The sequence below is a fragment of the Streptomyces sp. GB4-14 genome (assembly GCF_022696125.1).
Taxonomy (GTDB): domain Bacteria; phylum Actinomycetota; class Actinomycetes; order Streptomycetales; family Streptomycetaceae; genus Streptomyces; species Streptomyces werraensis.
The window spans coordinates 1-460027 of the sequence record NZ_RZHO01000002.1 but is presented as its reverse complement, the minus strand read 5'-3'; the positions used below and the strand labels follow the sequence as shown (position 1 = coordinate 460027).

General features: G+C 73.0%; 386 protein-coding genes, 1 tRNA gene and 13 pseudogenes (1 of these 400 cut by a window edge). 213 read left to right on the top strand and 187 right to left on the bottom strand.

Translation table 11 applies throughout. The features are described 5' to 3' along the window. Positions 1-811: the 3' portion of a dihydrolipoyl dehydrogenase family protein gene (locus ELQ39_RS03290; RefSeq protein ID WP_242590926.1), read on the top strand. The gene continues 635 nt to the left of window position 1, outside the view; 811 of the gene's 1446 nt are visible here — the last part of the coding sequence; its start codon lies beyond the left edge, outside the window; it ends in the stop codon at positions 809-811. 39 nt (positions 812-850) lie between these two features. On the opposite strand, the gene ELQ39_RS03285 is transcribed toward ELQ39_RS03290, so the two are convergent. Then, on the bottom strand, positions 851-1495 hold the full coding sequence (locus ELQ39_RS03285; protein WP_242590925.1) for a peptide deformylase: 645 nt from the start codon (positions 1493-1495) through the stop codon (positions 851-853). Between the two features lie 132 nt (positions 1496-1627). On the opposite strand from ELQ39_RS03285, the gene ELQ39_RS03280 reads away from it, so the two are divergent. Then, entirely contained in the window at positions 1628-3028 is a 1401-nt protein-coding gene (locus ELQ39_RS03280; protein WP_242590924.1) for a PepSY-associated TM helix domain-containing protein, read from the top strand. 52 nt (positions 3029-3080) lie between these two features. On the opposite strand, the gene ELQ39_RS03275 is transcribed toward ELQ39_RS03280, so the two are convergent. After that, entirely contained in the window at positions 3081-3428 is a 348-nt protein-coding gene (locus ELQ39_RS03275; RefSeq protein WP_190001920.1) for a tetratricopeptide repeat protein, read from the bottom strand. A 134-nt stretch (positions 3429-3562) separates the two neighbouring features. On the opposite strand from ELQ39_RS03275, the gene ELQ39_RS03270 reads away from it, so the two are divergent. Together ELQ39_RS03270 and ELQ39_RS03265 are read left to right on the top strand one after the other, a co-directional pair. Next, the gene (locus ELQ39_RS03270) at positions 3563-4540 is read left to right on the top strand and encodes a threonine ammonia-lyase (RefSeq protein WP_242590923.1); all 978 of its coding nucleotides are present in this window, start codon (positions 3563-3565) and stop codon (positions 4538-4540) included. 115 nt (positions 4541-4655) lie between these two features. Then, positions 4656-5015 (top strand): cupin domain-containing protein, encoded by a 360-nt coding sequence (locus ELQ39_RS03265; protein ID WP_086704124.1) that lies wholly within the window; start codon positions 4656-4658, stop codon positions 5013-5015. A 13-nt stretch (positions 5016-5028) separates the two neighbouring features. Here the strand turns inward: ELQ39_RS03265 and ELQ39_RS03260 are convergent, their stop codons facing one another. Beyond that, positions 5029-5418, bottom strand: coding sequence for a VOC family protein (locus ELQ39_RS03260; protein ID WP_242590922.1), 390 nt, complete (start codon positions 5416-5418; stop codon positions 5029-5031). Positions 5419-5533: 115 nt separating this feature from the next. Between ELQ39_RS03260 and ELQ39_RS03255 the strand changes: the two genes are divergently transcribed. Together ELQ39_RS03255 and ELQ39_RS03250 are read left to right on the top strand one after the other, a co-directional pair. Continuing rightward, the gene (locus ELQ39_RS03255; protein WP_242590921.1) at positions 5534-6871 is read left to right on the top strand and encodes a ricin-type beta-trefoil lectin domain protein; all 1338 of its coding nucleotides are present in this window, start codon (positions 5534-5536) and stop codon (positions 6869-6871) included. Positions 6872-6987: 116 nt separating this feature from the next. Next, positions 6988-7494, top strand: coding sequence for a DUF6624 domain-containing protein (locus tag ELQ39_RS03250; protein ID WP_242590920.1), 507 nt, complete (start codon positions 6988-6990; stop codon positions 7492-7494). Between the two features lie 15 nt (positions 7495-7509). On the opposite strand, the gene ELQ39_RS03245 is transcribed toward ELQ39_RS03250, so the two are convergent. The 8 genes from ELQ39_RS03245 to rhaI form a co-directional block, all read right to left on the bottom strand. Further along, positions 7510-8892 carry a vWA domain-containing protein gene (locus ELQ39_RS03245; protein ID WP_242590919.1) on the bottom strand — a complete coding sequence of 461 codons (1383 nt, stop codon included), beginning with the start codon at positions 8890-8892 and terminating at the stop codon, positions 7510-7512. Then, positions 8889-9746, bottom strand: coding sequence for an AAA family ATPase (locus ELQ39_RS03240; protein ID WP_189900365.1), 858 nt, complete (start codon positions 9744-9746; stop codon positions 8889-8891). The genes ELQ39_RS03245 and ELQ39_RS03240 overlap by 4 nt, the downstream gene beginning before the upstream one ends. Before the next feature lie 610 nt (positions 9747-10356). Further along, positions 10357-10989: a LutC/YkgG family protein gene (locus ELQ39_RS03235; RefSeq protein ID WP_242590918.1), complete on the bottom strand. Its 633-nt coding sequence runs from the start codon at positions 10987-10989 to the stop codon at positions 10357-10359. Then, complete coding sequence (locus ELQ39_RS03230; RefSeq protein WP_242590917.1) at positions 10986-12464, bottom strand: LutB/LldF family L-lactate oxidation iron-sulfur protein; 1479 nt, start codon at positions 12462-12464, stop codon at positions 10986-10988. The genes ELQ39_RS03235 and ELQ39_RS03230 overlap by 4 nt, the downstream gene beginning before the upstream one ends. Further along, positions 12461-13216: a (Fe-S)-binding protein gene (locus ELQ39_RS03225; protein ID WP_225628094.1), complete on the bottom strand. Its 756-nt coding sequence runs from the start codon at positions 13214-13216 to the stop codon at positions 12461-12463. Before ELQ39_RS03225 ends, ELQ39_RS03230 begins: the two co-directional genes overlap by 4 nt. A gap of 74 nt (positions 13217-13290) precedes the next feature. After that, positions 13291-14739, bottom strand: a complete 1449-nt coding sequence (locus ELQ39_RS03220; protein WP_242590916.1) for a rhamnulokinase — start codon at positions 14737-14739, stop codon at positions 13291-13293. Then, complete coding sequence (locus ELQ39_RS03215) at positions 14736-16772, bottom strand: bifunctional aldolase/short-chain dehydrogenase (RefSeq protein ID WP_242590915.1); 2037 nt, start codon at positions 16770-16772, stop codon at positions 14736-14738. Before ELQ39_RS03215 ends, ELQ39_RS03220 begins: the two co-directional genes overlap by 4 nt. Before the next feature lie 113 nt (positions 16773-16885). Then, a complete protein-coding gene (gene rhaI / locus ELQ39_RS03210) occupies positions 16886-18046 on the bottom strand; it encodes an L-rhamnose isomerase (RefSeq protein WP_225628091.1) in 1161 nt (386 codons plus the stop codon). 262 nt (positions 18047-18308) lie between these two features. Here rhaI and ELQ39_RS03205 point away from each other — a divergent pair, with 262 nt between their 5' ends. The 9 genes from ELQ39_RS03205 to sigJ all read left to right on the top strand — a co-directional run bounded on the left by ELQ39_RS03205 (position 18309) and on the right by sigJ (position 27717). Continuing rightward, entirely contained in the window at positions 18309-19823 is a 1515-nt protein-coding gene (locus ELQ39_RS03205; protein WP_242590914.1) for a sugar ABC transporter ATP-binding protein, read from the top strand. 124 nt (positions 19824-19947) lie between these two features. Next, positions 19948-20988: an ABC transporter permease gene (locus tag ELQ39_RS03200; protein WP_242590913.1), complete on the top strand. Its 1041-nt coding sequence runs from the start codon at positions 19948-19950 to the stop codon at positions 20986-20988. Next, positions 20981-21997, top strand: a complete 1017-nt coding sequence (locus tag ELQ39_RS03195; protein WP_242590912.1) for an ABC transporter permease — start codon at positions 20981-20983, stop codon at positions 21995-21997. Before ELQ39_RS03200 ends, ELQ39_RS03195 begins: the two co-directional genes overlap by 8 nt. A gap of 29 nt (positions 21998-22026) precedes the next feature. Beyond that, on the top strand, positions 22027-23109 hold the full coding sequence (gene rhaS, locus ELQ39_RS03190) for a rhamnose ABC transporter substrate-binding protein (protein WP_242590911.1): 1083 nt from the start codon (positions 22027-22029) through the stop codon (positions 23107-23109). Between the two features lie 33 nt (positions 23110-23142). Further along, complete coding sequence (locus tag ELQ39_RS03185) at positions 23143-23463, top strand: L-rhamnose mutarotase (protein ID WP_225639902.1); 321 nt, start codon at positions 23143-23145, stop codon at positions 23461-23463. A gap of 110 nt (positions 23464-23573) precedes the next feature. Then, positions 23574-24593, top strand: a complete 1020-nt coding sequence (locus tag ELQ39_RS03180; RefSeq protein ID WP_190001938.1) for a LacI family DNA-binding transcriptional regulator — start codon at positions 23574-23576, stop codon at positions 24591-24593. 101 nt (positions 24594-24694) lie between these two features. After that, complete coding sequence (locus ELQ39_RS03175) at positions 24695-25996, top strand: alpha/beta fold hydrolase (RefSeq protein WP_190001939.1); 1302 nt, start codon at positions 24695-24697, stop codon at positions 25994-25996. Between the two features lie 63 nt (positions 25997-26059). Further along, on the top strand, positions 26060-26803 hold the full coding sequence (locus tag ELQ39_RS03170; protein ID WP_190001940.1) for a PIG-L family deacetylase: 744 nt from the start codon (positions 26060-26062) through the stop codon (positions 26801-26803). Beyond that, positions 26800-27717 carry an RNA polymerase sigma factor SigJ gene (gene sigJ, locus ELQ39_RS03165; protein ID WP_242590910.1) on the top strand — a complete coding sequence of 306 codons (918 nt, stop codon included), beginning with the start codon at positions 26800-26802 and terminating at the stop codon, positions 27715-27717. Before ELQ39_RS03170 ends, sigJ begins: the two co-directional genes overlap by 4 nt. A 107-nt stretch (positions 27718-27824) precedes the next feature. Here the strand turns inward: sigJ and ELQ39_RS03160 are convergent, their stop codons facing one another. Then, positions 27825-29318, bottom strand: a complete 1494-nt coding sequence (locus ELQ39_RS03160; RefSeq protein ID WP_242590909.1) for a cytochrome P450 — start codon at positions 29316-29318, stop codon at positions 27825-27827. Between the two features lie 110 nt (positions 29319-29428). Here ELQ39_RS03160 and ELQ39_RS03155 point away from each other — a divergent pair, with 110 nt between their 5' ends. Together ELQ39_RS03155 and ELQ39_RS03150 are read left to right on the top strand one after the other, a co-directional pair. Beyond that, positions 29429-30037 carry a TetR/AcrR family transcriptional regulator gene (locus ELQ39_RS03155; RefSeq protein WP_242590908.1) on the top strand — a complete coding sequence of 203 codons (609 nt, stop codon included), beginning with the start codon at positions 29429-29431 and terminating at the stop codon, positions 30035-30037. Between the two features lie 95 nt (positions 30038-30132). Continuing rightward, positions 30133-30861: a DUF2470 domain-containing protein gene (locus tag ELQ39_RS03150; protein ID WP_242590907.1), complete on the top strand. Its 729-nt coding sequence runs from the start codon at positions 30133-30135 to the stop codon at positions 30859-30861. Here the strand turns inward: ELQ39_RS03150 and ELQ39_RS03145 are convergent. The 3 genes from ELQ39_RS03145 to ELQ39_RS03135 form a co-directional block, all read right to left on the bottom strand. Then, on the bottom strand, positions 30829-32031 hold the full coding sequence (locus ELQ39_RS03145) for a lactonase family protein (RefSeq protein ID WP_242590906.1): 1203 nt from the start codon (positions 32029-32031) through the stop codon (positions 30829-30831). The two genes, ELQ39_RS03150 and ELQ39_RS03145, sit on opposite strands and share 33 nt — an antisense overlap. A 128-nt stretch (positions 32032-32159) precedes the next feature. After that, positions 32160-33428 carry an FUSC family protein gene (locus ELQ39_RS03140; protein ID WP_242590905.1) on the bottom strand — a complete coding sequence of 423 codons (1269 nt, stop codon included), beginning with the start codon at positions 33426-33428 and terminating at the stop codon, positions 32160-32162. Positions 33429-33528: 100 nt separating this feature from the next. Then, entirely contained in the window at positions 33529-34017 is a 489-nt protein-coding gene (locus tag ELQ39_RS03135; protein ID WP_190001947.1) for an FBP domain-containing protein, read from the bottom strand. Between the two features lie 173 nt (positions 34018-34190). Here ELQ39_RS03135 and ELQ39_RS03130 point away from each other — a divergent pair, with 173 nt between their 5' ends. Together ELQ39_RS03130 and ELQ39_RS03125 are read left to right on the top strand one after the other, a co-directional pair. Next, positions 34191-35186 (top strand): phosphotransferase family protein, encoded by a 996-nt coding sequence (locus ELQ39_RS03130; protein ID WP_242590904.1) that lies wholly within the window; start codon positions 34191-34193, stop codon positions 35184-35186. Between the two features lie 81 nt (positions 35187-35267). After that, on the top strand, positions 35268-36554 hold the full coding sequence (locus ELQ39_RS03125) for an ROK family protein (protein ID WP_242590903.1): 1287 nt from the start codon (positions 35268-35270) through the stop codon (positions 36552-36554). 318 nt (positions 36555-36872) lie between these two features. On the opposite strand, the gene ELQ39_RS03120 is transcribed toward ELQ39_RS03125, so the two are convergent. The 5 genes from ELQ39_RS03120 to ELQ39_RS03100 all read right to left on the bottom strand — a co-directional run bounded on the left by ELQ39_RS03120 (position 36873) and on the right by ELQ39_RS03100 (position 41592). Continuing rightward, positions 36873-37145 carry a hypothetical protein gene (locus ELQ39_RS03120; protein WP_190001950.1) on the bottom strand — a complete coding sequence of 91 codons (273 nt, stop codon included), beginning with the start codon at positions 37143-37145 and terminating at the stop codon, positions 36873-36875. Positions 37146-37209: 64 nt separating this feature from the next. Continuing rightward, positions 37210-38241, bottom strand: coding sequence for an SDR family oxidoreductase (locus ELQ39_RS03115; protein ID WP_225628079.1), 1032 nt, complete (start codon positions 38239-38241; stop codon positions 37210-37212). A gap of 357 nt (positions 38242-38598) precedes the next feature. Beyond that, complete coding sequence (locus tag ELQ39_RS03110) at positions 38599-39807, bottom strand: FUSC family protein (RefSeq protein ID WP_242590902.1); 1209 nt, start codon at positions 39805-39807, stop codon at positions 38599-38601. A 46-nt stretch (positions 39808-39853) separates the two neighbouring features. Further along, positions 39854-40510: an HAD family hydrolase gene (locus ELQ39_RS03105; RefSeq protein WP_190001952.1), complete on the bottom strand. Its 657-nt coding sequence runs from the start codon at positions 40508-40510 to the stop codon at positions 39854-39856. After that, a complete protein-coding gene (locus ELQ39_RS03100; RefSeq protein WP_242590901.1) occupies positions 40507-41592 on the bottom strand; it encodes a PHP domain-containing protein in 1086 nt (361 codons plus the stop codon). The genes ELQ39_RS03105 and ELQ39_RS03100 overlap by 4 nt, the downstream gene beginning before the upstream one ends. A gap of 126 nt (positions 41593-41718) precedes the next feature. Between ELQ39_RS03100 and ELQ39_RS03095 the strand changes: the two genes are divergently transcribed. Together ELQ39_RS03095 and ELQ39_RS03090 are read left to right on the top strand one after the other, a co-directional pair. Further along, entirely contained in the window at positions 41719-42528 is an 810-nt protein-coding gene (locus ELQ39_RS03095) for an SDR family oxidoreductase (RefSeq protein ID WP_190001954.1), read from the top strand. Positions 42529-42589: 61 nt separating this feature from the next. Continuing rightward, on the top strand, positions 42590-42865 hold the full coding sequence (locus ELQ39_RS03090) for a hypothetical protein (protein ID WP_190001955.1): 276 nt from the start codon (positions 42590-42592) through the stop codon (positions 42863-42865). Between the two features lie 58 nt (positions 42866-42923). Here the strand turns inward: ELQ39_RS03090 and ELQ39_RS03085 are convergent, their stop codons facing one another. The 3 genes from ELQ39_RS03085 to ELQ39_RS03075 form a co-directional block, all read right to left on the bottom strand. Next, positions 42924-43400, bottom strand: coding sequence for a VanZ family protein (locus ELQ39_RS03085; protein ID WP_190001956.1), 477 nt, complete (start codon positions 43398-43400; stop codon positions 42924-42926). Between the two features lie 70 nt (positions 43401-43470). Then, positions 43471-44133, bottom strand: a complete 663-nt coding sequence (locus tag ELQ39_RS03080) for a DUF4230 domain-containing protein (protein WP_190001957.1) — start codon at positions 44131-44133, stop codon at positions 43471-43473. A 127-nt stretch (positions 44134-44260) separates the two neighbouring features. Next, on the bottom strand, positions 44261-44635 hold the full coding sequence (locus ELQ39_RS03075) for an STAS domain-containing protein (RefSeq protein WP_242590900.1): 375 nt from the start codon (positions 44633-44635) through the stop codon (positions 44261-44263). Between the two features lie 236 nt (positions 44636-44871). Between ELQ39_RS03075 and ELQ39_RS03070 the strand changes: the two genes are divergently transcribed. Beyond that, on the top strand, positions 44872-45264 hold the full coding sequence (locus ELQ39_RS03070) for a VOC family protein (RefSeq protein ID WP_225639887.1): 393 nt from the start codon (positions 44872-44874) through the stop codon (positions 45262-45264). Between the two features lie 90 nt (positions 45265-45354). On the opposite strand, the gene ELQ39_RS03065 is transcribed toward ELQ39_RS03070, so the two are convergent. Both ELQ39_RS03065 and ELQ39_RS03060 read right to left on the bottom strand, forming a co-directional pair. Beyond that, positions 45355-45666 (bottom strand): DUF4235 domain-containing protein, encoded by a 312-nt coding sequence (locus tag ELQ39_RS03065; protein WP_190001960.1) that lies wholly within the window; start codon positions 45664-45666, stop codon positions 45355-45357. Between the two features lie 42 nt (positions 45667-45708). Then, positions 45709-46737 carry a glutathione S-transferase family protein gene (locus tag ELQ39_RS03060; protein ID WP_190001961.1) on the bottom strand — a complete coding sequence of 343 codons (1029 nt, stop codon included), beginning with the start codon at positions 46735-46737 and terminating at the stop codon, positions 45709-45711. 105 nt (positions 46738-46842) lie between these two features. On the opposite strand from ELQ39_RS03060, the gene ELQ39_RS03055 reads away from it, so the two are divergent. Further along, complete coding sequence (locus ELQ39_RS03055; RefSeq protein ID WP_242590899.1) at positions 46843-47790, top strand: cation diffusion facilitator family transporter; 948 nt, start codon at positions 46843-46845, stop codon at positions 47788-47790. A gap of 110 nt (positions 47791-47900) precedes the next feature. Here ELQ39_RS03055 and ELQ39_RS03050 read toward each other — a convergent pair whose 3' ends face one another. After that, positions 47901-48344, bottom strand: a complete 444-nt coding sequence (locus ELQ39_RS03050; RefSeq protein ID WP_190001963.1) for a nitroreductase/quinone reductase family protein — start codon at positions 48342-48344, stop codon at positions 47901-47903. A 276-nt stretch (positions 48345-48620) separates the two neighbouring features. Between ELQ39_RS03050 and ELQ39_RS03045 the strand changes: the two genes are divergently transcribed. Further along, positions 48621-50351: a SpoIIE family protein phosphatase gene (locus ELQ39_RS03045; protein ID WP_242590898.1), complete on the top strand. Its 1731-nt coding sequence runs from the start codon at positions 48621-48623 to the stop codon at positions 50349-50351. An 87-nt stretch (positions 50352-50438) separates the two neighbouring features. Here ELQ39_RS03045 and ELQ39_RS03040 read toward each other — a convergent pair whose 3' ends face one another. Further along, positions 50439-51068, bottom strand: a complete 630-nt coding sequence (locus tag ELQ39_RS03040) for a LysE family transporter (RefSeq protein ID WP_190001964.1) — start codon at positions 51066-51068, stop codon at positions 50439-50441. A gap of 290 nt (positions 51069-51358) precedes the next feature. Here ELQ39_RS03040 and ELQ39_RS03035 point away from each other — a divergent pair, with 290 nt between their 5' ends. Further along, positions 51359-51883, top strand: coding sequence for a flavoprotein (locus tag ELQ39_RS03035; RefSeq protein ID WP_242590897.1), 525 nt, complete (start codon positions 51359-51361; stop codon positions 51881-51883). An 82-nt stretch (positions 51884-51965) separates the two neighbouring features. Continuing rightward, positions 51966-52934 (top strand): aldo/keto reductase, encoded by a 969-nt coding sequence (locus ELQ39_RS03030; protein ID WP_242590896.1) that lies wholly within the window; start codon positions 51966-51968, stop codon positions 52932-52934. Positions 52935-52988: 54 nt separating this feature from the next. Here the strand turns inward: ELQ39_RS03030 and ELQ39_RS03025 are convergent, their stop codons facing one another. Continuing rightward, the gene (locus ELQ39_RS03025) at positions 52989-55367 is read right to left on the bottom strand and encodes a SpoIIE family protein phosphatase (protein WP_242590895.1); all 2379 of its coding nucleotides are present in this window, start codon (positions 55365-55367) and stop codon (positions 52989-52991) included. A gap of 243 nt (positions 55368-55610) precedes the next feature. On the opposite strand from ELQ39_RS03025, the gene ELQ39_RS03020 reads away from it, so the two are divergent. From ELQ39_RS03020 to ELQ39_RS03005, 4 genes are all read left to right on the top strand, one after another. Then, complete coding sequence (locus ELQ39_RS03020; RefSeq protein ID WP_242590894.1) at positions 55611-57854, top strand: glycoside hydrolase family 9 protein; 2244 nt, start codon at positions 55611-55613, stop codon at positions 57852-57854. Positions 57855-57985: 131 nt separating this feature from the next. Next, entirely contained in the window at positions 57986-58231 is a 246-nt protein-coding gene (locus ELQ39_RS03015; RefSeq protein ID WP_026243285.1) for a hypothetical protein, read from the top strand. Positions 58232-58234: 3 nt separating this feature from the next. After that, positions 58235-58612 (top strand): toxin Doc, encoded by a 378-nt coding sequence (locus tag ELQ39_RS03010; RefSeq protein WP_190001969.1) that lies wholly within the window; start codon positions 58235-58237, stop codon positions 58610-58612. Between the two features lie 571 nt (positions 58613-59183). After that, a complete protein-coding gene (locus tag ELQ39_RS03005) occupies positions 59184-60830 on the top strand; it encodes an RICIN domain-containing protein (protein WP_242590893.1) in 1647 nt (548 codons plus the stop codon). Between the two features lie 44 nt (positions 60831-60874). Here ELQ39_RS03005 and ELQ39_RS03000 read toward each other — a convergent pair whose 3' ends face one another. Then, positions 60875-62044 (bottom strand): lactate 2-monooxygenase, encoded by a 1170-nt coding sequence (locus ELQ39_RS03000; protein WP_242590892.1) that lies wholly within the window; start codon positions 62042-62044, stop codon positions 60875-60877. A gap of 456 nt (positions 62045-62500) precedes the next feature. Here ELQ39_RS03000 and ELQ39_RS02995 point away from each other — a divergent pair, with 456 nt between their 5' ends. Further along, positions 62501-62935 carry a subtilase-type protease inhibitor gene (locus ELQ39_RS02995; RefSeq protein WP_190001972.1) on the top strand — a complete coding sequence of 145 codons (435 nt, stop codon included), beginning with the start codon at positions 62501-62503 and terminating at the stop codon, positions 62933-62935. A gap of 156 nt (positions 62936-63091) precedes the next feature. Here the strand turns inward: ELQ39_RS02995 and ELQ39_RS32645 are convergent, their stop codons facing one another. From ELQ39_RS32645 to ELQ39_RS02980, 3 genes are read right to left on the bottom strand one after another with little or no spacing between them, the layout of a single operon-like run. Next, positions 63092-63355 (bottom strand): CDGSH iron-sulfur domain-containing protein, encoded by a 264-nt coding sequence (locus ELQ39_RS32645; RefSeq protein WP_391673118.1) that lies wholly within the window; start codon positions 63353-63355, stop codon positions 63092-63094. Then, positions 63336-63965 carry a HemK2/MTQ2 family protein methyltransferase gene (locus tag ELQ39_RS02985; RefSeq protein WP_190001974.1) on the bottom strand — a complete coding sequence of 210 codons (630 nt, stop codon included), beginning with the start codon at positions 63963-63965 and terminating at the stop codon, positions 63336-63338. The genes ELQ39_RS32645 and ELQ39_RS02985 overlap by 20 nt, the downstream gene beginning before the upstream one ends. A gap of 46 nt (positions 63966-64011) precedes the next feature. Beyond that, entirely contained in the window at positions 64012-65025 is a 1014-nt protein-coding gene (locus ELQ39_RS02980; RefSeq protein WP_225625628.1) for an iron-containing redox enzyme family protein, read from the bottom strand. Between the two features lie 79 nt (positions 65026-65104). On the opposite strand from ELQ39_RS02980, the gene ELQ39_RS02975 reads away from it, so the two are divergent. After that, a complete protein-coding gene (locus ELQ39_RS02975) occupies positions 65105-65713 on the top strand; it encodes an NAD(P)H-dependent oxidoreductase (RefSeq protein WP_190001976.1) in 609 nt (202 codons plus the stop codon). Between the two features lie 15 nt (positions 65714-65728). On the opposite strand, the gene ELQ39_RS02970 is transcribed toward ELQ39_RS02975, so the two are convergent. Beyond that, a complete protein-coding gene (locus ELQ39_RS02970; RefSeq protein ID WP_190001977.1) occupies positions 65729-65908 on the bottom strand; it encodes a hypothetical protein in 180 nt (59 codons plus the stop codon). Positions 65909-65948: 40 nt separating this feature from the next. Then, the gene (locus ELQ39_RS02965; protein ID WP_242590891.1) at positions 65949-66959 is read right to left on the bottom strand and encodes a Ppx/GppA phosphatase family protein; all 1011 of its coding nucleotides are present in this window, start codon (positions 66957-66959) and stop codon (positions 65949-65951) included. Positions 66960-67084: 125 nt separating this feature from the next. On the opposite strand from ELQ39_RS02965, the gene ELQ39_RS02960 reads away from it, so the two are divergent. Together ELQ39_RS02960 and ELQ39_RS02955 are read left to right on the top strand one after the other, a co-directional pair. Then, positions 67085-67423, top strand: a complete 339-nt coding sequence (locus ELQ39_RS02960) for an ArsR/SmtB family transcription factor (RefSeq protein ID WP_190001979.1) — start codon at positions 67085-67087, stop codon at positions 67421-67423. A gap of 5 nt (positions 67424-67428) precedes the next feature. Beyond that, positions 67429-67959, top strand: coding sequence for an SRPBCC family protein (locus tag ELQ39_RS02955; RefSeq protein ID WP_242590890.1), 531 nt, complete (start codon positions 67429-67431; stop codon positions 67957-67959). Positions 67960-67963: 4 nt separating this feature from the next. On the opposite strand, the gene ELQ39_RS02950 is transcribed toward ELQ39_RS02955, so the two are convergent. The 4 genes from ELQ39_RS02950 to ELQ39_RS02935 form a co-directional block, all read right to left on the bottom strand. Further along, positions 67964-70789: an NHLP bacteriocin export ABC transporter permease/ATPase subunit gene (locus ELQ39_RS02950; RefSeq protein ID WP_242590889.1), complete on the bottom strand. Its 2826-nt coding sequence runs from the start codon at positions 70787-70789 to the stop codon at positions 67964-67966. Between the two features lies 1 nt (position 70790). Further along, entirely contained in the window at positions 70791-73013 is a 2223-nt protein-coding gene (locus ELQ39_RS02945; protein ID WP_242590888.1) for an NHLP family bacteriocin export ABC transporter peptidase/permease/ATPase subunit, read from the bottom strand. Continuing rightward, positions 73010-73816, bottom strand: a complete 807-nt coding sequence (locus tag ELQ39_RS02940) for an HlyD family efflux transporter periplasmic adaptor subunit (RefSeq protein ID WP_242590887.1) — start codon at positions 73814-73816, stop codon at positions 73010-73012. Before ELQ39_RS02940 ends, ELQ39_RS02945 begins: the two co-directional genes overlap by 4 nt. Positions 73817-73927: 111 nt before the next feature. Continuing rightward, positions 73928-74143: a type A2 lantipeptide gene (locus ELQ39_RS02935; RefSeq protein WP_190001984.1), complete on the bottom strand. Its 216-nt coding sequence runs from the start codon at positions 74141-74143 to the stop codon at positions 73928-73930. 572 nt (positions 74144-74715) lie between these two features. Between ELQ39_RS02935 and ELQ39_RS02930 the strand changes: the two genes are divergently transcribed. Then, entirely contained in the window at positions 74716-76047 is a 1332-nt protein-coding gene (locus ELQ39_RS02930; protein WP_242590886.1) for a S1 family peptidase, read from the top strand. A gap of 79 nt (positions 76048-76126) precedes the next feature. Here ELQ39_RS02930 and ELQ39_RS02925 read toward each other — a convergent pair whose 3' ends face one another. Then, the gene (locus ELQ39_RS02925) at positions 76127-78268 is read right to left on the bottom strand and encodes a SpoIIE family protein phosphatase (protein WP_399701614.1); all 2142 of its coding nucleotides are present in this window, start codon (positions 78266-78268) and stop codon (positions 76127-76129) included. 320 nt (positions 78269-78588) lie between these two features. Here ELQ39_RS02925 and ELQ39_RS02920 point away from each other — a divergent pair, with 320 nt between their 5' ends. The 10 genes from ELQ39_RS02920 to ELQ39_RS02875 all read left to right on the top strand — a co-directional run bounded on the left by ELQ39_RS02920 (position 78589) and on the right by ELQ39_RS02875 (position 126156). Continuing rightward, a complete protein-coding gene (locus ELQ39_RS02920) occupies positions 78589-81033 on the top strand; it encodes a SpoIIE family protein phosphatase (RefSeq protein ID WP_242590884.1) in 2445 nt (814 codons plus the stop codon). 83 nt (positions 81034-81116) lie between these two features. Next, on the top strand, positions 81117-81536 hold the full coding sequence (locus ELQ39_RS02915) for a CBS domain-containing protein (RefSeq protein WP_242590883.1): 420 nt from the start codon (positions 81117-81119) through the stop codon (positions 81534-81536). A 108-nt stretch (positions 81537-81644) separates the two neighbouring features. Continuing rightward, a complete protein-coding gene (locus ELQ39_RS02910; RefSeq protein ID WP_242590882.1) occupies positions 81645-81821 on the top strand; it encodes a hypothetical protein in 177 nt (58 codons plus the stop codon). A gap of 277 nt (positions 81822-82098) precedes the next feature. Further along, positions 82099-82851 (top strand): thioesterase II family protein, encoded by a 753-nt coding sequence (locus ELQ39_RS02905; protein ID WP_242590881.1) that lies wholly within the window; start codon positions 82099-82101, stop codon positions 82849-82851. A gap of 890 nt (positions 82852-83741) precedes the next feature. Next, on the top strand, positions 83742-84950 hold the full coding sequence (locus tag ELQ39_RS02900; protein ID WP_190001991.1) for a cytochrome P450: 1209 nt from the start codon (positions 83742-83744) through the stop codon (positions 84948-84950). 87 nt (positions 84951-85037) lie between these two features. Further along, positions 85038-86393: a serine hydrolase domain-containing protein gene (locus tag ELQ39_RS02895; protein ID WP_190001992.1), complete on the top strand. Its 1356-nt coding sequence runs from the start codon at positions 85038-85040 to the stop codon at positions 86391-86393. 183 nt (positions 86394-86576) lie between these two features. Beyond that, a complete protein-coding gene (locus tag ELQ39_RS02890; protein ID WP_242590879.1) occupies positions 86577-105230 on the top strand; it encodes a non-ribosomal peptide synthetase in 18654 nt (6217 codons plus the stop codon). Positions 105231-105243: 13 nt separating this feature from the next. Next, positions 105244-125166 carry a non-ribosomal peptide synthase/polyketide synthase gene (locus tag ELQ39_RS02885; RefSeq protein ID WP_242590878.1) on the top strand — a complete coding sequence of 6641 codons (19923 nt, stop codon included), beginning with the start codon at positions 105244-105246 and terminating at the stop codon, positions 125164-125166. A gap of 100 nt (positions 125167-125266) precedes the next feature. Continuing rightward, positions 125267-125470, top strand: a complete 204-nt coding sequence (locus tag ELQ39_RS02880) for an MbtH family protein (protein ID WP_043505857.1) — start codon at positions 125267-125269, stop codon at positions 125468-125470. 101 nt (positions 125471-125571) lie between these two features. Beyond that, entirely contained in the window at positions 125572-126156 is a 585-nt protein-coding gene (locus ELQ39_RS02875) for a GNAT family N-acetyltransferase (RefSeq protein ID WP_242590877.1), read from the top strand. A 211-nt stretch (positions 126157-126367) separates the two neighbouring features. Here the strand turns inward: ELQ39_RS02875 and ELQ39_RS02870 are convergent, their stop codons facing one another. Next, the gene (locus ELQ39_RS02870; RefSeq protein ID WP_190001996.1) at positions 126368-127621 is read right to left on the bottom strand and encodes a YncE family protein; all 1254 of its coding nucleotides are present in this window, start codon (positions 127619-127621) and stop codon (positions 126368-126370) included. A gap of 174 nt (positions 127622-127795) precedes the next feature. Between ELQ39_RS02870 and ELQ39_RS02865 the strand changes: the two genes are divergently transcribed. After that, a complete protein-coding gene (locus ELQ39_RS02865) occupies positions 127796-128530 on the top strand; it encodes a TetR/AcrR family transcriptional regulator (protein WP_242590876.1) in 735 nt (244 codons plus the stop codon). Positions 128531-128578: 48 nt separating this feature from the next. On the opposite strand, the gene ELQ39_RS02860 is transcribed toward ELQ39_RS02865, so the two are convergent. From ELQ39_RS02860 to ELQ39_RS02850, 3 genes are read right to left on the bottom strand one after another with little or no spacing between them, the layout of a single operon-like run. Beyond that, on the bottom strand, positions 128579-128953 hold the full coding sequence (locus tag ELQ39_RS02860; RefSeq protein ID WP_190001997.1) for a nuclear transport factor 2 family protein: 375 nt from the start codon (positions 128951-128953) through the stop codon (positions 128579-128581). 23 nt (positions 128954-128976) lie between these two features. Further along, the gene (locus tag ELQ39_RS02855; protein ID WP_225639867.1) at positions 128977-129882 is read right to left on the bottom strand and encodes an SDR family oxidoreductase; all 906 of its coding nucleotides are present in this window, start codon (positions 129880-129882) and stop codon (positions 128977-128979) included. Positions 129883-129918: 36 nt separating this feature from the next. Next, positions 129919-130932 carry an alcohol dehydrogenase catalytic domain-containing protein gene (locus ELQ39_RS02850; protein WP_242590875.1) on the bottom strand — a complete coding sequence of 338 codons (1014 nt, stop codon included), beginning with the start codon at positions 130930-130932 and terminating at the stop codon, positions 129919-129921. Positions 130933-131091: 159 nt separating this feature from the next. On the opposite strand from ELQ39_RS02850, the gene ELQ39_RS02845 reads away from it, so the two are divergent. After that, positions 131092-132018, top strand: a complete 927-nt coding sequence (locus tag ELQ39_RS02845; RefSeq protein ID WP_242590874.1) for a LysR family transcriptional regulator — start codon at positions 131092-131094, stop codon at positions 132016-132018. Here ELQ39_RS02845 and ELQ39_RS02840 read toward each other — a convergent pair. Beyond that, positions 131981-132346, bottom strand: coding sequence for a nuclear transport factor 2 family protein (locus ELQ39_RS02840; protein WP_190002000.1), 366 nt, complete (start codon positions 132344-132346; stop codon positions 131981-131983). The two genes, ELQ39_RS02845 and ELQ39_RS02840, sit on opposite strands and share 38 nt — an antisense overlap. 155 nt (positions 132347-132501) lie before the next feature. Here ELQ39_RS02840 and ELQ39_RS02835 point away from each other — a divergent pair, with 155 nt between their 5' ends. Further along, complete coding sequence (locus ELQ39_RS02835) at positions 132502-133038, top strand: DUF4240 domain-containing protein (RefSeq protein WP_242590873.1); 537 nt, start codon at positions 132502-132504, stop codon at positions 133036-133038. 82 nt (positions 133039-133120) lie between these two features. Here the strand turns inward: ELQ39_RS02835 and ELQ39_RS02830 are convergent, their stop codons facing one another. Continuing rightward, the gene (locus ELQ39_RS02830) at positions 133121-134875 is read right to left on the bottom strand and encodes an ABC transporter ATP-binding protein (RefSeq protein ID WP_242590872.1); all 1755 of its coding nucleotides are present in this window, start codon (positions 134873-134875) and stop codon (positions 133121-133123) included. Between the two features lie 143 nt (positions 134876-135018). Here ELQ39_RS02830 and ELQ39_RS02825 point away from each other — a divergent pair, with 143 nt between their 5' ends. The 6 genes from ELQ39_RS02825 to ELQ39_RS02800 all read left to right on the top strand — a co-directional run bounded on the left by ELQ39_RS02825 (position 135019) and on the right by ELQ39_RS02800 (position 139873). Further along, positions 135019-136104 carry an S-(hydroxymethyl)mycothiol dehydrogenase gene (locus ELQ39_RS02825; protein WP_190002003.1) on the top strand — a complete coding sequence of 362 codons (1086 nt, stop codon included), beginning with the start codon at positions 135019-135021 and terminating at the stop codon, positions 136102-136104. Beyond that, on the top strand, positions 136104-136733 hold the full coding sequence (locus ELQ39_RS02820) for an MBL fold metallo-hydrolase (RefSeq protein WP_190002004.1): 630 nt from the start codon (positions 136104-136106) through the stop codon (positions 136731-136733). Before ELQ39_RS02825 ends, ELQ39_RS02820 begins: the two co-directional genes overlap by 1 nt. A 134-nt stretch (positions 136734-136867) precedes the next feature. Further along, positions 136868-137782, top strand: coding sequence for an SDR family oxidoreductase (locus tag ELQ39_RS02815; RefSeq protein ID WP_225639861.1), 915 nt, complete (start codon positions 136868-136870; stop codon positions 137780-137782). 86 nt (positions 137783-137868) lie between these two features. Beyond that, a complete protein-coding gene (locus ELQ39_RS02810) occupies positions 137869-138666 on the top strand; it encodes an SDR family NAD(P)-dependent oxidoreductase (RefSeq protein WP_242590871.1) in 798 nt (265 codons plus the stop codon). 167 nt (positions 138667-138833) lie between these two features. Beyond that, positions 138834-139529: a L,D-transpeptidase family protein gene (locus ELQ39_RS02805; RefSeq protein WP_242590870.1), complete on the top strand. Its 696-nt coding sequence runs from the start codon at positions 138834-138836 to the stop codon at positions 139527-139529. Positions 139530-139684: 155 nt separating this feature from the next. Continuing rightward, entirely contained in the window at positions 139685-139873 is a 189-nt protein-coding gene (locus ELQ39_RS02800) for a hypothetical protein (protein ID WP_190002008.1), read from the top strand. A 57-nt stretch (positions 139874-139930) separates the two neighbouring features. On the opposite strand, the gene ELQ39_RS02795 is transcribed toward ELQ39_RS02800, so the two are convergent. Next, entirely contained in the window at positions 139931-141310 is a 1380-nt protein-coding gene (locus ELQ39_RS02795; protein ID WP_242590869.1) for a S1 family peptidase, read from the bottom strand. 123 nt (positions 141311-141433) lie between these two features. Then, positions 141434-142462: a hypothetical protein gene (locus tag ELQ39_RS02790; RefSeq protein WP_242590868.1), complete on the bottom strand. Its 1029-nt coding sequence runs from the start codon at positions 142460-142462 to the stop codon at positions 141434-141436. Positions 142463-142486: 24 nt separating this feature from the next. On the opposite strand from ELQ39_RS02790, the gene ELQ39_RS02785 reads away from it, so the two are divergent. From ELQ39_RS02785 to ELQ39_RS02775, 3 genes are read left to right on the top strand one after another with little or no spacing between them, the layout of a single operon-like run. Continuing rightward, positions 142487-143686 carry a MalY/PatB family protein gene (locus ELQ39_RS02785; protein WP_242590867.1) on the top strand — a complete coding sequence of 400 codons (1200 nt, stop codon included), beginning with the start codon at positions 142487-142489 and terminating at the stop codon, positions 143684-143686. Beyond that, on the top strand, positions 143679-144446 hold the full coding sequence (locus tag ELQ39_RS02780; protein ID WP_242590866.1) for a class I SAM-dependent methyltransferase: 768 nt from the start codon (positions 143679-143681) through the stop codon (positions 144444-144446). Before ELQ39_RS02785 ends, ELQ39_RS02780 begins: the two co-directional genes overlap by 8 nt. Before the next feature lie 9 nt (positions 144447-144455). Beyond that, on the top strand, positions 144456-144836 hold the full coding sequence (locus ELQ39_RS02775; protein ID WP_242590865.1) for a PPOX class F420-dependent oxidoreductase: 381 nt from the start codon (positions 144456-144458) through the stop codon (positions 144834-144836). 31 nt (positions 144837-144867) lie between these two features. Here ELQ39_RS02775 and ELQ39_RS02770 read toward each other — a convergent pair whose 3' ends face one another. Continuing rightward, the gene (locus tag ELQ39_RS02770) at positions 144868-145293 is read right to left on the bottom strand and encodes a Zn-ribbon domain-containing OB-fold protein (protein ID WP_190002014.1); all 426 of its coding nucleotides are present in this window, start codon (positions 145291-145293) and stop codon (positions 144868-144870) included. Positions 145294-145544: 251 nt separating this feature from the next. Here ELQ39_RS02770 and ELQ39_RS02765 point away from each other — a divergent pair, with 251 nt between their 5' ends. The 8 genes from ELQ39_RS02765 to ELQ39_RS02730 all read left to right on the top strand — a co-directional run bounded on the left by ELQ39_RS02765 (position 145545) and on the right by ELQ39_RS02730 (position 152282). Further along, a complete protein-coding gene (locus ELQ39_RS02765) occupies positions 145545-145712 on the top strand; it encodes a hypothetical protein (RefSeq protein ID WP_167338209.1) in 168 nt (55 codons plus the stop codon). 221 nt (positions 145713-145933) lie between these two features. Continuing rightward, positions 145934-146641 (top strand): two-component system response regulator CseB, encoded by a 708-nt coding sequence (cseB, locus tag ELQ39_RS02760; RefSeq protein WP_242590864.1) that lies wholly within the window; start codon positions 145934-145936, stop codon positions 146639-146641. Positions 146642-146655: 14 nt separating this feature from the next. Next, positions 146656-147897 carry a sensor histidine kinase gene (locus ELQ39_RS02755; RefSeq protein WP_242590863.1) on the top strand — a complete coding sequence of 414 codons (1242 nt, stop codon included), beginning with the start codon at positions 146656-146658 and terminating at the stop codon, positions 147895-147897. Positions 147898-148055: 158 nt separating this feature from the next. Then, complete coding sequence (locus ELQ39_RS02750) at positions 148056-148997, top strand: D-alanyl-D-alanine carboxypeptidase family protein (protein WP_242590862.1); 942 nt, start codon at positions 148056-148058, stop codon at positions 148995-148997. Positions 148998-149003: 6 nt separating this feature from the next. Further along, positions 149004-149954, top strand: a complete 951-nt coding sequence (locus ELQ39_RS02745) for an endonuclease/exonuclease/phosphatase family protein (RefSeq protein WP_242590861.1) — start codon at positions 149004-149006, stop codon at positions 149952-149954. A gap of 123 nt (positions 149955-150077) precedes the next feature. Continuing rightward, positions 150078-150653 carry a dihydrofolate reductase family protein gene (locus tag ELQ39_RS02740; RefSeq protein WP_242590860.1) on the top strand — a complete coding sequence of 192 codons (576 nt, stop codon included), beginning with the start codon at positions 150078-150080 and terminating at the stop codon, positions 150651-150653. Between the two features lie 75 nt (positions 150654-150728). Continuing rightward, entirely contained in the window at positions 150729-151577 is an 849-nt protein-coding gene (locus ELQ39_RS02735) for a hypothetical protein (protein WP_242590859.1), read from the top strand. Between the two features lie 75 nt (positions 151578-151652). Then, entirely contained in the window at positions 151653-152282 is a 630-nt protein-coding gene (locus ELQ39_RS02730) for a peptidoglycan-binding domain-containing protein (RefSeq protein WP_190002021.1), read from the top strand. Between the two features lie 332 nt (positions 152283-152614). On the opposite strand, the gene ELQ39_RS02725 is transcribed toward ELQ39_RS02730, so the two are convergent. From ELQ39_RS02725 to ELQ39_RS02715, 3 genes are all read right to left on the bottom strand, one after another. Continuing rightward, on the bottom strand, positions 152615-155002 hold the full coding sequence (locus tag ELQ39_RS02725) for a SpoIIE family protein phosphatase (RefSeq protein ID WP_443334326.1): 2388 nt from the start codon (positions 155000-155002) through the stop codon (positions 152615-152617). 216 nt (positions 155003-155218) lie between these two features. Then, complete coding sequence (locus ELQ39_RS02720) at positions 155219-155587, bottom strand: hypothetical protein (protein WP_190002022.1); 369 nt, start codon at positions 155585-155587, stop codon at positions 155219-155221. A gap of 426 nt (positions 155588-156013) precedes the next feature. Beyond that, positions 156014-156940, bottom strand: coding sequence for a MurR/RpiR family transcriptional regulator (locus tag ELQ39_RS02715; RefSeq protein ID WP_190002023.1), 927 nt, complete (start codon positions 156938-156940; stop codon positions 156014-156016). 364 nt (positions 156941-157304) lie between these two features. Here ELQ39_RS02715 and ELQ39_RS02710 point away from each other — a divergent pair, with 364 nt between their 5' ends. Together ELQ39_RS02710 and ELQ39_RS02705 are read left to right on the top strand one after the other, a co-directional pair. Continuing rightward, complete coding sequence (locus tag ELQ39_RS02710) at positions 157305-157466, top strand: hypothetical protein (RefSeq protein WP_167338208.1); 162 nt, start codon at positions 157305-157307, stop codon at positions 157464-157466. Positions 157467-157593: 127 nt separating this feature from the next. Continuing rightward, positions 157594-158007 (top strand): DUF3662 domain-containing protein, encoded by a 414-nt coding sequence (locus ELQ39_RS02705; protein ID WP_242590858.1) that lies wholly within the window; start codon positions 157594-157596, stop codon positions 158005-158007. 28 nt (positions 158008-158035) lie between these two features. Here the strand turns inward: ELQ39_RS02705 and ELQ39_RS02700 are convergent, their stop codons facing one another. The 3 genes from ELQ39_RS02700 to ELQ39_RS02690 all read right to left on the bottom strand — a co-directional run bounded on the left by ELQ39_RS02700 (position 158036) and on the right by ELQ39_RS02690 (position 160893). After that, entirely contained in the window at positions 158036-159640 is a 1605-nt protein-coding gene (locus ELQ39_RS02700) for an ArnT family glycosyltransferase (RefSeq protein WP_242590857.1), read from the bottom strand. A gap of 37 nt (positions 159641-159677) precedes the next feature. Beyond that, complete coding sequence (locus tag ELQ39_RS02695) at positions 159678-160181, bottom strand: GNAT family N-acetyltransferase (protein WP_225625663.1); 504 nt, start codon at positions 160179-160181, stop codon at positions 159678-159680. Positions 160182-160245: 64 nt separating this feature from the next. Beyond that, positions 160246-160893 (bottom strand): nucleoside/nucleotide kinase family protein, encoded by a 648-nt coding sequence (locus ELQ39_RS02690; RefSeq protein WP_242590856.1) that lies wholly within the window; start codon positions 160891-160893, stop codon positions 160246-160248. Between the two features lie 92 nt (positions 160894-160985). Between ELQ39_RS02690 and ELQ39_RS02685 the strand changes: the two genes are divergently transcribed. The 4 genes from ELQ39_RS02685 (at position 160986) to ELQ39_RS02670 (ending at position 166333) form a co-directional block, all read left to right on the top strand. Continuing rightward, complete coding sequence (locus ELQ39_RS02685; protein WP_242590855.1) at positions 160986-161723, top strand: HAD family hydrolase; 738 nt, start codon at positions 160986-160988, stop codon at positions 161721-161723. Continuing rightward, entirely contained in the window at positions 161720-164077 is a 2358-nt protein-coding gene (locus ELQ39_RS02680; RefSeq protein ID WP_190002029.1) for a glycoside hydrolase family 65 protein, read from the top strand. The genes ELQ39_RS02685 and ELQ39_RS02680 overlap by 4 nt, the downstream gene beginning before the upstream one ends. A 163-nt stretch (positions 164078-164240) precedes the next feature. Next, the gene (locus ELQ39_RS02675) at positions 164241-165734 is read left to right on the top strand and encodes a hypothetical protein (RefSeq protein WP_242590854.1); all 1494 of its coding nucleotides are present in this window, start codon (positions 164241-164243) and stop codon (positions 165732-165734) included. Between the two features lie 116 nt (positions 165735-165850). Then, positions 165851-166333, top strand: a complete 483-nt coding sequence (locus ELQ39_RS02670; RefSeq protein ID WP_190002031.1) for a DUF5709 domain-containing protein — start codon at positions 165851-165853, stop codon at positions 166331-166333. A 107-nt stretch (positions 166334-166440) separates the two neighbouring features. Here ELQ39_RS02670 and ELQ39_RS02665 read toward each other — a convergent pair whose 3' ends face one another. From ELQ39_RS02665 to ELQ39_RS02650, 4 genes are all read right to left on the bottom strand, one after another. Then, positions 166441-166647, bottom strand: a complete 207-nt coding sequence (locus ELQ39_RS02665; protein WP_190002032.1) for a hypothetical protein — start codon at positions 166645-166647, stop codon at positions 166441-166443. A 200-nt stretch (positions 166648-166847) separates the two neighbouring features. Continuing rightward, on the bottom strand, positions 166848-168053 hold the full coding sequence (locus tag ELQ39_RS02660) for a glycoside hydrolase family 64 protein (RefSeq protein ID WP_225639846.1): 1206 nt from the start codon (positions 168051-168053) through the stop codon (positions 166848-166850). A gap of 337 nt (positions 168054-168390) precedes the next feature. Continuing rightward, positions 168391-169281, bottom strand: a complete 891-nt coding sequence (locus ELQ39_RS02655; RefSeq protein ID WP_242590853.1) for a Gfo/Idh/MocA family protein — start codon at positions 169279-169281, stop codon at positions 168391-168393. Positions 169282-169411: 130 nt separating this feature from the next. After that, the gene (locus tag ELQ39_RS02650) at positions 169412-169825 is read right to left on the bottom strand and encodes a VOC family protein (protein WP_242590852.1); all 414 of its coding nucleotides are present in this window, start codon (positions 169823-169825) and stop codon (positions 169412-169414) included. A 220-nt stretch (positions 169826-170045) separates the two neighbouring features. On the opposite strand from ELQ39_RS02650, the gene ELQ39_RS02645 reads away from it, so the two are divergent. The 3 genes from ELQ39_RS02645 to ELQ39_RS02635 all read left to right on the top strand — a co-directional run bounded on the left by ELQ39_RS02645 (position 170046) and on the right by ELQ39_RS02635 (position 173219). Beyond that, complete coding sequence (locus tag ELQ39_RS02645; protein WP_225625668.1) at positions 170046-170903, top strand: aldo/keto reductase; 858 nt, start codon at positions 170046-170048, stop codon at positions 170901-170903. 100 nt (positions 170904-171003) lie between these two features. Further along, entirely contained in the window at positions 171004-172773 is a 1770-nt protein-coding gene (locus ELQ39_RS02640; RefSeq protein ID WP_242590851.1) for an ABC transporter ATP-binding protein, read from the top strand. Positions 172774-172961: 188 nt separating this feature from the next. Continuing rightward, the gene (locus ELQ39_RS02635; RefSeq protein ID WP_242590850.1) at positions 172962-173219 is read left to right on the top strand and encodes a DUF5133 domain-containing protein; all 258 of its coding nucleotides are present in this window, start codon (positions 172962-172964) and stop codon (positions 173217-173219) included. Here ELQ39_RS02635 and ELQ39_RS02630 read toward each other — a convergent pair. After that, positions 173175-174203: a GlxA family transcriptional regulator gene (locus ELQ39_RS02630; protein ID WP_242590849.1), complete on the bottom strand. Its 1029-nt coding sequence runs from the start codon at positions 174201-174203 to the stop codon at positions 173175-173177. The two genes, ELQ39_RS02635 and ELQ39_RS02630, sit on opposite strands and share 45 nt — an antisense overlap. 198 nt (positions 174204-174401) lie before the next feature. Between ELQ39_RS02630 and ELQ39_RS02625 the strand changes: the two genes are divergently transcribed. Then, on the top strand, positions 174402-174875 hold the full coding sequence (locus ELQ39_RS02625; RefSeq protein WP_225625671.1) for a hypothetical protein: 474 nt from the start codon (positions 174402-174404) through the stop codon (positions 174873-174875). Positions 174876-174968: 93 nt separating this feature from the next. Further along, the gene (locus tag ELQ39_RS02620) at positions 174969-175187 is read left to right on the top strand and encodes a hypothetical protein (protein WP_093544496.1); all 219 of its coding nucleotides are present in this window, start codon (positions 174969-174971) and stop codon (positions 175185-175187) included. Between the two features lie 37 nt (positions 175188-175224). On the opposite strand, the gene tgmB is transcribed toward ELQ39_RS02620, so the two are convergent. The 3 genes from tgmB to ELQ39_RS02605 form a co-directional block, all read right to left on the bottom strand. Further along, the gene (tgmB, locus tag ELQ39_RS02615) at positions 175225-176208 is read right to left on the bottom strand and encodes an ATP-grasp ribosomal peptide maturase (protein ID WP_242590848.1); all 984 of its coding nucleotides are present in this window, start codon (positions 176206-176208) and stop codon (positions 175225-175227) included. Between the two features lie 16 nt (positions 176209-176224). After that, the gene (gene tgmA / locus ELQ39_RS02610) at positions 176225-176416 is read right to left on the bottom strand and encodes a putative ATP-grasp-modified RiPP (RefSeq protein ID WP_004935783.1); all 192 of its coding nucleotides are present in this window, start codon (positions 176414-176416) and stop codon (positions 176225-176227) included. A gap of 120 nt (positions 176417-176536) precedes the next feature. Further along, positions 176537-176860: a YkvA family protein gene (locus tag ELQ39_RS02605; RefSeq protein ID WP_242590847.1), complete on the bottom strand. Its 324-nt coding sequence runs from the start codon at positions 176858-176860 to the stop codon at positions 176537-176539. A 247-nt stretch (positions 176861-177107) separates the two neighbouring features. On the opposite strand from ELQ39_RS02605, the gene ELQ39_RS02600 reads away from it, so the two are divergent. Next, positions 177108-178631 (top strand): hypothetical protein, encoded by a 1524-nt coding sequence (locus ELQ39_RS02600; protein WP_242590846.1) that lies wholly within the window; start codon positions 177108-177110, stop codon positions 178629-178631. 387 nt (positions 178632-179018) lie between these two features. On the opposite strand, the gene ELQ39_RS02595 is transcribed toward ELQ39_RS02600, so the two are convergent. Further along, on the bottom strand, positions 179019-180182 hold the full coding sequence (locus ELQ39_RS02595) for a hypothetical protein (protein WP_242590845.1): 1164 nt from the start codon (positions 180180-180182) through the stop codon (positions 179019-179021). Positions 180183-180610: 428 nt separating this feature from the next. On the opposite strand from ELQ39_RS02595, the gene ELQ39_RS02590 reads away from it, so the two are divergent. The 6 genes from ELQ39_RS02590 (at position 180611) to ELQ39_RS02565 (ending at position 187308) form a co-directional block, all read left to right on the top strand. Further along, positions 180611-181003 (top strand): hypothetical protein, encoded by a 393-nt coding sequence (locus ELQ39_RS02590; protein WP_242590844.1) that lies wholly within the window; start codon positions 180611-180613, stop codon positions 181001-181003. Beyond that, positions 181000-181782 carry a hypothetical protein gene (locus ELQ39_RS02585; RefSeq protein ID WP_190002045.1) on the top strand — a complete coding sequence of 261 codons (783 nt, stop codon included), beginning with the start codon at positions 181000-181002 and terminating at the stop codon, positions 181780-181782. Before ELQ39_RS02590 ends, ELQ39_RS02585 begins: the two co-directional genes overlap by 4 nt. 38 nt (positions 181783-181820) lie before the next feature. Then, positions 181821-182333 (top strand): roadblock/LC7 domain-containing protein, encoded by a 513-nt coding sequence (locus tag ELQ39_RS02580; RefSeq protein ID WP_242590843.1) that lies wholly within the window; start codon positions 181821-181823, stop codon positions 182331-182333. A gap of 93 nt (positions 182334-182426) precedes the next feature. Next, positions 182427-182801: a hypothetical protein gene (locus tag ELQ39_RS02575; RefSeq protein WP_190002047.1), complete on the top strand. Its 375-nt coding sequence runs from the start codon at positions 182427-182429 to the stop codon at positions 182799-182801. 192 nt (positions 182802-182993) lie between these two features. After that, positions 182994-184742 (top strand): sensor histidine kinase, encoded by a 1749-nt coding sequence (locus ELQ39_RS02570; protein ID WP_242590842.1) that lies wholly within the window; start codon positions 182994-182996, stop codon positions 184740-184742. A gap of 193 nt (positions 184743-184935) precedes the next feature. Further along, complete coding sequence (locus ELQ39_RS02565; RefSeq protein WP_242590841.1) at positions 184936-187308, top strand: glycoside hydrolase family 65 protein; 2373 nt, start codon at positions 184936-184938, stop codon at positions 187306-187308. A gap of 76 nt (positions 187309-187384) precedes the next feature. Here the strand turns inward: ELQ39_RS02565 and ELQ39_RS02560 are convergent, their stop codons facing one another. The 4 genes from ELQ39_RS02560 to ELQ39_RS02545 all read right to left on the bottom strand — a co-directional run bounded on the left by ELQ39_RS02560 (position 187385) and on the right by ELQ39_RS02545 (position 193296). Next, complete coding sequence (locus ELQ39_RS02560) at positions 187385-188749, bottom strand: FAD-dependent oxidoreductase (RefSeq protein ID WP_225625676.1); 1365 nt, start codon at positions 188747-188749, stop codon at positions 187385-187387. A gap of 148 nt (positions 188750-188897) precedes the next feature. Continuing rightward, complete coding sequence (locus ELQ39_RS02555; protein ID WP_190002281.1) at positions 188898-191528, bottom strand: SpoIIE family protein phosphatase; 2631 nt, start codon at positions 191526-191528, stop codon at positions 188898-188900. Between the two features lie 659 nt (positions 191529-192187). After that, positions 192188-192733, bottom strand: coding sequence for a hypothetical protein (locus tag ELQ39_RS02550; RefSeq protein ID WP_190002051.1), 546 nt, complete (start codon positions 192731-192733; stop codon positions 192188-192190). A 29-nt stretch (positions 192734-192762) separates the two neighbouring features. Further along, positions 192763-193296 carry an ATP-binding protein gene (locus ELQ39_RS02545; RefSeq protein WP_190002052.1) on the bottom strand — a complete coding sequence of 178 codons (534 nt, stop codon included), beginning with the start codon at positions 193294-193296 and terminating at the stop codon, positions 192763-192765. 191 nt (positions 193297-193487) lie between these two features. Between ELQ39_RS02545 and ELQ39_RS02540 the strand changes: the two genes are divergently transcribed. Together ELQ39_RS02540 and ELQ39_RS02535 are read left to right on the top strand one after the other, a co-directional pair. Further along, a complete protein-coding gene (locus tag ELQ39_RS02540) occupies positions 193488-193721 on the top strand; it encodes a DUF397 domain-containing protein (protein ID WP_102642031.1) in 234 nt (77 codons plus the stop codon). Between the two features lie 187 nt (positions 193722-193908). Next, positions 193909-194832: a helix-turn-helix domain-containing protein gene (locus ELQ39_RS02535; protein ID WP_190002053.1), complete on the top strand. Its 924-nt coding sequence runs from the start codon at positions 193909-193911 to the stop codon at positions 194830-194832. A gap of 109 nt (positions 194833-194941) precedes the next feature. On the opposite strand, the gene ELQ39_RS02530 is transcribed toward ELQ39_RS02535, so the two are convergent. Further along, entirely contained in the window at positions 194942-195763 is an 822-nt protein-coding gene (locus ELQ39_RS02530) for an SAM-dependent methyltransferase (protein ID WP_242590840.1), read from the bottom strand. Between the two features lie 233 nt (positions 195764-195996). Here ELQ39_RS02530 and ELQ39_RS02525 point away from each other — a divergent pair, with 233 nt between their 5' ends. The 3 genes from ELQ39_RS02525 (at position 195997) to ELQ39_RS02515 (ending at position 200732) form a co-directional block, all read left to right on the top strand. After that, complete coding sequence (locus ELQ39_RS02525; RefSeq protein WP_242590839.1) at positions 195997-198390, top strand: molybdopterin oxidoreductase family protein; 2394 nt, start codon at positions 195997-195999, stop codon at positions 198388-198390. Beyond that, positions 198387-198875, top strand: coding sequence for a hypothetical protein (locus ELQ39_RS02520; protein WP_242590838.1), 489 nt, complete (start codon positions 198387-198389; stop codon positions 198873-198875). Before ELQ39_RS02525 ends, ELQ39_RS02520 begins: the two co-directional genes overlap by 4 nt. A gap of 153 nt (positions 198876-199028) precedes the next feature. Continuing rightward, the gene (locus ELQ39_RS02515; protein ID WP_242590837.1) at positions 199029-200732 is read left to right on the top strand and encodes a tetratricopeptide repeat protein; all 1704 of its coding nucleotides are present in this window, start codon (positions 199029-199031) and stop codon (positions 200730-200732) included. A gap of 64 nt (positions 200733-200796) precedes the next feature. Here ELQ39_RS02515 and ELQ39_RS02510 read toward each other — a convergent pair whose 3' ends face one another. Continuing rightward, positions 200797-200979, bottom strand: coding sequence for a hypothetical protein (locus tag ELQ39_RS02510; protein WP_242590836.1), 183 nt, complete (start codon positions 200977-200979; stop codon positions 200797-200799). Between the two features lie 138 nt (positions 200980-201117). Between ELQ39_RS02510 and ELQ39_RS02505 the strand changes: the two genes are divergently transcribed. Beyond that, a complete protein-coding gene (locus ELQ39_RS02505) occupies positions 201118-201330 on the top strand; it encodes a hypothetical protein (protein WP_175445900.1) in 213 nt (70 codons plus the stop codon). A gap of 125 nt (positions 201331-201455) precedes the next feature. Here the strand turns inward: ELQ39_RS02505 and ELQ39_RS02500 are convergent, their stop codons facing one another. Then, the gene (locus tag ELQ39_RS02500) at positions 201456-202388 is read right to left on the bottom strand and encodes a LysR family transcriptional regulator (protein ID WP_242590835.1); all 933 of its coding nucleotides are present in this window, start codon (positions 202386-202388) and stop codon (positions 201456-201458) included. 60 nt (positions 202389-202448) lie between these two features. Between ELQ39_RS02500 and ELQ39_RS02495 the strand changes: the two genes are divergently transcribed. From ELQ39_RS02495 to ELQ39_RS02455, 9 genes are all read left to right on the top strand, one after another. Beyond that, entirely contained in the window at positions 202449-202814 is a 366-nt protein-coding gene (locus ELQ39_RS02495; RefSeq protein ID WP_225639833.1) for a DoxX family protein, read from the top strand. Positions 202815-203012: 198 nt separating this feature from the next. Continuing rightward, positions 203013-203915, top strand: coding sequence for a bis(hydroxyethyl) terephthalate hydrolase (gene bdeA, locus ELQ39_RS02490; RefSeq protein WP_225625685.1), 903 nt, complete (start codon positions 203013-203015; stop codon positions 203913-203915). Positions 203916-204124: 209 nt separating this feature from the next. Further along, the gene (locus tag ELQ39_RS02485) at positions 204125-206884 is read left to right on the top strand and encodes a helix-turn-helix transcriptional regulator (RefSeq protein ID WP_242590834.1); all 2760 of its coding nucleotides are present in this window, start codon (positions 204125-204127) and stop codon (positions 206882-206884) included. Between the two features lie 143 nt (positions 206885-207027). Continuing rightward, entirely contained in the window at positions 207028-208296 is a 1269-nt protein-coding gene (locus tag ELQ39_RS02480) for a helix-turn-helix domain-containing protein (RefSeq protein WP_242590833.1), read from the top strand. 629 nt (positions 208297-208925) lie between these two features. Then, positions 208926-209711: an ABC transporter ATP-binding protein gene (locus ELQ39_RS02475; protein WP_242590832.1), complete on the top strand. Its 786-nt coding sequence runs from the start codon at positions 208926-208928 to the stop codon at positions 209709-209711. Then, positions 209708-210550, top strand: a complete 843-nt coding sequence (locus ELQ39_RS02470) for an ABC transporter ATP-binding protein (protein ID WP_242590831.1) — start codon at positions 209708-209710, stop codon at positions 210548-210550. The genes ELQ39_RS02475 and ELQ39_RS02470 overlap by 4 nt, the downstream gene beginning before the upstream one ends. Further along, positions 210547-211443, top strand: a complete 897-nt coding sequence (locus ELQ39_RS02465; protein ID WP_242590830.1) for a branched-chain amino acid ABC transporter permease — start codon at positions 210547-210549, stop codon at positions 211441-211443. Before ELQ39_RS02470 ends, ELQ39_RS02465 begins: the two co-directional genes overlap by 4 nt. Beyond that, positions 211436-212578 (top strand): branched-chain amino acid ABC transporter permease, encoded by a 1143-nt coding sequence (locus tag ELQ39_RS02460; protein ID WP_190002066.1) that lies wholly within the window; start codon positions 211436-211438, stop codon positions 212576-212578. The genes ELQ39_RS02465 and ELQ39_RS02460 overlap by 8 nt, the downstream gene beginning before the upstream one ends. Next, the gene (locus ELQ39_RS02455) at positions 212575-213855 is read left to right on the top strand and encodes an ABC transporter substrate-binding protein (protein WP_190002067.1); all 1281 of its coding nucleotides are present in this window, start codon (positions 212575-212577) and stop codon (positions 213853-213855) included. The genes ELQ39_RS02460 and ELQ39_RS02455 overlap by 4 nt, the downstream gene beginning before the upstream one ends. 46 nt (positions 213856-213901) lie before the next feature. On the opposite strand, the gene ELQ39_RS02450 is transcribed toward ELQ39_RS02455, so the two are convergent. Both ELQ39_RS02450 and mgrA read right to left on the bottom strand, forming a co-directional pair. Beyond that, positions 213902-214384: an MSMEG_6728 family protein gene (locus ELQ39_RS02450; protein ID WP_242590829.1), complete on the bottom strand. Its 483-nt coding sequence runs from the start codon at positions 214382-214384 to the stop codon at positions 213902-213904. Positions 214385-214477: 93 nt separating this feature from the next. Next, positions 214478-215521, bottom strand: coding sequence for an L-glyceraldehyde 3-phosphate reductase (mgrA, locus tag ELQ39_RS02445; protein ID WP_225625690.1), 1044 nt, complete (start codon positions 215519-215521; stop codon positions 214478-214480). Positions 215522-215743: 222 nt separating this feature from the next. Here mgrA and ELQ39_RS02440 point away from each other — a divergent pair, with 222 nt between their 5' ends. Further along, positions 215744-216283, top strand: coding sequence for a snapalysin family zinc-dependent metalloprotease (locus tag ELQ39_RS02440; protein WP_190002070.1), 540 nt, complete (start codon positions 215744-215746; stop codon positions 216281-216283). Between the two features lie 77 nt (positions 216284-216360). After that, positions 216361-216430, top strand: a tRNA-Gly gene (locus ELQ39_RS02435). 57 nt (positions 216431-216487) lie between these two features. Here ELQ39_RS02435 and ELQ39_RS02430 read toward each other — a convergent pair. The 5 genes from ELQ39_RS02430 to ELQ39_RS02410 all read right to left on the bottom strand — a co-directional run bounded on the left by ELQ39_RS02430 (position 216488) and on the right by ELQ39_RS02410 (position 223541). Then, positions 216488-217810 carry a lipase family protein gene (locus ELQ39_RS02430; protein ID WP_242590828.1) on the bottom strand — a complete coding sequence of 441 codons (1323 nt, stop codon included), beginning with the start codon at positions 217808-217810 and terminating at the stop codon, positions 216488-216490. 190 nt (positions 217811-218000) lie between these two features. Then, complete coding sequence (locus tag ELQ39_RS02425) at positions 218001-219173, bottom strand: S1 family peptidase (RefSeq protein ID WP_242590827.1); 1173 nt, start codon at positions 219171-219173, stop codon at positions 218001-218003. Between the two features lie 154 nt (positions 219174-219327). After that, positions 219328-221040, bottom strand: a complete 1713-nt coding sequence (locus tag ELQ39_RS02420) for a SpoIIE family protein phosphatase (protein WP_242590826.1) — start codon at positions 221038-221040, stop codon at positions 219328-219330. A gap of 178 nt (positions 221041-221218) precedes the next feature. Beyond that, the gene (locus ELQ39_RS02415; protein ID WP_242590825.1) at positions 221219-222157 is read right to left on the bottom strand and encodes a hypothetical protein; all 939 of its coding nucleotides are present in this window, start codon (positions 222155-222157) and stop codon (positions 221219-221221) included. 76 nt (positions 222158-222233) lie between these two features. Next, entirely contained in the window at positions 222234-223541 is a 1308-nt protein-coding gene (locus ELQ39_RS02410) for a cation:proton antiporter (protein WP_225639822.1), read from the bottom strand. Between the two features lie 110 nt (positions 223542-223651). On the opposite strand from ELQ39_RS02410, the gene ELQ39_RS02405 reads away from it, so the two are divergent. After that, the gene (locus ELQ39_RS02405) at positions 223652-224182 is read left to right on the top strand and encodes a DUF2269 family protein (protein ID WP_242590824.1); all 531 of its coding nucleotides are present in this window, start codon (positions 223652-223654) and stop codon (positions 224180-224182) included. Between the two features lie 45 nt (positions 224183-224227). Here ELQ39_RS02405 and htpG read toward each other — a convergent pair whose 3' ends face one another. Together htpG and ELQ39_RS02395 are read right to left on the bottom strand one after the other, a co-directional pair. Further along, positions 224228-226135: a molecular chaperone HtpG gene (gene htpG, locus ELQ39_RS02400; RefSeq protein WP_242590823.1), complete on the bottom strand. Its 1908-nt coding sequence runs from the start codon at positions 226133-226135 to the stop codon at positions 224228-224230. Positions 226136-226203: 68 nt separating this feature from the next. Beyond that, positions 226204-226833 (bottom strand): TetR/AcrR family transcriptional regulator, encoded by a 630-nt coding sequence (locus tag ELQ39_RS02395; protein ID WP_242595529.1) that lies wholly within the window; start codon positions 226831-226833, stop codon positions 226204-226206. 107 nt (positions 226834-226940) lie between these two features. Here ELQ39_RS02395 and ELQ39_RS02390 point away from each other — a divergent pair, with 107 nt between their 5' ends. The 8 genes from ELQ39_RS02390 (at position 226941) to ELQ39_RS02355 (ending at position 236266) form a co-directional block, all read left to right on the top strand. Then, positions 226941-227852, top strand: a complete 912-nt coding sequence (locus ELQ39_RS02390; protein WP_242590822.1) for an NAD(P)-dependent oxidoreductase — start codon at positions 226941-226943, stop codon at positions 227850-227852. Positions 227853-227894: 42 nt separating this feature from the next. Further along, entirely contained in the window at positions 227895-228701 is an 807-nt protein-coding gene (locus tag ELQ39_RS02385) for an alpha/beta fold hydrolase (RefSeq protein ID WP_242590821.1), read from the top strand. Between the two features lie 11 nt (positions 228702-228712). Next, positions 228713-229945, top strand: a complete 1233-nt coding sequence (locus ELQ39_RS02380) for a PP2C family protein-serine/threonine phosphatase (RefSeq protein WP_242590820.1) — start codon at positions 228713-228715, stop codon at positions 229943-229945. A 47-nt stretch (positions 229946-229992) separates the two neighbouring features. Beyond that, positions 229993-230328 carry an STAS domain-containing protein gene (locus ELQ39_RS02375; RefSeq protein ID WP_242590819.1) on the top strand — a complete coding sequence of 112 codons (336 nt, stop codon included), beginning with the start codon at positions 229993-229995 and terminating at the stop codon, positions 230326-230328. Between the two features lie 174 nt (positions 230329-230502). Then, positions 230503-231696, top strand: a complete 1194-nt coding sequence (locus ELQ39_RS02370; RefSeq protein ID WP_242590818.1) for a carboxylate-amine ligase — start codon at positions 230503-230505, stop codon at positions 231694-231696. 157 nt (positions 231697-231853) lie between these two features. Then, positions 231854-233638 (top strand): N-acetylglutaminylglutamine amidotransferase, encoded by a 1785-nt coding sequence (locus ELQ39_RS02365; protein ID WP_190002082.1) that lies wholly within the window; start codon positions 231854-231856, stop codon positions 233636-233638. Further along, on the top strand, positions 233635-235734 hold the full coding sequence (locus ELQ39_RS02360) for a S9 family peptidase (protein WP_225625700.1): 2100 nt from the start codon (positions 233635-233637) through the stop codon (positions 235732-235734). The genes ELQ39_RS02365 and ELQ39_RS02360 overlap by 4 nt, the downstream gene beginning before the upstream one ends. An 88-nt stretch (positions 235735-235822) precedes the next feature. Beyond that, positions 235823-236266: an ATP-binding protein gene (locus tag ELQ39_RS02355; RefSeq protein WP_190002084.1), complete on the top strand. Its 444-nt coding sequence runs from the start codon at positions 235823-235825 to the stop codon at positions 236264-236266. 29 nt (positions 236267-236295) lie between these two features. Here the strand turns inward: ELQ39_RS02355 and ELQ39_RS02350 are convergent, their stop codons facing one another. Then, positions 236296-238446: an alpha-galactosidase gene (locus tag ELQ39_RS02350; RefSeq protein WP_242590817.1), complete on the bottom strand. Its 2151-nt coding sequence runs from the start codon at positions 238444-238446 to the stop codon at positions 236296-236298. 178 nt (positions 238447-238624) lie between these two features. On the opposite strand from ELQ39_RS02350, the gene ELQ39_RS02345 reads away from it, so the two are divergent. From ELQ39_RS02345 to msrA, 3 genes are all read left to right on the top strand, one after another. Beyond that, complete coding sequence (locus ELQ39_RS02345) at positions 238625-239791, top strand: ROK family transcriptional regulator (protein WP_242590816.1); 1167 nt, start codon at positions 238625-238627, stop codon at positions 239789-239791. 266 nt (positions 239792-240057) lie between these two features. Beyond that, a complete protein-coding gene (locus ELQ39_RS02340) occupies positions 240058-241167 on the top strand; it encodes an SGNH/GDSL hydrolase family protein (protein ID WP_391666867.1) in 1110 nt (369 codons plus the stop codon). Positions 241168-241300: 133 nt separating this feature from the next. Next, positions 241301-241813, top strand: coding sequence for a peptide-methionine (S)-S-oxide reductase MsrA (gene msrA, locus ELQ39_RS02335; RefSeq protein WP_190002087.1), 513 nt, complete (start codon positions 241301-241303; stop codon positions 241811-241813). A gap of 78 nt (positions 241814-241891) precedes the next feature. Here msrA and ELQ39_RS02330 read toward each other — a convergent pair whose 3' ends face one another. From ELQ39_RS02330 to ELQ39_RS02310, 5 genes are read right to left on the bottom strand one after another with little or no spacing between them, the layout of a single operon-like run. Beyond that, the gene (locus ELQ39_RS02330; RefSeq protein WP_225625703.1) at positions 241892-242773 is read right to left on the bottom strand and encodes a Gfo/Idh/MocA family protein; all 882 of its coding nucleotides are present in this window, start codon (positions 242771-242773) and stop codon (positions 241892-241894) included. Then, positions 242770-244002 carry an ROK family transcriptional regulator gene (locus ELQ39_RS02325; protein ID WP_225625704.1) on the bottom strand — a complete coding sequence of 411 codons (1233 nt, stop codon included), beginning with the start codon at positions 244000-244002 and terminating at the stop codon, positions 242770-242772. Before ELQ39_RS02325 ends, ELQ39_RS02330 begins: the two co-directional genes overlap by 4 nt. Positions 244003-244006: 4 nt before the next feature. Next, complete coding sequence (locus tag ELQ39_RS02320) at positions 244007-244891, bottom strand: carbohydrate ABC transporter permease (RefSeq protein WP_242590815.1); 885 nt, start codon at positions 244889-244891, stop codon at positions 244007-244009. After that, complete coding sequence (locus tag ELQ39_RS02315; protein ID WP_242590814.1) at positions 244888-245907, bottom strand: carbohydrate ABC transporter permease; 1020 nt, start codon at positions 245905-245907, stop codon at positions 244888-244890. The genes ELQ39_RS02320 and ELQ39_RS02315 overlap by 4 nt, the downstream gene beginning before the upstream one ends. A gap of 34 nt (positions 245908-245941) precedes the next feature. Then, the gene (locus tag ELQ39_RS02310) at positions 245942-247348 is read right to left on the bottom strand and encodes an ABC transporter substrate-binding protein (protein ID WP_242590813.1); all 1407 of its coding nucleotides are present in this window, start codon (positions 247346-247348) and stop codon (positions 245942-245944) included. A gap of 127 nt (positions 247349-247475) precedes the next feature. Between ELQ39_RS02310 and ELQ39_RS02305 the strand changes: the two genes are divergently transcribed. The 4 genes from ELQ39_RS02305 to ELQ39_RS02290 are packed head-to-tail and all read left to right on the top strand — an operon-like array spanning position 247476 to position 252697. Next, entirely contained in the window at positions 247476-248522 is a 1047-nt protein-coding gene (locus ELQ39_RS02305) for a zinc-dependent alcohol dehydrogenase (protein ID WP_242590812.1), read from the top strand. 19 nt (positions 248523-248541) lie between these two features. Further along, on the top strand, positions 248542-249342 hold the full coding sequence (locus tag ELQ39_RS02300; RefSeq protein ID WP_190002094.1) for a sugar phosphate isomerase/epimerase family protein: 801 nt from the start codon (positions 248542-248544) through the stop codon (positions 249340-249342). Beyond that, complete coding sequence (locus ELQ39_RS02295) at positions 249339-250790, top strand: MGH1-like glycoside hydrolase domain-containing protein (RefSeq protein ID WP_242590811.1); 1452 nt, start codon at positions 249339-249341, stop codon at positions 250788-250790. The genes ELQ39_RS02300 and ELQ39_RS02295 overlap by 4 nt, the downstream gene beginning before the upstream one ends. Next, positions 250787-252697: an amylo-alpha-1,6-glucosidase gene (locus tag ELQ39_RS02290; protein ID WP_242590810.1), complete on the top strand. Its 1911-nt coding sequence runs from the start codon at positions 250787-250789 to the stop codon at positions 252695-252697. The genes ELQ39_RS02295 and ELQ39_RS02290 overlap by 4 nt, the downstream gene beginning before the upstream one ends. A 46-nt stretch (positions 252698-252743) precedes the next feature. Here the strand turns inward: ELQ39_RS02290 and ELQ39_RS02285 are convergent, their stop codons facing one another. Further along, positions 252744-253217, bottom strand: a complete 474-nt coding sequence (locus tag ELQ39_RS02285; protein ID WP_225625708.1) for a carboxymuconolactone decarboxylase family protein — start codon at positions 253215-253217, stop codon at positions 252744-252746. Between the two features lie 183 nt (positions 253218-253400). On the opposite strand from ELQ39_RS02285, the gene ELQ39_RS02280 reads away from it, so the two are divergent. From ELQ39_RS02280 to ELQ39_RS02255, 6 genes are all read left to right on the top strand, one after another. Next, positions 253401-253631 (top strand): hypothetical protein, encoded by a 231-nt coding sequence (locus ELQ39_RS02280; protein ID WP_190002097.1) that lies wholly within the window; start codon positions 253401-253403, stop codon positions 253629-253631. A gap of 308 nt (positions 253632-253939) precedes the next feature. Continuing rightward, the gene (locus ELQ39_RS02275) at positions 253940-256216 is read left to right on the top strand and encodes a catalase (RefSeq protein ID WP_242590809.1); all 2277 of its coding nucleotides are present in this window, start codon (positions 253940-253942) and stop codon (positions 256214-256216) included. 314 nt (positions 256217-256530) lie between these two features. Next, positions 256531-257682: a spore photoproduct lyase family protein gene (locus ELQ39_RS02270; RefSeq protein WP_242590808.1), complete on the top strand. Its 1152-nt coding sequence runs from the start codon at positions 256531-256533 to the stop codon at positions 257680-257682. A gap of 91 nt (positions 257683-257773) precedes the next feature. After that, positions 257774-258628, top strand: coding sequence for an ABC transporter ATP-binding protein (locus ELQ39_RS02265; protein WP_225625710.1), 855 nt, complete (start codon positions 257774-257776; stop codon positions 258626-258628). After that, entirely contained in the window at positions 258625-259605 is a 981-nt protein-coding gene (locus ELQ39_RS02260) for an ABC transporter substrate-binding protein (RefSeq protein ID WP_190002101.1), read from the top strand. Before ELQ39_RS02265 ends, ELQ39_RS02260 begins: the two co-directional genes overlap by 4 nt. A 3-nt stretch (positions 259606-259608) precedes the next feature. Further along, positions 259609-261675, top strand: a complete 2067-nt coding sequence (locus ELQ39_RS02255; RefSeq protein WP_242590807.1) for an iron ABC transporter permease — start codon at positions 259609-259611, stop codon at positions 261673-261675. Between the two features lie 99 nt (positions 261676-261774). Here the strand turns inward: ELQ39_RS02255 and ELQ39_RS32640 are convergent. The 6 genes and pseudogenes from ELQ39_RS32640 to ELQ39_RS02225 form a co-directional block, all read right to left on the bottom strand. Next, positions 261775-261867 (bottom strand): annotated as a pseudogene (locus ELQ39_RS32640) (phospholipase); the annotation flags it as partial. A 75-nt stretch (positions 261868-261942) separates the two neighbouring features. Then, on the bottom strand, positions 261943-263973 hold the full coding sequence (locus tag ELQ39_RS02245) for an RICIN domain-containing protein (RefSeq protein ID WP_242590806.1): 2031 nt from the start codon (positions 263971-263973) through the stop codon (positions 261943-261945). 127 nt (positions 263974-264100) lie between these two features. Continuing rightward, on the bottom strand, positions 264101-266143 hold the full coding sequence (locus ELQ39_RS02240) for a beta-galactosidase (RefSeq protein ID WP_242590805.1): 2043 nt from the start codon (positions 266141-266143) through the stop codon (positions 264101-264103). A gap of 75 nt (positions 266144-266218) precedes the next feature. Beyond that, positions 266219-267556 (bottom strand): ABC transporter substrate-binding protein, encoded by a 1338-nt coding sequence (locus tag ELQ39_RS02235; protein ID WP_242590804.1) that lies wholly within the window; start codon positions 267554-267556, stop codon positions 266219-266221. A gap of 108 nt (positions 267557-267664) precedes the next feature. After that, a complete protein-coding gene (locus ELQ39_RS02230; protein ID WP_242590803.1) occupies positions 267665-268606 on the bottom strand; it encodes a carbohydrate ABC transporter permease in 942 nt (313 codons plus the stop codon). A gap of 4 nt (positions 268607-268610) precedes the next feature. Continuing rightward, positions 268611-269537: a carbohydrate ABC transporter permease gene (locus ELQ39_RS02225; protein ID WP_242590802.1), complete on the bottom strand. Its 927-nt coding sequence runs from the start codon at positions 269535-269537 to the stop codon at positions 268611-268613. 352 nt (positions 269538-269889) lie between these two features. On the opposite strand from ELQ39_RS02225, the gene ELQ39_RS02220 reads away from it, so the two are divergent. From ELQ39_RS02220 to ELQ39_RS02210, 3 genes and pseudogenes are all read left to right on the top strand, one after another. Beyond that, positions 269890-270882 carry a substrate-binding domain-containing protein gene (locus tag ELQ39_RS02220; protein WP_190002285.1) on the top strand — a complete coding sequence of 331 codons (993 nt, stop codon included), beginning with the start codon at positions 269890-269892 and terminating at the stop codon, positions 270880-270882. 116 nt (positions 270883-270998) lie between these two features. Then, a pseudogene (locus tag ELQ39_RS02215) lies at positions 270999-271298 on the top strand (SAM-dependent methyltransferase); the annotation flags it as partial. Between the two features lie 374 nt (positions 271299-271672). Further along, entirely contained in the window at positions 271673-272851 is a 1179-nt protein-coding gene (locus ELQ39_RS02210) for a Cmx/CmrA family chloramphenicol efflux MFS transporter (RefSeq protein WP_242590801.1), read from the top strand. Here ELQ39_RS02210 and ELQ39_RS02205 read toward each other — a convergent pair. Beyond that, positions 272817-273059, bottom strand: a pseudogene (locus ELQ39_RS02205) (hypothetical protein); the annotation flags it as partial. The gene ELQ39_RS02210 and the pseudogene ELQ39_RS02205 overlap by 35 nt on opposite strands. A 392-nt stretch (positions 273060-273451) precedes the next feature. Between ELQ39_RS02205 and ELQ39_RS02200 the strand changes: the two are divergent. From ELQ39_RS02200 to ELQ39_RS02185, 4 genes are all read left to right on the top strand, one after another. Further along, the gene (locus tag ELQ39_RS02200; protein WP_242590800.1) at positions 273452-275062 is read left to right on the top strand and encodes a DEAD/DEAH box helicase; all 1611 of its coding nucleotides are present in this window, start codon (positions 273452-273454) and stop codon (positions 275060-275062) included. Between the two features lie 94 nt (positions 275063-275156). Beyond that, the gene (locus ELQ39_RS02195) at positions 275157-275999 is read left to right on the top strand and encodes a phosphotransferase (RefSeq protein WP_242590799.1); all 843 of its coding nucleotides are present in this window, start codon (positions 275157-275159) and stop codon (positions 275997-275999) included. 178 nt (positions 276000-276177) lie between these two features. Further along, complete coding sequence (locus tag ELQ39_RS02190; RefSeq protein ID WP_242590798.1) at positions 276178-276942, top strand: sulfite exporter TauE/SafE family protein; 765 nt, start codon at positions 276178-276180, stop codon at positions 276940-276942. A 331-nt stretch (positions 276943-277273) separates the two neighbouring features. Continuing rightward, entirely contained in the window at positions 277274-278215 is a 942-nt protein-coding gene (locus ELQ39_RS02185) for a glycoside hydrolase family 5 protein (RefSeq protein WP_242590797.1), read from the top strand. A gap of 69 nt (positions 278216-278284) precedes the next feature. Here ELQ39_RS02185 and ELQ39_RS02180 read toward each other — a convergent pair whose 3' ends face one another. Further along, positions 278285-279079: an SDR family NAD(P)-dependent oxidoreductase gene (locus tag ELQ39_RS02180; RefSeq protein ID WP_190002113.1), complete on the bottom strand. Its 795-nt coding sequence runs from the start codon at positions 279077-279079 to the stop codon at positions 278285-278287. 310 nt (positions 279080-279389) lie between these two features. On the opposite strand from ELQ39_RS02180, the gene ppk2 reads away from it, so the two are divergent. Beyond that, positions 279390-280400, top strand: coding sequence for a polyphosphate kinase 2 (gene ppk2 / locus ELQ39_RS02175; RefSeq protein WP_190002114.1), 1011 nt, complete (start codon positions 279390-279392; stop codon positions 280398-280400). Between the two features lie 36 nt (positions 280401-280436). Here ppk2 and yicI read toward each other — a convergent pair whose 3' ends face one another. After that, complete coding sequence (yicI, locus tag ELQ39_RS02170; protein ID WP_242590796.1) at positions 280437-282719, bottom strand: alpha-xylosidase; 2283 nt, start codon at positions 282717-282719, stop codon at positions 280437-280439. A 295-nt stretch (positions 282720-283014) separates the two neighbouring features. Between yicI and ELQ39_RS02165 the strand changes: the two genes are divergently transcribed. From ELQ39_RS02165 to ELQ39_RS02150, 4 genes are read left to right on the top strand one after another with little or no spacing between them, the layout of a single operon-like run. Further along, positions 283015-284280, top strand: coding sequence for an ABC transporter substrate-binding protein (locus ELQ39_RS02165; protein WP_242590795.1), 1266 nt, complete (start codon positions 283015-283017; stop codon positions 284278-284280). Between the two features lie 11 nt (positions 284281-284291). After that, positions 284292-285245: a carbohydrate ABC transporter permease gene (locus tag ELQ39_RS02160; RefSeq protein WP_242590794.1), complete on the top strand. Its 954-nt coding sequence runs from the start codon at positions 284292-284294 to the stop codon at positions 285243-285245. 5 nt (positions 285246-285250) lie between these two features. Then, a complete protein-coding gene (locus ELQ39_RS02155) occupies positions 285251-286078 on the top strand; it encodes a carbohydrate ABC transporter permease (protein WP_190002286.1) in 828 nt (275 codons plus the stop codon). A gap of 32 nt (positions 286079-286110) precedes the next feature. Continuing rightward, complete coding sequence (locus ELQ39_RS02150) at positions 286111-287490, top strand: GH1 family beta-glucosidase (protein ID WP_242595523.1); 1380 nt, start codon at positions 286111-286113, stop codon at positions 287488-287490. 12 nt (positions 287491-287502) lie between these two features. Here the strand turns inward: ELQ39_RS02150 and ELQ39_RS02145 are convergent, their stop codons facing one another. From ELQ39_RS02145 to ELQ39_RS02135, 3 genes are all read right to left on the bottom strand, one after another. Beyond that, positions 287503-288699 (bottom strand): PP2C family protein-serine/threonine phosphatase, encoded by a 1197-nt coding sequence (locus ELQ39_RS02145; RefSeq protein ID WP_443334325.1) that lies wholly within the window; start codon positions 288697-288699, stop codon positions 287503-287505. A 91-nt stretch (positions 288700-288790) separates the two neighbouring features. Then, on the bottom strand, positions 288791-289543 hold the full coding sequence (locus tag ELQ39_RS02140; protein WP_242590793.1) for an IclR family transcriptional regulator: 753 nt from the start codon (positions 289541-289543) through the stop codon (positions 288791-288793). Between the two features lie 371 nt (positions 289544-289914). Further along, positions 289915-291342 (bottom strand): cellulose binding domain-containing protein, encoded by a 1428-nt coding sequence (locus ELQ39_RS02135; RefSeq protein WP_242590792.1) that lies wholly within the window; start codon positions 291340-291342, stop codon positions 289915-289917. 302 nt (positions 291343-291644) lie between these two features. Here ELQ39_RS02135 and ELQ39_RS02130 point away from each other — a divergent pair, with 302 nt between their 5' ends. The 5 genes from ELQ39_RS02130 (at position 291645) to ELQ39_RS02110 (ending at position 297038) form a co-directional block, all read left to right on the top strand. Beyond that, complete coding sequence (locus ELQ39_RS02130) at positions 291645-292499, top strand: GntR family transcriptional regulator (protein WP_242590791.1); 855 nt, start codon at positions 291645-291647, stop codon at positions 292497-292499. 151 nt (positions 292500-292650) lie between these two features. Further along, positions 292651-293856: a glycoside hydrolase family 64 protein gene (locus tag ELQ39_RS02125; RefSeq protein ID WP_242590790.1), complete on the top strand. Its 1206-nt coding sequence runs from the start codon at positions 292651-292653 to the stop codon at positions 293854-293856. A gap of 124 nt (positions 293857-293980) precedes the next feature. Beyond that, complete coding sequence (locus ELQ39_RS02120) at positions 293981-295153, top strand: AI-2E family transporter (protein WP_242590789.1); 1173 nt, start codon at positions 293981-293983, stop codon at positions 295151-295153. A 27-nt stretch (positions 295154-295180) separates the two neighbouring features. Continuing rightward, positions 295181-296401, top strand: a complete 1221-nt coding sequence (locus tag ELQ39_RS02115; RefSeq protein ID WP_242590788.1) for a cysteine desulfurase-like protein — start codon at positions 295181-295183, stop codon at positions 296399-296401. Positions 296402-296465: 64 nt separating this feature from the next. Further along, positions 296466-297038: a GNAT family N-acetyltransferase gene (locus ELQ39_RS02110; RefSeq protein WP_225639790.1), complete on the top strand. Its 573-nt coding sequence runs from the start codon at positions 296466-296468 to the stop codon at positions 297036-297038. An 18-nt stretch (positions 297039-297056) separates the two neighbouring features. Here the strand turns inward: ELQ39_RS02110 and ELQ39_RS02105 are convergent, their stop codons facing one another. The 6 genes from ELQ39_RS02105 to ELQ39_RS02080 all read right to left on the bottom strand — a co-directional run bounded on the left by ELQ39_RS02105 (position 297057) and on the right by ELQ39_RS02080 (position 307274). Continuing rightward, positions 297057-298973 (bottom strand): AMP-dependent synthetase/ligase, encoded by a 1917-nt coding sequence (locus tag ELQ39_RS02105; RefSeq protein ID WP_242590787.1) that lies wholly within the window; start codon positions 298971-298973, stop codon positions 297057-297059. A 105-nt stretch (positions 298974-299078) separates the two neighbouring features. Continuing rightward, positions 299079-300629, bottom strand: coding sequence for a vWA domain-containing protein (locus tag ELQ39_RS02100; protein ID WP_242590786.1), 1551 nt, complete (start codon positions 300627-300629; stop codon positions 299079-299081). A gap of 229 nt (positions 300630-300858) precedes the next feature. Beyond that, positions 300859-303117 (bottom strand): RICIN domain-containing protein, encoded by a 2259-nt coding sequence (locus tag ELQ39_RS02095; protein WP_242590785.1) that lies wholly within the window; start codon positions 303115-303117, stop codon positions 300859-300861. Positions 303118-303446: 329 nt separating this feature from the next. Next, the gene (locus ELQ39_RS02090; protein ID WP_225625732.1) at positions 303447-304532 is read right to left on the bottom strand and encodes a lytic polysaccharide monooxygenase auxiliary activity family 9 protein; all 1086 of its coding nucleotides are present in this window, start codon (positions 304530-304532) and stop codon (positions 303447-303449) included. A 334-nt stretch (positions 304533-304866) separates the two neighbouring features. Further along, on the bottom strand, positions 304867-305997 hold the full coding sequence (locus tag ELQ39_RS02085; RefSeq protein ID WP_242590784.1) for a GH12 family glycosyl hydrolase domain-containing protein: 1131 nt from the start codon (positions 305995-305997) through the stop codon (positions 304867-304869). 254 nt (positions 305998-306251) lie between these two features. Next, a complete protein-coding gene (locus ELQ39_RS02080; RefSeq protein WP_242590783.1) occupies positions 306252-307274 on the bottom strand; it encodes a LacI family DNA-binding transcriptional regulator in 1023 nt (340 codons plus the stop codon). Between the two features lie 260 nt (positions 307275-307534). On the opposite strand from ELQ39_RS02080, the gene ELQ39_RS02075 reads away from it, so the two are divergent. Beyond that, positions 307535-309928, top strand: coding sequence for an RICIN domain-containing protein (locus ELQ39_RS02075; protein WP_242590782.1), 2394 nt, complete (start codon positions 307535-307537; stop codon positions 309926-309928). Between the two features lie 56 nt (positions 309929-309984). Here the strand turns inward: ELQ39_RS02075 and ELQ39_RS02070 are convergent. From ELQ39_RS02070 to ELQ39_RS02055, 4 genes and pseudogenes are all read right to left on the bottom strand, one after another. Further along, positions 309985-310944: pseudogene (locus ELQ39_RS02070) on the bottom strand (TIGR01777 family oxidoreductase); the annotation flags it as partial. 104 nt (positions 310945-311048) lie between these two features. Next, positions 311049-311438 (bottom strand): VOC family protein, encoded by a 390-nt coding sequence (locus ELQ39_RS02065; protein ID WP_190002134.1) that lies wholly within the window; start codon positions 311436-311438, stop codon positions 311049-311051. Then, positions 311435-311737, bottom strand: coding sequence for an ArsR/SmtB family transcription factor (locus ELQ39_RS02060; RefSeq protein ID WP_225625737.1), 303 nt, complete (start codon positions 311735-311737; stop codon positions 311435-311437). Before ELQ39_RS02060 ends, ELQ39_RS02065 begins: the two co-directional genes overlap by 4 nt. Positions 311738-311850: 113 nt before the next feature. Then, on the bottom strand, positions 311851-312273 hold the full coding sequence (locus tag ELQ39_RS02055) for a DoxX family protein (protein ID WP_190002136.1): 423 nt from the start codon (positions 312271-312273) through the stop codon (positions 311851-311853). A 169-nt stretch (positions 312274-312442) separates the two neighbouring features. Here ELQ39_RS02055 and ELQ39_RS02050 point away from each other — a divergent pair, with 169 nt between their 5' ends. Both ELQ39_RS02050 and ELQ39_RS02045 read left to right on the top strand, forming a co-directional pair. Beyond that, entirely contained in the window at positions 312443-312889 is a 447-nt protein-coding gene (locus ELQ39_RS02050; protein ID WP_242590781.1) for a ribosomal maturation YjgA family protein, read from the top strand. A 329-nt stretch (positions 312890-313218) separates the two neighbouring features. After that, positions 313219-314169 carry an alpha/beta hydrolase gene (locus ELQ39_RS02045; protein WP_242590780.1) on the top strand — a complete coding sequence of 317 codons (951 nt, stop codon included), beginning with the start codon at positions 313219-313221 and terminating at the stop codon, positions 314167-314169. 48 nt (positions 314170-314217) lie between these two features. Here ELQ39_RS02045 and abc-f (ELQ39_RS02040) read toward each other — a convergent pair whose 3' ends face one another. Both abc-f (ELQ39_RS02040) and ELQ39_RS02035 read right to left on the bottom strand, forming a co-directional pair. After that, positions 314218-315879 (bottom strand): ribosomal protection-like ABC-F family protein, encoded by a 1662-nt coding sequence (abc-f, locus tag ELQ39_RS02040; RefSeq protein ID WP_242590779.1) that lies wholly within the window; start codon positions 315877-315879, stop codon positions 314218-314220. A gap of 121 nt (positions 315880-316000) precedes the next feature. After that, positions 316001-316645, bottom strand: coding sequence for a CGNR zinc finger domain-containing protein (locus tag ELQ39_RS02035; protein WP_242590778.1), 645 nt, complete (start codon positions 316643-316645; stop codon positions 316001-316003). 46 nt (positions 316646-316691) lie between these two features. Here ELQ39_RS02035 and ELQ39_RS02030 point away from each other — a divergent pair, with 46 nt between their 5' ends. Next, complete coding sequence (locus ELQ39_RS02030) at positions 316692-317621, top strand: ketopantoate reductase family protein (protein WP_242590777.1); 930 nt, start codon at positions 316692-316694, stop codon at positions 317619-317621. Positions 317622-317645: 24 nt separating this feature from the next. On the opposite strand, the gene ELQ39_RS02025 is transcribed toward ELQ39_RS02030, so the two are convergent. From ELQ39_RS02025 to ELQ39_RS32350, 6 genes are all read right to left on the bottom strand, one after another. Then, on the bottom strand, positions 317646-318722 hold the full coding sequence (locus ELQ39_RS02025) for a DUF475 domain-containing protein (protein ID WP_242590776.1): 1077 nt from the start codon (positions 318720-318722) through the stop codon (positions 317646-317648). Positions 318723-318869: 147 nt separating this feature from the next. Then, positions 318870-320390 (bottom strand): FAD-dependent oxidoreductase, encoded by a 1521-nt coding sequence (locus ELQ39_RS02020; protein ID WP_242590775.1) that lies wholly within the window; start codon positions 320388-320390, stop codon positions 318870-318872. 46 nt (positions 320391-320436) lie between these two features. Then, entirely contained in the window at positions 320437-321357 is a 921-nt protein-coding gene (locus ELQ39_RS02015) for an AurF N-oxygenase family protein (RefSeq protein WP_242590774.1), read from the bottom strand. A gap of 175 nt (positions 321358-321532) precedes the next feature. Continuing rightward, positions 321533-323107, bottom strand: a complete 1575-nt coding sequence (locus ELQ39_RS02010) for a mucoidy inhibitor MuiA family protein (protein ID WP_242590773.1) — start codon at positions 323105-323107, stop codon at positions 321533-321535. Between the two features lie 7 nt (positions 323108-323114). Next, positions 323115-325226 (bottom strand): DUF4139 domain-containing protein, encoded by a 2112-nt coding sequence (locus tag ELQ39_RS02005; protein ID WP_242590772.1) that lies wholly within the window; start codon positions 325224-325226, stop codon positions 323115-323117. 63 nt (positions 325227-325289) lie between these two features. Next, positions 325290-325424 carry a hypothetical protein gene (locus ELQ39_RS32350; RefSeq protein ID WP_267461860.1) on the bottom strand — a complete coding sequence of 45 codons (135 nt, stop codon included), beginning with the start codon at positions 325422-325424 and terminating at the stop codon, positions 325290-325292. Here ELQ39_RS32350 and ELQ39_RS02000 point away from each other — a divergent pair. From ELQ39_RS02000 to ELQ39_RS01985, 4 genes are all read left to right on the top strand, one after another. After that, positions 325423-326295: a hypothetical protein gene (locus ELQ39_RS02000; RefSeq protein ID WP_242595705.1), complete on the top strand. Its 873-nt coding sequence runs from the start codon at positions 325423-325425 to the stop codon at positions 326293-326295. The genes ELQ39_RS32350 and ELQ39_RS02000 overlap by 2 nt on opposite strands. Before the next feature lie 232 nt (positions 326296-326527). After that, positions 326528-326881: a DUF1330 domain-containing protein gene (locus tag ELQ39_RS01995; protein ID WP_242590771.1), complete on the top strand. Its 354-nt coding sequence runs from the start codon at positions 326528-326530 to the stop codon at positions 326879-326881. Positions 326882-326967: 86 nt separating this feature from the next. After that, the gene (locus ELQ39_RS01990; RefSeq protein ID WP_242590770.1) at positions 326968-327417 is read left to right on the top strand and encodes an SRPBCC family protein; all 450 of its coding nucleotides are present in this window, start codon (positions 326968-326970) and stop codon (positions 327415-327417) included. A 357-nt stretch (positions 327418-327774) separates the two neighbouring features. Continuing rightward, the gene (locus ELQ39_RS01985; protein ID WP_242590769.1) at positions 327775-328155 is read left to right on the top strand and encodes a transglycosylase family protein; all 381 of its coding nucleotides are present in this window, start codon (positions 327775-327777) and stop codon (positions 328153-328155) included. 94 nt (positions 328156-328249) lie between these two features. Here ELQ39_RS01985 and ELQ39_RS01980 read toward each other — a convergent pair whose 3' ends face one another. Further along, positions 328250-329020 (bottom strand): DUF4328 domain-containing protein, encoded by a 771-nt coding sequence (locus ELQ39_RS01980; protein WP_242590768.1) that lies wholly within the window; start codon positions 329018-329020, stop codon positions 328250-328252. 351 nt (positions 329021-329371) lie between these two features. Here ELQ39_RS01980 and ELQ39_RS01975 point away from each other — a divergent pair, with 351 nt between their 5' ends. After that, the gene (locus tag ELQ39_RS01975) at positions 329372-329797 is read left to right on the top strand and encodes a cytidine deaminase (protein ID WP_242590767.1); all 426 of its coding nucleotides are present in this window, start codon (positions 329372-329374) and stop codon (positions 329795-329797) included. 39 nt (positions 329798-329836) lie between these two features. Here ELQ39_RS01975 and ELQ39_RS01970 read toward each other — a convergent pair whose 3' ends face one another. Together ELQ39_RS01970 and ELQ39_RS01965 are read right to left on the bottom strand one after the other, a co-directional pair. Then, positions 329837-330265 carry a glutaredoxin domain-containing protein gene (locus ELQ39_RS01970; protein WP_242590766.1) on the bottom strand — a complete coding sequence of 143 codons (429 nt, stop codon included), beginning with the start codon at positions 330263-330265 and terminating at the stop codon, positions 329837-329839. Positions 330266-330274: 9 nt separating this feature from the next. After that, positions 330275-331288 (bottom strand): LacI family DNA-binding transcriptional regulator, encoded by a 1014-nt coding sequence (locus tag ELQ39_RS01965; RefSeq protein WP_225627775.1) that lies wholly within the window; start codon positions 331286-331288, stop codon positions 330275-330277. A 301-nt stretch (positions 331289-331589) separates the two neighbouring features. On the opposite strand from ELQ39_RS01965, the gene ELQ39_RS01960 reads away from it, so the two are divergent. From ELQ39_RS01960 to ELQ39_RS01945, 4 genes are all read left to right on the top strand, one after another. Then, positions 331590-332897, top strand: a complete 1308-nt coding sequence (locus ELQ39_RS01960) for an ABC transporter substrate-binding protein (RefSeq protein WP_190002154.1) — start codon at positions 331590-331592, stop codon at positions 332895-332897. 87 nt (positions 332898-332984) lie between these two features. Then, a complete protein-coding gene (locus tag ELQ39_RS01955) occupies positions 332985-333980 on the top strand; it encodes a carbohydrate ABC transporter permease (RefSeq protein WP_190002155.1) in 996 nt (331 codons plus the stop codon). Positions 333981-333992: 12 nt separating this feature from the next. After that, the gene (locus ELQ39_RS01950; protein WP_242590765.1) at positions 333993-334913 is read left to right on the top strand and encodes a carbohydrate ABC transporter permease; all 921 of its coding nucleotides are present in this window, start codon (positions 333993-333995) and stop codon (positions 334911-334913) included. Between the two features lie 85 nt (positions 334914-334998). Then, the gene (locus ELQ39_RS01945; protein ID WP_190002157.1) at positions 334999-336438 is read left to right on the top strand and encodes a GH1 family beta-glucosidase; all 1440 of its coding nucleotides are present in this window, start codon (positions 334999-335001) and stop codon (positions 336436-336438) included. 61 nt (positions 336439-336499) lie between these two features. Here the strand turns inward: ELQ39_RS01945 and ELQ39_RS01940 are convergent, their stop codons facing one another. Beyond that, on the bottom strand, positions 336500-337144 hold the full coding sequence (locus ELQ39_RS01940) for a maleylpyruvate isomerase family mycothiol-dependent enzyme (RefSeq protein ID WP_242590764.1): 645 nt from the start codon (positions 337142-337144) through the stop codon (positions 336500-336502). Between the two features lie 106 nt (positions 337145-337250). Between ELQ39_RS01940 and ELQ39_RS01935 the strand changes: the two genes are divergently transcribed. Continuing rightward, complete coding sequence (locus ELQ39_RS01935) at positions 337251-337853, top strand: hypothetical protein (RefSeq protein WP_242590763.1); 603 nt, start codon at positions 337251-337253, stop codon at positions 337851-337853. Here the strand turns inward: ELQ39_RS01935 and ELQ39_RS01930 are convergent. Further along, a complete protein-coding gene (locus tag ELQ39_RS01930) occupies positions 337808-338548 on the bottom strand; it encodes a class I SAM-dependent DNA methyltransferase (protein ID WP_242590762.1) in 741 nt (246 codons plus the stop codon). The two genes, ELQ39_RS01935 and ELQ39_RS01930, sit on opposite strands and share 46 nt — an antisense overlap. Before the next feature lie 115 nt (positions 338549-338663). Here ELQ39_RS01930 and ELQ39_RS01925 point away from each other — a divergent pair, with 115 nt between their 5' ends. Next, entirely contained in the window at positions 338664-339302 is a 639-nt protein-coding gene (locus tag ELQ39_RS01925; protein WP_190002161.1) for a hypothetical protein, read from the top strand. A gap of 18 nt (positions 339303-339320) precedes the next feature. On the opposite strand, the pseudogene ELQ39_RS01920 reads toward ELQ39_RS01925, so the two are convergent. The 6 genes and pseudogenes from ELQ39_RS01920 to ELQ39_RS01895 form a co-directional block, all read right to left on the bottom strand. Further along, positions 339321-339464 (bottom strand): annotated as a pseudogene (locus ELQ39_RS01920) (GNAT family N-acetyltransferase); the annotation flags it as partial. Positions 339465-339550: 86 nt separating this feature from the next. After that, positions 339551-340009, bottom strand: coding sequence for a hypothetical protein (locus ELQ39_RS01915; protein WP_190002162.1), 459 nt, complete (start codon positions 340007-340009; stop codon positions 339551-339553). Further along, the gene (locus tag ELQ39_RS01910) at positions 339993-340484 is read right to left on the bottom strand and encodes an RNA polymerase sigma factor (protein WP_242590761.1); all 492 of its coding nucleotides are present in this window, start codon (positions 340482-340484) and stop codon (positions 339993-339995) included. The genes ELQ39_RS01915 and ELQ39_RS01910 overlap by 17 nt, the downstream gene beginning before the upstream one ends. A gap of 111 nt (positions 340485-340595) precedes the next feature. After that, entirely contained in the window at positions 340596-341219 is a 624-nt protein-coding gene (locus ELQ39_RS01905) for a class F sortase (protein ID WP_242590760.1), read from the bottom strand. Then, positions 341216-341590: a hypothetical protein gene (locus tag ELQ39_RS01900; protein ID WP_242590759.1), complete on the bottom strand. Its 375-nt coding sequence runs from the start codon at positions 341588-341590 to the stop codon at positions 341216-341218. Before ELQ39_RS01900 ends, ELQ39_RS01905 begins: the two co-directional genes overlap by 4 nt. A 133-nt stretch (positions 341591-341723) precedes the next feature. Next, positions 341724-342134, bottom strand: coding sequence for a Rid family hydrolase (locus tag ELQ39_RS01895; RefSeq protein ID WP_225643554.1), 411 nt, complete (start codon positions 342132-342134; stop codon positions 341724-341726). 79 nt (positions 342135-342213) lie between these two features. Here ELQ39_RS01895 and ELQ39_RS01890 point away from each other — a divergent pair, with 79 nt between their 5' ends. Beyond that, complete coding sequence (locus ELQ39_RS01890) at positions 342214-342591, top strand: winged helix-turn-helix transcriptional regulator (RefSeq protein ID WP_242590758.1); 378 nt, start codon at positions 342214-342216, stop codon at positions 342589-342591. A gap of 503 nt (positions 342592-343094) precedes the next feature. After that, positions 343095-343583: a VOC family protein gene (locus ELQ39_RS01885; RefSeq protein WP_242590757.1), complete on the top strand. Its 489-nt coding sequence runs from the start codon at positions 343095-343097 to the stop codon at positions 343581-343583. Positions 343584-343604: 21 nt separating this feature from the next. Here the strand turns inward: ELQ39_RS01885 and ELQ39_RS01880 are convergent, their stop codons facing one another. Next, positions 343605-344501, bottom strand: a complete 897-nt coding sequence (locus tag ELQ39_RS01880; RefSeq protein WP_190002168.1) for an NAD-dependent protein deacetylase — start codon at positions 344499-344501, stop codon at positions 343605-343607. 332 nt (positions 344502-344833) lie between these two features. After that, a complete protein-coding gene (locus ELQ39_RS01875; RefSeq protein WP_242590756.1) occupies positions 344834-345445 on the bottom strand; it encodes a TetR/AcrR family transcriptional regulator in 612 nt (203 codons plus the stop codon). A 97-nt stretch (positions 345446-345542) separates the two neighbouring features. On the opposite strand from ELQ39_RS01875, the gene ELQ39_RS01870 reads away from it, so the two are divergent. After that, the gene (locus tag ELQ39_RS01870) at positions 345543-346385 is read left to right on the top strand and encodes an alpha/beta fold hydrolase (RefSeq protein ID WP_242590755.1); all 843 of its coding nucleotides are present in this window, start codon (positions 345543-345545) and stop codon (positions 346383-346385) included. A 3-nt stretch (positions 346386-346388) separates the two neighbouring features. On the opposite strand, the gene ELQ39_RS01865 is transcribed toward ELQ39_RS01870, so the two are convergent. Continuing rightward, positions 346389-347015: a class I SAM-dependent methyltransferase gene (locus tag ELQ39_RS01865; protein WP_242590754.1), complete on the bottom strand. Its 627-nt coding sequence runs from the start codon at positions 347013-347015 to the stop codon at positions 346389-346391. A 93-nt stretch (positions 347016-347108) separates the two neighbouring features. On the opposite strand from ELQ39_RS01865, the gene ELQ39_RS01860 reads away from it, so the two are divergent. Further along, the gene (locus tag ELQ39_RS01860; RefSeq protein ID WP_242590753.1) at positions 347109-347708 is read left to right on the top strand and encodes a helix-turn-helix domain-containing protein; all 600 of its coding nucleotides are present in this window, start codon (positions 347109-347111) and stop codon (positions 347706-347708) included. A gap of 98 nt (positions 347709-347806) precedes the next feature. Here the strand turns inward: ELQ39_RS01860 and ELQ39_RS01855 are convergent, their stop codons facing one another. From ELQ39_RS01855 to ELQ39_RS01845, 3 genes are all read right to left on the bottom strand, one after another. Then, on the bottom strand, positions 347807-348091 hold the full coding sequence (locus tag ELQ39_RS01855; RefSeq protein WP_150155222.1) for a GlsB/YeaQ/YmgE family stress response membrane protein: 285 nt from the start codon (positions 348089-348091) through the stop codon (positions 347807-347809). Positions 348092-348165: 74 nt separating this feature from the next. Next, complete coding sequence (locus ELQ39_RS01850; protein WP_190002173.1) at positions 348166-349002, bottom strand: endonuclease/exonuclease/phosphatase family protein; 837 nt, start codon at positions 349000-349002, stop codon at positions 348166-348168. Positions 349003-349145: 143 nt separating this feature from the next. Continuing rightward, on the bottom strand, positions 349146-350270 hold the full coding sequence (locus tag ELQ39_RS01845) for a serine hydrolase domain-containing protein (RefSeq protein WP_242590752.1): 1125 nt from the start codon (positions 350268-350270) through the stop codon (positions 349146-349148). Positions 350271-350410: 140 nt separating this feature from the next. Between ELQ39_RS01845 and ELQ39_RS01840 the strand changes: the two genes are divergently transcribed. The 4 genes from ELQ39_RS01840 (at position 350411) to ELQ39_RS01825 (ending at position 352798) form a co-directional block, all read left to right on the top strand. Beyond that, positions 350411-351070 (top strand): TetR/AcrR family transcriptional regulator, encoded by a 660-nt coding sequence (locus ELQ39_RS01840; protein WP_242590751.1) that lies wholly within the window; start codon positions 350411-350413, stop codon positions 351068-351070. A gap of 109 nt (positions 351071-351179) precedes the next feature. Next, the gene (locus ELQ39_RS01835) at positions 351180-351779 is read left to right on the top strand and encodes a sulfite oxidase-like oxidoreductase (RefSeq protein ID WP_242590750.1); all 600 of its coding nucleotides are present in this window, start codon (positions 351180-351182) and stop codon (positions 351777-351779) included. Further along, entirely contained in the window at positions 351749-352504 is a 756-nt protein-coding gene (locus ELQ39_RS01830) for a ferredoxin reductase (protein ID WP_225627752.1), read from the top strand. Before ELQ39_RS01835 ends, ELQ39_RS01830 begins: the two co-directional genes overlap by 31 nt. 18 nt (positions 352505-352522) lie before the next feature. Further along, positions 352523-352798 carry a DUF6510 family protein gene (locus ELQ39_RS01825; RefSeq protein WP_190002178.1) on the top strand — a complete coding sequence of 92 codons (276 nt, stop codon included), beginning with the start codon at positions 352523-352525 and terminating at the stop codon, positions 352796-352798. 103 nt (positions 352799-352901) lie between these two features. On the opposite strand, the gene ELQ39_RS01820 is transcribed toward ELQ39_RS01825, so the two are convergent. The 3 genes from ELQ39_RS01820 to ELQ39_RS01810 all read right to left on the bottom strand — a co-directional run bounded on the left by ELQ39_RS01820 (position 352902) and on the right by ELQ39_RS01810 (position 355755). Next, positions 352902-353378, bottom strand: a complete 477-nt coding sequence (locus tag ELQ39_RS01820) for a VOC family protein (RefSeq protein WP_242590749.1) — start codon at positions 353376-353378, stop codon at positions 352902-352904. Positions 353379-353435: 57 nt separating this feature from the next. Further along, the gene (locus tag ELQ39_RS01815) at positions 353436-354353 is read right to left on the bottom strand and encodes an NADP-dependent oxidoreductase (RefSeq protein ID WP_242590748.1); all 918 of its coding nucleotides are present in this window, start codon (positions 354351-354353) and stop codon (positions 353436-353438) included. Positions 354354-354435: 82 nt separating this feature from the next. Continuing rightward, positions 354436-355755 (bottom strand): DUF2254 domain-containing protein, encoded by a 1320-nt coding sequence (locus ELQ39_RS01810; protein WP_242590747.1) that lies wholly within the window; start codon positions 355753-355755, stop codon positions 354436-354438. 257 nt (positions 355756-356012) lie between these two features. On the opposite strand from ELQ39_RS01810, the gene ELQ39_RS01805 reads away from it, so the two are divergent. Continuing rightward, positions 356013-357434: an amino acid permease gene (locus ELQ39_RS01805; protein ID WP_242590746.1), complete on the top strand. Its 1422-nt coding sequence runs from the start codon at positions 356013-356015 to the stop codon at positions 357432-357434. A 192-nt stretch (positions 357435-357626) separates the two neighbouring features. Then, positions 357627-358160 (top strand): hypothetical protein, encoded by a 534-nt coding sequence (locus ELQ39_RS01800; protein ID WP_242590745.1) that lies wholly within the window; start codon positions 357627-357629, stop codon positions 358158-358160. Here the strand turns inward: ELQ39_RS01800 and ELQ39_RS01795 are convergent. Further along, positions 358153-358680 carry a molybdenum cofactor biosysynthesis protein gene (locus ELQ39_RS01795; protein WP_242590744.1) on the bottom strand — a complete coding sequence of 176 codons (528 nt, stop codon included), beginning with the start codon at positions 358678-358680 and terminating at the stop codon, positions 358153-358155. The two genes, ELQ39_RS01800 and ELQ39_RS01795, sit on opposite strands and share 8 nt — an antisense overlap. Before the next feature lie 42 nt (positions 358681-358722). Then, positions 358723-359859: a hypothetical protein gene (locus ELQ39_RS01790; protein WP_242590743.1), complete on the bottom strand. Its 1137-nt coding sequence runs from the start codon at positions 359857-359859 to the stop codon at positions 358723-358725. Positions 359860-360093: 234 nt separating this feature from the next. On the opposite strand from ELQ39_RS01790, the gene ELQ39_RS01785 reads away from it, so the two are divergent. Further along, positions 360094-360336, top strand: coding sequence for a DUF6411 family protein (locus ELQ39_RS01785; RefSeq protein ID WP_190002189.1), 243 nt, complete (start codon positions 360094-360096; stop codon positions 360334-360336). A 19-nt stretch (positions 360337-360355) separates the two neighbouring features. Here ELQ39_RS01785 and ELQ39_RS01780 read toward each other — a convergent pair whose 3' ends face one another. Continuing rightward, the gene (locus tag ELQ39_RS01780) at positions 360356-360982 is read right to left on the bottom strand and encodes a dihydrofolate reductase family protein (RefSeq protein WP_225627744.1); all 627 of its coding nucleotides are present in this window, start codon (positions 360980-360982) and stop codon (positions 360356-360358) included. Positions 360983-361155: 173 nt separating this feature from the next. Here ELQ39_RS01780 and ELQ39_RS01775 point away from each other — a divergent pair, with 173 nt between their 5' ends. Continuing rightward, entirely contained in the window at positions 361156-362397 is a 1242-nt protein-coding gene (locus ELQ39_RS01775; RefSeq protein WP_242590742.1) for a PP2C family protein-serine/threonine phosphatase, read from the top strand. Between the two features lie 9 nt (positions 362398-362406). Here ELQ39_RS01775 and ELQ39_RS01770 read toward each other — a convergent pair whose 3' ends face one another. The 4 genes from ELQ39_RS01770 to ELQ39_RS01755 form a co-directional block, all read right to left on the bottom strand. After that, positions 362407-363195 (bottom strand): cytochrome c oxidase assembly protein, encoded by a 789-nt coding sequence (locus tag ELQ39_RS01770; RefSeq protein WP_242590741.1) that lies wholly within the window; start codon positions 363193-363195, stop codon positions 362407-362409. Continuing rightward, positions 363192-363686, bottom strand: a complete 495-nt coding sequence (locus ELQ39_RS01765) for a DUF2243 domain-containing protein (RefSeq protein ID WP_242590740.1) — start codon at positions 363684-363686, stop codon at positions 363192-363194. Before ELQ39_RS01765 ends, ELQ39_RS01770 begins: the two co-directional genes overlap by 4 nt. Positions 363687-363766: 80 nt before the next feature. Next, complete coding sequence (locus tag ELQ39_RS01760) at positions 363767-364357, bottom strand: hemerythrin domain-containing protein (RefSeq protein WP_225627738.1); 591 nt, start codon at positions 364355-364357, stop codon at positions 363767-363769. Between the two features lie 12 nt (positions 364358-364369). After that, positions 364370-365569 carry a hypothetical protein gene (locus ELQ39_RS01755; RefSeq protein WP_190002195.1) on the bottom strand — a complete coding sequence of 400 codons (1200 nt, stop codon included), beginning with the start codon at positions 365567-365569 and terminating at the stop codon, positions 364370-364372. A 261-nt stretch (positions 365570-365830) separates the two neighbouring features. On the opposite strand from ELQ39_RS01755, the gene ELQ39_RS01750 reads away from it, so the two are divergent. Beyond that, entirely contained in the window at positions 365831-367789 is a 1959-nt protein-coding gene (locus ELQ39_RS01750; protein WP_242590739.1) for a glycoside hydrolase family 5 protein, read from the top strand. Between the two features lie 46 nt (positions 367790-367835). Here ELQ39_RS01750 and ELQ39_RS01745 read toward each other — a convergent pair whose 3' ends face one another. Beyond that, positions 367836-368177 (bottom strand): winged helix-turn-helix transcriptional regulator, encoded by a 342-nt coding sequence (locus tag ELQ39_RS01745; protein WP_242590738.1) that lies wholly within the window; start codon positions 368175-368177, stop codon positions 367836-367838. A gap of 96 nt (positions 368178-368273) precedes the next feature. Here ELQ39_RS01745 and ELQ39_RS01740 point away from each other — a divergent pair, with 96 nt between their 5' ends. Beyond that, a complete protein-coding gene (locus ELQ39_RS01740) occupies positions 368274-369164 on the top strand; it encodes an NAD(P)-dependent oxidoreductase (protein ID WP_242590737.1) in 891 nt (296 codons plus the stop codon). Between the two features lie 107 nt (positions 369165-369271). Here ELQ39_RS01740 and ELQ39_RS01735 read toward each other — a convergent pair whose 3' ends face one another. From ELQ39_RS01735 to ELQ39_RS01720, 4 genes are all read right to left on the bottom strand, one after another. Continuing rightward, entirely contained in the window at positions 369272-369820 is a 549-nt protein-coding gene (locus ELQ39_RS01735) for a DUF1062 domain-containing protein (protein WP_242590736.1), read from the bottom strand. 198 nt (positions 369821-370018) lie between these two features. Next, complete coding sequence (locus ELQ39_RS01730; RefSeq protein ID WP_242590735.1) at positions 370019-370825, bottom strand: DUF427 domain-containing protein; 807 nt, start codon at positions 370823-370825, stop codon at positions 370019-370021. A 152-nt stretch (positions 370826-370977) separates the two neighbouring features. Next, on the bottom strand, positions 370978-374268 hold the full coding sequence (locus ELQ39_RS01725) for a GH92 family glycosyl hydrolase (protein WP_242590734.1): 3291 nt from the start codon (positions 374266-374268) through the stop codon (positions 370978-370980). A gap of 121 nt (positions 374269-374389) precedes the next feature. Then, on the bottom strand, positions 374390-375085 hold the full coding sequence (locus ELQ39_RS01720; protein ID WP_242590733.1) for a 2-phosphosulfolactate phosphatase: 696 nt from the start codon (positions 375083-375085) through the stop codon (positions 374390-374392). Between the two features lie 283 nt (positions 375086-375368). Here ELQ39_RS01720 and ELQ39_RS01715 point away from each other — a divergent pair, with 283 nt between their 5' ends. Continuing rightward, on the top strand, positions 375369-376916 hold the full coding sequence (locus ELQ39_RS01715) for a fused MFS/spermidine synthase (RefSeq protein ID WP_443334324.1): 1548 nt from the start codon (positions 375369-375371) through the stop codon (positions 376914-376916). Between the two features lie 119 nt (positions 376917-377035). After that, complete coding sequence (locus tag ELQ39_RS01710; protein ID WP_242590731.1) at positions 377036-377614, top strand: dihydrofolate reductase family protein; 579 nt, start codon at positions 377036-377038, stop codon at positions 377612-377614. Here ELQ39_RS01710 and ELQ39_RS01705 read toward each other — a convergent pair. After that, the gene (locus ELQ39_RS01705; RefSeq protein WP_225627725.1) at positions 377596-378306 is read right to left on the bottom strand and encodes a helix-turn-helix domain-containing protein; all 711 of its coding nucleotides are present in this window, start codon (positions 378304-378306) and stop codon (positions 377596-377598) included. The two genes, ELQ39_RS01710 and ELQ39_RS01705, sit on opposite strands and share 19 nt — an antisense overlap. 154 nt (positions 378307-378460) lie before the next feature. Further along, a complete protein-coding gene (locus ELQ39_RS01700; protein ID WP_242590730.1) occupies positions 378461-378898 on the bottom strand; it encodes a nuclear transport factor 2 family protein in 438 nt (145 codons plus the stop codon). Between the two features lie 95 nt (positions 378899-378993). Here ELQ39_RS01700 and ELQ39_RS01695 point away from each other — a divergent pair, with 95 nt between their 5' ends. Next, positions 378994-379563: a PadR family transcriptional regulator gene (locus ELQ39_RS01695; protein ID WP_242590729.1), complete on the top strand. Its 570-nt coding sequence runs from the start codon at positions 378994-378996 to the stop codon at positions 379561-379563. Beyond that, the gene (locus ELQ39_RS01690) at positions 379550-380356 is read left to right on the top strand and encodes an SGNH/GDSL hydrolase family protein (protein ID WP_190002207.1); all 807 of its coding nucleotides are present in this window, start codon (positions 379550-379552) and stop codon (positions 380354-380356) included. The genes ELQ39_RS01695 and ELQ39_RS01690 overlap by 14 nt, the downstream gene beginning before the upstream one ends. Positions 380357-380374: 18 nt before the next feature. On the opposite strand, the pseudogene ELQ39_RS01685 reads toward ELQ39_RS01690, so the two are convergent. Then, a pseudogene (locus ELQ39_RS01685) lies at positions 380375-380826 on the bottom strand (ATP-binding cassette domain-containing protein); the annotation flags it as partial. Between the two features lie 104 nt (positions 380827-380930). Further along, positions 380931-381428, bottom strand: a complete 498-nt coding sequence (locus tag ELQ39_RS01680; RefSeq protein WP_242590728.1) for a MarR family winged helix-turn-helix transcriptional regulator — start codon at positions 381426-381428, stop codon at positions 380931-380933. 75 nt (positions 381429-381503) lie between these two features. On the opposite strand from ELQ39_RS01680, the gene ELQ39_RS01675 reads away from it, so the two are divergent. Beyond that, on the top strand, positions 381504-383621 hold the full coding sequence (locus ELQ39_RS01675) for an MMPL family transporter (RefSeq protein WP_242590727.1): 2118 nt from the start codon (positions 381504-381506) through the stop codon (positions 383619-383621). 858 nt (positions 383622-384479) lie between these two features. Here the strand turns inward: ELQ39_RS01675 and ELQ39_RS01670 are convergent. The 5 genes and pseudogenes from ELQ39_RS01670 to ELQ39_RS01650 all read right to left on the bottom strand — a co-directional run. After that, entirely contained in the window at positions 384480-385712 is a 1233-nt protein-coding gene (locus ELQ39_RS01670; RefSeq protein WP_225643486.1) for an MFS transporter, read from the bottom strand. 227 nt (positions 385713-385939) lie between these two features. Then, the gene (locus ELQ39_RS01665; RefSeq protein ID WP_242590726.1) at positions 385940-386785 is read right to left on the bottom strand and encodes a class II fructose-bisphosphate aldolase; all 846 of its coding nucleotides are present in this window, start codon (positions 386783-386785) and stop codon (positions 385940-385942) included. Continuing rightward, complete coding sequence (locus ELQ39_RS01660) at positions 386766-387701, bottom strand: 1-phosphofructokinase family hexose kinase (RefSeq protein WP_242590725.1); 936 nt, start codon at positions 387699-387701, stop codon at positions 386766-386768. Before ELQ39_RS01660 ends, ELQ39_RS01665 begins: the two co-directional genes overlap by 20 nt. 36 nt (positions 387702-387737) lie before the next feature. Continuing rightward, the gene (locus tag ELQ39_RS01655) at positions 387738-388688 is read right to left on the bottom strand and encodes an SIS domain-containing protein (protein ID WP_242590724.1); all 951 of its coding nucleotides are present in this window, start codon (positions 388686-388688) and stop codon (positions 387738-387740) included. Positions 388689-388741: 53 nt separating this feature from the next. Then, positions 388742-389212: pseudogene (locus tag ELQ39_RS01650) on the bottom strand (carbohydrate ABC transporter permease); the annotation flags it as partial. A gap of 342 nt (positions 389213-389554) precedes the next feature. Here ELQ39_RS01650 and ELQ39_RS01645 point away from each other — a divergent pair. After that, positions 389555-390367, top strand: coding sequence for a DeoR/GlpR family DNA-binding transcription regulator (locus tag ELQ39_RS01645; RefSeq protein ID WP_225643478.1), 813 nt, complete (start codon positions 389555-389557; stop codon positions 390365-390367). A gap of 12 nt (positions 390368-390379) precedes the next feature. Here ELQ39_RS01645 and ELQ39_RS01640 read toward each other — a convergent pair whose 3' ends face one another. From ELQ39_RS01640 to ELQ39_RS01630, 3 genes are all read right to left on the bottom strand, one after another. Beyond that, the gene (locus ELQ39_RS01640; RefSeq protein ID WP_242595519.1) at positions 390380-391342 is read right to left on the bottom strand and encodes an NEW3 domain-containing protein; all 963 of its coding nucleotides are present in this window, start codon (positions 391340-391342) and stop codon (positions 390380-390382) included. Between the two features lie 91 nt (positions 391343-391433). Continuing rightward, complete coding sequence (locus tag ELQ39_RS01635) at positions 391434-392882, bottom strand: Gfo/Idh/MocA family protein (RefSeq protein WP_242590723.1); 1449 nt, start codon at positions 392880-392882, stop codon at positions 391434-391436. A 163-nt stretch (positions 392883-393045) separates the two neighbouring features. Further along, entirely contained in the window at positions 393046-393984 is a 939-nt protein-coding gene (locus tag ELQ39_RS01630) for an AraC family transcriptional regulator (protein WP_242590722.1), read from the bottom strand. A gap of 84 nt (positions 393985-394068) precedes the next feature. Here ELQ39_RS01630 and ELQ39_RS01625 point away from each other — a divergent pair, with 84 nt between their 5' ends. Further along, positions 394069-395073 (top strand): SDR family NAD(P)-dependent oxidoreductase, encoded by a 1005-nt coding sequence (locus ELQ39_RS01625; RefSeq protein ID WP_242590721.1) that lies wholly within the window; start codon positions 394069-394071, stop codon positions 395071-395073. A gap of 4 nt (positions 395074-395077) precedes the next feature. Here the strand turns inward: ELQ39_RS01625 and ELQ39_RS01620 are convergent, their stop codons facing one another. The 4 genes from ELQ39_RS01620 to ELQ39_RS01605 form a co-directional block, all read right to left on the bottom strand. Beyond that, positions 395078-395671, bottom strand: a complete 594-nt coding sequence (locus ELQ39_RS01620) for a dienelactone hydrolase family protein (protein WP_242590720.1) — start codon at positions 395669-395671, stop codon at positions 395078-395080. 84 nt (positions 395672-395755) lie between these two features. Beyond that, on the bottom strand, positions 395756-396625 hold the full coding sequence (locus tag ELQ39_RS01615; RefSeq protein WP_225627702.1) for an AraC family transcriptional regulator: 870 nt from the start codon (positions 396623-396625) through the stop codon (positions 395756-395758). Between the two features lie 139 nt (positions 396626-396764). Further along, entirely contained in the window at positions 396765-398282 is a 1518-nt protein-coding gene (locus tag ELQ39_RS01610) for a DUF4246 domain-containing protein (RefSeq protein ID WP_190002222.1), read from the bottom strand. 64 nt (positions 398283-398346) lie between these two features. Next, positions 398347-398907, bottom strand: coding sequence for a GNAT family N-acetyltransferase (locus tag ELQ39_RS01605; protein ID WP_225627698.1), 561 nt, complete (start codon positions 398905-398907; stop codon positions 398347-398349). 182 nt (positions 398908-399089) lie between these two features. On the opposite strand from ELQ39_RS01605, the gene ELQ39_RS01600 reads away from it, so the two are divergent. After that, positions 399090-399698 (top strand): HD domain-containing protein, encoded by a 609-nt coding sequence (locus ELQ39_RS01600; protein ID WP_242590719.1) that lies wholly within the window; start codon positions 399090-399092, stop codon positions 399696-399698. 24 nt (positions 399699-399722) lie between these two features. Here ELQ39_RS01600 and ELQ39_RS01595 read toward each other — a convergent pair whose 3' ends face one another. Next, the gene (locus ELQ39_RS01595) at positions 399723-400580 is read right to left on the bottom strand and encodes an SDR family NAD(P)-dependent oxidoreductase (protein ID WP_190002225.1); all 858 of its coding nucleotides are present in this window, start codon (positions 400578-400580) and stop codon (positions 399723-399725) included. Between the two features lie 500 nt (positions 400581-401080). Between ELQ39_RS01595 and ELQ39_RS01590 the strand changes: the two genes are divergently transcribed. After that, positions 401081-401383: a hypothetical protein gene (locus ELQ39_RS01590; protein WP_242590718.1), complete on the top strand. Its 303-nt coding sequence runs from the start codon at positions 401081-401083 to the stop codon at positions 401381-401383. 4 nt (positions 401384-401387) lie between these two features. Here the strand turns inward: ELQ39_RS01590 and ELQ39_RS01585 are convergent. Together ELQ39_RS01585 and ELQ39_RS01580 are read right to left on the bottom strand one after the other, a co-directional pair. Continuing rightward, positions 401388-401576, bottom strand: a pseudogene (locus ELQ39_RS01585) (ArsR/SmtB family transcription factor); the annotation flags it as partial. Between the two features lie 49 nt (positions 401577-401625). Then, a complete protein-coding gene (locus ELQ39_RS01580) occupies positions 401626-402297 on the bottom strand; it encodes a TetR/AcrR family transcriptional regulator (protein WP_242590717.1) in 672 nt (223 codons plus the stop codon). 120 nt (positions 402298-402417) lie between these two features. Between ELQ39_RS01580 and abc-f (ELQ39_RS01575) the strand changes: the two are divergent. Next, a pseudogene (abc-f, locus tag ELQ39_RS01575) lies at positions 402418-404016 on the top strand (ribosomal protection-like ABC-F family protein); the annotation flags it as partial. Between the two features lie 43 nt (positions 404017-404059). Here the strand turns inward: abc-f (ELQ39_RS01575) and ELQ39_RS01570 are convergent. Continuing rightward, positions 404060-404725: a response regulator gene (locus tag ELQ39_RS01570; protein ID WP_242590715.1), complete on the bottom strand. Its 666-nt coding sequence runs from the start codon at positions 404723-404725 to the stop codon at positions 404060-404062. Further along, the gene (locus ELQ39_RS01565) at positions 404722-405849 is read right to left on the bottom strand and encodes a sensor histidine kinase (RefSeq protein ID WP_242590714.1); all 1128 of its coding nucleotides are present in this window, start codon (positions 405847-405849) and stop codon (positions 404722-404724) included. Before ELQ39_RS01565 ends, ELQ39_RS01570 begins: the two co-directional genes overlap by 4 nt. Positions 405850-406090: 241 nt before the next feature. Between ELQ39_RS01565 and ELQ39_RS01560 the strand changes: the two genes are divergently transcribed. The 4 genes from ELQ39_RS01560 to ELQ39_RS01545 all read left to right on the top strand — a co-directional run bounded on the left by ELQ39_RS01560 (position 406091) and on the right by ELQ39_RS01545 (position 408816). Then, positions 406091-406489, top strand: a complete 399-nt coding sequence (locus ELQ39_RS01560) for a DUF6223 family protein (protein WP_242590713.1) — start codon at positions 406091-406093, stop codon at positions 406487-406489. 98 nt (positions 406490-406587) lie between these two features. Further along, positions 406588-406989: a DUF6153 family protein gene (locus tag ELQ39_RS01555; RefSeq protein ID WP_242590712.1), complete on the top strand. Its 402-nt coding sequence runs from the start codon at positions 406588-406590 to the stop codon at positions 406987-406989. A 97-nt stretch (positions 406990-407086) separates the two neighbouring features. After that, a complete protein-coding gene (locus ELQ39_RS01550) occupies positions 407087-407737 on the top strand; it encodes a DUF305 domain-containing protein (protein WP_242590711.1) in 651 nt (216 codons plus the stop codon). 317 nt (positions 407738-408054) lie between these two features. Next, entirely contained in the window at positions 408055-408816 is a 762-nt protein-coding gene (locus ELQ39_RS01545; RefSeq protein ID WP_242590710.1) for an isocitrate lyase/PEP mutase family protein, read from the top strand. Between the two features lie 335 nt (positions 408817-409151). On the opposite strand, the gene ELQ39_RS01540 is transcribed toward ELQ39_RS01545, so the two are convergent. Further along, a complete protein-coding gene (locus ELQ39_RS01540; RefSeq protein ID WP_225643447.1) occupies positions 409152-409913 on the bottom strand; it encodes a DeoR/GlpR family DNA-binding transcription regulator in 762 nt (253 codons plus the stop codon). A gap of 90 nt (positions 409914-410003) precedes the next feature. On the opposite strand from ELQ39_RS01540, the gene ELQ39_RS01535 reads away from it, so the two are divergent. Then, positions 410004-411209, top strand: a complete 1206-nt coding sequence (locus ELQ39_RS01535) for an MFS transporter (RefSeq protein ID WP_242590709.1) — start codon at positions 410004-410006, stop codon at positions 411207-411209. A gap of 228 nt (positions 411210-411437) precedes the next feature. Here ELQ39_RS01535 and ELQ39_RS01530 read toward each other — a convergent pair whose 3' ends face one another. Then, positions 411438-411962, bottom strand: coding sequence for a DUF488 domain-containing protein (locus ELQ39_RS01530; protein WP_190002236.1), 525 nt, complete (start codon positions 411960-411962; stop codon positions 411438-411440). Between the two features lie 373 nt (positions 411963-412335). Here ELQ39_RS01530 and kdpF point away from each other — a divergent pair, with 373 nt between their 5' ends. From kdpF to ELQ39_RS01500, 6 genes are all read left to right on the top strand, one after another. Continuing rightward, entirely contained in the window at positions 412336-412425 is a 90-nt protein-coding gene (gene kdpF / locus ELQ39_RS01525; RefSeq protein WP_190002237.1) for a K(+)-transporting ATPase subunit F, read from the top strand. An 8-nt stretch (positions 412426-412433) separates the two neighbouring features. Further along, entirely contained in the window at positions 412434-414095 is a 1662-nt protein-coding gene (kdpA, locus tag ELQ39_RS01520; RefSeq protein WP_242590708.1) for a potassium-transporting ATPase subunit KdpA, read from the top strand. Next, positions 414095-416227, top strand: a complete 2133-nt coding sequence (gene kdpB, locus ELQ39_RS01515; RefSeq protein WP_242590707.1) for a potassium-transporting ATPase subunit KdpB — start codon at positions 414095-414097, stop codon at positions 416225-416227. Before kdpA ends, kdpB begins: the two co-directional genes overlap by 1 nt. Before the next feature lie 5 nt (positions 416228-416232). Continuing rightward, positions 416233-416901 carry a potassium-transporting ATPase subunit C gene (locus tag ELQ39_RS01510; protein WP_242590706.1) on the top strand — a complete coding sequence of 223 codons (669 nt, stop codon included), beginning with the start codon at positions 416233-416235 and terminating at the stop codon, positions 416899-416901. Between the two features lie 112 nt (positions 416902-417013). Further along, positions 417014-417340, top strand: a complete 327-nt coding sequence (locus ELQ39_RS01505) for a hypothetical protein (protein WP_242590705.1) — start codon at positions 417014-417016, stop codon at positions 417338-417340. A 12-nt stretch (positions 417341-417352) separates the two neighbouring features. Beyond that, positions 417353-419878 (top strand): sensor histidine kinase, encoded by a 2526-nt coding sequence (locus ELQ39_RS01500; protein WP_242590704.1) that lies wholly within the window; start codon positions 417353-417355, stop codon positions 419876-419878. A 132-nt stretch (positions 419879-420010) separates the two neighbouring features. Here the strand turns inward: ELQ39_RS01500 and ELQ39_RS01495 are convergent, their stop codons facing one another. Further along, positions 420011-420586, bottom strand: a complete 576-nt coding sequence (locus tag ELQ39_RS01495; RefSeq protein ID WP_242590703.1) for a snapalysin family zinc-dependent metalloprotease — start codon at positions 420584-420586, stop codon at positions 420011-420013. Positions 420587-421083: 497 nt separating this feature from the next. Here ELQ39_RS01495 and ELQ39_RS01490 point away from each other — a divergent pair, with 497 nt between their 5' ends. Further along, positions 421084-422268, top strand: coding sequence for a PP2C family protein-serine/threonine phosphatase (locus ELQ39_RS01490; RefSeq protein ID WP_277994769.1), 1185 nt, complete (start codon positions 421084-421086; stop codon positions 422266-422268). Further along, entirely contained in the window at positions 422265-422660 is a 396-nt protein-coding gene (locus tag ELQ39_RS01485; RefSeq protein WP_242590701.1) for an STAS domain-containing protein, read from the top strand. Before ELQ39_RS01490 ends, ELQ39_RS01485 begins: the two co-directional genes overlap by 4 nt. Positions 422661-422817: 157 nt before the next feature. Here ELQ39_RS01485 and ELQ39_RS01480 read toward each other — a convergent pair whose 3' ends face one another. Then, complete coding sequence (locus tag ELQ39_RS01480; protein WP_242590700.1) at positions 422818-423777, bottom strand: alpha/beta fold hydrolase; 960 nt, start codon at positions 423775-423777, stop codon at positions 422818-422820. Between the two features lie 381 nt (positions 423778-424158). On the opposite strand from ELQ39_RS01480, the gene ELQ39_RS01475 reads away from it, so the two are divergent. From ELQ39_RS01475 to ELQ39_RS32635, 5 genes and pseudogenes are all read left to right on the top strand, one after another. Next, a complete protein-coding gene (locus tag ELQ39_RS01475; protein WP_242590699.1) occupies positions 424159-424677 on the top strand; it encodes a GNAT family N-acetyltransferase in 519 nt (172 codons plus the stop codon). A 226-nt stretch (positions 424678-424903) separates the two neighbouring features. Then, entirely contained in the window at positions 424904-425398 is a 495-nt protein-coding gene (locus ELQ39_RS01470) for a hypothetical protein (protein ID WP_242590698.1), read from the top strand. Positions 425399-425497: 99 nt separating this feature from the next. Further along, the gene (locus ELQ39_RS01465) at positions 425498-425974 is read left to right on the top strand and encodes a hypothetical protein (protein WP_190002247.1); all 477 of its coding nucleotides are present in this window, start codon (positions 425498-425500) and stop codon (positions 425972-425974) included. A gap of 138 nt (positions 425975-426112) precedes the next feature. Continuing rightward, on the top strand, positions 426113-426517 hold the full coding sequence (locus ELQ39_RS01460) for a hypothetical protein (protein ID WP_242590697.1): 405 nt from the start codon (positions 426113-426115) through the stop codon (positions 426515-426517). A 59-nt stretch (positions 426518-426576) separates the two neighbouring features. After that, positions 426577-426900 (top strand): annotated as a pseudogene (locus ELQ39_RS32635) (IS5/IS1182 family transposase); the annotation flags it as partial. A 19-nt stretch (positions 426901-426919) separates the two neighbouring features. On the opposite strand, the gene ELQ39_RS01450 reads toward ELQ39_RS32635, so the two are convergent. Together ELQ39_RS01450 and ELQ39_RS01445 are read right to left on the bottom strand one after the other, a co-directional pair. Then, positions 426920-428110: an MFS transporter gene (locus ELQ39_RS01450; protein WP_242590696.1), complete on the bottom strand. Its 1191-nt coding sequence runs from the start codon at positions 428108-428110 to the stop codon at positions 426920-426922. A 122-nt stretch (positions 428111-428232) separates the two neighbouring features. Beyond that, the gene (locus tag ELQ39_RS01445; protein WP_242590695.1) at positions 428233-428826 is read right to left on the bottom strand and encodes a TetR/AcrR family transcriptional regulator; all 594 of its coding nucleotides are present in this window, start codon (positions 428824-428826) and stop codon (positions 428233-428235) included. A gap of 391 nt (positions 428827-429217) precedes the next feature. Here ELQ39_RS01445 and ELQ39_RS01440 point away from each other — a divergent pair, with 391 nt between their 5' ends. The 6 genes from ELQ39_RS01440 to ELQ39_RS01410 all read left to right on the top strand — a co-directional run bounded on the left by ELQ39_RS01440 (position 429218) and on the right by ELQ39_RS01410 (position 434106). Next, entirely contained in the window at positions 429218-429544 is a 327-nt protein-coding gene (locus ELQ39_RS01440; protein ID WP_190002251.1) for a PadR family transcriptional regulator, read from the top strand. Continuing rightward, positions 429541-429897, top strand: a complete 357-nt coding sequence (locus tag ELQ39_RS01435; RefSeq protein ID WP_242590694.1) for a DUF1048 domain-containing protein — start codon at positions 429541-429543, stop codon at positions 429895-429897. The genes ELQ39_RS01440 and ELQ39_RS01435 overlap by 4 nt, the downstream gene beginning before the upstream one ends. Before the next feature lies 1 nt (position 429898). Beyond that, positions 429899-430225 carry a DUF1048 domain-containing protein gene (locus tag ELQ39_RS01430; protein ID WP_242590693.1) on the top strand — a complete coding sequence of 109 codons (327 nt, stop codon included), beginning with the start codon at positions 429899-429901 and terminating at the stop codon, positions 430223-430225. A gap of 177 nt (positions 430226-430402) precedes the next feature. Further along, positions 430403-431272: an alpha/beta fold hydrolase gene (locus ELQ39_RS01425; RefSeq protein ID WP_242590692.1), complete on the top strand. Its 870-nt coding sequence runs from the start codon at positions 430403-430405 to the stop codon at positions 431270-431272. 676 nt (positions 431273-431948) lie between these two features. Continuing rightward, on the top strand, positions 431949-433187 hold the full coding sequence (locus ELQ39_RS01420) for a PP2C family protein-serine/threonine phosphatase (protein ID WP_242590691.1): 1239 nt from the start codon (positions 431949-431951) through the stop codon (positions 433185-433187). Positions 433188-433884: 697 nt separating this feature from the next. Then, on the top strand, positions 433885-434106 hold the full coding sequence (locus tag ELQ39_RS01410; protein ID WP_242590690.1) for a hypothetical protein: 222 nt from the start codon (positions 433885-433887) through the stop codon (positions 434104-434106). Positions 434107-434292: 186 nt separating this feature from the next. Here ELQ39_RS01410 and ELQ39_RS01405 read toward each other — a convergent pair. The 3 genes and pseudogenes from ELQ39_RS01405 to ELQ39_RS01395 form a co-directional block, all read right to left on the bottom strand. Next, positions 434293-434472: pseudogene (locus ELQ39_RS01405) on the bottom strand (transposase); the annotation flags it as partial. 73 nt (positions 434473-434545) lie between these two features. Then, on the bottom strand, positions 434546-435661 hold the full coding sequence (gene tal / locus ELQ39_RS01400; protein WP_242590689.1) for a transaldolase: 1116 nt from the start codon (positions 435659-435661) through the stop codon (positions 434546-434548). Positions 435662-435696: 35 nt separating this feature from the next. Further along, positions 435697-436509, bottom strand: coding sequence for a helix-turn-helix transcriptional regulator (locus tag ELQ39_RS01395; RefSeq protein ID WP_242590688.1), 813 nt, complete (start codon positions 436507-436509; stop codon positions 435697-435699). Between the two features lie 129 nt (positions 436510-436638). On the opposite strand from ELQ39_RS01395, the gene ELQ39_RS01390 reads away from it, so the two are divergent. The 3 genes from ELQ39_RS01390 (at position 436639) to folE (ending at position 438323) form a co-directional block, all read left to right on the top strand. Next, on the top strand, positions 436639-437178 hold the full coding sequence (locus ELQ39_RS01390; protein ID WP_242590687.1) for a DUF2231 domain-containing protein: 540 nt from the start codon (positions 436639-436641) through the stop codon (positions 437176-437178). 58 nt (positions 437179-437236) lie between these two features. Beyond that, entirely contained in the window at positions 437237-437659 is a 423-nt protein-coding gene (locus ELQ39_RS01385) for a hypothetical protein (RefSeq protein ID WP_242590686.1), read from the top strand. Positions 437660-437771: 112 nt separating this feature from the next. Further along, entirely contained in the window at positions 437772-438323 is a 552-nt protein-coding gene (gene folE / locus ELQ39_RS01380) for a GTP cyclohydrolase I FolE (protein ID WP_242590685.1), read from the top strand. Positions 438324-439764: 1441 nt separating this feature from the next. On the opposite strand, the gene ELQ39_RS01375 is transcribed toward folE, so the two are convergent. Next, on the bottom strand, positions 439765-440223 hold the full coding sequence (locus tag ELQ39_RS01375; RefSeq protein ID WP_242590684.1) for a hypothetical protein: 459 nt from the start codon (positions 440221-440223) through the stop codon (positions 439765-439767). Between the two features lie 897 nt (positions 440224-441120). Between ELQ39_RS01375 and ELQ39_RS01370 the strand changes: the two are divergent. Then, a pseudogene (locus ELQ39_RS01370) lies at positions 441121-441420 on the top strand (transposase); the annotation flags it as partial. Between the two features lie 324 nt (positions 441421-441744). On the opposite strand, the gene ELQ39_RS01365 reads toward ELQ39_RS01370, so the two are convergent. Together ELQ39_RS01365 and ELQ39_RS01360 are read right to left on the bottom strand one after the other, a co-directional pair. Then, positions 441745-442149, bottom strand: a complete 405-nt coding sequence (locus tag ELQ39_RS01365) for a ChaB family protein (protein ID WP_242590683.1) — start codon at positions 442147-442149, stop codon at positions 441745-441747. Positions 442150-442625: 476 nt separating this feature from the next. Then, positions 442626-444137, bottom strand: a complete 1512-nt coding sequence (locus ELQ39_RS01360) for an FAD-dependent monooxygenase (RefSeq protein WP_242590682.1) — start codon at positions 444135-444137, stop codon at positions 442626-442628. 129 nt (positions 444138-444266) lie between these two features. On the opposite strand from ELQ39_RS01360, the gene ELQ39_RS01355 reads away from it, so the two are divergent. Then, positions 444267-444851 (top strand): TetR/AcrR family transcriptional regulator, encoded by a 585-nt coding sequence (locus tag ELQ39_RS01355; RefSeq protein ID WP_242590681.1) that lies wholly within the window; start codon positions 444267-444269, stop codon positions 444849-444851. An 86-nt stretch (positions 444852-444937) separates the two neighbouring features. Next, positions 444938-445684 carry an N-acyl homoserine lactonase family protein gene (locus ELQ39_RS01350; RefSeq protein ID WP_242590680.1) on the top strand — a complete coding sequence of 249 codons (747 nt, stop codon included), beginning with the start codon at positions 444938-444940 and terminating at the stop codon, positions 445682-445684. A gap of 242 nt (positions 445685-445926) precedes the next feature. Here the strand turns inward: ELQ39_RS01350 and ELQ39_RS01345 are convergent, their stop codons facing one another. Next, positions 445927-446838: an NAD-dependent epimerase/dehydratase family protein gene (locus ELQ39_RS01345; protein ID WP_242590679.1), complete on the bottom strand. Its 912-nt coding sequence runs from the start codon at positions 446836-446838 to the stop codon at positions 445927-445929. Positions 446839-447324: 486 nt separating this feature from the next. On the opposite strand from ELQ39_RS01345, the gene ELQ39_RS01340 reads away from it, so the two are divergent. Together ELQ39_RS01340 and ELQ39_RS01335 are read left to right on the top strand one after the other, a co-directional pair. Then, the gene (locus ELQ39_RS01340; RefSeq protein ID WP_443334323.1) at positions 447325-449226 is read left to right on the top strand and encodes a 2-oxoacid:acceptor oxidoreductase subunit alpha; all 1902 of its coding nucleotides are present in this window, start codon (positions 447325-447327) and stop codon (positions 449224-449226) included. Further along, positions 449216-450241 carry a 2-oxoacid:ferredoxin oxidoreductase subunit beta gene (locus tag ELQ39_RS01335; protein WP_242590677.1) on the top strand — a complete coding sequence of 342 codons (1026 nt, stop codon included), beginning with the start codon at positions 449216-449218 and terminating at the stop codon, positions 450239-450241. Before ELQ39_RS01340 ends, ELQ39_RS01335 begins: the two co-directional genes overlap by 11 nt. Positions 450242-450298: 57 nt before the next feature. Here ELQ39_RS01335 and ELQ39_RS01330 read toward each other — a convergent pair whose 3' ends face one another. Further along, complete coding sequence (locus ELQ39_RS01330) at positions 450299-450793, bottom strand: hypothetical protein (RefSeq protein ID WP_242590676.1); 495 nt, start codon at positions 450791-450793, stop codon at positions 450299-450301. Positions 450794-450922: 129 nt separating this feature from the next. Between ELQ39_RS01330 and ELQ39_RS01325 the strand changes: the two genes are divergently transcribed. Continuing rightward, positions 450923-451519 carry a hypothetical protein gene (locus ELQ39_RS01325; protein ID WP_242590675.1) on the top strand — a complete coding sequence of 199 codons (597 nt, stop codon included), beginning with the start codon at positions 450923-450925 and terminating at the stop codon, positions 451517-451519. A 273-nt stretch (positions 451520-451792) separates the two neighbouring features. On the opposite strand, the gene ELQ39_RS01320 is transcribed toward ELQ39_RS01325, so the two are convergent. After that, positions 451793-452152, bottom strand: coding sequence for a cytochrome P450 (locus tag ELQ39_RS01320; RefSeq protein ID WP_277994764.1), 360 nt, complete (start codon positions 452150-452152; stop codon positions 451793-451795). 216 nt (positions 452153-452368) lie between these two features. Here ELQ39_RS01320 and ELQ39_RS01315 point away from each other — a divergent pair, with 216 nt between their 5' ends. Continuing rightward, positions 452369-452632, top strand: a complete 264-nt coding sequence (locus tag ELQ39_RS01315; protein ID WP_242590673.1) for a monooxygenase family protein — start codon at positions 452369-452371, stop codon at positions 452630-452632. Between the two features lie 76 nt (positions 452633-452708). Next, positions 452709-453101, top strand: a pseudogene (locus ELQ39_RS01310) (MFS transporter); the annotation flags it as partial. A 29-nt stretch (positions 453102-453130) separates the two neighbouring features. On the opposite strand, the gene ELQ39_RS01305 reads toward ELQ39_RS01310, so the two are convergent. The 3 genes from ELQ39_RS01305 to ELQ39_RS01295 form a co-directional block, all read right to left on the bottom strand. Continuing rightward, the gene (locus ELQ39_RS01305) at positions 453131-454447 is read right to left on the bottom strand and encodes an AAA family ATPase (RefSeq protein ID WP_242590672.1); all 1317 of its coding nucleotides are present in this window, start codon (positions 454445-454447) and stop codon (positions 453131-453133) included. Between the two features lie 928 nt (positions 454448-455375). Further along, entirely contained in the window at positions 455376-456506 is a 1131-nt protein-coding gene (locus ELQ39_RS01300; protein ID WP_242590671.1) for a hypothetical protein, read from the bottom strand. Between the two features lie 1451 nt (positions 456507-457957). Beyond that, positions 457958-460027, bottom strand: a 2070-nt coding sequence (locus tag ELQ39_RS01295) for a helicase associated domain-containing protein (RefSeq protein WP_242590670.1), incomplete at its 5' end; no start/stop codon positions are given.

The window sequence follows — 460027 nt, the reverse complement described above, 5'->3', positions numbered from 1 at the left end:
GGTGCGCGGCGACGGCCTGCTCGGCCGTATGGAGCCCTTCGCCGGCGAGCTGGTCGCCGAGGCCCTCACCGAGGCCGGCGCCGACGTCCGTACCGGCACCTCCGTGAAGGCCGTGAGCAGGGAGAACGGCGCCGTCGTCGTCCTCACCGGCAGCGGCGACCGGATCGAGGCCGACGAGATCCTCTTCGCCACAGGACGCGCCCCCCGCACCGACGACATCGGCCTGGAGACGATCGGCCTGGAGCCGGGGTCCTGGCTGGACGTGGACGACAGCCTCCGGGTGACCGGCCACGACTGGCTGTACGCCGTCGGCGACGTCAACCACCGCGCCCTGCTGACCCACCAGGGCAAGTACCAGGCGCGCATCGCGGGCGCCGCCATCGTCACCCGTGCGGCGGGCGAGCCGGTGCGGACCGAGAAGTGGGGCGCGCACACCGCCACCGCCGACCACGCGGCCGTCCCGCAGGTCGTCTTCACCGACCCGGAGGCCGCCTCCGTCGGCCTCACCCTCGCCGAGGCCGAGCAGGCCGGCCACCGGGTGCGGGCCGTGGACGTCGACCTGTCGTCGGTGGCGGGCGCGAGCCTGTACGGCGACGGCTACCGGGGCCGGGCCCGCATGGTCGTCGATCTCGAGGACGAGATCGTGCGCGGCGTCACCCTCGTCGGCCCCGGCGTCGGCGAGCTGATCCACGCGGCGACCGTCGCGGTGGCGGGACGCGTCCCGGTCGGCCGGCTGTGGCACGCCGTCCCGTCGTACCCCACGATCAGCGAGGTGTGGCTGCGGCTGCTGGAGGCGTACCGCGACGCCTGACCGGCGCCCATGACCGGACCTCCGGGCGGGCGGGCGCGGCTACGGCAGCTCGAAGCCCAGCGCCCGCGCCGCATCCCCGGCCGTCGGCTGCCCCCAGTACCGGGCAGCCGCCGCGTTGCAGGACAGCGAGCGCAGCTCGGCCCGGTCCAGGTACAGCGTGCCGTCCAGGTGGTCGGTCTCGTGCTGCACGATCCGGGCGGGCCATCCGGTGAACTCCTCGTCCAGCGCCTGACCGCGCTCGTCCTGCGCGGTCAGGCGCACCACCGCGTGCCGCGCCACCACAGCCTGGTAGCCGGGCACGCTCAGACACCCCTCGAAGAACGCGGCGCGCTCCGTGCCGACGGCCTCGTACGCCGGGTTCACCAGCACCCGGAACGGCTGCGGCTCCCGCCCGCGCGCGACCCGTACCTCCTCCGGCACCGGCGCCGGGTCCTCGATCACCGCGATCCGCAGCCCCACCCCCACCTGGGGCGCGGCCAGCCCCACACCGGGTGCCGTGCGCATGGTGACGCGCAACGCCTGCACGAACCGCGCCAGCAGCGCGTCGTCCAGCTGCCCGTCGTACGGCACGGAGGGGCGGCGCAGTACCGGATGTCCGGCGGCGACGATGGGCAACGGCCCCTCTTCGGCGAGAAGTTGCTCGACCCGCTCGGCCAACGGCACGCGATCGCTCGGAGTTTCCATCACGCCAGGATCGCATGACCTCCGCCGTGTGTGTCTCAGCTCACACACCCCTTCCGGGAACTCGACGGCCCCCCGCCCCGACCCCTGCACCGGCACCACCCGTCGAACCCGTCCCCCGGGAGAACACCGCCGATGACCACCACCCCCACGCCAGCCACCGACGACGCCCCCTCAGCCCCCGCCCCCGCACCGGGCAGGAGCGCCTGGACCACCCTCCGCCCGCTCGTCCTGCGCCTGCACTTCTACGCGGGCGTCCTGGTGGCCCCGTTCCTCCTCGTCGCCGCGCTCACCGGCCTGCTGTACGCCGCCTCCTTCCAGGTCGAGAAGGTCCTCTACGCGCACGAGCTGACCGTCCCCGTCGGGGACCGCGAACTGCCCCTCTCCGAGCAGGTCGCCGCCGCCCGCGCCGCTCACCCCGACGGTGAGATCGCCGCCGTACGTCCCTCACCCGAACCGGGCGCCACCGCCAGGGTGCTGCTCTCCGGCGTCCCGGGTGTCGACCCCGGCCACACGCTCGCCGTGTTCGTCGACCCGTACACCGCGCGGGTCCGCGGTGAGCTCGAACAGTACGGATCGACCGGCGCGCTGCCGCTGCGCACCTGGATCGACGAGTTCCACCGCGACCTGCACCTCGGTGAACCGGGGCGTCTCTACAGCGAGTTGGCGGCGAGCTGGCTGTGGGTGATCGCCTGCGGCGGGCTCCTGCTGTGGTTCTCCCGCCGCCGCTCCCAGCGCGGGCTGCGCGGCACCACCGGACGCCGCCGCACCCTCGGTCTGCACGCCGGGGTGGGCGTATGGGCCGCGCTCGGCTTCGTGTTCCTCTCCGCGACGGGTCTGACCTGGTCGGCGTACGCCGGCGCGCACATCGGCGACCTGCGCGCCGCACTGGGTCAGGAGACCCCGGCGGTGGCCGCCACGGCCGGCGAGCACGCGGGCCATGGCACGGCCGGGGGAGCGGGTGGTGACGCGGCGCACGGCGTCGGCCTGGACCGGGTGCTCGCGGCGGCGCGCTCCGAGGGCCTGGACAACCCGGTGGAGATCGTGCCGCCCGCCGACGCGACCTCCGCGTACGTGGTGCGGCAGATCCAGCGGAGCTGGCCGGAGAAGCAGGACGCGGTGGCCGTCGACCCGGGAACGGGACAGATCACCGACGTGCTGCGGTTCGAGGACTACCCGGTCCTCGCCAAGCTCACCCGATGGGGCATCGACCTGCACACCGGCACCCTGTTCGGCCTGGCCAACCAGATCGCCCTGATGCTGCTCGCCCTCGCCCTGATCCTGCTGATCCTGTGGGGCTACCGGCTGTGGTGGCAGCGGGGCCGCGGCTCGGCGTTCGGCCGTCCCGTCCCCCGGGGAGCGTGGCAGCACGTACCGCCGCAGCTGCTCGTCCCGCTGCTCGCGCTGATCGCCGTCCTCGGGTACTTCCTCCCGCTGCTCGGCATCCCTCTGGCGGTCTTCCTCGCCGTCGACGTGGTGCTCGGTGAGATCGCCCACCGCCGCGGCCGCCGGACCTACGGGCCCGCGTCCCGCTGACACGCACGGTGCCCGGCTCCCCGAGGGGAGCCGGGCACCGGTCCGTGCGCGCTCAGATCTCGTCGAAGTCCCCGGCCAGCGCGGCCGCGAGCCGCAGGTGCGGCTGCGCCTCGGCGTCCCGCCCCTGCCGCTGCAGGGTGCGGCCGAGCATCAGACGGGCGTAGTGCTCCACCGGGTCGCGGTCCACGATGATCCGCAGCTCGGCCTCCGCACGGCGCAGCTGGGCCGAGTGGTAGTAGGCGCGGGCGAGCAGCAGACGGGGCCCGGTCTGCTCCGGCACCTCCTCGACCAGGCTGCCCAGGACCCGCGCGGCGGAGTAGTAGTCCTTGGCGTCGAAGAACATCCCCGCGCGCTCCCAGCGCTCGGCGTGCGTTCCGTGGTCGTAGTACGTGGTGTTCACCCGGCACCTCCTTCGCGCCCGACAACCGGCCGGGCCACCCCGGTATTCCCCCTCCCTCCGCACCCCTGGTGACCAGCGGCGCGGCCGTGCAGGATGCGTAGGCCGACCGCACCGACTTCCTCCGGAGGGACCGCGTGACGACCACCGCCGAGCCGATCACCCTGGACGACGTCCGCTCCGCCGCCGCACGCCTGCGCGGCGTCGCCCACCGCACGCCCGTCCTGCGCTCCCGCACCCTGGACGCGCTCGTCGGCGCCGAGGTGCACCTCAAATGCGAGAACTTCCAGCGGGTCGGCGCCTTCAAGTTCCGCGGCGCCTACAACACGGTCTCCCGGCTCACCCCGGACCGGCTGTCGCGGGGCGTGGTCGCCTACTCCTCCGGCAACCACGCCCAGGCCGTCGCCCTCGCGGCCCGCGAGCTGGGCACCACTGCCGTCGTCGTCATGCCGGAGGACGCCCCGCCGTCCAAGCGCGCCGCCACCGAGGGGTACGGCGCGACCGTCGTCGCCTACGACCGCTACACCGGCGACCGCACCGCCGTCGCCGAGTCCCTCGCCGCGGAGCGGGGCCTCACCCTCGTACCGCCCTACGACCACCCCCACGTCATCGCGGGCCAGGGCACCGCCGCGCTCGAACTGGTCGAGGAGACGGGCGAGCTGGGCGCGCTGATCGCGCCGGTCGGCGGCGGGGGACTGATCGCCGGAAGCGCCGTCGCCGTGAAGGGCCTGCACCCGGCGACCCGGGTGATCGGCGTCGAACCGGAGGCCGGGGACGACACCCGGCGCTCCCTGGAGGCGGGCCGGCGCGTCACCGTGCCCGTGCCCCGCACCATCGCCGACGGCCAGGCCGTCCCCACCCCCGGCGAACTGACCTTCGCCGTGAACCGCCGCCTGCTGGACGAGGTCGTGCTGGTCGACGACGAGGCGATCAAGGAGGCGATGCGGTTCGCCTTCACCCGGTTGAAGATCGTCCTCGAACCGAGCGGGGCCACCCCGCTGGCCGCGCTGCTCACCGGCCGCGCGGGCCCGCTCCCGCCCCGCGTCGGCCTGATCCTGTCCGGCGGCAACGTCGACACGGAGCGCTTCGCCCGCCTGTGCGCCCCCGGCGACTGAGCCGGGCGCCCGTGCCTCTCACCCGGATGGCGCCCCCGGGTGGACGGGCGGACGATGAGGGAGCAGGGGCCCGGCCCTCGCCGCACCGGGCCGGTCACCGGAAGGGAGCATGGGCATGCTCGAGGTGAAGACACTGGACAAGCCCGACGAGCGACGTGACTTCCCGAGGGGCCATCTCGAAGCCGTCCACATGACGGGGCTGGACTTCGCGGTCGCCACGTTCGAGCCGGGATGGCGCTGGTCGGAGTCGGTCGGCCCGATCGCCGGCACGGAGTCGTGCGGCATCCACCACAACGGCTACGTGCTCCAGGGCCGTATGCACATCCGCATGGACGACGGCGCGGAGAGCGAGGTGGGCCCCGGCGACGTCTTCGTGTGCCCGCCGGGTCACGACGCGTGGGTCGTCGGCGACGAACAGGTCGTGGTCCACGACTTCGCGGGCGCCATGGCGACGGACTACGCGAAGGCGGACTAGACACCACCGGCGTCTAGTCGAGGTAGTGCGCGCGTCCCTCGTCGTCGAGTTCGAAGGGCCCCGCGGGGATGACGCAGAACTCGTTCCCCTCGGGGTCCGCCATCACCAGGAAGCCTCCGTCCCCGTACCCCTCCAGACGCCGCCCGCCGAGCCCTTCGATCCGGCGCTGTTCGGCGGCCGGGTCGGGGGAGGCGATGTCCACGTGCATGCGGTTCTTGCCGGACTTGGGCGTGTCGGTGCGCTGGAAGCCCAGCGCGAGGTCGTTCTCCCGGCGCAGCCAGACATAGGGGCCCGTGCGGCCCACGACCGGCCTGCCGAGCACCTCCGACCAGAACGCGGCGAGCCGCTCGGGGTCCATGGCGTCGACGATGAGGGCGTTGATCTGTGCTGAGGAATCGGCCATGCCCCGATCTTCTCCCGATACGGCGTGCGGGCGGTCTTGGCGCGGCCCCCGGGCACGGCTAGGGTCCGTTTACAACGTTGTGTGACTGTCTCGCGTGCTCTCGTGGAGGATGCCGATGCCGGGTTCGCGCGCCACCGACCGCTTGTCGATCCGGACGTGGGCGCGAGCCCTGTGCGCCCTGGCGGCGGCGTGGGCCGCGGTCGTCGCCGCCCCGGCCGTGTCCGCCGCCTCCGCCCGGCCGGCCTCGGTCCAGGCGCCCTCCGCGGCCGCCGACGCGGGAACGGACTATGTGGCGCTGGGCAGTTCGTTCGCCGCGGGCCCCGGTGTCCCGCCCCTCCAGTCGAGCGACGGAGCCGACTCCTGTGCGCGGTCGGCCAGCAATTACCCCAGCCTGGTGGCCCGCGAGATCGGCGCGGACCTGACGGACGTGTCGTGCAGCGGCGCGACGACCGGGCACGTGCTGAGGGACCACCAAGGCGCCCGTCCGCCGCAGATCCAGGCCGTGAGCCCGGACACGCGCCTCGTCACGGTCACGATCGGCGGCAACGACGTCAACTACCTCGGCAGCATCAACGCCTACTCCTGCCAGGCGAGCGGCGATTCGGGCTGCCCGACGGTCGATCGCGACACGATCGAACGGACCTTCCCCGAACTCCCCGGCCGGATCGCGGACATCGTGCGCGCGGTCCACGCCGTGGCACCCCAGGCCCGCGTGTACCTGGTCACCTACTTCACCCTGCTGCCGGACTCCGGGACGTGCGCCGTCGCGCCCCTGACCGGCGAACAGGCAGCGTACGAGAGGAACATCGCCGCGCGCCTGGCCGCCGCCACCGCCGACGCGGCCGCCGCGACGGGCGCCACCCTGGTCGACCTGGCGGGCGCGAGCCGCGGCCACGACGCGTGCTCCGCGATTCCGTGGGTGGAGTCGTACCGCCCGGCGCAGGGCCGGTCCACCTACCACCCCAACGAGGCGGGCATGCGGGCGGCGGCCGACCTCGTACAGGCGGCGCTGGCGTCCGGCGGCATGACGCAGACGACAGCCTTCCGCTCCGGCATCCCCGGCAAGTGCGTCGACGTCCGCGGCGCCGCCACCGCCGACGGCACACCCGTCCAGCTCCACACCTGCAACGGCACGGCGGCGCAGCGCTGGACCCACGTCCCCGGCGAGGGCGGCACCCTGCGCGCCCTGGGCCGCTGCCTCGACGTCAGCGGCGGCGGGACCGCCAACGGCACCAGGGTCCAGCTCTGGCACTGCAACGGCACCGGCGCCCAACGCTGGATCCCCGGCCCGGACTCGTCCCTGGTCAACCCCCGGTCGGGCCGCTGCCTGGACGACCCGGGCAGCTCCACCGCGGACGGCACGCAGCTCCAGATCTGGGACTGCAACGGCACGGCCGCCCAGCGCTGGACGCCGGCGGCGGGGCTTCGGCGACTCCAAGGGCTTCGGGGGTAGATCCAGTATCGCCGCCCGCGCCGCCCCGTGTCACCGTTCCGCGGAATGATCTTTACGTCCGATTCGCGCCCTACAGTTGCGGGTGACCAGGACCGCATTACGTCGGGGAGTTGGGAGTGACGCAGGACCTCGCCGCGCTGGCGGCGGAACTCGAGGACACGGCGGCGGCGGACCACCGGGCCGCGGCCAAGGGGTACAGCGACGACCCTGCCGAGCAGTTGGCCTGGCGGCGCCTCACCGCACGTCACGGAGACCGGCTGGGCGAGATCATGGACCAGCACGGCTGGCCCACGGCGGAGCTGGTGGGGGAGGAGGCCGCACGCGCCGCGTGGCTGATCGCCCAGCACGCCGACCGCCAGCTCGGCATCCAGCGACGCGCCCTGCGCCTGATGGAACAGGCGGTCGAGGCCGGCAAGGCGAGCCCGCGCGACCTGGCCTTCCTCCGCGACCGCACGCTCGTCAACGAGGGCCGGAAACAGATCTACGGCACGCAGATCGCCGGGGTGAGGGACGGCTCACCGGTGCCGTGGCCCTGCGAGCACCCCGCTCGCGTGGACGCGCTCCGAGCCGAGGTGGGTATCGAACCCTTCGCCGACCACGTGGCCAGGCACGCCCCGGCGTGACGAGCCCACGGCGCCTCACACCGGCAGCAACCGCCCGACCAGTGCGTCCAGTTGCCGTACGTTCCTGCACTCCCGCATGTCCGCCAGCTCCGCGTACGCCGGGGCGGCGGAGTCGCCCGTGCCCCAGAGGGTGCGGGGTTCGGGGTTGAGCCAGTGGACGCGGCGGGCGCGGCGGGTGAGGTCGCGGAGGGCGGGGAGGCCGGGGTCGGCCATGTTGGTGCGGGCGTCGCCGAGGACGAACACCGTGGTGCGCGGGCCGACGGCGTCCGCGTACCGGCCGGTGAACTCGCCCAGCGCGGCGCCGTAGTCGCTGCTCTCGTGCCAGGCGGTGAGCCGGGCCTCCGCGCGGATGCGGGCGTTCAGGCCATCCGGGTCGGCGGCCCCGTGGACCAGCAGGCCGGTCACCTCGTCGACGCGGTTGACGAAGGCGAACACCCGCACCTTGGAGAACTGGTCGTGCAGCGCCTGCACCAGCAGCATCGTGAAGTCGGAGAACCCGGCCACCGAGCCCGACACGTCGCACAGCAGCACCAGTTCGGGCCGGGCGGGCCGGCGCCTGCGAAGGACGGGCTGTACCGGCACCCCGCCCGTCGACAGGGAGCCGCGCAGCGTCCTGCGCAGGTCGATGGCGCCCCGCGCGGCCCTGCGGCGGCGTGCGGCGAGCCGGGTCGCCAGCTTACGGGCGAGCGGCTGGACCGTCCGGCGCATCTCGGCCAGCCGGTCCTTGCCCGCGAGCAGGAAGTCGATCCGGTCGGCGGTCGGCGGGAGCGCGCGGCGGGCTGTCTCGTCCCGGCCACGGCGTTCGGCGGCCCGGCGCCGCGCCTCCGCGGTGACCAGCCGACGGAACTCCTCGATGCGGCGCCGGATCTCGTCCTCGAGGAGCCGGTCGGCGAAGCTCCCCGACCCGTCCCGCCCGCGCACCTCGTCCCGCACCCGCGCCAGCAGCGTCTGCGGGCGCAGCCGGTCCAGCGTCTGGTACGACGACCAGCCGTCCGAGCCGGGCGAACCGCCGTACCCGCCGAAGCCGTCGACCGCCTCCACCGCCAGCCGGGCCAGCGCCGCCGTGTCGTTCGCGGCGAGCGCCTGCGCCAGCCGGGCGCGGAGCTCCTCGCGGTCCGCGTCACCGCCGGCCGCGGGAACGCCCACCCCGCGCGGGAAGTACAGGTCGAAGACCGCGTCGAACACCGGGCGTCCGCCGGCGCCGTGCAGGAGGGTCGCCGCCAGGCCCTCCCGGAGCAGTTCCCGGTCGGCGAGACCGAGCGCCTCCACGGCGCGCGCCGCGTCCACGGTCTCCCCGGTGCCGATCCGCAGCCCGTGCGCGCGCAGCGCGTCGACCAGACCGGTCAGCCGGGTCACCAGATCCGTGTCCGCGAGGTCCGTGTGCGCGGCGGCCGTCACAGCGCGTCCAGGTCGAGCTTGGCCGCCGCCTTCTGGATGTCGTCCTGGTGCTTGAGGACCACGCCCAGACTGTCCCGTACGACCGTCTCGTCGAGCGTGCTCGCGCCGAGCGCCAGCAGGGTGCGCGCCCAGTCGACGGTCTCGGCGACCGAGGGCGCCTTGCGCAGGTCCATCGCGCGCAGCGCCCCCACCACCCGCACCACGGACTCGGCCAGCGCCGCGTCCACGCCCGGTACCTTCAGCCGGACGATCCGCCGCTCCAGCTCCGCGTCGGGGAAGCCGATGTGCAGGAACAGGCAGCGGCGGCGCAGCGCCTCGGACAGTTCCCGGGTGGCGTTGGAGGTGAGGACGGTGAACGGCCGGCGGGTCGCGGTGACCGTGCCCAGCTCGGGCACCGTCACCTGGAAGTCGCCGAGCACCTCCAGCAGCAGCCCTTCGATCTCGACGTCCGCCTTGTCGGTCTCGTCGATCAGCAGCACCTTGGGGTCGTCGCCCCGGATCGCGGTGAGCAGCGGGCGGGGCAGCAGGAACTCCTCGCTGAAGATGTCCGTGCGGGCCTCGTCCCAGGTCTCACCGCGCCCCGCGCTGATCCGCAGCAGCTGCTTGGCGTGGTTCCACTCGTACAGCGCGCGCGACTCGTCCACGCCCTCGTAGCACTGCAGGCGCACCAGCCGGGCGTCACAGGCGCGGGCGACGGCCTTGGCCAGCTCGGTCTTGCCCACCCCGGCGGGGCCCTCCACCAGCAGCGGCTTGCCGAGCCGGGCGGCGAGGAAGACGGTGGTGGCGACCGCGGGCGAGGCCAGATAGCCGGTCTCGGCGAGGCGTGCGGAGACGTCGTCGACGGAAGTGAACAACTGCGGCCTCCGGCTGGGCGCGGGAACGACGGTGTGCGGGCACTCCGTGGAGCCCGGAGACCTATCTAAGCGCTTGCTCAACCCGTCTGTCACGCGTTCGCGCCCACCGCCCGCACCGCCGGGGTGCACGGCACGCGCCGCGCCGTGATCAGGGGGATCATGCAGCCGCAGCCGCAGCCGCAGCCGCAGCCGCAGCCGCAGCCGCAGCCGGACCGCGAGCAGCGCCGCGCCCGCCGAGGCGACCGGTGTGACGGCGACCGGTGTGACACCGATGCCGACGCCCCTCAGCTCCGTCCCCTCGACCCCTGCGACTCCCGCGTCCGGCCTTTCCGGACCCGCCGGCACTGCGCCGGCCTCGGTCTGCCGCAGCCGGACGGCCCGGTCACCGCCGTGGACGTGCCCCGCGCCAGGCCTGGCGTCACCCCGTCGAGCGCGGGCACGGCGCTGTCCGCCGTCCCGTACGAGACGTGGTGACCTTGAGCGGGCGCAGCGACTCGGCGGCCGGTTCCGCGCGCGGGTCGAGCCGCACCCCTGGCGGACCACCGTCATCTCCTCCGTCGGGCACGCCCTGTGCCCCGAGGGCACGTAGCGACATCCCTCCGGCGGTGGTTCACCGGACCAGGACGACCTCCAGGGTCCGCGGTCCGTGCACGCCCTCCACCCGGTCCAGCTCGATGTCGCTGGTCGCGGAGGGTCCGGAGATCCACGTCAACGGGCGGGCGGGGTCGAGGCGTTCGAGGGCCTGCGGCACGGACGCCACCACCTGGCCTGGGACGCGCACCACGCAGATGTGGTGGTCGGGGATCAGGCTGATCCGGCGCCGGCCCTGGTCGGGGGAGCCGTCCAGCACGATCGTGCCGGTCTCGGCGACCGCCACGGCGCAGCCGGTGACGACGCTGTCCACCTGGTCCAGTTCGTGCGGAGTGCTCGTCGCCTCGTCCCGCACCCGTGTCACCTCGGCCGCCGCGAGCCAGCCCTCGTCGAGGCCGGACGGCACGAGCACGGTCGACGCGCCCCGCGCCGCCAGGAGGTCCGCCACGACCCTTGGCAGCGAGCCCTGGTCGGTCCGGTGCACGACCGCCCGGTAGTCCGCCAGGTTCTCCGCCAGCAGGTCCACCGTCTCCTCGACGGTCCGCTCCCCGTGCTCGCGCAGATAGTCACGCTCGACCGGCCCGTCCTCACCCCGCGGCACGTCCGCCAGCGCCCGGCGCACCCGGCCCAGGATCCGCTCCCTGCTGCTCACGCTCCACCGTCCTTCCCGCCGCGCGTCCGCTGCCACCAGTCCCGGAAGGGCTCCGCCGGCACCGGCGGCAGGTCCCGGGTGCCGCTCCACGCCCTGCCCGGCCCCGGCAGGGTGCGCGGATGCAGCCGCCGCGTGCGCGACGCGAGCCGCTGCCCGGTGCGCAGCGCGCCGGGACGGGTGAGCGCCCAGCGGGCCGCGCGCATCGCCGCCCGCTCGGCCGCGTGGCCCTTCGCGGGCCGCAGCCGCACCTTGCTGCCCTCGCGGACGGCCTCGCCGCCCTCCACCACCCGCTCCCGCAGATGCACCAGCACCTCGGGGATGTCGATGGCGACCGGGCACACCTCGTAGCAGGCTCCGCACAGCGACGAGGCGTACGGCAGGGAGGCGTCGATATCGCTGCCGGTGCCCCGGAGCTGGGGGCTGAGGATGGCGCCGATCGGGCCGGGATAGACCGAGCCGTACGCGTGCCCGCCGGCCCGCTCGTACACCGGGCAGACGTTCAGACAGGCGGAGCAGCGGATGCAGCGCAGCGCCTGCCGGCCCACCTCGTCGGCGAGGGTGTCGGTGCGGCCGTTGTCCAGCAGGACGAGGTGGAAGGAGCGCGGACCGTCCCCGTCCGTCGTCCCGGTCCACATCGAGGTGTACGGGTTCATCCGCTCGGCCGTGGAGGACCGGGGTAGGGTCTGCAGGAACACCTCCAGGTCCTGCCAGGTCGGCACGATCTTCTCGATGCCCACCACCGAGATCAGCGTCTCCGGCAGGGTCAGGCACATCCGCCCGTTGCCCTCGGACTCCACCACGACGAGCGTGCCGCTCTCGGCGACCATGAAGTTGGCGCCGGAGATGCCGACCTTGGCGCGCAGGAACTTCTCGCGCAGATGCAGCCGCGCCGCCTCCGCGAGGTCGGCGGGCGTGTCCGTGAGCCCTTCGGGGGCCGGGCGGCCCCACTCGCCCATCTCCCGGGTGAAGATGTCGCGGATCTCCCCGCGGTTGCGGTGGATCGCCGGGACCAGGATGTGCGACGGCCGGTCCTCGCCCAACTGCACGATCAGCTCGGCGAGATCGGTCTCGTAGGCGTGGATGCCCTGCGCCTCCAGCGCCTCGTTCAGGGCGATCTCCTGCGTCGCCATCGACTTGACCTTGACGACCTCCCTCTCGCCGGTCGCCTTCACCAGCTCGGACACGATCCGGTTCGCCTCGTCGGCGTCGGCAGCCCAGTGGACGACACCGCCCGCCGCGGTCACCGACTCCTCCAACTGCACCAGGTACCGGTCCAGATGACGCAGCGTGCGGTCCTTGATCCGCTTGCCCGCCTGCCGAAGCCGCTCCCAGTCGTCCAGCTCCGCGACCGCCCGTGCCCGCTTGGCGCGGATGGTGTGCGTGGCGTGCCGCAGATTGCCGCGCAGGGTGGTGTCCCGGACCGCCTCCCGGGCCGCCACGGGGAAAGCGGGCATACCGACGAACGTTCCGCTCATACGGCCGGGTCCTCCTCCGTGCTCGCCAGGATCTCCGCGATGTGCACCGGCCGCATGCCGGTCCGCAGCCGTGTCATCGTGCCGCCGATGTGCATCAGACAGGAGTTGTCCGCCGCGCACAGCACCTCCGCGCCCGTCGACTCGGCGTTGCGCACCTTGTCCGCGCCCATCGCCGCCGACACATCGGCGTTCTTCAGCGCGAACGTGCCGCCGAACCCGCAGCACTCGTCCGCGCCCGGCAGCTCCACCAGCTCCAGCCCCTTCACCGCGCGCAGCAGCCGCAGCGGCCGCTCGCCCAGCCCGAGCGAGCGCAGCCCGTGACAGGTCGGGTGGTACGTCACCCGGTGCGGGTAGTACGCCCCGACGTCCGTCACCTCCAGCACGTCCGCCAGGAACTCGGTGAGTTCGTACGTCTTCGGCACCACCGGCGCCAGCACCGTCGCCAGACCGTCCCCGCGCCCCTCGGAGCGGGCCCGCTCACCCATGCGTGGGTACAGCTCCCGCACCATCGCCCCGCACGACCCGGACGGCGTCACGATCGCGTCGTAGTCGCGGAAGACGTCCGCGAAGTGACGGGCCATGGGCTCCGTCTCGTGCCGGTACCCGGTGTTGTAGTGGGCCTGGCCGCAGCAGGTCTGCGCCTCGGGGAAGTCGACGTCGACGCCCAGCCGGGTGAGCAGCTTCACCACGGCGCGGCCGGTGTCGGGATAGAGCGTGTCGTTGACGCAGGTCAGGAACAGGGCGACACGCATCGCGGCTCCTCGTCCGGTCGATCTTCGGATGATGGGCAGGGTAGTGCGGGTCCGGGCGCCGGGGGGAGACCCGGTCACGGTCCGGCGAGCCGGGCGCGGGCCGCCTCCCAGCGCCGGGTGTCGCCGCGCGGCTCGTACCGGGTGAGCGGCTGGGTGGCGGCCAGCAGCCGCCGCATCCCGGGGAGATCGCCGACCCGCCCCTGGGCGCGGGCCTGCACCAGCACGTTGCCGAACGCCGCCGCCTCGGCCGGCCCGGCCACCACCGGCAGCCCGCAGGCGTCGGCGGTGAGCTGGCACAGCAGGGCGTTGCGGGTGCCGCCGCCCACGACGTGCACCACGTCCACGGTCCGTCCGGCGAGCCGCTGCGCGTCCTCGACGGCGGTGCGGTGGGCGAGGGCGAGCGAGTCGAGGATGCAGCGCACGGTCGCGGCGGGGGAGCCCGGCACCGGCTGCCCCGACGCGCGGCACGCCTCGGCGATCCGCTCCGGCATCCGCCCGGGCGCCAGGAACGCGGCGTCGCCGGCGTCCACCACCGACCGGAGCGCCGGCGCCCCGGCCGCCTCCCGCAGCAACGCGCCCAGGTCCGGCTCGTCCCAGGCGCGCAGGCACTCCTGCAGCAGCCACAACCCCATGATGTTGCGCAGGTAGCGGACGGTGCCGTCCAGCCCCAGCTCGTTGGTGAAGTTCGCTGCCCGGCTCTCCTCGGTCAGCACGGGCGCGTCCAGCTCAAGACCGGCCAGCGACCAGGTGCCGGTGCAGATGTACGCGAACCGCTCGCCGTCCGCCGGCACGGCGGCCACCGCGGACGCCGTGTCGTGCGAGGCGACCGCCGTCACCGGCACCGGCCCGCTCAGCCCGGTCTCCTCCAGCACCTCCGGCCGCAGTACCCCCGCCGGGTCGCCCGGCAGCCGCAGCGGCGCGAACAGCCCCAGGTCGATCCCCAGCCGCTCCGCGATCCCGTGTGCCCAGGTGCGGGTGCGCGGGTCGATCAGCTGCGTGGTGGAGGCGTTGGTCAGCTCGGTGCCCTGCTCCCCGGTCAGCCAGTACGCCAGCAGGTCGGGCATCAGCAGCAACCTCTCGGCCTGCGCGAACTGCCGTGTGCCGCGGGCCGCGACGAGCTGGTACAGCGTGTTGAACGGCGCGTACTGAAGCCCGGTCGCCGCGTACAGCTCCGAGGCCGGCACGGTCGCCCACACCTTCTCGGCGACGCTGTCGGTCCGCCCGTCGCGGTAGTGCACGGGGTTGCCCAGCAGCGCCCCGTCCGCGTCGAGCAGCCCGTGGTCGACGGCCCAGCTGTCGATGCCGACCGAGGCGACCTCCCCGGCCGCCCGCAACCCGTCCAGCACCCCGGCGTACAGCCCCAGCACGTCCCAGCGCAGCCCCTCCGGAACCCGCACCGGCCGGTTGGGGAACCGGTGCGCCTCCGTCAGCTCCAGGCTGCCGGGGCCCACCCGGCCGACCATGACACGCCCGCTGGACGCGCCGAGATCGACCGCAGCGTACGCCCCCAGGCCGCCGCTCATCGCAGGAAGGCGGCGGGGACGCCGGCGTCGACCGGGACGTGCAGACCGGTGGTGTGGGTGAGGTCGCCGCCGGTCAGCGCGAACACGGCGTTCGCCACGTGCTCCGGCAGCACCTCCCGCTTCAGCAGGGTCCGCTGTGCGTAGAACTCGCCCAGCTTCTCCTCGGGCACCCCGTACACGGCCGCACGCCGGGCACCCCAGCCGCCTGCGAAGATCCCCGAACCGCGCACCACACCGTCCGGGTTGACGCCGTTGACCCGGATGCCGTGTTCGCCCAGCTCCGCCGCCAGCAGCCGCACCTGGTGCGCCTGGTCCGCCTTGGCCGCCGAGTACGCGATGTTGTGGGGACCGGCGAACACCGCGTTCTTGCTGGCGATGTACACGATGTCGCCGCCCAGCCGCTGGGCGGTCATCACCCGCGCCGCCTCCCGCGACACCAGGAACGAACCCCGGGCCATGACGGTGTGCTGGAGGTCCCAGTCCCTCGCCGACGTCTCCAGCAACGGCTTGGAGAGGGAGATCCCGGCGTTGTTCACCACCAGGTCCACCCCGCCGAAGGCGAGCACGGCCTGCCGGAACGCGGCGGCGATCTGCTCCTCGTCCGTCACGTCCACGGTCACTGCGACGGCCTTGTCCGGCCCGCCCAGCTCCTCCGCGACCCTCGCCGCGTTCTCCCCGTTCAGATCGGCCACGACCACACACGCGCCCTCGGCGGACAGCCGCCGCGCGATGGCCTTCCCGATCCCGCTGCCTGCCCCGGTCACCAACGCCACCCGGGTGGCCAGCGGCTTCGGCGGCGGCATCCGCCGCAGCTTCGCCTCCTCCAGCGCCCAGTACTCGATGCGGAACTTCTCCGACTCCTCGATCGGCGCATACGTGGAGACCGCCTCGGCCCCGCGCATCACGTTGATCGCGTTGAGGTAGAACTCCCCGGCCACCCGCGCCGTCTGCTTGTCCTTGCCGAAGCTGAACATGCCGACGCCCGGCACCAGCACGATCGCCGGGTCGGCGCCGCGCATCGCGGGGGAGCCGGGCTCCGCGTGCCGCTCGTAGTAGGCGGCGTACTCCTGCCGGTAGTCGGCGTGCAGCTCCTCCAGCCGCGTCACCGCCTCGTCGAGCGGCGTGGACGGCGGCAGATCCAGCACCAGCGGGCGCACCTTGGTGCGCAGGAAATGGTCCGGACACGACGTCCCCAGCGCGGCCAGCCGAGGATGCTCGGCCCGCGCCAGGAAGTCCAGCACGGTGTCGGAGTCGTCGAAGTGTCCGACCTGCGGCCGGTCCTGCGAGGCGAGGGCCCGCACGTACGGAGCGAGAGCCGCCGCGCGCTCCCGCCGCTCGCCCCGCGGCAGCGCCTCGTACCCCTCGATCACGGGCCCGAACGGCTCGGGCCGCCCCCGCTCGGCGAGGAAGCGTTCGGCGGTACGGATGATGTGCAGCGAGTTCCGCTCGCACTCCTCGGAGGTGTCACCCCAGGCGGTGATCCCGTGCCCCCCGAGCACACAGCCGACGGCCCGCGGATTCGCGGCCTTCACGGCGGCGATGTCCAGGCCCAGCTGGAACCCCGGCCGCCGCCACGGCACCCACACCACGGTGTCGCCGAAACACTCGGCGGTCAGCTTCTCCCCGTCGGCGGCACACGCCAGCGCGATGCCCGAGTCGGGGTGCAGATGATCGACGTGCGCGGCGTCCACCAGCCCGTGCATCGCTGTGTCGATGGAGGGCGCGGCACCCCCCTTTCCGTGCAGGCAGTAGTCGAACGCGGCGACCGTCTCGTCCTCGCGCTCCACCCCCGGATACACGTCGACGAGCGCCCGCAGCCGGTCCAGCCGCAGCACGGCCAGCCCGTCCTCGGTCAGGCTCCCGAGATCCCCACCGGACCCCTTGACCCACATCAGCTCCACATCACCCCCGGTGACGGGATCGACGTCCCGCCCCTTGGCGGAGGCGTTCCCCCCGGCGTAGTTGGTGTTCCGGGGATCGGACCCCAGCCGGTGCGACCGACCGAGCAGAGCGTCGACTTCACGGTGAACCATGACAACCAGTCCTTGAGGAAGAGGGAAGAGCAGGACACGCCTTCAGGGGCGCGGGGAACTGCGCGACCAGCCCTCCGAACCCGCACCCGGCGACGAAAGAACCCGGCAGACGTCTACGCCCCCCAGCCGGCCTGCTCACCCCCGACCCGCTCGGCCACGATCTTCTCGGCCCACCCCGACCGCGCGTACGCCGCCATGGGATCGGGATCCAACCCCATCTCCTCCCGCACCTCCCGGAGAAGCGGACGCACGTCCGTACTGAACGCGTCCATCAGCACGGCGTTGGCGCCCAGCACATCCCCCTCCCGCTGCGCCGCAGCCAACGCGTCCCGGTCGACCAGCAACGCCTTGGCGGTGGCCTCCTGCACGTTCATCACGGACCGCACAATCGCCGGAATCTTCGACTCCACGTTGTGGCACTGATCCAGCATGAACGCCACGTCCCCCGACAGCCCGCCCCCGCGCACCACCTCGTACATGATCCGGAACAGCTGGAACGGGTCGGCCGCGCCGACCATCAGGTCGTCGTCCGCGTAGAAGCGCGAGTTGAAGTCGAACCCCCCGAGCTTCCCCTCCCGCAGCAGCGTCGCCACGATGAACTCGATGTTCGTGCCCGGCGCGTGATGCCCTGTGTCCACCACCACCCGCGCCTTCGGCCCCAGCTTCAGACAGTGCGCGTACGCCGTCCCCCAGTCGGGGACGTCCGTCGTGTAGAAGGCCGGCTCGAACAGCTTGTACTCCAGCAGCATCCGCTGGTCGTCGCCCAGCCGCCCGTACACCTCGGCGAGCGCCTCCGCCAGCCGGTCCTGACGGGCCCGGATGTCGTCCTGCCCGGGGTAGTTGGTCCCGTCCGCGAACCACAGCTTCAGGTCCTTCGACCCGGTCGCGTCCATGATGTCGACGCACTCCAGCAGATGGTCCACGGCCTTCCGGCGCACGGCCGCGTCCGGGTGGCAGACGGAGCCGAGCCGGTAGTCGTCGTCCTGGAAGGTGTTGGAGTTGATCGCGCCGAGCCGCAGCCCGCGGTCCTCGGCGTGCCGGGCCAGCGCCGCGTAGTCGTCGACCTCGTCCCAGGGAATGTGCAGCGCCACCGTCGGCGCCACGCCCGTGAACTCGTGCACCTTCGCCGCGTCGTCCAGCTTCTCCTGCGGGGTGCGGGGGACGCCCTGCTGCGCGAACACCTTGAACCGGGTGCCGGAGTTGCCGTACGCCCACGACGGCGTCTCGACTGCCTGGGTCTTGAGGGCGGCTTTCACCGCGGCGCGCTCGGTCACGTCAGGGCTCCTGTGACATCGGGTCGTAACGACCACAGAGTGAAACGATTCAGAACGCGAAGCTAGGGGTCCGCCGAAGGGGTGTCAACCCCTCCGGCGGCGACCGTCTCGCGTGACCTGGGCGTGACCCGAACCTGTCGAAACTTTTTCGACCGTGACCCATTGACGTGACATGCGTGACGCGCCTAACGTCCCGGCAATCCAGTTGAAACCTTTCACGACGCCGTGGGGGCAGACCCGCCGGCGTCGTCGAGGAGCCCTCATGACCCACCCGTCCGACACGGGTCCGGCCCCGGTCCTCGCGCTCAAGGGCATCTCGAAGTCCTTCGGCGCGGTCCGCGCGCTGCGGGACGTCTCCCTGGAGCTGTACCCCGGGGAGGTGCACGCCCTGGCCGGAGAGAACGGAGCCGGCAAGTCCACGCTCATCAAGACGCTCGCCGGAGTGCACCGGCCGGACGCCGGCCAGGTGCTGCTCGACGGCGCGCCCGTCGTCTTCCACGGACCCGGCGACGCCCGCGACGCCGGCATCGCCGTGATCTACCAGGAGCCGACGCTCTTCCCCGACCTGTCGATCGCCGAGAACATCTTCATGGGCCGCCGGCCCCGCCGCACCCTGCGCCGCATCGACCACCGGGCGACGCGTGACGCCACCGCCGCCCTGATGAAGCGGCTCGGCGTCGAGCTGGACCCGGACCGGCCCGCCCGCGGACTGTCCATCGCCGACCAGCAGATCGTCGAGATCGCCAAGGCCCTCTCCTTCGACGCACGCGCTCTCATCATGGACGAGCCCACCGCCGCCCTCACCAACAGCGAGGTCGCCCGCCTCTTCGGCGTCGTCCGCGCGCTGCGCGACCAGGGCGCGGCCGTCCTGTTCATCTCCCACCGCCTGGAGGAGATCTTCGAGATCTGCCGGAGGGTCACCACCCTGCGGGACGGAGCCTGGATCGCGAGCGAGCCGCTCGACGGCATGACCGAGGACGACCTGGTCCGCCGCATGGTCGGCCGCGACCTGGCCGAGCTCTACCCCAAGCAGGACGTGACGCCCGGCGGGATCGCCCTGAGCGTGCGCCGCCTCACCCGGGAGGGCGTCTTCACCGACGTCTCCTTCGACGTGCGACGCGGCGAGATCGTGGGGCTGGCCGGACTGGTCGGCGCCGGACGCACCGAAGTGGCCCGCGCGGTCTTCGGCATCGACCGCTGGGACGCCGGCGAGGTGGAGGTCGACGGGCGGAAGCTGACCAACGGCGCCCCGTCCACCGCCATGGCCGCCGGACTCGCCCTGGTCCCGGAGGACCGGCGCGCCCAGGGCCTGGTGATGGACATGTCCATCGAACGCAACATCGGCCTCACCGGCCTCGGCGCCACCGTGAAGGGCGGGCTGATGGACCGCGGCGCCGAACGCAGCCGCTCCCTCGACTGGGCGGTGAAGCTCCGCGTCAAGTACGCCCGGATCGCCGACACCGTGAACACCCTGTCCGGCGGCAACCAGCAGAAGGTCGTCCTCGCCAAGTGGCTCGCCACACGCCCCAAGGTGCTGATCGTCGACGAGCCCACGCGCGGCATCGACGTCGGCACCAAGGCCGAGGTGCACCGGCTGCTGTCGCAGCTCGCCGCCGACGGCGTGGCCGTCCTGATGATCTCCTCCGACCTGCCCGAGGTCCTCGGCATGGCCGACCGCGTGCTGGTGATGCACGAGGGCCGGCTCACCGCCGAGATCCCCCGTACCGACGCCACCGAGGAGACCGTGATGGCCGCAGCCACCGGGAGGGCCGCGTGAGACGGGAGTACCGCCCACGCCATTCAGGCGGTGGGGGAGCGCGAGCGGCCACCGGCCCGCAGACGGACACGATGCCCGTACCTCCGCGCCGCACGGGCGCGGAAGCGAACGAAAGGGGCACGGCATGACGGTCACCGCCCCCGGTGAAGCCCCCGTCACCGAGGCGCCGAAGGCCGGCGCCACCCGGCTGGTGGACCGCGTCTTCAAGATGCGCGAACTCGCCATCCTCGCCGTGTTGCTGGTGATGATCGCCGTCACCCAGGCCGCCAACAGCGAGTTTCTGTCCGAGCAGGGCATCAAGGACCTGCTGCTGAACGCGACCATCCTGGTGCTGGTCGCCACCGGCCAGGCCCTGGTCGTCATCACCCGCAACGTCGACCTGTCCGTCGGCTCCACCCTCGGCATCAGCGCCTTCGCCGCGGGCACCTACCTCCAGGCCGGCGGGAAACCGGTCGTCGGCGCCGCCCTCGCCGTCCTGCTCGGCATCGGCTTCGGTCTGCTGAACGGCCTGCTCGTCTCCCTCGGCCAGGTGCCCGCCCTCGTCGTCACCCTCGGCACGCTGTACATCATCCGCGGCGTCGACTCGATCTGGGTCGGCTCACGCCAGATCACCGCGGCCGATCTCCCCGGCGGGTTCGTCGACTTCGGCTCCGGCGGCATCTCCGCCGTGCCCTACCTGGCGCTGATCGCGCTCGCGGTGCTCGTGGCGACGGCGTACTACCTGCGGCACTACGCCGGCGGGCGCGAGCTGTACGCGCTCGGCTCCAACCCGGAGGCGGCCCGGCTCGCCGGAATCCCGGTGCGCAAGCGGATCCTCGCCGCCTACACCTTCTGCGGCGCCCTCGCCGGACTGGCCGGCGCGCTGTACCTCGCCCGCTTCGGGAACGTCGACTCCGGCACCGGAAGCGGCTACGAACTCACCGTCGTCAGCGCGGTCGTGGTCGGCGGCGTCGTCTTCACCGGCGGCTCCGGCAGCGTCTACGGCGCCGCCCTCGGCGCGCTGCTGCTGACGTCGATCAACAGCGTGCTGCCCGCGCTCGGCGTCAGTTCCGTGTGGGTGCTCGCCATCAACGGCGTCCTGCTCGTCCTCGCCATCGCGGTCGACCGGATCGTCGCGCTGCGCGTGGCCTCCGCCCTGAAGAAGAGGAACGCCCGCCATGCCTGACTCCCTCACGCGTGCCGTTCGCTGGGACACGGTCGTCGGCGCCCTGGTCGTGGTCGTCCTGCTGCTGTCGTTCACCACCGTCGACGGCTTCGGCAACGCCCTCAACCTGTCGTTCCTCATCGGCAACACGCTCCCGATCGCGCTGATCGCGCTGCCCATGACCCTGCTCGTGGTGTCCGGTGAGATCGACCTGTCCGTGGCGTCCACGGCCGGACTGTCCGGCGCGGTGATGGGCGCCCTGTGGAACCAGGGCATGGCCATCGAGACGATCATCCCGGTCTGCCTGCTCATCGGCGTGGTCTGCGGCCTGGTCAACGGCCTGCTGGTGACCCGCCTCGGACTGCCCTCGCTCGCCGTCACCATCGGCACCCTCGCCGCCTACCGGGGCCTCGCGCAGATCGTGCTCGGCTCCGACGCGGTCACCGACTTCCCCGCCGCCTACCTGGACTTCGCCGCCGGACGCATCGGCGACACCTTCGTCCCGTACGCGCTCGTGCCCTTCCTGGCGCTGCTCGTGATCGCCGTCGTCGCCCTGCACGCCACCCCGTTCGGCCGCTCGCTGTTCGCGATCGGGGCCGGCGAGGAGGCCGCCCGGTTCGCCGGCATCCGCGTCAAGCGGCAGAAGCTGATCCTGTTCACGGTGACCGGCCTGATGTCGGCCCTCACCGGCGTCTTCTGGGCGCTGCACTACGCCAGCGCCCGCTACGACAACGCCACCGGCCTCGAACTGTCCGTCGTCGCGGCCGTGCTGCTGGGCGGCATCGACTTCGACGGCGGCAAGGGCACCCTCGGCGGAGCGATCGCGGGCGTGTTCCTGCTCGGCGCCCTGCAGAACGTGATGAGCCTGCAGGACGTCTCCGCCCAGTCCCAGATCGTCGTCACCGGCGTGCTGCTCGTGCTGTCCGTCCTCGGCCCGCGCGCCGCCCGGCAGGTCGCCGTGGCCCGCGCCGGACGGAGGGCGGCCGGCGCATCCGCTCCGGACCCCAAGACGCCCGCACCGACCTCCTGACCTCTCCTCGTCCCCTTAAGGAACCCGCCATGCGCACCGCATCCCTCCGCCGTACCTGCGCGGCGCTCGCCGCCGTCACCTCCCTCGCGCTCGCCGCCACCGCCTGCGGTGGCACCACCAAGGAGGACGTCAAGAACGAGGGCGGCGCCGCCGCCTCCGCCGGCAAGGCCGACCCGGACGCCGCCACCAAGAAGGGCCTCACCGTCGGCTTCCTGCCCAAGCAGGTCAACAACCCGTACTTCACCTCCGCCGACAAGGGCGGCGAGAAGGCCGTGAAGGAACTCGGCTCCACCTTCAAGGAGGTCGGCCCCACCAGCGCCACCGACACCGCGGGCCAGGTCTCCTACGTCAACACGCTCACCCAGCAGCAGGTCGACGCGATGGCCGTCTCCGCGCAGGACCCGGGCGCCCTGTGCACCGCGCTCAAGCAGGCCATGAGGAACGACATCAAGGTCGTCACCTACGACTCCGACACCAAGCCCGACTGCCGCAACGCCTTCGTCTCGCAGGCGTCCGCCGAGGACCTCGGCCGCACCGAGGTGCAGCTCCTCGCCGAACAGATCGGCTACAAGGGCGAGATCGCGATCCTGTCCGCCGCGCAGACCGCGACCAACCAGAACACCTGGATCGAGTTCATGAAGGACGAACTCAAGGACCCCAAGTACAAGGAGATGAAGCTGGTCGAGGTCGCCTACGGCAACGACGACGCCCAGCAGTCCTTCCAGCAGACCCAGGGCCTGCTGCAGGAACACCCGAACCTGAAGGGGATCATCTCCCCGACCACCGTCGGCATCAAGGCCGCCGCCCAGTACCTCTCCGGCTCCAAGTACAAGGGCAAGGTCAAGCTCACCGGCCTCGGCACCCCCAACGACATGCGCAAGTACGTCAAGAACGGCACCGTCGAGGCGTTCGAGCTGTGGGACCCGGCCAAGCTCGGCGAACTGGCCGCCCGCACCGCGATCGCGCTCGCCTCCGGCCAGATCACGGGCCAGGAAGGCGAGACCTTCACGGCCGGCGCCATGGGCGAGTACACCATCGGCAAGGACGGCGTGATCAACCTGGGCAAGCCCACCGTCTTCAACGCCGGGAACATCGACCGGTTCGACTTCTGACCCCGCCGAGCCGCTTCCGGAAGGCCGTACCCCGTGCGACGCGTCTGCTTCCTGCTCAAGGTCCGCCAGGACCTCATCGACGAGTACCGCGCACGCCACGCCGCCGTGTGGCCCGAGATGCGCGAGGCGCTCTCGGCCGCCGGCTGGCACAACTACTCCCTCTTCCTGCGCGACGACGGCCTCCTCGTCGGGTACCTGGAGACCGACGACTTCGAGGCCGCGAAGGCCGGCATGGAGGCCACCGAGGTCAACGCCCGCTGGCAGGCCGGGATGGCGCCCTTCTTCGAGTCCCTCGACGGCTCCCGGCCCGACGAGGCGATGACCCCGCTCACCGAGGTCTTCCACCTCGACTGACGGTCACGGGCCCGCCCGGCCCGTGACCGAAAAGGGGCGGACGTGCGGGTAGTGTGAGGGCCCGCCCGCGCCGCCCCCTGTCTCCCCGTATCCCTGGAGGTCCCTGCCCGATGGCCCAGTCGGTGGGTATCAAGGACGTCGCCCGCGTCGCCGGAGTCTCCGTAGGCACCGTCTCCAACGTGATCAACCGTCCGGACACGGTCGCCGCCGAGACCCGCGCCCGGGTGCTGTCCGCCATCGACCGGCTCGGCTACGTCCGCAGCGAGTCCGCCCGCCAGCTGCGCGCCGGACGCAGCCGCATCATGGGCCTGCTCGTCCTCGACATGGGCAACCCCTTCTTCGTCGACGTGGCGCGCGGCGCCGAGCGCGCCGCACGCCAGGCCGGCCTCGGCGTCATGGTCTGCAACAGCGCCCAGAGCCCGAGCGAGGAGGCCGAGTACCTGTCGCTCTTCGCCGAACAGCGGGTGCGGGGCGTGCTGCTCACCCCCGCCGACGCCACCGGCCGCACCATCGAGGCGTTCCGCCGCCACGGCATCCCCTTCGTGCTGGTCGACCGGGTCGCCGAGGGCACCACCGAGTGCTCCGTCTCCGTGGACGACGTGGCCGGCGGCGCCCTGGCCGTGCGGCACCTGGTCGACGCCGGGCACCGCTCCGTCGCGTACGTCAGCGGCCCTCCCGGACTCAACCAGGTCCGGGACCGCCGCACCGGCGCCCTGAACGCCCTCGCCGAGGCCGGGCTCGGCCCCGACAGCCTGCACGAGCTGCCCACCGAGCGGCTCGACGTCGCCGCCGGACGCGACGCCGGCGCCCGCCTCCTCGGCCTGTCCCGTCGCCCCACCGCCGTGTTCTGCGCCAACGACCTGCTCGCCCTCGGCGTGCTCCAGGCGATGTACGCGGCCGGCGTCGGCGTCCCCGACGACCTCGCCATCGTCGGTTACGACGACATCGAGTTCGCCGCCGCCGCGGCCGTCCCGCTCACCTCCGTACGGCAGCCCGCCGTCACCATGGGGGCGCTGGCCGCCGAGCTGCTGCTGGAGGAGACCGAGGACACGGGCGCGCCCCATGAGCACCGCCGGGTGGTGCTCGCCCCGGAGCTGGTCGTGCGGCGCTCCAGCCTGTCGGCGCGTTGACCGCCGTTCAGGAACTTTTTCATGATCCCGGGGTCGTTGGCCGCAGGAACATGTGCTGAACTGGGTCGCGGCCCGACAATCCGTTCGTCCCGGGAGTCCCGTTGACCGACACCTACCGCCAGCCCGGAGTGGTCCTCACCGACCGCCGGTTCACCGTGCCCCTCGACCACGACAACCCCTCGGGGGAGACGATCGAGCTGTACGCGCGCGAGGTCGTCGCCCGGGACAGGACGGACCGGGACCTGCCCTGGCTGCTGTACCTCCAGGGCGGCCCGGGCTTCGGGGCGAACCGTTTCGTCGGCAAGCCGGCCTGGCTCGGCCGCGCCCTGGAGGACTACCGGGTCCTCCTCCTCGACCAGCGCGGCACCGGCGCCTCCACCCCCGCCAACCGGCAGACGCTCCCGCTGCGCGGCGGCCCCGCCGAGCAGGCCGACTACCTCACCCGCTTCCGCTCCGACTCGATCGTCCGGGACTGCGAGGCCATCCGCCCGCAGGTCACCGGCGGCGCCCGCTGGACCGTGCTCGGCCAGAGCTTCGGCGGCTTCTGCGCCGTGGCCTACCTGTCCATGGCACCCGAAGGACTGGACACCGCCCTGATCACCGGCGGCCTGCCCTCCCTCGACGCGCACGCCGACGACGTCTACCGCGCCGCCTACCCGCGCATCGAGCGCAAGGTCGCCGCCCACTACGCGCGCTACCCGCAGGACGTCGAGCGCGCCCGCCGCATCGCCGACCACCTCCTCACCCACGACGTGGTCCTGCCGAACGGATACCGGTTCACCGTCGAGGCGTTCCAGTCCCTCGGCCTGATGCTCGGCAGCGGCGACGGCAGCCACCGCCTGCACTTCCTCCTCGAGGACGCCTTCGTCCCCACCCCGTCCGGCCCCGCCCTCTCCGACGCCTTCCAGGAAGAGGTCCAGGGCCTGTTGTCCTTCGCCGGACACCCCCTCTACGCGCTGATCCACGAGGCGATCTACGCGCAGGACGCCCGCCCCACCGCCTGGTCCGCCGAGCGGGTGCGGTCCGAGTTCCCGCAGTTCGACGCGGCCAAGGCGCTCGCCGGCGACGAGCCCGTGCTGTTCACCGGCGAGACCGTCCATCCCTGGACGTTCGACTGCGACCCGGCGCTGCGGCCCCTGCGCGAGACCGCGGAACTCCTCGCCGCCCGCACCGACTGGACCCCGCTGTACGACCCGGCCCGCCTGGCCGCCAACGAGGTCCCGGCCGCGGCGGCCGTCTACCACGACGACATGTACGTCGACACCGCGCACTCCCTGGCCACCGCCCGGGCGATCCGCGGCCTGCGCACCTGGGTGACGGACGAGTTCGAGCACGACGGCGTCCGCACCGGCGGCCCCCGCGTCCTGGACCGCCTGCTCGCCCTCGCCCGCGACGAGGTCTGACCGCGACGACGCCTGACCGCGCGCCCCCGTGCACTGTCGGTGGCGGGGGCTACTCTGCGGAGCATGACCGAGCCGACGATCAGTCAACTCCAGCCCATGCCCGACGACTGGCAGCGCGCGCTGGCCGTGGTGGCCCACCCCGACGACCTGGAGTACGGCTGCGCGGCGGCGATCGCGGCCTGGACCGACGCCGGCCGCGAGGTCTCCTACGTCCTGGCGACCCGCGGCGAGGCGGGCATCGACACGCTGGAGCCGGCCCGATGCGGACCGCTCCGGGAGCGCGAGCAGCGGGCGAGCGCGGCCGTGGTGGGAGTCTCCGAGGTCGCCTTCCTCGACCACGCGGACGGCGTGATCGAGTACGGCCCGGCCCTGCGCCGGGACATCGCGGCGGCGATCCGGCGCCACCGGCCCGAGCTGGTGATCACGCTGAACCACCGGGACACCTGGGGCGGCACCGCCTGGAACACCCCGGACCACGTGGCCGTCGGCCGCGCCACGCTCGACGCGGCCGGTGACGCCGGCAACCGCTGGATCTTCCCGGAACTGACCGAGCAGGGGCTGGAGCCCTGGGACGGCGTGCGCTGGGTTGCGGTCGCCGGTTCGAGCTCGCCCACCCACGCCGTGGACGCCACCGCCGGGCTGGAGCGGGCGGTGCGCTCACTGCTGGAGCACCGCACCTACATCGAGGCGCTCACCGACGAGGACCCGGAGACGTACGCGCGCACGTTCCTGACCGGCTTCGCGCAGGAGACGGGCAAGCGGTTCGGCGGCCGCCCGGCGGTGGCCTTCGAGCTGTTCCCGAGGTGACCGCCGTGGGGGAGGACCAGGAACGGCTCGCGCGGAGCTTCGAGGAGCAGCGCGCCCATCTCAAGGCGGTCGCCTACCGCATGCTCGGCTCCCTCGCCGAGGCGGAGGACGCCGTGCAGGAGGCGTGGCTGCGGCTCGGACGCGTGAAGCCCGGCGAGATCGACAACCTGGGCGGCTGGCTGACCACGGTGACCGGCCGCATCTGCCTGGACCTGCTGCGCTCGCGCACGGCCCGCAGGGAGCAGCCGATGGACGACACGTTCGTCCCGGACCCGGTGATCCGGCCGCTGTCCCGCGTCGACCCGGAGCAGGAGGCGCTGGAGGCCGACTCGGTGGGCATCGCCCTGCTGGTCGTCATGGAGACCCTCGACCCCGACGAGCGGCTGGCGTTCGTGCTGCACGACATGTTCGCCGTGCCCTTCGACGACATCGCCCCGGTGCTGGAGCGCACCCCGGCCGCGACACGGCAGCTCGCCAGCCGGGCCCGGCGCCGGGTCCGGGAGACCGCCCCGCCGTCCGACGCGGACGCGACCCGGCAACGGCAGGCCCTCGACGCGTTCCGGGCAGCCGCGCGCACCGGCGACTTCGAAGCGCTGCTCGCCGTGCTCCACCCGGACGTGGTGCTGCGCGCGGACGCGGGCGCACTGGTCCAGGGCGTGGCCGGCTCCAAGCGGCTCCAGGGCGCCAGGAGTGTCGCCGAGTCGGCGATGCTGTTCTCCCGCTTCAACGCGACCGCCCGCATGGTCCTGGTCAACGGCGCCCCGGGCCTGGTCGGCGTCGTCGACGGCCGCGTCGGTTCGGTCCTGACGGCCACGGTCCACGAGGGCCGCATCACGGCCCTGTACATCCTGGCGGACCCGGAGCGGCTGCGGGGTCTGGCCCTTCCGGACGAGGAGGAGCCCCGGAACGCCTGACGGACGCCTCGGCCTCACGGTCCCCGGCTGCCCGACGCCCTGCCCGACGGCGGGCTACCCGTCGTCGGGCACGTCACGTCCCTGGTACCGGCTGGACCACCGCTGCCTCAGGACGCCGCCCCGCTGTCCGTCCGCTGCCCCGGAATCCCCGCCCGCACCGCGTCCCGCCGTACCGCCCGCAACCGCAACGACTCCGGCATCAGCGTCAGCCGCTCCGTCACCCGGAGCCGGTACGACGGGTCCGGGTGCAGGTCGTAGCGGCGCAGGAGGAGCGCCAGGACCAGGGTCGCCTCGTGGAGGGCGAACTGGCGGCCGATGCAGGCGCGGGCGCCCGTGCCGAAGGGCTTGTAGGTGTGGGGCGGCCGGGAGCGTACCGCCGCCGGTTCGAAGCGGTCCGGGTCGAAGCGGTCGGCGTCCGCGCCCCACACCTCGGGGTCCCGGTGGAGCATGGGGACGAGCACCAGCGTCCACGCGCCGCGCCGCATCGGATGCTCGTCCGCCAGCACCGTGTCCCGCGTCGCCTCACGCGAGTACGCCGGCGCCGTCGGCCACAGCCGCAGCGACTCGTCGAGGACGCGGCGGACGTAGCGGAGACGGGCGACCTGTTCGTAGGCGGGCGTGTCCGTGTCGCCCCAGACGCGGTCCACCTCGGCGCGGGCGCGGTCCGCCACGTCCGGGTGGAGGGACAGGTAATGGAGGGCGAAGGACAGGGCGCCGGAGGTGGTCTCGTGACCGGCCACCAGGAAGGTGATCACCTGGCGGCGCACGTTCTCCGGTGACAGCCGCTCCCCGGTGACCGGGTGCGCGGTCTCCAGCATGCGGTCCAGCAGGTCGCCGTCCGCGTGCCCCTCCGCGCGCCGGCGGCGGACCACCTCGTCGACGATGTGGCCGAGCCGCGCGATGTCCTCGGCGTTGCGCCGGTTCGCCCGGCGCAGCAGCAGCGGGGCCAGCGGCGGCGGCACGTTGTTCAGCCGTTGGGCGTGCGACAGCGTCCCGACCATCGCCGTGACGAACGGGTGCGGGCGGGTCCGTTCGAACGAGCCGAAGTCGTGCCCGAACCCGGTGCGCGCGATCGTCTCCAGCGTCAGCTTGGTCATGTCGCCGGGCACGTCCACCCACCGGCCGTCCGCCGCCGCGCGGTCCCAGTGCTCGGTCAGGCGCGCCGCCACCGACAGCATCATCGGGTGGTAGCCGGACATCGCCTCGCGGCTGAAGCCGGGCGCCAGCACGTCGTGCGCAAGCTGCCAGTTGGGCTCGTGGTTGTAGGCGGTGAACAGGCCGTCGCCCGCGAGCGGCCGCAGGTTGGCCACGCCCAGCCCCACGTGCTTGGCGAACCGCGACTCGTCGGCCAGGTCGGCCACCAGCCGGGAGCCCCACGTGAACACGAACTCCCTGCCGAAGGCCCTGCGCCGGAAGATCGGACCCAGTCGCCGGGCGAGCCGCACCGAGTCCTGCACGGGCGTGCGTCTGCCGGACCCGATGACGTCGCCCAGCAGCGGCAGCCGGTGCGGCGGGTGCGGTATGCGGTGCAGTGCGGGCCAGCCCTGCTCCGCGCTGCGGAATCCCTTCGGCACAACGGCCCGTGCCGTCCTCTCCGCCATGACGCGGTCTCCTTCGGTCCGGCGAGCGAGTGCGACGTGTTGCACATGAGTTCAATAACGCGCTCACAGTCTGGTCCGGCCGCCGGACCGGCGTCAACTACAGTGCGGGAATGGCCGTGGACCAGGGCGGGCGCGCGCGCCGCCGGCTCAGCACCGAGGAGCGTCGGGAGCAACTGCTCGCCGTGGGTGCGCGGTTGTTCTCGGAGAGCCCGTACGACGAGGTGTGGATCGAGCAGGTCGCCGAGATCGCCGGGGTGTCGCGCGGACTGCTCTACCACTACTTCCCGGGCAAACGGGACTTCTTCGCGGCCGTGGTGGAGCGCGAGAGCGAGCGGATGCTCCGGATGACGGCGCCCGTGCCGGGCGTCCCGGTGCGGACCCAGCTCGCCGCCGGGCTGGACGCCTATCTGGAGTACGTCGAGTCCCACGCCCACGGCTACCGCGCCTTCCACCGCGCCGACGCGGCGGGGGACCAGGCGGTGCGGCGGGTCTACCGTCGGGCGCTCGCCGCACAGGAGCGGCAGATCCTCTCCGCGCTCGCCGCCGACCCCGAGTTCGGTCCCGTGCTGGAGAACCGACCGGACACCCGGCTCGCGGTGCGCGGCTGGCTGGCGTTCACCACGGCGGTCTGTCTGGAGTGGCTGCGCGGGGCGCCGTTGGGGCGCGACCAGGTACGCGACCTGTGCGCGCGTGCGCTCCTGGGTGTCCTCGCTCCCTGAGTGCCCCGAAAAGGCGCGGAAAGATCACCGGGGCCGGTTGGCGCACGCCCTGATCTCCGATAGGTTAGGCAAGGCTTACCTAATAGGAGGTTGGGATGGGTGACCACACGCACGGCTGGGCCGCCGCGCCGGGAGCGGCCGAGCGGGCCCGCTCCGTGCTCGCCGCCGCATGGTCCTGCACGGTGACCGCGGAGGGCACCCGAGAGGAGCTGGTCGGCGCGCACACCGTCACGGACGACGGGCGGGTGCTGCTGGACGTGCCCGAGGACGGCGTCCTGCGGGCCGCCGCGATCTGCGCACCGCGCGGAGAGCCGTCCGCCGTGCTGGAGTTCGCCGACGTCGCCCCCGTCCCCGTGCGCAACCGCGTCCGCTCCCGGGTGTGGCTCGCCGGATGGTTGTCCGTCGAGGGCGGCCGGCTCGCCCTGCGGCCCACCCGGGTGGTGCTCCGCAGGCCCTCCGGGGCGCTGACGGTCGGCGCCGACGAGTTCGCCGCCGCCGCGCCCGACCCGCTGGCCGGCGCCGAGGCGCGGCTGCTGACCCACCTCGCGGACTGCCACGCCGACGCCGTGGATCGCCTCACCCGCCTGGTCGACCCGGCAAGCCTCCAGGGGGCCGTCCGGGTGCGGCCGCTCGCGGTCGACCGGCACGGACTCACCCTGCGCGTCGAACGCGCCCGCACCGACGGCGACGTACGGCTGCCGTTCCACGCGCCCGCCGACGACGTCTCGCAGCTCACCGAGCGCATGCACGTCCTGCTGTCGCAGGCGGCCGCCGCGTCCTGCCCCCGGCCGCTACAGCGGCAGCGCGCAGACGGCGACGGGTGACGCGAACGGCTCGCCGGCCGGGCGCAGTTCGCCGCTGTCCGCGTCCACACGGAACACAGCGACGTCACCGGACCTCTGATTCGCCGTGAACAGCAGCCCGCCGTCGGGGGAGAGGGCGATGTGGCGCGGGAAGTCGCCGCCCACCGGCACCGTGCCGAGCAGGCGCAGCCGGGCCCCGTCCTCCTCGACGGCGTACCGCGCGACGCTGTCGTGGCCCCGGTTCGCCAGGTACGCGTACCGGCCGTCGCCGGTGACGACGAGCTGCGCCGGGTAGTTGGTGCCTGCCTCCGGCGCCGAGCCCGTCGGCTGCGGATCCCCGATCGTCAGCCGCCCCGACTCCGGCTCGTAGGCGCACACCGTCACCGTGTCGTCCAGCTCGTTGGCGAGGTAGGCCCACCGCCCGCCGGGGTGGAAGGTCAGATGGCGCGGTCCCGCGCCGGCCCGCGCGGTCGCCCGCGACACCTCGGTGAGGGTGCCCGTCTTCTCGTCGAGGCGGTACGTGTACACGGTGTCCGTGCCCAGGTCCACGGCGAGGACGTGACCGCCGTCCGGGGCGGTGACGATCTGGTGCGCGTGCGGGCCCTGTTGGCCCGGGCCAGGCGCCGGCTCGGAGTGGGTGACCAGGTCCGTGCGCCTGCCCGGCGCGCCCGACGTCTCGATGCGGTGCACCGCGACCGTGCCCGAGCCGTAGTCGGCGCTCAGCAGGAACCGCCCGCCCGGATGCACCGAAAGATGACAGGGCGAGGACCCGCCCGTGGCGCTGCTGCCCAGCACCTTCCGGTCGGACAGCCGTACGGCGGTCACCGCGCCGTCCTCCCGCTCGTTCACCGCGTACAGCGTCCGGCCGTCCGGGTGCACCGCCAGGAACGACGGGTCGCCCACCCCGCCGATGACGCCCTCGCCGCTGATCCGTCCCGTCGCCGGGTCGTACACCGCGGTCCCGATGCCCTCGCCTCCGCCGTCGACCGAGGTGTACGTGCCCAGATACAGCGGGCGCGGACCCGAGGGCGTGGCGCTCGGTGCGGGCGGGCCGGTCACCGTGGCCGGGGCCGGCGGGGTCGCCGCGTCGGACGGCGGGGAGCCGCCGTCGCATGCGGGCAGCGACATCCCGGCGGCCGTTCCCGCGAACGCGCCCACGAAGCGGCGCCTGCTCAAGCCGGCCCTGTTCATCACACGCACCTTCGGTCGTCTCCCGTCCCGCTCGCCTCGGGCAACCTTGGCGTCGATCACCCGTCGAACGCAAGGGACCCCCGTCCGCGCGGGCCGGACGCCGGCCGTGCGGACGGGATGCGCCCCTCTCAGTGCCGCCCCGCCGGCTTGCCCTCCCGGTCGCGGCGGAAGAGGGCCCGGACGCGGGCCGGGAGGGCGGCCAGCCGGTCCCGCATGCGGGTGAGCCGGGGGAGCCGTTCCCGCTGCTCCCGCGAGTGACGGTCCAGCTCCTCGAACAGCCGCCGGGTGCGGTGCTCGGTGTCCATCTCGTCGAGGATGCGGTTGACCTCCGTCAGCAGGGCGCCCAGCAGCTGCCACCGCTTCGGGTCGCGCCGGGCCTCCTCGTACAGCAGCTCCGCCAGCCTGTCGCGGGTGCCGGCCGCCTGCCGCAGCTGTGAGGCGAGCCGCTCCTCCGCCGACTCGGCGTTGGCGCTCACGCTCGTGGTGACCAGCACCGCGAAGCTCACCACGGCGTCGGCGATCTCCGCCAGCAGCTGCTCGAAGGCCTGCCCCGTCTCCTCCGAGAAGAGACGTTCCGGCTCCCGTTCCTTCGCCAGGTCGGTCAGTGTGCGGGCCAGCACCCGCAGCACCACCGTGCAGATCTCCAGCGTGTCCAGGCCCGTGCGCAGCACCACCCGGTGCAGCAGCCCCTCCCGGACGCGCGGGTTGAGGCGCAGGCTCTCCTCCGCCTGCCGCAGGTCGGCGTCCACCTCGCTGATGTCGTGGTCGAGGCGGCGGGCCTCGTGCAGCCGGGCCGCCGCGCGCGCCGCGGGCGGACGGCCCGCGGCCTCCTCGCCGATCCGCAGCATCAGCTGGCGCACCCGGCGCGCCAGCTCCTCGATGGACGCGCCGGCCTCCTCCACCCACACGGGCGGCGCCAGCAGCAGGTTGAACGCCATCCCGACGATGGCGCCGATCAGCGTCTCCACGATGCGCGCCCAGGCGGTGTCGCCGTGCGTGGTCACGCCGAGCACCAGCATGGCGCTGATCGCCACCTCGGGCACGAACTCGCCCGCCCGCACCAGATGGCCGGTGACCAGCGCCGCGAGGATCAGCAGACCGAGGCTCCACCAGGTCAGACCCACCAGCAGGCTGAACAGGATCGCCAGGACCACGCCGGTCACCACGGAGTTCACCCGGCGCAGACCGGTCGTCAGGGTCGAGTACAGGGTGACCTGGACGACGAGCAGCGCCGTCAGGGGAGCGGTGAGGGGCGCGGCCTCCGGGCTCAGCCGGACGGCGATGACGTAGGCGAGCGTCGCCGCGGCCGCCGACCGCACCGTCTGCACGGTCAGCGGATCACGATGTTGCTTGAGGAACCGGACGGCAGGCGCGGTCATCTGGCGTACGACGTGCATCCTCGGACGGTTCCCCCTCCACGCGTGTGACGAACGTGTTTGCCGTGACGGCAGTCGCCCGGGGTACGGCAACGGGACCACACCCCGTCGCCCGCCGGGGTCACAGCTTGTCGATGAAGGCGAAGAGATTCTGCCGCGTGCGGTCGATCTGCTCCTCCAGGCTGAGGCTCTCCTCGAACCGCGCCCCGGTCTCCGGCACCTTCAGGCCGCGCAGATACAGGGAGCAGGCCAGGTCGGTGCACATGTAGGCGCCGACCGAGTTGCCCTCCCGGCCCGCCGGGCCCGACTTGCGCGCGGTCATCAGCGACACCCCGCCGCGCGGATGGGTCGTCAGACACAGGGAGCACATGCTGCGGTGGAAGAAACCCCGCTGGGCGGGCTGGAAGCGCAGGGCCACCCCGACGAGCCGGTCCTGCCGCTCGACGACCAGACAACTGCGGTCGGGCGCGCCCGGGTCGCCCCAGCCCAGGAAGTCGAGGTCGTCCCACGGACGGCTGTCCAGGTCCCGGGGCACGTGCAGCCGCTTCGCCTCACCCTTCGAGCAGTTGATGAACGAACCGCGGATGTCCTGCTCGGTGAGTGCTCTCATGAGGTCGTCTCCTGTGATGTTCCGTCAAACCTAGAGGGTCTAGGTTTCGCCGGCCAAGCGTAGGGACCCGCACCTCGCCGGAGCCAACGGTTTTCCGCCGCGCCGGTCCGCCGCCTCGCACCCGGGCGCGCCGTACGCTGTACCGCAGTCGCCGAGGGGGAGGGGAACACGCGATGGGGGACGCGCGGGAACGGGCCCGTCGGGTGCTCGCGGACGCGGGCCTGCCGCCCGGCGCACTGGCGGAGGTGCGCCCGCTGGCCGGGGGCACCTACAACACCGTCGAGGAGATCCTCCTGTCCGACGGTACCCGGTACGTCCTGAAGGTCCCGCCCCCGCCCACCGTGCCCGGGCTGCGCCACGAGCGGCGGCTGCTGGTCGCGGAGGCCGACTTCTGCGCCGGGGCGGAGCAGGCCGAGGTGCCCGCGCCGCGCGCCGTCTCCCTCGCCCCGGATCACGCCGAACCCCACCTGCTGCTCACCGCGTGCCCGGGCGTCCCCTGGCCCGAGGCGGCGCCCGTCGGCGAGGAGCGGGAGGCCCTGCGCAGGGAACTGGGCCGCCAGGTGGCACGGCTGCACCGGGTCACCGCAACCGCGTTCGGCTACCCCACGGGCGCCCTCGGCCCGCTCGCCCCCGACTGGCGGTCCGCCTTCACCGCGATGGCCGACGCCGTGCTCGCCGACGCCCGCGACCACCGCCCCTGGCTGCCCCGCCCCGTCGACGAGGTGGCCGCCGTGTTCCGCGCCGCCGCTCCCGCCCTTGACGCGGTCACCGTGCCGGTGCTGGTCCACTTCGACCTGTGGCCCGGCAACATCCTGGTGGACCGGGCCGATCCGGACGCACCCGCCCGGATCGGCGGGCTGATCGACGGGGAGCGGATGTTCTGGGGCGACCCGCTCGCCGACTTCGTCTCCCTGGCACTGCTCGACGACATCCGGCGGGACGACGCCTTCCTCGCCGGCTACGCGGAGGAGGGCGGCCCCGCGGTCCTCGACGAGAACGCCCGTCTGCGTCTCGCCCTCTACCGTGCCTACCTCGACCTGATCATGCTCACCGAGACGGTGCCCCGTGCCCTGGGCGCCGAGGACGCGCGCAGGGTCCGGGAGCGGGTCGGCCCGCACCTGACGGCGACGCTGGAGGAAATCGGCCGGGCGAGTAAGTTCACATCGTGAACTAAGGGGGAGGGGAAGTCGCGCCGGGCCGCCGCCCGGAGGTATGTTGCAGGTCGGGCGGGTGCATGGGAGGGGAGCCACATGGCGGGGAACGGGCGCACGGTGCGCGACCTCAGACGGGCCAACCGCACGGTCGTGCTGCAGCGGCTCTACTTCGACGGCCCCCTCAGCCGCTTCGAGCTCGGCCCGTCGACCGGCCTCAGCTCCGGCTCCGTCAGCAACGTCGTCGCCGACCTGATCGCCGACGGGCTCGTCGAGGAGGCCGGCAGCGTCGACTCCGACGGCGGCCGCCCCCGCACCCTGCTGCGCGTGGCCCCGACCAGCGGTCACATGATCGGCGTCGACGTCGGCGAGACCCGCGTCCGCGTCGAACTGTTCGACCTCGCCCTCACCGAGCTGGCCCGCACCGAACGCCCGCTGGAGCAGCAGCGGTACGAGGTCGAGGTCATCGTGGACCACATCCGCTCCGGCATCGACGAGGTGCTCGCCGCCGCGGACCTGGCCCCCGAGCGGCTCCTCGGCGTCGGCATCGGCGTCCCCGGCATCGTGGAGCGCACCGCCGACCGGGGCGCGGTGGTGCACGGGCAGACCATCGGCTGGGACGCCGTCCCGCTGGAGTCCCTGCTCCGCCACGGCTCCCCGCTCCCCGACGGCGTGCCCTACTTCATCGACAACGGCGCCCGGACGCTGGGCCAGGCCGAGATGTGGTTCGGCGCCGGACGCGGCGCGGGCAACGCCCTCGTCGTCCTCTTCGGCTCCGGCGTCGGCGCCAGCCTGGTCACCCCCGAGGTGCGGCACGGCCGGGCGGTGGAGTGGGGGCACCTGACCGTACGGGTCCGGGGCCGCCGCTGCCGGTGCGGCGCGCTGGGCTGCCTGGAGGCGTACGCGGGCGCGGAGTCGCTGCTCGCCCGCTGGCGTGAGGAGGGCGGCCGGGTCCCGGAGGACACCGACGAGGAGACGGCGCTCACCGCGATGCTCGCCGCCGCCTACCCGGCCGACGGCGCGGACGCCGACCCCGTCGCCCTGGCGGTGCTGGAGGAGACCGCCGAGTACCTGGGCGCGGGACTGTCCGACCTGATCAACCTCTTCCAGCCGGAACGCATCCTCATGGGCGGCTGGGCCGGCCTCCAGCTGGGCTCCCGCTTCCTGCCGGCCGTGCGCCGCCACGCCCTGTCGTACGCGCTGCGCCATCCGGCGGAGCGGGTCACCATCGAACTCGGCAGGCTCGGCCCGGACGCGGTGACGGTCGGCGCGGCGATCCTGCCGCTGGCCGACTTCTTCGACCGGGGCGGCCGCCGCCCCGACCCGGACCCGGCGCTTCCGGCACCGGCTTGGCGTGAGGCCCTTCGGGACCGGGTGCCGCGCTGACGCGTCCCGCGGCCTGCGCCGACCGGGCGCCGCCGCCCTGAACGCCCCGCGCGCTCGCCCGGTGCGCGGACGGCGTCCCGCGCCGATACGTGGCGCGGTCTGTGCCGACCGGGCGTCCGCCACCCCGGGCGGCCCTGGTGGGCCGTGAGCTCGCCCGGGGCGAAGCTCTCAGGGACCGCGTACGGCGCTGAGCTGCCCGGCGTCATGCGGGACCGGGGCGGCCCTCGTCGCCACCCGGGCCCGGCGGTACCGGCACCCGCCGGGCACGCGGCGTGTGCGCCGACCGTCCGCGCCGACACGCCGCCGACGGCGCGAGCGTCAGCCCGTCGACTCGTCCGGCACCGGAGCCTCCGGGTAGGAGGCCGCCGAGTGGGGTGCGCCCTGGCGGCCCGTGCCTGCCTCGTCCGTGTCGGGTACGTCCTCCTCGGAGTCCGGCCCGTCCGACTCCTCGGCCTTGCGTTCGCTCTCCCGCTCGGCGGCGGCAGGCGCGACCTCCCAGGGGTCCTCGTCGGGGCCGGCCTGCTGGTCGGGCAGGTCCCGGGGGATGCCCACGCCGTTCTCACCGGGTCCTTCGAGGCGATGGTCGGTCACGACGCTCTCCCTTCATCCGTACGGCCCTCGCGGGTACCCCGCGCGGCGCCGCGCAACCGCCCGCTCAGCCGACCGCGCTGCCGTGCAGCGGCGCCGTGTTCTCCCCGGCGCCCTGCCGCATGCCCAGCAGGAACTCCTCCAGCACCTGCGTCGCCGTGCGCGTCGGACGCCAGCCGAGCTCGACCCGCGCCCGGGTGCAGTCCATCAGCGGCAGTCGCAGCACCGCGTCGAACAGGTGCGGGGAGGCGGGCAGCAGCCGCAGGCCCCACGCCGCTGCGACCGCCGACCGGGCCGCGGCGCGCGGCAGCCGCACCCGGCGCGTGCCGAACATCTCGCCCAGCAGCTCCACGTCCACCGTGGGCTCCGCCGCCAGGTTGTACGGCCCCCGCGCCTGAGCGGACAGCACCGCCAGCCGGTACGCCTGCGCCGCGTCGTCCGTGTGCAGCACCTGCATCCGCAGGCCCGGGATGTCCGGCAGGAACGGGAGCAGGCCGGGACGGGCCAGCTGCCCCGGCAGATACCGCCCGCCGAAGATGCGGCGCTGCTCGCTCGCCGACTCGCGCTTGAAGAGGAACGCCGGACGCATCCGTACCACCCGCAGGGCGGGCCGGTCACGCTCCACGATGTCCAGGGCCCGCTCCAGATACGCCTTCTCCCGGCAGTACGCGGCGTCCGGCCAGCCGTGCGTCGGCCACGACTCGTCCACCGCGTGATCCTTGGGGCCGGGGGAGTACGCCCCCACCGACGAGGCGTGCACCAGCGTCGGCACCTCCGCCCGGGCCACCGCGTCGAACACCCGCATGCTGCCGAGCACGTTGCTGCGCCAGGTGGTCGCCGGGTCGTGCGTGGGCTGGAACGCCCAGGCCAGATGGATCACCGCGTCGGCGTCCGCGAACTCCCGCACCAGGTCGAACCGGTCCGAGGCCAGGTCCACCGCCGCCCACTCGGTCTTCGGCGGCGACCAGTCGGGGATCCGCCGCGCCAGCCCCCGTACGGAAGCCACCTCGGGTTCCTCCGCGAGGGCCCGGACCACGCTGGTCCCGACGTTCCCGGTGGCGCCCGTGACGACGACCCTGAGTCCCGCTGCGCTGCTCACGTTCCGCTCCCTCCGGCCGTACTGCTTGGCGGAGCGGCCCGGGTACCCCATGCGCGGGAGGGCTCACGCCGGCCGCGGTCGCACGGGGCGCACGAACGCGCGGGGGCACAAGGAAGAGCCCCGGCCGCGACGGGGGAATCACGGCCGGGGCGGCAAGCAGGTGGGCGCGCATGGCGGTCGCCTCTCGGCGAAAGGCTCCACAGGGCTTCAGCCGAACGATCGTCCCTGTGGGCGGATGATGAGGCCCGGGGACACTGTCCCATCCGCACCCACGGTCTGTTCAACGGGCAACCGCCTCGCTGTGTTCCGCCCGCGGCCCGGTTCCGCGGTGACGTGTGTCACCACGCCGGACGCGGGTCAGCGGCCCCGCGCCCGAGGGTCCAGGTCCGCCCACACGTTCTCCGCCTGGAGCACCAGGGTGCCCAGCACCGCCGTGCGGGCCGCGCCCCGGCCCGCCTCCTTCGTCAGACCCTCCTGGAGCGTGGTGTGCAGGTCCCGCATCGCCGCGTCGGTCCGCTCGTCCAGCAGCGGGTCACCAGGGTCCTCCTCGCCCAGCAGCCGGTCCGCCTCCGCGCGGCAGCTGTCCGCGAGCAGCTCCAGCAGCTTCCCGTACGAGTCCAGCACCTCGGGGTCGGGCGAGGCCGGGGAGCGCTCCTCGTCCGCGGCGACGGCCAGGCTGCGGGTCAGCGCCGTGACATGGCCGGTGATCCGGCCGAGCCGCTCGTCCTCGTCCTCCGGCGGCAGCGCCTCCGTCGGCGCCCGGTGCAGCTTGCGCAGCATCCCGGACGTCAGCCGCAGGCTCTCCCTGCTCCAGCCGCGCGCCGACCGCAGAGCGTCCAGCCGGTCCTGGAGGCGCTCGGCCGCGTTCAGCCGGCCGACGGCCGTCTGCGCGTCCCACTCGCCCTCGCGCAGGTCCCCGGCGACGGCGCTCAGCACCTCACCCGCCTCCCTGGCCAGCGCCGCCAGGTTCTCCCGCACGTCCCGCAGGTGCACCGGCGGCAGGACCAACGCGTTCACCGCAACGCCGATGACCGCGCCGAGCGCCGCCTGCCCCAGCCGGTGCCCCACCGCCTCCACGCTCACCGTGCCCGACGCGATGGTGAAGACGGCCGTGGTCGCCGCGTAGATGCCCTGGTCGCCGAAGCGCCGCCAGTTCGACAGCAGCACCAGCACCGGCACCGACAGGACGAGCGCGCCGGTGTTGTCGTCGGTGACCGCCTGCGCGCCCGACGCCACCAGCGCGCCGATGCAGATCGCGGCGAACTGCCGCGCCCCCGTCACCAGTGAGGCGTACACCGTGGCCTGCACCAGCACCAGCGCGACCCACGGCGCCATCAGCGCCATCGGGTCGCCCAGCCACACCTGCGCCACCAGCCAGGCCACCAGTGCCGCCAGCGCCGCCTTCAGCGACTGGACCAGCAGGTCCCTCTCCCGCCCGGGCCCGCGGACGGCGGCCCGCGCCGCCCGGCCCACCGAGTTCGCCTCCCAGCGCACCGCGTCCGCGGCCCGGGCCAGCCGCCCCGTCGTCCCCCTGTCGTTCCCTGTCCCGTCGATCACCCGCGTCATGGGCCTGCGGTTTCCCTGTCGCACCGGCGGACAAGCATGCGGAATCTCACGCCAGGGGGGAGTCCGCCAGCGACGCCAGCAGGTGCGCCGGGTCGTCGTACACCGCGACCGCGCCGGCCTCGGTCAGGTCGGCGCGCGGGATGCCGCCGCACAGCAGGCCCACACAGCGCACCCCGGCCCGGGTCCCCGCCCGCATGTCCCACACCGTGTCGCCCACGAACACCGCGCTCCCGGCGGGTGCCCCGGCCAGCTCCAGCGCGTGCTCGACGGGCTCGGGCGCGGGCTTGCCCTCGTCCACGTCGTCGGCGCTCGCCGTCGCGGAGATCGCCCGGTCCGCGTCGATCGCGCGGCGCAGCGCGCCCAGCTCCGCCCCGCCGGCCGAGGTGGCGAGCACCACCGTCCAGCCGTCGTCGTGCAGCCGCTCCAGCAGCCGCCCGGCGCCGGGAAGCGCCGGCAGCCGGTCGAAGTACTGCCCGTACAGCGTCTTGTGCGCGGCGCTCAGCTCCGCGTCGCGGGAGGCGTCCCGGTCCTCGCCGAGGACGTGCGCGACCAGGTCGGCGGAGGGCAGCCCCACGGCCCGGTGGACGGCGTGCATGGGCACCTGGTGCCCGGCCTGCCGGAACGCCTCCCACCAGGCCGTGACGTGCAGATGGTTGGTGTCGGCCAGAGTGCCGTCGACGTCGAACACCGCCGCCCGTGTCATGAAGGTCCTTCCTCTCCTCGCGGACCGGTACGGGTACCACCGCCGCCGTCCGCCACGCCCGTCGGCGTCCTGCGCTCCCGCGCCCAGGCGAGCAGCTCCTCCAGCGACCAGGTGGTCACCACCCGCTCGGGCGGCACCCCGCACTCCTCCGCGCGGGCGCACCCGAGGATCTGCCAGTCCAGCTGCCCGGGCGCGTGCGCGTCGGTGTCCACCGAGAACAGCACCCCCGCGTCCACGGCCCGCCGCAGCAGCCGCCGGGGCGGGTCGAGCCGCTCGGGCCGGCTGTTGATCTCCACTGCGGTGCCGGTCTCCGCGCACGCCGCGAACACCTCGTCCGCGTCGAACTCCGACTCGGGCCGTCCCCGTCCGCTCAGCAGCCGCCCGGTGCAGTGCCCGAGGACGTCGGAGTGCGGGTTGCGCACGGCGGCCACCATCCGGCGGGTCATCGACCGGGCGTCCATGCGCAGCTTGGAGTGCACGGACACCACGACCACGTCCAGCCGCTCCAGCAGCTCGGGCTCCTGGTCGAGGGAACCGTCCTCGAGAATGTCGCACTCGATGCCGGTGAGCAGCCGGAACGGCGCCCACGTCGCGTTCAGCTCCGCGACCGCGTCCAGTTGATCCCGCAGCCGTTCGGCCGACAGCCCGCGCGCGACCGTCAGCCGGGGGGAGTGGTCCGTCAGCACCGCCCACTCGTGACCCAGCCCGGCGGCGGTGCGGCCCATCTCCTCGATCGGGCTGCCCCCGTCCGACCAGTCGGAGTGCAGATGGCAGTCCCCGCGCAACAGCGCCCGCAGCTCCTCGCCCGCCCGGTCGGCGGGCTGCGCGTCCGCCTCCTCGCGCAGCTTCCGCAGATACCCGGGGACCTGCCCGTCCAGCGCCTCCGCCGCCACCTGCGCGGTCTTCGGCCCGACGCCCTTGAGCCGTTCCAGCGTCCCGGCGGCCGCCCGCTCGCGCACCTCGTCCGGGCCCAGCTCCGCCAGCGTCCGCGCCGCGGTGCGGAAGGCACGGACGCGGTAGGTCGGAGCCAGCGAACGCTCCAGCAGGAAGGCGATGTCCTCCAGCGCCTCGACGGGATCCATGGTCACCTCCTCGCTCCAGGGTTCCCCAGGGCGCCCGGGGCCGCACGCCGCGTCAGGGGGAGGTTGGCCCGCGCCGGCACGGGTACTGCGAACCGCACCCCGGACACCGACGACGAGGAGGCCCGTATGTCCCTCTCCACCCCCGTCAACGGCAAGGTCGCCGTGATCACCGGCGCGGACTCCGGCATCGGCCGGGCCACCGCCGTACGGCTCGCCGCCGCCGGCATGGATGTGGGCATCACGTACTTCAGCGACCGTGAGGGCGCGGAGGAGACCGCCGAGGAGGTGCGCGTCCACGGCTGCCGCGCCGAGGTCGCCCACCTGGACCTGACCGCGCTGCCCGGCGCCGCCGACACCGTGGACGAGCTGTGCGACCGGCTGGGACGTGTCGACGTGCTGGTCAACAACGCCGGCACCGGCACCATGACGCCGTTCCTCGACCTGGAGCCCGAGAAGGTGCGCGAGGTCCTCGACGTCGACCTGCTCGGCCCGTTCCTGTGCTCGCAGAAGGCGGCACGGCACATGATCCGGCAGGGCGACGGCGGCCGGATCGTCAACGTGACCTCCGTGCACGAGCACCAGCCGCGGGTGGGTGCCGCCCCGTACTGCGCGGCCAAGGGCGGCCTCGGGCTGCTCACCCAGGTGATGGCGCTGGAGCTGGCCGAGCACGGCATCACGGTGAACGCCGTCGCCCCCGGCGAGATCGCCACCCCCATGACCGGCCAGGAGGACACCGACCCGCACACCGAGAGCCGCCCCGGCATCCCGCTCGGCCGCCCCGGCGACGCCCGGGAGGTCGCCGCGGTGATCGCCTTCCTCGCCGGCCCCGACGCCTCGTACGTCACCGGCGCCTCGTGGAGCGTGGACGGCGGGATGCTCCGCATGGGACCGCAGGCCGGGTCGCACCTGACGAACCACGACTGGCGGCGCCCCTGAGAGGCGGCGGGCGGTATGCCCGGGAAGCCGTGATCGTGCCGTTTGGGTCTACTCTCGATGCATGACCGAAAGCGCGAGTCCGTACATGTCGCAGCCGCGGATCATGGTGCTCGGGGTGCAGCCCGGACCTCCGCCGTTCCGGATCGTGGAGATCGACGGACAGGTCGTCGGCGAGGCCAGGTCCGTCACCGACGTGCTGCAGGCAGCCGCCGCGTACGGCATCAGGGTGCACGACCTGGACGACCCCGACACGGTCCGCTGGGTGGGCGGGGACAAGTTCACCTGGTCCTCGCGCCAGGCCCCCCGGGCCCGCGAGGAGCAGAAGGAGAAGCCCTAGACAGCCGTACGCCTCCGCCCGCGGGGGACGGAGGCGTACGGCGCACTGTGGCGCGGGCTCACTCCTTCTCGCGGCGCGCGTGCACCGCCCTGCTCATCCGCCGGCCCACGAGCAGGTAACCGAGCAGCGCTCCGGCGGTGTTGAGGATGACGTCGTCGATGTCGAAGGCGCGGCCGGTGACCAGCGCGCCCTGCGCCACCTCGACCAGCAGCATCACCACGGCCGTCAGGACGAGGATCCGCAGGAAGCCCCGGGTGCGTGGCGCGACCACCGGCGCGAGCACCCCGAAGGGCACGCCCAGCAGGATGTTGCCGCCGATCTGCTTGAACGCGTCGCGCAGCGCCGGCTGGTCCAGGTAGGCCTGCAGGGAGCGGCCCGGGTGCAGGTTGGTGTGCGTCAGGGCCTCCGAGGCGGGGGAGGGCTGCAGCGTGAGCCGGGCCAGCACCACCGCGAAGACCACCATGAACGCGAAGGCGCACAGGAGCACCAGCAGCCTGACGGGCAGCGGAAGCGGTCGGGGGGCGGCGCGGGCCATCGGAAGTCCTCCAGTCGTCAAGGTGCGTGAGTGCTACGGCGGTTACCCCCGGTCGGGCCGCACAGTCCGGTCAGCCCGCGAAGGTGATCCGCACCCGCTCGAAGCCAAGGGAGCGCAGCAGGCCCCGGAGCATCTCCCGGGTGTTGGCCTCCGCGCGGGCGGTCAGTTCGCTCTCCTCGGCCGCCTCCCGGATGTGCCGCACGGCGAGCTTCTGCACGGCCTGTTCGCTGTTGGGGTTGTCCGAGAACAGATCCCCGAGCCGGTCGAGCAGGCCGCGCTGCTTGGAGACGGCGTAGGAGCGGTCCACGTCGAGCGCGGGGGTGCCGAGACGGGCGCGGGGCAGCCGCAGGACGGCGGAGGTGCGGTCCTCGTCCACCCGGACGTCGCCCTCCTTCAGCCCGCCGAGGTCCACGTACGCGTCCACGGTGCCCGCGCCCACGTACAGGGTGCGGCTGCCGCGGACCGCGTCCGGCAGGAACTTGGTGTCCTTCTCCAGGTCCACCACGACCTGGAAGTTGCCCGAGGCGGCGTCGTAGCGGCTGATGTCCTGGATGGACTCCAGCAGCGCGGGCCCCGAGCGGTCGCGGGTCTCCGTGCCGAACAGGTCCTTCAGGCCCGGCAGTACGCTCAGCCGGATCCCGGCGAACAGCACGGCCAGCACCACCACCGTCGCGCCCAGTGCCTTCACCCAGCCGGGCACGCGCGCCGTCGGTCGCTTCTGCGGAGTCGTCATGGCGACGGCCCTCCTTCCCTCCCGTCCGCATGCCCGCCATCTCACGGAACAGACAGCGGAGTTGGGGGACCGGACCCGGCACCGGGTGCACGGAGGGGGCGCACGGGCGGGCGGACCCCGCGGCGGGCTACACCGGTCCGGACTTCGACCCGGGCGCGGTCAGCGCCGAGTCCAGGGAGGGCCACGGAGGCAGCAGCCGGGTCAGCCCGGTGATCCGCAGCATCCGCAGGGTCAGCGGATGGACGCAGACCAACTGCAGCCGCCCGTCGAAGAGCCGGTGGCGGGCCCGGTGGAGCAGACGCAGCCCGGAGAGGTCGAAGAACGTGATGTGGGTCAGGTCGATGACGACACGGGCGTCCGGATCGGCGGTCACCAGATCGAGGTGCGGCAGGATCTCCGCGGCGGCCGCGATGTCGATCTCACCGTGGAACTCCAGCACGGTGCGGCCCCGGTCGCGGCGCACGCGCAGATGCCGCGTCAGCGGCGGGGGTTCGGACCGCACGACGCCATCGCCTCCAGCCATCTGGGCGCCCCGGGGAGAGCCGCCAGGCCCCAACACCGGCTTCCGGTACGCAAGTTACTCGCGAACGACTGCATTTGAGCATGTTCGAATGACATATGTCTTCGTCTTGTGGCCGAGTTTTTCGCCACTTTGATCGATGACTGAAAGCGGGGAGCGGGGACAGGCGTCACTCAGGCGGGGCCGGACCGCCCCGCATCCGACTCCGCGGAGGAGACATGGCACTGGTGACCACGGGCGTGGTGGTGCTCGACTGCGCCGAACCCGAGAAACTCGCCGAGTTCTACAAGGAGTTGCTGGAGGCGGATCACGTCGACGCGAGCGCCAACAGGGTGGAGCTCCGCACCGCCGACGGCTTCCGCCTGGCCCTGCGCCGCGACGTGAACGCGACCGCCCCGAGCTGGCCGCGGCCGGAGAACTCCCTCCAGGCGCACCTGGAGTTCGTGGCGGAGGACCTCGACGGGGTGGAGCGGCGGATCGTGAGTCTGGGCGGCCGCCCGACGGAGAGCGGGGACCCGGCCGGCGCGGCCGAGGAACGCGGGTACGCCGACCCGGCGGGACACTCCTTCACCGTGCGGCGGGGTGTGCCGACGGCACCGAAACAGGGGTGAAGGTGATGTCCTCGAACGCCGGACGGGCCGCATCCGGCCCGTCCGGCGTTCGAGGAGCGGGGTCCGGGGCGGAGCCCCCGGACGCCGGGCTCAGTCGCGGCCACCCTGGTCGGGAACGGGCCACGTCCCCGTGGAGCGTTCGATCGCCTTCGCGCCGGCCCGGTCCACCGCACTCCGCACCACCGCGAAGATCGCCCCCTGGATCGCCGCGGCCAGGAGGATCTCGCCCCAGCCGCGGTCGCGGTCCAGCGCGTCCGGCGCGTTGTCCTCCTTCTTGATCACCTTCCAGGTCTTCTGGAAGGCCATGCCCGCCACGGTGCCGCTGGTCCAGCCCAGCGCGAAACCGATCGGCTTGTACGCCAGAGGCAGCTTCTTCTTCGCCTTCTTGCTCTTCTTCGCCACGTCGTTTCTCCTAGGTCGGCTCGGTCGTCAGGGGTGGTCAGGTCAGGGGCGGCCTGGCGCAGGGATCTCCTCGCCGCGCGGCGCCGGACCGGGCGGGGTGCCGTCGCCGAAGGGACGGCCGCCCAGCTCCTCGCGGTGATGGGGAGTCGTCCAGCCGGACAGGCCGGGCCCGAGGGGGACGATGCCGGACGGGTTGATGCCGGTGTGCACCTGGTAGTAGTGCCGTTTGATGTGGTCGAAGTCGACGGTGTCGCCGAACCCCGGCGTCTGGTACAGGTCGCGTGCGTACGCCCACAGCACCCGGCTCTCCGTCAGCTTCCACAGGTTGCACTTGAAGTGGCCGTGATACACGGGGTCGAACCGCACCAGCGTGGTGAACAGCCTGATGTCCGCCTCGGTGATGGTGTCCCCGACCAGGTACCGCTGCCGCTCCAGCCGCTGCTCGAGCGACTCCAGCCGTCGGAACAGCCGTGTGAAGGCGGCCTCGTACTCCTCCTGCCCGGTGGCGAAACCCGCCCGGTACACACCGTTGTTGACGTCCCGGAAGACGTCGTCCATCACCGCGTCGATCTCGTCGCGCAGCTTCTCGGGGTACAGGTCGGGCGCCCCCTCGCGGTGCAGGGCCGTCCACTCGGTGGCGAAGTCCAGGGTGATCTGCTGGTAGTCGTTGGTGACCAGCTTCCCGCTGGGCACGTCCACGACGGCCGGCACGCTCACGCCGCCCGGATAGTCCGTCTCCCGCCGGTCGTACGCCTCGCTGAGGTAGCGGATGCCGAGCACCGGGTCGCGGCCGTCCGGGTCCAGGGTGAAACGCCAGCTGCGGTCGTCCTGGACCGGGTCCGCGACCGCCAGGGACACCGCGTCCTCCAGCCCCAGCAGCCGCCGCGACACCAGCGCCCGGCTCGCCCAGGGACAGGCGCGGCTCACCACCAGACGGTAACGCCCGGCCTCCACCGGCCACCCGTCCCGCCCGTCGGCGGTGATCCGGTCCTGGAAGTGCGCCCGGGACCGCTTGAACGCCTTCCTGCCGTACGCGCTGTTGCCGCCGCCCGCGTCGTCGCGGCCGCTCATGGTGGTCTCCCTCTGTCGTCGCTGCTGTGTCGTCCCTGTCACCGCGTTCCCCGTTTTCCCCCGACCGCACGGTATGAGCTGCGCCGACCGGGGCAATCGGCCGTCGTGACTACACGATCGGATCGCAGAACGCGGCTCACCGTCCTGGTGGCGCTCGCGGCCAATCTCGTGATAGCCGCCGCGAAGGCCGTGGGCGGCCTGGTCGCGTCCTCCCCCGCGCTGCTGTCGGAGGCGGCGCACTCGGTGGCGGACAGCGTGAACGAGGTCTTCCTGCTCGCCGCCCTGCGCCGCAGCCGCCGCCCGGCCGACCGCCGCCACCCCTTCGGCTACGGCAAGGAACGGTTCTTCTGGTCGCTGCTCGCGGCCGTCGGCATCTTCGTGATGGGCGGCTGCTTCTCCTTCTACCAGGGGATCGACGCCCTGCGGAACGGGGGAGAGGAGCACTTCAGCGGTTACGTCGCCGGGCTCGTCGTGCTCGGCGTGGCCCTCCTCGCGGAGGGCGGTTCGCTGCTGCGCGCCCTCTACCAGGTGCGTCGTCAGGGCGGCGGACTGGGCGATCCGGCGCTGCGCACGGTCATCGCCGAGGACGGCACCGCGGTCGTCGGCGTCACCCTCGCCATGGCCGGCATGGCGCTGCACATGCTCACCGGGCAGGTGGTGTGGGAGGCGTCCGCCTCGCTCGCCATCGGGCTGCTGCTGGGATACGTCGCCTACCGGCTCGGCCGTGAGGCCCGCGACCAGCTCATCGGCGAGGCTGCCGACCCGGGGGCCAGCGACCGGATCCGGGAACTGCTGCGAGCCCAGCCCGAGATCGACAGCGTGGAGGCGCTGTTCACCATGAAGACCGGGCTCGACACCGCCCTGGTGGCCGCCCGTGTCGACCTGGTGCCGGGACTGGACAGCGAGCGGGTGGAAGAGGTCGCCGTGCGCATCAAGCGGTCCATCGCCCGGGTGGTCCCCGAGGCGGCCCAGGTCTTCCTCGACGTCACCGAGCGCGGGGCGGCGGAGGCATGGGAGGGCCCCGCCGCGACGGGGGAACGCGGCGGGGCCTGACGCTCGTGTGCCCGGCGACCGGGGCTTCATGCGGGACCGGCCGGGGTGTTTTCCCCTGACCGCCGCGCCGGCGTCCGAACAGGCTTCCCGGGGGCGCCGCGTCGACCCCGTCAGCCCTGGTCGTCGCGCTCCAGCACGAAGACCGGGATCTCCCGGCTGGTCTTCTTCTGGTACTCCTCGTACTGCGGGAACGCCTCGACCGCGCGCTTCCACCACTCGGCCTTCTCCTCACCGGTGACCTCACGGGCCGTCATGTCCCACTTGGCCGGGCCGTCCTGGAGCTCGACATGCGGATGAGCCTTCAGGTTGAAGTACCAGACCGGGTGCTTCGGCGCGCCGCCCAGTGAGGCGACCACCGCGTACCGGCCGTCGTGCTCCACCCGCATCACCGGGGTCTTGCGCAGCTTGCCGCTCTTCGCGCCCCGGCTGGTGAGCACGACGACCGGCTTGCCCTGCAGTGTCGTCCCCTCCGTGCCGCCGGACCGCTCGACCAGCTCCACCTGTTCCCGTACCCAGGCCGTCGGGCTGGGCTCGTACTCGCCTTCGAGTGGCATGGCATCCGTCCCATCGTTCTCGCGTCGTACGGCCGAGTCGATCATTGCTCCGTACCCGCCGCACCCGGAAGCCGTCCGGGCCGGGCGTGTCCCGGCCGTGGAGGACCAGTGCCCAGGAAACACCGTCCGACCCCGTCGAGGGGGCAGGACGGGCGGGCGAGTTGCGAGCGGCGGCGGGACCCCGTTTCCATGGATGAAGGCCCCTCCGCGCCCCGCCGCCCCCTTCGGCGGCCCTGACAGGCGGCAAAGGTGTGACCGACCCCGGGAGGCTGGATCGTGGCAGCACCGGACCCGCGACCGCCCGGCCCGGAGGAACTCCTCACGGGCTCCGCCGGACCCGTGCTGCGGTCCCTGCTCACCCACGCGGGCCTCGGGCTCGCCGTGTGGGACACGGAGCTGCGCTGCGTCTGGGCCAACGACGTCCTCACCCGGTACGACGGCATTCCCCGCGAGCGACGGCTGGGCCTGCCGCCCCGCGCCTCGCTGGCCGGTGACGCCGACGCCCTGGAGGAGACCCTCCGCGAGGTGCTCGGCACCGGCGCCTGCGTCATCGGCCGCCCCTACCGCGTCCCGGTGGTCCAGGGTGACCGGCGGCCCCGATTCCTCGCCGCCACCGCCCTGCGCCTGGACGGCCCCGACGGCCGCCCGCTGGGCGTGGCCCTGCTGGTGCTGGACGTGCGCGGCGGACGCGGGGTGGAGGACCGGCTCGCGGTGGTCAGCGAGGCCGGCGCCCGCATCGGCACCACCCTGGACGTCGTGCGCACCGCGCAGGAACTGGCCGACTTCACGGTGCCGCTGCTCGCCGACTACGTCACCGTCGACCTGACGGAGGCGGTACGCCTCGGCGGGGAGCCGCTGGAACGGCTCGGCACCGCCGACGGCCGCGTCCCCGCCTTCCGCCGCGCCGGCGTCGCCTCCGTCCACGACGGCGCTCCCGAGTCCCTGTGGTCGTCCGGCGATGCGGTGTTCGTCCCGGAGGCGTCGCCGTTCACGCAGGTGCTGCACACGGGCCGGCCGCTGCTGGAGCCGCGCATCGACACCTCGCCCGGCACCTGGCTGGACCACGACCCGGCGCGCGCCGAGAAGATCCGCCGGTACGGCATGCACTCGCTGCTGATCGTCCCCCTCCAGGCCCGCGGCCTGCTCATGGGCGTGGCGGTCCTCGTCCGCGCGGACAACCCGGCCCCCTTCGACGACGGCGACCGGCTGCTCGCCGAGGAGATCGCCGCCCGCGCCGCGCTCAGCCTCGACAACGCCCGCCGCTACACCCGCGAGCGCACCGCCGCGCTCACCCTCCAGCGCAGCCTGCTGCCGCGCCGGGTGGACGGCGGCGACGCCATGGAGGTGGCCGCGCACTACGTCCCCGCCGACGCCGAGTACAGCGCCGGAGGGGACTGGTTCGACGTGTTCGGCCTGTCCGGCGGCCGGCTCGCGCTCGTCGTCGGCGACGTGGTGGGCCACGGCATCGCCGCCGCGGCCGCGATGGGACGGCTGCGCACGGCCATCCGCACCCTCGCCGACCTCGACCTCCCCCCTGCGGAACTGCTGACCCGGCTGGACCGGACCTCCGTCCACCTCGTCGAGACCGACGAGGCGAGCGACGTGGAGTGCTGCTCCATCGGGGCGACCTGCGTCTACGCGGTGTACGACCCCGCCGCCCGCACCTGCACCGTCGCCCTGGCCGGACACCCGCCGCCCGCCGTCACCGGCCCCGACGGCGCCCTCACCTTCCCCGACCTGCCGCACGGCACCCCGCTCGGCTACGGCCTGCCGCCCCACGAGGCAGCGGTCCTCGATCTCCCCCCGGGCGGACTGGTGGCCCTCTACTCCGACGGCCTCGTCGAGGACCGCCGTCACGACATCGGCGCAGGCATGGAACGCGTACGCCGGGCCCTCGCCCGGGCCGGCGGCGACTCCTCCCTGACCGACCTGTGCACGGCGGTCGTCGCCACCCTCCCGAGGGCCCCGGAGGACGACGTCACGCTCCTGCTGGCGCGGGCGCGATGAGGGGGGCGGACCGACCCCGCCGCCCCTGCCCTTCCCGTCCCGAGGCTCCGCCCCGGACCCCGCGCTCCTGGAACGCCGGGGGGGCTGTCAGGGCGCCAGCGCCATTCGCAGCGCCAGTGCCGTCATCACTCCGCTCGCCACCAGCGCCGTCGCCAGCCGCCCCCGGTGACCGGTCAGCGCCCGGCCCAGCAGGGCGCCGCCGCCCGCCAGCAGGACCTGCCAGCTCGCCGAGGCCGCGAAGGCCGCCGTCACGAAGACCGACTGCTCCACCGCCCCGGCCGCCGATCCGCCCTGTGAGCCGAGGACCAGTGCCGCGAAGTAGATCACCGTGGTCGGGTTGAGCAGGGTGATGCCCAGCAGCGTCAGATACGCCCGCGGGGCGCTCGGGGGCGGCGGCGCGGCCCGCGTGGCGAGCCGGCGGCCGCGGTACTGCCGTAGCGCGCCGGCCGCGCCCCACGCCGCCAGCGCGGCCAGTACGAGGACGCACACCCAGCGCAGCGGGCCCAGGGCGGGGCGCAGCGCCGAGGCGAGGGCGGAACCGCCGAGGACCGCGGCGAGCGCGTACAGTCCGTCCGCCGTGGCGACGCCGAGCGCCGCGGACACGCCGGTGCGCAGGGACGTACGGGCGGAGAGGGACACGAGGTAGGTGCCGACTGCGCCCACGGGGACCGCGATGCCGTACCCGGCGAGCAGCCCCGCGAGCAGCGCGGCGGTCACGGGCGCGGGGGAGTCGTGCCTTCCCGGGCGCCGGACTGCTGCTGTCGGCCCGCGACGACGGCGAGGGCGGACGGGGGCAGCGGGAACATGCGCGTGGACATGGGCAGGATCCTGGAGCCTGCCACCCGGTACCGGCAAACGGTTTTCGCCGGCCGGGGCCGGCAACCGACGACAACGCCGCACGGAGTGCGCCTGGGGTGCGCCCCCACGCCCGTTCAGGGCAGTGGGGGAGCGCGTGCCGTATCCCGCGACGCCGGGACGATCCTGTCGAAAGGCCCTAGGGTGCCGGGATGACCGACAAGCCCTTCCTCTACGTCGTCGTCTGCGCCGCCGGCGTCGCCGCGGACGTCAGCAAGCTGATCACCGCCGCGCAGGAGCGGGACCGGGAGGTCGGCGTCATCGCCACCCCGACGGCGATGAACGGCTTCTTCGACGCCGCCGCCGTCGAGACGCAGACCGGCCGCCAGATCCGCTCGGCCTGGCGGCGCCCGGGCGATCCGCGGCCCTTCCCGGCCCCCGACGCCGTGGTGGTCGCCCCGGCCACCTTCAACACCGTCAACAAGTGGGCGGCGGGCATCGCCGACACCCTCGCCGTCGGCACCCTGTGCGAGGCGGCCGGCCTCGGTGTGCCGATCGCCGTCCTGCCCTGCGTCGCGGACGCGCTGGCCGCCCACCCCGCCTACCGGGACGCCGTGGCCCGGCTGCGCGGCATGGGCGTCCGCTTCGCCGACCCGTACCCCGGGGAGGGTGAAGGGGACGGTGGGCGGCGGGAGTTCGGCTGGGAGCGGGCCCTTGACCTCCTGGGGGACGGCTGAGCGGCACCCCGCTTCGAGTGCGCGCGAAGACGTACGCTCGCTCCTGCGACAGCAACCGTTCCCGACGGCAGGAGCAGCAACGATGCAGTACGTGAAGCTCGGTTCGACGGGCCTGGAGGTCTCGCGCGTCTGCCTGGGCTGCATGACCTACGGCGACCCCGGCCGCGGCAACCACGAGTGGACCCTGGACGAGAAGGCGTCCCGGCCGCTGATCCGGCAGGCGCTGGAAGCGGGGATCACGTTCTTCGACACCGCGAACGTGTACTCGGACGGCACCAGCGAGGAGATCGTCGGCCGGGCGCTGCGCGACTTCGCCCGCCGCGACGACGTCGTCCTCGCCACCAAGGTGCACGGCCGGATGCGGCCCGGACCCAACGGCGCGGGGCTCTCCCGCAAGGCGATCATGACCGAGCTGGACCACAGTCTGCGCCGCCTCGGCACCGACTACGTCGACCTCTACCAGATCCACCGCTGGGACCCGCACACCCCGGTGGAGGAGACGATGGAGGCACTGCACGACGTCGTCAAGGCGGGCAAGGTCCGCTACATCGGGGCCAGTTCGATGTACGCCTGGCAGTTCTCCAAGGCGCAGTACACCGCCGAGCTGCGCGGCTGGACGAAGTTCGTGTCCATGCAGAACCACTACAACCTGCTCTACCGCGAGGAGGAGCGGGAGATGCTGCCGCTCTGCGCCGACCAGGGCGTCGGCGTGCTGCCGTGGAGCCCGCTCGCCCGCGGCCGCCTCACCCGCGACTGGGACGTCACCACGGAGCGCAGCGCCACCGACCAGTTCGGCAGCACCCTCTACCAGGAGGGCGACCGCGCGATCGTCGAGGCGGTCGCCCGCGTCGCCGAGGCCCGCGGCGTCCCCCGTGCCCAGGTCGCCCTCGCCTGGCTCCTCCGTCAGGACACGGTCACCGCCCCCGTCGTCGGCGCGGCGAAGCCGTCCCACATCGAGGACGCGGTGGCAGCGGTCGACCTGACCCTCACGGACGAGGAGCTCGAGGAACTCGCCGAGCCGTACACGCCCCACCCGATCGCGGGTCACTGAAGCGCCCGGCCCCGGCGGAGAGCGCTCACCTCCAGGGAGCGGACCCCGTCAGGGTCACTCCATGTCCGCCAGGGCCAGTTCCGCCCAGATCGTCTTGCCCTCCGTCGTGTGACGGGTGCCCCACCGCTGGGTGAGCTGGGCGACCAGGAGGAGGCCGCGGCCGCCCTCGTCCCAGGTCTTGGCGCGGCGCAGGTGCGGAGCCGTGTGGTTGGTGTCGGAGACCTCGCAGATCAAGGTCGCCGCGTCGTGGATCAGGCGCAGCCGGATCGGCGGGGCGCCGTAGCGGATGGCGTTGGTGACCAGCTCGCTCACCACCAGCTCCGCCGTGAACGAGGCGTCGGTGAGCTCCCAGGCGGCGAGCTGGTCGAGGACCTGCTTGCGGATGGGGGCCACCAGCGCCGGATCGGCCGGGATGTCCCAGGTGGCGACCTGGGAGGACGGCAGCCCCCGCAGACGGGCCAGCAGCAGCGCCACGTCGTCCGTCGAGCCGCCCGGCACCAGCACGCTGTTCAGCACCCGGTCGCACGTCTCGTCCAGCGGACCCGACGCTCCGGACAGCGCCTCGAGCAGCAGGGCCTCGCCCTGGTCGGCGTCCCGCTCCGGCGAGGTGACCAGCCCGTCGGTGTAGAACGCCAGCACGGTGTCGTCGGCCAGCTCGAACTCCGCCGACTCGAACGGCAGCCCGCCGAGTCCCAGCGGCGGCCCCGACGGCAGTTCGAGGTGTTGCGCGGGCCCGCCCGGCGGGATCACCACGGGCGGCGGATGCCCCGCCCGGGACAGCGTGCAGCGCCGCGACACCGGGTCGTACACCGCGTACAGACAGGTCGCGCCGACCTCCCCGGGTCCGGAGTCGCCGCCCGCCTCCTCGGACAGGTGCAGCACCAGGTCGTCGAGGTGGGTGAGCAGCTCGTCGGGGGCGAGGTCGATGTCGGCGAGGGTGCGCACGGCCGTGCGCAGCCGGCCCATCGTCGCCGACGCCTGGATGCCGTGCCCCACGACGTCCCCGACGACCATGGCGACCCGCATCCCCGACAGCGGGATCACGTCGAACCAGTCCCCGCCCACCCCGGAGCGCGCGGCCGGAAGATAGCGGGTGGCCGCCTCCAGTGCCGCCGTCCGCGGCAGGGACCGGGGGAGCAGGCTCCGCTGGAGGGTGAGCGTGGTCTCCCGCTCCCGCGAGTAGCGGCGGGCGTTGTCGATGCAGACGGCGGCGCGCGCCGTGACCTCCTCGGCCAGCAGCACGTCGTCATGGGTGAACGCCTCCGGCTGGCTGAAGCGGGCGAAGGCGGCCACCCCGAGGGTGGTGCCGCGGGCCTGGAGCGGCACGGACAGAATCGCGTGCACGCCGAACTTCTCGATCCGGCGGGCCTGCGTCTCGTCCTCCGACAGCCAGGAGTCCAGGTCACCGGACGGCACGGAGGCGACGATGCTGTGGCCGGCGGTCAGCGAGTCCGCCTGCGGCGAGTTCTCCGGGTAGACGATCAGCTCGCCCACCGCGGCGAGGTCCTTCGGGGCGTCGCGGGTCAGTGTCTGCCGGGCGACCCGGCGCAGCGACACCGGCGGGGACAGCCGGCCGGACGCCTCGCCCCCGCCCTCCTCCGGCTCCAGCAGCTCCACCGAGACGAAGTCGGCGAGCGCGGGCACGCAGACGTCCGCGAGCTCCTGCGCCGTCCGGGTGACGTCCAGGGTGGTGCCGATGCGTGAGCTGGCCTCGTTGACCAGCTGGAGCCGTTCCCGGGCCCGGAACTGCTCGGTGAAGTCGTGGGCCGTCACGCACACGCCCCGCACCCGCCCCGACCGGTCGGTGAGGGGCGCCAGCCGGGCCAGCCAGGCGTGCGCGTGGCTCTCGGCCCTGGCCTTCATATGGGTCTGCATGTCGTGCGGCCGCCCGGTGCGCAGCACGTGCCGCAGCTGTCGCTCCAGCTCGCTGTGTTGCGGGCGGCCCCCGATGTCCGTGGGCCGCAGCCCGCGCAGATGGTCGGCCGGAAGCCCCAGGAGCCGGGCCATCGCGTCGTTGACCCCGCGCAGCCGCAGCCCCTGGTCGAAGACCATCGTGGCGCACGGCGACTGGAAGACGGCCCTTCTGACCAGCGGATCGTCGGGCAGCTCGTGGTCGGTGGCCTCCAGCGGGGTGACCGCGAGCCACTCGCCGGGGCCGTCACCGGAGCGCTGCCGGTGGTGGGCGAGCACCCACACGCTCACCGTGCCGCCGTCGCGGTGACGCAGCACCAGCGTGCCGCTCCAGCGGTCCTCGGGCAGCGGCAGCGGTCCCGTGCTGTCGGCCAGCAGCTCGGCGGCGGGGCGGCCGACGACCTCCTCGGGCCGGTGTCCCAGCAGCAGGCGTGCTCCCTCGCTCCACTGCGTGAGCGTGCCGTCGGCGGCGATGACGGCCCGGGCCGTCACCGCATCGTCGAACGGGTCGTCCGGCCTCATCGTCGCCACTCCATCGCGCACACTCACCGTGAACCGGTGTATCGCCAGAGTCCCAGCCTAGTGCGTCCGCGCCCGACGTGAACGGGAACCGGTGCCGCCGCCTCCGTACCACCCCGAAACGCTCTCTTCGCGTCACGACCGTTGACGGGGTGTCACATCTGCCACAACCATGGGCGGCGCACGGAGTTGGGAGCGCTCCCATTCGCGCCCCCTTACCCCCGTACCTCCACGAGGAGCCCAGACGTGAAACGACGCAGAACCGCGCTGCTGACCCTCACCGGTCTGCTGGCGACCGCGCTCACCGCGATGCCCGCGGCACCGGCCGGGGCGGACGAGGTCGAGCAGATCCGCAACGGCACGTTCGACAACGGCACCGACCCCTGGTGGGCCTCCGAGGGCGTCACCGCGGGCGTCTCCGACGGCCGCCTGTGCGCCGACGTGCCCGGCGGCACCGCCAACCGCTGGGACGCGATCGTGGGCCACAACGACATCACCCTGGTGGAGGGGGAGACGTACCGCTTCTCCTTCAGCGCGACCGGCTCGCCCGCCGGTCATGTGGTCCGGGCGATCGTCGGTCTCCAGGTGGCGCCGTACGACACCTTCCACGAGGTGTCGCCGCAGCTCAGCGTGTCCGGCGACACGTACTCGTACACCTTCACCGCACCGGTCGGCACGGAGCAGGCGCAGGTCGGCTTCCAGCTCGGCGGCAGCCCCGACCCCTGGCGGTTCTGCGTGGACGACGTGTCGCTGCTCGGCGGCGTCGCCCCCGAGCCGTACGAGCCGGACACCGGGCCGCGTGTCCGGGTGAACCAGGTGGGCTACCTGCCCGCCGGGCCCAAGAACGCCACGCTCGTCACCGACGCCACCGAGAAGCTGGCCTGGCAGCTCAAGGACGGGAGCGGCCGGGTGGTCCGCACCGGATGGACCGTGCCGCGCGGCGTCGACGCCTCCTCCGGGCAGAACGTCCACTCCGTCGACTTCGGCTCCTACCGGGGGCACGGGGCCGGCTTCACCCTGACGGCGGACGGCGAGACCAGCCACCCCTTCGACATCGACGCGAAGGCGTACGAGCGTCTGCGGCTGGACTCGGCGAAGTACTACTACACCCAGCGCAGCGGGGTGGCGATCCGTGAGGACCTGCGCCCCGGCTACGGCCGCCCGGCCGGCCACGTGGACGTCGCCCCGAACCAGGGCGACGGCGCGGTGCCCTGCCGGCCCGGGGAGTGCGACTACACCCTGGACGTCACCGGCGGCTGGTACGACGCGGGCGACCACGGCAAGTACGTCGTCAACGGCGGCATCAGCACCTGGGAGGTGCTCAGCACCTACGAGCGCGCCAGGCACGCCCGTACCGGCGAGCCGCACAAGCTGGGCGACCGCACGCTGAACATCCCGGAGAGCGGCAACAAGGTCCCCGACATCCTCGACGAGGCCCGCTGGGAGCTGGAGTTCCTGCTGAAGATGCAGGTGCCCGACGGCGAGCCGCTGGCCGGCATGGCCCACCACAAGATCCACGACGAGCAGTGGACCGGGCTGCCCCTGCTGCCGCACGACGACCCGCAGAAGCGCGAGCTGCACCCGCCGACCACCGCCGCCACCCTGAACCTCGCCGCCACGGCGGCCCAGGCCGCCCGGCTGTACCGCCCCTACGACCAGCAGTTCGCCGACCGCGCGCTGGCGGCGGCGCGCAAGGCCTGGGCGGCCGCACTGGCCCACCCGGACCGCATCGCCGACCCGGACGACGGCGTCGGCGGCGGCGCCTACCCCGACGACACCGTGTCCGACGAGTTCTACTGGGCGGCTGCCGAGCTCTACCTCACCACCGGTGAGCGGGAGTTCAGGGACCACGTGCTGAACTCGCCGGTGCACACCGCGGACATCTTCGGCCCGACCGGCTTCGACTGGGCGCGCACCGCCGCGGCCGGCCGCCTCGACCTCGCCACGGTGCCGAACAAGCTGCCCGGCCTCGACAAGGTCCGCCGCTCCGTGGTCGCGGGCGCCGACCGCTACCTGGCCACCCTGAAGGCACACCCTTACGGGATGCCGTACGCGCCGCAGGGCAACGTCTACGACTGGGGCTCCAGCCACCAGGTGCTCAACAACGCCGTCGTCCTCGCCACCGCCTTCGACCTCACGGGCGCGGCGAAGTACCGGGACGGCGCGCTGCAGAGCATGGACTACATCCTCGGCCGCAACGCGCTCAACATCTCCTACGTCACCGGCTACGGCGAGGTCCACGCCAAGAACCAGCACAGCCGGTGGTACGCCCGCCAGCTCGACCCGAACCTGCCCAGCCCGCCCGCCGGCACCCTGTCCGGCGGACCCAACTCCAGCATCCAGGACCCGTTCGCCCAGTCGAAACTGCAGGGCTGCGTCGGTCAGTTCTGCTTCATCGACGACATCCAGTCCTGGTCGACCAACGAGCACACCATCAACTGGAACGCCGCCCTGACCCGCATGGCCGCCTTCGTGGCCGACCAGGGCTGACCGGCTCCCTGCCCGCGCGGGCCGGTGACCCTCTCGGTCACCGGCCCGCGCCCGTCCCCTCCGGTACCCCACCGCATATGCCCTGACCTGCGGATATTTACTGTCCAGTACCCGAGCGGTACCGTAATGCCATGCCAGCTCTCAACGTGGAGTTCAGCGACCGCGAGCTCGAGGACCTCAGGCAGATCGCCAAGGAACGCGGTACGTCCATGAAGGCGCTCGTACGGGAGGCGGCAGCGGCGGACATCGCCCGTCACCGCGCCCTCCAGGAGGGCGCCGAGGCCTTCCGCCGCTTCTTCGCCACGCACGCCGACGAGTTCGCCGCCGCGTTCCCCGACGACGAACCGCCCGCCAAGGGCGCAGGACGGGCCGCCTGACTGATGCCGCCCGTGCTGCACATCGACGTGCCCTGGCTGCTCCAGCGGCACGAGGAGGTCCTCCCGGACCAGCCCACCGTCAACGACTTCTCCGCCCTGGTGGCGGCCGTGGCCCGGCACCGTGTCGACCCGCCCCGGCTCGGTGTGGACTCCGACGCCGCCTGGCGGGCCGCCGCCCTGCTGCACACCCTCGCCGTGCTCCGCCCGCTGCCCTCGGCCAACGCCCGCTTCGCCTGCGCCACGGCCGTCGCCTACATGTACGTCAGCGGGGCCGGCATCGATCCGCCCTACGGCGCCCTGGTCGATCTCGCGCGCGACCTGATCTCCGGCGCGACCGACGTGTACGGCGCCGCCGACCGGCTGAGGTCCTGGCAGATCTGACACCCGTCCGCCGCTGGAAAGGCGCCTTAACCGCGGCCGCCGGCCGGGCGCGCGGAAGCACCGCTGTCGCCGCGCGTGACCTCCCGAAGCGCCCCCCCGCGTACGGCGCCGCCGCGCGCTCCGGCAGCGTGCGCGGCCGGGCGGTGCGGACGCGCCGTTCACAGGGGGCGCGCGCCGCGGAAAAGGCACACCGGGGGAGTGGCACGCGCCTTCGCATCACACCTTGGCCACACCTTCCCGTCACCTCTTTTCAGGGAACCGCGCACCCTCGTGGAAAAGGCGCGTGAATGCCGGAACACGGTTCACGGAGCGCCTTCTCCTTTTGACTTTCTGTCAACGCGGGGATGTTGCCCGACCGCCTTGTTGGCCGCGCACGGGTTGTGCGAGAGTGAGCCACCCGTGAGGGGGTAAAGGCCGGGGACGCTCGCGAGTTGACGAAACGGGTCGGAAGCGCCGCCGGACAATTCCCGCCCCCCGCGCCACACCCAAGAGGTATGCACCAATCCTGCGTCCCTTTTCGGTGTCGGAAACGCTCGAACGTCACATGCGCTGTGGGAAGGAACCAATCTCAGTGCACACCCCCCACCCCCCTCGTCCTCCCTATCCCCCGCCGGGCGGTGATCCCGGGGAATCCGACGAGGCGCTGGCCGCGCGGCTGCGGGGACGTCCGGAGGCGGAAGCCGCGCGCTCCGTCGCCCTGCTGACGGCGCGCCACTGGCACGCGATGCACGACTACGCGACCGTGTGTCTGGCCGCCGGCGGGCGGACCGCGGCCATGGTCACCGGGGCCGCCCTGCACCGTGTGCTCGACCGGGTCGCGCTCGGCGAGTCCGCCGTGGCCCTCCGTCCCGTCCTTCTCGTGGGGGTGCGGGACACGGTCCGCGAGTGGGCCGCCGACGACCATGTGGCCGAGGCGCTGCCGGGGCTGCTGAAACCGGCGGGCGGTCGGGGCATGCGCGCGGCGACGACCATGACGCCGGAGAACCGCACCCTCGCCCAGCGGGCGTTCCGGTCCCTGCCCGCGCTCGCGCGCTGTCTGCTCTGGCACGTCGAGGTCGAGGCCGAGCCGATATCCGTGCCCGCAGGACTGCTCGGCACGGACGCCGACCTCGCGTCGGGCGCGCTCGACCAGGCCCGGGAGAAGTTCCGTCAGGGGCTCGTCCGCGCCCATCAGGAACTGGCGCCCACGCAGGAGTGCCGCTTCTACAACCGGCTGCTGGACGTGCCCATCCGCCGGGGCGGCGAACTGCTGCCCGACGTGCGCCGGCACATGGTCGAGTGCCGCTACTGCCGCAACGCGGCCGAGCAGCTCGGCCACTTCGAGTCCGGTCTCGGCACGCTCCTCGCGGAGGCGGTGCTGGGGTGGGGGGCCCGGCGCTACCTCGACTCGCGGCCGGGCCGCGCCGTGTCCGGCCCCCGCTCCGGCCGCACCGGACGCCGCCGTCGCCGCGGCGGCGGGGACGGCAGGGCAGGCGCCCGGCACCGGCTGCTCTCCCGGCTTCCGGTGCCCGACCGGCTCGCCATGGCGCTGCCCGACCCGGTGCGCTCCACCCGCACCCTGCTCACCGGACTCGGCGCGGTGTCCGCGGGCGTGCTGGTCAGCGTGCTCATCGCCGGCTCGTCCACCCCCGACGGCGGCACCGCCGACCCGACGGGCGCCACCGGCGCGGGCGGCCGGGCCGCCGTGCCGTCGGCCTCCCCGCCCGGCGCGGCGGGCCTGCCCTCGGCGCCGAACCGCACCCGGCTGCGCAACATCGCCTCCGGACTGTGCCTGGACACCCGCGCCGAGCCCCAGGACGGCTCAGGCGCCCGGCTGGCGGAGTGCTCCGCGGCGTGGACCCAGCAGTGGACGTACGAGGAGGACGGGCTGCTGCGGAGCGTGGCCGACCCGGGGCTGTGCCTGGACTCCCACAAGGACGCCGGCGTGGTCGTGCTCGGGGTCTGCGCCGACTCCGGCGACCGGACCGCCGACGACGTGCGCTACGACCTCACCGTCCAGGGCGAGCTGGTGCCGCGCTGGGACGTGCGGATGGCGCTCGCCCCGTCGACCCCTGACGCGAACGCCGACATCGTCGTCAAGGTGCGCGACCGTACCGTGGAGCAACGCTGGGCCGCCGAGCCGGTCCGGTCCGCCGACGCGTCGAGCGAGTCGCTTTCCGTCACCGGCCCGACGGCCCCCTCCGCCCGCTACGCAGGCCTGGCCGAACCGGTGAGCTGAGCAGCGCGCCCCGGGGCGGCCCGACGGCCGCCCCGGACGGGACGTCAGACCCTCGCCTCGGTGAGGTCGCCGGGACCCATCGTGTCCGGACCCGAGTGGCCCGACAGGGCGAGGGTGAGGTCGAGTTCGGCGAGCAGACAGCGGATCACGTGCTCCACGCCCGCCTGCCCGTCCAGGCCAAGCCCGTACACGTACGGACGGCCCACCAGCACCGCGCGGGCGCCCAGCGCGAGCGCCTTGAAGACGTCGTCACCGGTGCGCACCCCGCTGTCGAACAGCACGGTGAGCCGGTCGCCGACGGCCCGCACCACACCGGGCAGCGCGTCCGCCGCGGCGACCGCGCCCGCCACCTGCCGGCCGCCGTGGTTGGAGACCACCACGCCGTCCATGCCCGCGTCGGCCGCGAGGCGGGCGTCGTCGGGGTGCAGTACCCCCTTCAGGACGATCGGCCCGTCCCAGTTCTCCCGCAGGAACGCCAGATCCGGCCAGGTCTTCGCCGGGTCGGCGAACATGCCCACGAAGTGCATCACCGCCGCGTTCGGATCCTCGTGCACCGGCTTGGCGAGCCCCGCCCGGAACGCCGGGTCGGAGAAGTAGTTGGCGGTGCCCACGCCGTGGAGGAACGGCAGGTACGCCTGGTCGAGGTCGCGTGGCCGCCAGGACAGCAGGGGCGTGTCCAGGGTGACGACCAGCGCCGTGTACCCGGCCGCCTTCGCCCGGTCGAGAAAGGACCGCGCCACCTCCACGTCCTTCGGCCAGTACAGCTGGAACCAGCGCTCGGCGTCCCCCATCGCCTCCGCGACCTGCTCCATCGGCGTGCTGGAGGCGGAGGACAGCACGAACGGCACGCCCTGCGCGGCCGCGGCGCGCGCGGCCGCAGGCTCGGCGTCCGGATGCATGATCGACAGCACCCCGACCGGCGCCAGGGCGAGCGGCGCGGGCAGCCGGCGGCCCAGCACCTCCACCGACAGGTCGCGCTCATGGACGTCCCGCAGCATGCGCGGCACGATCCGGCGGCGGTCCAGGGCGGCCCGGTTGGCGCGGGCGGTGCTGCCGTCGCCCGCGCTGCCGGCGACGTATCCGACCGGGCCGGGGCCGAGGCGCCGCTCCGTCAGCTCCTCCAGCCGGGTCAGGTCGGTCGGCAGCCGCGGCACGGCCCCCGTCATCCCGTTCAGGTAGATCTCGTACTGGAAGTCGGCCCAGTGCTTCGCCATCCGTCCCGCCCTGTCTCGTGGTGCCTCGGGGTGCCTCGTGGCCCCGACGCATACTGGCCGGTATGCGCCGGTCCCGTCCAGCGTCCGGTGACAGGACGTCCCCTCCGCCCGGAATGACGCGCGGGGTGTTCGGAGATGACCGGGGAGCGTCCCTTTCATGACCGCAAGGGTTTTCTGTTCGCCCTGCGCACGCCGCAATCGGAATGTTTCAGGCCGATTAACGGGCGGCGGGAATTCGGCCATCTGGCAACTTCGCTCCGGCGGGAGCCGTGCGTTTACCGGGTCGACGCGCGTTCGTTTGGTCACTTCGCGCCACTGATTCAATACGCAATGTTACTGAAATGCATGGGGTCGAGGTGAGTTTCCGCCGGGGACTCGGCAGACTCCGGCACGCCGGTTCGGCACCGACCGAGCACGGGCCGGCAACCGAAGAAACGAAGCGGAAGGATGCACACAATGCGGAACACCGCGCGCTGGGCCATCACCCTCGGTCTCACGGCCACCGCCGTCTGCGCCCCCCTCTCCGGGGCCGCGCTCGCCGCCCCGGGAGATGCCCCGTCCGCGCTCTACGCCCCCTCTGCCCTGGTGCTCACCGTCGGCAAGGGGGTCAGCGCGACGACCGCCACTCCGGAACGCGCGGTCACCCTGACCTGCGCCCCGGGCCCCTCCGGCACCCACCCGGCCGCCGGCTCGGCCTGTGCCGAACTGGCCGCCGTCGGCGGCGACCTGAGCGCGCTGACGCGCACCGAGGACGTCATGTGCCCGATGGTGTACGACCCGGTGCTGGTCACCGTGGACGGCGTCTGGCAGGGCAAGAGGGTCTCCTACGAGCGCGTCTTCTCCAACGACTGCGAGATGAACGCCCACGGCTCGAGCGTCTTCGCCTTCTAGAGACCGGGATCGCACGGTTCCCGTGACCGCGTGGCGGCCCGCGGACTGGGGAGTACGGGGCACCGCGCGGGAAGTGCGATCCCATGGGAGGCCGGCGGGCGGAGTGGGGCCGCCCGCCGGCCTCGGGGCTTTTCGCGAGGCGCTGTCGTCGGAAGGTCAGGCGCGGTCCCGGTGGCTGGTGTCGCACCAGGGGTAGCGGCGGCTGCGCCGGCAGGTGCACAGGGCCACCTGGAAGCGGTCGGAGGACACCACCGAACCGTCCTCCAGCTCCACCTCCACCGGACCCTCCACCAGCATCGGCCCCTTGCGCCGCATCACGACCCGGCGGGCCGCGCCGGACGCGGCGTTGGAAGCGTCGCACGGAGCGCCGGACGAGCCACCGGACGGGGAACGCGCGGGATCAGACGGGCTGTTCGGCACGGACCACCACCAGCTCCTCGTCGTTCTCGTCCGGGGACAGCAGCCCGCGCTCCCGCAGCCACTCCACCCGGGTCCGCAGCACCGGGCCGAAGGCGATCCTCTGTCGCTGCGTCACCGCCGACTTCAGCCCCGCGGACCGCAGACAGTCCACGGTCAGTCCGGGGTCGCTGAGCGCCGACTGCACCAGCAGCAGCACCCCGCCCGGCCGCAGCAGCCCCGGCGCCTCATGGCAGATGCGGTCGAGCACGAGCCGCCCGTCACCGCCGGCGTCCCAGGCGCGGGCCGCGCCGCGCGGCGGCCGGTGCGCCCCGGGGGCGGGGACGTACGGGGGATTGGCGAGGACCAGGTCGAACGACCGTCCCCGCACCGGTTCGAACAGGTTGCCGCGCACGACCTCGAGCGGGAGGCCCGCCCGCAGCGCGTTCAGCCGGGCCGCGTACACCGCCCGCCGCGACACGTCGACCGCGGTCACCCGGGCGCCGCGCCGGGCGGCCGTCAGGGCCAGGGCACCGGAACCGGTGCCGACGTCGAGGACCGCCGCGCCCGGCGCCAACGGCTCGTCGGCCAGGGCCGCCGCCAGCAGCTCGGTGTCCTCTTGAGGGGCGTACACGCCCGGGAGTACCAGACTTTTCACAGGCGGCCGAGTACCCCGTTGGTCAAGAGCCATGGGTGACCTCCTGTGACAGGGGGGTACGCAGCGCGGAACGGCCCTCGCCCCAGTCGGCGAGCAGCCGGTCGCCGAGCCGGTCCTCCGTGAACACCGTGGCCGCCACGCCGAACGCGACGTCCGGCGCCAGCGCCGGCTCGTCCTCCAGCAGACCGCCGATGACGTCCTTGCGGACCACCTGCTCGTGCACCGCGTCCGCCTCCACGTGCTCGTCGTAGAAGTGCTCGGCGGCGGGGCCCGCGCCCGTGCGGCGCATGGCCTCGGCCAGCCGGCGGGAGCCCGGCGAGGACGTGATCTCGACCGTCGCGAAGTGGCCCACCAGGGCGCCCCGCAGCGTGCGGTGCAGCCCGAACAGGGACATCAGGTTCACCGTGACGAGCAGCTCCGCACAGGCAGCGTCGAGATAGCGGCCGTACGTCGTGTCCAGGCCGAGGTCCGTCATCAGGTCGGCCCACAACCGGGCGTGCACCCGGTCGGCGCGCCCGCCGCCGTACTCGTCGAACTCCACGGCCGCCATCGCCGCCTTCGCCCGCCCGCGCAGCCGCGGCAGCACCCAGGCGTGCGGGTCGGCCTCCTTCAGGTGGTAAAGGGAGCGCAGGGCCGCGTACTCGCGCAGCTGCCACAGCTCGCCCTTGTCGCGCAGGAAGTGGCTGACGCCGGTGCCGTCCACCGGTTCGACCAGGATCCCGGCCAGCGCGTCGTCCACGCTGTCGTGGCGCGGGGCGTCCTCACGGAGCGCGGCGAGGAAGCGCCGCTCCATGGCGGCCCGGGTCCGCAGCAGGTCCGGGTCCCACTCCAGGGAGGGCGCCACGTCCGCGAAGCCGCGGTAGTGAAGTTCGTAGCAGAGGTAGAGGGCCAGCTGGAGGTCCTCGCCGTACACCGGGGCGGCGGCGGCCTCCGCCTCGGAGGGCAGCGGTCCGGCGCCCCGCAGATACGTCGTCACGGCGCGGCTGAGCGGCCCGCGCGGCGCGGGCAGCAGAGGTTCGTCTCGGGGGTCGTCCATGGACCCCGGGTACCCGGACGGAGCACGGAAACGCCCGGCGGCGTGGCGGGGGCAGGCGTGCCGGGTACCCCATGACCTCATGAAGGCATTGGTGATCAACTGCACGCTCAAGAAGTCGCCGGAGACCTCCAACACCGAGGCGCTGTTCCGGACCGTCACCGAGCAGCTGGAGCGGGAGGGCGTCGAGGTCGACGTCGTGCGCGCCGTGGACCTCGACATCGCCCCCGGGGTGGTCAGCGAGGCCGTGCACGACGGCGACGACTGGCCCGGAGTGCACGAGAAGCTGCTCGCGTCCGAGATCCTCGTCATCGCCTCGCCGACCTGGCTGGGCCAGCCGTCGTCGGTGGCGAAGCGGGTCCTGGAACGGATGGACGCGATGCTGTCCGAGACGGACGACGAGGGCCGCCCGGTCGCCTACAACCGGGTCGCCGGCGTCGTCGTCACCGGCAACGAGGACGGGGCGCACCATGTGATCAGCGAGATCACCGGCGGGCTCCAGGACATCGGCTACACCATTCCGGGCCAGGCATGGACCTACTGGAACCAGGGCCCGGGACCCGGACCCAGCTTCCTGGAGGGCGGCAGCGGCCACGACTGGTCCCGCAGCACGGGCCGCGCGATGGCCGCGAACCTGCTGGGTGTCGCCCGCGCCCTCGCCGCCCGCCCGCTCGGGGCGCCGCCGCAGTAGGGCGCGGGCGTACGACTACTCGCCCTCCGACTCCTCCTGTGCCTGGGTGTTCGGCGTGATCGCCTCTCCCGCCTCGCCGCGGTGGCGGCGGTCCTCCTCGGACTCCTGGGTGCGGCGCTCGGCCTCCTCCACCTCGCGCAGCACCTCCTCGAGGGCCGAATCGGACGGCTTCGGGGTGTCGTGGTGCTCGGACAACGGGGTCTCCTCTGCGTAGTGCTGATCGTGCTCGTACCGGTCAGTGCCGGGCGGCGGCGATGCGCAGCGGCACCGGGTCCGCGCCGTCCGACTCCTTCTCGCTGCGCCGGGAGATCTCCGCCCACCAGGAAGGGCCCTCCTCCACATGGCGCAGCAGCACCCCCTCGCGCAGCGCCCAGGGGCACACCGTCACCGTCGCCAGGCCGGTCAGCTTCATCGCGGTGTGCGCCACCACCGCGCCCGCCAGGCTCTGCGCGGCGCGGGGCGCGGAGATGCCGGGCAGCCGGGCGCGTTCCGCGGCCGGCAGCGCGGCCAGCCGGTCGACGGCCCCGCGCAGGTCTGCTGCGGACAGGACCCGCTCCACGAACGGTCCGTGCCGTCCGGGCGCCGCCCCGCACAGCCGGCCGAGCTGCTGGAAGGTGCGGGAGGTGGCGACCGCGGTGCGCGGGCCCTCCCAGCGGATCCGGGCCGCCGCGTCGCGCAGCTGGTGACGCACCCGCCGGCGCAGGGCGCGCACGCGGGCCGGCGAGGGCGGGTCCTCGTCCTCGAAGTACTCGTGCGTCAGCCGTGCCGCGCCCAGGGGCAGCGAGGCGGCGAAGTCGGGCAGTCTGCCGCGCCCGAAGGCGACCTCCAGGGAGCCGCCGCCGATGTCCAGCATGGCCAGCGGACCGCAGCGCCAGCCCATCCAGCGGCGCGCGGCGAGAAAGGTCAGCTCCGCCTCGACCTCGCCGGGCAGGGTGCACAGCTCGACGCCGGTCCGGTCCCGGACCGTGCGCAGCACCTCGTGCCGGTTCGGAGCCCCGCGCACCACGGCCGTGGCGAAGGCGAGGGGACCGGCGGCGCCCCACCGCGTGGCGGCCCGGTCCGCCGCCGCGACGGCGTCCACCAGGTCCTCCACGGCGCGGTCCGGCACCGGCCCGCCGTGCGTGACCTGCTCGGACAACCGCAGCCGCCACTTGGCGGTGTGCACGGGCAGGGGCGCACCGCCCTCCGTGTCCGACACGACGAGCCGGACGGTCTTCGACCCGACATCCACCACGCTGGTCCGCATGGCCCGTGGGTACCCACTTCCCGCCCCGGCCAACGGGTCCGGCCGAGCGGAACGTCAAGAACGCGCCACGGCCCGGCCTCGTTCATTCCTTGACAGGAATATAACCGCGGAGGCATATTGGAGCCATGTCCGACGCCGCCCTCTGGGCCGCTCTCGCCGACCCGCACCGGCGGGCCGTCGTCGCGCTGCTGAGGACCGGCCCCCGGACCGTGGGGGAGATCGCGCTGGCGTGCGAGCTCAGCCAGCCCAGCGCCTCCAAGCACCTCAAGGTGCTGCGGGAGGCCGGCCTGGTCCGGGTCCGCCAGGAGGCGCAGCGCCGCGTGCACACCCTCGACCCCGCCCCGCTCGCCGCCCTCGACGCCTGGCTGGCGCCGTACCGGAAGCTGTGGGGCGAGAGCCTCGACGCGCTCGGCCGCCGCCTGGACGCGCGGCCGGACACCACCGGACCGACCCCGAAGGACTGATCGCCATGGCCGCCGAGCCCACCGGCACCTTCCTCACCCTGGACGACGGCCGCCCCGCCGTCCGCTTCGTCCGCGAGTACGACCACCCCGTCGACCGGGTCTGGACGTTCGTCACCGACGCCGACGAACTCGTCCACTGGTTCCCCTCGCGCGCGGAGATCGACCTGCGTCCCGGCGGCGCCGTCGTCTTCGGCGGCGACCCCGCCCTGGAGGACTCCACCGGCCGGGTCGTCGCCGTCGACCCGCCCCGCCACCTGTCCTTCACCTGGGAGGAGGACGAGATCCACTTCGACCTGGAGGAGCTGGGGGAGAAGCGCACCCGCTTCACCCTCACCAACGTGCTGGGCACCGAGAACACCGCCGCCCGCAACAGCGCCGGCTGGGACGTGTGCCTCTCCGCGCTCGACGCCCGGGCGCGCGGCGAGCGCTTCGAGGGACCGCACGCCGGCCCGGAGGCGCCCGCCCGGGCGCTGTACGAGGCCTACGTGGCGGCCGGGATGCCCTCGGGGGCGCCGTACCCGGGCGCGGGCGCCTGACGGCTCAGGCGAGCTGCCGGCGCACCAGCTCGTGCAGCCGCCCCCGCGTGTCGGCGAGCAGCTCGGCGGGCGTGCCCTGCTGGACCACCTTGCCGGCCTCCATCACCACCACCCGGTCCGCGTCCAGCACCGTCGACAGCCGGTGCGCGATGACGATGCGGGTCGCCCGCAGCGCCTTGGTGCTCTCGATGACCGTGCGCTGCGTCTCGTTGTCCAGGGCACTGGTCGCCTCGTCGAAGAAGAGGATCCGCGGCCGGCGGATCAGCGCCTGGGCGATCATCAGCCGCTGCCGCTGACCGCCCGAGACCGCGCCGCTGCCGGACACGATGGTGTGCAGCCCCATCGGCATCCGCCGGATGTCCTCCGCCAGCCCCGCCATCTCCGCCGCCGCCATCGCCTCCTCCGGCGTGTACGGCTCGCTCCCGCAGATCACGTCCATGATCGACCCGGTGAACGGCTGGGCGTGCTGGAGTACCACACCGCACTGGCGGCGCATCGCCGACCGGTCCAGCGCCGCGAGGTCCTGGCCGTCGTACAGCACGCTGCCGGACTGCGGGCGGTCGAAGCCGATGAGCAGCCGCAGCAGCGTCGACTTGCCGCAGCCGCTCGGGCCGACCACCGCCACGAACTCGCCCGGACGCGCCTCGAAGGACACGTCGTCCAGCACCAGCGGGCCGTCGTCGGAGTAGCGGAACGACACCCGGCGCGCCTCGATCGCGCCGGTCAGCGGCCCCGGACGGGTGCTCGCCGCGCGCACCTCGGGCGTCGCGTCCAGCACGGGCCGGATCTGCTCGAACAGCGGCAGCGCGGCGACCGCCGAGACGAACGCGCCCGTCAGCTGCGTCACCGACGTCAGCACCATCGTCACCGAGGTGTTGAAGGTGAGGAACTCGGCCGCCGTCATCGACCCGCGCGCCGGACCCGCCAGCAGCATGAACATCCCCAGCGTGCACAGCGGCAGATAGACCGCGCCCAGTACCGCCGTCAGGTTCTTGATCCGGCCCGCCTTCTGCTGCAGCTCCCGGCTGCGCGCGAACTGCGACGCCCACGCCGCGTACGCGTAGTTCTCCGCCGCCGCCACCCGCAGCTTCGGCAGGCCGCGCAGGGTCTGGAACGCCTGGTTGTTCAGCTTGTTGGTGAGCACCACCAGCCGCCGCTGCCAGCGCACCTGCCACAGCCCCAGTCCCAGGAACACGCCCGCGATCACCACCAGCATGCCCATCGCGGCCAGCGCCATCGGCACGCTGAACCACAGCAGCAGCGCCAGGTTCACCGCGCCCACCGTGACCGACTGGGTCACCGTGGGCCCGACCCCGGCCAGCATCCGGCGGATCGCGCTGATGCCCATGGCCGCGCTCGCCAGCTCACCCGTGGACCGCTCCGTGAAGAACCGGGTCGGCAGCCTGAGCAGCCTGTCCCACACCGCCGGCTGGAGCGTGGCCTCCACCCGGCCCTCCAGCCGGAGCAGCGTGAGGTTCTGCAGCAGCATGAACGCGGCCGCGACCACACTGCTGAGGATCACCGCCAGACACACCTGCACGATCAGGTCCGTCTGCGCCTTCGGCACGTACTCGCCGAGAATCCGGCCCGTCGCCAGCGGCACCAGCGCCCCGAGCACCACCGTGACCAGACCGCTCAGCACCAGCCCCGTCAGGTCGCCCCGGGTGCCGCCCATGCAGAACCGCATCAGCCGCAGCGGGCTCAGCCGCCGCTCGGGCAGCGGACGGTAGAACATCACCGCGCGCGGCTCGAACTCCTCGGCGTTCGCCTTCTCCACCGGGGTCTCCCGGCCCGTCGACGGATGCACGGCCACATAGCCGCCGCGCCGCCACAGCAGCGCCACCGGCGCGCCCGACAGGGCGCGGTGACCCACCAGCGGCCCCACGTCGTCGCGCCACCACCGGCCCTCCAGCCGCACCACCCGGGTGCGCAGCCGCGAGGCCAGCGCCACCTGCTCCACCGGGTCCAGCCGGTCGGCGCCGGTGCCGGACCGCGCCGGCGAGGCCAGGGTGATCCCGGCCGCCCGCGCCACCAGCTCGCAGGCCGCGTACGTGGCGTCCGCGTCCGCGGCCGTCGTGCGCCGCCCCGACCGCTTGCCGATCGACGCGAGCAGCGTCCGGTCGGCCTGCGCCCGCACCGCCTCGCCGGCCGCGATGCCCTGCGCGGTGCGCGACTCGTGCGTCTCCTCCAGCTGCTCGATCCACCGGTCCAGCGTGGTCATCAGCCGGTACTGCTGGTCGACCATGCTCTGCCACAGCGACGGGTCCATCAGCAGGTCGGCCGCGGCCTCCGCGCCGTACAGGGAGCCGTACTGCACGCTGCCCGGCGGCACCTGCATCCAGAACACGTCGTCGTCGGTGGGCGCCGCGGCCCGCTCCGTCGCCATCGGCGCCTGGAACAGCACGGCGAGGCTCCGGCCCACGCCGAGCGCGAGCGCGTACTCCAGCGGGCTCGTCGTCGGCGGCACGTACTGCGGGTTGCCGTACTCGTCGTACGACCAGGTCTGGGTGTGGGCCTCCTGATACAGCTCGCGCAGCGCGATGCGGTGCACCACGCAGTCCCGCAGCGGCCGCGCCACCAGCGTGTGCGCCGGACCCGCCACCGGACCCAGCACCAGCGAGCCCGCCTCCAGGCGGCCCAGGTGGTGCCAGTGACCCTGCTGCTCCGCGTCCACCGCGAACAGGTCCACGGCGCCGGACGCGATCAGCCACAGCACCTGCGGCCCCTCCAGGTCCAGCTTCCCGAACCCGGAGCAGTCGATCGGGGTGCCCAGCGCGCCGAGCGCGCCCAGGACGACGTCGCCGCCCCGCCCCTCCTGCACGGCAGTCATCTCATCGCTCCCTGACCAGCGCCGCGTACGCGCCGCCGCGCGCCACCAGCTCCTCGTGCCGTCCGCGCTCCACGACCGTGCCCTGGTCCAGCACGACGATCTCGTCGCTGTCGCGGACCGTGGACAGCCGGTGGGCGATCACCACGCACGCGCAGCCGCGGCGGCGCAGGTTGTCCATCACCACCAGCTCCGTCTCGGCGTCCAGCGCGCTGGTCACCTCGTCGAGCACCAGGATGCTCGGCCGGCGCACCAGCGCCCGCGCGATCTCCAGACGCTGGCGCTGACCACCGGAGAAGTTCCGGCCGTCCTGCTCGACCGGGCTGTGAATGCCGCCCGGACGGCGCACGATCACGTCGTACAGCGCCGCGTCCTTCAGCGCCTCGACCACCGCCTCGTCCGGGATCGACGGGTCCCACAGCGCGACGTTGTCCCGCACCGTCCCCTCGAACAGGAACACGTCCTGGTCGACGAAGGAGACGGACGCGGCCAGCGCCCCGCGCGGGATGTCCTCGATGCGCTGCCCGTCGATCCGGATCACGCCCTCCCACGGGGTGTAGAGCCCCGAGATCAGCCGCGACACGGTCGACTTGCCGCTGCCCGAACCGCCCACCAGCGCCACCTGCTGCCCCGGACCGACCGTCAGGTCGAAGCCGGTCAGCAGCGGCTTGTCCAGCGGGTTGTAGCCGAAGGTGAGGTTCTGCAGCTCCACATGGCCGTGCAGCCGCCGGGTCGACTCACCGGCGCCCGGACGGCCGTACAGCGGGTCCGTCCGGAAGTTCTCGACGTCCTTCAGCCGGGCAACGTCGGCGGCGAAGTCCTGGATGCGGCCCGCCACCCCGTTCAGCCGGGTCAGCGGCGCCGTGAACCGGGCGACCAGCGCCTGGAAGGCGACCAGCAGACCGACCGAGATGTGCCCCTCGACCGCCCGCATGCCGCCGATCCACAGGATCAGCGCGCTGTTCAGCGTGGCGAGCGTCGGCGCGACGACGCCGAGCCACGCGCTCGGCACCCCGAGCCGCTGCTGCTCCTCCAGCGTGGTGGCGTGCTGCCCGGCCCACTTGCGGAAGTAGCCGTCCTCGCCGCCGGTCGCCTTCAGCGTCTCGATCAGCTGGAGCCCCGTGTACGCGGTGTTCGTGAGCCGGGCCGTGTCCGCGCGCAGCTTCGCCGTGCGGGTGGCGCGCAGCCGGATCACGATGCGCATCGCCAGGATGTTCAGCAGTGCCACCCCGATGCCCACGAACGTGAGCTGCGGGTCGTACGTGTACAGCAGCACCGCGTACAGCACGACCACGACCGCGTCGACGCCCGCCGCCGACAGGTCACGGGCGAGCGTCTCGGCCACCGCGTCGTTGGACTGGAGGCGCTGCACCAGGTCGGCGGGGCTGCGCTGGGAGAAGAACGTCACCGGCAGCCGCAGCAGATGGCGCAGGAACCGCGCGCTGGACAGGGTGGACGAGATCAGCCTGCCGCGCAGCAGGTTCGCCTGCTGGAGCCAGGTCAGCACCAGGGTCAGCAGGACGCAGGCGCCCATCGACGCGAACAGCACGTCCAGCATCGACGTCTGCTGCCCGATCAGGTACTCGTCGATGAAGGTGCGGCTCAGGCCGGGCAGCGCCGCGCCCACCGCCACCAGCAGCAGACTGGTCAGCACCACGGCGGGCATGGTGCCCGCGGTGCCGCGCAGCCGGGCCGGCATCGCGCCGAGCACGCCCGGCTTGCGGCCGCCCCGGGTGAAGTCGTCGCCGGGCTCCATCACCAGCACCACGCCGGTGAAGCTGCCGTCGAACTCCTCCAGCGGCACGAACCGGCGGCCCTTCGCGGGGTCGTTGACGTACACCCCGCGGCGGCCGAAGCGGCGGCCCATGCCGTCGTAGACGACGTAGTGGTTGAACTCCCAGAACAGGATGGCCGGCGCCGTCACCTCGGCGAGGGCGGCCAGGTCCATCTGCATGCCCTTGGCGGTGAGCCCGTAGCTGCGGGCCGCCTTGAGCAGGTTGCTGGCGCGCGAGCCGTCCCGCGAGACGCCGCACGCGATGCGCAGCTCCTCCAGCGGGACGTGGCGGCCGTAATGGCCCAGCACCATCGCGAGCGAGGCGGCGCCGCACTCCACGGCCTCCATCTGGAGCACGGTGGGCGTACGGACCGTCTTGCCGCGGGACGTGGGCACCTTGCGGCGGGGCGGGGCGGCGCGACGTCTGCCGCGGGTCTCCTGCGCGGCGCTCACGGCAGCAGCCAATCCACGGGACGCCGGTCGGACAGCCGGATGGAACCGGTGGCCAGGGTCATCGACGTCAGCTCGAACGGCGGGCCGTCGGCCGAGGACCACGCGTAGCCGCTCTCCGTGCTGTCGGAGCGCTTCAGCTCCACGGTGACCGCCACCGGCCTGCCGTCCCGGGTGAACTCCTCGCCGAGCTGGGTGTCGCCGAGGAACGCGGCGATCTGCCGCGGGGACTGGGCGGAGCGGTGCACCTTCGTCACCTCGCCGCGCAGCACGCCGTACTCCTGGCTCGGCACCGACTGCACCGTCAGGTCGACCGAGGCGTGTGCGGGAATACCGGCGGCCTTCTGCGCGGGGACGTACACCGTCGCGTACAACGGGGCCTTCGCGCGGCTCACCTTCTCCACGGCGGCGACGTCCGCGCCGGTCGCGATGATCTGCCCGGCGCCGGCGGCGAGCGCGGTGATCCGGCCCGCCTGAAGGGTGCGCACGACCTGGTCGCCGTCCGGCGTACGGACCTTGAGCACGGGGGAGCCGGCCGGCAGCCGCTCGCCCTCGCGCGCGAGCACGGCGGTGACCTGGCCGGCGACAGGGCTCTGCAGGATGTAACTGCCCTGCCCGTACGTGAGGATGGCGGGCGCCTGGACCGTGGAGGTGACCGAGCCGGTCAGCGCCCACACGGACGCGGCGGCCATCGCGATCACGGTGACGGACAGCACCAGCCAGCCCTGCGGGCGGGCGAAACGCACCGGGAGGTCGAGATCCTCCGGCGACTGGAGCCTGGCGAGGGCCTGTTGGCGGAATTGCACGGGTCTTCCCTCACCTGGGTGAGCTGTGCGACGTGACGGAAGGACTGCGGACGCACCACAGAGTCCCGGAGCCGGGGTACGGCTCCGGGACTCGGCGGAACAAGGACGCGATCAGAGACCGGCGACCAGGTTGGTGACCGGGGCCGTGTTCAGGCCGGTGACACCCTCGACGGTGCCGACGGCCGTGTCGACCAGGCCGGACACCGGGGCGACGCTGTCCAGGGCGCCGGTGAGGGTGTTCACGGCGTTGACGGACAGACCACCGGAAACGGCGTCGAGCTCGGCGTCGGCGATCTCGACGGTCTCGACCTGGGGGGTGGAGTTCATGATGGAACTTCCCTTCGTATGGACTTTCACAAGGGGGGAGCGGCCCCCCTCTGGGGACAGATGAAGGCCGCGGCCGCGGGCGCTCCGAGCGCCCGTCGCCGGGAGCCCGGAACGGCCTTGCGGTGCGATGGATCAAAGCACGCGGCAACCGGCCGCTTCCAATCCCTCACGCGCCTCACCAGGCAACTTGCGGCCAGGAGGCACCCAAGCGTGCAGACGAGGACACGGCTCGGCGGCGACTTCTTCACATGGGCCACGGCATCGACGCATCCGGCCGCTTGCGCCCCCGTGGCGGGAATGAGACACATCGGCCGCAAAGGCGTGTCCCGGATGCGCGGCCTGTGAACGGACGGCGGGTCAGGTGACCGGGTTGGGCATTCGCTGTGCAGATTCGCCGAAGCCGGGATTCGACCGGGGAGCGAAGACCGGGCGTGCGCGGCCGGTGACGGACGGTGAGGATTCGCTCCGCGTTGAACACCCCTCAACTCCCTTGCGTACCAACGACCGTCCAGGCGCCCCGAACAGCCGCCGGACGGCGGCACGACTCCGGTCCCCCCAGGAGGTCGAGAAGTTTGAGTCACAAGCGAATCCCGAAGCGCAAGGCCGCGATAGCGGTGGGCGGTGTGGTGGCCCTCGGCGCCGCCGCGATCCTGCTCCCCAACGCCAACGCTTCCCAGGACGGCGCGTCGGACGGCGTCGTGGCCGCGCCGAAGACACTGAAGGCGGGCGACGCCTCGGACCTCGCCACCCGGCTCGCCGGCACGCTCGGCGACGCCTACGCGGGCGCCTGGTACGACGGCGAGGACAAGCGGCTCGTCGTCAACGTGGTGCGCGGCGAGAACACCATGGCCCTGAAGGTCCGCAGCGCGGGCGCGGAGGTCCGCTGGGTCGACAACAGCACGGCCGAACTCCAGGCCGGGGCGGGCACGTTGAAGTCGGAGGCGACCATCCCGGGCACCTCGTGGGCGGTCGACCCGCGCACCAACAAGATCCTCGTCACCGCGGACAGCACGGTCACCGGCGACAAGTGGGACCAGCTGGAGTCCACCGTCGAGAGCCTCGGCTCCGGCATGGCGACCCTCAAGAAGTCCGCGGGAACCTTCCGCACCTTCGCGTCCGGCGGCGACGCCATCTTCGCGGGCGGCGCCCGCTGTTCACTCGGCTTCAACGTCATCGCGGGCGACGGCAGTCCGGCGTTCCTCACCGCCGGGCACTGCGCCGCCGCCGGCGACGAGTGGTCCGACCAGCAGGGCGGCCCGCCGATCGCCACGGTCGACCAGGCGCTGTTCCCCGGCGCGGGCGACTTCGCGCTCGTCACCTACGACGATCCGGCCACCGAGGCCCCCAGCGAGGTGAACGTCGGCGGCCAGACGGTCCCGATCGTCCAGGCCGCGGAGGCCACCGTCGGCCAGCAGGTGTTCCGCATGGGCAGCACCACCGGTCTCGCCGACGGCCAGGTGCTCGGTCTGAACGCCACCGTGAACTACCCCGAGGGCACGGTCACCGGGCTCATCCAGACCGACGTGTGCGCGGAGCCCGGTGACAGCGGCGGCTCCCTGTTCACCCAGGACGGTCTGGCCATCGGCCTGACCTCCGGCGGCAGCGGCGACTGCACGGTGGGCGGTGAGACGTTCTTCCAGCCCGTCACCACCGCCCTGGAGGCCGTCGGAGCGACCCTCGGCGACGGCGGTGCGGGCGCAGGCGGCCAGGAGCAGGGCGCGGGCCAGGAGGCCGGCGACGGCCAGGCCGGCGCGCAGGACCAGACCGGCGCCGAGGACCAGGCGGGCGGCCAGGACGCCGGCGCCGGTCAGGACGGCGCCGGCGGACAGGACATGGAGGACGGGACCGGTACGGGCTCCGGCCGTCACTCCGGTCAGGACTCCGGGCTGTCCCGGACGCACTGACCCGCACCCACTGGTCCCCGTGCGTGTGGGGTGCCCCCGGCCGTGTGCGGGCGGGGGCACCTTGGCGCCGCGGGGCCGGTCAGCGCGGCACGGACCTCAGCAGCAGCACCGCCGTGTCGTCCAGCCGGTCCGCCGAGTGCGGGCCGTGCCGCACCAGCGCGTCCGCCAGGTCGTCCAGCGGCAGGTCGCCGAGCTCGGTGAGCCGGCGGCACAGCTCGGCCAGGGCGTCCTCGAAGTCGACGCCGGGCGACTCCACCAGACCGTCCGTGTACAGGACGAGCAGCGAACCGGGCGGCAGCGCCACCTCCGTCGACGGATAGCCCGCCGTGCCGTCGATGCCCAGCAGCGGCCCGCCGGCCAGGTCGAGGACCCGTACCCGCCCGTCGGGGCGGCGCAGCAGCGGCGGCGGATGCCCCGCCCGTGACATCACGGCCCGCCCCCGCACCGCGTCGAGCCGCAGATACAGACAGCTCGCGAACAGCTCGACGCCCAGGTCCAGCAGCAGCCGGTTGGTGCTGCGCATCACCTCGTCCGGCGCCTGCCCCACCGCCGTGTACGCCCGCACCGCCGTACGGACCTGGCCCATCAGCCCGGCCGCCGTCACGTTGTGCCCCTGCACGTCGCCGATCACCGCCGCCGCCACGCCGTCGGTCGGCACCAGGTCGTAGAAGTCGCCCCCGATCTCCATGCCCCGGGTGGCGGGCAGATACCGGGCGGCGGCCTCGATCCCCTGCAGCGCCGGCAGGGTGCTCGGCAGCAGCGCCTCCTGCAGCCCGTGCGCCAGCCGGTGCTTGACGTCGTAGAGCATCGCCCGCTCCAGCGCCTGGGCGATCAGCCCCGCCAGACTCGTCAGCACCGCCCGCTCCTCCGTCGCGAACCGGTGCGGCGCCCCGTACGACAGCACACACGTCCCCACCGGGCGGCCCGAGGCGATCAGCGGCAGGTACGCCCACGCCGAGAACTCCGACGGATGCGTCTGCAGCGCCGGGTACAGCCGCTCCAGGTCCCCCCGCGACTCGAAGAAGGCGGGCACCCCGGTGCGCAGCACCTGGCCGCCCGGCGTCGGCTCGGACAGCGGCAGCCCGTCGAACCGCTCCACCACCAGCGGGTCCGCGTACCCGCGGTGCCCGAGCACCCGCAGCCGGCCCGCGCGGGAGCCGAGGACCACCAGCCCCTGGCCGCCCACCGCCGGCACGATCTCGTCCGCGACCAGCTGCACCACGTCCTGCACCCCGACCGCCTCGGTCAGCGCCCCGGCCAGACCGAGCACCTGGGTGATGGTCACCAGCCGGTCCGTGCCCACGCCCGGCTGCGGCGGCGCGGCACGGTTCATCTCCGTCACCGCGCGGGCCCTGCTGATCCGCACGCTGATACCGGTCGTGCTCGGGTACAGCCGGAAGGACAGCCAGGTGTCGGGCGGCCGCAGCGCGACGAACGACGTGACGTCCTGGCTGAACAGCGCCGCCCGGTACCGGTCCTCGTACACCGGGTCGTTCAGCCACGGCACCGCCGCCCACAGGTGCGCGCCCGGCAGCCGGTCGGGCGCCACGCCGAGCAGGTCGGACGCCGCGGCGTTGGCGAACGCGACCCGCCCGTGCAGATCGAGCGAGCACAGCCCGTACGGCAGCCGGGACACCATCCGGGCCGCCTCCATCGCGCCCAGCGAGCCGGCCACCCCGCCCACCACCGGCGCGGCCAGCAGGTCCGGCTCGTGCGCGAGGGGCAGGCTGTGCTCGGCGGCCCGCTCCAGCCGCACCGCGAGCCGGTCGCAGGCGGCGGTGAGGTGCTCGCGCTCCCAGTCCGACAGCTCCGACGGGTGCGACCCCGGCCAGGTCACGAAGACCGCGCCGTACGTCTTCGTCTCCGTCGCCACCGGCAGCGCGGCGAGAGAGAAGGGGTAGGGGAGGACCATGGCGATCCGGGGGTAGTGGCGGGCCATCTCCTCCCCGCCGCCCACCCACACCAGCCGGCGTTCGCGCACCGCGTCGGACACGGGGATCGGCGCGCTCAGCGCGACCCGCTCCCACGGCGCGGCGAAGGCGCGGGGCAGCCCCGCCATCACGGCCATCTCCAGCACGGGCTGATCGGGGGAGAGGAGGTACACGGCGCCGGAGTGGGCGTGCACCTCGTCCATCAGCGCGGCCAGCGTCAGCGACAGCAGCGGACGGCCCACGGGCGCCCGCGTCCCCGCGGACGCCTGTCCCTCGGACACGCCGACCACCTCCTCGCGCGGCCCGCACCCAATCTCCCCTGTGGGAGGGCGCCCCGCACGGCGAGCGGGCCGCCCGGTGCGCGCATCTGTGCGCCTACCCCGTTCCGCGCCTGTGAGCCCCCCTCGTCGGCCCTGGCGGGCCTCGTCCTCAAGCGCCGGACAGGGGCGGGGTCCGGAGCGGGGCCCCGCGGACGTCCGGGTGGCGTCGGCCGCGCACGGTCGCGGGCATGCGCACCGCGAGCCGGGCGCAGACCCCGCGTGAAAACCGGCGCGCCCAGCCGCGCGCCGTTCGCGCACAGGGGCTGCGCCCGTGTCCCTTTAGCGCTGTAATGGCCAACGTGGTCGGTGAGGGCGCTGCGGGACGCAGCACGAGAACGCTGCGCGCCGAAGGCGCCCTGAGCGCGCTCGCGGCCGACCCCCACGCGCCCGACCGGCTGCGCCGCATCCTGGAGCAGGCCCTCGTCTTCGCCGGGGCCGCGTTCGCCGGCTTCTACACCGTCGGCGAGGAGGGCGAGCTGCTGTGCCTGGCGGAGGCCGCCGGGGTGCCGCGCACCCTGTGCGGGGTGCGCGACTGCTACTCCGTCGCCGGCCGCACCCCGGTCGCCGAGGCGCACCGGGGACGCACGGTGTGGCTCGGCCCGAGGGACCTGGCCGCCCAGTCCCAGTCGCGCCGTACGCCCAGCCGCGACTTCCATCTCGCCGCCCTGCCCGTGCGCCGAGGCGGCGGCTGTCTGCTCGCGGTGAGCGAGCGGCCGGGCGGTTTCGACGCCGGCGACCGGGCGTGTCTCGCCCTCGTCGCCGACGCCGTCGCCCTCCCCGCGCCGCCCGTCACCGCCGAGGGCGCGGACCTGCCGCCGGGCGGCTTCAGCCTCGCCATGGACACCGGCCGGCTCCGGGTGCACGACGACGTCCTGGACCTGTTCGGACTCGACCCGGACGACTTCGACGGGCGGGTGGAGACCCTGCTGGGCCTGGCCGTCCCCGAGGACCTGCCCTCGCTGATGTCCGTGGTGGAGGCCGACCACATGACGATCGGCGACCGGGAGCTGGAGTTCCGGGTGCTCCAGCCCGCCGGTCCGCCCCGGTGGCTGCGGCTGCGCGGCCGCCTGGAGCACGGCGGCGAGGGGCGCCCGGCCCGCCTCGTCGGCACCGTCGCCGACGCCTCCTCGCTGCGCGCCGACGTCACCGACGTGGCCCGGGTGCAGCGCCTTGCCGCCGCCCTGTCCACCGCCGTCACCGTGCGGGACGTCGGCAAGGCCGTGGTGGCCGCGCTGCGCCGCCCGCTGCGCGCCGACCGGATCGCCGTCGCCGAGCTGGAGAGCGACCGGCTCGTCGTCACCGTCCTCGACCCGCCCGAGCCGGAGGCCTGGCCGGAGGTGTGGCGGTCGGAGTGGCGCACCGAGTGGCCCGACGCGCCCGTCCGCACCATGCCGACCCTGGCCGCGGCGCTGCGCGAGGGCCGTCCCGCGACATGGCCGGCCGGCTCCCCGCTGGAACCGGCCCTCGCCGAGGTCGGTCCTGGCGGCCTCGCCGTGCTGCCGCTGCCCGCGGGCAACCGCATGGCCGGCGCCTGCCTCGTCGGCTGGGACGCCCCGCACGACATCGGCGCGGACGAGCGGACCCTGCTCACCGCCGCCGCCAACCTGGCCGGACAGGCCCTGATGCGGGCCCGCGCCTTCGACGCCGAGCACGAACTGGTCGGGATGCTCCAGCGCCAGCTGCTGCCGCGCCGCCTGCCCCGGCTGCCGGGCGCGGTCGCCGTCGCCCGCTACCTTCCCAGCACCGCCGGACTGGAACTCGGCGGAGACTGGTACGACGTCATCCCGCTGCCCGACAACCACGTGGCCCTCGTCATCGGCGACGTGCAGGGCCACAGCGCCGGCGCCGCCACCCTCATGGGGCAGATGCGCACCGCCCTGCGCGCCTACGCAGTCGAGGGCCACCCCCCGGACGTGGTGGTCTCCCACGCCAACCGGCTCCTCGTCGACCTGGAGACCGACCTCTTCGCCACCTGCTGCTACGTCGACGTCGACATGGAGGCGGGCAGCGCCTGGTGCGTGCGCGCCGGCCATCTGCCGCCGGTGCTGCGGCACCCCGACGGGCGCACCGAGATCGCGGAGGCGGAGGGCGGCCCGCCGCTCGGGGTGGTCCGGCAGTGCGACTTCCCCATGAGCCCGCTGCGGCTCCAGCCCGGCACGCTGGTCGCCCTCACCACGGACGGTCTGGTCGAGTCGCCCGACTCCGACATCGACGCGGGCATGGAGCGGTTCGCCCGGCAGGTGGCCGCCGCCGACCCGGCCGATCTCGGGCCGGTCGCGGACGCACTGCTCGGCAGGGCGCTCCGCAGCGACGACGTCGCGCTGCTGCTGATGCGCTACGACGGCATGGACACCCGCCCGCTGCGCGAGAGCTGGACGGTGTGGCGGGTCCCGCAGGCGGTCGGTCACGCCCGCCGCTTCACCCGGCGCACCCTGCGCTCCTGGGGCGTCACCGAGGAGATCGACGCGCCCCTGCTCGCCGTCTCCGAGCTGGTCACCAACGCCCTGGTGCACACCGACGGGAAGGTCCGCCTCGACCTCACCCTGATCGGGGACCGGCTGCGCCTCGCCGTCGCGGACGCCTCCCCCCGCTCGCCGGTCAAGCCGACCAGCATCGGCTGGGAGGCCACCGGGGGCCGCGGCATCCTCCTCGTCGAGGCGGTGTCGGCGGCCTGGGGCACCCTGCCGGTCAGCGGCGGCAAACAGGTCTGGGCGGACTTCACCGTGCGGCGCTGACGGTGCCGGCCGCCGTGCGGCGGGTACCCGTCCCTCACCGAGCCGGCCGAGGAAGCCGGGCGAGCCGAGGGAAGGGAACCGCCATGGCCCACCACGTCCGCGACATCATGACCGCCGCGCCCGTGACCGTCGGACCGCAGACCTCCGTCGCACAGGCCGCCCGCCTCATGCGGGACCACGACCTCGGCGTCGTGCTGGTCACCGACGACGGGCGGCTGCGGGGACTGGTCACCGACCGGGATCTGGTGGTGCGTTCGGTCGCCGAGGGCCTCGATCCCGAGGAAACCACCGTGGTCCGAGCGTGCAGCGAGGACCTGGTGACCGTACGGCCCGACGACGAGCTGGACGTCGCGGTACGGCTGATGCGTGAACACGCCGTGCGCCGCGTCCCGGTGGTCGACGGCGAACACCCGGTCGGCGTCCTGTCGTTGGGGGACGTCGCCCTGGAGCGCGACCCGGAGTCGGCCCTCGGGGACATCAGCGTCGCCCGCCCGAACACATGAACTCCCGGTGGGTGAGGGAGGCGGACGGAGTCCGAGGCGCGTGTTTGACCCGCGCGGCACCGGGGGACCCGGCCCGCCGGTGACCGCAGAAGGAAGATGATCCACGTGATGTCGGAGAAGACGGGCAAGCTCCGGACCCGGCGTCCGGAGACCGGCTGGGCGCGCGCACGGCGCCTGCGCGACCAGGAACCGCTGCGGACCTGCCTCCCCGCGGTCGACCGGGACACCACGCGGGCCGCTCCGGTCACCTGGGCCGAGGGGAACATCGTGCGTGGCGAGGACTGACCCTCCGCCGTCACCGGGCTGCCCACGGGATGCGCAGCCCGGCGGAGTGCGCCCCTCCCGCCCCGACGTCGCGTCAGCGATCGCACGGCGAAACGCCACTTCGACACCGGGAGCCCGTCCGCTTCCATGCCGGTGGTGACCTGTGCGCTCGCAGGTTGTGCGCCGGGGTGTTCTCGGCCCCCTCGACGGTCGGAGGGCGGGCACCGTACGGTCGACGACGGTCACAAGGGAGACCGGTGGGCGGGCCCGGCCGTATGACGAGGGGCGAGGAGTGGCGATGGCGGGCAAGGACCCCTGGATCAGGTCACTGCGCGGTGCCGCGGATGTCCGGGCGCGCGTGGTGTTCTTTCCGCACGCCGGAGGCGCCGCCTCGTTCTACGCTCCGTTCGCGCGGCGGTTCCCCGACGGGTACGACGTCGCAGCCGTTCAGTACCCGGGGCGCCAGGAGCGCTGGGGCGAACCGTTCGAGACGACGGTCGAAGGCCTCGCCGACCGGCTGCTGCCGTCCCTGCGGCGATGGGCGGCAGAGCCCGTGCCGCTCGTCCTCGTCGGCCACAGCATGGGAGCGTCCGTCGCCTTCGAGTCGATGCTCCGGCTCGGGCGCGACCGGTCGACGGCCCACTGCCGCCTGGTCGTCTCCGGCCGCGCCGCCCCGTCGGTGACGCGAGAGGCCCAGGCGTTCGACTCCGACCAGGACCTGCTCGACCACCTCGCACGCCTCGGCGGAACCGACACGGCGATCCTGAGCAACCCTGACCTGATGGACCTGGCGCTGCCCGCCATACGCAACGACTACCGGGCGGTCACCCGGTACCGGCCGGTCCCCGACGCGATGGTGGCGACGCCCGTCCTCTGTCTGACCGGGGACCGGGACCCGCAGGTGACGCCGGAGGAAGCCGCGGCCTGGAAGAGTCACACCACGGCCGGCTTCCGGCTGGAAATGCTCCCCGGCGGACACTTCTACCTGTCGGACCACCAGGACACCGTCGTGCGCCTCGTCGCCGAGTGCGCCGAGGCCGGCGACCGATGACGGGCGGTGGGCCCGCAGTGCGCCGGGGCCGCGCCGAACTGCTGCTCTCCGCTTGACGTGGCGCCCACGGCAGGTGGGCGAGCCCGCGATTCCCCGGCATCCCGCGTGCGCCGGGCCGGCCTCGGCGCCGTGGCCGTGCCGATGTCCGGACGACTGGCGGGGCCCGGGGAGACCCCGCCCGGTCTGGCCGAAACCCGTGGCGTGGACGGCCGTGTGACCGAGGCGGTGGTTGCGGGGGTGAGGGGTCGTGCCCCGCGGTGTCGAGGACTTGTGAATTCTCTGCGACGGCACCAGGTTTGAATGTGAAACGCCGGGATACACGCCCTTCTCGGCGGGGCGTCCGGCTGCTCTTCCCTTCGATTTCGGGGGGTTGCGATCTCGTCACCCGACGTGAAAACTGTGAGCGCACTCGGCCCGGACGAATCGTGTCGAAGGTGTGTTCTCGGCATGTGAAGTGCGCAATCGTGGGTCAGGGGAGTCCCCGCGCGGGGTTGCCGCAGGGGAGAAGTCACGGGGGGATGTGTTGATGTCTGTTCGTCGGTCCCCGGGGTGTGTGCTGCCAGGCTGCGCAGGTGCGGGCCTGTCCGCTGCTCGGCGGGCTTCCGGACCGCTCGGAGCCGCAGCCCCGCCGTCCGGAAGCTGTCCTCGGATGCGCTGACGCCTGGGCCGCCGGCATGCCGTGAGCCGGTGGACCTGTCGCTCCCGGCCCGGCCCCCGGGCGGGCCGCGCGGGGACCCTGTGGCGCGGAGCGAGAGCCGTCCTGCGGTGCCACGCCCGGTGGCCGTGAGCATGACGGCCGCCCCTGCCCGCAGAGGCCCACGGCATCGTCGCACCACGGCATCGTCGGTGACCCACCGCCAAACCTGCGCGTTCTCACCCAAGGAGAAACGGTGACAAGCACAGAACTGACCGGGGCGGAATCGCCGCTTGACGCGTTACCCGGCAGATGGCGCTCCTTACGCGACGCGGGCCCCGTGGCGTACGACGAGGAGCGGCAGCAGTGGCACGTCGTGGACCACCAGGGCGTCGCCGCCGTGCTGTCCGACCCGGCGACGTACTCCTCCGACATGACGCCGATCGCCCCCACCCAGGAGGACTTCGAGACCTTCACCCGGGGCAACTTCGTCGGCATGGACCCGCCGGAGCACCGCAAGCTCCGCACCCTGGTCAGCCAGGCCTTCACCCCCCGCGTGGTCCACGGACTCGCACCGCGTGTGGAGGCCGTCTGCGCGCGGCTGTTCGACGGTGTCGCCGACCGTGACCGCTTCGACCTGGTCGACACCCTCGCCTACCCCCTGCCGATCATCGTGATCGCCGAACTCCTCGGTGTCCCCGCCGAGGACCACCGGCTGTTCCAGGAGTGGGCCGCCACCCTCTTCGGCGGCGACCAGCTCGGCGACAGCCTCGACATGGCCGACCTGGAACGGGCGCTGGAGGCCATCGCCCCGACCGTGCGCGAGATGAACGGCTACGTGCTGGACCACATACGCCGCCGCCGCGCCGACCCCGGTGACGACCTGACCACAAGACTCCTCGCCGCCGAGGTCGACGGGACGCGGCTGGAGGACCAGGAGATCGTCGGCTTCGTCGCCCTGCTGCTGGTCGCCGGGCACATCACCACCACCGCACTGCTCGGCAACGCGGTGGTCACCTTCGACCGGCACCCCGGCACGTTCGACGCACTGCGCAAGGACCCGGACCGGGTGCCCGCCGCCGTGGAGGAAGTCCTGCGGTGGCTCCCGCCCTTCCCCGAGCTGGGCCGGCGCACCACCCGGACCGTGGAGCTCGGCGGCCACGAGATTCCGGCCGACACCCTGCTGATGGTCCACCTCGGGGCCGCCAACCGCGACCCCTCCCGCTTCACCTCGCCGGACGTCTTCGACCCGGCACGCGATCCCAACCCCCATCTGACTTTCGGGCACGGCATCCACTTCTGCTTCGGCGCCCCCCTGGCCCGACTGGAAGCCCGTATCGCCCTGCGGATGATGATGGATCGTTTCCCCGCCGTCGAGGTGCCCTCGTACGACGACGTCACGTACCAGAACCCGGCCGTCATCGTCGGCGTACGCCACCTGCCGATCGCCGTCACCAGGCCGTAAGCACGTCGACGCGCACTCCCGCACCGCTCACCGCGGGCCGGCGCGTCCCCTCTCCCCGCACCCGCTCTCACCAGGAGTCACGTCCCCATGACCTACTCGACCGCCGCGCCGACCACCGACCGGCCACCGGCCGCCTCACACCACGAGTTGCGCGGTCACCTCGAATCCCTCGCGCGCATCCACCGCGTGCCCGGGGCCCAACTCGCCGTCCACACGGGAACCCACCTCGTCAGCGTGCACACCGGCACGGCCGACGCCCTGACGAACACCGCGTTCACCGCGCGGACGGCCGTCCCCCTGGGTTCCGTCACCAAGGTCGCCACCGCCACCGCCGTCCTGCTCCTCGCCGATGACGGCGACATCGACCTGGACGAGCCCGTCAGCGACCTCCTGCCCGACTTAGCCGGCGAGTTACCCGAAGTGACGGTCCGTCATCTACTGAGTCACACCGCGGGCCTCCCCACCGGACCCGACTCCGACAGCGCCGTCGGCGCCACCGCGTCCCGCTACCTCTCGACCGTCTGGACCGCCCGGAACACCCTCTTCGCACCGGGCACCGGATTCTCGTACTCCAACGCCGGCTACGTCGTCGCCGGCCGCATCCTGTCCGAAGTGACGGGCATGACCTGGCAGGAAGCGGTGACGGCGCTCGTCCTGGAACCCCTGGGCATCGTCCCCGCGTTCCTCGGTGACACCGCCCCCTCCCGGCCGCTCGCCGGCGGCCACGCCCTCAACACGGCCACGGGCCTGGTGCGCCCGGCCCACCAGAACCTCGCCCCGGTGGAAGCCCCCGCCGGAGCCCTGCTGGCCAGCGCCGAGGACCTGGTCACCCTGGGCAGAGCCCTGATCGGCCGATCGCCCGCGCTGCCGGCCGCCGTCGCCGACCGGATGCGCCACCCCGAACCGGCCGCCGACGCCGGTGCGCTGGCGGACTCCTGGGGCCTGGGCCTCGCCCTCTTCCAGCAGGACGGCCGGATGTGGTGGGGCCACGACGGCAACGCCCAGGGCACCTCCTGCCACCTGCGGGCCGACGCCGACACGGGCGTCGTGGTCGCCTTCACCGGCAACGCCGGTGCCGCCACCGCCCTGTGGCGCGACATCGCCGCCGAACTCGCCCGGCTCACCGGCATCCGCGTGCCCACCGGCCCGTCCGCCGGCCCCCGTCGCGGACCCGCCCTGCCCCTCAAGGACTGCGCCGGGACGTACCGCAACGGGGGCATCGAGTACACGGTCAAGCTGGACGGGGACGGCAGGCCGACCCTGTCCGTCGACGGTGACTGCCCCATCCCGCTGGTGTGCTACGCGGACCTGTCCTGCGACCTGGTGGACCCGTCCACCGGCCGGCTCGAACCGGGCGGCCGCTTCCACCGCGACCCGGTCACCGGAGCCATCGACCGGCTGCAGATATCCGGGCGCACCGCGCGCCGAACAGGCACCGGCTGACCGCACCACGCGCCGCATCGCCGTCGTCCGACCGCATCGCCGTCGTCCGACCGCGTCCCGCGCCACCCGTCACGCACCCGCCCCGTATGCGCAGACCCCCGCACCGCTCCGGTGTGCCCGCACGCCGCCCCCGAGCGGTGTGCCGGGTCCGCGCCCCGCCACCGCCCGAAGGACTGCTCCCCGATGACGGACCTGCATGCCCCGCGCCCCGCCACGCCCGCTTCCCCAGCGGCCGGTCCCGTCCCGCCGGCCCGTGCCGACCACGCCACACGGCACGTCCCGCTCGGTGAGGTGTTCACCGGCTGGGCGACGCGGGACCCGCACGCGCCCGCGGTGACCGACGGCCGCCGCACCTGGTCGTACGGCGAACTCGCCCGGCGGGCCGGCCGGCTCGGCGCCCACCTCGCCGCGAACGGCGCCGGACCGGAGCGGACGGTGGCACTGGTCCTGCCGCGCTCGATGGAACTGATCGCCGCCGAGCTGGCCGTGGCCCTGACCGGTGCCGCCTTCCTGCCCGTCGATCCCGACTACCCCGCCGAACGGCGGGAACTGATGCTCGCCGACGTCGCACCGGCCGTCGTCCTGGACGACCGCGACCGGGTCCGCGCACTGCTCGACGACGAGGACCGCGAGGCGGCCGCGCCCGTGCCCCGGGTACTGCCCGACCATGCCGCGTACGTCATCTTCACCTCCGGCTCCACCGGCACCCCCAAGGGCGTCACCGTCACCCACCGGGGCATCGCCGGTTTCACCGCGGCGGCCGCCGAACGCTACGCCGTCGGCCCCGGCGACCGCGTGCTGCAGTTCTCCTCGCCCAGTTTCGACGCCTCCGTGCTGGAGCTGTTCATCTCCGTGCTGTCCGGCGCCACGCTGGTCGTCCCGCCGCACGGGCCCTGGCTGGGCGACGAACTGGCCGCCGTCCTGGCCGAACACCGCATCACTCACACCCTCATACCGCCGGCGGCCCTCGCCACCCTGCCCGACCCGGCGGACCTCGGCGGCCTGCCGTCGCTGCGCACCCTGATCGTCGGTGCCGAGGCGTGCCCGGCCACCCTCGTCGACCGGTGGGCCCCCGGCCGCCGCATGATCAACTCCTACGGGCCGACCGAGGCCACCATCGTCGCCACCTGGACCGGGCCCCTGACCGCCGGCACCGGGACGCCCACCATCGGCGGCCCGCTGCCCGGCACCGAGGCACACGTCCTGGACGCGGCACTGCGCCCGGTGCCGCCGGGCGGCGAGGGCGAGCTGTACGTGGGCGGCGACGGCCTGGCCCGCGGCTACCTCAACCGCCCCGGACTGACCGCGACACGGTTCGTCGCCCACCCCTTCGGGCCGGCCGGCGCCCGTCTCTACCGCACCGGCGACCGGGTACGCCGGCGCGACGACGGCGAGCTGGAGTTCCTCGGCCGCGCCGACCGGCAGGTCAAGGTGCGCGGCTTCCGCATCGAACCCGGCGAGATCGAGGCCGCACTGACCCGGGACCCGCAGGTCCGCGAGGCCGTCGTCGTGGTCCGTGACCAGGACCCGGGCCGCGGCCGGCTCATCGGCTACGTCACCCCCGCCGCCCCCGCCCGCAGACCCGGGCCGGCCCGGCTGCGCGCCGCCCTCGCCGCCGCGCTGCCCGCGCACATGGTGCCCTCCGCGATCGTCGTGCTGGACGCGCTGCCGCTCACCCCGCAGAACAAGATCGACCTCAGGGCACTGCCCGCCCCCGGTGCGGCGCCGACCGAACGGCACGTCGCACCGCGCACCGACGGTGAACGGACCCTCGCCGCCATCTGGGCCGACGTCCTCGGCGTGGACACCGTCGGCATCGACGACGACTTCTTCGACCTCGGCGGCGACTCGATCCTCGCGGCCCGCGTGCTGACCCGCGTCCGGGAGGCGTCCGGCGCCCGGCTCACCCTGCGCGACGTGTTCACCGCGCGGACCATCTCCGCGCTCGCCCCGCTGACCGCCGAGCCGTCCGCGGCCCCGCCGGAGCCGATCCCCGCCGCCCCGCGCTCGGAACCCGTCCCGCTCTCCGGCGCCCAGCGGCGCCTGTGGTTCCTCGACGACCTCACCGACGGCGGCACCGAGTACAACACCGGCGTCGCGCTGCGCCTGCGAGGCCCCCTTGACACGCCTGCCCTGGAACGTGCCCTGCACCGGCTCGCCGCCCGTCACGACTCCCTGCGGACCACCTTCGCCACGGTCGACGGGCAGGGCGTCCAACTCGTCGCTTCCGAGCCGGACCTGCCGCTGCGCACCGCCGACGTCGGGCACGTGCCCGCCGGCCGGCGGGACAGCGCCGTCGAGCGCCTGCTGACCGAGGAACTGCGCCGCCCCCACGACCTGACGTCGGGGCCCCTGACGCGGGCGCTGCTCGTCCGCCGGGCACCCGAGGACCACGTGCTGCTGCTGGCCCAGCACCACATCGTCACCGACGGCTGGTCGGTCGGCGTCCTGACCCGGGACCTGGCCGCCCTCTACCGCGCGGAGGCCACCGGCGAACCCGACGGGCTGCCCGAACAGGCGGTGCAGTACCCGGACTTCGCACTGTGGGAGCGTGGCCGGCACACGGCCGACGCCCACGCCGACGACCTCGCCTACTGGAGACGCCACCTCGCCGGCCTCCAGCAGCTCGAGCTGCCCACCGACCGGCCGCGCCCCGCTGTGCGCACCACCGCGGGCGCCGCCCACCGTCAGGACGTGCCGCGCCCGCTGGTGGACCGGCTGCGGCAGTTTGCCGCGGGCCGCGACACCACTGTCTTCACGGTGTTCGCCGCGGCGGCGGCCGTGCTGTTCGCCCGCTACTCGGGACAGCGGGACGTCGCCTTCGGCACCGTCACCAACGGTCGGGACCGCCGGGAACTCGAGGACGTGACCGGCTTCTTCGCCAACACCGTCGTGCTGCGCGGCGAGGTCGACGACGCCGCCACGGTCGACCGGTTCGTGCAGAGCATGCGCGCGACCGTGCTGGACGCGTTCGCCCACGACGGCGTGCCCTTCGACCGGGTGGTCGAGGAACTGGCCCCGCCCCGCGATCCCAGCCGCACCCCGCTGGTGCAGGCACTGGTGGTCCAGCAGGCCGCCCCCGCCCGGCCGCCGGTCGCCGCGGGAGTGCGCATCGACGACCACCCGCTGCCCCGCCCGGCCGCCCGTTTCGACCTGGTGCTGGAGTTCGCGCCGCGCGCCGACGGCGGGCACGAGCTGACGGTCGAGTACAACACGGACCTGTTCGACGCGGCGACCGTGGCCCGGATGGCCCGGCAACTGCACCACCTGCTCGAAGGGATGGCGGACGGCCCGCAGCGGACGCTGGCCGACCTCCCCCTGCTGTCCGACGACGAGCGGCGCGTGCTCCTCGACTCCTGGAACCCGCCCGCGTCGGGCGGGGACCCGACCGCCGACACCACGCTCCCCGCGCTGTTCGAGGAGCAGGTGACCAGGACGCCCGACCGCACCGCCGTGACCTGCGGCGACGCCCGGCTGGACTACGCCGGCCTGAACCGGCGCGCGAACCGGCTCGCCCGCCTGCTCGTGGCGCGCGGCGCGGGACCGGAGTCCCTGGTCGCGCTGTGCCTGCCGCGCACCGCCGGCCTGCTGCCGGTGCTGTGGGCCGTCCTGAAGTCCGGCGCGGGCTACCTGCCCGTCGACCCCGGCTACCCGGCCGAGCGCATCCGCTTCATGCTCACCGACGCGGCCCCCGCCCTCGTCCTCGCCACCCGGGAGACCGCGCACGCGCTGCCCGAGGACTGCGAGCCGCTGCTGCTGGAGGACGTGGCGCCCTTCGTCACCGACACCACGGCGGACGCGCCGGCCGGCACCGAGGCGGGCCTCGCGGACCCGGCCGGCGCCGAAGCCGGCCTCGCGGACGCCGACCTCACCGACGCCGACCGCAGGGCGCCCCTCCACGCGTCCCATCCCGCCTATGTCATCTACACCTCCGGCTCCACCGGCCGGCCCAAGGGCGTGGTCGTCACCCACGGCAGCGTGGCCGCGCTGGCAGCTTGGGCCCGGGACACGTTCACAGCGCGCGGCTTCTCCCACGTCGTCGCCTCCACCTCCCTCAACTTCGACGTGTCCGTCTTCGAGCTGCTGTGCCCCCTGACGGCCGGCGGCAGCGTCGAGGTGATCGCCGACCTCACCGCGCTGGCCGACCTCACCGACGGTTCCCGGCCGCGCCGGGCCGGACTCCTCAGCGGCGTGCCGTCCGCGCTGTCCCGGGTGTTCGGCGGCGACGGCGCCCTGGAGGCGGACACCGTCGTCCTCGCCGGGGAGGCCCTGCCCGCCCGGACCGTCCGGGACATCAAGGACGCGATGCCCGCGGCCGAGGTGGCGAACCTCTACGGCCCCACCGAGGCCACCGTCTACGCCACCGCCTGGTTCGCCGGCGGCACCGTCCCCGACCAGGCCCCGCCCATAGGCCGTCCCGTCGCCCGCACCCGCGCCTATGTGCTGGACCGTCTGCTGCGCCCCCAGCCGCCCGGCGTCACCGGCGAGCTGTACCTCGGCGGCGGCGGACTCGCACGCGGGTACCTGCACCGCCCCGGCCTGACCGCCGCCCGCTTCGTCGCCGACCCGTTCGGCGCTCCCGGGGAGCGCATGTACCGCACGGGCGACCTGGTGCGCTGGAGCGCGGACGGCGGGCTGGAGTACCTGGGCCGCGTCGACCAGCAGGTCAAGGTGCGCGGCTTCCGCATCGAACTCGGCGAGGTCGAGGAGGCCCTGCGCGGCTGCGCGGGCGTCGCCGAGGCCGCCGCCACCGTCCGCGACGCCGACGGCCACCGCCGCCTCGCCGGGTACGTCGTCCCCGCCCCCGGCGCCACCGTGGAGCCCGAGGCCGTGCGCCGCGCCCTCGGGCGCACGCTGCCCGAGTACATGGTGCCCGCGGCCGTCGTGGTGCTGCCGGTCCTGCCGCTCAACCCCAACGGCAAGCTGGACCGCGGCCGGCTCCCCGACCCGGCGCCCGCCGAACGCGCCGCCCGTCACGTCGCGCCGCGCACCGCCACCGAACGGACCCTCGCCGCCATCTGGGCCGGTGTCCTGCACGTGGAGCGGGTCGGCGCCGACGACAACTTCTTCGCGCTGGGCGGGGACTCCATCCTCAGCATCCAGGTGGTGGCCCAGGCCCGGCAGGCGGGCCTGACGATCAGCTCGCGGGACCTCTACCGGCACCAGACGCTCGCCGCCCTGGCCCGCCGCGCCGACGAGGCCGGCAGCCGGCGCGGGGCCGCTCCGGCCGCCCCCGTCGAGGCCACCGGCGCCGCGCCGCTGACCCCCATCCAGCACTGGCTGTTCGACAGCGCCGCCGAGCGGGCCGGGCACTTCGCCCAGACGCTGTCGCTCGACCTGCCCGCCGACGTCGACGAGAGCGCGCTCCAGGCCGCGCTGGACGACGTGGTCGCCCACCACGACGCGCTGCGGTCCCGCTTCCTCGCCGACGGGGCGGGCGTACGGTGGCTGATCGACGGCCCGGCCGCGCGCTGCCGCCTCACCCGCCACACCGGTCCGGACACCGACGCCCCGCACCTCGGCCCGTACGACCTGGACCGCGGTCCGCTGCTGCGCGCCGTCCTGCACGACCGGGGCGACGGACGGCCGCCCGTCCTGCACCTGTCCGTGCACCACCTCGTCGTGGACGGCGTCTCCTGGCGCCTGCTCCTGGAAGACCTCGACCTCGCCTACCGCGCCCGCCGCGAGGGCCGGGACGGCGCGGCCGCGCTGCCCCGAAAGTCCTCCCCGCTGCGGCAGTGGGCCGAGCGGCTGGCCGCGCACACCGCCGCCGGCGGCTTCGCCGAGGAGAAGGCGTACTGGACCCGGGAGACCGAGGGCGCCGCGGCGGCCCTGCCCACCGACATGGAGGGCGCCAACACCTACGCCTCCCAGCGCTCGGTGACGGTCCGGATCGGCCCCGAGGACACCGACCTGCTGCTGCGAAGACTCCCCGAGACCTACCGCACCCGGGCCAACGACGTCCTGCTCGCCGCGCTCGGCCGGGTGCTGTGCGGCTGGAGCGGGCATGAGCGGGTCCTGGTCGACGTCGAAGGGCACGGCCGCGAGGACCTGTTCGCCGACGTCGACACCAGCCGCACCGTCGGCTGGTTCACCACCCGCCACCCCGTCGCCCTGGCCGTCCCGCCCGAGGCCGGCTGGGACGGCGTGCTCAAGCGGGTCAAGGAACACCTGCGCGCGGTGCCCCGGCACGGCATCGGCCACGGCGCCCTGACCCTGCCGGGCCACGACGGGGCACCGCTCCCGGCGACCGGCGCCCGGATCAGCTTCAACTACCTCGGCCGGTTCGGCCTGTCCGAGACCTCCGGCGAGGGCCTGTTCCGCGGCCCGGCCCGCCCGCTGGAGCTGGACGCCGACCCCGCCTCGACGCGCCCGCACCCCCTGGAGGTGGTGGGGCGGCTCGACGGCGACAGCCTGGAGTTCACCTGGTTCTACTCCGACCGGCTGCACCGCCCGGAGACCGTCGCGGACCTCGCGGAGCGCTACGCCGACGCGCTGGCCGGACTCGCCCGGCACGCGGCCCGTCCCGGCGCCGCCGGACGCACCCCCTCGGACTTCCCGCTGGCGCGGCTCGACCAGGACCACGTCGACCGGATCGCGGGGGAGGACCCGGCGGGCCTGGAGGACGTCCATCCGCTCACGCCCACCCAGGCCGGCATGCTCTTCCACCGGCTCTCCCAGGCCGACCGCGGCGTGTACTTCCAGCAGCTGACGTTCGTCCTGGACGGTGTGCCCGACCCGGCGGTGCTGGCCGACGCCTGGCAGCGGGTCACCGACCGCACCCCGGTGCTGCGCGCGCGGGTGGTGTGGGAGGACGTGCCCGAGCCGCTGCTCGTGGTGCAGCGCCGGGCCGCCGTACCGGTGGAGTCCGCCGACTGGCGCGGCCTGACCGCCGCCGAGCAGGACGAGCGGCTGCGCGGCCTGCTCGACCGGGACCGCGCCCGGGGCGTCGACCTGGTCCGCGCCCCGCTCCAGCGCCTGGTGCTGGCCCGGGTCTCCGACGGCGCGGTGCGCGTCGTGTGGTCCTTCGACCACCTGATCCTGGACGGCTGGAGCCTGTTCCAGGTGCTGTCCGACGTGTTCGCCTGCCACGCGGGCCTGTCCGGCACCGCACCGATGACGCTGCCCGAGCGCCGCCCGTTCCGCGACTACGTCGCCTGGCTGCGGGAGCACACCGACGGCACCGAGGGCGAACGGCACTGGCGGGCCCGCCTGGACGGACTGGCCGAGACGACCGCGCTGCCCTTCGACCGCGAGCCCCGCGAGAGCCACCGCGCGGAGTCCACGGCGGCGGTGCGCGTCACCCTGCCCGAGGCCGTCACCAAGTCCCTGCTGGACGTGGCGAGGACGGCGGGCCTGACGGTCAACACCCTGGTCCAGGGCGCCTGGGCGGTCCTGATGAGCCGCCAGGCAGGCCGCGACGAGGTCGTGTTCGGCACCACCGTGTCCGGACGGCCGCCGGAGCTCCCCGGCTCCGACGCCATCACCGGCCTGTTCATCGCCACCCTGCCCACCCGCGTGCGGGTGCCGCGCGACGAGCCGCTGCTCACCTGGCTGGCCCGGCTCCAGCAGGAGCAGAGCGAGGACCGCCGCCACGACCACGTGCCGCTGCACCGGATGACGGCCTACACCGGCCTGCCCGAGCGGGCCGCCCTGTTCGACAGCATCGTGGTGTTCGAGAACTACCCGGTGGACGACGACCTCGCCGCCGCGCACGGCCTCGGGCTGACCTGCCTGGAGGGGATCGAGACCACCAACTACCCGCTCAGCCTGGTCGCCTACCCCGGCGCGGAGCTCGCCCTGCGCCTCGGCTACGACCCGGACCTGTTCGACGCCGCCACCGTCGAGCGGATGGCCGAGTACCTCACCGTCCTGCTGGAGGGCTTCGCCACCACCCCGCGGTCCACCCCCGCCCGGCTGTCCCTGCTGACGGCCGCCCGCCGCGAGCAGGTGCTGCACACCTGGAACGACACGGCCACCGACACGCCCGTCACGACCACCGCGGACCTCTTCGCCGCCCAGGTGGAACGCACCCCGGACGCCGTCGCCCTGCTGGCCGGCGACGAGCGGCTGACCTACCGCGACCTCGACGCCCGGGCGGGTGCCCTGGCCGGCCGGCTGGCCGCGCTCGGCGTGCGCCCCGAGGTCGCCGTCGGCGTGCTCATGGACCGCTCGACCGCCCTCGTCGTCGCCCAGCTCGCCCTCGCCCGTCTCGGTGGCGTGTACGTCCCGCTCGACGGCCGGGCCCCCGCCGACCGGCTGCGCACCATGCTCGCCGAGGCCGGCGCCGCCCTGCTCCTCACGGACGCCGGGTGGCACGCGACGGCCGCGGACCTCCTCCCCGAAGGACACGTCCTGCGCCCGGACCTGGACACCGAAGGGCCCACCGCGGACCTCGCCGCCGTGCCGCGCGTGCACCCGGACAACGTCCAGTACCTCATGTTCACCTCCGGCTCCACCGGCAACCCCAAGGGCGTGGCCGTACGACAGCGGGACGTCGCCGCGCTCGCCCTCGACCGTGCCTTCGCGAGCCACGACCGCGTCCTCGTGCACTCACCGCACGCCTTCGACGCCTCCACCTACGAGCTGTGGGTGCCCCTGCTGCGCGGCGGCACGGCCGTCCTCGCCCCGCCCGGGGAACTGGACGCCGCCGCCGTACGCCACGCGATCACCGAACAGGGCGTCAGCAGCCTGTTCATGACGATCGGCCTGTTCCGCCTGTTCGCCCAGGAGGACCCCGCCTGCCTGCGCGGCGCCCGCGAGGTGTGGACAGGCGGCGAGGCCGTGCCCGGCGCCGCCGTACGGCGCGTGCTGGACGCCTGCCCCGACCTCACCGTCGTCGACGTGTACGGCCCCACCGAGACCACCACCTTCGCCACCCGCCGGCCCTTCCACGCCGGTGACACCCTGCCCGCGGCGCTCCCCATCGGCCGCCCCCTCGACGACACCCGCGCCTACGTCCTGGACGGCGCCCTCCAGCCGCAGCCACCGGGCGTGCCGGGTGAGTTGTACCTCGCGGGCGCCGGACTGGCCCGCGGCTACACCGGCCGCCCCGGCGCCACCGCGGCCCGCTACCTGGCCGACCCCTACGGACCACCCGGCGGACGGATGTACCGCACCGGCGACATCGTGCGCTGGAGCGCCGACGGCGATCTGCACTTCGTGGGCCGCGCCGACGACCAGATCAAGATCCGCGGCTTCCGCGTCGAGCCCGCCGAGATCGAGGCCCGGCTCACCGCCCACCCGGCGATCGCCGAGGCGGTGGTGTCGGTGTCCCGGCACGAGGGACGCAAACGCCTGGTCGCGCACCTGGTGCCGGCCCCCGGCGCCGCCGTGCCGCAGACGGCCGAACTGCGCGCCCACGTGGCCGCCGAGCTGCCCGACTACATGGTCCCGGCCGCGTTCGTCCCCCTCGCCGAGCTTCCCCTGACCACCAACGGCAAGGTCGACCGGCGCCGGCTGCCCGCCCCCGAGTGGTCGGCGGCCGCCGACAGCGCCTACCGCGCGCCGCGCACCGAGGCCGAGCAGGTGCTCGCCGGCATCTGGGCCGACCTGTTGGGCGTGGAACGCGTCGGCCTCGACGACCACTTCTTCATGCTGGGCGGCGACTCGATCGTCAGCATCCAGGTCGTCTCCCGGGCCCGCGCCGCCGGGCTCGCGCTGACCCCGAGGGACCTGTTCCGCCACCCCACGCTCGCCGCCCTGGCCGCCGCCTCGAGCGGCGCCGCCGCGACCGTCGCCGGCACCGGGCCGGTCGCGGGCGAGGTGCCCCTCACCCCGATCCAGCACTGGTTCCTCGACGCCGAGCCGCCGCACCCGGAGTACTTCAACCAGTCGGTGGTGGTCGAGACCGGTGAGGACGTGGACCCGGCCGCACTGCACGCCGCCCTGGCCGCGCTGTGGTCCCATCACGACGCACTGCGTGCCCGCTTCACCCGTTCGACGGACGGCACCTGGCGCCAGGAGTACGCCTCCGCGGACGCCGACGTGCCGGAGCTGCTGCGGGTGCACGACCTGAGCGGCCAGGACACCGACGCGGCCGCGCAGGCCGAGGCCCGCCTCACCCACGAGGCGCACACCGGCTTCCGGCTGGACACCGGGCCGCTGATCACCGCGCGCCTCTTCACCGGCGGCGGCCGGCCACCGCGCCTGCTGCTGACGGCCCACCACCTGATCGTCGACGGCGTCTCCTGGCGCGTCCTGCTGGAGGACCTGGAGACCGCCTACCGGCAGGCCGGGAACGGCGAGCCGGTCCGGCTGCCGCAGCGCACCACGTCCGTGCGGGAGTGGGTGCGGCGGCTCACCGCACGCACCGGCGAGGCCGGCCTCGCCGCGCAGCGCGCCCACTGGGCCGACGTCTCCCGGCACTGCGCCGCACCCCTGCCCGAGGACCTCGACGGCGGCAACACGGTCGCCGACCTGCGCGCCGTGACCGTACGCCTGGACCGGCGGCGCACCGAGGACCTCCTGCGCAAGGTCCCCGGCGTGTACCGCACCCGCGTCGACGACGTCCTGCTGACCGCACTCGGCCGCGTGCTGGCCGACTGGACCGGCCGGAGCACCGTCGCGGTGGACCTGGAGGGGCACGGGCGCGAGGACCAGCACTTCGACGACCTCGACCTGTCCCGCACGGTCGGCTGGTTCACTAGCCTCTTCCCGGTCGTCCTCGACCTGCCCGACGCCGACTGGGGCACCGTGCTGAAGGCCGTGAAGGAACAGCTGCGGGCCGTGCCCGACCGGGGACTCGGCTACGGCGCGCTGCGCCACCTCGCGGGCGACGGACACCTCGCCGGAGCACCGCTGCCCGGCATCAGCTTCAACTACCTCGGACGGTTCGACTGGTCCGCCGCCGACGCCGAGCTGGTCCGGGCCGTGCCCGGCGGCCTGGACGGCGCGGAGGACCCCGGCGCGCCCCGGCCGCACCTGCTGGACGTGGTGGCCCGCGTCGAGGACGACCAGCTGGAGATCACCTGGCACTACAGCGGCGGCCGCCACCGTGAGAAGACCGTCGCCTCCCTCGCCGGGGGCATGCTGCGGTCCCTGGAGGAGATCGTCGCGCACTGCGCCACCCCGCGGGCCGGCGGCCGCACGCCGTCGGACTTCCCGCTGACCAGGCTCGACCAGGCCGCCGTGGACCGGGTCGTGGGCGACGGCCGGGGCGTCGAGGACGTGTATCCGCTGACCCCGATGCAGGCGGGCATGCTGTTCCACAGCCTGCTGGACCCGCAGGGCCGCACCTACGTCAACCAGGTGCAGGTCGTCCTGCACGGCGTCACCGACCCGCACGCCCTCGCCGCGGCCTGGCAGGACACGGCGGACGCCAACGCGATCCTGCGCACCCGCCTGGTGTGGCAGGAGACGGCCGAACCCCTCCAGGTGGTGGAGAAGCGGGCCGCCGTGCCCGTCACCCACCACGACTGGACCGGCTGGAGCGCCGAGCGCCGCGCACGCGAGACGGACGCGCTGCTCGCCGCGGACCGCGAGGCCGGCATCGACCTCGGCGCGGCGCCCCTGATGCGGCTCGCGCTGATCAAGCTGGCACCGGACCGGGTGCGCATGGTGTGGACGTTCCACCACGTGCTGCTCGACGGCTGGAGCGCGGCCCAGGTGTTCGACGAGGTGTGCGAGCGGTACGCGGCCCGGACCGGCGGCCGCCGCCCGCAGGTACCCGACCGGGCCCCCTTCGCCCGCTACCTGGAGTGGCTGGCCGGCCAGGACACCGCGCGCGCGGAACGGCACTGGCGCGACACCCTCGCCGGGTTCGCCGTGCCCACCGAACTGCCCCGCGACCGGCGCCCCGCCGACACCCACGGCGCGTCCTCGTCGGGCACGGTGCGGGTGGCCCTCGGCACGGAGGTGTCGGCACGGCTCAGGGACACCGCCCAACGGGCCGGACTGACCGTCAACACGGTGCTCCAGGGCGCCTGGGGCCTGCTGCTGCACCACTACGGCGGCGGCGACGACGTCGTCTTCGGCACGACCGTGTCGGGCCGCCCGGCCGAACTGCCCGGCGTGACCTCGATGGTCGGCCTGTTCATCAACACCCTGCCCACCCGGCTGCGCGTCGACCTGCGGCGCCCGGTGCTGGAGTGGCTGCGGGAACTGCAGGCCGCCCAGTCCGAGTCGCGCCGCCACGACTTCGTGTCCCTCGCCCAGCTCCAGTCGTGGAGCGACGTCCCGGGCGGCACCGGCCTGTTCGACAGCATCGTCGTCTTCGAGAACTATCCGTTCGACGCGGGCGCCCTGGCCCGGCACGGACTCGCCGTCGAGCAGGAACGCGACGTCGAGCCGACCAGCTACGCGCTCAGCGTGGTCGTCGCCCCCGGCGACGACGTCACCGTGAGCCTCGACTACGACCCGGCCGCCTTCGACGCGGCCACCGTCGAGGGGATCGGCGCGAGCCTGCGCACACTCCTGACACAGTTCGCCGCCGACGCCGACCGCAGCCTGGCGGATCTGGCACTGCTCGAACCGGCCGACGGACGCCGCCTGCTGGACCGCCTCGCCGGACCGGGCGCCGAGCTCCCCCGGCGCACCCTTCCGGACGCCTTCGCGGCCCAGGTGGCCCGCACCCCCGACGCGCCCGCCGTCAGCTCGGGCACCCACCACCTCACGCACCGGCAGCTCGACGAGCGCGTCAACCGGCTCGCCCGCCTGCTGATCGAGGCGGGGGCGGGGCCGGAGCGGTTCGTCGCCCTGGCCCTGCCCCGCACCGCCGACCTGGTCGTGGCGCTCCTCGCGGTCCTCAAGAGCGGCGCCGCCTACCTGCCGGTCGACCCGGGATATCCGGCGGAGCGCATCGCGTTCCTCTTCGACGACGTACGCCCCGACGCGGTGATCACCAGCGCGGAGACCTCCGCACGGCTGCCGGAGGGCCCGTACACGCGGATCGCCCTGGACGACCCGGGCTGGGCGGCCCGGCTGGCCGCCGCCTCCGCCGCGCCCGTCGGCGACGGCGAGCGGCGCGCCAGGCTGCTGCCGGACCACCCCGCCTACGTCATCCACACCTCCGGCTCCACGGGCCGGCCCAAGGGCGTCGTCGTCCCGCACGCCTCCGTGGTGGCGCTGACCGACTGGGCCGCCGCCGAGTTCACCGGCCGCGGACTCGCCCACGTGGTGGCGTCCACCTCGCTCAACTTCGACGTGTCGGTGTTCGAGATCTTCTCGCCGCTGCTGGCGGGCGGCCGGGTGGAGGTCGTCCGGGACCTGCTGGCCCTGGCCGAGCGGTCCGAACCCTGGCGGGCGGGGCTGCTCAGCGCCGTGCCGTCCGCCCTCGGCCGGCTCCTGGCCGAGGACACCGTGCACGTGGTCGCCGACACCGTCGTCCTGGCCGGCGAGGCGCTGCCCGCCCACGCCGTCCAGCAGGTGCGTGCGGCGGTCCCCGGCTGCCGGGTGATGAACGTCTACGGCCCGACCGAGGCCACCGTCTACGCCACCGCCTTCACCTGCGACCCGGCCGACCCCGACCGCGTCCCGCCCATCGGCCGGCCCGTCGGCGGCGCCCGCGCCTACGTCCTGGACGCCCGCATGCGGCCCGTCCCCGTCGGGGCGCCCGGCGAGCTGTACCTCGCCGGGACCGGGGTGGCCCGCGGCTACCTGAACCGGCCCGGCCTGACCGCCGGCCGCTTCCTCGCCGACCCCTTCGGCCCGCCCGGCAGCCGCATGTACCGCACCGGCGACCTGGTCCGCTGGAGCGCCGACGGCGACCTGCTGTACCTGGGCCGCACCGACGACCAGGTGAAGGTGCGCGGCTTCCGTATCGAGCTGGGCGAGCTGGAAGCCGCGTTGGCCCGGCACCCGCAGGTCGCCGCGGCCGCCGCCCGCGTCGTGGAGCACGACGGCCACAAGCGCCTCGTCGGCTACGCCGTGCCCCGCGACGGCGACCTCCCGGCGCCGGCCGAACTGCGCGCCTTCCTCGCCCGCACCCTGCCCGACCACCTGGTCCCGGCGGCCGTGGTGCCCCTGGAGCGGCTGCCGCTGGGCGCCACCGGCAAGCTGGACCGGCGTGCCCTGCCCGAACCGGTGTGGTCCGCGGCCGCCACCCCGCAGGGCACCCGCCCGCCGAGCACCCCGACCGAGCAGACCCTCGCCGCGATCTGGGCGCAGGTGCTCGGCGTGCCCGACGTGGGCGCCACGGACAACTATTTCGCCCTTGGCGGGGACTCCATCCTCGGCATCCAGATCGTCTCCGCGGCCCGCCGCGCCGGGCTGACCCTGACGCCCCGTCACCTGTTCGCCCACCAGACGATCGCCGAGCTCGCCGCCGCGGTCGACACCTCACCGGCCGGCCCCGCCACCGCCACCGCCGAGCGGGGCCCCGTCGTCGGCGACGTCCCCCTCACGCCCGTGCAGCACTGGCTGTTCGACACCCTCACCGGCGACCCGGCCCGCTTCACCCAGGCGGTCTCCTTCGAGGTGGCGCCCGGCACCGACGAGGCACTCCTGCGCGCCGCGCTCGCGGCCGTCCTGGAGCAGCACGACGCGCTGCGCATGCGCTACGAGCCCGTGGGCGACGGCGGGTGGCGGCAGGTGGGCACCCCGCCCGGCGCCGCACCGCACCTGGAGGTGCACCGCGCCCCGGAGGAACCGGCCGACGTGGCCGCCGGGTTGTGCTCCGGCTTCGACCTGGCGGACGGGCCCCTGCTGAAGGCCGCCCTGTGCCACCGGGACGGCGACCTGCCGCCCGTGCTGCTGCTGGCCGCCCACCACCTGGTCGTCGACGCGGTGTCCTGGCGGGTGATCCTCGAAGACCTCGAGGCCGCCCACCGGGCCCTGCTCACCGGCGGCACACCCGACCTGGGTGCCAAGACGACCTCGTTCCGCGACTGGGCCAGGCGCCTGGCCGCGCACACCGCCGACGGCGGCTTCGACGACGAGGTCGCCCACTGGAGCGCCCTGCTCCCCACCGACCTGCCGACCGATCTGCCCGGAGGCAACACCGCCGCCGACGAGGCGACCGTGACCGTGGGCCTCGGCGCCGAGGAGACCCGGCGCCTGCTGACGGAGGTGCCCGACGTCTATCGCACCCGTGTCAACGACGTCCTGCTGACCGCCCTCGGCCGGGTCCTCGCCCGCTGGACGGAGCAGGACCGGGTGGTGGTCGCCCTGGAGGGCCACGGCCGCGAGGACCTCTTCGACGGCGTCGACCTCTCCCGCACCGTCGGCTGGTTCACCACCGTGTTCCCCGTCGGCCTCGACGTGCCCCGCGACGCCGGCCTCGGCACCGCGCTGAAGACCGTCAAGGAGAACCTGCGGGCCGTACCGCGCGGGGGAGTGGGCTACGGCGCCCTGCGCCACCTGCACCCGACGGCGGGAGCAGGGCTGCCCGCCCTGCCGCAGATCGGCTTCAACTACCTCGGCCGGCAGGACCGGGACACCGGCGGGGACGGCCTGCTGCGGGCGCCCTACGAGGGCCTGACCGGCGGCATGGACCGCTCGGCGGAGCGCCCACACCTCATCGACGTGCTCGGGCAGGTCACCGACGAGCGCCTGGAGTTCACCTGGTCGTACTCCCGCGCGGTGCACCGGCCGGAGACGGTCGCCCGTCTCGCCGAGGAGACGGCGGAGGAACTGCGCCGGATCGTCGCGCACTGCGCCGGACCCGGCGCGGGGGGCCGCACCCCGTCCGACTTCCCGCTGGCCGCCCTGGACCAGGCGGCCGTCGACCGGCTCGTCGGCGACGGCCGGGACGTGACGGACGTCTACCCGCTCACCCCCACCCAGACCGGCATGGTCGTGCACGGCATGGACGAGCCCGGCGAGGGCCTCTACGTCGAGCAGATCACCTTCGTCGCCGACGGCGTGCGCGACCCCGCGCTGCTCGCGGACGCCTGGCAGCACGTCGTGGACGCCACGCCCGTGCTGCGCACCGCCGTCGCCCTGACCGGGGTCCCGGTGCCGCTGCAGACCGTGCATCGCGACGTCCGCCTGCCCGTCACCCGGCTCGACTGGAGCGGCCTGGGCCCGGCGGAGCAGGAGGGCGCACTGCGGCGCCTGCTCGACGAGGACCGCGCCCGCGGCATCGACCTGGGCCGCCCCCCGCTGCTGCGCGTCACCCTGATCCGGCTCGGCCCGGACGAGGTGCGCGTGGTGTGGACCTTCCACCACGTCCTGCTGGACGGCTGGAGCGTCTTCCACGTGCTGTCGGACGTCCTCCAGGCACACGCCGCGCTCGCCACCGGGTCCGAGCCCCGCCTGCCGGTCCGGCGGCCGTTCGCCGACTACGCCGCCTGGCTGGCCGGCCGGGACGGGGCCGCCGCCGAGGAACACTGGAAGACCGCCCTCGCCGGGTACGCCGCACCGACCCCGCTGCCGTACGACCGCAGGCCCGCCCCGGGCGCCGCCGCCCGGTCGGGCACCTGGCTGTCGCAGCGGCTCGACGCGGCCGGCACCGCCCGCCTGACCGACTTCGCCCGCCGCCACCGGCTCACCCTCAACACCCTCGTCCAGGGCGCCTGGGCACTGCTGCTGGCCCGCTCCGGCGGCGGGCGGGACGTGTGCTTCGGGACCACGGTCTCCGGGCGGCCCGCCGACCTGCCGGGCGCGGACACCATCACCGGCCTGTTCATCACCACCCTGCCCGCGCGGGTCACCGTGGACGAGTCCACGCCGTGCCCCGCCTGGCTGCGGGAGGTGCAGGCCGCCCGCGCCGAGGACCGGCGCTACGACCACGTGCCGCTCACCGACCTCCACCAGTGGAGCGAACTGCCCGCCGGAACCGCCCTGTTCGACAGCCTCCTGGTGTTCGAGAACTACCCGGTCGGCGACGCCACCGCCGGAGCGCACGGCGTGCACGTGCACGGACTGGACGCCCGCGAGGCGACCAACTACCCCCTCACCGTGGTGATCTCGCCCGGCGACGAGCTGACCGTGGAACTCGGCTACGACCCGCGATACTTCGACGAGGCCACCGCCGACGCCCTGGCCGCGCGGCTGGTGCACACCCTGACCGCCCTGGCCGCCTCCGGCGACGAGGCGCCGCTGGGGGCGGTGGACGTGCTGCCCCCGGCCGAACGGGACCGGCTGCTGCACGGCCCCGCCCGCCCGCACCAAGCGCCGCCGCCCCCGACGACGCTGCCCGCGCTGATCGAGGCCGCCGTCGACCGGTGGCCGGACGGACTCGCCCTCGAAGCGGGAGAGTCGACGCTCACCTTCGCGGAGGCGGAGGCCCGCGCCAACCGGCTGGCGCACCGGCTCGTCGCCCGCGGGGCTGGGCCGGGTGACATCGTCGCGCTGGTCCTGCCGCGCTCGGCGGACATGGTCCTCGCCCAGCTCGCCGTGGCGAAGGCGGGCGCCGCGTTCCTCCCGGTGGACCCGGGCTACCCGGCCGAGCGGGTCGCGCTGATGCTGCGCGACGCGCGGCCCGCCGTCACCCTGACCGCCGAGGAGGTCGCCGGCCTGCTCGCCGCACCGCCCGACGGCACGCCGGACCACCGGCCCACCGACGCCGACCGCGTGCGCCCGCTGCACCACGACGACCCGGCGTACGTCATCTACACCTCCGGTTCCACCGGCGCCCCGAAGGGCGTCGTCGTCACGCACCGGGGACTGGCCGCGTTCGCCGCCGCCGAGGCCGCGCACTACCAGGTCGGCGCCGGGGACCGCGTCCTGGCCTTCGCCACGCCCAGCTTCGACGCCTCCGTGCTGGAGCTGTGCATGTCCCTGCCGCACGGCGCGGCCCTCGTCGTACCGCCGCCCGGACCGCTGCTCGGCGACGAACTCGCCGCCGTCCTGCGCGACGCGCGCATCACGCACACCCTGCTGCCGCCCGCCGCGCTCGCCACCCTCCCGCCGGACACCCCCGGCACCCTGCCCGACCTGCACACCCTGATCGTCGGCGCGGACGCCTGCCGGGCCGAACTGGTGGCCCGCTGGGCACCCCACCACCGCATGATCAACTCCTACGGGCCCACCGAGGCCACCGTCGTCGCCACCTGGTCCGACCCGCTCGCACCGGACGGCGAGGCACCGCCCATCGGCCGCGCCCTGCCCGCCACCGCCGCCTACGTCCTCGACGCGCGCCTGCGCCCCGTCCCCGACGGCGTGCCCGGCGAACTGTGGCTCGCCGGACCGGCCCTGGCCCGCGGCTACCTGGGCCGCCCGGGCCTGACGGCGACGCGCTTCACCGCCGACCCGTTCGGCCCGCCCGGCGCCCGCATGTACCGCACCGGCGACCTGGTCCGCCGCGACGCCCGCGGCGAACTGCACTACCTGGGCCGCACCGACCACCAGCTCAAGCTGCGCGGCCACCGCATCGAGGCCGGCGAGGTGGAGGCGACCCTGGTGCGCCACCCGGCGGTCCTGGACGCCGTGGTGAGCGTGCGGGAGGACGAACCGGGGCTGCCGCGCCTGGTGGCCCACGTGCTCGTCGCCCCCGACGCCGAACCGCCCGCCGGCGCCGAGCTGCGGGCCCTCGCCGCCCGCATCCTGCCCGGACCCATGGTGCCCTCGGCGTTCGTGACGATGGACCGCTTCCCGCTCACGGAGAACGGCAAGACCGACCGGTCCGCGCTGCCCGCCCCCGTCCCGGAGACACGGCAGCCCGACGCCGCGCACGTACCGCCCCGCACACCCACCGAGGAGGCCGTCGCCGCCCTGTGGGAGGAGGCCCTGGAGACCGCCGTCGGCGCCGAGGACGACTTCTTCGCCCTGGGCGGCGACTCCCTGCGGGCCCTGCTCATCGCCTCCCGCGCCAACGACGCCTTCGGCGTGCACCTCACGCCCCGCGACGTCCTGGTGGGCCGCACCGTCGCCGCCCTGGCGGACCTGGTGGAGGAACAGGTGCTGAGCGAACTCGAAGACGCCGCACGCGGCGACAGCGACCACGAAGAACGGTGAGGACCGGACGACCATGACGTCTTCGAAGCGAAACCGTGCCGAGGCCCTGCCGCAGGACCTCCAGGAAGCACTCCGCCGCCGGCTGGCCGGACGGGCCGCCCCGGGCGCCCCCGGCACCGCCCGGCAGGCCATTCCGCGCGCCGACCGCACCCGGCCGCTGCCGCTGTCCTTCGCCCAGCAGCGCCTGTGGTTCCTGGACCGGCTGCGCCCCGGCGACCCGCGCTACAACAGCGCCGTCGCGCTGCGCCTGACCGGCCCCCTCGACCACACCGCCCTGGCCGCCGCACTGGAACACGTGGTGGCGCGGCACGAGGCGCTGCGCACCACGTTCCAGGAGCACGACGGCACCCCCGTGCAGACCGTGCACCCGGCCGGGCCGCTCCCGCTGCCCGTCCACGACCTCACGGAAGGGGCCGACGCGGACCTGGAGGCGGCGCTGCTGGCCGAGTACGAGCGGCCGTTCGACCTGGAGGCCGGGCCTCTCCTGCGCGCCCTGCTCCTGCGGGAGGCACCCGACACGCACGTCCTGCTGCTGACGGCCCACCACATCGTCATCGACGGCTGGTCCATGGGCGTCGTGCTCGACGAGCTGTGCACCGCCTACGACGCCATCGCCCGGGGCACCGACCCCTCCCTGGCGCCGGTGGCCACGCAGTACCCGGACTTCGCCGTCTGGCAGCGCGAGCAGCTGTCCGGCGCCCGGCTGGAACGCCACCTGGCGTACTGGAAGGAGCACCTGACCGGGGCGGTCGCCCCCGAACTGCCGCTGGACCGGCCCCGCCGCGGCGAGGAGTCCGGCGCGGGCGCCGTGCACACCTTCACCGTCCCCGCCGCCACCACCGCCCGGCTGAAGCAGCTCGCGGCCGACCGGCACACCACCCTGTTCACCGCCCTGGTCGCCGCCTGCCAGACGCTGCTGGCCCGCTGGTCCGGGCAGGACGACATCACCGTCGGATCGCTCACCCCGGGACGCGGGCGAATCGACCTGGAGCGGGCCGTCGGGTTCTTCGTGAACACGGTCGCGCTACGCACCCGAGTCGAGACCGGCGGCTCCTTCCGGGACCTGCTCACCGCCGCCGCGGACACCGTCAACGACGCCTTCGCGCACGGCGACACGCCGTTCGAGCGGCTGGTCGAGGCCGTGGGCGCGACCCGTGAGGCGGGCCGTAACCCCCTGTTCGACGTGATGGTCCTGCTGCACCCGGCGCCGCCCACCGCGCCCGACCCGCACGGCCTGGCCGCCTCCCCGGTCGCGGTGCCCCGGCGGGCCGCCACCTTCGACCTGAGCGTCGAGTTCCTGCCCGACGGCGACGGGCTGACCGGCCTGCTGGAGTACCGCACCGACCTGTTCGACGCGGCCACCGCCGCACGCATGGCGGACCAGCTGCTGCGCACGCTGGACGGCGTCGCCGCGGACCCCGACCGTCCGCTCGGCGCCCTGCCCCTGCTCTCGCCCGAGCAGGAGCGGCAGGTCACGCGGGACTGGAACGCCACCGCGCTCACCGTCCCCGAGGAGACCCTGCCCGAGCTGTTCGCCCGGCAGACGGCCCGCACCCCGGACGCCACCGCCCTCGTCGCAGGTGACGTACGCCTCGACTACGCGACGCTCGACGCGCGCGCCGACCGCCTGGCACGGCACCTCGTGACGCGCGGCGCGGGCCCCGAGCGCCTGGTCGCCCTCCGGCTGCCGCGCACCGCCGACATGATCGTGGCGATCCTCGCCGTCTGGAAGGCCGGCGCCGGTTACCTGCCCCTGGACCCGGCGCTGCCCGAGGACCGGGTGCGGTTCCTGCTCGACGACGCCCGGCCCGCGCTCGTCCTCGACGAGACCGCGCTGCGGGAGGCGAACGAGGCTCAAGACGCCATCGTCGACGCTCCGTTGCCGCCCCCGCACCCCGACACCACCGCCTACGTCATCTACACCTCCGGCTCCACCGGCCGCCCCAAGGGCGTCGCCGTGGCGCACCGGTCGCTGGCGAACCTCCTGGCGGGCCACCGCGAGGGCTTCGTCGCCGACGCGGGCGGCGGACCGCTGCGGGTGGCGCTCACGGCGTCGTTCTCCTTCGACACCTCCCTCGAGGGCGTGCTGCTGATGGCCGACGGCCACCCGCTGCACCTGGTCGACGAGACGACCCGCCTGGACGCCGCCGCTCTGGTCGAGTACGTCGTCGAGCACCGCATCGACTTCCTCGACCTCACCCCCACCTACCTGCGCCAGCTGCTGCCCGCCGGGCTGCTCACCGACCCCCGTCACCACCCGCGCGTCCTCATGCTCGGCGGCGAGGCCGTCGGACCCGCCCTGTGGCGGGAGCTGGCGGCGCGGCGGGACGTGGCCGCGTACAACTTCTACGGCCCCACCGAGTGCACCGTCGACGCGCTGGCCTGCCGGATATCCGGCGACGGCCGGCCCACCGTGGGCCGGCCGCTGCCCAACGTGCGCGCCTACGTCCTCGACGACCGCCTGCGGCCCGTCCCGCCCGGCGTCGGCGGCGAGCTGTACCTGGCCGGTGTGCAACTGGCCCGCGGCTACAGCGGGCGGCCCGGACTGACGGCCGCCCGGTTCCTGCCCGACCCGTTCGGCCCGCCCGGCACCCGGATGTACCGCACCGGCGACCTGGCCCGCTGGAGCGCCGACGGACGCCTGGACTACCTCGGCCGCGCCGACGACCAGGTCAAGGTGCGCGGCCACCGCATCGAGCCCGGCGAGGTCGAGGCGGCCCTGACCGACCTGCCCGCGGTCGCCGCCGCCGCGGTCGTCGCCGTCACCGACCCGCACGGCCACGTCCGGCTCGCCGCCTACCTCGTCCCCGCCGACCCGGGCGCCCGGCCCGCCGCGGGCGAGGTGCGGGCCGCCCTGAGGCGGGTGCTGCCCGACCACATGGTGCCGTCCTCCTTCACCGTGCTCGACGCCCTGCCGATGACCGTCAGCGGCAAGGTCGACCGGCGCGCCCTGCCCGCGCCCGACCTCGAAGGCGGCGAACAGGAACGTGAGTTCGTCGCCCCGCGCACCCCCGAGGAGGAGACCCTCGTCCGCATCTGGGCCGAGGTGCTGGGCGCGCGCCGGGTCGGCGTCACGGACAACTTCTTCGAGCTGGGCGGCGACTCCATCCTCAGCATCCAGGCCGTCTCCCGCGCCCGCGCGGCCGGGCTGCACCTGACCTCACGGGACGTCTTCCGCCACCAGACCGTCGCCGACCTCGCCGCCGCCGCGTCCGTGCGCACCGCCCAGGTGCCCGCGCCGCGGCACCCCGCCGAGGAGGGCCCGGCGCCGCTGACCCCCGTACAGGAGTGGTTCTTCGCCACCCACGGCCCGCTGCGGCACTTCAGCATGTCGATGCTGCTGGACCTGCCGCACGACCTCGACGCCCCGGCACTGGAGCGCGCCCTGGAGGCGCTGGCCGCCCACCACCCGGCGCTGCGCACCCGGTTCGCCCGCTCGGGCGACACCTGGCGGCAGCACCCCGGCGAGGGCCCGGCCACCGGACTGCTCACCCGCCACGACCTGTCCGGCGCCGCCGACCCGGCGGCGGAGCGCGAACGGGCCGCCACCGCCGCCCGCGCCGCCCTCGACCCCGGGACCGGCGCCCTGCTGCGCGCCGCCCTGTTCACCCGATCCGGCGTGCGGCCCCAACTCTTCGTCACCGCACACCACTTGGCGGTGGACAGTGTCTCCTGGCGGATCCTGCTGGCGGACCTCGCCGAGGCCTACCGGCAGACGGCCGGGGGAGAGGCGGTCCGGCTGGAGCCGGTCGCCACGCCGTTCACCGACTGGGCCGCGCACCTCGCGCGCCGGGTCCGCGACGGAGGCCTCGACACCGACCTGCCGCACTGGACGGCCGAGGCCGCCGAGCCCCGCACGCCGCTGCCCGTGGACCGCCCCGGCACCCCGCAGGCCGGCTCGGTCCGCACTCTCGACGCCCGCGTGGACCGCGCCACCACCGAGGCGCTGCTGCGCCGGGTGCCCGCCGTCTACCGCACCCAGGTCAACGACGTGCTGCTCGGCGCGCTGAGCCGGGTCCTCGCCGACTGGACCGGTGCCGAGCGGGTGACCGTCCTGCTGGAGGGCCACGGCCGCGAGGACGACACGCTGGACCTGTCCCGCACGGTGGGCTGGTTCACCGCCCAGTACCCCGTCACCCTCGCGCCCGCCGGACCGCCCGGGGCACCCGACTGGGGCGCCACCCTCAAGGCGGTCAAGGAGCGGCTGCGGTCCGTGCCCCGGCACGGCCTGAGCTACGAGGCCCTCGCCCGCCTCGGCTCGCCCGACCCGGCCGCCCGCGCCCTGCAGGACGTGCCGCTGCCGCAGATCAGCTTCAACTACCACGGCCAGTGGGATGCCGCCGACGGCGGCGACTTCGCCCCGGCGGGCGAGACACCGGGCCGTGACATCGCCCCGGACACACCGCTGGACCACCTGCTGGACGTCTCCGCCGTGGTCACCGACGGCGAACTCCGCCTCACCTGGCACTACAGCGACCAGGTGCACGACGAGGCCACCGTCCGCGGCCTCGCGGACGGCATGACCGGGGCGCTCGCCGCGATCGCCGAGCACTGCGCCCTGCCCGGCGCGGGCGGCCGCACCCCGTCCGACTTCCCGCTGGCCCGCCTCGGCCAGGACCGCCTGGACCGCCTCGTCGGCGACGGCCGCGACGTCGAGGACGTGCTGCCGCTCACCCCGCTCCAGGAGGGCATGCTCTTCCACCGGCTGGTCGGCGGCCCCGACGACGTCTACGTCGACCAGGCCGCCCTGCTGCTCGACGGCGTCGCCGACCCGCACGCCTTCGCCGTCGCCTGGCAGCGCGTGACCGACCGCACCCCGGCCCTGCGCACCCGCGTCGTCTGGGAGGACGTCCCCGTACCCCTCCAGGTCGTGCACCGCGACGTCCGGATGCCGGTCACCCACCTCGACTGGCGCGCCCTGGACGAGGGGATACGCGCCGAACGCCTGGCCCGGCTGCGCGCCGACGACCTGGCCGAGGGCATCGACCTCGCCGCGGCGCCGCTGATGCGGCTCACCCTGGTCCGGCTGCCCGACGCCCGGCTGCACCTGCTGTGGACCTCCCACCACCTGATCCTGGACGGCTGGAGCCTCGCCCAGGTGCTGACCGAGGTGTGCGAGGAGTACGCGGCGCTCACGGCGGGCACCGAGTCCCGGCCGCCGCTGCGCCGCCCCTTCGGCGACTACGTGCGCTGGCTCGCCGACCAGGACCCCGACGCCGCCCGCGCCCACTGGCAGGGTGTCCTCGCCGGGTTCGCCGAACCCACCCCGCTGCCCGCCGACCGCCCCCTGCGCGAGGCCCACCGGGCCCGCTCCGCCGCCGTGCACACGGCCGGCCTGGACGCGGAGGCGTCCGCCCGCCTCGCCCGCACCGCCCGCGAGGCCGGACTCACCCTCAGCACGGTCGTCCAGGGCGCCTGGGCGCTGCTGCTGTCCCGCTACGCCGCCCAGGACGACGTGCTGTTCGGCACCACCGTCTCCGGACGCCCCGACGACCTGCCCGGCGTCGAGTCGATGGTCGGCATGTTCATCAACACCGTGCCCACCCGCGTCCGCGTCGACCCGGCCCGCCCCGCCGGGGACTGGCTGCGCGAACTCCAGGACGCCCAGGCCGAGTCGAGACGGTTCGCCGCCGCCTCGCTCGCCGAGCTGACCCAGCTGAGCGACGTGCCGTCCGGCAGCCCGCTCTTCCACAGCATGGTCGCCTTCGAGAACTACCCCTTCGACGAGGCCCGCACGGCCGGGTCCGGGATCCGCCTGGCCGACGTGTCCTCCCGCGACGCCACCAACTACCCGCTCGTCCTGCGCGCCTACCACGGCGAACGCCTCGGCTTCGACCTCGCCTACGACCCGGACCTGTTCGACGCGGCCACCGTCCGCGCGCTCGCCGGCCGGCTCCGCCTGCTCCTGACCGGGCTCGCCGACGGCACCGACCGCCCGCTGCGCACCCTGGCCTGGACCACGGCCGACGAACGGCAGCGGATCCTCACCGACTGGAACGGCACCGCGTCCGGCCGCCCCGCCGAGACGCTGGTGGACCTGTTCGAGGCGCAGGCCGCCCGTACCCCCGGCAACACCGCCGTCACCTGCGGGAGCGAGCACCTGGACTACGCGACCCTCGACGCCCGCGCCGGCCGCCTCGCCCACCGGCTCGCCGAACTGGGCGCCGGACCCGAGCGGTTCGTCGCCCTCGCCCTGCCCCGCTCCACCGACCAGGTCGTCGCGGTCCTGGCCGTGCTGAAGACCGGCGCCGCCTACCTGCCGATCGACCCCAACTCGCCGGCCGAACGCATCGCCCACCTCCTCGCCGACGCCACCCCGGTCACCCTGGTGACCACCACCGGCACCGCGGCCCGCGTCGACGGCACCGGTGTGCCCGTCGTCCTCCTCGACGACCCGGACGAGGAGGCCGACCTCGCCCGGCGCCCCGCCACCGGCCCCGCCCCGGCCCGACGCCCCCTGCCGGAGAGCCCCGCCTACGCCATCTACACCTCCGGCTCCACCGGCCGCCCCAAGGGCGTGGTGATCCCGCACGCCAACGTGGTGCGCCTGTTCACCCGCACCCGCCCGTGGTTCGACTTCGGCCCGGACGACGTGTGGACGCTGTTCCACTCCTACGCGTTCGACTTCTCCGTGTGGGAGCTGTGGGGCCCGCTGCTGCACGGCGGCCGGCTCGTCGTCGTGCCCGACGAGACCGCCCGCTCCCCGGAGGACTTCCTGCGGCTGCTGGCCGACGAAGGCGTCACCGTCCTCAACCAGACGCCGTCCGCGTTCCACCCGCTCGTGCGCGCCGACGCCGAACACCCCGACACCGGCGCCCGCCTCGCCCTGCGCACCGTGATCTTCGGCGGTGAGGCCCTCGACGTCGGCCGGCTCACCGACTGGTGGGCCCGCCACCCGGCCGACACCCCGCGCCTGGTCAACATGTACGGCATCACCGAGACCACCGTGCACGTCACCCACGCCCCGCTCGACCCCGCCACCGCCGCGCACGGCCCCGCCAGCCCCATCGGCGTCGCGATACCCGACCTCAGGGTCTACGTCCTCGACGCGGACCTGTCGCCCCTGCCGCCGGGCGCGACCGGCGAGCTGTACGTGGCGGGGGAGGGCCTGGCCCGCGGCTACCTGGGCCGCCCCGGCCTGACCGCCACCCGGTTCCTCGCCGACCCGTTCGGCCCGGCCGGCAGCCGCATGTACCGCACCGGCGACACCGCGAAGTGGCGGCCCGACGGCACCCTGGAGTACCTGGGCCGCGCGGACGCCCAGGTGAAGATCCGCGGCTACCGCATCGAGCCCGGCGAGATCGAGGCCGCCCTGCACGCCCACCCCGCGGTCGCCGACACCGCCGTCGGCGTGTTCGAGGACGCCTCCGGCACCCGCCGCCTGGTGGCGCACGTCGTCGGCACCGGCGGCGCGACACCCCCGGCGGCCGAGCTGCGCGCCCACCTGGAACGGCTGCTGCCCGCCCACATGGTGCCCGCCGCCTACGTCCCGATGGACGCCCTCCCGCTCACCGTCAACGGCAAGCTCGACCGGCGCGCCCTGCCCGCCCCGACGGCGGACGGCTACGCCGCCGACACCGACCGCACCGCACCGCGCACCCCCGCCGAACGGGCCGTCGCCGCCGCCTGGTCGGACGTCCTCGGCGTCGAGGAGGTGTTCGCCGGGGACGACTTCTTCGCGCTCGGCGGCGACTCCGTCCTCGCCGTCCGCGTCACCGCCCGGCTGCGCGCCGCGTTCGGCCCCGAGGTGTCCCCGCGCGTGCTGTTCACCCACAGCACCGTGTCCGCGCTCGCCGCCGAACTCGGCGACCCCGTGGGAGACACCTCCGCCGCGCCCGCCGACGCGATCCCGGCGACCGCCCCCGGGACCCCGGCGCCGCTGTCGTACGCCCAGCAACGCCTGTGGTTCCTCGACCGGTTCGAGCCCGGCAGCACCGAGTACACGACGCTGTCCGTGCTGCGCCTGCGCGGCCCGCTCGACGAGCCGGCCCTGCGCACCGCCCTGGACGGCCTCGTCGCCCGCCACGAGTCCCTGCGCACCACCTTCGCAGAACACGACGGACAGCCCCGGCAGGTGGTGCACCCGCCGCACCCGGCCGCCCTGACCGTGGACGACCTGACCGCCGCTCCGGACTCGGGAGCCGCGCTGGAGGACCTGCTGGAACGCGAGGCCGCCACACCGTTCGACCTGGCGACAGGACCGCTGCTGCGCGCCCGCCTGGCCCGCACCGCGCCCGACGAGCACGTCCTGGCCCTCGCCGTCCACCACATCGTCACCGACGGCTGGTCGCTCGGCGTTCTCGGCCGGGACCTCGGCGAGCTGTACGCGGCCGCCCACGAGGGCCGCGACCCCGAACTCCCCGACCTGCCCGTGCGCTACGCCGACCACGCCGCCTGGCAGCGCGCCCGCACCGACCAGGTCGAGCGGCAACTCGCCCACTGGCGCGAGCGACTGGCCGGCGTACCGCCGCTGGAGCCGCCGACCGACCGGCCGCGTCCCGCCGTCCGCTCCCGCGACGGCGCGCTCGTGACGTTCACGCTGCCCGCCGAGCTGACCGACCGGCTGCGCGAGCGGGGCCGGGAGGCCGACGCCACCCTGTACATGACCCTGCTCGCCGGCTGCACGGTCCTGCTGTCCCGCTGGGCCGACCAGGACGACTTCGCCGTCGGCACCGTCACCGCGGGCCGCGAGCGCCCCGAACTGCACGACGTCGTCGGCATGTTCGTGAACACGCTGGTGCTGCGCAACGAGGTCCGGCCCGGCACGTCGTTCCGCGCGCTGCTGGAGCAGGTGCGCGGCACGGTCCTGGACGCCTTCGCCCACCAGGACGTGCCGTTCGAACGCCTGGTGGACGCGCTCCAGCCCGAACGCGACACCAGCCGCACCCCCCTGTTCCAGGTCATGGTCGCCCTGCACAACCTGGGTGCCGAAGCACCCGCCCTGCCGGGCCTGGACGCCGAGCCGCTCCTGCCGCCGGTCCGGCACGCCACCTTCGACATGGCCTTCGACTTCGTGGAGGGCGACGACGGTGTCACCGGCCACCTGGAGTACGACACCGGCCTGTTCGACGAGGACACCGTCCGCGGCCTCGCCGCCCGTCTGCGCCTGCTGCTGGAGGCGGCGGTGCGGGAACCGGACCGCGACGTACGGGCGCTGGACCTGATGACCGCCGACGAACGGCGACGGGTGCTGGCGGACGGGCAGGGGGCGCACCTCCCCGTACCGGACACCACCTTCCCCGCCCTGTTCGAGGCGCAGGCCGCCCGCACCCCGCACGCCACCGCGCTGGTCGCCCGGGACGCCACCCTCGACTTCGCCGCCCTGAACGACCGCGCCAACCGGCTCGCCCACCACCTGCTGGCCCTGGGCGCCGGACCCGAGCGGGTGGTCGCCGTGCGGCTGCCGCGCACCTCCGAGCTGGTGGTCGCGGTGCTCGCCGTCGCCAAGGCCGGCGGCACCCTGCTCCACCTCGACCCCGACCTGCCGGCCGAGCGCGCCGCCGGGCTCCTGGAGGACGCCGCCCCGCACAGTGTGCTCACCGCCGACACGCTGTGCGCCACCCCGTGGGACCGGCTGCCCGCTCACAACCCCACCGACCGCGACCGCCCGGTCCCGCTGTGCCCGCGGCACGCGGCCTACATGATCTACACCTCCGGCTCCACCGGCCGCCCCAAGGGCGTCGTCGTGGAACACCGCCACCTGGTCAACCTCTGCCACGACCACCGCGAAGGGCTCGTCGCCCCGCACACCGCGGACGGGCGGCGGCTGCGCGCCGCGCTCAGCGCCTCGTTCTCCTTCGACACCTCCTGGGAGGGCCCGCTGCTGCTCGCCCTCGGCCAGGAGGTCCACCTCATCGACGAGGACGTGCGCCTGGACCCCGAGGCGTTCTGCGCGCAGATCGCCGACCGGAACCTGGACCTGGTCAACGTCACCCCGTCCTTCCTGCGTGAACTCCTCGCCGCCGGGCTGCTCGCCCCCGGCCGTCACCGCCCCCGTGTGCTGCTCGTCGGCGGTGAGGCGGCCGGCCCCGACATCTGGCGCGAGCTGTGCGCCGCCGCCGAACTGGGCGTCACCGCCTACAACATGTACGGCCCCACCGAGTGCACCGTCGACGCCGCCTACGGCCGTGTCACCGACCGTCCCGACCGGCCGGTCGTCGGACGGCCCGGCGCCAACCTGCGCGCCTACGTCCTCGACGGCGCCCTGCGCCCGGTGCCGCCCGGGACGCCCGGCGAGCTGTACCTCGCCGGTGCCCAGGTCGCCCGCGGCTACCTGAACCGCGCCGGGCTGACCGCCGCGCGGTTCCTCGCCGATCCGTTCGGCGCGCCGGGGGAGCGGATGTACCGCACCGGTGACCGCGCCCGCCGCGACGCACAGGGAGTGCTGGAGTTCCTGGGCCGCGCAGACGAACAGATCAAGATCCGCGGCTTCCGCATCGAACCCGGCGAGATCGAGGCCGCGCTGCTCGCCCACCCGGACGTCGCCGACGCCGTCGTCACGGCACGCGACCACGCGGGCCGCCTCATGCTCGTGGCGTATCTGGTGCCCGCCGGGGACACAGCCCCGGCCGCCGACGCACTGCGCCTCGCGCTGCGCCGCACCCTGCCGGACCACATGGTGCCCGCGGCGTTCGTGCCGCTGACCCGGATCCCACGCACCACCAGCGGCAAGACCGACCGCCGCGCCCTGCCTGCTCCGCCCGCCCAGCCCGACACCACGGACACCTACGTGGCGCCCCGACCCGGCACCGAGCAGACCCTCGCGATGATCTGGGCGGACGTCCTGCGCGTCGGACGGGTCGGCGCGCGCGACAACTTCTTCGCGCTCGGCGGCGACTCGATCCTCAGCATCCAGATCGTCTCCCGGGCCCGCCAGGCCGGTCTCGCGCTGACCACCAAGGACGTCTTCCGCCACCAGACGGTCGCCGAACTCGCCCTGCGGGTCACCGAGTCGACGCCGGTCACCACCGGCACGACGGCGCCCGCCGAGGCGCCGCTCACCCCCATCCAGCGCTGGTACCTCGACGGCCGGGGCCCAGGCGACCCGCTGCGCTTCACGATGTCGCAGCGCCTCGAACTCGCCCCCGGCACCGACCTGTCCGCCCTGCGCACCGCCGCCGAAGCCCTCGTACGCCACCACCCCGCCCTGCGCACCCGGTTCCGCCGCACCGAGGACGGCCGGCGTCAGGAGGTCCTGCCCGGCGTCCCCGACGGCACCGTCACCCTCCATGACGTGACCGGCCTCGACGGTCCCGCCCTGGAGACCGAGGCGACCCGTCTCGCGGACGAGGCCCGCGCCGTCCTCGACCCCGCCGAGGGCCGGGTGGCGCGCGTCCTCCTCCTCGACCGCGGCCCGGACGTGCCCGGCCAACTGCTGTTCCTCGTACACCACTTGGTTGTCGACGGCGTTTCCTGGCGCATCCTGCTGGCCGACCTGGAGACCGCCCACCGGCAGACGGCCGCCGGACATCCCGTCGAGCTGCCCCCGGCCACCACCGCCTACGGCCACTGGGCGGCGCGGCTGGAGGCCCACACCCGCTCCGGCGCCCTGGACGGCGACCTCGGCCACTGGCGGCGTACCGCCGAGGCCCCCGCCGACCTGCCCGCGGGCCGGTCCGGCCCCAACACCCACGGCACCGCCGCCACGGTCACCGTGGAACTGGAGCCGGAGGCCACCGAGGCCCTGCTCCGCCAGGTCCCCGAGGTCTACCGGACCCAGGTCAACGACGTCCTGCTCAGCGCTCTCGGCCGCACCCTGGCCCGCTGGTGCGGACGCGACCGCGTGCTGGTCGGCGTGGAGGGCCACGGCCGCGAGGACCTCTTCGACGACCTGGATGTGTCCCGGACGGTCGGCTGGTTCACCGCCGAGTTCCCGCTCGCGCTGACCGTCGCCCCCGACGCCGGCTGGCACGACACCCTCCGCTCGGTCAAGGAACAGCTGCGCGCGGTGCCCCTGCACGGCCTGAGCCACGGCGCGCTGCGCCACCTGCTGCCCGAGAGCCCGCTGGCCGGCGCCCCGGCACCTCAGATCGGCTTCAACTATCACGGCCAGTGGGACGCCGACGCGGGCGGCGACGGCCTGTACGCCGCCGCCCTGCCCCCGGCCGGCTCCGACACCGACCCCGACGCCCCCCGGCCCTACCTGCTGGACATCACCGGCGTGGTGCAGGACGGCCGGCTCGAACTCGGCTGGACCTACCCGCCGGCCGTCTACGACGAGGCCACCGTCCGCACCCTCGCCGAGGAGATGTGCGCGGCGCTGCGCGAGATCGCGGCCCACTGCGCCCGCCCCGACGCGGGCGGCCGCACCCCGTCCGACTTCCCGCTGGCCGGGCTCGGCCAGCCGGAGCTGGACCGCCTCGTGGGCGACGGCCGGCACGTGGCCGACGTCCTGCCGCTGACCCCGCTGCAGGCCGGCATGCTCTTCCACGGCCTGGTGGACACGGCGGGCGCCTACTCGGACCGCGTGGCCGTCCGCCTGGCCGGGGTCAGCGACCCGCAGGGCTTCGCCGCCGCCTGGCAGCAGGTCGCCGACCGCACCGAGGCCCTGCGCACCAGCGTCCACTGGCAGGGCCTGCCGCACCCCGTGCAGGTCGTGCACCGGCACGTGGAGCTGCCCGTCACCCACCTGGACTGGCGGCAGCTCACGCCCGAGGAGCGCGCGGCAGCCACCGAGGACCTGCTGGCCGCCGACCGCGCGGCGGCCATGGACCTGACCACGGCACCGCTGACCCGCATCACACTGGCGGCGCTGCCCGGCGACGAGGTCCTGCTGCTGTGGTCCTCCCACCACCTCATCCTGGACGGCTGGAGCACCGGGCAGCTCCTCACCGAGGTGTGCGAGCGCTACGCCGCCCTCACGGGCGGCCGGGCGGCACCCGCACCGGTCAGGCGCCCCTTCGCGGACTTCCTGCGCTGGCTGCACGACCAGGACGAGGCCGCCGCCGAGGCCCACTGGGCCGAGACCCTCGCCGGATTCCCCGCCCGCACCCCGTTGCCGTACGACCGCACACCCGCCGAGGAACACCGCGCCCGTGCCGGCGCCCTCACGAGCCGGCGGCTGGACGAGGACCTGTCGACGCGGCTGCGGCAGACGGCCGCCCGCGCCGGACTCACGGTGAACACCGTCATCGAGGGCGCCTGGGCGCTGCTCCTGGCCCGCCACAGCGGCCGCGACGACGTCGTCTTCGGCACCACCGTCTCGGGACGCCCGGCCGAACTGCCCGGCGTGGAGTCGATGATCGGCATGTTCATCAACACCGTGCCCACCCGCGTCCGGGTCACGGGCGGGGGAGCGGCGTCCTGGCTGCGCGCGGTGCAGGAGCACCAGAGCGACAGCCGGCGCTTCGACCACCTCGCCCTGCCCCGCATCCAGGCGCTGAGCGAGGTCCCGGCCGGCGAGGCGCTGTTCGACAGCATGGTGGTGTTCGAGAACTACCCCGTCGACGAATCCGCCACCGCCCGCACGGGCGTCCGGGTCGAGGAGGTGCGCGCCGAGGACGCGCCCACCTTCCCGCTGTGCCTGCGCGCCCACCTCGGCGACCGCCTCGGCCTCGACCTCGCCTACGACGCCGGCCTGTTCGACGCGGACACCGCCGACCGTCTCGCGGACCGCCTCACCGTCGTCCTGCGCGCCCTCGCCGACGCGCTGGAGACCGACGCGGACGTGACCGGGCTGGAGGCGCTGACCGAGGACGACCACGCCCTGCTGGACGGGTGGAACAGCACCGCCCGCCGGGCGGAGCCGCGCAGCCCCGTCGCCCTGTTCGCCGAGCAGGCCCGCCGCACCCCCGAGGCGCCCGCACTGCGCGACGGCGACATCGAGCTGACGTACCGTCACGTGGACGACTGGTCCGACGCCGTGGCCTCCCGGCTCCTCGCCGGCGGACTGCGCGCCGAGGACCGGGTGGCCCTGCTGATGGACCGCGGTGCCGAACTCGTCGTCGCCCAGCTCGCCGTGCTCAAGGCGGGCGGCGCGTATCTGCCCGTGGACGTCCGCGCCCCCGAGGACCGGCGCCGCACGCTGATCGAACGCGCGGGCGCGGCCGTCCAGTTGTCGGCCGAGGACGTCACCGCCGCCCGCACTCCCGTGCCGGACGTGCCCGTCGCCGCACCGGCCGACCCCGACCGGCTCGCCTACGTGATGTTCACCTCCGGGTCGACCGGCGAGCCGAAGGCCGTCGCCGTACGCCACCGCGACGTGGCCGCCCTGGCCACCGACAGCCGCTTCACCGGCGGTGTGTGCGACCGGGTGCTGCTGCACTCCCCGGTGGCCTTCGACGCCGCCACCTTCGAGGTGTGGGGGCCGCTGCTCACCGGCGGCTGCGTGGTCGTGGCCCCCTCGCGGCCGCTGGACTCCGCGCTGCTGCGCCGGCTGGTCCGCGACACCGGTCTGAGCGCGCTGTGGCTGACCGCCGGCCTGTTCCGGCTGCTCGCGCAGGACGCGCCGGACTGCTTCACCGGGCTGCGCCAGGTGTGGACCGGCGGCGACGTCGTCCCGGCCGCTGCCGTACGCCGCGTCCTGGCCGCCTGCCCGGGCCTGACCGTCGTGGACGGCTACGGCCCCACCGAGACGACGACGTTCGCCACGTCGTCCGCCCTCACCGACGCGGCCACCGTCCCGGACACCGTGCCCATCGGCCACCCGCTCGACGACATGCGCGTGCACGTCCTCGACGGCCGGCTGCGGCCCGTACCGCCGGGCTGCCCGGGCGAGCTGTACCTCGCCGGCGAAGGCGTCGCCCGCGGCTACCTGGGACGCCCCGGCGACACCGCGGCCCGCTTCCTGGCCGACCCGGCCGGGCCGCCCGGAAGCCGCATGTACCGCACCGGCGACCTGGCCCGCCGCCGCCCCGACGGCACCGTCGAGTTTCTTGGGCGCGCCGACGACCAGGTGAAGATCCGCGGCTTCCGCGTCGAGCCCGGCGAGGTCGAGGCGGTCCTCGCGGGACACCCCGGCGTCACCGACGTGACCGTGCTGGCCCGCGAGGACCGGCATGGCGGCCGCCGCCTGGTGGCCTACGTGGTCGGCACCGAAGACGTCACCTCCCTGCGGGAGTTCGCCCGGCGCTCCCTGCCGGACTACCTCGTGCCGTCGGCGTTCGTCGTCCTGCCCGCCCTGCCGCTCAGCCGCAACGGCAAGGTGGACCGGGCGGCCCTGCCCGCGCCGGAACCCGTGAGCGGGCCGCAGGACACGTCGGCCGGGCCGCGCACCGACGCCGAGCGCCGCACGCTGGAGGTCTTCGCCGACGTCCTGTCCGTGCCCAGCCCCGGCGTGCGGGACGACTTCTTCCAGCTCGGCGGCGACTCCATCCTCAGCATCCGCCTGGCCGTCCGCCTCTCCGAGGCGTTCGGCACCGAACTGTCCCCGCGTGCGGTGTTCACCCACCCGACCCCCGAGGCCCTGGCCGCACTGCTCAGCGAGGAGCGTCCCGGCGACACCGCGCCCGCGGCGGTCGTCCCGGTCACCAGGGACACGCCCGCCCCGATGTCGTACGCCCAACAACGTCTCTGGTTCCTGGAGGAGTTCGCGCCGGGCAGCGGCGAGTACGTCACCGCGCTGGCCCTGCGGCTGCGCGGCCGGCTCGAGGTGCCCGCCCTCACCGCGGCGCTGCGCGCCCTGGTCGAGCGGCACGAGGCGCTGCGCACCACCTTCGACGCGGTCGACGGCCACGGTGTGCAGATCGTCCACCCGGCCGGGGACGTGCCGCTGACCCTGCACGACCTGTCGCAGCTCACGGGCGGCGAACGCGACGCCCTGCTCGCGGACCTGCTGGACGCCGAACGCGCCCGCACCTTCGACCTGCGGCGCGGTCCGCTCCTGCACACGGGCCTGATCAGGCTCGCGGACGACGAGCACATCCTGACGCTGACCCTGCACCACATCGTCACCGACGGCTGGTCCACCGGCGTGCTCACCGGCGACCTCGCCCACTTCTACCGCGCCGAACTCGGCCTGGAGCACGACACGTTGCCGCCGCTGCCGGTGCAGTACGCCGACTACGCGCACTGGCAGCGCGGGCGCGGCACGGACGACCACCTCACGTACTGGAAGGAGCACCTGGCCGGGCTGGAGACGCTGGACCTGCCCACCGACCGGCCCCGCCCCGCCGTGCGCACCCACCACGGCGCCTCCGTTCGGCTCTCCCTGCCCCGCGAGACGGCCCGCCGTCTCGCCCGGGTGGGCCGCGACCGGCAGGCCACCCTGTTCACCACGCTGGTCGCCGCCGCCCAGGCCTACCTGGCCCGGCTGACCGGTGGTGAGGACATCACCGTCGGCACGGTCACCTCCGGCCGCGACCGCGCCGAGGTCCAGCACCTCGTCGGGTTCTTCGTCAACACGCTCGTGCTGCGCTCCCGCGTCACGCCCGACCGTCCGTTCCCCGAGTTCCTCGACGAGGTCCGCGGGACCGTCCTGGACGCCTTCGCCCACCAGGAGGCGCCGTTCGAGCAGGTCGTGGACGAGGTCCAGCCGGTCCGCGACACCAGCCGCACCCCGCTGTTCCAGGTCATGGTCGTCCTCCAGAACGCCCCGGCCGCCGCCCTCGACCTGCCCGGCCTGGAGGTCACCGACGTCGACAGCGAGCTGCGGCACGCCGCGTTCGACCTCACCCTGGAGTTCGCCGAGACCGGCACCGGCGAACTGCACGGCGTCCTCACCTACAACACCGACCTGTTCGACACCGCCACCGCCGAACGCATGGCCGACCAGCTCGGCACCCTGCTGACCGCCGTCGCGGACGACCCCGACCGGCCCCTGGGCGCCCTGCCACTCGCCAGGGACGAGACGCTCAAGACCGTGCTCGACCAGGGCCGCGCCACCGCCCGCCCGGTCCCGCCGGCCACCCTGCCCGAGCTGTTCGAACGACAGGCCGCCCACACCCCCGACGCCGTCGCCCTGGCCGACGCCGACGGGCGGGAGCTGACGTACGCGCACGTCGAACGCGCCGCCAACCGGCTGGCCCACCGCCTCATCGCCCGGGGCGTCGGCCCCGAGCGGATCGTGGCCCTGGCCCTGCCCCGCAGCACGGAGACGGTCGTGGCGCAGCTCGCCGTCACCAAGGCCGGCGGCGCCTTCCTGCCCGTCGACCCGGACTATCCGCAGCAGCGCCGGGAGTTCATGCTCCGCGACGCCGGCGCCTGGCTCGTCCTGGACGACCCGGCCGCCGTGTGGGACGCCGACGGACCGGACACCGCGCCCACGGACGCCGACCGCACGGCCCCGCTGACCGTCGGCCACCCGGCGTACGTGATCTACACCTCCGGCTCCACCGGCACCCCGAAGGGCGTCACGGTGACGCACCGCGGTCTCGCCGCCTTCGCCGTCTCGGCCGCCGAGCGCTACGAAGCGGGCCCCGGAGACCGGGTCCTGCAGTTCGCCTCGCCCAGCTTCGACGCCTCGGTGCTGGAGCTGTGCGTGTCGCTGCTCAGCGGCGCCACCCTGCTCACCGGGGAGGAGGGCCCCCTCGTCGGGGACCGCCTCGCCGAGGTCCTCGCCGAGCGACGGGTCAGCCACACCCTGATCCCGCCCGCCGCCCTCGCGACGGTCGACCCGGGTACCGCCGACGCCCTGCCGCACCTGCGCACGCTCATCGTCGGCGCCGAGGCCTGCCCCGCCCACCTCGTCGAACGGTGGGCGCCCGGCCGACGGATGATCAACTCGTACGGCCCGACCGAGGCCACCGTCGTCGCCACCTGGACCGGCCCGCTCACCCCGGCCGCGGGCGCCCCGCCCATCGGACGCCCGGCCGGCGCCACCCGCGTCCACGTCCTCGACGGCGCCCTGCGCCCCGTCCCGCCCGGCGTCACCGGCGACCTCTACGTCTCCGGACCCGGCCTCGCCCGCGGCTACCTCCACCGGCCGGGACTGACCGCGTCCCGCTTCGTCGCCGACCCGTTCGGCGCCCCCGGGGAGCGCATGTACCGCACCGGCGACCGCGCCCGCTGGGACGCGAACGGCGACCTGCGCTTCGCCGGACGCGCCGACGACCAGCTCAAACTCCGCGGCTTCCGCATCGAACCCGGAGAGATCGAGAGCGCGCTGCGCGGCAGCCCCCTGGTGCGCGACGCCGTGGTCACCGTCCGCGCCGGCGGCGGCGACCCGGACGGCCGCTCCGGCGCACGCCTGGTCGCCCACGTCGTACCCGCCGAGGGCACCTCGGAGGACCTGCCCGTATCCGCACTGCGCGACCACCTCGCCGGACTGCTCCCGGCGCACATGATTCCCTCGGCGTTCGTGCCGCTGGACCGGCTGCCGCTCACCCCGAACGGCAAGACCGACCGCAACGCGCTGCCCGAACCCGGGCCCGCGCACACCGCCGCCGGCCCCCACACGCCGCCGCGCACCGGCACCGAACGCCGCATCGCCCGCATCTGGGGCGACGTCCTCGGCGTCGCCGACGTCGGGGCGCACGACAACTTCTTCCACCTCGGCGGCGACTCCGTCCTCAGCATGCAGGTCGTCTCCCGGCTGCGACGCGACGGACTGCACGTGACCACCCGCGACCTGTTCACCCACCAGACCGTCGCCGAACTGGCCGGCGTCGTCACCTCCGCGCCCCGGCACACCGGGGAGGAGGCGGTGAGCGGGGACGTGCCGCTCACCCCCATCCAGGAGTGGTTCCTGACCGGACAGCGCGCAAGCCACGCCCACTTCAACCAGTCCCTGCTGGTGGAACTCGCCCCCGGCGTCGACGCCACCGCCCTGGAGACCGCCCTCAACGCCCTGCTCGACCACCACGACGCCCTGCGCATGCGTTTCACCGCCGGCCAGGACGGCTGGCGCCAGTACAACCCGCCCGCGCACGACACCGACCGCGACGGGCTCCTGACCCGCCACGACCTCGGCGGCCTCACCGCCCCCGACGCCGACACGGCGATGGAGAAGGCCGCCGACGACCTGCACACCGGCTTCGACCTCGCACGCGGGCCGCTGTTGCGGGCGGCCCTGTTCACCGGCGCCGCCGACCGGCCCGACTTCCTCCTCCTGGTCGGGCACCACCTGGTCGTGGACGCCGTCTCCTGGCGCATCCTGCGCGACGACCTGGAGGCCGCCTACCGGCAGGCCGCCCAGGGCGAACCTGTCGCGCTGGGGGAGCGCACCACCTCCTTCCGCGACTGGGCCCGCGGCCTCGCCGCACACGTCGCCTCCGGCGCCTTCGACCACGAACTGCCCTACTGGGAACGCGCCGTGGACACCGAGCCGCTCCCGTCCGAGACGCCGGACGGCCCCGGCACCGACGCCGTCGACACGCTCACCGTGGAACTGGACGAGCCGGACACCGAGGCGCTGCTGCGCGCCGCACCGACCGCCTACCGCACCCGCGTCAACGACGTCCTGCTCGCCGCCCTCGCCCTCGCTCTGGCCCGCTGGACCGGCCGTGAGGAGGTCCGCCTCGACATGGAGGGACACGGCCGCGAGGACGTCCTCGACGACGTCGACCTGACCCGCACGGTCGGCTGGTTCACCACCGTCCACCCCGTCGCCCTCCAGGTCCCCGAACCCGCCGACCTCGGCCCCGGCCGCGACTGGCGCACCCTGGTGAAGTCCGTACGCCGCCAGCTGCGCGCCGTGCCCGGCAACGGCCTCGGCTTCGGCGCGCTGCGCACCTTCGGCCCGCCCGAGGTGCGCGAACGCCTGGGACGCGCCGCGCACGGACAGGTCGTCTTCAACTACCTCGGACAGTGGGACGCCCGTCCGGAGAACTCCGGGTACGGCCTGATACGCGCCGAACACGGCTCGTTCGGCCGCCACCACGATCCGCGCGACAGCGGCTCCCACCCGCTGGAGATCGTCGGCGCGGTCCAGCGCGGGCGGCTGTCCTTCATCTGGCACCACCGGCCCGCCCTGCACGCCACCGCCACCGTGCGCGCTGTCGCCGAGGACTTCGCCCGGGCCTTGCGCCACATCGCCCACCACGCCCGCGACCGCCGGTGACGCCCCGCCTCGGGGCCCGCGCCCCACCGCCGCGGACGCAATCCCGTCCCAGCCCCCTTCCACCACCCGATCACCGACCGAGAGAGCGAGACAGCCGGACATGGACGAGAACACCCGCTACCAGGTGCTGCGCAACGACGAGGAGCAGTACTCGCTGTGGCCCGTCGACATCGAGGTGCCCGCCGGCTGGCAGCCCGTCGGCAAGGAGGGCACGGAGGCGGAGTGCTCCGCCTACGTCGACGAGGTATGGACCGACATGCGTCCCCGCAGCCTGCGGGAGCGCATGGAGAACGCCGAAGCCTGACGCACCCGCGCGGAGGAAGGGAGGACCGGGCCGGGGGGCGTCCCACTGCCGCCTGCCCCGGCCCGGTCCGCCGTCCTCCCCGCATGTCCCGAGGAGCCTTGATGACCACACCGGTCGTGCACACCGAACGACTCACGTTCCGCCCCTACCGCCCTCAGGACGAGGACGCCTTCGTGGAGCTGCTGCGCGACGAGCAGGTCTGCCGCTGGATGGGCCAGGAACGCGTGCCCGAGGCGGACATCCGCACGCTGTTCCGCGCCATCCTCACCGACATCTACCCGCAACGCCTGTTCGACGTGTGGGGGGTGTGGCAGGGGGAGACCTTCGTCGGACACGCGGAGGTGAAGAAGACGGGCAATGTCGACGGACACGAGCTGATCGCCGCCCTCGCGCCTCCGTACTGGGGCCGGGGGCTGGGCACTGAAGTGGTCCGCGGTCTGCTGCGCCACGCCGCCGACGACCTGGGCCTGAAGGAGGTCTACGGCATGGTCGGCGCCGACAACACCCCCAGCCTGGCCATGTGCCGCCGCCTGGGCTTCCGCCACGTACGGGACGTGACCGGCGACGACGGCACCGTCACGAAGCTGCTGGTCATCTCGACGACGGACGCGTACGACCACGAGGGTCCGCCGTCCGGAAGCCACCTCGAGGCGCCGTCGCACGGATCGGATCAGCACCCGGAATGACGGCCGGCCGCCGCGCGGACGGTCCGGGCCGCTTCGCTTCGGTGGAAACGGCCCGGGCGCTGCGAGTGATGCGACTCTTCCACGGACCCCCTTCCATCGATCGGAGGTGATACGTGGCGTCTACCCCTGCCCGCGGGACTCACACATCCCGGAGGGATTCGAGCGGTGGACGGGCGGTTCAGGACCGTCGGCCACCCGGGTGCGGGGCGGGTCAGCCGTCCGACGGGCCGGTCCAGCCCTCCCGCACCTGCCCGAGCCGCACCCGCTGGGGGTGGTCGCCGACCGGGACGGACACGGTTTTCCCGCCGGTCGCGAAGTCGATGGCGGTGACCCGGTCGGCGCCGCTCTCGGAGACCACGCAGTGCTTTCCGTCGCCGCTGACCGTCGCCCAGTACGGCTTGGACACGGGGACCAGCGGGCCGTGCTCGAAGGTGTCACGGTCGACCACGGTCGCGTAGTCGTCCATGGTGCCGGCCACGCACAGCTTGGCGCCGTCGGGCTTCATGGTGATGCCGTGGTGGCGCGAGTCGTTGACCCAGGTGGTGCGGTCCTCGCTGGTGGCCGGGTTCTTCGGCAGGGTCTTCACGCGGCTGATCCGGTCGCTCGCGACGTCGTACTCGAAGAAGCCGTTGAAGAACGACACCTGGAAGTACAGCTTCGACTCGTCGGGGGAGAAGGCGGCGGGGCGGACCGCGTCCGAGTACTCCTTGAAACCGGCCGCGTCCAGCCGCTCCCGCATGTCGATCACCTTGACCTGCTCGAACGTCCGGGCGTCGGCGACCGTGATCCTGCGGTCGCCCTTCGTCCAGTCCAGCCAGGGCGCGTCCAGGTCGGTGTTCACCTCGCCGATGGACATGTTCCAGATGTAGCGGCCGTCCCGGCTGAACACGTTCTCGTGCGGCTTGTCCCCGGTCTTGAACGTGCCGACCTCCTTGCCGGTGGCGATGTCCAGGACGTGCACGGTGTTGGACGTCGAGGCGGAGACGGCGACGCGCGTGCCGTCGGGGGAGACCGCCATGTGGTCGGAGCGGTAACCGGACACCGGGAAGCGCCAGTTGACGCGTCCGGTGGCCAGGTCGAGGGAGACGACGTCCGCGAAGCTGGGCCGGGAGACCACCACCGAGGTGCCGTCCGGGGTGGAGTACATGTCGTCGACGTACTGGTCGTGGCCCTCGCCGACGGTGTTGCGGATGGCCATGAAGTAGATCCAGCGGATCGGGTTGGCGCTGATCTCCGCCATCCGCCGGTCCTTGTCGGGGATCACGTTGATCCGGCCGATCCGTCCGAAGTCACCGCCGGACTCGATGACGTCGGCGGTGCCGTCCCAGTTGTTGCCCACGAACAGCACCTCCCGCAGGTCCGCGGAGGGAGCCTGTCCGGCGGCGCTCGCCACGGCGCCGGGTGCGGTGAGGGTCAGGGCGACGGCGGCGGCGAGGGTGCACAGATGCCTGCTGCGGATCGGCATGGCGGGGTCTCCTCTGCGGGTGGGGGCGCCATGATCGGGACATGCCAAACGGAGGGAGGTGAATCTGAACAGGCGTGCTTTCAGATTGAACTTACTGAAAAGTAAGGACGGTCGGGGGTTCTCCACAAGACCGCGGACACGACAAAATTGCCGGGCGCGGGGAGAGGAGAACCGGTGGCGGGCAGACTGAGCGCACCCAGCGGCCGGTACGCCGGGAAGTCCGCCGAGGAGCGGAAGGCCGAGCGGCGCCGCCGCTTCCTCGACGCGGCCCTCGAACTCTTCGGCGCCGGACCCGGCTACCGGAACACCACCGTCGCCGCCCTCAGCGAGGCCGCCGGACTGTCCACCCGCCAGTTCTACGAGGAGTTCCGCTCCCTGGAGGACGTCCTCGCCGCCCTGCACCTCAAGGTCAACGACTGGGCCGAGGCGGCGGTGCTCGACGCGGCGGCCCGGACGGCGGACGCGCCGCTCGCCGAGCGCGCCGCGGCGATCTTCCGCGCCTACGCCGCCGACGTCACCCGCGACCCGCGCCGCATCCGCATCGCCTTCGTCGAGATCATCGGGGTGAGCCCGCGTCTGGAGGAACAGCGGCTGGCCCGCCGGGCCCGCTGGGTCGACCTCATCTGCGCCGAGGCGGACGCGGCCGTCGTCCGCGGCGAGGCCGCGCCCCGCGACCACCGCCTCGCCGCGACCGGATTCATCGGCAGCGTCAACGGGCTGCTGCACGACTGGAACGCGGGATGGGTCGAGGCCACCCTCGACGAGGTCGTCGACGAACTGGTCCGCCAGCTGCTGGCCATCCTGCGTCCACCGGAGACACCGGAGACACCACAGACACCGGGGAGGCCGACTGCGGCGGATGCGCCGGGACCGCCGGACGCACCGGACGTGCCCGCGCCGACCGCTTGACCCGGCGTCAACCGGCCGGCGTCGAGTAACTCCGGCAGGTCGACGGAGTCAGGCGGTCGGCGCGAGGTCCCCCGCGAAGACGATCATCTGGTCGATCAGTCCCCGCCGCAGGTGGACGACGTCGGTCCCGGCGAGCCGGGGACCGCCGTCCGGAGTGGTGAACACCCACTGGTACCGCGCCCACTCGTCCGGCATGTCCACCCCCGAACAGCGGACCATCGTGCCCGGTCCGGCCGGGTGCCGCCGGATGTCCAGCACGAACCGCTCCACCGCCTCGATGCCCTCGCTGCGGCCGAGCGGACCCCAGAGAACCACGTCCGAGGTGAGCGCCTGTGACAGCAGCGAGGTCACGTAGGCGTCGTCGGAGGCGTTGAACGCCGAGATGAACGTGTCGATGGCCGACTGGGCGGTGTCTGCATGCATGCACCCAGTCATACCAGCCTGTCTCACGTCCCGGCCGCTGTCCGGGTGGTGAGGAGGTCGGGGAAGCCGATGCGGTCGTAGAAGCCGGCGCGGATCCGGTCGGCGACGTCGCTGACCTGTTCCGAGCCGTCGTCCGCCGGGTCGATCGTCACGCGGAACGGGCGCTGCCCCTTGGGGGCGTCGACGACCGCCACGATCGTGCGGGCGACCTCCCCGGCGTCCGCGTCCGGCGGCGCGAGAGCCGCGAGCCGCTTGCCGACGTCGTCCATCAGCCCCTCGTACAGCTCGTCGTACGCCTCGGCCGTCGCCGTGTCAGCGGGGTGCATCGCGTGCGCGAAGTGGTTCGTGCCGGAGGTGAAGGAACCGGGCACCACGATCGACGTGTCGATGCCGAACCGGGACAGCTCGACGGCGTAGCTCTTCGCCAGGTGGTCCATCGCCGCCTTGGCGCCGAAGTACGGGGCGAGGTACGGGGGCGTCCCGCCGTAGGTGCTGGAGGAGCCCACCCAGACGAGCAGCCCGTCCCGGCGCTCCCGCATCCGGGGCAGCACCGCGCGGTTGACCCGCTGCGTGGAGAGCACGTTGGTGTCGTAGATCTCGGCGAGCTGCTCCGGGGTGAACGACTCGGCGGGGCCGAGCACCATGTGCCCGGCGTTGTGCACGACCACGTCGACGCGGCCCGCCTCCTCGGTGACCGCCGCGACGGCCGCGTCCACCGACTCCTGCCGGGAGACGTCGAGTTCGACGGTGCGCAGGTCGACGCCGTGCTCCTCGGCGTAGGCGCGTGCGTCGGCGACGGCCGCGGCGTTGCGGCCGGTGGTCTGCCGCATCCCGGCGTAGACGGTGTGCCCGGCGTCGGCCAGGGCCCGGGCGGTCAGCGCGCCGAATCCGCTGGACGCGCCGGTGATCAGAATGACGTGGGAGGACATGAGGTGCTCCGTCCGAGGGAGGGGGAGGTCAGGGCGTCAGGGGAAGACGATGACGCTGCGGCCGCGTGCCGTGCCGGCGTCCATCGCCTCCAGCGTGGCCGGGGCCTCCTCCAGGCCGATCGGCGTGACGTCCGGGAGGATGTCGTGGGAGGCCGAGAAGGCCAGGGTGTCGCGCAGGTCGTGCGGCGAGCCGGACGGGGAGGCGCCCACCCGCAGCCGGTTGAGGATCATCGGCTGGGTCGGCAGCACCAGCGGCTCGGGACCGTAGCCGCACAGCATCAGACTGCCGTCCGGGGCGAGTCCGCCCAGCGTCGCCGTGGCCGCCTCGGTCGACGGGGAGGCGTTCAGCACGAGGTCCGCGCCGCCGTCCCACTCCTTGAGCGCCTTCGCCGGGTCCGACTCCTGCGCCGCGACGAAGAGTTCCGCGCCCAGCGCCTTCGCCGCGTCCTCGCCGCGCCGGGACCGGCCGATCACGGCGACCCGCGCCCCCATGGCGACGGCGTACCGCACGGCCAGCGCGCCCACGCCTCCGGCGCCCACCACGGCGACGCGGGAACCGGCCCGCAGCCCGCCCTGGCGCAGCCCGTTGAACGCGGTCAGCCCGGCGCACATCAGCGGCGCGGCGGCCACCGGGTCGAGCCCGTCCGGCAGCGGGGTGACGAAGCCGGACTTCATCAGCACGTACGGGGCGTAGCCGCCGTCGGCGACGATGCCGGTGATCACCTTGCGCGGGCAGAGGATCTGGTCGCCGCGGACGCAGTAGTCGCAGTGACCGCACGAGTCGTACAGGAACTGCCCGCCCACGGCCGTCCCGACCTCCGGGAAGGTGACGCCGGGGCCGACGGCCGCGACCACGCCGGTGATCTCGTGGCCCGGCACGACCGGGAAGCGGGCGAACGGATAGTGACCGCGCAACAGGTTCAGGTCGGTGAAGCAGACCCCGCACGCGGTGACCTTGACGAGCACCTCGCCCGGACCCGGTTCGGGCACCTCCAGGTCCTGCAGGGCGAGCGGGGCCCCTGCCCCGACGGCGACGGCGGCACGCATCATGACGAACACTCCGGGAGAGAGGGGGAGGGGCGGGCGGAGGATCGCTGCCGCCCGCGGTACGTAACCAGCGTGACCTGGGGTTTCCCGCAGGTCCAATGCTTGCTTCGGTGCCTACGATGACGTCAGGACATCGGTGCAGGCAGCAGGGGAGAAGGCGGCATGGACGGCGGACGGACGGATCTGGACCTGCGCCGGCTGCGCTCCTTCGTCGCCGTCGCCGAGCGTCTGCACTTCGGGCAGGCGGCCGCCGCCCTGCACGTCACCCAGCCCGCGCTGTCGCGGCAGATCCAGCAGCTGGAGCACGACCTCGGCGTGTCCCTGTTCCGGCGCAGCAGCCGGGAGGTCGCGCTGACGCCCGCGGGCGAGCAGTTCCTCCAGGACTCCCGGGAACTGCTGGCCGCCGCCCGCGCCGCGCAGAACCGCGCCCGGCGGATCGCGGCGGGCGAGGGCGTGCTCAAGGTCGGCTTCATGCTCAGCTCCGACATCACCGCGCCGCTGCACGCGTTCTCCGCGCGGGAGCCGGAGGTGCGCATCGAACTGGTCCGGCTGCGGTGGTGGAGCCAGTCGGCGGACCTGCTCGACGGCACCGCCGACGTCGGCTTCGTGCGCCTGCCCGTCGACGCGGACCGGCTGAGGGTGCTGCCGCTGTACCAGGAGGGGCTCTGTGCGGTCCTTCCCGTACGGCACCCCCTGGCCGGCGAGGACACGGTCGGGCTGCGCGCCCTCGCCGACGAACCTCTGCTGCATTACGCGGGCGCGTCCCCGGCATGGTCCGCCGTCTGGAACGCCGACCCCCGCCCCGACGGCACGCGGTGGCTGCGCGGCCCGGACGTGCACGACATGGAGGAGATCCTGGCGTACGTCCGGGCCGGCAGCGGCGTGGTGATGGTGCCGGAGTCGGTCGCGGCGGTCTTCCCGCGCCCCGACATCGCCTACGTTCCGCTCGCGGACGTGCCCCCCGGCACGGTCGCGCTCGCCTGGGACGGCGACCGCCCGTCCCCGCTCGTCGAGACCTTCGTCGACGCGACGAGGACGACGGCCGTCGACGTCACTCGTCCCACGCCTGGATCAGCACCTGCCCCGTGATCTTGCCGTCGCGCAACGTCAGCATGGACTCCGAGAGCACCCGCACGCCGTCCGGGTAGACGCAGCTCTCGCAGTAGGCGGCGTGATCGCCCTGCACGACGCACGCCTCCAGCGCGTGCGTCATGTCGCGGCTGTAGACGTCGTCCAGCATCGCGGCGATCTCGTCCTTGCCGTGCAGCACCTTCGGGTGGCTCGGCCCGCTGACGTGATCCACGACGCGCAGCTCCGCGTCGTCCGCGTAGAGCGACTTCAGCATGTCCGGCGTGTCCGCCTCGACGCCCCGCCGCAGGGTGTCGGTACCGAACACGGGCTGTGCCGCGGTCGTCATGATGACCCACCTCCTCGAAAGGCCGCGGGCCCGGAACCAGGCCTCGCAGGCCTCACCTACGAGCGTCCTCCCCCGGACGGGCCGGGGCAAGCGCGACGCCTGGCCGGCGGGGCGCGACGGGCTCGTTGTCAGCACCGGGTGGGATGCTGCGCCGCATGAACGGACAGCAGTTCTGGCAGCTCGTCGAGGCGGCCCGTGACCAGGCACGCCACCCGGACGACGCCCAGGACGTCGCCCACCGGGCGACCGAGCGACTGGCGACACGGCCGGCCGAGGAGATCGTCGGGGCCCAGCAGGTGCTGTGGGACCTGATGGCGGACTCCTGCACGAACCCCCTGTGGGCCGCCGCCTACCTGATCAACGGCGGCTGCTCCGACGACGGCTTCGACTACTTCCGTGGCCGGCTGATCACGCAGGGGCGCGAGGTCTTCGGCCGCGCGGTCGCCGGCCCCGACGCCCTGGCGGACCTGCCCGTCGTGCGCGCCTCGGCGGCCGACGGACACGACCTGGAGTGCGAGGAGGTGCTGAGCATCGCCTGGAACGCCCACATCCGGGCGACCGGCCGGCAACTCCCCACCGACGCGTTCGTCGTCCGCCGCCCGGAGCTGGACCCCACCTGGAACTTCGACTTCGACGACCATGCCGAGATGACACGCCGACTGCCGCGCCTGGCGGCCCTCCACCTGGGGTGAGCGAGAGGCACGCTCACCGGGCAACGGGGCGGGGAGCGCCCTCGGGGCAGGGGGGGGAACAGTCCCGCGTCCCGGGCGCCTCTCAGCCCGCCGTGGCCAAGAACTGCGTAGCCGCCAGCTCCCCGTACAACGGATCCGACGCCACCAGTTCCCTGTGCGTCCCCACCGCCCGTACCCGCCCCGCGTCCATCACCACGATCCGGTCCGCCGCCGTCACCGTGGAGAGGCGGTGGGCCACCACCAGCACCGTCGTCGTGCGGGCGACGTCCGCGACCGTGTCCCGCAGTGCCGCCTCGTTCACCGCGTCCAGCTGCGAGGTGGCCTCGTCGAGCAGGAGGAGGCGCGGGCGCCGGAGCAGGGCGCGGGCGATGGCGACCCGCTGGCGTTCGCCGCCGGACAGCTTGGTGCCACGGTGGCCGACGAGGGTGTCGAGCCCTTGGGGCAGGCGGGCGGCCAGACCGTCCAGCCGGGTCGTCCTCAGCACCCGCGTCAGCGCGTCCTCGCCCGCGTCCGGGTTGCCCAGCAGCAGGTTGTCCCTGAGAGAACCCGACAGCACGGGCGCGTCCTGCTCGACGTACCCGATGGCGGCCCGCAGCTCCGGCAGATCCCAGTCCGCGAGGTCCCGCCCGTCGACGGTGATCACACCGGACTCGGGGTCGTAGAACCGCTCGATGAGCGAGAACACCGTCGTCTTGCCCGCGCCGGACGGGCCGACGAACGCCGTCAGCCCTTGAGGGGGCACGGAGAACGTCACGCCGTGATGGACGTACGGCAGATCCTCGGCGTAGCGGAACCGCACGTCCTCGAAGGCGACTGCCGCCGGCGCGGCGCCGGGCGACGGCAACGCGGCGGGCGGCGCGGCCGGTTCGGCGGGCAGCCGCAGCGCCTCCTGGATGCGGGCGAGCGCGGCACTGCCCGCCTGGTACTGCGTGACCGCGCCCACGACCTGCGAGATCGGCGCCATCAGATAGAACACGAACAGCAGGAACGCCACCAGCGTCCCGATGTCGATGGCCCCGGTCGCCACTCGCGCCCCGCCCACCGCGAGGACCGTGATGAACGCGAGCTGCATCGCCAGCCCCGCCGTGTTCCCCGCCGCCGCCGACCACTTGGCGGCCCGCACGCTCATCCGCCACGACTCGCGCGCCGCCTCGTGCAGCGTCCGCTCCTCCCGCGGCTCGGCCCCGGACGCCTTCACCGTGCGCAGCGCTCCCAGCACCCGCTCCAGCGACGCCCCCATCACGCCCACCGCGTCCTGCGCCTGCTTCGACGCCCGCCGGATCCGCGGCACGACCACCCCGAGCAGGGTCCCCGCCAGCGCGAGCACGCCCAGCGTCACCGCCAGCAGCACCGGCTCCGCCCAGCCCATCAGCGCCACGGTGGCGAGCAGCGTGAGCCCGCCCGTGCCCAGCCCGATCAACGAGTCGGTCGTCACCTCCCGCAGCAGCGTGGTGTCGGAGGTGATCCGGGCCATCAGATCCCCCGGCTCGGTCCGGTCCACGGCGGCGATCCGCAGCCGCAGCAGGTACGACGACAGCGTGCGCCGCGCCCCCAGCACCACCGACTCCGCCGCGCGCCTCAGCACGTACGAACCCACCGCGCCCAGCACCGTGTTGCCGATCACCAGCGCCGACATCAGCAGCAGCGTCCCGGTGACGGCCCGGTCGTGCGTGAGGTCGTCGATCAGCTCCCGCGCCACCAGCGGCAGCGCCAGCCCCGTCGCCCCCGTCACCAGCGACAGCAGCGCGCCGCCCAGCAGCGCCCAGCGATGCGGCCGCACGTACGACAGCAGCAGCGGCCAGGCCGGCGCGCCGGACCGGTCCTTGGTGATGCTCACATGCCCCCCTCGGCGTCGGACGGATGTTCAGGCTACGTCGCCCGGGCGGACGCACCGCACGGCGGGCGGCGGAGCCGATCGTTCCCGCGTAGGGTCGGGAGACGACGGGGGAGACGGACCAGGCCGACGAAGGAGTCAGCAGCATGGCGCAGGAAGTACGCGGCGTGATCGCACCCGGCAAGGACGAGCCGGTACGGATCGAGACGGTCGTCGTACCCGACCCGGGACCCGGCGAGGCGGTCGTACGCGTCCAGGCCTGCGGGGTGTGCCACACGGACCTCCACTACAAACAGGGCGGCATCAACGACGACTTCCCCTTCCTCCTCGGCCACGAGGCCGCGGGCGTCGTCGAGTCGGTGGGCGACGACGTCACCGACGTGCGGCCCGGGGACTTCGTGATCCTCAACTGGCGTGCGGTGTGCGGTCATTGCCGCGCCTGTCTGCGCGGGCGCCCCTGGTACTGCTTCGACACGCACAACGCGCGGCAGAAGATGACCCTCACCGACGGGACCGAGCTCTCCCCGGCCCTCGGCATCGGCGCCTTCGCGGAGAAGACCCTGGTCGCCGCCGGACAGTGCACCAAGGTCGACCCGGCGGTGTCCGCTCAGGTCGCCGGGCTGCTCGGCTGCGGCGTGATGGCCGGCATCGGAGCCGCGATCAACACCGGCAACGTGGGCCGCGGCGACTCGGTCGCCGTCATCGGCTGCGGCGGCGTCGGCGACGCGGCGATCGCCGGCTCCCGGCTGGCCGGAGCGGCGAGGATCATCGCCGTGGACATCGACGACCGCAAGCTGGAGACCGCCCGCTCCATGGGCGCCACCCACACCGTCAACTCCCGTACGGCCGACCCCGTCGAGGCGATCCGCGACCTCACCGGCGGTTTCGGCGCCGACGTCGTCATCGAGGCCGTCGGCCGTCCCGAGACCTATCGGCAGGCGTTCTACGCCCGCGACCTGGCCGGCACGGTCGTCCTGGTCGGCGTGCCCACCCCGGACATGAAGATCGAGCTGCCGCTGCTGGACGTCTTCGGCCGCGGCGGCGCCCTCAAGTCCTCCTGGTACGGCGACTGTCTGCCGTCCCGCGACTTCCCGATGCTGATCGACCTGCACCTCCAGGGCCGCCTGGACCTCGGCGCGTTCGTCACCGAGACCATCGCCCTGGACGAGGTGGAGAAGGCGTTCGAGCGGATGCACCGCGGCGACGTGCTGCGCTCGGTGGTGGTGCTGTGATGACCGCCCGCATCGAACGCCTCGTCACCTCCGGCCAGTTCAGCCTCGACGGCGGCACCTGGGACGTCGACAACAACGTGTGGATCGTCGGCGACGACCATGAGGCCGTCGTCATCGACGCCGCCCACGACGCCGACGCCATCGCCGAGGCGGTGGGCGACCGGCGTCTGACCGCCATCGTCTGCACCCACGCCCACAACGACCACATCGACGCCGCTCCCGCCCTCGCCGAGCGCACCGGCGCCACGATCTGGCTGCACCCCGACGACCTGCAGCTGTGGAAGCAGACCCACCCGGACCGCGACCCCGACGCCTGGCTGGCCGACGGACTGGTCGTCGAGGCCGGCGGCGCCGACCTCACCGTGCTGCACACCCCGGGCCACGCACCGGGCGCGGTCTGCCTGTACGACCCGGGTCTCGGCACCGTGTTCACGGGCGACACACTCTTCCAGGGCGGGCCCGGCGCCACCGGCCGCTCCTTCTCGCACTTCCCGACGATCATCGACTCCATCCGGGACCGGCTGCTCACCCTGCCGCCCGAGACCAAGGTGCTCACCGGCCACGGCGACCCGACCACCATCGGCGCAGAGGCCCCGCACCTGGACGAGTGGATCGCCCGGGGCCACTGAGGAGACGGTGTCACCCGGGCGTACCGGCGTCCGGGTGACACCACGGCCCTCACCGCGGAAAAGGCGACAGAGGATGTCCGGCTTACCCGTCAGGCTCGTCGTCGTACGACGGATCGAGGCACAGGAGGCCGGAAATGACACAGCCGTTGCGGGACAAGGTCGCACTGGTGGCCGGGGCGACCCGGGGAGCGGGACGGGGCATCGCCGTGGAACTCGGCGCGGCGGGCGCCACGGTGTACGTCACGGGCCGCACCACCCGGGCCCGCCGCTCCGAGTACGACCGGCCCGAGACGATCGAGGACACCGCCGACCTGGTCACCGAGGCGGGCGGCCGGGGTGTCGCCGTCCCCACCGACCACCTGGACCCGGCACAGGTGAGGGCCCTCGTCGACCGGATCGCCGCCGAACAGGGCCGGCTCGACGTCCTGGTCAACGACATCTGGGGCGGCGAGACGCTCTTCGACTGGGACGCGCCCGTCTGGGAGCACGACCTCGACAAGGGACTGCGGCTGCTGCGCCTCGCCGTGGAGACCCACGCGATCACCAGCCACCACGCCCTGCCGCTGCTGCTGCGCCACCCGGGCGGACTGGTCGTCGAGGTCACCGACGGCACGGCGGACTACAACCGCGACCACTACCGGGTCTCCTTCTTCTACGATCTCGCCAAGTCCTCGGTGCTGCGCATGGCGTTCGCCCTCGGTCACGAACTCGGCCCGCGCGGCGCCACCGCCGTCGCCCTCACCCCCGGCTGGATGCGCTCCGAGATCATGCTCGACCACTTCGGGGTGCGGGAGGACAACTGGCGCGACGCGCTGGAGAAGGTGCCGCACTTCGCCATCTCCGAGACCCCGCGCTACGTGGGCCGCGCCGTCGCCGCGCTCGCCGCCGACCCCGGCGTGGCCCGCTTCAACGGCGCGTCCCTGTCCAGCGGGAGCCTCGCCAGGGAGTACGGCTTCACCGACCTCGACGGCAGCCGCCCCGACGCCTGGCGCTACCAGGTCGAGGTGCAGGACGCAGGCCGCCCGGCCGACGTCACCGGTTACCGCTGACCCACCCGGGCACCCGCACGTCCTGAGGGCCGGCGAGCCGGAAAAGCACTTGCCGCGGTGATCGTCCGGGCGGCTACCGTCGCCCCATGACGACGGACACAGGGCGATTCGCGGGGTACGGGGTTCTCATCACCGGGGCGGCGCGCGGCATCGGCGCCGCCACCGCGTCACGGTTCGCCGAGGAGGGCGCGCGCGTCCTGATCGCGGACGCCGACCCGGAGGCGGGGGAGCACACGGCGGTGCTCCTGCGCGACCGGGGACTCGCGGCGGAGGCCGTCGCCTGCGACGTGGCCGACCGGGCGTCGGTGGAGGCGGCGGTCGCCCACGCCGTGCGCCGCTTCGGCTCGCTGGACGTGCTGGTGAACAACGCCGCGCACTGCACCCCGGACGCCGCCCGCTTCGAGGACGAGCCGGAGGAGGAGTGGGCGGCGGACCTGGACGTCACCCTCACCGGCGCCTACCGCTGCTGCCGCGCCGCCCTGCCGCACCTGGAGGCGTCCGGCCGGGGTGCGATCGTCACCGTCGGCTCGGTCAACGGGTTCCAGGACTTCGGCAACCACGCCTACAGCGCCGCCAAGGCCGGCCTGGTCTCCCTCACCCGCACCCTCGCTGGCCACGCGGGGCCCCGGGGCGTCCGGGTCAACCTCGTCGCGCCGGGCACGATCCGCACCCGCGCCTGGGACGGCCGGGACGACGACCTGGCGGCGGTCTCCCAGGTCTACCCGCTGCGCCGGATCGGCGAGCCGGAGGACGTCGCGGCGGCCGTGACCTTCCTCGCGTCCGGTGACGCGGCCTGGATCACCGGCACCACCCTGGTCGTCGACGGCGGCATCACGGCCGTCAACCACGGCTTCCACCGGGCCATGGACCACACCGGACGGTGAGCGGCCCCGCACCCCGCGCGACGTCGTGTGACGCGCCTCATACCGAAGCGCCCGCCGCGACGGACATAACGGTCCGGTCGCGCGTACAACCGATTTCCCTCGTTCGCCGTCTACCTGGCAGAGTGCGCGGTCCAGCGCACGTTCCCGCGGGAGAGGCAGTACGGACCATGGGGGACTTGAGAAGACGGGGTGCCGTCGCCCTGGGGGTCACCGCTCTGGTGGCTCCGCTCACGCTCGCGATCGGTGCGACGCCGGCCCAGGCCGCCAGTTGCACCACGTCGGCGGGGCCGTACCAGAAGAAGGTCGAGAAGTTCCTCGGCCGCCCGGTCGACGGCAAGCAGTCCGCCGCCGACTGCAAGGCCATCCGGGCCTTCCAGAACAAGCACGGCATCAGGCCCAACATCGGGTACGCCGGCCCCGTGACCTGGGGCGTGATGGACCTGATGAACAAGCAGAAGGCCGTCGGGAAGAACCCGAACAAGGCGGGCAAATGCCCCACCAACAAGGGGCGCATCGCCTGCGTCAACCTCACTCTCCAGCTCAGCTGGATCCAGGACGGCAAGAAACTCGTCTACGGGCCGGTCCCGGTGCGCACCGGACGCAACGGCTACGAGACCCGCACCGGCCTCAAGAAGGTCTACTGGCGGAACAAGAACCACGTCTCGACCATCTACGACGTGCCGATGCCGTACAGCCAGTTCTTCGACGGCGGCCAGGCGTTCCACTCGGTCGGCGTCAGCATGTGGAACCCGCCCGGCTCCCACGGCTGCGTCAACATGACCAAGACCGCCGCCAAGAAGTACTGGTCGCTGCTGAAGAAGGGCGACGACGTCTACGTGTACGGCCGCAAGCCGGGCACCTGAGGCCCCCCCGGCGCCCGGCCTCGGGGCCGGGCGCTCCCGCACCCCCGGCGTTGTGAACTCGCCCACCTTGGAGGGCAGATGGACGTGATCAGCGACACGTCCGAAATGCCCGATGGGCGTGCGATTACTCACAGCGTCTTCACCTCGGGGGACGTATGCTTCACGGTATGTCCACCAGTGTTGAACCCTCCTCCGAGCGATCGGCTGCCGAGGTCAACGAGGAGATCCGGGCCCTGTGGCTCCGGTCGGGCGGGACACTCAGCGTCGAACAGCGCGAGGAGTACCAGCGCCTGGTCCAGGAGTGGGCCTCGGCCCTCCCGCAGGAGGCCGCCGAGGCGGCCTGACGGCCGACCTCGGCACCACGATCGGGCACCCGTGACCGCACGGGTGCCCTTCCCGTCTCACCCCCACGTCGCCGAGTACTGCCTCCGGTAGGCCTTGCGGTCCTGCTCGGCCCTGATCCACCGCGACGCCACCAGCGCCACCAGGCTCCCGCCCATCACCAGCAGCCCCGGACCCACGTTCCGCGGGTCGGCCAGCCGCGACACCAGCGTCGACGGATCCGGCAGGATGCCCCGCACCGACGTCGACGAACCGGGCGTGGCCGCGTCCGGCGCCGCCACGCCCTGCGCCTGCGAGGGTGCGGGGGAGGGGCTCCCGCCGTCCTCCCCGGGCGCCACGATCAGCTTCAGATCCAGGTCCGCCAGCGCCTTCGTCACCGGCTGGAAGTACGTGATGCCTCCCGAGCGGCAGTCGCCGCTGCCGCCGGAGGTGACGCCGAGCGCGATCCCCTCGGAGAACATCGGCCCGCCGCTGTCCCCCGGCTCCGCGCAGACGTCCGACTCGATCAGCCCGCCGACCGTCCCCTCCGGGTAGTTGACCGTCACGTCGAGCGCGGTCACCTCCCCGTCGCGCAGCCCGCTGGTGCTGCCGCTGCGGAAGATCCGCTGTCCCACCGTCGGTTCGGCCACCCCGGTGATCCGCACGCCCTTGCCGCCGCCGACCGCGACCACCCCGGCGTTCTCGCCGGCCTTGCCGCCGTCGTACGCGATCAGCGAGTAGTCGTCGCCGGGGAAACTGCCGCCGACGGTGGTGCCGACCTTCTTCCGGCCCCCGTCGTCGGAGAACCACACCGACCCCTGCGGCCCGCAGTGCCCAGCGGTGAGGATGAACTCCCGCCGCCCGTCGGTGACGTTGAACCCGGCCGAGCAGCGGCCCGCCGTCGACAGCACGGGCAGCCCGCCGGCCAGGCGGGTGGTGAACGTGCCCCCGACCCGCTCCATGCGCACGAAGTCGCCGATGCCGTCGGCCACTTCGGTGAGCGACGACCAGTCGTCCTCGGACACCGTGCTGTCCCCGCGCACCACCACCTGGTTGGACCGGTAGTCCTTCATCCAGGCCGTGCCGGGCACCCGTGGCGCCGAACTCAGCGTCCTTGTCGCGGAGTCGAAGTCGTCCATGCTGTGCCGCACCCTCTTCGGCTCGGCGCCCGCCGCCCTCACCTCGGCCGCCGCCTCCTCGTCCGTGACCGCGACGACCGTCCTGCCGTCCTCGCCGACCCAGCTGCCCGCCGTACGGGACGTGCCGAGCCGCCGGACCAGGTCGGCGCCCGGACCGGCCGCGTCCGCGTCCGCGGGGGAGGCGGTGGGAAACGGGACGGCGTCGGGCGGGCCGGGCTCACTCGCCACGGCGTGCGTGACCATCGTGCCGCCCAGCAGGAGTCCGCCGACAGCCGCCAGCCGTGTCACTCGCCGGACCACCCGTCGTCGTGCGTGCCTCATGCATGGCTCCAGAACCTCGACAGCGCGGTGCGCGCACCGCGGAGGCCTCCCTCGAGCAGAGCGCCCCTCGTCCATACGGCTCCGGAGCCCGCCGCGTTCAGTGCGGGCGGGACCGTGTCCCCCTCAGTCGCCCGTTCCCACCGGGGAGTTGGGCAGGGACAGTCCCAGCGCGACCGCCGTGCGGCCGTCGCCCCACACGGATGCCGGGTCGACGTACGGACGCAGCAGCGCCGTGAGCTCCGGGTCGCCGCTGCCGCGCAGCGCGTCTCCGGCCGCCTTGCGGGCGATCCCGGCGAGGAAGTCCGCGAGCTGCACCCGGGGGTCGTCCCGCGCGACGACCAGCCGCAGTTCCGCCAGGGCGACGCCGGACCGCCGCGCGGTCTGCTCGATCCACGTGATGCGCTCGGGCGTCAGCAGGTTCTGCCGGTCGTGCACCAGGCGCACCGGCCGCCGCCCGGGCCCGCTCCAGTACGCGGCCGTGGCGACGATCGCCGGGAGCAGCGGGTTGAGGACTGGGATGCGTACCGCGGAACCGTCCAGCAGGCCCGCCCGGTAGGCCTCGGCCCGCCCGCGCCCCGCCGCCAGCCGCTCCAGCGCCGGGCCCGCGTCCGTACCGGCGTGCGCCCGGCGCAGCTCGTCCAGGGTCCCGAAGAACAGCGGCACGGAGGAGCCCGGCTCCGCCCCGTTGCGGGTGCGCAGCAGCCGGTTCGCCACGGACAGGAACCGCTGCCGCTCCTCCGCGCCCAGCGCCTCCCGTACCGAGCGGTACAGCTCCGCCGCCGCGCCCGGGTCGTCGAGCAGCACACCGGCCAGCCGGTCCACCACGAAGAACGACTTCTCGGTGAGGTGCACGCGGGCCGCGCCGTGCAGCGGCCCGCCCGGCGCGAGGAACCACTCCAGCACCGCCCGGTGCTTCTCCCGCAGCAGGTGGGTGGCCTTGTACTCGGTGGCGGGGGAACGGATCCGGCCGCGGATCTCCCGCAGGGCCCGGGCCGCGTCCACGACGGGGACGTGGACACCGGCGTGCGCGAACACGTCGGTGTTCCCGCCGTTCAGGTTCTCGCCGTCCGACCCCGACTCGTCGCAGGCGATCTCCCGCACCGCCCCGTGGCCCTCGCCGGGCGGCGCCCTGAAATCCTGATGTGGGTCCACACCACGCCCCCTATCGTGTGCTTCATGGCCAGGATCCCGCACGATGCGTCCGGTGAACCGAATCCCCTCACGGCTTTGTCCCTCGACCGGCTGCGCCGCCGCACCAGCATGAAGTGGCGGACGTACCCGGAGGACGTCCTCCCCGTGTGGGTGGCGGAGATGGACGTGCCGCTCGCGGAACCGGTCGTTCGCGCGGTCACCGACGCGATGGAGTCCGGCGACACCGGGTATCCCGCCGGGACCGCCTACGCCGAGGCGCTGGCCGCCTTCGCCGCCAAGCGGTGGGGCTGGTCCGGGCTCGCGGTGGAGCGCACCGCGATCGTGCCGGACGTCATGCTGGGCGTGGTCGAGATGCTCCGGCTGGTCACCGGGCCCGGCGACCCGGTCGTGGTGAACCCGCCGGTCTACCCGCCCTTCTACGACTTCGCGCGCCACGCGGACCGCCGGGTCGTCGAAGCGCCGCTCGGCGACGACGGGCGGCTCGACCTGGACGTCCTGGAGCGTGCCTTCCGCGGGGCGGCCGGGGGCGGCGGCCGGGCCGCGTACCTGCTGTGCAGCCCGCACAATCCCACCGGCACCGTGCACACCGCCGAGGAACTGACCGCCGTGGCCGCGCTCGCCGAGCGGCACGGTGTCCGGGTCGTCGCCGACGAGATCCACGCGCCCCTGGTGTCCGGCGGCGCGCGCTTCGTGCCGTACCTGAGCGTGCCCGGCGGTGAGCGCGGGCTGTCGCTGATGTCGGCGTCGAAGGCGTGGAACCTGGCCGGCCTCAAGGCCGCCCTCGCCGTCGCGGGGCCCGGCGCGGGCGACGACCTCGCCCGGATGCCGGAGGTGGTCGGCCACGGCCCGAGCCATGTCGGCATCCTCGCCCACACCGCCGCCCTGCGCGACGCCACCGGCTGGCTGGACGCCCTGCTCGACGGCCTCGACGCCAACCGCCGGCTGCTCACCGAACTCCTCGCCGAGCAGCTGCCGGCCGTCCGGTACCGCCCGGGCGACGCCACCTACCTCGCCTGGCTGGACTGCCGCGGTCTCGGCCTGGGCGACGACCCCGCCCAGGTCTTCCTCGGTCACGGCCGGGTGGCGCTCACCGGCGGTCCGCCCTTCGGCACGGGCGGCGCGGGCCACGCCCGGCTGAACCTCGCCACCTCGCCCGAGGTGCTCACCGAGGCGGTGCGGCGCATGGCGGCCGCCGTGCGCGCGGCGGGCGGCGGCCGTGGCTGACGCCTGCTTCGCCAACCCCCGGCTCGCCGCCGTCTACGACCCGCTCGACCCCGACCGCGGCGACCTCGACGCGTATCTGCGCATGGCGCGGGAGTTCGGCGCCCGCCGGGTGCTGGACATCGGCTGTGGCACGGGCGTGTTCGCGCTGCTCCTCGCGGACGAGGGGATCGACGTCGTGGGCGTCGACCCGGCCGGTGCCTCCCTCGACGTCGCCCGCGCCAAGCCGGGCGCCGGGCGCGTCCGCTGGATCGAGGGCGACGCGACGGACCTGCCGCCGCTCACGGCCGATCTGGCCACCATGACGGCCAACGTCGCCCAGGCGATCGCGGACCCGGGAACCTGGCACGCCACCCTGAGCGGTGCCCACGCCGCCCTGCGCCCCGGCGGCCGCCTGGTCTTCGAGACCCGCGACCCGGCCCGGCGCGCCTGGGAGTCCTGGACCCGTGAGCAGTCGTACGTCCACGCCGACGTGCCCGGCGTCGGCGCGGTGGAGAGCTGGCACGAAGTGACCGCGGTGGACGGCCCGTTGGTGTCGTTCCGGACGACGTACGTGTTCGCGTCGGACGGCGAGGTGCTGATCTCGGACTCGACCCTGCGGTTCCGGGGGCGCGAGGAGATCGAGGCGGAGCTCGCGGACCACGGCTACGTGCTGGAGGGCGTGCGGGACGCACCCGACCGGCCCGGCCGGGAGTTCGTGTTCGTGGCCCGCCGCCCGTCGGGCGCGGACAACTCCCGGCGGGACGTGCCGGAGCAGGCCTAGACTTGACGCATGGACGACGCGTTGCGGGACCGGCTCGGAGCGGGGAAGTACCTGCTGCTCACCAGCTACCGGAAGAACGGCACACCCGTCGCCACCCCGGTGTGGGTGGTGCGCGACGGCGACGCGCTCGGTGCGTGGACCGCCGCCGACTCGTGGAAGGTCAAGCGGATCCGCGCCCGCGGGGACGTCCTCGTGGGACCTTGCGACGTGCGCGGCAATCCGACCGGCGACCAGGTCCCGGCCACCGCGGAGATCTGCGACGCGGCCACGACCGCCCGCTACCGGCAGCTGATCGCCCGCAAGTACGGGCTGATGGGCCGCCTCACCCTGCTGGGCAGCCGGCTGCGCCGGGGCGTGGACGGCACGGTGGGCATCCGCGTCACCTTCTGAACCCCACTGCTGCCGAGGACGGTTGAGGCTGTCAGGTCCAGGCGCGCAGCGGCTCGTCGACCAGCTGGAACACCGGCTCGCCGCGCACGGGGTCCTCGGCGGTCGACAGCCGCACACGGTCGCCGCTGTGGATGCCGATCGGCGGGCCCATGACCCGGCCCCGCACCACGAACCCCTCGGCCATCTCTATCAGCGACACGTTGCGCGCCGCCGGGGTGTTGCGGTGCAGCACCGTCGAGTGGCGCACCGTGCCGAAGCCCGCGCTGCGTTCCGTGCGCAGGTCGCTGCCCTGACAGACGGGGCACAGCAGCCGGTGGTACATCGCCGTGCCGCACCAGGTGCAGCGCTGGAAGAGCATGGCCTCCTGGTCGGTGCTCCGCCCTTCGGTGCCCTGCGGTTCGAGCAGGCGCGTGGAGCCGGCTGCCTGCTGAGCGACGCTCCCTGAGAAGTGGTACACGCTGGTCAACTCCCTGCACTCGGCCGGACTTCCACGTGCCCGGTCGCCCGCGCACGCGCCTGCCCGGTGGCCGTGCCACCGCGCACGGCCACAGAGTATGGCACTGAGTGCCACGAGTAAAGGCACTCAGTACCCTCCTCTCTGAGGGGAGGGCCGCTTCCGGGAACTTCCGGCACGTGTCCGCGAAGTGACGGGTCTGCGCACGCGAAGGCCGGGCATACGGGCAACACCCCTACGGAAGGAGCTCGTTCATGCTCGGCATAGTGGCGGCGGTGCTGTTCTTCATCGCCTTCCTGATCAACGCGGCGGACATCGCGACCAACGACGTGTTCTCCTCGGTGAACGTGATGCTGCTGGGGCTGACCGCCCTGGCCCTGCACGTCGCCGGTATCGGGGCGGGCCGGCCCGGCAGACGCTGACCCGTCCCCGGCAGGGGCCCGTCGGCGTGAGCGCCGCCGGGCCCTTCGCTGCGGCGATCTCGTAGCGGCCACCGCTCGGCTGTGCGTCAGCCGTGTATCCGCCGTGCATCACCGCAGCTCAGCCAGGAGGGAGCGGACCACTCCGCCCGGGGACTGCCGGCGCGGCGAGGCATCATGGAGAGCCTGCCCGACCGCCGACCCCACTCCTTCGCTGGACGCACATGTCTGACACCTCCGCCGTCACCGTTCTGCTCGTCGAGGACGACGAGGTGATCCGCCGCTCCGTCGCCCTGGCCCTCGAACGCTACGGCTACCGGGTCACCACGGCCGCCGACGGGCTCGACGGACTGGAGCGGTTCCGGGACGACCGTCCCGACCTGCTGCTCCTCGACGTCATGCTGCCCGGCCTGGACGGCATCGGCCTGTGCCGCCGGATCCGGGAGACCAGCACGGCCCCCGTCCTGATGATGTCGGCCCGCGGCGACTCCCTCGACGTGGTGTCCGGCCTCGAGGCCGGCGCCGACGACTACGTGGTCAAACCGGTCGACACCGCCGTCCTCGTGGCCCGGATCCGCTCCCTCCTGCGCCGCGCCACCTTCGCGCCCGCGCAGCGGCAGGAGCAGGGCTCACGGACGGGGACGGCGGACCGGCTCGTCTTCGGCGACCTGGCCGTCGACCCGGCCGCCCTGGAGGTGTACCGGGACGGCGAGGAGGTCGCCCTCGCCCCGACCGAACTGCGGCTGCTCCTGGAGTTCGCCGAGCACCCCGGCATCGTGCTGGACCGCCAGACCCTGCTGCGCAACGTGTGGGACTACGGCTGGGACGGCGACTCCCGCGTGGTCGACCTGTGCGTGCAGCGGCTGCGCAAGAAGATCGGCGCCGACCGTATCGAGACCGTCCGCGGTTTCGGCTACAAGCTCCGCCGGTGACCCGGAGCACCGGCATGCCGATCCTGCGAGCGCTGCTCAACCTGCGTTCCCTGCACTGGAAGATCATCCTTCTGGTGTCCACCGCCTGCGCGGCGATGGCCCTCACGGTGGGGTTGCTGGTGCACGAGTCGACGCTGCGGCGGTCGATGCACGAGGGCGCGGTCAAAGCCGTCGACCAGTTGGACCGGGCACAGCAGGACGCCCGCCGCACCGGCCGCCCCGCGCCCCTCGCGGACCCGGCCGAGCTCCCGGAACAGCTACTGCGCCAGGTCGAAGAACACGGGAAGGGCACGTACTACGAGGACGGCCCGCCCGCCCCCGTCTACTGGGCCGCCGAGCGGAGGAACGGGCAGCTCCACGCGCTCCGGACGGACATGACGGCGGACCTGCTCACCCGGCAGGCCCTGGACCGGCACCTGTGGAAGTACTCCCTGGTCACCCTCGCCGTGGTGATTCCGGCGACGGCCCTCGCCACGGAGCTGCCCGCCCGCCGCCTGCGTCGGGTGGCCCGCACGGCACGCCGTATCACCGCGGGCGATCTCCAGGCGCGCACCGGGGTGGGCCGCCGCGGCGGCGACGAGATCACCGAGATCGCAGCGACGGTCGACGCGATGGCCGACAGCCTGCGCGACCGTCTGGCCGGCGAACAGCGCTTCACCGCGGACGTCGCCCACGAACTGCGCACCCCGCTGATGGGTTTGGTCACCTCGGCGGGCCTGCTGCCCGAGGGGGAGGCGACCGACCTGGTCCGGGACCGGGTGCGGGTGCTGCGCGACCTCGTCGAGGACCTGCTGGAGATCTCCCGCCTCGACGCGGGCGCGGAGCGGGTCGAGCCCCGGCGGGTGCACCTGACCGAGCTGGTCGAGGAGTCGGTGGCCCGCACCGGCCTTCCGGCCACGGTCACCGCGACCGGCGCGCCGGTGGCCGAGACGGACCCGCGCCGGCTGGACCGCATCGTCACCAACCTGGTGGTCAACGCCCACCGGCACGGCGCGACGCCCGTGGAGGTCGGCGTGTACGGCCTGACGATCACGGTGCGCGACCACGGCCCCGGCTTCCCGCCGGACCTGCTGGCCCACGGCCCGCAGCGGTTCCGTACGGGAGCGGAGCAGCGGGGCCGGGGGCACGGGCTGGGCCTGACGATCGCCCAGGGCCAGGCGAAGGTGATCGGCGCACGGCTCGACTTCCGCAACCATCCGGACGACGGGGGAGCGGTGGCCCAGGTGCGTCTGCCGGAGCGCGACGACGTCCGCTGAGCGGGGCTGCCCTTCGTGCCCCGCGCCCTGCGTGTCCCTGACACACAACCGATGCTCCGCCGAGCGCCGCCCGCGCCCCGGGGCCCGCCGTGCGGACGCACCGCCCCCGCAGCCTTGCTGCCGTACTCGACGTGCGTCAGCCCGGAGGTGGCCCCCACATGTTGTCCCTGCCCTCAGTCCCCCATCGTGTCCGGACGGCCGTCGGCGCCCTGCTGCTCCTGGCCGCCCTCACGGCCCTGGTGGTCCTGCCCCGGTCCGACCGGGGCACGGCCGCCCGACAGGACGGTGCCCCGACCCGGATCACCGACGGCGACATCCCGTGGCCGGGGGAGGGACAGGCCGCCGTGACCCTGGAGGGATCCGGCCAGGTACTCACGCACGGGGCGCAGCGGCCCGTACCGATCGCCAGCCTGGCGAAGGTGATGACCGCGTACGTCGTCCTCACCGGGCACCCCCTGCGCCCGGGCGAGGAGGGGCCGCGGATCGAGGTGGACCGGCAGGCCGCCCACGAGGCAGGCGTGGGCGGCGAGTCGACCGTTGTCGTCACCCCCGGCGACCGCCGCACCGAGCGTGAGCTCCTGCAGCTGCTGCTGCTCCCCTCGGCGAACAACATCGCCCGCCTGCTGGCGCGCTGGGACGCCGGCAGCGAGGAGGCGTTCGTACGGAAGATGCAGCGGGCCGCGCACGACCTGGGCATGCGCGACACGACGTACACGGATGCCGGCGGCATCGAGCCCACGACCACCAGCACGGCCGCCGACCAGCTGAAACTCGCCCGCGAGGCGATGCGGCTGCCCGTCCTGCGGGACATCGTCTCGACCCGCGAGGCCACCGTGCCGGGAGTCGGCCGCGTGGCCAACAGCAACACCCTCCTCGGCACGTCCGGCGTCGTCGGCCTCAAGACCGGGTCCACCACCCCGGCGGGCGGCAACCTCCTGTGGGCGGCGAAGACCGACGGTACTCACCTGCTGCTCGGGGCGGTGCTGCACCAGCGGGCGCACACGACACCGGCCGAGGGCCTGACGGCCGCGCTGGAGGCGAGCCGCGCCCTGATCGACGGCCTGCGTGCCCGCCCGCGGTCCACGGGCTCCGAGGGCTGACCGGCGATGACGACGCCGTCCGCCCTCGCAGCCGTCCCGGGGAAGCGACCCCGGGGCATTCTCACCACCACCTGCGCCGTCCTTCTCGCCGTGGTCCTCGCACGCCCGGGCTGGATCCCGGCGGCCCCCGGCCGTCTGGGCAGCCTCACGGACACGATGCTCCCCTGGACGGCGCTCGCCCTCCCGCCCCTGCTCGCCGCCGCCCTGCTGCGCCGCTCCCGCACCGCCCTGACAGCCGTCGCCCTTCCTCTCGCCCTGTGGCCGGCGGCCTTCGGCGGCACCCTCACCGACAAGTCGGCCCCTGGCGGCGACCTCACCGTCGTCAGCCACAACGTCAACCAGGACAACCCCGACCCTCAGGACACCGCGCGCAGGCTGCTCGCCGCGCACGCGGACATCCTGGCCCTGGAGGAACTGAGCCCCGAGACGGCCCCGGCGTACGAGCGGGCCCTGGCACCCGCCTACCGCCACCACTTCCGCCAAGGGACGGTCGGCGTCTGGAGCGTGTATCCGCTGCGCGACGCGCACAGCCTGCCGATCATGCCGTGGTCCCGCGCCCTGCGTGCCACGGCCGAGACACCGCACGGCCCCCTGACCGTCTACGTGGCCCACCTCCCGTCGGTACGGGTGCATCCCACAGCCGGTTTCACGACGGCGGCCCGCGACGAGGCACTGCGCCGTCTCACGACCCACATCCGAGCGGAGGACGCCCCCCGCTCGCTGCTGATGGGCGACCTCAACGGCTCCGCCGACGACCGCGCCCTGCGCCCGCTCACCTCCCGCCTCGCCTCGGCCCAGGAGACGGCGGGCGCGGGATTCGGGTTCACCTGGCCGTCCGGCTTCCCGGTGGTGCGCATCGACCAGATCCTGGTCGGGGGCGTACGCGCCACGTCGGCCTGGACCCTGCCCGCCACCCGGAGCGACCACCTCCCGGTGGCGGCGACGATCACTTTCTGACGTGCGGAGACGGACGACCTGAGGAACGGTGGCGGGCAGAGCGATGAACTTCGCACGGCGACGGGGTCCTCCCTGCAGGCCGACCACCGGGCCGGCCCCGCCGCACCCCCCGAGGAGATCGGCATGACCGCGACCTACACCTTCGACGTCTTCTCCAGCCTCGACGGCTACGGCGCCGCAAGCGGCGACTGGACCGGCTACTGGGGCAAACAGGGCCCGCAGCTCCTCGACCACCGGCTCGCCCAGTACGCGGAGGAGCAGCGCATGGTCCTCGGCGCGAACACCTACCGGGCCTTCGCCCGGATGCTGGCCGAGAGCACCGACGAGTCGGACGTCCGCGACCCCTGGGTCACCCGCATGCGCAACCTGCCGGCGACCGTCGTCTCGAACACGCTCCAGGGCCCCCTGGACTGGCCGGACGCCACGGTCGTCAAGGGCGACGCCGTCGACGTGGTGGCCCGCCTGAAGGAGGAGTCCGACGTACCGCTGCGTTCGCACGGCAGCCTGTCGATGAACCGTGCCCTGATGGCGGCCGGCCTGGTCGACCGCCTCCAGGTGACGCTCTTCCCGGTCGTCACCGGCCGCACGGGCCTGGACCGCATCTTCGAGGGCGCGGCCGACTTCGACCTGGAACTCCTGGGACACCGCACCCTGGACGACCGCATCCAGGAACTGGTCTACCGGCCGACGCTGCACTGACGGCAGGCTGCCTTCGGGTGATCCGCACACCCGTGTCATTCTCACGGGCGTACGCCGTCGCCCCGAGGAGCTCCGATGCCCGCCGCCGCCCGCCCCCGCATCCTGTACGTCACCGATCTGGCCTACCCGGCCCGTGGGCGGCGGTACTGCGACGAGGACATCTTTCTCACCTCCCGGCTGCGCGAGGAGTTCGGCCTCGCTCTCTGTCATCCGCGGGACGCCGCCGCGCTCATGGGCGGGTTCGACGCGGTGGTCGTGCGGAACAGCGGGCCCGTGCTGGGGTATCTCGACGCCTACGAGGAGTTCCGCGCACGGGCGCTCGCCACCGGTGTGCCCGTCTACAACCCGCTCACCGGGCGCGGCGACATGGCCGGCAAGCAGTACCTGCTGGACCTGACCGACGCCGGGATGCCGGTGATCCCCACCGTCGGCCGGCCCGAGGACCTGCACCGGCTGCCCCGCGCGGAGCGGTACGTCGTCAAGCCGCGGCTCGGCGCCGACTCGCACGGACTGCGCATCGTCCCCGCAGCCGAGGCGTCCGCCCCGGTCGACGGCGACGTCCTCGTGCAGCCGTACGTCGACTTCGCCTACGAGGTCTCGTTCTACTTCGTCGACCACGACTTCCAGTACGCCCTCCACGCTCCCGATCCCGCCGCGCGCTGGCGGCTGGAGCCCTACCGGCCCACCCCGGGCGACCTGGAGTTCGCCCGGCGGTTCGTAGAGTGGAACACCCTCGGCCACGGCATCCAGCGGGTCGACGCCTGCCGGGCGCCGGGCGGGGAGCTGCTGCTGGTCGAACTGGAGGACCTCAACCCCTATCTGTCGCTCGACGCCCTCGACGACGCCACCCGGGACGCCTTCGTCGCCGCGATGGCGGACTCCCTGCACCGCTTCCTGCGGGACACCGAGGGCGCCGTCGGCTGAACCGGCCGGGCCCCGGTCACGTATCTCTCGCCGTAGGCGGCTCAACTCCCGCGTCAGGCACGGAAGGAGAGCGATGTGACCACCCCACCGGGGTCCGGGCCCCCCGAGGGGCCGCCCCTCGAACCCGTCCGCGTGCTGCGCGCGCGCCGCACCGACGCGCTCGCCGAGTTGTTCCGGGAGGTCGAGCGGGGCGAGGGCGACCACGAGGAGGTGCCGCCGAACCGTCCTCCGGCCGGGGCGGAGGACGTGACGCAGGAGCTTCCGCCGGTGCCGGGCGGCCCGCCGCCGGAGTTCGCCCGGCCGTCACGGCTGCGCAGGGCCGCGCCGGCCCTCGTGGTGGCCGTCGCCGCGCTGGCCGGGTTCGGCGGGGCGCTGCTCTTCACCGAGCGGCCCGCCGACGACCGCGCCACCGCCCCTGCCTCGCCGCCCACGACCGCCGCCCCCGCGCCGCCGCGGACGGCCGCCCCCGCCGAGGACGGCTTCCTGCGCGAGGGCGACTCGGGCCCGGAGGTCGCCGCCCTCCAGGAACGCCTGCTGCGCATCCCGGACGTCTACCGCGACGGCACGACCGACGGCCGGTTCGACGCGACACTCCGCGAGGCGGTCGCCCGCTTCCAGCTCTGGTACGGCATCCGCGGTGACGAAACGGGCGTCTACGGCGACGACACCCGCCAGACCCTGGAGTCGCGCACGGGCGGCACGTAGGCGCCCCTTCCGGGGCACCGGCACCCGCCCGGACCCGGCCGGACGATCCGCCTGTCTGCCGGGGACCAGGCTCCGTAGGCGGTCGGGATTCGCACGGGCCGGGGCCAGCACGTCCCTCGGGCCGCGCGGGGAGCCCGGACACCCGTGGCGCGGGCTGCCTGGGTGGCGGGGCCGCGTGGGCCGGGGGAGAGGACCGGCACCCGCATCGTCAGGTGCCACCGAGGGCGAGGCCTTCACGACCGGACTCCGCGGTCGGTCATGTCTCACGTCCCGGGCCCCGGGACGCTCATGTCTCGTGCGGGCCGGGGCCCCGCATCCCCGGTCCGCGCCCCTCATGTCTCCCGCGGCACGCGGATGTCCAGCACGCACACGTCGTCCCGCCGCTCGTCCTCCAGCATCGCGTCCAACAGCGTGCGCAGGGACCCGGGGGTGTCCTCGGGGTGGGCCGCCGCCGCGTCGGCGAGACGGGTGAAGCCGAGGTCGATGTTCTCCGGGGGACGTTCGACCAGGCCGTCGGTGTACAAGAGGAGCCGGTCACCCGGTCGCAGGCGGTGCTCGCTCTCCTCGAAGTGGGGGGCGGAGGTCGCGCCCAGCAGCATGCCACGGGGCCGCCGCAGATACGTCGCCTCGCCGTCGCGCAGCAGCAGCGGCGGCGGGTGGCCGGCCTGCGCCCACACCAGCCGGCGGTCCGCCGCGTGGTAGCGGGCGAGGACCATCGTCGCGGTGCCGTGCGCGTCCCGGGAGTGCAGCAGCAGCGAGTTCAGCCGGGACAGCGCGCCCGTCAGCGACGAGCCGGTGCTCACCATGCCCTTCGCCGTGAAGCGGAGCTGCGCCATCGTGGCGACCGCGTCCACACCGTGACCGGCCACGTCCCCGACGACGAACAGGGCGTCATGGTCGGGCAGTTCCACGGCGCTGAACCAGTCACCGCCGACATGGATGCCGGCCTGCGCGGGCAGGTAGGCGACCTCGGCTCGCAGCCCGGCCAGATCGATCACCTTGTCGGGCAGCGGCAGCAGCGCGTTCTGCAGCCGGGCCACCAGGACCCGCTCGGACTGGAGCACGTCGTGCTGGGTGAGGATCGCCCGCTCGCTCTCCACCAGTGCCAGTTCCGCCCGGCGCCGCGCGGTCAGGTCCTGCACGACGCCGTGCACCTCGAACGGGGTGCCGTGGGCGTCCGCCACCACCTCCGCGACCAGCCGCAGATGCCGTACGCCGCGCCCGCCGCGGATCCGGAACGGCGCGTCGAAGGGCCGGCCCTCGCGCAGCAGCGTCTCGACGGCGGCCCGCAGCGCGGTCCGGTCCTCGGGCAGCGCGAGCCCGGGCAGGCCGTCGAGCCTCACCGGGCCGTCCGCCGGGTCCCGGTCGAAGATCTCGAAGACCTGAGCCGACCAGGACACCTCGTCCCGCGACAGGTTCCAGTTGGCCCAGCCGATGTTGCCCAGCCGCTGCAGTTCCGCCAGCCGCTGCTCCTGCCGGTCCGAGGAGGCGTGCCGCAGCCAGGCGACGACCAGCGCGTCCTCGAGGCGGGTCACCCGCACCGAATAGGCGGCCAGGCCCAGGACGCCGTCCACGGACTCCTGGTGCGCGAACGGCTCGCTCTCGTACGGCCCGCCGCCGGCCAGGACGTCCAGGCAGCCCTGCCACACCGGCAGGTCCGTGAGGTCCGGGCGCACCTCCCGCAGCCGCCGCCCCGTCGGGTCGCCGGAGGAGGCGCCGAGGAGGTCGGCCGCCTGGGCGGTGGCCGCGTCGACGCGGAAGTCCTCCACGTCGCCGGAGGACGAGACGACGGGGGTCAGCAGCATCGCCGGGACCGGCAACGCCGCGAACAGCGACCGGACGGCGTCCGCCTCGGCCTCGCGGACCGGCGCCGCGGAGGAGGTGAAGCTGCGCAGGCGTCCCGCGCACAGCCGGACGACGCCTCGCAGATGTGCGCGGTCGCGCGTCGTGAAGGCGCCCGGGCGTCCGCGCAGCACGCCGATGCACACGTCGGAGCCGTCCCCGCCGCGCAGCGGCAGCCAGACCCGGGACTGCCACCGCTCGGGCGGCTCACCGATCAGCAGGTAGCGCGTGCTGTCCCGGGAGAAGTCCTCCAGCCAGCGGGGCTCGCCGGAGCGCAGGGCGTCCACGACGGCCATCCCGCTGAACGGGGGCACGTGACGCCAGCGGGCGGCCAGCCCGTCGTCGAGGCCCGCATGCCCGGCGAGCTCGAGGCTGCCGCCGGACCGGCGGACGTAGATCATCACGGACTCCGCGTCCAGGTCCGGGGCGAGATGGTCCAGCAGGCACCGGGCGAGGTTGTGGGGCGTGTCCACGTGGACCAGGGCGCGCCCGAGGCGGCTCAGGGCGTCGGCGACGTCGTCGGGCGCGGAGAAGGGTTCCGGCGCGTCCGTCGCGGATCCGCCGTCCCCCTGCGGACGGGGTGCGGACGCCTCGTCGCACGGGCGGACGGGCGTCAGCTCGCCCAGGGTGATCCAGCACTCCTCCAGCAGGGTGCGGCGGGCGGCCTTGGCCCGCGCGTGCAGGACCTCTTCGGCGACGTCCGCGGTGGAGCCGTCCAGGGCCATCACGACGCCCTTGGCGCGCTCCATGACGACCGACGTGGCGGCTTGTTCGCGCAGTCGGTCCATCTCGGCCCGCTGCCGGGCGACGACCCTGGCCAGTTCCGCCACGTCCGGGACCGTGCCGGACTCGACCGGGGCAACGCGATGGCTCTTCACGCACCGAGCATGGCACACCTGCGTGTATTCGTTGACAGGCTTGTTCTCTCCGCCTTCCGGCCGGGCCGGGCCAGGACGGTACGGACGCGCCCGCGCGGGACCGGCCCGCACCGCACGGGGGCGGGAGGAGGCCGGGCGGGCCCACGCGCAGGGCGTACGGGCCGCGCGCGGCGCGTGCACGCGGGCACGGGAGCGCGGCGGCCGGGCCGGGCGTCGTCAGCGGACGCTCTCGCCCAGCGCCCGGGTGACCGCCCGCACGCTCCGCGCGATGTGCTGGAGCTGCGTCAGCTCGGCCGCGTACAGCTTGATCGTGTGCTCGATGGCGCCCTCGTGCAGGCCGAGGCGGGGCAGGTCCGCGCGGGCGGTCTGCAGCGCGGTGCGCGCCACCCGTATCTCGTGCTCGACCTGGATCTGGGCGTGCCGGGCCAGCAGCACGGGGTGCCGGACGAACGCCGGGTAACTCGCGTAGCGCGCCGGGACCAGCTCGCGGAGCCACTTGGCGGCCGAGCGTTCCCAGTCGTAGCTTCCGGGGGTCTTCACCTGGCAGGGCCAGTCCGGTCCGAGGCGCGTGGACGTCAGGGGCATGATCTTCGCTTCCGGGTGTACGGCGTCGCCGGCACGGGCGACGGGGTGGGGCGGCCCCGGTCTAGGGGATGACCGGGACCGCCACGGGTGGCCGGGCAGGGGAAGCCCGGCCGAACACCCTGGCCGCCGGAGCGGGTGGAGACCGGCGGCCCAGGGCGTTCGTGCGGGTGCCCGGGGGGACCGGTGCGGGCGGCCGTGGCGACACATGGGTGCGGCGCATGGCGGCCCTCGGCCTCCCGGGCGGGCGGGTGCGGTGGGTGGAGCGCGGTCCGGAGCGGCCGGGCCGCGATCCGTGAGCAGTATTTATATATGCCGTCTGCTTGGCAAGACGCATGAAAACATTCATGCCTTATTCAAAGTGCGCGATGCCCCGCGGGAAGCCCCGAACCGGCGGTGACCGGAAGCGGGGTGACCGAGGCGCCGGACTCAGTCCCGGAGGAAGAAGTGGTGCTCGTCGGCGACCTGCTCGTAGTCCTCGAGCCGGGCCTGCGTCCGCTCCGGGTCGGCGTCCGTCATGGCCTGCAGCAGCGCCGCGCACATCACACCGGGCGCCGCGTACGAGTCGAAGACCAGGCGGGAGCCGGTGCCGGTGGCGAAGGTGACGTCCGCCTCGTCGACGAGCGGTCCCAGCGCCAGGTCGGTGATCAGCGCGACCTTCAGCCCGGCGCTGCGCGCCACCCGCACCGCCGTCAGCGTCTCCTGGGCGTGCCGGGGCATGGAGAACGCCAGCACCCACGTCCCGCCCGCTTCCCGCGACTGCAGCAGCGCGTCGTACGCCACGCTGCCGCCGAGCGTCACCAGCCGCACGTCCGGGTGGATACGGCGGGCTGCGTAGGCGAAGTACTCGGCGAGCGACACGGAGATGCGCAGACCCAGCACGGTGAGCGGGGTGGAGGCGGACAGCGCGCGGCCCACCTCGATGACGCGGTCGGTGTCGGCGAGATCGCGGCGCAGATTCTCCAGGTTCTCGATCTCGGCGTCGACCGCCGCCTGCAGTTCGTTCCCCCGAGGCTCCTCGGCCGGACCGGCGCCGCCTCCCGGCCGGGTGCCGAGGGTGATCGACTGGAGCTTCTCCCGCAGCGCCGGGTAGCCGCTGAAACCGACCGCCGACGCGAACCGGGTCACCGACGGCTGGCTCACCCCGACCCGGTCCGCGAGATCGGTGATCGACAGGAACGCCGCCTCGGTGATGTGCTCGATCAGGTACTGCGCGATGCGCCGCTGGCCGGGGGAGAGCCGGGGGCGGTCGAAGAGGGCGCGGAGCTGGGCCGTGGGGGACAGCTCCGACTCCTGGCCCGCCTTGGCCGAGGTGATCGCGGATGCCTGTGCGCGTGCCTGCTGCGGCGATGGCACCGGTGCGCCTCCCTTGTCTCCCACGAGGGTTCAACATAGCCCAACCCCTCACGCCACCAGCGCGGTCACCGACGGGGACCGGCCACGGAGTGCGACCGCCGACGGCCGGCACGCCGTCCGCTCCGGAGCGCGGGAAGGCGCCGGTGCCGCATCGGTGCACGCACCAGGGGCAGCACCCGGGAAGGGCCCGCGAGAACGCCCGGAAAGCGCGCGGCGAAGACCGCCTGGGCCTCGCGGGGGATATCCCCGCCCGCTCAGGGAACCCGGCCACTCAGCGCCGCACGGCGACACCGTGCCACCACGGATCGCCGCCGCGGCCGCGCAGAGACATCGCACCCCCGGCAAGACGAGGAGCACCGCGGACATGACCGTCCCCGAGGAGAACCGGCCGAAGACGCACGACACCGACGAGACCCTCGAGTCGCGGCGCGAGGGTGACGCGCAGGCGCAGGGCGGCACCGGCCGGACCATGCGCGAGGCGCTGGAGGAGGCCGAGATCAAGCCCGACGACTACGAGGAGCGGTAGGACCTGACCTTCGGACCACGCCGCGGGCACGGGGGCCCGTCCCCGGCCGCGCGGCCTGGTCCGAACGCCATGCCCGCCGCACCACCCGCCCCCGTCCCGACGCGACCGCATATCGGCAGGTGACAGCATGAGCGCACTCAGCGCGCTGGAAACGGCACTGGAGAACCGATGGGAGGCCCTCTGGGCGAGGATGTCCGGGCGTGATCCGCTCGAACTCGTCGACGCCCTGCGGCGCGAGTGCGACAGCAACGCGGTGGTGTGCCGAGCGGGAAGGGTGATGGTCCCCAACGCCTACGACGTCGAACTGTCGGCCCCCGTGCACGACGAGCTCACCCGGCGCGGCGACAGCGTCGGCCAGGTGCTCACCGACCGGCTGGCCCGGCACGCCGCCCGCAACGGCTACGAATGGGCGGGCCCGCTCACCGTGCACGTCCGCCGCTCCGCCGAGGTGCCCAACGGCCGCTACCGCGTGGCCAGTACGGTGATGCGGCACGTGAGCGCGGTCGGTTTCCGGCGCGCGGCCCAGCCGGTCGACGGCTGAGGTGCGTGCGTGAGCCGGTGCGACCGGCTCACCTCCGGTAGATCGTGATCGAGTGCCCCACCTGATCGATCCGCCTGCTGCTGTCGATGAGTTCGGCCAGCCGCCCGGTCGCCTTGGCCGCCGCGGAGTCCGACACCACCAGCACCCCGTGCACCGCGTCGGGCGGTACCCGGCGCGGATCGCGGGCGTCGATCCCGTAGTACGCGGGCAGGCCCGCCCCCTTGTACACCAGCCAGATCCGCTCGCCCCGGTACCGCTCGTCCAGCCGGTCGGCGAGCCGGCCGAGGTCCTGGCCCCAGTCGACGTTGGAGTCGTGGAGCCGGTACCTGGTCCGCTCCGGACCGCCGAACGCCTCGTTGGAGTACGGCAGATAGAAGGGGAACGTCCGCAGCGAGCTGACGGCGACGAACACCACCATCGCGCCCGTCACCGCCGGCGCCCACCGCCACCGCACGAGCACCACGCACCCGGCGGCCACCGCGAGGAACATCGGCAGGAACACCGCGTACCGGGTGCCGAAGTCCCGCGACCCGTACATGGCCGCGGCCAGCAGCACCGCGGGCGCCGCCAGCAGATACGGCGCCGCGGGCCGCAGCGGACGCAGGACCGTCACCGTCACCGCGCCCGCCGCCCACAGCGCCAGCGCGCCCAGCGGCGTCTTCACCAGCAGAGCGACCGGCAGGTAGTACCAGAGCGACCCCGTGTACAGCCTTCCGAGGAGAAAGCCCTGCCAGGGGCGGTTCTCCAAGCCGAACTGCAGCCGCACGCCGTCCCGGAACGGCTCGGGCAGCGGCAGCAGCCGGACGGCGAGGCCGCGCGGTCCGCCGACCGCGGGGATGGGCTGCGGCGGCTCCCACCGCAGGCGGGGATCGACGGCCAGGTACGCCACCCACACGGCGGCGCACGTCGCCAACACGAACACCGCGGCCCCGCCGGCCGCCCGGGTCACCCGGCGTGACCCGGCACACCACACCGACACCGCCGCGACGGCCGTCAGCACCGGCAGCGCGGGCAGCACGCTCATCTTCGTGGCCACCGCCGCCCCGAACGCGCCGCCCGCCAGCGGCACGTACAGTCGCGGCCTGGTCCGGGCCCGCCACAGCAGCCACGCCGACGTCAGCACGAAACCGGCGGCCGGGACGTCCAGGGTGGCCAGCGAGCCGTGCGCGATCACGTCGGGGGAGAGGCAGTAGAGGGCGAGCGCCACCAGCGCGCCCGCGCGGCCCGCCAGTTCGCGCGACAACGCGAACACCACCAGTCCGAACGCGAGCGTCAGCACGATCACCGGCAGGCGGGCCCAGAACATCACCCGCCACGGGTCGTTGCCCGACCCGTACAGCAGCCTCCGCCCCAACTCGGTCTGATCGCCGGCGAATCCCGGCTCCAGACGCGGCTCGGCGACCGACACCCCGGCCGCGATCACCAGCTTGCCGAGCGGCGGATGTTCGGGATTGAAGCGGAGGCTGTGCTCGTCCAGGTAGACCGCGGCCGTGCCCACGTACACGGGTTCGTCGATCGTCGGCGTCTGCCGCAGGGCGGCCGTGACCATCGCCACGGCCATCTGCCCCAGCAGCAGGACGACCAGTACGGGCACGCCCCACCGCCGCGCCCGCACCGTCACCTGACGCCTCATGCGCCCCACTTTGGCACCGACGCGCCCCCGGCGTGCGTCATCGTGCCGTTTCCGCCGAGCGCGGTGCCCGCGCGGCCAGTCGCTCCAGCGCCCCGCCGGTCAGCCGGCACACCGTCCATTCCTTCAGCAGCTCCGCGCCCAGGGACTCGTAGAAGGCGATCGCCGGTTCGTTCCAGTCCAGCACGACCCACTCGAACCGCTCGAAGCCGTGATCCCGGCAGATCGCCGCCAGCTCGGCGAGCAGCGCCTTGCCGTGCCCGGCGCCCCGGGTGCGCGGGCGGACGTACAGGTCCTCCAGGTGCATGCCGCGCGTGCCCGTCCAGGTCGAGAAGCGCGGGAACCACAGCGCGAAGCCCACGACGTCACCGGTGGCGTCGTCCTCGGCGACGAGGACGGAAGCGGCGGGGTGCTCGCCGAACAGCGCGGCACGCAGCTGGTCCTCGGTGGCGCGGGCCTGCCCGGCGGCCTTCTCGTAGGCGGCGAGTTCCCGGATCATCGCGTGGATCTCGGGGACGTCGTGCACGGTGGCTGCTCTGATCATGGACGTGAGCCTGCTGTGCGGGACGCCTCCGCGTCCACCCGGTTCCGCCGACCGGACACGGCCCTCAGGTCAGTTCCTCCACCGGCACCACCAGGTCCGCGCGGTCCCGGGTCGCCGCCACCAGGGCCGCGTTGCGCTCGTCGGAGCGCTCCACCCAGGCGACCGCCTCCTCGTGCGCCTTGCCGAACCGCTCGTGACGGGTGATCAGCCGCCGCACCCGCCGCTCCTCGTCCGCCGCGCAGAACCACACCTCGTCCAGCAGCGGGCGTACCCGCCGCCACGCGCCGGTGCCGAGCAGCAGGTAGTTGCCCTCCGTGACGACGAGGCGCGCGGCCGGGGGCACGGGAACCGCCCCGGCCAGGGGCTGCTCCAGCTCGCGTTCGAAGCCGGGGGCGTACACCACCTCGTCCGCCTCTGCCTCGTCCCGCAGCCGTCGCAGCAGCGCCGCGTACCCGGCCGCGTCGAAGGTGTCGGGGGCGCCCTTGCGGTCCCGGCGGCCCAGCCGCTCCAGCTCCGCGTCGGCGAGGTGGAAGCCGTCCATGGGAACGTACGCCACCCACGGCTCGCCCGTGCCGTTCAGCTCGCGCACCAGGCGTTCCGCGAGTGTGGACTTGCCCGCGCCGGGGCTGCCGGCGATGCCGAGGATCGCGCGCCGCCCGCCCCGGGGGAGGGCGCGGGCGCGGCGGAGGAGGTCGTCGAAGGTCAGCGCCACACGGGAGAGTGTGTCATCCGGGAAGCCGCACCCCGCCACCCGTGTGGCCCGCGCCACTCACTGTCCCGGCCCGTACGGGGAACGGTGACGGTATGACGGATCTGGGTCTGCCCGAAGACATCGAGGCGTGCCTCTTCGACCTCGACGGCGTCGTGACGAACACGGCCGTCGTGCACGCCGCCGCGTGGAAGGAGATGTTCGACGCCTTCCTGCGGGAGCGGGACGGCGAGCACTTCGCGCCCTTCACCGCCGCCGACTACGACGCGTACGTGGACGGCAGGCCGCGCGCCGACGGGGTGCGCACCTTCCTCGCGTCCCGGGGCGTCGAGCTGCCCGAGGGCGGCCCTGACGACCCGCCGGCCGCCGCCACCGTGCACGGGCTGGGCAACCGCAAGAACGAGCTGCTGCTCGCGAGGATCCGCACCGACGGCGTGGAGCCCTACGACTCCACCCTGCGCTATCTGCGCGCCGTCCGCGCGCACGGCCTGCGCACCGCGATCGTCTCCTCCAGCGCCAACTGCCGTGACGTGCTGCGCTCGATCGACGCCGAGGACCTCTTCGACGTACGGATCGACGGGGTGGTCGCCGCCGAGCGGGGCCTGCCGGGCAAGCCCGCGCCCGACACCTTCCTCGCCGCCGCCCGCGAACTGGGTGTGGAGCCCGCGCGGGCGGCGGTGTTCGAGGACGCGCTGGCCGGCATGGACGCCGGACGCGCCGGAAAGTTCGGGTACGTCGTCGGCGTGGACCGCGTCGGGCAGGCCGACGCCCTGTACGCGCACGGCGCCGACCGGGTCGTCGGCGACCTGTCCGAGCTCGGGGGTGACGCGTGACCCGCGGCGACCGCTGGTACGACATCGACCCCTGGACCGTGCGGGAACGCGGCCTGGACCTGGAGCGGCTGCCGCAGAGCGAGTCGGTGTTCGCGCTGTCCAACGGCCACGTCGGCTGGCGCGGCAACCTCGACGAGGGCGAACCGCACGGCCTGCCCGGCTCCTACCTCAACGGCGTCCACGAACTCCACCCGCTGCCCTACGCCGAGGCGGGCTACGGCTACCCCGAGTCCGGGCAGACCGTCATCGACGTCACCAACGGCAAGGTGATCCGCCTCCTCGTCGACGACGAGCCGTTCGATCTGCGCTACGGAAGTCTCGTCCACCACGAACGCACCCTCGACCTGCGCCGGGGCGTGCTGACGCGGGTCTGCGAGTGGACCTCGCCGGCCGGTTCCACCGTCCGGGTGCGCTCCACCCGGCTGGTGTCCCTCACCCAGCGGGCCGTCGCGGCCGTCGCCTACGAGGTGGAGCCCGTCGACAGCCGCACCCGGGTGGTGGTGCAGTCCGAACTCGTCGCCAACGAGTCCCTGCCCGGACCCGACGGCGACCCGCGCGCCGCCCGCGCCCTGCGGTCCCCGCTGGAGCACGAGGAGGACTTCGCCCAGGGCGGCCGGCTGCGGCTGGTGCACCGCACCCGGCACAGCGGCCTGCGGGTCGCCGTAGCCGCCGACCACGTCGTCGACGGGCCTGGACGGACCGTCACCGACAGCGAGAGCGACGTCGACACGGCCCGGCTGACGGTCACCTCCGTGCTGGAGCCGGGCGAGCGGCTCCGGGTGGAGAAGTTCGTCGCCCACGGCTGGTCCGGCGTCCGCTCCCGTCCCGCGATGAGCGACCAGGTGGAGGCGGCGCTGGCGGCCGCCGCGCACAGCGGCTGGCAGGGCCTCCTCGACGAACAGCGCGACTACCTGGACGCGTTCTGGAGCCGCGCCGACGTGGAGGTCGACGGCGACGAGGAGATCCAGCAGGCCGTGCGCTTCGCCCTGTTCCACGTCCTCCAGGCGGGCGCCCGCGCCGAGCGGCGCGCGATACCCGCCAAGGGCCTCACCGGCTCCGGCTACGACGGGCACGCCTTCTGGGACACCGAGGTGTTCGTGCTGCCCCTGCTGATCTGCACGGTGCCGCAGGCGGCCGCCGAGGCGCTGCGGTGGCGGCAGAGCACCCTGCCCGCCGCCCGGGAGCGCGCCGCCCAGCTCGGCCTGCGCGGCGCCGCGTTCCCCTGGCGCACCATCCAGGGCCCCGAGGGCTCCGCGTACTGGCCGGCCGGCACGGCGGCCTTCCATGTCAACGCGGGCATCGCCGACGCCGTCGTGCGGTACGTCCAGGCCACCGGCGACGAGCGCTTCGAACGGGACACGGGCGTGGAGCTGCTGGTGGAGACCGCCCGGCTGTGGCGCTCCCTGGGCCACCACGACGACCGGGGCGTCTTCCACATCGACGGGGTCACCGGACCGGACGAGTACAGCGCCGTCGCCGACGACAACACGTACACCAACCTGATGGCCCGCGCGAACCTGCTCGCCGCCGCCGACGCGTGCAAGCGGCACCCCGACCGGGCGGCCGCGCTGGACGTCGACGAGGAGGAGAGCGCGAGCTGGCGGGACGCCGCGGAGGCCGTGCACCTGCCGTACGACGACGAACTCGGCGTGCACGAGCAGCACGCGGGGTTCACCCGCCACCAGCGGTGGGACTTCGCCTCCACCCGTGCCGACCAGTATCCGCTGATGCTGCACTTCCCGTACTTCGACCTCTACCGCAAACAGGTGATCAAACAAGCCGATCTCGTGCTCGCGATGCACACCCGCGCCGACTGGTTCGAGGAGCGCCACGACGAGGAACAGATCGCCCGGAACTTCGCCTACTACGAGCCGCTGACCGTCCGCGACTCCTCCCTGTCCGCCTGTGTCCAGGCCGTGATGGCCGCCCGCACCGGACACCTGGACCTGGCGTACGCGTACACCGCCGAGGCCGCGCTGATGGACCTCGCGGACCTGGAGCACAACACCCGCGACGGGCTCCACATCGCCTCCCTGGCCGGGGCGTGGACCGCGCTGGTCGCCGGGTTCGGCGGCATGCGCTGGGACGACGACGGCCTCCGCTTCGCACCCCGGCTGCCGCCCGGACTGCGCCGGCTCGCCTTCACCCTCGGCCACCGGGACCGGTGCCTGCACGTGGAGATCACCGCCGGGCGCGCCACGTACCGGCTGCGCTCCGGACCGCCGCTGACCCTCCGTCACCACGGCAGGGAGCTGACCGTCGGCGTGGACGCCCCCGTGGAGGTTCCCGTGCCCGTGCCCGCCCCGCGGCGGTCGCCCGAACAGCCCCGGCACCGCCGCCCTCACGCGCGCTGACAATGCGTTCAGATGATTTTCGGCCGTGTACCGCCTGCGTGGCCGACCGGTACGGGTTAGCTTTGGCCATGATTCCCTCATATCCGTCTTCCCCACGACGTGGGGCCCAAGGGGCTCATGGTGGGGGACGGCACTCCAGACCGGCGGCAGCGAAGGACGGACGATGACCCACGGCGCCGGCGCCCCGCCGACCGTCAACCGGCGGAGCGACGAACGCTCACGGCCCGCCGGCCCGAGAACAGCACACGACGCACGGCCGCTCGCGGTGCTCGCCGTCGTGTTCACCCTGGCGCAACTCGTCGTGACCCGGCCGACCTTGGGCCTGGGCTGGGACGAGATCGTCTACACCAGCCAGGTCACCACGCACCACCCGGCCGCCTTCTTCAGCGCCCCCCGCTCCCGTGGCGTCTCCCTGCTGGTCGCGCCCGTCGCGTCCTGGTCCGACTCCACCGTGCTGCTGCGGATCTACCTCGCGGTGCTCTCCGGACTCGGCCTGTACCTCGCCCTGCGCGTCTGGCGCGGCCTGTTCCCCACCCGCGTGCTGGTCGTCGCCGGCGCCTTCTTCGCTTCCCTGTGGGTGACCCTCTTCTACGGTCCCCAGGCCATGCCCAACTACTGGGTGGCCGTCGGCGCGCTGATCGCCGTGGGGGCATTCCTGCGCCACCGCGAGGACCCCTCCTCCGCGGGCATGCCGTGGGCCGTCGTCGCGGGGGCCGCGCTCATGGCGTGGATGCGGCCCACCGACGCCGTGTGGGTCACGCTGCCGCTGCTCGTCCTCGCGGCGGTGTGGCGGCGTCCCCGCCTCCTGGCGGCCGTCGTGGGCGGACTGCTGGCCGGCGGGGTGCCGTGGGTGATCGAGGCGTACGCGTCGTTCGGCGGCCTCTCCGAGCGGCTGGCCGAGGCGTCCCGCATCCAGGGCGGACTCGGCCTCCACATGGCCGTCGACGACCAGCTCCGCAGCCTCGGCGGACGCGCCCTGTGCCGCCCCTGCACCGGGGAGATGCCCCACCCGGTGATCACCCTGTGGTGGTTCGTGCTGCCGGTCCTCGCCGTGCTCGGCCTGGTCGTCGCCGTACGGGCCGGCCGCGCCCTGCGCACCGCCGTTCCGCTGGCCTGCGCCGCCACCGCCGCGTTGCCGTACCTGTTCACCATCGCCTACGCGGCGCCGCGCTTCCTCCAGCCCGCCTACGCGCTGCTCGCGATCCCCGTCGCCGGCGCCCTGTGGTACCTGGTCACGGCGCCGCGCGGGCGGTGGCGGACGGTCCTGCGCACGGTGGTCGCGGTGGGCCTCGCGGGGCACCTGGCGGTGCAGCTGGCCGTGGCGGTGCACACCGCGAACCGCTCCGCCGCCGGCCGTGAGGACTGGGCCCGCACCGCCGAGGGACTGCACCGGCTCGGCGTCAGACCGCCCTGCCTGATCACCGGCCACGAGTCCATCCCCATCGGCTACTACACGGGCTGCTCCTCCGGCGCGACCGCCGGGAACAACGAGAACATGACGGCCGAGGACATCCGGCGCACCGCCGAACGCGTCCCGGTCGCCGAGATCACCCGCGCCGGCAGCAGGCCCAACGGCTACGCGCGGACCTGGCCCGTCCACCGAGTCGAGGACTACGACGTCCGCGTCGCGCCCGCCCCGGACACCCCACGGGAGTGAGATCCAGGGGTTTTGCCGCAGGCCGGGCAGCTCACGGGGTTAGAGACCGTTTCAGCGGATACGCGGATCGGACACCGAGACGGCACGAGCCGACGCAAGCCGACAGGGAGGACGCCATGGGCTCCGAACCGATGGGGGACGACGTCTACCAGCCCACCGGGAGCAACGAGCAGCAGGAGGATGGCGCCCCGCTCGACATGCAGGACGCCCTCGACGAGCGGGACTACGACGACATGCTCGACGAGGGTTACTCACCGCCGGAGAAGGCGGTGGGCGTCACCAAGCACGGCGTCACCGCGGCCGAGCAGCACGACGGGGAGACCCTGGACGAGCGGCTGGCCCAGGAGGTGCCGGACCCCTCCGCGGAGACCGGCGACGGGGTGGGCGACCTGCCGGGGGGCGAGGGCGAGCCGGTCGACCCGGAGGCGGGCACCGCCCGGGCGGGACGCCTGGTCGCGCCGGACGAGGGCGCGCACACCGACACCACCAAGGAGTCCGTCGCCGACGACGTCGGCATCGACGGCGGCGCGGCGGGCGCGGAGGAGGCCGCCATGCACGTCGTGGAGGACGAGACGGAACTCCCCGACGACCGCTCCTAGGCGCTGTCGGGGACGTGTACGACGCCGTCGGGCCCGATGCACCGTGTGTGCACCGGGCCCGACGGCGTCCCGCTGCCGAGGGAGCGGGGACCGGGCCGTGCGGTGGCCTACGGGAGGATCTTCTCCATCGCGGAGGGACCCTCCTCGGCCAGCTTCCGCCTGGCCCACTCGATGTTCTGCGGGGTGAGGTCCTTGCCACTGGCGAGAACCAGGTCTTCCGGCGACACCTCGGTGCCGGTGCGGGTGTGGAGCAGGCTGTCCGGGGTGGCGCGGTCCTCGCTCTGCCGGGACGCGTCGGGCTGGGACGTCGACATCTTCGGGCTCCTCGGGTCCGGATCGCTGATACGGCCCGGCGCCGGGCGCCGGGTCCCGTACTCAGCCTTCACCGCGGAGGCCCGCCGTGCATCCGGAACGCCCCGGGCGCCCGCCGTCGGGCGCCCGGGCCCCGGGTGCGGGGCCTCCCCGTGCATGCCGGGGTACCGTGCCCCGCCCCGGGGAAACCTGCTCCCCCCGCTCACTCGAAGGGCGTGAGCGTCAGCCGCAGGGCGGTGGGCGCCGTGTCCTGGATGTACGAGGCGAAGTCCGCCACGTCGTCGAAGGCGAAGCCGTACGCCCTGCCGTCCTCGGTGGCCGTGTGCATGGCCTTGGAGTAGTGGTTGGTCAGCTCGGTCAGGTAGAACTCGGCGGGGTCGGTGGTGGGCTGCTCGGGGTGGCTGAGCAGCGTCGAGCGGTTGAAGCCGGCGCCCAGGATCGCGGCGACCGGGCCCGTGGTGCCGTCGTTGGGCGCGGCCAGGGCGCCGTCGCAGAACAGCACGTCGCGGGTGGACGGCTTGTCGAACGCGACCTGCGCGGGCCCGTCGAAGGTGAACCGGTCCCCGCGCACCCGCCCGGTGAAGGTGCCGGCGTTGGTGGTGACCTTCAGGTCCCGGCCGGTGTAGGTGCTCCAGACCTCGTCGATGTAGGGGGCGAAGTAGTCCTCGGCGAACAGCCCGGCGTCCAGGCCGTGGCCGGGCGCGATGATCCGGGTGTCGTCCACCACCAGCCGGTCGAAGCCCTCGGTCCCCTTGACGGCGGCGAACGCCGCCGCGCGGCCCCCGGGCCGGACCGTGCCGGTGGTCTGGTCGTCGGCGCCGGTGAGACGGATGCTCAGCGGCACGCTGAACATGTCGACCATGGTGGTGTTGCAGAACAGACCGGCGGAGTTGTACGTGAACTCCGCGCAGTCGTGCAGCACGCCGAAGTTCGGGTCCGAGGAGACCCATCCGGCCGGGTACTGCAGCGCGGCCGCGCCGTTGCCGTCCGCGACGGCCTTGAACTTCAGCTTCTCTCCGAGCGCGACGTAGATGCGGCCGGACATGTACGGCAGTGACAGCGTTGTCTCGTTGCCGGAGAGGCTGATCGCGTAGTCGGTGAAGCCGTCCGCGCCGTTGTCCGCCAGGTCGATGGGGGCGAGTGTGCCGTCGGGCGTGAGCCGGACCTGGCGGCCGTCGGCGTTGCCCACGACGTACAGGTGCACCGAGGCGTTGTCGAAGGAGCCGCTGTCGTTGACGATCGTCAGCGGCAGCGAGGCGGCCGCCTTCGTGCCGGACCCGCCCTCACCGGACTGGTCGGCGAGGGCATGGGGGGCGATCGCCGCGGCCGCGGGCAGCGCCACGGCGGCTCCGCCGAGGGCGAAAAGCAGCTTGCGGCGGCCGAGGGTGCGCTGGTGCCGGGGAGTCATGTGGGGGGTCTCCAGAGTGCTCGTGCGGTTGCGGTGGGGGCACACCGGACCCGACCCGTCCTGGAGACGCGTGAGAGCGCTCTCAGGCCGCGCGTCGGGACCGGCGCGCGGCACCGATGGTAGGGACCGGGGCCGGGACCGCCAACGGGTCCGACTTGTCCCTGCGCACCCCCTGACCTGCGCCTACTTGAATGCACGACAGAGTGCGCACGATCGCTTAACCGGTCCTTAAGGATCGTTTAAGCCGGCCCGCGCGAGCCGTGCACGCAGCGCACAGGCCGCACTCCGCCGGGTGTCGGACGGCGCGGGCCGCGCCCGGCCCGTTCGGGACGGGTTCTCATCGCGTGCCGCTGTGCAGCAGCGTCTCCGCGTCGGCGAGGACCCTGGTGACCGTGAAGGCGAACCGCGCGTCGCACGGGTGCGGCTCCCCGGAGCCGGCCGCGGCGATCAGCGCGTCCGCGGCCCGGACGAGCGCCGGGACGGCGTCCTCCCGGGCCTTCGGCAGCACGGTCACCCCGGACTCGCCCCGCAACTCCACCACGGCGCCCGCCGCGGCCGGGGGAGCGGTCAGACTCAGCGTCGTACTGCTCGAGGCCCCGGCGGAGTGGTCCAGCACGAGATGCACGGTGTCGCCGGGCCCGTACGCCGCCGCCGTCACCCGGCGCGGCTCCCCCAGCACCGGCAGCAGCACGGACAGGGCGTGCGGGCCGACGTCCCACAGGGCGCCCTTCTCCTGCCGCCAGGGCGAGGCGGCGAAGGGGTTGTCCTCGGAGGTGAACACCGCGCCGAGCCACTGCGCCCGCCCGGTGAACCAGCCGCCCACGCGCGTCTGTTCCTCGATCCAGGCCTGCGGTTCCGGCTGGAAGCGGGTGGTGAAGAAGACCACGGAGGCCACGCCCGCCGCGTCCACGGCCTCCACGACCGCGCGCCCCTGGGCCACGGTGGTCGCGAGAGGCTTGTCGAGCAGCAGATGGCGGCCCGCCCGCGCGGCCCGCACCGCCAGCTCCGCCTGCACGGCCGGCGGCAGCGCGACGGCGACGGCGTCCACGTCGGCGAGCAGCGCGTCGACGTCGTCGTACGCCCGGACGCCGTGCATCGCGGCGAGTTCCCCGGCGGCCTCGGGCCTGCGCCCCCAGACGCCGACGAAGTCCAGGCCGGGGTGTCCGCCGAGCGCGGGGGCGTGTGCCGCCCGCGCCCAGGGTCCGGTGCCGAGCAGTCCGATCCGCATGCCGCCGCCTCTCCCCGGGGCGCCTCGCGCCGCCGGGCCGGTGTCGGCGCCGCGCCCCGCCGGCGCGCGCCAGGCCTGCACGATGATCCCGGCCGGAACGCCGTGTCAACCACCGGCCGTCCGGGCCGCCTCAGCCCTGGCGCGTGTTGATGTTGACCATCCACGGGACGCCGAACCGGTCCGTGCACATCCCGAAGACGTCGCCCCACATCTGCCGCTCCAGCGGCACCGACACCTGACCCCCGTCGGACAGCTTCTCCCAGTAGCGGCGCAGCGTGTCCTCCTCCTCGCCGCTGAGGCTCACGGCGAAGTTGTTGCCGGAGGCGTACTCCATGCCGGGAGGCCCGTCCGAGCCCATGATCGTGAAACCGTCGGGAGTGGTGAGCATCGCGTGCATGATCTTGTCGGCGTACTCCTCCCCGGCGCCGCCGGTCTCCCCGAAGGTGTGCATGTTCAGCTCCCCGCCGAAGACCTCCCTGTAGTACTCCATCGCCTGCCGGGCGGTGCCGTCGAAGTTGAGGTACGGATTGAGCAGCGGGGCCATCGGAACCTCCGGTACGGGGGCAGCGGGTCGGTTTCGCGCAGCGTAACCCCGGGGGAGGAGAGGCGCGCGGCGAACACGGCCGGTGCGTACGGGGTCGATTCAGCGACCGGTCCGATGAATCCGTTCGGCTTTCCCTGTTGGATTTCCGGGCACCCGGCGACGAGGCTGGTACGCGCTTTCCACGATCACCAGCACGACAGCCGGAAGGGGCTTCGCGCACATGCACATGCGTCGTATCGGTGAGGTCGAGGTGTCCGCGATCGGACTGGGCGGGATGCCCATGTCGATCGAGGGACGGCCCGACGAGTCCCGTTCGCTGGCCACTCTGCACGCCGCCCTGGACGCGGGCGTCACCCTGATCGACACCGCGGACGCCTACCACCGGGACGCCGGGGAGGTGGGGCACAACGAGAGCCTGATCGCCAAGGCTCTGGCCACCCACGAGCGGGGCGGCGACGTCCTGGTCGCCACCAAGGGCGGGCATCTGCGCCCCGGCGACGGCAGCTGGACCCTCGACGGGCGGCCGGAGTACCTGAAGCGGGCCTGCGAGGCGTCCCTGCGCCGGCTGGGCGTGGAGGCGATCGGCCTCTACCAGTTCCACCGGCCCGACCCCCGGGTCCCGTACGCCGAGTCCGTCGGCGCGATCCGCGACCTGCTCGACGAGGGGAAGATCCGCATGGCGGGCATCTCCAACGCGAATCCCGAGCAGATCCGTCAGGCCCAGGAGATCCTCGGCGGGCGTCTCGTCTCCGTGCAGAACCAGTTCTCGCCCGCGTTCCGCTCCAGTGAGCCGGAGCTGGAGCTGTGCGACGAGCTCGGTGTCGCCTTCCTGCCCTGGAGCCCGTTCGGCGGCATTTCCAAGGCCGGTGAACTCGGTTCCACATACGCGCCGTTCGCGCGCGTGGCGCAGGAGCGCGGGGTGAGCGCGCACCAGGTGTGCCTCGCCTGGATGCTCGCCAAGTCGCCGGTCGTCGTGCCGATCCCGGGCGCGAGCCGTCCCGAGTCGGTGCAGGACTCCGTGCGCGCCGCCGACCTCGAACTGAGCGCCGAGGAGATCGCGGAGCTCGACGCGGCCTGAGCGGCCGTTCCCGCGCCCGGCGGCCCACGAGGGGCGCCGGGCGCCGTTCGCGCGCCGCGATCCGCCCGGGCGGCGCTTCACAGGGGGAGGACCACCGCCCATGGCATCGCCGCAGATGAGACCGCTCGACCACCGCTACCGGGGCGAGCATCCCGTGCGCACGCTCGGCTACCTGTTCCGCGCGGACCGCGGCCGGCTGGCCGCGGCGGTCGTCGTCTTCACCGTCAAGCACAGCCCCGTCTGGCTGCTGCCGCTGATCACCGCGTCGATCATCGACACCGTCGTCCAGCACCAGCCGGTCTCCCGGCTGTGGACCAGCACCGGCGTCATCATGTTCATCCTGCTGGTCAACTATCCGCTGCACGTACTGTACGTCCGCCTCCTCTACGGCAGCGTCCGCCGTATGGGCACCGCCCTGCGCTCCGCGCTGTGCACGCGCATGCAGCAGCTCTCCATCGGCTACCACTCCCGGGTCAGCGCGGGCGTGCTCCAGGCCAAGGTGGTCCGCGACGTCGAGACCGTCGAGCAGATGGTGCAGCAGACCGCGGAGACCGGGCTGGGCGCGCTCACCGTGCTGGCCGGAGGCCTGATCATCATCGGCGTGCGCACCCCCGAGTTCCTGCCCGTCTTCCTCGTCGTCGTGCCCGCCGCGGCCCTGCTCGTCGCCCGGCTGCGGGCGCGGCTGCGCACCCACAACGAGCACTTCCGGCACGAGGTGGAGACGCTGTCCTCCCGCGTCACCGAGATGACCCGGCTGATCCCCGTCACCCGCGCCCACGGCCTGGAGGGCAAGGCGCTGCGCCGCATGCACGGCACCCTCGACCGGCTGCTCACCTCCGGGATGCGCCTCGACCTGGTCAACGGGCGGTTCGGCTCGCTGGCGTGGGTGGTCCTCAACGTGGTCGGCGTGACGGTGCTGGCCGGCGCCGCCCTCGTGTCGTACTACGACGTCTGGGGCGTCACCGCCGGCGACGTGGTGATGCTCAGCGCCTTCCTGACCACGCTCACCAATTCCACCACCACACTGGCGGGTCTGGCCCCGGTGATCACCAAGGGGCTGGAGTCCGTGCGCTCGGTCGGCGAGGTGCTGCAGGCGCCGGAGCTGGAGGACAACGAGGGCAAGGCCGAACTCACCGCGCTGCGCGGCGCGGTCACCTTCGAGGGCGTGGGGCACGCCTACGACGGTGACGGGCGCCCCGCCGTACGGGACTTCACCCTCGATGTCGCGCCGGGCGAGACCATCGCCCTGGTCGGCGCGTCCGGGGCGGGCAAGTCCACGGTGCTGAACCTCGTCATCGGGTTCATCCGCCCCACCTCCGGGCGGCTGCTGGTCGACGGCACCGACATGAACACCCTGGACCTGCGCACCTACCGGCGTTTCCTGTCCGTGGTGCCCCAGGAGTCGATCCTGTTCGACGGCACCGTGCGGGAGAACGTGGCCTACGGCATGGACGACGCGGACGAGGAGACGGTGCGGGCCGCGCTGCGCGACGCCAACGCCCTGGAGTTCGTCGACCGGCTGCCGCAGGGCCTCGACACCCTCGTCGGGGAGCGCGGGGCGCGGCTGTCGGGCGGTCAGCGCCAGCGGCTGGCCATCGCCCGCGCGCTGATAAGGGACCCCAGGGTGCTGGTGCTGGACGAGGCGACGTCCGCACTGGACACCCGTTCGGAGGCGCTGGTGCAGGAGGCGCTCGTCCGGCTGCTGCGCGGGCGGACCACGTTCGTCGTGGCGCACCGGCTGTCCACGGTGCGCGGAGCCGACCGGATCGTGGTGATGGCCGACGGGGCCGTGCAGGAGGTGGGTACGCACGAGGAGCTGTTGCGGCGGGGTGGTGCGTACACGGCGCTGCACAGCGGTCAGGTGGCTTGAGCCGTCGTCCCTCCGGGGGGCGAGTGGCCCCGGGTGGCCGGGTTGTCGGGTGGCCGGGCTGCCAGGTGGGCCCGGGTGGTCCGGTCGCAGTGCGAATGTTTTCGGTCACTTTCGATCAGTGAGGCGCGGGATGAGCGTGGTTTCGCCGTCTTCGGGCATGCGCACCGGAAACACGAAAGGGGCGCTACGTGCTCGCACCGGATCCGAAGGTCGTCAGACGGCTGCTGACGCGGTATGCGGCGCTGCGGATCGCGCAGGCGGAACGGCAGACTCCGGCGGTGGCCAGGGAACTGGAGGACGTCACCCGCCGGCTCTGCGTGACGATGGGCACGGCCGGCATCCACGACGCCATCGCGCGCGCCGACGACCTGCTCGTCCGTGCCCGGAGAGACCTTCGCCGGTCACCCGAGGCGGACGGCGGGAGTGGCCTGTCGCTGGCCGTCTGAGCCCGGGACACGGCCGTCCGCCCGGGCGGACGCGGCGCGTCCGCCCCTGAACGACCTGCGATAGGCGTACGGGGTCGTCCCCACCACCTTGCGGAACCGCTCGCGAAACGCCGTGGGGGAGCCGAACCCCGCCTGCTGGGCGATCCGTTCGACCGTGTGGTCGCTGTTCTCCAGCAGGTACTGGGCGCGCCGCACCCGGGCCCGCAGCAGCCACTGCAGCGGCGTGGTGCCGGTCTGCTCGCGGAAACGGCGGCTGAAGGTGCGCTCACTCATCCCGGCCCGAGCCGCCATCGCCGCGAGCGTCACCTCGTGCGCCACGTTGTCCTCGATCCACTCCAGCAGCGGCTCCAGGTCCGAGCCGCGCGGCACGGGCGGGTGCTCGTGCACGATGAACTGGGCCTGCCCGCCCTCACGCTCGAGCGGCATCACCGACATCCGCGCCGCGTCCGCCGCCACCGCCGACCCGAAGTCACGGCGGATCATGTGCAGGCACATGTCCAGCGCGGCGGCCGCGCCGGCCGAGGTGAGGATGAGCCCGTTGTCCACGTAGAGCACGTCCGGCTCCACCTCCACCCGTGGGAACGCGTGCGCGAACTCCTCGGCGGCCACCCAGTGCGTGGTCGCGCGCAGCCCGTCCAGCAGGCCCGCCTCCGCCAGCACGAAGGCGCCCACGCACACCGACGCGATCCGGGTGCCCGCCGCTGCCGCCTTCCGCAGCGCCGCCAGCACCGCGGGGGAGGGCGGCGGTGAGTTCGGGGCGCGCCCCGGCACGATCACCGTGTCGGCGTCCGCCAGCGCATCGAGACCGCGGTCGACGCGCAGCGCGAAGCCGCCGTCCGCGGCCACCTCCGGCCGCTCGGCGCACAGCCGGACGCGGTACGGATGACGGCCGTCGGGCAACCGCGTGAAGTCGAACACCTGCATGGGGGCCGCCATGTCGAACGGCACCACACCGTCCAGTACGAGGATCGCCACGGAGTGCATGAACGCCACCCTAGACGGATTCCCGCCACCGTCCGCATCCTGTCCGGACGTGCGCCGTTCCTGGTCACCGCCGTTGGCGGGAATCCGTGGGGAACTGTCGATCCAGCCGCTGTCCGGCGGCCGCCACGGCTCCTAGCGTGAACCCGGCATCAGGCCGATCAGGCCGAAACCGCCGATCACGTCAAGGAAAGAGCCCCGGTGACCAAGCTGCTCCTGTCCCTCCACGTCCTGGCCGCCATCGTCGCAGTCGGTCCGGTGACCGTCGCAGCCAGCATGTTCCCGCCGGCCGTGCGCCGCGCGGCCCCGGCGGACGGGACGGACCCGGGCCCGCGCGCGGCCGGCGCCGTCGAGCTGCTCCACCGGATCTGCCGCGTGTACGCCGGACTCGGCGTGCTCGTCCCGGTGCTGGGGCTGGCGACCGGCCTCGCGATGGGTGTCCTCGGCGACGCCTGGCTCGTCGCCTCGGTGTTTCTCACCGCGGTGGCCGCCGGTACACTCATCGCCCTCGTCCTCCCCCGTCAGGACGAACTCGTCGCGCAGGTGACCGGGCGACGGCCCGTCGATCACCGCAGCACGGTCCAACTCGCCATGTTCACGGGCGTGTTCAACCTGCTCTGGGCGACCGTCACCGTCCTGATGATCGTCCGTCCCGGCTCCACGACGGGCGCCTGACGCCCGGAACGCCCACTTCACCCCCGTTGGCCGCATACACTCGGCAGTCGCGGCCCCGCACCGGGGACGCCGAGGAGAAAGGCGCGTTGTCGGGTGTTCCAGGATTCCCCCATCTACGACCGACTCATCGCGGAGTGCGGCGACGTGCCCGCACAGGTCCGCCGCGAGGCCGAACGCGTGAACAGGGAACTGGAGTCGGTCATGCGGCCCCTGCAGTCGCCCGGCTACGGCTCCGGCCTCGACCGGCCGCAGCAGGCCCCCGGCAACGGCTGGCAGCGCGCCGCCCTGCTGCCCGGACCCCGGCCGCACTGACGCGCGCACATGCCCTCGTCGGTGCGGTGACCGGGGCTCACCGCACCGTGGTGACCGAACCGGCCGGTTCTGCCGGCTCCTCGGGGACGGGACGGGACAGCCATTCCGCGATGGTCCGCGCGATCGGTTGTTCCGTCTCCACCTCGACGAACCCGAACTGCCCCGACTGGTTGCACTCCAGGAACCACCAGGTCCCGTCCGCGTCCTCCGCGAAGTCGAAGGCCCCGTACGCCAGTTCGGCCCGGCGCATGTAGTCGAGCACGGCGTCCGCGATGCGCGGGGGGACCTCCGCCGGCTCCCACGGCGGTCCGGGCGCGGCGAACCGCACGTCCACCACCTGGGGATCGGCGTCCCGCGCCGTCGTCTTGCGGGCCGCCAGCAGCACGTCGCCCACCACGGTGAGCCGGATGTCCGCCCGCTTGGCGATCCGCCGCTGCAGCAGCGTCGGCCCGTAGGCCACCGCCGAGAAGTCCGTGTCCGGCGCCACCCTGCTCGTCGGCACGGCCCGCGGCGGATCCTGCGGATGCGCCCCCGACACCGGCTTGACCACCAGATCCGGGAACCGCTCCGCGAACTCCCGCGCCGCGCGCGGGAACGTCGTGATCACCGTCGCCGGCACGGGCAGCCCGCAGCGCTGGGCCAGGCGCAGCTGCCACGGCTTGTGGCGGGCCTGTCGTGCGGCGTCCGGGTGGTTCATCCATCGCGCGTCGCAGCCGCGCAGCATGCCGTAGAGGGCCTGGGACGCCTCTTCGGTCAGCCACGCGGACGGCTGCGGGGCGCGCTCGGCCGGAGTGCCGGGGCGGCGCACCCACACCGACCGCAGCCCGCCGATGCTCACCAGCCGTCCGCCGGCGGACAGATGGCCGCGGAACCGGCCGTGGACGTATTCGCCGGACAGCGAGACGCCACCGGTGAGATCGGCGGGGTCGAGACGGACCACCGGCACCCCTGCGCCGTTCAGATGGACCACCACCATGTCGGCGGTCACATCCTCCTCGCAGGTGAGGATCAGCACGGTCATGGTCTACGGTCCGCGTTCAGTCGTCGAAGTGGGTCTTGGAGCCCGCGGTGGACGTGGTCGTCCCCACCTCGCGCAACAGGGCGTGGTCGCAGGCCGCGATCCGCCCGTCGCCGAGTACGTTCAACTGCAGTCCGGAGTCATACGCATACGGAGTGGCAACGGCCAACTCCACCGCCGGACGGGCGTAGTTGAGCGCGAACGGTTGCATCGTCTCTCCCTCGTCGGTGCTGCGCCGATCAGGCAACGGCCCTCTGTGCGCCGCCGCTTGGTCCGCCGACTTGCGTTGGCTTCCAGAGACTTATACGAATCGAACGGGTGGTTGGTTTCCTCACGGAGCGTAATCGTCGGCGGGTTGTCGTCCCGAGCGCCTTCCGGGCACTTCGGGCGTCCCCGCGCCGACGGAACCACGTATGGTGCGCAGAGCGAGCAGCAGGACCCCTATGTCGTCCAGATACACCGGGTCGGGCACGAGATCGGCCGGTAGCACCAGGTAGAGCACCGCACCCCAGAACACCCAGCGGGGCCCGGTGGGCAGTCCCGCCCGCCGCAACTCCCGCCGTGTGCGGACCAGACGGACCAGCACGGCCACGGCGCCCGCCAGCACCAGGGCCGCGAGGACCGCGACGCCCCACACCACGGTCGTTGTGTCCAAGGTCACTGCCCTCCTCCCGGTGGCCGCGTGGTGCGGCCTCGCCTCCCGACACAGTCCTCGAGGAAACGGATTCCCGTTCCCGCCCCCGGTATGGCGGCGGGGACCGGCCATGCGCGCTCGCGACCGTTGCCCCGTGAACAACACGCGAAACACGGAATCGTCGCAGGTCATCCCTGCGGCTCAGTCAAGTGGCAGCACGCGGTGGGGGAGCCTAGTAATGGTCATCAGTCTTCCCCTGGAGTCGATCATGACCACTTTCTCCTCGTCCTCCTCCAACGAACCCGGCATACCGGTGGATACGGCCGCGGCGCCGCCCGTCGGCACGACGGGCACCGCGACCGGCGCGCACCGGCCCGAACCGGCCTGGGCGCGCCACCGGACGGCGGACCACACGGCTCCGGCCGACGCGCGGTACGCGGCCGACGCGGGCGTGGGCACCGCACCCCCACGCCATCCGTCCGGGACGGACCGCACGGCCCCGCAGGCCGACGCCGGCCACCCCCGCGATCCCGTGCACGGCAACCATCCGCGCGATCCGGTCGACCGGCCGCGCGAACGCGCCGCGGCCGAAGGGCCCCGGGACCCGGTGGCGACGGTCGATCTGGTGGATCCCGTCGACACCCCGGGGGAGCCCGTGAGGGAGCCGGGGGAGCCGCACCGCCTCGGTGACGCGTCGGACCCCGCCGGGCCACCTGGTGCGGCGACCGGGACTGCCGGGCGGGTGTACGCCGATCCGGTCACCGATCTCGTGCACGCCGCCGTGTCCGACCGCCCCCTCGAGGAGGTCGTCGACCTCATCACCGCGCTCGAACGGTCGCCCGAGCACACCCGCGCCGTTGTCGACGCGCTGCGCGCCGCCGGCGTCGACCGGTCCGTGGAGGACGTCACCCGGCTGGTCGCCCTGCTGACCCGGCCGCCCCGTGACGCCGCCAGCGCGGACGAGACGATCCGCGCGGCCGCCGCCCACCGCTCGGTGGAGGACGTCACCCTCCTCGTCGCGCTCCTGCACAACGAGCCCCTCGCGCCGCACTGCCGCGAGGAGGCCCTGCGCGCCGCCGCCACCGGCCGGTCCGTCGACGAACTGGTCGAGCTGATCGACCGTCTGGCCGCTCACCGTCCCCCCGAGCACCTCCTCCGCGCGGCCGCCGAGGAGGCGGCACCGCCCGCACAGGAGACGCAAGGCCGAGGCGAGCCACGGCAGACCCCCCGGCCCGGGCCGGAACGCACCCCGGCGGCCCGTGGCGGCGCGCCGCGGATCGGGCGCCGTCGCCCCGCCGTCCGCCGCACCCCGCGGCCGGCCCCCCGTCCCCGCACCGCCGCGCGCACCGGCGTCTCACGGCCCGTGCCCCGGTCGGCGATCTGGACGAGCTGGCTGGCCGCTGTCGCCCTCGCGGTCTGCGCGGTGACCCATTTCCCGCTGCGACGTGACGGTGTGTCACTCGACGTCCACGCCACCGCCGTCGGCCTGTCCGTGCTGTGCACGGTGCTGGCGCTGATCCTCGTCGTGCGTCCCGCGGTGGTCGTGCTCGCGGCGGGGGTCGTGGCGGCGACGGTGCCGGCCGTCGCCCACGCCTACGGCGGCTCGTTCACCGAGGCCACCCTGCCGAGGGCGGTCGGCCTGGCGCTCGCCCCGGACTGGCTCGCCACCTCGGCAGCGATCGCGGCGGCACTGCTGGCCCTGGCGGCGCTGGTGGTCCGCGTGGCCACCCCGCCCCCGGGCACCCGCTGGTCCCCGTGGCCCCCGGCGGAACCTCACCAGGTCACGGACTGACCGGCCGACGCCGGTGCGGGCGGTGGGCGGAGGAGACACCTACGGGGTGACCCTCCACCGCCCGCCGGCCGCGCCCACAGCTTGTCCGAAGGTTCCGCTTCCGGCTCGGGCGCCGAAACCCCCTCGTCCGAAGGAAGCCCCCGCGGGGGGACGCACCGTGCTTCGGGCGCTCCGGCCTGACGCTGTGCGCCGCATCGCCCGGCCCATGTCGCGCCGCGCTCCCCGGGGCGACCGGCCTGTCCCAAGGCCGCCGCCCGGCGGAACGCCGTGTCATCCTCTTCCCCGGGTGCCCGGGCTTCTCCTCCGGGCGGCCGTCCGCGGCGGAACCCGCCAAGCCTCGCGCGCTGCAGCGCGAGGGCCTGCGCCCCCCTCCACCGCTTGCCCGGCTCACCCCTTGCCCGACGGTTCTGCTTCCGGGTCGGGCGCCGGGGTCGTCTCCCCCGGGGAGGGGCGGCCGCGGCGGGAACCGCCCGGCTTCAGGCGCTCCAGTGTGCGGGTCAGCTGCTGGAGCGGGGCAGGGGTCCTTGGGCGCGGCGGCTGTGCGGCCGGGGGCGGTGGGGCGAGTCCCGTCTCCCGGTAGGCGGCCAGCGCCTCGTGGGCGCGTTCGGCGGCCTCGCGGTACAGGTCGCGGGACTTCGTCATCGCGTCCAGCGCCTCGGCGTACATCGCCACCAGTGCCCGCTCCCGTTCCAGTTCCTCCGCGAGGGTGAGCAGGTGCCAGTCCTCGCGCAGCGCCGTCAGCGCCTCCTCGGCCCGCTCGGGGAGCTCCCTCGGCAGCGCGTCGTAGCGCAGTACCGCGTCCACCAGGTCCGTGGGCTCGGTGCCGTCGAGGAACACCGCGCGCACGGCGAAGGCGTCCGGCTCGTACCCCTCGGGGACCGGACGGCCGGGCAGCACCGCCGCGCCGCCTCGCGGGACCTCCACGTCGAACTCCCGCAGCGCCCAGTTCGTCACCCGCGCCTGCTGCGGGGTGGCCCGGTGCTCGACGACCCGGTGCCGCAGCCCGGGCGGCAGCCAGTGCGCGAGCGGGACGTGACCGCGCTCGTCCGGGGTCATCGCCTCGTGGACGACGACGTGGACGTACCAGGGGTCGCGGGCGCAGTCCCGCAGCCGGCGCCGTACGTCCTTGTCGTCCTCCGGGAGCGGGTTGATCTCGCCGGGGCGCAGTCCTGACGCCGGGTCGTGGTTCCAGGCGGCGTCAGGCTCCTGCGGCCAGAACATCGTGACCGGGGACGGCCAGGCGGGGTCCCAGGGGCGTTCCGCCTCGGCGACCAGGAGCCAGTCGCGGTCCGGCCTCCTCGCTCCTGCGGGGGAGAGGACCAGGCGGGCGCGGACCGTGACGCCGTCGCCGACCCGCGTCCGGGACTCGAACACCAGGTCGGGCTTGGTGTCGTCCGCCGGGAGCTCCAGGAAGTCGTCGATGGTCCCGGCGTCCTTGAGGGCGGAGAGGCTGCGCCGGAGCGTCTCGTCGGCCCGCTCCCCGACGTGGCGGCCGCGGATCGTCCGGACGGTGGGAGGGACGGTGGGGCGGGCTGTGGCAGAGATCGGCATGGGTCCAGTCGTCAGCGGGGGCACGTGCTGCCTTCAGTATCGTCGTCCACGCCCGGGGGCGGGACGCCGGGTTCCGCCGTACGGCGTGCCCGGCCCGTGGACGGCTCGCCCGGACGGCCGGCACCCCGGGCGGCACACACCGGGTGACGCGCGGGGCGGCGCGTACGGGAGGTGTGCCACGCGCGCAGTGACGCCCCTTCTCCTGGGAGCCGCCGCTCGCACGTCTGTTCCCTCGCGCCGTCCGGAACCGCCCGTGCGAGCCCCGCGTCCCGCCCCCCACCGGAGCGAGAAGCGCGGACCTTATCAGCGTTCCGATGCCCTTGTCGCATATTCCACGGGAAATCGCCGAAGCCCTCACCTGGATCGAGCACACACCGTAGCGTCGACGTCACGTTCGCGGTACAGCCGTGCGAGGAGGGGGATCCGGCGTGCCCGGAATCGACGAGAGTCTGTTGGAAGCCATGCGACTGCCCGGGGCACGTGGCGCCCTGGTGGTCGACTGGATCAGCGGGCTCGCCCTGGGCGCGGTGGGGGAGGCGCCGGGCGGCGACGTGGAGGCGACCGCCGCCGAGACCGCCGAACTGGCCCGCCTGGCGATGGAGAGCGGCGCCCTCGCCCCCGCGCACGCCGGCCAGGGCGGGGAACCGCCCGTGGAGGACCTGATCCTCACCACCGCGGACGCCTTCCACCTGCTGCGGTTCGTCGTCACCACCTTCGACAGCACGGTTTTCCTGTTCCTGTCGCTGGACCGCGCCGACGGCAACCTCGCCCTGGCCCGCATCCGGCTGGCTGAGATGGCGGACCGGTTGGTGCTCGGATGACCGCTGCCGCCGCCCGCGCGGACGGATCCGCCCCCGAGTTGCTGGACGCCCTCGCCGCCGACCGGGCCACCGGGGCGCTGACCACCCGCTCCGGAATCTTCTACCTCGCCGCCGGACACGTGGTCCACGTCGAGTCCGCCCACAGCCCCGCCCTCGGCGACCTGCTCACACGCAGCGGCGCCCTCGCCCCGGCCGGCTGGTGGGAGGCCGTCGAGCGGGCCGGCGCCCGGCAGCGGGTGGGCCGCCAGCTCGTCGACAGCGGACGCCTCACCGCCGGCGCCCTCGAACTCGCCCACCTGGGCGCGCTGTTCGACGCCGCATACTTCGCGCTCGCCCACGACGGCACCGCCCTGCGCTTCCGCCCCGGCGTCGCGCACTGGCTCGGCGCGGTCCGCCCCGTGACCGTCGCGACCGTGCTGCGCGAGTCGTACCGCCGCCGCGCCCTGCTGGACCGCATCTGGCCCGACGCGGCCGTCGACACCGCGCCGCTCGCCCGGACCCCCGACGCCGACCCGGCCGTGCTGCCGCCCCGCAGGGGCCGCGCGCTCGCCCTGGTCGACGGCGGACGCACCGCGGCGCAGATCGCCTCCGCCCTCGCCCACCGCACCTTCCACACCCTCGTCGAACTGCGCCGGCTGGCCGCCGACGGACTGGTCGCCCCCGCACCCCCCGCGCCCGCCCCGCCCGTCCACCCCGTCCCCGGCGCGGGCCGCGCCGACTGGGACGAGCCCGACACAGCGCTGCTGAGACGGCTCCTGGACGCCTTGGAGGCACTGTGATCCGCACGCGCCGGCAGCGTGCCGAAAGGAGACTGCTCATGGCCGTCGAGAGCGACGTGCTGGACGAACTGCGTCGGCTCCGCACCCGCGTCCCGCGGCTGGCGGGCTCCCTCGCGGCCACCGTCGACGGACTCGTCCTCGCCCACGACGTGCCCGCCACCGAACCCGAGGGGCTCGCCGCGCTCACCGCCGCCGCGCTCGGCGTCGCCCACCGGATGACGGACGCCGCCGGACGCGGAGACTTCCGCGAACTCCTGGTCCGCGGCGCCCACGGCTACATCGCGACCTACGCGGCCGGCACCACCGCCGTCCTCACCCTCCTCGCCGACGACCGCGTCAACGTCGGCCGGCTCCACCTGGAGGGCCGCCGCAGCGGCGCCCGGATCGCGGAACTGGTCGACGCCCGCATCGGCCCCGGCGGCGGACGCCACGCCGACCGGCCCGCCGCAGGCGACGGCGCCCCCGACCCCGTCGACCGGTCCCGGCCCATCGGCACCCTCCCCGTACGCACCCCGCAGCGTCCCGCCCACCGGCCGCGGACCGGCGGCTGACCGGCGCCCACCGATCCCACCATCCGGCCGGACGCCCGCACACCGCCGGCGCCGGCCCGTACCACCCTTCACGATCCGGAAAGGACACCACCCATGGCGAACACCGAGACCGCGCTCAAGGAATGCCTCAGCTCCATCGACGGCGCCACGGCCGCCGCCCTCGTCGACTACACCAGCGGCATGGCCCTCGGCACCCTCGGCGGCGGCAAGGACTTCAACCTGGAGGTCGCCGCCGCCGGCAACACCGACGTCGTGCGGTCCAAGCTGCGCACCATGGAGCTGCTGGGGCTGAAGGAGGAGATCGAGGACATCCTGATCACCCTCAACAGCCAGTACCACCTGATCCGCCTGCTCAAGGGACGCGGAGGCAACGGCCTGTTCCTCTACCTGGTGCTGGACTCCAGCCGGGCCAACCTGGCCATGGCGCGCCATCAGATGCGCCGCATCGAGAACGAGCTGGAGGTCTGACACCCGCCCCGTCCGCGGCCCCGCGCCCCGCCCGCCGGCGCACGGGGCCGCGGACGTGTCCGTCGGGCGGTCCCCGCCGGATGCGCGGCCCGCCCGATGCCGTACCGTCACGTCTGCTGGACCGTTCCCGACGCCCGCCCCGGGAGGACGCCGGGCGGGTGGTGCCGGAATGCGGGGACAGGAGGCGCACGGGTGACTGACGCCGGGCGGGAGAGGGCCCCGGAGCGGCACGAGGACGCGCGCGTACGTCTGCCGCAGCTCAGGCTGGACGAACTGCTGGAGGAGCTGCAGGCGCGCATCGACGCCGCCCGCGGCACCCGCGACCGCGTGCGCAGCCTCCTCGAGGCGGTCCTCTCCGTCGGCCGCGAGCTCGAACTGGAGCAGGCCCTGCACTCCATCGTGGAAGCCGCCGCCGCGCTCGTGGACGCACAGTACGCCGCCCTCGGCGTGATCGGCCCGGACGGCAAGCGGCTGTCCGCCTTCCACACCGTCGGCGTCAGCGACGAGGAGATCGCCCGCATCGGCCACTACCCGGAGGGTCACGGCATCCTCGGCGAGCTGATCCGCCACCCGCAGCCGCTGCGGGTGCCGAAGCTGTCCGAGCACCCCGCCTCCTACGGCTTCCCGCCGCACCACCCGCCGATGAACACCTTCCTCGGCGTCCCGATCCGCGTCCGCGACCAGGTCTTCGGCAACCTGTACCTGACCGAGAAGCGCGGCGGGGCGCAGTTCGACGAGGAGGACGAATCGGTCCTGTCGACCCTCGCGGTCGCCGCCGGCGTCGCCATCGACAACGCCCGCCTCTACGAGGAGTCCCGGCTGCGGGAGCGCTGGCTCCAGGCCAACGCCGAGATCACCCACGGGCTGATGTCCGGCAGCGAGCGCGGCGAGGCGCTGCTGCTCGTCGCGGAGCGGGCCCGGGAGATCACCGGAGCCGCCCTCGCCGTCGTCGCGGTGCCCATGGAGGGCACCGACTCGCTGACCGTGGAACTCGCCCTCGGACAGGACGCCGAGACGCACCGCGGCCTCGTCGTGCCGGTCGCCGGCAGTCTCCTCGGCCGGGCGTTCGCGTCCGCGGCGCCCGTCACCTCGACGGACATCGCCCACGACGAACGGGTGCACCAGGGCCCGCAGACGTTCACCGACCTCGGGCCCGCCGTGGCGGTGCCGATCGGCGGCGAGGACGGCGTGCGCGGCACCCTGCTGCTGGTCCGGGCCGCCGGCGGCCATCTCTTCACGGACAAGGAGATCGAACCGCTGCGGGGCTTCGCCGCCCAGGCCGCCGTGGCGATGGAACTGGCCGAGCGCCGCCAGGACGCCGAACAGATCGCCGTCCTCGAGGACCGCGACCGCATCGCCCGCGACCTGCACGACCTGGCGATCCAGCGGCTGTTCGCCACCGGCATGACCCTGCAGAGCGCCGGCCGGTTCATCGAGCACGAGGGAGCCTCCGAGCGGGTGCTGCGCGCCGTCGACGACCTCGACGAGACCATCAAGATCATCCGCTCGACCATCTTCGGCCTGCGCTCCCGCGCCTCCGCGGGCGGCGCCGGGACCGGCCTGCGCGCCCGCGTGGTCCGGCTCGTCGGGGAGGCCGCCCCGCTGCTGGGCTTCGCGCCCAGCGTGCGGATGGAGGGCCTGATCGACACCCGCGTGTCCAAGGAAGCCGCCGACCACCTGGTGGCGGTGCTCTCCGAGGCGCTCACCAACGTCGCCCGCCACGCCCGCGCGACCCGCGCCCAGGTGATCGTGGAGACCGACGGGCGCGAGGTGCGGCTGACCGTCGCGGACGACGGCGTGGGCCTGCCTCCCGGCGGGCGCCGCAGCGGCCTGCGCAACATGGACGAGCGCGCCCAGCAGCTCGGCGGCTCCTTCGAGACCACGGACACCCCGGGCGGCGGCACCACCCTGGTGTGGCGGGTGCCGGTGGGCGAGGAGTAGCCCGCCGTACCGGAGGTGTGTGTTCCGCTTCGGCCGGGGGTACTCGGTGCGCCGTTCCGGTCGCGGCGGGACCGCCCGGCCCCGCGGCCGGGAGGACTCGCCGCCGGTGACGGCGCCGGGCCGGACCGCTGCCGGCCCCCGGCGCCCTCGCACACCCGCGTGCGCGGCGGTCGTCGGCGGGAGGAGCGGCGAAGTGACGGGCTGGACCTGGCAGTACGAGGGCTACGACCCCGCCGACGAGCGCCTGCGGGAATCACTGTGCACGCTCGGCAACGGCTACTTCGCCACCCGTGGCGTCCTCGCGGAGTGCACCGCCGACACCGTGCACTACCCCGGCACCTACGCGGCCGGCGTCTACAACCGGCTCGTCTCCTCGGTCGCGGGCCGCCAGGTGGAGAACGAGGACGTCGTCAACCTGCCCAACTGGCTCCCCCTGCGCTTTCGCCGGCCCGGCGGCACCTGGCTCACCCCCGACACCGCACCCGTCCTCGACCACGCCGTCACCCTGCACCTGTCCTCCGGCCTGATGGAGCGCCGGACCCGGTTCGGGCTCGGGGCGGGCGGCGTGCTCCTGGTGCGGCAGCTGCGGTTCGTCCACATGGCCGACCCTCACCTCGCCGGCCTGCGCACCGAGTTCACCGCCGAGGGGTTCTCCGGGCAGCTCGAGGTCGAGGCGGCGCTCGACGGCGGCGTCACCAACGCCGGGGTGCCCCGCTACGCCGACCTGGACGGCAACCACCTCACCCACGTGGTCACCGGCAGCTCGCAGCAGGAGGCCGTGTGGCTGCGCTGCCGCACCCGGACGTCCGACGTCCGGATCGCCTGTGCCGCCCGGCTGACCTCGCCCGCGTCCGTCACCGTCCGCCACGAGCGGCCCCGCGCGGTGCAGACGACCCGGCTGGAGCTGACGGACGGGAAGACCCTGACCGTCGACAAGGTCGTCGCCCTGCACACCTCACGCGACCCGGCGATCAGCGACCCGCTGCACGCCGCCGTCGACCGGGTGCACCGGGCCGCCCCCTTCGACGAGCTGCTGACTCCCCATCTGACGGCCTGGCACCAGCTGTGGCGGCGGGCGGAACCGGACGTGCCCGACGAAGTGGGACGCATCCTGCGGCTGCACCTCTTCCACGTCCTGCAGACCCTCTCCCCGCACACCGCCGACCTGGACGTGGGGGTGCCGGCCCGCGGCCTGCACGGGGAGGCGTACCGGGGGCACGTCTTCTGGGACGAGCTGTTCGTCCTGCCGTACCTGAACCTGCACTTCCCCGAGGTGTCCCGGGCGCTGCTGCACTACCGGTACCGGCGTCTGGAGCGTGCCCGGACGGCGGCCCACGACGCCGGGCGGCGCGGTGCGATGTACCCGTGGCAGTCCGGCAGCGACGGCCGTGAGGAGACCCAGCAGCTGCACCTCAACCCGAGGTCGGGCCGCTGGCTGCCCGACCACTCCCACCTCCAGCACCACGTGGGCTCGGCGATCGCCTACAACGTGTGGGAGTACTGCGAGGCCGCAGGCGACGAGGAGTTCCTGCACACCAAGGGCGCGGAGATGCTGCTGCAGATCTCCCGCTTCTGGGCCGGTTCCGCCTCCTTCGACGACCGGCTGGGCCGCTACCGCATCAAGGGCGTGGTGGGCCCCGACGAGTACCACGAGGCCTACCCGGACGCCGACCGCCCCGGCCTCGACGACAACGCCTACACCAACGTCACCGCGGCCTGGGTGCTGGCCCGCACCCTGGAGGTGCTGCGCCACCTTCCCGTGCCGCGCCGCCGTGAACTGGCCGAGCGCACCGGCCTCGACGAGGCCGAACTCGACCACTGGGACCACGTCTCCCGCACCCTGCACGTCCCCTTCCACGAGGGCGTCATCAGCCAGTTCGAGGGGTACGGCGACCTCGTCGAGCTGGACTGGCGGGCCTACCGGCGTCGGTACGGAGACATCCGGCGTCTCGACCGGATCCTCGAGGCCGAGGGCGACAGCGTCAACCGCTACCAGGCGTCCAAACAGGCCGACGTCCTCATGCTCGGCTACCTGTTCTCACCGGCCGAACTGCAGGGTGTCTTCAGGCGGCTGGGGCTGAACCTGGACGAGCGGACCTGGCGGCGCACGGTGGACCACTACCTGCACCGCACCAGCCACGGCTCCACCCTCAGCGGCCTGGTGCACGGCTGGGTCCTGGCCCGGGCGCGCCGCAGGGACGCCTGGAAGTTCTGCCAGGAGGCCCTCCAGTCGGACATCGCCGACATCCAGGGCGGCACCACGGGCGAGGGCATCCACCTCGGCGCCATGGCGGGCACCCTCGACCTCGTGCAGCGGGGCCTGACCGGCCTGGAGACCCGGGGCGGCGCCCTGTGGCTCGACCCCGTGCCGCTGCCGGAGCTGTCGTCCTACGGCTTCACCGTCCGTTACCACGGCCACTGGGGCGTGCGGCTGCGTCTGGAGAGCGGGTCGCTGGAGATCACCGTGCCCTCCGCAGGCCGCCACCCCATCGAGGTGCACCTGCCCGGACACCGCGCGGTACGTGTGGACCCCGGGGAGACGGCCCGGCTCGCCCTGCTGGAATGACGACACCGGGCGTCCGGCCGGTACGCGACCGGCCGGACGCCCGGCGGACGGGCCCCTTCCCGGGGCCGGGGGAATGTCAGGCGCCGCTCTCGCGGAGCATGTCCTCGCGCTCGACGATCTTCACGCGCTCACGGCCCTGCGGCTCGCCCAGCGCCTTCTCCGCCGCGTCCAGGCGGTACCAGCCGTCCCAGGTGGTGTAGCGGACGCCGCGCTCGGCGAGGAACGCGTCCACGGCCTCGGGGTCCGGGGAGCCCGGTGTGCCGAGCCGCCCGCTGGCGTAGTCGTCCAGCAGATTGGCCACCGTCTCGTTGGCGTCGCCCTTGGTGTGCCCGATCAGACCCACCGGACCGCGCCGGATCCAGCCGGTGACGTACGTCGACGTCAGGTGCTCGCCGGTCTCCTGGATGACCCGGCCGCCCTCGTCGGGGACGGTGCCCGAGTCGATGTCCCAGGGCAGCTTGGGCAGCTTGTCGGAGAGGTAGCCGACGGCGCGGTACACCGCGGTGACGTCCCAGTCCTTGAACTCGCCGGTGCCCTTGACGTTGCCGGTGCCGTCGAGGGCGGTGCGCTCGGTGCGCAGGCCCACGACCTTGCCGTCCTCGCCGAGGATCTCGGTGGGCGACTCGAAGAAGTGCAGGAACAGCTTGTGCGGGCGGTCGCCGACGTCGCGGATCGCCCAGTTCTCCAGGGTCTTGGCGACCATGTCGGCCTGCTTGTTGCCGCGCCGGGTGGCGATCGAGCCGTCGTCGTAGTCGATGTCCTCGGGGTCGACGATGACCTCGATGCTGGGGGAGTGGTCCAGCTCGCGCAGCTCCATGGGGCTGAACTTCGCCTGGGCCGGGCCGCGGCGGCCGAAGACGTGGATCTCCATCGCCTTGTTGGCCTTCAGACCCTCGTAGACGTTCGGCGGGATCTCCGTGGGCAGCAGTTCGTCGGCCGTCTTGGCGAGGATGCGCGCCACGTCCAGGGCGACGTTGCCGACGCCGAGCACCGCGACCTTCTCCGCCTCCAGCGGCCAGGTGCGGGGCACGTCCGGGTGACCGTCGTACCAGGACACGAAGTCCGCGGCGCCGTAGGAGCCGTCCAGGTCGATGCCCGGGATCGGCAGCGCGCGGTCGGCCATGGCGCCGGTGGCGAAGATCACGCCGTCGTAGAAGGCGCGGAGGTCGTCGAGGTGCACGTCGGTGCCGTAGTCCACGTTGCCGAACAGCCGGATCTGCGGCTTGTCGAGCACCTGGTGGAGGGCCGTGATGATGCCCTTGATCCGCGGGTGGTCGGGGGCGACGCCGTAGCGGATCAGTCCGAACGGCGCAGGCATCCGCTCGAAGATGTCGATGGACACGCCGGGGTCGGCGGCCACGTCGGACTTGAGCAGGGCGTCGGCGGCGTAGATCCCGGCGGGGCCGGATCCGACGATGGCTACCCGCAGGGGGCGGGGCATGGTCAGGTTCCCTTCGAGCGATGACAAGCGTCTCGTGGGGAAGCCTAAACTGAGGCTTGCCTTACCTGGTACGCGGGTCCGGTCTATGGGCCCATAAGCCGACCTTATGCCATGTCCCGAGGTGATCTTATGACATGACGTCGGCGGTCTACGGCAGGTTCTGCTCCGCCCAGATCACCTTGCCCGCGGGCAGATAGCGGGTGCCCCAGCGCTCGGCGAGCTGCGCCACAAGGAACAGCCCGCGCCCGCCCTCGTCCGTCATGGTCGCGTACCGCAGGTGCGGGGCGGTGCTGCTGCTGTCGTAGACCTCGCAGACCAGATGGCGCTCGTACAGCATCCGCACCTGGATGGGGGCGCCGCCGTGCCGCATCGCGTTCGTCACCAGCTCGCTGAGGATCAGCTCCGTGCCGAACGTCAGCTCGTCCAGACCCCACTCCGCGAGCTTCCGCGTCACCGCCGCCCGCACCTCGCCCACCGCCGCCGGGTCCGACGGCACCGGCCACTCGGCGATCCGCCCGGCGGGCAGCGCCCGGGTCCGCGCCACGATCAGCGCGACGTCGTCGGCCGCCTTCCCCGGGCGCCGCGAGTCCAGCACGGCGCGGCAGGTCTCCTCCGGGGACTCCCCGGCGCCCGCCAGCGCCTCCCGCAGCCGCTCCAGACCGACGTCGATGTCGTGCTCGCGGTCCTCGACCAGCCCGTCGGTGTACAGCACCAGCCTGCTGCCCTCCGGCAGCTCCAGCTCCGCCGACTCGAACGGCAGCCCGCCCAGGCCCAGCGGGGGGCCGGCGGGCACGTCCGGGAACTCCACATGCCCGCCCGGCCGGACCACCGCCGGCGGCGGATGACCCGCGCGCGCCACCGTGCAGCGCCGCGACACCGGGTCGTACACCGCGTACAGGCAGGTCGCCCCGATGACCGGGGCCACGTGCTCGTCCTGCGCCTCGTCCTGGTCGATCCGGCCGACCAGCTCGTCCAGCAGCGCGAGCAGCTCGCCCGGCGGCAGGTCCAGTGCGGAGAAGTTGTGCACCGCCGTGCGCAGCCGGCCCATGGTGGCCGCCGCGTGCAGACCGTGCCCGACGACGTCCCCGACCACGAGCGCCACGCGGGCGCCGGACAGCGGCAGCACGTCGAACCAGTCGCCGCCCACCCCGGCCTGCGCCGGCAGATAGCGGTAGGCGATCTCCAGTGCGTTCTGCGCGGGCAGCGTGCGCGGCAGCAGGCTGCGCTGCAGCGTCACCGCCATGCTGTGCTCGCGCGTGTAGCGGCGGGCGTTGTCGATGGACACCGCGGCCCGCGCCACCAGCTCCTCCGCCAGCGCCAGCTCGTCCTCGTCGAACGGCTCCGGCTTGCGTGAACGCCAGAAGCTGACCACGCCCAGGACCAGCGAGCCGGCCCGCAACGGCACCGTGATCAGCGAGTGGATGCCGTACTCGACGACCTGGGCGGAGCGCTCCTTGTCCTGCGCCTGCCAGCCGGGCGCCTCGTCCAGCCGGGGTTCCAGGACCGCGCGGCCGGCGGCCAGGCTCCGGCCCTGCGGGGACGACTCCACGAACCGGATCTGGTGGTCCCTCGGATAGAGCGGGGCGTCCTCGTCGACGCCGGTCCGGGCCGTGCGGCGCAGCGCGGCGGCCGCGTCCGGCTGCCCGCCCGCCAGCACCGACTCGAACAGGTCCACGGTGACGAAGTCGGCGAACCGGGGCACGGCCAGGTCCGACAGCTCCTGCGCGGTCCGCGCCACGTCGAGGCTGGTGCCGATGCCCACGCCCGCGTCGTAGAGCATGTTGAGCCGCTCGCGGGACTCCTCCGCCCGGCCGGACAGCGCCCGCAGCTCCGTGGTGTCGCGGACGGTGGTGACGCTGCCCCGGTGCCGTCCCGCCGGGTCGGTGGGCCGCTGGTTGACCGCGAGCAGCCGGTCGCCCACCGGAAGCACCTCGTCCGTGGCCATGCGGCCGGAGGACAGCAGCTCCGTCGTGGCCGGATCCAGACCCAGATCCCGTACGTGCCGGCCCTCGGCGTCCTCGGGGAGGCTGAACAGGCGGCGCGCCTCGTCGTTGGAGAGCAGCAGGGTGCCGTCGCCGTCGAGGATCATCACGCCCTCACGCACCGCGTGCAGCACGGCGTCGTGGTGTTCGTACATGCGGGTCATCTCGTGCGGGCCCAGACCGTGGGTCTGGTGCAGCAGACGTCTGCTGATCAGGGCCGCGCCCACGGTCGCCAGGGTCAGCGCGGCGAGCGCCGCGCCCAGCACCAGCGGCAGCTGCGCCTCGGCCGCACCGCCGACGTTCTCCAGCGTGATGCCGGCCGACACCAGGCCGACCACCTTGCCGTCCGGATCCTCCACCGGCACCACGGCCTGCACGAGCCGCCCGATGGTCCCGTCGATCTCCTCCACGACGGGCTCGCCGGCCAGCGCGGGCCCGAGGGTGCCGACGAACTGCTTGCCGATGCGGTCGGGCCGGGGGTGCGTGTAGCGGATGCCGTCGGTGTTCATGACCACGATGAAGTCGACCCGCGACCGTTCACGGGCGGCCTCGGCGCGCGGCTGGAGCACGGCCGTGGGGTCGGGGGAGTCCAGGGCCTCGACCGTGCCGGGGGCGTTGGCGAAGGCCTCGGCGACGGCGAGGGAGCGGTTGCGGGCCTCCTGGGCGCTGTCCCGCTGCGCCTGCAGCACCAGCGCCACCACGGCCGCGACGACCAGCAGCAGCACCATCACCAGGAGCAGGACGAACACCTGTCCGGCGACGCTGCGCCCGCTCAGCACCGACCGCAGCCCCGCCATCGGATGCCACCCGGAGCGGCCGCTCTCCTGCCGCCGGCGCCGCACGGAAGCCGCCGCGCCGGCCCGCTGGGGCGACCGGGTCCGGGATCGACCCATGAGTCGGACCATGTGCCATGTCTACACTGCCGCGCGAATCGAGGCGAGGGTAGGCCGCGGGCGGCGGCGCCTTCCGCACCCACGGTTCGCCCGTCAGGGGCGCGGGGAACTGCGCGACCCGCCCCGACGGCGCGGTGGCTGCCCCTTCACCGCGGGTGGCAGCGTCCTGGTCGGGCGCGGCGCCGTGGGGGTTGTTCGCGCAGTTCCCCGCGCCCCTGGGTGTGTACTCGCACCGGCATGGAAGACCTGGGGTGCGCCGGACGTGGGCGCGCGGTTCGAGGGTGGGCGCGGCGCCGTGGGGGTTGTTCGCGCAGTTCCCCGCGCCCCTGAGGGTGTCCCCTGGGGGTGTACTCGCACCGGCGTGAAAACGGTGCACGCGTGCTTCGCGTGCGTGTGCGGGTCGCGCGCGGTCTCCCCCTCGGCCGCGCGCGACCCTCCCCCCGACGCGCGACTCGTCCCCCGAGCAGTCGCGCGTCATCTCACCCGGGCCCGCCCGTGACAGGGGCGTCCCGGAGTCCTCGTGCCCTGAGGCGTGTGCCGGCGACGGGAGGGAAGCCGGCGTTTCAGTCGGCCAGCGCCCGCGCCAGCTCCGTGCTGGCGCGCGCGATCTCCGTGTCCGGCTCCGACAGCAGCCGGTTCAGTTCGCCCCGCCGGGCCCGTACCGCCTGCCGGGCGGCCCGCTCCCACACCACCGGGTTCTCACGGCGGTTGAGCAGCTTGGGGTACGCGGCCGCCGTGCTCTCCCATTGCCGGGCGTCGGCGATGGCCTTGAGGAGCTGGATGATCCCCGCCCGCACGGTGACGTGCGGCAGCTGGGCCAGCTCCCAGAGGAACGGCACCGTGGCGGCGGTCGCCTGCTCCGTGACGAAGCCGTACTGGCAGATCCGTTTCCTCAGATCCTCGAGGGCGGCCCGGGCGGTGTCGGCGTCGCCCCAGGCGATGCCGTTGAGGAGCAGGGGAACGGCGGCCGCCGATCCGGTGGAGTCCTGCATGTCGGCCCACGGCACCTGGGACAGGGACGTGAGGGGCGTGGACCGTGCCACTCCGGTGGGGGACGTGTGGCGCACTGGGCGCTCGCTGCTCGGCTGTTCCGTAGAAGCGCTGCGCATGGCGTGGGTGCCTTTCCGCGGCAGTCGTGTCAGGTGGGCGGGCGGGTGGACAACCGGGCCCACACCGTCTTGCCTGCCGGGACGGCGGGGAACCAGCCCCACGCTTCGGACAGGGCGTCGACGATGCGCAGCCCCCGGCCGTGCTCCTCCAGGTCGGCGTCCGAGCCAGGAGGCTGCCGCACGGGCGGGCGGTCGTCGGGGTCGGTGACCGTGAGCAGCAGGTGCGCCGGCTCCAGACGGAACCCCAGCCGTACGTCCGGCTCACCCGGGCAGCGTGACGCCGCGTGCAGGACGGCGTTGGCGGCCAGCTCGGTCATGACCAGGGCGGCGTCCTCGCTGCACCGGTGCAGCGACCAGTCCCCGAGGGTGTCGCGGGTGAAGGACCGCGCCCGCGCGAGGCCCTCCCTGCTGCAGGCGATGCTCACCGCCGCGTGGGGGGCGGCGGCGGGCACCGTCTGCAGTGGGGACCCGTCCTCGTGCGGCACCGCGGGCAGCGGACCGAAAGGCCCGGCGCCGCCACCACCTGCCGGTAAGACGGCCGGGGCCGTCGGCCGGAGCGTCATGTGCACAGGTGATGACACGGCATCTCCTCGATGCGACGTCAGGACGGGGCGCTCCCACGGGGGTTGACGCCACGGCTATTATCCACGCTGTCAGCGCTCGCGTGCAATTGCACGGGAAATTGCGCGAGAATTTTCGCCAGGTGCGGCACGGCCGTGCGGGGCGGGACGAGATCAGCAGCGAGGAGACAGCGGTGCCTGGAGTGCGGAACGGAGTGCGGGCCAGCCAGTTGGACGCCCGCTGGATCAAGAGCCGGCACAGCAACGCCGAGGGCAACTGCGTCGAGGTCGCGCCGCTGTCCGGCGGTGACGTCGCGATGCGCAACTCCCGGGACCCCGACGGTCCGGCCCTCGTGTACACCGCCGCGGAGCTGGCCGCCTTCCTGGCGGGCGCCAAGGACGGCGAGTTCGACCACCTGGTCGGCTGACGGGCCACCTCGATCCGATGACGGGCCGCCGCGCCCGCTCACCGCGCGCGCCGGACCGGGCGGCCGACGCCGGGGAAAGCGGAGTCCAACTGCCCCATTTCGATCGGCATTTCGCATCCGGGTGCGGTGAGGCGGCGTCAGATGCGATAGTGTGAATCGCCCTTGTGCCGGTCTGCTGGGAGTCAGGATGTCCGCCGCGTCGCATCGCATCTCCCGTCTGGAACCCTACCTGGACAGGCCCGAGCCCGCGCCGACCTTGCTCAAGATGCTGGTGGGCGTGCAGTTGGCCGGTTTCCGTGAGGACGCCGGACTGTCCCAGGACCAGGCGGCCCGCTCCGTCGGCTTCAGCGGGGCCAAGCTGTCCCGCATCGAGTCCGGCAAGGGCCGCCGCCCGCCGACCGAGACCGACGTCCGGGCGCTGCTCGAGCTCTACGGCACCGACGACTACGAGGCCTCCGTCCTCCTCAAGCTGCTCCAGCGGGCCGGTGAGCCGGGCTGGTGGCAGCGGTACGACAAGCGGCTGATGCCCGAGTGGTTCGACCGCCTGGTCGGACTCCAGGAGGCCGCCGCCACCATCCGTACGTTCGAGATCCAGTACGTCCCCGGACTGCTGCAGACCGCCGACTACACCCGCGCGGTCGTCGAGCGCGGACTGCCCAACGCCCCGGCGAGCGAGGTGCAGCGCCGGGTCGAGCTGCGCATGCGCCGGGCCCAGCTGCTGTTCCGCGAGGACGCCCCGCAGCTGTGGGCCGTCATCGACGAGTCGGTCCTGCTGCGTGTCCTCGGCGACCGCACCGTGATGCGCGACCAGCTCGACCACCTCGCGAGGATGGCCGAGCGGCCCAACGTCACCCTGCAGATCGTCCCGCTGAACGTCACCAACGCCTCGGCCCCCGCCATCCCGGTGACCTATCTGCGCTTCGGCGGACTCGACCTGCCCGACGTGGTCTACCTGGAGCACATCCGAAGCGCCAACTTCCTCGAGGACCGCGACGAGACCGAGGAGTACCGGATCGTGCTCGACCGTCTCGCCGACGAGGCGCTCACGCCCCGCGAGTCCGTCGAGATGCTGCGCCGCACGATAGAGGAACGCTACGCGCGCCAGTTGTGATCCCGGTCCAGGACCTTCCTGGCCCAGGGCCCTCTTCCTGATGCGGGACGAACCGACGCCCCTCCCGGTGCCACGAGGTCCGGGTAGGGGCGTCGCCGGGTCGTGAGGGTTACACGGGAAGCCGGCCCACGCCGCCGAACTCGATCCACTCCTGGGTGAGCTGGCGGGGCGCCACCTCCGTGTCCGGACGCCAGGTGGACACCTCCACCAGGCCCGGCTCCAATATCTCCAGACCGTCGAAGAGGACCTCGACGTCCTTCTCCGTACGGACCCTGCCCCAGTTCCCCTGCGTCACCTGGTCCATGAAGTCGGTGACGAACTCGCGGACCTTCGCGTCCTCGCTGACCAGCTGGCACATCACCATGAAGCTGCCCGGAGCCAGCCGCTCCCGCACCCGGTTGGCGACGGCCGCAGGACCGTCGGTGTCACTGTCGGGGATGCAGTGGAAGACCGAGTTGAACAGGACGCACACCGGCTCGTCGAAGTTGATCAGCCGCTGGGTCTCGGTGTGGCCGAAGATCCCGTCGGTGTCGCGCATGTCCGCCTGTATGACCACCGTGCGCTCGTCCTGCTCCAGCAGGGCCCGTCCGTGCACCAGCACCATGGGGTCGTTGTCGACGTACACGACGTGGGTGGTGGGGTCGATGCGCTGCGCCACCTGGTGCACGTTGTCCTGCGTGGGCAGGCCGGAGCCGTGGTCCAGGTACTGCCGGATGCCGTACTCCTGGGTGAGCGTGCGCACCACGCGCTGCAGGAAACGGCGGTTGTTCAGGGCCAGGCGGCGGGTGCTCGGCACCACCTTGTCGAGCTCCTCGACCGCGGCGCGGTCCGCAGCGTAGTTGTCCTTGCCGCCGAGGTAGTAGTCGTACATACGCGCGGCCGTCGGCACGGTTGCGTCGATCTCGGTGGACAGCTGCTTACCGGTGTGCATCGTTCCCCCTGCGGAGTGCCGCGCCAACTGGACTGGCTGGACAGGAAATACATCCTAGGGAGGGCCGTACGGCCCTTGCCAGCCCGTCGCCGAACAAGGCCACGAAGGAATGGTGAAGGAGTGTCAGATCGTCACACTGAGTTGCATGACGTGTACGTGGTGTGATGGTCTGATCGATGGGAGGGTGGGTACCCGCCTCCGCGACATCCCCGCACCGTGGAGGCCGGACCACCGTGGACAGCTCACCGGACCGGATCACCAACCCCTGGGGCGCGCGCACCCCTTATGCGCCCGGCGACCCCTGGCCGGTCCGCACCGACCTGCACCTCGCGGACGGGGTGACGGAGGAGGACGTCGAGCGATGGGTGCCCTCCGCCTCGATCCTGCACTCGAACGGCGACGCCATGGACATCGCCGTGCGCGGCGGACGCATCGTCGGCGTCCGCGGCCGCGCGGCCGACCGGGTCAACCGCGGCCGGCTCGGCCCCAAGGATCTCTACGGCTGGCAGGCCAACCACGCCCCGGACCGCCTCACCCGCCCCCTGGTCAGGGAGAACGGCCGCCTCGTCGAGACCGACTGGGACACCGCCATGGACCGCGTCGTCTCCCGCACCCGGGCCCTGCTCGACGACCGCGGCCCCGGCTCCGTCGGCTTCTACACCAGCGGGCAGCTGTTCCTGGAGGAGTACTACACCCTCTCCGTCCTCGCCCACGCCGGCGTCCGCACCAACCACCTCGACGGCAACACCCGGCTGTGCACGGCCACCGCCGCCGAGGCACTCAAGGAGAGCTTCGGCTCCGACGGCCAGCCCGGCTCGTACGAGGACATCGACCACGCCGACACGATCGCCCTGTTCGGGCACAACATGGCCGAGACGCAGACGGTGCTGTGGACGCGCGTCCTGGACCGGCTGGAAGGCTCCGACCCGCCCCGGCTGCTGTGCGTCGACCCCCGGTACACCCCCGTCGCCCGCCACGCCGACGTCCATCTGGCGCCGCGCCCCGGCACCAACGTCGCCCTGCTCAACGCCCTGCTCCACGAGATCATCCGCACCGGCCGCGTCGACCGCGCCTACCTCGACGCGCACACCGTCGGCTACGACGAACTCGCCGCCGGCGTCGAGCGCTGCACCCCGCGCCGGGCCGCGGAGATCTGCGGTGTCCCGGCCGCCGAGATCGAACGCGCCGCCGACCTCCTCGGGGACGCGAAGCGGCTGACCTCCACCGTTCTCCAGGGTGTCTACCAGTCCCACCAGGCGTCCGCCGCCGCCGTGCAGGTCAACAACCTGCACCTGATCCGCGGCATGCTGGGCCGTCCCGGCTGCGGGCTGATGCAGATGAACGGCCAGCCCACCGCCCAGAACACCCGCGAATGCGGCGCCGACGGCGACCTCCCCGGCTTCCGCAACTGGCAGAACGATCAGCATGTGACCGAACTGGCCGAGCTCTGGAACGTCGAACCGGACGGCATCCCCCACTACGGCCCGCCCACCCACGCGATGCAGATGTTCCGCTACGCCGAGCAGGGCTCGCTGCGCATGCTGTGGATCTCCGGCACCAACCCGGCCGTCTCCCTGCCCGAACTCGGCCGGATCCGTTCGATCCTCGCGCAGGAACGCCTGTTCGTGGTCGTGCAGGACCTCTTCCTCACCGAGACCGCCCAGCTCGCCGACGTCGTGCTGCCCGCCGCGACCTGGGGAGAGAAGACCGGCACCTTCACCAACGCCGACCGCACCGTCCACCTCTCCGAGAAGGCCGTGGACCCGCCCGGCGAGGCCCGCGCCGACCTCGACATCTTCCTCGACTTCGCCGCCCGTATGGACTTCCGCGACAAGGACGGCGGCCCGCTGATCCCCTGGCGCGACCCGCAGGGGGCCTTCGCCGCCTGGCAGCGGTGCAGCGCCGGCCGCCCCTGCGACTACACCGGCCTCAGCTACGACAAGCTGCGCGACGGCGGCATTCAGTGGCCCTGCACCGAGGACGCCCCCGACGGCACCGCGCGCCTCTACACCGACGGCTTCGACCACGCCCACCCCGACCGCTGCGAGAGCTACGGCAAGGACATGGTCACCGGCGCTCCCGTCACCCCCGTCGAGTACCGCTCCCTCAACCCGGACGGCAAGGCCGTGATCAAGGCCGCCGAGTACGTCCCGCCGCACGAGGACGCCTCCCCGGAGTACCCGCTCCAGCTCATCACCGGCCGGACCGTCCACCACTTCCACACCCGCACCAAGACCGGCCGCGCCCCCGAGCTGAACGCCGCCGCCCCGGACGTCTGGGCGGAGATCTCCCCGGCGGAGGCCGCCACCCAGGGCCTGGCCGACGGCGACCTGATCCAGGTGACCACCCCGCGCGGGGCGCTCCGGGCCCGGCTGCGGACCGTGGCGATCCGCGACGGCGTGGTGTTCGTGCCGTTCCACTACGGCTACTGGGACACCCCCGAGGGCCATCGGCCGCCCGACGGCCTCCCGGGACGCGCCGCCAACGAGACCACGGTCACCGACTGGGACCCGCTGTCCAAGCAGCCCCTGTTCAAGACGGCGGCGGCCCGCGTCACCCTCGTCACCCGGCGCGGCACCCCACCACGGCAGAACACGGACGACGCGAGGACGGGGAGCTCGGCATGAACGGCATCGGCGTCACCCTGCGCGCCCTCCACGACGGTGAGCGCGACCTGGAGACGGACCTCCTCGCCGTCGCCGAGCGGCACCGCACCGAGCACGAGGTGCACCACGTCGCCACCGACGTCGCCCGCTGGTCCCGCGAGCACGCGGCCCGGCTGGCCGCCCTCGGCGCCGACCGCGGCGTCGAGCTGTCCGGCCCCCGCGACCACACCCCCGGCGCGCTGACCGCCCTCCGCGAGAAGGCCGCCCAAGCCCTCGGGCGACGCCCGGAGACCGGACTGCTCCTGCTGGGGGACCTGCGCGACCTGCACCTGGCCGCCGTCCGCAACAGCCTCCACTGGGAGATGCTCGCCCAGACCGCACAGGCCACCCGTGACCGCGAACTCCTCGACCTGGCGACCGACTGCCACCCCCAGACCCTGCGGCAGATGCGTTGGACCAACACGATGATCAAGGTGCTGTCGCCGCAGCTCCTCGTGAGCGTCTGACCTGCCCCGAGTGGGTTTCGCGGCGCGTCCGGGGAGGGGTTCACAGCGCGCCTGCGTGACCGTCCGCGCCCCGCTATCGTCGGTTTCGTCCCCACGGGACGTCGGCCGCCGACGGGCGGCCGGCCCGGCCGGAACCCCCGGGAGGCGGGCACCATGGACGGCTACTACGACCTCGGCTCCTACGGACGGCCCGTGTCGACGACCTCCCCCGAGGCGCAACTCTGGTTCGACCGCGGGCTGATGTGGACGTACGCCTTCAACCACGAGGAGGCGGTCGCCTGTTACCGGAAGGCCGCCGACGCCGACCCGGGCTGCGCGATGGCCCACTGGGGCATCGCCTACGCCCTCGGCCCGAACTACAACAAACCCTGGGAGGCGTTCGACCCCGAGGACCTCGACCGCACCGTCGTGCGGACCCACGCGGCCGTCGAACGCGCCCACCGGGCGGCCGAGGCCCGCGCGACTCCCGTCGAGCGCGCCCTCGTCGAGGCGCTGCGCGCCCGCTACCCGCAGAACCGCCCCGCGCAGGACTGCTCCGTCTGGAACGATCCGTACGCGGACCGCATGCTCGCCGTGTACGAGAGCGCACCCGGCGACCCCGACGTGGCCGCGCTCTGCGCCGACGCGCTCATGAACCTCACACCCTGGCAGTTGTGGGACCTGAGGACCGGACGCCCCGCCGACGGCGCCCGCACCGTGGAGGCCAAGGAGGTGCTCGACGGCGCGCTCGCCACCGAGTCCGGCGCCCACCACCCCGGCATCGTGCACCTCTACATCCACCTCATGGAGATGTCCCCGACACCGGAGGCGGCCCTGACCGTCGCCGACCGGCTGCGCGGGGCCGTGCCCGACGCCGGGCACCTGCTCCACATGCCCTCGCACCTGGAGGTGCTGTGCGGCGACTACCGCCGCGTCGTCTCGGACAACACCGCCGCCGTCGCAGCCGACGAGAAGTACCTCCAGCGGGCCGGCGCGATGAACTTCTACACGCTCTACCGCTGCCACAACCACCACTTCCGGATCTACGGCGCCATGTTCGCCGGACAGTCCGAGGCGGCCCTGGACGCCGCCGCCCGGCTCGAGGCCGCCGTACCCGAGAAGCTGCTCCGGGTGGAGAGCCCGCCCATGGCGGACTGGCTGGAGGCGTTCCTGGCGATGCGCTTCCACGTCCTGATCCGCTTCGGCCGCTGGGACGACATCCTCGCCCTGCCGTTCCCCGACGACCCCGGGCTGTACTGCGTCACCACCGCGATGCTGCACTACGCCCGCGGCATCGCCCTCGGCGTGAAGGGCGACACCGAAGGCGCCGACGCCGAGCGGGAGAGGTTCCGCGCGGCCGTGGACCGCGTCCCCGAGAGCAGGATGCTGTTCAACAACACCTGCCACGACATCCTCGCCGTCGCCTCCGCGATGCTCGACGGCGAACTCGCCTACCGCAAGGGCGACCACGACACCGCCTTCGCCGCGCTCGAACTGGCCGTCGAACGCGACGACACCCTGCCGTACGACGAGCCGTGGGGCTGGATGCAGCCCGCCCGGCACGCCCTCGGAGCGCTGCTCCTCGAACAGGGCCGGGTCGCCGAGGCGGAGGCCGTCTACCGGGCCGACCTGGGCCTCGACGACACCCTGCCCCGGCCGCTCCAGCACCCGAACAACGTCTGGGCGCTGCACGGCTTCCACGAGTGTCTGCTGCGCACCGGCAGGACCGGCGAGGCCGCGATCGTCGCACGACAGCTGCGGCAGGCGGCGGCGCTGGCGGACGTACCGGTGCGCGCGTCCTGCTTCTGCCGTCTCGACACGCACGACCCGGGAGCGGGGGAGCACGCCCACGGTTCAGGAGAGCACGCCTGTCACTGAAGCGGCGCCGGCGGACCCGGACGGTGCCCGGGCCCGCCGGCGCCGGCGGGGGCGGTCGTGGCTCTCAGCGGGACGCCACGACGGCCTGGAACGACTTCATGCAGGTGAAGCAGTGCCGGTCCGTCGTGTCGCGCCGTGGCGATTCCTCCTCCTTCTCCACCCCGCACAGCGTCGAGGTCTTGTCCGGGGTGAGAACGTGCCAGACCGGCTCCCCCGAAGTGTCTGCACCGCACCACATCTCGTGCATTCCCAGCTCCCTCCGGGTAGGCATGGAGGCCGCTTCCATACCAGCACGGCGGGCGTCCGTCGGGCTCGTCCGGCGGTCCAGTCGGGTGACACGCGGTCCCGGCATGCATACACGACGGCAGGGACGGATCCTGGAGGCATGAGGAAGCCTCCGATCGTGGTACACCCGCCGCTCGGCTCGGGCGGCCGGCGCGTCACCGTGCGCGGAGAGATCGTCGGCCTCGCCTACTCCGACCGCGACGTCGTGGAGTTCCTGCGCCGCGCGGGGCTCCCGGAGGGCGAACAGCTGCTGGACGACCCCGCCTGGGTGAAGTGGGTCGGCGGCCGGGCCCACGTCTACGACGCCGCATAGAACGACGGCGCCCAGGAACCGGGGGCGCCGTCGCCGCCACCGTCAGCGCCGACTCCGACGGTGACCGTACCCGCCCGGGTACCCCGGCCCGACGCACCCATGCACCCGGTGCGGGAACCGCGCGTTCACCCCCCACCGGTCCGCGGCCGAACGCCGACATCAGATCCTTCCGAGGCGCCCCCGCCCAGCCGCCGCGAGACGGCCCGCAACAGTTGGTCCAGCACCACCTCGTCCCTCCGCCGCCGAGGCCGGGCCAGCCCCACCCGGGACGGCGAGAGCCCGTGGACCGGACGGAACACCACATCCGGGCGGGAGTGGAAGCGGGCCGCCGACGCGGGGGCCAGTGCCACGCACCCGCCGGCCACCGCTCCCAGCCACTCGTCGGGACGGCTGGTCACGGCGCCGACCCGGACGGGGTGCTCGTCGTCCCTTTCCTCAGCCCCCAGCCAGTGGTCCCTCCAGGTTCCCGTCCCGGCCCCGGCCGCGACGAACGGCTCGTCCCACAGTTCGCGGAAGTCCACCGTCTCGCGGATCGCCAGCGGATGCCGGGCCGGCAGCAGCACGCCACGCTCCTCGGCGAACAACTCCCGCACCTCGAAGCTCTCCTGGCCGGGGAACGGCAGCCGGACCACCGCGGCGTCCACCTCCCCCCGGGCCAGGCCCGCGCTCGGGTCGGACCAGTCGAACTGCCGCAGCTCCACCCGCCACTCCGGCCGGGCGCGGCGGAACTCGGCGACGACCTCGGGGACGGCCCCCACCGCGCCCGCGTCCAGGAAGCCCAGGCGCAGTACCCGCGCCGCCCGGCCGGTCGCCCGCACCGCCTCGTCCCATCCGTCCAGCAGCGCGGGCACCCGGGAGGCAAGCTCACACCCGGCCTCGGTCAGCGCCATCCCCGACCGCGAACGCGCGAAGAGACGTACCCCGAGATCGTCCTCCAGGCGCCGGATCTGCTTGGTCAGCGCGGGCTGCGAGACGAACAGCCGCCGCGCGGCCCCGGTCAGGCTGCCCTCCTCCGCCACCGCGGCGAAGTACCGGAGCAGGCGCGTGTCCACATCCATGCTCCCAGGTTATAGAAGCAGGTATTGGACGGTGCGGAGCCGCCCGCGAACCCTGGAGACATGACCGGTATCCCGCTCGTGCTTCTCGTCGTCACCGTGCTCACCGCCGCCGTCAACGTCGCCATGGCCGTCGCCGACCTCGTCGGGGCGCGCTTCGTGCTCGCCAACTCGGCGCAGGTAGGGGTTCCTCGATCGTGGCTTCCCTGGCTGGCCGTCCTCAAGCTGGCCGGCGCGGCGGGCCTCCTCCTCGGCGTCCTCGTCGGCGCACTGCGCCCTCTCGGTGCGGCCGCGGCCTGCGGTCTCGTCCTGTTCTACCTGGGCGCGATCGCCTTCCACCTCCGCGCCCGCGTACTGCACAACCTGGCGTTCCCCGCCTTCTACCTGGCCACCGCAGCCGCGTCGCTGGCCCTGACGGCGTCCTCCTGAGGCGACAGAACGAACCCCGCACCCCACCCCCTCCCACAAGACCGGTGATTTCACCGGTCCCCACCCACCCCCTCCCCACCGACAGTGGCACCGCCAGTCAAAAGGCGCCGCCCAGGCCGGGCACGGCTCCCCAGCCCACGCAGTGATCCCGTGCACCGGCTGACCCGGCGACCGCCATGACAGAGAGGACCACTCGTCGTGCAGCTGCACCCCCACACCAGCAGGCGCGGGACCGGCCGCCTGGCCGGCCTCACCGCGGCGCTCGCCGCCGTCGTCGGCCTCAGCACCCTCACCGGCCCCGGCGCCCACGCCGCCGACAACCCCTACGAGCGCGGCCCGGCCCCCACCGAGTCCAGCATCGAGGCCCTGCGCGGCCCGTACGCCGTGTCGCAGACCTCCGTGTCCCGGCTCTCCGCGACCGGCTTCGGCGGCGGCACGATCTACTACCCGACCACCACCGCCGACGGCACGTTCGGTGCGGTCGCCATCTCGCCCGGTTACACCGCCCTCGAGTCCTCGATCTCCTGGCTGGGCCCGCGCCTCGCCTCCCAGGGCTTCGTGGTGTTCACCATCGACACCAACACCACCCTCGACCAGCCCGGCTCCCGTGGCGACCAGCTGCTGGCCGCACTGGACTACCTCACCCAGCGCAGCTCCGTCCGCAACCGCGTCGACAGCAGCCGGCTGGGCGTCATGGGCCACTCCATGGGCGGCGGCGGCTCCCTCGAAGCCGCCAAGACCCGGCCGTCCCTCCAGGCCGCCATCCCGCTGACGCCCTGGAACCTCGACAAGACCTGGCCCGAACTCCGCACCCCCACGCTGATCTTCGGCGCCGACGGCGACAGCATCGCGCCCGTCTCCAGCCACGCCGAGCCCTTCTACACCAACCTGCCGTCCTCCCTGGACCGGGCGTACCTGGAGCTCAACAACGCCACGCACTTCACCCCGAACTCGTCGAACACGACGATCGCGAAGTACAGCGTTTCGTGGCTGAAGCGCTTCATCGACAACGACACCAGGTACGAGCAGTTCCTCTGCCCGCTGCCGCGGCCGAGCCTGACGATCGAGGAGTCACGGGGCAACTGCCCGCACACCTCCTGACGAACGCCCACCGGTGGCGGTCCGCGCGCTGCGCGGGCCGCCACCGCCGTTGTGCGCGGGCACCGCGGCCCGCCGCCGCACTTGGGCCACGGCACAGTCCGAGACGGACGTCACGCCGCAAAAGCCGCTGATAACGCGGCCGTTCATGTTTCATCCGGTCGCGGACGTATACCTTCCGCACGACCTTACGCGTGAGTAAGGTCGCAGGAATGACCGGATCGACGACCGCGCGGCAGCGGCTGACCGCCGAGCTGCTGGACGCGCTGCGCACCGACGGCGGCGTCCGCGTCGTGACCGGTGAACCCGGTTGCGGCCGTACCACGTTCCTCGATCACGCCGCCCGCATCTTCCGCCCGGGCCCGGTGCGGTACGTACGCGCCGCACACGAGCTGGACGAGGCCCTTGGGACCGCCGGCCCGCTCCTCGTCTGCGTGGACGACGCCGACCTGTGGGACGCCCCGTCCCGCGCCGCGCTCGCCCGCACCGCCGCGCGCGTACGGGAGACGGCCGTGCGCACGACGCTCCTGCTGACGGTCGCCGCCCACCGCCCCCCGCCCCCGGAACTGGCGCATCTGCCTGTCCTGCGCCTGGGCCCGCTCCCCCCCGTCGACGCGGCGCTGCTGATCCGGGAGCACGCGGCCGGAGCCGTCGCCGCTGCCGTCGTCGAGGAGCTGATCACGGCGGCCGAAGGCAACCCCGCGCTGCTGCTGGCGCTGGTCAGGCGTCTGTCGCCGGCCCAGCTGAGCGGGCGCCGTGCCCTGCCCCGGCCGCTGGCCGACGGTGAGGTGCTGGCCGACGTGGCCGGCGACCGCTTGCCCGACGACCCCGGCGGCCTGCTGCTGACCACGGCGGCCGCGGCACGGGCGACGGGGGAGGAGGACGCGGACGCGGCACTCGTCCTCCGGGCGGCCCACGCATCCGCGAACGCCCCTCTGCCCGGTCTGTTGACCCGCAGCGAGGGCCGACTCCGTTTCCGCAGCGCGCTGACGGCCCGAGCGGTGTACGCCCTCGCCACCCCGGAGGACCGCCGCGCCGCGCATCTGGCCCTGGCCGAGGCCGCGACGGACGCGCGGGACCTCCTCCCGCTCCTCCACCGCGCATGGGCGGTGACCGGCCCCGCCCCCACCCTGGCGGCCGCCTTGACGTCGGCGGCGACCGACCCGTCGTCCACCGTGCCCCCCGCCCTCCGCCGCAGGGCTCTGGCCCGCGCGGCCGACCTCACCCCGGACGAGGCGGAACGCGCCCGCTGTCACCTCGCCGCCGCCGAGCAGGCACTCCTCGCCGGTCACGCCGCCGACGCCCTGCGCCTGCTGGACCGGGCCCGCGGCCGTTCCGTACCGGCGTCGGTGCGCGGAGGCGCCGAACTCCTGCGTGGCGCGGTCCTCCTGGCCGACGGTCCGGTGGAGGACGCCCGGGAATCCTTCCTCCTGGCGGCGGACCTCCTGCCCCCGCCCGCCGCGGCCCGCGCAAGCCTCGGCGCGGCGGACGCGGCCTGGTCCGCGGGCGACCCCACCGCCTGCCTCTCGGCCCTGGCCCCCACCCGCACACCCCCCACGCTCCCCTTGGCAGAAGCCTGCGTCCGGGTCCCGCAAGGACCCGCTGCACACGACGAACCCGCCCGCCGTGGCGGGCAGCCGTGCCTCCCCGCAACCCCCGGAGACCCGGGGGGACCCCCGGCGGCACAGGTGGGCGCAACGGCACCCCGTACGGCGGGAAGGACAGCCGGCAACCCCCCGTCGGTCGGCGATCCCTCCCGCGACCACCGCGACGGCATGCGCGCCGTCCTCCTCGCCCGCTTCGACCTCGCCACCACCCCCCTCCGCCGTGTCGTCGAGAACGGCCTGCACGGCACCGACCCCGACCACCTCCTCCGCTCCGCCGCCGCAGCGCTGATGCTCGGCGACGTCACCTCCGCCCGCCGTGCGGGCGCCCGCGCCCTCGCCGCCGCCCGCACCTCCGGCTCCGCCTCCCTCGAACCCCGCGCCCTCGAATACCTCGCCTACGCCGAACTCCGCGCCGGCCGCCACCAGCTCGCCCGCACCCACGCCGAGGAAGGCCTGCGCACCGCCGAGCGCGCCGGACAGCGCAACACCGCCGCCCACCACCACGCCGTCCTCGCGCTCGCCGCGTCCATCGAGGGCGAGTTGGACCTGGTCGCCGAGCACGCCGAGGCGGCCCTGCGCACCGCCCGCCGCCACGGGCTCGCCCAGGCCGCGACCCTCGCGCACTGGGCCGCGGCCCGCGCCGACCTCGGCGCCGGCCGCCCCCGCGAGGCGGCCGGGCGGCTCGGCCCGCTGGTCCGCCCCGGAGCCCGCCGCGGCCACTTCGCGGTGTGGATGCTCGCCGTCCCCTGCTTCGTGGAGGCCGCCGCGTCCGCCGGACGACCCCAGCACGCGGCGGCGGTCGTGGAGGACTTCGCCCTGTGGGCGGCCTGCGGCGCGGACCCGCAGGCGCCCTCCCAGCTCCTGCGCTGCCGCGCCCTGCTGGCCGGCCCCGACACCGCCGGCGAACTGTACCTGCGCGCGCTCGACCAGCACGACGACAGCGTGGGCGACTTCGAACGCGCCCGCACCGAACTCCTCTACGGCAAGTGGCTGCGCCGCAGGCGCCGCCTCCGTGAGGCCCGCACCCGCCTCGAGGAGGCCCGCCTCGGCTTCGAACGCTGCGGCGCGCCTCTCTGGGCGCAGCAGGCCGCCGCCGAACTCCGCGCGGGCGGCGCCGCCCCGAACGCGGCCCCCGCCGCGTCCTCCGGCGCCGGCGGTCTCGCCCGCCTCACCCCGCAGCAGCTGCGGATCGCCCGGTACGTCGCCGCGGGCGCCACCAACCGGGAGGTGGCCCTCAGCCTCTCCGTCAGCACCCGCACCGTCGACTACCACCTGCGGAACGTGTTCGCCACGCTCGGCCTCCGTTCCCGGGTCGAGCTGGTGCGTCTGGTCGAGCGGGAGGAAAAGACCGGTGCACGACTCTAGGGACCGACCGGACGGTATGCCATCCTTCGGGGCAGGACGAGTCCGACGGCGGCCGGCCCGCGGGCTCCCCGTACCTGCCGGGCGCCGGTACGGGGCCGCCGCACGGGCACCGCCCGGAAGCCCGACCCTGGGGGGAATGAGCGATGCCTCACGCCGTACGGCCACGAACCCTGCTGCGTCCCGGACCCGTGCCCGCGCCGCGGTCGCGGACGCCACGCGTGCGGTCGCTGATCGACGCCGACGCGCTGCGTGTGCTGCACCGGGCCGCCCGCATCCTGCTGGACGACCTGCCGCAGCTCACCGACCGGCTGGTCGCGGTGCTCCAGGAGCAGGAGCCGGCCTACCGCACCGCCGTCGAGGGCGACGCCGTCGCCACCTGGCAGGAGGTGCACCGCTCGCTGCGGCACAGCATCTCCTCGCTGCTGGACCCGCGGGGCGCCCGTGACGGGGCGCGCCGCTGCTCCTGGAAGATCGGCGCCACCCGCGCCGAGCAGGGACTGCCGCTGGACGCGGTGCTGCACGCCTTCCGGCTGGGCGGCTCGCTGGTGTGGCAGGGCCTGGTCGACGAGACGTCCCGGGCGGCGCCGGAGGACGTACGGCTGCTGGTGCACGTCGCGTCCGACGTGTGGGAGTTCGTCGACGAGCACAGCACGATCGTCGCGGACGCGTACCGGCAGACCGAACGGCAGATGGCGTGGCGGAGGGAGAACAGGGTGCGCCTGCTCGCCGCTGCCCTGCTGGACGGCACCAGCAGGATCGCCGACCTGCCCGAGGCGGCCGAGGCGCTGGACCTGCCCGAACACGGCCGGTACGTGGTCGTCGCCGTCGAGGGGACGCGGTCCGCGGGGTGTACGGGCGCCCAGGCGGCCCTCGCCCCGGGTGTGCGCGTGCACTGGCACACCGGTGTGGACGCCGACCACGGCATCGCCCTCGTCGAGGGCGACCCGGCGGTGATCGTCCCGGACGAGCAGCCGCCCGGGGTGCGGGTGGGCGTCAGCGGCGCCGTCGACGGACTTGCCGCCGTGGGGGAGGCGCGACGGCTGGCGGACACGGCGCTGCGGCTGTGCCCCGAGGCGGGCGGCACGGTCCGGCTGACCGAGCACCTGCCGGCGGCGCTGGTCGCGTCGAACCCCGACCTCGCCGCGGCGCTGGCCGACCGGCTGCTGGGCCCGCTCGCCGCCCTGGAACCGGCCGACGCCGAGGTGCTCCTCGACACCCTCGCCACCTGGCTCGCCTGCGACGGCTCCGCCCAACGGGCCGGCCGCCGCCTCTACTGCCACCGCAACACCGTCCTCAACCGCCTCCGCCGCTACGAACAGCTGACAGGCCGCAACCTCTCCCGCCCCACGGACCTGGTGGAAACCACCCTGGCCCTGACAGCCCACAACCTCTTCCACCGCCAAGGGACCTAGCACACCCCGAAGGGGGCGCGGGGAACTGCGCCACCAGGCCCACGGTCCCGCACCCGCGACGAACGGGCGGCGAAGCGCCCCGAAAGGGGGCGCGGGGAACTGCGCGCTCAGCCCCCACCGCCCCGCACCCGCGACCGAACGCAACCGACCCGCCCCTCGGGCGCGGGCACCGCTGCCCGTCCCGCAGCCGGATGCGCCCGAAGGGGCGCGGGGAACTGCGCGACCAGGCCCCACGGCCCCGCACCCGCCGACGAACCGCCCCGCCCCTCGGGCGCGCGGCACCGCTGCCCGTCCCGCAGCCGGATGCGCCCGAAGGGGCGCGGGGAACTGCGCGACCAGGCCCCACGGTCCCACACCCGCCGACGAACCGCCCCGGAAGGAGGCGCGGGGAACTGCGCGCTCGACCCCCACCGCCCCGCACCCGCGACCGAACGCAGCCGACCCGCCCCTCGGGCGTACCGGACAGCGAGCCGCCCGCATGGGCACCCGCACAACCCACCCCCACCCCCGTTGGTACACCGCAGCGTGCGGTCACGGACCGCTGTACCCCCTCCGCACCCCCGTGCTGTCGTAAGCACCCCTTCCCCCGAAGCCGTCGCGGACCCACGCGACGACCCCGAGGAGTCGTGATGCCCGAAGCACCACCGGACGGTGGCGGACCCACCCTGCACGTCGAGAACGTCGACGTGACGTACGGCCGCGCCCTGTCCGCCCTCCGCGCCGTGTCCCTTACCGTGCCCCCCGCCACGGTCGTGGCCCTGCTCGGCGCGAACGGCGCAGGCAAGACCACACTGCTGCGCGCCGTCTCCGGCACGCTCCGTCTGCACCGCGGCGCGGTCACGGCCGGCCGCATCCGCTACGGCGACACGGTGCTCGACGGCAAGGACCCGGTCGCCGCGGTCCGCGCCGGCGTCGTTCAAGTACCCGAAGGGCGGCGGGTGTTCTCCGGGCTGTCGGTCGACGAGAACCTCCGCTCCGGCGGCCTCGGCCTGGGACGCCGCGGACGCGCCCAGGTCCAGGAGGCCCGCGACCGCGTCTTCACGCTCTTCCCCCGGCTCGCCGAACGCACCCACCAGCCGGCCGGGCTGCTGTCCGGCGGCGAGCAGCAGATGCTCGCGATCGGCCGCGCCCTGATGGCGGCGCCCCGCCTGCTGCTCCTGGACGAGCCCTCCCTGGGCCTCGCCCCGCAGATGGTGCACCGCATCGCGGAGGTGGTCCGGGAGATCAACGCCCAGGGCACCGCCGTGCTGCTCGTCGAGCAGAACGCGGGCATGGCGCTCTCCCTCGCGAGTCACGCGCACGTCCTGGAGGTGGGGGAGACCCGCCTGTCCGGGCCCGCCGGCGAACTCGCCCGCACCGACGCCGTACGCCGCCTGTACCTGGGCGAGTCGGCGCAGGACCAGGGGGCCGCGTGAACGACCGCACCACCCAGGCCCGCACCACCGAGCCCCGCACCGCCCCCGCCACCACCGCCCCGCCCGAACTCGCCGTCCGCAACGTCACCGTCCGCTTCGCCGGGCTCACCGCGCTCGACGGAGTGTCCTTCACCGTGGCCCCGGGCTCGGTGCACGCGCTCATCGGCCCGAACGGCGCGGGCAAGTCCACGTGCTTCAACGTGCTGTCGGGGCTGTGCCGCCCCGCCGCCGGCGCCGTGACCCTCGGCGGCACGGAGCTGACCAGGCTCGCCCCGCACCGCATCGCCGCGCTCGGCGTGGCCCGTACCTTCCAGAACATCGTCACCACCCAGGGCACCGTCGCCGACAACCTGATGCTCGGCCGGCACGCCCTCACCCGCGCCGGGTTCACCGCGAGCGCCCTGCGGCTGCCGGGGGCCCGGCGCGAACAGCGCGAGCACCTCGCCCGCGCCCGCGACATCGCCGAACTCACCGGCCTCGGAGCCCACTTCCACTCACCGGTCGGTCTGCTGTCCTACGGCGACCGCAAGCGCGTCGAACTCGCCCGCGCCCTCTGCCTGGAGCCCCGTGTGCTGCTGCTCGACGAACCGGTGGCCGGCATGAACGCCGCCGAACGCGCCCGTACCGCCGAGGTGGTGGCGGAACTGCGGGCCGAACTCGGCCTCTCGGTCGTGCTCGTGGAGCACGACATGGGGCTGGTGATGCGTCTCGCCGACGAGGTCACCGTGCTGGACTTCGGCCGGCCCATCGCGCACGGCACGCCCGACGAGGTGCGCCGGGACCCGGAGGTCCTGCGCGCCTACCTCGGCACCGACGCGACCGGGGAGGACGCGGCATGACGGATCTCCTGGACAGCCTGCTGGGCGGACTGGCCCTCGGCGCGGTGTACGCGCTGGTCGCCCTCGGCTTCGTCGTCATCTTCAAGGCCTCGGGCGTGCTCAACTTCGCCCACGGCTCCCTGCTGCTGTTCGGCGGCTATCTGGTCGCCGTCCTCCACGACGACCTGGGCTTCGCCGGGGCGCTCGCCCTCGCGGTGATCGTGACGGCCGCCCTGGCCGGGGCGATGGACCGGTTCCTGCTCCAGCGCGGAGGCCACGACGCCCACTCCGCGCACGTGCAGACCATCGTCACCATCGGCATCGACATCGTGCTGCTCACCGAGCTGGCCCGGCGCATCGGCGGTGACCTGCTGACCCTCGGGGACCCGTGGGGGGACGCGGTGACCGAACTCGGCCCGGTCACCGTCGCGGACAGCCGGCTCGCCGCCATCGCCGTGTCGGCCTTCGTCATCACCGGGGTCTTCGCCCTGTTCCGGTTCACCCCCTGGGGCCTGTCGCTGCGGGCGGCGGCGGAGGACATGGAGGCCGCCGCGCTGATGGGCGTGCACCTCGGCCGGGTGCGGGCGGGCGCCTGGTGCCTGGCGGGCGCGCTCGCCGCGCTGGCCGCGGTGTTCCTCGCCGCGTTCCCCGCCCCCGGTCTGGAGCGCACCACCGGCCAGATCGCGCTCAACGCCTTCCCCGCCGCCATCCTCGGCGGGCTGGCCTCCCCGACGGGCGCCCTCGCCGGCAGTCTCGTCATCGGGCTGACCGAGGCGCTCGTCGTCGGCTACCAGTCCGAACTGCACGTGCTCGGCGAGGGGTTCGGCGACGTCGCTCCCTACGCCGTGATGCTGCTGGTGCTCCTGGTGCGGCCCAACGGGCTGTTCGGCGCGAAGGGAGCGGCCCGTGTCTGACCGGATCCGCGCGCTCCTCACCCGCCGCCGCGCCACCCTTCTCACGGTCGCCGTGCTGCTGTGCCTGCCGCCGTTCTACCTGGACGCCTTCTGGCTGCGCATCGGCCTGTTCTCCATGGCGGCCGCCATCGGCGCGGTCGGCCTCGCCCTGCTCAGCGGCACCGCGGGACAGCTCTCCCTCGGCCACGCCTTCTTCCTCGCCGTCGGCGCCTACGGCTACACCTGGCTGGCCGGCGACCCCGGTCCTGGCCTGCCGACCGCCCTCGCCGTGCCCCTCGCGGTGCTGATGGCGGGGCTCGCCGGCGGGCTGTTCAGCCCCGTCGCCGGCCGCGTCAAGGGCATCTACCTCGGCATCGCGACCCTCGCCCTGGTCTTCCTCGGCCACCACGTCCTGCTCACCGCCGAGTCGGTCACCGGCGGCTTCAACGGCCGCTCCGTTCCCCCGCTGTCCCTCGGCGGCTTCACCTTCGACGCGGGCGACGAACTGACCGTCCTGGGTGTGCCGTTCGGCGCGGAGGAACGGCTGTGGTTCCTGGGGCTGGCGCTGTTCGCGCTCACCTGGTTCACCGCCCGGGGCCTGCTCCGCTCCCGCCCCGGCCGGGCGCTGGCCGCCCTCCGGGACAGCGAGACCGCCGCCGCCGTGATGGGCGTCGACGTGGCCCGGCACCGCTCCGCGGCGTTCGTGGTGTCGTCGATGTACGCGGGCCTCGCCGGTGTGCTTCTGGCTCTCGCCTTCCGCCGGGTGGTGCCCGACTACTTCGGTCTCGTGCTGTCCGTCGACTACCTCGCCATGATCGTCATCGGCGGCCTCGGCTCGGTCGCCGGCGCCACCGCGGGCGCCGTGTTCGTCACCGCGCTGCCGCTGCTGATGACCCGGTACGCCGACCAGCTCCCGCTGGTCGCCGCGCCCGGCTCCGCCGAGGGCGCCGTCGGCCCCACCGAGGCCGCCCGCTACCTGTACGGCGCCGCCATCGTCCTCGTCCTGCTGTACGCCCCCGACGGGCTGCACGGTCTGGCCCGCCGGGCCCGCGACCGCCTGCGGCGCCGCCGCACCCCGACCACCGACCCGACCACCGCCGTTCCCTCGCCCCCGCCGCCGGCCGCGGCCGCACGACCCAAGGAGCACACCCCGTGACGACCAGACACACCCGCCGTCCCCGCGTCCGCGCAGCCGGGGCCGTCCTCGCCGGCACTCTCGCGCTGCTGCTCGCCGCCACCGGATGCAGCTCCAAGGCGGAGGGCGACGGCAAGGGCGACGCCGCCGACGGCGTCCGCACCGGACCCGGCGTCGACGACGACACCATCAGGCTCGGCGCCCTCACCGACCTGACCGGCCCCTACGCCACGCTCGGCAAGAGCATCGTGCAGGCCCAGCAGATGTGGGCCGACGAGACCAACGCCGAGGGCGGCATCTGCGACCGCAAGGTCGAGATCGTCGTCAAGGACCACGGCTACGACGTGCAGAAGGCCGTCACCGCCTACGCCGACATCGCCCCCGACGTGGTGGCGCTGCCCCAGGTCATCGGCTCCCCGGTGGTGGCCGCCCTGCTCGACGACATCGAGCGGGACCGGATGCTCACCTTCCCGCAGGCCTGGGCGGCCTCGCTGCTCGGCAAGGACGCCGTCCAGGTGCTCGGCACCACCTACGACGTCGACATGATCGCCGCCGTCGACCACCTCACCCGCACCAAGGGCCTGAAGAAGGGCGACACCATCGGTCACGTCTACTTCGAGGGCGACTACGGCGCCAACGCCCTGGAGGGTTCCACCTGGGCGGCGGAGCGGGCCGGGATGAAGGTGGCCGGGCAGAAGATCCAGGCCACCGACACCGATCTGTCGGCGCAGGTGTCGGCGCTGCGCAAGCAGGGCGTCAAGGCGGTCCTGATCAGCGCCGGCCCGGCACAGACGGCGTCCCTCGTGGGCGTCGCCGCCTCGCGCGGCCTGAAGGTCCCCGTGGTGAGCAGCGCACCCGGCTTCGCGCCCCAGCTGATGGAGACGCCGGCCGCGCCCGCCCTCGCGGCCATGCTGAACGTGGTCAGCGCGGCGCCCGCCGTCAGCTCCGACCTGCCCGGGGTGAAGACCATGGTGGCGTCGTACAGGAAGAAGTACCCGGACTCGCCCGTCGACTCGGGCGTGCTGTCCGGCTACAACGCCGCGAAGCTCATCGGCGAGGACCTCGCCAAGGCGTGCGAGGCGGGCGGCCTGACCAGGGAGGACGTCGTCAAGGCGCACCGCTCGCAGTCGAACGCCGACACCGGGCTCGGCACCCCGCAGGACTTCTCCGACGTGAACCGTCCCGCGAGCACCGAGACCTACGTGCTCAAGCCGGACGCGAAGGCGGTCGGCGGCGTCGTGAACGCCGAGGACGCGCACACCGCGCCCGGCGTCGAGGAGTACCTGTCCTCCCGGTGAGGCACAGGTGAGGCCCCGGCGCGCCTCGCACGAGGCGCGCCGGGGCTCAGCCGGTGGCCGCCTCCGGGTCGCGGTCGGAGGACGGCCAGAAGTACGGCAGGTCGTCCGGCTCGCCGGGAAACAGCTCCCGGTACACCTCGGGATCCTTGCGGACCAGCGCGGAGCGGTGGCTGCGGTGCACGGCCTCGTCGCCGAGCCAGGGCGGCAGCTCACCGGCCTCGGCCAGCTCCTGCTGCCCCCGCACCGGCGCCCCGGGCCGGACCGTGGCCAGGTCCGCGACCAGGGTGGCCGCACAGCTGTCCTGGTGGCCCTGCTCGCGCCACACCCGGCAGATCTCCAGGCCGTAGCGCACCAGCGCCTCCTCGTACCCCGTCCACATGCGCACGGCCGGATGGCGGCGCCAGCCGTAGCCCGGCACGATCAGCCCGCGCAGCACCTGGAGCGCCTCCACCCTCTGTTTCCCGAGCCGCTTGCGGTCGAGGACCAGCGCGGTCCCGCAGAAGTCGGGGTAGGGCAGGAAGGTCTGCATGTGCGGCCGTCCGGGAGGTGGGGGGCCAAGCCGTTCAGAGCACCTCAGTTCCCAGAACCGGGCGGGACACACCTCGCCCGCCCGGCACGGGGGTCAGCCCATCGCGCCGAGGCGGGCGTCCCGCCACAGGTCCACGCCGCCGTCCGTGGCGTACGAGTCGATCTCGGCCAGCTCCTCGGCGGTGAAGTCGAGGTTCTCCAGCGCGGCCACGTTCTGCTCCAGCTGCTCGGTGCGCGAGGCGCCGATGACCAGCGAGGTCACCCGCGGGTCGCGCAGCGCCCAGGCGAGGGCCATCTGCGCGAGGGTCTGCCCGCGCCGGGCCGCGATGTCGTTGAGCGCCCGCAGCCTGCGCAGCATGTCGTCCGTCAGCCAGCCCGCGTCGAACGAGGTGCCCGCCGCGGCCCGCGAGTCCTCGGGCACGCCGTCCAGGTAGCGCCCGGTGAGCAGCCCCTGCGCCAGGGCGGTGAACCCGATGACGCCGAAGCCCTCCTCGTCGGCCACGTCCAGCAGCCCGTCCGTCTCGATCCAGCGGTTCAGCATGTTGTACGACGGCTGGTGGATCAGCAGCGGGGTGCCCAGGTCGCGCAGGATCTCCGCGGCCTGCCGGCTGCGCTCGGCGTCGTACGAGGAGATGCCGACGTAGAGCGCCTTGCCCTGGCGCACCGCGGTGTCCAGGGCGCCCATGGTCTCCTCGAGCGGCGTGGTGGCGTCCAGCCGGTGCGAGTAGAAGATGTCCACGTACTCCAGTCCCATCCGCTTCAGGGACTGGTCCAGGGATGCCAGCAGGTACTTGCGGGAGCCGCCGCCCTGGCCGTAGGGGCCGGGCCACATGTCCCAGCCGGCCTTGGTGGAGATCACCATCTCGTCCCGGTACGGCGCCAGGTCCCGCTTCATCAGCCGGCCGAAGTTGATCTCGGCGGAGCCGTAGGGCGGGCCGTAGTTGTTGGCCAGGTCGTGGTGGGTGATGCCCAGGTCGAAGGCGCGCAGCGCGATGGCCCGCTGGCTCTCGAAGGACCGGTCGTCACCGAAGTTGTGCCAGTAGCCGAGCGACAGCAGGGGCAGGTCGAGACCCGAGCGCCCGGTGCGCCGGTAGCGCATGGCGCCGTCGTAGCGGTCGGGGGCGGCGAGGTGGTTCATCGGTGCGGTCTCCGGTGGTGCGAGCGGGGTGTCCCGTGGGACGGTGTGGATCCTGGGCCCACAGTGCCCCCGAGTGATCCGGAAGTCCAACCGGTACGTCGCATGGGATTGAGCAGCGGGACTTCTGAATCGCCGGGGACGGCGTGATTGACCGGCCGGGCGGCGGGAAGCCGCTCCCAAGCGGCACTTCTTCCGCCGCTTCCCCCCCACAGGAGGTCGACCATGCGGATCCGTACGCTCACCGGCGCCGTGGCCGCCGTGCTCGTCCTGTCCGGCCCCGTGGTGGGCGGGCAGGCCGTGGCCGTCAGGACGGCCGACTCGGCGGCCCCTCCGGGGGAGACCCGGGTGCTCACCTACGACGCCGGCCGGGCCGGGGAGTTCGCGTCCGCGGTCGACAGGGGAGCGGAGATCTGGAACGACAGTGTCGACGCGGTGGAACTGCGGCCGGCGGCGTCCGGCGAACCGGCGGACATCCGGATCGTCGTCGTCGACGGCTGGCCGCGCACCGTGCCCGGCGGGCTGGGCAGCGGCACCGTGTACTTCGGCCGGGATGCGGTGGCGGACGGTCACTCCACGGTCCGTATCGCCGCCCACGAACTGGGCCACGTCCTGGGCCTGCCGGACCGTAAGCCGGGCCCGTGCTCCGAACTGATGTCCGGCGCCAGCGCCGGGCCTTCCTGCGCCTCCGCCCGGCCGAACGCGGCCGAGCGGGCCGAGGTCGAGAAGAAGTTCGAACGTGCCCCCGCCGGGCTGTTCATGTGACCGATGTGACGAGTGAGCCGATCTCCGCTATGGTTTTCTCAGGTCACGGCGAGGACGAACCTCCCCCGCCCGACCATGCGTTGGTGGTCCAAGGAAAGACGCCCCGCTTCCTGCGGGGAGATGCAGGTGCAAGGCCTGCCCGGCGCTCCGCTCATGAGCCCCGTCCCGCGGTCGCGGGACGGGGCTCATCTCCTTCCCGCGTGCTCACGGCTGCGCGGGCATGGTCCAGCAGTTGGAGCCCGCCGCCTTGCCATTCAGCCGGTCGGCCAGCCAGTCCACCGCGTCGCCCTGGTCGGTCAGCAGCGGCACCAGGTGGTTGGTGAGCAGCTTGTCGCCCAGGTTCGGCAGCACGACCGCCTTGTAGGTGACGTCGGCGCCCTTCTTGCACCAGTCCACGGCCAGTTGCCGCGCCTGGGCGTGGGGCACTATGTCGTCCTGCGTCCCCGTCGCCAGACGGACCGGGCCGGTGGGCTTCAGCCGGCCGAGACGCTGGTCGTCCAGGACGGCCTGGGCGGCGGGCTCTCCCGCGATGATCTCACCGACGGACTTCCCGTTCTTCGTCCACTTCGTGCTCTTCGTGAAGCCGTAGCCGAGGATCGCGTCGCCCACACAGGTGGTGGAGATGTCCTTCAGCGCCTCGCGTCCGGCGTCGTTCAGGTTCGCCTCGACGACGTCCCGCAGCGCCGGCGACGCCTGGGCGAAACCGTTGATGGACCAGCCCAGCGCACCGGCCAGCGCGCTGCCGTCGATGCCCTTCGTCACCTCCGTCAGATCGGCGGGCGGCGCGCCGCTGTAGGTGCCGACGAGCGGGACGTCGGGCGCGTACGTGCTCTGGAGTTCGGCCGCGGCGGCGCTGGCGCCGCCGCCCTGGCTGTAGCCGTACATCCCCACCCGGGAGGCGGCCGTGACGGACGCGCCGGGCACGGAGCGCGCCGCCCGGGCCGCGTCCAGCATGGCGTGGCCCTCGTCGACGCGGTTGACGTAGGTGTGCAGCCGGTCGGTGGTGCCGAGGCCGGCGTAGTCGGTGACGACGACCGCCGCGCCCGTGGCGAGCAGGCGGTATACGGCGAGGGTCTCGTAACCGAACGACACGGTCCGTCCGGTGAGGGTCAGCGGGTTCTCCAGGGCGAGGGAGGGCGCGCACTGGTCGCCCTGGCCCATCGTGCCCGAGCCGACCACGACCAGGGGGCGGGGCCCGGAGCCCTTCCAGCCGGCGGACGGCTCGATGTAGGCGCCGGTGACGGCCACCGGCCGCCCGTTCGAGTCGGTCGAGGTGTACATCAGACGGGTGGCGGTGCCCGGCAGCCGGCGGCCGTCCAGGCCGGGCAGGCTCAGCCCGAGGCGCAGGGGTTCATGGCGGATCAGCTTGCCGTTGCCCGACGGGAGTTCGGCGGGCGGGGTGTAGAAGGCGGGGATGGTGACGCCCCTGGACACGACGGGGTCGGTCGCCGCGGCGGGCGACGCGGACGCGCACACACAGGCCGTCGTGGCGACGACGGTGGTCAGTACGCTGCTGATTCGGCTCACGGCTCTCTCCTCGCTGCGGCTGCAGAAGATGAATCCGAAAACTAACAGCGCTCACTTACCGTCGGTAACCCACGAGTAAGTTACGGACCGGTAACTCTTGTGGGCGGTCGACCTTGAGGCGTCCTCGGCGGCACAGGAAGCGGGCCCCGCCGAGGAGTCCGGCGGGGCCCGCTCATGCGGAAGGGAGCTGTCAGGCCGTGTGCAGCGTCAGCCCGTAGCGGTTGAGGATCTCGTTGACCGGCTGGAACCAGGTCTCGCCTCCGCCGGAGCAGTTGCCCCAGCCGCCGGAGGTGACGCCCTGCGCCTGGTCGCCGCTGATGAACGAGCCGCCCGAGTCACCGCCCTCGGCGCACACGCTGGTCTTCGTCATCTGGTGCACCGCGCCCTGGGCGTAGTTGACGGTCTCGTTCTTGGCCAGCACGCGCCCGCAGTGCCAGTGGGTCGTCGAGCCCGAGCGGCAGATCGAGGCGCCGACCGGGGCCTCGGCCGAGCCGCGCACCAGCTGGTCGGAGACGGTGCCCCAGCCGAGCACCACCGGCACGGTCCACCAGCCGCTGCCCACGTTCACCCAGGCGTAGTCGTTGTCCGGGAACGAGGAGCCCTGGAAGTTACCGATGTACGAGCCGTCCCAGCCGCGCACCTGCTGGCCGACGCCTCCGCAGTGCCCGGCGGTGACAAACCCGCCGTGCACCGAGAAGCCTATGGAACAGCGGACGTTGCCCGTGTAGTACGGGTCGCCGCCGACCGTGCCCGCGGCGAACGTGGACGGTGCGTCCGCGACCGTGCGTACGGTCACCGGACCGGCCGCGCGCGCCTTCCGTACGAAGGCGCGGACATCGTTGTCGGTCCGCGCGTCCTCGACCACGTTCACCACGACCGAGTTGGCGGCCGGGTCCACGGCCCAACTGGCCACGCCCGCCGGGGCGTCGAGCCGGTCGAGGCGGGACTTGGCCGTGTCCAGCTGCCGTTCGGTGTGCTCGACGGTGCGGACGGCGGCGCCGGACTCGCGCAGGGTGCGGACGGTCGTGGCGTCGGCTTCCGGGGTGACGGCGACGGTCAGCCTGCCGCTCCGGGCGTCGAACCAGGCGCCGCCGTAGGCGGATCCGGCGGTCTTGCGTGCCGTGGGGGCCAGCGCGGTGGCCCGCCGCTCGGCGGCCAGCCGGTCCTCCGCCTCGGCGCGGGTCAGGCCGAGGTCGCGCTGCATCGCGTCGAGCAGTCCGGGGGAGGCGGGCGCGGAGGCGTCGGCCGCGGCGGAGGAGGGTGCCTCCTGTGCCGAGGCGGGGAGCGTGCCGGCCGCCGCCCAGCTGCCGATCAGCAGTGCCGCGGCCACGGCCGCGTGCGTGAGTCCGGTGCGTCGTCTCATGGAAGGTCGCCCTTCGTCGTTCCAGCAGAGGTGGGGGTGGAACTCACACGTCTGAGAGCGCTCTCGAACGAGTCGGGGCGAAGCCTAGCGACTTGATCATGGCAGGTCTATGCCAAGTTTTCGGCCGTATGGCCGGGGGCCGGTCCCAGGGGTCTCACTCCACGGGCACGCGCACGGTGAGAAGGGCCACGTCGTCGTCGTTGCCGGCCGGACGGGTCCGCTGCAGCACCAGGTCGGTGAACCGGGCCGGCGGGTGCTCCGCCAGCGCGGCCGCGTGCCCGCGCAGCAGCTCCAGGCCTTCGTCCAGCGACCGGCTCGGCTCCTCGATCAGCCCGTCCGTGTAGAACAACAGCGTGGCCCCGGGCGGCACTTCGGCCCGACCGTCGGGGCGCGGCCGCTCCAGGGCGGTGCCGAGCAGCATGCCGTGCCCGCCGGTGAGGAACCGCGCCTCGCCGTCCCGGGTGACCAGCAGCGGGGGAGGATGGCCCGCGTTGGTCCACGTCAGCGTCCACCGTCCGTCGTTCTCCCGGTCCATGCGGGCGAACAGCAGGGTCGCCATGGTGACGTCGGTGATGTGCATGGCCGACCGGTCCAGCCGCGACACGATGACGCTGGGCGGATCCTCCTGCGCCCACGCGTAGGCCCGCAGCACGTTGCGCAGCTGTGCCATGCCCGCCGCCGCGTCCAGGTCGTGCCCGACGACGTCCCCGACGGCCAGCGCGGTCGCCCCGTCCGGCAGCACGAACGCGTCGTACCAGTCGCCGCCCACCTGCGAGGCGTCCGGTGCGGCCAGGTACCGGGCGCTCATCTCCAGGCCGGGCACGTGCGGGAGCTGCGGCAGCAGATGGCGCTGCATGGTCTCGGCGACCGTGCGCTGCCGTTCGTAGAGCCGGGCGTTGTCCAGCGCCAGTCCCGCCCGGCGGCAGATGTCCTCCAGCAGCGGCAGGTCGTCCGGGGTGAACGCCTCCGGCCGGTCGGCGCGGCCCAGGGTCAGTGCGCCGAGTACCTCCCGTACGCCCCGGATCGGCGCGACGGCCGCGGAGTGGATGCCCGACTCCGCGAACAGGCGGGCCTGCTGCGCCCCGAGCGGGGAGTCCGCCGCGAGCCGCGGGGAGGGCCCGGCCAGCGCGGGGGAGACCCCGCGCAGCGCCCGTGCCAGCGGCAGCAGCGAGTCCTCCGGGACGGGGGAGAGAGCCCCTTCGAGGTCCTCGCGCCGCACCAGGTCGCCGTCCCGCGCGTGAACCACGGTCGACCGGTGGACCCGGCCGCGCTCGGTGACCAGGTCGACGACCGCCCAGTCGGCGAGCTGCGGCACGACCAGCCGCACCAGCCTGCGCAGCGCCTGCTCGACGTCCAGGGTGGAGGTCAGCTGGGTGGTGGTCTCCGCCAGCAGAGCCAGCCGCTCCAGCTCGGGCAGCGGGCTGCTGAACCGGTCGCCGGGGGTGCGCGTCTCCTCCGGGGCGCTGGGCGCGTGGAACAGCACCAGCGTGCGGACCGTCCCGTCGTCCGTACGGCACGGGGTGACCAGCCAGGACACCGGGAGGAGCGACCCGTCGCCGCGCTCGAACCACTCCTCCTCCGACTGCACGGTGCGGCCCGCCATGTAGGCCTGCCGCATCCCGCACTGGGCGCGCGGCAGGGTGGCGCCGTACCGGCTGCGGTGCAGCAGCTCGTGCGCGTCCCGCCCGAGGAAATCCCCGGCCGGCCGCCCCAGCAGCTTTTCGGCCCGCGCGTTCACGGCCGCGACCGCGCCCGTCGCGTCCACCACGTACGCGCCGGCGTCGAGGGACGCGAGCAGCGAGGGCAGCGACGCCGGCACCGCCCGGGCGGCACCGTCCGCCGTGTCCCGCGTGTCGTCGTGCGTCATCCCGCGGCCCCCGTCCGGCGGACGGCCCGTCCCCGCTCCGTCACGTGACGCACCTCCCGTGCTCCGCTCCGTCCGGGCGCTGCCTCCGCCCGGACGCCCCCGCGGGCGGGTGCGGCCCCCGGGTACCCCGACCGCCGCACCTGTCTCTCCCTGCTCCGCCGTCTCCCGTGCTGCCCCGTCACGCGCCGTCCCTCTCCGCCCGTTCCGCCCGGCGCGCGGCGGCGGCCGCCTCACGCTCGGCCCCCGCCAGTTCCTCCGCCGCGGCCCGGTCGCGGTCGCGTGCCTCGCCGAGCTCCGCGCGCGTCCGCTCCTGTTCCGTACGGGCCTGGGCGAGCTGTTCCTCCAGGGCGGCCACCCGCTCACCCGCTTCCCGCTCCTGCCCGTCCGCCCGTTCCAGCGCCGCCGCGGCCTTCTCGCGGGCCATGACCCGCTCGCGCAGCCGCTCCCCGGCCGCCCGCGCCTCCTCCCGGGCCCGGGCGGCGCGTTCCTCCCTCTCGACGCGCCGTCGCTCGGCCTCCTCGTCCTTCTTCCTCCGCGCCGTCGTCGAGTCCGTACGGGACTTCCGGGCGGGCGCGGGTTCGCGGCGGGTCGGCGCGGCGGCGACCGCGTCCGCGCCGAACTCCGAGGGAGGGGTGAGCACACCCTCCACCCGGCCCGCCTCCCACACCGCGGCGGCCTCCGCATCGGCGAGCACGGCCCGCAGCGTCGTCTCGACGTCCCGCTGCATCGCGTCCGACAGCGGATGACCCTCCTCCCGCGCCAGCGCCGCCGCCTGCCGTGACATCTCGGAGACGATGCGCCGCCGCTGCGCCGACAGCTCCTTCAGGCCGCCCGGGTCGAGCGTGGCGTACGCCTCCCGCAGCGCACGCCCCAGCTCAAGGAAGCGCTCCGCCTCGTCGGGCCGTGACCGCCGCAGCAGGTTCGCGGCCCACCCGGCGAGGGTGGGACGGCGGGCGGCATGAATACGGCGGGCGTCCTGGGCGCGACGCTGCGTCCGGGCCCGCGCCGCCCGCTCCTCCCGCCGGGCGACGAACTCCGACGGGGGCAGCGCGTACAGCTCGTCGAGGACCGCCTCGACGTCGTCCTCGGGGCCCGGCCGCCCGTCCTCGCGCCGCATGATCCCCACACAACACCGAACCCGGCGGCCCCGCACATCGGGACGGACGGCTCGCCGGGCGCTCGTGGCCGGGGCGTCACAGGCGCTCGCCCGCCACCTCGTGGTCGTCGGGGTCCGGTCCGGCGCCCTTCGCCCTGGCCTGGTGCAGCCGCAGCCGGTCCAGGCGGGAGATGACGGGCGTGGCGCTCACCCCGTGCAGCACCACCGAGGCGACCACCGTGAAGGTCACCACCGCCCACAGCACCTCGGGCGGCACCCCGAAGTCGTGCGAGGCCAGCGCGTACGCCAGGTAGAACAGGGAGCCGATGCCGCGGATGCCGAAGAACGCCGTGACCACCCGCTCCCGCGGGCCCGCCGCCGTGCCGAACTGGGCGACCCACCCGGTCAGCGGTCGGACGACGAGCAGCAGCAGCACCGCGACCGCCGCGCCCTGCAGGCTGAGCGGGCCCAGTCCGCCCTGGGCGACGAACGCGCCCACCAGGAACAGCAGCACCGCCGTCAGCAGGCGTTCGATCTGCTCCACGAAGTCGTGCAGCACCGTGTGGTAGCCGTGGGCGCGCTCCGCCGCGCGGATGCGGCAGGCGGTGACGAACACCGCCAGGAAGCCGTAGCCGTGCACCAGCTCCGTCACCCCGTACGCGAGGAACGTCGCGCCGAGCGCGACGAACCCCTCGCTGTGCTCCGACAGCCGCATCGCCTGCCAGCGGGCCCGGAAGAACAGCCGGCCCAGCAGCGTCCCGACGGCCAGCCCCGCGGCCACGCCCGCCGTGCACTTGTAGAGCACCTCCACCAGCAGCCAGTGGCCGACGCCTCCGCCGGTGATGTGCCCGCCGGCGGCGGCCAGGGCGATCGCGGCGGCGACGAACGGGAAGGCGAGCCCGTCGTTCAGCCCCGCTTCGCCGGTCAGGGTGAAGCGGACCTCGTCCTCGTCGTGCTCCGCGTCCGTCGGCTCACCGACGCGCACCTCGGAGGCGAGCACCGGGTCGGTCGGCGCGAGCACCGCCGCCAGCAGCAGCGCGGTCGCCGCGGGCCAGTCCAGCAGGCCCCAGGCGAGGGCGGCGACGGCGGCGATGGTCAGCGGCATCGTGATGCCGAGCTGCCGCCACACGCCCCGCCAGGTCGCACGGCCGAAGGGCCGGTTCAGGGCGAGACCCGCGCCCATGAGTGAGAGCACCACGCAGATCTCCGCGAGGTGCTCCACCCACACCCCGTCCGCGACCGGGTCGATCTCCGGCAGCGGGACGGGCAGCGCCTGGACGACGGCGCCGAGCGCCAGGAAGACCAGGGGCAGGGAGAGCGGCCTGCGGGCGAGCAGCCGCGGCAGCACGGCCGCGCCCAGGGCGACCGCGCCGAGGAGGGCGAAGAGGAGGTCTGCTGTGGTCACCGGTCACGTGTGCCCCCGCCTCCACCGACGTACGCGTACGCCTGTGTCGGTACGCGCGGTTACTCCCGCCGTGGGATGCCCTGGCCGGGCGGTCCCGGCACCGTGGAGGCGTGAAACTCGACCGACCCGCACGCCGGGCCTTCCTCGCCGTCCATGTCGTCGCCTCCGCCGGCTGGCTGGGCCTCTCCGTCGGGCTGCTCGCGCTCGGCCTGGCCGCCGACACCACCGGGTCGCCCGCCACGGTGGAGGCGGCCGTACGGTCCATGCAGCTGTTCGCCGACCGGCTGCTGCTGCCGATCGCGCTGCTGACCCTCGGCAGCGGCCTGGTCCTGGCCCTGGGCACGCCCTGGGGGCTGGCCCGGCACCGCTGGGTGTGGACCAAGTTCTGGCTGACCCTCGCCACCACCGCCGCGACCGCCTTCGCGCTGCGGCCGGGCGTGAACGAGGCGGTGGCGGCCGTGTCCGCCGGGCAGGCGCTGCCCGACGGCGAGGACGTCCTGACGGGTCCGGTCGTGTCCCTGTCCGCCTACGTCTTCATGACGGTGATCTCGGTCCTGAAGCCCTGGGGCCTCACCCGCCGCGGCCGGCGGCTGCGCGAGGCCACCCGCGGGCGGACGCCCGCCGAGCCCACCCGCGTCTGACGGGCGGGGACGGCGGGCCCCGTCGCCCCGGGCGGGCCCGTCATCTCACAGCGTGCGCTCCAGACGGTCCGCCATCAGCCGCACGAACCGCGCCGGGTCCTTGGGCCGGCCGCCCTCCGCCAGCACGGCCAGGGTGTACAGCAGCTCGGCGGTGTCGATGAGCTCCGAGCGGTCCTCCCGCTCCGTGTACGCCTCGTTCAGCCCCTTCACCAGGGCGTGGTCCGGGTTCAGCTCGAGGATGCGCCTGCTGTGCGGCACCTCCTGGCCCATGGCCCGGTACATGTTCTCCAGCGCCGGCGTGAGGTCGTTCGCGTCGGCGACCAGACAGGCCGGGGACCGGGTGAGCCGCGTCGACAGGCGGACCTCCTTGACGTCGTCGTCCAGCCGCTCGCGCATCCAGCCGAGCAGCCCCGCGTACGCCTCCGCCTGCTGCTTCAGCTCGTCCTCGCTCTTGTCGTCCTCGCGCGCGTCCAGGTCGATCTCGCCCTTGGCGACCGACCGCAGCCGCTTGCCCTCGAACTCGCCGACGGCGTCCACCCACACCTCGTCGACCGGGTCGGTGAGCAGCAGCACCTCGATGCCGCGCTCCCGGAAGGCCTCCATGTGCGGGGAGTTGTCGATCGCCTCGCGGGACTCGCCGGTGATGTAGTAGATGTCGTCCTGGCCCTCCGGCATCCGCTCGACGTACTGCTTGAGCGTGACCGCCTCGCCGTCCTCGTGCGTGGAGGCGAACGACGCCACGGCGAGCAGCGCGTCCCGGTTGTCGGGGTCGGTGACCAGGCCCTCCTTCAGCACCGCGCCGAACTCCCGCCAGAACGTGGCGTACTTGTCCGGGGCCCCGGTCATCATGCTCTTCACCGAGGAGAGCACCTTCTTGGTGAGCCGGCGCTGCATCATACGGATGTGCCGGTCCTGCTGGAGGATCTCGCGGGACACGTTGAGCGAGAGGTCCTGCGCGTCCACCACGCCCTTGACGAACCGCAGGTACGCGGGGAGCAGCGCCTCGCAGTCGTCCATGATGAACACGCGCTTCACGTACAGCTGGAGGCCGTGCCGCATGTCCTGCCGGAACAGGTCGTGCGGGGCGTGCGACGGGACGAACAGCAGGGCCTGGTACTCGAAGGTGCCCTCCGCGTGGAGCTGGATCGTCTCCAGCGGCTCGCGCCAGTCGTGACCGATGTGCTTGTACAGCTCGTGGTACTCGTCCTCGGACACCTCGTCGCGCGGACGCGCCCACAGCGCCTTCATCGAGTTCAGCGTCTCGGGCTCGGCGGTCCCGCCGTCGTCGCCCTTCCCGTCCTTCTCCCCGACGAGCCGGACCGGCCAGGTGATGAAGTCCGAGTAGCGCTTGACGATCTCCTTGATCTTCCACACCGACGTGTAGTCGTGCAGCTGGTTGTCCGGGTCGGCGGGCTTGAGGTGCAGCACGACGGAGGTGCCCTGCGGCGCGTCGTCGACCCGCTCCAGCGTGTACGTGCCCTCGCCGCGCGAGGACCAGCGGGTGCCCTGCTTCTCGCCGGCCTTGCGGGTCACCAGGGTCACCTCGTCGGCGACCATGAACCCGGAGTAGAAGCCGACGCCGAACTGCCCGATGAGCCCCTCCGCCCCGGCCGCGTCCTGCGCCTCCTTCAGCTCCTTCAGGAACTGCGCCGTGCCGGAGTTGGCGATGGTGCCGATGAGCTCGCCGACCTCGTCGTACGACATGCCGATGCCGTTGTCCCGCACGGTGAGCGTCCGGGCGTCCCGGTCGGTCTCCAGCTCGATGTGCAGGTCGGAGACGTCGGCGTCGAGCGTGTCGTCGCGCAGCTTGGCCAGCCGCAGCTTGTCGAGCGCGTCCGAGGCGTTGGAGACGAGCTCACGGAGGAAGACGTCCTTGTTCGAGTAGACCGAGTGGATCATCAGTTGGAGCAGCTGACGGGCCTCAACCTGGAACTCAAACGTTTCGGTCGACATGGTTCGCGATTACCTCACTGGTCCATGAAACGCCGGATAGGGGCGCGATCACTGTAGTCAACGCGGTGTCAGCTCCCGGCCGTTCCGCGCGGTCCGCCGTCCGTCGCGGGCCGGGTCACCGCCGCGTCCAGCAGGGGGCCGAGTTCGCGGGCCGCCGTCGTCAGGGCGCGGACGCTGCGTTCCGCCCGGGCGATCAGGATCGCCCCCTCGAGAGAGCTGATCATCAGCGTGGCGAGCGGCCGGCTGCGCTCCTCGGGCACGCCCATGTCCGTCAGGGCGGCGGCCACCGCGCCCGTCCACCGGGTGAAGGCGGCCTGTGCGGCCTGCCGTGTGGAGTCGGCCGTACGGGCGCAGTCCACCGTGGCCGCCGCGACCGGGCAGCCGCCGTCGAACCCCTCGGACTCGTACTCGTCGGTCCACTGGCGGACCATCTGGGCGAACAGCCCGGACGGCGTCGGCTCGGGCAGCGCGGCGAGGAAGCGCGCCACCCGGTTCCCGGCGTACCGGCCGGCCCAGCCGACGGCCTCGTTGACGAGCTGTTCCTTGCCGTCGGGGAAGTAGTGCTGGAGCGAGCCCCGCGGCGACCGCGCGTGGGCGGCCACCTCGCGCATGCCCGTCGCGCCGACCCCCTCGCGCCGGATCAGCTGGGCGGCGCTGAAGACCATCCGCTCCCGCGGCCCCCGCTCGGCCCCTGCCATCCCGGCCTCCCGCGTCTCGTCGTGCTCCCTGCGGATCCACCCTATGACCGTCGTCATAGAACTCGCTACTATGACAGTTGTCATAACAGCGAGATCGGTGGTGCGGCATGCGTGTGGGCTTCGTCGGACTCGGAGTCATGGGCCGGCCCATGGCGCTCAACCTCGCGCGCGCCGCGATCCCGCTCGTCGTGTGGAACCGCACCCCGGAGCGGTGCGCGCCCCTGCGCGACGCCGGCGCCGAGGTGGCCGCGAGTCCGGCGGAGGTCTTCGACCGGGCGGACACCGTGCTGCTGATGCTGGCCGACGAGGCGGCCGTCGACGCGGTGCTCGGCCGCGGCACCCCCGCCTTCGAGGCCCGCGTGGCCGGACGCACCGTCGTCCACATGGGCACCACGTCCGCCGAGTACTCCGCCGCGCTGCAGAGGGACGTACGCGCCGCCGGAGGCGCCTACGCCGAGGCCCCCGTCTCCGGCTCCCGCGTCCCCGCCGAGCAGGGCCGGCTCGTCGCGATGCTGGCGGGCGACGACTCCGTCCTCGCGGACGTGCGCCCGCTGCTGGTCCCCATGTGCCGGGAGAGCTTCGACTGCGGGCCGGTGCCGGGCGCCCTGCTGATGAAGCTCGCCGTGAACCTCTTCCTGATCACCCAGGTCACGGGGCTCACCGAGGCGTTCCACTTCGCCGACCGGCACGGACTGGACCGCGCCCGCTTCCTCGACGTGCTGGACGCGGGACCCATGGCCAGCTCCGTGTCCCGGATGAAGGCGCCCAAGCTGCTCGCCCGGGACTTCGCGGTCCAGGCCGCCGCCACCGACGTGCTGAAGAACAACCGCCTGATCGCCGAGGCCGCCCGCGCGGCCGGTGTTGCCTCCCCGCTGCTCGACGTCTGCCACGCCCTGTTCGAGGAGACCGTGGCCGGCGGGCACGGCGGCGAGGACATGGTGGCCGTGCTGCGCGCGCTGGAGGCCCGCACCGACGCGGCTCCCACGCCCGCCGCGGGCCTCGGCGGCGGCCCCGCCTGAGCCCCGCGACGAGCACTCCGCCCGGCGTGCGAGCATGGGCGGATGAGCATCCTCCGCAGGAACAACGTCCGTGTGACCGGGGCCACCACCGGGCGTCCCGTCGTCCTCGTGCACGGCTTCGGCTGTGACCAGAACATGTGGCGTCTGGTCGAGCCGCTTCTCGCCGAGGACCACCCGCTGGTGCTCTTCGACTACGTCGGGGCCGGGCGCTCCGACCTGTCCGCCTGGCAGGAGGACCGTTACTCCTCCCTCGACGGCTACGCCCGCGACCTGGTCGAGGTCTGCGAGGAGCTGGACCTGCGCGACGCGGTGGTCGTCGGGCACTCGGTGAGCGCCATGACCGGCGTGCTGGCCGCGGCCGCCGCCCCCGGTCGTATCGGCGCCCTCGTCATGGTGTGCCCCTCGCCCCGGTACATCGACGAGGACGACTACCGCGGCGGCTTCTCCGCCGAGGACATCGACGAGCTGCTGGAGTCCCTGGAGTCGAACTACCTCGGGTGGTCCGCGGCCATGGCCCCGGTCATCATGGGAAACCCGGACCGTCCGGAGCTCGGCGAGGAACTGACCAACAGCTTCTGCGCGACCGACCCGGACATAGCCCGGGTCTTCGCCCGGACGACGTTCCTCTCCGACAGCCGCAAGGACCTCGAGACCGTGTCCGTCCCCACCCTGATCCTGGAGTGTGAGCAGGACGCCATCGCGCCCCGCGAGGTCGGCGCGTACGTCCACGCCGCCGTGAAGGGCAGCGAACTGGTCACTCTCGACGCCGTGGGCCACTGCCCGCAGCTCAGCGCCCCCGAGGCCACCGCCTCGGCGATACGCTCGTTCCTGTCCTCAGGAGCCCGTTGAGTCCGGGCGGCGTGGACGACGCCGGCGCGGAGGCCCCCGACATCCGCTCCGGGTTCAGCTCCCTGCTGGAGGACTCGGCGGAGGACCTGTACGAGTCGGCGCCGTGCGGCTACCTGTCCACCCTGATGGACGGCACCATCGCCAAGATCAACGCCACTCTGCTGGGATGGCTCGGCCTGTCCCGTGAGGAGGTCGTCGGCCGCAAGCGGTTCAGCGACCTGCTCACGGTGGGCGGCCGGCTCTACCACGAGACGCACTTCGCCCCGCTGCTGCGCATGCAGGGACACCTCGGCGGCGTCGCGCTGGAGATGCGCACGGCGGCGGGACCCCGGCTGCCGGTGCTGGTCACCTCCACCCTCAAGCGCGGCGCCGACGGCGAACCGCTGCTCATCCGCACCACCGTCTTCGACGCCACCGACCGGCGCGCCTACGAGCAGGAACTGCTGCGCGCCCGCCGGGCCGCCGAGGAGGCGCGCCAGCAGGCCGAGGCCGACCGCGCCCAGCTGCGCGAGGCCCTGGCCGTGCTCCAGCGCAGCCTGCTGCCCGCCACCCTGCCCGACCTCCCCGGCGTGGAGACGGCCGGCTACTACCACACGGCGTCCCCCATGGAGCTCGGCGGCGACTTCTACGACCTGTTCCCGCTCGACGACACCCGGACCGCCTTCTTCCTCGGCGACGTCTGCGGCAAGGGCCCCCAGGCCGCGGCCCTGACCTCGCTCACCCGCTACACCCTGCGCGCCGCCATGATCCAGGACGCCGACCCGGTGGACGATCTGCGCATCCTCAACCGGGCCCTCATGGAGCGCTACACCGGCGACGACCCCCGCTACTGCACCGCCGTGGCCGGCGTGTTCGAACGGGTGGGGGCCACCCTGAACGTCCGGCTCGCCTCCGGCGGCCATCCCCCCGCGCTGGTCCTGCGCGCCGACGGCACGGCCGAGTACCTGAGCACCCGCGGCGGCATGCTCGTCGGTGTGCTCCCCACGGCGCAGTTCGTCGAGGCGAGCACCGTGCTGCGGCCCGGCGACACGCTGCTGCTCTACACCGACGGCCTCACCGAGGCCCGCGTAGGTCCCGGCCGGGAGCTCTACGGTTACGACGCGCTGCGGTCGTTCGCCGCCGCGCGCGCCCCCGCGGGCAGCCGCGTACTCGTCGACGCCCTCACCGCGCTGCTGCGCGACTTCGGCGAGGGCCTCGACGACGACACCGCGCTCCTCGCGGTCGGCGTCCCCGCCACCCCCTGACCTCCCTTCCTCAGCACCAGTTTCACGGAACGAACAGAGCGACCCCCATGAAACCCCTGACGATCGTCTCGTCCCGCACGCCCGCCGGCGCCCTCCTGGAGGTGGCCGGCGACCTCGACCACAGCAACGCGCATCAACTGCGCAGGGCCGCCGTCGGCACGGTCGTCTCCACCGGGCTGATGCTCGTGCTGGACCTGGGCGGGCTGGGCTTCTGCGATTCCAGCGGCATCACCGCGCTCATCGCCGTCCGCAACCACGTGGTCGCGGCGGGCGCCGGACTGATCCTCGTGGCCGTGCCCGAGGCGCTGCGCCGGCTGCTGCACCTCACCGGTCTCGACCAGGTCTTCGACCTGCGCGACGGCCACCGCCTCCAGGCGAACTGACCGCCCGCCCCTGCCGGGCCACGCGCCCCCTCCGTCCGGGTCCGTACACCGTTGACGAGGGCTGTTCGATTGCTTCTGCGCCATTCGGGGCACCCGGGGTGTGCCGAAAGCGCCGCCGGCGGCCCCTGGGCCGTCGCGGGGCCGGCACAGGACTAGGGCAAGGGGAAACCGGCGGTGACGGTGCGTATCGGAGCAGAGGAAGAATTCCACGTCCTGGACGCGGAGAGCGGGCGACTCGTCCCACGGGCCGGACTGCTGTTGGAAAGACTCGGCACCACCGGTTTCAGCAGCGAGCTGCAACAGTCCGCGGTGGAGAGCAACAGTGAGGTCCACGACACCCTCGACGGGCTGTACGCCGACCTGTCCGGCACCCGGCGCCGTCTGGCCGCCGCGGCCGCCCAGGAGGGCCTGGCCGTCGTCGCCGCCGGCACCGTGCCGCTGGCCCGGGTGACCCCGCGCGACGTCACCGCCGACCCCCGCTTCCGGCGCATGGCGGAGGAGTACCGCAGGGTCGCCGACGAACAGCTCATCTGCAGCGCCCAGGTGCACGCCGACGTGCCCGACCGCGACACCGCGGTCCGCGCGATGTGCCTGGTGTCGCCCTGGCTGCCGCCGCTGCTCGCGCTGTCCGCCAGCTCCCCGTACTGGCTGGGCTCCGACACCGGCTACGCCTCCTGGCGCACCATGCTCTGGCAGCGCTGGCCCACCGCGGGCCCGGCCGGCTGCTACCGGGACGCCGCCGAGTACGACGCCGCCGTCGCGGAACTGATCGGCTCCGGCGTCATCAGCGACAGCGGCATGCTCTACCAGGACGTACGCCCCTCCGCCCACCAGCGCACGCTGGAGCTGCGGATCGGCGACGCCTGCCCGCGCGCCGAGACGGTCGTGCTGATCGCCGGACTGTTCCGGGCGCTGGTGCGCGACGCCTGCCACCGCCTGGAGCGCGGCGCCGACCCACGCTGCGACGGCCACCACGAGTGGCTGCGGGCCGCCGGCTGGCGCGCCGCGCGCTCCGGTCTGGAGGGCCCGCTGGTCGACCCGTGGACCCGCCGTGCCGCCCCCGCCCACCTGGTGCTGCGCCGCATGCTGCACCGGCTGCGCCCGGCCCTGGAGGCGTCCGGCGACTTCGCCACCGTGCGCGATCTGCTCGACGAGGCCCTCGCCGCCGGAAGCGCGGCCGACCGGCTGCGCCGCACGGTCCGCGAGGCCGACCTGCCGACCGGCATCGACCTGCTCGTCACCGAGACGCGCGGCGACCGCCTCCCGGCCCGCGCCGGCGCCCGCCGCCCGCGCCCCCAGGTCACCGCCCGGCGCACGGGCGGCCGCTCCCCCCTCCACCCGGTCATCGCCCCGGGCACGCCGGGCTGATCCGGCGCACCGGCCCGCGCCGCGTCCGGCTACGGGCCCGTCACCCGAACCCGAACCAGGAGAGTGATCACCACCCCATGTCCAGGAACAGCCACGCCGTCACCCAGCAGGACACCGCCCCGAGGGACCGGGAGCCGAGGGAAGGGAGGAACCTCTGATGTGCGGTCTCACCGGGGAGATACGGTTCGACGGCGGACGGCCCGACATCGCGGCGGTGGAGCGCATGACCGACCGGCTCGCACCGCGCGGCCCGGACGGACGGGGCCTGTGGTCCCAGGGCCCGGTCGCGCTCGGACACCGCCGGCTGAAGATCATCGACCTGTCGGAGTGCGGCGCCCAGCCCATGACCGACCCGGGCGCCCGCCTCACCGGCGTCTTCAACGGCTGCGTCTACAACTACCGTGAGCTGCGCGACGAACTGCACGCCCTCGGGCACCGCTTCTTCTCGCACTCCGACACCGAGGTGGTGCTCAAGGCGTACCAGCAGTGGGGCACCGACTGCGTCGACCGGTTCCTCGGCATGTTCGCCTTCGTGATCGTCGAGCAGGACACCGGACGCGTCGTCCTCGCCCGCGACCGGCTCGGCATCAAGCCGCTCTACCTGTCGGCCACCTCCGAGCGCCTCCGGTTCGCCTCCTCGCTGCCCGCCCTGCTGGCGGCCGGCGGCGTCGACACCTCCCTCGACCCCGTCGCCCTGCACCAGTACCTGAGCTGGCACGCCACCGTCGTCGCGCCCCGCACCGTCCTCAACGGCGTGCGCAAGCTGCCCCCGGCCACCGTGCGCGTCGTCGAGCCCGACGGCACCCAGCACGACCGCCGCTACTGGCACCCCCTCCACACCCGGCGCGCCGCCTACGCGGACCTCACCGCCGACGACTGGACCGACGCGGTCCTGGACGCACTGCGCACCGCCGTGCGCCGCCGCATGGTCGCCGACGTGCCGGTGGGCGTGCTGCTCTCCGGCGGCCTGGACTCCAGCCTGATCGTCGCGCTGCTGGCCGACGAGGGCCAGCGGGACCTGGCGACCTTCAGCGTCGGCTTCGAGTCCGAGGGCGACGAGGACGGCGACGAGTTCCACTACTCCGACCTGGTCGCCCGGCACTTCGACACCCGCCACCACCAGCTGATGGTGCCCTCCGACCGGGTCGCCGGCGCCCTCGACGGAGCCGTCCGCGCCATGAGCGAACCCATGATGAGCCACGACGTGGTCGCCTTCCACCTGCTGTCCGAGCAGGTCGCCAAGGAGGTCAAGGTCGTGCAGAGCGGCCAGGGCGCCGACGAGGTGTTCGCCGGCTACGACTGGTACCCGGCCATGGCGGGCGCGCCCCGTGAGCGGGCCGCCGAGGCGTACATCGAGGCCTACGCCGACCGCTCCCACGCCGACATGGCGGACGTGCTGCGCCCCGAGATGCTGCCCGACCGGGACACCTCGGCCGAGTTCATCCGGGAGCACATGGCGCAGGACGGCGCCGACACCGCCCTCGACGCGCAACTACGCCTGGACACCCTGGTGATGATGGTCGACGACCCGGTCAAGCGGGTCGACAACATGACCATGGACTGGGGCCTGGAGGCCCGGGTGCCGTTCCTCGACCACGAGCTGGTGGAACTCGCCGCCGCCTGCCCGCCCGAGCTGAAGCTCGCCGACGGCGGCAAGGGCGTCCTGAAGGCCGCGGGCCGCCGGGTGCTGCCACGTGAGGTCGTCGACCGGCCCAAGGGGTACTTCCCGGTCCCGGCGATCCGGCACATGGCCGGCCCCGTCCTCCAGCGGGTCCGCGACACCCTGACCGCGCCCGAGGCCCGTAACCGCGGGGTGTTCCGCGAGGAGTACGTGGAGCGGCTGCTGGCCGCGCCCGACGCCCACCGCACCCGCCGCGGCGCCAACGCCCTCTGGCAGGTCGCGCTGCTGGAGACCTGGCTCCAGACCCACGGGATCCGATGACGGCGACCCGGAACCCCGGCAGCGCGCTGTACGCCCCGGAGTCCGCCCCGCTGGCCGACACCTCGGCGCCGTACGACCTGCCGCCCCCGGCGGTCCACGGCTGCTGGTACCCCTCCGCCGACCCGAGCGGGCGGCACGTCGCGTTCATCTGCGACCGGGCCGGGGTGCCGCAGCTGTGGACCGGCCCGGTCGACGGCCAGGAGGTGCGCCGCCTCGACGCCGACCCGCACCCCGTCACGGAGGTGTCCTGGTCGCCGGACGGCCGGTGGATCGCCTACACCACGGCGCCCGGCGGCGGCGAGCTGACCCGGGTGCTGTGCGTACGCCCGGACGGCAGCGACCGGCATCTGCTGGCCGGCGGTGAGTCGGGCACGTCCGCACGGCTCGGCTGCTGGCAGCACGACGGCTCCGCGATCGCGGTGACGGTCACCGAGTCCGCCCCGCCCGGCCACGCCGACCGGTACCACGCGGAGGCGCCCGGACCGCCCGGCACCGGGCACGCGCCGCAGTGGGCGGGGCGCGACGGCCGGGCCGTTCTGCTGGACCCGGCCGGAGGACGGCTCGGGGCGGCCGACGGCGGCGTGCGCCCGGCCTCCGACCGGGAGCCGGAGGAGCGGACGCTGTCCGCCTACCTCGTCGACCCGGAGGGCACCGTCGCGCCCGTCCTGCTGTTCAGCGAGCGTGGCGCCGCCAACCAGCGGGTGTGCGACCTCAGCCGCGACGGCCGCCTCGCCCTGGTGTACCGGGGCCCCCGCGGACGCCGCGAGGCCCTCGTCGTGCGCACCGAGGACTCCGCCGTGACCTGCGCCTTCCCGGTCGCCGACGGCGACCCCTGGGTGGGCGGCTTCTCCCCGTCCGCGGGCACGGTCTGGCTGCGCAGCGACGCCGGACGCGAGTACGCGGCCCTGCTCGCCGCCCACCTGGGCCCGCGCGGCGAACTGCACACCACCCGCGTCGTCGCCGAACGCGAGGACTGCGGCCTCGAACTCCTCACCCTCGGCCACGACGGCCGCCGCGCCGTGCTGGCGTGGAACCGGCACGGGGTCAGCGACCTGGAACTGCTCGCCCTCAAGTCCGCTCCGCCGTACGGCACCGAGGCGGGCGCGGCGCCACCGCCCTCGGCCGGCGACGCACGCCGCGTCGACCTGCCCCACGAGGTCGTCACCCGGATCGCGCCCACCGCCGACCCCGACGCACCCGTCGTCGCGCTGTCCGGCTCACGGCGCCACCCCGGCGTGTGGTGGCTGCCGCACGGCGCGCCCCTGCGCACCCCATGGTCCTCCCGCGACGAGGACGCCCTCCCGCCCGGCCTGACCCCGGTGCGCCCCACGCCCGTGCGGCCCGTCGCCCGGGACGGCCTCCAGCTGGGCGGCTGGTACTACCGCGCCCCCGGCCGCTCGCCCGGCGAACCCGCGCCCTGCGTCCTCCATCTGCACGGCGGGCCGGAGGAACAGGAACGCCCCGTCCTCGAACCCCTCTACCTGGAGCTGCTCGGCCGCGGCCTGGACGTGTTCGCCCCCGACGTGCGCGGCTCCTCCGGCCACGGCCGCAGCTTCACCGACGCCGACCTGGGCGCAGGACGCTTCTCCGCCATCGACGACGTCGCCGACTGCGCGGCGCACGTCATGGTGCAGGGGCTGGCCGACCCCAGGCGGATGGCCGTCATGGGCCGCTCCTACGGCGGCTACCTCACCATGGCGTCCCTGGTCTGGCACCCCGACCTGTTCCGCACCGGCGTGGCCGTGTGCGGCATGTCGGACCTGACCACCTTCTTCGCCGGGACCGAGCCCTGGATCGCGCAGTCCGCCGCGCACAAGTACGGCCATCCGGAACGCGACCGGGACCTGCTGCGCGCCCTGTCTCCCATGAGCAGGGTCGACGCGCTGCGAGCCCCGGTCCTCGCCGTGCACGGGGAGCACGACACCAACGTGCCACCCGGTGAGTCCGAGCAGTTCGTCAGGGCCGCGCGGGAACGCGGCCTGGAGGCGGAGCTGCTCCTGCTGCGTGACGAAGGTCACGACTTCCGCCGGGCCGACAACCGCCGTCTGTTCCGCCGTGCGGCAGGTGACTGGCTCGAGCGGCACCTGGCGGGCTGACCTGTCCGACGGACCTGTCACACTTCTTGGGCGTGCGGGGGAGCGATGCGGGTAGTCGCGCGGTGTGATCGAGTAAAAGGCGGACCGGATGGAATCAGTTCCTGTCGACGAGGGGGAGACGGTGTCTGGCGCACCCCGGCTGAGGGCCTCCTACGCCCTGGACGCCGGGGGCGCGTGGATAGCGCAGGCACGTCACCTCGCGGCCGAGTTCCTCGACCGGGCGCGGACGGAGGACGGCCTGCCGGTGCCGGAGCGGGTGGTGGAGATCACCCAGCTCGTGGTCAGCGAACTGGTGACCAACGCCCGAAAGTACGCGCCCGGCCCCGTCGGACTGGACCTGCGGGTTTTCGGCGACGCCGTGGAGGTGGTCGTCCACGACGGCAACCCGGAGGCGCCGCGGCCCCGGGACGCCGATCCCGGCCGTGTCGGACAGCACGGCCTCGAGATCGTCATGGCCGTCGCCGAGGCCCTCGACGTCCGCCAGGAGGCGGAGGGCAAGAGCATCACCGCCCGTATCGCCCTCTCCGCCTGACCGCCTCACCTTCTCGGCGCTCCTGTTTCTCAGTCGTCCGCCCGGTCCCCGGCACCGTCCGGCACCCGCTCCAGGTGGATCAGAGCACTCGCCCAGTCGCCGCTCGGCAGATCGACGTCCAGTCCGTACTCCGTCAGCACCGTCGCGTGATGCACCGTGCCCCTCTCCGTGTCCCGGAAGCGGACGCCCGACGGCAGGCCGCGCAGCCGGAGCGGCACCCGCGGGGCGCCGTGCCGCGGGCTGGCGCGGAAGACCAGCACCACCGCCTCGCCCCCGTCCGCTGCCACGTACTGCACGGCCGACGCGCCGTCGCCGTACGGGTCGCCGATGTGGTACTGGTCGCCGTGCTGCACCAAGTGCCGGATCTCCTTGTAGCGGGCCACCAGTGCGGCGGCCTCGGTCAGCTCCTCCTCGCTCCAGCGGGTGAGGTCGCCGCCGAGACCGAGCAGCCCGGCCATCGCCGCGTGGAACCGGAACCGCAACGGCACGGTCAGCCCGGTGAGCTGGTTGGGCACGTCCGTCACCCAGGCGGACATCACCCGCGCCGGATACACCTGGCTGAAGCCCCGCTGGATGCCCAGCCGGTCCACCGCGTCGGTGTTGTCGGACGTCCACGCCTGGTCGGTGCGGGCAAGGATGCCCAGGTCGACCCGGCCGCCGCCCCCGCTGCACGTCTCGATCCGCAGGTTCGGGTGCGCCTCACGCAGCCGGTCCAGCACGCCGTACAGCCGCTGGACGTAGCGCGTCCACAGCCGGTCGTTGCCGTCCTCGGGGCCCGCCCAGCCGGACTCGCCGAAGACACGGTTCATGTCCCACTTCAGGAAGTCCACGCGGTGCTCGGCGACCAGCCGGGTGAGCCAGTCGAAGGCCCAGTCGGCGACGTCCTGCCGGGCGAAGTTCAGCACGAGCTGGTTGCGCAGCTCGGTGCGCGGACGGCCGGGGAGGTGAAGCACCCAGTCGGGGTGCGCCCGGTACAGGTCGCTGTCCGGGTTGACCATCTCCGGCTCCACCCAGAGGCCGAACCGCATGCCGAGCCGGTGCACGGCGTCGGACAGCGGCCGCAGACCGTGCGGGAAGCGGTCCGGCGTCGGCGCCCAGTCGCCGAGGCCCGCCCGGTCGCTGCGGCGGGCGCCGAACCAGCCGTCGTCCACGACGTACAGCTCCACCCCGAGCCGGGCCGCCCGCTCGGCGAGCGCGAGCTGGCTCGCCTCGTCCACGTCGAAGCCGGTGGCCTCCCAGGAGTTGTAGAGCACCGGCGCCGTCTCGTCGGCGTGCCGCAGCACATGGGTCCGGACGTACGCGTGCCACGCCCGGCTCGCCGCGCCGAAACCGCCGTCGGCGAACAGCCCGGCCGCCACCGGCGTGGTGAACTCCTCGCCCGGTGCGAGCGGCACGCGCGTCCCCTCGTGGCCCACGCCGCCGGTCAGCCCCGCCCGCCCGTCCGGGGTGCGCTGCACGGTGATCCGCCAGCTGCCGCTCCACGCCAGGGCCGTGCTCCACACCCGGCCCCGGTCCTCGTCGGCGGTGCCGTCGTCGAGCATGGCCCAGGGGTTGGCGTGGTGGCTGGTGATGCCGCGCCGGCTGGTCAGCACCGTCTCCCCGTGCGGCAGCCGCTCCCGGTGCAACCGCGTCTCCGCCGACCACTGGCCGGTGACATGGCTCAGCCGGTAGTCGGCCAGCGGCGGCAGCGTCCACGCGGCGGAGTCGGCGCGCAGCAGATCCACCCGCCGGTCGCCGTCGTTGCGCACCACGGTCCAGCGCTCGATCACGTCCGTGTCCGCCCGGACCCGGTAGTGCAGCGCCACCGACAGCGGGACCACCCGGTCCCGGAAGTCCAGGACCAGCTCCTCGCAGCCCGGCACCCGGTCGTCCACCCGGTGGCCGGCGGGCTCCCACTCGAAGGCGCGGGAGCCGTCCGCGTACCGCACCTGGAGCGAGGGCGGGCCGTAGCGGGTGCCGCCGTCCACGGGCAGTTCCTCGCCCACGGGCGGCCGGCCCTCGAAGCTGTTGGACGGCTCCGCGAACGGCGCCGCGAGCGTGTCCGCCTCCTCGGGGGTGAGCCGCGGGCCCCACGCCACATGACAGGGCGCGCCGGTCTCGTCGATCCGCAGCGCGTACGACGTGCGCGGGGTGGTCAGCAGCCAGACCCCGGTGTCCGGGGAGCGGGTGATGAGCGGCATGGTGCCTCACGATCAGCGTCAGGGGATTGCACCGCACACCCAAGCGTGGCCTTCGATCACGTGTCAAGGGCGGTCCGTCTCTTGCATTTACAAGGCGTAAGGGGGCTCCCTATGGCCTTCGAAAGAAAGAGGACTACTTTCATTGACATCGGAAAATAAGGAGCCTAGGTTCCCGGCCATGCCTTCGACCTCGCCCGCCGAGACGTTCCCGGCACACACCCCGGCGGCCTCCCAGATCTTCACCACCGTCCTCACGCACGGCCCGCTCACCCGGCAGGAGACGGCCCGGCGGACGGGCCTGTCCCCGGCAGCGGTCACCAAGGCCGTACGACCGCTGATCGAGGCCGGCTTCCTGATGGAGGACGCGGGCGCGGAGGTCCGCCCGGCGGTCGGCCGCCCGGCCAACCCGGTGCGGGTCGACGGCGGACGGGCGCTGTTCGTCGGTCTGAAGGCGACCGGCGACGAGATCATCGGCGTGCTCACCGACCTGTGCTGCCGCATCCGCGTCGCCCGGCGCGTGCCCCTGTCCGGCCGCGCGCCGCGCGAGGTCCTCCAGGTCGCCGCGGACCTCGTACGGGAACTGCTCACCGAGGCCGAGGGGTTCGGCGTCCGGATCCTGGGGCTCGGCCTCGCGGTCGCCGGGGACGTGGACCGCGCCACGGGCACGGTGCGCTGGTCGCCCTTCCTGGACTGGCACGACGTACCCCTCGCCGGGCTCGCCGAGGAGATGAGCGGGCTGCCGGTCACCGTGGAGAACGACGTCCGCGCGCTGACCGTGGCCGAGCAGTGGTTCGGCGACGGCGTGGGCCTGTCGGACTTCGCCGTCGTGACCGTGGGAGCGGGCATCGGCTGCGGGCTCGTGGTGCACGGCAGGGTCGTCCCGGGCGCGCACGGCGTCGCGGGGGAGATCGGTCATGTCCCCGTCGTCCCGGACGGCCCGCCCTGCCACTGCGGTGACCGCGGCTGCCTGGAGGCCGTGGCCTCCGACGCGGCGATCACCGCCCGGGTCCGTGAGGTGACCGGCGTCCCGGTCTCCGACGCCGCGGAGGCCCTCGCCCTCGCGCGCCAGGGGAACGAGGGGGCGCGCGCCGTCTACGCCCGGGCGGGGGAGGCCATCGGCCGGGGGATCGCCACCGTGGCCAACCTGCTCGGCCCGGAACGCGTGATCATCTCCGGTGAGGGCCTGGCCGCGTACGACCTGTTCGCCGGGCAGATCCGCGACGTCTTCACCGCGGCCGCCTTCGGCTCCGCCGCCCGCTGCGAGGTCCGCACCCGCCCCCTGCCGTTCGAGGAGTGGGCCCGTGGAGCCGCCGCCACGGCCATCCAGTCCTTCGTCGGCCGCTGACGCCTGCCTGCCCCGGAACGGGAGATGAACGGGCGATGACGGCCTGATGCAGGCGGTGCCAGGCCGGACAGGTGCCGCTAATCTCACTACGGGTCACGACAACACCACGGGACACGTGGGAGGCGACGCTGAACACCACCACGCTCCACCCTCGAAGACTTCCCCCATGGGGGACCCGGCTGCGCGGGCTGTTCGTCCTGGCCCTGCTCGCCGCTCTCCTCGGCCCCGTCCCCTCGGCGGCCGGGAGCGCGCCGCCCCGGCACGACGTGGTCACCTGGGCCACCAGCGCCTTCCGGCTGGGCACGGGCGTGCCCGACCGCGCCTACCGGCTGGTGGTGCACACCAGCGTCGGCGGCGACCGGATGCGCGTACGGCTCTCCAACGCCTTCGGCGACCGGCCGCTGACCTTCGACAGCGTGTACGCCGGCCTCCAGCGGGAGGGCGCCGCCCTGGTCCCCGGCAGCAACCGCCGCCTCACCTTCGACGGCCGCACGAGCGTGACGGTCCCGCCGGGCGGCCTCGTCCTCAGCGACCCGCTCCCCGGCCGGGTCCGCGCCCGTACCAACCTGGTCGTCAGCCTGCACAGCCCCGACGCGTCCGGCCCCGCCACCGGACACCGGCTGGCCATGCAGACCTCGTACCTCACCCAGGGCGACCACACCGCCGGCGAGACCGCCGCCCCCTGGACGCGGACCGTCACGTCCTGGTTCTACCTGGACGCCGTCACCGTCCGCACCCCCGCACGCACCGGGGCGGTCGTCGCGCTCGGCGACTCCATCACCGACGGCTGGGAGTCCACCACGGACCTCAACCGCCGCTGGCCCGACTACCTGTCCCGGCGCCTCCAGCACTCCCGCGCCACCACCGTCCGCGGTGTGGCCAACGCGGGCATCTCCGCCAACAAGGTGCTCGCCGACACCGCCTCGCCCAGCGCCCTGAACCGTCTCGACCGTGACGTGCTGTCCCACCCGGGCGTCCGCACGGTCCTGCTGTTCGAGGGCGTCAACGACCTCAAGGCGCACACCGGCGTCACGGCGGAGGACCTGATCGAGGGCTACCGCCGGCTCACCGACCGCGTCCACGCGGCCGGGCACTGTGTGGTCGCCGCCACGATCGCGCCGTTCAAGGGCTGGCCCGAGTGGGACCCGGAGGCCGAGGCGGTCCGCCAGGAGGTCAACGCGTTCATCCGCGGCGGCGGGCTGTTCGACGCTGTCGCCGACTTCGACCGGGCGGTGCGCGACCCCGGCGACCCCGAGTCCATCCGGCCCGCCTACGACAACGGCGACCACCTCCACTTCACCGACGAGGGCATGCGGGCGATGGCCGACGAGGTCCGCCTGAGGGACCTGGAGTGCGCCTCGGGCCCGGGACGCTGACCCCGCCCGGCACCCCCCGTGCGGACCGCGCGACCCGGTGTCCGGCGCACCGGGCGCGGCCGGAACAATGCAGGTCCCGGCGCGGTTCTCACTGAGGAACGTCGCAGCACACCTGGGAGAAGGGCGACACACGATGACAAGGACCGAGGAGAAGGCGCTGCTCGCGGGCGGATGCTTCTGGGGCATGCAGGAGCTGATCCGCACGCTGCCGGGCGTGCTGAGCACCCGGGTGGGGTACAGCGGCGGCGACGTCCCCAACGCGACCTACCGCAACCACGGCACCCACGCCGAGTCCATCGAGATCACCTACGACCCGGCGGTCACCGACTACCGGACGATCCTGGAGTACTTCTTCCAGATCCACGACCCGACGACGAAGAACCGCCAGGGCAACGACATCGGCATGAGCTACCGCTCCGCGATCTTCTACTACGACGACGAGCAGAAGCGCGTCGCCGAGGAGACCATCGCCGACGTCGACGCGTCCGGACTGTGGCCCGGCAAGGTGGTCACCGAGGTGACCCCGGCCGGGGACTTCTGGGAGGCCGAGCCGGAGCACCAGGACTACCTCCAGCGCTACCCGGACGGCTACACCTGCCACTTCCCGCGGCCCGGCTGGCGCCTGCCCAGGCGCGCGGCGTCCTGAGCCGACCGCGGCACACGACAGGGGGCGCGCCCGCCCGGCGGGAGCGCCCCCTTCGTCGTGGGCAGAGGTGACGTGACGTCACACCACGCGCGCGATCAGCTCCTGGAGGTACAGCCCGCGTGCCGCGTCCGGGGCGGTCGTGACGCCGGTGCGCACCGCCGTCGCGAACTCCCGGCGCAGCACCGGCCAGCACTCCTCGTGGTCGATCTCCGCCGTGTCGTACACCAACGGCTCCCCGGCGCCGAACAGTTCGACGCGGGTGACCGCCCGGGGCACGTTCACCGCGCCGGACAGTGACGCCTGGCTGACCGCGCCGTTCTCGTGCTCGCAGGTCAGCTCCAGCCAGGTGCGGGAGTCGCCGGTGCCGCGGATCGCCTTGACCGGCCCGACCGCCGCGTCCAGCAGGTCCAGCAGATGCGGGCCCAGGTCCAGCAGCGCGCCCTGCTCCAGCCGCCAGCCCGTCGCGAACTCCCCGGCCAGGAAGGCGCCGTGGAGATAGCAGGAGCGGGCGCCCGACACCTCGGCGTCCCGCGCGGCGGCGAGGAACGCCCGGGTCACCGGGTGGTACCGCTTGGTCAGCACGAGCTGCGAGACCACGCCCGCCTCTGCCACCGCGTCCGCGACGCGCCGGGCCGCGTCCAGGCCGGGCCCGAGCGGTTTCTCCAGCAGCAGCGCCTTGCCGCGCCTCGCGGCCAGGGGCGCCAGCTCGGCCTGCACGGCGGGCGGCACGGCGAACGCCACCGCCTCGCACCGGTCGAGCAACTCCTCGAAGGAGCCGGCCACGTCGGCCCCGTACGGGGCTGCCGTCGCGTGCGCCGCCTCGGCGCGGCGGGCCCAGACGGCGGTGAGCCGGGTCTCGGGCCCGGCCGCGAGGATCCGGGCGTGCATGGCACGGGCCCAGGGGCCCGCGCCGACCAGGCCGACCTCGACGGGCCGGCGGGTCCAGGGGGAGGGTGTCACGGTCGTCCTGACTGCGGGGAGAGGATCCCGGCGAGACGGGCGTCCGCCCGCTCGGGGGAGTACAGGTGGTCGACGACCGTGGTCGCGGCCCCTATCAGGCCGGCGTGGTCGCCGAGGCGGGAGGTGACGATCTGGAGGTTGGCCGTGGTGCGGGGCATGGCCCGCTGGTAGAGCAGTTCGCGCACACCGGTCATGAACGGCACCCCTGACAGGTCCCCGGCGAGCATCAGCACCCCGGGGTTGAGCAGGGTGACGACGGTGACGAGCACCTCGCCCACCCGGCGGCCCGCCTCCCGGGCGAGCCGGATCGCGTCCGGATGCCCCTCGGCCAGCAGCCGCCTGACGTCCGAGCCCGAGGCGGCGTTGCCGGCCGCCCCGGACAGCTCCTTGGCCAGGGCCCGGCCGCTGGCCACGGCCGCCAGACAGCCGTACGAGCCGCACATGCACAGCGCGTCGGCGCGGTCGTGCACCCGGATGTGCCCGATGTCGCCGGCGCCGCCGTCGATGCCCCGGTAGACGTGGCCGTCGACGACCACGCCGGCGCCGATGCCGGTGGAGACCTTCACCAGCACGAACGCGCAGCAGTCCCGGTGGTTGGCCTGCTGCTCGGCCAGCGCCATCAGGTTGGCGTCGTTGTCCACCAGGACGGGCACCGGGCCGCCCTCCAGGCTCGCGCCCACGTGCCGCGCGTACGCGTCCTGGAGGCGCTCGCGGATGGGGTAGCGGTCCCAGCCGGGCATGATGGGCGGCTCGACGACCCGGCCGACCTCCCAGTCGACCGGGCCGGGCACCGACAGGCCGACCCCGCAGACCCGGGATGCGTCGGCGCCCGCCGCGGCGATCAGGTCGGGGAACCACCGGGTGACATGGTCCAGGACGTGGTCCGGTCCCTCGGTGATGTCCAGCGGCCCGGTGTGCTCGGCGAGGATCGTGCCGGTCAGGTCGAGGACCGCCGCCCGGGCGTGCCGTGTCTCCAGATCCACGGCGAGGACCGAGGCGTGCGCGGAATCGAAGACGATCCGCTCCGAGGGGCGGCCCCCGGTGGAGGCGCCCGTGGTGTGCCGCAGCCAGCCGGCCCGGTTGAGCAGGTCGAGCCGCTGTCCCACGGTGGACCGGGACAGTCCGGTGGCGCGTTGCAGGGCGGCCCGGGTGTTGGCGCGTCCGCTGCGGATCAGGTCCAGCAGTCCGCCCGCGCTGACCGGCTGCGGCGTCGTCACACGTTCCCCCATGGCGTCAGCTCTTGTCGGCGCCGCTGGTGAGGCCTTCGGTGAGCAGCCGTTCGGCGGCGAAGAACAGGAATACCACGGGGATGGTCAGCACCACCGAACCGGCCATCAGAACCGTCTTGGGCACCTCCACGCCGTTGGAGAGCTGCGCGAGACCCAGCGACACCGTCCACTTGTCGGGGTCGGCGGCCAGGAACAGCAGGGCGAAGAGGAACTCGTTCCAGGCGATCATGAAGACGTACAGGCCGGTCGCCATCAGCGAGGGCAGCGCGAGCGGCAGGATCACCTTGCGCACGGTCTGCAGCCTGCTGCACCCGTCCAGCGCCGCCGCCTCCTCGATCGAGTACGGGATGGTGACCAGGTAGTTCTTCAGCATGTAGACCGACACCGGCACCGTCTGCGCCACGTAGACCACGGCGAGGCCCACCAGGCTGGAGGACAGACCCATCCTGGCGAAGATCACGAACAGCGGGACGGCGAGCAGCGTCGCGGGGAACAGGTAGACGGCCAGGAACAGGGCGCTGACCTGCCGGTGCCCGAAGAACTTCAGCCGGCTCACCGCATAGGCGCCGGGCACCGCGGCGGCGAGGGTCAGCAGCACCGTACCCAGCGACACCAGCGCCGAGTTGAGCAGGAAGCGGACGAAGCCCTGCCCGCCGGCGTCGGTGGAGCGCATGACGTCCTGGTACGTGGCGACCGTGAAGTCCTTCGCCGGCAGCCACAGCGACCCGGGGTCCAGCAGCAGCGCGTCGATGGGCTTCAGGGACAGCAGGAGCATGTAGTAGAAGGGCAGCAGGGTGATCGCCGCGAGGAACGCGATCACCAGCCACTTCAGGACGCCGAGGACGCGGTCCTCGACCTGGGCCCGGGACAGGGCGGTCTTGCCGGTCACGCTTCCTCCTGGACCTTGTTGCCGAAGAACTTGAAGTAGAAGCCCAGCAGGATCATCAGCGAGGCGGCCAGCACGAGGGCCTGGGCCGCTGCGGCGCCGACGTCGTAGCGGGCGGTGAGGAAGTCGTAGACCCGGACGGCCGCGACGTCGGTGCCGGCGCCGCCGCCGGTCAGCAGGTAGACGTCGTCGAACTTGTTGAAGGTCATGATGAACCGCAGCACGCACAGCAGCGCGATCACCGGCATCAGCTGGGGGAGCAGGATGTGCCGGAAGCGCTGCAGCGGCGTCGCCCCGTCCACGGTCGCGGCCTCCTCCAGCACGGAGGGCACGGCCTGGAGCCGGGCGAGGATGAACAGGAACGCGAAGGGGAAGTACCGCCAGCACTCGAACGCGATGACGGTGAGCAGCGCGAGCGGGATGTCGAAGTGCGCCCCGAGGAAGCTGACCTCGTACGCGCGGGTGGAGAGGAAGGCGATGGGGTCGTCCCAGCCGAACAGGCGGCGGCCCCAGTCGTTGACGATGCCGTACTGGGGGCTGAGCGCGACCTCCCACACGAAGGCGACGGCCACCACGGGCGCCACGTACGGCAGCAGCATCGCGGCCCGCAGCAGGCCGCGCCCGCGGAACGGCCTGCGCAGCGCGAGCGCGGCGACCAGCCCGAGCAGCACGGAGCCGGCGGTGCTGCCCGCGGTGTAGATCAGGGTGGTCTTCAGGCTCGACCAGAAACCGGCCGAGGCGAACACGTCGGAGAAGTTGTCCAGAGACCAGTTGCCGAACAGGCCCATGCCCTGGATGTCGACGAGCTTGGCGTCCTGGAAGGCCAGCAGCACCGTCCAGGCGATGGGCAGGACGACCACCACCAGGACGACCAGGAACGTGGGGGAGACGAAGGCCAGGCCCGCGCGGTTGGCGCGGCTGCGCGCGGTCGCGGGCCGGCGGCCCGGCCGGCCGGGGCCTCCCGTGGGCCGGGGCGGCGGGGTCCGGCGCTTCTGCGCGCCGGCGGGGGCTGTTGTCATGGAAGGACCTTTGTGGCGTGCGGGCGGGCGGCTGCTACTGGAGGGACTGCTGCAGTTCGGAGATCTCTTCGTCGGCCTCGCGTGCCGTCTCCTCGGGCGAGGACTGGCCGCTGGTCATCGCGCCCACGGCCTTGGGAACGGGCAGTTCGCCGTTGGTCGCGCCGACCAGGGCGCCGTCGCCCTGGGTGATGCCCCAGCGACGGAGGTCGGTGATGCCCTCGGCGAGCTGGTCGAGCAGTGCGGGCGGGTAGACCTCGTCGAACGGCTTCTTGGTGTCCACGCCGATCTCGCTGTTGCGCCAGGCGTCGAGATAGCGGTCGGGGTCCTCCTGCGTGCCGCGCCGGACCGGGATCTTGCCCTCGGGAGCCATGCCGAACCACGATTCGTAGCCGTCGCTCGTCATGTACTGGATGAACTCGCGGGAGGCGGCCGTCTCGGCGGTCTTCGTCGTCACCCAGGAGGTGATCTCGCCGAACTGCGCGGGCTCGGCGGCGTCCGGGCCCCGCATGGCGGTGACGATGCCGCTGTGGTCGGCCAGGTAGCGCGGGTCCTGGCGGCACTCGGCGCAGCTGGGCAGCGCGTCCTTGCGCAGGCCGGCCAGCTCGTCCAGCAGGAACGACGACCAGACGATCATCGAGGACCGCCCCGAGAAGTAGGTGGCGCGGGTGGAGTCCACGGTCTGCGTGCCGGGGGCGCCGTACTCCCTGGCCAGCTTGTCGTAGGTGCGGAACGCGGTCTGGCACTGCGGTGAGTCGAGGGCCACCTCGTGCGCGTCGTCGACGAGCTGGCAGTCGTTGGCGAGGGCGATGCTCTCGAAGCTCTGCGAGGTGAAGACGTCGCCGGGGTCGGTGGCGGCCGAGACGCCGTCGTGGCCCTTGGTGGTGAGGGCCTCCGCGGCGGTCAGCGCCCGCTCGTAGGTGTCGGGCGCGGCCAGCTTCCGCCTGTCGAAGTCGTCCTGACGGTAGACCAGCAGCTGGAGCCAGGAGTCGGAGGGGACGCTGAGGCTGGTCGCGCCGTCGGAGGTCAGCTCGAGGGCGTTGGCGTTGAAGGTGTCGCGCCCGTGCCCGTCGATGACCTGCTCCGGGATCTCGGTGTTCAGCAGGCCGTTGCTGTACATCTGCCAGACCTGACCCATCGGCACGGCGCCGATGACGTCCGGCAGTTCGCCCGCCGCGGCCGCGGACATGATCAGCTGGGGCAGCTGGCCCTCGTCGACCGTGACGAGCTGGACGTCGATCCCGGTCTTCTTCTCGAACCCGGCGACGGTCTTCCGTGTCGCCGCGGCCCGGTCCGGGAGGTTCTCCAGGGACCACACCTTGATCTCGCGGTCCGGGGCGCCGGGCCCGGTGCCGCCGGTGGAACAGCCGGCCAGCAACCCGCTTCCCAGGGCTGCCGCGACGCCGACCGCGGTCATCCGCGACCGCAGGGTCCTCAAGCGCATTGCACGTCCTTGTGTCGACTTACGTCTGCTGACAGCGCATCTCAGCATCACTTCTGCTTGTTGACAAGACATAAGTAAGAGCTATCGTCGACGCAACCCACCCACCGCACCCTCCGGAGAGCCATCCGTGGAACGCGTCGTCCAGTTCACCGGCCCCCGTCATGTGGAGATCGCCGAGCACGAGAGAGAACCCCTGCCGCCGGGTCATCTGAGGGTGCGCACCCGCTACTCGGGTATCTCCGCGGGCACCGAACTCACCGCGTACCGCGGCACGAACCCGTATCTGACCCGCACCTGGGACCCGGAGGCGCGCCTCTTCCACGAGGGCGCGGCCGGCATCGAGTACCCGGTGGCCGGCTGGGGCTACTCCGAGGTCGGCGAGGTCGTCGAGGTCTCCCCGGAGTTGGACGGCACTCCTGGACTTCCCGTCACAGGCGACCTTATATGGGGCATATGGGGACATCGAAGCGAAGGAATCGTCCCCGCCGAACGTGTCATCGGTCACACTCTCCCGGACGGGCTCGACCCGCTGGCCGGCGCCTTCGCCCGGGTCGGCGCCATCGCCTACAACGCGGTCCTGGCCGGCGACGTCCACCTCGGCGAGGACGTGACCGTCTTCGGGCAGGGCGTCATCGGCCTGCTGACCACCCGCCTGGCCCAGCTGAGCGGCGCCCGCGTCACCGCCGTCGACGCCCTCGACGGCCGCCTCGGCACCGCCCGCCGCTACGGCGCCCACACCACGCTGAACGCCCGCACCGATCAGGTCGCCGAACGCGTCCGCGACGCCACCGGCGGACGCGGCGCCGACCTCGCCATCGAGATCAGCGGCGCCTACCCCGCCCTCCACGAGGCCCTGCGCTCCGTCGCCGTCGGCGGACGCGTCGTCGCCTCCGGCTTCTACCAGGGCGACGGGATCGGCCTCCGGCTCGGCGACGAGTTCCACCACAACCGCGTCCAGCTCGTCTGCTCCCAGATCGGCGGCGTCCCGCCCCAGCTCTCCGGGCGCTGGAGCGTCGACCGACTCCAGCGCACCTTCCTGCGGCTGGTCGCCGAGGGCCAGGTCGACGTCACCTCCCTGGTCAGCCACGTCGTCCCGGCCGCCGACGCGGCGGACGCCTACGTCCTGCTGGACGAGCGGCCCGCCGAGGCCCTTCAGGTCGTCCTGGAATTCTGAGAGCCCGAAAGGCCCCCACATGCTCAAGACCGCCGTACAGGAGCAACTCCTGCCCGGAGACACCCTCCAGGCCAAATGGGAGTTCGCACAGCAGGCCGGATACGACGCGATCGAACTCCGCGGCAAGGGCGACCTGCACTTCGCCTCCCGCCTCGACGAGCTGAAGCAGGCCCGCAAGGACGGCGTCGTCATGCCGACCGTGTGCGTCGACATGCTCCACTTCCTCGGCGCGTTCGACGAGGACCTGCGCCGCGACGCCCTCGTCCAGATGAAGTCCCAGCTCACCGTCATCGCCGAGATCGGCGGAACCGGCGCCCAGACCCCCGCCTCCTACGGCATGTTCTCCCGCCGCCTGCCGCCCTTCGAACCGCCGCGCAGCGAGGCCGAGGACCGCGAGATCCTCCTCGCCGGTCTGACCGAACTCGGCGAGCACGCGCGCCGGGAAGGTGTCACGCTCTTCCTCGAACCGCTCAACCGCTACGAGGACCACATGGTCAACCGCCTCGACCAGGCCGCCGACCTGATCCGCGCCACCGGCCTGGACTCGATACGGATCGGCATCGACAGCTACCACATGAACATCGAGGAGTCCGACCCCGCCGCCGCGATCCTCGCCCACGCCGGCCTCATCGGCCACGCGCAGGTCTCCGACTCCAACCGCTTCCAGCCCGGCGCCGGCCACCTCGACTGGCGCGCCTGGCTCACCGCCCTGCACGCCATCGGCTACGACGGGCACCTCGCCCTGGAATGCCGGCTCACCGGCGACCCCGAGGAGGCCGTCCGCTCCGTCCCCGCCTTCCTGAAGAGGTCCGGCGCGTGAAGACCACCCTCCTCGACCGGCAGACCCCCCTCGACCGGCCCGCGCCCGCCGCGCCCGCAGACCACCTGACACTGCGGCGCGGCGCGGCGCGGGTCCTCCTCGGCAACTGGACCGGCGCCTCCACCGTCCCCTCCCGCACCCTCTACCCCCACCAGTGGAGCTGGGACTCGGCGTTCATCGCCATCGGCCTGCGCCACCTCTCCGTGCGCCGCGCCCAGCAGGAACTGGAGTCCCTGCTGGCCGGCCAGTGGGCCGACGGACGCCTCCCGCACATCGTCTTCAACCCCGACGTCCCGTACGGGGCCTACTTCCCGAGCCCCGACTTCTGGCAGTCCTCCCGCGCGGGCCACGCAGCGGGCGCCCCCGCCGCGCCCGAGACCTCCGGCATCGTGCAGCCACCCGTGCACGCCCTCGCCGCCTGGCTGGTGCACTGCGCCGACCCCGCCGAGTCCGCCCGGCGCGGCTTCCTGGCGCGCGTGCTGCCCCGCCTCACCGCCTGGCACGACTACCTCCTGACCCATCGTGACCTCGGCGGCGGGGGACTGGCGGCGGTAGTCCACCCGTGGGAACCCGGCATGGACAACAGCCCCGCCTGGGACCGTGCCCTCGCCCGCGTCGAACCGGCCGCCGACACCTTCCGCCGCGCCGACCTCGACCACGGCGACCCCGCCGACCGTCCCACCGACCTGGACTACGGCCGCTACGTGCGGCTCGCGTCCGCCTACCGCGCGGCCGGTTACGACGACCGGGCCACCGACCACCGGTTCGCCCTGGAGGACCCGGGCTTCAACGCCCTGCTCGTCACCGGCGAACTCGCCCTGGCCCGCATGGCGGACCACCTCGGACAGGACGGCGCCCGCCACGCCGGACGCGCCGCCGAGCTGACCCGCCGGCTCGTGGACCGCCTCTGGGACGACGACGCCGGGATCTTCCGCGCCCGCGACCTCGTCGAGGACACCCTCGTCGACCACACCGGCATCGCCGGACTCCTCCCGCTCGTCGTGCCCGGTCTGCCCGCCGACGTCGTCGGCGCCCTGACGGACACTCTGGACGGCCCGCACTTCCGCGCCCCCGCCACCGGGCTCGTCCCCAGCAACGACCTGACCGGGCCGACCTTCGACGCCACGCGCTACTGGCGCGGCCCCGCCTGGTTCAACACCGCCTGGCTCGTCGAACGGGGGCTGCGCACGCACGGCCGGGACGCGCGTGCCCGGAGCCTGCGCGAGGCGCTGGTCGCGGAGGCCGGACGCACCGGCTTCGCCGAGTACGTCGACCCGCTGACCGGCGAGGGCCGCGGCGCCCGCCAGTTCTCCTGGACGGCCGCCCTGGCCCTGGACCTGCTCCACACGGGTCACGAGCCGGACCTGCCGCCGGCCGACCACGCCCCGGACGCGGCGCTCACCGGGCCCGGCCTGCCGCTCACCGACCAGGAGGAGCTTTCCCGATGACCGAGACCACCGGGCGCGTGCAGCTCGTGTGCGACGGCACGCTCGCCCGACTGGGCCCGGCCGGCGACATCGACGGCGTGGGCGGCACCGCGCCGGACGGACTGTTCGCCCACGACGCGCGCCACCTCAGCCGCTGGCAGCTCCGCGTCGCCGGGTCCGCGCCGGTCACGCTCCGGCCCGCCGAGGAGGACCCGGCCGGCGCCTCGTCCGTCAGCGTCCTCACACCTCCCGGCACCCGTGAGGCGCCTCCCGCCTACACGGTGTTCCGCGACCAGAGCGTGACCGGCGGGATCCTCACCGAGCGCCTGGCCTTCGTCAGCAACCTCCCCGAGCCGGTCACCGCCGAGCTGGAGCTCACCGCGGACGCGGACTTCGCCGACCTCTTCGAACTCCGCGCCGACGGACGGACGTACGAACGGCCGGGCGCCGAGCACAGCGCCCGGCCGGTGCAGGGGGGCGTGCGGTTCGACTACCGCAGGGACGACTGGCACTCCCGTACGGTCGTGGAGTGCGCCCCCGCCCCCGACTTCGTGCGCGAGACGCCGGACGGCGGCACCGCCCGCACCCTGCGCTGGCGGCTCGCCCTGGAGCCGCACGGCCGGGCCGAGCTGCGCCTGATCGTGCACGCCCGCCCGCACGCCCCCGTACCGCCCGTCCCCCGCAAGCCGGCCCGGGCCCGGCAGGCCCCGGGGCCCGGCGCGTCCGACCTGGACCGCGCCTTCGACCAGGGCATGACCGATCTCGACCTGCTGACCGTCCACGCCGCCGGCGTCGACGGCGAGGACCTCGCGGTCCCCGCGGCCGGCAGCCCCTGGTTCCTCACCCTGTTCGGCCGGGACTCCCTCCTCACCTCGCACTTCCTGCTGCCCTACGCGCCGGGGACCGCGGCGGCCACGCTCAGCGCCCTCGCCGCCACCCAGGGGCAGACCTATGACGCGTTCCGCGGCGAGCAGCCCGGCCGCATCGTCCACGAGGTCCGCAGGGGCGAACTCGCCCACTTCCGGCAGATCCCCTACGGGCGCTACTACGGCACCGTCGACGCCACGCCCCTGTTCCTGGTCCTGCTGCACGCCCACCACGAGACCACCGGCGACCGCACGCTCGCTGTGCGCCTGGAGCAGCACGCGCGCCGCGCCGTCGACTGGATGCTCACCGACGGGGGACTGCGGGAGCGCGGCTACCTCGTCTACACCCCGGACCCGGGCGGCCTGCTCAACCAGAACTGGAAGGACTCCCCGGGCTCCGTCTGCTTCGCCGACGGCACCGTCGCCGAGGGCCCCCTCGCCGTCTCCGAGGTGCAGGGCTACGCCTACGACGCGTTGCTGCGCACCGCCCGGCTGGCCAGGGACGTCTGGGACGACGAGGACTACGCCCGCCGCCTGGACGACCTCGCGGCCGGACTGCGCGAGCGCTTCCTGCGGGACTTCTGGATGCCGGAGGCGGGCTTCCCCGCGCTGGCCCTGGACGGCGCCGGCCGGCAGGCCGACGCCCTGGGCTCGGACGCGGGCCATCTGCTGTGGTCGGGCATCCTCGACGAGGAGCGGGCCCGCGCCACCGGGCGGCGGCTGCTGGAGCCGGACTTCTTCTCCGGCTGGGCCGTGCGGACCCTCGCGAGCGGGCAGGCGCCCTACCACCCGCTGTCGTACCACTGCGGCAGCGTCTGGCCGCACGACAACGCCCTGATCGCCCTGGGTCTCGCCCGGTACGGCCTCGGCGACGAGGTGCGCGCCCTCGCCGACGGACTCGCCGCGGCCGCTGCCCGCTGCGGCTACCGACTGCCCGAGGTGTTCGCCGGCTACGGCCGCGCGGACGCCCCCGCCCCGGTGCCGTACCCGCACTCCTGCTCGCCGCAGGCGTGGGCGGCGGCCACCCCGGCAGCCCTGCGCACGGCGCTCGGCCAGGTGTAGCGGAAGGGGCCCCTCCTACCGGGAGGGGCCCCTTCCGGCGGAGGCGTCAGCCGAACTGGCCGGGCTGGTAGTCGCCCGCGGGCTGCTGGTTGATGACGTTGATCCGGTTGTAGGCGTTGATGATCGCTATCAGCGAGATCAGCGCGGCGAGCTGGTCCTCGTCGTAGTGCTTCGCGGCGTCGGCCCACGCCTCGTCGCTGACCCCGCCGGCCGCGTCCGCGATGCGGGTGCCCTGCTCGGCCAGTTCGAGCGCGGCGCGCTCCGCCTCCGTGAAGACGGTGGCCTCGCGCCAGGTGGCGACCAGGTTGAGACGCAGCTGGGTCTCGCCCGCGGCGGCGGCGTCCTTGGTGTGCATGTCGGTGCAGAAGCCGCAGCCGTTGATCTGGCTGGCGCGGATCTTCACCAGCTCCTGGGTGGCGTGCGGCAGACCGGCGTCCCCCGCCGCCTTGCCCGCCGAGTTGATGTGCCGCAGCACCTTGCCGGCGACGGGGTTGGCGAAGAAGTCGATACGCGCGTTCATGTGTTCTCCAAGGTCGGTCCGTGGTGACGGTGTCGCTTCACTGACGGAACGGCCCCGCGATGTGTGACAGCCCTCGGTGTGTGACCTACGTCTCATCGTCCCGTGGCGTCGTACGACGCGGCGTCCGGCGGGCACCGGACCTCCCGATAACCTTTCCGGGTGGACGGGGAGCGGGGGTGCCGGGTGGGCGAGCGTCGGGAACGCGACTGGACGGCGATGACGCCCGGGGACTTCGACAGCGAGGCCCCGCTCTGCCTCAACGTGGGCACCGGCCCCGTCGTCGTCCCCGCAGAGCCGGACGAGTACGGCACCGCGCCGCTCTTCGGTGACGAGGTCCCGGAGCGCCGTCCCGCCCCGCGCCGCACCCCGCGCCGGACCACCGCCCCCGACGGGCGGCAGGGGCAGCTCTTCTGACCCCGGACCACCCTCGACGTGCTTCGGCGAGAAATCGATGTGCCTTGAAACCGGTGTGAGGGGTACGCGGCGGGAGCGGTCGGATCACCGGGAGGGAAGGTGCGCGGAGACCCGGACGGCGTGACGCGGGGGCCGGGGGCCCGAGGTCACTCCATCGGCCGGCGTCTCCTGCGAGGGACAACGAGCCATGAGACGTTGACGGGGGTCGACGTTCCCTTCACCTTGCGTCCCGAGGTCACCCGCAGTCGGCAAGTGAAGCAGCACGGCCACTTGGTCGTGGCCGGTCCGAAGCGGAGGAGCATTCATCCATGAGCGAGGCCAATCCCGTCCGTCGTGCCGCCAAGAAGGTCGCCGAGTCCCTCCAGGGCGGCACGTCGGCCCCGGCGGACGGCATCCCCGGCCGTCCCGCCCCCGAACCGCCCACGGTGGAGCGGCCGGTGGAACCCCGTGAGCCGCTGCCGCCCAAGCCCGACCAGAGCGGGCCGGCCACCGTCTCGCCCACCGGTTCCCCCACGGGCGCCGACCAGGCGCGCATGGCCCAGTCCGGCAGCCACCTGACGAACGCCCAGGGCACCCGGCTGTACGACACCGACCACTCGCTCAAGGCGGGCCCGCGCGGCCCGGTCCTGCTCCAGGACCACCATCTGCGCGAGAAGATCATGCACTTCGACCACGAGCGCATCCCGGAGCGCGTGGTCCACGCCCGCGGCGCGGGCGCGCACGGCGTCTTCCAGAGCTACGGCACGGCCGCCTCGGTGACCAAGGCCGGGTTCCTCGCCCCCGACGTCGAGACGCCGGTCTTCGTGCGCTTCTCCACCGTCGTCGGCTCTCGCGGCTCCGCCGACACCGTGCGCGACACCCGGGGCTTCGCGACGAAGTTCTACACCAGCGAGGGCGTCTTCGACCTGGTCGGCAACAACATCCCGGTCTTCTTCATCCAGGACGCCATCAAGTTCCCCGACGTCGTGCACGCCGCCAAGCCGCACCCCGACAGGGAGATCCCGCAGGCCCAGAGCGCCCACGACACCTTCTGGGACTTCGTCTCACTGCACACCGAGGCCACCCACCACACCATCTTCTTCATGGGCGACCGCGGCATCCCGCGCTCGTACCGGATGATGGAGGGTTTCGGCGTCCACACCTTCCGCCTCGTCAACGCGGAGGGCAGGACCACCCTGGTGAAGTTCCACTGGAAGCCCAAGCTGGGCGTGCACTCCCTGCTGTGGGACGAGGCGCAGCTCATCAACGGCAACGACCCCGACTTCCACCGCCGGGACCTCGCCGACGCCATCGAGGCGGGCGCGTACCCGCAGTGGGAACTGGGCATCCAGACCTTCCCCGACACCCCCGACCAGACCTTCGAGGGAATCGACCTGCTGGACCCGACGAACATCGTGCCGGAGGAGCTGGCGCCGGTGCAGCCGGTCGGGCTGATGACGCTCAACCGCAACCCGTCGAACTTCTTCGCGGAGACCGAGCAGGTCGCCTTCCACGTCGGCCACCTCGTGCCCGGTATCGACGTCACCGACGACCCGCTGCTCGCCGGCCGGCTGTTCTCCTACCTCGACACGCAGATCACCCGGCTCGGCGGTCCCAACTTCCCGCAGCTGCCCATCAACCGGCCGCACGCGCCGGTCAACGACATGCTGCGCGACGGCATGCACCAGACGGCCGTGCACCGGGGTGTCGCGCCCTACCAGCCCAACTCCCTCGACGGCGGCTGCCCGTTCACCGCGGGCGCCGACATGGGCGCCTACGTCGAGACGCCGGTGACCGTCCCCGAGGGACGGAAGGTGCGCGAGGCGCCGGAGTCGTTCTCCGACCACTTCAGCCAGCCCCGCCGCTTCTGGCTCTCCATGAGCCCGGTGGAGCGCGAGCACATCATCGGCGCGTACATCTTCGAGCTGGGCAAGTGCTACGAGGAGGCCATCCGCGTGCGGACCCTCCAGGTGCTGGCCAACATCGACCCCGAGCTGTGCTCCCGGGTGGCCGACGGTCTCGGGCTGCCCGCGCCGGAGCCGACGGTGCCGCTCGCCGACGTCGAGCCGAGCCCGGCGCTGTCCCAGATCGGCGGGACGTGGCCGGTCGACGGACGCGTCATCGGCATCCTCACCGGTCCCGACGGGGACCTGGAGGGCGTGCACGCGGTGCGGGACGCCGTGCTGGAGGCCGGCATGATCCCGCTGGTCGTCGCGCCAACGGGCGGCACGGTCGGTACGGGCGACCACGCCCTGACGGCCCAGCGCAGCCACGTCACGGCGCGGTCGATCGAGTTCGACGCGGTGCTGGTCGCCGGGCCGCCGGCCGCGGGTCCGGACGCGCCGGGGGCGACGGACGGCAAGGGTGCGCCGGGGGCTCCGCCGGCCGCGCCGGACCCGCGGGTCGTGCAGCTGCTCCAGGAGGCGTTCCGGCACGGGAAGGCGATCGGGGCGTGGGCGGGGGGTGAGGCCGCTCTGGAATCGGCGGGCGTTCCCGTCGACGCGCCGGGTGTCGTGGTGACGGGCTCCGGCCCGTCGGCCCTGGACCAGGTCCGCACGCTGCTGGCCTCCCACCGGGTGTGGGAACGGTTCACGCCGGGGGCCTGAGGGGCGCCCGAGGGGCGGGTGCGGGCCCTGTGCGGGCGGGTGCGGGTGCGTCGTGGCTGTTCGCGCGGTTCTCTGCGCCCCTCGGGTGGGCTGCACTCGCCGTGTGTGCACACCGTCAGGGGGCGGGGAACGGCGCGCCAAGCCCCCACCGGGCCCGCACCCGGTATCGGACCGGTGCCACCCCTCAGGGGCGCGGGGAACTGCGCGACCAGCCCTCACCGGCCCGCAGCCGACGACGTCAGGACCCGGCGGTCACAGCCGTACCCTGGAGACGACGGCTACGTCAGCCACCCCCCACCGCGGAAGCCGGCCCCATGCCCCACCAAGAGCCCCTCTTCGGCATCGACGAGATGCCTCACCCGGAGTCGGTCGAACCGACCTCCTCCCGTTTCCGCGACTCCCGCGAAGCGCACCGCGTCCTCGCGGTGAAGGAGATCCACGCCGAACCGGCCGCCGCCGCCTCCCCCCGAGGCCGTCAGATCCTCGCCCGCTTCCCCGAGGCCCGCCTCGTGGAGGTCCCCTCCCACTGGCGCATCCCCGATCTGCACGGCAACGAGGGCAGCGCAGACCGCTGGATGCGCGTCAAGCGGGAGACCCTCGTTCTCGGCGTGAGGAAGAAGCTCACCACCCGCCCCAACGGCCGCTCCGCGGACTGGATCGCCCCCGGTCCCTCCAACGGCTGCGCCCTCTCCTGCGTCTACTGCTACGTCCCCCGCCGCAAGGGCTTCGCCAACCCCATCACCCTCTTCACGAACATCGACGCGCTCGTCGCCCACCTCGGCCGTCACGTCGCCGCGCAGGGCCCCAAGACGGAGCCCAACCAGTGCGACCCCGAGGCGTGGGTGTACGACATCGGGGAGAACGGCGACTGCTCGGTCGACGCCCTGATCTGCGACAACACCGCCGACCTGATCCGCGCCTTCCGCGACTGGCCCACCGCGAAGGCGTCGTTCGCGACCAAGTTCGTCAACCCGGACCTGCTGGAGCTGGACCCCCGCGGCCGGACCCGCATCCGCTTCTCGGTGATGCCGGCCGACGACTCCCGCCTGCTGGATCTGCGCACCAGCCCGGTGGACCGGCGGATCGCCGCCGCCGCGGACTTCCTCGACGCGGGTTACGAGGTGCACCTCAACCTGTCACCTGTCGTGATCCGCCCCGGCTGGCAGGACGCGTGGGACGAACTGCTGCGGCAGATGGACGACGTCCTGCCCGAACGGGTGAAGCGCCAGGCGCTGGCCGAGGTCATCATGCTCACCCACAACGCCGGCCTGCACGAGGTCAACCTCCGCTGGCACCCGCGCGGCGAGGACGTCCTGTGGCAGCCCGAGCTGCAGGAGACGAAGCGGTCGCAGAACGGCGCCCTGAACCTCCGCTACCGCGCGGGCGTCAAACGCCAGGCCCTCGCGGAGCTCCGCGGCCTCATCGAGCGCCGTACCCCGTGGCTGGGCGTGCGCTACGCCTTCTGACCCCCCGCACGCCCGGACGCGCCCCGGCGCCCGCGCGCCCCCGCAGGTCACCCCCCTGTCACGCGAATTAAGGGTAGGCTAACCTTGCCGCGTGATTCCAGGTGAAGACGCGTCCTCGGGTCTGCGAGGGCATGAACTGGCGGCCACCGGCGTGACCGTGGCGTACGACGGCACGGACGTCGTGCACGACGCGGAGCTGACGCTGCGCCCCGGCGAGGTGACCGCCCTCGTCGGCCCCAACGGCAGCGGCAAGTCGACCCTGCTGCGTACCGTCGCCCGGCTCCAGCGCCCCCGACACGCCGTGCTCACGCTCGACGCCGCCACCGACGCGCTCGCGCTCGGCCCCCGGGAGTTCGCCCGCCACGTCGCGCTGCTGCTGCAGAGCAGGCCCACGCCCAGCGGCCTCAGCGTGCGAGACGTCGTGGAGTTCGGCCGCTACCCGCACCGCGGCCGCTGGGGCGGCACCGACCCGGGCGGCCGGGCCGCCGTGGACCGCGCCCTCGCCCTCACCGGCGTCACCGACCTCGCCGACCGCGGCGCCGAGCACCTCTCCGGCGGACAGCTCCAGCGCGTCTGGCTGGCCGGCTGCCTCGCCCAGGAGACCGGCGTGCTGCTCCTCGACGAGCCCACCACCTACCTCGACCTGCGCTACCAGGTCGAACTCCTCGACCTCGTACGCGATCTGGCGGACGACCAGGGCATCGCCGTCGGGGTCGTGCTGCACGACCTCGACCAGGCGGCCGCCGTCGCCGACCGCATCGTGCTCCTGGCGGACGGACGCGTCGTCGCCGAGGGAGCACCCGAGGACGTCCTCACCCCCGAGCGGCTGACCGGCGTCTACGGCATCCGCATCGAGGTCGACACCGACCCCCTCACCGGCCGTCTGCGCACCCGTGCCCTCGGCCGTCACCACACCCGAAGCGAAAGGCTCAGCACCACCTCATGAGACGCCTCCTGCGCACCGCGCCCCTGGCCGCCGCCGCTGCCCTGCTGCTCGCCGCCTGCGGCACCACCGAACCCGCGGCCGACGAAGCGCCCAAGGCGTCGGCCGAGCCCATCACCCTCACCGACGCGTCCGGCGCGAAGGTGGAACTCGACGGCCCCGCCAAGAAGGTCGTCGGCACCGAGTGGAACGTCGTCGAGCACCTCCTCTCGCTCGGAGTGGAGCCCGTCGGCGTGGCCGACGTCAAGGGCTACAAGACCTGGAACAGCGCCGTACCGCTCACCAACGACGCCAAGGACATCGGCACCCGCGGCGAGCCCAGCACGGACACCATCGCGTCGCTGAACCCCGACCTCATCGTCGCCACCACCGACCTCCAGCCCAGCGTCGTCCAGCAGCTGAGGAAGATCGCCCCGGTCCTGGAGGTGAAGTCCGCGGACGCCTCCGACCCGGTCGGGCAGATGCTGGAGAACCTCGACCTCATCGCGAAGGCCACCGGCACCACCGAGCAGGCCACCACCCTGAAGAAGGACTTCGACGCCAAGCTCGCCGAGGGCGCCAAGGCCCTCGAGGAGGCCGGCCTGAAGGGCGCCGGGATCGCCTTCTCCGACGGCTACGTCGTCTCCAACCAGGTCTCCGTGCGCCCCTACACCTCCGGCTCGCTCATCGGCGGCGTCAACGAACGGCTCGGCCTGAAGAACGCCTGGAAGCTCAAGGGCGACGCGGCGTACGGTCTCGCCGCGACCGACGTCGAGGGCCTGACCGCCCTGGGCAAGGTGCAGTTCGCCTACATCGGCAACGAGCAGGACGCCGCCAGCGACCCGTTCGGCAACGAGCTGAAGAACAACTCCGTGTGGAAGTCGCTGCCGTTCGTGAAGTCCGGCGACGTGCACCGCCTGGACGACGGCATCTGGATGTTCGGCGGCACCGGTTCGATGGAGCGTTACGTCGACGCCCTCGTCGCGGCGCTGACGAAGTAGCCGATGGCCGTCACCGCCACCCCTCCCACCGTCCGCCCGGAGACGGTTCCGTCCCGGGCGGGCGCGGCCGCGGTGACGACCGCGCTCGTGCTCCTGGTCGCCGCCCTCGCCGTCGTCGACATCACCCAGGGCACGGCCGCGGTCGGCCCGGCCGAGGTCCTCAAGGCCCTCACCGGCCGGGCAGACCCGGGCGACGCGTCCGTCGTCATCGCCTCGCGGCTGCCCCGGACGGCGGCGGGGCTGCTCGTGGGCGCCGCCCTCGGCGTCGCGGGCCTCGCTCTCCAGGCCGTCAGCCGCAACGTCCTGGCGTCCCCCGACACCCTCGCCGTCAACGCGGGCTCCTACTTCGCCCTCGGCGTCGTCGCCGTCACCGGCCTGTCGCTGCCGCTGATCGCCTCCTCGGCCATCGCCTTCGCGGGCGGTCTGGGGGCGGCGGCCGTCGTCCTCGGCCTGTCCGGACTCGGCGCGGGCACCGTACGGCTCGTGCTGGCCGGCACAGCGCTCGCGCTCGGTCTGACGGCCGTCACCGAAGGGCTGCTCCTGCTGTTCCCGGAGGAGACCGAGGGCCTCTACCAGTGGAACCAGGGCAGCATCGGCCAGAACGGCTTCGACGGCGTGCTGCAGATGCTGCCGGTCGTCGTCATCGGGCTCGCCGGACTGTTCCTCGTCGCGCGGCGGGTGGACGCCCTCGCGCTCGGCGACGACACCGCGCGCGGCCTCGGCGTGCCGGTGCGGGCCACCCGCGTCACGGCCGTCGTGCTGGCGACGCTGCTGTCCGCCGCGGCCGTCACCCTCGCGGGACCGATCGGCTTCGTCGGCCTGTGCGCCCCGGCGCTCGCCCGCCCACTCGCCCGCTGGGTCCGCGGCGTACGGCGGCTGCGCGTCGGCGCCCCCGTCACCGGTCTCGTCGGCGCCGCGCTGGTGCTCGGCGCGGACGTGCTGCTGCGCGCGCTGATCGACGCCGACACCGCCGTCGCGGTGCCCACCGGCGTGGTCACCAGCTTCGTGGGGGCGGCGTTCCTGGTGGTGATGGCGGCCCGGCTGCGCGACACCGGCGGCGCCGCCGCACCCGACCGGCTCAGCATCCGCAGCCGCACGGTCTTCCTCGTCACGCTCGTGACGCTGGTGTTCGCCCTGGCCGGCGTCGCCGTCGCGGGGCTGCTGCTCGGCGACCACAAGCTGCTGCTGGGCGACGTGGCCAACTGGGCGCAGGGCAACGCGGGCCGGACCGTCTCCTTCGTCCTGGACACCCGCACCCCGCGGGTGCTCGCCGCGCTCCTCGCCGGCGCCGCCCTCGCACTGGCCGGCACGCTCGTCCAGGCCGTGACCCGCAACCCGCTCGCGGAACCCGCCGTCCTCGGCGTCTCCGGCGGCGGGGCGCTCGGCGCGGTGATCCTCGTGACCACCGTCCCGATGGCCGGGGGCTGGAGCGTGTCCGCGGCGGCCTTCGCCGGGTCCGCGCTCACCGCGGTCCTGGTGTTCGGTCTCGCGGCGCGCGGAGGCTTCCAGCAGAACCGGCTGGTGCTCGTCGGCATCGGCGTTGCGTCCGGGACGACCGCCGTGATCAGCCTGCTGATCGTGCTCACCGACCCGTTCAACGCCACGAAGGCGCTCACCTGGCTGTCGGGCTCCACCTACGGCCGTGAGCTGCCCGACGTGCTGCCCCTCGCGGCGGTGCTCGCGGCCGGCGTGGCGGTGGCGGGCGTACGGCACCGGGAGCTCGACCTGGTCTCCCTGGACGAGGACACGCCGAGGCTCCTGGGCCTGGACCTCGCGCGGGGCCGGCTCGGCTTCCTCGTGCTGAGCGTGCTGCTCACGGCGACCGCCGTGGCCGCGGCGGGCACCATCGGCTTCGTCGGCCTGGTGGCCCCGCACGCCGCGCGCGCCCTGGTCGGCCGCCGGCACACCCGGGTGCTGCCGGTCGCGGTGCTGCTGGGAGCCGTGCTCGTGTGCACGGCGGACCTGCTGGGCCGCACCGTCATCGCCCCGGCGCAGCTGGGCGCCGGCCTGATGACGGCGGTGATCGGCACGCCGTACTTCCTCTACGTGCTGGTGCGCGCCCGGCGTTGACGGACGCGGGAGGTCACCGCGGGCCTCGCGGCGGGGAGTTGTCGCCCCGGCCGCGAGGCCCGCGGTGTCTCGCGGTGTCCGTCGGCGGGCGTGCGGTCGGCCGAAGGCCTTGACGGCTTGGTGGTACGTCCACGCGGTGCTGTTGCAGGCGGTCTTGGCGGCGCCGCCGTAGCCGTTGCACACGCGCTTGAAGGTTCGTAGCGAGGCCGTACGGATGAACGGCCCGGTAGGTCACCCACCGGGCCGTTCATCACAACGAAACGAGGATCAGCCCGTCACCTCCGTGATCCTCCACCGTTGGTTGGCGCCGGAGTTGGGCGGCCAGGTGGTCACCGCCGCGCCCTCGTGCGTGGCCTGACCGCCGACCTCCAGGAGCCGTCCGGTGGCCGCGTTGACCAGCGTCCAGGTGCCGTCGCCGGTCGTGGAGGCGATCCACTGCGCGGCAGGGTCCGGCCGGCCGGCGCGGGGCTCGGCCACAGGCACGTCGCGCCGTACGGTCAGCCGCCGGTCGCCGACTGTGAACTCGTACCGCTGACGCGTCCCGTCGTCCGGGCGGACGGCACCGAGCCGCCACCGCTGGACGGCCGAGCCGTCGCCGCCGGCGATGACGAGGTCCGTGCCGTTGCCCGCCAGGGTGAGCGCCTTGCCGCTCTGCACGCCGGTCAGCGTGTAGGTGCGGCCCTTGCGCAGCAGCGGGGCGTCGGCGGCGACCCCGGAGACGCCGTCGACCACGAAGGTCGTCACCGACCGCGCGGGCACGGTGAAGGTGGCCGACCCGCCGGTGACCGGGACGGCCCGGTGCCGCACCAGCTTGCCGTCGGCGCTGGTCACCACGGGGACGACGGTCGCCTTGGGAGCGATCCGGCGGAACTTGGAGAGATCCACCGTCACCTCACGCGCCGTCGCGGTGTCGTTGACGTGGACGACCGAGGCGCCCTGGCCGTCCCGTGTCACCGCCGCCGCGCTGGAGGTGTCGTCCACCTTGATCAGCCGGTCGCCGGGCCGGATGAAGTGGGTGAAGTTGCGCGCGGTGTCGAACTTCGTGTTCGTACGGACGGGACACGTCTCCAGGGTGTCCTCCGCGGTGCAGCTGAACGGGATCTGGATCTCGCCCCAGTTGCCGCCCTTGGCGGACTCGCCGCCCGGCTTCATGTTGTCGTGGTCCTCGACGGGCTGCCAGAACGCCCATGCGCGGGGCTCCAGTTCGCGCAGATCGTCGACAATGCGCGTGGCGAGGCCGAGTCCGGGACGCATGTCGGTGAAGCTCTGCCCGTCACCCCAGTCGCCCTCGACCTCGCTCATCCACAGCCTCTTGTTCTCGGCCTTGGCGATGTCGCGGACGGTGGTGCGCTGCCCGGTGCCGTAGGTGTGGACGTTCAACTGATCGACCAGCGACCGCGCTTCGGGGCCGTAGACGGACCAGTTGCGGGCGAAGGTCGACGGGTTGGTCTCGTCCATGGCCGAGATCCGCGCCTCGGTGCCCGCCTCGCGCAGCGCCGGGGCGAGCGCGCGGATCACCTTCTCCTGGAGCTCGGGGCCGATGTGGGCGCCTTCCTGGCGGCCGCCGATTGGTTCGCCGTCGGGGCCGAGACGGGTGCTCCAGTAGTCGGTGTTCGGCTCGTTGAAGGGGTCCACGGTGGCGACCCGGATGCCGTGCGCCTTCTCCAGCCGCCGGGTCACGCCCGCCACGTAGGCGGCGAAGTCGTCCACCGACTCGTTCTTCAGCTGGTCCCGCGTCGCGTCGAAGCCGCCGGAGACGTAGCCGCTGACCGTCATGAACCAGGGCGGGGAGTTGCTGAAGGTCTCCCAGTGGGTGATGTCGTTCTTGATCCGGTCGACCCACCAGCGCTGGGTGGCGTCGGCCCGGTCGTTCCAGTCGGCGGGGTCGTCCGGGTCCCACCAGCCGGTGTCCTCGCGGGTGGTGCCGGCGGGAGCCTTCCACCAGCCCTCAACGGCCCCGCCGGGCCGCAGGTAGTCCTTCACGTCGGGGGCGTTGCCGCCGCCGATGTTGTAGCGGGCGATGTTCAGGGCCAGTCCGTCGTCGCCGAAGACGAGCCGCGCCAGCTTCTCGCGGATCTGCGGCGGGTAGTCGCCGGTCGCGTTGGCGAACCAGACGAGGCTGGTGCCCCAGCCCTCGAACGGCTGCTGCCGGTAGGAGGGGTCGGGCCGTACGGTGACGGACGGCAGACCGGCGTCCTGGGCGGCGGACGTGGGTCCGGGGACCAGCGCGGCCCCCGTGACCAGGGCCGCGGTCAGTCCGGTGGCCGTGAGAAGCCGTCTGTTGCGGGTGCGTGCCATCGGTGTGCTCCCAACAGTGGGGTGTCCGGGTCGCGCTCTGGTGGTATGCCCGGCCGTGTTCACGGCCGGGAGGGAACGGCCCCCGGAACGGCGCGTGCCGTTCCGGGGGAGGTGCGGCAGTCGCCGGTCAGCAGGCGGGCTGCCGCAGGACGGCGACGGCGCGCGGGCCGAGGGCGAGGGAGCCGTCGGCGCCGGTGTCGCCGAGCAGCACTTCGCCGTCGACCCCCGGCACCGGGACGGTGTCGTCGGTCCGGTTCACCAGGAACAGGAACCGTCCCCCGGGGCCGCGGCGCACCACCGGCTCCACCGATCCCCGTGCCTCGGCGGGCAGTTCGCTTTCCACGCCGGCCGGTTCCAGCAGACGCGGCAGCAGCGCCACCAGCCCGTCCACGCCGAGCCGCGTGGAGACGTAGGCGGCGGTGCCCCGGCCCGAGGGGCGCCGGGTGACGGCGGGCCGGCCCGCCTGCTCGCCGGTGCGGTAGCGGACGAGGACGTCCGTGTCGTCGGCGGTCACCGTGATCCGGTCGGTCCACAGGGTGCCGGTGGTGGCGTCGTCCAGCTCCACGCTGTCGCCCGCGAGCAACGGCGCGAACTCCTCGACGCGGATGCCCAGCAGGTCCCGCAGGGCGCCCGGGTAGCCGCCGAGCCACACGTGGTCGTGCTCGTCGACGACGCCCGAGAAGTAGGTCGTGATCAGGTGGCCGCCCTGCTCGGTGTACCGGGTGAGGGCCTTCGCCAGGTCGGCGGGCACCATGTGCAGCACGGGCGCGATCAGCACCTGGTGGCGCTGGAGGTCCGAGCGGGTGGTGACGAGGTCGGCGCGGATGCCGAGGCGGAGCAGCGCCGAGTACCAGTCGAGAGCCTCCTGCCGGTACCGCAGCAGGGCCGTGGGGTGCGAGTCCTGCTCGCTCGCCCACCAGGAGTCCCAGTCGTACACGATGCCGACCTTCGCGGGCTCCCGCTCGCTGCCGGCCACCGGGGCCAGCGTCTTCAGCGTGGCGCCGAGCTCGGCGACCGCGCGGAACAGCTCGCTGTCCGCGCCGGCGTGCGGCACCATCGCCGAGTGGTACTTCTCGGCGCCCGCCGCCGACTGCCGCCACTGGAAGAAGCAGACCGCGTCCGCGCCGTGCGCCACGTGCAGCAGGGAGTCGCGGGCCAGCTCGCCGGGGCGCTTGGCCACGTTCACAGGCTGCCAGTTGACGGCGCTGGTGGAGTGCTCCATCAGGAACCACGGGCGGCCGCCGGAGATGCCGCTGGTGAGGTTCGCGGAGAAGGACAGCTCGTCACGGTCCTGCGGGCCGGGGTGCACGTAGTGGTCGTTGGAGACGAAGTCGATCTCCTCCGCCCAGTCCGCGTAGTCCATGCCCTTGGTGTTGCCCATCACCATGAAGTTGGTGGTGACCGGCACGTCCGGGGTGATCTCGCGCAGGAGGTCCCGCTCGGCGCGCAGATGGTCCTTGAGCGCGTCCGACGAGAAGCGCTTGAAGTCCAGCTGCTGTGTCGGGTTGGGGTGCGAGGCGGCGAGCCGCGGCGGCAGGATCTGCTCCCACGCGGAGTAGCGCTGCGACCAGAACGCGGTGCCCCAGGCGTCGTTGAGCGCGTCCAGCGTGCGGTACCGCGCGCGCAGCCACTCCCGGAAGGCACGGGCCGCGTCGTCGGAGTAGTCGTACACGTTGTGACAGCCCAGCTCGTTGTTGACGTGCCAGGCGACGAGCGCCGGATGGTCCTTGTAGCGCTCGGCGAGCGTGCGGACCAGGCGCAGCGCGTGCTCGCGGAAGACGGGGGAGGTGGGCCGCCAGTGCTGGCGGGCGCCCGGCCACAGCGTCTCGCCGGTCGCGGTGACCGGCAGCACCTCCGGGTGGGCGGCGGTCAGCCACGGCGGCGGTGAGGCGGTCGCGGTCGCCAGGTCGACGCCGACGCCGCCCTCGTGCAGCAGGTCGAGCACGTCGTCCAGCCAGCCGAAGTCCCAGGTGTCCGCCGTGGGCTGGAGCCGGGCCCAGGAGAAGATCCCGACGGACACGACGTTGACGCCGGCCTCCCGCATCAGCCGGACGTCCTCCTCCCACACGGAGCGGGGCCACTGCTCCGGGTTGTAGTCGGCGCCGAAGAGAAGACGGGGGGCGGTGTCACCGTCCGGCCCGCCGCTGCGGGACAGGAGGGTGGAGATCATGGTGGTCCTTCCGGTGGGCGCGTCGGGGGCGGCGCGCGACGTGGTGCGCGCCGCCCCGCGGGGTGGTGCGTGTCGCTACTTCTCGACGGTGAAGCCCTGCTCCTCGCCGTACTTCACCGAGGCGTCCTGCCAGGCCTTCAGCCCGTCCTCCAGCCGGGTGCCGGAGATGTAGGCCTTGCCGACGGTGTCGTTGAAGATCGAGTTGGCGTACGCCTGGAAGGGCAGGTACGACCAGTCGTCGGCGACGTTAGCGGCGGAGTCGGCGAAGATCTCGTTGGCCTTCTGGCCGCCGAAGTACGGGAACTCCTTGCCCAGGAACTCGGGCGACTTCAGCTCCGCCCGGGTGGCGGGGAAGGCGCCCTCGGAGACGCGGGAGGCGACGCCCTCACCGGAGTTGGCGTACTCCACGAAGGCGTAGGCCAGTGCCTTGTTCTTGGCGAGCGCGGGGACGGTCAGCGCGCTGCCGCCGTTCTCCGCGCTGGCCTTGTCGCCCTTGGCCCACGCGGGCAGCGGGGCCACGCGCCACTGGCCGGAGGCGTTCGGCACGCCGGACTCGAAGTTGGCGGGCATCCAGGCGCCGGTGGACAGGGTGGCGATGGTGCCGTCGCCGAGGCCCTTGTACCAGTCGTCGGTCCAGCTGGTGACGGGAGCGAGCAGCTTCTCGTCGATCAGCTTCTGCCAGACGTCCGTGAACTTCTTGGCGTTCGCGTCACCGAAGTCGATCTTCACGTCGGTGCCGTCGACCTTGTAGGGCCGCGAACCGGCCTGCCACAGCAGGCTGGTGGTGAAGCCGGCGTCACCGGTGTCGTTGGCGATGTACGCCTTCGGGTCGGCCTTGTGCAGCTCGCGGGCCGCGTCCAGGTACTCGTCCCAGGTCGTCGGGACGGTGATCTTGTACTTGTCGAAGACCTGCTTGTTGTAGAACAGCGCCATCGGACCGGAGTCCATGGGCAGGCCGTACACCTTGTCGCCCTCGGTGACGGCGTTCCACGGGCCCGGCGTGTACGTGGAGGCCAGCTTGTCCGCGCCGAAGCCCGAGAGGTCGGTCAGGCCCTTGGTGAGGGAGTACTGGCCGATGGAGAAGTACTCGAGCTGGGCGACGTCCGGCACGCCCTTGCCCGCGGATATGGCGTTCGACAGCGCCGTGTAGTGCTTGTCGCCGGAGCGCTCGCTCACCAGGTTGATCTTGACCTTGGGGTGCTTCTTCTGGAAGTCGGCGGCGACCGTCTTCAGCGTGGGCTCCCACGACCAGACGGTGACCGTGCCGCCCTTGTCCAGGGCCGCCTGGATGTCCTCGGCGGAGACCGACTCGGTGCCGGCGCCGTCGTCCGAGCCGCCGCAGGCGGTGGCGCCCAGGGCGAGGGAGGTCACGAGGGCGATGCCGCCCAGCAGGCGGCTGGTCCTTCTGCGCATGAGTGTGGATCCACTTCTTCGTGGGTGGGACAGGGCAGGGGTGGGGGAGACAGGACGTGGGGGAGGTGCGGAGGTGCAGGTCTCGAGGGCGGCCGGGGGACCGCCGGGTCACTCCTTGACGCTTCCGGCGGCGAGACCCGACTGCCAGTACCTCTGCAGGAACAGGAACGCGACGACGAGCGGCAGGATCGTGAGGAGGGAGCCGGTGATCACCAGGTTGAAGATCACCTCGCCGCCGACGGTCTCCGCCTGGGAGTTCCACGCGCTCAGGCCCAGGGTCAGGGGGTACCAGTCCGGGTCCTTGAGCATGATCAGCGGCAGGAAGTAGTTGTTCCAGGTGGCGACCGTGGTGAACAGCAGCACGGTCACGATGCCGGGGGCGAGCAGCGGGAGCGCGACGGTGAAGAAGGTCCGCGCCTCGCCCGCGCCGTCCATCCGGGCGGCTTCCAGGAGCTCCGTGGGGATCGCCTCGGTGGCGAAGACCCACATCAGGTAGAGGCCGAACGGCGACACGAGCGACGGGAGGACGACCGCCCACGGGGTGTCCGTCAGCCCCATCTTGCTGAACATCAGGAAGGTGGGGACGGCGAGCGCGGTGCCCGGGACCGCCACCGCGCCGATCACCGTGGCGAAGACGCCGCGCTTGCCGGGGAAGTCGAACTTCGCCAGCGCGTACCCGCCCAGCACCGCCAGCAGGGTCGCGCCGCCGGCGCCCAGCACCACGTACAGCAGGGTGTTGAGCAGCCAGCGGGTGAAGATGCCGTCGCCGTAGGTGAAGGTGTCCCGGATGTTGTCCCACAGCGCGAAGTCGTCCGCGAACCACAGACCGCCTGAGTTCGCCAGCCCCGACTGCGTCTTCGTCGCGTTGACGACCAGCCAGATCAGCGGGACCACGGTGTAGAGGACGACCAGCGAGGTCAGCACGGTCAGCAGCTTGCTGCGCCGGGGGCGGCCCGGGCGGTGCTCCTTGGCGCGCCGCAGACGCGGGGCGGTCCTCACGCCGGCGGGGGCCGCGGCGGTGGGTGCGGGGGTGGTGACAGGGGTGGTCATCGGGTCACGCTCCCTTGCGCATGCCGCGAAGCTGCACGACGTAGGCGACCACCATGGTGATCAGGCCCATGATGATGGCCACGGTCGCGGAGTAGTTGTGCTGCTGGCCGCTGAAGGACAGCGAGTACGTGTAGAAGTTCGGCGTGTAGTCCGTCGTGATGGCGTTGCGTGCCAGCGGACGCAGGATGCTCGGCTCGTTGAAGAGCTGGAAGCTGCCGATGATCGAGAAGATCGTCGCGATCACCAGCGCGCCGCGGATGGCGGGCAGTTTGATCGCGGTGATCACCCGCCACTGGCTCGCGCCGTCGATCTCCGCCGCCTCGTAGAGGGAGTGCGGGACGACCCGCAGCGCCGAGTAGAAGATCAGCATGTTGTAGCCGACGAACTCCCACGTGACGATGTTGCCGATGGAGGCCAGCACCAGGTCCGCGGAGAGCGGGTCGGGCAGCGACCAGCCGAAGGCGGAGTTGACGTCCCCGACCAGGCCGTACTTGGTGCCGTACATGAAGCCCCACATCAGGGTGGCGACCACGGCGGGCACCGCGTACGGGAGGAAGATCGTGATACGGAAGAAGCTCTTGCCGTAGAGCCGGCCGCTGTCCAGGGCGAGCGCCACCAGCAGGGCGATGCCCAGCATGATCGGCACCTGGATCACCAGGAACAGCGCGACCCGCCCCAGCGACGCCCAGAACAGTTCGTCCTTGAGCGCCTGCTGGTAGTTCTCCGGACCGACGAACGTGGTGCCGCCGATGAGCTGGTCGCGGAACAGGCTGAGGTAGATCGAGTAGGCGATCGGTGCGAGGAACACCAGGGCGAACACGGCCGCGAACGGGCCGATGAACCCCCAGCCCTTCCATGAGCGCCGGTCCCGTCTCACCGGAGGCGGGGCCGGCCGCGGCTCTGCGGCCGCCGGCGGTTGCAGCGTCGTCATGTCGTTCCTCGCTGTTCGGCGTTCCGGTAACCAGCGGCTCGGCACCCGGCACATAGCCGGGCGGCAGGTCGCCCGGTCCGGATGGTTGCGCAAACATCACTCGGCGGGGAAACGCGTCGAGCTGTTATGTTTACGTAAACATCCGGTGGCGGCATGTCTACACTGCCCCGATGACGACGGTCAAGGGTCCTCGGACGGACCGTGCCACGAGAGACAGGAAGGCGGGGGGAAGCACGTGGAGACGGTCGACGACGCGGCGGTGAACCCGGGCGGCCCGGCCGCCGCGACGGCGGGAGACGGCCGGGGGACGGCCGCGCCCGCCCCCCGGCGCCGCACCCGGGCCACCGCCTCCATGGCGGACGTGGCACGGCTGGCGGGGGTCTCGGCCCAGACCGTCTCCCGCGTCTCCAACGGCTACCCCGGGGTGACCGAGGAGACCCGCCGCCAGGTCCTCGCCGCGATGAAGGAGCTCGGCTACCGGCCCAACAGCGCGGCCCGCGCCCTCAAGCGCGGCGAGTTCCGCACCATAGGCGTGATCACCTTCTCGCTCTCCACCACCGGCAACGTGCGCACCCTGGAGGCCATCGCCAACTCCGCCGCGCGCGAGGGGTACGCGGTGACGCTGCTGCCCGTCGCCGTGCCCACGCAGGACGAGGTGCGCGGGGCGTTCACCCGTCTCGAGGAACTCGCCGTCGACGCCGTGATCGTCATCATGGAGGTGCACCTCCTGGACGCGGCGACGGTCCAACTCCCGCCGCACGTCCAGGTGGTGGTCGTCGACTCGGACGCCGGCGACCGCTACACGGTCGTCGACACCGACCAGCACGGCGGCACCCGCGCCGCCGTACGGCACCTGCTCGACCTGGGCCACCGCACCGTGTGGCATCTGGCGGGCCCCGGGGACTCGTTCGCCGCCCAGCGCCGTACGGACGCCTGGCGCGCCGCGCTCACCGAGGCGGGCCGGGAGCTGCCGCCGCTGGTGCGCGGCGACTGGTCGGCCGAGTCCGGCTACCGGGCCGGCCTCGAACTCGCCGTCCGCGAGGACTGCACGGCCGTCTTCGCCGCCAACGACCAGATGGCGCTGGGGCTGTTGAGAGCCCTGCACGAGCACGGCAGACGGGTGCCGGAGGACGTCAGCGTGGTCGGCTTCGACGACATCCCGGAGGCGTCGTCCTTCCTGCCCCCGCTGACCACCCTGCACCAGGACTTCGCCGAGGTGGGGCGGCTGTGCGTGCAGGCGGTGCTGCGGAAGATGCGGCAGGAGGGGCCGGAGCGGGGGACGACGCTGGTGCCGGCGCGGCTGGTGCTGAGGGAAAGCACGGCTCCGCCTCCGTCGGGGCGCTGAGGGGTTTCCGTGAGCACGTCGCCGCGGCGGGGGCGGCGGTCGTCGAGTGGTCGGCGGCGAGGATGAAGCCGTAGCAGTTGAGGACCACCTCGTCGTCGGTCATCGGCTCACTGTTGGGCATCGTCCGGGAACTGGTGGACGCGCTGCCGCCGGGCAGTCACCTCGTGCTGTCCCATGCCGCGTCCGACCTCCACTCCGACCTGGCCCGCCAGGTCACCGAGGAGTACGCCCGCGCCGGCATCCGCCTCGGCTTCCGCACGCGTGACGAGGTCGCCCGCTTCTTCGACGGCCTCGACCTGGTCGCCCCCGGCTTGGTGACCGCCCCGGAATGGTTCCGCGCGGAGCCGGCGCCCGCGGCGGAGGACAGCGGGATCTACGCGGGGGTGGCGCGGGTGCCGGCCGGCGGGTCGGCGTGACCGGCGAGCAGATCGGCCGAGTGGGCGGCCGGCTGCCACGACCCGGAAGTGCCGTCGGCCTTCCGGAGATGGCCCGCCCGGAGGGCAGCCACTTCTGCGTGCCGCGGAGTCCGGCGCCCTGAGACACGTCGTCCGGGGACGGCACCCACGGGAAACCGGAATGCCCCCGCGGGCGCCGGTCGGGTAGCGTGCGGGACATGTCGAGTCCTGAGTCGGACGAGGTGGGGGCTGTCGGTCACGCCGTCAGCCCCTGAACCACCGAGTCCGTAGTCCTGTCGTCGCACCGCCTTCCGCGGTGGGACGCGCGTGTGTTCACGGCTGGCCGCGGTGACGAGATGACCCTCTCGTGCCTCTCCTCACCTCGGAGCCCCTCGATGCCCTTCCCGCTGTACCTGCTTGCCCTCGCGGTCTTCGCCATGGGCACCTCGGAGTTCATGCTCGCCGGCCTTCTGCCGGACATCGCCCTGGACCTCGGCGTCACCGTCGGGACGGCGGGCGTGCTCACCTCGGCCTACGCGACCGGCATGATCGTCGGAGCCCCCCTGGTGGCCGCGTCCGCCCGCAACTGGCCCAGGCGCCCGGCCCTAGTGGGTTTCCTCCTCGCCTTCGCCGCGGCCCATGCCGTGGGTGCCGTGTCCACGAGCTTCGCCCTTCTGTTCTCCACCCGAGTCGTCGCCGCGCTCGCGAACGCCGGATTCCTCGCCGTCGCCCTGACGGCCGCGGCCTCCCTGGTCCCGCCCGACAGGAAGGGACGCGCCTTGGCCGTGCTGCTGTCCGGCACGACGCTGGCCACGATCGCCGGCGTCCCCGGCGGGGCGGTGCTCGGCACGGAACTCGGCTGGCAGGCCACCTTCTGGGCCGTCGCCGTTCTGTGTCTGCCGGCTGCTGTCGGCATCCGCGGAGGAATCCCCGCGGGACATGACGCGCACGAGGCGACCGGTAAACCGGCGCTGCGAACGGAACTCGGCCGGCTCACCCGGCCACGGCTGATCCTGGTGATGCTGCTCGGCGCGCTGGTGAACGCGGCCACCTTCGGCGGCCTCACCTTCCTCGCACCCGTGGTGACCGACAGCGCCGGGCTGGGCGAGCTGTGGGTGTCCGTCGCCCTGGTGCTCTTCGGAGCCGGCTCCTTCGTGGGCGTCACCGTCGCCGGACGGCTGTCCGACCGCAACCCCGGCCCGGTCGTCGCCGTCGCCGGTCCCTTGCTGCTCATCGGCTGGCCGGCTCTGGCGGTGCTGGCCCACCGGCCGGTCGCCCTGTTCACGCTCGTGTTCGTGCAGGGCGCGCTGTCGTTCGCGCTGGGCAGCACACTGATCGCCCGCGTCCTCCACGAAGCCGCGGACGCCCCCACCATGGCCGGCTCGTACGCGACGGCGGCCCTCAACGTGGGCGCCGCCGTCGGCCCCGTCGCGGCCGGATCCACGCTCGGCACCGAAGCCGGCCCCTTGGGGCCGCTCTACGCGGCAGGCCTTCTCGTCGCGGCCGCGCTGCTCGTCGCGTTCCCGTTCCTTCCCGTCGTCACCGGTGCCAGGAGCGGGAAGGCGCGGCTGTGACGCCGTCCTGGTGGGCCGGTCGAGGGCCGGCGCCATGTGAGTCGTCCAAGGCGCCCGCGAAGTCCGCGAGGGCCAGGAGGTCGTCGTCGCGGAGACCGATGCGTGGGTCGACGTGGTGCAGGAGCGCCGGCCCGCCGTGGTGGGCGTCGACGTACGCCCGGTCCGCCTCGGTCTGTTCGTCGTCCACCCAGGCGAAGGGGCGGGGGCCGTCCACATCCAGGAACAGCAACGGTCGGTTCACGGAACGGATCTTCCTCGTCGCGGGCGGCGATTTCCAGCCGGGGGAGAGGGGCGGGCGACGCCCGTCACAGTGTTCGGGCGATCGCCGTGCTAGTGTCGATCTCTGTTGTAGTCGTGCGGTCATCGACCCGCGGGGTCGGAGGGACCGGCACTGCGCCGGCACCGGCGCCTACTGCGCAGCAAGATCTCACACGGATCACACGGAGAGGTGCACACTCCCGTCGCTGCTTCTCAAGGGCCGCGCCCTCACCGGGCGGAACCGCCCCGGCGGCCCCATTCACCCAGGCTCGTTCTTGCAATTCCCCGCGTCCCACCGCGGCGGACATTCCTTGAGACGCGCCACATCAAGGAAGGTTCTCCGTGACACAGGCACGTGCGAACGATCGATCCGGCCGCACCCGCTCCGCCTACCAGGGCGCCCCCAAGGGCGGCGGCCGCCGCTTCGGCGGCGCCGGCGGCCGCGGCGGTGCGCCCCGGCAGGGGCAGGGCAAGGGCGGCTCGGGCCGCAGGACCGTGACGCCGGGGGAGTTCGCCCTCCCCGAGACGATCACTCCCGCCCTCCCTCCGGTGGAGGCCTTCGAGGACCTCGGCCTCCCCGGCGAGATGCTCGCCACCCTCGGCAGTGAAGGCGTCACCGCGCCGTTCCCCATCCAGGCGGCCACGCTGCCGAACTCCCTGGCGGGCCGTGACGTACTCGGCCGAGGCCGCACCGGCTCCGGCAAGACCCTCGCTTTCGGGCTGCCGCTGCTCGCCCGCACGGCCGGCCGCCGTGCCGAGCCCCGTAAGCCGCTCGCCCTCGTCCTCGTGCCCACCCGGGAACTCGCCGGACAGGTCAACGACGCGCTGACGCCGTACGCCCGCTCCGTGCGGCTGAGGGTCGCCACCGTGGTCGGCGGCCTGTCGATCGGCAAGCAGGCGTCCGCGCTGCGCGCCGGCGCCGAGGTCGTCGTCGCGACGCCGGGACGGCTGAAGGACCTGGTCGACCGGGGCGACTGCATACTCGACGAGGTCGCCATCACGGTGCTCGACGAGGCCGACCAGATGACCGACATGGGCTTCATGCCCCAGGTCACCCGGCTGCTCGACCAGGTGCGCCCCGACGGCCAGCGCCTGCTCTTCTCGGCCACGCTCGACCGCAACGTCGACCAGCTCGTCCGCCGCTACCTCAGCGACCCGGTGGTCCACTCCGTCGACCCGTCCGCGGGTGCGGTGACCACCATGGAGCACCACGTGCTCCACATCGACGAGACGGACAAGCGGCAGACGACCACGGAGATCGCCGCGCGCGACGGCCGGGTCATCATGTTCCTCGACACCAAGCACGCGGTGGACCGGCTCACCAAGCACCTGCTGAACAGCGGCGTGCGCGCCGCCGGTCTGCACGGCGGCAAGTCGCAGCCGCAGCGGACACGGACGCTCACCCAGTTCAAGGACGGCCACGTCACCGTGCTGGTGGCGACGAACGTCGCGGCGCGCGGCATCCACGTCGACGACCTCGGCCTGGTCGTCAACGTCGACCCGCCCGGCGACCCGAAGGACTACCTCCACCGCGGCGGCCGTACGGCCCGCGCCGGCGAGTCCGGCAGCGTGATCACCCTGGTCACGCGGGACCAGCGGCGCGACGTCAGCCGGCTGATGTCCCAGGCGGGCATCACCCCGCGCATCACGCAGGTACGCCCGGGCGACGAGGAGCTGACCCGCATCACGGGTGCGCGGACCCCCTCCGGTGTCCCGGTCGTCATCACGGTCCCGGTCGTGGAGCGTCCCCGCCGCGCCGCCTCGTCCCCGTCCCGCAACCGCCGCCGTCGCGGAGGCGCACCGGGCGGCAGGCAGCAGGGCCAGGGCCAGTCCAAGGCCGGGACCACCCAGGGCACCGGCCAGGACCGCACCGCCGCCGGCCGCAACCGCCGATCCGAGGACACACCGCGCCGCAAGCCGCGCACCAAGCCGACGATGGACCGCGCGGCCTGACACCCGTCCGCAACCGGGTGGGCCGCCCGCCGCCGCGTGACCCCACGCGACGGCGGGCGGCCCGTCCGTCGGCCCGATGACCAGGGAGAACGCTATGGAGCCACGGCAACTGCGCCGCGCGGTCGAGGCAGGGCGGGCGACCGCTGTGGAACTGGGGCTCCCGGTGGACGAGGTGATCGTCATCCACGACTCGGACCGCGTCGCGCTGCGTCTGCTCCCGTGCGACGTTCTGGCCCGGGTCGCGTCGCCGGAACATCTGGCCGACTCCGAGTGGGAGGTGGAGGTCGCCCGCCGTCTCGCCGACGTCGACGCTCCGGTGGCCGAACTCGACCCCCGGGTCGAGCCCCGGGTCCGTGTCCGTGACGGTTTCGCCGTCTCGCTGTGGACCTACTACGAGCCCTTGGGCTCGGACATCGCCCCGGCCGACTACGCGGACGCGTTCCTGCGCCACCATGCCGCCCTGCGCAGGATCGACCTGGAGGCGCCCCACTTCACCGATCGGGTAGCCACGGCACTGAGCCAGGTGACCGACCGCGAGAGGTCCCCCGAGCTGCCCGACCCCGACCGGGAAGTCCTCGGCGACACACTCACCGGACTGAGCGCCGCGATCACAGCGGACGAGGCCGGCGACCAGTTGCTGCACGGCGAGCCGCATCCCGGCAACCTCCTGAACACGAGGAGGGGGCCGCTCTTCATCGACCTCGCCACCTGCTGCCGCGGACCGATCGAGTTCGACCTGGCCCATGCGCCCCAGGACGTGGCACAGCACTACCCGGGGGCCGACCACGACCTGGTCCACCGGTGCCGCGCCCTCAACTGGGCGATGTTCTCCGCCTGGCGGTGGCGCCAGGACGACCAGATGCCCGACCGGTCCCACTGGAGAGCGCAGGGCCTCGACGAGGTCCGCACGGCACTCGACCGCTGCGGCCTGGGCTGAACCCGAGGGCGTTCCCGCCGGGATCAGCCCTCACCGCCGTGCGGAGAACGCGACCAGGTGACCCGTCGCCCCGCCACTCTTCGGCGCGCGCCGAAGCGACGGCCAGCTAGCGTGCCCCCATGAGCGTCTCCACGGCCCCCTTCCGCCACCGCCCCTCGCCGTCCGCCCGAGGCACGGCGTGACCCCGCTCGAGATGCTCGGGGTGTTCGGCGCCGGTGTCGGGGCCGGGGCCCTGAACGCCGTCGTCGGGTCCGGCACGCTCGTGACGTTCCCCGTGCTGCTCGCCGCCGGGCTGTCGCCTCTCACCGCCACCGTGTCCAACGCCCTCGGCCTCGTGCCCGGCGCCGTCAGCGGGGCCGTCGGCTACCGACGTGAACTCGTCGGACAGGGCCGCCGCGTACGCAAACTGGCCGTCGGCTCCGCGCTCGGCGGGATCACCGGCGCCGTCCTGCTGCTCGCGCTGCCCGCCGAGGCGTTCGAGACGATCGTGCCCTGTCTGGTCGCACTGGCCCTCGTCCTCGTCGCCCTCCAGCCGCTGATCAGCCGCAAGGTGCGGGAGCGCCGGTCCGGGGACCGGCTCGTGCAGCGGGACGGCGGACGGACGCTGTTCGCCGGGCTGACACTCGCCAGCGTCTACGGCGGCTACTTCGCCGCAGCACAGGGAATCATCTACATCTCCCTGATGGGACTGCTCCTCGACGAGCCGCTCCAGCGGCTCAACGCCGTCAAGAACGTCCTCGTCGCCGTCGTCAACGCGGTCGCCGCCGTCTTCTTCCTCTTCGTCGCCGACTTCGACTGGACGGCCGTCGCCCTCGTCGCGGCCGGCTCCACACTGGGCGGTCAGCTGGGCGCCGCGACGGGCCGCCGCTTCCGCCCCGGCGTGCTGCGCGCCCTCGTCGTCGCCGTCGGGGCCGTCGCCCTCGTCCAGCTCGTCCTGCGCTGAGCGCCGAGGAAGGGGCGGCGCGCGCCACCGGGGGCGCGCACCACGCGCCGGGAAGGCTCCGTCACGCCCCTTGTCATCGGGGCGCGCCTGCAGTTCCATCTCGTCAGGAAACTTTCCTAACCATCCATCCCGGACGGAGTCCCCCCACATGACACCGGCCCCCCACCCGGCATCGGCCTGCCCACAACCGAGTCCGCGCCCTCGGCGGAGAACACGCCCCGAGCGCAGGACGCCGTGCCTCCTCCTCGCCGCCCTCTCCGGCGCCCTGCTCCTCCTCCTGACCACCGCCCTCCCCGCCACCGCGGCCCGCCCCACCGGCTACGGTGCGGACGTGCCGATCACCCACCGCGCAGCCACCCCCGTCGACGCCCACGGCCGCCTCCAGGTCTGCGGCACCCGCCTCTGCAACCAGCACGGAGCCCCCGTCCAGCTGCGCGGCATGAGCACCCACGGCACCCAGTGGTACGCCCAGTGCCTGACCGACGCCTCGCTCGACGCCCTCGCGCACGACTGGCGCGCCGACGTCCTGCGCGTCTCCACCTACGTCCAGGAGGGCGGCTACGAAACCGACCCCGCGCACTTCACCGCCCTCGCCGACCGGCTGGTCCGGCAGGCGAGCGACCGCGGGCTCTACGTGATCGTCGACTGGCACATGCTGACCCCCGGCGACCCCATGGCCAACCTCGACCGCGCCGCCAGGTTCTTCACCGACATCGCGAGCCGCCACAAGGACCGCGTCAACGTCCTCTACGAGATCGCCAACGAACCCAACGGCGTCAGCTGGTCCCGCATCAAGGAGTACGCCGAGCGGATCATCCCGGTCGTCCGCGCCCACGACCCCGACGCGCCCGTCCTCGTCGGCACCCGGGCCTGGTCCTCGTTCGGCGTGTCCGAGGGCGCCGACGAGTCGGAGGTCCTGAACAACCCGGTCGACGCGGCCAACATCATGTACACGTTCCACTTCTACGCCGCCTCGCACCGCGACGAGTACCTCGCGGCCCTCTCCCGCGCCGCCGACCGGATCCCCGTGTTCGTCACCGAGTTCGGCACACAGAACTACGCCGGGGAGGGCGCCGACGACTTCGCGATGTCCCGGCGCTACCTCGACCTCATGGAGCAGAAGAAGATCAGCTGGGTCAACTGGAACTTCTCCGACGACCACCGCAGCGGAGCCGTGTTCACCCCGGGCACCTGCGCCGCGGACGGCCCGTGGGCCGGCACGCGGTCGCTCAAGCCCGCCGGAGTCTGGATCCGCGACCGGATCAGGGCGTAGCACCCGCACGGGATGCCGTACGGCCGGCATCTGCCCCGCAGGTGCCGGCCCGTCCCCATCGGGGTTGCCTCACGGCAGGATCGAGTCCACGTACCCGCCGTCCACCCGCACCGCACCGCCCGTCGTCGCCGACGCCTGCTCCGAGGCCAGGTACACGACCATGTTCGCGATCTCCTCCGGCTCGATCAGCCGCTGCAGCAGCGACTGCGGCCGGTGCTCGCGCATGAAGGCGCGCTGTGCCTCCTCCCACGGCAGGTCGCGGTCCACCAGCTCGTAGACGAAGTCCTCCACCCCGCCGGTGTGCGTGGGACCGGCGATGACCGAGTTCACCGTGACGCCCGTACCCGCCGCCTGCTTGGCGAAGCCGCGGCTCACGGCCAGCAGCGCTGTCTTCGACATGCCGTAGTGGATCATCTCGGCCGGGGTGACGATCGCCGAGTCGCTGGCGATGTTCAGCACCCGGCCCCAGCCGCGCCCGGTCATCCCGGGCAGCAGCAGACGGATCAGGCGCACCGCCGCCAGCACGTTCACCTCGAAGTAGCGGCGCCACTCGTCGTCGCTGATCTCCAGCGGGTCGGCGGAGCCGAACACACCCAGGTTGTTCACCAGAACGTCCACCTGGGGGAGTGCCTCCACGATCCGCCGGGCGCCCTCCTCCGTGGTCACGTCCGCCGCGACCGGCACCACCTCGGCGCCGGGCACCTCCCGCTCCAGCGCGGCCGCGCCCTCCCGCACCCGCTCCTGCGACCGTCCGTTCACCGCGACCCGCGCCCCCGCCCGCGCGAGCCCGGCGGCGATCGCGGCCCCGATGCCCTGGGTGGAACCCGTGACCAGCGCGGTACGGCCCTTCAGATCGATCTGCACGTCCTCACCTCTCCAGCCGGATGCGACGGCGCGGCCCGGCCCGCGGACCACCGCCCGCGCGGGCGCGCCCTTCGACCCGCCCCGACTTCCCCTCAGCCCGCGGCCGAATCACCGCCGCGCCCGCACCGCCCCGCCCGGCACGTCCACGCTTCGGCGCGCCCCCGGCGGGCACCCGCTTCCGCATGACCGTGCACGCCCCGACGGGGCATACGCTGCACAAGGGGCCCCCGGGCGGGACGGGAGCGGAAAGGCGGGAGACGACGTGACGGCCGACCATCCGGACGAGCGACAGGGGCGTGACCATCCGGACGTGCACGAGGGACGGGGCGCGGCGGAGGCGGGCGCGGACGGGTCCGGCACCACCGGCGACGACCTCCTCCACGGGCTGGAGGTGGACGCCCGGCGTCCGGAACGGCCCGTCCTCCTCGACGCCGACGGCACGCCCATCGAGACCTGGCGCGAGAACCATCCCTACGACCGGAAGATCCGCAGGTCGGAGTACGAGCGGACGAAGCGCGTGCTGCAGATCGAGCTGCTGAAGATGCAGCGCTGGGTGAAGGACACCGGCCAGCGGATGGTCGTGGTCTGCGAGGGACGCGACGCGGCCGGCAAGGGCGGCACCATCCAGCGGTTCATGGAACGCCTCAACCCGCGCGGCGCCCGCGTGGTCGCCCTGGAGAAACCGACCGAGCGGGAGGCGGGGCAGTGGTACTTCCAGCGCTACGTGGCCCATCTCCCGGCCCGCGGGGAGATCGTGTTCTTCGACCGCTCCTGGTACAACCGGGCCGGCGTCGAGCGGGTCATGGGCTTCTGCTCGGACGAGGAGTACCGGCTGTTCCTGGAGCAGACCCCGCTGTTCGAACGGCTGCTGACCGACGACGGCATCATGCTGGTGAAGTTCTGGTTCTCGGTGTCCCGGGCCGAGCAGCGCACCCGCTTCGCCATCCGCCAGGTCGACCCGGTGCGGCGCTGGAAGCTGTCGCCGATGGACCTGGAGTCGCTGGACCGCTGGGACGACTACACCAAGGCGAAGGTGGAGATGTTCCGCGCCACGGACACCCCGCACGCGCCGTGGACGGTGGTGAAGAACAACGACAAGCGGCGCGGGCGTCTCGAAGCGATGCGCAGCCTTCTCGACCGCTGCGACTACCCGGCCAAGGACCACGAGGCCCTCGGCAAGCCGGACCCGCTGATCGTGGGGGCGGCGGACACCCTGCTGGAGCCCGGCGAGGAACCGGAAGCCCTGTCCCCGACCCCGTTGGCGGGCCCCGGCCACGGCCCGGGCGCCCACCCGGGCGACGGGCAGCGGCCGGGGCCCTGACCCCGGCCGCGTCACCGCTCCGGGGCGCGGCTCACGTCACTCCGAGTCCACGGCGAGCGGCACCGTCACCTCCCCGCTCCCCGAAGCCTCGGCCCCGCCCGGCACCCGCACGGTGAACGGCCGGTCCGTGCCCGACGCGGTCACCCGCAGCGCGTCCCCGTCCCGCCGGACGTGGAACGTCGCCGCGGGAAGGCCCGCCGTGTCCGGGACGGTGACCTCCGTCGTGCGGTCGGGCGCAGCCGACGGGTGCACCAGCAGCACCGGCGCGTCCAGCCAGTCGCCGTCCGGGCGGGAGTCGTCCGCGGCCAGCGGCAGCACCGCGCCCTCACGGACGTACAGCGGCAGGCTGTCGTAGCCGTGGCGCTCGGTGCGCCAGCACGGGCCCGTCACCCGCTCACCGCTGAGCAGATGCGTCCAGGTGCCCTCCGGCAGGTACACCTCCACGTCGCCGTCCGCGCTGAACACGGGCGCGACCAGCAGATCGGGGCCGAGCATGTACTGGCGGTCCAGCGGGCGGCACGCCGGGTCGTGCGGGAACTCCAGCAGCATCGGCCGCATCATCGGCACGCCCGTCCGGTGCGCCTCGGCCGCCGCGCCGTACAGGTACGGCATCAGCCGGTGCTTCAGCAGCGTGAACCGGCGCGCGACGTCCACCGCCTCGTCGCCGAACTCCCACGGCACCCGGTAGGACGTGGAGCCGTGCAGCCTGCTGTGCGACGACAGCAGCCCGAACGCCAGCCACCGCTTGAACACCTCCGGGTCGGGCGTGCCCTCGAACCCGCCGATGTCGTGGCTCCAGAAGCCGAACCCGCTCAGCGACAGCGACAGGCCGCCGCGCAGCGACTCCGCCATCGCCTCGAACGACGACCAGCAGTCGCCGCCCCAGTGCACCGGGTACTGCTGGCCGCCGGCGGTCGCCGACCGGGCGAAGACGACCGCCTCGCCCTGACCGCGCTCCTTCTCCAGCAGCTCGAACACGGTGCGGTTGTAGAGGTGCGTGTAGTAGTTGTGCATCCGCTCGGGGTCCGAGCCGTCGTGCCAGACGACGTCCGTCGGGATGCGCTCGCCGAAGTCCGTCTTGAAGCAGTCCACCCCCTGGTCGAGCAGCGCCTTCAGCTTGCTCTGGAACCAGGCGCGGGCGTCCGGGCTGGTGAAGTCGACCAGGCCCATGCCGGCCTGCCACAGGTCCCACTGCCACACGTCGCCGTCGGCCCGGCGCACCAGGTGCCCGAGCGCCGCGGCCTCGTCGAACAGCGGCGACTTCTGCGCGATGTACGGGTTGATCCACACGCTGACCCGCAGGCCCTTGTCCTTGAGCCGGGCCAGCATGCCCTCCGGGTCCGGGAACACCTCCGGGTCCCACCGGAAGTCGCACCACTGGTACTCGCGCATCCAGAAGCAGTCGAAGTGGAACACCGACAGCGGGATGCCGCGCTCCGCCATGCCGTCGACGAACGAGGTCACCGTCGCCTCGTCGTAGGAGGTGGTGAACGAGGTGCTCAGCCACAGGCCGAACGACCAGGCGGGCGGCAGCGCCGGGCGGCCGGTGAGCGCGGTGTACCGGCCCAGGACCTCCTTCGGTGTCGGACCCGCGATCACGTAGTACTCCAGCGTCTGGTCCGCGACGCTGAACTGGACCTGGCCGACGGACTCGGAGCCGACCTCGAAGGAGACCGCGCCGGGGTGGTTGACGAAGACGCCGTAGCCACGTGAGGACAGGTAGAACGGGACGTTCTTGTAGGCCTGTTCGCTGCTGGTGCCGCCGTCGGCCTGCCACACGTCGACGCTCTGGCCGTTCTTGACGAACGGGGTGAAGCGCTCGCCCAGGCCGTAGACGTTCTCTCCGACACCGAGGGACAGCCGGCTCAGCACGTGGTGCGTCCCGTCGGCGGTGGTGGCGTACGCCGTGCTCTTGGCGCCCGCCCGGGTCAGCTCCCGCCCGTCCGCGTCGAGGAAGGCGAGCCCGAAACCGCCGTCCGCGTCCAGCCGCAAGGTCAGCGGGCCGCTGGTCAGCTCCGTGACCGCGCCGTCCCGGCGCACCTCGCCCGCACCGCCGGCCTCTGCGGCCAGCGCGAAGTCCGGTCCGGGGTTGCGCCTCCCGGCGTGGTGGGTGACCCGCACGCCGACGACGCCCTCGGCGGGGGAGAAGCAGTCGACCGTGACCAGCGGGGCGTTCAGGGTGTCGCCCCGGCGCGTCACCTTCTTCGTCGACGCATAGCTGGTGAAGCGCTTCGATTCCGTGCGGACATCTCGCACCTCGGTGGCGTACGAGATCTGGACGCCGTCGCGGATACGCCAGAAGCCGTCGGTGAATTTCATGGTCTTCCTCGGGATGGGGAGGGCGAAGGAGGTGCGAGGGGAACCTCTGACCAGGAACTATGACAGGATCCGCGGAACCTGTCACGCCCTGGCGCAAGGAGATCGTGCCGCTGGGGGGCTAGCGCGACCGACTTGCGCTGACGTATTAGTAATCAGGCCAAACAAATTACACCCCGGTGCGGCGCCAGACGAGACCCCGATTGCGGCGGCCTGTTGTCGAAGCGCTTCACCTACCCTTCCACAGAGCCGCCGGCCTCGGTACCCGCCGGGCCGGTCCCACCCAGGGGCACCCACCGTGACAGCACATCCCACGGCTGCCGCACGCCGTCCACGCCCACGCGGACGCGCACGCGGAGCCGTCACCTCGCTCGCCGCCGCCGCGGCCCTCGTCGCCTCGGCGGCGCTGACCGGCTGCGCCGCCGAGCGCGACGACGACGTGTACACCGTCCTGAACTCCTCGACCGACGAGACCTACCACCGCTGGGACGCGGAGGCGATGGCCCGCTGCGGGAAGCGGCTCGGGGTCACCGTCGAGCAGCAGAGCGTCCCCGCGTCCCAGGTCATGACGAAGGCGCTGCGCATGGCCTCGTCCAAGTCACTGCCGGACGTCGTCCAGTTCGACGCCTCCGAGATGCCGGTGTTCGCCGAGGCCGGCGGTCTGGTCGACCTGCGCGGTCTCGGCCTCTCCACCGACCACGTGCCCGACGGCATCGTCGACTTCGGCTCCTACCGGGGCACGTACTACGGGGCCGCCCGCTCCGTGAACACCCTCGCCCTCTTCTACAACAAGGACGTCCTCGCCGAGGCGGGCGTCCGCACCCCCGCCACCTGGGACGACCTGCGGGAAGCCGCGCGCGAGCTCACCCGCGGGAAGCGCTACGGGCTGGCGCTCAGCGCGGGTGGCGCCGAGGACGGCGTCTTCCAGTTCACCCCGTTCATGTGGTCCAACGGCGGCGACGAACGCGAGCTGGACAGCCCGGAGGTCGTCGAGGCGCTCGACTTCTGGAAGGCGCTGCTGAAGGACGGCTCGCTCTCCCGGTCCACGGTCAACTGGACCCAGGCCGACGTCAACGACCAGTTCATGGCGGGCAACGCCGCCATGATGATCAACGGCCCCTGGCAGGTCGAGACCCTCAACAGCGACCCCGACCTCAACTGGGGCATCGCCGAGATCCCCGTGCCCGAGGCGGGCGCCGACTCGGTCGCCCCCCTCGGGGGCGCCGTGCTCACCGTGCCCCGTACCGGCGACGACGACCGCGAGCGCATGGCAGGACGGATCGTCGCCTGCCTGACCGGCGAGAAGGAACAGCTCAGCTACGCCCTCAACAGCTGGATGGTCCCCGCCGACGAGCGGGCCGCCGCCGAGTGGCGGTCGAAGGTGCCCGAACTGGACGCGCTGGCCGACCAGGTCGCCACTGCCCGCTCCCGCACCGCACAGCTCGGCGCCGGCTGGCCGGCCGTCTCCCTCGCCCTGCAGAGCGCCTTCCAGTCCGCCCTGACCGGCCAGTCCAGCGAGGCCGCCCTGAAGCGCGCCCAGCAGCGGGCCACGAGCGGGAACTGAGGTACGCACCCATGACCACGTCCACCGTCACCGCCACGCCGTCCGCCACCGCGCCCCGGAAGGACACCGCGCCCGACCCGGCCCGCGCCCGTCTGCGCCGCAGGCTCGCCCGCTGGGGCTTCGTCGCCCCCGCCGTCGTCTTCATGCTGCTGTTCTTCGGCTACCCGCTCGTCCGCAACGTCGTGATGAGCTTCCAGCACTACACGCCGAAGACCTTCTTCACCGGCGAGGCCCCCTTCAACGGCGGCGACAACTGGTCGTCCGTCTTCCAGGACGCCCTGTTCGGCAAGGCCCTGTGGCACACCCTCGTCTTCACCGCGGGCTCTCTGCTCGGCCAGTTCTGCGTCGGCCTCGCCCTCGCCGTCTTCTTCAACCGCCGCTTCCCCCTCGGCGGCGTCCTGCGGTCCCTGATCCTGCTGCCCTGGCTGGTGCCGATGGTGGTGTCCGGCGTCGTCTGGCGCCGCATCCTCGACCAGGACACCGGCGTGCTGAACACGTTCCTCGACACCCTCGGCCTCGCCGGGCACACCCCGTGGCTCACCAGCCCGGACATGGCACTGCTCTCGGTCATCCTGGTCAACATCTGGATCGGCATCCCGTTCAACATGGTCATCCTCTACGGCGGCCTCCAGGAGATCCCCAGGGAGCTGTACGAGGCGGCCTCCCTGGACGGCGCCTCCGCCTGGCGCGCCTTCCGCTCCGTCACCCTGCCCATGCTCAGACCGGTGATCACGGTCGTGCTGGTGCTGGGCTTCATGTCCACGGTGAAGATCCTCGACCTGATCCTCGCCCTCACCGACGGCGGCCCCGCCGACGCCACCCAGACCCTGGGCACGCTCACCTACCAGAACTCCTTCGTGGAACTGGACTTCGGCGCCGGCGCGGTCGTCGGCAACGTCCTGATCCTGATCTCCGCCGTGTTCGCGGTGTTCTACCTGCGGGCCAACCGCACCGAGGGGAAGTGACCGACATGGCCGCCCACGCGCCCACCGCGCCCCGCCGCCGCTGGGGCTCCACCGTCGCGGGTCTGCTCGTCCTCGCGGTGATGCTGTTCCCGCTGTACTGGATGCTCAACACCGCGCTCCAGCCCGACTCGGGCCTGCTCCAGGTCGACCCGGTCCCCTCCGGACTCGACCTGTCCGGCTTCACCAAGGCCCTCACCGACCAGGGCGGCAACCTGCTGACCTCCCTGCTGGTGTCCGCCGGCGCCGTCGCGATCTGCCTCGCCGTCGCCGCGCCCGCCGCCTACGGCCTGGCCCGCTTCGGCCTGCGCGGCTCGCGCGCCATCGTGTTCGGCACCCTCATCACCCAGATGGTGCCGGGCATCGTCATCGCCAACGCCCTCTACACCTCCTACGTCGACCTAGGCCTGGTCAACTCCTACGCCGGGCTGATGCTCGCGGACGCCTCGCTCGGCATCCCCTTCTCCATCGTGCTGATGCGCTCCTTCATGCTGTCCATCCCCGGCGAGGTGATCGAGGCCGCCGAGATCGACGGGGCGGGACCGGTCCGGGTGTTCCTGCGGGTCGTGCTGCCGATGAGCCGCAACGCCCTGATCACCTCCGGCCTGTTCGCCTTCCTGTTCGCGTGGAGCGACTTCATGTTCGCCCTCACCCTGAACACCACGGACGACGTCAAGCCGATCACGCTGGGCATCTACCAGTACATCGGCGCCCACGTCGGGGACTGGGGCTCGGTCATGGCCGCGGCCGTGCTCTCCGCCGTGCCCGCCGCCGTCCTGCTCGTCCTCGCCCAGAAGTACATCGCCGCCGGCATCACCGGAGGATCCGTCAAATGACCGCCGCACCTTCCGACTTGGACCCGACCCGCATGAGCGACCTCCCCCGGTTCCCGCCCGGCTTCGTCTTCGGCGCCGCCACCGCCTCCTACCAGATCGAGGGCGCGGCCCACGAGGACGGACGCGGCCCGTCGATCTGGGACACCTACAGCCACACCCCGGACCGGGTGGCCAACGGCGACACCGGCGACGTCGCCTGCGACCACTACCACCGCTACCCGGAGGACGTGGCCCTGCTGCGCGACCTCGGGGTCGCCTCGTACCGCTTCTCCGTCGCCTGGCCGCGGATCGTGCCCGCCGGCTCGGGACCGGTGAACCCCAAAGGCCTGGACTTCTACTCCCGGCTGGTCGACGAACTCCTCGCCGCCGGCGTCGAACCGGCCGTCACCCTCTACCACTGGGACCTCCCGCAGGCCCTGGAGGACCGGGGCGGCTGGCGCGTACGGGAGACGGCCGAGCGGTTCGCCGAGTACACGGCCGTCGTCGCCGCCCACCTGGGCGACCGCGTGCCCCGCTGGATCACCCTCAACGAGCCCTGGTGCAGCGCCTTCCTCGGCTACTCCGTCGGCCGCCATGCCCCCGGCGCCCAGGAGGGCCGGGGCGCGCTCGCCGCCGCGCACCACCTGCTCGTCGGCCACGGACTCGCCGTGCGGGCGCTGCGCGCGGCCGGGGTGCGCGAGGTGGGCATCACCCTCAACCTCGACCACCACCTGCCCGCGACGGACTCCGACGCCGACCGGGCGGCGGTGGTACGCGCCGACACCCTGCACAACCTGGTCTGGACGGAACCGATCCTCGCCGGGCGCTACCCGGACACCGAGGAGGAGACCTGGGGCGAGCTGATCACCGGGCAGGACTTCCGCCGCGACGGCGACCTGGAGCTGATCGGCCGGCCGCTGGACTTCCTCGGCGTCAACTACTACCGCCCGATCGTCGTGGCCGACGCCCCGCACCGCGAGGGCGATCCCGCGCTGCGGGTGGCCACCGACAACCGCTGCACCGAGGTTCCCATGCCGGGCGTACGGCGGACCGCCATGGGCTGGCCGGTGGCCCCCGGAACCCTCACCGACCTCCTGACGGACCTGAAGGAGCAGTACGGGGACGCGCTGCCGCCCGTCCACATCACGGAGAACGGCTCCGCCGAGGACGACGAGGTGAGCCCCGACGGCGCGGTGCACGACACCGACCGCGTCGACTACCTGCGTGACCACCTCACCGCGCTGCGGGCCGCGATCGACGCGGGCGTCGACGTGCGCGGCTACTACGTGTGGGCGTTGCTGGACAACTTCGAGTGGGCCTTCGGCTACGGCAAGCGGTTCGGCATCGTCCGCGTCGACTACGCCACCCAGCGGCGCGTCCCGAAGGACAGCTACCACTGGTACCGGCGTCTGGTCGACGACCAAGGTTCCTGACAGGCAGGCGTCTCAGGCGGCCTTGGCGCCGTCCATGTCCGCCACGGGGAGCACCACCGCGGATTCCCCGGCCTGTGCGGCGGCCGGCCTGCGCAGCAGGAGCAGCGCCGCGTCGTCGTGCAGACGGCCGCCCACATGGTCCAGCAGGTCCTGGTGCAGCGCGGCCAGTGTCCGGTCCGGCCCGTCGCGCAGGCTCCGGGTCAGCCCGTCGGCCAGGGGATAGAAGGCGCGGCCGGCGTCCCGCGCCTCCGTGACGCCGTCGGTGTAGAGGAGCAGCTGGTCCCCGTCGTCGAAGGACACCACCTGGAGGCGGGGCGTGTCCTCCGACAGGGCGCGCAGCCCCAGCGGCGGCGCGGGGTGCACCGGCTCGACGGCCGTCACCTCGGTGCCGTGGATCAGCAGCGGGGGAGCGTGGCCGCAGTTGACCGTCTCCAGCCGCCCGGGCTCCGGGCAGCCGGCGACCACGGCGGTGACGAAGTCGTCGCCGCCCAGGTTGCGGGCCAGGCTCCGCTCGATCCGGCCCACCACGTCCAGCAGTTCCGGCTCGTCGTACGCCGCCTCCCGGAACACACCGAGCACCAGGGCGGCCGTCCCCACGGCCGGCAGCCCCTTGCCCCGCACGTCGCCGACGATCATCCGCACGCCGTGCGGAGTGGGGACGAGGGCGTAGAGGTCGCCGCCGATCCGGGCCTCGGCGGCGGCCGCGCTGTAGCGCACCGCCACCTGGAACGGGCCGACCGTCTCCGGCACCGGCTGGAGCAGGGCGTGCTGCGCGGTCTCCGCGACGGAGCGCACGGCGGCCAGCACCCGCTCACGGCGTGCCCGCAGCGCGCTGGCGAGGGTGCCCGCCAGGGTGACGGTCACCAGGGCGGCCAGCACGACGGCCAGGTGCGGGAGGGCCATGTCGTGCCGGTAGGCGATGCTCGCGCCGAGCGCGATGGCCAGCGCGCCCACACCCAGCACCCCGCGGGGCCGGCTGGTGGCGGCGGCCAGGGCGGGTCCGGTGGCGAGCAGCGGCAGCCAGATCCGGCCGGTGCCGGCCGCCATGTCGATGGACACGATGATGCAGAGGATCAGCACGGGCAGCGCCGGCGTCTCGGCGACCCAGTGCGCGCACGCCCGGGCTCGGGGGGATCGGAAGCACTTGAGTCCGTGCGGGTACGGCCGTATCGGCGACTGGTCGCGTCCATGCTGACGGGCGTGACTCATGTGCTGTCCGGTTCCTCACCTGTGGGCGTGTCCGAATTGCCTGCTTCTTCAAGAAAAGGTGAAGGTGCCCGGCATCACAAGGACGCGGTTTTCACATAGTGAGAGACAGGCTGCGGGTGATCCGTCGCGCGGTCGGCATCAGCCGGTCGCGGACCTCGTCGATCCGGTCGAGCCGGTTGCGCGGCATGGACACGCCGATGGAGCCCAGGGTGCCGCCGCTGTACACCGGCACCGCCACGCACACCGTGCCGAGCGCGTACTCCTCCAGGTCCGTCATGGCAGGGGCGAGGGGCGTGGTCTCCAGCCGGCGGATCAGCTCCACGGGCGTGGTGACCGTGTGCGGGGTGAGGTCGTTCAGCGTGTGCCGGGACAGGTACTCCTTGCGGGACTCGTCGTCCAGCTCCCGCAGCACGGCCTTGCCGAGCGCGGTGGCGTGGCCGGCGTCCGCGAACCCCACCCACAGGTCGACGCGCGGGGTGCGCGGTCCGTCCACGACCTCGGAGACCCGGATCTCCCCGTCCTCGTAGAAGGTGAGGTAGGCGGCGCTCGACAGCTCGTCGCGCAGCCCCGAGAGGACCGGCCGGACCCGGGCGAGCAGCGCCTGGCTCCGGCCGCCGGTGTGCAGGGACTGCAGCCGGTCGCCCAGGACGAAGCTGCCGTCGTCGAGCCGCCGCAGATATCCCTCGTGCACCAGGGTCCGCAGCAGGTGGTAGGCGGTGCCCAGGGGCAGCCCGGTCTCCCGCGCCAGCTGCTTCGCCGGCGCGCCCGTCTCGTGCGCGCTCGCCGCCTCCAGCAGCCGGAAGGCGCGCTGCACGGAGGAGATGAGTGTCGGGCTCGCACCCATGCGTCAAGCGTGCGCCACTCGTCCGCCGGCGGCAAGAAGAACTTCCGCTCCGATGTGCGTGAGGGCCGGACGGTCGGCCGTCACGCCCGGCCGACGCGACCGGCCGGTCGGGCGCCACGTCGAGGACGTGCCCCACCCCCTCACCCCCGGCCGGTGCCCCGTGGCGGCACGACGGCCGCCACCCGCTTCGCCGGGTCCAGAGCCACGGGCGGGGCTCGGACACCCTGGCCCGCGCGGTGTCCGAGCCGCCCGCCGTCCGGTTGCGGCCCCCCGTGACCGGACGGCGGGCGGCTCGTTGCCGACCCGGCAGGTGGTCCCGGGCGCCCGGTCGGTGAGGCAGGCCGGCACGGTCCGCGTCGGGCACCGGTCCGTCAGGGCGTGGGCACCTCGTCCACGAACGACGTGCCCGAGGCGCGGTAGGCGTCGATCTTCGCAGTGACCTGGGCGGGCGTCAGCACCTCGTCCTTGACGTGCAGGACGTAGTCGACCTGCTGGTGGTAGGCGCGGGGCGTGGTCGACGACTGCCCCTCCAGGTCGATCAGCCACTGGTTGAAGTTGATCGACATCGGCCGCTCCGGCAGATACGCGGCGTCATGCGTGCCGAAGTGGCTGCCGTCGACGTAGTACGTGATGCCGGAAGCGTCGATGGTGACGACCAGGTCGTGCCAGCCGGCGAAGCTCCGGCGGCTCTCGCTGTGCTGGTTGACGGCCTGCCAGGGATCGGGGTCGTACGTCTCCCAGGACGTCGTGTAGAGGATCGACGACGGCTCGCCCCAGCCACCGTTGGGCAGGTACTCGAAGTCGTACTCGGCGTAGTCGTCGGCCATCGGCGCCTTGAGGTCGTTGATGGTGAAGAACGTCTGCACCACCCGGTCGCCGTCCGGGCCGGAGACGGGCGCGTCGGAGAAGCGCACCCGGGCCGCGTAGGTGCCGTAGGCGAACTTCATGCTCCGGGTGAGGATCTCGGTGTGCGTGGTGGAGGCGCCGGTGCCCGCGGTGGACGTCTCCAGGTCCATCACCGAGTTGCCTCCCGAGGAGGAGAAGGTCACCTTCGACGGGTCCCAGGTCGCGCCCGGCACCCCGGGGCCGCCCGCGTTGGAGCGGACGCTCCAGCCGTGCGCCGTGAGGTCGGGGTCGGTGTGGGACCCGTAGTCGAAGTCGTCGAACAGCGTCTGGCCGCCCTCGCCGGGCGGGTCGGTCGGGTCCGTGGGGTCGGTCGGGTCGTCGCCCTCGGGTCCCACGCCCCACACGCCGGTGCCCGCGAGGCGCGCGGTCACCTTGTCCCAGTCGGCGTACGACGTCCGTGCGGCGCCGAAGGAGTAGTCGTCGCTCTGCCGCAGCGTCCGCCAGTCGGCCCGGTGGAACCGCAGTTGCAGGTCCCCGGTGTCGGCGCCCGGCGCGAGCGTCCCGGCGGACGGGGTGAACCCGATCTCCAGGTAGCGGTCGGCCGTCGCGGTGGGCGTGGGGAGCGTGCCGAAGGTGCCGGTGACGGACGCACAGCCGACGACCGCCCAGGAACAGGCGAAGCGGTACACGGTGTCCTGGGCGTCGGCCTTGAAGTAGTAGCGGATCTTCACCTGGCTCAACTGCAACGGCGCGGAACCGGTGTTGCGGACCTTGAACCAGGGCTCGCTCTGGTCGGCGGTGGCCCCGGTGGCGCTGGTGCGGTACTGCACGGCGAGCGGGCCGTCCGCGGCGTTGGCGGCCGGGGCGGGGAGCCCGGTGAGGGCGGCGCCGCCCAGCAGGGCGGTGAGGGCGAGTGCCGCGCGGGCTCGGTGGCCGGTGGGACGAGTACGCATCCGTGGTCCTTTCGCGGTGGGGGGTGGCGCACGGGGGTGCGTCCGCGCGGCGGGCGTGGGGGCGCTGCCCGGCGCGGGGCTCGCGGTGACGGACCGGTCCTCGGAACTGACCAGTTGTCCGCCGGGGCCTTACCAGTCGATGTCGAGAGAAGGTGGCATAGACCAATGTGCGCGTCAACCCCACGCGTCGGAAGGGAAATTGGCCGCGACGACGGATATTCGCGTGACGACCGAACCAGTTAAGGTCGGGGACATACCAGTCGCCCGTGCCCGACCGCGGCCGACGACGAGGAGAGACCCGTATGGCCATCGATCCCGCCGCCTCGGGTGCGGTGCTCAAGCGTGAACGGGTGCGCGACGCGCTCCTCGAACTCATCGAGGCCCGCCGTCCCGGGGACGCCGTCCCCTCCGAGCGCGCCCTCTGCGCCCGGCTCGGTGTCTCGCGTCCCACCGTGCGGGCCGCGGTCGACGAACTCGTGGTCGCGGGGCTGCTGGTGCGCGAGCACGGGCGGGGCATGTTCGTCGCCGCCGAGAAGATCACCCAGGAGCTCGTCCCGGAGCATGGCGCGTTGACCGTGCCCCAGGCCAAGGGCGTGTGGACCAGTCGCGTCCTCGAGTTCCGCACCCTCCCGGCCGGCGCCCGCGTGGGCCGCAGACTGCGCGTGTCACCGGCCGCCGAGATCCGGTACGCGGCCCGGCTGCGACTGGTGGACGGTGCCCCGATGGCCATCGAGCACCTGCACCTCCCCGCCGTCCTGGTACCGGACCTCACCGAAGCGGAGTTCGAGCAGGGCGACCTCTACGAGCACTTCCGCGACCGGCACGGGGTGCGGGTCGGTGAGGCCGTGCAGTCCGTCGAGCCCACCGTGGTGACCCGCGCGGAGGCGGAACTGCTCGACGTGCCCGAGCTGTCCCCGGCCCTCCTGTTCGAGCGCCTCACCACCGACACCGCGGGACGTCCGGTGGAGTACGTCCACTCCGTCTACCGGGGTGACCGCTACCGCATCGTCTCCCGGCTCGCCCTGGGCCCGAGCGCCCCGCGCACGGGCGAAGGGGAAGGGGGCCAGGGGGACCACCACCCCGGCTTCCCGCCCGGCGACCTCATCTCCCGCGGCCCGGTCAGCTTCTCGGCGCACGGCGTCGTCCAGCACGACTGAGCCACGGCAGCCGGCGCACGCGCGCAACGGATGTGGAACCTTGTCCTCCTCAATTTTTGCTTGAACCGTTGACAGGTCCATACCAGGGCGGGACTCTCCTTGAGAGCGCTCTCACACCCGTAGCCGGCCACTCGTCGAACGGAGAACGACCATGCTGCGCACCCTCAGACGCCGGGTCACCGCCGTGGCTCTGGGTATCGCCACCGCGCTGGGCGGCGGCTGGCTCGCCGCCGGGGTCCCGTCCCCCGCGCACGCCGCGGTCCCGGCCACCATCCCGCTGACCATCACCAACAACTCGGGCCGCGCCGAGCAGGTCCACATCTACAACCTCGGCACGGAGCTGTCGTCCGGCCGGCAGGGCTGGGCCGATGCCGGCGGCGCCTTCCACCCCTGGCCCGCGGGCGGCAATCCGCCCACCCCCGCACCCGACGCCTCCATCCCGGGCCCGGCCCCCGGCCGGTCCACCACCATCCAGGTGCCCAAGTTGTCGGGCCGCATCTACTTCTCCTACGGCCGCAAGATGGAGTTCCGGCTCACCACCGGCGGCCTGGTGCAGCCCGCCGTGCAGAACCCCACCGACCCCAACCGCGACATCCTCTTCAACTGGTCCGAGTACACGCTCAACGACTCCGGACTGTGGATCAACAGCACCCAGGTCGACATGTTCTCCGCGCCCTACACGGTGGGCGTGCGGCGCGGTGACGGCAGCACGCTGAGCGCGGGCAGGCTCAAGCCCGGCGGCTACCACGGCGTGTTCAACGCCCTGAGGGCGCAGCCCGGCGGCTGGGCCAACCTCGTCCAGACCCGCTCCGACGGCACCGTGCTGCGCGCCCTGTCCCCGCTGTACGGGGTGGAGACCGGCGCCCTGCCGGCATCGGTCATGGACGACTACATCAACCGCGTGTGGAACAAGTACACGGGCACGGACCTGACCGTCACGCCCTTCGCCGACCGTCCCGACGTCCGGTACACCGGTCGGGTCTCCGGAGGCGTCCTGCGTTTCAGGGACAACGCCGGCCGCGAGGTGACCACCTTCCAGAAACCTGACGCCTCGTCCGTCTTCGGCTGTCACCGCCTCCTCGACGCCCCCAACGACCAGGTGCGCGGCCCCATCTCGCGCACCCTGTGCGCGGGCTTCAACCGCACCACCCTGCTCGCCAACCCGAACCAGCCCGACCGGAGCGCGGCAGGCTTCTACCAGGAGCCGGTCACCAACCACTACGCGCGGATCGTCCACGCGCACATGGCCGACGGGAAGGCGTACGCCTTCGCCTTCGACGACGTCGGCGCCCACGAGTCGCTCGTCCATGACGGCGACCCGCGCGGGGCGTCCCTGACGCTCGACCCGCTCGACTGACCGCGCCTCCGGCGCCGTGTCCGGCCGGTCCTCCGGCCGGACACGGCGCACCTGACGCCCCGTCGGCGGACGTCCTTTGTGTCCCGCGATCACCACGGCCGCGCGGGCACCATAGGGTGCCACCATGTCTGCCTCGCTGAACGCCGGTAAAACGCGCGCCGCACTGCGCACCTCGGCACGCATCTCGGGGGAAATGCTGCTGGTCCTGGTGGCCACCGGGGTGGCCCTCTGGCTGTTGGGCCGCATGTGGTCGGTGGTCTGGCCCCTGATAGTCGGCCTGCTGCTCACCACGCTCACCTGGCCTCCGACCCGCTGGCTGCTGCGGCGCGGACTGCGCCCCGCGGTCGCCGCCTCCCTGGTGACCGTGCTGTTCCTGCTGGTCGGCGCGGGCACCGTGGCGCTCATCGCCGTGCCCGTGGCGTCGGAGGCCGGCGAACTCGGCGACGGTGTCGTCGCGGGTGTGCAGAAACTGCGCGACTGGGCGGAGGGCCCGCCGCTGAACATCGACGACGCCCAGATCTCCACCGCACTGGACGCGGCCGTCGCCCGGCTCCAGGACAGCGCCGGGTCCATCGCCACCACCGCCGTCACCGGGGTGAGCACCGTCTTCAGCGGCGTCGTCACGGCCGTGCTCGCGCTCTTCCTGATGTTCTTCTTCCTGAAGGACGGGCCGCGCTTCCTGCCGTGGCTGCGCCGCCAGCTGCCCGGCCGGCTCGCCACCGACGTGCCGGTCGTGGCCGCCCGCTGCTGGAACACCCTCGGCGCGTTCGTCCGGTCGCAGGCGCTCGTCGGTCTCATCGACGGCGTGCTCATCGGCCTCGGCCTGTGGATCCTCGACGTGCCGCTGGTCCTGCCGCTCGCGGTCCTGACCTTCGTGTCCGCGTTCGTGCCCATCGTCGGCGCCCTGTTCGCCGGGCTCGTCGCCGTGCTGATCGCGCTGGTGTCCAACGGGCTGGTCAACGCGCTGCTCGTGCTCGCCGTGATCATCGTCGTGCAGCAGCTCGAGGGCAACGTGTTCCAGCCGATCATCCAGAGCCGCGGCCTCGGTCTGCACGCGGCGGTCGTCCTGCTGGCGGTGACGCTGGGCGGCAGCCTGGCCGGCATCGTCGGCAGCCTGCTCGCCGTGCCCATCGCCGCCCTGATCGCCGTCGTCTGGAACTACCTGCGGGAACAGCTCACCGACCCGCCGGCACCGCAGCCACCGGCGCCGGAACCGTCGGCGCCCCGGTCTCCGGAACCGTCGGCGCCGCAGCCCACGGCGCCCCACCCCCCCGCGCCCGACGCCTCCGCGGCCTGACCGCCCTCCGACCTTCAGGAAGATCCCGTGACGTACGACCTCACCGCCCTGCGCGCCGGCATCCCCGCGCTGGCCGCCGGCACCGCCCACTTCGACGGTCCCGGCGGAACCCAGACGCCACGCCCCGTCATCGAGGCGATAGCGGACGCCCTGGCGCGGCCGCTGTCCAACCGGGGCAGCCTGCTCCCCGGCGAGCGCCACGCCGACACGCTCGTCGCCGAGGCGCGCCGCGCCCTGGCCGACCTGCTGGGCGCCGACCCGGCGGGCGTCGTCTTCGGCCGCAGCGCCACCCAGCTCACCTACGACGTCGCCCGCACGCTCGCCGCCGGCTGGGCGGAGGGCGACGAGGTCGTGGTCACCCGGCTCGACCACGACGCCAACATCCGCCCGTGGGTGCAGGCGGCCGAACGGGCCGGAGTCACCGTCCGCCGCGCCGACTTCGACCCGGCCACCGGGGAGCTCACCGCCGACCACATCCGCGCACAGCTCTCCGAACGCACCCGCCTCGTCGCGGTCACCGCCGCCTCCAACCTGATCGGCACCATGCCCCCGGTCGCCGAGATCGCGCGACCGGTCCACGAGGCGGGCGCCCTGCTGTACGTCGACGGCGTGCACCACACGGCGCACGCGCCGGTCGACGTGCGGGCACTGGGCGCGGATTTCTTCGTCTGCTCGCCGTACAAGTTCCTCGGCCCCCACCACGGCGTCCTCGCCGCCGCCCCCGAGCTGCTGGAGACCCTGCGTCCGGACAAGCTGCTGCCCTCCTCGGACGCGGTGCCCGAGCGGTTCGAGCTGGGCACGCTGCCCTACGAGCTCCTGGCCGGCACCCGCGCGGCCGTCGACGTCCTTGCCGGGCTCGGCGGCCCGGCCGACGGCGACCGCCGCGCCAGGCTCGGCGCGGCGTACGAGGCGATCGGGGCGCACGAGGCGCGGCTGCGGGCCCGCCTGGAGGAGGGCCTGGCGGTCCTCGAGGGGGTGACGGTCCACTCCCGGGCGGCCCGCCGAACTCCGACCCTGCTGCTCACCTTCGACGGCCGCCGCACCGAGGACGCCTACCGCTTCCTCGCCGGACGGAACGTCCACGCCCCCTCCGGCCACTTCTACGCCCTGGAGGCCTCCCGCCACCTCGGCCTCGGCGACAGCGGCGGCCTGCGCGTCGGCCTCGCCTGCTACACCTCCGAGGAGGACGTCGACCGCCTGCTCGACGGTCTGACGGACTTCCTCGAGGAGACCCCGGCCGCACACTGAGGCCAGGGTCCGCCGGCGCCGGTACGCGGCGGCGCCGGCGGGCCGTTCGTGCCATCGTGGACGCATGACTGTCGAAGTCCGTCCGGCCTCGGAGTTCGCAGACGTCCGTGCCCTGCTCGGGCCCAAGTCGCCGCACGCGAACGTCTGCTGGTGCCTGAGCTACCGCATCCCCTCCAAGCTCAACCGCGAGCTGCGCGGCCCCGCCCGCGGCGAGTACGTCGCCGGACTGCTCCGCTCCGGCACCCCGCTCGGCGTGCTCGCCCACGAGGACGGCGAGCCCGTCGGCTGGGCCGCCGTCGCCCCGCGCGCGGACACCTCCTTCGCCCGCAACCGCAAGATCCCGCACGTCGACGATCTGCCGGTGTGGTCCCTGTGGTGCATCCGGGTCCGCCCCGGCCACCGCGGCAAGGGCCTCTCGCACGCCCTGATCGCCGGAGCCGTCGACTACGCCCGCGCGCAGGGCGCCCCCGCCGTCGAGGCCTACCCCCTCGACAACGGCGACGCCCGCGTCGACCTGACCATGGCCTACCCCGGGCTCCGCAAGAACTTCGAGCGGGCCGGGTTCACCCACGCCGCCGACACCACCTCGGTGCTGGCCGGCCGGCCCCGCGTGCTGATGCGGCTCGACCTGCGCTGACGGCACGGGCCGCCGGGCTCAGGCGTACAGCGCGGCGATCTCCCGCGCGTACTTCTCCTGCGCCGCCTCCCGCCTGACCTTCAACGACGGGGTGAGCAGACCGTTCTCCTCGCTGAACTCGCCCTCCACGACGACGAACTTGCGGATGGATTCCGCCCGGGAGACGGCCTCGTTGGCGTAGTCCACCGCCTTCTGCACGTCGTCGTGCATGCGCGGGTCGCGGACCACCTCGGACATCGGGGTGTCGGCCGGCATCCCGCGCACCGACAGCCAGTGGGCCACCGTCTCCGGGTCGAGGGTGACCACCGCGGCCACGAAGGGCCGGTTGTCGCCGACGACCAGGCACTGCCCGACCGGCGGGCGGCTGCGCAGCCGGTCCTCCAGCACGGCGGGGGAGACGTTCTTGCCACCGGAGGTGACGATGATGTCCTTCTTGCGGCCGGTGATGGTCAGATAGCCGTCCTCGTCGAGGGAGCCGAGGTCCCCGGTGGCGAACCAGCCGTCGCGCAGCACCTCCTCGGTGGCCGCCGGGTTGTTCCGGTACGAGCCGAAGACGATGCCGCCCTTGATCAGCACCTCGCCGTCGTCGGCGATGCGCACCGCGGTGCCCGGGACCGGCCGGCCGACCGTGCCGGGGCGCGGGGACAGCGGCGGGACGACGGTCGCGGCGGCGGTGGTCTCGGTGAGCCCGTAACCCTCGTAGATCATGATGCCGGACGCGTAGAAGAACAGGTTGAGGTCCTTCTCCAGTGGGGAACCGCCGCTGATGGCGTAGCGCAGGCGCCCGCCGAGCTCCTTGCGGACCCTGCGGTAGACCAGCAGGTCGTACAGCGCCCACGCGGCGTACAGGCCGAGCCCGGGGCCCTTGCCGCGGCCGAGGAAGCGGTCGAGGTGCGCCCGCGCGAAGCGGACGGCGACGCGGTGGGCGCGCTCGAAGGACGCGCCGCGCCCGATCTTCTCGGCGGTGGCCCGCCCGGTGTCGTGGATCTTCTCGAAGAGGTAGGGCACGCCCACCACGAACGTGGGACGGAACGACTTGAGCGCGGGACGCAGTTCGTCCGGTTTGATGCTCGGGCAGTGCCCCGTCTCGATGCGGGCCATGAGACAGGAGATCTGCAGGGTGCGGCCCAGGATGTGGGCGAGCGGCAGGAACAGCAGCGTCGAGGCGGCCTGGGAGGTGACCGCCTTGAAGACGGGGTGCAGCAGCTCGACCGTGTTCGCGGACTCGGCGTACAGGTTGCCGTGGGTGAGCACGCAGCCCTTGGGGCGTCCCGTGGTGCCGGAGGTGTAGCAGACGGTCGCGACCGTGTCGGCGGTGAGGGCGGTGCGCCGCTTGGTGACCTCCTCGTCCGGGACGTCCCGGCCCCGGGCGACGAGGTCGTCCACGGCGCCCGCGTCCAGCTCCCACACCTCGGGCGCCGGGTGCAGGGCGGCGGTGCCGACGCGGACCGTGGCGGTGTTGTCCGGGGTCTCCGTGACGACGTACCGGACGCCGGAGTCCCGGACGATCCACTCCACCTGGTCCGCCGAGGAGGTGGGGTACACCGGCACGGTCTGCCCGCCGGCCGCCCAGATCGCGAAGTCCAGGAGCGTCCACTCGTAACGGGTGCGGGACATCACGGCGACCCGGTCGCCCGGCTGGAGACCGGCCGCGACCAGGCCCTTGGCAACGGCGGTGACCTCCGAGGCGAAGGCCGCCGCCGTGACCGGGCGCCACGCGCCCCCTTCCTCGCGGCGCAGCACGACGGCGTCGGGCGCCTCGTCCGCGTTGGTGAATGGGACGTCGGCGGTCGTGCCCGTGACGGGGTGCGCGGCCAGGACCTCCGTACGGACCTCGCGGACGGTGCCGCGTTCGTCCTTGACGGTCTCCACCGAGGTGCGGCCGGCCAGATCGGCCCGTCGTTTCGCCCGTTTCAGATCCTTGCGTACGCCCATGACGGCTCCCGGTCGCGGCTGACTGTCCTGCTGGTGCTGTCCGTGCTTACTTACTCGGGAGTCAACTTACCCGTGCGTAAGAACGAGTCAACGGTCCGGGGGCGATCACTCCAGCCGGTTCGCCGTACGGATCGCCTCCGCAAGCTCCCGCACGTCCGCGTCCTCGGTCCGCGCGGCCAGCGACCCGGCGCGCTCGGACAGCTCCGCGAGGCCCGGGGCGCCCGGCAGCGCGCTGTCCCGGTGGCCGGGGGAGCGCAGCGCGTCGGCGAAGTAGGCCGCGGTCGCGGTCACCGTCAGCCGGGGCCGCGCCCGCCACACCGACTCCTGGAGCCCGTCGGTCTCCAGGTCGCCGGTCTCCTCGTGCGGGGTACGGCTGTCGGGGTCGAGCCAGCGCACGGTCGCCGTGGCGAGGTGCCCCTCGGCGCCGGGACGGGTGCGCACCGCGTACAGGGCGGTCACGGTGTGGCCGGGTCCGACCTCGCCGCCGTCGACCCGGTCGTCGCGGAAGTCCTCGTCCGCCACCTTGCGGTTGTCGTAGCCGACCAGGCGGAACTCGGCGACGGTCTCCGGGTCGAAGGCCACCTGCGCCTTGGCGTCCCTGGCGGTCAGCTCGATGTTGCGGGGGAGTTCCTCGCAGAACACCTCGCGGGCGTCCTCCTCGTCGGACACGTACACGGTGTGGCCGTCGCCCCGGTCGGCGAGCTGCTCCATGAGGGCGTCGCCGTAGTCGCTGCCGACGCCGACGCCGAACAGGGTGATGCCGTGCTCGCGCCGGGACGACGCGATGCGCTCGAGGATCGCGTCGGCCTCCGTCTCACCGGTGTTGGCGAGGGCGTCGGACACCAGCACGACTCGGTTGGTGGCGCCCTTGCGGAGTCCTTCCACGGCGGCCTCGTAGCCGGTCTCGACGCCCGCGCCGACATTGGTGGAGTCGGTCGGCTCCAGGCCGTCGATCGCGTCGTGGATCTCGCCCCGGTGGCCGTCGAGCCGGGTCATCGGCAGCACGGTCTCCGCCTCGCCGCTGAAGGTGACGAGGGCGACCGAGTCGTCGTCGCGCAGTTCGTCGGTCATGGTGCCCAGCGCCTCCTGGGCCAGGTCCAGCCGGCCCGGTTCGGCCATCGAGCCGGAGACGTCGATGACGAACGTGAGAGCGGCAGGCGGCCGTTCGCCGTCCGCGTCGGCGGACCGGGTGGCGAGCCCGACCCGCACCAGCGACCAGTCCTCCTCGTCGGTGCGGGCGCCGTCCACGGTGACCGTGAAGCCGTCGCCGTCGGGGCGCGGGTAGTCCTGCCGGAAGCTGTTGACAAACTCCTCCGGGCGCACGGTCGACGGGTCGGGCAGCCGGCCCTCGTCGAGGGTGCGCCGGGCGTAGCCGTAGGAGGCGGTGTCGACGTCCAGCGCGAACGTCGACAGGTAGTCGGGCTCGGGGACCGCCTCCCGCGACTCCTGCTCCCCCTCCCGCTCGCCGCCCTCGTACCGGTTCGAGCCTTCCGGGGCGTGCGGGGGCGGCATGTCGTGGCTGCCGCCCCCGTAGGAGGCGTCGCTCTTCCGCGCCCCGCCGTCGTCGTCCCCGCTGCATCCGGTGAGCAGCAGCCCGCAGGCCGCGGTGAGTGCCAGCAGCACCCCGGCCGGCCGTCGTGTCCCGTGCCGCTTCATCCCTGTGTACCCCCTGTGTCGGTCGACGCCGCTTCAGTGACTGTGACGGCGCGGCAGGGCGGAACGTGCGGTACGGGGTGTTGCAGGTGCGTCTCGATGCGGGAACGGCGGTGTCCCGCCGAGACCGGCAGGTGACCCTCCGTTGACCTGAGCGAGGCCTGCCGGCGGAAACGGCCGGTGCGGCCCGGGGCGACGCCCCGGACCACACCGGCCGCGAACAGCTCGTCCGCTACGGATAGCTGACCAGGTTGGCCACGTTGGTGGCCGAGTTGGACGGGCCGCCCCGGTCGTTGATGACGTGCCGGATGGTGCCGGTGCCGCCGAGGGACACGGTCACCATGTTGCGGAAGCGCACACCGGGCCGGTTCGGCGCCGCGAAGGCACGCTCGGCCGTCACGCTCGGGTTGACGTTGAAGTAGCAGTAGCTGCCCAGTCCGTACGCCTCGTGGCTCGTCACATGGTCGGCGACCTTGTAGGCCGCGTAGCCCTGCGTCGAACCGTCCGTCCAGGCCGCCTGGTTGGGCGGGTCGTACGGCATCTCGTTCTGGTAGAAGTACGTCCGGCCGCCGTTGCCGTTCCACACCGTCTGGTGTTTCTGGTAGTGCTCGACGAACAGGCCGTACATCGTCACGGCGTCGCCGTTGACGACGAGCCCGGTGTCGGCGGGATTGACGGTCCAGCCGATGCCGTTGCCGTGGTCGCCGCGCCAGATCCACATGTGGTCGCCGATCACGTGGTCGCTGTTGACGACCAGGCTCGTGGTGGCCTTGCCCGCGTGGGCGCCGCCGACCCGGAAGTACACGTCGTGCAGCGAGGTCGGGTTCGCCGCGTGGCTCGCGGACGCCCCTTCGGGCCCGATCTCCACGAGCGTGCGGGAGTTGGCGGTGCCCGCGTCGAAGAGGACGCCCGCGATCTTCACCCCGTCGACGTCGGCGACCGTCATGGCCGTCACACCGTTGTCCGGGACGAAGGTGGCCAGGCCCAGACCCAGCACCACGGTGTCAGGACGGGTCACCCTGAGGGTCTGGTCCAGGTGGTAGACGCCCGGCGTGACCAGCAGGTTCTTGCCCGCGGCCAGCGCCGCGTTGATCTGCGCCGCGCTCGCCGTGCCCGGCTTGACGACGTAGAAGCTGTCCATGCCGAGCGACGTGCCCGCCGTGTTCCCGTTCGCCCAGGTGGTCCCGGAGGAGTCGGCACGCAGCGCCGGCACGAACACCCGGTAGGCGCCCGCCGCGTCCACGTACAGATACGGCTTCTCCCGCACCGTCGGCGTCCGGTCGACGGTGGTGAACGGCGGCTGCGGGAAGGTGTTGCCCGGCACGCCCCGGCTGCCCACGAAGACCATGTTCCAGTTGGAGCCGCTCCAGCTGCCCAGCTGGGAGTTGCGGGTCAGCCACTGCTGCTGCGACCCGGACCGCACCTGGCCGTCGATCTTCGTGTCGGCCATGAACCCGCCGCTGGACCAGCCGCCGTCACTCAGCTCCAGGTCGCCGCGCACATGCATGCGCCGGTAGCCGGAGGCCTGCGACACGGCCCAGCGGTCCGTCCCGCCGGCCGGGTTGACCGACAGGTTCTCGGCGCCCCGCCAGAAGTTCTGCGTCGCGTTCTGCGGCGGGAACCAGTCCGCCTCGACATGCACGGCGCCGTTGATCGTCACCGCGTCCGGCGACTGCCCGAGCCCCAGCACCTGTGTGTAGAAGCCGACATTGACGTCGTTGCTGTACGTGCCCGGCTTGAACAGCACCGCGTACCGCTCGGAGCCGAACTGGTTGGTCTCCTGCTGCCGGAAGATCGAGTCCAGCCGGCTCTGGATGACCGACGACGGCATCGACGGGTCGAACACCGCGACGTTCGGGCCGAGATCCACGTCCCCGGGCGCGCTGCTCACCGGCGTGACCTGGAAGCGCTGCGCCGCCGTGCCGTTGCAGGCGTACTGCACCAGCTGGACGCCGTCGGCCGTCGAGGCGGACGGCACGTCGAGGCACTTGCCGCTGTGCCGGTTGACGAACCGGTAGGCGCCGCCGCCCTCGTCGACGGGCAGCCACTGCTGGTTGGCGCCGTCCCCGTACGTCCACAGGTGCACGGCCGCGTTGTCGGCGGCCGACACCTCGCTGACGTCCACCACCTGGCGCTCGTCGTTGCGGTTGCCGATGCGGACGTAGCCGTCCCCGGTGGGCGTGAGGCTCCACAGCTGGGCGGTGGTGCCGTTGCAGCCGTACTGCTGGACGGCGGTGCCGTTGGCCGTGCCGGCGGCGCGGGCGTCCAGACACTTGCCGCTGCCGCTGTTCACCACGGTCGTCCACCCGGACGGGACCGCGGCGGCCGCCGCGGCGGAGGCGCCGGCGTCCGCGCGGGCGGGCTGGACGGCGAGCAGCAGCGAGGCGGTGGTGGCGACGGCCGCCGCGACCGCGGCCCACCGGCGGCGGTCGGGTCTCGTCGCGGGGGTGCCGGGGCGGCGACCGGGGCGTGGTCGCGTGGGAGCGGGCATCGGATCTCCTGTTATGTCATGTCTATGACAGTTCAGCGCGTCCCTGGGCCCTCAGGGTGCGGAGACGCGTCAGGTGGGGGGGCAGACGGAGCGGTGTGCGAGCCGCCGCTCGCGGCAAACGCTTACTTCAGTCCGTGATTTAAGGGGTGACGGAAATCGGTGTCAAGGGTTTGGTCCAGGCCAAGTGGAAAAGGAGCGAGGCCCTCGACGACGGAACGGGTCGCGGGTCCCGCATCGGTCAACGGCGAAGCGCCGCCCGCCCTCCCATCAGGGGGGCGGACGGCGCGCCGGACCGGGACCCGTCACCCGTCTATCTCATCGCGCGGGCGCTACGGATTGACACAACCGATCGTGCCCACCGGGAAGTTGTTGCCGGTGGAGGTGGCGGTGAAGCCGAACGACACACTTCCGTCGGGCGCGATCACTCTGTTGTGAGAGGCGTTCCGCACCGTCACCGTGCCGTCCGAGCCGGTACTGAGGGTGCCGTTCCAGGCGCTGCCGATCGTGGTGCCCTGCCCGGGCTTCCACTGCACGGCCCAGCCGTTCAGCGGTGACGTCCCATGGTTCATCACCTCGACGGAGCCCTGGAAACCGCCGTTCCAGGAATTGGTCACGCTGTAGACGGCCATGCACTCACCGGTGTGCGGCGGGTCGCTCGGGTCGGGGGTGGGGTCGGTGCCGGGGTCCGGGGTACCTCCCGAACCGCGGATGCCGGTGACCTCGCCGTTGCCGCCGTCGAAGACGACGTCGGAGCAGGAGAAGAAGTTCTCCTGGCTGTCCGAGCGCACCCACTGCATGAAGATCAGCGCGTCACCGGAACGGCCCGAGGGCAGGTTCAGGTTCCAGTAGTAGTGGCCCCCGTTGGCGCCGGGGGAGCCCTGCTGGGGCGGGTTGGTGACGGTCTGGATCAGCTCCAGGTCGTTCCACTTCAGCTGCGAGGTGGGCGACCAGCCGGGCTTGGTGATGTACACCCGGAAGTCACCCGGGTGCGCGGCCCAGTTGCTGTACTGCACCTTGATCGTCGAGCCCGACGTCAGATGCGTGCGCGGCCAGTCGGAGCGGGCCGCGTTGTAGGCGGAGAAGTCGTAGGGCGAGCGGTCGCCCGCGCTGCACAGCTTGCCGTCCGGGACGTAGCCCGGACCGCGTCCGCCGGCCTGTGAGTCGAGGACGGCGAACCAGTTGTAGAGGGCCGTGGCGCCGCTCTGGTTGAGCGCGGCCTTGCAGGCGGGGTTGGTCGGGTCGAGTGCGCCGGTGCCGGTGATGGCGTCCAGCTGGCACAGGTAGGTGCGCGAGCCGGGCATCATCGCCACGCCGTGCGCCTGTGCGTCCTTCTGCCAGAGGAAACTGAGACCGAGCCCTCCGAGGAGGGTCGCCAGTACCGCTGCCAGAGAGACCAGTCTGCTTCTCAGAGCCATGGAGTCTCCTGTCCCGATGCTGAGTTCTTCATGGGCGGTGCCAGAGGGGTGGGGGAGCGGGGGTTGGAGCCCCCGCCCGGCCGGGGAGGGCGCCAGCCGGACGGGCGGGGGGTAGGAGGGCCGTCACGCGGCGGACCGTCCGGGGCGGGTGCGCCGGCACCCGTCGCCGGTACGGCCGTCCGTGGCACGGACGGGCGGGGTCGGCGGTCCCGGCTCACGGGCCGCCCCCTCGGGCGGGACGTACGCGCTTCGGGGCCCGACCCGTCGGGGCAGGGAGGAGGAGCGGGCCCCGGAAGCAGGGCGGGGTACGGCGGCGCGGGGCCGCCGTGGGCCCTTACGCGGTGCGGCAGGCCGTGCCGTTCAGCTGGAAGGCGTCCGGCTGCGCGAAGCTGCCGCTGTAGGTGCCCTGGAAGCCGAAGCTCCGGCTGCCGCCGGCGGCGATCCGTGCGCTGTCGGCCGGCGCGGTGGCCGTGACCGCGCCCGAGGAGGGGGTGACGGACGCGTTCCAGGCGTGCACCACGCTCTGCCCGGAGGGCAGGGTGAAGCCGAGCCGCCAGCCGTCCACGGGGGCCGAACCGTTGTTGGTGACCGTGACGTTCGCGGTGAAGCCGCCCGGCCACACGTTCGTCGCGTACGACACCGTGCAGGCGGCAGGCGCGCCCGGGTCGCCCGGGTTCTGCGACCCGCCCGTGTTGACGGTCGACGAGAAGGAGTTGACCGCGAGGCCCGCGCCGTTCTGCCAGGGCTCGAAACCGGCCTGGATGCTCGTCAGGTACCAGTCGTTGCCCGCCATCCCGCGGGCGACGGTCGCCCGGACGAAGTCCATCACGTCGAAGCTCCAGCTGCCGATCGCGGACGGGGCGACGAACGACAGCACGTCGTTGGTGCCGTTGCCGCCGGACCACACCTGCCAGGTGCGCCCGGCTACGTTGGCCGTGCCGACCTGCGAGCCGATCGGCTGGATCGGCCCCACCCGGTTGAACCAGATCATGATCTCGGTCCGGTTCACCCCGTCGGTGCGGGGCGTCGGGTCCAGCCAGATGTCGTACGAGGCGTTGTACACGGCGTTGTCGACATAGGTGTACGAGATGCTGCTGGGCGCGGAGGAGATGCCGCTGATCCGTGCGGGGAGCGCGGTGCCCGGCGAACAGTTCGTGTAGTGGCAGCCGTTGAAGACCGACGGGTACGACTTCGGCGCGCCGTTGGTCGGCACCGAGCCGTCGGCCTGCGCGATGCGGAAACCGGAGTCGGTGGCGGTGACGCACTGGGTGGCGCTGGTGCCCCAGCGGTTGTTCTGGACGACGTAGCGGCCCTGGATGACGGTGGAGCCGAACTGCTCGCAGATCGTGGTGTCGGCCTGGGCGGGGGCGGTCGAGGTCAGCAGCGCCGCGAGCGCGGCGAGCGCGGTGAGCAGCGCCGCCGACACGGCGCGCAGGGTGCGGGGGTGGTGCCGTAACCGTGGCATGTGGGGGACCTCTCGGGAGGGGGTGCGGGATACCGGCGGGAGCGCTCCCGCCTCCCCATTGATGGGAGCGCTCCCAATGGTGTTCCGGGAGGGGACTGTAGAAGGCGCCCATGTCCCTGACAACCCTGTGCGCGCCAACCCGTCGAATGTCTTTCGACGTCGCAGGTCAGGGCGGTGATCCACTTGACCTCGACCGACGGGAGCGCTCCCGAAAGTTTCGACGCGCACGCGACGGCGCGGGATTCCGTGCCGGGTCAGGCGGAGCCGCGCAGCACCAGCTCCGTGCGGTGGATGACATGCCGCCAGGCCGTCGAGGGCTCCTCCATCTCCTCCAGGAGCAGCCGCACCATCGTGTGCCCGATCTCCTCGAGTGGCTGACGGACCGTCGTCAGTTTCGGGTCGGTGTGCTGGGCGAGCGGGAAGTCGTCGAACCCGATCACCGCCACGTCGTCCGGCACCCGCCGGCCCGCCGCCCGGAGCGCTCCCAACGCGCCCGCGGCCATGGTGTCCGACGCGGCGAACACTCCGTCGATCTCCGGCGCCCGCTCGATGAGCGCTGCCATCGCGCGATGCCCGCTGTCCGCCGAGAAGTCGCCCCGCACGGTCCAGGACTCCCGCGGCACGACCCCCGCCCGCTCCATCGCCTCGCGGTAGCCGCGCAGCCGGCACTGGGCGACGTACATGTCGGGCGGCCCCGTGATGGTCGCGACGGCACGGCGGCCGGTGTCCAGCAGATGCGACACGGCGGCGCGCGCCCCTCCGACGTTGTCCGCGTCGACGTAGGTCACGCTCTCGTCCCCGGAGCGCCGCCCCAGGAGCACGGTGGGCAGACCCACTTCCGCCAGCATGTCGGGCAGCGGGTCCGTGGCGTGCACGGACATCAGCATCACGCCGTCGACCCGGCCGCCGCGCGCGTACTCGACGAGCCGCTGCCGCTCGGCGTCCGTGCGCACCAGGGTGAGCAGCAACTGCACCTCGGTCTCCGTCAGGGCGTCCCCGACGGACCGCACGATCTCCGAGAAGAAGGGCTCGCCGAACTGCCGCCAGTCCGGCTCCGTCATGACCAGCGCGACCGCGTCGGCGCGCCGTCCGGCCAGCGTGCGGGCGGCCAGATTGGGGACGTACCCCAACTCGGCGATGGCGCGCTGCACGGCGCGGCGGGTCGTGTCCTTGACCCCCGCCGCGTTGTTGATGACGCGGGAGACGGTGCCCCGCCCCACACCGGCGAGCGCCGCCACCTCCTCGAGCGTCGGTGTGCCCGGACGCCGCCTGAGCATGACCACCCCCACGAGATCACTTGATCCTACGGCCCCAGTCATGCCCGTATCGACCGTTCCCGCAACCCGCCCGCCCCGCGGGGCCGTTCGCGGCCCGCTCCCGGAGCGGAACGGCGTGTCCGGACCCTGGACAGGCCCCCGGCGCCGTGCTCTCATCCCGACTGGGCCTTACAACGTTGTGCAAACCGAACGGCGAGCCACCCGCCCGTCCCGCGCATCCCCGCGCGGAGGAACGGACGACGATGAACAGGAGCCCGCGTATGCCCGTCACCAGACGCACCCTCCTCGGCGCCGGAGCCGCAGGCCTCGGCGCGGCCGCACTCGGCGGCCCCTTCACCCCCGCCTCCGCCGCCGCGAGGCGCGCCGCGGCCCCCCTCCCGGACGCCTTCCGTCGACTGCCCTCCGGCAGCGTCACCCCACGCGGCTGGCTGGCCGGCCAGCTGCGCCTCCAGCTCGACGGACTGTGCGGCCGCTACGAGGAGATCTCCCACTTCCTCGACTTCGCCACCACGGGCTGGGTCCACCCCGACCGCCCCGGCTGGGAGGAACTGCCGTACTGGCTGCGGGGATACGTGCCGCTCGCCGTGGCCACCGGCGACTCCGCCGCCCTCGCGAACGCACGCCGGTGGATCGACGCGATCCTCGCCACCCAGCAGCCCGACGGCTTCTTCGGACCGCGCGCCCTGCGTACCTCCCTGGGCGGCGGCCCCGACTTCTGGCCGTACCTTCCGCTGCTCCAAGCCCTGCGCACCCACGAGGAGTTCACGGGCGACGAGCGCGTCGTGCCCTTCCTCCTCGCGTTTCTCCGCCACATGAACGCCCAGGGTCCCGGAGCCTTCGGCACCAGCTGGATCTCCTACCGTTGGGGCGACGGCCTGGACCTCGCCGTATGGCTGTACCGCCGCACGGGGGAGACCTTCCTCCTCGACCTCGCCGCCAAGATGCACACCCTGGGCGCCGACTGGACCGGCCCGACCCCTTCGCGCCACAACGTCAACATCGCCCAGGGCTTCCGCGAACCCGCCCAGTACGCCCAGGTGACCGGCTCGGCCGAGCTGACCCGCGCCACCTACCGCGCCTACGACACCGTCATGGCCGAGTACGGCAGGTTCCCCGGTGGCGGCATGGCGGGCGACGAGAACTGCCGGCCCGGCTTCACCGACCCGCGGCAGGGCTTCGAGACCTGCGGCGTCGTCGAGCTCATGGCCTCGCACGAACTCCTCGTCCGCATCACCGGGGACCCCGTGTGGGCGGACCGCTGCGAGGACCTGGCGTTCAACACGCTCCCCGCGTCCCTCGACCCGCAGGGCAGGGCCGTCCACTACATCACCAGCGCCAACGGTGTCGACCTGGACGACCGCACCAAGACGCAGGGCCAGTTCCAGAACGGCTTCGCCATGCAGGCGTACCACGCGGGCGTCGACCAGTACCGCTGCTGCCCCCACAACTACGGTATGGGCTGGCCCTACTTCACCGAGGAGCTGTGGCTCGGCACCGACGACGGTGGACTGGCCGCCGCGATGTACGCGCCCAGCACCGTCCGCGTCCAGGTCGCCGGCGGCACCACGGTCGGCGTCACCGAGGACACCGGTTACCCCTTCACCGACACCGTCCGCCTCACCGTCTCCACCCCGCGCCCGGTACGCTTCCCGCTTCGCCTGCGGGTCCCCGGCTGGTGCCGCTCACCCGAACTCCGGGTCGCCGGGCGGGCGGTGAGCGCGCCGGACGGACCGGGCTGGGCGAGCGTGACACGCACCTGGCGCGACGGTGACGTGGTCACCCTGCGCCTGCCGCAGCGCACCGAGGTGCGGGCCCTGCCGGAGCAGCACGGCGCCGTGACCGTCCAGCACGGGCCGCTGGCGTACTCCCTGGAGATCGGTGAACGGTACGACCGTTACGCGGGCGACGACACCTTCCCCGCCTACGAGGTGCACGCCACCACACCCTGGAACTACGGCCTCGCCCCCTCGCCCCGCCCGGAGTTCACCCGCACTCCCGGCCCCGTCCCCGACAACCCCTTCACCCACGCCACCACCCCCGTCCGCATCACCGCCGACGCCCGCCGCGTCACCGAGTGGACCGCCGACGACGAGCACGTCGTCACCCCCCTCCAGGACAGCCCCGCCCGCAGCGACGCCCCGGTGGAGCGCGTCACCCTGATCCCGATGGGCGCGGCACGGCTGCGGATCACCGCGCTTCCCACGGCGTCCCCGGACGGCCGGCCCTGGACGCCCGAGCCGCCGTACCGCCGGATCGAGAACCGGCACAGCCGCAAGGTCCTCGCGGTGGACGGCATGTCCACGGAGAACAGCGCCCGCGTGGTGCAGTTCGCGAACACCGGCACCGGCGACCACGCCTGGCAGCTGGTTTACAGGGGGGAGGGCTGGTACCTGATCCGCAACGGCCACAGCGGCAAGGTGCTCGGCGTCGACGGCATGTCGACGGCCGACAGCGCACGGGTGGTCCAGTACGAGGACAACGGGACCCCCGACCACCTCTGGACCCTGGTGGACAACGGCGACGGCTGGTACCGCATCCGCAATCGCCACAGCGGCAAGGTCCTGGGCGTGGACGGCATGTCGACGGCCGACAGCGCGCAGGTCGTCCAGTTCACGGACAACGGCACGGAGGACCACGTGTGGCGCTTTCTGTGAAGCGCCCCCCGAGGGGCGCGGGGGGCCGCGCGATCAGCCCCGCTCACCCGCACCGGACGACGGCCGGACCCCGCCCGCGCGCTCCGCGACCTCCGCACGAGATCCCCCGCCGCCGCCTCCCACCCCGTCCAGTCGAAGGTGAACCCCGCGTCCCCCAGCCGCCCGGACACCACCCGCCGGCTCTTCAACAGCAACTCCGTGTCCGAGCGCAGCACGAACGCCCCCACCTCCGCCATCCACCGGCTCGCCGGCAACCCCAGCGGCATCCCCCAAGCCCTTCGCAGCACCCGCATGAACTCCCGCTGAGGAAGCGGCCCGGGCGCGGCGAGATTCACCGCGCCCTCCACGTCCTCCCGAGCGATCAGAAACTCCACCGCCCGCACGAAGTCCTCGTCGTGGATCCACGACACGTACTGCCCGCCGCCGGCGACCGGCCCGCCCAGTCCCAGCCGGGCGAGCCGCAGCAGCACGTCGAACACGCCGCCCCGGTCCGGGCTCATCACCATCGCCGCCCGCAGGGCCACTTTCCGCGTGCCGGGCGTCGTCGCCTCCTCCTGCGCCCGCTCCCAGTTCTTCGCGATCCGGACGCTGTAGGCCCAGTGGTCGGGCACGCCGCTCTCCGTGCCGCCGATGACGCCGGTCGCCTCGTCGTTGGCCGCGTCGAAGCGGTGGGCGTAGATCGTCGCGGTGCTCATCTGGAGCCACACCTTCGGCGGCCGGCGAGCCGAAGCGATCGCCTCGCCCACGACCCGTGCCGAGTCGACGCGCGAGTCCATCATGGCGCGCAGATTCTCCGGCGTGTAGCGGCAGGAGACGCTCCGCCCGGCCAGATTGATCACGACGTCCGCGCCGTCCACCGCCTCGGCCCAAGGGCCCAGGCTCACCCCGTCCCATGCGACGTCCCCTGGGCGGCGAGGCCGCCTGGTCAGCACGACGACCTCATGTCCGGCCGCGCTCAGCGCACGGTCCAAAATCGTGCCCACCTGTCCGGTCCCCCCGGGCAGAACGATCTTCATAGGACCCCTCCGGCCTCTTCGAGTGCCCTCACCCTATCCCGCGTTTTTGAACGCGTTCAACTGTGGGGTGCGGTGAGGTCGGGAACGGCTGAAGGGGGCCGGCACTACGCCTGCGAGGCGATCTGGATCAGATTCCCGCACGTGTCGTCGAAGACGGCGGTCGTGACGGGACCCATCTCCAGCGGGTCCTGGGTGAAGCGGACTCCCCGCTCCCGCAGGCGCTCGTACTCCGCCCGTACGTCGTCCACCGCGAACTGGGCGAGGGGGATGCCGTCGGCCACGAGGGCGTCCCGGTAGGGCTTGACCGCGGGGTGGTGGGACGGCTCGAGCAGCAGCTCGGTGCCGTCCGGCTCCTCGGGTGAGACGACGGTGAGCCACCGGTCCGTCTCGCCCAGCGGCACGTCGTGCTTCTTCACGAAGCCGAGGACGTCGGTGTAGAAGCGCAGGGCCTTCGCCTGGTCGTCGACGAAGACGCTGGTCAGGTGGATCTTCATGAGGGTTCCTTCTCCGGTGCGGGGGCAGGGGGGTCGAGCCAGCGCTCGGTGATGTGCCGCAGCGGCGTGACGTTCAGGTCGTGGAACTTGTACCGGCCCTCCCGCCGGGTCTCGACGAGCCCGGCGGCCTCCAGGACGGCGAGGTGCTGCGACACCGCCTGACGTGAGATGCCGAGTCCGTGCTTCATGCTCAGGCGCGCGCAGATCTCGAACAGTGTCTGTCCGGACTTCTCCGTCAGCTCGTCGAGGATCGTGCGGCGGGTTCCGTCCGCCAGAGCTTTGAAGAGGTCGTCGGCCATGCCCCCACTATAGGCAAGTGTTCACTTGCATATCAATGTGCAAGCCACCGCCGACCATGCGAAAGCCGCCCCCGGCGAGCTGACGGGGGCGGCTTCCGGGTCGGCCGGCACAGCTAGCCGCGGCCTCCGGGCGCGGCAGGGGCGTCCTGCCGGAGAAGGCCCGACACGGCCAGGGCCCCGGGCCCGGAGAACACCAGCAGCAGGAATCCCCAGCAGAACAGCGCCGGCGACAGGCCGCCGTTCTGGAGGGGGAAGAGGCCGTCCGGCTGATGCTCGGTGAAGTAGGCGAAGGCCATGGCACCCGAGCTGAGGAACGCGGCGGCCCGGGTGAGGACCCCGAGCAGGACGAGCGCACCGCAGACCAGCTCGATCACCCCCGCGTACCAGAAGGGCCAGTCACCGGCGGGCGTGGCGTCCCGGGCCAGCACACCGAACAGGGTGGCCGCACCCTCGCTGGTGAACAGCAGCCCGATGACGATGCGGAACAGACCGAGGACCAGTGGCTGGTGACGGTCGAGCCGGTCGGTGACGCCCATGGTGGAACTCCTTGCAGTGGCCGGTGCGCAGGGCAGGGGAAGGGGGCGGCGCGGAGGCCGTCCGCCCTCCACTAACGTGCGTGCAGACCGCCCCGTTCAGTGGTTCAGGGCCCCGTAGGACACAGGTCGGCAACGGTCTTCCGGGCGCCGGCTGGCAGACTCGTCCCTCATGAGCGACAGAGCTGTCCGTCCGGCCCGCCCCGCGGGTGGGAGCGGGCCGCCCGAACCGGACGCGCGGGGGCGTACGCGGCTCCTGGCAGCGGTCGCGGCGCTGGGGACCGTCGGAGCGGGACTGGGCCTGCGGGCGGTGGCGACGGGTGACGTCGCCAAGTACGGCGGGGACGCGCTGTACACCCTCCTGATCCTCACCCTCGTCGTGCTGCTGTCCCCGCGCTCGACTCCCGGGCGGGCGGCGGGGATCGCGCTCGCGGTGAGCTGGGCGGTGGAACTGCTCCAGCTCACCGGGCTGCCCGCCGAGCTGTCCGCCCGCAGCACCGCCGCCCGCCTGGTCCTCGGCTCGACCTTCAACGCACCGGACCTGTTCTGGTACGCGGTCGGCGCGTGCGCCGGCGGGCTCGTCCTCCGCGCGTTCGTTAGCTGTCGAACGGCCAGGTGAGCCGCGCGACCACCTGTCGCCGACCGGCGACGCAGGCCGCATCGCGCCCGGAGCTGGAGTCGGCGGCGTTCCCCGGCGGGCCCCGGCGACGGTCCGCCCCTCCGGGGTGCGACGGCCGGAGCCGGTCGGCACCATGGAAACGCGTACTCCGTGTCGCCGGCGGTCCCTCGTCCTCAGCCTCGACGGAGCACCACTGCAGCCCGGAGGAGCCTGGAGGCTGCCGACCATGAGCAGGACGTGTGCCGGAGGCCCGTCGGATCTGGACGCGGAAGCCCGCACCTTCGATCATCACCGCAGGCGCCTGCCGGCCGTCACCAAGGAGCACTCTCATGAGCAAGCCGGTCCTCGAGCAGGCGGCGCAGGAGTTCGCCGATGCCGCCTCACAGCCTCCGTTCGTCTACCAGCTGGGGCCCGAAGGCGCGCGCAAGGCCCTGGACGAGGTGCAGGCCGCCCCGATCGACAAGCCCGACGTGGACGAGGAGTGGGTGACCGTCACCGCCGACGTGGGTGACGTGCGGGTACGCATCGTCGAACCCCTCGGATCCACGCACCCCCTTCCCGTCGTCCTCTACGTGCACGGCGGGGGATGGGTGCTCGGCAACGCCATGACCCACGACCGGCTGGTGCGCGAGCTGGCGACCGGAGCCGACGCGGCCGTCGTGTTCGTCGAGTACGACCGCTCGCCGGAAGCCCGCTGTCCCGTCGCCGTCGAACAGGCCTACGCCACCGCGCGGTGGATCACCGACAACGGAGCGCAGCAGGGGCTCGACAGCGCGCGCATGGCCGTCGCGGGCGACTCGGCGGGCGGGAACATGACGGCCGCGCTGACCCTCATGGCCAAGCAGCGTGGCGACGTCACCTTCGTCCACCAGTCCATGTACTACCCCGCGACCGATGCGGCCCAGGACACCGCCAGCTACAAGGAATTCGCCGACGGGCCCCACCTCACGGCCAAGGCCATGGCGTGGTTCTGGGACTGCTACACGACCGGCCCGGCCCAGCGGGCCGGGACCACCGCCTCACCGCTGCGAGCCGGTCTCGACGAACTCCGCGGCCTCCCCCCGGCCTTCGTCGTCGTCGACGAGAACGACGTTCTGCGCGACGAGGGCGAGGCCTACGCGCGCAAGCTGCTGCAGGCGGGGGTCCCGACGACGAGCATCCGCTACAACGCCACCCTGCACGACTTCATGATGCTGAACCCCGTGCGGGGGACCCGTGCGGCCACCGCGGCCGTCGAGCAGGCCGCCCGTACCCTCCGTACCGCCCTCCGGACCGACTGAACGGGCCCGGCAGGGCGGGACTTCGCGGATGGGGGAGAGCACGCGCGCTCAGGCCGGCCGTCCGTGCCGCAGACGAAGCCGCTCACCCGGGAAGCGCGCCCGGAACCCGCGGTCGTGGGACACGGCCACCACGGCACCCGGATACGCGTCGAGTGCCGCCTCCAGGTCCTCGACGAGGTCCAGCGCCACATGGTTGGTCGGCTCGTCGAGCACCAGCAGGTCCGCCGGCCGGGTCACCAACCGGGCGATCTGCAGCCGCCGTTGCTGCCCCGCCGACAGCGCCGCCACCGGCACCGTCAGGTCCTCCTCACGGAACAGCCCGAGCGACAGCAGCGTGTCACGGTGCTCCTCCGCCGGTCCCGGCCGTCGCGCGGCGAACGCGGCGAGCAACGGGAGCCGCCCCACGCGGACGGGAAGCTCCTGCGGCAGGTGTCCGACGGTGGCCGGGCGGCGCACCGACCCCGTGTCCGGCTCCAGGTCCCCGGCCAGAACCCGCAGCAGGGTCGACTTGCCCGCCCCGTTCTCCCCGGTGACCAGCAGCCGTTGCCCGGGCTCGACGGCCAGCCGGCCGTTCAGCCGCAGCCGTTCACCGACGCCGACGTTGTCCAGCTCGACGAGCGGATGCGCGGATCCGTCCTCGGCGGAAGGCAGTTCTCGGTCGGTCACCGCCGGAGCCGCCGTGAACCGCAGCGGCTCGGGAGGTGCGGGCACCGGCGTGCGCCGCAGCCGGGCCAGCCGTTCGCGCACCGCCCGCACCTGACCGCCCAGTTTCGCCTCGTGCGAGCGGCGGTGCTTGCCGAAGCCCTGCCGCGGGTCGCCGCCGGTGGTGGACAGCCGCCGGCCCGCCGTCTCCAGCAACTCCTCGGTACGGGCGACCTCGTCGCGCCACTCCGCGTGTTCCTGTTCGGCCCGGCGCCGTGCGGCGGCTCTCGCCGCCCGGTACCCGGCCCAGCCGTCGCCGTACCGCCGGACCGAGCGGGTGTCCCGGTCGACCTCCAGGATCGTGGTGGCGATCCGCTCGATGAACGGCCGGTCGTGGGTGACGGCCACGACGGTGCCGCGGTGCGCGCGCAGCCGTTCCTCCAGCCAGTGCACCGCGGACGCGTCGAGGTGGTTCGTCGGTTCGTCGAGCAGCAGCAGTTCGGGGTCCGCGGCCAGGACACAGGCGAGCGCGAGCCGCGACTGCTCACCGCCGGAAAGCGAGCCGAGCAGCCGGTCACGGGCGACGCCGGCCAGCCCCAGCCCGTGCATGGCCGCGTCCACCCGAGCGTCGGCCCGGTAGCCGTCACGCTGCTCGTACACGGTCAACAGGTCTCCGTAGGCGGCGAGTTCGGCATCGGACGCCTCACCGAGGCGCTCCTCCGCCGCACGCAGCCGGTGTTCCAGGGCGCGCAGCGGGGCGAGCGCGTGGTCGACCGCGTCCTGCACGGTCCGGTCGGGTTCCAGCACGGGGGTCTGGGCGAGGTGGCCGGTGCCGCCCGGGAAGACGGCGGTGATCTCGCCGTCGTCGGGCGTCTCGGCCCCGGCGAGGAGCCGGAGCAGGGTGGACTTTCCGGCGCCGTTCTCGCCGATGACGGCCGCCCGCTCACCGGGGCGGACGGTGAACGTGATCTGGTCGAGGACCGTTCGGGGCCCGTAGGACTTGGTGACGTCCTTGACGGACAGCTGCGCCGTGAGGGCGGGCGCGAGGGTGTGGGCGCGTGCGCGCATGGGACTTTCCCTGAGGTGAGAGAGGTGACGGTGGGCGATGACGGCGGCGTCGGCCGTGCCCGGACTCAGAGAAAGAAGTAGTGGCGCATGCACTCACCCTAACAAGACGATACGTCTCGCCTCAAGGCGTGTCCGGTCCCGCCGGCCGTCCTCCGGCCGTCGCGGCCCTGCGCCGCCGGTGCGCCGCCGCCTTGGCGTTGTTGCCGCAGCGTCGCATGGAGCACCACTGGCGTGGCCGGCCCGACTCCGGGTTGAGGTAGAGCATCCGGCACACCTCGGACGCGCACCTCGTCAGCCGCTGCCGGCGTGAAGCGTCGGAGACGAGCTCGATCAGGTCCCGCGCGACCACCGACAGCAGGGCGTCCTCGGTGAGGAGATCACTGCCGGAGGCCGGTCGCACGCCATCACGCGTCAACTCCAGCCTCGGGGCCGGCGGTTCACAGGCGGCCAGGTCGTTGACCAGCTCCACGGAAGCGGGGTGGGGGCGGTGCCCGTCCAGCAACGACGAGGCGATGTCGTAGGCCGCGTCGCGCAACGCGTGCAGCGAGCTGAGCAGCGCCTCCTCCGCGTACCCGGGCGCCGGTGTCAGCCCCACGCCACGGCACCACGCGACCAGCCGTTCGGCGTCACCCATCCGCTCCACCGGGCCGACGGGCCGGCGCCCCACCGTCGCCACGAGGTTCAGCGACAGCGAGCCGGCGTCGAACCGGAGATCACGTGCCCGGGCGGTGACCCTCGTACGCGGTGCTTGCGGCGCGGCTCCCATGCAGCGATAGTAACCTTTCAAACGGTTATCAAGGGAACGGGTGGCCATGCGGATCGCGATTGTCGGAGCGGGCGGGGTCGGGGGCTACTTCGGGGCGCGGCTCGCCGCGGCGGGCCACCAGGTCACCTTCGTGGCCCGGGGACGCCACCTGGAGGCCGTACGGCGCTCGGGTCTTCTCGTGCGCAGCCCGCTGGGGGACGTCCGCACCTCGCCCGGCTCGGTGGTGGAGAGCGTCGCGGACGTGGACGGCGCCGATCTGGTCGTCGTCGCCGTGAAACTGTGGGACACCGAGGACGTCGCCCGCCGGCTGGGCGCCTCCGAGCTGGCCGGCACGCCCGTGCTGTCGCTGCAGAACGGCGTGCACAAGGACACGGTCCTCGCCCGTCACCTCCCCGCCGAGTCACTGCTCGGCGGCACGTGCTTCATCTCCGCCTTCATCGAGGAACCCGGCGTCGTCCGGCACAACGGCGCCCTCCAGCGCGTGGTCCTCGGCGCCCGTCACCCCGAGCAGGAGCCGGTGGCGCGACAGTTCCTCCAGGCGTGCACCGCGGCGGGCATCGACGCCGAGGTCAGTGCGGACGTCGACCGGGTGATCTGGGAGAAGTACGTCTTCCTCGTCGGCCTCTCGGCCACCACCACGGCCGTCCGCCGGCCCATCGGCGTCGTCCGCTCCCACGAGCGGACGCGGATGCTGCTGCGGGACGTCATGGCGGAGGTCGTGGCCGTGGCCCGCAAGTCGGGCGTCGAGCTGGCCGAGGACTTCGCCGAGCGGCAGCTCGCCTTCTGCGACACCCTCCCCGCCGACATGACGTCGTCCATGCACAACGACCTGGAACACGGTCACCGTCTCGAACTGCCCTGGCTCAGCGGGGGAGTGGCCGGCCTCGCCGGCGAACTCGGCGTCCCCGCGCCCCGCAACCGCACGGTCGCCGACATCCTGTCCCCGTACGTCGACGGCACCCCGGAAGGCGCCTGACCGGCAGACTCACGGGGCCGCCGGTCAGCCCGCCGTGGCCCGGTTGAGGCGGACGGACGACCAGAAGGCCGCGCCGATGAGGGTGACCCCGATCAGGCCGGTCACGATGTCGTTCACCTCGTAACGGATGCTGACGAGCAGGACGGCGGCGAGGGCGCCGATCGCGTAGTGGGCGCCGTGCTCCAGGTACACGTAGTCGTCCAGCGTGCCCTGGCGCACCAGGTACACGGTGAGCGACCGGACGTACATGGCGCCGATGCCGAGGCCCAGCGCCATCAGCACGATGTCGTTGGTGACGGCGAAGGCGCCGATCACCCCGTCGAAGGAGAACGACGCGTCCAGCACCTCGAGGTACAGGAAGGTGAAGAGGGCGGCCCGGCCGGCGAGCGCGACCCCGGAGCGCCCGCTCGCCTCGCCGTCCTCCTCGCCGCTCCGTTCCCCTGCCAGCCTGGCCTCGAAGAAGCCGGACAGCCCGTGCACCACCAGATAGGTGACGAGTCCCGCGACCCCCGAGACCAGCACGGTCTGCGCCTTGTCGGCGTGGTGACCGCCGTGCTGGTGGGCCTGGGTGGCGAAGGTCATGGACGTCACCAGGAGCACGACGAGAGCCACGCACACCGACAGCATGTCGATCCGGCCGAGCCGCGCCAGGGGCCGCTCCACCCGGCCGAGCCACTTGGTCTCCCGGTCCTCCAGGACGAAGTCCAGAAAGATCATCAGCAGGAACATGCCGCCGAACGCCGCGATCGACGGGTGCGCGTCGGTGACCAGCTCCTGATAGCGCTCCTTGTCCGTGAGGGCCAGATGCACGGCCTCCTGCGGAGCCAGCCGCGCACTCACGGACACGATGACCACCGGGAACAGCAGCCGCATGCCGAACACGGCGATGAGGATGCCGACGGTCAGGAAGATCCGCTGCCAGAAGGCGTTCAGCTTCTTGAGGATGCCGGCGTTGATGACCGCGTTGTCGAAGGACAGCGAGATCTCCAGCACGGCGAGGACGGCGACGATCCCGAGCGCCGCCCACCCGTCGTACAGCACCCCGCCCACCAGCCCGACGGCCGTCACGGCGAACGCCCACCGGAAGGTCTTCCACAGCACCCGGCACTCTCCCTTCTCCGTCGCCCCCGCTGGGACGACGGATTGGGCTCCAGTGCCCCTTCCCGCGGCCTCCGTAACGCACGGACCCCGCACATCCACCGATCACCGGTACGGCGTCACACGCCCACCGTCACCCCGGCCGGCCCGTCAGCGCCCCCTCCGCCGCGCCAGCCGGCGGAACGACCGCGCGCTGCCCGTCGGCGCGGGCAGACGGCCCGACACCGCGTCGTCGAGCAGGGAGGCCACCGTCTCCGCCGCGCAGACGCGGTTGGCGCCGATGCCGCCGGAGGCGCCTCGCTTGATCCAGCCGACGACGTAGGCGCCCGGACGGCCCGCCACCCTGCCCCGGTCGTGGGGCACCGTGCCCGTGGACTCGTCGAACGGGAGCCCGGCGAGCGGCGTTCCACGATGGCCCACCGCGCTGAGGGCCAGCCCGGCCGGGATCTCCGCCTCGCCCGCCGCGCCGGTGACCCGTACCGCGCGGACCGACTCCTGCCCGCACACCTCGGCGGGCGCCGACAGGAAGCGGAACACGATGCGGCGCCGGCCGTCCGCCGCCGGGGGCAGGGACCAGTCGACGGCCTCCCGCCGTACGTCCTTCAGCACCGCGGCCTTGTCCGGGTCGGCCGCCCCGCCGATCGCCGCGCCCACGGCCGGGTCGTGGTCGTCGACGAGCAGGTCCACGCCGGACAGATGCTTCAGCGCGAGCAACTCGGTCCGCGTGTACGCCGCGTGCTCCGGGCCGCGCCGCCCCAGCACCACCACCTCGCGCACCTTGCTGCGCCGCAGCTCCTCCAGCGCGTGCGCGGCGATCGGGGTTCCTTCGAGCGTCGCCGGGTCGGACACCAGCAGGCGTGCGGCGTCCAGCGCGACATTGCCGTTGCCCACCACGACGACCCGGTCCGCCGACAGGTCGAAGGCGTCCGGGGCGACATCGGGGTGTCCGTTGCACCAGGCGACGAACTCGGTCGCGGCGACGCTGCCCGGCCGGTCCTCGCCCGGGACGCCGAGCCGCCGGGCCTCCGGCGCGCCGACGGCGTAGATCACCGCGTCGTGGTGGGCGGCCAGTTCGTCCGCGGTCACACCGCCGTCGCCCACTGTCAGGCCGAGACGGAGCCGCACCCGCGGATGCGTGAGGAAGCGGGCGAAGCTCTCGCCGGCCTTCTTGGTGGACGGGTGGTCGGGTGCGACCCCATACCGGACGAGACCGCCGGCGACCGGCAGCCGGTCGATCAGGGTCACCTCGGCAGGGGTGTGCAGCAGCAGGTCCCGCGCCGCGTACATCCCGGCCGGGCCGGTGCCCACGACCGCGACCCTGAGCGGCCCGAAGTCCGGCGGCAGCACCCGGTCGAACGACGGCGCGCCCCAGTCGTGGAACACCGGCCCCGCGACGGGCTGTTCGGTCCGGTGCTCCTCGTGCTCGTAGTAGGCCGCGTTGATGCGGGCGTACTCCCGCTGTCCCCCGGTCAGCCGCTCGACCGGGAAGATCGCGTCCACCGGGCAGGCGTCCGCGCAGGCGCCGCAGTCGATGCAGCTCTTCGGGTCGATGTGCAGCATCTCCGTGCTGCCGAAGGCGCGTTCCTCCGGCGTCGGATGAATGCAGTTGACCGGGCAGACGGACACACAGGTGGCGTCGCTGCAGCAGGTCTGGGTGATCGCGAAGGCCATGGTCGTCCGCTCCGCCGAGGGCCCGGGGTGGGCAGGGTGTACGTGGTCAGATGAGGTGGGCGCGCTTGTAGAAGAAGAGCGCGGGCCGGGTGAGCAGTCCGCAGGAGGAGAGGAACTCCATCAGGCCCGAACAGCTCGCCCGCACCATGGACCTGTGGTGCTCGTTGGCACGGGCCTCGCGCAGCGCGCGCTCCTCGTCCAGTCCGGCGTTCGCGTACACCTCGCGGTTCACCATGCTGGTGACGATGACGTACGCGGCGATCGCGATCATCACCGCGTGGATGCGGCGGCGCACGCGCCCGGCGCGGGCGAGGTGCTTCCGCGTCTCCTCGCGGGCGAACATCATGTGCCGCGACTCCTCGACGACATGGATGTTGTTGATGGTGCGGACGAACGGCACGACCCGCTCGTCGCGCATCCAGTCGCGCTGCATGACGTCGAGGACCTCCTCGGCGACCAGGATCGCCGCGTAGGCGGCCTCGCCGAAGGCGGTCGTCTTGAACAGCCGTCCCAGCTCGACCGCGACCCGGCGCGGGCGGTAGGCCGGCGCGCCGAGCTTCTTCGCGCCCCGGGCGAACATGATCGAGTGCCGGCACTCGTCGGCGATCTCGGTCAGCGCCCACTGGAACGTCTCGTCCGTGGGGTCCTTGGAGTAGATGTCCCGCAGGATCATCTGCTGGAGGATCATCTCGAACCAGATGCCGGTGCAGGCGACCGACGCCGCCTCCTGCCGCGTCAGCTCCTTGCGTTGCGCGTCGGTCATCTCCTTCCAGTACGCCGTGCCGTAGAGGGTGCTCCACTCCGGGCTGGCGCCGTGGAAGTCCTTGTCCAGCGGGGTGTCCCAGTCGACCTCGGTGAGCGGGTCGTAGGAGAGCTGCGCGGACGAGTCGAGCAGCCGACGGGCCACGTCGACGCCGTCGTCCGACGGCTGGTCCGGGTGCTGTGCCCGGGAGGTGGTCAGAGCCATGCCGGGGCCTCCTCGAGTCGAGTCCGTAAGCCATTACCGCGGGTAACCGGCCCGCTTGCTGACGAACTGTATAGCAAGACGTGGCGTGTTCCCACCCCTGTGCCCGTCAAGCTCATGTGAAGGCCCGCACGGTGTGTTCACCGTGCGGGCCGGGGAGGGGGCGATGCGCGTCGGCTCAGAGGCCGGTGACCTTGCTGCTCGCCGACACCTCGTGGACGAGCGTGAGCGTGCGGTGCCCGCCGGGAGGGAGCGTCACGTCCCAGCGGGCGATGCCGTCCGCGTCCACCGCGTCCGGCGCGGGCGAGCACGCCTCCTCCCGCAGACGCACCTCCACCGCCGACACCTCGGACACCGGGACGCGCTCCCGGACGACGACCACCCGGTCGTCCCGCTCGTCCGGCGCGGAGAAGCGTGACAGATGCAGCCGCACGGTCCGGGTGAGCACGGTCCGCTGGGTCAGCCCCGTCGTGTCGCGGGTCTCCTCCGTCTCCCGTACGACCCGGTGGTCGTCCCGGCTGCCGAAGGCCAGCTCCACGGCGGCCCCCGGAGCGGTGAACTCCAGGGTGCCGCGCCCGACGAACCCGCTGCCGCGGATCAGGTCCACCGGCCCGGCCAGCAGCGCGTGCCCGGACCGGTTGTCGGCCCGCACCACCTGCGTGACCAGGGGCGACAGTTCCGGCGCGCAGGCGTACTCGCTGCGCGCGGCCGTGGTGAACGACGACACCGGCACCCGGTGCGCGCGCCCGTCGGCCGGCACGGACACCGGGTCGGGGGCGTGCAGCACGCGGACCTCGCCGCCGTCGTCCACCCCCGGCAGCCCGAGCACGGGAGCGGGACCCAGGTCCGCGATCTCCTCCTCCCGCAGGTCCACACGGACGGTGCGGCGCTCCTCGGGGGAGCGGTCCTGGAGCGTCAGCCGGTCCTCGCCGAGCACCGGCGGCTCCGTGGCCGCCGAGGAACGCGCCGTGGACAGCGTCAGCCGTACGCCCGACCAGTCCTCGCCGGTGCGCTGCCAGACCATCGCCTCGGTCTCCAGGGTGAGCGCGTCCCCGTCCAGCGTGGCCCGGTACGCCGGCCGCCACAGCGCGCACGGCGTGAGATGGCTCAGCCGCAGCCGAGCCGTCCCCTCGGCCGATGCCTCCACGGTGAGCTCGACATGCCCGACCAGTTCGGCGGGCTCCGTCTCCGCGTCGGCGAGGGCCTGCTCGGCCTCGCGCAGCTCGTCGGACAGGACCCGCAGCCGCGTCTCCACCTCGCGCAGCTGCTCGGCCTGCCGCTCACGTTCCTCGTCGACGCGGTCCAGCTCCCGTGCCCAGCGCTCCCGTTCGGCCTCGCCGAATCCGGTGCCCTCGCCGATCTCCCGCAGCAGATCGGCGGCGAGCCGGCCCAGCGCGTCCCCGCGGGCCGCCAGCCGGTCCCGGCGCTGCTCCAGCACCGGCCGCTCCTCCTCCAGGGAGGTCACGCGGCGGCGGAGCGGCGAGTCGTCGTCGGCGGGCCCGGGCCCGCGCGGCGTCCACGCGCGCACGATCCGCACATCGAGCACGGTCGCCGGGAAACCGGCGGTCAGCTCGGCGTGCAGGGTCCGGTCGACGGCCAGTGCGCCGACCGGTCCCAGCCTCAACCGCTGTGTCCCGGGCCGCAGCTCGAGCGTCGCGGTGCGTTCGACGTGCGCGCGGTCCTCGGTGCAGGTGACGGCGGTGACGGGGAGGGGGACCGGGGCGGCCGGCTCCGATGACGGTGACGTAGACATGTCTGTGTCAGCTCCTGCGGTTGCCGCCGGTCAGGGCCTTGCCGGCCGGGATCCTGATCTCGTAGCCGCCGTCGAGGGCGACGGCGGCGCCGGCCGGCAGGTCGACCCGCCAGATCCGGGTGCCCGGCGCGTGCGGCTCCCGGTCCGCGGTGTCCTCGGGCTCGGCCCAGCCGGCCCGTTCCTCGATCCGCACGTCCGCCTCCGAGGTGACCGGCACGCGCTCGCGCACCTCGACGCGGACCGCCGCAGGGAGCCGGTTGGCCAGCTCCACATGGACGCGGTGGTCGAGCACGGTGACGTTGTTGCGCAGACCCGCGGTCGACTCGGTGAGGTGCGTCCGCCGGGTGACGCCGATGGCCTCCGCCGGCCCGAGCCCGAGGCGGCGCACACCGCCCGGGGCGAGGGTGGGCAGCGCGGCGGTCAGCTGGTACTCCCCGTCGACGCTCACCTCGACCGGCCCCGCCAGCAGGGCCTGATCGGTCGCGTTGGACAGCACCAGCGTCGCGTACACGGTCTGCTCCACCGCCGGCACGCACACGTACTCGGTGCGCAGACCCACCGCGATCTCGCCGACGGTGACGGTGTGCCAGGTGCCGTCCGACGGGATGTCGGCGGGCGCCGCCGCGTCGTAGCGGTGGTCGAACGAGCCCGCCGACTCGCGGGGCCGCACGGCGTGCCCGGGCAGCGGCAGCGCGGCCGGCTTCTCGGCGCGCCGACGGTACTCGGCGGTCACCGGGTCGAAGCCCGCGTCGGGGAAGAGGCGGCCACGGCGGTCCCGCGGCTCGTCCGGACCACTCAGCACGAGGGCCGCGTAGTCGAGTTCGGCGTCGTCCGGCCGGGGCGGGCCCGGGACGGGCGGGGGCGGTGCGTACGGGGCGGCGGCGCCCGCGCGCTCCGGGGCGGCGGCGTAGGCTCCGCCGCCCGCACGGGGTGCGGCGGCCGAACGGGGGCCGGCACCGGGACGGGACCGGGGCCGCGCCCGGTCCGGGGCGGGCGCGGAGCCCGGCGCGGCCGGAACGCCGAAGCCCTGGGGAGGCGCGCCGTACGCGGCACCGGGGGCGGGCAGCGCGGCGGGCGCCGGCGGGGGAGGGGGTGGAGCACCGTAGGCGGCGCCGACCGTGACCGGGGTGTCCTCGACGGGACCGCCCGCGACCCACCCGCCCGCCCGCGCCCCCGCGATCGCATCGGGTTCCGGTGGAGGACCCGCCGCGTCGTACCCGGCGAACAGGTCGGTCAGCCCTGCCGGGGGCTCCCGCCAGCCGGACGGGGCCGGCGCGGGCTGGCTGCGCCCGATACGGACCGACCGCAGCCGGGGCAGATCGGTACGGCGCCGCAGATCGGCCGTGGCGAAGGCGATCCGCACGCCCGTCCAGTCCTCACCGGACCGCTGGGCGACCGAGGCCCGCAGCATCAGCCGCCCGCTGTCGTCGCCCTGACGGTGCGTGAGGCGGTACGCCGGCACCCAGACGGCGCCGGGCACCCCGTACTCGATCTCGACCTCCGCCTCAGCCCCGGCCGCGCCGCCCAGGGTCAGCACCGCCGTGTACGAGGAGGCGACCTTGGCCGCCGGGGCGTCGGTGCTCAGGCGGGCCAGCCGGTCCTGCGCCACCTCCGTCTCGTGGTCCAGGCGCCGGAGTTCGTCCTCCAGCTCGCGGAGCCTGGCGTGCAGCACGGTCAGGCGCTCGTCGACGAAGTCGGCCAGCTCCAGCCAGGCGTCCACCGGGGTGCGGCGGTGCGGGTCGTCCCGTTTACGGCCGGGCGGCAGCGGGCGCAGCGCGGAGACCTCCTCGATGCGCTTCAGCTGCCGGTCCCGCCGGGCGTCGGCGGCGTGGTACGCCTCGGTCAGCCGGTCGACCTCACGCCGTGCCTCGGCGACGGCGTCCTCGTCCACCGGCTCCGCGTCGATCTCCGCCCGCGCCCCGGTGACCCGCGCACCCGGCGCACCGACGACGCGGGCGCGCAGCGAGTGGGGGTCGAGCGAGCGCGGCAGTCCGGGCACCCGTACCTGTCCGTCCGCCGGGACCGTGCCCCGGGCGACGCGACGGCACAGCGCGCCCTGCGCGTACACCGTCACCGATTCGAGTGCCGAGTCCCACCTCGATGCCGTCCCAGCCGTCATGTGCTCCCCCGCGCAGCCGTGTTCGTGCCGAGGGCAGCCTACGCGGAGACGGCCCGCCCCGGATCACCGGACGAGGCACCAGTACGTGCCGTGGTGCCCGATCCCGATGCGGCTCGCGTGCGGCACCAGGGCGGGGTCGGGCCGGCCCACGGCCGCCATGGTGCAGGCGGGGTCGCCGACGGTGCCGGCGGCGGACATGCGGCGCGCGGCGTCCATGGCGGCGGAGGAGGTGTACCAGGTGGTGGTGGGGCCGTCGGCCGGTGTGGGGGTGGCCGAGGGCTTCGGCTCGGTGGTGGGCTTCGCGGTGGGCTGTGGGGTGGGCTTCGCGGTCGCCGCCCTCGTTTCGGGCTCGGCCGTCTCGGCGGGCTGCCGCGGGCCGGGAGTGACGGGCGGTTGGGCGGTGGGGACGCGCGTCCCGGCCCCCGGCGGGGGTGGGACACGCGGTCCGGGTGTCGTCCCCGCTGTCGGCGTCAGGTGCGCCGAAGGCGCCACCGGCTCGGGGCCGGCCGACCGGCGCGGGGCCTCGGGCGCCGCCGATCGTGCGGGCGTCCTGGGCCCCTCCGACGCACCCGTGCCCGTGTCGGTACCCGTTCCCGCTCCGCCCGTCGAGGTGGGCGGCGGAGGCACGAGCCCCGGCGCCCGGCTGGACGGTGCGATCCCGGACGTGCCCGCCACCCGCGGAGGCCCGGTGCTCACCCCGCCGTCCGGCACGGCGGGCTCGGTCCGGGCGCCCTGGTCCGGCACGCCCGGCGGCTGCGTCCGCCCCGGCCCGGGCGGTGACGGCCGCGTCGCCGGGCCGCCGCTCGGCTCGGCCGCCCCGCCGGGGCGGGACGACGTCGGCACCGGACCCCCGCTCCCGCCCGTTCCGGCCGGCCCCGGCGGTGACGTCACGGTGGTCGGCGTCGGCAACGGGCCCAGCGTCGGCAGGGTCAGGTCGTTCGAGGCGGACGGCCTGGGGCTCGGTGTGCCGTCGTCCTGTGCCGCCCACACCCACACGCCGACGCCGCCCAGGACCAGCGCGGCGGCGCCGCCGGCGATCCACGGGGCGCGCCGGGGCGGGCGACGGTGACGATTCATGGTCACCACTGTCCTACGCGCCCCGGCGGGCCGCCTGTCGCATGGTCCGGCTGCCCTGTTACCGGTCCGCCCAGTGCGCTCGTACGGGTGACGGACACCGCCGACCGGCCGCGCCGCCCCTGTCATACGGAGTACCCCGTTCCCTTACCTCCGAGGTCATCGACGCCGCCCCCGGTCCGGTGCCACGATCACCGCGTACGACACCGACGCCCCTGGAGGACACCATGACCGCCTACGCCATCGCCCATCTGCGGCCGGCCGCTCCGCACCCCGACATCGCGGAGTACATGGAGCGCATCCCCGCCACACTGGAACCGTTCGGCGGCCGCTTCCTGGTGCACGCCACTGGCCACGAGGTGAAGGAGGGAGCCTGGCCCGGGGACGTGGTGATGATCGGCTTCCCCGGGATCACCGAGGCGCGGGACTGGTGGGACTCGCCCGCCTACCGGGAGATCGCACCGCTGCGCTCCCGGCACATCGAGGGCGACATCATCCTGATCGAGGGCCTCCCCGACGGCTACGATCCCGCCGTCACGGCGGCGGCCCTGCGCAAGCAACTCGACGCCGCCGGCGACTGACCGCTGGGCACCCCGGACGCGGCCGGTTACGGTGGAGATGTCCCCTTCGTCCGGGGTGTCGCCCCGGAATATCCGGGAGAGTGACCATGAGTACTCAGTTCGAGGTCGTCGTGGACGTCGACCGGCCCATCGAGGACGTCTTCGCCTACCTCGCCGACGGCCGGAACGACCCCGAGTTCAGCCCTCGCGTCCTGACGATGGAGAAGAGCCCCGACGGCGACACCCATGTGGGCACGGTGTTCCACAGCACGGTGAAGGACGCCGGGATGCGCTCCCAACGGGACTTCGAGATCCACGAGTTGACCGCGCCCACCCGTATGCGCTGGCACGAGGTCTCGCACAACTCCATCACCGCCCAGGAGGGCGGGTACGACCTCGAACCCACACCCGACGGAGGCACCAGGGTGCGCCTGTTCAACGTGCTCGAAGGGCACGGCGTGGGCAAGGTGCTGCTGCCGCTCGCGGCGGGCGCGGCCCGCAAGGACGCCCCCGCCTTCGGCCGGCGTATCAAGGAGGCCGTCGAGGCCTCTGCCTGACTCACCCGCGGGTCCCGCCGGGCCCGCCGACGCGGGCCCGGCGGGACCTCGCACGAGGGTCAGGGGAGCAGCATCCGGACCGCCGTCATCAGCGGAAAGGCGCACGTGGCCGGCGCCGGAAGCCCCAGGATCGCCGTCACCACACCCCAAGGCGTCCGTCCGGGCGGCGCTGCAGCGCCGCCCGCCCCTGCCACGTCACCTCGTGCTGCGCCCACGAACTCACCTTCCGGTCCAGGAAATGACAGGCAGGCTGGAGCACGACGCGTTCACCGGTGGCGGACACCGCGTCCCCCGAGCGGCGTAGCGACCCGTCGGCCGGCATGCCGTCACGGGTCCGGGTGGCATAACAGTGGGCCTATGACATCGAGACATACCGCCCCTCAGGTCACCGTGCGCCGTGCCCCCGGAATGCGGGTCCGGGCCGCTCTGATGGTTCTGGCCGCCACGACCGTTCTCGGCACGACCGTGACCGATGCGGCGGCGTCGGCCTCGGCCCGCCCCGGCACCGACTGGGACGCCATCGCCCAGTGCGAGTCGGGCGGCAACTGGAAGGCCAACACGGGCAACGGCCACTACGGCGGACTCCAGTTCTCGCAGTCGAGCTGGGTCGCGGCCGGTGGGCTCAAGTACGCGCCGCGGGCCGACCTCGCGACGCGCAAGGAGCAGATCGCGGTGGCGAAACGCCTCGCCCGGCTCCAGGGCATGTCCGCGTGGGCGTGCGCGCACGCGGGACGTTAGACCTGCGCGGTGCGCTGAATTCACGCGGGCACGCTGCGTCCGCGCGGCGCCGACAGTCCGGAGTGCGCCCTCACGGGACGTCCCCCACCGGCCGTCACGCGCCCGGAACCGGGCCGCCACCCGCAACTGAGCCGTCTGCCGCCGGATACTGCGGCGCGGGCTGCCCAGGCGGCATCCGCCCCGCCATCGCCTTGTCGTTCTGAGCAGCCGTCAGTCTGCGGACGAACAGCAGGGCCAGCACCGCGGACACGATGTCGAGGACCGACCCCGTCATCAGCCACCCCGCGGCGTCGTGGACCGCCTGCGGGTCGCTCGCCTCGTCGTACCGGTTCGTGGCGAACCGGTCGAAGATGTTCGACGCGATCCACACGCCCCACCAGGCGTTGAGCAGGCCCTGGTGCCGCACCTCGGACGCGTAGGGGTCGGGCTGGCTGGCGCGCAGGACGTCCTTGGCGATGCCGCGCGGGACGAACAGGTTGGCGAACGGGATGAACCAGCCGCCGATCGCCCAGCCCGGTGTGCGGCGCTGCACGTCCGGCGCGAACACCTCCGCGTTGTGACGCACCCGGTGGAACCAGATGATGAACAGCGTCGCCGTGCCGAGCAGGCCGAGCATGTACATCCCGCTGGTCGCGACGACCGCCCAGTCCGCCCGGTCGACCGCGCCCATGTCGACGTCACCCGGACCGCCGGACGCCACGTCCCCCATCACCGACCTCATGTATGCCGCCGCGCCGAAGCCCAGCACATCGGCGACGATCACGAAGGCGAGCAGCGCGGTCACGGCGTGCGCGAGACCGACCGGCGAGCGCAGCACGGGAAGCGGCCCGAGCATCGGGCGTTCGGGCAAGGACGGATGAGTCATGAGGACCCCCCTGAGCAGTGCGGTGGAAGTGCGGCGTTCTCTCCCCAGGAACGCCGCGAGATGATCACAAGCGAGTGATCGGCTTCCGGACCCTACCCCATCACGGGTACGGCGTGTCCATGACTATTACCTGCCGGGGAGTGAGGCCGTCGCAGGTGCGCGCTTGAGTCTCCCCCCGGGAGAGGTGGGCGGATCCGACTGCCCGGCCGAGGGCTTCGCCGCCCTCGACGTCCCTCTGACGGCCCCCGGCCACACCTGACCCGCGGAAACCGGCTTGCGCACCATGGCCGTCACGCATCACGGTCCTTCTGACACAGGCGCCAAGGATCGTCACGGAAGGCACGCCGCACCATGCCCACGCACCACGTCGACGAGGAACTCGTGGCGGCCGCGACCGAGATCGCCCGCACCCGCTGCCGGGGCGACAACCACACCATGGCCGCGGCGGCCCGCGCCGCGGACGGCCGGATCGTCACCGGGGTGAACGTCTACCACTTCACCGGCGGCCCGTGCGCCGAACTGGTCGTCGTCGGCGCGGCCGCCGCGCAGGGCGCCTACGACCTGGAGACGATCGTCGCCGTCGGCGACCGCGGCCGGGGAGTGGTCCCCCCGTGCGGCCGCTGCCGCCAGACGCTCCTCGACCACTTCCCCACCCTCGAGGTCGTCGTCCCCAGCCCTACCGGCCTGCGCGCGGTCCCGGTCGCCGACCTCCTCCCGCACACGTACGTCTGGGCCGACCACCAGCTCGACACGCCGTCGAACGGCGGGCCGACGTGACCGAGGTGGAGGCTCGGGGCGGCGGAACGGCCCCGCTCGTCACAGGAGTCCGCGCACCCACTCCGCATCGGGATTGACGCGTGCCCGCCCGTCCGGCAGGACCACCGTCGGCACCGTCTCGTTCCCGTCCGCGACCGCCCGCACCGCCGCCGCGGCGGCCGGGTCGCGCCAGATGTCGACCCAGTGGGCGCGGCGCGCGTCCCGGCCCAGCCTGAAGCGCAGCCGCCTGCAGTAGTGACATCCCGGCCGCCAGTAGATCACCGGCCGCCCGTCCGCCGCGCTGCGGCGCCGCGCCTCCTTCGCGCCGAGATGCGCCGGGAAGACCAGCGGCGAGTTCACCGTCGCGAACGCGACGAACGCCAGCAGGACCGCGGCCGCCGCGACCGTGTTCCCGTCGGAGAGCAGGCCCGCCGCGCCCGAAGCCCCGGCCGCCGTGAGCAGCAGCGGCAGCAGCAGGCCTCGTACCATCGCGTGCCCCTACGACGACTCGCGGACGACCAGCTCCGTGGGCAGGGTGATCTGCTGCCGGGGCCCGTCGTTCAGGGTGATGTCGGTGAGGATGCGCGCCATCGTGCGCCCCAGCTCCTCCACCGGCTGACGCACCGTCGTCAGGGGCGGATTGGTGTGCCGGGCGAGCACGGAGTCCTCGAAGCCGACCACGGCCACGTCGTCCGGAACACGGCGCTTCTGCCGCCGCAGTTCGGCCAGCGCGCCGACCGCCATGAGGTCCGACGCGGCGAACACGGCGTCGAGATCCGGCATGCGTTCAAGAAGCAAACGCATGGCGCGACCGCCGCTGTCCTCGGAGAAGTCGCCCGCCTCGATCAGCGCCTCGTCCACCGGAACGCCCGCTTCCTTGTGTGCGGCGTGCCACCCCGCGAGGCGCGCGCGGCCGACGTCCATGTCCTGCGGGCCGGTGATCGTCGCGATCCGCCTCCGCCCCCGGTGCAGCAGATGCCGTACGGCCTCGGCGGCGCCGCCGGCGTTGTCGGAGTTGACGTAGCTCAGCTGTTCGCCGGCGTCGCGGCGGCCGGCGAGCACGGTGGGCAGGCCCATCTCCTCGAGAATGCCGGGCAGCCGGTCCTCGGCGTGCACGGAGACCAGCAGCACGCCGTCCACCCGGCGGGTGGCCACCGACTCGGTGAGCTGATCGCGTTCGGCCTGGTCACGCACCAGCATCAGCTGCAGCTGCGTGCCGCTCTCGGCGAGCGCGCCGCTCACGCCGCGGATCAGCGCGGCGAAGAACGGCTCCGAGCCGAGCCGGCTCTCCGACTCCGGGATCACCAGGGCCACGGCGTTGGTGCGGTTGGTGACCAGGCCGCGGGCGACCGAGTTGGGGACGTAGTTCAGTTCTTTGATCGCCGCCAGGACCCGCGCCCGGGCGTCGGCGCTGACCAGGTCGGAGCCGTTGACGACGCGGGAGACCGTGGTGCGACCCACGCCGGCGCGGGCGGCGACGGTCTTGATCGTGGGACGGCGGTTGCCCGTCATGCACTCCCCCCTCAGCGGCCGCGGCGGCGTTCTCTGCCGCGGAGGTGACCTGCGGCAATTCTTGCAGACGCCGCGGACGGCGGAGCACCCCCAGGGTCCGGAAGGCGAACGGAAGGCCCGCCTCCCATGCAGAAGTTGCTTTCAAGTTATTGACAGATTGCGCCGCTGCTACAAGTCTTCGTGCAGCGGTGGGAACGTGCCCACCCCAAGTTGGGAACGTTCCCACATCGATCAAGAGCCGCTGTAGTCATCGCAGAACTCGTCACTCCGATGTGTCAGCGCCGTCGCTAGGAGGAGATCCATGGGCACTCTCGGTTCGTTGCGCAGGAAGGCGGTGGCGACAGCCGCGGCCGTCGGCGCGCTCTCGCTCGTCGTCGGCTGCAGCGGTGACAGCGACTCGGTCACGGGCGGCAGCAAGGACGGCGACAAGGTCACCATCACCATGGGCCTGTTCGGCGTCATGGGCATCAAGGAGACCGGCCTGCTGGAGGAGTACGAGAAGAACAATCCCGGCGTCACCATCAAGGCCGAGATAGCCGGTGACGAGCAGACCTACTACACCGCGCTGCAGACCAAGCTCGCCGCCGGCAAGGGTCTGAAGGACATCCAGGGCATCGAGATCGGCCGCGCCAAGGAGATCACCGAGACCCGGGCGGACATGTTCGCCGACTTCTCGAAGGTCGAGGGCACCGACCACTTCCTGCCCTGGAAGCAGTCCCAGATCACCACCGAGGACGGCAAGGTGCTGGGCCTCGGCACCGACATCGGCCCCATGGCGGTCTGTTACCGCAAGGACTACTTCGAGAAGGCCGGCCTGCCCACCGACCGCGAAGAGGTCGGCAAGCTGTGGGCGGGCGACTGGAAGAAGTACGTCGAGGTCGGCCGCACCTTCAAGAAGAACTTCAAGGGCGGCGACGTCGCCTACACCGACTCGGCCAGCGGCCTGTTCAACGCCATGGTCTACGGCTACCCCGAGCAGTACTACAACGAGCAGGGCGACCTAATCTACGACAAGAACCCGGCCGTGAAGGACGCCTGGGAGCTCGCGTCGGACGCCGCCGAGGAGGACCTGACCGCCAAGCTGCGCCAGTTCCAGCCCGGCTGGGACCCCGGTCTGTCCAACGGCACGTTCGCGACCGCGGTCTGCCCGGCCTGGATGCTGAGCCACATCAGCGAGAAGGCCGGCGAGGTCAACAAGGGCAAGTGGGACGTCGCCCGCGCCCCGAAGGGCGCCAACTGGGGCGGCTCCTTCCTCGGCGTGATCGAGGAGAGCCCGGTGAAGGAGGAGGCGCAGAAGCTCGTCGCCTGGCTGACCGCGCCCGAACAGCAGGCCCGCATCTTCAAGGACCTCGGCAACATCCCGTCCTCCCAGCAGGCACTCGAGGACCCGTCGGTGAAGGCCGTGAAGAACGACTACTTCAGCGGCGCGCCGCTCGGTGAGATCTTCGGCGCCGCGGCCCAGGAGATCCCGGACAAGCAGGTCCTCGGCCGCAAGGACGGCACCATCAAGGACACCTTCTCCCAGGGCCTGGCCCTGGTCGAGCAGGGGACGCCGCGTGACGAGGCCTGGAAGACCACCTCGGAGCGCATCCAGAAGGCGGTCCGCTGACCGCAGTCCCAGCGGCCGTCCCGGGCCCGCCCGCCTCCGGGCGCGGGCCCGGGACGGCTCCCCATCCGCTCTCAGGAAGGAAGTCCGGTGGCCACCTCCACCACCAAGGCCCTGGCCGGCGAGGAGCCGCCGGGCCCGTCCCGCGCCGGGGACGGCACGGAGACCTCACGGCGGCGCGGCGCCTGGCTGCACCGCCTCGACGTCAAGGGCGCGCCGTACGCCTTCGTCGCCCCGTTCTTCGTGGTCTTCGCCGCGTTCAGCTTCTACCCGCTCATCTACACCTCGTGGATCTCCCTGCACGACGTGGAACTGGCCACGCTCGACGTCATGGAGTGGGTGGCGTTCGACAACTACGTCGAACTGTGGGGTGATTCGCGGTTCTGGAACGCCCTGCAGAACACCATCACCATCGGCATCATCTCCACGGTGCCGCAGCTGCTGATGGCCCTGGGCATCGCGCACCTGCTCAACTACCGCATGCGTGCCTCGCTGTTCTTCCGCGTCGCTTCGCTGGTGCCGTACGCCACGTCCGTCGGCGCGGCCGCGCTCGTCTTCACCATGATCTTCGAGCGTGACTTCGGCATGATCAACTGGGGACTCGGCCTCGTCGGCGTCGACCCGGTGAACTGGGAGGCCGACAAGTGGCCCGCCCAGGTGGCCATCTCCACCATCGTCATCTGGCGCTGGACCGGCTACAACGCCCTGCTCTACCTGGCCGCCATGCAGGCCATCCCCGCCGACCGCTACGAGGCCGCCTCCCTGGACGGCGCCTCCCGCTGGCAGCAGTTCCGGCACGTCACCGTGCCCGGCATCCGCTCCACCATCGTCTTCACCATCGTGCTCTCCACGATCGGCGCCACCCAGCTGTTCGGCGAGCCGCTGATCTTCGGCCAGGGCCCCAACGGTGTCACCGGCGGCGCGAACAACCAGTACCAGACGCTGGGCCTGCTGCTCTACGAAGAGGGCTGGAAGAACTACCAGATGGGCCGCTCGGCGACCGTCGCCTGGGCGATGTTCATGCTGCTGGTCCTCGCCTTCGTGGCACAGCGACTGATCAAGCGCCTGCGCTCCCGTACGTCCTGACCTGGAGACGCCATGACCACTCACAGCCTCCCGGCCCGGACGGACGCCCCGGCCCGGACCGAACCCGAGAAGCCGGCCCGCCACGGCCGCCGCCTGCTGCGCGAACGCGCCGGGCGCACCCACCACGCGGGACCGCTCGCCTACATCCTGCTCGTCCTCATGGCTGTCCTGTCCATCTTCCCGCTGTACTGGACGATGGTGGCCGCCTCCACGGACAACACCCGGGTCAGCCAGACCCCGCCGCCGTTCCTGCCAGGACCCAATCTGTTCAGCAACCTCGCCCGCGCCTGGGACGAGGCGGCCATGGGCAAGGCGATGATCAACAGCACCATCGTGGCCGGCGTGATCGCCCTGTCCACGGTGTTCTTCGCGACGCTCGCCGGATTCGCCTTCGCCAAACTGCGGTTCAAGGGCCGCAACGTCCTGCTCATGCTGGTGATCGGCACGATGATGGTGCCGCCGCAGCTCGGCGTCGTCCCGCTGTTCATGATGATGTCGGAACTCGGCTGGTCGCAGCAGCTGCCCGCCGTCATCTTCCCGACACTGGTCAGCGCCGTCGGAGTGTTCTTCATGCGGCAGTACCTCTCCGAGGCGCTGCCCGACGAACTCGTCGAGGCCGGACGGGTCGACGGAGCGCACTCGCTGCGCATCTTCTGGAGCATCGTGCTGCCCGTCGCCCGGCCCGCCATGGCCGTGATCTTCATGATCACGTTCGTGCACGCCTGGAACGACTTCTTCTGGCCGTTCGTGGTGCTCGACATGACCAACCCGACCGTCCCCGTCGCGCTCACCCAGCTCAGCGCGGGCTACGTCCGCGACCAGTCGCTCATCATGGCCGGCGCGCTGCTCGGCACCCTGCCGCTGCTGGCGATGTTCATCGTCTTCGGCCGCCAGATCGTCAGCGGCATCATGGCCGGCGCCGTGAAGGGCTGACCGCTCCCCGAAGGCCCCGACCCGACACCCCGCCGGGCCCCTCGCACACCCCGCGAAACGGCCCCACCACCCCGAAAGGACTTACGTGGTCACCGCAGCACAGCAGACCGCGTCCGCCCCGGACGCCGCCCGCACCTTCCCCAAGGGCTTCCTCTGGGGTTCGGCCACCGCCTCTTACCAGATCGAGGGCGCCGCCTCCGAGGACGGACGCACCCCGTCCATCTGGGACACCTACGCCCGCACCCCGGGCCGCGTCCGCAACGGCGACACCGGTGACATCGCCACCGACCACTACCACCGCTGGCGCGAGGACGTCGCCCTCATGGCCGAACTCGGCCTCGGCGCCTACCGGTTCTCCCTCGCCTGGCCCCGCATCCAGCCCACCGGACGCGGCCCCGCCGTCCAGAAGGGCCTCGACTTCTACCGGCGCCTCGTCGACGAGCTGCTGGAGAAGGGCATCCAGCCCGTCGCCACCCTCTACCACTGGGACCTGCCCCAGGAGCTGGAGGACGCCGGCGGCTGGCCCGAGCGCGCCACCGCCGAACGCTTCGCCGAGTACGCCGCCCTCGCCGCGGACGCCCTCGGCGACCGCGTGACGACATGGACCACGCTCAACGAGCCCTGGTGCAGCGCGTTCCTCGGCTACGGCTCGGGCGTGCACGCCCCCGGCCGCACCGACCCGGTCGCCGCCCTGCGCGCCGCCCACCACCTCAACCTCGGCCACGGCCTCGCCGTCCAGGCCCTGCGCGACCGCCTCCCGGCCGCCGCCCAGTGCTCGGTCACCCTCAACATCCACCACGTCCGCCCGCTCACCGGCACCGAGGGCGACGCGGACGCGGTCCGCCGTATCGACGCGCTCGCCAACCGCGTCTTCACCGGCCCGATGCTGGAGGGCGCCTACCCGGAGGACCTCCTCAAGGACACCGCCGGCCTGACCGACTGGTCCTTCGTGAGGGACGGCGACCTGGAGCAGATCAACCAGCCGCTCGACTTCCTCGGCGTCAACTACTACACGCCCACGGTCGTCTCCGAGACCGACGGCAGCGGCACCCACACCTCCGACGGCCACGGCAACAGCCCGCACAGCCCCTGGCCGGCCGCCGACAAGGTCGCCTTCCACCAGCCCCCCGGCGAGCGCACCGCCATGGGCTGGGCCGTCGACGCCACCGGCCTGTACGACCTGCTGCGCAGGCTGTCGCACGACTTCCCGAAGCTGCCGCTGGTCATCACCGAGAACGGCGCCGCCTTCGACGACTACGCCGACCCCGACGGCAACGTCAACGACCCCGCCCGCATCGCGTACGTCCGCGACCACCTGGCCGCCGTCCACCGCGCCATCCTCGACGGCTCCGACGTGCGCGGCTACTTCCTGTGGTCCCTGCTCGACAACTTCGAGTGGGCGCACGGGTACAGCAAGCGGTTCGGCGCGGTGTACGTCGACTATCCGACGGGCACCCGCATTCCCAAGGCCAGCGCCCGCTGGTACGCGGAGGTCGCCCGCACGGGCGTCCTGCCGGCGGCCTGACCCCAGCTCCGCGAGCCCGACTCCCTGCCCGTGGGGGGACAGGGAGTCGGGCTCGCGGGTGTCACCGCATACCGGCGCGGCCGCGGAGCATGTCGACTCCGTGGCCGCCGAGTTCGTCGCAGCAGGCCGCGCGCCCGGTCATCGCCATGACGAGGTCGATGGTCCGCCCCGACACCAGGGGGCCGTCCCCGGCGGCGAACGGCCCGTCGTCCGCGGCGAGCCGCAGCCCGCCGATCCGCCCCTTCGCGACGACCACGAGGTTCGTGCCCCGGTAGTACTCGGCCACGGCGGTCACGGTCTCCACCGGGTACTCCCGCCGTATGCCGAGCGGCCGCCGGACGTCCTCCCCGTGCACGACGGTCTCGCCGAGCATGGCGAGGACGGGCAGGGGAGGCTTGGTCGTGCTCGGCACGGTGCTTCTGAAGCGGGCGAGGGTGTCGGCGGGCCCCGGACCGAGCTGCTCGGCCAGGCGCATGGCCACCTGCTTGTCGAAGTCGAACCGGCACCGGATGACGCCCGCTAGCCATCTGACGGTGCCGAGACTCGCCCCCGCGGTGAGATGCGCGAGCACCTCACGCACGGTGAGCCCGTCACAGAGCGAGGGCGTGGCCCACTGACCGGGGCTCAGTTCCGCGAGATCGTCGGCGAGCGCGGCCCGCTCGGCACGGATCATGGACCACACCGTGGGGTCGGGAAGATGCGTCATGGGGGAGGGGCTCCTGTCGGCGAGGCGGCTGAGGCGCGTGTGTCCGCGGCGGATGACTCCCGCCCCGCACGGAACTCATCGCCGGGAGCGCGGCAGAATGCCGGACATGGACGTCGTGACGCTGCTGCAGTCGGCCTCTCTCCTGGTTCCCGAGGAGACCGCGACCGAGAACGACGTGACGGCGCACGACGTCCGGGAGTACCTCGCCCACGACGAGTGGGAGGCGGCCCTCGGCCTGCTGGAAGAACTGGGGGACGGGCCGCCGCTCCCGGCCGCCTTCTGGGCCTCCATGGCAGCCGCGGCGGAGGAGCTGCGGCTGGAGCGAAGCGCGGCGTGGTGCCACTGGCGGGAGGGGGAGACCCGCAACGGCGTCATCCGCGCCGACCTCACCCTGCGCGCGCCGTCGGACGGCGGCCGCCGGTCACCTCTGCCCGGCACCGGAGTCCTGCGCCCGATGTGGGACATCGGCGCCCGCACGGCGGCCGGTGAGCCGGACTACAAGATCGCCCTGGTCCGGGTGGAGGACGCTCCCGTCTTGGAACCAGGCGGCCGGGCGACGGTGCGGCTGGCGCCGTTGACGCCTCGGAGCTGGTGTCACCTGGAACCTGGTCAGGTGATCACCATGCACGAGACCCGCACGGTGGCCGGGACGGCGGTCGTCGTTCAAGCGGACTTCCGCCACACGGAGATGTGCTTGGGCGACTCCTGAGTGAACGGTGTGCCGTCCCAGTCCGCCACGCGGCGTTCCAGTTCCAGGCCCGCGATGCGGGCCATGAGGTCGAGCTCCGCCGGCCAGGCGTAGCGGTGTCGGGAGGCTCCGCGGCGGTAGCGGCCGTCCTCGCCGTCGCGGGTGAAGTGGTGCGAGACGAGGAGTTGTTCGACGATGTCGAAGGTGTCGAAGCCCAGATGCCGCTCCGACACGTCGAACGGCACCGCGACCTGCCCGGGCGGCAGGAACCGCAGGGGCGGCACGCCCAGTTCGACGACGAAGCGGCCCCCCGGCCGCAGATGGCGCGCGGCGTTGCGGAAGCACTCGACCTGTTCCTCCTGCGTGAGCAGGTTCGAGATCGTGTTGTAGACGAGGTACACCAGGGAGAACTCACCCGGCACGACGGTCGTCGCCATGTCCCCGAGGGCCACCGGCAGCGTCTCCTCGTCGACCTTGCGGCGCAGCACGGCCGCCATGTGCTCGGACAGCTCGATGCCCGCCACCGGCACACCACGCTCGCGGAGCGGCACCCCCACGCGCCCGGTCCCGATGGCGAACTCCAGCGCGCGGCCGTCCCCCGCAAGGTCGGCGAGGAAGCCGACGGTCGCTCCGAGGACGGCGGCCGAGGCCATCTCCGTCTCCTCGGCGTCGTAGCGCTCGGCGGACTCGGGGCCCCACAGTTCACTGGTCGTCACGGTCGGCCACTGTGCCGCGCGGTGGGTGACGCTGTCGACTCATTTTGAGAGCGGTGCGGGGACCGGCCTGCCCGACAATGGCCCTCTGGACCTCCTCGACAGACAGGTGGCAACCGTGGGCGCACCGCATCCGCTCCTCGCGTACTTCCTGGCAGCCGCCGACGGCCGCTTCCCGCCGGTCGACGGCAAGGTCACGGTGCTGCCGCCCCTGGGAGGAGGGCTCGAGTGCTCGGTCGCCTTCACCGGCCACGCCGTCGTCGCCACCGCCCTGAGCGAGCAGGCGGTACACGCCCAGGAGCCCGACGGATTCGGCGGATCGCTCGCGCCGGACTTCCTGCGCCACCTGGCCGGCCCGAAGGGCTGGATCGACGTCGTCGACGTCACCCTCACCGCCCGTGGCACGGGCGGCACGCCGCGTCTGGCGGAACTGGCCGGCGCGGACGACCATCCACGCGTACGCCATGCCAGAGACGTGCGGACGCACGTCGAGGTCTACGGTGACGAGCGCGGTCTCCTCACCCTCGCCGACGGTGTCGCGGGACGGCGGGAGCTGAGCATCGAACTCCACGACGTCCGGGACGGCGGCCGGGGCCACGGGCGGTCGCTCATCGCCGACGCCCTGTCCCTCGTCCCGGAGGGCGAGCCCGTCTTCGCCGCCGTCTCCCCGGGCAACGCCCGCTCCCTCCGCGCCTTCCTCGCCCGCGGGTTCACACCGATCGGCAGTGAGGTCCTGCTGCGTCCGGAACGGGGCTGACCCGACACGGACCCGCTGTCACACGGAAGCCGCAGGCCGGAGGCCGAGCCACTGCTCCGCCTCCCACGCCCGGAACCGCTCCACCTCCGTGAAGCCCAGCTCGGTCGCCAGGCGGAGGGAGCGGGTGTTGGCGGTCTGCGTGGCCAGGACACGCCTCCGCCCCGTACCCGTGTCCGCCACACGGCGCACGTCAACCAGGCCGCACCGCCCCTGGGTGCGGCACACCCACCCGCACCTGGGGCCGGCCGTCACGGGCTCCGGTACCCCTGCCTCGGCTCGGCCACCCGCTCCGTCGCCATCGGCCCGGGCGTCGGGGCGACGAGGCTCCGAGGCGCGGTCGAATCCCGGGTGACCGGGGTGGGAGAGGTGTCCACGGGCCGCTCGGCGGGCTCCGGCGACGCCGTGGGGCCGGTCGTGGGGGAAGGCGAGGGCGAGCCGGTCAGGGGCGGAGGGGCCAGCGGGACCGTGGGCGTCACCGGCCGCTCGGAGGTCGTCGCGTTCTGCAGCGGCAGCGCCACGAGCAGGGCCACGGCGCACGTGAGCCCGGCGCCGACCGTCGTACGGACCAGCCGTCGCCGCGCCGCACGGCGGCGGATCGTCCCGAACCGGCCGGGCGGCGGGCCGAGACGGTCGGACGTCGGCCGCAGGAGCTCGGCGAGCGGGTCGTCCGGCTCGAACTCGGGGCCCTCGTCAGCGTGAGTGATCAAGGTTTCTCCTCAGGTGGGCACGGAGCAGCTCCCTGGCCGCGTGAAGATCGGCCTTGATGGTTCCTTCCTTGCGTCCGGTCACCGCGGACACCTCCCGGACCGGCAGGTCAGCGTAGTAGTGCAGCAGGATCGGCACCCGCAGCCGCTCCGGCAGCGCCTGCACCAGCATCCGCACCGACGGGTCGGAGGGTTCCGTGTGCGGGCGTACGGCCGCCTCGGTGCGGACCCGGCGCACGGTCCTGCGCTCGCGGTCGAGCCGTCGCCAGTGGTCGCGCACCAGGTTGGCCGCGGTGACGTACAGGAAGGCCCGTGGTTCCGACACGGACGTCCAGCGTGACCACAGCCGGGTGAACGCCTCGGAGGCGATCTCGTGGGCCGTCTCGTCGTCGTCGACCAGACGGCGGCACCAGCCGGCGAGGCGCGGGTAGAGGGCGGCGAAGAGCTCGGACGCTGCCTGCTCGCGGGACCGTTTCAATGCTCTCCATGGTCGGGGCGGCCCCGGTGACGGGGTACCGCACGTGGACGGGACGCGGGGTGTCGTGCGTGCCGGGCCGCCGGTGCGACGGCCCGGCACAAGGACGCCGGATCAGGGGACGGTGGCGCGGAGCGCCGCGAAGACGATCACGTTGTCGCGGTACTCACCGTCCTCCAGCGGCCCGCCGCACGTGATGAGCCGCAGCTCGGGCCGTGCGGTGTCGCCGTAGACGTCCTCGGTGGGGAAGGCGGCCTTGGCGACCGTGCGGACCGAGGTGACGGCGAACTCCGCCGCCGTGCCGTTCTCCAGACGCACCGTGATCCCGTCGTCCCGCCTCAGCCGCGCCAGATGACGGAAGACCCCGTCCCCATGGGCGCCGACCGTGACGTGGCCGAGGATCACCGAGGGACCCGGCCGGCCGGGGGTGGGGGAGTACCGGTACCAGCCGGCCGGGTCGTCCGCCGTGATCGGCGGGACCTCCACCGTGCGGTCCGGGGCCAGACCCAGCCGTACGACGGGGGTGTCGACCGCGATGGCGGGGATCTCCAGACCGACCGGGACCGAACGCGCCAGGGGACGCGGCCCGGAGACGGGCGAGCCCGCCGCTGCGGGCGACCGGTTGCCCTGCGTCTCCGTCGCGGCCGGCCCGTCGTCGGCGGAACCGCTACCGCCGCATCCCGCGGCCAGACAGGCCACGGCCACGGCGACGACGGCGCGCCTGGAGAACGGGGTCACGCCCCGCTCGCCCGCCGGCGCACGACGAAGACCGCCGCGCCGCCCGCGGCGAGCACCGCGGCGGCGCCCCCGCCGATCAGCAGACCGTCGCCGTCGGACTGCCCGGCGACCGGCGCGTCACCGGTGTCCGGCGCACCGCGCGGCACCACGGTGACCCCGTCGGTGTCCTCCGCCGGAGCCGGAGTCGCCTCGGCGGCGCCGCGGTCGGACGGGACCGGACTCGGGCCGGTCTCGGCCGCCTGCTCGCCGGAGTCGGTGGGCGCCGCCGTCGTGTCGGGGACGGGGGAGGGGCCGTCGGCGAACGCCGGCACAGCGGTGGCCAGCACGGCGGTGCACGCGAGTGCCGCCGCGCTCAGGACGTTTCGGCGCATGGAACGCTCTCTTTCCTGGGTCCGCCCGCACGGTCGCCCGGCGGGCTGGGTGATGGATCGTGCGGAGAGACGGGGGAGCGGGGACCCAGGTTGCAAAGAGAAGGTAAAGCCGTGAACGGCGGGGCGGCGGCGCTCAGTCGAGGATCGCCGTCGCCTCCACCTCGACCAGAACATCCGGCTCGAAGAGGTGGTCGACACCGATGAGGGACGACGGCGGGAGCGGCAGGGGAAGTCCGATCTCCCCGGCGACCTCCTCGACGCCGGCCATGAACGGGCCGATCTTCTCGGGCGCCCAGTCGGTGACGTAGAAGGTGAGGCGCAGGACGTCGTCGAAGGAGGCGCCGGCGCCGCGCAGGCCGCGCGCGGTGCCCCGGAGCGCGTGGGCGACCTGTCCTGCGAGGTCCCCCGGGGCGAGCGGAGTGCCGTCGGCGGCACGGGCGATCTGCCCGCTGACGTGCACGTGACGGGTGCCCGTCCCCACGGCGACGTGGTGGTACGGGGTGGGCTGCAGCATGCCTTCGGGCGTGAGGCGGCGGACGGCCACGGGGGTCTCCTCGTGTCGAAGCAATAGGTATACCTTTGATACTTGGTGGACGAAGGACACTTCAAGGAGACCAGGTATCGTGCCGGAGACCGAGGACGGCCGCGCGAGCGGCGAGCTGCGGATCGAGAACGCGCACCGCGAACTGCTCGACCAGGTGCTGGACAAGTGGTCGCTCAGCGTCCTCAACGAACTCTGCGAGCGGCCCTGCCGGTTCAACGACCTGCGCCGCGCGATTCCCGCGGTGACCCAGAAGTCCCTCACCGCGACCTTGCGCAGGCTCGAACGCAACGGCATCGTCGAGCGCGAGGTCGTCAGCTCCCGCCCCGTCGCCGTCGAGTACCGCATCACGCCGCTCGGCAAGACCATGCGGCGGCCGGTCGACGTGCTGCTGGAGTGGGCCACGGCCCACATGCCCGAGATCGAGCGGGCCCGCCGTGTCTTCGACGACCTCGACTGAGGACGCGCCGACCTGCGGGTCGCCGAGCCCGGCCCCACCGCGCCGGCGGGCCGCGTCCGCGCCCGGGTCGCCGGCACGCTCGGCGGTGGCGTTCGGGCCGCTCCGCCGCTGATGCGCGGATGCCGTCGGGGCGCCCGTCGTGGGACGCTCCATCTCACCGTCGTCGCCCTGGTGTCCGGCAAGGAACACGGCACGGCGGACTGGGCGGCGACGGAACGCGTCGCTCCGACCGTCGTCGGCGCGGCCCTGGCCCTCGTCGCCTGCGCCCTGACCGATCGTGCCGCCGCTCGCCGCCGACGCCTTACCCCTCCCGGCCGGTGAGCCGGCCCGACCCGCGCCCGGTTGTCAGACGGGCGTCCCCGCTGCGGCCGCCGGAACGCGCACGCGTGGACCGAGTCTCGCGCCCGGCACCGGCCGACCTTGACCTGAACCGAAGTTGAGCTTCTACGTTCGTCCCCGAGAGCCGCGGCAGCGGGCCGCGGCGCCCCACGAGGAGGTCCGTCATGGACGAGCGCACGGCCGAGGCGGAGATTCCCGCGCGCTACCGCTACGCGGTGGTCCCGCACATCATGGTCGACGACGCCGCGGCCGCGATCGACTTCTACCGGCGGGCGTTCGGCGCCCGGGAGGACTTCCGGCTGGAGGCGCCGGGCGGGGGAGTGCTGCACGCCGAGATCACCATCGGGCGTTCGGTGCTGATGCTGGGCGACGCGAGCGTGAAGGAGGCGGAGGACGCGTCCTTCACCGCGCCCGCCTTCCTCGGCGGCGGCACGTCCGTCACGCTGCACGTCTTCGTGCCGGACGTCGACGCGCTGGCCGCGCGGGCGGAGGCGGAGGGCGCGGAAGTCCTTCAGCCGCCGACGGACATGTTCCACGGGGACCGCACGGCGATCCTGCGGGACCCGTCGGGGCATCTGTGGGTCTTCCTGACCCACCTCGAGGACGTGGGCGAGGACGAACTCAGGCGACGTCTGGCGGCCGCCGCCCTGTGACCACGGGGGCGGGCCCGCCGCTCAGGCGGCCGCCTCCTCGACGGTGACGCCCAGCTGCCCGGCGACGCTGGTGAGCGCGGCGCCCAGCGGCAGCCCGACCCGCGCCCGGGCGTGCCGGTCGCCGCGGGTCGGGTCCCGGTTGACGATCAGCACGGGCTTGCCGCTCTCCGCCGCCAGCCGCACGAACCGCAGCCCCGACATCACCGTCAGCGAGGACCCCAGGACCAGCAGGGAGTCCGATTCCCGCACCATCCGCCTGCACAGCTCGACCCGCTGCGGCGGCACCGTCTCCCCGAAGAACACCACGTCCGGCTTGAGGACGCCGCCGCACACCGCGCAGGGCACCACCCGGAAACCGACGACCTGGTCGTCGGTGAGGTCGGCGTCACCGTCGGGATTGATCCCGGCGGCCACCGGCGAGAAGCCGGGGTTGGCCGCCTCCAGCCGCTCCGCGAGCTCACGGCGCGGGCTCGTCCGCCCGCACGACAGACAGACCACCCGGTCCAGGCTCCCGTGCAGTTCCACCACACCCTCACTGCCGGCGGCCTGGTGCAGCCCGTCCACGTTCTGGGTGATCACACCCGACACCAGACCGTCGCGGCCGAACGCGGCCACCGCCCGGTGCCCGGCGTTGGGCAGGGCACGGCCGAAGGTCCGCCAGCCCAGATGACTCCGCGCCCAGTACCGGCGCCGGGCGGCGGCCCCGCCCACGAACTCCTGGAAGGTCATCGGGGTGTGCCGGCTCAGGCTCCCGCCCTCGCCGCGGTAGTCGGGGATCCCGGACTCCGTGGAGATCCCGGCCCCGCTGAGCACCAGCACACCACCGGCGCGCAGCGCGTCGACGACTGGTTCCAGATCCGTGGTGGCCGGCGGCAGGTCCTCCGTCGGGGTCCATCTCAAAGTGGGGCGCACGCGCATGCCCACCAGGGTACGGAACCCCTGCAAGCGCCCGGTGGTCCCGCGATCCGGGGACCTGTGCCGTCACCCGCCCCGACCTCGGGCCTCCGCCACGCGGCCCGCACGACGACCCCGACCGCGATCGGTCGCCACGCCTAATCGGCGGCCGTGCGCGGGACGCCGGCACCCGCCTGGCAGTGCCGGGCGTGTGCGGACCGGGGAGGGAGGTGAGGCGGCCGGGTCCGGGGGCGCGGACATCTCAAGCGAGGTACCACTCGGCGCACCGGGGGCAACACGGGCGACGCGGGATTCCCCTCACGGCCACCGCGGCGGCGGCGCCCGGGCAGGGACGGTCACGCCTGGTCCAGCAGCCGCTCCGCCATCGCGCGCGCGTCCCGCAGGCAGCGGCTGTCGCCCTCCAGGCCCGCCCGCACCATCGCCCCCTCCAGCAGGAAGGCGATCTGCCGTGCCGTGGTCCGGGCGGCGTCGGGACGGCCGGGCAGCAGCGCCGTGACGTGCTCCGCGATCATCCGCTCCACCTCCTCCTTCTGCCGGCGCACCTGCGCCCGCCCTTCGTGCCCGGCGGGCATCTCCGCGGCGGCGTTGAGCAGCCCGCACCCCCGGAAGCCGCCTGTGGGAGGGGCGTCCGCACCGTCGACGTAGGTGTCGAAGACGCCGAGCACGCCGTCGCGCGGATCCGGTTCCGCGCCCACGCGTGCCCGGTACCGCATCAGCCAGTCCTCGTGCCGGTCGTCCAGGTAGGCGCGGACGAGGTCCGCCTTGGAGGAGAAGTTGTTGTAGAGGCTCATCTTGGCCACGCCGGCCTCGGCGGTGATGGTGTCGATGCCCGTGGCCGTCACGCCCTCCTGGTAGAAGCGCCGCGCCGCGGCCCGGAGGATCCGCTCCCGCGCCGGCCGCCTCCTCTCCGGCCGGACCGCTTCCGACGACTCCCGCTCCCTCGGCATGACGCACCCCTCTCTGGGTAGACTGGTCTACCTAGTCTACGGGACGGTCGGCGCCCCCGCCGACGTACCACCGCCCCCGGTCCCCGAGGAGGGCACCATGTCGTTCCTGACCGACCACCTCGTCGTCGACGGAGTACGCCTGGCCTGCCGCGACAGCGGAAGCGGCGAGCCGGTCGTCTTCCTCCACGGCACGCCCTCCCACTCCTTCGAGTGGCGCGAGGTCGTCCCCCGCATCGAGGCGGCCGGTCACCGCGTCATCGCGTACGACCTGCTGGGGTACGGCCTCTCCGAGCGCCCCGCCCACCGGGACACCTCCGTCGCCGGTCAGACCGACCTGCTCGGGCACCTTCTCGACGCCCTCGGCGTCGAGGAGGTGAGCCTGGTGGCGCACGACATCGGCGGAGCCGTCGCCCTGCGCTTCGCCCTCGCCCGCCCCGGACGGGTGCGCCGCCTGATGATCATAGATTCGGTGAGCTACGACTCATGGCCCTCGCCCACCTGGCGCCGGATCATCGACGAGGAGCTGGACGGGTACGCGGCCATGCCCCAGGAGGAGTTCGACGCCCTGCTGACCCGTCAGCTCTCCATGACGGTCGCCGACGCGTCGCGGATGACCGGCGACGTCCTGCGCGCGTACCTCGCGCCCCACGCGTCACGGCTCGGCCGCACCTCCTTCTTCGAGCACCAGGTGCGCCACTACGACGCGCGCTACACCCAGGAGATCGCCGGCCGGCTCGGGGAACTCACGATGCCCGTGCGCATCCTGTGGGGCGCGGAGGACCAGTGGCAGCCCGTCCACTACGCGGAGCGCCTGCGCGACGACATCCCCGGCGCCGAACTCGTCGTCGTGCCCGACGCCGGTCACTTCCTCATGGAGGACGCCCCCGGCCGCGTCGTCCGCGAGATCCGCGACTTCCTCACCGAGGCGGCCGAGTCCTGACCCTCACGCGGCCCGGCGGACGAGCAGGACGTGGTCGGTCACCTCGGCCGTGCCGCCGTCCGGGCCCGTCGCGGTCCGGCGGGGCGCGTCGGCCCGCTCCACCGACCAGACCGCAGGGTCGAGCCCGATCCCCGCGGCGACCTCCGTCGGGTCCGGGAAGCGAGCGCCGGGATCCTGGTTCCACGACCAGGGCGCGGTCGAACCGTGGTCGACGACCAGCAGGCGCCCGCCCGGCCGCAGCGCGTGCGCGGCCGCGCGCAGCACGGCCGACCGGTCCAGGTCGTACGGGGTGTGCAGATAGTGGGCGCTCACCAGGTCGAACGTGCCGGGCGGGAACGACGTCCGCAGGTCGATCCGTACCGCGGTGACCCGGTCGTGGACGCCGTGCGTACGGGCGAGCGCGGTGAGCCGTCCGACCGCGACGGCCGAGATGTCCGCCGCGGTGACCCGCCATCCCGCACGGGCCAGCCACAGCGTGTCGCCGCCGTTGCCGCACCCGAGGTCCAGGGCGTCGCCGGGCGGCAGCCCCGTCACGACTTCCGTCAGCCGGACGTTGGGGGACGGGTTGTCCCTAGCGGGGCGGGCGGCGTGGACGCCGTCCCAGAACGTGACCGCATCGGTGCTGCTCATCGGAGACTCCCTCGGTTCGTCGTCAGTGCGCCCAGTCTCGGCAGCCGGCCACCGTCCCGGCACGGAATCTTGCCGTTGTGGCAAGCTGGCGCGATGGACCGCAGGACGGACGACGAGGTACTGGACGCCGTGGGCCCACGGCTGCGCGCGCTGCGCCGGGACCGCGGACTCACACTGGCCGACGTGGCCGCCACCACCGGTGTCTCCGAGAGCACCCTGTCCCGGTTGGAGAGCGGCCGGCGCCGGGCGACGCTCGAACTGCTGCTGCCGCTGTCCCGCACGTACGACGTGCCGCTGGACGACCTGGTGGGGGCGGAGCGCACCGGCGACCCCCGGATCCACCTGAAGCCCGTCACCCGGTTCGGGATGACCTTCGTACCGCTGTCCCGCCGGCCCGGCGGTGTGCACGCCTTCAAGGTCATGATCCCCGCCCGGCCCGAGCCCGCGGTGCCGACGCCGCAGACCCACGAGGGCTTCGAGTGGCTCTACGTTCTCACCGGCCGTCTGCGGCTCCTCGTCGGTGAGCGCGACCTGACGCTGTCCCCCGGCGAGGCGGCCGAGTTCGACACCTCCCTGCCGCACTGGCTGGGCACCGCCGACGGCAGGGCCGTCGAACTCCTCGTCCTCTTCGGCCTCCAGGGCGTCCGCGCCCACCTGCGCACCGGCCCTCGCACCGGACGCGACCCGGCGTGAACGAGCACGCGGAAGGCCCCCGTCTCCGAGGAGGACGGGGGCCTTCCGCGTGCAGGCAGAGACCTGCGGGGTGTCACCTCACACCGGTGAACGCGCCATCAGGCGTGGGCGTGACCGCCCCGGTGGCTGCGGCCGGCGAAAACCCGGTACAGCGCGAGGAGAATGACGGAGCCGATGATGGCCGCGATCCACGTCGACAGGTCGAAGAAACCGTCGATCGAATCCACCCCGAATATCACCTTGCCCAGGAAGCCGCCGAGCAGACCGCCCGCGATGCCGATGAGCATGGTGATGATGATGCCGCCCGGGTCCTTGCCCGGCATGAGCGCCTTGGCGATCGCGCCGGCAATCAGACCGATGAAAATCCAAGCGATAATGCCCATCACTGACTCCTTTGACGTCGGTTCGCGGAACGTGTATCCGCGAATCACGCCTCCTAACAAAACTCTTATGGGAATCAGCGCGCGGTGACGTCGGTGTGCAGCAGATGGTGATCGGAGAACCGGCTGGGCCGCACCTCGTGCCGCAGCGCCGAAAGCCCGCGCAGGAACACGTAGTCGAACTTGCTCTGCCAGTCCGTCGTCGGCTCGCAGGCGCCGGCGGCCGGTGGCCGGCATCCGGCGTCCGTGTCCTCGGCGAGCGCCCACATCGGGGACAGCTCGGGGGAGTCGGGCACGGCGTTGAAGTCGCCGAGCACGACGGCCCGCTCGTACCGGGCGACCTGGGGGGCGAGCACCGCGGTCTGCCGCTCGCGCACCGCCTCCTGACGCCGTTGCGCCAGATGCGTGTTGAAGACCCGTACGGTCTGCCCGGCGACCTCGGTCGTGACGGCGATGTACCCGCGGTCCTCCGAGCCGCCGTCCGGGTACTCCGCCGTGACGACGTGGGTCATCGGCGCCGCCGACAGCAGCGCCTGCCCGTAACCTCCCGGCTTCCACGGCACGCCGCCGCAGCGGCTCCAGTTGCGCAGCACCGGGCCGTACTCGACGTGGTAGTCCAGCCCGTGCAGGTTGGCCAGGTGGTCCCGGATCCGCTCCACGTCCCGTACGCACGCCTCCTGGAGGCCGACGACCTGTGGCGCGTAGGCGGCGATCTCCGCGGCCCGGTCGACGTTGCTCTCGTCGCACGGGTTGCACAAGTTCCACGTCATGACCCGGTTGGGCACCACGTCCTTCGCGGCGTCGACCGGCACCGTGCGGGCGAACGGGGCGCCGGCGGGCGTGCTGGGGCCGAGGAGCGTCATGCAGGTCACGACGACGGCTCCCACGATCAGCCACGCACCTCTACCGAGCACCCCCGCCTCCTCGACGTGCACCCGCACCGCGTGTCGGTGCCTCCTGCACCGAGGGTAGGCGACGCGGGTGTCAGCAGCGCGTGAGGACCGGCCGTCCGCCGCCGGGCGGGAGTTGACGGACCGTGGGCAGGGCCGCGGCGCGGTCAGCCGCTCGCCGCGAGGCGGTGGAGGGCCGCCAGCGCCGCGTCGACGGCGTGCGGCTTCGGACGGCCGGACGCGTCGAGCTCGTTCCACCGCTGCAGGTTGACGGCGACGCACCACTGCCGGCCGCCGTCGGCGCGGGCCATCGCCAGCGTCCCGCCACCCCACACCGAGCCGCCGTGTCCCCAGTAGGAGTCCTGCCCCGGGCCCGAGGTCTCCAGCGGGTGCAGACCGAGGCCGTAGTCGATCGTCCTCCCCTCGTGGGAGATCACCGGCACGGTGCGCCGCATCTCGGCCAGCGTGGACGGCGCGACGATCTCCCCGGCGAGCAGCAGCCCGTAGAAACGGTTGAGGTCCGCGACCGTCGAGATGAGCGACGCCGAGGGGCCCACCCACGACATGTCGTGGACGCTGTGGTCGCGCGGTGGGTCGATCATGCCGAACCACGCTTCGTAGAGCCGCGAGTGCGGCCCCTCGATGTGCGCCCCGACGGCGAGTTCGGTCTCCCGCAACCCCGCGGGCCCGATGACGTCACGGGCGATGCACCGTTTGGCCGGCAGCCCTGTCACCTTCTCCAAGAGCTGCCCCAGCAACAGGTAGTTGGTGTTGGAGTACACCCCCGGAGTGCCGCCCGGCACGCCGACCGGGGGAGCGGCCACCCCCATGCCGATCAGCTCGACGGGGTCGAACCGCGTGAACCGCTGCTCCTCCAGACTCTCCGGCCCCGTCTCCGCGAGCGCGGGGAACGCCTTCAGCGACGGATAGGCGTAGGGCAGGTACTCGGCGAGTCCGCTGGTGTGGTTGAGCAGCATCCGCACCGTGATCGCGTCGCCGCGCCCTCCCGGGACGAGACCGGGCAGGTACCGCGACACCGGTGCGTCGAGGCCGACCGTACCCGCCTCCACCTGCCGCAGCACCGCGGCCGCGGTGAAGGTCTTGGTGACGCTGCCGACCCGGTGCCGCAGACCGGCGTCGACGGGACGGCCCGTCTCCGTGTCGGCGACCCCGGCGGCGCCCCGCCACACCCGGTCGCCGTCCCGCACCTCGGCGAACACTCCCGGTATTCCCGCGCGGTGGACTGCCTGCAGGGCGGCGTCCAGCGCCGCCGGATCCAGCCGGTTTCCCATGACGTGCCTCCTTCGGTGTTCCGCCGAGCGCCCCCGCTGGGCATCACCCGGCCCTCACGTCCTCATTATGCACGCGGTGCGTGCAACACCAAGTGCATAGGCTAGGCTGAAGTCCGGACGAGCACGGCGGAAGGGAAGCGATGGCAGGCCGAAGGCGCTGGTCGACCGAGGAGATCCTGGACGCGGCGGCCGAGCTGCTGCGCACCGACGACGCCGACGCGTTCAGCGTGCGCAAGCTGGCCGCGGTGCTCGGCACCGACTCCTCCAGCCTCTACCGGCACTTCCGCAGCAAGACCGAACTGCTCCGCGCCGTCGCCGACCGCACCCTGCTCACCGCCATGGAGGGCTACCGCCCCGAGGGCGGCTGGCGCGACCGCCTCACCACCCTCGCGCTGTGCATCAGGGAGGCCTTCGCGCGGCAGCCGCAGCTCGCCGCGGTGTGGGGCCGCTACGCCTCGAGCGGCGCCGGATCCCGCCTGATCATGGAGGAGGTGCTCCAGGCCCTGCGCGCGGCGGGTCTGCCCGACGAGGAGGTCCCCGCGCACTACCACCGCCTCGCGGTGCTCCTCGTCGCGCTGATCTCCTCCGACGCCGGCATCGGCACCGTCACCCCGGAGGAGCGGGAGCAGGGCCTCGAGCTGTTCCGCGTCGCGGTCCTCGGCGCCGACCCGGGGCGCTTCCCGGCCCTGGCGCACTTCGCCCGCGAGGTCCACCCCCTGAGCGCGGAGCGCCGCTCCGCCTTCGAGGACATCGTCGCCGCCCACCTCGACCACATCGAGGCGGCGGCCGCACGCGGCTGACCCCTCGGGGCCAACCCCTCCGAGAACCGGCGGCCTCTCCGCCGAGATGCCGGGCCGCGGCCACTCCTGAACAATGGGGACTGCCCTCTTCCGAGAGTGGGGATGCGACATGGCCGTCATTTCACGCGGGTTCCACGGCCGGGCACGGGACAAGGGGCACGAGCTGCCGCCGGGGCAGTACGAGACCACCGGCTTCCCCGTACTGTCCGCGGGCCCCACACCCGTGGTGAGCCTCGACGACTGGGAGTTCACCGTCCGCACCGAGACCGGCGTCCGGTACCGGTGGAACTGGCAGGAGCTGATGGCCCTGCCCTCGGAGACGCCCACCGTCGACATCCACTGCGTGACCAAGTGGTCGAAGTTCGGCACCCGATGGCAGGGCGTCTCCCTCGACGTCCTCCTCGCGGACGTCGAGTCCGGCGCCGAGTACGCCCTGGTCCGCTCCTACGGCGACTACACCACCAACCTGCCCGTCGAGGACCTCCTCGACGGCAAGGCGTGGGTCGCCTACCGCTTCGACGACGAGGAACTCCCCGCGGAACACGGCGGCCCCGCCCGCCTCCTGATCCCGCACCTGTACTTCTGGAAGTCCGCGAAGTGGGTGAGCGGCATCCAGCTGCTCGACGAGGAGGAACAGGGCTTCTGGGAGACCGTCGGCTACCACAACTACGGTGACCCATGGCGCGAGCAGCGGTACCAGGGCGACTAGGCGCGCGGCTGCGCTGGCTCGAGGCCCGGCTCACCGGCCGGCACGACGAGTCGGACACCGCCCGCACCCTCGTGTTCGACGTCCCCGGCTGGCCGGGCCATCTGCCCGGACAGCACGTCGACGTACGGCTCACCGCGGAGGACGGCTACAGCACGCAGCGCAGCTACTCGATCGCCAACGCGTCCGACGGGGAACGCGTCGAGCTGACCGTCGAGCGGATCGACGACGGCGAGGTCTCCCCGTACCTGGTGGACGTCCTCGAGGTGGGGGACGTGATCGAACTGCGCGGGCCGGTCGGCGGCTGGTTCGTGTGGCGGCCCGACGAGCAGAAGGATCCGGTGCTGCTCGTCGCCGGCGGTTCCGGACTCGTGCCGCTGATGGCGATGATCCGCACCCGGCGGGCCCTCGGCAACCGCGTCCCCTTCCGGCTGGTGTACAGCCTTCGCGCTCCGCGATCGCAGTTGTTCGTCCCGGACTTGCGGACCGCGGACCCGGGGCTGGACAAGACCTTCCTCTACAGCCGCTCCGCACCGGAGGGCTGGCCCCGGCCGCCCGGGCGCATCACCGCGAACGACCTGTCAGCCGGAGGGTGGCCGCCGGACTTCGAACCGGCCTGCTACGTCTGCGGATCCACCGGATTCGTGGAGACGGCGGCCGGCCTCCTCGTGGCGCTCGGCCACGACCCCCGCCGCATACGGACCGAGCGCTTCGGCCCCGGCGGGTGAGCGAAGGGACCCCGATCCATGACCACCGAACCCGGCTTCCTCGACGGCAACGCCGCCGCCGGCGACCTCGAGTCGCTGTTCGGCGCCGACATGACCACGGCCGCCGGACAGTGCCAGGGCTGCGGCCTGCGGATGCGGCTGGCCGAGGCGCACGCCTACCTCGGCGGGCCGGGGACGGTGCTGCGCTGCCCCGGCTGCGAGGACGTGCTGCTGCGCATGGTCCGCTCCCCGAACCACCTCTGGCTCGACGCGAGCGGCCTGGACTACCTGCGCCTTCCGGCGGCAGCCGGGTGAACGGGAGAGGCTCGGGGTGCGGGAGGATCTCGGGTGACGGCCGCCGTCCCGGTCGACGGGACGGCGGCCGCCCGGAGTCGGCACCGCTCGGAGTCACACCCCGTCAGCGGCCGGGCAGCCGCTGCTGCACCTCCTGCAGCACCCAGCCGTTGCCGTCCGGGTCGCTGAAGGTGGCGTAGGAGCCGTAGGACATCCGGTCCGGGTGGAGACCCGGTTGCCTTCCCTGCCCCTTGGCCGGGTCGTGGGTGAAGTCCCCGCCGCCGTGGCCGTGGTAGAAGACGGCGCCCGCGTCGTGGAAGACCTCACTCACCTCGATGCCGCGGTCGACGAGTTCCGCGCGGCTCTTCTCGATGTCGGGGACGACGAGGTACATGCCCTGCGCGGAGCCCGGCGGCACGGACGTGATGCCCTTGCCGAAGATGATGGAGCACTCCGAACCGGGGGGAGTGAGGTGCACGGCCCTCCAGTCCTCGCCGGCCGCCTTGTCGAGGTCCAGCCGGAAGCCCATGGCCTCGTAGAAGGCCTTGGCCCGGTCGACGTCCGACACGGGCAGCACGATGAGTTCGAGCTTGAGATCCATGAGAGTGACTGCTTTCCGTCGTGGCGGAACCCCCCGCCCCCGACGGGCACACCGGCGTCACGCCACCGCGATGACGGTCTTCCCGGCCGTGCCGGACTTGGTGCGGAACGCGTCCGGCGCTTCGGCGAGCGGACGGACGCTCCCCACCAGGGGCCTCAGCCGGCCCTGCCGGTGACGGTCGACGACCTGCGCGAGGTGATGCCGGTCGGGCTCGACGATGAAGTACATCGCCCGGCCGTCCTCGGGCCGCACGGTCGGCGGGCGGGAGATGCTGATGAGGGTGCCTCCCGCTCTGAGGACGGCGGCCGAGCGGTCGAGCACCGTCCCTCCGACGGCGTCGAACACGAGGTCCACGAGGCCTACGGCTTCCTCCCACGCCGGTTGTTCCAGGTCGACGAACTCCTCCGCGCCCAGTTCCAGCACCAGGTCCCTGCTCCTCGCGCGGCCCGTACCGAGGACACGCGCTCCGGCGTCACGGGCGAGCTGCGTGGCTGCCATTCCCACCCCCCCTCCCGCTCCGTGCACGAGGACGCTCTGCCCGGTCTCGAGCCGGCCGTGTGTGAAAAGCCCCTGCCAGGCGGTGAGTCCGGGCATCGGCAGGGCCGCCGCCCGCACGGGGTCGACGTCCGCGGGCAGCGGCGTGAGATTGCGCGCCTCCACCGCCACGTACTCGGCGAGGGTGCCGTCGCGGTTCCAGTCGGTGAGGCCGGTCACCCGCTGTCCGACGGACAGCCCGGTGGTGCCGACCGCCACCTCGGCGACCTCTCCCGACACCTCGTGTCCCGGTACGACGGGGGAGCGGGGCCTGCCGGCCCGGTCGACCCACGAGCCGGGCCAGGTGAGTTCACCGGGCGTGAAGCAGGCCGCCCGTACCTTCACGACGACATCGCCCTCACCCGCGTAGGGGTACGGGGCTTCCTCGACGACCAGGTCGTCCACAGGAGCGTCGCGGTCGTGAGCTCGTACCGCTCTCATCGAGGCCCCCTGAGTCATGTGGCGAAGACGTCCTTCCAGCATGACCCCGTGACGTCCTCAGGTCGAACGGAGCGGCCGTGCGTCATGTCTCGCCGTCGCGGCGGGCCGGACCGGCGGGGGAGGAGCCGCCGCCCCCGATGCCCTGCCGGTCCCCTGTGCGGGCGAGTGTACGGCGGAACCCCTCGGGATACTCCCGCTCCACGGCGTCGTCCAGCAGTGCGAGCTGCCGGCGCACCGCGGGCCGCCGCGCCTCCGGCACCCCGGCCAGCAGTCCGTCGAGCAGGGCACGCAGCCGCCGGCACACCTGGAGCGAGCCGACGCCGTACTCGCGGACCTCGGTGACGCCCAGCTCGAGGTACTCCTCCCAGCCGCGCCCCGGCACCACCACGCGCGGCCGCCCGGCCAGGTCGGCGAGCACGTGCCGGCCCCGCAGCTCCGACCGGCCGACCCCGTGCAGGAACGTCTCGATGTGGTTGAGGACCTGCACGGCGGTCGTGGGGTCGTTCACCGCCGAGGACAGTGCCCGCGCGGCGATGTCGGCCAGCACCCGCAGCGCGAAGGCGGGATCCTGCTCGACGGTCCGTTCGGCGCCCAGCGCCACGAGCCCCGCCAGCCGGCGCGGCTCGACAGGGGAGCGGGGAGTGCCGTGGACCTCCAGCAGCACCGACCCCGGCGGCACGAAGTCCCCGACCCGGTGCGCCACCACCAGCACGCAGTCGTACCGCGAGGCGGCCCGGACCAGCCCGGCCACGTCCAGCCCCTGCACCGCCCCGCCCTGCTCCGTGCGCACCACCCGCGCCGGCGCGTCACGGCGGGGACCGTCGTCCGGCTCGTCGAGGACGACGCAGCGGCCCTGCGCCTCCAGGGACACGCCGAGGACGCGCAGGCCGGTGCGGCAGACCCGGTCGGCGATCGCCACCGGACGCACGTCGTGCACGAACCGGTTGAGGTAGACCAGCAGCATCACCAGGCTGACCGCGACCGCGAGACCCGCCAGGGTGACACCGAGGTCGGGCACCGTGCCCGGGCCGATCCGGCGCAGCAGCGTGAACGCGAAGGCGAAGGTGCCGGCGAACAGGGACAGCACGGTCTTCTGCAGCGGGTTGCGATACCACAGCCGCATGTAGCGAGGGGACAGCGTGGCGGTGGCCTGCTGGACGACCAGCACCCCGATCGTGACGACGAACCCCAGCAGGGCGACCATGGCGCCCACGATGGCGGTCAGCACGCCCGTCGCCGTGGTGGCCGTGTACCGCCAGCCGGTCGGGATGCCCGCCACGGCGTCCAGGGCGAGCGCCGCCTCGCCGAGCAGGGCCCCGGCGGCCAGGCCGAGCACCGGCAGGATCCACAGGCTGGTCCTGACGTACTGCCCCAGCTGGAACCGGAAGGACCAGGTCGGCATGGGCCGCCTCCGCAGTGCCCGGGAACGGGCTCGTCCCTCACGCTACCGCCGGAGCACGCCCGCCGCAGAGGCCGCCGGGGGCACGGGCGGGCGCCGGACAATTCCCCGTCCGAATGCCTTCACAGTGCATCTTTTCCTGTGGCGGCCGGTCCACGGCAGGATGATTACGCCCGATTTGGAGCGATCCGTCGTTATCCCCGACCATGGCTCCGGCCCGGCGATCCCGGGCATACGTTCGACGAGAGGCGCACCACCCCATGCACGTCACCGGAACCGTCCCCCCGCCGGCTCCGGCCCCGCAGGACACCCCCGGCGGCCCCGCCCACCCCGACGGCGCCCCGGAGGGGACGGAACGGCGCGCCCGCCGCTTCGGACTGCCCGTCGCCACCGCGCTGGTCATGGGCAACATCATCGGCGGCGGCATCTTCCTGCTCCCGGCGTCCATCGCCCCGTACGGCACGATCAGCCTCGTCGCCTTCGGCGTGCTGACGGTCGGCGCGATCGCCCTGGCCCTGGTCTTCGGCCGCCTCGCCGAACGCGACCCGCGCACCGGCGGCCCGTACGTGTACGCCCGTGAGGCCTTCGGCGACTTCGCCGGCTTCCTCGCCGCCTGGGCGTACTGGATCACCACCTGGGTGTCCAACGCGGCCCTCGCCGTGGCCGCCGTCGGCTACCTCGACGTGCTGATCCCCGTCGGCCAGCACCGCTGGACCGCCTGCCTCGCGGCCCTCGTCATCCAGTGGCTGCCCGCCCTCGCCAACTACGCGGGCACCCGCTACGTCGGCGCCGTGCAGGTCCTGTCCACGGTGCTCAAGCTGGTGCCGCTGCTGCTCGTCGCCGTCGGCGGACTCTTGTTCTTCGACGCCGACAACCTCGGGCCCTTCCGGGCGAGCGGGGACAGCGCGATGGGCGCGGTCTCCGCCGCGGCCGCCATCCTGCTCTTCTCCTACCTCGGCGTGGAGTCCGCCGCCGTCAGCGCCGGCGAGGTGCGCGACCCCCGGCGCACCGTCGGACGCGCCACCGTCATCGGCACCGCCGGGGCGGCGGTCGTCTACCTGCTGGGCACCCTCGCCGTCTTCGGCACGGTCGCCCACGAGCGGCTCGTCGAGTCCGGCGCGCCCTTCTCGGACGCCGTCGACGGCATGTTCGGCGGCACGTGGGGCGGCTGGGCCGTGGCGCTCGCCGCGCTGGTGTCCATGACCGGCTGCCTCAACGGCTGGACGCTTCTCAGCGCTCAGACCTCCTACGCCGCCGCCAAGGACGGGCTGTTCCCCGCGCCCCTGGCCCGCAAGCGGCGTGGCGTGCCGACGGTGGGCGTCGGCGTCACCGTGCTCCTCGCCTCGCTGCTCACGGTGTACAACTACGCCGTCGGCACGGCCCGGGTGTTCGAGACGCTGGTCCTGGTCACCACCTTCACCGCGACCGTCCCGTACCTGCTCGCGACGGCCGCGCAGCTCTACCACCTCGTCTCCGGGCAGCGGGACCGCGTCGACCGCGGGCGCCTGGTCCGCGACCTGGTCGTCGCCTCGGTCGCCGCCGCGTTCTCGCTGTGGCTGGTCGCCGGCGCCGGATACCAGGCCGTCTACCAGGGCGTGCTGTTCCTCTTCGGCGGCGTGCTGGTGTACGCCGTCATGGCGGCCCGCCGGCAGCGGGCGGCGACCCGCACCGCCGGCCGGTGACCGCCCCCGGCGGCGGCCGCGGGTCCTCGTAGCGGGCTCGGGCAAATGGGGCAGCTTCCGGCGCAGGGCGTTGCCTCCGGGCGGCCCGGCAGTTGATCCAGAACACGGCGCACGTGGGGCGGCCGGTCTTCCGGCCGCCTCACGTGCTGCCGTGCCGCCCTGTCCCGCTCCTCCCGCCGGAGGCCGCCCGCGATGCACGAACCAGCCGCCCACCCGTGGCCCGAGCCGGACGCCCCACGCGCCGCCGAGCGGCGCCTCCCGGAACCCCGCCTGCTCAGCGGCGTCTACGGACTGGTCCTGGCCAGCGCCCTGGCGGCCGCCCTCGACTCACCGGACGAGCAGACCAGCCCCGGCTCCGACGCCCTGTGGGTGCTGCTCACCGCCGTCGCCGCCGCGGCCGCGCACGGCTACGCGCACGTGCTCTCCCACCGGATGTCCGCCGAGCCCGGCGGACTGGTGGCCGGCCTGCGCGCCATGATCGCCGAGTGGCCGGTCGTCGCCGCGGCGGTCCCCACGGTCGTCCTGCTGCTCCTCGCGGTGCCCGACTGGTGGACGGAGGCCAGTGCCGTCGAGGTGGCGCTGGTGGTCAACACCCTGATCCTCGCCGGATGGGGCATGTGGACCGCGCGCCGCGCCGGCCGTACCTGGCCCGCCTCGCTGCGGGCCGGGGCGGGGGACATGCTGATCGGCCTGGTGATCATCGGCGCGAACGCCGTGATCAAGTAGCACCCCGCGCCCCTCGCCGAGGGGCCGGCTCCGACAGCACCTCGAACCGGGCCGGCCCGACGAGGAGGACGCCGTCGTCGAGCGGCGTGCACCGCACCCCGCCCTTGTCCCGGAGCGCCTTCTGCGCGCCCGGGCCGACGGTGACGTTCATCCAGGCGCAGGGCCGCGCCGGACGGTTCAGCGAGAACCGCACCGGACCCTGCCCGCAGTCCAGACTCACCGTCGCGCCCACCAGCGCGTCGACGTCGACACCCCGCAGCAGCACGTTGCGGCGGGTCTGGCGCAGGTCGACGGCGGGATCGATGTCCGTGGGGAGGTTCTCCGCGGAGATCATCGTCACGGAGGCGTCCCGGTGCGCGGCCTGCGCGAAGTAGCGGTCGCCCACCAGCCCCAGGCCCGCCCGCACCTCCGCGCGCCGGACGCGCTCGTCGCCCGGACCGGGCGCGGGCCCCTCCGAGGGCCGCCCGGCCAGCCGGTGCGCGGGCGACACCAGAAGCTGCACCACCTCGACGTCGACCATGCGCCACCTCGTCGGCTCCGGAGGACACGACCGGCACCGACCCTACCCGCCGGAACCGGCCCCGTCCGCCGCCGGCGGCGCGGGCGCCTCCGCTCCCCGCCCCGTGACCCGCAGCACCACCGTGGCGGTGACACCCGCCAGCGTGCCCCACGGCACCGCCGCGCTCGTCCCCTCACCGAGCCCGGACGCGGCCTGGAGCAGATGCCAGGACGTCGTCCCGTCGTCGACCACCGTCACACGCCACAGGTGCCGCACCAGCAGCCCCAGGACAACGGCGCACACCGTGCACGCGGCCATCGCCGGGACCGAGACCCGGGTGAGCATCCCCGGCAGCCACCGCAGCGCACACCACACCACCGCCAACAGCAGCACATCACCGAACCGCACCAGCAGCCAGTCCCACAGTCCGACCCCCGACGGACCCGACCAGGCGCCGAGCAGCAGCCACTGCCGCAGCAGGTCACCCGGTTCGGAAAGGAACCCGCCGCCCGTGAACACGGTCTGGATGCGCGCCGCGTTCGCCTGGTACGACAGCACCACCACGGACACGGCGACCACCGCGGTGCCGATGGTCGCGGCCACGACGGCGGTCCGCGCCGGGACGTCCCCGCGCGGCAGCGGGTCGGCGTTCTTGAGCGCCAGCCGGGTCACGAACACCGTCCACACCGCCGCGGCGAGCGCCAGCGGCACCAGCACCGTCCGCCCGGTCGAGGCCAGCGCGGCGAGCTGCGGCAGGAACCGGTAACTCCCGCGCCCACCGGACGCGATCATCCACGGAGCCGACACGGTCACCGCGAGGGTCCCCGCGACCACTCCCCACGCCCACAGCGCCAGAACCGCCTGCCAGACCCGGCCGCGCTCCGCCGGCAGCCGCCGGACCAGCAGCAGGGACCCGGCCGCGTGGACCAGGAACACGGCGACGAATCGGATCTGCATCGCCGTGTCGTGCAGGGCGAGGTAACTGGCGCCGTCGGCCGTCACCGCCACGGATGCGCCGGGCTGCGGGTCGTACGCCCACGGGTTCAGCCAGGACCGCAGCGCGTTCACCGTCTCGATGCCCAGCGCGCCGGTGGCGCCGTCCAGGTCCAGCGCGTCGGCGCTCGCCCCCGCCCACCACAGCAGCAGCGTCAGCATCAGGCCGCCCGCCACGGCCGGTACCGCCGCGTGCCGGTACTCCATGTCCCGCCCCCCTGTGTCCCGTTCTCGTCCCCTGTGCCACGACCGGCCGTGGCCCGGAGGACGTTACGCGCCGGTGATCACATGCGGGTCACGGTGCCGCTGCGAAGCCTGAGGCGAGGGCCCGGCAGCAAGTGGGGATGGGGAAGCGTGTTCGCGCCGGGAGCGGGAACGAGAGGTCGCACGGACCGCCCGGTCCGTGGCTCACCGCCCCGTCGCATCACCCTGGAGGACTTCATGATGGTCGTCGGCATCATCGCCGTCTGCGTGGTCATCGCCGTGCTGGCCTTCTTCGTCCCACGCCTGTCGCGGCACCCGCAGAACGGGACGCAACGCACCCTGGGATTCGGCTCGCGCGCCGGCTCCAAGGCGCCGGGGCCGCTGGGCCGGCTTCTCAGCAAGCCTTTCAACTCCAGCTCTCGCGCCGTCGGCCGCAGCGGCTCCGCCGGCCGCCGCGCGCGCGGCAAGATGCCGTTCTGAGCCCGCGTGACAGGAGGGGTCACGACGTACGGGGCGGTACCGCCGTGGCGTACCGCGGCCGGCCCGCGGGCCGGTAGGCGTGGCACGTCACCCCGCCCGGCGTGGCCCACGAGTCCACCAGCTCCAGCGCGCTGTCCGGGCCGTCCGCGGGGAACAGCCGCGTGCCCTGACCCACGATCACCGGATACGTCAGGAGCAGCATCTCGTCGATCAGGCCCTCGGCGGCCAGCCATCGCACCAGCTGTCCGCTGCCGTGCACCTGGAGCTCACCGGGCATCCGCTCCTTGAGTTCCCGCACGGCGGCGGCGGGGTCACCGGCCAGCACGGTCGTGTGCGCCCAGCCCGGGTCGGTGAGCGTCTTCGACACGACGTACTTCGGCCGCGCGTGCAGCGGCGCCGCGACCGGATTGTCCTCCGGATCGGCCATGGCGCCCCAGGAGGCGGCGAAGATCTCGTAGGTCCTGCGCCCGAACAGGAACGCGTCGGCCCGCCCGTACACCCCGCCGAGACGGGTCATGGTCTCCTCGTCCACGAGCGGCAGGGCCCAGCCGCCGCGCTCGAAACCGCCCCGGCGGTCCTCGTCCGCCAGGCCGAGGCCCTGCATGACGCCGTCGACGGAGACGTTGGTGACGGTGGTCAGCTTCATGGTGTCCGCTCCCGTCGGCCGGCACGGCGCCCGGTGCGCCGCCTCCTGCGGGTGGGACTCCGCCGGCCCGCCGGACTCATCGGCGTGTCGCTCCGAAGCCGGGCGACCCGACGGACCCGGGCTTCGCGGCGCATACTGACGGTGACGCGCCGACACCGGACGGGAGACCGCACATGAGCACACCGCGGGTCGACCACCGGGCCCTTTTCTCGGTCCTGCCCAGCCCGTACCTGGTGCTGGACGCCGACCTCACCGTCGTCGACGTCAACGAGATGTACCTGAGAGTGACCGGCCGCGCCCGTGAGGAGCTGATCGGCCGCTACCTCTTCGACATCTACCCGGACAACCCCGAGGACCCGGCGGCCGACGGCATCCGCAGCCTGAGCGCCTCACTCCTGCGCGTCCTGCGGACCAAGGAACCGGACACGCTCGCCGTGCAGCGGTACGACCTCCCGGTGCCCGGCCGCCCCGGCGCCTTCCAGGAACGCTGGTGGTCGCCGGTCAACACGCCCGTCCTCGGCCCGGACGGCGAGATCGAGTGGATCGTCCACCGTGTCGAGGACATGACCGAGTTCCTGCTGTCCCGCCCGGTGCACGACACACCGACCGGCCGGGTGCGCACCCGGGCCGTCACGGAGGCCGAGCTGTACGCGAAGGCGCGGCAGTTGCAGGAGACCAACGACAAGCTCCGCGCCGCCCACGACTGGGAACGCCGTACCGCGCTCGCCCTCCAGGACGTCATGCTGCACGCCCCGGACCTGGCCGCGCACCGCGGCATCGCCGTGCGCTACATGCCGGCCACCCGCTCCCTCAACGTGTGCGGCGACTGGTACGACGTGGTGGACCTGGACGACGACAGCTTCACCGTCGCGGTCGGCGACGTCGTCGGCCACGGCCTGGAGGCCGCCGCCGTGATGGGCATGCTGCGCAGCGCCCTGTCAGCCGCCGTGCGCGCCATCCGCGAGCCCGGCGCGGCGATGGACCTCCTCAGCCGGTACGCCCGGACCTTCGAGGGCGCGCTGGCGACCACCGCCGCCAAGGCCGTCGTGGACACCCGCGCCCGCACCGTCACCTACACCTGCGCGGGCCACCCCCCGCCGGTGCTGGGACGGCGGGACGGCCCGGCGGTCCTGCTCGACCAGGCCACCGACCCGCCGCTGGGCGTCCTCACCGAACAGGCCCCGCGTCCGCAGGCCACCGTCTCCTACGCCCCGGGCGACACCCTGGTGCTCTACACCGACGGCCTGATCGAACGCCGGGGCGAGGACATCGACGCGGGCCTGCTGCGCCTCACCGACGCGGTCGCCCACCACGCCGACCTCGACCCGGAACCCCTCGCCGACACCCTGCTCACCCGTATGGGCGTGGCCGACGGAGGCCGCGACGACATCGCGCTGATCGTCGTACGCCTGTAGACCGCGGGGTCAGTGCACCCCCGCGGGGAGGGCTTCCCGGGCCGCCTGCCGTGCCCGGCGCCGCCCGGTCGCCGCGTACCACTGCACGGCCAGGACCAGCGCGAGGAACACCTCCACGGCATCCCCGCCGTAGTACATGAGCTGCGCCCCGGCCCGCAGATCGGCCGCCGTGAACGCGGTCCCCGGCGGCCCTGCCACGTACAGGCTCTTGGCCAGGACGGCGTGCGCCGCACCCGCGGCCAGCAGCGTCACCGCACGCAGCGGCAGACCGCACCGGCCGCGCACCGGGTCGAGCCGGCAGACGGCCATCGCGAACAGCAGTCCGGCCAGCAGCATGTGCAGTTCCAGCAGACCCCCCGGCAACGGGTTCCGGTGCGCGGCCGCCCACAGGCCCGTGCGGTACAGCAGCCACAGACCGCCGACGTCGACGGCCGCGGCGACCGGTGGGAACAGCAGCCACCCGGCTGCGGGAGAGTGCGCCACCCGCAGCAGCCCCCGGCGCGGCCCGCCCGGCGGCAGCAGCCGCAGGACCAGCGTGAGCGGACGGGCCGTCGCCAGCAGCGCGGGACCCGCCATCGCCACCAGCAGATGACGGCCGGCGTGCGCGGTGAACGGCCCGCCCGGCACGGGACCGGCCAGCCCCCACACCACGGCCGCGCAGCCGACGGCGAAGACGGCGTCCCGCCGCCACGGCCAGGCGTCACCCCGGCGTCTCAGCCGGGCGGCGCCCGCCACGTACACCACGGCGGCGAGCACACACGCGAGCGCGAGGGGAGCCGCCACCGGACCGGCGGTCACGACGGCAGCCGCCGTCCGGCCCGCCGGGCGCGCGCCAGCAGCAGGCCACCGACCGCCAACAGCACGAGCCCCGCCAGATTCCACGCCCAGTCATACGGGGTGACGTCGACGCCGTACCTCACCTGGTGCACGCGCAGCACCTTGTGGTCCACGATCCCGTCGAACACCTGGAAGGCGCCCGCACCCAGGAAGGCCCCGCTCCACGCGTGGCCGACGGCCAGCGCGTCGCGCCGCCGCAGATCCGCGTACAGGAAGAACCCGGCGACGAGCGCCAGCAGTTCGGCCGTGTGCAGCAGCCCGTCCGAAAGCAGGGCCACACCGGACGTGGAGCGGTCGTAGAAATGGTGCCAGTGCAGCAGCTGATGGAACACGATCTCGTCCACGGCGGCCATGACGGCGGCCCCGACGACCGCGCAGACCAGCAGCGATCGTCGGGGCTCGGGGCGTCGCGCGGCGGCCGTGCCGGCCGGTGGGTGGTCAGAGGTGCTCACGGTGCGCGTCCTTCCGAACGATCGGCTGCCGCTCGCCGTCTACCCCGCGCGGCGCCGGTCAGCCCGGCGCCGCGGAGGGTTCAGCTTCCGCCCATCGCCTTGCGCACGGTGTCCTTAGTGCGGTCCATGAGAGCGGCGACCGGACCCAGCGCCATGTTCTTCGCGCCGGACTCGACACCCGGGTGGGGCCGGGTGGGCGCCATCGCCTCGGCCGCCTTGATGGCCTTGGCCATCGCGGCGAGATCGGTGACGTCGGTGCTGCGCCGGATGTGGATGAACTCGTACCGTTCCTCCGCCCGGGCGTGCATCTGCACGTCACGCCGCAACTCGATCAGCTTCGGCAGGAAGTCGGGGCCGTCGGGGTCCATGTCGTCGAGCACGGCCAGCATCTCCTTGGCCTCCCGCTCCTCCTTGAGCCGGTCCTCGACGATCTCCTGGCCTCCCGCGACCGAGCGCCGCACGAAGGGGTGGACGACCTCCTCCTCGGCGGTCTCGTGCACGGCCAGCAGCCGCACCAGCCTCCGGAAGGCGTCCCGGCGTTCCTCACCGCTGGTGGCCTCGACCTCGTCGAACAGGTTGCGGATGTCGCCGTGCTGGCGCATCAGCAGGGAGACGACGTCGTCGTCCCGCGAACGGTCGTCCCCGGCGTGCGGGGTCTGCAAGTCGGACATGCGCTCCCCTCCCTACTTCTCGCGCTGCGCGGGGTCGGGGTGCTCGCCCTCGGTCTGCACGCGGTACTCACGGCCGAACATGTCGTCGTGCATGTGCATCACCCGGTCGCTCGGCGGGTTCTCACCGCCGTGGATCGTTTCCTGCATCTTCTCGAACCGCTCGTGCGCCTCGCGCACGTACCCGGCTCCGAGCGTGGTCAGGTCCATCTGCGTGTCGAGCAGTTCGCGCAGATAGGCCTTGTTCGGCTCGAAGGTGAGCACGTTGGGCAGCGCGGGGGCCAGCACCTCGGCGGGCTCGCGACCGTCGAGCCGGCGCATCAGGTCGCACGCGACGTGCAGGTGCTCCAGTTCCATGTTCAGGTGCAGCTCCCAGATGGCCTTGACCTTGGGGTCGCTCTCCTGCTCCATGAAGGAGTAGTACAGGTAGCACTCGTTGTACTCGTGGTTGACGAGCTGCTCCCACCACGTCTCACCCGGGTCCACCAGGGACTCGTAGTGCGTGACGTGCTCCTCCTCGATCAGCCCGATCTCCTGGTAGAGCTGACGGGCGATCGGCTCCATGTAGGTGGGGCCCGTGTTCATGTAGAAGTTCATGGTCTGCTGCTCCGTCGACATGATCGTCAACGCGTGCAGCTTCGACAGCGGGTCGGCCTGGTCCTTCGCGTACGGGTCGCGGACGTTGTCGACCGGGTCGCGGTGGTGGTACCGGGTGGGCCGGCCCGGCATGACCTCGGTGAGGTTGTCGACGATCGACTCGGCCTTGCGGTGCTCGATCATCTCGTACAGGTTGGCGTACCGGTACAGATGGTCGAAGTCCTCCAGCACACCGAACTGGTAGGCCTGCTTCAGATACGGGTCGGGCTCCATCCGCGCCACCCAGGCGGTCAGGTCCACGGCCACCTGCTCGTACGCGATGGTCGTCTCCAGCACCGAGGACAGGCCGGGCAGCAGCCAGTTGACCGCCTTCTGCTGCTGCGCCTCGATGTACCGGGTCTGGGCCAGCTGACGCTTGATCTCCGGGTCGACGGTGTTGCGGGCGAGCTGGTGACTGAACAGGATCGCCTCCACCTCGATCCCGTTCATGGTGATGACCCGGCAGCGGGTGTACGGGTCGCAGCGGTCCGGGTCGATGGGCTCCACGTTCAGCTCGCGCCAGTTGCGCAGCTGGCGGTCCAGCGGGATGCCGCGCTGCTCGAGGGGATTGAAGGTCATGGGCACGCTCCTCGTCGGGGGCCGGGCACGCGGACGCCCCCCTGCACCGGCGGAGCGTCCGCGTGTCCGGTAGGGCACCCCCTCATGCTGGGCGGGACCGGACGGCCCCGCCACGCCACACGCCCGTCGGGCGCGGACGTGCCCCGGATGCCGCATGCGGATGGCCGAAGCGGGGGCCGCATGGACAATGACGGCGCCGTCCCGGCCCGGGTGAGCGCGGCCCTCCTCAGGTATGGACCATCGGTCTGTCATGGCCGCATCATGAAGAACGCCTTCGTGGAGGGAGCAGCGGCCGTGCGAGGTTCCTGGGTACCGAAGATCGCGTCCGCCCTTCTCCTGCCGGCCCTGTCGGTGCCCGTCCCCGCGGCGGCCCGGCCGCCGGACCGTACGACCGCGACCGAGGAGGTCGCTGCGGCGCCCGCCGACTGGACCCCGCCGCTCAGCACGCGGGGCCGCTGGATCGTCGACGCGAACGGCGACCGTTTCAAACTGCGCTCCGGCAACTGGCACGGCGCCAGCGGCACGTGGAACGGCGAGGGCAGCGCGGACGACGACGCCAACCACCACGCGGGCGAGAACGCCCACCGCATCCCGCTCGGGCTCGACCGCGCCCCGATGGCCGAGATCGTCGCGAGCTTCCGGGAGATAGGGATCAACAGCGTCCGGCTGCCCTTCTCCAACGAGATGATCCACGACACCCGCCCGGTCACCACCGACGCCGTCACCGCCAACCCCGGGCTGGAGGGGAAGACACCGCTGCAGGTGTACGACGCCGCGGTGCGCGCCCTCACCGACGCCGGGCTCGCCGTTATCCTCAACAACCACACCAACACGACCCGTTGGTGTTGCGGCGTGGACGGCAACGAACGCTGGAACGCGAGCCAGTCGGCCGGGGCCTGGGAGAACGACTGGCTGTTCATGGCCCGCCGGTACCGCGACAACCCGCGCGTCGTGGGCGCCGACCTCTACAACGAGGTCCGCCGCAGCGTCTGGGACGACCCCAACTGGGGCCTCGGTGACCGGCACGACTGGTTCGCCGCGAGCCAGAGGGCCGGCGACCGCATCCTCACCGAGGCGAACCCCGATCTGCTGATCATCGTCGAGGGCATCAACTGGACCGGCCTGCCGGTCGACGGCCTTCCGCACGGACGCCCCACCCTCGAACCCGTACGCGACCTGTCGCACACCCTCGTAGACTCCGGCAAACTCGTCCACTCCGCCCACTTCTACGGCTACACAGGCCCCCGGCACACCGGCGCGACGGGCATCGGCGAGACCAGCGACCCCCGCTACCAGGACCTCACCCCCGCCGAACTCGCCGACGTCCTCGACCGCCAGGCGTTCTACGTCGCCGGCGACGTAGACCGCCACTGGACGGCCCCCGTGTGGATCTCCGAGTTCGGCGTCGGCGGACGCGAGGAGACCGGCGCGGCCCCGCGCGCCTGGTTCGAGAATTTCGTCGACGAACTGATCCGCGCCGACGCCGACTTCGCGTACTGGCCCCTCGTCGGATGGCACGAGAACCGCCGTGGCAACGGCTGGGCCCTGCTCCACTGGGACGCCGCGGGCCGGCGGATGGCCGTCCACGACGGCGACGACTGGCGGTCGGACGCCTGGCGGCGCCTGGTGGAGGCCCCCGGCCGCACCGGTCACGTCCCGCCGGTGACCCGATGGGCGATGCTGAGCCCCGACCACGGCGACTTCGTCGCCTCACGCCGGATGCGCGCGCTGCCCGACTGGGACCCGGGCGCCCGCAAGGCGGCCTGCCCCGACGGTCTCCGCCTGGCCGGACTGAGCCACACGGGCAACCGCGGCCTGTGCACCGACGTGCGCGCGGGCGCGTCGGACGACCCGGGCGGCGGACACGAGGTCGTCACGGACGAACGGCACGTCGCACCCGGCCGTGACTGGGCTTCCGGCTACACCAAACTCCAGTGCGCCGACGGCCACTTCCTCGCCGGCTACAGCGTGCGCGGCGCCGCCGTCTCGTCCGCCCTGTGCCGCAGGGCCGCACCCGGCACCCTCACGGCCACGGGCGGCCGCACGGTCTGGTTCGACCGCGGCGACAACCGCGGCACGTCACCCAAGGGCGGCGACTTCGCACGAGGTCACTACAAGGGCCAGTGCGCGGACGACGAGTACGCGGCGGGCATCGCCTGGACGGGGCGTATCGGCTCCGGCCGCACACCGGACGCCCTGTACTGCCGGCCGCTGTCCTGAGCGCTCCTCGGCCGACCGTGAGGGCGCGACCCGGGCGGCCACTCCCTCACCCGGCCGCGGACCGCTCACGCCCCCAGGCGGCCAGCGGCTCCAGCGCGTCGTTGAGCCGTCTGCCGTCCTCGGTCAGCGAGTACTCCACGCGGGGCGGCACCTCGTCGTAGGAGACGCGGCGGACGATGCCGTCCGCCTCCATCTCCCGCAGATGCGACGCCAGTACCTTCTCGGTGACGCCCGGCAGCAGCCGCCGCAGCTCACCGAAACGGCGGTGCGGGTGCTCGTGCAGCGCCCACAGGATCAGCACCTTCCACTTGCCGCCGATCACCTCCATCGCCGCGTCGATCCCGCAGACGTGTCCGTCCGCCGCGCCCGGCCGGTTCACCGTCGTCATGCTCCACCCCTCCGACGTGCGTGCTCACCCGGAGGTAATCACCCACTCGCAAGTGCGTACTTGATCACCACCGGATCCGCGGCCAGCCTAAACGGCATGACCCGCACCGATACGGAGAAAACCCCCGTCACCCTGCTCGGCCTCGGCGCGATGGGCACCGCGCTGGCCCGCGCCTGGCTGACCGCCGGCCACCCCCTCACCGTCTGGAACCGCACTCCGTCCCGCGCCCATGCCCTCGCTGCCGAAGGCGCCCGGGCCGCGGAGAGCGTTCCCGCGGCGGTGGCCGCGAACACCTTGGTCGTCGTGTGCCTCCTGGACGACGCGTCGGTCGAGGACACGCTGGCCGGCGCCGACCTGACCGGCAAGGACGTCGTCAACCTCACCACCTGCACTCCCGCCCAGGCTCGCGCCCGCGCCGCGTGGGCCGCCGAGCGCGGCGCCCGCTACCTCGACGGCGGCATCATGGCCGTCCCGCCGATGATCGGCGTCCCCGAAGCCGGCGGCTACGTCCTCTACAGCGGCGCACGGGACCTGTTCGAGCAGCACCGGGACACGCTGGCCGTCCCCGCCGGCACCACCTACGTCGGCGAGAACCCGGCCCATGCCGCCCTGCACGACGTGGCTCTGCTCAGCGCCATGTACGGCATGTTCGCCGGCGCGGCGCACGCCTTCGCCCTGATCCGCCGCGAGGACGTCGACCCCACGGCGTTCGCCCCGCTGCTGGCCGACTGGCTCACTGCGATGGCCCCGGCGGTCCACGGGACCGCCGAACAGCTCCGCGGCGGCGACTACACGAAGGGGGTCACCTCCACCCTCGCCATGCAGGTGGCCGGCACACCTACCTTCCTGGACACGGCGGACGAACAGGGCGTCAGCCCGGAACTGCTCGCCCCGTTCTTCGCGCTGATGCGCCGTCGCCTGGCCGAGGGCGGCGGCGAGGAGGACCTGACGGGCGTGATCGACCTGCTGCTGCGCCGGCCGGAGTGAGCCCGCGCCGACCGGCCTGGGCCGTTCTCCCCGGCCGGACGCCAGCCGCGGCCATGGTGGCGGGCCCGCCCGGCGCACTCGGCACCGGACGGCCCCGCCGCCCTCGTTCAGCGCTTGAGCGCGAAGGTGAAGTCGCCGGAGAGGCGGCTGTCCAGCCGCACCGCCGACACCAGCTTCCCCTCGGCCGCCAGCCGCTCCACCTCGCCCCGTGACAGTCCGAACCCGTCGGCGACGAGCCGCACCGGCCGGACCGGTATCCGTGCGGCGAAGCGCACGGACACGTCGGCCACCTCCTGGCCGAGGTGCTCCGTGCCGCCCGTGTCGAGACGCCAGGCGCCGTCCCAGTCGAGGGCGATGCGGTTGTGGCGCAGCACGGCCGGGTCCTGGAGCAGCTCGGCCGTCAGACCGAGGTCGTTGTCGTGCAGCCGGTCCAGGAATCCGGGCCGCAGTGACCGCACAGGGACCCGTTCCCGCACCGAGAACTTCGCCGTCTCCCCGCACGCCGTGCAGAGCGCGAGGAGCCATATGTCGAGGAGCTTGTGGTGGGCGTTGACGCGGAACTTGCCGCTCGCCCGGAAGCGGCCGGCCCCGCAGACGTGGCAGCGACGCCGGACCGCAGGAAGGCAGGTGGGCATGACAACCCAGGTGGTGAGCAAAGGAGTACACCGTTCTCAGTGAGACCGCAGCAGGAATCAGCACGTCGCGGCGGAGCGCGACGCGCGACAGATCAGCGCTCGGGAGATCTCACGCGGTGTACAACGGCAGGTCCTTGCCTGGACGACGGGAACGCCGCGCACTGTAGCGGCGGGCGCGGCCGTCGCTCCACCGGTTTTCCGGACCGGGACCGGGGGACGTCAGTCCCGCCTGCCGCCCGGCCGCTCCGGAACCCCCGGTGTGCCCGTCGGGCGGGGGAGGAGCGTGCCGTCCACGTACAGGTCCACGTACTCGTTGTAGAACGCCGCCAGGCCCGCGATGCGGGAGACCTGGACGGTCGGGAAGTCGTACGCCCAGAGGATGTCCTCGTGCGGGCCGGTCCCGCCGTCGAAGGACCAGTAACCGCTCGCCGTCCCCTTGTACGGGCACTGGGTGACATGGTCCGTGCGGCGCAGCAGCGGCCAGTTGATGTGGGCGCGGTCGAGGTAGTAGCGGGTCGGCAGGCCCGTCTCGAACAGCTTCACGCAGTGCGGCGCGTCCGCGAGGACCACCCCGTCGATCTCCACCCGCACCCGGCTGGAGGACCGCAGCGCGTCCACGCGGGTGTACGGGCTGCGCGGATGGACGAACACCGGCTCGTCCTCCTCCAGCCACGCGTCGAGCGCGCTCCAGCGGAAGCGGACCGTGCCCCGCACGGCCTCCGGGGCGCCGTCCTGCCACACCCAGGCCGCGCCCTCCCGCACCGCGTCCCGCACCCGCAGCGAATGGCGCCGCGCGGGGCCGGCCCCGAGGTGCTCCGTCCGGTCGTCGTCGATCAGCGACGCCTCGACCAGGTCGTCCCGCGGCACGCAGTACTGCGGATAGCCGGGCCACTCCCACACGTACAGGGCGCGGCGGGTGTCGAACACGACGTGCCCGTCCACGAACCCGCGCACACGGCGCGGCACGGGCTCGACGTGCCCCACGGGGACGAGCGGACCCGGATGCAGGACGCTCTCCACGCCCATCGGCGGCCACCTCGATTCACTGGCCCGCGCGGCTCGGGGCCCGCAGGTCACGACGCCTCGGTTCGTGCCGCACGCTACCGCCCACACCGGGCGGGACGTGACAAGCCGGGCGTCCGTGTCACGGGACACGGACGCCCGGCCTCGGGTGGGGGTTACCCGAGCGTGAGGGCGTAGATCTGCACCCGGGGGTCGTTCCGCAGCCCGAGCGAGCGCACCGTCTTCGACGCGTCGAGGGCCACGGACGCGGCGAACAGACGCACCGGCGGTCCGTCCACGCCCTGTCCCCGCTTGATCCGGTGCGGCATCTCCAGCGCCACGGAGCCGCCCGCGGGCGTGGAGCCCGCCCAGTCGCCGACGGTGACCGGGAGTTCGGCGGTGGTGCCGTCGGTGTAGCGGACGGTGAGGTCCGTCGTCACCGGCCCGTGGTGGGACGCGCCGACCAGCCGCAGCGTGCCGTACGAACCGTGCGGCAGCAGCATGGCCTGCCCGCGCGCCTCGACGAAGTTCGCGGCCGTGCCGGACGGGTCGGGCGCCTGGTAGGTCACGCCGTCCCACACCACCGGTCCCGCCTCCGGCAGCAGGTCGCCGTCGTAGCTCCACCCGCCGCCGTCGAAGTCGCCCTCGTCGGACGCCGTGACGGTCGCGGTCCCGTCATGGTTCAGCTCCTCGCCGAGGTCGACGGCGCACAGCTCACCGCCGTCCCCGGCGCAGCGAGCGGCCTCGCGCACCTCGACGGTGGCGACCCGCTCCACCGTCCTCACGCCGACGGCGCTCGCCGTGATCCGCACGGTGTACGTGCCTGGTGCGGTCCCGGCCGGCACGCGGATGTCCACCGTCGCGGTCCGCTGCACCGGCAGCCGGTGCGACGCCAGCGTGAACGGGCCGGACGCCTTCACCGTCCACCCGCGGGGCGCCTCGGCGGCGACGTTCACCCGCAGCGCGCCCGGCGCCTGGCCCAGCACGTCCATCCGCAGCCGCACCTCCTGAGCCTCGTCCGAGGCGGGCACCACATCGGCCGACGTGCGCAGCGACGCGTCCAGATGACGGCGGGAGTCGGCCGCCGCCCGGTTCACCGACGGCGGCTCGGCGCCCTTGCCGGTACCCCACGCCGACGGCTTGTCGCTCATCTCGAAGGAGAGCCGTCCGCCCTTGGCGACCGCGTCCCAGTCCAGCCAGGTGGCGCGCAGGTCCTTCCCGCCGAACTGCGCCCGCTTCACGTACCGCCGGGTGTCGCTCGCCCCGGGCGCCTTCACGGTCAGGGTGCCGCCCTGCAGCTTCCCGTAGGCGCCGATGCGGATCTGAGCCGAGGGGAACTGCGGGGAGGACACGGCGAGGAAGTCACCGCCGTTCGTCACCGGGTACAGACCCAGTGACGAGAAGACGTACCAGGCCGACATGGTGCCCAGGTCGTCGTTGCCGGTCATCCCGTCCGGCCCGTCCGTGAACAGCGTCATCGCCGCACGGGTCACGGTCGCCGTCTTCGCCGGCGCGCCCGCCCACAGGTACATGTACGGCGCGTGCAGGTCGGGCTCGTTGTTCGGGTTGTAGGTCGGCTTGCCGTAGTAGTCGTACGGCGCGGAGATCCAGTCCTCGCGGGCCGTCCCCGCCGGGTCCTTCAGCAGCTCGTCGTAGGCGAAGAAGGCGTCGAGCCGCTGCTCCGTCCTCTTCCGGCCGCCCATCAGCGACACCAGACCGGCCGGGTCCTGCGGGACCAGCCACTGGTACTGGTAGGCGCCGCCCTCGTGGAACTGGTGACCCGCCTCGACCGGGTCGTACGGCGTCACCCAGGTGCCTTCGGTGGTGCGCGGCCGGAACTGCTGGATGGAGGAGTCCCACAGGTTCCTGTACCACTGGCCGCGCGCCGCGAACATCCGCGCGTCGGCCGTGCGGCCCAGCCCCTTCGCCATCAGCGCCAGCGACGCGTCCGCCGCCGCGTACTCCAGGGTCGCCGACGCCGGGTGCACGCAGTCGTTGTCGCCGCCCTTGTCCGGGCAGTCCTCGCCCAGCTTCAGCCCGCTGGGCACATACCCGCGCTCCAGGTACTGCGCGATGCCCGCACGGCCGTTGTACGGCGAGTCGTCCGGCGGCGTCGACAGGGCGTTCTTCCGCAGCAGCGCGTACGCCTCCTGCTCATGACCGGCGAGCAGCCCCTTGGACCACGCCTCCACCAGGAACGGGGTCACCGGGTCGCCCGTCATGATGTTGGTCTCGCTGTTGGCGAGCGACCAGCGCGGCAGCCAGCCGCCGTCCCGCCCGGTCGCCACGACCGACAGCGCCACGTCCCTCGCCACCTTCGGCTCCAGCAGCTGCAGCAGCTGGTTCTGCGGCCGGTGCGTGTCCCACAACGACAGGTTCTGGTACGGCGTGAACCCGTCCGCCGTGTGCACCTTCCCGTCGAAGCCCGCGTACCGTCCGTCGACGTCCCCGGCGAGGTTCGGGTGCAACTGCGCGTGGTACAGCGCGGTGTAGAACGCGCGCCGCCGCTCGGCCGGCCCGCCGTCGACCTTCACCGTGGCCAGCTGCCGCTCCCAGGCCGCCTGCAACGCCTCCCGCGTGGCGTCGAAGTCGTACGAGTCCGCCGTCTCCGCCTCCAGGTTCTTCCGGGCGCCTTCGAGACCCGTGTAGGACAGCCCGACCTTGACGACGACGTCACGGTCCTCCTCGGCGTCGAACGTCACCCAGGCGCCGTTGCCGCCCTCTCCGGCCGCGTCCCGCTCGCCCGGACGGGGGGTGGAGCCCCGCCAGGTGCCGTGCGAGGCGAACGGACGGTCGAACGTGGCGGTGAAGTAGACCGTGTGCCGGTCCTTGCCCGCGCAGAAGTTGCCCGCCTCGACCCGGCCCTCGACCGTCCGGTCGCCGACGACGCGAACCTCCGAGCTGTACACCCGCTGATTGGCCTTGCCGGTGTTGAACAGCACGTTGGCGCGGCCGGTGGAGGGGAAGGTGTAGCGCTGCCACCCGGTGCGCGGGGTGGCCGTCAGCTCGGCGTCGATGCCGTACGTCTTCAACCCGACGCGGTAGTAGCCGGGCTCCGCCTTCTCGTCGTCGTGCGAGTACGTCGACCGGTACGCGTCGGGGTCCACGGTGTCGACCGCGCCGGTGGTCGGCATCAGCGGCAGCTCGCCCATGACGGAGCAGCCGACACCGGAGAGGTGGGTCTGGCTGAACCCGTGGATCTTGTCCTGCTGGTAGTCGTACCCGCCCTGCCCGCCGGTGTCCGGGCTGACCTGCACCATTCCGAAGGGGGCGCTGGCGCCGGGGAAGGTGTTGCCGAAGTTCTGCGTGCCGATGAACGGGTTGACCAGGGAGGTCAGCCGGTCACCGGGTGCGGGGGACGACGGCTGGGCGAGGGCCGGCGCCGGCGCGAGACCGGCCCCGGTGACGACCAGCGCGGCGAGGACGGTCGACGCTCTGTGGCGCCATCTGCGGAGGGGTGAATCCATGGAAGCGGCTCCTGTTGCTCACCTGTCGCACCGGGCTGGACGGAAGCGGACTAGATCACGCTGCTGACATCGTTGTCAATACCCGTGACGGAGACCGTCGTCCGGTGACCGTGGCGGGATGTCAGGCCGAGCGCGAGTCCGTCCGCGTGACCTGCCGGAGCACCATGAGTGAGTCGCCCTCCACGGCGGCGGCCATCGCGAAGGGGAACCGGTCCAACTCCAGGCAGAGCGCGACGTCCTCGGGGGTGGAGCCCTCACGCACACCCTGCGTCAGCTCGGCGGCGGAGCGAGATGCGGCGGCCCGCCGCAGATACGGGCCGGTGTCCACCGCGTCCCCGCCGGCCAGCCCGGCGATGTACTCGGCGCAGGCCAGGTCCTCCTCGGCGCGACCGCCCTCCCCGGTGACGACGTAGGTCACCTCGCGGGGTGCGCGCGCCCGCAGCAGCCCGGCCGTCGCCTCGGCCACCACGAAGCTCGCGCACAGCACGAGCGGGGCGTCCTTCACCGCCAGGGCGCCGACGGTCCCCGCCGTCGTCTTCTGCACGACGGTGCGCCCGTACAGGTCCGTGTCCCGCAGCAGGGCGGGGGAGTTGACCAGGTCGAAGCCGGGCGCGGGCGAGCCGTCCTTGAGGGTCACCCAGTCGGGATGCCCTGCCTTCAGCGCCAGTGCGTCCTCCAAGGACCGGGCGAGCACCACCCGTTCGGCGCCCCGGGCGAACGCCCAGGCGGCCACCGTGTACGCCCGCATGACATCCACGACCACGGCCACGTCCGGAACGTCCGTCAACTCGGCGATGCCGAGGAAGCGTGCCTTCATCCGGTCATGATGGGGCCACGGCGGAGACCGGCGCACGCGACTTTCCCGCCGTCCGGTACGGAGCCGGGGCGGCGTGACCGATTCCGCTCTCACACTGTCGTTGCACGCTCCATCACGGTGTCTTCAACAGGCGCGGTCGAGGAGTCAGTTGCACGCCGGCCGCCCGCGACTTCGCCTGTCCCGCGATGAGTTACCGGGTTCGTGCGGACGCGGGCCGACCGGCCGACGGCCTGCGCTCCGGTCGTGCGCGAGGCGGCATGCCGACGGCCGCCCGCATGCAAGGATGTCGCCTGTGACCGGATTGTCTTCCTCGCCCGTCGCCGAGAGCACGCGCAGCCGCTCCGGTCCGGGGCCCCGTACCGCCGCCGTGCTGGTGTTCGGGGCCTCGGCCGCGGTGCTGGTCGTCGAGATCGTCGCCCTGCGCCTGCTGGCCCCGTACCTGGGCCTCACCCTCGAGACGAGCACCCTGGTGATCGGCATCGCCCTCACGGCGATCGCGCTCGGTTCGTGGCTGGGCGGGCGCATCGCCGACCAGGTCGACCCGCTGCGGCTCCTCGCCCCCGCGCTCGGCGTCTCGGGCGCGGTCGTGGCCCTCACACCGGCCGTACTGCGCGGCGTCGCGGAGTGGGCGCGGCCGTTGCTGATCCTGGTCGCCGCGCTGACGATCCTGGTGCCGGGCGCGCTGCTGTCCGCGGTGACGCCCCTGGTGACCAAGGTGCGGCTCACCAGCCTCGCCGAGACCGGCACGGTCGTCGGCCGGCTGTCAGGCGTCGGCACGGCGGGGTCGATCGTCGGCACGGTCCTGACCGGCTTCGTGCTGCTGTCACGGCTGCCCGTGAGCGGCATCCTGGTCGGACTCGGCGCACTGCTGGTGGTCGCGTCGCTCCTGGTCGGCGGGCGCCTGCGCGGACGGAGCGGCGCCGCGCCGGCCCTGGCGCTCGTCCTGGCGGCGGGAGGCCTGGCCGCCTCGGTGGCGCCGGGCGGCTGCGACGTCGAGACCCGGTACCACTGCGCCGAGGTCGTCGCCGACCCCGCCCGCGAGGGTGGTCGCACGCTCGTGCTGGACGGCGTACGACACTCCTACGTCGACGCCGACGACCCGACCCACCTGGAGTTCACCTACGTCAAGGCCGTCGCGTCGGTGATCGACGCCGCCTTCCCTGCCGGCAGGCCGCTCACGGCCCACCATCTGGGCGGCGGAGGTCTCACCCTGCCCCGCTACCTCGCGGCCACCCGCCCGGGCACGCGGAGCGTGGTGTCCGAGATCGACGACGGCGTCGTACGCATCGACCGTGAACGGCTGGGACTGCGGCCGCAGTCCGGCATCGAGGTCCGCACCGAGGACGGCAGGCTGGGACTGAGGCGGCCGGCCACCGACGCGCTCGACCTGGTCGTGGGCGACGCCTTCGGCGGAGTCAGCGTGCCCTGGCACCTCACCACGGTGCAGGCGCTCGCGGAGGTGCGGCGCGTCCTCGCCCCCGGCGGCCTCTACGTCGTCAACCTCATCGACCACGGGGAGCACGCCTTCGCGAAGGCGGAACTGGCCACGCTCCGCGAGGTGTTCGCGTACGTCGCCCTCCTGGGCGAACCGGTCGACATCGGCCTGGCCCGCACCGACGCCCCCGCGGGCGGCAACCTCGTGGCCGTCGCCTCGGACAGCCCCACCGACCTGACCGCGATCCAGAAGGCACTGGACGCCCGCAGCACAGGATGGAGGACGGTCACGGGGAAACCCCTCACCACGTGGACAGCCGACGCCCCTGTCCTCACCGACGACTACGCCCCCGTCGACCAGCTCCTCCAGCCCTACGCCACGCAGCATGACCGCTGACCGGGAGAGGCCGGGCGTGAGGAGCCCTGTCGTTTCTGTCCAAGACGGCCGTGCCCGTCTCCCTCTAACGTGAACGCAACAGGCCGGAGGCCCGCGTCGGGCCGGAGGAGAGGCGCATCATGCGGAAACTGGTGTACACGGGGTTCATGTCCCTGGACGGCGTCGTGGACTCGCCCGGCGGCGGGCCGGGGGAGGAACACCGCAGCGGCGGCTGGGTGTTCAAGGACCTGGAGTTCGTCGAGGAGGCCTGGTCGCTGAAGGGGGAGGAACTGGCCGACACGACGGCGCTGATGTTCGGCCGCCGCAGTTACGAGGCGTTCGCGCCGGTCTGGCCCGGCTCGGAGGACCATGCCGCCTACCGCGACCTGCCGAAGTACGTGGTGTCGTCGACGCTCCCCGAGGACGCCCTGGTCGACGGATGGGGCCCGACCACGATCCTGCGCTCCACCGAGGAGGTCGCCGCGCTCAAGGAGGGTGAAGGCGGCGCCGTCTTCATCCACGGCAGTGCGGAACTGGCCCGGCGGCTGTCCGACGCCGGCCTCGTCGACCAGTACAACCTGCTGATGTTCCCCGTGCTGCTCGGTGCCGGGAAGAGCCTGTTCGGCCGCGCCGACCGGGACAAGCAGATGCTGGCCCTGCGGGAGTCGGCGACCTACTCCAACGGCATCGTCAAGCTCGTCTACGACGTCCGGCGCTGATCGACGTCGAGCGCGATCGCCCCTCCGGCGCCCTCGCGCAGCTGACGCGCGGTGCGTCCGACGTACGTGCGCAGGGCGCGGGCCAGGTGCGGCTCGTCGAAGTAGTCCAGCTTGGCGACGACGTCGGCCGCCTGATCGCCGGCGGCCAGCAGACGCGCCGCCGTGCGCGCCCGCTCGATCTGCCGTACGGCACCCCGCGTGAGTCCCGTCGCGGCCCGGAAACGCCGTTCGACGGTCCGCTGTGAGAGGTCGGGGCGGTGGCCGCGGAGCACGTCGGCGACGAGCGGCTCCCGGTCGAGCACCCCGGCCCGCACCAGCCGCTCGACCAGGGCCTCGGCGTCGTCCGGCCCGGGCGTCTCCCAGCGCGCGCCGTCCAGCCGGAACGTCCGGCGCGAGGTGTCGGGGAGAGGGACCCCGCCGTCGAGCAGGTCCGCCGTGGACACCATCCGCAGGGAGGTGCCCACGGCGAGGTCGATTCCGGTGAAGACGGCCCCCTCCGGCACGGGCGCCGTGCCGGTGCGGGTCTCGGGGCCCGTGACCGCCGCGTACGCCGCCCCGTCCTGCTGCCAGAAGACCAGGCCCAGCCGTGTCCCGGCGACGGACGTCATGGTGGTGACGCGCTCGCTGGTGCACGTCCACACGCTGTCGACCCACGGCGAGTCGGACGGGCGTGTCTCGAACCGCAGTCTCACGCCCGCAGGATACGCCCCTGGCGCCCAGGCAACTGCGCGCCCGTCTCGTGACGCCACCGAGGCCGGCGCTCCCAGGGGCGCGGGGAACGGCGCGACCAGCCACGACGCACCCGCGCCCGGCGGCCGAGCGGACCGAGAACCCCGGTGGCCGCCCTCAGGCCAGCCCCTCCGCCACCAGCCCCTTCAGCACAGCCTCCCCCAACGCCTCCACCGCGGAGCGAGGCCGCACCATCACGGTGAACTCCTTGATCCGCCCGCCCTCCTCGAAGTGCAGCAGATCGATTCCGTGGATCTCCTTCCCGCCCACGGTCGCCCGGAAGACCAGCACGGCCGACGGCGACGTCACCCCCTCCGCACTGGTCTGCGCCGCCCCGCTGTACTCCCCGACGTACCGGAAGTCCTCGAACGTCCGCAGCAGCACGCCGAACAGCCCCATGACCATCGCCCTGCCCTCGAAAGGCGTGAACTTCACCGGGCTGTACAGCCGCACGTCGTCGGTGAACAGATCGTCCAGCGCCGACAGATCGCGCGCGTCGACGGCTGCACGGAAACGCTTCACGGTGTCCACGGACGCCACCACCTCAACAGTCATGGATGTGAGTAGTCAGAAAGATGACTATCATGGGGTGCCCGCAGGGCGACAGAGGCAGAGCACCCACGGCACACCGACAGGCGGAAAGGAACCGCATGGCACTCCGGCACGCCGTACTGGCCGCGCTGCTCGACGGAGAGCTCAGCGGCTACCAGCTGGCCAAGGCGTTCGACGTCGGCGTGGCCAACTTCTGGTACGCCCAGCCGCAGCAGCTCTACGCCGAGCTGACCCGGCTGGAGCAGCAGGGACTCGTCGTGGGCCGCGAAGTGGTGCAGGAGAGCCGCCCCAACAAGCGGCTGTTCCACGTCACCGACGCCGGCCTGGCCGAGCTGGAGGCCTTCACCGCCGCCTCCGCCAAGCCCGCCTTCGTCCGCGACGACCTCATGGTGAAGGTCCAGGCGGCCGACAGCGTCGACACCGCCACCCTGATCGACCAGCTCACCGAACGCGCGGAGATCGCCGGCGCACGCATCGAGCTGTTCGAGGCGCTGCTCCGGCGCCTGCGCGGCGACCGCGACGAGGAGGACTTCCTCCGCCACGGTGACCGCATCGGCCCCTACCTGACCTGCCTGCGCGGCGTCGCCTTCGAGCAGGAGAACCGCGACTGGTGCCTGCGGACCGTCGCCGTACTGGAAGAGAGGCGGCACACCCGTGCCCGGAACTGAGACGACCTACCTCCGCTACGTCGCCCTCGGCGACAGCCAGACCGAGGGCGTCGGCGACGGCGACGACGTCACCGGCCTGCGCGGCTTCGCGGACCGCCTCGCCGAGCACCTGGCCCGGCACGAGCCCGCCCTCCAGTACGCCAACCTGGCCGTACGCGGCCGCCTCGCCGCCCAGGTCCACGCCGAGCAGCTCGCCCCCGCCCTGGCGCTGCGGCCCGACCTCGCCACCGTCGTCGCCGGTGTCAACGACCTGCTGCGACCCGGCTTCGACGCCGACAAGGTCTGCATCCACCTGGACGCCATGTTCGGCGCGCTCACCGAGCAGGGCGCCCTGGTCGCCACGATCACCGTCCCCGACCTGTCCCGCGTCTGCCCCGTCGCACGCCCGCTGGTCCCGCGCGTCACCGCGCTCAACGAGGGGATACGCCGTACCGCGCGCCGCCATGGAGTCGTCGTCGCGGAGACAGCCCTGCATCCTGTCGCGGGCGACCCCCGCCTGTGGAGCCCCGACCGGCTCCACGCCGGCCCGCTCGGCCACGAACGCATCGCCGCCGCCCTCGCCCACGCACTCCGGCTGCCCGGCAGCGACGACACGTGGACGCACCCCCTCCCTCCCGAGAACCTGCCCACCGGCCTGCGCGTCGTCGGCACCGAACTCCGGTGGCTTGCCGGCTTCCTGGGACCGTGGCTGCTCCGCCGTCTGCGCGGCCGCTCGTCCGGCGACGGCCGCTCGGCCAAACGACCGCTGCTCCACCCGGTACTGGACGACCGCCGCACGGTGACGGACGGCTGAGCGACGGCACCTACGACCTCACCTACGCGCGGTGCGCTCCGCCGTGCCGGCCGGCGACCTGGTGAACGGATGCCGGGAATCGTCCAGAACCTCCCGCGCGGGCCCCTGCTCGACGACCTCACCCGCGTCCAGGACGGCGACACGATGAGCGAGGGCAGCGGTGGCGAGGTCGTGGGTGATCAGGACCACGCCCAAGTCACCCCGCTCGCGCACCAGTTCCGTCAGGGTACTCAGGATGTCCCTGCGCGTGACCGCGTCGAGGCCCGAGGTGATCTCGTCGCACAGCAGCACACGAGGACGAGCCGGCAGGGCGCGGGCGAGCGCCGCACGCTGGAGCTCGCCCCGGAGAGCTCGCCGGGCCGACGCAGGACCAGATGCTCCGGCAGACCCAGCCGGGCCAGAACACTCAGCGCCTCCCGCCGCGCCGCCTCCGCGTCCGTTCCGCGCAGACGCACCGCGGTACGGGCCACGTCGCGCTGACGACGCGTCGAACCGGGGTGCCGGTGAGGCCGGCACAGCAGAAACGGCCGGGTCGGGTGTGTGCCCCGACCCGGCCGTCCGCCGCGAGGGTTGATCAGTCGGTACGCCCGCGCAACAGCGCGAGCTCGTGGTTCAGCTCGGTGAGGAAGCGGATCACCACGCGCAGTTCCTCGGCCGTGAACCGCTCACGGGCCGTGTCGGTGCTGCGGGCGAGCGGCTGGAAGTACTCCCGCGCCAGGCCCTTGGCCCGCTCCTCGTACTCCAGATGCACCACACGGCGGTCGTCGGCCGCCCGGACACGCCGGATGTGACCCGCCCGCTCCAGTCGGTCCAGGCATGCTGTCATCGCGCCGGAGGTGAGGTTCAGCTGCTTGCGCAGACGGCCGGGCGTCATGGGCGCGTCGGGGCTGCCGCCGTCGAGGATCGCTATCAGGGCGAGCATGTCGGTGTGGTGCAGACCGTGCGCCTGAGCGAACTCCTGGACGATGCGGTTGAACTCGCCGGTCATCCGGCGCAGTTGCACCGCGAATGACTGGAGTCCTGTCGGGCACTCCCCCGGCGGGGGAGGTGCGGGGGTTTGTGAGCCGCTCATGCGACCAGTATAAGATCACTCGATGATTGACATAATCGATCGTTGACATAACCGCTTCGTGCCATAGGAACCCACATGACATCCGCACCACGCCACACCCGGTGGCTCGTCCCGCTCGCTCTGTTGATCGTCTGGCTCGGCGTGGGCGGGATGCTCGGTCCGTACGCGGGGAAGCTGGGCGAGGTGGCCACCAACGACCAGGCCTCCTTCCTGCCCCAGAGCGCCGAGTCCACGCAGGTCCTCGACCAGCGGAAGGCGTTCGACCAGCAGGAGACGCTGCCTGCGATCGTCGTGTGGACCGCGGACGGGGAGCGGATCACCGGCGGCCAAACCGAGGCCGCCACCCGCGCGGTCGCCGGGCTCGCCGGCAAGCCGGGCGTCGTGGGCGAGCCCTCGCCAGCCTTCCCCTCCGAGGACGGCAAGGCCCTGCAGTCGGTGGTGCAGGTGGAGCCCGACCTCGGTGACGGACTGGCCGACGTGGTCGACGAGGTGCGCGAGGCCGCGGGCACCGTCGACGGCACCACGGCCGAGGTGGCGGGCCCCGCGGCCAGCCAGGTCGACCTCTCGGACGCCTTCTCCGGCATCGACGGCCTGCTGCTCGGCGTGGCTCTCGCCGCCGTACTGCTGATCCTGCTGCTGGTCTACCGCAGCGTCCTGCTGCCCTTCGTCATCATCCTCGGCTCCGTCTTCGCGCTCGGTCTGGCCTGCGCGGTCGTCTACGTCCTCGCCGACCACGACGTGGTGCGCGTCGACGGCCAGGTCCAGGGCATTCTGTCCATCCTCGTGATCGGCGCGGCCACCGACTACGCCCTGCTCCTCGCCGCCCGCTTCCGCGAGGAACTCGCCGTGCGCGGCGACCGGTTCACCGCCGCGCGCGCAGCCGTACGCCGGTCCTTCGGCGCGATCACCGCCAGCGCCGCCACGGTCGCCCTCGGACTGCTGACACTGCTCGCCAGCGACCTCACCAACAACCGCGCCCTCGGCCCGGTCGGCGCCATCGGCATCGTGTGCTCGGTGCTCTCCGCGCTCACCTTCCTGCCGGCCGCTCTCGCCCTGCTGGGCCGCAGCGCCTACTGGCCCGCCAGGCCCAAGGCGTCCGACGCCACCGTCGAGGGGCACAGCGTGTGGCGCCGCGTCGCCGCCACCGTCGACCGCAAGCCGCGCCGCGTGTGGGCGGTGACCGCGCTGATCCTCGCCGTCTTCGCGGCCTTCTCACCGTCCCTGTCCGCCAAGGGCACCCCACTCGACGAGATCTTCGTCAACGACGCGCCGTCGGTCGCCGCGCAGCAGACGCTCGGCGAGCACTTCCCCGGCGGGTCCGGCAACCCGGCCGTCATCCTCGCGAACGCCGACCGGCTCGACGAGGTCACTGCGGCGGCGAACAGGACCGAGGGAGTCGCCTCCGCCGCGCCCGTCTCCGCCTCCGGACGGCCCGGCGGCGGGGAGCCGCTGGTGGTCGACGGGCGGGTACGCGTCGACGCCACGCTGGAGGCCGCGGCCGACAGCGACGCCGCGAAGCAGGCCGTCGAGCGGCTCCGCGACAATCTGCACGACGTCTCCGGCGCCGACGCCCTCGTCGGCGGCTACACCGCCCAGCAGGTCGACACCCAGCAGACCGCATCCGACGACCGCACGCTCATCGTGCCGATCGTCCTCGTCGTCATCCTGCTGATCCTCGTCCTGCTGCTGCGCTCCGTGCTCGTGCCCGTGCTGCTGGTCGCGACCGTGGCACTCAACTTCCTCGCCACGCTCGGCGTGTCCGCGCTGGTCTTCGAGCACCTCTTCGGCTTCAGCGGCACGGACGCGTCGGTCCCGCTGTACGGCTTCGTGTTCCTGGTGGCCCTGGGCGTCGACTACAACATCTTCCTGATGTCCCGCGTCCGCGAGGAGGCGCTGACCCACGGCACGCGCCAGGGTGTCCTGCGCGGCCTCACCACCACCGGCGGCGTCATCACCTCGGCCGGCGTGGTCCTCGCCGCGACGTTCGCCGCGCTGATGGTGATCCCTCTGGCCTTCCTGGTCCAGATCGCCTTCATCGTCGCCTTCGGCGTCCTCCTCGACACCCTGGTCGTGCGGTCCCTGCTGGTCCCGGCCCTGGTGATCGACATCGGCCCCAAGGCCTGGTGGCCGGGCTCCCTCTCCCGCCCCACGCCGGAGAGGAACGAGGACGCGCCGGCACCTGAACGCACGTGACGCGACCGGGTTGATTGCGGGCGGACAGCCGGACGGCTGTCCGCCCGCAATCAGGTCGTGCGCGGGCTCTCCGCGTCCTGGGGCTCAGCCGGAGCTGCCGCAGGACGACGACGAACCGCCTCCACAGGACGACGAACTCCCACAGGAGGAACCGCTGCCGCAGGAGGAACCGCTGCCGCAGGAGACCGTGCTCCCCCCGGAGCACCCGTCGGCGGAGCCTCCGCCCGAGTCGGCGGCCCACCAGCCCGGGTAGGCGGGGTCACCGCCCACCCCGGGCGCCGAAGCGGAACCATGGACGCCGGCCGCCCCCGCCCCCGGGCCACCGCCGACCCCTCGCGAAAGGCCGGGCGGTCGGCCGGGCGCGCCCACAGGCCCGGAGCGTGAGAGCCTTCGGACCACCGACCAGACGACCGCGGAAGCGATCGTGACGACGAAACCGAAAACGAGCAGAAGCGCCACCATCACGGCGGTCCCCCCTTCCGCCGGTGCCGCTCACCGGCTGCTCGTACGATGCCCAGCGGCGGGGACACCCGAAGCGCTGCTTGAGCAAGTCCAGAGCTTGCGCCGACGACGTCGGTTGCCGGACCCGTGTGCCGGAGTCTGCGCACGCGGATGATCACGGCGCAGCCGACCGGCACTTCGCGACGAGGACCGAGCAGGTGGAGACCGTGATCGCCGCGGTCACCGGCTGGGCGCGTCAGGAGCAGGGGTGGGACCGCTGCCCGGACTGGTCGCTGCCGGACCTGTGACCCGCCCGGGACGCACCTCCGTGTTGCCGGTCGGCCGCTGAGAAGCGGCCCGCCCCCGGCAGCCAGTGGCTTCCGGGGGCGGAACGAACGGGGTGCGTCGGCGGGCGGCTCAGGCGCTCGGGTCCTGGGCGCAGGCCACCGTCGGCCTGTCCTGTTCCGCGCCGGGGCCCGCCGACGACAGGACGACCTTCGACGCGCGGCGGTCCCGGTCGAGGAACCCGCCCGCCGCCGCGAGGGCGAGGCCGACGACCGCCAGGGCGGCGCCGACCAGCGTGGGCGACGACCAGCCCCAGCCGGCCGCGATGACCAGGCCGCCCAGCCACGCGCCGCCCGCGTTGGCCAGGTTGAACGCGGAGTGGTTGGACGCGGCCGCCATCGTCGGGGCCTCGTGCGCCTTGGCCATCAGCAGCATCTGCACCGGTGTGGTGATCAGCGAGCTGAGACCGCCCGTGATCGTGATGACGATCAGCGCGGGCACCAGGTGCCCGATGACGAAGTGCAGCGTCACCAGCGCCGCCGCGAGCAGCGCGAAACCGCCGTACAAGGTCGGCCTCAGCGCCCGGTCGGTCAGCGGGCCCGCGACGAGCGTACCGAGCGTCATGCCGACGCCGAACAGCGCCAGCACCAGGGTCGTGGACGAGTCCGAGATCCCCGTCAGGTGGGTCAGCATCGGCACCAGGTAGCTGTACATCGCGAAGAAGCCGCCGAACCCGACGACCGCCGTGACCAGACCCAGCAGCACCTGCTTGTTCTTCATCGCGCGCAGCTCGTGCATCACGCCGGCCTGCTCGCCGCGCGGCTGGTGCGGGACGAGCCGCACGAGCGCCGCCAGGGCGAGGACGCCGATGACCGCCACCGCCGCGTAGGCGAACCGCCAGCCCAGCTGCTGCCCGAGCGCGGTCCCGGCCGGGACGCCGACGATGTTGGCGACCGTCAGACCGAGGAACATCATCGACACCGCGCGGGCCGCCCGGTCCGGTGCGACCAGCTTGGAGGCGACCACCGCGCCGACCCCGAACAGCGCACCGTGCGGAAGCCCCGCCAGGACGCGCGCCGCGAACAGCAGCTCGAAGTTCGGGGCGAGCGCGGAGGCCACGTTCCCGACGACGAACACGCCCGTCAGCATCAGCAGCAGCCGCTTGTGCGGCACCCGAGCGCCGATCGCCGTGAGCAGCGGAGCGCCGATCACCACGCCCAGCGCGTAGGCGGAGACGACGTTGCCCGCGGCCGGCACGGACACCGCCAGCCCGTCGGCGATCTGGGGGAGCAGCCCCATGGAGACGAACTCGGTCGTGCCGATACCGAACGCGACGACGGCCAGGGCGAACAAAGCCAGGGGCATGGCGAAGGAAGACCTTCCGAGTAGGAGCCGGGTGAGGGCGCCCACCGCTCCGCACCGCGGCACCGGACGGTGTCCGGCGACGGCGGTGTGCCTGGGTCGGTGGGGGCGGTCCGGCGCCGGTCCTCGTCGTCCGGGCGTGGTTGCCGCGTGCCCCAGCCTGCCAGATCCCCCCACGGGTGAGGAAACCGGGCGGCCACAATCCCGGCCCGCTGGCTCCTGTCCCCCCTCTACAGCGCGCGCCCCCCGTGCAGCACCCCGAGGAGATGCGCCACCGCGTCCGCGACGGCGTCCCGCGCCGGACCGAGGTACTCGCGCGGATCCACCGCCGACGGGTGTGCCCCCAGGTACGTCCGCGCGGCCCGCGTGAACTGCTGGTTCAGGTACGTGGACACGTTCACCTTCGTCATTCCGGCCGCCACCGCGCGCGCCAGCTCCGCGTCCGCCACACCCGACGAGCCGTGCAGCACCAGCGGCACGTCGACCGCGTCACGCAGCGCCGCGACAAGGGCGAGGTCCAGCACGGCGTCCCGGGTGGTCATGGCGTGCGAACTGCCCACCGCCACGGCCAGCGCGTCGACCCCGGTGGCGGCGACGAAGTCCCGCGCCTCGGCAGGATCGGTCCGCACCCCGGGAGCGTGCGCCCCGTCCTTCCCGCCCACCTCGCCCAGCTCCGCCTCCACCCACACGTCCCGGGCGTGGCAGTACGCGGAGACCTCCCGGGTCCCGCGCAGGTTGTCCTTGTAGGGGAGCGTGGAGGCGTCGAACATCACGGACGAGAAGCCGAGCCGTACGGCCTCGTGCACGAGGTCCACGGACTCCGCGTGGTCGAGGTGCACGGCGACGGGGACGAGCGCGGCGCGCGCCACGGCGAGGGCCGCGAGACCGATCGGCTCGAGACCGCCGTGGTAGCGGACGGTGTTCTCGCTGATCTGCAGGATCACCGGACGGCCCGCGGTCTCCGCGCCGGCGACGATCGCCTCGGCGTGCTCGAGCTGCACCACGTTGAACGCCCCCACGCCGACGCCGGCGCGGGCGGCGGGGCCGACGATCTCGTCAGTGGGGCTGAGGGGCATGGAGGTCCTCCACGGTCACGGTGGTCCGGAAGCGTTCGTAGGTGGCGGCGTCGACGTCACCGGCCACGGGGCAGGCGACGGCGGCGGCAGAGAGGGCGACGGCCTCGCGCAGGACGGCGCCCCAGTCCGCGCCGTCCGCGAGCCCCGCCGCTAGGGCGGCGACACAGGCGTCACCCGCCCCGGTGGGATTGCCGGCCAGCCGCTCGGGCGGTACGGCCCGCCGGCTGCCGTCGGGGGTGACGGCGAGGAGACCGCCGGGGCCCGAGGACACCACCACGGACCGGGCGCCGAGGGCACGCAGCCGCTCCGCGCCCGCCCCGGCGTCCTCGCACCCGGTGGCCGCCGCGAGTTCGGCCGCGTTGGGCTTGACGACGTCGGGCCCGGCGTCCAGCGCGTCGAGCAGCGGGGCGCCGCTGGTGTCCAGCACCGTCGGCACCCCCGTCTCCAAGGCGCTGCCGACGAGTTGGGCGTACGCGTCGGACGGCAGCCCCGGCGGCAGACTCCCGCAGAGCGCGACCACCGACGCCTCGTGGACCAACGCGGTGAAGCGGCCGGTGAACGCCCGCCACTCCGCGGAACTCACGTGCGGACCCTGCTCGTTGAACACGGTGGCGTCGCCGTCGTCCCCGGACACGACGGTCACGGTCCGCCGCGACTCACCGGCGACCGGGACGAGTTCGTCCCGCAGCCCCGGTACGGCGCGCAGGTCCTCGCGCACCAGCGCGCCCGTGGGACCGCCGACGAGCCCGGTCACGGTGACGGCCCGCCCGCGCCCGGCCAGCACCCGGGCCACGTTGACGCCCTTGCCCCCGGCCCGCCGGTGGACGGCCCCGACCCGGTGCGAGGTGCGCGGGCGCAGGCTGTCGACGCCGTACGTGACGTCGAGGGCGGCGTTGAGTGTGACGGTGAGGATCACGGCCGCCGCCCCTCCGCCCGGGAACCGGAGCCGACCTCAGACATGACCGTCCTGGAGGACGACGGACCGCGTGAGGTTGCGCGGCCGGTCCGGGTCGTAGCCGCGCGCCTCCGCGCAGGCCACGGCGAGCCGTTGGGCGCGGATCAGGTCGGCGAGCGGATCCAGGCCGCCGGCCGTGCCGGCGGAGTCCGCGACCAGGGTGCCGCCGACCCGGTCCACGTCACCGGCCAGGCCCTCGGGGAGCCGGCCGAACGCCCACGTCACACGACCGGGACCGGTGATGCTGATGGGGCCGTGACGGTACTCCATCGCCGGGTACGCCTCCGTCCAGGCACCCGCCGCCTCCCGCATCTTCAGCGCCGCCTCCAGCGCCAGCCCGCACGTCCAGCCCGTGCCGAGGAACGTGAACTGTTCCGCGCCCAGCACGGCCGCGTCGAGGGGCTCGTGCACCGCTCGTTCGGCGTCCTTGACGGCCGCGTCCAGTGGCGGGACTCCGGCGGGCAGGGCGTCCTCCGCCTCCAGGTGGGCGCGCAGGAGTGCCAGGTTGGCGGTGGCGAAGCGGGTCTGCACGACCGACTCCTCGTCCGCGAAGTCCAGGACGGCGACGGCGTCGGCGGCCTGCATGACCGGGGTGTCCGGGTCGGCGGTGACGGCGCCCGTCGCCACGCTTCCCTTGAGCCGGCGCAGCAGGTCGAGCACCTCGGTGGTGGTGCCCGACCGGGTGATGGCGAGCACCCGGTCGTAGTGCCGGCCGACGGGGAACTCCGAGGCGGCGAAGGCGTCGGTCACACCGTGGCCGCCGGTCTCGCGCAGCACGGCGTACGACTGGGCCATGAACCAGGAGGTGCCGCAGCCGACGACGGCGACGCGCTCGCCCCGCCTCGGCAGGGCCCCCGCCTGACGTGGCAGGGACGCGGCGGCCTGGCGCCACACGGCGGGCTGGGAGGCGATCTCGGCCGAGGTGAGGGAGGAACCGATGTCGGACAAGGTGATGTGCTCCTTCAGGAACGGGGAAGGGGGGATACGGCGCGGCCGGCCGGTCACTTCACCGAGCCGGCGGTCAGTCCGGACACCACATGGCGTTCGATGAAGGCGAAGAGCACCACGACGGGCACGATCGCGATCACCGACGCGGCGAACAGGTAGTTCCACTGCACGGTGTAGTTGCCGATGAAGCCGTTGATGCCGACCGTCAGGGGCTGGCTCTCCGGGACGGTGGACAGGGTCAGTCCCATGACGAACTCGTTCCACGCGGCGATGAAGGTGAAGATGACCGCGGTGACGACACCGGGCATGGCCAGCGGCAGCGTCACCCGGAGCAGCGCGCCGCCCCGGCCGAGCCCGTCGATCACCGCTGCCCCCTCCAACTGCACCGGAATGGCGGAGAAATAGGCGGTGAGGATCCAGATGGCGAACGCCAGGTTGAACGCGGCGTTGCACAGCACCAGGGTCCACACCGAGTTGAGCATGCCCAGTCGGTAGAACTCGCGGTAGAGGCCCACCAGCCAGGCGACGGCGGCCACGACCGCCGTGCGGGGCCGCAGGGTGCGCTCTCTTCTTCACTGCCGTCTACCGCCTTGCCTCCATAAGCGTTGCGTGAACATGCTCAATCTGTCAGCCCTACGAGCAGTAAAGAGCATCTTTGGTGCCGTGAAGTATTCAGGCGAACCGCTGGTCAGGTCCATATGTCGTTATCGGACCGTTGCCAGAAACGGGCGCCTCGGGCGCATCAATATGCGCAGAGTGACATTAAACCGAGCAGAATCACGCACGGTGCTTCTCCGAGGCACCGCAGTCCGGCGCGTCCCTTACCGTGTCCGGAGCGCAGTACCGAGGCCGAGGGAGTCCGACACATGTCCAAGCACGATCGCTGGAGCAAGCTGCTGGAACTGCTGGCCGGCGAGGGCAGGATCGAGGTCGACGACGCGGCCGCGGCACTCGACGTCTCCCCGGCCACCATCCGACGCGACCTCGACGAGCTCGCCGAGCAGCAGATGCTCGTCCGCACCCGCGGCGGCGCCGTCGCGCACGGCGTCTCCTACGAACTGCCCCTGCGCTACAAGTCCTCCCGGCACGCCCCCGAGAAACAGCGCATCGCCACCGCCGTCGCCGGCATGATCGCCGACGGCGACGTGGTGGGTCTCAACGGCGGTACCACCACCACCGAGGTGGCCCGTGCCCTCGCCCTCAGGGCGGGCGGCAGCCGCGAGGGACGGGGGCGCCGCGATCCGGCCGACACGTCGGCGCCCGCCTTCACGGTCGTCACCAACGCCCTCAACATCGCCGGCGAGCTCGCGGTACGCCCCCAGGTGAAGATCGTGGTCACCGGAGGCGTCGCCCGCCCCCAGACGTACGAGCTCGTCGGACCGCTCACCGTGGGCGTCCTCAACGAGGTCGTCCTCGACGTGGCGGTCCTCGGGGTCGACGGCGTGGACCCGCGGCTGGGACTGATGACCCACCAGGAGGACGAGGCCAGCGTCAGCCGCCTGTTCGCCGAACGGGCGCGCCGTGTCATCGTGGTCACCGACTCCTCCAAGATGGGCCGGCGCGCCTTCGCCCGGATCTGCGGCCTGGACCGCGTCGACGTGCTGGTGACCGACTCCGGTCTGCCCGCCGACACGGCCGCCCGCCTCACCGACGCGGGCATCAAGGTCCACGCCGTCTGACGGCCGCGTGTCCTACGGGGCGACGGCCATCGCGAAGACATGGACGTTCCCGTTGGACGGCAGCACCACGAACGCCACCTGCTTCGACGCGTCCAGCGGCACCGAGTGGGCGAAGATCCGGTAGGCGATCCCCGCGTTGCCGTACCCGTCCGGCCGGTTGCGGCCGTCGGCGGACGCCACCAGCGTGGCGCCGTGCAGATCGGCCGGGTCGAACGACCAGTTGGGGAAGCCGAACTGGCCGCGGCTGCTGGTGCCGTCGGTGTAGTGCACGGTGGCCGTGCCGGTGGCCGCGCTGCCCACGCCCGACCCGAGGAACACCAGCCTGCTGCCCTGACCGCTCAGGGTGATCGCCTGACCTGCGGACGAGACGTTGCCCGGGGTGCCCGGCTCCGCGTCGGGCCAGGCGAGTTCGGCGCCCAGGGCGCGGACCGTGGCTCCCGGCGTCAGTCCGACGGCGGCCAGCTTCTGCGCGGAGAAGCTGTTGCCGTCCCCGTCGTAGTCGCCGGGCGCCGTGTCGCTCTCGTCGGTGACGCCGACGCTGTCGTACGCGGCGGCGAGATCGGGCAGCGGACTGCCGACGACCTCGGTACGGGTCCCGGTCGCCGCACCGGCCCCGTCACCACCGCTGTACGTCGCCGTGGCGGTGAACGTCCGCAGCGCGAACCCGGGCCGCTTCTCCGGCACCCTGATCCGGAACTCGGCCCGGGCGGAGTCGCCCACGCCGAGCGAACCGGACACGGCCGTCACGGACGGCTGGACCGCCCAGCCGACAGGCCCGGCGAACGTCACCTTCAGCGAGCGCATCCGCTGCGGCCCGGCGTTCTTCACACGCACGGTCACGGTCGAGATCGCCGGCCCGTCCAGGTCGACGGGCGGGACGGTCACCTCCGTCCGCGCGGCCGCCGGGTCCGCCGGAGGTTCGGCGGCAGAGGCGGCGGGCGCGGCGACGAGCGCCAGCGAGGCCGCCACGGCCACGGCTCTCACCGCTCGCAACGGTCCGAGAGGTCTGAGCCATCGGGAAACGCTCATACGTCGTGCTCCTTCGGTCGATGGTCCGGAACGCCGCTCACGCGACGGGAGGCATGTCCGACTCACGCGAGTCCAGGCCCATGCGGAGATTGACCCAGGAACCGCGGGTGAAGTCCGGGTACGCCACCGGACGCCCGCCCGCCGCGAGGGACTTGACGCTCAGCGGCACCGGCGCACACCAGGCGGCGGAGTCGTACACGTCGATGTCCGGCACCAGACCCGCCCGCATCGCCTGCACGGTGCGCCACTGCAGGATGTAGTCCATGCCGCCGTGACCGCCGTTGTTCTCCGCGTCGTCGCCGATCTTCTTCCACAGCCAGTGGTCGAACTCCTTGCGGTAGGAGTCGAAGTCGCGCCAGGAGTGCCCGCTGTGGTCCGGTTCGACGTAGATCCGGCCGCCGGTCGCCGACGTGCCCGCGTAGTCCTCGAAGATGCCGCGGCTGCCCGCCAGACTGTTGATCCTGCTGTACGGCCGGGGCGAACTCACGTCGTGTTCCGCCCGGATGACCCGTCCCATGGCGGTGTCGATCAGACAGGTGACGAGGTCGCCGTTGACGTAGGTCTCCTTCCACGAGGGATGGGACCGGTCGATGAAACGCTCCCGGTAGTCGGCGAGCCCCTTCGGTTCGGTGGCCGTCGCCCGCAGCACGGTCATCCGGTCGCCGCGGTTGATGTCCATCGCGGCCGCGATCGGCGCCAGCCCGTGCATCGGGTAGAACGACGCGGTGCTGCGGGTGTGCCACAGCCGCCGCCAGGAGTCCGTGTAGTACGTGTCGGAGAACAGCAGCTCCCGCAGATCGTGCAGGTAGCCGCCGTGGCCGTTGGTGACGTCGCCGAACAGTCCGTCGTGCGCCATCTTCAGCATGGCCAGCTCGTTGCGGCCGTAGGAGCAGTTCTCCGACAGCATCAGATGCCGGCGGGTGCGCTCGGAGGTGTCGACGAGGTCCCACAGCTCGTCCAGCTCGGTGGCGATGGGCAGTTCGACGATCGCGTGCTTGCCGGCCTCCAGGGCGGCCTTGCCCTGCCGGTGGTGGAACTCCCAGGGCGTCGCGATGTACACGAGGTCGATGTCGTCCCGCTCGAGCATCTGCGCGTAGGCGTCCGCGGAGCCGCCGTACTCGGCGGGACGCGGCTTGCCCAGGGCGACGAGCCGGTTAGCCACGGAGGTCGCGCGGCCGGCACGGATGTCGCAGACGGCGGTCACCCGGCACCCCGGGACGGCCGCCCAGCCCTCAGCCATCCCGGACCCGCGGTTGCCGAGACCGATCATGCCGACGCGGACGGTCCCATGGACGTCGAACGGCACGTCGATCATCGAGCGCTGACCGCGTCGGCGCGGGGGAGTGTGCACCGGCAGCGGCGCGTCGCCACCGCCGGCCCCGGCGGCCGGAGCGGCCTGCGCCGCACCGACACCGGCGGCCGCCGCACCGGTGGCCAGCGCACCTCCCAGGAGCAATCGGCGTGAGACAGCGGGGAGTTCGGGCATGAGTGAACGCTCCTTCGATCCGACGACCGGGCATCACTGGCGGCACCGACTCTGGCGGGAGCGACGTAGACATGTCAATAGATGCTCGAAGAGTCGCCACTTCGAGCAGGAACGAGCAAACGCCCCGTCGCGGACCGGTCCGGTCCTGGGCGCTCGGTCCGGCTCAGGAAGGTGACGCCTCCGTCCGGGTCTGCCGAGCCGAACGCCGTCGGTAGTCGCCGGGAGCCACGCCCATGACGCGCTTGAAGGCGACACTGAGGGCGCTCTCGGACCCGTACCCCACCGACCGGGCGACGACGGAGAGCGTCGCGTTCCCCTCGCGAAGCTGCCGCGCCGCCAGCTCGACACGCCAGCGGGTGAGGTACTCCAACGGCCCTTGCCCGACGGCCGCCTTGAAGCGGGCGACCAGCGTGGACCGGGACACCGCGGCCTCCCGCGCCAGCTCCGCGACGGTCCAGGGGCGCGCCGGTTCGCGGTGCAGAGCGGTCAGCGCGGCGGCGACCGCCGGGTCGGACAGCCCGCCCAGCCACCCCTGGGCGGCGCGCGGGTCGCGCGCGAGGTGAAGCCGCAGCACATGGACCAGCATGACGACCGCGAGGTGCTCGGCGACCAGACCCGCGGCCGGCTCCCCGCCTGTCAGCTCCCTGTCGATCGCGTCGAGCGCCCAGCGCACCGTCCCCGCGTGCGGGCTGCCGGCCGGGACGTGGACGACCGGCGGCAGCCGGTCGAGCAGCAGTTCCTGGGCGCGGGCGCCGAAGGAGAACCGCCCGCCGACGAGGAACACGTCGTCGCCCCGGCCCGCCCGCGCGACGCCGCCCTCGGCCCGCGCGAACACGGGTCCGGCGGCCACCGGGGTGGTCGCGGGATCGCTGCGCAGGACGAACGGGAGCGGGCGGGCGAGAAGATAGCAGTCGCCCTCCGCCAGCGGGATCGGCCCGTCCACCCCGTCGACCTCCAGCAGACAGGAGCCGCGCCGGACCGCGTTGAACTTCACCCCCTGCGGCGCTTCGAACCGCAGAGCCCAGCGTCCGCCCGCCGCCAGGCCCGTGGACAGATGACCGCGCGTGTCCAGCAGAGCCAGCACGTCCTCCAACGGATCCATGCGACCTCCCGGGTCGGACGACGGCTAAAGGGTGCGGGACGATCGACCATAGCCCGTCCAGCCCGCCCGCCGTAGCGTCGAAGCATGACAACGCACACACCGGCCTTCCGGGACCCGCTGAACACACCCGGTCACCCCCTCCTGGCCACCCCCTTCACCGCCCGCACCGACGCACGCGAGGTGATCGAAGGCGTGGACCTCACCGGCCGCCGCGCCGTGGTCACGGGCGGCGCCTCGGGCCTCGGCGCCGAGACCGTACGGGCACTGGCCGAGGCCGGCGCCGAGGTCACCGTCGCCACACGCCGTCCGGAGGCCGCCGAGCGGCTCGTGCGCGAGCTGGCCGCCGCCGACGGTGCCGGTCCCGTGCACACCGCGCCCCTCGACCTCGCCGACCTCACCTCGGTCGACGCCTTCGTACGCGACTGGCACGGCCCGCTCGACATCCTGGTCGCCAACGCCGGAATCATGGCCCTGCCCGAGCGCACCCTCACCCCCCGCGGCTGGGAGATGCAGCTCGCCACCAACTACCTGGGCCACTTCGCCCTGGCCACCGGGCTGCACCCGTCCCTGCGGGCAGCCGGCTCCGCTCGCATCGTGGTCGTCAGCTCGGGCGCCCATCTGAGCGCGCCCGTCGACTTCGACGACCCCCACTTCGAGCACCGCCCGTACGACCCCTGGGCCGCGTACGGGCAGTCGAAATCCGCCGACGTCCTGCTCGTGGTCGGCGCCCGCCGCTGGGCCGCCGACGGAGTCACGGCCAACGCGCTGAACCCCGGCTACGTCCTCACCAATCTGCAGCGGCACCTGGACGACGACACGATGCGCGCGTTCGGCGTGATGGACGACGACGGCAACGTGACGCCGCTGCCGTACTACAAGACGCCCGCCCAGGGTGCCGCCACCTCGGTGCTGCTGGCCGCCTCACCCCTCCTGGAGGGGGTGACGGGCCGCTACTTCGAGGACAACCAGGAGGCGGGGATCGTCACGGACGAGGAGAACCCGACGGGTGGCGTCGCCGCCCACGCCGTCGATCCGGGAGCGGCGGACCGCCTCTGGGAGTACGCGACCGAGGCGCTCCGCACTCCCTGACCGCTCAGCGGGGGTCCCTGCCGTCGCCGTCGAGCACGTCGAGGAACTCGACCGCCCGCCGTGTGAGGAGCATGGCCGCGTCCGGGTCGTAGGAGGGCAGCGAGGAGTCCGCGAACAGATGCTGCTCGCCGGAATACAGGAACAACTCGGCGTCGAGGGACCCCGCGACCAGTGCACGGGCGGCCTCGGCGTCCTCCGCGAAGAAGGCATCGTCCTTCATCGCGTGCACCTGCACCGGCACGCCCGCCGGCCAGGCCGCACCGAACTCGGACACCGGGATGCAGGCGTGCATCAGCAGCGCGCCCCGCGCCCCGGCCCGCGTCTGCGCCAGCTCCTGCGCGGGTACCACACCGAGCGAGAAGCCGGCGTGGACGACATCGCGGGGAAGGGCGTCCGCCGCCCGCACACCACGCGCGGTGACTTCCCCGAACCCGACCTGCCGCACGTACGCCGTCCCCTCCTCCAGCGAGTCGAAGGTGCGCCCGTCGAACAGGTCGGGTGTGTGGACGGTGTGGCCCGCGGCACGGAGTTCGTCGGCGAAGGCGACCACCCCGGAGGTCAGACCCTGTACGTGGTGGAACAGTACGACCTCTGCCATGCCGGGCTCCTCGCCTCTGCCGTGGATGCTACGAGCGCTCAGAGTAATCGAAAACAGTCGAACATTATGGAGTTCCCTGGAACTTCACGAGGACTCGACGGGCAGCCACAGCTCGCAGGTCGCGGTGCTGAAGTCGTCGGCCCGCTCGATGACCGAGACGATCGACGGTCCCGGCCGCAGCCGCCACGGGTTGGACGGGAACCACTGGGTCGCGGTCGCCGCCCAGGCTGTCTGCAGGGCCTCGGGGTGCGGCCCGCTGGTGCGGAACACCGCCCACATGCCCGCCGGCACCTCGATGACGTCCAGCCCGTCCGGCACCGGTGTGCCACCGGCGACGGCGACCCCGTGCAGGTAGGTCAGCTCGGTGCCCTCCCGCCCGTCCGGGTCGGCGTCGTCGGTGACCTGGAGAAGACCGGCCGGCTCGGCGTCGCCGAGTGCCTTCAGGCGCCGGTGCTCCTCCGGAGGGATGGCGGCGATGTGCTGCTGGATGTGCGGGTTGATCCCGTGGTGGATGAGCGGAACCCGGGTGGAGTGGCCGACCAGGCGGAACGCGGGGCGGTCGACGAGGCGGGTGTCCATGGGGGTACTCCCTTCGACGGTCAGGCGGAACCTGAGCTGCGGTTGTGTACGCAAGGGGCCTCCGTCGCGGCGCACCTCCGCGGGACCGGCACCGTGAACCGCCCGGAACGCACGCCCGAACGCCTCCCGAGAGCCGTACCCGTGCCGGACGGCGATCTCCAGCAGGTCCTCCTCGCCCCGGACGACGTCACCGGCGGCGACGGTCATCCGCCGCCTCCGCACGTACTCCGACAGCGGCATGCCCGCCAGCGACGAGAACATCCGGCGCAGGTGGTACTCGGTGGTCCCGAGCCCCGCGGCCAGCCCGTCGAGGTCGAGCTCCTCGGTGAGGTGCTCCTCGACGAGATCGACGAGCTGGTTGAGTGCCGAGATCATGAGGCCTCCTTTCGCCTCCAACCCTGGCAGCGACCCCCCCTGACCAGGCCCGATCGCTGCGAACCGATCCGATCACGCGCGACCGGGCTCAGGTCGTTCCCGCGTCACAGCGAATCCCCGGACCGCCTGAGGCGGGGACTCAGTGCTCGCAGAGCGAGAACTCCCGCTCGTACATCTGCTCGTTGTGCTCGTCGACGAAGAACTTCCGTTCCTTCATCAGCTCCTCGCGGTAGGCCTTGGCCTGCTCGAGCGTCATGGTCGACGTCTCGGCCCACGGCTGCTGCGGCGGCACGTCGGACGTGGAGACGATCGTGTGCGACGGGTCGACGAGGAAGAACGCGACGATCTTCCGGTGCCCCGGACGGGTGGGGTCCTGGAGGCGGAACGGGCTGACCCGGTGCTGCAGGACGTTCGGGAAGGCCAGGCAGCGCCCCTCCGGAGTGGCCGTCGAGCCGAGCAGCTGGTTGAGGGCGCCTTCGTCCTCCAGGCCGTACACCTCCCGCATACCGGTGTGGTCGTTCTGCGCGTACTCGGGATCGTCGAGCGCCGTCCGGAAACCGAGCCGGCTCTCCGTGATGTTCTCGCTGTCCCAGTAGTACAGGCCGGTCGAGACGATCCGCTCGTTGAGCATGCCCTCGACGTGCCAGGATCCGCCCGCGTACTCGGGCTTGTCCGGGGTGAGGTGGATGGTGGCGAGCTTGACGATCACCTGCAGCCTGCGCCCGCGCAGGCTCACGCGCTCGGAGCCCTCGGGCACCTGGGGCGGCGTGAACGCCGGGGCGTCGGGAAGGACGGGCCGGCGGTTGTCGTACCACTCCTCCTCCGCCTGCTCCCACGCTTCGTAGGCCTTCTCGTACGCCTCCTCGTCCTCGAAGTCGTCCTCCTCCGGTTCCGGGACCTCGTACTCGTCGGACTCGTACCACCCGTAGGGGTCGACGGATATGCGCAGCGGACGCGGGTGACGCAGATCGGTGAGAACGTTCTCCCACAGCGGCAGCATGCGGGCGAACAGCTCCGGCAGCACGGCGACGAGGTCACGGTGCTTCTCGGGGTGCACGTTGTTCACGTACGAGCGGAAGCTCGCCCGGCCGTCGGCGTCCACGTCGACGTCCGTGGGCAGCCACTGGAACTTCTCCGAGAACTCGTACCGCGAATAGTGGTCCGTCGGGTTCTCCCAGGCCCGTTCCGGAGCCCCGCTCACACCCCGCACGAGACAGAACAGCGAGGGATGCACGAGGTCGAGCACCTGGCCGTCGGACCCGGGATGCCAGTCCCGCTCCTCCTCGGGCACTTCCTCCAGCACCCGCACCGCGTCCCGCAGCCGCGTCCGGAGCTCGTCGTCGACGAGCGTGTCGGACTGCCACACCCCGTCCACGGCCGACACCTCGGCGCCGGTCCGCCCGTCCCGCAGCGCCGCGTAGTGCGCGAGCTCGTCGAGCACGTACCGCACCTGCGCCTCGGTCAGCCCCTGTGCGACCGCCTCCTCGGCCCACCGCGCGACGATGCCGGCATCGCGCATCTTCTCGAACCACCGCGGCTTGGCCCGCAGTTGCGCGCTGCATTGCATCATCTCGATCTCCCGCAGCGTCCGAGGCGTGGCGGACGTCGAGGAACGGCTTGCCATGAACGGCAACGGAAAAGCGGTCAGCCCAGTCAATTCTCTTGACCCTCCCAGTCGGTACGAGCGCCGGGAACACTACGGCAGCGGACTGACAGTGGCCCTAGCCACCCTCCACCGGGCGCCACTCCCGCCGGAGCAGGCCGTAGACCCAGGAGTCGGAGACGTCGCCGTCGACGACGCAGTCCTCGCGGAGAGTGCCCTCGCGGACGAAGCCGAGCTTCTCCAGCACCCGCGCCGACGCCCCGTTCCGTGTGTCCACGTCGGCCCGGACGCGGTTGAGATCAAGGGTGTCGAACCCCCACCGCAGGAGGCCGCGCACGGTCTCCGTGGCATACCCGTGGCCCCAGACCTCACGGTCGAAGACGTAACACAGCACCGCGCTACGGAAGTCCGGGTTCCATTCGACGAGCCCGCACCAGCCGATGAAGGCGCCGTCGCTGCTCCGCTCGACGGCCAGCCGCGCTCCCGTGCCCTCCTCCTCGATCCTGCGGCACGTCGCGAGGAAGCGCTGCGCGCGCGCCGGGTCGGTCCACGGAGGGGAGTCCCAGTAGCGCAGCACCCGAGGGTCGCTGTGCAGGGCGTAGAGCGGGGCGGCGTCGTCGTCGGTGAACGGACGGAGCCTCAGGCGGTCGGTGTGCAGTTCTGGCGTGGGCGGACTCATGTGGATCATCCTGCCGCGTCCCGCTCGACGCCGACCAGCGGTTTACGCGGGGCCCTCGGGGGGCGGCGCCTCGAGCAGCGTACGCCGACGAGCTGCGGGAGGATGAGGCCGAGGCCACGCGGCTCGGGTCACCGGTCAGCCGTTGTTCGTGGCAGACGGCACGCGTCGGGGAAGGGCACGGTATGGACGTCACCTTCGGAGGAGAGACAGGCGGTCTCGCCTACGCCTACGTGCGCGAGATCCTGCATCCGGCGATCCTCAACCACAGTGTGCGCGTCTGGCTGCTGGCGGATCACCTCGCCCGGCAGCAGGGCCTGAAGGGGAAGCAGAGGGAAGCCCTGGCCGTGGCCTGCCTGTTCCACGACTCGGGGACGGCGGCGCCTCACGACGGGGCCCAGCGCTTCGAGGTGGAAGGCGCGGACGCGGCGCGCGCCTTCCTGTCGGAGCACGGCTGGCCCGAGGACCTCGGGCAGCAGGTCTGGGAGGCCGTGGCCCTGCACACCTCCCCGGGCATCGCGGAACGCATGGGCACCCTGCCGCGGCTCGTCAGACTGGCGGTGCTGGCGGACTTCGGCAGGACCGACCTCATCGGCACCGAGGGCCGGGCCGAGCTGACCGAGGCGCTGGAGCGCCTCCCGCGTCTGGACATCGAAACCGCACTCGGTGACGCGGTCGTGGCACAGGCTCTGCGCAACCCCGAGAAGGCGCCGCCCTCCAGCTGGCCCGGCGTCCTGCTCGCGGCCCACCTGGCAGATCCCGACAGGACCGCAGGCGCGAACCCCTCGTTCTGAGAACCGGCCCGCTCGCGACGCCGGTCACAGCACCGCGTACTCGCCGCTGCCCGGGAAGTCGGTGCTGAGGGCCACGTCTTTCCCGGCCTCGTACTCGGCGCGCAACTGGTCCAGTTTGACGCCGATCCTGCGCTGGGCGTCACTGCCCAGGACCACCCGGTGCCGCGGCGTGGGGGACAGGGCCTCTTCGAAGATCACTGCCGCCGCCCTCGCCGGATCTCCCGGAAACATGTCGGGAGTCGCCTTGTTCATGATGGCCCGGAAGGCTCCGGCGGTGACCGCGTAATCCCCGATGGGCGCCCCGGAAGCGCGCGTGCGGGTCTCGATCCCGGTGCGGAAGGAGCCCGGCAGAATGAGGAGCGCCCGCAGTCCCAAGGGCTCGATCTCCTGCCACAGGGCCTCGGTGAAACCCTCCAGGGCGAACTTGCTCGCGGAGTGGAAGCCGTTCCCCGGAAGACTCGCCAGCCCGTCCATCGAGGAGATGTTGACGACGGCCCCGCTGCGACGCGCGCGCATCGCGGGCAACACGGCCCGGGTGAGTGCCACGGCACCGAAGAAGTTGACCTCGAAGACCGCGCGGTAATCGGATTCGTGCTGCTCCTCGATGGCTCCGACAATGTCGACACCCGCGTTGTTGACCAGGACGTCGATGCCACCGGACCACTCCTCGGCCTCCCGCACGGCCTCGACGCACCGGCGACCGTCCGTGACGTCGAGCTGAAGGACCAGGCACTCACGAGGGTGGCTGTCCGCCAAGCCGGCCATGGGTGCGACCACCGGCGCCGTCGCGACGACCCGATGGCCCTGCTCCAGCACGTGCGCGGCCAACGCGTGGCCGAGACCGCTGGACGCGCCGGTGATGAACCACGTGGTGGGGGACATGATGTACTCCCTCCGGAGGGGAGAGACGGCCGGAGGCACCTGGGCGCACCGCACCCTCGAAAGCCCCTGCGGACGACATGCCGCATCCGGCTCGCACGGGCGACTTGGCCCCACCTCACCACACCTTCCCCGGGCTCGCACCACGACCTTCCCGCACGACGGTGGCGGCCTGCCGGCGTTCACGGGCTCCTGCGCGGCCTGCGCTCCCCTCGCAGCCCCGGCGTGCCCGTGGAACCTTCGCCCGGCCGCCGGCAGCGGTTTCCGCAAAGGTGCTCGACGCCCGGCCTCACCGGTCGCCGGCACACCGACGATCGCCGCTGGTCGCGGCGACCCCGCAATCGATCTTCCGACGCGACCGGGCCGGTCGGATCGCGTTGATACCACGTGCCTGTCCGACCTGCCGTTCTCCGACGAGGTCGTCCGCGCCATGCTCCCGGACTGTGGTCCGAAACCTTGTTTCCCCGTGATGGACAACGGGATTCGGGGGTACATGGGGGCGCATGGCACCGAAGATGAGTGAACGTAGTCAGCTGAAGCGGGCTGTGCGCCAGCTCCGTCGCATCCGTTCCTTCTACGCCGCGGCGATGGTGCTGTGGGCGGGGTCCGCCGCGTTGACCGGCTGGCAGGCTGCCGGGAGCCGCCAGCTGACGGTCTGCGTCGCGCTCCTGGCCGTCTTCGCCGCGCTGTTCGTCACGGTGAGCGTCGCCCTCCGCCGCCTCGGAGTGCCGGCGACCGCCGAGCGGGCGCGGCGCCATGCCACTGCGTCCACGGTGTCGAACGCCGGTGGCCACGCTGCTGCCTGAGCGTTCACGCGTCACGCGACGGCCGACCATGTCGGTCGCCGGCCGGGCGTCGGTCGAACGGGCGCCAGGTCCCGCGCCGCTCGGAGATGAGCAGCCCAGCCTCCTTGAGCTTCTTCAGGTGGTGCGAGACGGCCGGCCGGGAGACGCCGACGTCGGAGATGTCGCACACTCACGCCTCGCCGCCCTCGTGCGATTCACCCCAGCGTGGCGTAGCGGGTCTCGGCGACGACCGCCTGGACCCGTCATCGTGCGAACGAGCTGAGCCCACCCTCCGTCCTCCGTCCCGGCCGTTCGTCGACGAACAGGCCACGCGACGCCGCCAGGGCCACACCGGCCGCCGCCTGCCGGGCGAGAAGCGGATCGGCCCCGCCCCGCAGCAACAGGATCTGCTGGTAGACCGGCGCCGTCGCGGCGACGACCACCCTCCGCGCACGCGTCCCTTCAGGGACCTCACCCCGCGCCACCGCCCGCTCCACCACGACAGCGCACCGCGCATACCGCTCGTCCCAGAACCGCTGCAACGCCTCGGCCGCCTGCGGCGAGCGGAACGAAGCGGCGATCAGCGCCGCGGTCACCGGCTCACCGGTGAGTCCGGCCTCCACCTCACCGTTCACGGCAGCCAGGTCACCCTCGAGGGTGCCGGTGTCGGGCGGCTGCCAGCCGTCAGCGCCGGCGGCGTCGAGGACGTCGGCCAGCAGACCCCCCACATCCCTCCAGCGCCGGTACACGGTGGTCCGGTGCACGGCAGCCCGCTCGGCCACCGCGTCCACGCTCAGCGCATCGAAGCCCTGCTCCACCAGCAGCTCCCGCACAGCCTCCAGCACCTGCGCACGGATCCGCGCACTGCGCCCACCCGGCCGCCGCACCACAGCAGCCCTCCCGGACATCGCGCTTGCCGCGCCCCCTGCCGTCATGACACGATCCTAACGCAACTGTTGTCGCAGTAGGGATGTGAAAGATGCTCCTCCAGGACGTTCACCCGGCCCTTCGGCCTCCCACGGCCGCCCGTCACCCGAACGTCCAGGAGAACTCGCGTGCCCACGCAGATCACCGCCCGCTCCGTCACGAAGTCGTACAACGGCCGACTCGTCCTCGACGCCGTCACCTGCACCCTCACCACAGGTGAACGCACGGGCATCGTCGGAGAGAACGGCTCCGGCAAAACCACCCTGCTCCGCCTCCTCGCCGGCGCGGAACAGCCCGACAGCGGCACCCTCACCGTCCATGCCGACGGAGGCATCGGTTATCTCGCCCAGGACGGCAGCCTGCCCGCCCATCACACCGTCCAGCAGGCGGTGGACGACGCACTGAGCGACCTGCGCGCGATGCAGGCACGCATGCGCCACCTCGAAACCGTGATGGCCGGCCACGAAGGGAACAACGCCCAGGTTCTGGCCGAGTACGGTGACCTGCTGACCGCGTTCGAACTCCGCGGCGGCTACGAGGCAGACGCCCGCGTGGAGCGCGCACTGCACGGCCTGGGCCTGGCCCACCTGCCCCGCGACCGCGCCGTCGGCGACCTCTCCGGCGGCGAACAGGTCCGCCTCCGCCTCGCCGCCCTCCTCGCCGCGTCCCCGGAGGTGCTGCTCCTGGACGAGCCGACCAACCACCTCGACGACCAGGCCCTGACCTGGCTCGAGGACCACCTGCGCACCCGTCCCGGCACCACCGTCGCCGTCTCCCACGACCGCACCTTCCTCGACCGCGTCGCCACCACCCTTCTGGAAGTGGACGGGGACCGCCGCACGGTCACCCGCTACGGCAACGGTTACACCGGCTACCTAGCCGAAAAGGCGGTCGCCCGCCGCCGTTGGGAGCTGGAGTACGCCCGCTGGGAAACGGAAGTGGCCGCTCAGCGCGAAGCGGCCGCGGTCACCGCCCGCCGGGTCGCCCCGGGGCGGGCGATGAAGGACGGCAACAAGATGGCCTACGACCGCGCCGCCGGCCGTGTCCAGCAATCGGTCGCCGGCCGCGTCCGCAACGCCGAAGAACGCCTACGCCGCCTGCTCGCCACCCCGGTCCCGAAGCCGCCGGAGCCCTTGAGTTTCACGCTCACCCCGCCCAACGGCGGCCGCCTGCGAGGCACGGTCCTGGAAGCGACGGGGGTCGCCGTCACCGGCCGCCTCGCCGCCACCGACCTCACCGTCAAAGCGGGGGAGCGCCTGCTGATCACGGGCCCGAACGGCACCGGCAAGAGCACCCTGCTCACCGTCCTGGCCGGCCGACTCGCCCCCGACACCGGCCAGATCACCCGCCGCGGCCGGATCGGACACCTCCCGCAGGAACCCGCCCCCGGAAGACCGGGGGAGACGGTCCTCCAGGCTTTCGCCCGCGGCCTGCCCGGCCACCCGGACGACCACACCGAAACCCTCCTGGCGCTGGGCCTGTTCACCGCCGACCGCCTGACCACCCCGGTCACCGACCTGTCCACGGGCCAGCGTCAGCGCCTGGCCCTGGCTCGCCTGCTGAGCCGCCCCAGCGACGTCCTCCTGCTGGACGAGCCCACCAACCATCTCTCCCCAGCCCTCGTCGAAGACCTCGAACAGGCCCTCACCGACTACCCGGGCACGATCCTCCTGGTCTCCCACGACCGCCGCCTGCGCTCCGGGTGGACAGGCACCCGTCTGCCCCTGCCGCCCCGCCTTCACCAGGCGGAAGGCGGGCGTGGTCCGAGGTCTACGCGCCGCCGCGCGGAGTCACCAGGCCCGACTCGTAGGCGAACACCACGAGTTGGGCCCGGTCGCGGGCATGAAGCTTGGCCATCGCCCGATTGATGTGCGTCTTCGCGGTGGCCGGGCTGATGACCAGGCGGCGGGCGATCTCGTCGTTGGACAGACCGTGTGCGGCCAGGGCGACCGTCTCGCGTTCCCGGTCGGTCAGCTCCTCCAGCCGGCCGCCGGTGAGGGCGGGCGGCGGCTGGGTCACGTACCGGTCGATGAGCGTGCGGGTGACGGCGGGGGCGAGCAGCGCGTCACCGCGGGCGGCGACGCGTACGGAGTGCAGGAAGTCCTCCGGCAGGATGTCCTTGACCAGGAAACCCGCGGCGCCGGCGCGCAGGGCGTCGAGGACGTACTCGTCCATGCCGTAGTTGGTCAGCATGACGACGTGCACGCCTGTCAGGTCCGGGTCGGCGGCGATGCGCCGGGTCGCTTCGATGCCGTCCATGACGGGCATCTGGATGTCGACGAGGGCGACGTCAGGCAGGTGTTCCTTGACGAGGGCCAGGCACTCCCCGCCGTCGGCGGCCTCGGCCACCACCTCGATGTCGTCCTCGAGGTCGAGCAGCGCGCGGAAGCCGCTGCGGATGAGAGGCTGGTCGTCGACGAGCAGGACGCGGATCACGAGGCTCCGTTCGTGGGGAGTTCGGCCTGGACGGTGAAGCCGCCGGTACTGCGCGGCCCGGCGCGCAGGCGGCCGCCCAGCGCCGCGACGCGTTCGCGCATGCCGGTCAGCCCGTGTCCCGGTGTCGGCGCCGACTGCGCGCCGGTTTCTCCGTTGTCGTCGACGCGGACGGCGAGTGCGTCCGGCCGGTAGTCGAGGAGCACGGAGGCGGTGGTGGCGTTGGCGTGCCGGGTGACGTTGGTCAGCGACTCCTGAACGATCCGGTAGGCGGTGCGGCTCACCGCGGCCGGTAGGGAGTGCGGCTGCCCCGTGATCGTCAGAGTCGTCCTCAGACCGGTTCCCCGGAACCGTTCCACCAGGCCGGGGACGTGGTCGAGCCCGTGCGGCGGGGCGGTGCCGTCGTCACGCAGCGCCTCGAGTGTCGCTCGTAGCTCCCGGCTCGCCTCCCGGCCGGCCTCCTGGATCGCGAGCAAGGCCTCCGACACCGGCTCCCCGCGTCGCCGGGCCAGGTGGACGGCGACCTCGGACTGCACCTTGACGACCGAGATCTGATGGGTGAGTGAGTCGTGCAGTTCCCGAGCGATGCGCAGCCGTTCCTCGTCGGCCCGGCGGCGCGCGGTCTCCTCACGGGTGCGTTCGGCCTCGTCCGCCCGCCGTTCGGCCTGCCGTACCGCTTCCCCGGCGGCGAACGCGGCGATCATCCAGGCGAGCTCGAGGGTGTTCCGGGCCCGCGCCATGGCCTCGCCCACAGTGCCGTCATGGAAGGCCGGCGCCGTGAGGTGGAGCACGGCCACCAGACTCACGGAGACAGTCAGCGTGACCTTGCGGTGCCCGGCCCGTACCGCGCCGTACACCGCGACCAGGTAGGAGACGGCGAGCGCGTCGAACCCGGCTGCCAGGTACCCCACCGCGCACACGCCGGTGACGGCCAGAACGCCGAGCGGCGCCCGCCGGAACGCGGCCGTCGCCAGCCCGCCGGCCACCAGCAGCACGCAGCCGAGCAGCTCGCGCCCTCCGGACGGGTGGGGCCCGGACAGGCCGGTGCCCAGCATCAGTGCCGTCACGCCCACGGCTGTCGGCCAGACGGTGACTCCGGCCGGGACAGCGAACCGTCCTTTGTCCATGGGGGGCACCGTAGCCGGACGCGGCCGCCGGCGAATCCCGCTCGTGGAGGAGCGGTCGGCTACCGCGTGTGCGGTAGCCGACCGCCGACTGCCGCCGCCGCGGTATCCCGGTACGGCCCCGGCGGCACCTGCGAATACCCGCATCTGCTGGACGACGGGCCGGAGGGCCGGCACGCATCCTGACGCGCAGACAACCGGACGCCGGAAACGGCGATGACGGAGGAAGAAGGAGGGGAGCGACATGAGCGCTCCAGGAGCACTGATGGCGGCCGCCGAGGGCGGGATCATCGGTGACGGGAGGACAGGGGCCAATCTGGCGCTGGCGGCCGGTGCGCTCGGACTGGCCCTCGCCTGGCCGGCCACGAGCCGCGCCGGCCGCCGGTTCAGCCCCGGCCACCCGCGCACCGGCGGGACGGCGGCCGTCGTGATGGGAGCGGTCGGGACGGTTCTCGCGGTGCTGCACCTGGCCACCGCCGACGGCGGTCCCGGTACGGGCAACGGCCTCGTCGGCGCCGTCGTGGCCGTCCCGCTGGGACTGGGCGCCGTACTCCTCGGCCGCCGGGCGCTGACCCGCTCCGCCGCCCGGACCACCCCGCCCGGTGGACGACCGCCCGCGGGAGAGGCACCCCCGGGGGCGTGAGTCACCGCTCCGGGCGGCTCGGCCACATGACACCTGCGGGTGAGCCGTCCGGCGGGCACCGCACCCACCCGTCGGACCCTTCCCCCTACCATGGGCCCGTGACTGCGAGCAGCCGTTCCAGCAGCCGCCCGGCCGGGCGGCCGCTCGTGCTGCTGGTCCTGGCGGTGCTGGCCGGTGTCCTGGCCATGCACGGCCTGGCCCCGGGCGGGATGCCGGCGCCGCAGCGTACCGCGGCCGTCCACGACATCACACCGGTGGCGGACGGAGTGCCGCACGCGGACGGGGGATGCGCCCATACGGACGGACTGCCGGGCCACCTCGACCACGCCGACGGCACCTGCGCTGCCGTCGGCACGGCTACGGCCTACACGCCGCCGGCGCCGACCGGCACGGTGCTCGACGCGCCCGCCACGCCGTCCCTCACCTCGGCGGCCACTGGCTCGCCCCATGACGGACGGGCCCCGCCCGACCTGTCCGAGCTGCAGCTTCTCCGGATATAGAGCGGCCCGCCCGGCACCCCTGGTGCCGCGCTCTCGCACGCTCCCACATCCGTACCACCGCACGCCCCGACAGGCGTGCGCGAAGGAGTTGCACCACATGAACCGCAAGCGTTCCCTCGTCCGCCGTACCGCCGTGGTCGCCGCCTCCGCGGTGGCCGCAGTCGCCCTGGCCGCCTGCGGTGGCAGCGACGACACCGGATCGGCCGGACACGGCGGCCACCAGGCCACCGACTCCGCGTCCGCCGTCGCCTCGGCGCCTGCCTCCCAGGGGCAGCACAACGCCGCCGACGTGACCTTCGCCAAGGGGATGATCCCCCACCACCGCCAGGCCGTGGAGATGGCCGACCTCGCGCCCGGCAGGGCCCGGTCGGCCGAGGTCAAGAAGCTCGCCGCCGAGATCAGGAAGGCGCAGGCCCCGGAGATCGAGAAGCTGTCGGGCTGGCTGACCTCCTGGGGCGGGACGGTGCCCGCCGAGGACGCCATGGACCACTCCATGCACGGCTCCATGGAGGGCATGGACGGCATGATGAGCGCCGAGGACATGACGGCGCTCGGCAACGCCTCGGGCAAGGCGTTCGACACCGCCTTCATGGAGATGATGATCAAGCACCACGAGGGCGCGGTCGAGATGGCGCGGACCGAACAGTCCGACGGTGTCCACGCCCAGGCCCGGAAGATGGCCGCGGACATCATCGCCTCACAGAGCGCGGAGATCGAGCAGATGAAGAAACTGCTCGGCAGGAGGTGACGCCCGGCGTCCGAGCGGGCGGGGGCGGGCACCGTGAGGTGCCCGCCCTTGCGGCTGTGACCAGTGACCACACCGGCCGCCGGGACAGTGCGCCGCCGTCAGCACGAGCAGGTGGCCCGCGTCAGCCGCACCTGACATCCGGCAACAGTCCGGGCCGGTTCCAGGTGACCGGCACCGTGCGGCCGCCGGCCCGCCCCGGCCCGCCCCGGCCCGCCCCGGCCCGCCCCGGCCCGCCCGGGACCAGGACTCAGCGTCCTGTCACCGAGCAACGCCCGTCGAGGAGTTGTCCGCGGCGCCGCCGGGGTAACGTCCCAGGCATGGCCTCCAACATCACAGTCGAGCGCGCTCAGCGCCTCAAGCAACTGCACGCCCAGCACAAGCCGCTCGTGCTGCCGACCGTCTGGGACGTCTGGTCCGCACGGACAGCCGTCGCCGTCGGGTTCCCGGCGCTCACGATCGGCAGCCATCCCCTCGCCGATTCCCGAGGAGCCGGCGACAACGAGGGACAGACCTTCGAGGAGGTGCTCGCCGCCGTCAGGCCGATCATCGCGGCGGTCGACGTGCCGGTGTCCGTCGACCTGGAGGCCGGATACGGGCAGAAGCCCGCCGACCTTGTCGCCGGGCTCGTCGAGGCCGGCGGCGTCGGTCTCAACATCGAGGACACCGTCCACTCGGAGGGCGGCCGCGTACGCTCCACGGAGGAGCACGCGAACTACGTCGCCGGCCTGCGCGCAGCCGCCGACGACGCGGGCGTCCCGGTCTGGGTGAACGGGCGCACCGACCTCTTCATGCACGCGGAAGACGCTTCCGCCGTCCGCGACGAGGCGATCGAGCGACTGCGCGCCCTGGTGGAGGCCGGCGCCGACAGCGTCTACCCGGTGGGCATCCAGGACGACGACGACCTGCTCACGGCGGTGACCGGCGCGGTCACCGTCCCCGTGAACTCCACGGCCCACCCCGTCCGACACGACCTCGACCGTTTCCGCCGCCTTGGCGTAGGCCGGATCACCTATGGTCCGCTGCTGCAGTTCGCCCTGACGGACACGATGAAGGACATGCTGAAGGCGTGGACCTCCTGAGAAGCTGACCGCACCCCGACACCGCAGGCTCGCGTCACGGCCCCGTCTCGTACGGCGGCGTCGGCGGCTCCGGTGAACCGCGCCGTGTCGATCGACCCGTCGCGTCATGTGGGTCCGCCTCGGAGCTGCGACGAGGTGACGGTCACGTTCGGCCGGGTCCGCGATCACCGCCGACCCGCCGTCCTGGCCGGCCGCGCCGCGTACCCGCAGCCGACCGCTCCCGCCGCTCCGATCACGGCGACGGTCGCGCCCGGGGCGACCTCCAGCGGTTGCCCCGGGCGCCGGCTGTGCGGACGTCTGTGCCGTGCGCTGAAGAACGAGGCAGGCGTGCGAGGTCAGGCGGTGGTGACGATGGTGCCCGCGTCCACGAGAGCCGCCACCTCGTCGGCGGGTGCGGTGTCATCGGTGACGAGGGTGTGCAGGAGGGTCGAGGGGCCGACGTGGGCGAAGGCGGTGCGGCCCAGTTTGCTGCCGTCCGAGGCGACGAGGGTGCGGCGGGCGGAGGCGATGCCCGCCTTCTTCACCGCGGCGTCGTCGAGGTCGTAGGCGGTCAGGCCGTCGGTCGCGCTCAGACCGCAGCAGCCGATGACGGCGGTGTCGAAACGCAGGGCGGCCAAGGAGGCGAGGGTGAGGGGGCCGGTGAGGGCCCCTTCGGCGGCGCGGGGCTGACCGCCGGGCACCACCAGGGTGGCCGGGCCGGGCGCCGCCCCGAACAACTGGATGGCCTGGAGGGACAGCGGCATCACCGTGACGGGCCGCTCGCGCAGGAGGCGGGCGACCTCCAGACAGGTCGTGCCGCTGTCCAGCAGAACGCTCTCGCCGTCGGCGATGAGGGCGGAGACCTTGGCGGCGATCCGGCGCTTGGTGTCGACCGCCTCGTGGGCGCGCAGCGCGAACGGGGGTTCCTCGCCCCTGAGCAGCAGGCTCCGTGCTCCGCCCCGGACGCGTTCGAGGACCCCCTGGGCGGCCAGGGTGTCGAGGTCGCGCCGGATGGTCATCTCCGAGGCTCCGGTCAGCTCAGCGAGCTGCTGAACCGTGGCACCACCGGAGTCCCTGACGACCTTCGTGATCAACCCCTGCCGGTCTGCGTTGCTCATGCCGGAATTGAACACCACCCGGCAATGAACACTCAAGATGTTCGATATTCCCGCTACCGAACATCTCATTTGTTCGTTACGGTGGGCGGCATGGAACGCTCGCTTCTCGGCGCCCGTGTGGCGACGTATGTCTATTTCGTGTTGTGCGGCACCCTGATGGGCGCCTGGGTCGTGCACATCCCGGCCGTCGAGGAGCGGGTCGGCGTCAGCCACGCCACGCTGGGCGGCCTGCTCGTACTGCTCGGGCTCGGCGCCTTCGCCGGGATGCAGGTGGCCGGTCCTCTGACCGACCGTCTCGGCACGCGCGTCGTGGTCCCCGCCACCGCCGTGCTGTGCGGCGTATCCCTGGTGCTGCCGGGCCTTGCCCGCGATCCGTGGACGCTGGCGGGCGCCCTGCTGGTCTTCGGCGCCTGCAACGGCGGCCTGGACGTGAGCATGAACGCCCACGCCGTGCACGTGGAGAAGGCGTACGGCAGGCCCGTCATGTCGGGCTTCCACGCCACGTTCTCCGTCGGCGGAGTCCTCGCCGCGCTCGTCGCGGCGGGGGCAACGAGCGCCGGCGCGAGCCCGGTCGTCACCATGGCCGCGATCGGAGCCGCGAGCATCGTGATCGCCCTGGTCTCGGTGCGCGCCCTGATGCCGGCCGCCCCCGCGACCGAGGAGACCGGCTCCGAAGAAAAGACACCGTCACCAGCCGTCGGGGGACGCGGTTCGGGAGGACGCGTCTGGCTGCTCGCCGTCCTGGCGCTGATGGTCATGCTGTGCGAGGGCGCGGCCAACGACTGGAGCGCCCTGCATCTGAGGGATGTTCTCGGCGCGTCCACCAGTACCGCCGCCTTCGCCTACGGCACCTTCGCGGCGGCCATGACCATCGGCCGTCTCCTGGCCGACCGTGTCGTCACCCGGTTCGGTTCCATGGCGGTCCTGCGCCACGGCGCGATCACGGCAGCCGTCGGGATCACGCTCGTGGCCCTCGGGCCGTGGATGTGGGCCGCGTTCGCCGGATGGGCGCTGTTCGGCCTGGGGCTGTCCGGTACGGTCCCGCAGTTGTTCAGCGCGGCCGGGCACGCCGACCCGAAGGCAGCCGGCGCGAACGTCTCCCGCGTCGCCGGGCTCGGGTACGTCGGCATGCTCGCCGGCCCCGCCGTCATCGGCTGGCTGACCCATGTCGTCGCCCTCAACCACACCTTCGTCCTGCTGACCCTGCTGTGCGTGACCACCGCCGTGGGCGCCGGGGTCCTGCGCACGAACTCCGACGCCGTGCCACGGAGCGAGACGGCAGGCGTCGGCCGATGACCGCTTGTGCGGCACGGCCTGACCCCGTGCCGCACAAGCTCCTGTCGCGGTCACCCGGTCGTGAACGACACCGCCGGGTTCCCCGCACTCCTCACCACCCGGGCTCCGCCACTCGGCACGGGTGGTGCCGGCCGCACCGGTCCTGCGGCGCCCGCCGCCGCCTTTCGCGGCCGGACGCCGTGCGCGGACACGGTCTCCACGGCTGATCCCGGACTCGTGTCACGCACCTCAGGGGGCGGGATAGGTGATGCGGCCGTTCCGGACGTTCGCCATCTCGTTCAAGGACGCCGGTTTTGTCACTGTGGCGGACATGATGTGCTCGACGTCCACACCGGCGACGATCAGCGCGTCGGTGATCAGTCTGCGGTGACAACGCCACGGCACCGCCTCACTGCACATGATCACCGGCCGGCCGTGCGCCGCGAGGTCGAGCAGTTCGTCCAGCCCTTTCGCGAACTCGCTGCTCGTCATGTGATCGGCATAGTCACGGAACGCCTTCACCCGCCACGCCTTGTTGACGCTCTCGACGCCCTTGGGCGTGTGCCGCCTGCCGCCCAGCTCCCGGATCCACCGGTACCGGATGGCCGGGGGGAGGTTCTCGATGATCGCGTCCTGATTCCACTGGGGAAATGTGCGTGACGCCGGATAGGAACGGACATCCACCAGGTCGGTGATCGCGTTGTGCCGCAGCATGGACAGCACCTCGTCGAAGGTACGGGTCGAATGCCCGATGGTGTACACGCGGTTTGCCATCACCTCTCCGTGTCACGCTGTCAGGGCTCACATGGCTCTTCTCCAGTGTGCTTGCCGGCCGGGGCGCCTCAGGGAGACGGACACGCTGGTCTGTCGGTGTCGGCTCCGGCTGCTGTGAGGCGTCTCACCTGCACGTCGGCCCGTTGCTCGCGGCCAGGGACAGGCGGCGTATGCGGGGCGTCAAGATGCCCGGTGTTGCCGTCAGGGAGCCGTCAACGCATGCCGCGATCCGGCCACCGAGGCGCTTTCCTCTCCTTGTCCGTTCCGTTCGACCGACTTCAGGAGTGTGCGCGATGGCCGATCTGGCCTTCGTCGTCACCGCGCTCGCGGGTTTCGCGCTGGTGGCCTTCATCGCCAAGGGGGTGACGAAGCTGTGACCGCCGAGAACGTCGTCGGCCTCGTCGTGGCCGTCGCCCTGCTGGGCTATCTCGTAGTCGCTCTGCTCTTCCCGGAGAGGTTCTGAGCCACAGCATGGGTCCCGTAACCGCCGGCGTGCTCCAACTGCTCGCCGTCACAAGCGCGCTGGCGCTCGTCCACATCCCCCTCGGCACCTACATGGCAGGGGTCTACTCCTCGAAGCGGCACCTGCGCGTCGAGAGGTGGATCTACAAGGGCATCGGTGCCGACCCGGACACGGAGATGCGCTGGCCCGCGTATCTGCGCGGTGTTCTCGTCTTCTCCCTGGCCGGCGTCCTCTTCCTCTACGCCCTCCAGCGGGTCCAAGGCGTCCTGCCCGGTTCGCTCGGTTTCGCCTCGATCGATCCGGACCAGGCGTTCAACACGGCCGTGTCCTTCGTGACGAACACGAACTGGCAGTCGTACTACGGCGAGCAGGCCATGGGCCACGTCGTGCAGACCGCCGGTCTCGCCGTGCAGAACTTCGTCTCCGCGGCCGTCGGCATGGCCGTCGCGGTGGCGCTGGTGCGCGGTTTCGCACGGTCGCGCTCCGGTGAGCTGGGCAACTTCTGGGCCGACCTGGTGCGTGGTGTCGTGCGCATCCTGGTGCCGCTGGCGTTCGTCGCCGCGATCGTGCTGGTCGCCTGCGGCGTCGTCCAGAACTTCTCCGGCATCCATGAGGTCGGCCAGTTCATGGGCGGCTCGCAGGAGTGGAACGGAGGTGCGGTCGCCTCGCAGGAGGCCATCAAGGAACTCGGCACCAACGGCGGCGGCTACTTCAACGCCAACTCCGCCCACCCCTTCGAGAACCCCACCCCGTTCTCCAACCTGTTCGAGATCTTCCTGATCCTGGTCATCCCGTTCTCCCTGACCCGCGCCTTCGGCGTCATGGCGGGCTCGGTGAAGCAGGGATACGCGATCCTCGCCGCGATGGGCACGATCTGGCTGGGCTTCGTCTCCCTGATGATGTGGTCCGAGTTCTCGCACCATGGCCCGGCCTTCGAGCTGGCGAACGGGGCGATGGAAGGCAAGGAGGTCCGGTTCGGGATCGCCGGGTCGTCCCTCTTCGCGGTGTCGACCACGCTCACGTCCACCGGCGCGGTGAACTCCTTCCACTCCTCCTTCACCGGCCTGGGCGGCGGCATCACCATGCTCGGCATGATGCTGGGCGAGATCGCGCCCGGCGGTGTGGGCTCCGGCCTCTACGGCATGCTGATCATGGCGGTCGTCGCGGTGTTCATCGCCGGCCTGATGGTCGGCCGAACCCCCGAGTACCTGGGCAAGAAGATCGGCACCCGCGAGATCAAGCAGGCGGCCCTGTACATCCTGGTCACCCCGGCGCTCGTCCTGGTCCTCACCGCCGCGGCCATGGCCCTGCCCACCCCTAGCCACTCGATGACCAACAGCGGGGCGCACGGATTCTCCGAGATCCTGTACGCCTACACGTCGGCCTCGAACAACAACGGTTCGGCCTTCGCCGGCCTGAACGCGGACACCCAGTGGTTCAACACCACCCTCGGCATCGCGATGCTGCTCGGCCGCTTCCTGCCTATGGTCTTCGTCCTCGCGCTGGCCGGCTCGCTGGCCCGGCAGACGCCGGTGCCCTTCACCGCGGGCACGCTGCGGACCGGAAAGCCGCTGTTCGCCGGGCTGCTGGTGGGTGCCACCCTGATCATCACCGGTCTCACGTACTTCCCCGCCCTCGCGCTGGGCCCCCTGGCCGAAGGGCTGGCGTGATGACCGTCCGCACTCAGACATCAGAGGACTCCATGTCCACTCCCACTGCGGCGCCCCACCCTGGTGCACCGAGGAGCCAGAAGGCCCGTGAAGGCCGCACCGGCGCGGGCCGGTTCGCCCCGGGGCAGCTGCGGAAGTCGCTGCCGGACGCGTTGCGCAAGCTCGATCCGCGGGTGATGGCCAAGTCTCCCGTGATGTTCGTGGTCCTCGTGGGCTCCGTCCTGACGACGGTCTTCTCCTTCATCGACCCGGGCGACTGGTTCGGCTGGACGATCAGCGCCTGGCTGTGGCTGACCGTGATCTTCGCGAATCTGGCGGAGGCGGTCGCCGAGGGCCGCGGCAAGGCACAGGCCGACACCTTGCGCAACGCCAGGACCGGCACCGTGGCGCGTCGCCTCGGCGAAGACGGCAGGTCCGAGGAGCGCGTGCCCGGCACCCGGCTGAGGATCGGCGACCTGGTCGTCTGCGAGACCGGCGACGTGATACCCGGCGACGGCGACGTCGTGGAGGGGGTCGCCAGTGTGGACGAGTCGGCGATCACCGGTGAGTCGGCGCCCGTCACCCGCGAGTCCGGCGGTGACCGCAGCGCTGTCACCGGAGGCACGAAGGTGCTGTCCGACCGGATCGTCGTCAGGATCACGACGAAGCCGGGGGAGACCTTCATCGACCGGATGATCGGCCTGGTGGAGGGGGCGGCCCGGCAGAAGACGCCCAACGAGACCGCCCTGAACATCCTGCTCGCCTCGCTGACGGTCGCCTTCCTGCTGGCGGTGGCGACCCTGCCGCCGTTCGCCGACTACGCGGGCTCCGAACCGAGCATGGTCGTGCTGGTGGCCCTGCTGGTCTGTCTGATCCCCACCACCATCGGAGCGCTCCTCTCCGCGATCGGCATCGCGGGCATGGACCGTCTGGTGCAGCGCAACGTCCTAGCGATGTCGGGCCGTGCGGTCGAGGCGGCCGGTGACGTCTCCACACTGCTGCTCGACAAGACCGGCACCATCACCCTCGGCAACCGGCAGGCGTCCGAGTTCGTGCCGGTGCGCGGAACGACCGAGGCCGAGGTCGCCGACGCCGCGCAGCTGTCGTCGCTGGCCGACGAGACGCCCGAGGGCCGCTCGGTCGTCGTGCTCGCCAAGGAGAAGTACGGGCTGCGCGAACGGCACCAGGGCGAGGCGGCGGGCGCCCGGTGGATCGCGTTCAGCGCACAGACCCGCATGTCGGGTGTGGACCTCGACGGCCGCAGCATCCGCAAGGGCGCGGCCGGTGCGGTCATCGCCTGGGTCGAGGAACGCGGCGGCCGGGCCGCCGAGGACGCCACCACGTCCGCCCACCGCATTTCGGCGGCCGGCGGCACCCCGCTGCTGGTCGCAGTCGAGGACACCGACGGCGCCCGCGTCCTGGGCGTCGTCCACCTCAAGGACGTCGTCAAGCACGGCATGCGGGAGCGGTTCGCGGAGCTGCGCCGCATGGGCATCAAGACCGTCATGATCACCGGCGACAACCCGGTGACCGCCCGGGCGATCGCCGAGGAGGCGGGCGTCGACGACTTCCTCGCGGAGGCGACTCCCGAGGACAAGATGGCGCTGATCGAACGGGAACAGGCGGGCGGCAAGCTGGTCGCGATGACCGGGGACGGTACGAACGACGCGCCGGCCCTCGCCCAGGCGGACGTCGGCGTCGCCATGAACACCGGTACGTCGGCCGCCAAGGAGGCCGGCAACATGGTCGACCTCGACTCCGACCCGACCAAACTCATCGACATCGTCGAGATCGGCAAGCAGCTGCTGATCACGCGCGGTGCGCTGACGACGTTCTCCGTCGCCAACGACGTCGCGAAGTACTTCGCGATCATTCCGGCGTTGTTCGCGGCCGTCCACCCGGGCCTGGACAAGCTCAACATCATGGGCCTGTCGTCGCCGAACTCGGCGATCCTCTCCGCGGTGATCTTCAACGCCCTGATCATCATCGCGCTCGTCCCGCTGGCCCTCAAGGGCGTGCGGTACCGGCCGGGCAGCGCCGACACGCTGCTGCGCCGCAACCTCGCCGTCTACGGCCTCGGTGGTCTGGTCGCGCCGTTCGTCGGCATCAAGATCGTTGACCTGCTCGTCTCCCTCATCCCCGGAATCGGCTGATCGTCATGACCCACTCCCTCACGAACACGGCCCGGATGCTCGGAGCCGGCCTGCGGGCCCTGCTCGCGCTGACCCTGGTGACCGGTGTCGTCTACCCGCTGGTGATCACCGGCATCGCGCAAGGGCTGTTCAACGGACAGGCGAACGGCTCCGAGATCAAGGCGGACGGCAAGGTCGTCGGCTCCTCCCTCATCGGGCAGAACTACAGCCTGCCGCTGGAGAAGGATCAGGACAGCCCGGCGCCCGACCTCAAGTGGTTCCAGGGCCGTCCGCAGAACGGCCTGGGCGTCAACAGCGTCAACACCCAGTACCGGCTCATCCTGTCCGGCGCGACCAACCGGTCCGGCGACAACCAAGAGCTCGTGGAGTGGGTGAAGGACGCCAAGGCCGCCGTCGCCAGGGCCAACTCCACCGCCGGCCACACGGTCGAGTCGTCCGAGGTGCCCGCCGACGCCGTCACCTCCTCCGGCTCCGGACTGGACCCGGACATCTCCCCGCAGTACGCGAACCTCCAGGTCCGCCGGGTCGCCGAGAGGAACGGCCTGCCCGTCGCCGAGGTCCGGTCGCTCGTCGACGAGCACACCGAGGGCCGCGTGCTCGGCTTCATGGGCGAGCCCCGCGTGAACGTTCTGGAGCTCAACATCGCCCTCAAGGAACTCCTTGCCCGCGGCTGACGGCCCACGGAGCCGGCGGGACGCCTCGCTCCCGCCGGCTCCCACCTCGCCGTGGCGCCGGCATCTCCAGCCGGCGCCAACGGCCCGACGTACGACAGGAGAGACCACGCACATGACCCGCATGCCCGTGGCGGGAGACGACCCGCAGCTCACGCGGCCCCTGGTGATCCATGTGCAGACGTGTCACCGCGGGGTGGACGTAGCACCCGACGGGGCCACGGCCCCGCGGCTCGCTGCCGCGCGGCGGCCCCACGTCGTCCGGCTCGACCTGGGTCTGCCGGACGTGGACGGCCACGTCACCCAGCCGTTCGGCATGGACGACCTGAATAACTCCCCGCGTGTCCGCATGGCTCCGCTGCGTCGCAGACTGGAGAAGGGCCTCTCCCACCCCGGCTGTCCGATCACCGAGCCCGGCATGGGCTGTCGCTACGAGGCATGACCGAGGGACGACATGGCACGCGGTAAGCTCCGGATCTACCTCGGCGCGGCACCCGGTGTCGGCAAGACCTACGCCATGCTGTCGGAGGCGCACCGCCGTATCGAACGCGGCACCGACTGCGTGGTCGCCTTCGTGGAGCACCACGGCAGGCCCCGCACCGAGGTGATGCTCCACGGCCTCGAACAGGTACCGCGCAGGGAGCTCGAGTACCGGGGCGCCACGTTCACCGAGATGGACGTGGACGCCGTGCTGCGCCGCGCCCCGAAGGTCGCCCTGGTCGACGAGCTGGCCCACACCAACGTGCCGGGCTCCCGCAACGCCAAGCGCTGGCAGGACGTCGAGGAACTGCTCGCCGCAGGCATCGACGTGGTGTCGACCGTCAACATCCAGCACCTGGAGTCGCTGGGCGACGTGGTCGAGTCGATCACCGGGGTGCGGCAGCGTGAGACCGTCCCGGACGAGGTCGTCCGGCGCGCCGACCAGATAGAGCTGGTCGACATGTCGCCGCAGGCGCTGCGCCGCCGGATGGCGCACGGCAACATCTACACGCCGGGCAAGATCGACGCGGCCCTGTCCAACTACTTCCGTCCCGGCAACCTCACCGCCTTGCGCGAACTCGCCCTCCTCTGGGTGGCCGACCGGGTCGACGCCTACCTGACCGCATACCGCAGCGAGCATCAGGTCTCGGCCATCTGGGGCTCCCGGGAACGGATCGTGGTCGGGCTGACCGGCGGCCCGGAGGGCCGCACCCTGATCCGGCGGGCCGTGCGGCTGGCCGAGAAGGGCGCCGGCGGCCAGGTCATGGCCGTCTACATATCCCGCGGCGACGGACTCACCGCCGCCTCCCCGAGCGAGCTGACCGTCCAGCGCACCCTGGTCGAGGACCTCGGCGGCACCTTCCACCACGTCGTCGGCGACGACATACCGGCCGCCCTCCTCGACTTCGCCCGCGGAGTGAACGCCACCCAGATCGTCCTCGGTGCCTCCCGGCGCAGAAGCTGGCAGTACGTCCTCGGGCCGGGCGTCGGCGTCACGGTCGCCCGCGAGTCCGGTCCCGACCTGGACGTCCACCTCGTCACGCACGACGAGATGGGCAAGGGCCGAGGACTGCCGGCGGCCCGCCTGGCGCGCCTGGGGCGGTCCCGGGTACTCAGCGCCTGGCTGGTCGGCGTCCTCGGCCCCGTTCTGCTCACCCTGCTCCTCACCGGCGCCGCACCCGACGCCGGCCTCGCCAACGACATGCTGCTGCTCCTGACGCTGACGGTGGCGGCCGCCCTGCTGGGCGGGCTCTGGCCGGCGCTGGCCTCCGCGGTGGCCGGTTCGCTGCTGCTCAACTGGTACTTCACCCCGCCCGTGCGGACGCTGACCATCGCCGACCCGAAGAACATCCTCGCCATCGTGGTCTTCGTCGGGGTGGCCGTCTCGGTGGCGTCCGTGGTGGACCTCGCGGCACGCCGCACCCACCAGGCCGCCAGGCTGCGCGCCGAGTCGGAGATCCTCTCCTTCCTCGCCGGCAACGTCCTGCGGGGCGAGACGAGCCTCGAAGAGCTGCTGGAACGCGTGCGCGAGACCTTCGGCATGGAATCGGTGGCGCTGCTGGAGCGGGAGAGCGACGTGGTGCCCTGGACCTGCGTCGGCAGCGTGGGTCCACGCCCCTGCGCCACACCCGACGAGGCCGACGTCGACGTCCCGGTCGGCGACCACATGGCCCTCTCCCTGACCGGGCGCGTCCTGCCGGCGGAGGACCGTCGGGTGCTGGCCGCCTTCGCCGCTCAGGCGGCGGTGGCCGTGGACCGCCGGCGCCTGCGGCAGGAGGCCGACCGGGCCAAGCAGCTCGCCGAGGGCAACCGCATCCGCACCGCCCTTCTCGCAGCCGTCAGCCATGACCTGCGCACCCCGCTGGCCGGCATCAAGGCCGCCGTCACCTCACTTCGCTCCGACGACGTCGCATGGTCCGAGGAGGACGAGGCGGAACTGCTGGAGGCCATCGAGGAAGGCGCCGACCGCCTCGACCACCTGGTCGGCAACCTGCTCGACATGTCCCGTCTCCAGACCGGCACCGTTGTCCCGATCATCCGTGAGACCGACCTGGACGAGGTCGTCCCGATGGCACTCGGCGGCGTCCCCGAAGACAGTGTGGACCTTTACATTCCGGAATCCCTGCCCATGGTGGACGTCGACCGAGGACTGCTGGAACGCTCGGTCGCCAACGTCGTCGAGAACGCGGTGAAGTACGCCCCGCCGGGGGAGCGCGTCCTGGTCTCCGCCAGCGCCGTGGCCGACCGGGTCGAGGTCCGGGTCGTCGACCGTGGCCCCGGAGTCCCGGACGAGTCCAAGCAGCGGATCTTCGAGCCGTTCCAGCGCCACGGCGACTCCCCTCGCGGCAACGGTGTCGGCCTCGGCCTCGCGGTCGCACGCGGCTTCGCCGAGGCCGTCGGCGGCAGCCTGCACGCCGAGGACACCCCAGGTGGTGGCCTGACGATGGTCCTCACCCTGCCGACGGCGGCGCAGCGACGTGGGCGACAGCCGGATTCGTAGGGGCAGCTGGCGTTCGACACGTCCCGCCGCGACCCGCCGGTCCCACGGACGGCGAACCAGCGGGGTGGGCAGCGGAAGTGGTGGCGCGTCCACCGGGCCGCGCGCTCCAAGCGTCGGGTCGCGAAGCCTGGATCAGGGTGCGTCCACCAGGGTCCGGCCGTCGACGGGGGCCGAGGCGGCGACGGCACTCGCGTAGTTGGACTGCACGCGGGACCGTTCGGTCGCGTTGGGAACGGCGTTGGTGCAGGCCGTGCCGGCGCTGGAGCCGGACATCAGCTGGGAGCACGGGCCGGGCTTGGTGTCCGGCAGACCGAGGCTGTGCCCCAGTTCGTGGGCGGCGATCCGGGTCTTGTTGTAGCCGTCGCTCACGGCCTGGCTGCCGAGTTCGACACGGACCTGGCGACCGGGACGGACGGGACCGAGGGTGGCCTGCGGCCAGCCCGCCGTCGCGACGATCACGATCTCGGCGGGGCCGCCAGGCGCCGCTTCCACCAGCCTCACGTTGCTGACGTTGGCGTTCCACGAGGCGACGCCGGCCGCGATGGCGGCTTCCCAGCCCGCGGCACGACTGTCGTCGTAGCGGAGGGTCACCACCGCCGCCTTGGCGTGGGGCTGTTCGACGGCCGGGTCGGCCGATGCGACGCCCGCCGTCGCGAGGACGAGCGCGGTCGCGGACGTGCCGGCCTTGATCCATATGGTGAGGGGCATTGCTGCTCCTGTTCCGTGGGGAGGGTCCGGCCCTCGCAGGACCGGGTGGCAAAGCAGCGGCTGAGCTGTCCGGTGGGGTCGGACATACCGTCGAACGCCCTCCGGGGCCATGCGATGGTACGCCGGGACACCTTGATCAGTCATGTACCTGTCATGTCGATTTTCCGTCATACTCGCTGAGGGGAACGGCGACTTCACCCGGGGGCAGCGAGCCCGAGCACCGGACGGCGGCGCTCTCGCAGACCGTGCCGGAGTACAGCTCCAGCCGGGCCGTACTGGTGACCTCGGCCGCCCGCCTGCTCCTCGTAGGTTGCTACCAGAGCCCGCTTTTCGCTGCCGGGCGGGTGCGCTCTGTCGCGGAGCGGGATACTTGAGAGGTCAGGGCACAGCAACGGCCTGAGCCACGAAGCGGTGCGTCGCTCAGGGCCTTGTGCACCCGCCCGGCGAGGGGAGCCAGGGGCGTGACGGAAAGCAGCGCGGTGTCGCTGGTGCGGTTGATGCAGGCCAGCCACGCGGCCACGCTCGAGGAGCTCCCGCGGTTGATCGCCGATCATGCCGCCGCGGCGGACATGCACGATACGGCTCTGTTCCTGGTGGACCTGCGGGAGACGGTGCTGCGCCAGCTCACCGGCCGTGGGCCCGGCGCAGGGGAGGGAGGCCAGGAGTTCACCGTGTCGGGCAGTCTGCCCGGCCAGGCCTACCAGCGGGTGGAGGTGGTTCCCGAACCCGCATGGGTCCGGGTGGGCAGCGGTGCCCGGCGACGCTGGTGGGTGGCTGTCACCGACGGTGTGGAGCGTCTGGGGGTGCTGCGGGCCGACACCGACACCGACACCGAACCCGTCCGCCGAGCCCTGAAGGACCTGGCGTCGATGACGGCCTTGCTGGTGCTGAGTAACCGGGCCTTCAGCGACTCCTACGCGCGTCTGGTGTGCACCGAGCCGATGAACGTGGCCGCGGCGATGCAGTGGAACCTGACCCCGCCGCCCGCTTATGCCGGGGACGACGCCACGGTCGGGGCGGTCATGGAGCCCGCCTACCAGGTCGGCGGGGACGCCTTCGACTACGCCGTGGCCGGTCGCACCCTCCACCTGGGCGTCTTCGATGCCATGGGACACGACACCACCGCCGGCATCACCGCCAACGTCGCCGTGGCAGCCTGCCGCAACGCCCGTCGGCAGGGAGCCACATTGGCCGAGACCAGCCAAGAAGTGGAGCGCGCCCTGATCGAGCAGTTCGACGCCCGCCGCTACGTCACCGCGATCCTGGCAGACCTGGACATGGAGAGCGGCAGGCTGACGTGGATCAACCGCGGCCACCACCTGCCCATCCTGATCCGCGACAGCCGCTGGACCACTGATCTGTCCTGTCCTCCGGCCGGCCCCATGGGATCCGACCTCGGCCTGCCCGTCGTCATGGCCACCGAGCAGCTGGAACCCGGCGATCGCCTGCTGCTGTACACCGACGGCGTCGTCGAAGCCCGCGACGCCCGTGGAGCCGAGTTCGGCCGGGACCGGTTCGTCGAATTCATCCGCCGCCACCACTCCGGCCGGCACACCCTGCACGAAACCCTGCGCCGGCTGATGAACGCCGTCATGGAACACCATGACGGCAAGCTCGACGACGACGCCACCGTCCTGCTCAGCGAGTGGCGCGGCGGCCACCAGCAGGAGCTGACCCCGTGAACCACCCACACCCGCGCAAGGACACAGCGCACGCCCACCAGCCGCCCGCCCTGCACCTCGACGTCCGCCGGACAGGCACCGACCGCCACCTGATCACGGTCCAAGGCACCCTTGACCTCCACACCGCTCGCCAACTCGCCGACACCCTGCAGTCGCTGCTGCTCGCCGACGGTGACAGCGTTCTCCTGGACCTGTCCGGCGTGACGTTCCTGGACTCCTCCGGCCTGACCTGCCTGATCGCGGCCTACCGCACAGCCAGAACCACCGGCGCCCGCCTTGTGCTGGTTGCACCCAGTCAACCCGTGCGCCACATGCTGGCGCTGACCGGCGTGGACCAGGTACTGCACAGCTATCCCGCCCCCGACGCGGTGCCCGACCGGCCAGCAGGGTGATCGGGAGGAAACGGCCTGGTCCGAGGCCCTCGATCATGGACGCGAACCGAATCGCGGTGGTCCGGTCACGGTCGCGTTCATGTGGTGACGGACCGGCACGTCCTCGAGCCGCTGTGGCCCGTCCGCGTGCGGAACGACGTCCGGCAGCACCTGTGCCTCAGGAGCGTCGGGCTCGCACCGTCACGAGCATGCCGCCTGCGGTCATGAGCACTGCAGCACCGCCGAGCCACGCGGTGTGGTCCCGCGAGCCGGTCTTCGCGAGACTGGGACGCGAGCCGTCCGCAGCTTGCAGGATCAGCGCCGTGACGTCGTCCGGATCGGTTTCGAGGACGGCGTGCGGGGCGTCGACCTCAACGGTGGTCGAGCCGGCTCGTTCCGCCATGAACCGGAGATTCTCGGTTCCGATGGTTCGGTCATCAGTCGCGACGAGGAACCACGAGGGAATGGACTTCCATGCGGCCTGCCCGCTCGGTTCCCCCACGGTCACGGCGGCAGGGGGCCGTTGCGACGCGGCCAGGACGTTGGCCTCGCTTGCTCCGAGGCGGTCGCTCAGAAACACGCTGCTGAACTTGTCCGGTTTGATGTACAGATCCACGTCGCCGCTGCCGCTCCCGTACGGGACGGCGTCCAAAGACGTCGGAACTGGCGCCTCGGGGTCGTCGGTGAGCTGGCTGCCGGGATACCGTCCGAGGATCTGCTCCAGTGTCTCGCCCTTGTCCGGGGCGAACCCGGCGATGTACACGAGTGACTTGACGTTCGGGTTACCGGCTGCGGCGTTGGTGATGACCGCGCCACCGTACGAGTGCCCGACCAGCACGACCGGTCCCTTGATCGTCTTCAGTCGGGCAGCCAGATAGGAGGCATCACCGGAGAGACTGCGCAGCGGATTCGCGGTGGCGACCACGGGGTAGCCACGAGCCTGGAGGCTCTTGGTGACTTGGTCCCAGCCGGACGCGTCAGCCCAGGCGCCATGCACCAGGACGACGGTGGGTTTCGACTCCGGTGAGACGTCGCCACCGTTCTGAGACGCCGCGGACGGGCCGGCGGCCATCAGCACCGTAACGGGCAGGAGGACTGCGAAGGGCAGGGCACGTCGAACGGACCGTATGTGATTCATGTGCACTCTTCCTGTGAGGCAACGATCGATCGGTTCGACCCTCCGTGTCACCCATGCATACGGCACTCGGACCGAGCCGATCGGGTGAAAGCTCGGCCGCTTGTCGCCTGAACCGTGGTCGCCTTCGCTCGGCCGGGACTCGGACCTCCGCGATGTCTCGATCACTTGGGAAACGGGGGCGAGCCCCCCGAACCCTCGGTCACTCTCGGGAGGACCACGTGGATGTCGGCCCGACGTTCCCAGCGGACTCGCAGCAGCCGGAAGCCGTGCAACTGGGCGACACTCCGCTCTACCACCCACCGGTTTCGCGGCGGACTGAGCAGTGCCCCGGCAGTCAGAAGTGTGTGCACAGGAAACCGTTTCCCGACCTGTGCGATCGGCATGGATGCTGGCTCGCCGGAGGTACTGACATTGAGCAACGCCGTGTTGAAGCTGTCGGCCCGTGATCTGGTGCATGCGGACCTGGTGTCGTGCGGGTGGGCAGGCTCCGAACACCACCTGGCCGGCGTCGCCGAGCAGTTGAAACGTGCACGGACGGGTGAGGTCGACTACCTTGCGGTCTGCCCTGCAACGGATGTCCCTGTGGCGAAAGGGGGAGTCGACTACCAAGTCAAGAAGGGGGTGGGCACTTTGTGGCAGCTGGCAGTTCACCCCGCAGTGCAGTCGTGCGGAATCGGCACGTTTCTTGTCGAAGCCGCGGAACTGCGCATCGGGATCCGTGGTCTGCGGCAGGCCGAGCTCGGTGTCGAGGAAAGCAACCCCCGGGCACGTGCGCTCTACGAGAGGCTGGGTTACGTCGCGTACGATCGTCAGCCGGCCTCGTGGGACGAGCAAGCCCCAGACGGATCGTTGCGCCGCCACGAGACGATGTGCACGTTGATGCGGAAGGAACTCACATAGGGCCACATCATGTTCGCGGATCTCGGCGGACGCGTCGTTCCTCGTCCTGCTCGTGCCAGTCGCGGGCAGTGCCTACTCCATGGGGCGCGACCGGATGCTGTGAGGCGGCTTGCCTGACGGTGAGAGTCTGCGGGACGTGGCCGGGGTATCCCGAGCGGTCACGAGCTGGGCAGGGGCTGCACACAGCAGCTCGGCTCTCTCGACAGCGAGTTGAGAGATTGACCTCATGGGATCTTGGGGAACCTTGGGGCCGGCGCTGTTGTCTTTGGCCGGTGTTGCGCTCGGCGCTGGCGGGTCGTTGCTCGGCCAGTACCTGGTGTCACGGGCGAGCACCCGGCAGTTGGAGATGCAGGAGTCAGCCGCGCACCGTGCGGAGCTGAAGAATGTGACCCTGAAGTTCCTGAGCATCGCGTCGCAGTTGGAGAAGGCGGTGCTCACGTCTCCGCACGTCGGCGTCGGCGCGGCCGATCCGGTGATCGACCGACTCGTCGACGACTTGTGGCTCGCGCACGCGGAGATCGACCTTTCGGCCAGAAGCGAGCCCCTACGGGGTGCTGCCTACCGATATGCGGTCCGCCTTGCAGAGGTGACCCGAGGAGAGCACGCAGAGGCGTCCGCGCTGCGCGAGCTGCAGGTGCAGTTCTTTGACGCCGCGTATGACGACATGTGGCCCGGTCAGCGACGGACAGCCGGGATTCCCTCACGCCGCGATGAAAGCTGACGCGGGGCTCAGCCCGGTGAACGGGGCACCGTTGCGGCTCGGACGCCATGGTCACACCTGTCTCGGCGACATGGCCCCAAAGATCGACGGCATGGCACGATGACCGTCATGTCAGGTCAGGTCTGGGTGTCACTCATATCGTTGGGCGGCGTCGTACTCGGCGGCTTGTTGTCCTACCTTGTTCAGCACAAGACTCAACTCTCGGCGGAACGCGCTGAACAGCAGCGGCAGCAGGACGCCTTGTCGGAGGCCCGGCGTGCGGAACGGCTCGCGTTGCTGGAGCGGTTCATCGAGGTGACGGCCGAGGCCGAACGCTCCGCCTTCAGTCGCCCTTCCGAGTGGGAAGACACCGACGCCTGGTTCCTCAAGACCCAGGACGTGATGAACAGGCTGTGGGTCGCGGAGCGGCTCATCCGTATACAGTTTCCGCTGCCCGTGCACGACGCGGCACGCGCCTACTTCCTCGACCTCAACCGGACGGTGTGGGAAGGCTTGCCCGACGGTGAAAGCGTGCGGGACTACCTGGAGAACAACCGGCTGGCCTTTCTGGACGCGGCCCGCGCGGTCATGGGGTAAAGCGCACCACCGATGCGGGAACTCTTCTGCGGAGACACTCCTTAGATGTTGTCTCACTTGGTGGTGTACGTCGTCGCCGGTTCCCTGGCTGGGCTGCACCCTTGACCTCAACCTTGGTTGAGGTGCAACACTCGGCGTATGAAGATCGCAGAGAGCAGCACCATTCTCTTCCGCAACACCATGCGCATCAAGGAAGGTCACCTCGACGGTTTCCGGCGCGCCATCGCGCAGGCGGTGGCATTCGCTCAAGAGCACGGCCCTCAGCTCATGGTCGAAGTCTTCATCGACGAGGAGCGGATGCTGGCGCACAGCTTCCAGCTCTACCGCGACTCCGATGCCATCCGCGTCCACTGGCGGCTCTCGGATCCGTACATCCGCGGAGTGATGGAGCACTGCACCGTGCAGCACTTCGAGATATTCGGTGCACCGGAACCTGACATCGTGGCGGCTCTCAAGACCCCCGACGGCGAATCCTTCCCCTTCGTCGTCTCGCCGCGCCTCGCCGGGTTCAACCGTTTCGGGGCGCCCAGCCTGGGTGAATGAATCTCGTAGCGGGTTTCATGACTCTTTGAACGATCTGCTGTCGCCCCATGGTGTGGTGGCGGAGCGGGACTCTGCTACCGGTGGGCATTTCCGCTGCCAAAACCCATGGCGGCCTGAGGCTTGGGCCTTTGGTCCGGCGGCATCCCACCGATCCGTTCCCGGCGTGGCCCTCGTCGGCGCCGCCCCTCCGAACTGCACGCCGACAAGGGTTACGACCACGACCACCTGTGGCTGTGACTTCGCAGTCGGCGTATTACTCCCGTATCGCCCGTAAGAGCGTCGAGCCTTCGACTCGACTGGGGAGAGAGCGGTGGACTGTCGAGCGCACCGTGAGCCAGCTGGGCGGCTTCCGCCGGTCGCACCGCGATCTGTCACCGCCGCCTTGCCGGGTGACGCAATGGCTCACACCCGTTCTGTCTGTTCGGCAGGGCGCGCGGAGGCAAGGCCCTTCGCGGGGGTGGAGCGGCGGGCGAGGTCGGGCAGGACGGTTGCCAGACCGGCCAGGGCCGTGACTGCGCCGAGCCAGAGCGGGGCGCGCAGACCCCAGGTGTCGATCGCGACGGCGCCGATGGAGGAGCCGAGGATGATGCCGAGGGTGATGAAGGAGGAGTGGACGGTGTTGACCAGCGGGCTGGCGTTTCCGGTGCGCTGGACGCGGGTCGCCAAGGCCGGGTTCATGGTGACGCCGACCAGGCCGATGCCCATCATGCAGATGACGGCCGGTGCGGGCAGGTCGGCGAGCAGGGCGAAGCCGCTCAGGAACACGCTGTTGAGGACGAGGCCGATGGCGAGGACAGGGACGGTGTGGCGGTCCGCGAAGCGGCCGACGATGTTGTTGCCGACGACGGTGGCGGCGCCGTAGGCGATCAGCAGGAGGGGGACGGCACCGGTGGAGAAGCCGACGAGGTCGGTCAGGATGGGGTTGAAGTAGCTGAAAGCGGAGAACGTGGCGCCGATGACGAGTGTGCTGGTGGACAGCACGAGCCACAGCCTGAGCTTCCTGAAGACGCCGAGTTCCTGGCGGAAGCCGCCGCCGCCTTCGGCGCGTTCGATGCGGGGCACACCGAACCAGGTGGCCACGGCGGCGATCACGGTGATCGCGGCGATGGCCCAGAACGCGGCGCGCCAGCCGAAGCGTTCGCCGATCAGGGTGGAGACGGGGAGTCCGAGCAGGGTGCCGAGCATGAGGCCGTTCATCGCGACCGCGATCGCCCGGCCGCGGATTTCGGGGCGGGTGATCTGGGCGCACATTGAGATGCCCACACCGAAGAAGGCCTGTGAGGCGATGCCGGTGACGATCCGCGCGGTCATCATCGTGGAGTAGCCGGTCGCGGTGGCGGCCAGCGCGTTGCCCGTCAGAAAGATGACGAAGAGCGCCATCAGTGCCGTCCGTGGCGGGAGTTTCATGAGCGCCATGGTGAGGAACGGCCCGCCGGCCGCCATGGCCACCGCGAACGCGGTGATGAGGTATCCGATCTGCGGGATGGTGGCGTTCAGGCCGTCGGCCATCTGCGGCATCAGCCCGGCGACCACGAACTCGCTGGTCACCATGGCGAAGATACCAAGTGCCAGGACGTATACGGCACGGGGCACGGTCTTGTCTCCTTGGAGTCGACGCCGACCGGCGTGGAGGCCGGGTGGCGGAGCGATGAGAGTTATGGATCGTTCAGTTCAAAACGCGGACACGCGTAGGCACTGCCCGGGTCACGCGTGGGTCAGTTCAGTGCGTCGAGGGTGACTTCGGCGATCGACTCCAGTGCGGTCCGGTCGGCGCCGCCTTGGCTGGAGATGCGCATGCCGCCGATCGCCGCGTTGATGAAGCGGGCCAGTGCTCCGGCGTCGCGCCGGGAGGTGATGCTGCCGTCCCGGCGACCCTCCTCGATCACCGCGCGCAGCACGGCGAGCCTGCGGGCCGTGTCGCGTTCCAGCAGTTCCGCCGCCCGGCGGTGGCGAGCGGCCAGTTCGACCGTGGTGTTCACGGTCAGGCAGCCCAGGCCGCGGCCGTCGGCCCGGTGCTCGGTCTCACCGTCGACGACCATGGCGAACAGGTCGCGGATGCGGTCGGCGGCGCGGCGCCGTGTGTCCTCCAGGACGGCCAGCTGGGCGGTCGTCATGGTGTCGATGTAGTGGGCCAGCGCACGCTCGAACAGGTCGTGCTTGCTCTTGAACGTGTTGTAGATGCTGCTGCGCCCCAGCCCGGTGGCTTCGCACAGGTCCTGGGTGGAGGTGGCTTCGTAGCCCTTCTCCCAGAACGTGTGCATTGCCGCGTCCAGGGCTCGTTCCTCGTCGAACATCCGCGGTCGGGCCATGCCGCCAGCTTAGCCATTTTGGATCGGTCGTTGCAATACGTGTTCGCAAGCCTCCCGATCACTATCACTGAGGCCCCCGGTGTGGAGCGAGCAGCGGGACACCCTGGCTCCTAAGCGAAGCTCCCCCTTCTGGGCGCGACACCCCTGCGGCAAGCAGCGCCAAAGGCACGGCCAGACCTCCTCGAGGTGATGGGCAGCCCATGTCGCGAAGCCCACGACGCCCGCAAGGTCGAGCAGGCCGCCCGCCCAGGGGAGCGCCAGGAGTGATCCGCCGCATTGGCCGGCGACACCCGGAGGTGAGCGTGCCGGAGTGGCCACGCGCCCACTACTCAGTGATACTGTATAGTGGTACTCGTTGATACAGGGTACTGCTGACGGGAGAGGAGCTGCGGTGGACGACCTGACGGAGATGCTGAAGGGCACGCTCGAAGGATGCGTGCTCGAGATCATCGGCAGGGAGGAGACCTATGGGTACGCCATCGCTCGGCAGTTGAACCAACTCGGCTTCACCGGCGTCGTGGAGGGGACGGTGTACACCATTCTGCTGCGGCTGGAGCGCAACAAGCTCGTCCAGGTGGTGAAACGGCCGTCGGGGATGGGCCCGCCGCGCAAGTTCTACTCGCTCAACGAAGCCGGACGCGAAGAGCTCGCACGGTTCTGGACGAAGTGGCAGTACCTCTCATCGCGGATCAACAAGCTCAAGGAGGGCGGGGAATGAACTTCTGGGAAAAGATCACCGGCAGCGATCTCACCCGGGAATGGGCGGGCTTCGAAGCCCGGGCGCAGGCGCTTCCGGATGATCACCGGGCGGCGTGGGATCAGATCAAGGTCCAGCTGCTGCCCCATGGCGACTTCACCGGTCGCAGCCTCATGCCCATCCTCGACGGCGCGCTCGCGTTGCTCGAGGAGACGGCGGCCGAGGGGCAGAGCGCCCGCGAGGTCCTGGGCGACGACATCCCGGGCTTCTGCAGGGCGCTGGCCGGAGAAGAAGGTGCGCGGACGTATCGCGACCGGTGGCGCGAGCAGCTGAACAACAACGTCGCCCGCAAACTGAACCGGCTGGGAGGCTGACGTGGGCATCCAGGACATCATCGAGGGCAAGAAGCAGTGGCGGGCGCACATGGCCCGTGTCAAGGCACTCCCACCGGACTATCGGATCGTCTACAAGGAGATGCAGAAGTACCTGTTCAAGGTCGGACCGGTCGACCTGCTCGACGGTTCCCTGCTCCCCGGAATCGTCGACTTCTTCGAAGAAGGGGCGGCCAGCGGCAAGGGCGTGCTGGAACTCATCGGCAGCGATGTCGCCGCCTTCTGCGACGACCTCATCAAGGACTCCCGCACCTACGCGGATCTCTACCAGGAGTCCATCCATCCGGACCCCGGCACGGCCGGGAAGTAGCACAGGCCTCCTGTGACAGCGGGTGACGAGTCCGGCAGTTGTGTCCACGGGATCTGCGGGGCATGAGGAAAGCAGTGTCGGTTCAGCACTCGTCGGCGAAGGGGCCTGCGAGGACCGGGTAGTCCCGGGCCGATACGTACCGTGGCGATGTGTCGACGAGGGCGGGAGGCTCGGACCTTGTTCGAGGGTTTTGAGGCCAGGCGGGTTGAGGTCGATGAAGCATCGATTTTCGTTCGTCACGGTGGGGAAGGGCCGCCGGTGGTGCTGCTGCACGGCCACCCCCGAACCTCCGCGACCTGGCATCGCGTCGCCCCGCTCCTCGTCCAACGCGGGTTCACCGTGGTCTGCCCCGACCTCCGGGGATACGGCCGGTCCACCGGTCCGGCGCCTACGGCAGGCCACGCGGGATACTCCAAGCGGGCCGTCGCCGATGACGTGGTCGGGGTGATGCGCTCCCTCGGCCATGCCCGGTTCGCGCTGGCCGGGCACGACCGAGGAGGCGCTGTCGCGCTGCGTCTTGCACTCGATCATCCCGACGCGGTCTCGCAGGTGGCGCTGATCGACTGTCTGCCCCTCACCGAGCACCTGTCCCGCATCACGACCAAGTTCGCCACGGAGTGGTGGCACTGGTTCTTCTTCGCCCAGCCGGACATCCCCGAACGGGTCATCAACGCCGATCCGGACAGTTGGTACCACGGTGACCCCCGGAGCATGGGGCAGGAGAACTATGACGAGTGGCGCGCGGCCACGAGAAACCCCGATGTGGTGCGGGCCATGCTGGAGGACTACCGCGCCGGTCTCACCATCGACCGCCGGCACGAGGAGGACGACCGCGCTGCCGGGACACAGATCCAGTGCCCGGCACTGATTCTCTGGTCACTCCGGGACGACCTCGAGGACCTGTACGGGGACCCGTTGAAGATCTGGCGGCAGTGGGCACCCGACGCACGCGGTCACGGCATCGACTCAGGGCATCACGTGGCCGAAGAGGCTCCAGAAGCCCTCGCATCCTCCCTTACGGACTTCTTCGCCGGACGTCCTGGGTGAGAAACCGCCGGGCCGCCTCCCGCAGAGCACTGCAAGGAAGCACCGGCCTACCTCTACGCCGCCGGCGACCCCATCAACAACAGTGACCCGACGAGGCTCACGCAGCCCATTCCGGCTGTCCCTGCGCAAGCCGTTGCAGCAGCGAGGCCAGCCACGGCACCACCAAGCGCTTCCGCGTCAGGCCAACTGAACCCGTCGCGCTCGGACCGGCGCCCGGCGAGTACGTACCGCGCCGCACCGAGTGGCACCGCGAACTCACCAAGGACTTACGCGACTGGTAACCCGGCTGGGCGGCAGGGCACGCCTGTGCGCGCGAGAGGGGGATTCGCGGCGCCGGTGGGCGGCCTGGCAGCAAGGAGCTCCGCAGTACTTGCGGGGCAGGTCGCGAAGCCGCAGCCTTTCATGTGCAGAACCGGCGAAGGCACCACCCAGACGTCATCTCGCGAACCCGCTCCCGCGCGCTCACTGGCCCAACGCCCGAACCCGGGCAAAGGTTCCGTAAAACGCGCAACTTTCATCACTCGTTTCTCCGGCCCCCGAAACCCGAGACTCAGAACTACTCATTGCTGCGAACGCATAACGTGACCACCTTCACTTACCGTGACCGGTCACGGGTTGACGCTCACCGTGTTGGTTCCCAGGCTGGTGGGAGGGGCCGGCGGAATGGAGCCTGGTCGTGAGTGGTGGGCAGAGTGAACTCCCCCGGCTGCTGAAGGCAGCGGAGACGGCCGCGCCGGTGGAGGCCGTCGACGTGGTCGCCGAGGACCTGCGGCGGCGTCTCGGGGCCACGAAGGTCTCCTTTCTCATCGTGGACCTGACGGGGAGGTCGGTGGCGCGGCTGTCCACCACTGAAGCTTCGGAGGGTGGGCGGGAAGCGGAGCGGATCCCCCTGCTCGGCAGCGTCTACGAGCAGGTGATCCGTACCCAGCGGCTGTACCAGGAGGAGGCCGGCCGGGGACAGCGGGTGATCGTGCCGGTCACCAACCGGGGAGATGCCATCGGGCTGCTGGAACTGCTCCTTCCGGACGTCCCCGGCGAGGACGTCCTCGATGCGGTCAAGGAAGCCGCCCACGTCCTGGCCTACATCGTGATCGCCAACGGGCGCTTCACCGACCTCTACATCTGGGGTAAACGCTCCAGGCCCCCCACCTTGGCAGCAGAGATCCAGTACCAGCTGCTACCCCCGTCACTGTCGTGCGAGGCTGCACAGTTCACCCTGAGCGGCAGCCTGGAACCTTCCGAGAACCTCAGCGGCGACACCTTCGACTACACCCTGGACCGCGACACCCTGCACGTGTCGATGACCGACCCCATGGGCCACGACCTCGACGCCGCGCTGGCCGCCACGGTCCTGGTGGGCGCCCTGCGCGGCGCCCGCCGTGCAGGAGCAGACCTGGCCGAGCAGGCCCACCTGGCCGACCAGGCCCTGGCCGACCACGGCCACGATCACGCCACCGGGCAGCTGCTGCGCATCGACCTGCACACCGGGCAGGCCAGGCTCGTCAACGCCGGCCATCCCTGGCCACTGCGCATGCGCGAGGGGAGCGCGAAGGAGATCACCTGCGAAGTGGACCATCCCTTCGGGCTGTCCGTGCTCGCACCCCACCCCTATCGGGTTCAGGACATCGACCTGCGCCCCGGTGACCGTCTGCTCATGCTGACCGACGGCATGCTCGAACGTCATGGGGAGAAGGTCGACCTGCCCGCTCTGCTGGAGCGCACCCGCGACCTGCACCCGCGGGAGGCCGCGCTGATGCTGACGTCCGCGGTACGGAACGCCGCCGATGGCCGGCTCGCAGACGATGCCACCGTGATGTGTCTGGACTGGCACGGTCCCCAGGAGACCCAGCGGCACGTCAGCTCCGGCGCGGACACTCGGCAAGCCTCAGCCGGCCGCACGAAGCAGCAGCCGTGACGCCACGTCCGGGCCGCACTCAGGGGCCCAACAGCGGACACAGCCCGGCCGACCGCGCACGACCGGGCAGCAACCACCACGTCATATCCGACGGCCAGGGCATCCCGCTCGCGGCACGGCGTGAGCCGCACATCGGCCACCGTCCGGGGGCGGCGTACTTGAAGTGGCGTCACCTGCGAGGCCATCATGTCCTGCCACGCTGAGCGGTCATCGGCCTTCACCAGCCGAAAGCTCTTGTGGGCCGCCGCCCTGCACCGGCAGGCCGTCACGCTCCAGCAGGATGCCGCCGCCGCGTTTGTGCGGTTCGTTTCTGCGGTCTCCAGCGGCTGTTCGACGCCGATGGTACGTGGGCGACACCACCGCACGCCCGCATCCACGGGCCGGCCCGTGCATGCACCGCGGCATAGCGGTTGTCATGAGTCGTTGTACTCATGCGTGGGGGAGTGCGGACAGGTGAGACTGTCGTGTCCATGTCTTGATGACGCGTCAGAGAAGAGGGGACACGATCATGCGTGTAGGCAGGATGGCAGCGATCGCACTGGCGGCCACCGCAGCGACAGCTGCGACAGCGGTACCGGCAGCGGCGGCGGAGGACGTTCTGCTCCCTCACCCGGGCCCGGATGGCCTGGTGTGGGTGCCGGAGTGGACGGGAGACGGCGGAGTCGCGTCGGGCGGGGCCTGGGACAGACTGCCCACCGTGCTCACTGTGGCGTGTGAGGGCGGCGGCAGCGTGGCGGTCTCGATGGACGACCAGCGGGGGCGGGTGGCCGACTTCTCGGTGGACTGCCCCGCCGACCGTGTCGGCGTGGGCTCGGTGACCATGGACCCCGGGGTGGTGGCGCCGGGCTCATTCACCATCGGCGTGGACGCCTCGAACGACACCGTCCGCTGGTCCCTGACGGTGACCCAGCCCGAATAGCCCCCGGGGCCCCGGCTCCGGGGGCTATCTCGATCTGCGCGACGACCGCGTGGAGCTTGTCGGTCGGTGAGCAGCCGTGCCGTCGCCGCGCCCATGCCGCTGCCGGCACCGGTCACGAGCGCGCTCCTGCCCGGTGAACTGCCTTACTGGCCCTGACGAAGCCTTTGGACGTGCCGGTGGGTGCCCGCACGTCATGCCCGAGCCGAAGCCGAGCTCCTCCCACCGAGTGCCGGTGTGCAGCACGAACAGGATCCCGCACAGTGCCTGCCGGTCGGGCACCCGAAGCCGTCTCTCCAGCTGCTTCGGCGGCGGCTCAGGCAGCAACGGCCCGATGTCCTCGTACTGGGTGGTGCGGCAGGTAAGCACGACCGGGGCGCTACCAGTGGGGTCAGGGTAGGCGTTGATTGCCTCCGGGACGCGCCGGTCTGTGACCGGCGCGTCAGTCGGCCGGGCGCTTGGCCTGCAGTTCCGCGTTCAGCTGCTCGAACAGCTCGTTTCCGGAGGCGGTGAACTTGGCTATGCCCTCGTCCTCCAGCGTGCGCACCACGTCGTCGTAGGACACCCCGACACTCTGGAGGTCATCCAGTACCCGCTGGGATGCCTCATAGGTGCCGTGGATGGTGTCGCTCCGGATGCGGCCGTGGTCGGCGACCGCGCGCAGGGTCTGCTCCGGCATGGTGTTGACCACCCCGGGGGCCACCAGTTCGTCGACGTAGCGGGTGTCGGCGTAGGAGGGGTCCTTCACCCCGGTGGAGGCCCACAGCGGGCGTTGGGGACGCATTCCGGCGGTGGTCAGCGTCTGCCACTGCGGGGACGCGCTCGCCTGCTCGAAGTGCTGGTAGGCCAGGCGCGCGTTGGCGATCGCGGTCGCTCCGCGCAGGGCCGTCGCCTCCGGTGTGCCTGCCTTGTCCAGCCGGCTGTCGACTTCGGTGTCGACGCGGCTGACGAAGAAGGAGGCCACCGACGCGATGGACGTCAGGTCATGCCTCGCCGCGTGCGCTCGGGTCATGCCGTCGAGGAAGGCGCTGAGCACCTGGTCGTAGCGGTCCAGGGAGAAGATCAGTGTCACGTTGATGCTGATGCCCTCCGCGAGCGCCGTGCTGATCGCTTCCAGGCCCTGCTGGGTGGCGGGGATCTTCACGAAGAGGTTCGGCCGGTCCACCAGCCACCACAGGGCGCGTGCCTCGGCGATCGTGGCCGCCGTGTCGTGGGCTACGCGCGGGTCCACCTCGATGGAAACCCGTCCGTCCACCCGGTCACTGGCCTCGTACACCGGCCGCAGCACGTCGCAGGCCCAGCGCACGTCGAACGCCGTCAACAGTCTGACGGCTTCCTCGACCCGCACCCCGCGCCGGGCCAGATCGACGACCTGCTCGTCGTAGCCGGCACCGGAGCGGATCGCCTTGGCGAAGATCGTCGGATTGCTGGTGATGCCCACCACCCGCTGCTGACGCACCAAGTCGGCCAGCCTGCCACCGGCGAGCCTCTCCCGGCTCAGATCATCGAGCCAGACCGCCACGCCTTCGGCGGACAACCGGTCCAGGTTCTCACTCATGATCTTCTCCCTTGCGTCGTTTCGCGGGATGCCGTCTACGTGCCGCCCGGATCCTCTGCGGGCCCGGCGCAGACGTCCTTCGCGCACGCCCCGGTAGTAGGGCCGGGCATGCTCGCACTGCTGGCCGCGGCGGCGCGCAGTTCCACACAGCAGCGTCCCGGTCGAGGGGCGAGTACCGCCTCGATCCCCGTTGTCTGCAGGCCGGTGAGAAAACCGCCGAGGAAGGCGTGGTTGATCCCGCACACCAGCTCGGGCGATCGGGCAGCCAGTGGATGGAAGGGGCAGTTCATCAGCCGCACCTCGGTCGGGGCCTGCCGGTGGGGCTCGAAGCCGTACTCCTCCAGCACGGACTCGGAAAGCGTGAGAGAGCGCTCGGGCCCCAGACGGCCGGGACGGGTGCTGGTGCGCGTCGCGCCTCCGAGGTCCTCACCACGGCGGCGGGCCGTGCGCAGCGCCGCCGACCGCGCGTCCTCACCCTGCTGCTGGTCGAGGACGGCGTCGACGAGGATTTCGGCGAGGACGTCGGGGCGGCGCTCGGGGATGGAGATGTGGATGTCTGTGCCGGCCGGCTCGTAGACCTTGGGCTTGCGGCCAACCCTGCGGACGCCGCCCGGGTTGTCGTAGCGAGAGCTCAGCAACCCGGCCGCGACCAGTTTGTCCAGGTGGAAGGCGGCCAGCTTGGCCGAGATCCCGGCATCGGCGGCGGCCTCCTCCCGCGTCACCGGCCGGTGGGCGCGCCGTATGAAGCCGTACAGCCTGCGGCGCACCTCGTCCGCAAGTACCGAGACCGCTTCCATCCCGGAAGCCACGGGAGCCTGAGGTGAAGCCGGGGTCGAGTCAGTGGTCATACATCCACGATAACTCCAATCGATGTGCGCGTAACTGACCAGCTCCGACTCTCGTGCCTGGCACTTGACCCTCTCCAGTAATAAGTCCAATACTGATTGGTGAAACTCTTCTGGAGAAGGACACCTGCCATGCCCAGCGAACTTCACCAACAGGCGAAACAGCCGGTCAGCGCCGCCCTCGCCGGCCCGTACGGGCACCCGTTCCATCCGATCCTGGTCACCGTGCCGATCGGCGCGTGGGTCGGCAGCCTCGTCTTCGACATCGCCTCCCACGTCGTGGACGACCCGGACTTCCTCGCCCGCGGTGCGATGTGGCTGATCGCCGTGGGCGTGATCGGGGCGCTGCTCGCCGCGTTGCTCGGCTTCCTGGACCTGTTCGCCGTCCCCACGGGAACGCGCGCCTTCCGTATCGGGCTCATCCACATGACGCTGAATCTGCTGGCGACGGCCGCGTACGCAGGCAACTTCCTGTGGCGCCACGCCGGGGACGGCCCGTCAGGCAGCGTCGGCGCGGGACAACTGGCGTTGAACGCCGTGACGCTGGCTGTGCTCGGCGTCTCGGGCTTCCTGGGCGGCAAGCTCGCCTACCACTACGGCGTCCGGGTCGCCGACGAGGAGACACAGGCCGAGGGCTTCGTACCTTCCCGCCCGCGGTCAGCCCGCCACTGACTCGCAGGCTTTCCAGCACATCAGCGCGTTCGCTTCGCCCCTACCGTCAGGAGTTCCCATGGACATCGCCGCACTGATCGCTTGGCTGGTCACCGCCCTCGGTGGCTTCTACATGCTCGGCATCTGGCTCTCACACGGCGGCGCCCGCGACAGGAGCAGCCACCTGCCCGTCCCGGTCGTCCTCGGACACTTCGCCCTCGCCGCCATCGGCCTCGTCGTGTGGATCATCCACGTGATCACCAACAACGAGACTCTGGCCTGGACCGCTTTCGGTCTCCTGATGCCCATCGCCCTGCTCGGGTTCGTCATGCTCGCCCGCTGGATCCCCGTCCACCGCGACCGCACCGCCGCACCGGCCGTTGCTGACCGAAGTGCGCCGGCCGAACGCCACTTCCCCGTCGCTGTCGTCACCGGACACGGGCTCGCCGCCGTCGTGACCCTGGTCCTGGTCCTGCTCACCGCACTCGGGATGGGGGAGTGACATGACCCAGCACCTCCACTCCCCCCTGCATATTGCCTCCGCACCCGATCCGTCCCAGGAACCGATACCCGCCACGCCCGCCGCCCTGCGTGTGGTCCACGACGCTGAAGGAATGGATCTGACAGCTGCCGAACGGGCCGCGGGGCAGTTCCTTCAGGCCCTGGGCATGGACACCGGTTCCGAGAGCCTGCGCGGTACCCCGGGCCGCATGGCCCGCGCCTATGCCGAACTATTCAGCCCTCGACCCTTCGACCTGACCACGTTCCCCAACGACGAGGGCTACGACGAACTGGTCCTCGCCCGGAGCATTCCGCTCCGAAGCGTCTGCGAGCATCATCTTCTGCCGTTCGTCGGAACCGCCCACATCGGCTACCTGCCCGGTCACCGGATACTGGGCCTGTCCAAGCTCGCCCGCGTCCTGGAACACTTCGCCTGCCGCCCCCAGGTGCAGGAGCGGCTCACCAAGCAAGTCGCCGACTGGCTCCAGGCCCACCTGGAACCCAAAGGCGTCGGCGTCGTCATCCAGGCCGAGCACACCTGCATGACGCTGCGCGGTGTCCAGGCCACCGGCGCGACGACCATGACCTCCACACTCCTCGGTCTCCTGCGCAGCGACACCCGCTCCCGCAGCGAATTCCTCACCCTGACCGGCCTTCCGCACTGACCCCCACAGCCGAGCGACACAGAATCGGAAGGTGCCGCGCGGGCCGGGAGCTGCCGCACTCGACCTATGGACCCTGACCGGACCGACCCCCCCAGTTCGATCAACTTGATCAAGAAGGTAGAGCCGCTTGATGTGTGAGCGTCGCGGACTTCTCCTCCGGCTCCCGGCCGTCGGCAGCGTCGGCTCGGGCCGCACCCAGCAGACACGAAACGAGCGAGACCAGCAGCAGGCTCGTGCTCGTTCTCAGGAACGCCGCCGGCATGCGGCCGCCCGCCGAAGGCCCCACGGGCCCACCCCCACACCTGCGCTGTGCTTCTTCCCCACCCGGCGTCCGCAGCCCAGATCCGACGGCGGGCGGACCGGACGATAATGGCTCGGCTCGTCCCCGTCAGGGGTCTGCAGCGAAGACGTGCAGGAAACGATCGCGACGTGCCAGATGATGGCCACGAGTCGCCGAGCCCTGGACGAGCACCTTCCCACGGACGCGCGTTGCTGTAGCCCTTGTCGCCCAGGACGTGATCGGGCCGGGTGCGGGGTCGTCCCGGGCCGAAGCGGGGCGCCCGGATCGCTCCCAGCGAGTCACCGACCCGGGAGCACGCCTCGATGTCGAGCACGGGGCCCAAGCAGTGGCAGCCGGCGCTCTCGTCGCAAGTACCCTTCCGGACAGTCCCATCGGCAGAAATGGCAACCAGCTGGGTGGACAGCGCCGACGCGGAACAGTGGCGCATGCGAGTACGACAGATCATCGAAGTGCTCGAAACATGCACTGATCACTGATCTGATCGCTTCACGGAAGTCGTGAGAGAACCTGTTCAGGGGCGGCACGTGCGCCTGAGTTCGGGCTCTGATCCACTCGGTGTGCTGTTGTGCCTCTCGGCCACCCCAATCGGGGTCGTGCGCGATGGAGTTCAAAGCCTGCGTGGCCGAACATCTGGAGCTTGAGTATCTTGATGCGGGTCGGCCCGAAGCGGTTGGCGCGAGTTGAACGAAGCCGCGTGTGGTGTGTTCGACTGTGGGTGACCGGTGGTGCCGGTCTGCGGCCTTTGCGGAATGCGACGCCGCGGCCTGCGGCCGCGACGTGCTGGCGCATCGCCCCGCCCCCCACACCGTGCCGGTCGGAACCGACGACTGCACGTTCCCAGTTTCCACGACCGCGCGGCCGCCGTCCGGTGCGCCACAGAGTACGACTGGGTGCACCTGCCGAAGAGATACGGCAACTGGCGAGGTGTCTGCAACTGGCTGCGGTGGACGGTGGACGGCATGCGGGAACGGGTGTTCACCGTCTTGGTGCCCCAGGCCGACGCGGACGAAGACGTCGGCTGGGCCGTCTCGGTCACTGCCCCTGTGGGCGGACAGATCGCCCAGGACCACGTAGCCGGGGGCGCGTCGAGCCGCCCTGCCCCCGGTTCGGGGCTTCGTCCAGAGGGCGACAGGGCAGGGCTCACCCCTTGTAGTACTCGCGCAGGTCGTCCATGACCTTGGAGAACCTCTCGCGGGGCTTCTTCGCCGCGTCGGGATGGCTGTTGGGCCGGTCTCCGGGCAGGCGGATCTCGACGTAGTACCTGTCCACGGCGCCCATTGCCCGGTACCCGCCGCCCGGGTTCAGGGTGTCATAGGCCGAGCAGAATCCTTCTCCGTCCGCGTAGCCCGGGTACCGGGCGGGATCATTGCGGTCGTCGGCGCAGCGGTCGCGTCTGAGGGCCTCGACCTCTCCGGCGTTGTCACCCTGAAGAATCTGCAGGTGGAACGCCGTCCAGAAGTCGTGCTTGTCATTGGCGGTGATCAAGCACTGGCCGTTCCCACTCTTGTGCCAGGAACCGATGGCCTTGGTCTTCACCCCCTCGTCGAAGCGGAAGCCCAGGCTGCCGGCAATGATGCGTCCGCCGCATTTCTCGGCCAAGTCCTTCTACACCGCGCTCGGTTCCTTCTCCCCGCAGGAGGTCAAGGTGGCGGCGAGCAGGAGGGCCATGCTGGCGGTCAGGGTCCTCGCGTATATGTGTCGCGTCACGGACGGTAGCGTACGAGTGATCGGTGAGGGGGCAACGCGGATTTCGGACAGCGGCGTTCCCTGGCGGCCGGGGCCTCGGACGGCTCCGTAGTCGTGGTTGGGACCACCGGCCTGCCTGAGGTCAGGGCCAAGGTCTCGGAGACAAGAAGTAGCTCCGCCGCGTAGTTCACGGTGCGGCGCGGTGGTCCGTCAGGCCGTCCGCGCCTTGCCGCCCACGCTGCCGAAGGGAATGTCGCTGTGCGCAGCAACGAGTGGCGCTGCCAGCGCCGCCTCAGTACCGCAGCAGGGTGGCAACACCGTCCGTCGCTCGGACTGGCGGCAGAAAGGGCCGAGGAGGCAGTCAGTTAAAGGCGTCGGTCACGCAGTCCACCCGGCAGTCGGAGGCCTCATAGCGCTGACGGAGGGCGGCAGCTGCTTCTTCGCGCTCTACGAAGAGGTACCCGTAGTGTTGGCGCGCCACCCTGGTCACGTCTCCGACCGTGACGATGGCCGGTTCGTCGCGGGCGGCCCGGCGGCGCGCTCCGGCGATTGCCATGTCCGCGGAGCGCAGCAGGTTTCTGGAACGGTCCCGGATCTCGACTGCCTGGGCCCGTTTCGCCGAGAGGGGACGCAGGACATGCCCCTCCAGACGTAGCCGGCGACGACAAGGATGAAACCGAGCGCTACGAACAGGAGTCCGCCGGGGGCGTGAGGTCGCATCTGTCCAGTCTTCACCACTCGCGTGGTGATCGTCATGCCTGCGTCGGCGGGACTCAAGCGCCACGGCACCGAGCTGGTCCGGGTAGGGGCGCCTGCGTACTCGACTCGCAGTCGGTCAAGACCTCCGCCAACGTCCAGTTCGCCGACCAGGGCTACGACGCCGCCAAGAAGATCGCCGGTCGCAAACGCCACATCGTCACCGACACTCTCGGCCTACTCCTCACTGCCTTGGTCACCTCCGCGGCCGTCCACGACTCCACCGCCGGCACCCACCTCCTGGACCAGATCGCCGCCCGCCACCCCCGCGTCACCAAAGCCTGGGCCGACTCCGGATACAAGAAGGCCGCCGTCGAACACGCCGCCACCCGCGGCATCGACCTCGAAGTCGTCCACCTCACCCCGGCAGCCACATTCAAAAGGCACCACCAACTGGCGCGACACCTAACCCCGAACCAAACGGACACCAGCGAACCAAACGCTCACTTAGCCCCTCTTCCTTGTCGGCCATTCCAGCGGAACGCATTCGGCTGCCCGGGCCGCTTTGTGGCAGCGTGACGTGGTCGCCGTGGTACTGGCCAGTCCGACCGTCGACCCGGTGGCACGTCGCGCAACAGCTGGCATCAGGTCTGTTCGCCACCGCATCGGCCGGAATTCAGACTCGACCAGTTGCCGACTCAGTGCATTGCCTGATGAGCCCGTCCCACCCTCGTCCGGTCAGCTCGAACGAGCTGCGCGTGTCTCCGAGCGGTTCGCCTTGCGGATCGCGTCGAGCAGCTCGGACTTCGACATGCGTGACCTTCCGTCGACACCCAGTCGCCGAGCGAGACCGTAGAGATGCTCTTTCGACGCATTCTCGTCGATACCTTCACCGCTGCGGCCGCCCTGCTGCCGGGGCTTCGCCGACCGCGGGTCCGAGGGCCCCTTGCGGCCGCCCTCCTTGCGCTCCCAGTGATCACCGACCTTCTCGTAGGTGTGCTTCAGTGCGCCGTATGCCACCCGGTGTGCTCGCTCACCTTCGCCGTACTGCTCGACGGCCGAGTCGTGCGCCTTGATCCACGTTCGCTGGGCGTCCTTGGACGATCGTTCCAAGGTCGACGGCATTTCCTCGCGTCCGGGCATGTCACTCGCCTCCTTGGACGTCGCTGTCCGAGTGGCCGGGTTCCCGTGGCAGAGCCGTGGTAACGGCGGCGGTCGGGGTGCGAAAAGGCCCTGACCCCCTCCCGTCACCTGTGGATGGGATGCCGCAAGCACCCGACGCCCGGGTTCGAAGGATGCCCTCGAGAGGGTCGGGCGCGACCTGTGCTGTTGCAGCAGCACACCGGCCGCCTCCGCATCCGTGCCGGGGGGGCGGACGGTATCTACGGCGACGGCACGGTGGAGGCCGTCCGCCGGCTCCGGGCCGACCGTCTCGGCGTCAGCCCCGACGGCGTCCACGGACCGGGCACCCGCGCGGCGGTGCTATGGCCTGGGCAGGTAGCGGCTGGTGGCGGGGTTCATCCGCCGGTACGGGGGCCTGCGCGTCGTCACTGCCGATGGCGACGGCCGTGCACCGGCGGCCCGTGTGCGGGTCAGCTCGCCGGGCAGGGCCTTGGGCGTCAGTGTCGGTCGGGGGTGGTGAAGCGCGCGGCGACTGCGGCCTCGATGGCTGCGCTGTCGGCGTCGTCTTGTGCCCAGGCTGCGTATCCGTCGGGGCGGACGAGGATGGTGGTGCGCCGGTCGCTTGCCCAGTGTTCGACGGCGGGGGGTGTGCCGGGCTCGTCGTCCGGGGCGGTGCGGTGGGGGAGTCGGACGGTGGGCGGGGTGATGAGGACGAAGTGTCCGCCGCGGAGGGCTTCGTAAAGGCGGTTGCCGCTCTCCAGGGTGACGTCCGGGACGCGGGTGCCGACGAGGCGGTGGGAGCCGTGCGGGGCGGGGTAGCGGTAGCCGATGCCGGTGATCTGGGCGACGGCCTTGGTGCGGGCGGGCGCGGCGGCGTTGACGAGGGCGGATACGGCGGCGCGGAGGGCACGCAGGGCAGGGTTCGTGGCGCGGGCCAGCCGGACGAGGCCGCCGCTGCTGCGCAGGACCGCCTTGCCGACCGGGTGGCGTTCGGTCTGGTAGGTGTCCAGGAGGCTGTCGGGTGCCTGTTCCTTGAGGACGGCGGCGAGCTTCCAGCCGAGGTTGGCGGCGTCCTGCAGGCCGGTGTTCATGCCCTGCCCGCCGGCGGGGGAGTGGATGTGGGCCGCGTCGCCTGCGAGGAAGACCCGGCCGACCCGGTACTCGGGTACCTGGCGTTCGTCGCTGTGGAAGCGGGAGAGCCAGCGGGCGTCGTGCATGCCGTGGTCGGTGCCCAGGGCGCGGCGGGTGACGTCCTTGACCTCGTCGAGGTCGAGGGGGTGGTCGTCGGGGACCTCGTTGCGGCGGTTCCAGCCCATGACGCGGTACCAGCCGTCGCCGAAGGAGGCGATCATCGCGAAGACGTCACCGGCGCCGTCGACGGTGAGAACGCTGTCGGGCTTTTCGGCGAGCCGGACGTCGGCGAGAAAGAGGGAGGTGATGACGGAGTCGCCGGGGAAGGGCTGCCCGATCGCCTGGCGCACGGTGCTGCGATGGCCGTCCGCGCCGACGACGTACGCGGCACGGTGGGTGGTGGTCGTCCCGTCCCCGGTGCGGACGTCGATGTCCACGCCGTCGGCGTCCTGCCGCAGGGCGAGGAGTTCGGTCTCGTACCGGAACTGGACGCCGAGCTGCCGGGCACGCTGCTCCAGGAGGCGCTCGACCTCGTACTGCGGGGTGATCAGCAGGAAGGGGAAGCGGGAGGGCAGCGTGGCCAGGTCGAGGGAGAGGCGGCGGAAGAGCCGCAGTTGCGTGATGGTGCTGCCGGTCGCGAGCAGGTCGTCGGCGAGGCCGCGGGCGTCGAGCTGCTCCAGCGTGCGGGCGTGTACGCCGAACGCCCTGGAGAGGTTGCTGACCTTGTGCGGGCGCCTCTCCAGCAGGGTGACGGGGACGCCGGCCTCGGCGAGATCGCCGGCCAGAAGGAGGCCGGTGGGGCCGGCGCCAACGACGGTCACGGAGCGCGTGGTGCCCGCGGTGCGGTCGGTGCGCTTGCCGGTGCCGGTGCCGCCCATGGTGACCTCCCAGTCGCCAACGGTTGTAGGCCAACATCTGTTGGTCAACGTCCGTTGGCGACAATAGGCGGGCGTCGACGAGCACGTCAACGCTTGTTGGCCAATGTGTGTTGGCCTACGATCGTTGGCATGAACAGAAGCACGTCGGCCGCCCCCGCCCGCCGCTCCGACGCCACCCGCAGGGCCATCCTCGAGGCGGCCCGCGAGCGGTTCGCCGCTGACGGCTACGAGCGCGCCACCATCCGTGCCATCGCCCAGCAGGCGAAGATCGACCCCTCCATGGTCATGCGCTACTACGGCAACAAGGAGGGCCTGTTCGCGGCGGCCGTCGCCATCGACCTGAAGCTGCCGGACCCGGCCTCGCTGCCCCGCGACGAGGCGGGCCGTGCGCTGGTCACGCACTTCCTCACCATGTGGGAGGACAACGAGGTGCTCACCGCGCTCCTGAGGGTCGGCGTGACCAACGACGCCGGCGCCGAGCGCATGCGGGGCATCTTCAGCGACCAACTGCTCCCGCTGGCCCGGCGGGTGTGCCCCGACCCCGAACAGGCGCCGGCCCGAGCCGCGCTGGTGTCCTCACAGCTCTTGGGGCTGGCCCTGACCCGTTACGTCCTGCGCTTCCCGCCCGCCGCGCAGCTGCACCCGGAGGAGATCGCTGCCTGGCTGGCCCCGACCGTGCAGCACTACCTCACGGCGCCGCACCCCGGAGTGTGAGAAGCGGCGCGGGCGGCACCTCAGTAGGTGCTTCTGCTGTCGGCAGACCGGCTGAGCGGCAGAGGGTGACCTGCCACGATGACGGCATGGGGAACGCGTTGGGGAAGACGGCGGTGCGGCGGCTCGATCTCGGGTACTTCATCCGGCCGGCGTCGGAGACGGGCGGCTCGCAGCCGAGGGTCGAGCCCGTCCTCGCCTACCTGGTACGGCACGACAACGGGTTGATCCTCTTCGACACCGGCATCGGTGAGGCGGACCCCGAAACCGAGGCCCACTACCGGCCGCGACGCCGCGCCTTGCCGGACGCACTGTCGGAGTCCGGTGTCGCCCTCGACGACATCTCCCTCGTCGTGAACTGCCATCTGCACTTCGACCACTGCGGCGGGAACCCCCTCCTGGGCGGCAGGCCCGTCCTCGTCCAGGAGGCCGAACTGGCGACCGCCCGCCGCGGCGGCCACACCTTCATCGAGCTGATCGACTTCCCCGGCGCGACCTACGAGGAACTCTCCGGCGAAACCGAGGTGTGGCCGGGAGTCTGGATCGTCCCCACGCCCGGACACACCCAGGGGCACCAGTCGCTCGTCCTCCGGCAGGCCGACGGCACCGTCGTCCTCGCCGGCCAGGCACACGACTTCGCCTCGCACTTCGCAGCCGATCAACTGGCCCGCCGCGCAGCACGTGACGGCGTGGAACAGCCCCTTCCTCCGTACCGGCGCTGGCTGGACCGGCTCGCGGACTTCGACCCACGCCGCGTGCTCTTCGCCCACGACTGCTCGGTCTGGGAGCCTGCCGCAGCGAATGTTCGCCGGCAGGCGGTGCGGCGAAACCAATGACGTACGGGAGCGCTCGTCGTACGGCGGCCTGGGTGGTGTCGAAGTAGTGCCCCGGGCAAGGCCGTCCAGGAGGCCGGGCTGGACGGGCTCCCTCCGAGGAGGTCCTGGGCCAGTGCGCTCGAGGACGGCCCCGAGCACCGGAAAACGTTCGAAACCCGGGGGCTGCGGGTCTGCGTTGGCGGGTGGGTGGTGGGGTGTGCGTCGTTTTGAGTTTGGGGGTGTGGGTTGTGGTGGGTGGTGGGTTAGTGGGGGGTTTGGGCGAGGTGTTGTGTGTACCAGGTGGTGCTGGTGCTGGTGCTGGTGCTGGTGCTAGTGGTGAGGCGTTGATGGAATCCGGGGCCGGGTGGGAGGCGTGTGGTGTGCCAGATGTTTTGGGTGGTGTACCAGTGTTCCTGGGTGAGGAGTGCGTACTGGTGGTCGGTCAGGCGGGGCAGTGAACGCCTGACGAGTGAGCGGTGTTCGCAGAGGGGGATCGGCGGCGCCTGCGGCAGGCGGAGCAGGGTGCGTAACCGGGCCAGCAGGTCGTCCCAGGGCAGAGGCTGGGGGTCGGCGGCGTGGTAGGTGGTGCTGGGGTGGCTGGATGTGGTGGGGGTGGGGATGAACCAGCGGTCTCCGGTGCCGTAGACGAGTGGTGGGCGCAGGATGGTGGCGCCGGCTGCGCGGGCGTCCTGCTCGGCGAGGAGGCGTGAGGCGCTGGCGGGGGAGGCGGGTGCAGGGGTGAGCCGGTCCTCGCGGGGGCCGTGGTGGGGGCCGTGGCCGTAGACCGCGGTGGTGCCGATGTAGAGGAAGCTCTTGACGTTGTGCCGTTGGGCTTCGTCGAGGAGGGCGCGTGTGCCGGTGTGGTTGATGCGGTGGCACTGGCGGGGGTCGGGGCCCACGTAGCTGGCGGCGTGGACGACGGTGGTGGAGCAGATGCCGCGGAGTGTGGCGGGGTCGGTGAGGTCGCGGGCTGTGTAGCGCACGCCTGGGAGGCCGGTGCGGGGTGGTGTGCGGCACACGGCGAGGAGTGTGGGTGTGCCGCTGTGCGGGCTGTGGTGGCGGGTGAGTGCGGTGAGGACGGCTCTGCCGATGAATCCGGTGCCGCCCACGACGAGGACGGTGCCCGGGGTGTTGTCGCGGGCGGGGGAGTTGTCTGGGTGCGGGGGCGCAGTCATGGCGGGCCTTCCTCGTCGTGGAGGTCGGGGTGTGCCGGGGGGTGGGCCGGGGGGTAGGGGTGGGTGCCGTCGCTTGCGTTGGGGATGTGGCCGGTGATCCAGTGTGTGTGGTCGGTGGCCAGGAAGGTGACGATGTCGGTGGGGTGGCCGAGGCGGTTGGGTGGCCGGGGGGAGGGGGGGGGCCGTGGGCGCCCTTGGGGGGTGGGGGGGTTGGGGTGCCGGTGGGTGGTTCGGTGGCCTCGCGAGGACTCACGCCTTTCCGTTCCGGAGTTCCACCACCTCGAGCGTCCCGGTCCGTCCCTGGGGCCGGTGCTCGCGGGGCGTTGGAGAGCCCTGGCTCGAGCCCGTACCGGGCGGCCGCACGAGTGCTTCTCCATCAGCGGCGCGTAGCTTCCCGGCAGGGTGAACGACCTCGCACCGCACCGCGTGTCCGCCGACGTGGCTGTCTGCACTCGCGGACCAGCATCGACAGGAGCCGACACACGTATGTCTGTGGAAATCATTGTCCCTGACGTGACAGGGGAGTGTGACAAGGAAGTCCGCCGGCTCGACCGGGTGGTGATCAGGTTCGCGGGGGACTCGGGTGACGGGATGCAGCTCACCGGTGACCGTTTCACCTCGGAGACCGCGTCCTTCGGCAACGATCTGTCCACGCTGCCGAACTTCCCTGCCGAGATCCGTGCCCCGGCCGGCACGCTGCCGGGTGTGTCGTCGTTCCAGCTGCACTTCGCCGATCACGACATCCTCACCCCGGGTGACGCGCCGAACGTGCTGGTGGCGATGAACCCGGCGGCGCTGAAGGCGAACATCGGGGATCTGCCGCGCGGGGCGGAGATCATCGTCAACACCGACGAGTTCACCAGGCGGGCGATGGCGAAGGTCGGCTACGACGCCAGCCCGCTGGAGGACGGTTCGCTGGACGGCTACCACCTGCACCCGGTGCCGCTCACCACGCTGACGGTGGAGGCGCTCAGGGAGTTCGACCTCACCCGCAAGGAGGCCGAGCGCAGCAAGAACATGTTCGCGCTGGGTCTTCTGTCGTGGATGTATCACCGGCCGACGGAGGGGACGGAGGCGTTCCTGCGGTCGAAGTTCGCGAGGAAGCCGGACATCGCGGCGGCGAACATCGCGGCGTTCCGTGCGGGCTGGAACTTCGGGGAGACCACGGAGGACTTCGCGGTCTCCTACGAGGTGGCGCCGGCGGCGGCGGCGTTCCCGCCGGGCACCTACCGCAACATCTCCGGGAACCTGGCCCTGTCCTACGGGCTGATCGCGGCTTCGCGTCAGGCGGATCTGCCGCTGTTCCTGGGCTCGTACCCGATCACTCCGGCCTCGGACATCCTGCACGAGCTGAGCAGGCACAAGAATTTCGGTGTGCGCACGTTCCAGGCGGAGGACGAGATCGCCGGGATCGGGGCGGCGCTGGGGGCGGCGTTCGGCGGTTCGCTGGCGGTGACCACCACCTCCGGGCCGGGGGTGGCGCTCAAGAGCGAGACGATCGGGCTGGCGGTGTCGCTGGAGCTGCCGCTGCTGATCGTGGACATCCAGCGTGGGGGGCCGTCGACGGGGCTGCCGACGAAGACGGAGCAGGCGGATCTGCTGCAGGCGATGTACGGCCGCAACGGTGAGGCGCCGGTGCCGGTGGTGGCGCCGAGGACGCCGGCGGACTGTTTCGACGCCGCCCTGGAGGCGGCGCGGATCGCGCTGGCCTACCGCACCCCGGTGTTCCTGCTCTCCGACGGGTATCTGGCCAACGGCAGCGAGCCGTGGCGGATCCCGGAGCTTGAGGAGCTGCCGGATCTGGCGGTGCAGTTCGCGCGGGGCCCCAACCACACCACGGCCGAGGGCACGGAGGTGTTCTGGCCCTACAAGCGCGACCCGCACACCCTGGCCCGTCCGTGGGCGATCCCGGGCACGCCGGGTCTCGAGCACCGCATCGGCGGGATCGAGAAGCAGGACGGCACCGGGAACATCTCCTACGACCCGGCCAACCACGACTTCATGGTCCGCACCCGGCAGGCCAAGGTCGACGGCATCGACGTCCCCCGCCTTCAGGTCGACGACCCCGACGGCGCCGCCCGTCTGCTGGTGCTGGGCTGGGGCTCCACCTACGGGCCGATCACCGCGGCGGTACGGCGCCTGCGCCGGGCCGGACAAGCCGTGGCGCAGGCCCATCTGCGCCACCTCAACCCCTTCCCGCCCAACCTCGGCGACATCCTGCGCAGATACGACAAGGTGGTGATCCCCGAGATGAACCTCGGGCAGCTCGCCACACTCATCAGGGCGAAGTACCTGGTCGACGTCCGTTCCCACCACCAGGTCAACGGCATGCCGTTCAAGGCGGAGCAGCTCGCCGACGCACTGCGGGAGATCCTCGATGAGAACTGAACTGCGCCTGTCCGCCAAGGACTTCAAGTCCGATCAGGAGGTGCGCTGGTGCCCGGGCTGCGGTGACTACGCCGTGCTGGCCGCCGTGCAGGGCTTCATGCCGGAGCTGGGCCTGGCCCGGGAGAACATCGTGTTCGTCTCCGGCATCGGCTGTTCCTCCCGTTTCCCGTACTACATGAACACCTACGGGATGCACTCCATCCACGGCCGCGCCCCCGCCATCGCCACCGGACTCGCCACGAGCAGGCGCGACCTGTCCGTGTGGGTCGTCACCGGCGACGGCGACGCGCTGTCCATCGGCGGCAACCACCTCATCCACGCCCTGCGCCGCAACGTCAACCTCAAGATCCTGCTGTTCAACAACCGCATCTACGGCCTCACCAAGGGCCAGTACAGCCCCACCTCCGAGGTCGGCAAGATCACCAAGTCGACCCCGATGGGCTCCCTCGACGCGCCCTTCAACCCCGTCTCGCTGGCGATCGGCGCGGAGGCGTCCTTCGTCGCCCGCACCGTCGACTCCGACCGCAAACACCTCACCGAGGTGCTGCGCCAGGCCGCCGGCCACCCCGGCACGGCGCTGGTGGAGATCTACCAGAACTGCAACATCTTCAACGACGGCGCCTTCGACGTCCTCAAGGACCGCCGGCAGGCCGAAGAAGCCGTCATCCGCCTCGAACACGGCCGGCCGATCCGCTTCGGCGCCGACGGCGGCAAGGGCGTCGTCCGCGACCCGGCAACCGGTGACCTGAAGGTCGTCGCCGTCACCCCGGAGAACGAGGCGGACATCCTCGTCCACGACGCCCACAACGCCTCCCCGACGACCGCGTTCGCGCTGTCCCGGCTCGCCGACCCCGACACCCTGCACCACACCCCCATCGGGGTGTTCCGCTCCGTCGGCCGGCCGGTCTACGACACCCTCATGGCCGACCAGCTCGACACCGCCGTCGACCGGCACGGCAAGGGCGACCTCGCCGCACTCCTCGCCGGCGGCGACACCTGGACCGTCGCCGGCTGAACACCGACACGGGAGGGCCCCGGCATCCGAGACCTGCGGGGGCGGGGGGGGCGGCTGTCAGTCCCGTCCCCGCAGGAACAGCCCGACCACCACGCCCGTCCCCACCACTTCCGACACCCCGATGACCAGTCCGGGTGCGGCCACCGTGCCGGCCGCGCCGGACAGTGCGGTCGCCACGCCCTGCGCCGTCGTCATCCCGCTGGTCTGCACGGTGAACAGGTGTCCGCGGTAGGCGGGTTCGGTCGCCGCCGGGATCAGCGGGTCGATTCCCTGGTTGCAGGCGAAGCCGGCCCCGGAGAGGGCCAGCAGCGCCACCGCGGCCGGTACGGGCGGTCCCAGGAGGAACGCGGCCGGCGGGGCCTGGGAGCACACCAGCAGGGGGACGACCAGCCGCCGCCGGCGTGCCGGTGAGAGCCGGGCCACCGCCGTCTCGCCGAGCACCGTGCCGGCCGCGTATCCGGTGAAGAGGGCGCCCGCGGCGGTGGCGGGGGCGCCGGCCTGGGCGGTGTAGGCGACGGCCGGGCCGTCGCCCACCGCGGAGAACCCGGGCACGGCCCAGTCAGCAGGACGAGCGGGCGGACCTTGCGGTCGGCGAACAGGCGCCGCAGGCCGTCGGCGGAGTCCGCGAGGACTCCGGCGGGGGAGCGGCGGCCGTCCGGGGCGAGCGCGGGTGTCGCGGGTGTGCACGGGCCGGCCAGGGCGGCGGACACCAGCAGGCTCGCGGCGTCGGCGGCGAGCATCCGGTACGGTCCGACCGCGGCGACCAGGACGCTGCCCAGGGCGAATCCGGCGACGACGGCGGTCTGGCCGACGGTCCGCAGCAGTGAGCGGCCGACCGGGAACAGGTCGTCGTCCGGCAGCTGGGTCAGGCTCGCGGTGCGGGCGCCCCTGCGTGACGGGTGCGACGAAGCCGGTGCACAGCAGCAGGAGCAGCAGCGCGGCCACGGGCAGGCCGGGCAGGAGCATGGCGGCGACGCAGGCGGCGGCGAGCAGGTCGCAGCCGGCCAGGACCCGGCGGGGCGGGAAGCGGTCGGCGAGCGCGGACAGGGCGGTGCCGCCGACGGCGTGCGGCGCGAAGGCGCAGACCAGCACGAGCGACGACAGCAGCGGGGAGCCGGTGCGCTGGTGGACGAGGATCGACGGGGCCACCTCGGCGGCCAGCTTCCCGGCCGTCGAGACGGCGTGGGCGGCGCCTCGGCGGCCAGTTTCCCGGCCGTCGAGACAGTGTGGGCGGCGAACACGGCCCGCGTGCCCGGGGCCCGCAGCACCGCCCGGTAGCCGGGCGCCGCGGCCGCGGGGGCAGGCGCCGGTTGTGCTCCGGTCCGTCCCACAGGTGGTCTCCTCGCTCGTGCGCCGTGCCGGTCCGCCGGCGCCACGGGCCCGCCGGGTACGGGGCGTCCCGTACCCGGCGGGCCAGGTGCTCGGCTCAGTCCCGCGTGTGGGGGACTCGTCCCGCGTGGCGGGGGATTCAGTGGACGTGACGCATCGCTGTCACCTCCCGGAGGTCTCGGCGGCAGGGGGCTCGTTCCGGCGGCGCCTGCGGGGGCGCGTTCAGGACGAAACTCGCAGGGAGTACATCCCGTGTTCGGTCACGTCGGGCCGCGGCACCGGCTCGGCCGCCGGCCGGGCCTGGGGGAACCGGCGGCCGATGGTGCCGAGGACGTGGCGGGCGACCTCCACGGCGACCTGGGCGCCGAGGCAGGCGTGCGGGCCCCGGCCGAAGCCCGGATGGCGGTTGGGTGTGCGGTCCCACACGAGCCTGTCGGGCTCGGGGAAGACGGAGGCGTCCCGGTCGGCGGCGCCGAGGAAGCAGGAGACGATCTGGCCCCGGCGGATGCGCCGCCCGCCCAGCACGGTGTCGCGGACGCAGGCGCGGCTCTCCACGTGCACGGGGCCGCAGTGGCGGACCAGTTCGTGGACGGCCCTTGTCGGTGTCCACCACGACGCGCTCGCCCGGCGGGACGCGCAGCAGGGTCAGCAGTCCGGTGGCGAGGAACCGGCTGGCCGTCTGGAAGCCGGCCTGCAGCACCACCCGCAGCGAGTTGAGCACGACCTCGCGGTCCACGCAGGCGTCCGGCGCCTTCGCCACGTGCCGGGCGAACCCGTCCGGCAGGCCTCGACGACCTGATGGCCTACGCCAGCCCCGCCCAGGCTGAACTCGTGCCGGGCTGGCGGGACTTCAACCGCAGCGTCGGCGACAGCGGCAACGTGGGTGTCTGGCACGAGGCCTGCGTGTCCCGTCCCGACCGCATGCACGTCATCTACCGGAGCATGCCGCTGTTCGGCATGGCCAAGGCGACCGAGCACGCCCCACCGGGGCGGCGACGGCCTGGTCGTGGCGGCCCGGCCCCCGCAGGGCCGGGCCGCCGCCTGAGAGGAGAAAGGCCGTGACCACCACCCCCAGCCCCCCGGCGGCCACCGCCCGGGGGGGCGCCCTGGCCGGCGCCGCACCCCCGCCCGCCCCCGGCTGCTGCTCCTCGGCCTGTTCATGTCCTTCATCGAGGTCACCGCGGCCATCTCCACCCTGCGCGCCATGCAGGTCGACCTCGGCGTGGCGCCGGCCGACCTCAGCTGGGTCTCCAGCACCTACACCCTGGTGGTGGCCGCCGGGGTGCTCTCCGGCGGAGCCTTCGGCGAACGCTACGGCAGACGCCGCGTGTTCCTCCTGGGCGTCGCCGCGCTCGCCGCCGGCTCCCTGGCCGTGGCCGTGAGCGACGGCTTTGCGCAGGTCCTGGCCGGCCGGGCGCTCAGCGGCGTCGGCGGGGCCCTGGTCCTGCCCACCTCCCTCGCCCTGATCACCACGTCTTTCACCGACCCGCGGGAACGCGGACACAGGATCTCGGTGTGGGTGTCGGTCTCCGGCCTCGGGCTGGCTGGCCCTCGGGCCGCTCATGCGGGGCAGGCTGGCCCCCAGGCAGCGACGGCCTCCTCGCCACGCATCAGCCTCCCCGCCGGCCCGGCCCCGTACTTGCCGCACGGTTCTTCCTGCCTCCATGCGGGCAGGGCCTGCTCGAGCACCCGTGGTGGAACACGGCACAGGGTGGCTACACGGACGCGTGCCTGGGCGTTGAGGTGGATCGCGCTGTCCGGGTACAGCACGCCGGTGAGGTTCTGCTGGCCGCCGACGTCGGTGACAGCGGCGAGCAGGCCGCGGATGGTGAGGTGGTGGCGGGCGGCAAGCCTGGTCAGGAACGACAGGGTCAGCTCTCCCGGCAGCGGAGCCACCCGTCCTGCCGCGCCGCAGCCCATGGCAGGCACGATGCCACAGGACGCCGCCGGCTTGCCTCCCGTACGCCCGCTTGCGGGCGTACGGCGGGTCGCGGTCGTGCTGAGCTGCTGGGTCACGCCGGATGCCTCTGCTGCGGTCGTGCGGGGACGGGCCGGCCGGGCCTGGGCTTCGGCTGCCGCGTCGAGTTCGGCCTCGCTCAGCAGCTGCTTGGTGATCCGTTCGGCGCCTTCCACGATGGCCACCAGGGCGGCTTCGCGGATGAGGTGGGAGAGGCTGCCGATCCGCCCTGCGGTGCGGGCGTGGAGGTAGGCGGCGTGCTTGACCAGGGCTCCGGGCCGGTGTGCGCGCAGCCTCAGCAGGTCTTCCATGGCCTTGTACGAGGTCGTTCCAGACCGCTCGGTCCTGCTCGGTGGCATACGCCAGTGGGCGGTGGCGGAAGATCTTGAATCGGCCGGCGACCTGCGCTCCGCGCACCCCGCTGAGCAGTGAGGAGGTCTCGACGTCGAATCGCGGAGTACACGAAGGTGGCCGGGATGCGTTTCGCCGAGGTGCTTCAGCTGGTCGGAGGTTTCCGCGCCGGCGCGCCGCTGGGTGTCCAGGAGGTGGACATCATCGATGAGGACCAGCTGGGTGCCCAGTTCGCACACCGTGTCGCATACGGCGCTGGTGATCTGGGTCTGGTTGAGGCGGTCGGTGAGGGGCATGCCGAGGAACCGGGCGAATGCGCTGACGAGCATCTTGGGGGTGGCGGCCGGCGGCACGCTGATGAACAGCACCGGTCTTCTGCCGTCCTGGCCGGGGTGCCGGCGGGCGTCGGCCGGCTGGAAGGAACGCCCGAGCGCCATCATCGTGGTGGTCTTACCCGTCGTGGCCGGGCCGGGGATGATCAGGCCGCGGCGGGCGCCGGCCTGCCGGCGGCGGTTGAGCAGCAGCCTGCGTAGGGCGGTGAACACGCTGTCCATGGCCGGGGTGCGCATGACGGCGAGTGGCGGAGTGGTGGTCCTCGCGCTCCGCCTGGGACCAGGCGCCGTCGGTGACGTCACGCGCGGACGCCGGGGCTCGGTGGACGAAGCGTCCCATCCCTGCCATCCGGTCGCCAGGGTCAGCGGGGTGAAGCCGACGGTACCGGTGGAGACCGGGCTCACCCTGGCGGGGACTCCTCGAAAGGGGTCGTGGACCGTGACCTGGGGACGTCTTGGCGCAGGCGGGCCGGTTTGCCGCGCCGGTTGGGGAGTCACTCTGTGGTGCGTGTTCAGCCGGCCAGATGCTCAGGGCGCCGTCGTCGGTCAAGGGCTCCTCGTCGTCCTCGCTGTCGTCCGAAGACGTCCTCACCAGGCTCATCGGCTTCCGCCTCCGGCTGCTGGCCGTACAGGACCCCCCACATCGCACCCTCGGTTGCGGCGGTGCGGGCGCGGGCGGCGACGACCCCTTTTCCCGCCGGGTGCCCTGTCCGGCGGCACCGCGTTCCAGCAGCTCGCGCAGGGCGAACGCCAGGTCGTGTTCGTGGCTCGCGCAGGGCGAACGCCAGGTCGTGTTCGTGGCTCACGCGGTCTGCGCGCCGGGCGACGGTGCGCTTGATGTGCTGCCGGGTGAAGTCGGTGAACGGGGCGCTGATCCAGGGTGTGGCGGATCCACGGCACCGCTTCCCACCCGTACCCGCGCGGCTGGTCAGGCTTCGGCAGCCGTACCCGGATCCGGCCGGGACCGTGCGGGTTGCAGTGGATCTCCCACAGGCCGTCCGCCGTCGGCGAATGCTCGCCGCGGTAGGGGCTTGGGGACCTTGTGGTCGTAGGTGCGGTGGTCGATGCGGATGCCGTAATCGTTGATCTGTTGCCGCTTGACGGGCATGAGCTCGATGAAAGTCCTCACGGCCCAGTGGCACCGGGACGTACCCGCACACGGCGATCAGCGCCGCCCCCATCTTTCGGCGACAGCGCACAGGGGCGTCATCGGGTGCCGGTCCAGCCGGGCCGGCGTCCGCACCGCCTCTCCTTCGGCGTCTTTCCCGCGCTCGCCGGTGTGCGAGCCCGTGCAGGCGGCCACGTGCTGCACGAACAGTGTGTTGATCGAGGAGAAGGTGCGCTCTACGTGCTCCTTGGCCGGCCCGTTGCCCGGCGGTGCGGGCTGCACGCACATGCCCAGCGACTCGCAGGCGGCGATGAACGAGGACGAGATGAACACCTTGCCCTGGCCGACGAGGATGGTCTGCGGGGTGATCACCGGCCGCGCCGCTGCGCCTTCCAGCGGGCATCCACGCTCAGCAGCCGCTCGTACGGCACCACCGGGTGTTTCCATCGCCAGCGCCTCGGCCCAGCCTGGCCTCATGGGCGCCGGGACCGTCATCTGTGCCGGCAGCTGCGCCGCGTCGACGCTGCGGGCCTCCTTTCGCGCGCAGCACGGCCGCGCGGTGGTCCGGGTGGCGACATCGAGCGCGATGGTCAGCTCGGGCCGTTCCACCACACCGTCGTCGAGGACCACGAAGGCGTCCAGCACGGTGCTGTCCGTCATCACCAGCTCACCCGGTGCCATCACCGTCGTCGGGACGAACGGGGGAGCCGGCCTCGCTGAGCGCCAGCGGCGCTGCCGCGCACTGTCCAGCAGCCCGCGCCCGTCGGCGAGGGCGTGCGCGAGCCGGTTGAACGTCGCACTCGAGGGCAATGGCACCACCCCCTGCCCGTACTGCTCGGCCAGCAGCCGCTCGGTGTGCACCCGCAGCCGTCCCAGTGTCCCGCTGGAACGCTCCCGCCCCGCCTCCAGCACCTCCCGCGCGGCCACCACCCGCTCGTTTGCACGCCCCAGCGCCGTCCGCGGGCGGGTGGCACGGTGGTCCACCAGCCCCCGCACCCCGTCCTGCCGGCAGCGGGCGCGCATCCGCCGCACCGTCACCGCGCCGGTGGGCATCCCGGCCGCCGACAGCTCCGCCGCCTTCGCCTCCTCCCGCTGCGCCGGCGTCCGCGTCTGCGGGCCGTACTCCGCACCCCGCGGACCCGCGCCCGCCGGGCCCGCCCGGCTGCCCCGTCTCCACCTCCCGCACACGGCCGTTCCCACGCCAGGGCCCGCTCGCGCACCGCCTCGGGCAACGACTGCAGCAAGCCCAGCGGCGGCACCCCGGACACCCCCGGCGCGTCCAGGACGTCGAATCCCGCATCGGCGAACGGCAGCGACAGCAAAACCGCCGCTACCGCACCGTCCTCGGCGACCAGCCGTACCTGCCCGTCAGCAAGGGCCGCCACCGTCCAGGTACGCCCCCCGGACCACACCTGGCATCCCAGTTCCACCACCGGCCTGCCCGGCATCCCGCTGCCCGCCCTCACTCTGCCGCCGGGGCCCACACCGGCATCCGCTCCTGCATCGCTGCCCCCAGGTCCGCCGCCGGCCGTCCCGCCCGCAGGGCATGGAACAGCGCGGGAAGCACCAGCAGCGGATCCCCGAAACGTGCGTACGCCCTCCCGCAGCGGCGCCGGCTCGGCGAACGCCTCCTGCAGCGCGTCAGCCAGCAACCCGCCACCGTGGTGCCGGGGGTGCCGGTATCCGGCCAGCCAGGTCACATTGCGCCGGTAGACCGGATCGACAGGCCCGAGCATCCACTACCGCAAGCCCGCCGCCGTACAGATCTCTGCGACCACCGCAGCAACAGACCGCCGGCCCCGAGAGAGCTCTTGCCTTGCTGTGCAGTCGGCGAGCACTCCCTGGCCCTCAGCCGGCAGGCCGGGCGGCCAGACTGCTGACACGCGGGTCGCGGTCGAGGAGCATCACGTGCAGTCGCATCGCTGCCGGCCCGTAGTGCACCAGCCGTCCTGCAGTGGCCGACCACCACCATCCCGGTGCCGGCCGCTTACCCGCGCGGACCGGGAACGGCTTCAGCGGCGGACAGCCCTCGAAGAGCACCTCGGCGCCAGCTTCCGGCCGGCAGGCCCCGCCCCGTCCCACCCAGCCTCCTGCATACAGAATCAAACGGCTTACCGGCCCATCCGGTAATGGGCACGCCCGGCCCCATCGGGCGAACGCCAGCTGCCGGTTCCCGGCGGGCAGCGACATGGACGGGGTGTTCTTCACGGGTGCCGGAGAGCGCAGTGATCCGGGCACGAGTCCTGGAGAGCGGGCTACTCCCGGCTGCCGCAGATGTGACAGGCACGGAAAGGTGCGATACCTGGGAGTCTGCAGCGGCCGCCGCGTTGAGAGGCCGGGTATGTGAGGAAGCGGACTGCCCTTGAGCTTTGCTGCCTCTCGTCCGGCCGGGGCGGTGAGGACGGGCGGGGCAGGGTTTGAACGTTTGAGGTCCAGCTCAAGGCCGCCGCCATGCTTGCACAGCCCCCACGTCAGGCGGCGTAGCCGGTCACCGCCACAGCCCCTCCACCCAGCGCCGCGCCAACGATCACCCCACCCCTGAGCCCTGCCGCAGCGCGAGATGACACGACTCACCGCCAACCGGTGCCCTGCTCCCGCTGAACGCGGAAGGTACGCATTTCGTACGCGTTTGGTACGCCTCACGCCCATTCCATGCCGAGGTGTCGTAGTGCGTCGAGCTGCTCCGCCGTAAGCCGGTCTCTCCTGGATTTCGCGTTCGACATCCATACACCCAGTCGTACAGGCACCGGTTCCATTTCGCCGTCGACCTCGACCTCGACGACCGCGCCACGCGGGACCGGCCGGTCACCCTCCTTCTCCACCCACTGTGTGAGGGCCGCAAGTCCCCGCTGGAACGCCGCTTGGGCCTTCGCTGCACGAGCGGCCGCCGGGGCGGGAGGAGGCGCCTGGTCGCGCTGCACGCCGAGCTGGGTCAGCCGCTGCTGCTGTTCGGTCGACAGCTGGGCCCAGGTGCCCGGCTGTTTCTGCCGCTTCAGCCATCGTCCGATGTCGTCACCGTCCATGAGTACGCCGGGTGCGATGTCGGGCAGGACGCCGTCGGGCTCGCCTTCCGCTAGGTAAGCGAGGTGGCGGTAGTGGCGTTGCCAGTTCAGCGGCCAGGGGCAGTTCCAGTCCTCGTCGACCGCGGCCAGCTGCTGCGCGCGAACGGCGGCCCGCTCCGGATCCTTGCCCAGACCGCCCTTCCGCCGAAGGTTGGCCATGTGCTGCCCGATGGGCACCATCGCCTCGCCCTCGCCCCACACCGCGTCCTGCCGCGGTGCGAGGTGCCCGATCGCCCGCCGGTAGGACCTGAGCGCGGCGAGCTTGGCCTCCCACGCCTCCTCGCCCGGCTCCCACACCATCCCGGCCTCCGGCGCGTCCAGCAGGGTCTTGCGCCGCTCCTCCAGCTCCCCGGCGCGTAGCGCCTTGCGCTGCTGGTGGACCCATCGGCCAAGCGGAAACGCCTTCGTCGCCCCGACCTCGACCTCGACGTCATACGGAACGGCGTAGAGACCAGTGATCTCGTTCTCCCTGCGCCACCGCAGCAGGGCCTGATAGCCCTCGAGCCAGACCAGGGACTCGGGCCGGTATACCCGGGTGCGCAGGAAGGCCGCGATGGTTGCCGCGTCGCGCGGGCTGGAGAAGTGCAGCAGGGCGGCTTCGGCGGCCGCCTGCGTGTCGTCCTGCTCCTGGTCCTCGCCGTCGCCGCCGGTCCCGATGATCCGCCCCTCTTCGTCGCGCCGGACGTGTACCTTGCGCTTGCCGCTCGTGAGCGCCCGGGAGGCCAACTGCTCGACGAGTCGTTCATCATGCGAGCGCAGGCCCTGGAGGACCGCTACAAGGGGGCGGAACGAAGCGCTGGCGACCATGTCGGTGGGGTCCTCGCCGGGCTCCAGGAACACCGGCACGATGATCCGCGCAACCTTCGTACTGCCGTCCTTGTTGAGCCTCAGCGCGCGGCCGATGTTCTGCACGATCTCCACCTGCGAGCCGCGGGTGTCGGCGAAGCAGACGGCCTCGACTCCCCGCTCGCCGGTGATGTCGACGCCTTCCCCGAGCACGCGAACGCTGGCGAGGAAGGCGCGGTGGACCCGGCGCCCGGCTGCGTCGATCCCGCCTGCGAACTGCCTCAGCACTTCGCGTCGCTCGGTGACGAGGTGGTCGCCGCACAGCCACGCCGACCACACCCGGTCCGGGGGCACGTGACGACCGGCCTCGAGCTCGTAGAACCCCGCGCCGATCGACGACGCGGGCAGCTCCTCCGCCTTGGCCAGGTCCTCGTCCGAGGCGTCACCTGCGTACAGCTCGGCAGCAGTCTCCGGCAGCTTCTCGGCGAACGCGGCGGCTTCTTCAACCTTCTGATGGAAGGTCATGACCGTACGGAGGTTGTACGCGGCGGCGTGCTCCAGGAGCGCGGTCTGCAGGAGCGCCAGGCGCCGGCCGCGCCGGGCTTCCTCGGACTCCCCGAGGACGGGGGAGGGGTCGCGGATCTCCAGCACGTCGATCTCGAACCCGGCAAGGATCTCCCTCTCGATCGCCTCCGACAGACCGAGCTCGGCGATCCACGCGCCGTACGTGCCCTCCGGTTCGTCGGCCATGGACGCGATCTCCGCCTCCTGGCTCTCCGCGCCCTTCTGCGGCCGGGGAGCGGCGAGGATGCGCGGTGTCGCGGTCAGGTAGAGCCGGAAGTCCGCCGGGATCCGCTGGTG

Coding starts and splice junctions, on each gene's coding strand:
- ELQ39_RS03285 (WP_242590925.1), bottom strand. CDS start 1,495: ATGGAAACTCCGAGCGATCGCGTGCCGTTGGCCGAGCGGGTCGAGCAA.
- ELQ39_RS03280 (WP_242590924.1), top strand. CDS start 1,628: ATGACCACCACCCCCACGCCAGCCACCGACGACGCCCCCTCAGCCCCC.
- ELQ39_RS03265 (WP_086704124.1), top strand. CDS start 4,656: ATGCTCGAGGTGAAGACACTGGACAAGCCCGACGAGCGACGTGACTTC.
- ELQ39_RS03260 (WP_242590922.1), bottom strand. CDS start 5,418: ATGGCCGATTCCTCAGCACAGATCAACGCCCTCATCGTCGACGCCATG.
- ELQ39_RS03255 (WP_242590921.1), top strand. CDS start 5,534: ATGCCGGGTTCGCGCGCCACCGACCGCTTGTCGATCCGGACGTGGGCG.
- ELQ39_RS03230 (WP_242590917.1), bottom strand. CDS start 12,464: ATGAGCGGAACGTTCGTCGGTATGCCCGCTTTCCCCGTGGCGGCCCGG.
- ELQ39_RS03225 (WP_225628094.1), bottom strand. CDS start 13,216: ATGCGTGTCGCCCTGTTCCTGACCTGCGTCAACGACACGCTCTATCCC.
- ELQ39_RS03220 (WP_242590916.1), bottom strand. CDS start 14,739: ATGAGCGGCGGCCTGGGGGCGTACGCTGCGGTCGATCTCGGCGCGTCC.
- ELQ39_RS03215 (WP_242590915.1), bottom strand. CDS start 16,772: ATGGTTCACCGTGAAGTCGACGCTCTGCTCGGTCGGTCGCACCGGCTG.
- ELQ39_RS03205 (WP_242590914.1), top strand. CDS start 18,309: ATGACCCACCCGTCCGACACGGGTCCGGCCCCGGTCCTCGCGCTCAAG.
- ELQ39_RS03200 (WP_242590913.1), top strand. CDS start 19,948: ATGACGGTCACCGCCCCCGGTGAAGCCCCCGTCACCGAGGCGCCGAAG.
- ELQ39_RS03195 (WP_242590912.1), top strand. CDS start 20,981: ATGCCTGACTCCCTCACGCGTGCCGTTCGCTGGGACACGGTCGTCGGC.
- rhaS (WP_242590911.1), top strand. CDS start 22,027: ATGCGCACCGCATCCCTCCGCCGTACCTGCGCGGCGCTCGCCGCCGTC.
- ELQ39_RS03180 (WP_190001938.1), top strand. CDS start 23,574: ATGGCCCAGTCGGTGGGTATCAAGGACGTCGCCCGCGTCGCCGGAGTC.
- ELQ39_RS03170 (WP_190001940.1), top strand. CDS start 26,060: ATGACCGAGCCGACGATCAGTCAACTCCAGCCCATGCCCGACGACTGG.
- ELQ39_RS03160 (WP_242590909.1), bottom strand. CDS start 29,318: ATGGCGGAGAGGACGGCACGGGCCGTTGTGCCGAAGGGATTCCGCAGC.
- ELQ39_RS03155 (WP_242590908.1), top strand. CDS start 29,429: ATGGCCGTGGACCAGGGCGGGCGCGCGCGCCGCCGGCTCAGCACCGAG.
- ELQ39_RS03150 (WP_242590907.1), top strand. CDS start 30,133: ATGGGTGACCACACGCACGGCTGGGCCGCCGCGCCGGGAGCGGCCGAG.
- ELQ39_RS03145 (WP_242590906.1), bottom strand. CDS start 32,031: ATGAACAGGGCCGGCTTGAGCAGGCGCCGCTTCGTGGGCGCGTTCGCG.
- ELQ39_RS03140 (WP_242590905.1), bottom strand. CDS start 33,428: ATGCACGTCGTACGCCAGATGACCGCGCCTGCCGTCCGGTTCCTCAAG.
- ELQ39_RS03135 (WP_190001947.1), bottom strand. CDS start 34,017: ATGAGAGCACTCACCGAGCAGGACATCCGCGGTTCGTTCATCAACTGC.
- ELQ39_RS03130 (WP_242590904.1), top strand. CDS start 34,191: ATGGGGGACGCGCGGGAACGGGCCCGTCGGGTGCTCGCGGACGCGGGC.
- ELQ39_RS03125 (WP_242590903.1), top strand. CDS start 35,268: ATGGCGGGGAACGGGCGCACGGTGCGCGACCTCAGACGGGCCAACCGC.
- ELQ39_RS03110 (WP_242590902.1), bottom strand. CDS start 39,807: ATGACGCGGGTGATCGACGGGACAGGGAACGACAGGGGGACGACGGGG.
- ELQ39_RS03105 (WP_190001952.1), bottom strand. CDS start 40,510: ATGACACGGGCGGCGGTGTTCGACGTCGACGGCACTCTGGCCGACACC.
- ELQ39_RS03100 (WP_242590901.1), bottom strand. CDS start 41,592: ATGGATCCCGTCGAGGCGCTGGAGGACATCGCCTTCCTGCTGGAGCGT.
- ELQ39_RS03095 (WP_190001954.1), top strand. CDS start 41,719: ATGTCCCTCTCCACCCCCGTCAACGGCAAGGTCGCCGTGATCACCGGC.
- ELQ39_RS03090 (WP_190001955.1), top strand. CDS start 42,590: ATGACCGAAAGCGCGAGTCCGTACATGTCGCAGCCGCGGATCATGGTG.
- ELQ39_RS03085 (WP_190001956.1), bottom strand. CDS start 43,400: ATGGCCCGCGCCGCCCCCCGACCGCTTCCGCTGCCCGTCAGGCTGCTG.
- ELQ39_RS03080 (WP_190001957.1), bottom strand. CDS start 44,133: ATGACGACTCCGCAGAAGCGACCGACGGCGCGCGTGCCCGGCTGGGTG.
- ELQ39_RS03070 (WP_225639887.1), top strand. CDS start 44,872: ATGGCACTGGTGACCACGGGCGTGGTGGTGCTCGACTGCGCCGAACCC.
- ELQ39_RS03060 (WP_190001961.1), bottom strand. CDS start 46,737: ATGAGCGGCCGCGACGACGCGGGCGGCGGCAACAGCGCGTACGGCAGG.
- ELQ39_RS03050 (WP_190001963.1), bottom strand. CDS start 48,344: ATGCCACTCGAAGGCGAGTACGAGCCCAGCCCGACGGCCTGGGTACGG.
- ELQ39_RS03035 (WP_242590897.1), top strand. CDS start 51,359: ATGACCGACAAGCCCTTCCTCTACGTCGTCGTCTGCGCCGCCGGCGTC.
- ELQ39_RS03030 (WP_242590896.1), top strand. CDS start 51,966: ATGCAGTACGTGAAGCTCGGTTCGACGGGCCTGGAGGTCTCGCGCGTC.
- ELQ39_RS03025 (WP_242590895.1), bottom strand. CDS start 55,367: ATGAGGCCGGACGACCCGTTCGACGATGCGGTGACGGCCCGGGCCGTC.
- ELQ39_RS03015 (WP_026243285.1), top strand. CDS start 57,986: ATGCCAGCTCTCAACGTGGAGTTCAGCGACCGCGAGCTCGAGGACCTC.
- ELQ39_RS03010 (WP_190001969.1), top strand. CDS start 58,235: ATGCCGCCCGTGCTGCACATCGACGTGCCCTGGCTGCTCCAGCGGCAC.
- ELQ39_RS03000 (WP_242590892.1), bottom strand. CDS start 62,044: ATGGCGAAGCACTGGGCCGACTTCCAGTACGAGATCTACCTGAACGGG.
- ELQ39_RS02995 (WP_190001972.1), top strand. CDS start 62,501: ATGCGGAACACCGCGCGCTGGGCCATCACCCTCGGTCTCACGGCCACC.
- ELQ39_RS02980 (WP_225625628.1), bottom strand. CDS start 65,025: ATGGACGACCCCCGAGACGAACCTCTGCTGCCCGCGCCGCGCGGGCCG.
- ELQ39_RS02975 (WP_190001976.1), top strand. CDS start 65,105: ATGAAGGCATTGGTGATCAACTGCACGCTCAAGAAGTCGCCGGAGACC.
- ELQ39_RS02965 (WP_242590891.1), bottom strand. CDS start 66,959: ATGCGGACCAGCGTGGTGGATGTCGGGTCGAAGACCGTCCGGCTCGTC.
- ELQ39_RS02960 (WP_190001979.1), top strand. CDS start 67,085: ATGTCCGACGCCGCCCTCTGGGCCGCTCTCGCCGACCCGCACCGGCGG.
- ELQ39_RS02955 (WP_242590890.1), top strand. CDS start 67,429: ATGGCCGCCGAGCCCACCGGCACCTTCCTCACCCTGGACGACGGCCGC.
- ELQ39_RS02950 (WP_242590889.1), bottom strand. CDS start 70,789: ATGACTGCCGTGCAGGAGGGGCGGGGCGGCGACGTCGTCCTGGGCGCG.
- ELQ39_RS02935 (WP_190001984.1), bottom strand. CDS start 74,143: ATGAACTCCACCCCCCAGGTCGAGACCGTCGAGATCGCCGACGCCGAG.
- ELQ39_RS02920 (WP_242590884.1), top strand. CDS start 78,589: ATGGCCAACGTGGTCGGTGAGGGCGCTGCGGGACGCAGCACGAGAACG.
- ELQ39_RS02915 (WP_242590883.1), top strand. CDS start 81,117: ATGGCCCACCACGTCCGCGACATCATGACCGCCGCGCCCGTGACCGTC.
- ELQ39_RS02910 (WP_242590882.1), top strand. CDS start 81,645: ATGTCGGAGAAGACGGGCAAGCTCCGGACCCGGCGTCCGGAGACCGGC.
- ELQ39_RS02905 (WP_242590881.1), top strand. CDS start 82,099: ATGGCGGGCAAGGACCCCTGGATCAGGTCACTGCGCGGTGCCGCGGAT.
- ELQ39_RS02895 (WP_190001992.1), top strand. CDS start 85,038: ATGACCTACTCGACCGCCGCGCCGACCACCGACCGGCCACCGGCCGCC.
- ELQ39_RS02890 (WP_242590879.1), top strand. CDS start 86,577: ATGACGGACCTGCATGCCCCGCGCCCCGCCACGCCCGCTTCCCCAGCG.
- ELQ39_RS02885 (WP_242590878.1), top strand. CDS start 105,244: ATGACGTCTTCGAAGCGAAACCGTGCCGAGGCCCTGCCGCAGGACCTC.
- ELQ39_RS02880 (WP_043505857.1), top strand. CDS start 125,267: ATGGACGAGAACACCCGCTACCAGGTGCTGCGCAACGACGAGGAGCAG.
- ELQ39_RS02875 (WP_242590877.1), top strand. CDS start 125,572: ATGACCACACCGGTCGTGCACACCGAACGACTCACGTTCCGCCCCTAC.
- ELQ39_RS02870 (WP_190001996.1), bottom strand. CDS start 127,621: ATGCCGATCCGCAGCAGGCATCTGTGCACCCTCGCCGCCGCCGTCGCC.
- ELQ39_RS02860 (WP_190001997.1), bottom strand. CDS start 128,953: ATGCATGCAGACACCGCCCAGTCGGCCATCGACACGTTCATCTCGGCG.
- ELQ39_RS02855 (WP_225639867.1), bottom strand. CDS start 129,882: ATGTCCTCCCACGTCATTCTGATCACCGGCGCGTCCAGCGGATTCGGC.
- ELQ39_RS02850 (WP_242590875.1), bottom strand. CDS start 130,932: ATGATGCGTGCCGCCGTCGCCGTCGGGGCAGGGGCCCCGCTCGCCCTG.
- ELQ39_RS02845 (WP_242590874.1), top strand. CDS start 131,092: ATGGACGGCGGACGGACGGATCTGGACCTGCGCCGGCTGCGCTCCTTC.
- ELQ39_RS02840 (WP_190002000.1), bottom strand. CDS start 132,346: ATGACGACCGCGGCACAGCCCGTGTTCGGTACCGACACCCTGCGGCGG.
- ELQ39_RS02835 (WP_242590873.1), top strand. CDS start 132,502: ATGAACGGACAGCAGTTCTGGCAGCTCGTCGAGGCGGCCCGTGACCAG.
- ELQ39_RS02825 (WP_190002003.1), top strand. CDS start 135,019: ATGGCGCAGGAAGTACGCGGCGTGATCGCACCCGGCAAGGACGAGCCG.
- ELQ39_RS02820 (WP_190002004.1), top strand. CDS start 136,104: ATGACCGCCCGCATCGAACGCCTCGTCACCTCCGGCCAGTTCAGCCTC.
- ELQ39_RS02815 (WP_225639861.1), top strand. CDS start 136,868: ATGACACAGCCGTTGCGGGACAAGGTCGCACTGGTGGCCGGGGCGACC.
- ELQ39_RS02810 (WP_242590871.1), top strand. CDS start 137,869: ATGACGACGGACACAGGGCGATTCGCGGGGTACGGGGTTCTCATCACC.
- ELQ39_RS02805 (WP_242590870.1), top strand. CDS start 138,834: ATGGGGGACTTGAGAAGACGGGGTGCCGTCGCCCTGGGGGTCACCGCT.
- ELQ39_RS02800 (WP_190002008.1), top strand. CDS start 139,685: ATGCTTCACGGTATGTCCACCAGTGTTGAACCCTCCTCCGAGCGATCG.
- ELQ39_RS02795 (WP_242590869.1), bottom strand. CDS start 141,310: ATGAGGCACGCACGACGACGGGTGGTCCGGCGAGTGACACGGCTGGCG.
- ELQ39_RS02785 (WP_242590867.1), top strand. CDS start 142,487: ATGGCCAGGATCCCGCACGATGCGTCCGGTGAACCGAATCCCCTCACG.
- ELQ39_RS02775 (WP_242590865.1), top strand. CDS start 144,456: ATGGACGACGCGTTGCGGGACCGGCTCGGAGCGGGGAAGTACCTGCTG.
- ELQ39_RS02765 (WP_167338209.1), top strand. CDS start 145,545: ATGCTCGGCATAGTGGCGGCGGTGCTGTTCTTCATCGCCTTCCTGATC.
- cseB (WP_242590864.1), top strand. CDS start 145,934: ATGTCTGACACCTCCGCCGTCACCGTTCTGCTCGTCGAGGACGACGAG.
- ELQ39_RS02755 (WP_242590863.1), top strand. CDS start 146,656: ATGCCGATCCTGCGAGCGCTGCTCAACCTGCGTTCCCTGCACTGGAAG.
- ELQ39_RS02750 (WP_242590862.1), top strand. CDS start 148,056: ATGTTGTCCCTGCCCTCAGTCCCCCATCGTGTCCGGACGGCCGTCGGC.
- ELQ39_RS02745 (WP_242590861.1), top strand. CDS start 149,004: ATGACGACGCCGTCCGCCCTCGCAGCCGTCCCGGGGAAGCGACCCCGG.
- ELQ39_RS02740 (WP_242590860.1), top strand. CDS start 150,078: ATGACCGCGACCTACACCTTCGACGTCTTCTCCAGCCTCGACGGCTAC.
- ELQ39_RS02735 (WP_242590859.1), top strand. CDS start 150,729: ATGCCCGCCGCCGCCCGCCCCCGCATCCTGTACGTCACCGATCTGGCC.
- ELQ39_RS02720 (WP_190002022.1), bottom strand. CDS start 155,587: ATGCCCCTGACGTCCACGCGCCTCGGACCGGACTGGCCCTGCCAGGTG.
- ELQ39_RS02710 (WP_167338208.1), top strand. CDS start 157,305: ATGACCGTCCCCGAGGAGAACCGGCCGAAGACGCACGACACCGACGAG.
- ELQ39_RS02705 (WP_242590858.1), top strand. CDS start 157,594: ATGAGCGCACTCAGCGCGCTGGAAACGGCACTGGAGAACCGATGGGAG.
- ELQ39_RS02700 (WP_242590857.1), bottom strand. CDS start 159,640: ATGAGGCGTCAGGTGACGGTGCGGGCGCGGCGGTGGGGCGTGCCCGTA.
- ELQ39_RS02695 (WP_225625663.1), bottom strand. CDS start 160,181: ATGATCAGAGCAGCCACCGTGCACGACGTCCCCGAGATCCACGCGATG.
- ELQ39_RS02685 (WP_242590855.1), top strand. CDS start 160,986: ATGACGGATCTGGGTCTGCCCGAAGACATCGAGGCGTGCCTCTTCGAC.
- ELQ39_RS02675 (WP_242590854.1), top strand. CDS start 164,241: ATGACCCACGGCGCCGGCGCCCCGCCGACCGTCAACCGGCGGAGCGAC.
- ELQ39_RS02670 (WP_190002031.1), top strand. CDS start 165,851: ATGGGCTCCGAACCGATGGGGGACGACGTCTACCAGCCCACCGGGAGC.
- ELQ39_RS02665 (WP_190002032.1), bottom strand. CDS start 166,647: ATGTCGACGTCCCAGCCCGACGCGTCCCGGCAGAGCGAGGACCGCGCC.
- ELQ39_RS02660 (WP_225639846.1), bottom strand. CDS start 168,053: ATGACTCCCCGGCACCAGCGCACCCTCGGCCGCCGCAAGCTGCTTTTC.
- ELQ39_RS02655 (WP_242590853.1), bottom strand. CDS start 169,281: ATGCGGATCGGACTGCTCGGCACCGGACCCTGGGCGCGGGCGGCACAC.
- ELQ39_RS02650 (WP_242590852.1), bottom strand. CDS start 169,825: ATGGCCCCGCTGCTCAATCCGTACCTCAACTTCGACGGCACCGCCCGG.
- ELQ39_RS02645 (WP_225625668.1), top strand. CDS start 170,046: ATGCACATGCGTCGTATCGGTGAGGTCGAGGTGTCCGCGATCGGACTG.
- ELQ39_RS02640 (WP_242590851.1), top strand. CDS start 171,004: ATGGCATCGCCGCAGATGAGACCGCTCGACCACCGCTACCGGGGCGAG.
- ELQ39_RS02630 (WP_242590849.1), bottom strand. CDS start 174,203: ATGCACTCCGTGGCGATCCTCGTACTGGACGGTGTGGTGCCGTTCGAC.
- tgmB (WP_242590848.1), bottom strand. CDS start 176,208: ATGACCGTGCTGATCCTCACCTGCGAGGAGGATGTGACCGCCGACATG.
- tgmA (WP_004935783.1), bottom strand. CDS start 176,416: ATGCAACCGTTCGCGCTCAACTACGCCCGTCCGGCGGTGGAGTTGGCC.
- ELQ39_RS02600 (WP_242590846.1), top strand. CDS start 177,108: ATGACCACTTTCTCCTCGTCCTCCTCCAACGAACCCGGCATACCGGTG.
- ELQ39_RS02595 (WP_242590845.1), bottom strand. CDS start 180,182: ATGCCGATCTCTGCCACAGCCCGCCCCACCGTCCCTCCCACCGTCCGG.
- ELQ39_RS02585 (WP_190002045.1), top strand. CDS start 181,000: ATGACCGCTGCCGCCGCCCGCGCGGACGGATCCGCCCCCGAGTTGCTG.
- ELQ39_RS02580 (WP_242590843.1), top strand. CDS start 181,821: ATGGCCGTCGAGAGCGACGTGCTGGACGAACTGCGTCGGCTCCGCACC.
- ELQ39_RS02575 (WP_190002047.1), top strand. CDS start 182,427: ATGGCGAACACCGAGACCGCGCTCAAGGAATGCCTCAGCTCCATCGAC.
- ELQ39_RS02560 (WP_225625676.1), bottom strand. CDS start 188,749: ATGCCCCGCCCCCTGCGGGTAGCCATCGTCGGATCCGGCCCCGCCGGG.
- ELQ39_RS02555 (WP_190002281.1), bottom strand. CDS start 191,528: ATGGCGGGGCTGCGGTCGGTGCTGAGCGGGCGCAGCGTCGCCGGACAG.
- ELQ39_RS02550 (WP_190002051.1), bottom strand. CDS start 192,733: ATGCGCAGCGCTTCTACGGAACAGCCGAGCAGCGAGCGCCCAGTGCGC.
- ELQ39_RS02545 (WP_190002052.1), bottom strand. CDS start 193,296: ATGACGCTCCGGCCGACGGCCCCGGCCGTCTTACCGGCAGGTGGTGGC.
- ELQ39_RS02535 (WP_190002053.1), top strand. CDS start 193,909: ATGTCCGCCGCGTCGCATCGCATCTCCCGTCTGGAACCCTACCTGGAC.
- ELQ39_RS02530 (WP_242590840.1), bottom strand. CDS start 195,763: ATGCACACCGGTAAGCAGCTGTCCACCGAGATCGACGCAACCGTGCCG.
- ELQ39_RS02520 (WP_242590838.1), top strand. CDS start 198,387: ATGAACGGCATCGGCGTCACCCTGCGCGCCCTCCACGACGGTGAGCGC.
- ELQ39_RS02515 (WP_242590837.1), top strand. CDS start 199,029: ATGGACGGCTACTACGACCTCGGCTCCTACGGACGGCCCGTGTCGACG.
- ELQ39_RS02510 (WP_242590836.1), bottom strand. CDS start 200,979: ATGCACGAGATGTGGTGCGGTGCAGACACTTCGGGGGAGCCGGTCTGG.
- ELQ39_RS02505 (WP_175445900.1), top strand. CDS start 201,118: ATGAGGAAGCCTCCGATCGTGGTACACCCGCCGCTCGGCTCGGGCGGC.
- ELQ39_RS02500 (WP_242590835.1), bottom strand. CDS start 202,388: ATGGATGTGGACACGCGCCTGCTCCGGTACTTCGCCGCGGTGGCGGAG.
- ELQ39_RS02495 (WP_225639833.1), top strand. CDS start 202,449: ATGACCGGTATCCCGCTCGTGCTTCTCGTCGTCACCGTGCTCACCGCC.
- ELQ39_RS02485 (WP_242590834.1), top strand. CDS start 204,125: ATGACCGGATCGACGACCGCGCGGCAGCGGCTGACCGCCGAGCTGCTG.
- ELQ39_RS02480 (WP_242590833.1), top strand. CDS start 207,028: ATGCCTCACGCCGTACGGCCACGAACCCTGCTGCGTCCCGGACCCGTG.
- ELQ39_RS02475 (WP_242590832.1), top strand. CDS start 208,926: ATGCCCGAAGCACCACCGGACGGTGGCGGACCCACCCTGCACGTCGAG.
- ELQ39_RS02465 (WP_242590830.1), top strand. CDS start 210,547: ATGACGGATCTCCTGGACAGCCTGCTGGGCGGACTGGCCCTCGGCGCG.
- ELQ39_RS02450 (WP_242590829.1), bottom strand. CDS start 214,384: ATGCAGACCTTCCTGCCCTACCCCGACTTCTGCGGGACCGCGCTGGTC.
- mgrA (WP_225625690.1), bottom strand. CDS start 215,521: ATGAACCACCTCGCCGCCCCCGACCGCTACGACGGCGCCATGCGCTAC.
- ELQ39_RS02440 (WP_190002070.1), top strand. CDS start 215,744: ATGCGGATCCGTACGCTCACCGGCGCCGTGGCCGCCGTGCTCGTCCTG.
- ELQ39_RS02425 (WP_242590827.1), bottom strand. CDS start 219,173: ATGAGACGACGCACCGGACTCACGCACGCGGCCGTGGCCGCGGCACTG.
- ELQ39_RS02420 (WP_242590826.1), bottom strand. CDS start 221,040: ATGACGCACGACGACACGCGGGACACGGCGGACGGTGCCGCCCGGGCG.
- ELQ39_RS02415 (WP_242590825.1), bottom strand. CDS start 222,157: ATGCGGCGCGAGGACGGGCGGCCGGGCCCCGAGGACGACGTCGAGGCG.
- htpG (WP_242590823.1), bottom strand. CDS start 226,135: ATGTCGACCGAAACGTTTGAGTTCCAGGTTGAGGCCCGTCAGCTGCTC.
- ELQ39_RS02395 (WP_242595529.1), bottom strand. CDS start 226,833: ATGGCAGGGGCCGAGCGGGGGCCGCGGGAGCGGATGGTCTTCAGCGCC.
- ELQ39_RS02390 (WP_242590822.1), top strand. CDS start 226,941: ATGCGTGTGGGCTTCGTCGGACTCGGAGTCATGGGCCGGCCCATGGCG.
- ELQ39_RS02385 (WP_242590821.1), top strand. CDS start 227,895: ATGAGCATCCTCCGCAGGAACAACGTCCGTGTGACCGGGGCCACCACC.
- ELQ39_RS02375 (WP_242590819.1), top strand. CDS start 229,993: ATGAAACCCCTGACGATCGTCTCGTCCCGCACGCCCGCCGGCGCCCTC.
- ELQ39_RS02365 (WP_190002082.1), top strand. CDS start 231,854: ATGTGCGGTCTCACCGGGGAGATACGGTTCGACGGCGGACGGCCCGAC.
- ELQ39_RS02360 (WP_225625700.1), top strand. CDS start 233,635: ATGACGGCGACCCGGAACCCCGGCAGCGCGCTGTACGCCCCGGAGTCC.
- ELQ39_RS02355 (WP_190002084.1), top strand. CDS start 235,823: ATGGAATCAGTTCCTGTCGACGAGGGGGAGACGGTGTCTGGCGCACCC.
- ELQ39_RS02350 (WP_242590817.1), bottom strand. CDS start 238,446: ATGCCGCTCATCACCCGCTCCCCGGACACCGGGGTCTGGCTGCTGACC.
- ELQ39_RS02345 (WP_242590816.1), top strand. CDS start 238,625: ATGCCTTCGACCTCGCCCGCCGAGACGTTCCCGGCACACACCCCGGCG.
- msrA (WP_190002087.1), top strand. CDS start 241,301: ATGACAAGGACCGAGGAGAAGGCGCTGCTCGCGGGCGGATGCTTCTGG.
- ELQ39_RS02325 (WP_225625704.1), bottom strand. CDS start 244,002: ATGGGGGAACGTGTGACGACGCCGCAGCCGGTCAGCGCGGGCGGACTG.
- ELQ39_RS02315 (WP_242590814.1), bottom strand. CDS start 245,907: ATGACAACAGCCCCCGCCGGCGCGCAGAAGCGCCGGACCCCGCCGCCC.
- ELQ39_RS02310 (WP_242590813.1), bottom strand. CDS start 247,348: ATGCGCTTGAGGACCCTGCGGTCGCGGATGACCGCGGTCGGCGTCGCG.
- ELQ39_RS02300 (WP_190002094.1), top strand. CDS start 248,542: ATGCTCAAGACCGCCGTACAGGAGCAACTCCTGCCCGGAGACACCCTC.
- ELQ39_RS02290 (WP_242590810.1), top strand. CDS start 250,787: ATGACCGAGACCACCGGGCGCGTGCAGCTCGTGTGCGACGGCACGCTC.
- ELQ39_RS02285 (WP_225625708.1), bottom strand. CDS start 253,217: ATGAACGCGCGTATCGACTTCTTCGCCAACCCCGTCGCCGGCAAGGTG.
- ELQ39_RS02275 (WP_242590809.1), top strand. CDS start 253,940: ATGAGCGAGGCCAATCCCGTCCGTCGTGCCGCCAAGAAGGTCGCCGAG.
- ELQ39_RS02270 (WP_242590808.1), top strand. CDS start 256,531: ATGCCCCACCAAGAGCCCCTCTTCGGCATCGACGAGATGCCTCACCCG.
- ELQ39_RS02260 (WP_190002101.1), top strand. CDS start 258,625: ATGAGACGCCTCCTGCGCACCGCGCCCCTGGCCGCCGCCGCTGCCCTG.
- ELQ39_RS02255 (WP_242590807.1), top strand. CDS start 259,609: ATGGCCGTCACCGCCACCCCTCCCACCGTCCGCCCGGAGACGGTTCCG.
- ELQ39_RS02245 (WP_242590806.1), bottom strand. CDS start 263,973: ATGGCACGCACCCGCAACAGACGGCTTCTCACGGCCACCGGACTGACC.
- ELQ39_RS02240 (WP_242590805.1), bottom strand. CDS start 266,143: ATGATCTCCACCCTCCTGTCCCGCAGCGGCGGGCCGGACGGTGACACC.
- ELQ39_RS02235 (WP_242590804.1), bottom strand. CDS start 267,556: ATGCGCAGAAGGACCAGCCGCCTGCTGGGCGGCATCGCCCTCGTGACC.
- ELQ39_RS02230 (WP_242590803.1), bottom strand. CDS start 268,606: ATGACCACCCCTGTCACCACCCCCGCACCCACCGCCGCGGCCCCCGCC.
- ELQ39_RS02225 (WP_242590802.1), bottom strand. CDS start 269,537: ATGACGACGCTGCAACCGCCGGCGGCCGCAGAGCCGCGGCCGGCCCCG.
- ELQ39_RS02220 (WP_190002285.1), top strand. CDS start 269,890: ATGGCGGACGTGGCACGGCTGGCGGGGGTCTCGGCCCAGACCGTCTCC.
- ELQ39_RS02210 (WP_242590801.1), top strand. CDS start 271,673: ATGCCCTTCCCGCTGTACCTGCTTGCCCTCGCGGTCTTCGCCATGGGC.
- ELQ39_RS02195 (WP_242590799.1), top strand. CDS start 275,157: ATGGAGCCACGGCAACTGCGCCGCGCGGTCGAGGCAGGGCGGGCGACC.
- yicI (WP_242590796.1), bottom strand. CDS start 282,719: ATGAAATTCACCGACGGCTTCTGGCGTATCCGCGACGGCGTCCAGATC.
- ELQ39_RS02160 (WP_242590794.1), top strand. CDS start 284,292: ATGACCACGTCCACCGTCACCGCCACGCCGTCCGCCACCGCGCCCCGG.
- ELQ39_RS02155 (WP_190002286.1), top strand. CDS start 285,251: ATGGCCGCCCACGCGCCCACCGCGCCCCGCCGCCGCTGGGGCTCCACC.
- ELQ39_RS02150 (WP_242595523.1), top strand. CDS start 286,111: ATGAGCGACCTCCCCCGGTTCCCGCCCGGCTTCGTCTTCGGCGCCGCC.
- ELQ39_RS02145 (WP_443334325.1), bottom strand. CDS start 288,699: ATGAGTCACGCCCGTCAGCATGGACGCGACCAGTCGCCGATACGGCCG.
- ELQ39_RS02140 (WP_242590793.1), bottom strand. CDS start 289,543: ATGGGTGCGAGCCCGACACTCATCTCCTCCGTGCAGCGCGCCTTCCGG.
- ELQ39_RS02135 (WP_242590792.1), bottom strand. CDS start 291,342: ATGCGTACTCGTCCCACCGGCCACCGAGCCCGCGCGGCACTCGCCCTC.
- ELQ39_RS02130 (WP_242590791.1), top strand. CDS start 291,645: ATGGCCATCGATCCCGCCGCCTCGGGTGCGGTGCTCAAGCGTGAACGG.
- ELQ39_RS02125 (WP_242590790.1), top strand. CDS start 292,651: ATGCTGCGCACCCTCAGACGCCGGGTCACCGCCGTGGCTCTGGGTATC.
- ELQ39_RS02120 (WP_242590789.1), top strand. CDS start 293,981: ATGTCTGCCTCGCTGAACGCCGGTAAAACGCGCGCCGCACTGCGCACC.
- ELQ39_RS02110 (WP_225639790.1), top strand. CDS start 296,466: ATGACTGTCGAAGTCCGTCCGGCCTCGGAGTTCGCAGACGTCCGTGCC.
- ELQ39_RS02105 (WP_242590787.1), bottom strand. CDS start 298,973: ATGGGCGTACGCAAGGATCTGAAACGGGCGAAACGACGGGCCGATCTG.
- ELQ39_RS02100 (WP_242590786.1), bottom strand. CDS start 300,629: ATGAAGCGGCACGGGACACGACGGCCGGCCGGGGTGCTGCTGGCACTC.
- ELQ39_RS02095 (WP_242590785.1), bottom strand. CDS start 303,117: ATGCCCGCTCCCACGCGACCACGCCCCGGTCGCCGCCCCGGCACCCCC.
- ELQ39_RS02090 (WP_225625732.1), bottom strand. CDS start 304,532: ATGGCTCTGAGAAGCAGACTGGTCTCTCTGGCAGCGGTACTGGCGACC.
- ELQ39_RS02085 (WP_242590784.1), bottom strand. CDS start 305,997: ATGCCACGGTTACGGCACCACCCCCGCACCCTGCGCGCCGTGTCGGCG.
- ELQ39_RS02080 (WP_242590783.1), bottom strand. CDS start 307,274: ATGCTCAGGCGGCGTCCGGGCACACCGACGCTCGAGGAGGTGGCGGCG.
- ELQ39_RS02075 (WP_242590782.1), top strand. CDS start 307,535: ATGCCCGTCACCAGACGCACCCTCCTCGGCGCCGGAGCCGCAGGCCTC.
- ELQ39_RS02065 (WP_190002134.1), bottom strand. CDS start 311,438: ATGAAGATCCACCTGACCAGCGTCTTCGTCGACGACCAGGCGAAGGCC.
- ELQ39_RS02060 (WP_225625737.1), bottom strand. CDS start 311,737: ATGGCCGACGACCTCTTCAAAGCTCTGGCGGACGGAACCCGCCGCACG.
- ELQ39_RS02055 (WP_190002136.1), bottom strand. CDS start 312,273: ATGGGCGTCACCGACCGGCTCGACCGTCACCAGCCACTGGTCCTCGGT.
- ELQ39_RS02050 (WP_242590781.1), top strand. CDS start 312,443: ATGAGCGACAGAGCTGTCCGTCCGGCCCGCCCCGCGGGTGGGAGCGGG.
- ELQ39_RS02045 (WP_242590780.1), top strand. CDS start 313,219: ATGAGCAAGCCGGTCCTCGAGCAGGCGGCGCAGGAGTTCGCCGATGCC.
- abc-f (WP_242590779.1), bottom strand. CDS start 315,879: ATGCGCGCACGCGCCCACACCCTCGCGCCCGCCCTCACGGCGCAGCTG.
- ELQ39_RS02035 (WP_242590778.1), bottom strand. CDS start 316,645: ATGGGAGCCGCGCCGCAAGCACCGCGTACGAGGGTCACCGCCCGGGCA.
- ELQ39_RS02030 (WP_242590777.1), top strand. CDS start 316,692: ATGCGGATCGCGATTGTCGGAGCGGGCGGGGTCGGGGGCTACTTCGGG.
- ELQ39_RS02020 (WP_242590775.1), bottom strand. CDS start 320,390: ATGGCCTTCGCGATCACCCAGACCTGCTGCAGCGACGCCACCTGTGTG.
- ELQ39_RS02015 (WP_242590774.1), bottom strand. CDS start 321,357: ATGGCTCTGACCACCTCCCGGGCACAGCACCCGGACCAGCCGTCGGAC.
- ELQ39_RS02010 (WP_242590773.1), bottom strand. CDS start 323,107: ATGTCTACGTCACCGTCATCGGAGCCGGCCGCCCCGGTCCCCCTCCCC.
- ELQ39_RS02005 (WP_242590772.1), bottom strand. CDS start 325,226: ATGACGGCTGGGACGGCATCGAGGTGGGACTCGGCACTCGAATCGGTG.
- ELQ39_RS02000 (WP_242595705.1), top strand. CDS start 325,423: ATGCGGCGCGCGGCGTCCATGGCGGCGGAGGAGGTGTACCAGGTGGTG.
- ELQ39_RS32350 (WP_267461860.1), bottom strand. CDS start 325,424: ATGTCCGCCGCCGGCACCGTCGGCGACCCCGCCTGCACCATGGCGGCC.
- ELQ39_RS01995 (WP_242590771.1), top strand. CDS start 326,528: ATGACCGCCTACGCCATCGCCCATCTGCGGCCGGCCGCTCCGCACCCC.
- ELQ39_RS01990 (WP_242590770.1), top strand. CDS start 326,968: ATGAGTACTCAGTTCGAGGTCGTCGTGGACGTCGACCGGCCCATCGAG.
- ELQ39_RS01985 (WP_242590769.1), top strand. CDS start 327,775: ATGACATCGAGACATACCGCCCCTCAGGTCACCGTGCGCCGTGCCCCC.
- ELQ39_RS01980 (WP_242590768.1), bottom strand. CDS start 329,020: ATGACTCATCCGTCCTTGCCCGAACGCCCGATGCTCGGGCCGCTTCCC.
- ELQ39_RS01975 (WP_242590767.1), top strand. CDS start 329,372: ATGCCCACGCACCACGTCGACGAGGAACTCGTGGCGGCCGCGACCGAG.
- ELQ39_RS01970 (WP_242590766.1), bottom strand. CDS start 330,265: ATGGTACGAGGCCTGCTGCTGCCGCTGCTGCTCACGGCGGCCGGGGCT.
- ELQ39_RS01965 (WP_225627775.1), bottom strand. CDS start 331,288: ATGACGGGCAACCGCCGTCCCACGATCAAGACCGTCGCCGCCCGCGCC.
- ELQ39_RS01960 (WP_190002154.1), top strand. CDS start 331,590: ATGGGCACTCTCGGTTCGTTGCGCAGGAAGGCGGTGGCGACAGCCGCG.
- ELQ39_RS01950 (WP_242590765.1), top strand. CDS start 333,993: ATGACCACTCACAGCCTCCCGGCCCGGACGGACGCCCCGGCCCGGACC.
- ELQ39_RS01940 (WP_242590764.1), bottom strand. CDS start 337,144: ATGACGCATCTTCCCGACCCCACGGTGTGGTCCATGATCCGTGCCGAG.
- ELQ39_RS01935 (WP_242590763.1), top strand. CDS start 337,251: ATGGACGTCGTGACGCTGCTGCAGTCGGCCTCTCTCCTGGTTCCCGAG.
- ELQ39_RS01900 (WP_242590759.1), bottom strand. CDS start 341,590: ATGCGCCGAAACGTCCTGAGCGCGGCGGCACTCGCGTGCACCGCCGTG.
- ELQ39_RS01885 (WP_242590757.1), top strand. CDS start 343,095: ATGGACGAGCGCACGGCCGAGGCGGAGATTCCCGCGCGCTACCGCTAC.
- ELQ39_RS01880 (WP_190002168.1), bottom strand. CDS start 344,501: ATGCGCGTGCGCCCCACTTTGAGATGGACCCCGACGGAGGACCTGCCG.
- ELQ39_RS01875 (WP_242590756.1), bottom strand. CDS start 345,445: ATGCCGAGGGAGCGGGAGTCGTCGGAAGCGGTCCGGCCGGAGAGGAGG.
- ELQ39_RS01870 (WP_242590755.1), top strand. CDS start 345,543: ATGTCGTTCCTGACCGACCACCTCGTCGTCGACGGAGTACGCCTGGCC.
- ELQ39_RS01865 (WP_242590754.1), bottom strand. CDS start 347,015: ATGAGCAGCACCGATGCGGTCACGTTCTGGGACGGCGTCCACGCCGCC.
- ELQ39_RS01860 (WP_242590753.1), top strand. CDS start 347,109: ATGGACCGCAGGACGGACGACGAGGTACTGGACGCCGTGGGCCCACGG.
- ELQ39_RS01855 (WP_150155222.1), bottom strand. CDS start 348,091: ATGGGCATTATCGCTTGGATTTTCATCGGTCTGATTGCCGGCGCGATC.
- ELQ39_RS01845 (WP_242590752.1), bottom strand. CDS start 350,270: ATGGGAAACCGGCTGGATCCGGCGGCGCTGGACGCCGCCCTGCAGGCA.
- ELQ39_RS01840 (WP_242590751.1), top strand. CDS start 350,411: ATGGCAGGCCGAAGGCGCTGGTCGACCGAGGAGATCCTGGACGCGGCG.
- ELQ39_RS01835 (WP_242590750.1), top strand. CDS start 351,180: ATGGCCGTCATTTCACGCGGGTTCCACGGCCGGGCACGGGACAAGGGG.
- ELQ39_RS01830 (WP_225627752.1), top strand. CDS start 351,749: ATGGCGCGAGCAGCGGTACCAGGGCGACTAGGCGCGCGGCTGCGCTGG.
- ELQ39_RS01825 (WP_190002178.1), top strand. CDS start 352,523: ATGACCACCGAACCCGGCTTCCTCGACGGCAACGCCGCCGCCGGCGAC.
- ELQ39_RS01820 (WP_242590749.1), bottom strand. CDS start 353,378: ATGGATCTCAAGCTCGAACTCATCGTGCTGCCCGTGTCGGACGTCGAC.
- ELQ39_RS01815 (WP_242590748.1), bottom strand. CDS start 354,353: ATGAGAGCGGTACGAGCTCACGACCGCGACGCTCCTGTGGACGACCTG.
- ELQ39_RS01810 (WP_242590747.1), bottom strand. CDS start 355,755: ATGCCGACCTGGTCCTTCCGGTTCCAGCTGGGGCAGTACGTCAGGACC.
- ELQ39_RS01805 (WP_242590746.1), top strand. CDS start 356,013: ATGCACGTCACCGGAACCGTCCCCCCGCCGGCTCCGGCCCCGCAGGAC.
- ELQ39_RS01800 (WP_242590745.1), top strand. CDS start 357,627: ATGCACGAACCAGCCGCCCACCCGTGGCCCGAGCCGGACGCCCCACGC.
- ELQ39_RS01795 (WP_242590744.1), bottom strand. CDS start 358,680: ATGGTCGACGTCGAGGTGGTGCAGCTTCTGGTGTCGCCCGCGCACCGG.
- ELQ39_RS01790 (WP_242590743.1), bottom strand. CDS start 359,859: ATGGAGTACCGGCACGCGGCGGTACCGGCCGTGGCGGGCGGCCTGATG.
- ELQ39_RS01785 (WP_190002189.1), top strand. CDS start 360,094: ATGATGGTCGTCGGCATCATCGCCGTCTGCGTGGTCATCGCCGTGCTG.
- ELQ39_RS01780 (WP_225627744.1), bottom strand. CDS start 360,982: ATGAAGCTGACCACCGTCACCAACGTCTCCGTCGACGGCGTCATGCAG.
- ELQ39_RS01775 (WP_242590742.1), top strand. CDS start 361,156: ATGAGCACACCGCGGGTCGACCACCGGGCCCTTTTCTCGGTCCTGCCC.
- ELQ39_RS01760 (WP_225627738.1), bottom strand. CDS start 364,357: ATGTCCGACTTGCAGACCCCGCACGCCGGGGACGACCGTTCGCGGGAC.
- ELQ39_RS01755 (WP_190002195.1), bottom strand. CDS start 365,569: ATGACCTTCAATCCCCTCGAGCAGCGCGGCATCCCGCTGGACCGCCAG.
- ELQ39_RS01750 (WP_242590739.1), top strand. CDS start 365,831: ATGAAGAACGCCTTCGTGGAGGGAGCAGCGGCCGTGCGAGGTTCCTGG.
- ELQ39_RS01745 (WP_242590738.1), bottom strand. CDS start 368,177: ATGACGACGGTGAACCGGCCGGGCGCGGCGGACGGACACGTCTGCGGG.
- ELQ39_RS01740 (WP_242590737.1), top strand. CDS start 368,274: ATGACCCGCACCGATACGGAGAAAACCCCCGTCACCCTGCTCGGCCTC.
- ELQ39_RS01730 (WP_242590735.1), bottom strand. CDS start 370,825: ATGGGCGTGGAGAGCGTCCTGCATCCGGGTCCGCTCGTCCCCGTGGGG.
- ELQ39_RS01725 (WP_242590734.1), bottom strand. CDS start 374,268: ATGGATTCACCCCTCCGCAGATGGCGCCACAGAGCGTCGACCGTCCTC.
- ELQ39_RS01720 (WP_242590733.1), bottom strand. CDS start 375,085: ATGAAGGCACGCTTCCTCGGCATCGCCGAGTTGACGGACGTTCCGGAC.
- ELQ39_RS01715 (WP_443334324.1), top strand. CDS start 375,369: ATGTCGCCTGTGACCGGATTGTCTTCCTCGCCCGTCGCCGAGAGCACG.
- ELQ39_RS01710 (WP_242590731.1), top strand. CDS start 377,036: ATGCGGAAACTGGTGTACACGGGGTTCATGTCCCTGGACGGCGTCGTG.
- ELQ39_RS01700 (WP_242590730.1), bottom strand. CDS start 378,898: ATGACTGTTGAGGTGGTGGCGTCCGTGGACACCGTGAAGCGTTTCCGT.
- ELQ39_RS01695 (WP_242590729.1), top strand. CDS start 378,994: ATGGCACTCCGGCACGCCGTACTGGCCGCGCTGCTCGACGGAGAGCTC.
- ELQ39_RS01680 (WP_242590728.1), bottom strand. CDS start 381,428: ATGAGCGGCTCACAAACCCCCGCACCTCCCCCGCCGGGGGAGTGCCCG.
- ELQ39_RS01675 (WP_242590727.1), top strand. CDS start 381,504: ATGACATCCGCACCACGCCACACCCGGTGGCTCGTCCCGCTCGCTCTG.
- ELQ39_RS01670 (WP_225643486.1), bottom strand. CDS start 385,712: ATGCCCCTGGCTTTGTTCGCCCTGGCCGTCGTCGCGTTCGGTATCGGC.
- ELQ39_RS01665 (WP_242590726.1), bottom strand. CDS start 386,785: ATGCCCCTCAGCCCCACTGACGAGATCGTCGGCCCCGCCGCCCGCGCC.
- ELQ39_RS01645 (WP_225643478.1), top strand. CDS start 389,555: ATGTCCAAGCACGATCGCTGGAGCAAGCTGCTGGAACTGCTGGCCGGC.
- ELQ39_RS01635 (WP_242590723.1), bottom strand. CDS start 392,882: ATGCCCGAACTCCCCGCTGTCTCACGCCGATTGCTCCTGGGAGGTGCG.
- ELQ39_RS01630 (WP_242590722.1), bottom strand. CDS start 393,984: ATGGATCCGTTGGAGGACGTGCTGGCTCTGCTGGACACGCGCGGTCAT.
- ELQ39_RS01625 (WP_242590721.1), top strand. CDS start 394,069: ATGACAACGCACACACCGGCCTTCCGGGACCCGCTGAACACACCCGGT.
- ELQ39_RS01620 (WP_242590720.1), bottom strand. CDS start 395,671: ATGGCAGAGGTCGTACTGTTCCACCACGTACAGGGTCTGACCTCCGGG.
- ELQ39_RS01615 (WP_225627702.1), bottom strand. CDS start 396,625: ATGATCTCGGCACTCAACCAGCTCGTCGATCTCGTCGAGGAGCACCTC.
- ELQ39_RS01605 (WP_225627698.1), bottom strand. CDS start 398,907: ATGAGTCCGCCCACGCCAGAACTGCACACCGACCGCCTGAGGCTCCGT.
- ELQ39_RS01600 (WP_242590719.1), top strand. CDS start 399,090: ATGGACGTCACCTTCGGAGGAGAGACAGGCGGTCTCGCCTACGCCTAC.
- ELQ39_RS01595 (WP_190002225.1), bottom strand. CDS start 400,580: ATGTCCCCCACCACGTGGTTCATCACCGGCGCGTCCAGCGGTCTCGGC.
- ELQ39_RS01590 (WP_242590718.1), top strand. CDS start 401,081: ATGGCACCGAAGATGAGTGAACGTAGTCAGCTGAAGCGGGCTGTGCGC.
- ELQ39_RS01580 (WP_242590717.1), bottom strand. CDS start 402,297: ATGACGGCAGGGGGCGCGGCAAGCGCGATGTCCGGGAGGGCTGCTGTG.
- ELQ39_RS01565 (WP_242590714.1), bottom strand. CDS start 405,849: ATGGACAAAGGACGGTTCGCTGTCCCGGCCGGAGTCACCGTCTGGCCG.
- ELQ39_RS01560 (WP_242590713.1), top strand. CDS start 406,091: ATGAGCGCTCCAGGAGCACTGATGGCGGCCGCCGAGGGCGGGATCATC.
- ELQ39_RS01550 (WP_242590711.1), top strand. CDS start 407,087: ATGAACCGCAAGCGTTCCCTCGTCCGCCGTACCGCCGTGGTCGCCGCC.
- ELQ39_RS01545 (WP_242590710.1), top strand. CDS start 408,055: ATGGCCTCCAACATCACAGTCGAGCGCGCTCAGCGCCTCAAGCAACTG.
- ELQ39_RS01540 (WP_225643447.1), bottom strand. CDS start 409,913: ATGAGCAACGCAGACCGGCAGGGGTTGATCACGAAGGTCGTCAGGGAC.
- ELQ39_RS01535 (WP_242590709.1), top strand. CDS start 410,004: ATGGAACGCTCGCTTCTCGGCGCCCGTGTGGCGACGTATGTCTATTTC.
- ELQ39_RS01530 (WP_190002236.1), bottom strand. CDS start 411,962: ATGGCAAACCGCGTGTACACCATCGGGCATTCGACCCGTACCTTCGAC.
- kdpA (WP_242590708.1), top strand. CDS start 412,434: ATGGGTCCCGTAACCGCCGGCGTGCTCCAACTGCTCGCCGTCACAAGC.
- kdpB (WP_242590707.1), top strand. CDS start 414,095: ATGACCGTCCGCACTCAGACATCAGAGGACTCCATGTCCACTCCCACT.
- ELQ39_RS01510 (WP_242590706.1), top strand. CDS start 416,233: ATGACCCACTCCCTCACGAACACGGCCCGGATGCTCGGAGCCGGCCTG.
- ELQ39_RS01505 (WP_242590705.1), top strand. CDS start 417,014: ATGACCCGCATGCCCGTGGCGGGAGACGACCCGCAGCTCACGCGGCCC.
- ELQ39_RS01500 (WP_242590704.1), top strand. CDS start 417,353: ATGGCACGCGGTAAGCTCCGGATCTACCTCGGCGCGGCACCCGGTGTC.
- ELQ39_RS01495 (WP_242590703.1), bottom strand. CDS start 420,586: ATGCCCCTCACCATATGGATCAAGGCCGGCACGTCCGCGACCGCGCTC.
- ELQ39_RS01490 (WP_277994769.1), top strand. CDS start 421,084: ATGCAGGCCAGCCACGCGGCCACGCTCGAGGAGCTCCCGCGGTTGATC.
- ELQ39_RS01480 (WP_242590700.1), bottom strand. CDS start 423,777: ATGAATCACATACGGTCCGTTCGACGTGCCCTGCCCTTCGCAGTCCTC.
- ELQ39_RS01475 (WP_242590699.1), top strand. CDS start 424,159: ATGGATGCTGGCTCGCCGGAGGTACTGACATTGAGCAACGCCGTGTTG.
- ELQ39_RS01470 (WP_242590698.1), top strand. CDS start 424,904: ATGGGATCTTGGGGAACCTTGGGGCCGGCGCTGTTGTCTTTGGCCGGT.
- ELQ39_RS01465 (WP_190002247.1), top strand. CDS start 425,498: ATGACCGTCATGTCAGGTCAGGTCTGGGTGTCACTCATATCGTTGGGC.
- ELQ39_RS01460 (WP_242590697.1), top strand. CDS start 426,113: ATGAAGATCGCAGAGAGCAGCACCATTCTCTTCCGCAACACCATGCGC.
- ELQ39_RS01445 (WP_242590695.1), bottom strand. CDS start 428,826: ATGGCCCGACCGCGGATGTTCGACGAGGAACGAGCCCTGGACGCGGCA.
- ELQ39_RS01435 (WP_242590694.1), top strand. CDS start 429,541: ATGAACTTCTGGGAAAAGATCACCGGCAGCGATCTCACCCGGGAATGG.
- tal (WP_242590689.1), bottom strand. CDS start 435,661: ATGAGTGAGAACCTGGACCGGTTGTCCGCCGAAGGCGTGGCGGTCTGG.
- ELQ39_RS01395 (WP_242590688.1), bottom strand. CDS start 436,509: ATGACCACTGACTCGACCCCGGCTTCACCTCAGGCTCCCGTGGCTTCC.
- ELQ39_RS01390 (WP_242590687.1), top strand. CDS start 436,639: ATGCCCAGCGAACTTCACCAACAGGCGAAACAGCCGGTCAGCGCCGCC.
- ELQ39_RS01385 (WP_242590686.1), top strand. CDS start 437,237: ATGGACATCGCCGCACTGATCGCTTGGCTGGTCACCGCCCTCGGTGGC.
- folE (WP_242590685.1), top strand. CDS start 437,772: ATGGATCTGACAGCTGCCGAACGGGCCGCGGGGCAGTTCCTTCAGGCC.
- ELQ39_RS01365 (WP_242590683.1), bottom strand. CDS start 442,149: ATGCCCGGACGCGAGGAAATGCCGTCGACCTTGGAACGATCGTCCAAG.
- ELQ39_RS01360 (WP_242590682.1), bottom strand. CDS start 444,137: ATGGGCGGCACCGGCACCGGCAAGCGCACCGACCGCACCGCGGGCACC.
- ELQ39_RS01355 (WP_242590681.1), top strand. CDS start 444,267: ATGAACAGAAGCACGTCGGCCGCCCCCGCCCGCCGCTCCGACGCCACC.
- ELQ39_RS01350 (WP_242590680.1), top strand. CDS start 444,938: ATGGGGAACGCGTTGGGGAAGACGGCGGTGCGGCGGCTCGATCTCGGG.
- ELQ39_RS01345 (WP_242590679.1), bottom strand. CDS start 446,838: ATGACTGCGCCCCCGCACCCAGACAACTCCCCCGCCCGCGACAACACC.
- ELQ39_RS01340 (WP_443334323.1), top strand. CDS start 447,325: ATGTCTGTGGAAATCATTGTCCCTGACGTGACAGGGGAGTGTGACAAG.
- ELQ39_RS01335 (WP_242590677.1), top strand. CDS start 449,216: ATGAGAACTGAACTGCGCCTGTCCGCCAAGGACTTCAAGTCCGATCAG.
- ELQ39_RS01315 (WP_242590673.1), top strand. CDS start 452,369: ATGGCCTACGCCAGCCCCGCCCAGGCTGAACTCGTGCCGGGCTGGCGG.
- ELQ39_RS01305 (WP_242590672.1), bottom strand. CDS start 454,447: ATGCGCACCCCGGCCATGGACAGCGTGTTCACCGCCCTACGCAGGCTG.